The organism is Mycobacterium heckeshornense (assembly GCF_016592155.1).
Lineage (GTDB): Bacteria > Actinomycetota > Actinomycetes > Mycobacteriales > Mycobacteriaceae > Mycobacterium > Mycobacterium heckeshornense.
Genome location: NZ_AP024237.1, coordinates 628,249 through 1,081,996, shown reverse-complemented (window position 1 = coordinate 1,081,996; position 453,748 = coordinate 628,249). Strand labels below are relative to the sequence as shown.

Annotated in this window: 440 protein-coding genes, 5 tRNA genes, 22 pseudogenes and 1 riboswitch (2 of these 468 running past the window's edge); of the genes and pseudogenes, 234 read left to right on the top strand and 233 right to left on the bottom strand. The window is 64.8% G+C overall.

Annotated features, from left to right (window positions below; genetic code table 11):
- The 7 genes in view from MHEC_RS05240 to MHEC_RS05210 are tightly spaced (at most 46 nt apart) and all read left to right on the top strand, a layout consistent with a single transcriptional unit that may run on beyond the window.
- Nucleotides 1–483, top strand: the end of a protein-coding gene (locus tag MHEC_RS05240) for an acyclic terpene utilization AtuA family protein (protein WP_048889959.1). The gene continues 1,215 nt to the left of window position 1, outside the view; 483 of the gene's 1,698 nt are visible here — the last part of the coding sequence; its start codon lies off the left edge, out of view; it ends in the stop codon at nucleotides 481–483.
- A complete protein-coding gene (locus MHEC_RS05235; RefSeq protein WP_048889960.1) occupies nucleotides 480–1,628 on the top strand; it encodes an acyl-CoA dehydrogenase family protein in 1,149 nt (382 codons plus the stop codon). Before MHEC_RS05240 ends, MHEC_RS05235 begins: the two co-directional genes overlap by 4 nt.
- Nucleotides 1,629–1,653: 25 nt before the next feature.
- Nucleotides 1,654–3,249 (top strand): acyl-CoA carboxylase subunit beta, encoded by a 1,596-nt coding sequence (locus MHEC_RS05230; protein ID WP_048889961.1) that lies wholly within the window; start codon nucleotides 1,654–1,656, stop codon nucleotides 3,247–3,249.
- Between the two features lie 5 nt (nucleotides 3,250–3,254).
- Complete coding sequence (locus MHEC_RS05225) at nucleotides 3,255–5,261, top strand: acetyl/propionyl/methylcrotonyl-CoA carboxylase subunit alpha (protein ID WP_048889962.1); 2,007 nt, start codon at nucleotides 3,255–3,257, stop codon at nucleotides 5,259–5,261.
- Nucleotides 5,258–6,424, top strand: coding sequence for an acyl-CoA dehydrogenase family protein (locus tag MHEC_RS05220; protein WP_048889963.1), 1,167 nt, complete (start codon nucleotides 5,258–5,260; stop codon nucleotides 6,422–6,424). Before MHEC_RS05225 ends, MHEC_RS05220 begins: the two co-directional genes overlap by 4 nt.
- Complete coding sequence (locus tag MHEC_RS05215; protein WP_048889964.1) at nucleotides 6,424–7,212, top strand: enoyl-CoA hydratase family protein; 789 nt, start codon at nucleotides 6,424–6,426, stop codon at nucleotides 7,210–7,212. The genes MHEC_RS05220 and MHEC_RS05215 overlap by 1 nt, the downstream gene beginning before the upstream one ends.
- A gap of 46 nt (nucleotides 7,213–7,258) precedes the next feature.
- Nucleotides 7,259–7,849: a DUF1707 SHOCT-like domain-containing protein gene (locus MHEC_RS05210; protein ID WP_048889965.1), complete on the top strand. Its 591-nt coding sequence runs from the start codon at nucleotides 7,259–7,261 to the stop codon at nucleotides 7,847–7,849.
- A gap of 12 nt (nucleotides 7,850–7,861) precedes the next feature.
- Here the strand turns inward: MHEC_RS05210 and MHEC_RS05205 are convergent, their stop codons facing one another.
- The 6 genes from MHEC_RS05205 to MHEC_RS05180 form a co-directional block, all read right to left on the bottom strand.
- Nucleotides 7,862–9,847, bottom strand: a complete 1,986-nt coding sequence (locus tag MHEC_RS05205) for a vWA domain-containing protein (RefSeq protein ID WP_048889966.1) — start codon at nucleotides 9,845–9,847, stop codon at nucleotides 7,862–7,864.
- Entirely contained in the window at nucleotides 9,840–11,234 is a 1,395-nt protein-coding gene (locus tag MHEC_RS05200; RefSeq protein WP_048889967.1) for a sigma 54-interacting transcriptional regulator, read from the bottom strand. Before MHEC_RS05200 ends, MHEC_RS05205 begins: the two co-directional genes overlap by 8 nt.
- A gap of 389 nt (nucleotides 11,235–11,623) precedes the next feature.
- Nucleotides 11,624–13,210, bottom strand: coding sequence for a bifunctional phosphoribosylaminoimidazolecarboxamide formyltransferase/IMP cyclohydrolase (gene purH, locus MHEC_RS05195; RefSeq protein WP_048889968.1), 1,587 nt, complete (start codon nucleotides 13,208–13,210; stop codon nucleotides 11,624–11,626).
- Nucleotides 13,207–13,836, bottom strand: a complete 630-nt coding sequence (gene purN, locus MHEC_RS05190) for a phosphoribosylglycinamide formyltransferase (RefSeq protein WP_048889969.1) — start codon at nucleotides 13,834–13,836, stop codon at nucleotides 13,207–13,209. Before purN ends, purH begins: the two co-directional genes overlap by 4 nt.
- Before the next feature lie 124 nt (nucleotides 13,837–13,960).
- A complete protein-coding gene (locus MHEC_RS05185; protein ID WP_048889970.1) occupies nucleotides 13,961–15,274 on the bottom strand; it encodes a cell division protein PerM in 1,314 nt (437 codons plus the stop codon).
- A gap of 48 nt (nucleotides 15,275–15,322) precedes the next feature.
- Entirely contained in the window at nucleotides 15,323–16,258 is a 936-nt protein-coding gene (locus MHEC_RS05180; RefSeq protein ID WP_048889971.1) for a DUF5336 domain-containing protein, read from the bottom strand.
- 252 nt (nucleotides 16,259–16,510) lie between these two features.
- On the opposite strand from MHEC_RS05180, the gene MHEC_RS05175 reads away from it, so the two are divergent.
- The gene (locus tag MHEC_RS05175) at nucleotides 16,511–17,359 is read left to right on the top strand and encodes an LLM class F420-dependent oxidoreductase (protein ID WP_048890154.1); all 849 of its coding nucleotides are present in this window, start codon (nucleotides 16,511–16,513) and stop codon (nucleotides 17,357–17,359) included.
- Between the two features lie 59 nt (nucleotides 17,360–17,418).
- On the opposite strand, the gene MHEC_RS05170 is transcribed toward MHEC_RS05175, so the two are convergent.
- The 3 genes from MHEC_RS05170 to sucC form a co-directional block, all read right to left on the bottom strand.
- Nucleotides 17,419–18,945: an acetyl-CoA acetyltransferase gene (locus MHEC_RS05170; RefSeq protein WP_048889972.1), complete on the bottom strand. Its 1,527-nt coding sequence runs from the start codon at nucleotides 18,943–18,945 to the stop codon at nucleotides 17,419–17,421.
- Between the two features lie 53 nt (nucleotides 18,946–18,998).
- Entirely contained in the window at nucleotides 18,999–19,913 is a 915-nt protein-coding gene (gene sucD / locus MHEC_RS05165) for a succinate--CoA ligase subunit alpha (protein ID WP_048889973.1), read from the bottom strand.
- A gap of 67 nt (nucleotides 19,914–19,980) precedes the next feature.
- Complete coding sequence (gene sucC / locus MHEC_RS05160; RefSeq protein ID WP_048889974.1) at nucleotides 19,981–21,144, bottom strand: ADP-forming succinate--CoA ligase subunit beta; 1,164 nt, start codon at nucleotides 21,142–21,144, stop codon at nucleotides 19,981–19,983.
- Between the two features lie 252 nt (nucleotides 21,145–21,396).
- On the opposite strand from sucC, the gene MHEC_RS05155 reads away from it, so the two are divergent.
- Entirely contained in the window at nucleotides 21,397–22,464 is a 1,068-nt protein-coding gene (locus tag MHEC_RS05155) for a M23 family metallopeptidase (RefSeq protein WP_048889975.1), read from the top strand.
- 296 nt (nucleotides 22,465–22,760) lie between these two features.
- Nucleotides 22,761–23,180: a hypothetical protein gene (locus tag MHEC_RS23975; RefSeq protein WP_048889976.1), complete on the top strand. Its 420-nt coding sequence runs from the start codon at nucleotides 22,761–22,763 to the stop codon at nucleotides 23,178–23,180.
- A gap of 7 nt (nucleotides 23,181–23,187) precedes the next feature.
- Here MHEC_RS23975 and pcrA read toward each other — a convergent pair whose 3' ends face one another.
- Entirely contained in the window at nucleotides 23,188–25,512 is a 2,325-nt protein-coding gene (pcrA, locus tag MHEC_RS05145; RefSeq protein ID WP_048890155.1) for a DNA helicase PcrA, read from the bottom strand.
- A 329-nt stretch (nucleotides 25,513–25,841) separates the two neighbouring features.
- On the opposite strand from pcrA, the gene MHEC_RS05140 reads away from it, so the two are divergent.
- The 3 genes from MHEC_RS05140 (at nucleotide 25,842) to pgi (ending at nucleotide 28,763) form a co-directional block, all read left to right on the top strand.
- Complete coding sequence (locus MHEC_RS05140; protein ID WP_048889977.1) at nucleotides 25,842–26,144, top strand: chorismate mutase; 303 nt, start codon at nucleotides 25,842–25,844, stop codon at nucleotides 26,142–26,144.
- Nucleotides 26,145–26,276: 132 nt separating this feature from the next.
- Nucleotides 26,277–27,080, top strand: a complete 804-nt coding sequence (locus tag MHEC_RS05135; RefSeq protein ID WP_048890156.1) for an SDR family oxidoreductase — start codon at nucleotides 26,277–26,279, stop codon at nucleotides 27,078–27,080.
- A gap of 18 nt (nucleotides 27,081–27,098) precedes the next feature.
- Nucleotides 27,099–28,763: a glucose-6-phosphate isomerase gene (gene pgi / locus MHEC_RS05130; RefSeq protein WP_048889978.1), complete on the top strand. Its 1,665-nt coding sequence runs from the start codon at nucleotides 27,099–27,101 to the stop codon at nucleotides 28,761–28,763.
- Nucleotides 28,764–28,835: 72 nt separating this feature from the next.
- Here pgi and MHEC_RS05125 read toward each other — a convergent pair whose 3' ends face one another.
- The 4 genes and pseudogenes from MHEC_RS05125 to MHEC_RS05115 form a co-directional block, all read right to left on the bottom strand.
- Nucleotides 28,836–29,585: an SDR family oxidoreductase gene (locus tag MHEC_RS05125; RefSeq protein ID WP_048889979.1), complete on the bottom strand. Its 750-nt coding sequence runs from the start codon at nucleotides 29,583–29,585 to the stop codon at nucleotides 28,836–28,838.
- 13 nt (nucleotides 29,586–29,598) lie between these two features.
- Complete coding sequence (locus tag MHEC_RS23970; RefSeq protein WP_235434735.1) at nucleotides 29,599–30,066, bottom strand: zinc finger domain-containing protein; 468 nt, start codon at nucleotides 30,064–30,066, stop codon at nucleotides 29,599–29,601.
- Nucleotides 30,067–30,219: 153 nt separating this feature from the next.
- Nucleotides 30,220–30,462: pseudogene (locus tag MHEC_RS23965) on the bottom strand (DNA-formamidopyrimidine glycosylase family protein); the annotation flags it as partial.
- A 15-nt stretch (nucleotides 30,463–30,477) separates the two neighbouring features.
- Nucleotides 30,478–30,879 (bottom strand): phage holin family protein, encoded by a 402-nt coding sequence (locus MHEC_RS05115; RefSeq protein ID WP_048889981.1) that lies wholly within the window; start codon nucleotides 30,877–30,879, stop codon nucleotides 30,478–30,480.
- Nucleotides 30,880–30,951: 72 nt separating this feature from the next.
- Between MHEC_RS05115 and MHEC_RS24945 the strand changes: the two are divergent.
- A pseudogene (locus tag MHEC_RS24945) lies at nucleotides 30,952–31,068 on the top strand (hypothetical protein); the annotation flags it as partial.
- A 188-nt stretch (nucleotides 31,069–31,256) separates the two neighbouring features.
- Nucleotides 31,257–31,487: a hypothetical protein gene (locus MHEC_RS23955; protein WP_053093964.1), complete on the top strand. Its 231-nt coding sequence runs from the start codon at nucleotides 31,257–31,259 to the stop codon at nucleotides 31,485–31,487.
- On the opposite strand, the gene cobF is transcribed toward MHEC_RS23955, so the two are convergent.
- The gene (cobF, locus tag MHEC_RS05105) at nucleotides 31,464–32,213 is read right to left on the bottom strand and encodes a precorrin-6A synthase (deacetylating) (RefSeq protein ID WP_048889982.1); all 750 of its coding nucleotides are present in this window, start codon (nucleotides 32,211–32,213) and stop codon (nucleotides 31,464–31,466) included. The genes MHEC_RS23955 and cobF overlap by 24 nt on opposite strands.
- 184 nt (nucleotides 32,214–32,397) lie before the next feature.
- Here cobF and MHEC_RS05100 point away from each other — a divergent pair, with 184 nt between their 5' ends.
- The 3 genes from MHEC_RS05100 to MHEC_RS05090 all read left to right on the top strand — a co-directional run bounded on the left by MHEC_RS05100 (nucleotide 32,398) and on the right by MHEC_RS05090 (nucleotide 35,588).
- The gene (locus MHEC_RS05100; protein ID WP_048889983.1) at nucleotides 32,398–33,300 is read left to right on the top strand and encodes an AurF N-oxygenase family protein; all 903 of its coding nucleotides are present in this window, start codon (nucleotides 32,398–32,400) and stop codon (nucleotides 33,298–33,300) included.
- Nucleotides 33,297–34,589: a DUF4873 domain-containing protein gene (locus MHEC_RS05095; protein ID WP_082169586.1), complete on the top strand. Its 1,293-nt coding sequence runs from the start codon at nucleotides 33,297–33,299 to the stop codon at nucleotides 34,587–34,589. Before MHEC_RS05100 ends, MHEC_RS05095 begins: the two co-directional genes overlap by 4 nt.
- Nucleotides 34,590–34,721: 132 nt before the next feature.
- On the top strand, nucleotides 34,722–35,588 hold the full coding sequence (locus MHEC_RS05090) for an LLM class flavin-dependent oxidoreductase (RefSeq protein ID WP_048889984.1): 867 nt from the start codon (nucleotides 34,722–34,724) through the stop codon (nucleotides 35,586–35,588).
- Between the two features lie 44 nt (nucleotides 35,589–35,632).
- Here the strand turns inward: MHEC_RS05090 and MHEC_RS05085 are convergent, their stop codons facing one another.
- Together MHEC_RS05085 and MHEC_RS05080 are read right to left on the bottom strand one after the other, a co-directional pair.
- Nucleotides 35,633–37,561, bottom strand: a complete 1,929-nt coding sequence (locus MHEC_RS05085; protein WP_048889985.1) for a fumarylacetoacetate hydrolase family protein — start codon at nucleotides 37,559–37,561, stop codon at nucleotides 35,633–35,635.
- Nucleotides 37,562–37,567: 6 nt separating this feature from the next.
- Nucleotides 37,568–39,871, bottom strand: a complete 2,304-nt coding sequence (locus MHEC_RS05080) for an ATP-dependent DNA ligase (protein WP_048889986.1) — start codon at nucleotides 39,869–39,871, stop codon at nucleotides 37,568–37,570.
- A 142-nt stretch (nucleotides 39,872–40,013) separates the two neighbouring features.
- Here MHEC_RS05080 and MHEC_RS05075 point away from each other — a divergent pair, with 142 nt between their 5' ends.
- From MHEC_RS05075 to ku, 5 genes are all read left to right on the top strand, one after another.
- A complete protein-coding gene (locus MHEC_RS05075; RefSeq protein ID WP_048889987.1) occupies nucleotides 40,014–41,552 on the top strand; it encodes a mannitol dehydrogenase family protein in 1,539 nt (512 codons plus the stop codon).
- Complete coding sequence (locus tag MHEC_RS05070; RefSeq protein ID WP_048889988.1) at nucleotides 41,549–42,439, top strand: HAD family hydrolase; 891 nt, start codon at nucleotides 41,549–41,551, stop codon at nucleotides 42,437–42,439. Before MHEC_RS05075 ends, MHEC_RS05070 begins: the two co-directional genes overlap by 4 nt.
- A 75-nt stretch (nucleotides 42,440–42,514) precedes the next feature.
- The gene (locus MHEC_RS05065; protein ID WP_048890158.1) at nucleotides 42,515–43,909 is read left to right on the top strand and encodes a mannitol dehydrogenase family protein; all 1,395 of its coding nucleotides are present in this window, start codon (nucleotides 42,515–42,517) and stop codon (nucleotides 43,907–43,909) included.
- Entirely contained in the window at nucleotides 43,906–44,832 is a 927-nt protein-coding gene (locus MHEC_RS05060; protein ID WP_048889989.1) for a carbohydrate kinase family protein, read from the top strand. Before MHEC_RS05065 ends, MHEC_RS05060 begins: the two co-directional genes overlap by 4 nt.
- Before the next feature lie 37 nt (nucleotides 44,833–44,869).
- Entirely contained in the window at nucleotides 44,870–45,784 is a 915-nt protein-coding gene (gene ku, locus MHEC_RS05055) for a non-homologous end joining protein Ku (RefSeq protein ID WP_048889990.1), read from the top strand.
- A 12-nt stretch (nucleotides 45,785–45,796) separates the two neighbouring features.
- On the opposite strand, the gene MHEC_RS05050 is transcribed toward ku, so the two are convergent.
- Nucleotides 45,797–46,165 carry an STAS domain-containing protein gene (locus MHEC_RS05050; RefSeq protein ID WP_048889991.1) on the bottom strand — a complete coding sequence of 123 codons (369 nt, stop codon included), beginning with the start codon at nucleotides 46,163–46,165 and terminating at the stop codon, nucleotides 45,797–45,799.
- Nucleotides 46,166–46,330: 165 nt separating this feature from the next.
- Here MHEC_RS05050 and MHEC_RS05045 point away from each other — a divergent pair, with 165 nt between their 5' ends.
- The 11 genes and pseudogenes from MHEC_RS05045 to MHEC_RS24780 all read left to right on the top strand — a co-directional run.
- Entirely contained in the window at nucleotides 46,331–47,233 is a 903-nt protein-coding gene (locus MHEC_RS05045) for an STAS domain-containing protein (protein ID WP_048889992.1), read from the top strand.
- A 34-nt stretch (nucleotides 47,234–47,267) separates the two neighbouring features.
- Nucleotides 47,268–47,657, top strand: a complete 390-nt coding sequence (locus MHEC_RS05040) for an STAS domain-containing protein (protein ID WP_003922795.1) — start codon at nucleotides 47,268–47,270, stop codon at nucleotides 47,655–47,657.
- Complete coding sequence (locus MHEC_RS05035; protein ID WP_048889993.1) at nucleotides 47,647–48,057, top strand: ATP-binding protein; 411 nt, start codon at nucleotides 47,647–47,649, stop codon at nucleotides 48,055–48,057. The genes MHEC_RS05040 and MHEC_RS05035 overlap by 11 nt, the downstream gene beginning before the upstream one ends.
- Nucleotides 48,050–48,676: a SpoIIE family protein phosphatase gene (locus tag MHEC_RS05030; RefSeq protein ID WP_048889994.1), complete on the top strand. Its 627-nt coding sequence runs from the start codon at nucleotides 48,050–48,052 to the stop codon at nucleotides 48,674–48,676. Before MHEC_RS05035 ends, MHEC_RS05030 begins: the two co-directional genes overlap by 8 nt.
- Entirely contained in the window at nucleotides 48,673–50,889 is a 2,217-nt protein-coding gene (locus tag MHEC_RS05025; RefSeq protein WP_048889995.1) for a SpoIIE family protein phosphatase, read from the top strand. The genes MHEC_RS05030 and MHEC_RS05025 overlap by 4 nt, the downstream gene beginning before the upstream one ends.
- Nucleotides 50,890–50,932: 43 nt before the next feature.
- Nucleotides 50,933–51,724, top strand: coding sequence for an SDR family oxidoreductase (locus MHEC_RS05020; RefSeq protein ID WP_048889996.1), 792 nt, complete (start codon nucleotides 50,933–50,935; stop codon nucleotides 51,722–51,724).
- A 3-nt stretch (nucleotides 51,725–51,727) separates the two neighbouring features.
- Nucleotides 51,728–52,804, top strand: coding sequence for an NAD(P)H-dependent amine dehydrogenase family protein (locus MHEC_RS05015; RefSeq protein ID WP_048889997.1), 1,077 nt, complete (start codon nucleotides 51,728–51,730; stop codon nucleotides 52,802–52,804).
- A gap of 38 nt (nucleotides 52,805–52,842) precedes the next feature.
- Nucleotides 52,843–54,069 (top strand): Nramp family divalent metal transporter, encoded by a 1,227-nt coding sequence (locus tag MHEC_RS05010; protein WP_048889998.1) that lies wholly within the window; start codon nucleotides 52,843–52,845, stop codon nucleotides 54,067–54,069.
- Nucleotides 54,070–54,125: 56 nt separating this feature from the next.
- A pseudogene (locus MHEC_RS05005) lies at nucleotides 54,126–55,135 on the top strand (poly-gamma-glutamate hydrolase family protein).
- A complete protein-coding gene (locus MHEC_RS05000; RefSeq protein WP_048889999.1) occupies nucleotides 55,135–55,947 on the top strand; it encodes a TIGR03621 family F420-dependent LLM class oxidoreductase in 813 nt (270 codons plus the stop codon). Before MHEC_RS05005 ends, MHEC_RS05000 begins: the two are co-directional and overlap by 1 nt.
- 80 nt (nucleotides 55,948–56,027) lie before the next feature.
- Nucleotides 56,028–56,213, top strand: a pseudogene (locus tag MHEC_RS24780) (ATP-binding cassette domain-containing protein); the annotation flags it as partial.
- 66 nt (nucleotides 56,214–56,279) lie between these two features.
- Here the strand turns inward: MHEC_RS24780 and hemA are convergent.
- A pseudogene (hemA, locus tag MHEC_RS04990) lies at nucleotides 56,280–56,872 on the bottom strand (glutamyl-tRNA reductase); the annotation flags it as partial.
- A gap of 197 nt (nucleotides 56,873–57,069) precedes the next feature.
- Between hemA and MHEC_RS04985 the strand changes: the two are divergent.
- The 4 genes from MHEC_RS04985 to MHEC_RS04970 all read left to right on the top strand — a co-directional run bounded on the left by MHEC_RS04985 (nucleotide 57,070) and on the right by MHEC_RS04970 (nucleotide 58,801).
- A tRNA-Arg gene (locus MHEC_RS04985) sits at nucleotides 57,070–57,142 on the top strand.
- A gap of 159 nt (nucleotides 57,143–57,301) precedes the next feature.
- Nucleotides 57,302–57,676 carry a hypothetical protein gene (locus tag MHEC_RS04980; protein ID WP_048890000.1) on the top strand — a complete coding sequence of 125 codons (375 nt, stop codon included), beginning with the start codon at nucleotides 57,302–57,304 and terminating at the stop codon, nucleotides 57,674–57,676.
- Between the two features lie 104 nt (nucleotides 57,677–57,780).
- Nucleotides 57,781–58,071, top strand: a complete 291-nt coding sequence (locus tag MHEC_RS04975) for a hypothetical protein (protein ID WP_142358667.1) — start codon at nucleotides 57,781–57,783, stop codon at nucleotides 58,069–58,071.
- A gap of 169 nt (nucleotides 58,072–58,240) precedes the next feature.
- Nucleotides 58,241–58,801, top strand: coding sequence for a hypothetical protein (locus MHEC_RS04970; RefSeq protein WP_048890160.1), 561 nt, complete (start codon nucleotides 58,241–58,243; stop codon nucleotides 58,799–58,801).
- Nucleotides 58,802–58,873: 72 nt separating this feature from the next.
- On the opposite strand, the gene MHEC_RS04965 is transcribed toward MHEC_RS04970, so the two are convergent.
- Entirely contained in the window at nucleotides 58,874–59,560 is a 687-nt protein-coding gene (locus tag MHEC_RS04965) for a GAF and ANTAR domain-containing protein (protein ID WP_048890002.1), read from the bottom strand.
- A gap of 180 nt (nucleotides 59,561–59,740) precedes the next feature.
- Complete coding sequence (locus MHEC_RS04960) at nucleotides 59,741–60,169, bottom strand: hypothetical protein (RefSeq protein WP_048890003.1); 429 nt, start codon at nucleotides 60,167–60,169, stop codon at nucleotides 59,741–59,743.
- Nucleotides 60,170–60,288: 119 nt separating this feature from the next.
- Here MHEC_RS04960 and MHEC_RS04955 point away from each other — a divergent pair, with 119 nt between their 5' ends.
- Nucleotides 60,289–60,732, top strand: coding sequence for a cupin domain-containing protein (locus MHEC_RS04955; protein WP_048890004.1), 444 nt, complete (start codon nucleotides 60,289–60,291; stop codon nucleotides 60,730–60,732).
- Here MHEC_RS04955 and MHEC_RS04950 read toward each other — a convergent pair.
- From MHEC_RS04950 to MHEC_RS04930, 5 genes and pseudogenes are all read right to left on the bottom strand, one after another.
- Nucleotides 60,729–60,893: pseudogene (locus MHEC_RS04950) on the bottom strand (VOC family protein); the annotation flags it as partial. The gene MHEC_RS04955 and the pseudogene MHEC_RS04950 sit on opposite strands and share 4 nt — an antisense overlap.
- Nucleotides 60,894–60,957: 64 nt before the next feature.
- Nucleotides 60,958–61,395, bottom strand: a complete 438-nt coding sequence (locus tag MHEC_RS04945) for a type II toxin-antitoxin system Rv0910 family toxin (RefSeq protein ID WP_048890005.1) — start codon at nucleotides 61,393–61,395, stop codon at nucleotides 60,958–60,960.
- A gap of 226 nt (nucleotides 61,396–61,621) precedes the next feature.
- The gene (locus MHEC_RS04940) at nucleotides 61,622–63,124 is read right to left on the bottom strand and encodes an HNH endonuclease signature motif containing protein (protein WP_048890006.1); all 1,503 of its coding nucleotides are present in this window, start codon (nucleotides 63,122–63,124) and stop codon (nucleotides 61,622–61,624) included.
- 337 nt (nucleotides 63,125–63,461) lie between these two features.
- Nucleotides 63,462–64,580 (bottom strand): MBL fold metallo-hydrolase, encoded by a 1,119-nt coding sequence (locus tag MHEC_RS04935; protein ID WP_048890007.1) that lies wholly within the window; start codon nucleotides 64,578–64,580, stop codon nucleotides 63,462–63,464.
- Nucleotides 64,581–64,585: 5 nt separating this feature from the next.
- Complete coding sequence (locus tag MHEC_RS04930) at nucleotides 64,586–65,317, bottom strand: enoyl-CoA hydratase (RefSeq protein WP_048890161.1); 732 nt, start codon at nucleotides 65,315–65,317, stop codon at nucleotides 64,586–64,588.
- 89 nt (nucleotides 65,318–65,406) lie between these two features.
- Between MHEC_RS04930 and MHEC_RS04925 the strand changes: the two genes are divergently transcribed.
- Entirely contained in the window at nucleotides 65,407–66,663 is a 1,257-nt protein-coding gene (locus tag MHEC_RS04925) for an MFS transporter (protein WP_048890008.1), read from the top strand.
- A 7-nt stretch (nucleotides 66,664–66,670) separates the two neighbouring features.
- Here MHEC_RS04925 and MHEC_RS04920 read toward each other — a convergent pair whose 3' ends face one another.
- Nucleotides 66,671–68,794, bottom strand: a complete 2,124-nt coding sequence (locus MHEC_RS04920; protein ID WP_201399441.1) for an amylo-alpha-1,6-glucosidase — start codon at nucleotides 68,792–68,794, stop codon at nucleotides 66,671–66,673.
- Nucleotides 68,791–69,969 (bottom strand): glycosyltransferase family 4 protein, encoded by a 1,179-nt coding sequence (locus MHEC_RS04915; protein WP_201399439.1) that lies wholly within the window; start codon nucleotides 69,967–69,969, stop codon nucleotides 68,791–68,793. Before MHEC_RS04915 ends, MHEC_RS04920 begins: the two co-directional genes overlap by 4 nt.
- A 134-nt stretch (nucleotides 69,970–70,103) precedes the next feature.
- Between MHEC_RS04915 and MHEC_RS04910 the strand changes: the two genes are divergently transcribed.
- The 3 genes from MHEC_RS04910 to MHEC_RS04900 are packed head-to-tail and all read left to right on the top strand — an operon-like array spanning nucleotide 70,104 to nucleotide 73,715.
- The gene (locus MHEC_RS04910) at nucleotides 70,104–71,588 is read left to right on the top strand and encodes an acetyl-coenzyme A carboxylase carboxyl transferase subunits beta/alpha (protein ID WP_085194640.1); all 1,485 of its coding nucleotides are present in this window, start codon (nucleotides 70,104–70,106) and stop codon (nucleotides 71,586–71,588) included.
- Between the two features lie 54 nt (nucleotides 71,589–71,642).
- A complete protein-coding gene (gene prrA / locus MHEC_RS04905; RefSeq protein ID WP_086009237.1) occupies nucleotides 71,643–72,353 on the top strand; it encodes a two-component system response regulator PrrA in 711 nt (236 codons plus the stop codon).
- Between the two features lie 21 nt (nucleotides 72,354–72,374).
- Nucleotides 72,375–73,715, top strand: coding sequence for a sensor histidine kinase (locus MHEC_RS04900; protein ID WP_003922768.1), 1,341 nt, complete (start codon nucleotides 72,375–72,377; stop codon nucleotides 73,713–73,715).
- Nucleotides 73,716–73,816: 101 nt separating this feature from the next.
- Here MHEC_RS04900 and arfC read toward each other — a convergent pair whose 3' ends face one another.
- From arfC to MHEC_RS04885, 3 genes and pseudogenes are all read right to left on the bottom strand, one after another.
- Nucleotides 73,817–73,972: a channel accessory protein ArfC gene (gene arfC / locus MHEC_RS04895; protein WP_161552051.1), complete on the bottom strand. Its 156-nt coding sequence runs from the start codon at nucleotides 73,970–73,972 to the stop codon at nucleotides 73,817–73,819.
- On the bottom strand, nucleotides 73,972–74,124 hold the full coding sequence (gene arfB / locus MHEC_RS04890) for a channel accessory protein ArfB (protein WP_003922767.1): 153 nt from the start codon (nucleotides 74,122–74,124) through the stop codon (nucleotides 73,972–73,974). The genes arfC and arfB overlap by 1 nt, the downstream gene beginning before the upstream one ends.
- A gap of 12 nt (nucleotides 74,125–74,136) precedes the next feature.
- A pseudogene (locus MHEC_RS04885) lies at nucleotides 74,137–74,355 on the bottom strand (OmpA family protein); the annotation flags it as partial.
- Nucleotides 74,356–74,442: 87 nt separating this feature from the next.
- On the opposite strand from MHEC_RS04885, the pseudogene MHEC_RS04880 reads away from it, so the two are divergent.
- A pseudogene (locus MHEC_RS04880) lies at nucleotides 74,443–75,585 on the top strand (IS3 family transposase).
- Here MHEC_RS04880 and arfA read toward each other — a convergent pair.
- On the bottom strand, nucleotides 75,578–76,408 hold the full coding sequence (gene arfA / locus MHEC_RS04875; protein WP_201399435.1) for a channel-forming protein ArfA/OmpATb: 831 nt from the start codon (nucleotides 76,406–76,408) through the stop codon (nucleotides 75,578–75,580). The pseudogene MHEC_RS04880 and the gene arfA overlap by 8 nt on opposite strands.
- A gap of 109 nt (nucleotides 76,409–76,517) precedes the next feature.
- Between arfA and MHEC_RS04870 the strand changes: the two genes are divergently transcribed.
- Nucleotides 76,518–76,691: a DUF2630 family protein gene (locus tag MHEC_RS04870; RefSeq protein ID WP_003922765.1), complete on the top strand. Its 174-nt coding sequence runs from the start codon at nucleotides 76,518–76,520 to the stop codon at nucleotides 76,689–76,691.
- Between the two features lie 3 nt (nucleotides 76,692–76,694).
- Nucleotides 76,695–78,269, top strand: coding sequence for a phytoene desaturase family protein (locus MHEC_RS04865; RefSeq protein WP_085194644.1), 1,575 nt, complete (start codon nucleotides 76,695–76,697; stop codon nucleotides 78,267–78,269).
- On the opposite strand, the gene MHEC_RS04860 is transcribed toward MHEC_RS04865, so the two are convergent.
- Both MHEC_RS04860 and pdxH read right to left on the bottom strand, forming a co-directional pair.
- Complete coding sequence (locus MHEC_RS04860; protein WP_085194646.1) at nucleotides 78,270–79,565, bottom strand: citrate synthase; 1,296 nt, start codon at nucleotides 79,563–79,565, stop codon at nucleotides 78,270–78,272.
- 147 nt (nucleotides 79,566–79,712) lie between these two features.
- On the bottom strand, nucleotides 79,713–80,369 hold the full coding sequence (gene pdxH, locus MHEC_RS04855; protein ID WP_003922762.1) for a pyridoxamine 5'-phosphate oxidase: 657 nt from the start codon (nucleotides 80,367–80,369) through the stop codon (nucleotides 79,713–79,715).
- Nucleotides 80,370–80,444: 75 nt separating this feature from the next.
- Here pdxH and MHEC_RS04850 point away from each other — a divergent pair, with 75 nt between their 5' ends.
- Nucleotides 80,445–81,563: a citrate synthase 2 gene (locus tag MHEC_RS04850; protein WP_085194648.1), complete on the top strand. Its 1,119-nt coding sequence runs from the start codon at nucleotides 80,445–80,447 to the stop codon at nucleotides 81,561–81,563.
- Between the two features lie 91 nt (nucleotides 81,564–81,654).
- On the top strand, nucleotides 81,655–82,110 hold the full coding sequence (locus tag MHEC_RS04845) for a VOC family protein (protein ID WP_003922760.1): 456 nt from the start codon (nucleotides 81,655–81,657) through the stop codon (nucleotides 82,108–82,110).
- Here MHEC_RS04845 and MHEC_RS04840 read toward each other — a convergent pair.
- Both MHEC_RS04840 and MHEC_RS04835 read right to left on the bottom strand, forming a co-directional pair.
- On the bottom strand, nucleotides 82,107–83,792 hold the full coding sequence (locus MHEC_RS04840; protein WP_201399433.1) for an FAD-dependent oxidoreductase: 1,686 nt from the start codon (nucleotides 83,790–83,792) through the stop codon (nucleotides 82,107–82,109). The genes MHEC_RS04845 and MHEC_RS04840 overlap by 4 nt on opposite strands.
- Nucleotides 83,793–83,800: 8 nt before the next feature.
- Nucleotides 83,801–84,823 (bottom strand): AurF N-oxygenase family protein, encoded by a 1,023-nt coding sequence (locus tag MHEC_RS04835; RefSeq protein WP_201399430.1) that lies wholly within the window; start codon nucleotides 84,821–84,823, stop codon nucleotides 83,801–83,803.
- Between the two features lie 160 nt (nucleotides 84,824–84,983).
- Between MHEC_RS04835 and serC the strand changes: the two genes are divergently transcribed.
- Nucleotides 84,984–86,102, top strand: coding sequence for a phosphoserine transaminase (gene serC / locus MHEC_RS04830; protein WP_085194694.1), 1,119 nt, complete (start codon nucleotides 84,984–84,986; stop codon nucleotides 86,100–86,102).
- A 112-nt stretch (nucleotides 86,103–86,214) separates the two neighbouring features.
- Complete coding sequence (sepH, locus tag MHEC_RS04825; protein WP_201399428.1) at nucleotides 86,215–86,994, top strand: septation protein SepH; 780 nt, start codon at nucleotides 86,215–86,217, stop codon at nucleotides 86,992–86,994.
- Here sepH and MHEC_RS04820 read toward each other — a convergent pair.
- From MHEC_RS04820 to MHEC_RS04810, 3 genes are read right to left on the bottom strand one after another with little or no spacing between them, the layout of a single operon-like run.
- Nucleotides 86,991–87,269: a DUF2537 domain-containing protein gene (locus MHEC_RS04820; protein ID WP_003922755.1), complete on the bottom strand. Its 279-nt coding sequence runs from the start codon at nucleotides 87,267–87,269 to the stop codon at nucleotides 86,991–86,993. The genes sepH and MHEC_RS04820 overlap by 4 nt on opposite strands.
- Complete coding sequence (locus MHEC_RS04815; RefSeq protein ID WP_201399427.1) at nucleotides 87,266–88,102, bottom strand: TrmH family RNA methyltransferase; 837 nt, start codon at nucleotides 88,100–88,102, stop codon at nucleotides 87,266–87,268. Before MHEC_RS04815 ends, MHEC_RS04820 begins: the two co-directional genes overlap by 4 nt.
- Nucleotides 88,099–88,530, bottom strand: a complete 432-nt coding sequence (locus MHEC_RS04810) for an Rv0880 family HTH-type transcriptional regulator (protein ID WP_003922753.1) — start codon at nucleotides 88,528–88,530, stop codon at nucleotides 88,099–88,101. Before MHEC_RS04810 ends, MHEC_RS04815 begins: the two co-directional genes overlap by 4 nt.
- An 87-nt stretch (nucleotides 88,531–88,617) precedes the next feature.
- On the opposite strand from MHEC_RS04810, the gene MHEC_RS04805 reads away from it, so the two are divergent.
- Both MHEC_RS04805 and MHEC_RS04800 read left to right on the top strand, forming a co-directional pair.
- Nucleotides 88,618–88,881 (top strand): DUF2530 domain-containing protein, encoded by a 264-nt coding sequence (locus MHEC_RS04805; protein WP_174893195.1) that lies wholly within the window; start codon nucleotides 88,618–88,620, stop codon nucleotides 88,879–88,881.
- 22 nt (nucleotides 88,882–88,903) lie between these two features.
- Nucleotides 88,904–89,359 (top strand): SRPBCC family protein, encoded by a 456-nt coding sequence (locus MHEC_RS04800; protein ID WP_085194654.1) that lies wholly within the window; start codon nucleotides 88,904–88,906, stop codon nucleotides 89,357–89,359.
- Here MHEC_RS04800 and MHEC_RS04795 read toward each other — a convergent pair.
- Nucleotides 89,356–90,135, bottom strand: a complete 780-nt coding sequence (locus tag MHEC_RS04795) for a DUF3027 domain-containing protein (RefSeq protein WP_201399424.1) — start codon at nucleotides 90,133–90,135, stop codon at nucleotides 89,356–89,358. The two genes, MHEC_RS04800 and MHEC_RS04795, sit on opposite strands and share 4 nt — an antisense overlap.
- Before the next feature lie 78 nt (nucleotides 90,136–90,213).
- On the opposite strand from MHEC_RS04795, the gene MHEC_RS04790 reads away from it, so the two are divergent.
- On the top strand, nucleotides 90,214–91,923 hold the full coding sequence (locus MHEC_RS04790) for an MFS transporter (RefSeq protein WP_372507387.1): 1,710 nt from the start codon (nucleotides 90,214–90,216) through the stop codon (nucleotides 91,921–91,923).
- Nucleotides 91,924–92,095: 172 nt separating this feature from the next.
- Here the strand turns inward: MHEC_RS04790 and MHEC_RS04785 are convergent, their stop codons facing one another.
- From MHEC_RS04785 to MHEC_RS04775, 3 genes are all read right to left on the bottom strand, one after another.
- Entirely contained in the window at nucleotides 92,096–93,106 is a 1,011-nt protein-coding gene (locus MHEC_RS04785; RefSeq protein WP_048890025.1) for a glutathione S-transferase family protein, read from the bottom strand.
- Between the two features lie 3 nt (nucleotides 93,107–93,109).
- Nucleotides 93,110–95,047, bottom strand: a complete 1,938-nt coding sequence (locus tag MHEC_RS04780) for an acyl-CoA dehydrogenase family protein (protein ID WP_048890026.1) — start codon at nucleotides 95,045–95,047, stop codon at nucleotides 93,110–93,112.
- A 94-nt stretch (nucleotides 95,048–95,141) separates the two neighbouring features.
- Nucleotides 95,142–95,549, bottom strand: coding sequence for a cold-shock protein (locus tag MHEC_RS04775; protein WP_003922744.1), 408 nt, complete (start codon nucleotides 95,547–95,549; stop codon nucleotides 95,142–95,144).
- Nucleotides 95,550–95,706: 157 nt separating this feature from the next.
- Here MHEC_RS04775 and MHEC_RS04770 point away from each other — a divergent pair, with 157 nt between their 5' ends.
- The 4 genes from MHEC_RS04770 to MHEC_RS04755 all read left to right on the top strand — a co-directional run bounded on the left by MHEC_RS04770 (nucleotide 95,707) and on the right by MHEC_RS04755 (nucleotide 98,864).
- A complete protein-coding gene (locus tag MHEC_RS04770) occupies nucleotides 95,707–96,111 on the top strand; it encodes a YccF domain-containing protein (RefSeq protein ID WP_048890027.1) in 405 nt (134 codons plus the stop codon).
- Nucleotides 96,108–97,187, top strand: coding sequence for a GTP 3',8-cyclase MoaA (gene moaA / locus MHEC_RS04765; protein WP_048890168.1), 1,080 nt, complete (start codon nucleotides 96,108–96,110; stop codon nucleotides 97,185–97,187). Before MHEC_RS04770 ends, moaA begins: the two co-directional genes overlap by 4 nt.
- 4 nt (nucleotides 97,188–97,191) lie before the next feature.
- Complete coding sequence (locus tag MHEC_RS04760) at nucleotides 97,192–97,464, top strand: MoaD/ThiS family protein (RefSeq protein ID WP_048890028.1); 273 nt, start codon at nucleotides 97,192–97,194, stop codon at nucleotides 97,462–97,464.
- A 211-nt stretch (nucleotides 97,465–97,675) separates the two neighbouring features.
- Nucleotides 97,676–97,892, top strand: a riboswitch (cyclic di-AMP (ydaO/yuaA leader).
- Nucleotides 97,893–97,901: 9 nt separating this feature from the next.
- On the top strand, nucleotides 97,902–98,864 hold the full coding sequence (locus tag MHEC_RS04755; protein WP_048890029.1) for a transglycosylase family protein: 963 nt from the start codon (nucleotides 97,902–97,904) through the stop codon (nucleotides 98,862–98,864).
- 3 nt (nucleotides 98,865–98,867) lie between these two features.
- Here MHEC_RS04755 and MHEC_RS04750 read toward each other — a convergent pair whose 3' ends face one another.
- From MHEC_RS04750 to MHEC_RS04735, 4 genes are all read right to left on the bottom strand, one after another.
- Nucleotides 98,868–99,293 (bottom strand): molybdenum cofactor biosynthesis protein MoaE, encoded by a 426-nt coding sequence (locus MHEC_RS04750; RefSeq protein WP_048890030.1) that lies wholly within the window; start codon nucleotides 99,291–99,293, stop codon nucleotides 98,868–98,870.
- 66 nt (nucleotides 99,294–99,359) lie between these two features.
- A complete protein-coding gene (locus tag MHEC_RS04745) occupies nucleotides 99,360–99,842 on the bottom strand; it encodes a MogA/MoaB family molybdenum cofactor biosynthesis protein (RefSeq protein WP_048890031.1) in 483 nt (160 codons plus the stop codon).
- On the bottom strand, nucleotides 99,842–100,327 hold the full coding sequence (gene moaC, locus MHEC_RS04740; protein ID WP_048890032.1) for a cyclic pyranopterin monophosphate synthase MoaC: 486 nt from the start codon (nucleotides 100,325–100,327) through the stop codon (nucleotides 99,842–99,844). Before moaC ends, MHEC_RS04745 begins: the two co-directional genes overlap by 1 nt.
- Before the next feature lie 21 nt (nucleotides 100,328–100,348).
- Entirely contained in the window at nucleotides 100,349–100,549 is a 201-nt protein-coding gene (locus tag MHEC_RS04735) for a hypothetical protein (protein WP_048890033.1), read from the bottom strand.
- A 131-nt stretch (nucleotides 100,550–100,680) separates the two neighbouring features.
- Between MHEC_RS04735 and MHEC_RS04730 the strand changes: the two genes are divergently transcribed.
- Nucleotides 100,681–102,954 carry a helicase-associated domain-containing protein gene (locus MHEC_RS04730; RefSeq protein WP_048890034.1) on the top strand — a complete coding sequence of 758 codons (2,274 nt, stop codon included), beginning with the start codon at nucleotides 100,681–100,683 and terminating at the stop codon, nucleotides 102,952–102,954.
- Between the two features lie 89 nt (nucleotides 102,955–103,043).
- Nucleotides 103,044–104,696 carry a DNA repair helicase XPB gene (locus MHEC_RS04725; RefSeq protein ID WP_048890169.1) on the top strand — a complete coding sequence of 551 codons (1,653 nt, stop codon included), beginning with the start codon at nucleotides 103,044–103,046 and terminating at the stop codon, nucleotides 104,694–104,696.
- A 9-nt stretch (nucleotides 104,697–104,705) separates the two neighbouring features.
- On the opposite strand, the gene MHEC_RS04720 is transcribed toward MHEC_RS04725, so the two are convergent.
- The 4 genes from MHEC_RS04720 to MHEC_RS04705 form a co-directional block, all read right to left on the bottom strand.
- Complete coding sequence (locus tag MHEC_RS04720; RefSeq protein ID WP_048890035.1) at nucleotides 104,706–105,851, bottom strand: thiolase family protein; 1,146 nt, start codon at nucleotides 105,849–105,851, stop codon at nucleotides 104,706–104,708.
- 11 nt (nucleotides 105,852–105,862) lie between these two features.
- On the bottom strand, nucleotides 105,863–106,276 hold the full coding sequence (locus tag MHEC_RS04715; protein WP_048890036.1) for a Zn-ribbon domain-containing OB-fold protein: 414 nt from the start codon (nucleotides 106,274–106,276) through the stop codon (nucleotides 105,863–105,865).
- A gap of 87 nt (nucleotides 106,277–106,363) precedes the next feature.
- Nucleotides 106,364–107,353: an LLM class F420-dependent oxidoreductase gene (locus tag MHEC_RS04710; RefSeq protein ID WP_048890037.1), complete on the bottom strand. Its 990-nt coding sequence runs from the start codon at nucleotides 107,351–107,353 to the stop codon at nucleotides 106,364–106,366.
- A 16-nt stretch (nucleotides 107,354–107,369) separates the two neighbouring features.
- Nucleotides 107,370–107,906 carry a TetR/AcrR family transcriptional regulator gene (locus tag MHEC_RS04705; protein ID WP_048890038.1) on the bottom strand — a complete coding sequence of 179 codons (537 nt, stop codon included), beginning with the start codon at nucleotides 107,904–107,906 and terminating at the stop codon, nucleotides 107,370–107,372.
- Nucleotides 107,907–107,983: 77 nt separating this feature from the next.
- Between MHEC_RS04705 and MHEC_RS04700 the strand changes: the two genes are divergently transcribed.
- From MHEC_RS04700 to MHEC_RS04690, 3 genes are all read left to right on the top strand, one after another.
- Nucleotides 107,984–109,195: an FAD-dependent monooxygenase gene (locus MHEC_RS04700; RefSeq protein WP_048890039.1), complete on the top strand. Its 1,212-nt coding sequence runs from the start codon at nucleotides 107,984–107,986 to the stop codon at nucleotides 109,193–109,195.
- Between the two features lie 3 nt (nucleotides 109,196–109,198).
- Entirely contained in the window at nucleotides 109,199–110,062 is an 864-nt protein-coding gene (locus MHEC_RS04695) for an LLM class F420-dependent oxidoreductase (RefSeq protein ID WP_048890040.1), read from the top strand.
- A 110-nt stretch (nucleotides 110,063–110,172) separates the two neighbouring features.
- Nucleotides 110,173–110,778, top strand: a complete 606-nt coding sequence (locus MHEC_RS04690; RefSeq protein WP_048890041.1) for a class I SAM-dependent methyltransferase — start codon at nucleotides 110,173–110,175, stop codon at nucleotides 110,776–110,778.
- 67 nt (nucleotides 110,779–110,845) lie between these two features.
- Here MHEC_RS04690 and MHEC_RS04685 read toward each other — a convergent pair whose 3' ends face one another.
- Nucleotides 110,846–112,981, bottom strand: coding sequence for a 3-hydroxyacyl-CoA dehydrogenase NAD-binding domain-containing protein (locus tag MHEC_RS04685; protein ID WP_048890042.1), 2,136 nt, complete (start codon nucleotides 112,979–112,981; stop codon nucleotides 110,846–110,848).
- A gap of 4 nt (nucleotides 112,982–112,985) precedes the next feature.
- Nucleotides 112,986–114,197, bottom strand: coding sequence for an acetyl-CoA C-acetyltransferase (locus MHEC_RS04680; RefSeq protein ID WP_048890043.1), 1,212 nt, complete (start codon nucleotides 114,195–114,197; stop codon nucleotides 112,986–112,988).
- A gap of 147 nt (nucleotides 114,198–114,344) precedes the next feature.
- Here MHEC_RS04680 and MHEC_RS04675 point away from each other — a divergent pair, with 147 nt between their 5' ends.
- On the top strand, nucleotides 114,345–115,556 hold the full coding sequence (locus MHEC_RS04675) for a pyridoxal phosphate-dependent aminotransferase (RefSeq protein ID WP_048890044.1): 1,212 nt from the start codon (nucleotides 114,345–114,347) through the stop codon (nucleotides 115,554–115,556).
- On the opposite strand, the gene MHEC_RS04670 is transcribed toward MHEC_RS04675, so the two are convergent.
- Nucleotides 115,519–115,977, bottom strand: a complete 459-nt coding sequence (locus MHEC_RS04670; protein ID WP_071700235.1) for an SRPBCC family protein — start codon at nucleotides 115,975–115,977, stop codon at nucleotides 115,519–115,521. The genes MHEC_RS04675 and MHEC_RS04670 overlap by 38 nt on opposite strands.
- Nucleotides 115,978–116,118: 141 nt before the next feature.
- Nucleotides 116,119–116,565 carry an SRPBCC family protein gene (locus tag MHEC_RS04665; protein ID WP_048890170.1) on the bottom strand — a complete coding sequence of 149 codons (447 nt, stop codon included), beginning with the start codon at nucleotides 116,563–116,565 and terminating at the stop codon, nucleotides 116,119–116,121.
- Nucleotides 116,566–116,631: 66 nt separating this feature from the next.
- Here MHEC_RS04665 and MHEC_RS04660 point away from each other — a divergent pair, with 66 nt between their 5' ends.
- Entirely contained in the window at nucleotides 116,632–118,314 is a 1,683-nt protein-coding gene (locus tag MHEC_RS04660; RefSeq protein WP_048890046.1) for an alpha-keto acid decarboxylase family protein, read from the top strand.
- 10 nt (nucleotides 118,315–118,324) lie between these two features.
- On the opposite strand, the gene MHEC_RS04655 is transcribed toward MHEC_RS04660, so the two are convergent.
- The 7 genes from MHEC_RS04655 to MHEC_RS04625 form a co-directional block, all read right to left on the bottom strand.
- Nucleotides 118,325–118,510, bottom strand: coding sequence for a (2Fe-2S)-binding protein (locus MHEC_RS04655; RefSeq protein WP_071700236.1), 186 nt, complete (start codon nucleotides 118,508–118,510; stop codon nucleotides 118,325–118,327).
- Between the two features lie 12 nt (nucleotides 118,511–118,522).
- Nucleotides 118,523–119,149 (bottom strand): hypothetical protein, encoded by a 627-nt coding sequence (locus MHEC_RS04650; protein WP_048890047.1) that lies wholly within the window; start codon nucleotides 119,147–119,149, stop codon nucleotides 118,523–118,525.
- Nucleotides 119,150–119,174: 25 nt separating this feature from the next.
- On the bottom strand, nucleotides 119,175–119,780 hold the full coding sequence (locus MHEC_RS04645) for a hypothetical protein (protein ID WP_048890048.1): 606 nt from the start codon (nucleotides 119,778–119,780) through the stop codon (nucleotides 119,175–119,177).
- Nucleotides 119,777–120,538 (bottom strand): hypothetical protein, encoded by a 762-nt coding sequence (locus MHEC_RS04640; RefSeq protein WP_236591471.1) that lies wholly within the window; start codon nucleotides 120,536–120,538, stop codon nucleotides 119,777–119,779. The genes MHEC_RS04645 and MHEC_RS04640 overlap by 4 nt, the downstream gene beginning before the upstream one ends.
- Nucleotides 120,539–120,667: 129 nt before the next feature.
- A complete protein-coding gene (locus MHEC_RS04635; protein WP_071700237.1) occupies nucleotides 120,668–122,095 on the bottom strand; it encodes a FadD3 family acyl-CoA ligase in 1,428 nt (475 codons plus the stop codon).
- Nucleotides 122,096–122,105: 10 nt separating this feature from the next.
- Complete coding sequence (locus MHEC_RS04630) at nucleotides 122,106–123,284, bottom strand: amidohydrolase family protein (RefSeq protein ID WP_048890050.1); 1,179 nt, start codon at nucleotides 123,282–123,284, stop codon at nucleotides 122,106–122,108.
- Between the two features lie 13 nt (nucleotides 123,285–123,297).
- A complete protein-coding gene (locus MHEC_RS04625; RefSeq protein ID WP_048890051.1) occupies nucleotides 123,298–124,857 on the bottom strand; it encodes an AMP-binding protein in 1,560 nt (519 codons plus the stop codon).
- 91 nt (nucleotides 124,858–124,948) lie between these two features.
- Between MHEC_RS04625 and MHEC_RS04620 the strand changes: the two genes are divergently transcribed.
- From MHEC_RS04620 to MHEC_RS04585, 8 genes are all read left to right on the top strand, one after another.
- On the top strand, nucleotides 124,949–125,674 hold the full coding sequence (locus MHEC_RS04620) for an enoyl-CoA hydratase/isomerase family protein (protein WP_048890052.1): 726 nt from the start codon (nucleotides 124,949–124,951) through the stop codon (nucleotides 125,672–125,674).
- 59 nt (nucleotides 125,675–125,733) lie between these two features.
- The gene (locus tag MHEC_RS04615; protein ID WP_048890172.1) at nucleotides 125,734–126,123 is read left to right on the top strand and encodes a hypothetical protein; all 390 of its coding nucleotides are present in this window, start codon (nucleotides 125,734–125,736) and stop codon (nucleotides 126,121–126,123) included.
- 156 nt (nucleotides 126,124–126,279) lie between these two features.
- Entirely contained in the window at nucleotides 126,280–127,368 is a 1,089-nt protein-coding gene (locus MHEC_RS04610; RefSeq protein WP_048890053.1) for an NAD(P)H-dependent amine dehydrogenase family protein, read from the top strand.
- Entirely contained in the window at nucleotides 127,365–127,646 is a 282-nt protein-coding gene (locus MHEC_RS04605; protein ID WP_053093966.1) for an SDR family NAD(P)-dependent oxidoreductase, read from the top strand. The genes MHEC_RS04610 and MHEC_RS04605 overlap by 4 nt, the downstream gene beginning before the upstream one ends.
- The gene (locus MHEC_RS04600) at nucleotides 127,643–128,311 is read left to right on the top strand and encodes a TetR/AcrR family transcriptional regulator (protein WP_048890054.1); all 669 of its coding nucleotides are present in this window, start codon (nucleotides 127,643–127,645) and stop codon (nucleotides 128,309–128,311) included. Before MHEC_RS04605 ends, MHEC_RS04600 begins: the two co-directional genes overlap by 4 nt.
- A gap of 16 nt (nucleotides 128,312–128,327) precedes the next feature.
- Nucleotides 128,328–128,831 carry a nuclear transport factor 2 family protein gene (locus tag MHEC_RS04595; RefSeq protein WP_048890055.1) on the top strand — a complete coding sequence of 168 codons (504 nt, stop codon included), beginning with the start codon at nucleotides 128,328–128,330 and terminating at the stop codon, nucleotides 128,829–128,831.
- A gap of 4 nt (nucleotides 128,832–128,835) precedes the next feature.
- Entirely contained in the window at nucleotides 128,836–129,990 is a 1,155-nt protein-coding gene (locus tag MHEC_RS04590; RefSeq protein WP_048890174.1) for an FAD-dependent oxidoreductase, read from the top strand.
- Nucleotides 129,987–130,448 carry a VOC family protein gene (locus tag MHEC_RS04585; RefSeq protein ID WP_048890056.1) on the top strand — a complete coding sequence of 154 codons (462 nt, stop codon included), beginning with the start codon at nucleotides 129,987–129,989 and terminating at the stop codon, nucleotides 130,446–130,448. The genes MHEC_RS04590 and MHEC_RS04585 overlap by 4 nt, the downstream gene beginning before the upstream one ends.
- 100 nt (nucleotides 130,449–130,548) lie before the next feature.
- On the opposite strand, the gene MHEC_RS04580 is transcribed toward MHEC_RS04585, so the two are convergent.
- Nucleotides 130,549–131,166 carry a TetR/AcrR family transcriptional regulator gene (locus tag MHEC_RS04580; protein ID WP_048890057.1) on the bottom strand — a complete coding sequence of 206 codons (618 nt, stop codon included), beginning with the start codon at nucleotides 131,164–131,166 and terminating at the stop codon, nucleotides 130,549–130,551.
- 169 nt (nucleotides 131,167–131,335) lie between these two features.
- Here MHEC_RS04580 and MHEC_RS04575 point away from each other — a divergent pair, with 169 nt between their 5' ends.
- The 3 genes from MHEC_RS04575 to MHEC_RS04565 all read left to right on the top strand — a co-directional run bounded on the left by MHEC_RS04575 (nucleotide 131,336) and on the right by MHEC_RS04565 (nucleotide 134,454).
- On the top strand, nucleotides 131,336–132,622 hold the full coding sequence (locus MHEC_RS04575) for a cytochrome P450 (protein ID WP_048890058.1): 1,287 nt from the start codon (nucleotides 131,336–131,338) through the stop codon (nucleotides 132,620–132,622).
- A 408-nt stretch (nucleotides 132,623–133,030) separates the two neighbouring features.
- Nucleotides 133,031–133,837 (top strand): enoyl-CoA hydratase/isomerase family protein, encoded by an 807-nt coding sequence (locus tag MHEC_RS04570; protein WP_048890175.1) that lies wholly within the window; start codon nucleotides 133,031–133,033, stop codon nucleotides 133,835–133,837.
- Nucleotides 133,834–134,454, top strand: coding sequence for a TetR/AcrR family transcriptional regulator (locus tag MHEC_RS04565; RefSeq protein WP_048890059.1), 621 nt, complete (start codon nucleotides 133,834–133,836; stop codon nucleotides 134,452–134,454). Before MHEC_RS04570 ends, MHEC_RS04565 begins: the two co-directional genes overlap by 4 nt.
- 40 nt (nucleotides 134,455–134,494) lie before the next feature.
- On the opposite strand, the gene MHEC_RS04560 is transcribed toward MHEC_RS04565, so the two are convergent.
- The 3 genes from MHEC_RS04560 to MHEC_RS04550 all read right to left on the bottom strand — a co-directional run bounded on the left by MHEC_RS04560 (nucleotide 134,495) and on the right by MHEC_RS04550 (nucleotide 136,853).
- Nucleotides 134,495–135,427 carry an LLM class flavin-dependent oxidoreductase gene (locus MHEC_RS04560; protein WP_048890060.1) on the bottom strand — a complete coding sequence of 311 codons (933 nt, stop codon included), beginning with the start codon at nucleotides 135,425–135,427 and terminating at the stop codon, nucleotides 134,495–134,497.
- The gene (locus tag MHEC_RS04555) at nucleotides 135,424–136,125 is read right to left on the bottom strand and encodes a MaoC/PaaZ C-terminal domain-containing protein (protein WP_235434731.1); all 702 of its coding nucleotides are present in this window, start codon (nucleotides 136,123–136,125) and stop codon (nucleotides 135,424–135,426) included. The genes MHEC_RS04560 and MHEC_RS04555 overlap by 4 nt, the downstream gene beginning before the upstream one ends.
- A 134-nt stretch (nucleotides 136,126–136,259) precedes the next feature.
- Complete coding sequence (locus MHEC_RS04550) at nucleotides 136,260–136,853, bottom strand: TetR/AcrR family transcriptional regulator (protein ID WP_048890062.1); 594 nt, start codon at nucleotides 136,851–136,853, stop codon at nucleotides 136,260–136,262.
- Nucleotides 136,854–136,991: 138 nt separating this feature from the next.
- On the opposite strand from MHEC_RS04550, the gene MHEC_RS04545 reads away from it, so the two are divergent.
- The 3 genes from MHEC_RS04545 to MHEC_RS04535 are packed head-to-tail and all read left to right on the top strand — an operon-like array spanning nucleotide 136,992 to nucleotide 140,024.
- Nucleotides 136,992–137,999, top strand: coding sequence for an LLM class flavin-dependent oxidoreductase (locus tag MHEC_RS04545; RefSeq protein WP_048890063.1), 1,008 nt, complete (start codon nucleotides 136,992–136,994; stop codon nucleotides 137,997–137,999).
- Nucleotides 137,996–139,192, top strand: a complete 1,197-nt coding sequence (locus MHEC_RS04540) for a cytochrome P450 (RefSeq protein WP_048890064.1) — start codon at nucleotides 137,996–137,998, stop codon at nucleotides 139,190–139,192. The genes MHEC_RS04545 and MHEC_RS04540 overlap by 4 nt, the downstream gene beginning before the upstream one ends.
- A 10-nt stretch (nucleotides 139,193–139,202) precedes the next feature.
- Nucleotides 139,203–140,024 carry an SDR family NAD(P)-dependent oxidoreductase gene (locus MHEC_RS04535; RefSeq protein ID WP_048890065.1) on the top strand — a complete coding sequence of 274 codons (822 nt, stop codon included), beginning with the start codon at nucleotides 139,203–139,205 and terminating at the stop codon, nucleotides 140,022–140,024.
- On the opposite strand, the gene MHEC_RS04530 is transcribed toward MHEC_RS04535, so the two are convergent.
- Together MHEC_RS04530 and MHEC_RS04525 are read right to left on the bottom strand one after the other, a co-directional pair.
- Nucleotides 140,021–141,526 carry an adenylate/guanylate cyclase domain-containing protein gene (locus MHEC_RS04530; RefSeq protein ID WP_048890066.1) on the bottom strand — a complete coding sequence of 502 codons (1,506 nt, stop codon included), beginning with the start codon at nucleotides 141,524–141,526 and terminating at the stop codon, nucleotides 140,021–140,023. The genes MHEC_RS04535 and MHEC_RS04530 overlap by 4 nt on opposite strands.
- Before the next feature lie 25 nt (nucleotides 141,527–141,551).
- Nucleotides 141,552–141,932: a hypothetical protein gene (locus MHEC_RS04525; protein ID WP_048890067.1), complete on the bottom strand. Its 381-nt coding sequence runs from the start codon at nucleotides 141,930–141,932 to the stop codon at nucleotides 141,552–141,554.
- A 188-nt stretch (nucleotides 141,933–142,120) separates the two neighbouring features.
- Here MHEC_RS04525 and MHEC_RS04520 point away from each other — a divergent pair, with 188 nt between their 5' ends.
- The 3 genes from MHEC_RS04520 to MHEC_RS04510 all read left to right on the top strand — a co-directional run bounded on the left by MHEC_RS04520 (nucleotide 142,121) and on the right by MHEC_RS04510 (nucleotide 144,051).
- Complete coding sequence (locus tag MHEC_RS04520) at nucleotides 142,121–142,807, top strand: hypothetical protein (protein WP_235434732.1); 687 nt, start codon at nucleotides 142,121–142,123, stop codon at nucleotides 142,805–142,807.
- Nucleotides 142,807–143,400 (top strand): hypothetical protein, encoded by a 594-nt coding sequence (locus MHEC_RS04515; protein ID WP_048890069.1) that lies wholly within the window; start codon nucleotides 142,807–142,809, stop codon nucleotides 143,398–143,400. The genes MHEC_RS04520 and MHEC_RS04515 overlap by 1 nt, the downstream gene beginning before the upstream one ends.
- 126 nt (nucleotides 143,401–143,526) lie before the next feature.
- Nucleotides 143,527–144,051, top strand: coding sequence for an Rv2253/PknI dimerization domain-containing protein (locus tag MHEC_RS04510; RefSeq protein ID WP_048890070.1), 525 nt, complete (start codon nucleotides 143,527–143,529; stop codon nucleotides 144,049–144,051).
- A 73-nt stretch (nucleotides 144,052–144,124) separates the two neighbouring features.
- Here MHEC_RS04510 and MHEC_RS04505 read toward each other — a convergent pair whose 3' ends face one another.
- The 10 genes from MHEC_RS04505 to MHEC_RS04460 all read right to left on the bottom strand — a co-directional run bounded on the left by MHEC_RS04505 (nucleotide 144,125) and on the right by MHEC_RS04460 (nucleotide 156,613).
- Nucleotides 144,125–145,843 (bottom strand): MCE family protein, encoded by a 1,719-nt coding sequence (locus MHEC_RS04505; RefSeq protein WP_048890071.1) that lies wholly within the window; start codon nucleotides 145,841–145,843, stop codon nucleotides 144,125–144,127.
- Nucleotides 145,844–147,118 (bottom strand): MCE family protein, encoded by a 1,275-nt coding sequence (locus MHEC_RS04500; protein WP_372507393.1) that lies wholly within the window; start codon nucleotides 147,116–147,118, stop codon nucleotides 145,844–145,846.
- Nucleotides 147,118–148,539, bottom strand: coding sequence for an MCE family protein (locus MHEC_RS04495; protein ID WP_048890073.1), 1,422 nt, complete (start codon nucleotides 148,537–148,539; stop codon nucleotides 147,118–147,120). The genes MHEC_RS04500 and MHEC_RS04495 overlap by 1 nt, the downstream gene beginning before the upstream one ends.
- On the bottom strand, nucleotides 148,536–149,654 hold the full coding sequence (locus tag MHEC_RS04490; RefSeq protein ID WP_048890074.1) for an MCE family protein: 1,119 nt from the start codon (nucleotides 149,652–149,654) through the stop codon (nucleotides 148,536–148,538). Before MHEC_RS04490 ends, MHEC_RS04495 begins: the two co-directional genes overlap by 4 nt.
- Complete coding sequence (locus MHEC_RS04485; protein ID WP_048890075.1) at nucleotides 149,654–150,682, bottom strand: MCE family protein; 1,029 nt, start codon at nucleotides 150,680–150,682, stop codon at nucleotides 149,654–149,656. Before MHEC_RS04485 ends, MHEC_RS04490 begins: the two co-directional genes overlap by 1 nt.
- Nucleotides 150,679–151,866 carry an MCE family protein gene (locus tag MHEC_RS04480; protein ID WP_048890076.1) on the bottom strand — a complete coding sequence of 396 codons (1,188 nt, stop codon included), beginning with the start codon at nucleotides 151,864–151,866 and terminating at the stop codon, nucleotides 150,679–150,681. Before MHEC_RS04480 ends, MHEC_RS04485 begins: the two co-directional genes overlap by 4 nt.
- Nucleotides 151,867–151,879: 13 nt before the next feature.
- Nucleotides 151,880–152,743, bottom strand: coding sequence for an MlaE family ABC transporter permease (locus tag MHEC_RS04475; protein WP_048890077.1), 864 nt, complete (start codon nucleotides 152,741–152,743; stop codon nucleotides 151,880–151,882).
- Between the two features lie 13 nt (nucleotides 152,744–152,756).
- Entirely contained in the window at nucleotides 152,757–153,569 is an 813-nt protein-coding gene (locus MHEC_RS04470; protein ID WP_048890078.1) for an MlaE family ABC transporter permease, read from the bottom strand.
- A gap of 300 nt (nucleotides 153,570–153,869) precedes the next feature.
- Nucleotides 153,870–155,078 carry a CaiB/BaiF CoA transferase family protein gene (locus tag MHEC_RS04465; RefSeq protein WP_048890079.1) on the bottom strand — a complete coding sequence of 403 codons (1,209 nt, stop codon included), beginning with the start codon at nucleotides 155,076–155,078 and terminating at the stop codon, nucleotides 153,870–153,872.
- On the bottom strand, nucleotides 155,075–156,613 hold the full coding sequence (locus tag MHEC_RS04460) for an aldehyde dehydrogenase family protein (protein ID WP_071700140.1): 1,539 nt from the start codon (nucleotides 156,611–156,613) through the stop codon (nucleotides 155,075–155,077). Before MHEC_RS04460 ends, MHEC_RS04465 begins: the two co-directional genes overlap by 4 nt.
- Before the next feature lie 261 nt (nucleotides 156,614–156,874).
- On the opposite strand from MHEC_RS04460, the gene MHEC_RS04455 reads away from it, so the two are divergent.
- From MHEC_RS04455 to MHEC_RS04435, 5 genes are read left to right on the top strand one after another with little or no spacing between them, the layout of a single operon-like run.
- Nucleotides 156,875–157,576, top strand: coding sequence for an SDR family NAD(P)-dependent oxidoreductase (locus tag MHEC_RS04455; RefSeq protein WP_048890177.1), 702 nt, complete (start codon nucleotides 156,875–156,877; stop codon nucleotides 157,574–157,576).
- A 32-nt stretch (nucleotides 157,577–157,608) separates the two neighbouring features.
- Nucleotides 157,609–158,469, top strand: a complete 861-nt coding sequence (locus MHEC_RS04450; RefSeq protein ID WP_048890080.1) for a mycofactocin-coupled SDR family oxidoreductase — start codon at nucleotides 157,609–157,611, stop codon at nucleotides 158,467–158,469.
- A gap of 10 nt (nucleotides 158,470–158,479) precedes the next feature.
- Nucleotides 158,480–158,725: a ferredoxin gene (locus MHEC_RS04445; protein WP_048890081.1), complete on the top strand. Its 246-nt coding sequence runs from the start codon at nucleotides 158,480–158,482 to the stop codon at nucleotides 158,723–158,725.
- Nucleotides 158,722–160,095 (top strand): cytochrome P450, encoded by a 1,374-nt coding sequence (locus MHEC_RS04440; RefSeq protein ID WP_048890082.1) that lies wholly within the window; start codon nucleotides 158,722–158,724, stop codon nucleotides 160,093–160,095. Before MHEC_RS04445 ends, MHEC_RS04440 begins: the two co-directional genes overlap by 4 nt.
- A 12-nt stretch (nucleotides 160,096–160,107) precedes the next feature.
- Nucleotides 160,108–160,557, top strand: a complete 450-nt coding sequence (locus tag MHEC_RS04435) for a hypothetical protein (protein WP_048890083.1) — start codon at nucleotides 160,108–160,110, stop codon at nucleotides 160,555–160,557.
- Nucleotides 160,558–160,569: 12 nt separating this feature from the next.
- Here the strand turns inward: MHEC_RS04435 and MHEC_RS04430 are convergent, their stop codons facing one another.
- Nucleotides 160,570–161,745: an acyl-CoA dehydrogenase family protein gene (locus MHEC_RS04430; protein WP_048890084.1), complete on the bottom strand. Its 1,176-nt coding sequence runs from the start codon at nucleotides 161,743–161,745 to the stop codon at nucleotides 160,570–160,572.
- Nucleotides 161,729–162,727 (bottom strand): acyl-CoA dehydrogenase family protein, encoded by a 999-nt coding sequence (locus MHEC_RS04425; RefSeq protein WP_048890085.1) that lies wholly within the window; start codon nucleotides 162,725–162,727, stop codon nucleotides 161,729–161,731. Before MHEC_RS04425 ends, MHEC_RS04430 begins: the two co-directional genes overlap by 17 nt.
- Nucleotides 162,728–163,006: 279 nt before the next feature.
- Here MHEC_RS04425 and MHEC_RS24775 point away from each other — a divergent pair.
- The 5 genes and pseudogenes from MHEC_RS24775 to MHEC_RS04395 form a co-directional block, all read left to right on the top strand.
- Nucleotides 163,007–163,264: pseudogene (locus MHEC_RS24775) on the top strand (NAD-binding protein); the annotation flags it as partial.
- Nucleotides 163,265–163,484: 220 nt separating this feature from the next.
- Complete coding sequence (locus MHEC_RS04410; RefSeq protein WP_048890086.1) at nucleotides 163,485–164,576, top strand: amidohydrolase family protein; 1,092 nt, start codon at nucleotides 163,485–163,487, stop codon at nucleotides 164,574–164,576.
- Nucleotides 164,577–164,598: 22 nt separating this feature from the next.
- Nucleotides 164,599–165,744, top strand: coding sequence for an amidohydrolase family protein (locus tag MHEC_RS04405; RefSeq protein ID WP_048890087.1), 1,146 nt, complete (start codon nucleotides 164,599–164,601; stop codon nucleotides 165,742–165,744).
- A complete protein-coding gene (locus MHEC_RS04400; protein WP_048890088.1) occupies nucleotides 165,745–166,137 on the top strand; it encodes a Rieske (2Fe-2S) protein in 393 nt (130 codons plus the stop codon).
- Between the two features lie 18 nt (nucleotides 166,138–166,155).
- Nucleotides 166,156–167,022: an alpha/beta fold hydrolase gene (locus MHEC_RS04395; RefSeq protein WP_048890089.1), complete on the top strand. Its 867-nt coding sequence runs from the start codon at nucleotides 166,156–166,158 to the stop codon at nucleotides 167,020–167,022.
- A gap of 2 nt (nucleotides 167,023–167,024) precedes the next feature.
- On the opposite strand, the gene MHEC_RS04390 is transcribed toward MHEC_RS04395, so the two are convergent.
- Nucleotides 167,025–167,498, bottom strand: coding sequence for a hypothetical protein (locus MHEC_RS04390; protein WP_048890090.1), 474 nt, complete (start codon nucleotides 167,496–167,498; stop codon nucleotides 167,025–167,027).
- Between the two features lie 26 nt (nucleotides 167,499–167,524).
- On the opposite strand from MHEC_RS04390, the gene MHEC_RS04385 reads away from it, so the two are divergent.
- The 8 genes from MHEC_RS04385 to MHEC_RS04350 all read left to right on the top strand — a co-directional run bounded on the left by MHEC_RS04385 (nucleotide 167,525) and on the right by MHEC_RS04350 (nucleotide 174,791).
- Nucleotides 167,525–168,817: an NADH-ubiquinone oxidoreductase-F iron-sulfur binding region domain-containing protein gene (locus tag MHEC_RS04385; protein ID WP_048890091.1), complete on the top strand. Its 1,293-nt coding sequence runs from the start codon at nucleotides 167,525–167,527 to the stop codon at nucleotides 168,815–168,817.
- Nucleotides 168,818–168,825: 8 nt separating this feature from the next.
- On the top strand, nucleotides 168,826–169,122 hold the full coding sequence (locus MHEC_RS04380; RefSeq protein WP_172442152.1) for a ferredoxin: 297 nt from the start codon (nucleotides 168,826–168,828) through the stop codon (nucleotides 169,120–169,122).
- Nucleotides 169,104–170,771 carry a thiolase C-terminal domain-containing protein gene (locus MHEC_RS04375; RefSeq protein WP_048890093.1) on the top strand — a complete coding sequence of 556 codons (1,668 nt, stop codon included), beginning with the start codon at nucleotides 169,104–169,106 and terminating at the stop codon, nucleotides 170,769–170,771. The genes MHEC_RS04380 and MHEC_RS04375 overlap by 19 nt, the downstream gene beginning before the upstream one ends.
- The gene (locus tag MHEC_RS04370; protein ID WP_048890094.1) at nucleotides 170,768–171,673 is read left to right on the top strand and encodes an alpha/beta hydrolase; all 906 of its coding nucleotides are present in this window, start codon (nucleotides 170,768–170,770) and stop codon (nucleotides 171,671–171,673) included. The genes MHEC_RS04375 and MHEC_RS04370 overlap by 4 nt, the downstream gene beginning before the upstream one ends.
- Complete coding sequence (locus MHEC_RS04365; protein ID WP_048890095.1) at nucleotides 171,673–172,488, top strand: NAD(P)-dependent oxidoreductase; 816 nt, start codon at nucleotides 171,673–171,675, stop codon at nucleotides 172,486–172,488. The genes MHEC_RS04370 and MHEC_RS04365 overlap by 1 nt, the downstream gene beginning before the upstream one ends.
- On the top strand, nucleotides 172,485–173,282 hold the full coding sequence (locus tag MHEC_RS04360; RefSeq protein ID WP_071700143.1) for an NAD(P)-dependent oxidoreductase: 798 nt from the start codon (nucleotides 172,485–172,487) through the stop codon (nucleotides 173,280–173,282). Before MHEC_RS04365 ends, MHEC_RS04360 begins: the two co-directional genes overlap by 4 nt.
- A 112-nt stretch (nucleotides 173,283–173,394) precedes the next feature.
- The gene (locus tag MHEC_RS04355) at nucleotides 173,395–174,600 is read left to right on the top strand and encodes a cytochrome P450 (RefSeq protein WP_048890097.1); all 1,206 of its coding nucleotides are present in this window, start codon (nucleotides 173,395–173,397) and stop codon (nucleotides 174,598–174,600) included.
- A complete protein-coding gene (locus MHEC_RS04350; protein WP_048890098.1) occupies nucleotides 174,597–174,791 on the top strand; it encodes a ferredoxin in 195 nt (64 codons plus the stop codon). The genes MHEC_RS04355 and MHEC_RS04350 overlap by 4 nt, the downstream gene beginning before the upstream one ends.
- Nucleotides 174,792–175,258: 467 nt before the next feature.
- Here MHEC_RS04350 and MHEC_RS04345 read toward each other — a convergent pair whose 3' ends face one another.
- The 12 genes from MHEC_RS04345 to MHEC_RS04290 form a co-directional block, all read right to left on the bottom strand.
- On the bottom strand, nucleotides 175,259–175,564 hold the full coding sequence (locus MHEC_RS04345; protein WP_048890099.1) for a DUF1330 domain-containing protein: 306 nt from the start codon (nucleotides 175,562–175,564) through the stop codon (nucleotides 175,259–175,261).
- 13 nt (nucleotides 175,565–175,577) lie between these two features.
- Nucleotides 175,578–175,772 (bottom strand): ferredoxin, encoded by a 195-nt coding sequence (locus MHEC_RS04340; protein ID WP_071700144.1) that lies wholly within the window; start codon nucleotides 175,770–175,772, stop codon nucleotides 175,578–175,580.
- Complete coding sequence (locus MHEC_RS04335) at nucleotides 175,769–177,022, bottom strand: cytochrome P450 (RefSeq protein WP_048890178.1); 1,254 nt, start codon at nucleotides 177,020–177,022, stop codon at nucleotides 175,769–175,771. Before MHEC_RS04335 ends, MHEC_RS04340 begins: the two co-directional genes overlap by 4 nt.
- 125 nt (nucleotides 177,023–177,147) lie before the next feature.
- Nucleotides 177,148–177,654, bottom strand: coding sequence for a hypothetical protein (locus tag MHEC_RS04330; protein ID WP_048890179.1), 507 nt, complete (start codon nucleotides 177,652–177,654; stop codon nucleotides 177,148–177,150).
- A complete protein-coding gene (locus MHEC_RS04325) occupies nucleotides 177,651–178,250 on the bottom strand; it encodes a TetR/AcrR family transcriptional regulator (RefSeq protein WP_099869199.1) in 600 nt (199 codons plus the stop codon). The genes MHEC_RS04330 and MHEC_RS04325 overlap by 4 nt, the downstream gene beginning before the upstream one ends.
- A 95-nt stretch (nucleotides 178,251–178,345) precedes the next feature.
- The gene (locus MHEC_RS04320) at nucleotides 178,346–179,494 is read right to left on the bottom strand and encodes an acyl-CoA dehydrogenase family protein (RefSeq protein ID WP_048890101.1); all 1,149 of its coding nucleotides are present in this window, start codon (nucleotides 179,492–179,494) and stop codon (nucleotides 178,346–178,348) included.
- Between the two features lies 1 nt (nucleotide 179,495).
- A complete protein-coding gene (locus MHEC_RS04315; RefSeq protein WP_048890102.1) occupies nucleotides 179,496–180,641 on the bottom strand; it encodes a thiolase family protein in 1,146 nt (381 codons plus the stop codon).
- Nucleotides 180,634–181,443 carry an enoyl-CoA hydratase/isomerase family protein gene (locus tag MHEC_RS04310; protein WP_048890103.1) on the bottom strand — a complete coding sequence of 270 codons (810 nt, stop codon included), beginning with the start codon at nucleotides 181,441–181,443 and terminating at the stop codon, nucleotides 180,634–180,636. Before MHEC_RS04310 ends, MHEC_RS04315 begins: the two co-directional genes overlap by 8 nt.
- Nucleotides 181,433–182,653 (bottom strand): CaiB/BaiF CoA transferase family protein, encoded by a 1,221-nt coding sequence (locus MHEC_RS04305; RefSeq protein ID WP_048890104.1) that lies wholly within the window; start codon nucleotides 182,651–182,653, stop codon nucleotides 181,433–181,435. The genes MHEC_RS04310 and MHEC_RS04305 overlap by 11 nt, the downstream gene beginning before the upstream one ends.
- The gene (locus MHEC_RS04300) at nucleotides 182,653–183,414 is read right to left on the bottom strand and encodes an SDR family NAD(P)-dependent oxidoreductase (RefSeq protein ID WP_048890105.1); all 762 of its coding nucleotides are present in this window, start codon (nucleotides 183,412–183,414) and stop codon (nucleotides 182,653–182,655) included. Before MHEC_RS04300 ends, MHEC_RS04305 begins: the two co-directional genes overlap by 1 nt.
- Nucleotides 183,414–184,580, bottom strand: coding sequence for an acyl-CoA dehydrogenase family protein (locus MHEC_RS04295; RefSeq protein ID WP_048890106.1), 1,167 nt, complete (start codon nucleotides 184,578–184,580; stop codon nucleotides 183,414–183,416). Before MHEC_RS04295 ends, MHEC_RS04300 begins: the two co-directional genes overlap by 1 nt.
- Before the next feature lie 136 nt (nucleotides 184,581–184,716).
- The gene (locus MHEC_RS04290; protein WP_048890107.1) at nucleotides 184,717–186,012 is read right to left on the bottom strand and encodes an amidohydrolase family protein; all 1,296 of its coding nucleotides are present in this window, start codon (nucleotides 186,010–186,012) and stop codon (nucleotides 184,717–184,719) included.
- A gap of 257 nt (nucleotides 186,013–186,269) precedes the next feature.
- Here MHEC_RS04290 and MHEC_RS04285 point away from each other — a divergent pair, with 257 nt between their 5' ends.
- Genes MHEC_RS04285 through MHEC_RS04255 form a run of 7 tightly spaced genes read left to right on the top strand, consistent with a single transcriptional unit; the run spans nucleotide 186,270 to nucleotide 191,887 of the window.
- Nucleotides 186,270–186,800 carry a carboxymuconolactone decarboxylase family protein gene (locus MHEC_RS04285; protein ID WP_048890108.1) on the top strand — a complete coding sequence of 177 codons (531 nt, stop codon included), beginning with the start codon at nucleotides 186,270–186,272 and terminating at the stop codon, nucleotides 186,798–186,800.
- 5 nt (nucleotides 186,801–186,805) lie between these two features.
- Nucleotides 186,806–188,086 carry an aromatic ring-hydroxylating oxygenase subunit alpha gene (locus MHEC_RS04280; RefSeq protein ID WP_048890109.1) on the top strand — a complete coding sequence of 427 codons (1,281 nt, stop codon included), beginning with the start codon at nucleotides 186,806–186,808 and terminating at the stop codon, nucleotides 188,084–188,086.
- Nucleotides 188,070–188,393 (top strand): hypothetical protein, encoded by a 324-nt coding sequence (locus MHEC_RS04275; protein ID WP_048890110.1) that lies wholly within the window; start codon nucleotides 188,070–188,072, stop codon nucleotides 188,391–188,393. The genes MHEC_RS04280 and MHEC_RS04275 overlap by 17 nt, the downstream gene beginning before the upstream one ends.
- 3 nt (nucleotides 188,394–188,396) lie before the next feature.
- Nucleotides 188,397–189,611 (top strand): metal-dependent hydrolase family protein, encoded by a 1,215-nt coding sequence (locus MHEC_RS04270; RefSeq protein ID WP_048890111.1) that lies wholly within the window; start codon nucleotides 188,397–188,399, stop codon nucleotides 189,609–189,611.
- Complete coding sequence (locus tag MHEC_RS04265; protein WP_048890112.1) at nucleotides 189,595–190,017, top strand: nuclear transport factor 2 family protein; 423 nt, start codon at nucleotides 189,595–189,597, stop codon at nucleotides 190,015–190,017. Before MHEC_RS04270 ends, MHEC_RS04265 begins: the two co-directional genes overlap by 17 nt.
- Nucleotides 190,014–191,102 carry an acyl-CoA dehydrogenase family protein gene (locus MHEC_RS04260; RefSeq protein WP_048890113.1) on the top strand — a complete coding sequence of 363 codons (1,089 nt, stop codon included), beginning with the start codon at nucleotides 190,014–190,016 and terminating at the stop codon, nucleotides 191,100–191,102. The genes MHEC_RS04265 and MHEC_RS04260 overlap by 4 nt, the downstream gene beginning before the upstream one ends.
- A gap of 2 nt (nucleotides 191,103–191,104) precedes the next feature.
- Nucleotides 191,105–191,887 carry an acyl-CoA dehydrogenase family protein gene (locus MHEC_RS04255; protein ID WP_048890114.1) on the top strand — a complete coding sequence of 261 codons (783 nt, stop codon included), beginning with the start codon at nucleotides 191,105–191,107 and terminating at the stop codon, nucleotides 191,885–191,887.
- A gap of 7 nt (nucleotides 191,888–191,894) precedes the next feature.
- On the opposite strand, the gene MHEC_RS04250 is transcribed toward MHEC_RS04255, so the two are convergent.
- Nucleotides 191,895–193,070, bottom strand: coding sequence for an acyl-CoA dehydrogenase family protein (locus MHEC_RS04250; RefSeq protein ID WP_048890115.1), 1,176 nt, complete (start codon nucleotides 193,068–193,070; stop codon nucleotides 191,895–191,897).
- Between the two features lie 197 nt (nucleotides 193,071–193,267).
- Between MHEC_RS04250 and MHEC_RS04245 the strand changes: the two genes are divergently transcribed.
- From MHEC_RS04245 to MHEC_RS04230, 4 genes are all read left to right on the top strand, one after another.
- Nucleotides 193,268–193,933 (top strand): TetR/AcrR family transcriptional regulator, encoded by a 666-nt coding sequence (locus MHEC_RS04245; RefSeq protein ID WP_048890116.1) that lies wholly within the window; start codon nucleotides 193,268–193,270, stop codon nucleotides 193,931–193,933.
- 170 nt (nucleotides 193,934–194,103) lie between these two features.
- Nucleotides 194,104–195,306 (top strand): cytochrome P450, encoded by a 1,203-nt coding sequence (locus MHEC_RS04240; RefSeq protein WP_048890180.1) that lies wholly within the window; start codon nucleotides 194,104–194,106, stop codon nucleotides 195,304–195,306.
- 28 nt (nucleotides 195,307–195,334) lie between these two features.
- Nucleotides 195,335–196,174 (top strand): mycofactocin-coupled SDR family oxidoreductase, encoded by an 840-nt coding sequence (locus MHEC_RS04235; protein ID WP_048890117.1) that lies wholly within the window; start codon nucleotides 195,335–195,337, stop codon nucleotides 196,172–196,174.
- A gap of 27 nt (nucleotides 196,175–196,201) precedes the next feature.
- The gene (locus MHEC_RS04230; protein WP_048890118.1) at nucleotides 196,202–197,029 is read left to right on the top strand and encodes an SDR family NAD(P)-dependent oxidoreductase; all 828 of its coding nucleotides are present in this window, start codon (nucleotides 196,202–196,204) and stop codon (nucleotides 197,027–197,029) included.
- A gap of 7 nt (nucleotides 197,030–197,036) precedes the next feature.
- Here the strand turns inward: MHEC_RS04230 and MHEC_RS04225 are convergent, their stop codons facing one another.
- From MHEC_RS04225 to MHEC_RS04180, 10 genes are all read right to left on the bottom strand, one after another.
- On the bottom strand, nucleotides 197,037–197,840 hold the full coding sequence (locus tag MHEC_RS04225) for an SDR family NAD(P)-dependent oxidoreductase (RefSeq protein WP_048890119.1): 804 nt from the start codon (nucleotides 197,838–197,840) through the stop codon (nucleotides 197,037–197,039).
- 12 nt (nucleotides 197,841–197,852) lie between these two features.
- Complete coding sequence (locus MHEC_RS04220) at nucleotides 197,853–200,267, bottom strand: CaiB/BaiF CoA-transferase family protein (RefSeq protein WP_048890120.1); 2,415 nt, start codon at nucleotides 200,265–200,267, stop codon at nucleotides 197,853–197,855.
- Nucleotides 200,268–200,270: 3 nt separating this feature from the next.
- On the bottom strand, nucleotides 200,271–201,224 hold the full coding sequence (locus MHEC_RS04215) for an enoyl-CoA hydratase/isomerase family protein (RefSeq protein WP_048890121.1): 954 nt from the start codon (nucleotides 201,222–201,224) through the stop codon (nucleotides 200,271–200,273).
- Entirely contained in the window at nucleotides 201,217–202,365 is a 1,149-nt protein-coding gene (locus MHEC_RS04210; protein ID WP_048890122.1) for a M24 family metallopeptidase, read from the bottom strand. The genes MHEC_RS04215 and MHEC_RS04210 overlap by 8 nt, the downstream gene beginning before the upstream one ends.
- 145 nt (nucleotides 202,366–202,510) lie before the next feature.
- Entirely contained in the window at nucleotides 202,511–203,749 is a 1,239-nt protein-coding gene (locus tag MHEC_RS04205) for a M24 family metallopeptidase (RefSeq protein ID WP_048890181.1), read from the bottom strand.
- Nucleotides 203,750–203,759: 10 nt separating this feature from the next.
- On the bottom strand, nucleotides 203,760–204,821 hold the full coding sequence (locus MHEC_RS04200; protein WP_172442153.1) for an amidohydrolase family protein: 1,062 nt from the start codon (nucleotides 204,819–204,821) through the stop codon (nucleotides 203,760–203,762).
- A gap of 179 nt (nucleotides 204,822–205,000) precedes the next feature.
- Nucleotides 205,001–206,245 carry a cytochrome P450 gene (locus MHEC_RS04195; protein WP_048890124.1) on the bottom strand — a complete coding sequence of 415 codons (1,245 nt, stop codon included), beginning with the start codon at nucleotides 206,243–206,245 and terminating at the stop codon, nucleotides 205,001–205,003.
- A 4-nt stretch (nucleotides 206,246–206,249) separates the two neighbouring features.
- Nucleotides 206,250–206,444: a ferredoxin gene (locus MHEC_RS04190; protein ID WP_048890125.1), complete on the bottom strand. Its 195-nt coding sequence runs from the start codon at nucleotides 206,442–206,444 to the stop codon at nucleotides 206,250–206,252.
- Nucleotides 206,441–207,106: a TetR family transcriptional regulator gene (locus MHEC_RS04185; RefSeq protein ID WP_048890126.1), complete on the bottom strand. Its 666-nt coding sequence runs from the start codon at nucleotides 207,104–207,106 to the stop codon at nucleotides 206,441–206,443. The genes MHEC_RS04190 and MHEC_RS04185 overlap by 4 nt, the downstream gene beginning before the upstream one ends.
- 51 nt (nucleotides 207,107–207,157) lie before the next feature.
- Complete coding sequence (locus MHEC_RS04180; RefSeq protein ID WP_048890127.1) at nucleotides 207,158–207,973, bottom strand: SDR family oxidoreductase; 816 nt, start codon at nucleotides 207,971–207,973, stop codon at nucleotides 207,158–207,160.
- A 320-nt stretch (nucleotides 207,974–208,293) separates the two neighbouring features.
- Here MHEC_RS04180 and pstS (MHEC_RS04175) point away from each other — a divergent pair, with 320 nt between their 5' ends.
- The 3 genes from pstS (MHEC_RS04175) to pstA (MHEC_RS04165) are packed head-to-tail and all read left to right on the top strand — an operon-like array spanning nucleotide 208,294 to nucleotide 211,313.
- Nucleotides 208,294–209,406: a phosphate ABC transporter substrate-binding protein PstS gene (gene pstS, locus MHEC_RS04175; protein WP_048890128.1), complete on the top strand. Its 1,113-nt coding sequence runs from the start codon at nucleotides 208,294–208,296 to the stop codon at nucleotides 209,404–209,406.
- A 12-nt stretch (nucleotides 209,407–209,418) separates the two neighbouring features.
- The gene (pstC, locus tag MHEC_RS04170; protein WP_048890129.1) at nucleotides 209,419–210,414 is read left to right on the top strand and encodes a phosphate ABC transporter permease subunit PstC; all 996 of its coding nucleotides are present in this window, start codon (nucleotides 209,419–209,421) and stop codon (nucleotides 210,412–210,414) included.
- Complete coding sequence (gene pstA / locus MHEC_RS04165) at nucleotides 210,411–211,313, top strand: phosphate ABC transporter permease PstA (RefSeq protein WP_048890130.1); 903 nt, start codon at nucleotides 210,411–210,413, stop codon at nucleotides 211,311–211,313. Before pstC (MHEC_RS04170) ends, pstA (MHEC_RS04165) begins: the two co-directional genes overlap by 4 nt.
- A gap of 8 nt (nucleotides 211,314–211,321) precedes the next feature.
- On the opposite strand, the pseudogene MHEC_RS04160 reads toward pstA (MHEC_RS04165), so the two are convergent.
- From MHEC_RS04160 to MHEC_RS04110, 11 genes and pseudogenes are all read right to left on the bottom strand, one after another.
- Nucleotides 211,322–213,210 (bottom strand): annotated as a pseudogene (locus MHEC_RS04160) (serine/threonine-protein kinase PknD).
- A gap of 261 nt (nucleotides 213,211–213,471) precedes the next feature.
- On the bottom strand, nucleotides 213,472–214,557 hold the full coding sequence (pstS, locus tag MHEC_RS04155) for a phosphate ABC transporter substrate-binding protein PstS (protein WP_099869211.1): 1,086 nt from the start codon (nucleotides 214,555–214,557) through the stop codon (nucleotides 213,472–213,474).
- 153 nt (nucleotides 214,558–214,710) lie between these two features.
- Nucleotides 214,711–215,514, bottom strand: a complete 804-nt coding sequence (locus MHEC_RS04150) for an alpha/beta fold hydrolase (RefSeq protein WP_372507392.1) — start codon at nucleotides 215,512–215,514, stop codon at nucleotides 214,711–214,713.
- A gap of 31 nt (nucleotides 215,515–215,545) precedes the next feature.
- Nucleotides 215,546–216,130, bottom strand: coding sequence for an NADPH-dependent FMN reductase (locus MHEC_RS04145; protein WP_048890133.1), 585 nt, complete (start codon nucleotides 216,128–216,130; stop codon nucleotides 215,546–215,548).
- A gap of 7 nt (nucleotides 216,131–216,137) precedes the next feature.
- A pseudogene (locus tag MHEC_RS04140) lies at nucleotides 216,138–217,126 on the bottom strand (cyclase family protein).
- Nucleotides 217,114–217,944, bottom strand: a complete 831-nt coding sequence (locus MHEC_RS04135; RefSeq protein ID WP_048890135.1) for a coniferyl-alcohol dehydrogenase — start codon at nucleotides 217,942–217,944, stop codon at nucleotides 217,114–217,116. The pseudogene MHEC_RS04140 and the gene MHEC_RS04135 overlap by 13 nt, the downstream one beginning before the upstream one ends.
- Nucleotides 217,945–217,947: 3 nt before the next feature.
- The gene (locus MHEC_RS04130) at nucleotides 217,948–219,285 is read right to left on the bottom strand and encodes an LLM class flavin-dependent oxidoreductase (protein WP_048890136.1); all 1,338 of its coding nucleotides are present in this window, start codon (nucleotides 219,283–219,285) and stop codon (nucleotides 217,948–217,950) included.
- 3 nt (nucleotides 219,286–219,288) lie between these two features.
- Complete coding sequence (locus MHEC_RS04125) at nucleotides 219,289–221,028, bottom strand: FAD-binding protein (RefSeq protein ID WP_048890137.1); 1,740 nt, start codon at nucleotides 221,026–221,028, stop codon at nucleotides 219,289–219,291.
- A complete protein-coding gene (locus MHEC_RS04120; protein WP_048890138.1) occupies nucleotides 221,025–221,942 on the bottom strand; it encodes a 3-carboxyethylcatechol 2,3-dioxygenase in 918 nt (305 codons plus the stop codon). The genes MHEC_RS04125 and MHEC_RS04120 overlap by 4 nt, the downstream gene beginning before the upstream one ends.
- A complete protein-coding gene (locus MHEC_RS04115; protein WP_048890139.1) occupies nucleotides 221,890–223,572 on the bottom strand; it encodes a bifunctional 3-(3-hydroxy-phenyl)propionate/3-hydroxycinnamic acid hydroxylase in 1,683 nt (560 codons plus the stop codon). The genes MHEC_RS04120 and MHEC_RS04115 overlap by 53 nt, the downstream gene beginning before the upstream one ends.
- Before the next feature lie 3 nt (nucleotides 223,573–223,575).
- Nucleotides 223,576–224,439, bottom strand: a complete 864-nt coding sequence (locus MHEC_RS04110; protein ID WP_048890140.1) for an alpha/beta fold hydrolase — start codon at nucleotides 224,437–224,439, stop codon at nucleotides 223,576–223,578.
- 131 nt (nucleotides 224,440–224,570) lie between these two features.
- Between MHEC_RS04110 and MHEC_RS04105 the strand changes: the two genes are divergently transcribed.
- Both MHEC_RS04105 and MHEC_RS04100 read left to right on the top strand, forming a co-directional pair.
- A complete protein-coding gene (locus tag MHEC_RS04105) occupies nucleotides 224,571–225,266 on the top strand; it encodes an IclR family transcriptional regulator (RefSeq protein WP_048890141.1) in 696 nt (231 codons plus the stop codon).
- A 21-nt stretch (nucleotides 225,267–225,287) separates the two neighbouring features.
- Complete coding sequence (locus tag MHEC_RS04100) at nucleotides 225,288–226,901, top strand: FAD-dependent oxidoreductase (protein ID WP_048890183.1); 1,614 nt, start codon at nucleotides 225,288–225,290, stop codon at nucleotides 226,899–226,901.
- A 369-nt stretch (nucleotides 226,902–227,270) separates the two neighbouring features.
- On the opposite strand, the gene MHEC_RS04095 is transcribed toward MHEC_RS04100, so the two are convergent.
- The 12 genes from MHEC_RS04095 to MHEC_RS04040 form a co-directional block, all read right to left on the bottom strand.
- Nucleotides 227,271–227,561, bottom strand: coding sequence for a cytochrome C oxidase subunit IV family protein (locus tag MHEC_RS04095; protein ID WP_048890142.1), 291 nt, complete (start codon nucleotides 227,559–227,561; stop codon nucleotides 227,271–227,273).
- Between the two features lie 3 nt (nucleotides 227,562–227,564).
- Nucleotides 227,565–228,164 (bottom strand): cytochrome c oxidase subunit 3 family protein, encoded by a 600-nt coding sequence (locus MHEC_RS04090; RefSeq protein ID WP_048890143.1) that lies wholly within the window; start codon nucleotides 228,162–228,164, stop codon nucleotides 227,565–227,567.
- Entirely contained in the window at nucleotides 228,161–229,000 is an 840-nt protein-coding gene (locus MHEC_RS04085; protein ID WP_372507385.1) for a hypothetical protein, read from the bottom strand. Before MHEC_RS04085 ends, MHEC_RS04090 begins: the two co-directional genes overlap by 4 nt.
- Nucleotides 228,997–229,710: a hypothetical protein gene (locus MHEC_RS04080; protein WP_048890144.1), complete on the bottom strand. Its 714-nt coding sequence runs from the start codon at nucleotides 229,708–229,710 to the stop codon at nucleotides 228,997–228,999. Before MHEC_RS04080 ends, MHEC_RS04085 begins: the two co-directional genes overlap by 4 nt.
- Before the next feature lie 149 nt (nucleotides 229,711–229,859).
- Nucleotides 229,860–230,750, bottom strand: a complete 891-nt coding sequence (locus MHEC_RS04075) for an SDR family oxidoreductase (RefSeq protein ID WP_048890185.1) — start codon at nucleotides 230,748–230,750, stop codon at nucleotides 229,860–229,862.
- Between the two features lie 83 nt (nucleotides 230,751–230,833).
- On the bottom strand, nucleotides 230,834–231,427 hold the full coding sequence (locus MHEC_RS04070) for a TetR/AcrR family transcriptional regulator (RefSeq protein ID WP_048890186.1): 594 nt from the start codon (nucleotides 231,425–231,427) through the stop codon (nucleotides 230,834–230,836).
- A 101-nt stretch (nucleotides 231,428–231,528) separates the two neighbouring features.
- Nucleotides 231,529–232,431, bottom strand: coding sequence for a methylmalonyl Co-A mutase-associated GTPase MeaB (gene meaB, locus MHEC_RS04065; RefSeq protein WP_048890145.1), 903 nt, complete (start codon nucleotides 232,429–232,431; stop codon nucleotides 231,529–231,531).
- Nucleotides 232,432–232,438: 7 nt separating this feature from the next.
- The gene (locus MHEC_RS04060) at nucleotides 232,439–233,578 is read right to left on the bottom strand and encodes a thiolase family protein (RefSeq protein WP_201399420.1); all 1,140 of its coding nucleotides are present in this window, start codon (nucleotides 233,576–233,578) and stop codon (nucleotides 232,439–232,441) included.
- Between the two features lie 281 nt (nucleotides 233,579–233,859).
- A complete protein-coding gene (locus MHEC_RS04055; RefSeq protein WP_048889884.1) occupies nucleotides 233,860–234,627 on the bottom strand; it encodes an enoyl-CoA hydratase/isomerase family protein in 768 nt (255 codons plus the stop codon).
- 1 nt (nucleotide 234,628) lies between these two features.
- Nucleotides 234,629–235,717 carry an acyl-CoA dehydrogenase family protein gene (locus tag MHEC_RS04050; RefSeq protein ID WP_048889883.1) on the bottom strand — a complete coding sequence of 363 codons (1,089 nt, stop codon included), beginning with the start codon at nucleotides 235,715–235,717 and terminating at the stop codon, nucleotides 234,629–234,631.
- A complete protein-coding gene (locus MHEC_RS04045; protein WP_048889882.1) occupies nucleotides 235,704–236,606 on the bottom strand; it encodes an acyl-CoA dehydrogenase family protein in 903 nt (300 codons plus the stop codon). Before MHEC_RS04045 ends, MHEC_RS04050 begins: the two co-directional genes overlap by 14 nt.
- Entirely contained in the window at nucleotides 236,584–237,987 is a 1,404-nt protein-coding gene (locus tag MHEC_RS04040; RefSeq protein WP_048889937.1) for a class I adenylate-forming enzyme family protein, read from the bottom strand. The genes MHEC_RS04045 and MHEC_RS04040 overlap by 23 nt, the downstream gene beginning before the upstream one ends.
- A gap of 89 nt (nucleotides 237,988–238,076) precedes the next feature.
- Between MHEC_RS04040 and MHEC_RS04035 the strand changes: the two genes are divergently transcribed.
- Together MHEC_RS04035 and MHEC_RS04030 are read left to right on the top strand one after the other, a co-directional pair.
- Entirely contained in the window at nucleotides 238,077–239,078 is a 1,002-nt protein-coding gene (locus MHEC_RS04035; protein ID WP_048889936.1) for a ferredoxin--NADP reductase, read from the top strand.
- Nucleotides 239,079–239,098: 20 nt separating this feature from the next.
- Complete coding sequence (locus tag MHEC_RS04030; protein WP_048889935.1) at nucleotides 239,099–239,416, top strand: DUF4286 family protein; 318 nt, start codon at nucleotides 239,099–239,101, stop codon at nucleotides 239,414–239,416.
- On the opposite strand, the gene MHEC_RS04025 is transcribed toward MHEC_RS04030, so the two are convergent.
- The 4 genes from MHEC_RS04025 to MHEC_RS04010 are packed head-to-tail and all read right to left on the bottom strand — an operon-like array spanning nucleotide 239,413 to nucleotide 243,376.
- On the bottom strand, nucleotides 239,413–240,435 hold the full coding sequence (locus tag MHEC_RS04025) for a CaiB/BaiF CoA transferase family protein (RefSeq protein ID WP_048889881.1): 1,023 nt from the start codon (nucleotides 240,433–240,435) through the stop codon (nucleotides 239,413–239,415). The genes MHEC_RS04030 and MHEC_RS04025 overlap by 4 nt on opposite strands.
- Entirely contained in the window at nucleotides 240,432–241,388 is a 957-nt protein-coding gene (locus MHEC_RS04020) for an LLM class F420-dependent oxidoreductase (RefSeq protein ID WP_048889880.1), read from the bottom strand. The genes MHEC_RS04025 and MHEC_RS04020 overlap by 4 nt, the downstream gene beginning before the upstream one ends.
- On the bottom strand, nucleotides 241,373–241,798 hold the full coding sequence (locus MHEC_RS04015; protein WP_048889879.1) for a cobalamin B12-binding domain-containing protein: 426 nt from the start codon (nucleotides 241,796–241,798) through the stop codon (nucleotides 241,373–241,375). The genes MHEC_RS04020 and MHEC_RS04015 overlap by 16 nt, the downstream gene beginning before the upstream one ends.
- A complete protein-coding gene (locus tag MHEC_RS04010) occupies nucleotides 241,799–243,376 on the bottom strand; it encodes a methylmalonyl-CoA mutase family protein (RefSeq protein WP_048889878.1) in 1,578 nt (525 codons plus the stop codon).
- Between the two features lie 133 nt (nucleotides 243,377–243,509).
- Between MHEC_RS04010 and MHEC_RS04005 the strand changes: the two genes are divergently transcribed.
- Nucleotides 243,510–245,066 carry an amidase gene (locus MHEC_RS04005; RefSeq protein WP_048889877.1) on the top strand — a complete coding sequence of 519 codons (1,557 nt, stop codon included), beginning with the start codon at nucleotides 243,510–243,512 and terminating at the stop codon, nucleotides 245,064–245,066.
- On the opposite strand, the gene MHEC_RS04000 is transcribed toward MHEC_RS04005, so the two are convergent.
- Nucleotides 245,017–245,832 (bottom strand): methyltransferase domain-containing protein, encoded by an 816-nt coding sequence (locus MHEC_RS04000; protein ID WP_276000202.1) that lies wholly within the window; start codon nucleotides 245,830–245,832, stop codon nucleotides 245,017–245,019. The two genes, MHEC_RS04005 and MHEC_RS04000, sit on opposite strands and share 50 nt — an antisense overlap.
- A 15-nt stretch (nucleotides 245,833–245,847) precedes the next feature.
- A complete protein-coding gene (locus MHEC_RS03995) occupies nucleotides 245,848–246,474 on the bottom strand; it encodes a M15 family metallopeptidase (RefSeq protein ID WP_071700065.1) in 627 nt (208 codons plus the stop codon).
- Between the two features lie 186 nt (nucleotides 246,475–246,660).
- Between MHEC_RS03995 and MHEC_RS03990 the strand changes: the two genes are divergently transcribed.
- Complete coding sequence (locus MHEC_RS03990) at nucleotides 246,661–246,945, top strand: ribbon-helix-helix domain-containing protein (RefSeq protein ID WP_048889933.1); 285 nt, start codon at nucleotides 246,661–246,663, stop codon at nucleotides 246,943–246,945.
- Nucleotides 246,946–246,955: 10 nt separating this feature from the next.
- Here MHEC_RS03990 and MHEC_RS03985 read toward each other — a convergent pair.
- The 3 genes and pseudogenes from MHEC_RS03985 to MHEC_RS23940 form a co-directional block, all read right to left on the bottom strand.
- Nucleotides 246,956–247,866 (bottom strand): annotated as a pseudogene (locus tag MHEC_RS03985) (IS110 family RNA-guided transposase); the annotation flags it as partial.
- A 315-nt stretch (nucleotides 247,867–248,181) separates the two neighbouring features.
- On the bottom strand, nucleotides 248,182–248,535 hold the full coding sequence (locus MHEC_RS03980) for a DUF732 domain-containing protein (protein WP_048889875.1): 354 nt from the start codon (nucleotides 248,533–248,535) through the stop codon (nucleotides 248,182–248,184).
- Nucleotides 248,536–248,855: 320 nt separating this feature from the next.
- Nucleotides 248,856–249,241, bottom strand: a pseudogene (locus tag MHEC_RS23940) (ABC transporter ATP-binding protein); the annotation flags it as partial.
- A gap of 640 nt (nucleotides 249,242–249,881) precedes the next feature.
- Here MHEC_RS23940 and MHEC_RS03975 point away from each other — a divergent pair.
- Complete coding sequence (locus MHEC_RS03975) at nucleotides 249,882–250,847, top strand: spirocyclase AveC family protein (RefSeq protein ID WP_048889874.1); 966 nt, start codon at nucleotides 249,882–249,884, stop codon at nucleotides 250,845–250,847.
- A 414-nt stretch (nucleotides 250,848–251,261) separates the two neighbouring features.
- Entirely contained in the window at nucleotides 251,262–252,434 is a 1,173-nt protein-coding gene (locus MHEC_RS03970) for a cytochrome P450 (protein ID WP_048889873.1), read from the top strand.
- 12 nt (nucleotides 252,435–252,446) lie between these two features.
- Here the strand turns inward: MHEC_RS03970 and MHEC_RS03965 are convergent, their stop codons facing one another.
- Nucleotides 252,447–253,367, bottom strand: a complete 921-nt coding sequence (locus MHEC_RS03965) for a TIGR03619 family F420-dependent LLM class oxidoreductase (protein WP_048889872.1) — start codon at nucleotides 253,365–253,367, stop codon at nucleotides 252,447–252,449.
- A 157-nt stretch (nucleotides 253,368–253,524) separates the two neighbouring features.
- Here MHEC_RS03965 and MHEC_RS03960 point away from each other — a divergent pair, with 157 nt between their 5' ends.
- The 7 genes from MHEC_RS03960 to MHEC_RS03930 all read left to right on the top strand — a co-directional run bounded on the left by MHEC_RS03960 (nucleotide 253,525) and on the right by MHEC_RS03930 (nucleotide 260,932).
- On the top strand, nucleotides 253,525–255,141 hold the full coding sequence (locus tag MHEC_RS03960; protein WP_048889871.1) for a PEP-utilizing enzyme: 1,617 nt from the start codon (nucleotides 253,525–253,527) through the stop codon (nucleotides 255,139–255,141).
- Between the two features lie 9 nt (nucleotides 255,142–255,150).
- A complete protein-coding gene (locus MHEC_RS03955) occupies nucleotides 255,151–256,161 on the top strand; it encodes a DUF7065 domain-containing protein (protein ID WP_048889870.1) in 1,011 nt (336 codons plus the stop codon).
- Between the two features lie 74 nt (nucleotides 256,162–256,235).
- Complete coding sequence (locus MHEC_RS03950; RefSeq protein ID WP_048889932.1) at nucleotides 256,236–256,607, top strand: DUF4286 family protein; 372 nt, start codon at nucleotides 256,236–256,238, stop codon at nucleotides 256,605–256,607.
- The gene (locus MHEC_RS03945) at nucleotides 256,600–257,205 is read left to right on the top strand and encodes a nitroreductase family protein (RefSeq protein ID WP_048889869.1); all 606 of its coding nucleotides are present in this window, start codon (nucleotides 256,600–256,602) and stop codon (nucleotides 257,203–257,205) included. Before MHEC_RS03950 ends, MHEC_RS03945 begins: the two co-directional genes overlap by 8 nt.
- Before the next feature lie 19 nt (nucleotides 257,206–257,224).
- On the top strand, nucleotides 257,225–259,375 hold the full coding sequence (locus MHEC_RS03940; RefSeq protein WP_048889868.1) for an acyl-CoA dehydrogenase: 2,151 nt from the start codon (nucleotides 257,225–257,227) through the stop codon (nucleotides 259,373–259,375).
- 13 nt (nucleotides 259,376–259,388) lie between these two features.
- Nucleotides 259,389–260,525 carry a thiolase C-terminal domain-containing protein gene (locus MHEC_RS03935; RefSeq protein WP_048889867.1) on the top strand — a complete coding sequence of 379 codons (1,137 nt, stop codon included), beginning with the start codon at nucleotides 259,389–259,391 and terminating at the stop codon, nucleotides 260,523–260,525.
- Nucleotides 260,522–260,932, top strand: a complete 411-nt coding sequence (locus tag MHEC_RS03930) for a Zn-ribbon domain-containing OB-fold protein (protein ID WP_048889866.1) — start codon at nucleotides 260,522–260,524, stop codon at nucleotides 260,930–260,932. Before MHEC_RS03935 ends, MHEC_RS03930 begins: the two co-directional genes overlap by 4 nt.
- A 62-nt stretch (nucleotides 260,933–260,994) precedes the next feature.
- On the opposite strand, the gene MHEC_RS03925 is transcribed toward MHEC_RS03930, so the two are convergent.
- The 3 genes from MHEC_RS03925 to MHEC_RS03915 form a co-directional block, all read right to left on the bottom strand.
- Nucleotides 260,995–262,200 carry a cytochrome P450 gene (locus MHEC_RS03925; RefSeq protein WP_048889865.1) on the bottom strand — a complete coding sequence of 402 codons (1,206 nt, stop codon included), beginning with the start codon at nucleotides 262,198–262,200 and terminating at the stop codon, nucleotides 260,995–260,997.
- Nucleotides 262,197–263,024, bottom strand: a complete 828-nt coding sequence (locus tag MHEC_RS03920) for an SDR family NAD(P)-dependent oxidoreductase (protein WP_048889864.1) — start codon at nucleotides 263,022–263,024, stop codon at nucleotides 262,197–262,199. Before MHEC_RS03920 ends, MHEC_RS03925 begins: the two co-directional genes overlap by 4 nt.
- A gap of 100 nt (nucleotides 263,025–263,124) precedes the next feature.
- Entirely contained in the window at nucleotides 263,125–264,153 is a 1,029-nt protein-coding gene (locus MHEC_RS03915; RefSeq protein ID WP_372507383.1) for a phosphotransferase, read from the bottom strand.
- Between the two features lie 362 nt (nucleotides 264,154–264,515).
- On the opposite strand from MHEC_RS03915, the gene MHEC_RS03910 reads away from it, so the two are divergent.
- The 3 genes from MHEC_RS03910 (at nucleotide 264,516) to MHEC_RS03900 (ending at nucleotide 267,530) form a co-directional block, all read left to right on the top strand.
- Nucleotides 264,516–266,216 (top strand): pyruvate, phosphate dikinase, encoded by a 1,701-nt coding sequence (locus MHEC_RS03910; protein WP_264016578.1) that lies wholly within the window; start codon nucleotides 264,516–264,518, stop codon nucleotides 266,214–266,216.
- Nucleotides 266,158–266,763: a winged helix-turn-helix domain-containing protein gene (locus MHEC_RS03905; RefSeq protein WP_048889862.1), complete on the top strand. Its 606-nt coding sequence runs from the start codon at nucleotides 266,158–266,160 to the stop codon at nucleotides 266,761–266,763. Before MHEC_RS03910 ends, MHEC_RS03905 begins: the two co-directional genes overlap by 59 nt.
- A 176-nt stretch (nucleotides 266,764–266,939) precedes the next feature.
- Nucleotides 266,940–267,530: a TetR/AcrR family transcriptional regulator gene (locus MHEC_RS03900; RefSeq protein WP_048889861.1), complete on the top strand. Its 591-nt coding sequence runs from the start codon at nucleotides 266,940–266,942 to the stop codon at nucleotides 267,528–267,530.
- Between the two features lie 105 nt (nucleotides 267,531–267,635).
- Here MHEC_RS03900 and MHEC_RS03895 read toward each other — a convergent pair whose 3' ends face one another.
- On the bottom strand, nucleotides 267,636–268,832 hold the full coding sequence (locus MHEC_RS03895) for an amidohydrolase family protein (RefSeq protein ID WP_048889860.1): 1,197 nt from the start codon (nucleotides 268,830–268,832) through the stop codon (nucleotides 267,636–267,638).
- Nucleotides 268,833–268,938: 106 nt separating this feature from the next.
- Between MHEC_RS03895 and MHEC_RS03890 the strand changes: the two genes are divergently transcribed.
- Nucleotides 268,939–269,247, top strand: coding sequence for a hypothetical protein (locus MHEC_RS03890; RefSeq protein WP_048889859.1), 309 nt, complete (start codon nucleotides 268,939–268,941; stop codon nucleotides 269,245–269,247).
- The gene (locus tag MHEC_RS24770; RefSeq protein ID WP_048889858.1) at nucleotides 269,247–270,566 is read left to right on the top strand and encodes a TetR/AcrR family transcriptional regulator; all 1,320 of its coding nucleotides are present in this window, start codon (nucleotides 269,247–269,249) and stop codon (nucleotides 270,564–270,566) included. Before MHEC_RS03890 ends, MHEC_RS24770 begins: the two co-directional genes overlap by 1 nt.
- On the opposite strand, the gene MHEC_RS03880 is transcribed toward MHEC_RS24770, so the two are convergent.
- Genes MHEC_RS03880 through MHEC_RS03870 form a run of 3 tightly spaced genes read right to left on the bottom strand, consistent with a single transcriptional unit; the run spans nucleotide 270,563 to nucleotide 273,665 of the window.
- Nucleotides 270,563–271,243, bottom strand: coding sequence for a TetR/AcrR family transcriptional regulator (locus tag MHEC_RS03880; RefSeq protein ID WP_048889857.1), 681 nt, complete (start codon nucleotides 271,241–271,243; stop codon nucleotides 270,563–270,565). The two genes, MHEC_RS24770 and MHEC_RS03880, sit on opposite strands and share 4 nt — an antisense overlap.
- Nucleotides 271,240–272,469 (bottom strand): CaiB/BaiF CoA transferase family protein, encoded by a 1,230-nt coding sequence (locus MHEC_RS03875; RefSeq protein WP_048889856.1) that lies wholly within the window; start codon nucleotides 272,467–272,469, stop codon nucleotides 271,240–271,242. The genes MHEC_RS03880 and MHEC_RS03875 overlap by 4 nt, the downstream gene beginning before the upstream one ends.
- Complete coding sequence (locus MHEC_RS03870) at nucleotides 272,469–273,665, bottom strand: cytochrome P450 (protein ID WP_071700071.1); 1,197 nt, start codon at nucleotides 273,663–273,665, stop codon at nucleotides 272,469–272,471. The genes MHEC_RS03875 and MHEC_RS03870 overlap by 1 nt, the downstream gene beginning before the upstream one ends.
- A 322-nt stretch (nucleotides 273,666–273,987) precedes the next feature.
- Here MHEC_RS03870 and MHEC_RS03865 point away from each other — a divergent pair, with 322 nt between their 5' ends.
- Nucleotides 273,988–274,386, top strand: a complete 399-nt coding sequence (locus tag MHEC_RS03865) for a lipoprotein LpqH (protein ID WP_235434725.1) — start codon at nucleotides 273,988–273,990, stop codon at nucleotides 274,384–274,386.
- Nucleotides 274,387–274,463: 77 nt separating this feature from the next.
- On the opposite strand, the gene MHEC_RS03860 is transcribed toward MHEC_RS03865, so the two are convergent.
- The 4 genes from MHEC_RS03860 to MHEC_RS03845 form a co-directional block, all read right to left on the bottom strand.
- A complete protein-coding gene (locus MHEC_RS03860; RefSeq protein WP_048889855.1) occupies nucleotides 274,464–275,270 on the bottom strand; it encodes an SDR family NAD(P)-dependent oxidoreductase in 807 nt (268 codons plus the stop codon).
- Nucleotides 275,267–276,856: an AMP-binding protein gene (locus tag MHEC_RS03855; RefSeq protein WP_048889928.1), complete on the bottom strand. Its 1,590-nt coding sequence runs from the start codon at nucleotides 276,854–276,856 to the stop codon at nucleotides 275,267–275,269. Before MHEC_RS03855 ends, MHEC_RS03860 begins: the two co-directional genes overlap by 4 nt.
- 103 nt (nucleotides 276,857–276,959) lie before the next feature.
- Complete coding sequence (locus tag MHEC_RS03850; RefSeq protein WP_099869288.1) at nucleotides 276,960–277,166, bottom strand: DUF7156 family protein; 207 nt, start codon at nucleotides 277,164–277,166, stop codon at nucleotides 276,960–276,962.
- Nucleotides 277,163–278,041, bottom strand: a complete 879-nt coding sequence (locus tag MHEC_RS03845) for a hypothetical protein (RefSeq protein ID WP_160315027.1) — start codon at nucleotides 278,039–278,041, stop codon at nucleotides 277,163–277,165. The genes MHEC_RS03850 and MHEC_RS03845 overlap by 4 nt, the downstream gene beginning before the upstream one ends.
- A gap of 165 nt (nucleotides 278,042–278,206) precedes the next feature.
- Between MHEC_RS03845 and MHEC_RS03840 the strand changes: the two genes are divergently transcribed.
- Nucleotides 278,207–278,944, top strand: coding sequence for an alpha/beta fold hydrolase (locus MHEC_RS03840; protein WP_048889854.1), 738 nt, complete (start codon nucleotides 278,207–278,209; stop codon nucleotides 278,942–278,944).
- Nucleotides 278,945–278,968: 24 nt separating this feature from the next.
- Here MHEC_RS03840 and MHEC_RS03835 read toward each other — a convergent pair whose 3' ends face one another.
- Genes MHEC_RS03835 through MHEC_RS03810 form a run of 6 tightly spaced genes read right to left on the bottom strand, consistent with a single transcriptional unit; the run spans nucleotide 278,969 to nucleotide 285,812 of the window.
- Nucleotides 278,969–279,721, bottom strand: coding sequence for an enoyl-CoA hydratase-related protein (locus MHEC_RS03835; RefSeq protein ID WP_048889853.1), 753 nt, complete (start codon nucleotides 279,719–279,721; stop codon nucleotides 278,969–278,971).
- A 9-nt stretch (nucleotides 279,722–279,730) separates the two neighbouring features.
- Nucleotides 279,731–280,873: an acyl-CoA dehydrogenase family protein gene (locus MHEC_RS03830; protein WP_048889852.1), complete on the bottom strand. Its 1,143-nt coding sequence runs from the start codon at nucleotides 280,871–280,873 to the stop codon at nucleotides 279,731–279,733.
- Between the two features lie 7 nt (nucleotides 280,874–280,880).
- Nucleotides 280,881–282,185 (bottom strand): FAS1-like dehydratase domain-containing protein, encoded by a 1,305-nt coding sequence (locus MHEC_RS03825; RefSeq protein WP_048889851.1) that lies wholly within the window; start codon nucleotides 282,183–282,185, stop codon nucleotides 280,881–280,883.
- A 10-nt stretch (nucleotides 282,186–282,195) separates the two neighbouring features.
- Nucleotides 282,196–283,047, bottom strand: coding sequence for a mycofactocin-coupled SDR family oxidoreductase (locus MHEC_RS03820; protein WP_048889850.1), 852 nt, complete (start codon nucleotides 283,045–283,047; stop codon nucleotides 282,196–282,198).
- Nucleotides 283,048–283,103: 56 nt separating this feature from the next.
- The gene (locus MHEC_RS03815; protein ID WP_048889849.1) at nucleotides 283,104–284,249 is read right to left on the bottom strand and encodes a thiolase family protein; all 1,146 of its coding nucleotides are present in this window, start codon (nucleotides 284,247–284,249) and stop codon (nucleotides 283,104–283,106) included.
- A 36-nt stretch (nucleotides 284,250–284,285) separates the two neighbouring features.
- On the bottom strand, nucleotides 284,286–285,812 hold the full coding sequence (locus tag MHEC_RS03810; protein WP_048889848.1) for a class I adenylate-forming enzyme family protein: 1,527 nt from the start codon (nucleotides 285,810–285,812) through the stop codon (nucleotides 284,286–284,288).
- A 57-nt stretch (nucleotides 285,813–285,869) separates the two neighbouring features.
- Between MHEC_RS03810 and MHEC_RS03805 the strand changes: the two genes are divergently transcribed.
- Nucleotides 285,870–286,907: an acyl-CoA dehydrogenase family protein gene (locus tag MHEC_RS03805; protein WP_048889925.1), complete on the top strand. Its 1,038-nt coding sequence runs from the start codon at nucleotides 285,870–285,872 to the stop codon at nucleotides 286,905–286,907.
- Here the strand turns inward: MHEC_RS03805 and MHEC_RS03800 are convergent.
- The 3 genes from MHEC_RS03800 to MHEC_RS03790 are packed head-to-tail and all read right to left on the bottom strand — an operon-like array spanning nucleotide 286,888 to nucleotide 291,551.
- A complete protein-coding gene (locus MHEC_RS03800; RefSeq protein ID WP_048889847.1) occupies nucleotides 286,888–288,054 on the bottom strand; it encodes a protein kinase family protein in 1,167 nt (388 codons plus the stop codon). The two genes, MHEC_RS03805 and MHEC_RS03800, sit on opposite strands and share 20 nt — an antisense overlap.
- A gap of 9 nt (nucleotides 288,055–288,063) precedes the next feature.
- Complete coding sequence (locus tag MHEC_RS03795) at nucleotides 288,064–289,254, bottom strand: acyl-CoA dehydrogenase family protein (protein ID WP_048889846.1); 1,191 nt, start codon at nucleotides 289,252–289,254, stop codon at nucleotides 288,064–288,066.
- The gene (locus tag MHEC_RS03790) at nucleotides 289,251–291,551 is read right to left on the bottom strand and encodes an acyl-CoA dehydrogenase family protein (RefSeq protein ID WP_048889845.1); all 2,301 of its coding nucleotides are present in this window, start codon (nucleotides 291,549–291,551) and stop codon (nucleotides 289,251–289,253) included. Before MHEC_RS03790 ends, MHEC_RS03795 begins: the two co-directional genes overlap by 4 nt.
- A 443-nt stretch (nucleotides 291,552–291,994) precedes the next feature.
- Between MHEC_RS03790 and MHEC_RS03785 the strand changes: the two are divergent.
- Nucleotides 291,995–292,408: pseudogene (locus MHEC_RS03785) on the top strand (CAP domain-containing protein); the annotation flags it as partial.
- 2 nt (nucleotides 292,409–292,410) lie between these two features.
- On the opposite strand, the gene MHEC_RS03780 reads toward MHEC_RS03785, so the two are convergent.
- From MHEC_RS03780 to MHEC_RS03765, 4 genes are read right to left on the bottom strand one after another with little or no spacing between them, the layout of a single operon-like run.
- Nucleotides 292,411–293,949 (bottom strand): class I adenylate-forming enzyme family protein, encoded by a 1,539-nt coding sequence (locus tag MHEC_RS03780; RefSeq protein ID WP_048889923.1) that lies wholly within the window; start codon nucleotides 293,947–293,949, stop codon nucleotides 292,411–292,413.
- 28 nt (nucleotides 293,950–293,977) lie between these two features.
- Nucleotides 293,978–294,946, bottom strand: a complete 969-nt coding sequence (locus tag MHEC_RS03775) for an NAD(P)-dependent oxidoreductase (RefSeq protein ID WP_264016577.1) — start codon at nucleotides 294,944–294,946, stop codon at nucleotides 293,978–293,980.
- A 33-nt stretch (nucleotides 294,947–294,979) separates the two neighbouring features.
- Nucleotides 294,980–295,174 (bottom strand): ferredoxin, encoded by a 195-nt coding sequence (locus MHEC_RS03770; protein ID WP_071700068.1) that lies wholly within the window; start codon nucleotides 295,172–295,174, stop codon nucleotides 294,980–294,982.
- The gene (locus MHEC_RS03765) at nucleotides 295,171–296,247 is read right to left on the bottom strand and encodes a cytochrome P450 (RefSeq protein WP_236591468.1); all 1,077 of its coding nucleotides are present in this window, start codon (nucleotides 296,245–296,247) and stop codon (nucleotides 295,171–295,173) included. The genes MHEC_RS03770 and MHEC_RS03765 overlap by 4 nt, the downstream gene beginning before the upstream one ends.
- Nucleotides 296,248–296,646: 399 nt before the next feature.
- On the opposite strand from MHEC_RS03765, the gene MHEC_RS03760 reads away from it, so the two are divergent.
- On the top strand, nucleotides 296,647–297,501 hold the full coding sequence (locus MHEC_RS03760) for a 3-carboxyethylcatechol 2,3-dioxygenase (RefSeq protein ID WP_235434723.1): 855 nt from the start codon (nucleotides 296,647–296,649) through the stop codon (nucleotides 297,499–297,501).
- 13 nt (nucleotides 297,502–297,514) lie between these two features.
- Here the strand turns inward: MHEC_RS03760 and MHEC_RS03755 are convergent, their stop codons facing one another.
- Genes MHEC_RS03755 through MHEC_RS03745 form a run of 3 tightly spaced genes read right to left on the bottom strand, consistent with a single transcriptional unit; the run spans nucleotide 297,515 to nucleotide 299,748 of the window.
- The gene (locus MHEC_RS03755; protein WP_048889843.1) at nucleotides 297,515–298,855 is read right to left on the bottom strand and encodes a TetR/AcrR family transcriptional regulator; all 1,341 of its coding nucleotides are present in this window, start codon (nucleotides 298,853–298,855) and stop codon (nucleotides 297,515–297,517) included.
- A 12-nt stretch (nucleotides 298,856–298,867) separates the two neighbouring features.
- Nucleotides 298,868–299,317, bottom strand: a complete 450-nt coding sequence (locus tag MHEC_RS03750) for a MaoC/PaaZ C-terminal domain-containing protein (protein WP_048889842.1) — start codon at nucleotides 299,315–299,317, stop codon at nucleotides 298,868–298,870.
- On the bottom strand, nucleotides 299,314–299,748 hold the full coding sequence (locus MHEC_RS03745; RefSeq protein WP_048889841.1) for an FAS1-like dehydratase domain-containing protein: 435 nt from the start codon (nucleotides 299,746–299,748) through the stop codon (nucleotides 299,314–299,316). The genes MHEC_RS03750 and MHEC_RS03745 overlap by 4 nt, the downstream gene beginning before the upstream one ends.
- Nucleotides 299,749–299,825: 77 nt before the next feature.
- On the opposite strand from MHEC_RS03745, the gene MHEC_RS03740 reads away from it, so the two are divergent.
- Both MHEC_RS03740 and MHEC_RS03735 read left to right on the top strand, forming a co-directional pair.
- Nucleotides 299,826–301,286: an aldehyde dehydrogenase gene (locus MHEC_RS03740; protein ID WP_048889840.1), complete on the top strand. Its 1,461-nt coding sequence runs from the start codon at nucleotides 299,826–299,828 to the stop codon at nucleotides 301,284–301,286.
- 11 nt (nucleotides 301,287–301,297) lie between these two features.
- Nucleotides 301,298–302,419: an NDMA-dependent alcohol dehydrogenase gene (locus MHEC_RS03735; protein ID WP_048889839.1), complete on the top strand. Its 1,122-nt coding sequence runs from the start codon at nucleotides 301,298–301,300 to the stop codon at nucleotides 302,417–302,419.
- Between the two features lie 17 nt (nucleotides 302,420–302,436).
- Here the strand turns inward: MHEC_RS03735 and MHEC_RS03730 are convergent, their stop codons facing one another.
- Nucleotides 302,437–303,228 carry an SDR family NAD(P)-dependent oxidoreductase gene (locus MHEC_RS03730; RefSeq protein ID WP_048889838.1) on the bottom strand — a complete coding sequence of 264 codons (792 nt, stop codon included), beginning with the start codon at nucleotides 303,226–303,228 and terminating at the stop codon, nucleotides 302,437–302,439.
- Between the two features lie 157 nt (nucleotides 303,229–303,385).
- Between MHEC_RS03730 and MHEC_RS03725 the strand changes: the two genes are divergently transcribed.
- The 5 genes from MHEC_RS03725 to MHEC_RS03705 all read left to right on the top strand — a co-directional run bounded on the left by MHEC_RS03725 (nucleotide 303,386) and on the right by MHEC_RS03705 (nucleotide 307,340).
- Nucleotides 303,386–304,648: a cytochrome P450 gene (locus MHEC_RS03725; RefSeq protein WP_048889837.1), complete on the top strand. Its 1,263-nt coding sequence runs from the start codon at nucleotides 303,386–303,388 to the stop codon at nucleotides 304,646–304,648.
- Nucleotides 304,645–305,448 carry an enoyl-CoA hydratase/isomerase family protein gene (locus MHEC_RS03720; RefSeq protein WP_048889836.1) on the top strand — a complete coding sequence of 268 codons (804 nt, stop codon included), beginning with the start codon at nucleotides 304,645–304,647 and terminating at the stop codon, nucleotides 305,446–305,448. The genes MHEC_RS03725 and MHEC_RS03720 overlap by 4 nt, the downstream gene beginning before the upstream one ends.
- Before the next feature lie 5 nt (nucleotides 305,449–305,453).
- Nucleotides 305,454–305,876: a Zn-ribbon domain-containing OB-fold protein gene (locus tag MHEC_RS03715; RefSeq protein WP_048889920.1), complete on the top strand. Its 423-nt coding sequence runs from the start codon at nucleotides 305,454–305,456 to the stop codon at nucleotides 305,874–305,876.
- Nucleotides 305,873–306,796 carry an SDR family NAD(P)-dependent oxidoreductase gene (locus tag MHEC_RS03710; RefSeq protein ID WP_048889835.1) on the top strand — a complete coding sequence of 308 codons (924 nt, stop codon included), beginning with the start codon at nucleotides 305,873–305,875 and terminating at the stop codon, nucleotides 306,794–306,796. The genes MHEC_RS03715 and MHEC_RS03710 overlap by 4 nt, the downstream gene beginning before the upstream one ends.
- A gap of 94 nt (nucleotides 306,797–306,890) precedes the next feature.
- Nucleotides 306,891–307,340 carry a nuclear transport factor 2 family protein gene (locus tag MHEC_RS03705; RefSeq protein WP_048889834.1) on the top strand — a complete coding sequence of 150 codons (450 nt, stop codon included), beginning with the start codon at nucleotides 306,891–306,893 and terminating at the stop codon, nucleotides 307,338–307,340.
- Nucleotides 307,341–307,593: 253 nt separating this feature from the next.
- Here MHEC_RS03705 and MHEC_RS03700 read toward each other — a convergent pair whose 3' ends face one another.
- Nucleotides 307,594–308,646 (bottom strand): TIGR03857 family LLM class F420-dependent oxidoreductase, encoded by a 1,053-nt coding sequence (locus tag MHEC_RS03700; protein ID WP_048889833.1) that lies wholly within the window; start codon nucleotides 308,644–308,646, stop codon nucleotides 307,594–307,596.
- 43 nt (nucleotides 308,647–308,689) lie between these two features.
- On the opposite strand from MHEC_RS03700, the gene MHEC_RS03695 reads away from it, so the two are divergent.
- Nucleotides 308,690–309,772 carry a phosphotransferase family protein gene (locus MHEC_RS03695; RefSeq protein ID WP_048889832.1) on the top strand — a complete coding sequence of 361 codons (1,083 nt, stop codon included), beginning with the start codon at nucleotides 308,690–308,692 and terminating at the stop codon, nucleotides 309,770–309,772.
- Nucleotides 309,773–309,851: 79 nt separating this feature from the next.
- Here the strand turns inward: MHEC_RS03695 and MHEC_RS03690 are convergent, their stop codons facing one another.
- From MHEC_RS03690 to MHEC_RS03660, 7 genes are read right to left on the bottom strand one after another with little or no spacing between them, the layout of a single operon-like run.
- Complete coding sequence (locus MHEC_RS03690) at nucleotides 309,852–311,363, bottom strand: class I adenylate-forming enzyme family protein (protein ID WP_048889831.1); 1,512 nt, start codon at nucleotides 311,361–311,363, stop codon at nucleotides 309,852–309,854.
- On the bottom strand, nucleotides 311,363–312,514 hold the full coding sequence (locus MHEC_RS03685; RefSeq protein WP_048889830.1) for an acetyl-CoA acetyltransferase: 1,152 nt from the start codon (nucleotides 312,512–312,514) through the stop codon (nucleotides 311,363–311,365). The genes MHEC_RS03690 and MHEC_RS03685 overlap by 1 nt, the downstream gene beginning before the upstream one ends.
- Entirely contained in the window at nucleotides 312,511–313,533 is a 1,023-nt protein-coding gene (locus tag MHEC_RS03680) for an acyl-CoA dehydrogenase family protein (RefSeq protein WP_048889829.1), read from the bottom strand. Before MHEC_RS03680 ends, MHEC_RS03685 begins: the two co-directional genes overlap by 4 nt.
- A 14-nt stretch (nucleotides 313,534–313,547) precedes the next feature.
- On the bottom strand, nucleotides 313,548–314,720 hold the full coding sequence (locus tag MHEC_RS03675) for an acyl-CoA dehydrogenase family protein (RefSeq protein WP_048889828.1): 1,173 nt from the start codon (nucleotides 314,718–314,720) through the stop codon (nucleotides 313,548–313,550).
- A gap of 40 nt (nucleotides 314,721–314,760) precedes the next feature.
- Nucleotides 314,761–315,531, bottom strand: a complete 771-nt coding sequence (locus MHEC_RS03670) for an aldolase/citrate lyase family protein (RefSeq protein ID WP_275952252.1) — start codon at nucleotides 315,529–315,531, stop codon at nucleotides 314,761–314,763.
- Nucleotides 315,528–316,355 (bottom strand): 2-oxo-hept-4-ene-1,7-dioate hydratase, encoded by an 828-nt coding sequence (gene hpaH / locus MHEC_RS03665; protein WP_048889827.1) that lies wholly within the window; start codon nucleotides 316,353–316,355, stop codon nucleotides 315,528–315,530. The genes MHEC_RS03670 and hpaH overlap by 4 nt, the downstream gene beginning before the upstream one ends.
- A gap of 10 nt (nucleotides 316,356–316,365) precedes the next feature.
- Complete coding sequence (locus tag MHEC_RS03660; RefSeq protein WP_048889918.1) at nucleotides 316,366–317,289, bottom strand: alpha/beta fold hydrolase; 924 nt, start codon at nucleotides 317,287–317,289, stop codon at nucleotides 316,366–316,368.
- Nucleotides 317,290–317,483: 194 nt separating this feature from the next.
- Between MHEC_RS03660 and MHEC_RS03655 the strand changes: the two genes are divergently transcribed.
- The 8 genes from MHEC_RS03655 to MHEC_RS03620 are packed head-to-tail and all read left to right on the top strand — an operon-like array spanning nucleotide 317,484 to nucleotide 325,022.
- Nucleotides 317,484–317,735: a hypothetical protein gene (locus MHEC_RS03655; RefSeq protein ID WP_048889826.1), complete on the top strand. Its 252-nt coding sequence runs from the start codon at nucleotides 317,484–317,486 to the stop codon at nucleotides 317,733–317,735.
- 29 nt (nucleotides 317,736–317,764) lie between these two features.
- Nucleotides 317,765–318,883 (top strand): thiolase family protein, encoded by a 1,119-nt coding sequence (locus MHEC_RS03650; RefSeq protein WP_048889917.1) that lies wholly within the window; start codon nucleotides 317,765–317,767, stop codon nucleotides 318,881–318,883.
- Nucleotides 318,880–319,329, top strand: a complete 450-nt coding sequence (locus MHEC_RS03645; RefSeq protein ID WP_048889825.1) for a Zn-ribbon domain-containing OB-fold protein — start codon at nucleotides 318,880–318,882, stop codon at nucleotides 319,327–319,329. Before MHEC_RS03650 ends, MHEC_RS03645 begins: the two co-directional genes overlap by 4 nt.
- Entirely contained in the window at nucleotides 319,326–320,615 is a 1,290-nt protein-coding gene (locus MHEC_RS03640) for an aromatic ring-hydroxylating oxygenase subunit alpha (protein WP_172442170.1), read from the top strand. The genes MHEC_RS03645 and MHEC_RS03640 overlap by 4 nt, the downstream gene beginning before the upstream one ends.
- Before the next feature lie 3 nt (nucleotides 320,616–320,618).
- Nucleotides 320,619–321,128: an aromatic-ring-hydroxylating dioxygenase subunit beta gene (locus MHEC_RS03635; RefSeq protein ID WP_048889824.1), complete on the top strand. Its 510-nt coding sequence runs from the start codon at nucleotides 320,619–320,621 to the stop codon at nucleotides 321,126–321,128.
- A gap of 2 nt (nucleotides 321,129–321,130) precedes the next feature.
- Complete coding sequence (locus tag MHEC_RS03630; protein ID WP_048889823.1) at nucleotides 321,131–322,738, top strand: class I adenylate-forming enzyme family protein; 1,608 nt, start codon at nucleotides 321,131–321,133, stop codon at nucleotides 322,736–322,738.
- The gene (locus tag MHEC_RS03625) at nucleotides 322,735–323,520 is read left to right on the top strand and encodes an enoyl-CoA hydratase/isomerase family protein (protein ID WP_048889822.1); all 786 of its coding nucleotides are present in this window, start codon (nucleotides 322,735–322,737) and stop codon (nucleotides 323,518–323,520) included. The genes MHEC_RS03630 and MHEC_RS03625 overlap by 4 nt, the downstream gene beginning before the upstream one ends.
- Complete coding sequence (locus MHEC_RS03620; protein ID WP_082169506.1) at nucleotides 323,517–325,022, top strand: aldehyde dehydrogenase; 1,506 nt, start codon at nucleotides 323,517–323,519, stop codon at nucleotides 325,020–325,022. Before MHEC_RS03625 ends, MHEC_RS03620 begins: the two co-directional genes overlap by 4 nt.
- Before the next feature lie 214 nt (nucleotides 325,023–325,236).
- Here the strand turns inward: MHEC_RS03620 and MHEC_RS03615 are convergent, their stop codons facing one another.
- A complete protein-coding gene (locus MHEC_RS03615) occupies nucleotides 325,237–325,818 on the bottom strand; it encodes a nuclear transport factor 2 family protein (RefSeq protein ID WP_048889821.1) in 582 nt (193 codons plus the stop codon).
- Nucleotides 325,819–326,081: 263 nt separating this feature from the next.
- On the opposite strand from MHEC_RS03615, the gene MHEC_RS03610 reads away from it, so the two are divergent.
- From MHEC_RS03610 to MHEC_RS03575, 8 genes and pseudogenes are all read left to right on the top strand, one after another.
- Nucleotides 326,082–327,293, top strand: coding sequence for a CaiB/BaiF CoA transferase family protein (locus MHEC_RS03610; RefSeq protein ID WP_048889820.1), 1,212 nt, complete (start codon nucleotides 326,082–326,084; stop codon nucleotides 327,291–327,293).
- A gap of 202 nt (nucleotides 327,294–327,495) precedes the next feature.
- Nucleotides 327,496–328,086: a flavin reductase family protein gene (locus MHEC_RS03605; protein WP_048889819.1), complete on the top strand. Its 591-nt coding sequence runs from the start codon at nucleotides 327,496–327,498 to the stop codon at nucleotides 328,084–328,086.
- On the top strand, nucleotides 328,083–329,255 hold the full coding sequence (locus tag MHEC_RS03600; RefSeq protein ID WP_048889818.1) for an acyl-CoA dehydrogenase family protein: 1,173 nt from the start codon (nucleotides 328,083–328,085) through the stop codon (nucleotides 329,253–329,255). Before MHEC_RS03605 ends, MHEC_RS03600 begins: the two co-directional genes overlap by 4 nt.
- On the top strand, nucleotides 329,252–330,406 hold the full coding sequence (locus MHEC_RS03595) for an acyl-CoA dehydrogenase family protein (protein ID WP_048889817.1): 1,155 nt from the start codon (nucleotides 329,252–329,254) through the stop codon (nucleotides 330,404–330,406). Before MHEC_RS03600 ends, MHEC_RS03595 begins: the two co-directional genes overlap by 4 nt.
- A 192-nt stretch (nucleotides 330,407–330,598) precedes the next feature.
- Nucleotides 330,599–331,036, top strand: a complete 438-nt coding sequence (locus MHEC_RS03590) for a Zn-ribbon domain-containing OB-fold protein (protein ID WP_235434722.1) — start codon at nucleotides 330,599–330,601, stop codon at nucleotides 331,034–331,036.
- Nucleotides 331,033–332,225: pseudogene (locus MHEC_RS03585) on the top strand (thiolase family protein). Before MHEC_RS03590 ends, MHEC_RS03585 begins: the two are co-directional and overlap by 4 nt.
- Nucleotides 332,226–332,238: 13 nt before the next feature.
- Nucleotides 332,239–333,327 (top strand): Gfo/Idh/MocA family protein, encoded by a 1,089-nt coding sequence (locus MHEC_RS03580; protein WP_048889814.1) that lies wholly within the window; start codon nucleotides 332,239–332,241, stop codon nucleotides 333,325–333,327.
- The gene (locus MHEC_RS03575) at nucleotides 333,314–334,153 is read left to right on the top strand and encodes an enoyl-CoA hydratase-related protein (protein ID WP_048889914.1); all 840 of its coding nucleotides are present in this window, start codon (nucleotides 333,314–333,316) and stop codon (nucleotides 334,151–334,153) included. The genes MHEC_RS03580 and MHEC_RS03575 overlap by 14 nt, the downstream gene beginning before the upstream one ends.
- Before the next feature lie 18 nt (nucleotides 334,154–334,171).
- Here MHEC_RS03575 and MHEC_RS03570 read toward each other — a convergent pair whose 3' ends face one another.
- The gene (locus MHEC_RS03570) at nucleotides 334,172–334,774 is read right to left on the bottom strand and encodes a TetR/AcrR family transcriptional regulator (protein WP_048889813.1); all 603 of its coding nucleotides are present in this window, start codon (nucleotides 334,772–334,774) and stop codon (nucleotides 334,172–334,174) included.
- A gap of 117 nt (nucleotides 334,775–334,891) precedes the next feature.
- Here MHEC_RS03570 and MHEC_RS03565 point away from each other — a divergent pair, with 117 nt between their 5' ends.
- Both MHEC_RS03565 and fadD4 read left to right on the top strand, forming a co-directional pair.
- Nucleotides 334,892–336,127 carry an amidohydrolase family protein gene (locus MHEC_RS03565; RefSeq protein ID WP_048889812.1) on the top strand — a complete coding sequence of 412 codons (1,236 nt, stop codon included), beginning with the start codon at nucleotides 334,892–334,894 and terminating at the stop codon, nucleotides 336,125–336,127.
- 29 nt (nucleotides 336,128–336,156) lie between these two features.
- Entirely contained in the window at nucleotides 336,157–337,692 is a 1,536-nt protein-coding gene (gene fadD4, locus MHEC_RS03560; protein ID WP_048889811.1) for a fatty-acid--CoA ligase FadD4, read from the top strand.
- On the opposite strand, the gene MHEC_RS03555 is transcribed toward fadD4, so the two are convergent.
- Nucleotides 337,689–338,318, bottom strand: coding sequence for a TetR/AcrR family transcriptional regulator (locus MHEC_RS03555; protein ID WP_048889810.1), 630 nt, complete (start codon nucleotides 338,316–338,318; stop codon nucleotides 337,689–337,691). The two genes, fadD4 and MHEC_RS03555, sit on opposite strands and share 4 nt — an antisense overlap.
- A 114-nt stretch (nucleotides 338,319–338,432) precedes the next feature.
- Between MHEC_RS03555 and MHEC_RS03550 the strand changes: the two genes are divergently transcribed.
- The 3 genes from MHEC_RS03550 to MHEC_RS03540 all read left to right on the top strand — a co-directional run bounded on the left by MHEC_RS03550 (nucleotide 338,433) and on the right by MHEC_RS03540 (nucleotide 340,053).
- Nucleotides 338,433–339,167, top strand: coding sequence for a hypothetical protein (locus MHEC_RS03550; RefSeq protein WP_048889809.1), 735 nt, complete (start codon nucleotides 338,433–338,435; stop codon nucleotides 339,165–339,167).
- Between the two features lie 113 nt (nucleotides 339,168–339,280).
- Nucleotides 339,281–339,784: a cytochrome c oxidase subunit 3 gene (locus MHEC_RS03545; protein WP_082169553.1), complete on the top strand. Its 504-nt coding sequence runs from the start codon at nucleotides 339,281–339,283 to the stop codon at nucleotides 339,782–339,784.
- Between the two features lie 2 nt (nucleotides 339,785–339,786).
- Complete coding sequence (locus MHEC_RS03540; RefSeq protein ID WP_048889808.1) at nucleotides 339,787–340,053, top strand: cytochrome C oxidase subunit IV family protein; 267 nt, start codon at nucleotides 339,787–339,789, stop codon at nucleotides 340,051–340,053.
- An 83-nt stretch (nucleotides 340,054–340,136) separates the two neighbouring features.
- On the opposite strand, the gene MHEC_RS24670 is transcribed toward MHEC_RS03540, so the two are convergent.
- A complete protein-coding gene (locus MHEC_RS24670) occupies nucleotides 340,137–340,595 on the bottom strand; it encodes an AMP-binding enzyme (RefSeq protein ID WP_142358674.1) in 459 nt (152 codons plus the stop codon).
- A gap of 161 nt (nucleotides 340,596–340,756) precedes the next feature.
- Between MHEC_RS24670 and MHEC_RS03530 the strand changes: the two genes are divergently transcribed.
- The 10 genes and pseudogenes from MHEC_RS03530 (at nucleotide 340,757) to MHEC_RS03485 (ending at nucleotide 351,355) form a co-directional block, all read left to right on the top strand.
- Nucleotides 340,757–341,911 (top strand): thiolase family protein, encoded by a 1,155-nt coding sequence (locus MHEC_RS03530; protein WP_048889807.1) that lies wholly within the window; start codon nucleotides 340,757–340,759, stop codon nucleotides 341,909–341,911.
- 23 nt (nucleotides 341,912–341,934) lie between these two features.
- Nucleotides 341,935–343,149 (top strand): cytochrome P450, encoded by a 1,215-nt coding sequence (locus MHEC_RS03525; protein WP_048889806.1) that lies wholly within the window; start codon nucleotides 341,935–341,937, stop codon nucleotides 343,147–343,149.
- An 8-nt stretch (nucleotides 343,150–343,157) separates the two neighbouring features.
- Nucleotides 343,158–344,003, top strand: a complete 846-nt coding sequence (locus MHEC_RS03520) for an alpha/beta fold hydrolase (protein WP_048889805.1) — start codon at nucleotides 343,158–343,160, stop codon at nucleotides 344,001–344,003.
- Nucleotides 344,000–345,490 (top strand): class I adenylate-forming enzyme family protein, encoded by a 1,491-nt coding sequence (locus tag MHEC_RS03515; protein WP_048889804.1) that lies wholly within the window; start codon nucleotides 344,000–344,002, stop codon nucleotides 345,488–345,490. The genes MHEC_RS03520 and MHEC_RS03515 overlap by 4 nt, the downstream gene beginning before the upstream one ends.
- Nucleotides 345,487–346,605 carry an acyl-CoA dehydrogenase family protein gene (locus MHEC_RS03510; protein WP_048889803.1) on the top strand — a complete coding sequence of 373 codons (1,119 nt, stop codon included), beginning with the start codon at nucleotides 345,487–345,489 and terminating at the stop codon, nucleotides 346,603–346,605. The genes MHEC_RS03515 and MHEC_RS03510 overlap by 4 nt, the downstream gene beginning before the upstream one ends.
- 93 nt (nucleotides 346,606–346,698) lie before the next feature.
- Complete coding sequence (locus tag MHEC_RS03505) at nucleotides 346,699–347,850, top strand: amidohydrolase family protein (protein ID WP_099869294.1); 1,152 nt, start codon at nucleotides 346,699–346,701, stop codon at nucleotides 347,848–347,850.
- A 1-nt stretch (nucleotide 347,851) separates the two neighbouring features.
- On the top strand, nucleotides 347,852–348,091 hold the full coding sequence (locus tag MHEC_RS03500; RefSeq protein WP_235434721.1) for a hypothetical protein: 240 nt from the start codon (nucleotides 347,852–347,854) through the stop codon (nucleotides 348,089–348,091).
- Between the two features lies 1 nt (nucleotide 348,092).
- The gene (locus MHEC_RS03495) at nucleotides 348,093–349,247 is read left to right on the top strand and encodes an acyl-CoA dehydrogenase family protein (protein WP_048889800.1); all 1,155 of its coding nucleotides are present in this window, start codon (nucleotides 348,093–348,095) and stop codon (nucleotides 349,245–349,247) included.
- Nucleotides 349,244–350,451 (top strand): annotated as a pseudogene (locus tag MHEC_RS03490) (acetyl-CoA hydrolase/transferase C-terminal domain-containing protein). Before MHEC_RS03495 ends, MHEC_RS03490 begins: the two are co-directional and overlap by 4 nt.
- Nucleotides 350,444–351,355 (top strand): SDR family NAD(P)-dependent oxidoreductase, encoded by a 912-nt coding sequence (locus MHEC_RS03485; RefSeq protein WP_172442171.1) that lies wholly within the window; start codon nucleotides 350,444–350,446, stop codon nucleotides 351,353–351,355. Before MHEC_RS03490 ends, MHEC_RS03485 begins: the two are co-directional and overlap by 8 nt.
- A 58-nt stretch (nucleotides 351,356–351,413) precedes the next feature.
- Here the strand turns inward: MHEC_RS03485 and MHEC_RS03480 are convergent, their stop codons facing one another.
- The 6 genes from MHEC_RS03480 to MHEC_RS03455 form a co-directional block, all read right to left on the bottom strand.
- On the bottom strand, nucleotides 351,414–351,638 hold the full coding sequence (locus tag MHEC_RS03480; RefSeq protein WP_048889798.1) for a hypothetical protein: 225 nt from the start codon (nucleotides 351,636–351,638) through the stop codon (nucleotides 351,414–351,416).
- A 115-nt stretch (nucleotides 351,639–351,753) separates the two neighbouring features.
- Complete coding sequence (locus MHEC_RS03475; RefSeq protein ID WP_048889797.1) at nucleotides 351,754–352,566, bottom strand: SDR family NAD(P)-dependent oxidoreductase; 813 nt, start codon at nucleotides 352,564–352,566, stop codon at nucleotides 351,754–351,756.
- 85 nt (nucleotides 352,567–352,651) lie between these two features.
- The gene (locus MHEC_RS03470; protein ID WP_048889796.1) at nucleotides 352,652–353,449 is read right to left on the bottom strand and encodes an SDR family oxidoreductase; all 798 of its coding nucleotides are present in this window, start codon (nucleotides 353,447–353,449) and stop codon (nucleotides 352,652–352,654) included.
- A gap of 21 nt (nucleotides 353,450–353,470) precedes the next feature.
- Nucleotides 353,471–354,421, bottom strand: coding sequence for a VOC family protein (locus MHEC_RS03465; RefSeq protein WP_048889795.1), 951 nt, complete (start codon nucleotides 354,419–354,421; stop codon nucleotides 353,471–353,473).
- Nucleotides 354,422–354,423: 2 nt separating this feature from the next.
- On the bottom strand, nucleotides 354,424–355,635 hold the full coding sequence (locus tag MHEC_RS03460) for a CaiB/BaiF CoA transferase family protein (protein WP_048889794.1): 1,212 nt from the start codon (nucleotides 355,633–355,635) through the stop codon (nucleotides 354,424–354,426).
- Nucleotides 355,636–355,649: 14 nt separating this feature from the next.
- Nucleotides 355,650–357,146, bottom strand: coding sequence for an aldehyde dehydrogenase family protein (locus tag MHEC_RS03455; RefSeq protein WP_048889793.1), 1,497 nt, complete (start codon nucleotides 357,144–357,146; stop codon nucleotides 355,650–355,652).
- Between the two features lie 98 nt (nucleotides 357,147–357,244).
- Between MHEC_RS03455 and MHEC_RS03450 the strand changes: the two genes are divergently transcribed.
- The 5 genes from MHEC_RS03450 to MHEC_RS03430 all read left to right on the top strand — a co-directional run bounded on the left by MHEC_RS03450 (nucleotide 357,245) and on the right by MHEC_RS03430 (nucleotide 362,269).
- Nucleotides 357,245–358,438 (top strand): acyl-CoA dehydrogenase family protein, encoded by a 1,194-nt coding sequence (locus MHEC_RS03450; RefSeq protein ID WP_372507382.1) that lies wholly within the window; start codon nucleotides 357,245–357,247, stop codon nucleotides 358,436–358,438.
- Nucleotides 358,439–358,458: 20 nt separating this feature from the next.
- On the top strand, nucleotides 358,459–359,409 hold the full coding sequence (locus MHEC_RS03445) for an acyl-CoA dehydrogenase family protein (RefSeq protein ID WP_048889909.1): 951 nt from the start codon (nucleotides 358,459–358,461) through the stop codon (nucleotides 359,407–359,409).
- A gap of 18 nt (nucleotides 359,410–359,427) precedes the next feature.
- Nucleotides 359,428–360,570: an acyl-CoA dehydrogenase family protein gene (locus MHEC_RS03440; protein WP_048889792.1), complete on the top strand. Its 1,143-nt coding sequence runs from the start codon at nucleotides 359,428–359,430 to the stop codon at nucleotides 360,568–360,570.
- 95 nt (nucleotides 360,571–360,665) lie between these two features.
- Nucleotides 360,666–361,406, top strand: coding sequence for a FadR/GntR family transcriptional regulator (locus MHEC_RS03435; protein ID WP_048889908.1), 741 nt, complete (start codon nucleotides 360,666–360,668; stop codon nucleotides 361,404–361,406).
- A 17-nt stretch (nucleotides 361,407–361,423) separates the two neighbouring features.
- Nucleotides 361,424–362,269: a PaaI family thioesterase gene (locus MHEC_RS03430; protein ID WP_048889791.1), complete on the top strand. Its 846-nt coding sequence runs from the start codon at nucleotides 361,424–361,426 to the stop codon at nucleotides 362,267–362,269.
- A gap of 16 nt (nucleotides 362,270–362,285) precedes the next feature.
- Here the strand turns inward: MHEC_RS03430 and MHEC_RS03425 are convergent, their stop codons facing one another.
- The 3 genes from MHEC_RS03425 to MHEC_RS03415 are packed head-to-tail and all read right to left on the bottom strand — an operon-like array spanning nucleotide 362,286 to nucleotide 365,486.
- On the bottom strand, nucleotides 362,286–363,095 hold the full coding sequence (locus MHEC_RS03425; protein ID WP_048889790.1) for an enoyl-CoA hydratase/isomerase family protein: 810 nt from the start codon (nucleotides 363,093–363,095) through the stop codon (nucleotides 362,286–362,288).
- A 10-nt stretch (nucleotides 363,096–363,105) separates the two neighbouring features.
- Entirely contained in the window at nucleotides 363,106–364,266 is a 1,161-nt protein-coding gene (locus MHEC_RS03420; RefSeq protein WP_048889789.1) for a thiolase C-terminal domain-containing protein, read from the bottom strand.
- Complete coding sequence (locus MHEC_RS03415) at nucleotides 364,263–365,486, bottom strand: Zn-ribbon domain-containing OB-fold protein (protein WP_048889788.1); 1,224 nt, start codon at nucleotides 365,484–365,486, stop codon at nucleotides 364,263–364,265. The genes MHEC_RS03420 and MHEC_RS03415 overlap by 4 nt, the downstream gene beginning before the upstream one ends.
- 101 nt (nucleotides 365,487–365,587) lie before the next feature.
- Here MHEC_RS03415 and MHEC_RS03410 point away from each other — a divergent pair, with 101 nt between their 5' ends.
- From MHEC_RS03410 to MHEC_RS03395, 4 genes are read left to right on the top strand one after another with little or no spacing between them, the layout of a single operon-like run.
- Nucleotides 365,588–366,442: an SDR family oxidoreductase gene (locus MHEC_RS03410; protein ID WP_048889787.1), complete on the top strand. Its 855-nt coding sequence runs from the start codon at nucleotides 365,588–365,590 to the stop codon at nucleotides 366,440–366,442.
- Nucleotides 366,443–366,452: 10 nt separating this feature from the next.
- The gene (locus MHEC_RS03405; protein ID WP_048889786.1) at nucleotides 366,453–367,601 is read left to right on the top strand and encodes an acyl-CoA dehydrogenase family protein; all 1,149 of its coding nucleotides are present in this window, start codon (nucleotides 366,453–366,455) and stop codon (nucleotides 367,599–367,601) included.
- Nucleotides 367,598–368,689, top strand: coding sequence for an acyl-CoA dehydrogenase family protein (locus tag MHEC_RS03400; protein WP_083569484.1), 1,092 nt, complete (start codon nucleotides 367,598–367,600; stop codon nucleotides 368,687–368,689). The genes MHEC_RS03405 and MHEC_RS03400 overlap by 4 nt, the downstream gene beginning before the upstream one ends.
- A 16-nt stretch (nucleotides 368,690–368,705) precedes the next feature.
- Nucleotides 368,706–369,485 (top strand): SDR family oxidoreductase, encoded by a 780-nt coding sequence (locus MHEC_RS03395; protein WP_048889785.1) that lies wholly within the window; start codon nucleotides 368,706–368,708, stop codon nucleotides 369,483–369,485.
- A gap of 38 nt (nucleotides 369,486–369,523) precedes the next feature.
- Here the strand turns inward: MHEC_RS03395 and MHEC_RS03390 are convergent, their stop codons facing one another.
- Nucleotides 369,524–370,354: an enoyl-CoA hydratase/isomerase family protein gene (locus tag MHEC_RS03390; RefSeq protein WP_048889784.1), complete on the bottom strand. Its 831-nt coding sequence runs from the start codon at nucleotides 370,352–370,354 to the stop codon at nucleotides 369,524–369,526.
- A 137-nt stretch (nucleotides 370,355–370,491) separates the two neighbouring features.
- Here MHEC_RS03390 and MHEC_RS03385 point away from each other — a divergent pair, with 137 nt between their 5' ends.
- Entirely contained in the window at nucleotides 370,492–371,319 is an 828-nt protein-coding gene (locus MHEC_RS03385) for a mycofactocin-coupled SDR family oxidoreductase (RefSeq protein ID WP_048889783.1), read from the top strand.
- Entirely contained in the window at nucleotides 371,316–372,257 is a 942-nt protein-coding gene (locus MHEC_RS03380) for a TIGR03619 family F420-dependent LLM class oxidoreductase (RefSeq protein WP_048889782.1), read from the top strand. Before MHEC_RS03385 ends, MHEC_RS03380 begins: the two co-directional genes overlap by 4 nt.
- A 33-nt stretch (nucleotides 372,258–372,290) precedes the next feature.
- Here MHEC_RS03380 and MHEC_RS03375 read toward each other — a convergent pair whose 3' ends face one another.
- Nucleotides 372,291–373,172, bottom strand: coding sequence for an LLM class F420-dependent oxidoreductase (locus MHEC_RS03375; RefSeq protein WP_048889781.1), 882 nt, complete (start codon nucleotides 373,170–373,172; stop codon nucleotides 372,291–372,293).
- A gap of 16 nt (nucleotides 373,173–373,188) precedes the next feature.
- Nucleotides 373,189–373,950 (bottom strand): SDR family NAD(P)-dependent oxidoreductase, encoded by a 762-nt coding sequence (locus MHEC_RS03370; RefSeq protein WP_048889780.1) that lies wholly within the window; start codon nucleotides 373,948–373,950, stop codon nucleotides 373,189–373,191.
- A gap of 241 nt (nucleotides 373,951–374,191) precedes the next feature.
- Between MHEC_RS03370 and MHEC_RS03365 the strand changes: the two genes are divergently transcribed.
- Entirely contained in the window at nucleotides 374,192–376,651 is a 2,460-nt protein-coding gene (locus MHEC_RS03365) for a CaiB/BaiF CoA transferase family protein (RefSeq protein WP_048889779.1), read from the top strand.
- Between the two features lie 2 nt (nucleotides 376,652–376,653).
- On the opposite strand, the gene MHEC_RS03360 is transcribed toward MHEC_RS03365, so the two are convergent.
- Entirely contained in the window at nucleotides 376,654–377,334 is a 681-nt protein-coding gene (locus MHEC_RS03360) for a TetR/AcrR family transcriptional regulator (RefSeq protein ID WP_048889778.1), read from the bottom strand.
- A gap of 147 nt (nucleotides 377,335–377,481) precedes the next feature.
- Between MHEC_RS03360 and MHEC_RS03355 the strand changes: the two genes are divergently transcribed.
- The 10 genes and pseudogenes from MHEC_RS03355 to MHEC_RS23915 all read left to right on the top strand — a co-directional run.
- Nucleotides 377,482–378,618, top strand: a complete 1,137-nt coding sequence (locus MHEC_RS03355; protein WP_048889777.1) for an amidohydrolase family protein — start codon at nucleotides 377,482–377,484, stop codon at nucleotides 378,616–378,618.
- A gap of 3 nt (nucleotides 378,619–378,621) precedes the next feature.
- Nucleotides 378,622–379,821: a thiolase C-terminal domain-containing protein gene (locus MHEC_RS03350; RefSeq protein ID WP_048889776.1), complete on the top strand. Its 1,200-nt coding sequence runs from the start codon at nucleotides 378,622–378,624 to the stop codon at nucleotides 379,819–379,821.
- Complete coding sequence (locus MHEC_RS03345) at nucleotides 379,818–380,273, top strand: Zn-ribbon domain-containing OB-fold protein (RefSeq protein ID WP_048889775.1); 456 nt, start codon at nucleotides 379,818–379,820, stop codon at nucleotides 380,271–380,273. Before MHEC_RS03350 ends, MHEC_RS03345 begins: the two co-directional genes overlap by 4 nt.
- Nucleotides 380,266–380,478, top strand: coding sequence for a hypothetical protein (locus MHEC_RS03340; protein WP_048889774.1), 213 nt, complete (start codon nucleotides 380,266–380,268; stop codon nucleotides 380,476–380,478). The genes MHEC_RS03345 and MHEC_RS03340 overlap by 8 nt, the downstream gene beginning before the upstream one ends.
- Nucleotides 380,479–380,504: 26 nt before the next feature.
- Nucleotides 380,505–381,320 carry a mycofactocin-coupled SDR family oxidoreductase gene (locus MHEC_RS03335; RefSeq protein WP_048889773.1) on the top strand — a complete coding sequence of 272 codons (816 nt, stop codon included), beginning with the start codon at nucleotides 380,505–380,507 and terminating at the stop codon, nucleotides 381,318–381,320.
- A gap of 11 nt (nucleotides 381,321–381,331) precedes the next feature.
- Nucleotides 381,332–382,795 (top strand): aldehyde dehydrogenase family protein, encoded by a 1,464-nt coding sequence (locus MHEC_RS03330; protein ID WP_048889772.1) that lies wholly within the window; start codon nucleotides 381,332–381,334, stop codon nucleotides 382,793–382,795.
- A gap of 7 nt (nucleotides 382,796–382,802) precedes the next feature.
- A complete protein-coding gene (locus tag MHEC_RS03325; RefSeq protein WP_099868906.1) occupies nucleotides 382,803–383,825 on the top strand; it encodes a DUF2889 domain-containing protein in 1,023 nt (340 codons plus the stop codon).
- 15 nt (nucleotides 383,826–383,840) lie between these two features.
- Entirely contained in the window at nucleotides 383,841–384,803 is a 963-nt protein-coding gene (locus tag MHEC_RS03320; RefSeq protein ID WP_048889771.1) for an alpha/beta hydrolase, read from the top strand.
- Between the two features lie 22 nt (nucleotides 384,804–384,825).
- Nucleotides 384,826–385,665 carry a TIGR03621 family F420-dependent LLM class oxidoreductase gene (locus tag MHEC_RS03315; protein WP_330849077.1) on the top strand — a complete coding sequence of 280 codons (840 nt, stop codon included), beginning with the start codon at nucleotides 384,826–384,828 and terminating at the stop codon, nucleotides 385,663–385,665.
- A gap of 275 nt (nucleotides 385,666–385,940) precedes the next feature.
- Nucleotides 385,941–386,132 (top strand): annotated as a pseudogene (locus MHEC_RS23915) (DUF2889 domain-containing protein); the annotation flags it as partial.
- Nucleotides 386,133–386,179: 47 nt separating this feature from the next.
- Here the strand turns inward: MHEC_RS23915 and MHEC_RS03305 are convergent.
- The 3 genes from MHEC_RS03305 to MHEC_RS03295 are packed head-to-tail and all read right to left on the bottom strand — an operon-like array spanning nucleotide 386,180 to nucleotide 388,426.
- Entirely contained in the window at nucleotides 386,180–386,812 is a 633-nt protein-coding gene (locus MHEC_RS03305) for a cysteine hydrolase family protein (RefSeq protein WP_048889906.1), read from the bottom strand.
- Nucleotides 386,812–387,432: a TetR/AcrR family transcriptional regulator gene (locus tag MHEC_RS03300; RefSeq protein ID WP_048889769.1), complete on the bottom strand. Its 621-nt coding sequence runs from the start codon at nucleotides 387,430–387,432 to the stop codon at nucleotides 386,812–386,814. Before MHEC_RS03300 ends, MHEC_RS03305 begins: the two co-directional genes overlap by 1 nt.
- Nucleotides 387,422–388,426 (bottom strand): Rieske 2Fe-2S domain-containing protein, encoded by a 1,005-nt coding sequence (locus MHEC_RS03295; RefSeq protein ID WP_048889768.1) that lies wholly within the window; start codon nucleotides 388,424–388,426, stop codon nucleotides 387,422–387,424. Before MHEC_RS03295 ends, MHEC_RS03300 begins: the two co-directional genes overlap by 11 nt.
- A gap of 292 nt (nucleotides 388,427–388,718) precedes the next feature.
- Here MHEC_RS03295 and MHEC_RS03290 point away from each other — a divergent pair, with 292 nt between their 5' ends.
- Both MHEC_RS03290 and MHEC_RS03285 read left to right on the top strand, forming a co-directional pair.
- Nucleotides 388,719–389,714 carry an LLM class flavin-dependent oxidoreductase gene (locus MHEC_RS03290; protein WP_048889767.1) on the top strand — a complete coding sequence of 332 codons (996 nt, stop codon included), beginning with the start codon at nucleotides 388,719–388,721 and terminating at the stop codon, nucleotides 389,712–389,714.
- Between the two features lie 84 nt (nucleotides 389,715–389,798).
- Nucleotides 389,799–390,584 (top strand): FadR/GntR family transcriptional regulator, encoded by a 786-nt coding sequence (locus tag MHEC_RS03285; RefSeq protein WP_048889766.1) that lies wholly within the window; start codon nucleotides 389,799–389,801, stop codon nucleotides 390,582–390,584.
- A 513-nt stretch (nucleotides 390,585–391,097) separates the two neighbouring features.
- On the opposite strand, the gene MHEC_RS03280 is transcribed toward MHEC_RS03285, so the two are convergent.
- From MHEC_RS03280 to MHEC_RS03235, 10 genes are all read right to left on the bottom strand, one after another.
- Nucleotides 391,098–391,799 (bottom strand): hypothetical protein, encoded by a 702-nt coding sequence (locus MHEC_RS03280; protein ID WP_048889905.1) that lies wholly within the window; start codon nucleotides 391,797–391,799, stop codon nucleotides 391,098–391,100.
- Between the two features lie 65 nt (nucleotides 391,800–391,864).
- Nucleotides 391,865–392,599: a hypothetical protein gene (locus tag MHEC_RS03275; protein ID WP_048889764.1), complete on the bottom strand. Its 735-nt coding sequence runs from the start codon at nucleotides 392,597–392,599 to the stop codon at nucleotides 391,865–391,867.
- Nucleotides 392,563–394,041, bottom strand: coding sequence for an MCE family protein (locus MHEC_RS03270; protein WP_048889763.1), 1,479 nt, complete (start codon nucleotides 394,039–394,041; stop codon nucleotides 392,563–392,565). Before MHEC_RS03270 ends, MHEC_RS03275 begins: the two co-directional genes overlap by 37 nt.
- The gene (locus MHEC_RS03265) at nucleotides 394,041–395,201 is read right to left on the bottom strand and encodes a virulence factor Mce family protein (protein WP_048889762.1); all 1,161 of its coding nucleotides are present in this window, start codon (nucleotides 395,199–395,201) and stop codon (nucleotides 394,041–394,043) included. Before MHEC_RS03265 ends, MHEC_RS03270 begins: the two co-directional genes overlap by 1 nt.
- A complete protein-coding gene (locus tag MHEC_RS03260) occupies nucleotides 395,198–396,559 on the bottom strand; it encodes a virulence factor Mce family protein (protein ID WP_048889761.1) in 1,362 nt (453 codons plus the stop codon). Before MHEC_RS03260 ends, MHEC_RS03265 begins: the two co-directional genes overlap by 4 nt.
- A complete protein-coding gene (locus MHEC_RS03255; protein ID WP_048889904.1) occupies nucleotides 396,556–397,971 on the bottom strand; it encodes an MCE family protein in 1,416 nt (471 codons plus the stop codon). The genes MHEC_RS03260 and MHEC_RS03255 overlap by 4 nt, the downstream gene beginning before the upstream one ends.
- Entirely contained in the window at nucleotides 397,968–398,996 is a 1,029-nt protein-coding gene (locus MHEC_RS03250; protein WP_048889903.1) for an MCE family protein, read from the bottom strand. The genes MHEC_RS03255 and MHEC_RS03250 overlap by 4 nt, the downstream gene beginning before the upstream one ends.
- 38 nt (nucleotides 398,997–399,034) lie before the next feature.
- Entirely contained in the window at nucleotides 399,035–400,507 is a 1,473-nt protein-coding gene (locus MHEC_RS03245; RefSeq protein ID WP_048889760.1) for an MCE family protein, read from the bottom strand.
- A 6-nt stretch (nucleotides 400,508–400,513) separates the two neighbouring features.
- Nucleotides 400,514–401,368 carry an ABC transporter permease gene (locus MHEC_RS03240; protein WP_048889759.1) on the bottom strand — a complete coding sequence of 285 codons (855 nt, stop codon included), beginning with the start codon at nucleotides 401,366–401,368 and terminating at the stop codon, nucleotides 400,514–400,516.
- Between the two features lie 26 nt (nucleotides 401,369–401,394).
- The gene (locus tag MHEC_RS03235; protein WP_082169501.1) at nucleotides 401,395–402,186 is read right to left on the bottom strand and encodes an MlaE family ABC transporter permease; all 792 of its coding nucleotides are present in this window, start codon (nucleotides 402,184–402,186) and stop codon (nucleotides 401,395–401,397) included.
- 429 nt (nucleotides 402,187–402,615) lie between these two features.
- On the opposite strand from MHEC_RS03235, the gene MHEC_RS03230 reads away from it, so the two are divergent.
- Nucleotides 402,616–403,323, top strand: a complete 708-nt coding sequence (locus MHEC_RS03230; protein ID WP_082169500.1) for a TetR/AcrR family transcriptional regulator — start codon at nucleotides 402,616–402,618, stop codon at nucleotides 403,321–403,323.
- A 538-nt stretch (nucleotides 403,324–403,861) separates the two neighbouring features.
- On the opposite strand, the gene MHEC_RS03225 is transcribed toward MHEC_RS03230, so the two are convergent.
- Complete coding sequence (locus MHEC_RS03225) at nucleotides 403,862–404,803, bottom strand: LLM class flavin-dependent oxidoreductase (RefSeq protein ID WP_048889757.1); 942 nt, start codon at nucleotides 404,801–404,803, stop codon at nucleotides 403,862–403,864.
- A gap of 137 nt (nucleotides 404,804–404,940) precedes the next feature.
- Here MHEC_RS03225 and MHEC_RS03220 point away from each other — a divergent pair, with 137 nt between their 5' ends.
- From MHEC_RS03220 to MHEC_RS24650, 4 genes and pseudogenes are all read left to right on the top strand, one after another.
- The gene (locus MHEC_RS03220) at nucleotides 404,941–406,374 is read left to right on the top strand and encodes a class I adenylate-forming enzyme family protein (protein WP_053093961.1); all 1,434 of its coding nucleotides are present in this window, start codon (nucleotides 404,941–404,943) and stop codon (nucleotides 406,372–406,374) included.
- An 8-nt stretch (nucleotides 406,375–406,382) separates the two neighbouring features.
- Nucleotides 406,383–406,493 carry a CoA transferase gene (locus MHEC_RS24665; RefSeq protein ID WP_269097034.1) on the top strand — a complete coding sequence of 37 codons (111 nt, stop codon included), beginning with the start codon at nucleotides 406,383–406,385 and terminating at the stop codon, nucleotides 406,491–406,493.
- Nucleotides 406,477–407,066 (top strand): annotated as a pseudogene (locus tag MHEC_RS24940) (CaiB/BaiF CoA transferase family protein). The gene MHEC_RS24665 and the pseudogene MHEC_RS24940 overlap by 17 nt, the downstream one beginning before the upstream one ends.
- A pseudogene (locus tag MHEC_RS24650) lies at nucleotides 407,051–407,608 on the top strand (CoA transferase). Before MHEC_RS24940 ends, MHEC_RS24650 begins: the two co-directional pseudogenes overlap by 16 nt.
- A 12-nt stretch (nucleotides 407,609–407,620) precedes the next feature.
- Here MHEC_RS24650 and MHEC_RS03195 read toward each other — a convergent pair.
- Nucleotides 407,621–408,364 (bottom strand): FadR/GntR family transcriptional regulator, encoded by a 744-nt coding sequence (locus MHEC_RS03195; RefSeq protein ID WP_048889756.1) that lies wholly within the window; start codon nucleotides 408,362–408,364, stop codon nucleotides 407,621–407,623.
- Between the two features lie 376 nt (nucleotides 408,365–408,740).
- Between MHEC_RS03195 and MHEC_RS03190 the strand changes: the two genes are divergently transcribed.
- On the top strand, nucleotides 408,741–408,932 hold the full coding sequence (locus MHEC_RS03190) for a hypothetical protein (protein WP_142358641.1): 192 nt from the start codon (nucleotides 408,741–408,743) through the stop codon (nucleotides 408,930–408,932).
- A 90-nt stretch (nucleotides 408,933–409,022) separates the two neighbouring features.
- Nucleotides 409,023–409,139: pseudogene (locus MHEC_RS23905) on the top strand (CAP domain-containing protein); the annotation flags it as partial.
- Between the two features lie 257 nt (nucleotides 409,140–409,396).
- On the opposite strand, the gene MHEC_RS03185 reads toward MHEC_RS23905, so the two are convergent.
- The 3 genes and pseudogenes from MHEC_RS03185 to MHEC_RS03180 form a co-directional block, all read right to left on the bottom strand.
- Complete coding sequence (locus MHEC_RS03185) at nucleotides 409,397–410,290, bottom strand: alpha/beta hydrolase-fold protein (protein WP_048889755.1); 894 nt, start codon at nucleotides 410,288–410,290, stop codon at nucleotides 409,397–409,399.
- 137 nt (nucleotides 410,291–410,427) lie between these two features.
- Nucleotides 410,428–410,716: pseudogene (locus MHEC_RS24935) on the bottom strand (acyl-CoA dehydrogenase family protein); the annotation flags it as partial.
- Nucleotides 410,717–410,750: 34 nt separating this feature from the next.
- Nucleotides 410,751–411,209, bottom strand: a complete 459-nt coding sequence (locus MHEC_RS03180) for a MaoC family dehydratase (protein ID WP_048889754.1) — start codon at nucleotides 411,207–411,209, stop codon at nucleotides 410,751–410,753.
- 136 nt (nucleotides 411,210–411,345) lie between these two features.
- Here MHEC_RS03180 and MHEC_RS03175 point away from each other — a divergent pair, with 136 nt between their 5' ends.
- The 4 genes from MHEC_RS03175 to MHEC_RS03160 all read left to right on the top strand — a co-directional run bounded on the left by MHEC_RS03175 (nucleotide 411,346) and on the right by MHEC_RS03160 (nucleotide 413,452).
- Complete coding sequence (locus tag MHEC_RS03175) at nucleotides 411,346–412,536, top strand: thiolase family protein (RefSeq protein WP_048889753.1); 1,191 nt, start codon at nucleotides 411,346–411,348, stop codon at nucleotides 412,534–412,536.
- A 1-nt stretch (nucleotide 412,537) separates the two neighbouring features.
- The gene (locus MHEC_RS03170) at nucleotides 412,538–412,960 is read left to right on the top strand and encodes a Zn-ribbon domain-containing OB-fold protein (RefSeq protein WP_048889752.1); all 423 of its coding nucleotides are present in this window, start codon (nucleotides 412,538–412,540) and stop codon (nucleotides 412,958–412,960) included.
- A 31-nt stretch (nucleotides 412,961–412,991) separates the two neighbouring features.
- Nucleotides 412,992–413,189 (top strand): ferredoxin, encoded by a 198-nt coding sequence (locus MHEC_RS03165; protein ID WP_048889751.1) that lies wholly within the window; start codon nucleotides 412,992–412,994, stop codon nucleotides 413,187–413,189.
- A gap of 62 nt (nucleotides 413,190–413,251) precedes the next feature.
- A complete protein-coding gene (locus MHEC_RS03160; RefSeq protein ID WP_236591467.1) occupies nucleotides 413,252–413,452 on the top strand; it encodes a hypothetical protein in 201 nt (66 codons plus the stop codon).
- Nucleotides 413,453–413,519: 67 nt separating this feature from the next.
- On the opposite strand, the gene MHEC_RS03155 is transcribed toward MHEC_RS03160, so the two are convergent.
- The 4 genes from MHEC_RS03155 to MHEC_RS03140 all read right to left on the bottom strand — a co-directional run bounded on the left by MHEC_RS03155 (nucleotide 413,520) and on the right by MHEC_RS03140 (nucleotide 415,312).
- A complete protein-coding gene (locus MHEC_RS03155) occupies nucleotides 413,520–414,707 on the bottom strand; it encodes a cytochrome P450 (RefSeq protein WP_048889749.1) in 1,188 nt (395 codons plus the stop codon).
- Between the two features lie 318 nt (nucleotides 414,708–415,025).
- Nucleotides 415,026–415,099, bottom strand: a tRNA-Phe gene (locus MHEC_RS03150).
- Nucleotides 415,100–415,125: 26 nt separating this feature from the next.
- Nucleotides 415,126–415,202 (bottom strand) — tRNA-Asp (locus MHEC_RS03145).
- A gap of 36 nt (nucleotides 415,203–415,238) precedes the next feature.
- Nucleotides 415,239–415,312 (bottom strand) — tRNA-Glu (locus MHEC_RS03140).
- 122 nt (nucleotides 415,313–415,434) lie between these two features.
- Here MHEC_RS03140 and MHEC_RS03135 point away from each other — a divergent pair.
- Together MHEC_RS03135 and MHEC_RS03130 are read left to right on the top strand one after the other, a co-directional pair.
- Nucleotides 415,435–415,507, top strand: a tRNA-Lys gene (locus MHEC_RS03135).
- An 82-nt stretch (nucleotides 415,508–415,589) separates the two neighbouring features.
- Nucleotides 415,590–416,687, top strand: coding sequence for a F420-dependent hydroxymycolic acid dehydrogenase (locus MHEC_RS03130; RefSeq protein WP_048889900.1), 1,098 nt, complete (start codon nucleotides 415,590–415,592; stop codon nucleotides 416,685–416,687).
- Nucleotides 416,688–416,690: 3 nt separating this feature from the next.
- Here MHEC_RS03130 and MHEC_RS03125 read toward each other — a convergent pair whose 3' ends face one another.
- On the bottom strand, nucleotides 416,691–417,590 hold the full coding sequence (locus MHEC_RS03125) for a class I SAM-dependent methyltransferase (RefSeq protein ID WP_048889899.1): 900 nt from the start codon (nucleotides 417,588–417,590) through the stop codon (nucleotides 416,691–416,693).
- Between the two features lie 115 nt (nucleotides 417,591–417,705).
- On the opposite strand from MHEC_RS03125, the gene MHEC_RS03120 reads away from it, so the two are divergent.
- A complete protein-coding gene (locus tag MHEC_RS03120) occupies nucleotides 417,706–418,095 on the top strand; it encodes an ArsR/SmtB family transcription factor (RefSeq protein WP_048889748.1) in 390 nt (129 codons plus the stop codon).
- The gene (locus MHEC_RS03115) at nucleotides 418,092–418,307 is read left to right on the top strand and encodes a zinc transporter Slc39a7 (protein WP_172442109.1); all 216 of its coding nucleotides are present in this window, start codon (nucleotides 418,092–418,094) and stop codon (nucleotides 418,305–418,307) included. The genes MHEC_RS03120 and MHEC_RS03115 overlap by 4 nt, the downstream gene beginning before the upstream one ends.
- A gap of 3 nt (nucleotides 418,308–418,310) precedes the next feature.
- On the opposite strand, the gene MHEC_RS03110 is transcribed toward MHEC_RS03115, so the two are convergent.
- On the bottom strand, nucleotides 418,311–419,315 hold the full coding sequence (locus MHEC_RS03110; protein ID WP_048889747.1) for an oxygenase MpaB family protein: 1,005 nt from the start codon (nucleotides 419,313–419,315) through the stop codon (nucleotides 418,311–418,313).
- Between the two features lie 68 nt (nucleotides 419,316–419,383).
- Between MHEC_RS03110 and MHEC_RS03105 the strand changes: the two genes are divergently transcribed.
- The 5 genes from MHEC_RS03105 (at nucleotide 419,384) to phoU (ending at nucleotide 425,379) form a co-directional block, all read left to right on the top strand.
- Entirely contained in the window at nucleotides 419,384–420,004 is a 621-nt protein-coding gene (locus MHEC_RS03105; RefSeq protein WP_048889746.1) for a TetR/AcrR family transcriptional regulator, read from the top strand.
- A 61-nt stretch (nucleotides 420,005–420,065) separates the two neighbouring features.
- Nucleotides 420,066–421,082 (top strand): acyl-ACP desaturase, encoded by a 1,017-nt coding sequence (locus tag MHEC_RS03100; RefSeq protein WP_003923007.1) that lies wholly within the window; start codon nucleotides 420,066–420,068, stop codon nucleotides 421,080–421,082.
- Nucleotides 421,083–421,088: 6 nt separating this feature from the next.
- Nucleotides 421,089–422,222 carry a tRNA dihydrouridine synthase DusB gene (gene dusB, locus MHEC_RS03095; RefSeq protein WP_048889745.1) on the top strand — a complete coding sequence of 378 codons (1,134 nt, stop codon included), beginning with the start codon at nucleotides 421,089–421,091 and terminating at the stop codon, nucleotides 422,220–422,222.
- A gap of 230 nt (nucleotides 422,223–422,452) precedes the next feature.
- Complete coding sequence (locus MHEC_RS03090) at nucleotides 422,453–424,591, top strand: LCP family glycopolymer transferase (RefSeq protein ID WP_048889744.1); 2,139 nt, start codon at nucleotides 422,453–422,455, stop codon at nucleotides 424,589–424,591.
- 104 nt (nucleotides 424,592–424,695) lie between these two features.
- Nucleotides 424,696–425,379, top strand: a complete 684-nt coding sequence (gene phoU / locus MHEC_RS03085; RefSeq protein ID WP_048889743.1) for a phosphate signaling complex protein PhoU — start codon at nucleotides 424,696–424,698, stop codon at nucleotides 425,377–425,379.
- A gap of 8 nt (nucleotides 425,380–425,387) precedes the next feature.
- Here phoU and pstB read toward each other — a convergent pair whose 3' ends face one another.
- From pstB to MHEC_RS03055, 6 genes are all read right to left on the bottom strand, one after another.
- Nucleotides 425,388–426,164 carry a phosphate ABC transporter ATP-binding protein PstB gene (gene pstB / locus MHEC_RS03080; RefSeq protein ID WP_048889742.1) on the bottom strand — a complete coding sequence of 259 codons (777 nt, stop codon included), beginning with the start codon at nucleotides 426,162–426,164 and terminating at the stop codon, nucleotides 425,388–425,390.
- A gap of 8 nt (nucleotides 426,165–426,172) precedes the next feature.
- Nucleotides 426,173–427,087, bottom strand: a complete 915-nt coding sequence (gene pstA, locus MHEC_RS03075) for a phosphate ABC transporter permease PstA (RefSeq protein WP_048889897.1) — start codon at nucleotides 427,085–427,087, stop codon at nucleotides 426,173–426,175.
- The gene (gene pstC / locus MHEC_RS03070; RefSeq protein ID WP_048889896.1) at nucleotides 427,084–428,151 is read right to left on the bottom strand and encodes a phosphate ABC transporter permease subunit PstC; all 1,068 of its coding nucleotides are present in this window, start codon (nucleotides 428,149–428,151) and stop codon (nucleotides 427,084–427,086) included. Before pstC (MHEC_RS03070) ends, pstA (MHEC_RS03075) begins: the two co-directional genes overlap by 4 nt.
- Before the next feature lie 41 nt (nucleotides 428,152–428,192).
- The gene (gene pstS, locus MHEC_RS03065; RefSeq protein ID WP_048889741.1) at nucleotides 428,193–429,308 is read right to left on the bottom strand and encodes a phosphate ABC transporter substrate-binding protein PstS; all 1,116 of its coding nucleotides are present in this window, start codon (nucleotides 429,306–429,308) and stop codon (nucleotides 428,193–428,195) included.
- Nucleotides 429,309–429,444: 136 nt separating this feature from the next.
- Nucleotides 429,445–430,347: a mycothiol synthase gene (gene mshD / locus MHEC_RS03060; RefSeq protein ID WP_048889740.1), complete on the bottom strand. Its 903-nt coding sequence runs from the start codon at nucleotides 430,345–430,347 to the stop codon at nucleotides 429,445–429,447.
- On the bottom strand, nucleotides 430,344–431,141 hold the full coding sequence (locus MHEC_RS03055; RefSeq protein ID WP_099868912.1) for a winged helix-turn-helix transcriptional regulator: 798 nt from the start codon (nucleotides 431,139–431,141) through the stop codon (nucleotides 430,344–430,346). Before MHEC_RS03055 ends, mshD begins: the two co-directional genes overlap by 4 nt.
- A gap of 215 nt (nucleotides 431,142–431,356) precedes the next feature.
- Between MHEC_RS03055 and lmeA the strand changes: the two genes are divergently transcribed.
- The 8 genes from lmeA (at nucleotide 431,357) to MHEC_RS03020 (ending at nucleotide 436,042) form a co-directional block, all read left to right on the top strand.
- Nucleotides 431,357–432,163 (top strand): mannan chain length control protein LmeA, encoded by an 807-nt coding sequence (gene lmeA / locus MHEC_RS03050; protein ID WP_276000195.1) that lies wholly within the window; start codon nucleotides 431,357–431,359, stop codon nucleotides 432,161–432,163.
- A gap of 37 nt (nucleotides 432,164–432,200) precedes the next feature.
- Entirely contained in the window at nucleotides 432,201–432,623 is a 423-nt protein-coding gene (locus tag MHEC_RS03045) for a thioredoxin family protein (RefSeq protein WP_048889737.1), read from the top strand.
- A 5-nt stretch (nucleotides 432,624–432,628) separates the two neighbouring features.
- Nucleotides 432,629–432,742 (top strand): Ms5788A family Cys-rich leader peptide, encoded by a 114-nt coding sequence (locus tag MHEC_RS24930; protein WP_372507380.1) that lies wholly within the window; start codon nucleotides 432,629–432,631, stop codon nucleotides 432,740–432,742.
- Nucleotides 432,743–432,822: 80 nt separating this feature from the next.
- The gene (locus tag MHEC_RS03040; RefSeq protein ID WP_048889736.1) at nucleotides 432,823–433,317 is read left to right on the top strand and encodes a DUF4395 domain-containing protein; all 495 of its coding nucleotides are present in this window, start codon (nucleotides 432,823–432,825) and stop codon (nucleotides 433,315–433,317) included.
- A 20-nt stretch (nucleotides 433,318–433,337) separates the two neighbouring features.
- Nucleotides 433,338–434,171: a sulfurtransferase gene (locus MHEC_RS03035; RefSeq protein WP_048889735.1), complete on the top strand. Its 834-nt coding sequence runs from the start codon at nucleotides 433,338–433,340 to the stop codon at nucleotides 434,169–434,171.
- 2 nt (nucleotides 434,172–434,173) lie between these two features.
- Nucleotides 434,174–434,476, top strand: a complete 303-nt coding sequence (locus tag MHEC_RS03030) for a DUF1416 domain-containing protein (protein WP_003923261.1) — start codon at nucleotides 434,174–434,176, stop codon at nucleotides 434,474–434,476.
- A gap of 207 nt (nucleotides 434,477–434,683) precedes the next feature.
- A complete protein-coding gene (locus tag MHEC_RS03025; protein WP_048889894.1) occupies nucleotides 434,684–435,292 on the top strand; it encodes a heme-binding beta-barrel domain-containing protein in 609 nt (202 codons plus the stop codon).
- A 432-nt stretch (nucleotides 435,293–435,724) separates the two neighbouring features.
- Nucleotides 435,725–436,042, top strand: coding sequence for a DUF3761 domain-containing protein (locus MHEC_RS03020; RefSeq protein WP_071700136.1), 318 nt, complete (start codon nucleotides 435,725–435,727; stop codon nucleotides 436,040–436,042).
- Nucleotides 436,043–437,531: 1,489 nt separating this feature from the next.
- Here MHEC_RS03020 and MHEC_RS03015 read toward each other — a convergent pair.
- On the bottom strand, nucleotides 437,532–438,395 hold the full coding sequence (locus tag MHEC_RS03015) for an aminodeoxychorismate lyase (RefSeq protein WP_099868941.1): 864 nt from the start codon (nucleotides 438,393–438,395) through the stop codon (nucleotides 437,532–437,534).
- Between the two features lie 56 nt (nucleotides 438,396–438,451).
- Between MHEC_RS03015 and ygfZ the strand changes: the two genes are divergently transcribed.
- Together ygfZ and MHEC_RS03005 are read left to right on the top strand one after the other, a co-directional pair.
- The gene (gene ygfZ / locus MHEC_RS03010; protein ID WP_048889733.1) at nucleotides 438,452–439,546 is read left to right on the top strand and encodes a CAF17-like 4Fe-4S cluster assembly/insertion protein YgfZ; all 1,095 of its coding nucleotides are present in this window, start codon (nucleotides 438,452–438,454) and stop codon (nucleotides 439,544–439,546) included.
- A gap of 138 nt (nucleotides 439,547–439,684) precedes the next feature.
- Nucleotides 439,685–439,876, top strand: coding sequence for a DUF3073 domain-containing protein (locus MHEC_RS03005; protein ID WP_048889732.1), 192 nt, complete (start codon nucleotides 439,685–439,687; stop codon nucleotides 439,874–439,876).
- 16 nt (nucleotides 439,877–439,892) lie between these two features.
- Here the strand turns inward: MHEC_RS03005 and purM are convergent, their stop codons facing one another.
- The 8 genes and pseudogenes from purM to MHEC_RS02965 form a co-directional block, all read right to left on the bottom strand.
- A complete protein-coding gene (gene purM, locus MHEC_RS03000; RefSeq protein ID WP_048889731.1) occupies nucleotides 439,893–440,987 on the bottom strand; it encodes a phosphoribosylformylglycinamidine cyclo-ligase in 1,095 nt (364 codons plus the stop codon).
- Between the two features lie 29 nt (nucleotides 440,988–441,016).
- The gene (gene purF, locus MHEC_RS02995) at nucleotides 441,017–442,561 is read right to left on the bottom strand and encodes an amidophosphoribosyltransferase (RefSeq protein WP_048889730.1); all 1,545 of its coding nucleotides are present in this window, start codon (nucleotides 442,559–442,561) and stop codon (nucleotides 441,017–441,019) included.
- 95 nt (nucleotides 442,562–442,656) lie between these two features.
- Nucleotides 442,657–443,049: a sterol carrier family protein gene (locus MHEC_RS02990; RefSeq protein ID WP_048889729.1), complete on the bottom strand. Its 393-nt coding sequence runs from the start codon at nucleotides 443,047–443,049 to the stop codon at nucleotides 442,657–442,659.
- A gap of 3 nt (nucleotides 443,050–443,052) precedes the next feature.
- Nucleotides 443,053–443,685, bottom strand: a complete 633-nt coding sequence (locus tag MHEC_RS02985) for an Rv0804 family intramembrane glutamic endopeptidase (RefSeq protein WP_048889728.1) — start codon at nucleotides 443,683–443,685, stop codon at nucleotides 443,053–443,055.
- Complete coding sequence (locus MHEC_RS02980; RefSeq protein ID WP_099868914.1) at nucleotides 443,685–445,451, bottom strand: alpha/beta hydrolase; 1,767 nt, start codon at nucleotides 445,449–445,451, stop codon at nucleotides 443,685–443,687. The genes MHEC_RS02985 and MHEC_RS02980 overlap by 1 nt, the downstream gene beginning before the upstream one ends.
- Nucleotides 445,452–445,461: 10 nt before the next feature.
- A complete protein-coding gene (purL, locus tag MHEC_RS02975; RefSeq protein WP_048889727.1) occupies nucleotides 445,462–447,756 on the bottom strand; it encodes a phosphoribosylformylglycinamidine synthase subunit PurL in 2,295 nt (764 codons plus the stop codon).
- A gap of 125 nt (nucleotides 447,757–447,881) precedes the next feature.
- A pseudogene (locus tag MHEC_RS02970) lies at nucleotides 447,882–448,102 on the bottom strand (VOC family protein); the annotation flags it as partial.
- 48 nt (nucleotides 448,103–448,150) lie between these two features.
- Nucleotides 448,151–449,407: a M18 family aminopeptidase gene (locus tag MHEC_RS02965; RefSeq protein ID WP_048889726.1), complete on the bottom strand. Its 1,257-nt coding sequence runs from the start codon at nucleotides 449,405–449,407 to the stop codon at nucleotides 448,151–448,153.
- Between the two features lie 49 nt (nucleotides 449,408–449,456).
- On the opposite strand from MHEC_RS02965, the gene MHEC_RS02960 reads away from it, so the two are divergent.
- Together MHEC_RS02960 and MHEC_RS02955 are read left to right on the top strand one after the other, a co-directional pair.
- Nucleotides 449,457–450,446 carry a Dyp-type peroxidase gene (locus MHEC_RS02960; protein WP_071700328.1) on the top strand — a complete coding sequence of 330 codons (990 nt, stop codon included), beginning with the start codon at nucleotides 449,457–449,459 and terminating at the stop codon, nucleotides 450,444–450,446.
- The gene (locus MHEC_RS02955; protein WP_048889724.1) at nucleotides 450,443–451,240 is read left to right on the top strand and encodes a family 1 encapsulin nanocompartment shell protein; all 798 of its coding nucleotides are present in this window, start codon (nucleotides 450,443–450,445) and stop codon (nucleotides 451,238–451,240) included. Before MHEC_RS02960 ends, MHEC_RS02955 begins: the two co-directional genes overlap by 4 nt.
- Nucleotide 451,241: 1 nt before the next feature.
- On the opposite strand, the gene purQ is transcribed toward MHEC_RS02955, so the two are convergent.
- The 3 genes from purQ to MHEC_RS02940 all read right to left on the bottom strand — a co-directional run bounded on the left by purQ (nucleotide 451,242) and on the right by MHEC_RS02940 (nucleotide 452,900).
- Nucleotides 451,242–451,916 (bottom strand): phosphoribosylformylglycinamidine synthase subunit PurQ, encoded by a 675-nt coding sequence (gene purQ / locus MHEC_RS02950; RefSeq protein ID WP_048889723.1) that lies wholly within the window; start codon nucleotides 451,914–451,916, stop codon nucleotides 451,242–451,244.
- Nucleotides 451,913–452,152 carry a phosphoribosylformylglycinamidine synthase subunit PurS gene (purS, locus tag MHEC_RS02945; RefSeq protein ID WP_048889722.1) on the bottom strand — a complete coding sequence of 80 codons (240 nt, stop codon included), beginning with the start codon at nucleotides 452,150–452,152 and terminating at the stop codon, nucleotides 451,913–451,915. Before purS ends, purQ begins: the two co-directional genes overlap by 4 nt.
- Before the next feature lie 70 nt (nucleotides 452,153–452,222).
- Nucleotides 452,223–452,900: a hypothetical protein gene (locus MHEC_RS02940; protein ID WP_048889721.1), complete on the bottom strand. Its 678-nt coding sequence runs from the start codon at nucleotides 452,898–452,900 to the stop codon at nucleotides 452,223–452,225.
- Nucleotides 452,901–452,932: 32 nt separating this feature from the next.
- Between MHEC_RS02940 and MHEC_RS02935 the strand changes: the two genes are divergently transcribed.
- The gene (locus MHEC_RS02935) at nucleotides 452,933–453,571 is read left to right on the top strand and encodes an MBL fold metallo-hydrolase (protein WP_048889720.1); all 639 of its coding nucleotides are present in this window, start codon (nucleotides 452,933–452,935) and stop codon (nucleotides 453,569–453,571) included.
- 70 nt (nucleotides 453,572–453,641) lie between these two features.
- On the opposite strand, the gene MHEC_RS02930 is transcribed toward MHEC_RS02935, so the two are convergent.
- Nucleotides 453,642–453,748: the end of an FAD-binding dehydrogenase gene (locus MHEC_RS02930; RefSeq protein WP_048889719.1), read on the bottom strand. It continues 1,567 nt past the right edge of the window; only the last 107 of its 1,674 coding nucleotides appear in the window; the start codon falls outside the window, past its right edge; the stop codon is at nucleotides 453,642–453,644.

The window sequence follows — 453,748 nt, the reverse complement described above, 5'->3', positions numbered from 1 at the left end:
TTCACCCCCGGCTACGTCGACGCCGGCGAGGTGGCGCACGTCGCCGTGCATGCCGACGGCAGTCGCGTCGACATCCCTTGTGCCAGTGAAACTTTGGTGCTCGCCCCGGTCGACGAGCCGCCGCTGCCCGAGCCGCTGCCGGCCGGCCCGACCCGTCGGGCGCCGCTAGGCGTTGTGGCCGGCGCGCGCAGCGGTGACAAGGGAGGTTCGGCCAATGTCGGGGTCTGGGTGCGCACCGATGAGCAGTGGCGCTGGCTGGCTCACACCCTGACCGTCGACCTGCTGCGGCAGCTGCTGCCGGAGACCGCCGACCTACCGGTCTCCCGGCATCTGCTGCCCAACCTTCGGGCGGTGAACTTCGTCATCGACGGCATCCTCGGCCGGGGCGTGGCGTATCAGGCGCGCTTCGACCCGCAAGCCAAAGGGCTGGGAGAATGGCTGCGCAGCCGCTATGTCGACATCCCGGAAAGGCTGCTGCCGTGACCATTTGGACCACACCGGAGCGCGATCAGCTGCGGAAAACGGTCCGCTCCTTCGCCGAGCGCGAGATCCTGCCACATATCGACGAGTGGGAGCGCGACGGCGAGTTGCCGCGCGACTTGCACCGCCGCGCCGGGCGAGCCGGGCTGCTGGGGGCGGGTTTCCCGGAGACGGTCGGCGGTGGCGGCGGCGACGCCGCCGACTCGGTGATCATCTGTGAAGAACTGCACGAAGCCGGCGTGGCGGGTGGGGTGTATGCGTCCTTGTTCACCTGCGGCATCGCGGTGCCGCACATGGTTGCTTCGGGCGCCGAGCGGCTCATCGAGAGGTTTGTGCGGCCCACCCTGGCCGGGGACAAGATCGGCGCGCTGGCCATCACCGAGCCCGGTGGTGGCTCCGACGTCGGCCATCTGCGCACCACCGCCGTCCACGACGGCGACCACTACATTGTCCGTGGCGCCAAGACCTACATCACCTCCGGGGTCCGGGCCGACTATGTCGTCACCGCGGTGCGCACCGGCGGCCCGGGTGCTGCTGGGGTGTCGCTGCTGGTGGTGGAAAAGGGCACACCGGGATTCGAGGTCACCCGTAAGCTCGACAAAATGGGTTGGCGCTCCTCGGATACCGCCGAATTGTCATACACCGATGCCCGTGTCCCGGCTGCTAATCTTGTCGGCGCCGAGAACAGCGGCTTCGCCCAAATCGCACACGCGTTCCTGGCTGAGCGCATCGGTCTTGCCGTGCAAGCGTATTCGAGTGCGCAGCGTTGCCTGGACATTACCTTGCAGTGGTGCCGTGACCGGGAGACTTTCGGTCGGCCGCTGATCTCCCGGCAGGCCGTGCAGAACACTCTCGCCGAGATGGCCAGGCGCATCGACGTCGCCCGGGTCTACACGCGCCACGTGGTGGAGCGTCAACTTGCCGGCGAGACCGACCTGATCGCGCAGGTGTGCTTCGCCAAGAACACCGCGGTAAAAGCCGGTGAATGGGTGGCCCACCAGGCCGTGCAGCTGTTCGGCGGCATGGGCTACATGTCGGAATCCGAAGTCGAGCGTCAATACCGCGACATGCGAATCCTCGGCATCGGCGGGGGAACAACGGAAATCCTGACTGCATTAGCAGCCAAAACCCTTGGATATCAATCGTGATTAATGTGCATCGTCGGCGGTGGTTATGACGGTCCTGCAATCGACGCTCGACCCGGCCTCGCCCGCCTACACCGAGGCGGCTTCCGCGTTGACCGCCAAACTCGCCGAGATCGACGGCGAGCTGGCCAAGGCGCTCGCAGGCGGCGGCCCTAGATACGTCGAGCGCCATCATTCCCGCGGCAAGCTGACCGCACGGGAACGAATCGAGTTGCTGGTCGATCCCGATTCGCCGTTCTTGGAGTTGTGCCCGCTTGCGGCGTGGGGCAGCGAATTCCAGGTGGGCGCCAGCGTCGTCGCGGGCATCGGCGCGGTATCCGGCGTGGAATGCATCATCGTCGCCAACGATCCCACGGTCAAAGGTGGCACCAGTAATCCGTGGACGCTGCGAAAGATACTGCGGGCCAATCAGATCGCCTTCCAGAACCGCCTGCCGGTCATCTCACTGGTGGAGTCCGGCGGCGCCGACTTACCAACGCAGAAAGAGGTTTTCATCCCCGGCGGACAGATGTTCCGTGACCTGACCCGGCTGTCGGCAGCCGGGATTCCGACCATCGCCCTGGTGTTCGGGAACTCCACCGCGGGCGGCGCCTATGTGCCGGGGATGTCCGACCACGTGGTGATGATCAAAGAACGCTCTAAAGTGTTCTTGGCCGGGCCGCCGCTGGTGAAAATGGCGACCGGCGAAGAATCTGATGACGAATCTCTGGGCGGCGCCGAAATGCATGCCCGCATCTCGGGTTTGGCTGACTACTTCGCCCTCGACGAGCTCGACGCGCTGCGCATCGGCCGCCAGATCGTGGCCCGGTTGAACTGGAAGAAGCTAGGGCCGGCACCCGGACCGGTCATCGAGCCGCGCTACGACGCCGAGGAACTGTTGGGCATCGTGCCGTCCGATCTGCGTATCCCATTCGACCCGCGGGAGGTCATCGCCCGTATCGTCGACGGCTCGGAATTCGACGAGTTCAAACCGCTCTACGGCTCGTCCCTGGTCACCGGCTGGGCCCGGCTGCACGGCTATCCGCTGGGCATTTTGGCCAACGCCCGCGGCATCCTGTTCAGCGAGGAAGCCCAGAAGGCGACTCAGTTCATCCAGTTGGCCAACCGCTCCGACACCCCACTGTTGTTCTTGCACAACACCACTGGCTACATGGTCGGCAAGGACTACGAGGAACGCGGGATGATCAAGCACGGCTCGATGATGATCAACGCGGTTTCCAACTCGACCGTGCCGCACATTTCGCTGCTGATCGGAGCGTCATACGGAGCCGGGCACTACGGCATGTGTGGACGGGCCTACGATCCGCGCTTCTTGTTCGCCTGGCCGAGCGCGAAGGCCGCCGTCATGGGCGGCGCCCAATTGGCGGGCGTGATCTCCATCGTCAACCGCGCCGCCGCGCAAGCGCGGGGTCAGCAATTCGACGAAGAGGCCGACGCTGCGCTGCGGGCGGCGATCGAGGCGCAGATCGAAGCGGAGTCGTTACCGTTGTTTCTGTCCGGACGACTGTACGACGACGGCGTCATCGATCCGCGTGACACCCGGACCGTGCTGGGAATGTGCTTGTCTGCCATCGCTAATGCCCCGATCAAGGGCACGTCGAACTTTGGTGTCTTCCGGATGTGATGGGTATGGGTGTCACTCGAGTTCTGGTCGCCAACCGCGGCGAGATCGCCCGGCGGATCTTCGCGACCTGCCGCCGGCTGGGCGTGAGCACGGTCGCGGTCTACACCGACCCGGACGCGGCAGCGCCGCACGTGGCCGAGGCGGATCTGCGGGTGCGTCTGCCGCGGGTCAACGACTACCTCAATCCCGAGGCGCTGATCGCCGCGGCCCGGGCCACCGACGCCGACGCTGTCCATCCGGGTTACGGGTTCCTCTCCGAGAACGCTGATTTCGCGGCGGCAGTAGTCGATGCGGGGTTGACCTGGATCGGCCCGCCGGTGACGGCGGTGCGCGCGATGGGCTCCAAGATCGAGGCCAAGAAACTGATGGCCGCCGCCGGCGTTCCGGTGCTCGCCGAGCTCGACCCCGACACGGTCACCGCCGAGCAACTGCCGGTATTGGTCAAGGCCTCGGCGGGTGGCGGTGGCCGCGGGATGCGAGTAGTGCGCGAGTTGGCGGCGCTTCCGCACGAGGTTGCCGCTGCGCGGCGCGAGGCGCAGTCCGCGTTCGGCGATCCGACCGTGTTCTGCGAGCGCTACCTGCCCACCGGCCACCACGTCGAAGTCCAGGTGATCGCCGACACCCACGGCACGATATGGGCTGTTGGAGAACGGGAATGCTCGATCCAGCGTCGGCACCAGAAGATCATCGAAGAAGCCCCCTCCCCGCTGGTGGAACGCACGCCGGGGATGAGAGCCAAGCTGTTCGACGCTGCCCGCCTCGCCGCCAGCGCGATCGGCTACACCGGAGCCGGCACCGTGGAGTTCCTCGCCGACATCTCTCCTTCTGGGGACGCCGAGTTCTACTTCCTGGAGATGAACACCCGCCTGCAGGTCGAGCACCCCGTTACCGAGGAGACGACAGGAACCGACCTGGTCGAGCTGCAGCTGGCGGTGGCTGACGGTGGCCGATTGGATCCTGAACCTCCTGCGGCACAAGGGTATTCGATTGAGGCGCGAGTCTACGCTGAGGATCCGGCGCGGGACTGGCAGCCGCAGGCCGGTCAGGTGCACACCATCGACGTACCCGGGGTGCGCGCACAGTTCGAAACCCTCGGCCGGCGTACCGGGATCAGGCTGGACTCGGGCATTGTGGACGGATCGGTGGTGTCGATCCACTACGACCCGATGCTGGCCAAGGTAATCTCCTACGCCCCCAGCCGCCGTCAGGCAGCACGGGTGCTCGCCGACGCACTGGCCCGCACCCGCTTGCATGGCGTCCGCACCAACCGCGAGCTTTTGGTCAATGTGCTGCGGCACCCCGCTTTCCTCGACGGCGCCACCGATACCGCGTTTTTCGACACCCACGGGCTGCCGACGCTGGCGGCACCGCTGTGCGACGCGGCGGCGGTCCGGTTATCCGCGATCGCGGCCGCGCTCGCCGACGCCGCACACAACCGCGCGACGGCAGCCGTATTCGGGTCCATGCCGAGCGGGTGGCGCAACCTGGCCTCTGGGTATCAGGTCAAGAACTTCCGCGACGACAACGGTCACGATCATCGTGTCCAATATCGTTTCACCAGAACGGGTTTAGAGCTCCCCGACGACGAGTCGGTGCACCTGGTTTCCTGCACCGCCGACGAGGTGGTGCTGGCTGATGGCAACGGCGTAGCGTGCCGGATCGAGGCCGCCCGTTACGGAGACGACATCTACGTCGACTCACCGCACGGATCGGTACACCTGGTGGCCCTGCCCCGCTTCCCGGAGCCGGGTTCGGCTGTCGAACAGGGTTCGCTGGTGGCACCGATGCCTGGCAACGTCATCCGGGTCGGCGCTCAGGTCGGCGACACGGTGACCGCCGGCCAACCGCTGGTCTGGCTGGAAGCGATGAAGATGGAGCACACAATCACCGCGCCGACGGACGGGGTACTGTCGCAGCTCGCCGTCGGTCCTGGCGCACAAGTCGAAGTAGGCGCGGTGTTGGCTCGCGTCGATGCATCCCCCCAACAAACAGAAGGAGTCTCGCAATCGTGACCGACACCAGCTTTATCGAAAACGAGGAGCGCCGGGCGCTGCGTAAGGCGGTCGCCGCCCTGGTATCCAACTACGGCCCCGACTACTACCTGCAGAAAGCGCGAGCGCATCAGCATACCGACGAATTGTGGAATGAGGCAGGCAAACTGGGCTTTCTTGGGGTGAATCTGCCGGAAAAGTACGGCGGCGGCGGCGCTGGCATGTACGAGTTGTCACTCGTAATGGAGGAAATGTCGGCGCATGGGTGCGGCCTGCTGATGATGGTGGTCTCACCGGCGATCAACGGAACTATCATCTCCAAGTTCGGCACCGACGAGCAAAAACAACGCTGGCTGCCCGGCATCGCCGATGGCTCGATCACGATGGCGTTCGCCATCACCGAACCCGACGCCGGCTCCAACTCGCACCGGATCACCACCACCGCCCGTCGTGACGGCAGCGACTGGATCCTTTCCGGCCAAAAGGTTTTCATTTCCGGCGTCGACCAAGCCCAAGCGGTACTAGTGGTGGGCCGCACTGAAGAGAGCAAGACCGGCAAATTGCGACCGGCGCTGTTCGTGGTGCCCACCGACGCCCCCGGCTTTACCTACACCCCGATTGAAATGGAGCTGATAAGCCCCGAAAGGCAATTCACAGTCTTCATCGACGACGTGCGGCTGCCCGCCGATGCGCTGGTCGGATCGGAGGACGCCGCGATCGCCCAGCTGTTCGCCGGCCTAAACCCGGAGCGAATCATGGGTGCGGCCAGCGCCGTCGGTATGGGACGCTTCGCACTGAGTAAAGCCACCGACTACGTTAAGACGCGCAAGGTGTGGGACACCCCGATCGGTGCGCACCAGGGGCTGTCGCATCCGCTGGCGCAGAACTACGTTGAGATCGAACTCGCGAAATTGATGATGCAGAAAGCCGCGACGCTCTACGACCACGGTGACGACATGGGTGCCGCGGAAGCGGCCAACATGGCGAAATACGCTGCGGGCGAAGCCTCTGCGCGGGCCGTCGACCAAGCCGTGCAATCGCTGGGCGGTAACGGGCTGACCAAGGAATACGGGATCGCCGCGGCGTTGACTGCGTCACGGCTGTCGCGGATCGCGCCAGTGAGCCGCGAGATGGTGCTGAATTTCATTGCCCAGACGTCATTGGGTCTGCCGCGCTCCTACTGATGGAGACCCTGGTCGAATACGCGGTCGACGGGAACGTCGCTCGGCTGACACTGAATTCTCCGAAGAACCGCAACGCGTTGTCCAGCACGCTGGTCAGCCAGCTGCACCAGGGGCTGCGGGACGCGGCGGCCGACACAGCGGTCCGCGTGGTGGTGCTCGGCCATACCGGCGGCACGTTCTGCGCGGGGGCGGACCTGTCGGAGGCATCGGGCGGCGACCCCTTCGACGCCGCGGCCGCACGTGCCAGGGAGTTGGCCGCGCTGCTGCGCGCCATCGTCGAGTCACCGCTGCCGGTGATCGCTGCCATCGACGGTCACGTCCGCGCGGGCGGCCTGGGCCTAGTCGGAGCCTGCGATATCGCTGTGGCCGGTCCACGCAGCAGCTTCGCGCTGACCGAAGCGCGGATCGGGGTGGCACCGGCGATCATCTCGCTGACCCTGCTGCCGAAGATGTCAGCCCGGGCGGCGGCACGCTACTACCTGACCGGTGAAAAATTTGACGCTCGGGAAGCCGCGGCGATCGGGTTGGTAACCCTGGCGGCAGACGACGTCGACGCCGCGGTGGCAACGTTGGTCGCGGAGCTGGGACTGGGGTCGCCGCAGGGACTGGCCGCGTCGAAGGCATTGACCACCGCGGCGGTGCTAGCGGGCTTCGACCGCGACGCCGAGCGGCTCAGCGTCGACTCGGCGCGCCTGTTCGTCTCGGACGAGGCCCGCGAAGGAATGCTCGCCTTCCTGCAGAAACGGCCGCCCCGATGGGTGCCGCCGCGCGGTGACGACATAGTTTAGCGAACTGGCCTTGCAGCCGAATTTCTTCGTCGTAGGCTCAGCACTGATGAGCAAAGAAGCGCAGCGCGACATGCGGGACGAGTCGCGCGCCGCCGACACCGATCGCATACAGGTGGCGCAGTTGCTCACCGACGCCGCTGCGCAGGGTCGCCTGCAACTGAGCGAATACGAGGAACGGCTTGCCAAGGCCTACGCGGCGACCACGTATCAAGAACTGGATCGGCTCCGGGCAGATCTGCCGGGCTCCTCGGTCAGCCCGCGCCGCGGCGAAGCCTGTAAACCGGCGCCCTCGACCCTGTTGCTGGCCATCATGGGCGCGTTCGAACGGCGCGGCCGATGGCCGATCCCGAAGAAATTGACGACGTTCGCGCTGTGGGGCGGCGGCGTCATCGATTTGCGTTACGCCGACTTCACCTCTACCGAAGTCGATATCCACGCGTATTCGATCATGGGCGGGCAGACCATCTTGCTGCCGCCGGAGGTCAACGTCGAGATCCACGGCCACGGTGTGATGGGCGGCTTCGACCAGCACGTCAACAGCGAAGGCACCCCGGGTGCACCCAAGGTGCGGGTGCGTGGCTTCTCGCTGTGGGGCGGGGTCGGCATCAAGCGGAAAAACCGCAAACCGCAGCAATAGTGCCGAGCAGGGCTAGCGCCGCCGCCGCCGAGACCGCAGATAGTCACCGACCACCGCCGCGCCCAGCCCGTCGAGATCCGGCACCACGACACGGCCTTCAACCCGCCGCGCCACCTGGTCGATGAACCGCGCCAACCCGGGATCACTGCCCAGCCTGAAGATAGTCACCTGAGCGCCCAGTCGCGCCATGTCGTCAAATCCACGCACGGTGTGAGCAATGGTCCGTGGGTGCGGCGGATAGTCGAAAAACACTGCGGTGCCGTCACCGTCGAAATCTTCCAAATGTGCCGTCGGCTCACCATCGGTGACCACCAACACAACCGGCTGAGCATTGGGGTGCCGTCGCAGATGCCGGCCGGCCAACGCCAGCGCGTGATGCAAGTTGGTGCCCTGCTCATACACGCCTTCCAGGCCCATCAATTCGGCAGCCGTCACTGTCCGTGCATAGCGCCCAAATGCGATGATCTGCAATGCATCCGAGCGGAATCGAGTGCTGACCAGATGGCTGAGCGCCAGTGCGGTACGTTTCATCGGAATCCAGCGGTTCTCCATGACCATGGAGAACGAGGTGTCCACCAGCAACGCAACCGCCGCTTGGGTGCGTGTTTCGGTCTCCGAAACCTCCACGTCTTCAACGGTTATCCGGATCGGCCATTGGGCCGTCGCGGTTCCGGCTTGCCGCAGTACCGCATTGGTGAGCGTCCGGGTGACATTCCACGGCTCGGTGTCGCCGAACTGCCAAGGCCGGGTAGCACCCGTCAGCTCGCCGGCCGCGCCGGCACGTTGATGATCGCGCTCGCCACGTCGTCCGGAAAGCTGTTGGGCCACATCACGTAACGCAGTCTCACCGAGCCGGCGCATCGCCTTCGGAGATAGCCGCCACTGGCCGTCGGAACCGCGGTCGAAAAATCCCTGGTTGAGCAGCGCGCGCTCCAGCTCGGCGAGTGTTTGAGCGTCGACAGCGGCTTGGTCGCCGAGCTGACGGGCCAGCGCATCGAGGTCGACATCGTCCATGGTGGCGCCCGGATAGCTCTGCGACAGCTGCTCAGCCAGTTGCTCGAGCTCCGCGATATCCGCGAGGGCCTGGGTCCCCTCGCCCATACCCAGCGGATTGTCGCCGGAGAATTCCGCACTGCCGTACCAGTCCTCGCCCGGACGCGCCGCCTGCAGGTGAGCATCCAGCCGCTCCAACGCCTGCATCAGGGCTGGTGATCCAAAAGCCTGCTGCGCCAAGGCATCTAGCTCAGCACGTTGCTCCGGCGTCAAACTGTTGCGGAAACGCTGCGCGGCGGCTGCCCGCTTGGCCAGTGAATCCAACAGTTCTTCGACATTACGGGGGTTCTCCGGGAAGAACTCGCCGTGCTTTTTCATGAAGTCGTCGAAGTCTTGCTGGGTGTCTTGTCCCCTGGCATGCTTGTCCAGCAGCTCGTTGAGGGCGTCGAGCATCTCGGTGACACGCCGGCGATCCTCGTCAGTGGCGCCCTCAAGCGCCTGCTTTATGCCGGCGAAGCGCTGGTCGAGCAATTCGCGCCCAAGCAAATCCCTGATCTGCTCGTATTTCGCGCGGGCCTCGCCGCTGCGCCAGTTGTAGTCCGAGAGCTCCTGTATGGCCTTCGCCGGCGACGGCGACAACGCATCCAGCTGGAGTTCACCGAACCGGGCGTCGTCGTCGAGCGCGCGCGCCAACTCCTTGCGCTCCGCCAGCACTGCCTCGTCAAGCAGCTTTTTGATTTCTTGAAGGGTCCCATCTAAGTTATTGCGCCGCAACAACTCCCGTCGACGCCGGTTCGCCTCAGCCGCCAGCCGGTCGGCCCCGGGCATATTCCTTGTTCCTCGCCTGAGCAATTCGGACAGTGCCCGCCGCGGCGAGCTGCCCGCCATGACGTCCTGTCCGATCTGCTCAAGCGCCTCACGCAGGTCCACCGGCGGAGCCAGCGGGTCGGGCCCGCCGGTGTACGCCGAGTACCGAGTTGAGTGGCCCCCCGCGGGTTTAGCCATAAACGGTTTCGCCTTCTGTGGACACCTTGTCGATGCGCTTGGCCAAATACAGTGCTTCCAGCGCCAATTCCAGCGCGGCTGCCCGCTCGCCCTCGGATTCTGCGCCCAGCCGCTTGGCGATCGCGTCGACGACGGGCAAGTCGGGCAGCGCGGCCAGCACATTCTTGGCCGAAACCCGCTCGCCGGTCGTCACCGCCGAACCGGCCTCCACGGCGGCGACCAACGGTCCGACGTCGATCCCGCCCAGCACTTTGGCCGCGGTGTCGGCGGTGGCACGGCGCAGCAGGTGCTCGAGCACCGCCTGCTCACGGCCCTCTTCGCCGGATTCGAATTCCAGCTTGCCGCGCAGCACGTCGATGATCGTGCCCAGGTCGACCACTCGGGCCACCGGATCGGTCTCCCCGAGCACCGCGCCGCGATGCCGCGCGGCGGCCGCGACGGTCTCCGCGGCGGCGATCGCGAACCGCGCCGACACTCCCGACCGCTGGTCGATCGACTTAGACTCCCGCAGGTAGCGGGCGAACCGCGCGATGACCTGGATCAGATGATCGGGCACCCGCGCGCTCAGATGTGCTTCTTGGATGACGACACCCATCTCCGCTTCCAGCTCGAGCGGGTAGTGGGTCCGGATCTCGGCGCCGAAGCGGTCTTTGAGTGGAGTGATGATGCGCCCGCGGTTGGTGTAGTCCTCGGGGTTGGCGCTGGCCACGACCAGCACGTCCAACGGTAGCCGCAGCGTGTACCCGCGGACCTGGATGTCGCGCTCCTCCATGACGTTGAGCATGGACACCTGGATACGCTCGGCCAGGTCGGGCAGCTCATTGACCGCCACGATTCCGCGGTGCGCCCGCGGTATCAGGCCGTAGGCGATGGTCTCCGGATCACCCAGGGTGCGACCCTCAGCAACCTTGATCGGGTCGACGTCGCCGACCAGGTCAGCAACGCTGGTGTCGGGGGTGGCCAGCTTTTCTGTGTAGCGCTCGCTTCGGTGCTTCCACGCGACCGGCAACTCGTCACCGAGCTCGGCAGCCCGACGAATCGACTCGGGGGTGATCGGCGAGTAGGGATGTTCGCCGAGCTCGGCCCCGGCGATCACCGGTATCCATTCGTCGAGCAGGCCCACCAGGGCCCGCAGGAGCCGGGTCTTGCCTTGCCCGCGTTCTCCGAGCAGCACGATGTCATGGCCGGCGATCAGCGCCCGTTCGAGCTGGGGCAACACGGTGCCGTCAAAGCCGACGATGCCGGGCCAGATGGCTTCACCATCTGCGCCCTCGGCAAGGCGCGCCAACAGATTCTCCCGGATTTCCTGTTTGACACCACGTTCGCGATGCCCGGCGGCACGCAATTGGCCGACGGTGCGGGGCAGATCGGTGGGTAAAGTCACCACTCCACGCTACGACGGCCCGCGTTCGGCGTCACAGTGTCCCGGGTTACTGATGATCCCGCCTGATGGTGACGCGCGGGCCACTAGCCCGCGCGCGCCGGCTTCCTAGGCGGCTCTGCTCGGCCCGAACGCTACCCGATACCTTCGGTACTACCAACGTGCCGGTTAGCGTGGTCGGCCTGCGACCGTCTGCACCGCAGGTTGGTATCGAGACGCCGTGTCCGATGGCCGTGAGGCAAACCGCTATTTCGCGTCGCGGGGTTTGCGCCGGATCTTTATTGTCCGGGGAGGAGATTGAGCAGGCGATTTCGTGCACGCTGACCAGTTTGTCGACTGGCCGGTTACGGCTTTTCGCGGCTTCCGCGCGTCATCAGTGGCCACTCGACGGTGCACTAGTGCGAGAAATGCCGTGCGCCGGTGAGATAAAGCGTCAGCCCGGCCTTGGCCGCGGCAGCGGTCACCTCGTCGTCGCGTACCGAGCCACCGGGATGCACGATCGCGGTAACCCCCGCCGCCGCCAACGTCTCGAGCCCGTCGGGGAACGGGAAGAACGCGTCGGAGGCCGCGACCGCTCCGCGCACCCGCGCGCCCCCGCGTTCGACGGCCAACCGCGCTGCGTCGACGCGGTTTACTTGGCCCATGCCCACGCCAATCGTGGCACCGTCGGCGGCGATCACGATCGCGTTGGATTTCACCGCGCGGCAGGCCCGCCACGCGAAAAGCAAGTCCGCCATAGTATCTGGGCCGGCCGCTGAGCCGGCGGCTAGCGTCCAGTTCTCCGGGTTGTCGCCGGGCGCATCGAGGCGGTCGCGTTGCTGGATCAGCAGCCCGCCGCTGACCTGGCGCAGTTCGGTCCCGCCGCGCAGCGGCTCAGGGGCGACCAGTATGCGGATGTTCTTCTTCCGTGCCAGCACATCGACCGCGCCGGGCGCATAGCCGGGTGCCACGATGACTTCGGTGAAGATGGTGTTCACATACTCGGCCATCTCGACGCTGACCTCGGTGTTGGCAGCGATCACCCCGCCGAACGCGCTGAGTGGATCGCAGTCGTGCGCCTTGCGGTGAGCGTCTGCAACCGAGACCGACGAGATCGCGATTCCGCACGGGTTGGCGTGCTTGATAATCGCCACGCATATCTGGTCATGGTCGAACGCGGCCCGCCAGGCAGCATCAGCGTCAGTGAAGTTGTTGTAGGACATCTCTTTTCCGTGCAGCTGCTCGGCCTGCGCCAGCCCGGGCCACGCGCTGGTATCGCGGTAGAGCGCGGCCTCTTGGTGCGGGTTTTCGCCGTAGCGCAGCAGCGCAGAACGTCGCCACGTTCTGGCGAACCACTCCGGGAAGGTGACGCGCGGCTGCTCGGGTGCGAGCACTGTCTGCATCCAACTCGCGACGGCGATGTCATACTCCGCGGTATGCCGAAACGCCAGTGCCGCCAACTGCTTCCGTTCAGAAAGCGTGAACCCTCCGTTGCCGACCGCAGCCAGCACACCGTCATACCCGGACGGGTCGACGACCACCGCCACACTGGGATAATTCTTGGCGCCAGCACGGATCATCGACGGTCCGCCGATGTCGACCTGCTCGACGCAGTCGTCGATTCCGGCACCGGAGTCCACGGTCTCGGTGAACGGGTACAGATTGACTACCAGCAGTTCGAACGCCGCGATGCCCAGCTGCTGCAGCGCCGCCGCGTGCTGGGGTTTCCTCAGGTCGGCCAATAGTCCGGCATGCACGCGGGGGTGCAGGGTCTTGACCCGGCCGTCGAGCACTTCGGGGAAACCGGTCACCTCTTCTACCGGTGTAACTGGAATACCTTGATCAGCAATGGTTTTCGCTGTTGAACCGGTAGAGACAATTTCGATGTCGGCTTGATGCAGACCGCGGGCAAGCTCGACCAGCCCGGTCTTGTCGTAGACACTGATCAAGGCGCGGCGGATCGGCCGCCTCGCTGAGCCCTGCCCCTCGTCGTGGTTGCTCATCCTATGGTTGCCTTTCGTCCGGTCCAGGTGACGCCACTGGTTACCACCGCGGCCACCACGTCCACCAATAGCCGCCGTTCCGCTACCTTGATGCGCTCGTGCAAGGTCTCTTCGTCGTCGCCGTCGAGGACCGGGACGGCCTGTTGCGCCAGTATCGGTCCGGTGTCCGTGCCGGCGTCGATCAAATGGACCGTACAGCCGGTGACCTTCACTCCGTAGGCCAGCGCGTCGGCCACGGCGTGCGCACCCGGGAACGCGGGCAGCAACGCCGGATGGCTGTTGACGATCCGCCCCGAGTAACGCGAAAGGAACTGTGGGCCAAGGATTTTCATGAATCCAGCGGAAACGATCAGGTCTGGGGAATGTGCCGCGGCGGCAGCGGTGAGAGCGGCATCCCAGGCCTCACGGCCAGAGTAGTCGGCCAACCGGACGATAAAGGTGGGCAGCGATGCGGCCTTGGCGATTTCGACGGCCCGACAGTCACGGTCGGCGCCAACCGCGACCACCCGTGCCGGGTATTCCCCGGCGGCCGCCTCCAGCAGGGAAGCGAGCAGCGTACCGGTACCCGAGGCCAGCACCACCAGCCGTGCCGGTGCGCTCGGGGGCACGTGGAGCGGTTGCTGCACACGGCGAGCCTAGTCCGGTGACGATACGTGCCGCGGGCGGCACGAGGAGGAACCGGACACCCGAACATCAGCCGGTGACGATACGTGCCGCAGGCGGCACGAGGAGGAACCGGACACCCGAACATCAATCTGAATCGTTCGGCGGCTGCTCAGCTGTCGTAGTGCCGGTGTCGTCGTGCGCCTCATCGGCGGGCGTTGGCCCGGCTTCATCGGCGGTGTCGGCGACGGCGTCGTCGCGGTCCGGTTGGGCGCGCGCAAGTGTCTCGGCGGCGACTTCCTCTGCGGGCCGGGACTTCGGCCTTGCGGGATCGCGCTTGATCCCGTTGGCCATCCCCACGGTGATCGCGCCGACGACCGAGAACCACAGGAATACCGCGATCCCGAAGGTTCCCTGGTCCACGCCGACGCCGCCGAAGTTGCCCAGCTCTCCGCCCGCGGCGTAACCGAGCAGCGCCATCGTCAGCGCCGCGAAAACCGCCGCCGACAGCAGCTTGCCCATCGCGGGAACCAGCGACAACGGGTGTCGCGCACATTGCTGTCCCACCGCCACCCCCGACGAGGCGCCAACGATCAGCAATCCGACCCACACCGGGTCGAGCGGCGGTGACGGGGCAGCGGCCAAGACCGGCAGGGACGGGATGTCACCGCCGAAGACGGTGAACGCACTAAACGTCGCGAACCCCACATGGGCGCTGGACCCCACCGCGACCGCGGCGGTGCCGACGATGACGTTCGGCACATACAGCACCGACAGTAAGGTGAGACTGAATTGGCCGAATACCGAGTCGGTGATCGCGTAAAGCTCATGCATCCTCGCCCAGTGCACAACCAGCGATCCCGCCGTCACCAGCCCAGACAGTCCGAACAGCGCCAACACCCCCGCCGCTGCTGCGCGCAGCGAACCACCTAGCCACACGGGCAACGCCGAGGCCGCCAACAGCCGGGGCCCGACGTGCGATCCCACTCCGATGGCGGCACCGATCGCGTGCACCGCCAGCACGCTGGCAAATGCACGCAACGCATTGGGGGTTTGGAGCTCGGTGATCACCGAGGCGGCATCGTGAATGACAGCCAGCGAGATCGCCGCACACAGCAACGGCCCACCCAGTGCTGAGGCCACGATCCAACGGATGACAAACCAGGACGCCGCCGGAGGTGTGGCCAGTGCGGTGGTGCGCGCTGTCGCCCACACCATCAGCAGCACTGGGAGCAGTGGCATCACCCCCAGCTGGCGCCCGCCGATGGAAATCGGCACATCGTGGACGCCGAGCCACATGCTGGCAATGGCGCCCAGCGCGCCGGTCATGTCGCTGTTGGCGATCAGCAGCTGCAGCAGCGTAACCGCGGCGATGACAACCAGCGCCACCAGTGCCGGTCCGAACGCCACCCGCAGAAGCTCGCGCGCCTGGTGTGGGCTCGCCGCCCGACTGTTTTGCACCTGTGTCAGTGTTCGCGCAGCTGGCTGGCTAGGCGCAAAATCGCCTGCCTAGGACGGCGGTGGGCCTGATGGCGAAGAGGGCGACTGCGGCTGCTGGCCCTGGCCTTGAGCCTGACCCTGCTGCTGGCCCGGGCCGGGTCCCCCCTGATTTCCGGAGCTGCCCTGGCTGTGGTTTTGCGCACTCTGGCCGGACCCGGACGACGGCGGTTGGCCAAAGCTGGGGAATCCGGTCGGCGGGGTGGGGGGACCTTGCTGCGAAGACTGCGGTGGACCCGTCTGCGCGCCCTGCTGGTGACCGACCGCACCGAATCCGCCGGTGGACGGGCCCGAATAACCGCCGTACTGGGACCCGTAGCCGGAAGGCTGCGGGGACGGCTGCTGGCCATGATGCTGAAACGGCGGATGTTGCTGCCCACCGGGCTGGCTGTAATATCCGCCGGGCTGGGTGCCGTACTGGCCATACTGCGCGTACTGGTCGTACCTGGGCCGCGGCGCTGGCGGGGTGACGACGCCAGCGTCCAGCAGAAGCGCTCCAACTGCCACAATCGCCTGCGCCACGGTGCAAGCCAGCACAAACCACAGCGCCCAGCCGATCGAGAAGCCGCTAGGTTTGCTGAGCGTCTGAGAGATCGTCAGCAGGGCGCCCAGCACCGCCACCGCCCCGACGACGGCCGTGTAGTTCTTGGCCTTAGGCAGCAGACCCACCGCCGCCAACAGCGCCGCCAGCAAGGCCGCTACGATCGCCAAGCCGCCGCCACCACCTGACAGATCGCTTCCAGACGGTCCTAGGTCGGCGCTGATGGTGAACATGGGACCGAAACTCGCCAGGTACGCCGCCAGGCCGAGCGCCACCACCGCGATGGTCAGATACAGCTGGAGCTTACCGGCGCTGTCGTCGGATTTGGCGAACGACGGTGCGGAGCCGCCGTAGGAACCGGGGGACTGCGCGGGTGGATATCCGGGGCTACCGGGCGAGTACGTCATGGCTTCTCCTGTGCATCAGTGCCGTTAGGGCGCCACTGTGTTGCGACGCTGTATTCCCCAGGCGCCGCTTCCGCGCGACGCTACGTGGACCGCTCCATGAACGCCGTGACTTGTCAGGGCAGGCGTTGCGACGCGATTCGACCATCCACGCTAGCGCACCTGGCGGTGGGGGTGTCGCGGCGACCGGCGTGTCTTCGCACCGTGCATCGGTGCCGCTTGCTCGCGGTGGGTGAACACGTTCTAATTCTCGGCATGGATTACGGGCTTGTGCTTTTCACCAGCGACCGTGGCATCACCCCGGCGGCGGCCGCCCGCCTTGCCGAAGACCACGGCTTTGACACCTTCTACGTACCCGAGCACACGCATATTCCGGTCAAGCGGCAGGCCGCGCATCCAACCACCGGCGACGCGTCGCTTCCCGACGACCGGTACATGCGCACCCTGGATCCATGGGTGAGCCTGGGTACGGCGTGTGCAGTCACCTCCCGGGTGCGCCTGGCCACCGCGGTGGCACTGCCCGTCGAGCACGACCCGATCACGTTGGCGAAATCCATCGCCACCCTCGACCATCTGTCGGGTGGCCGGGTAAGCCTCGGCGTCGGATTCGGTTGGAACACTGACGAACTCGCCGACCACGGCGTCCCATCCGGGCGCAGGCGCACAATGCTGCGAGAGTACATCGAGGCGATGAGAGCGTTGTGGACCCAAGAAGAAGCCGCCTACGAGGGCGAATTCGTCCAGTTTGGACCCAGCTGGGCTTGGCCCAAACCGGTCCAGCAGCACATCCCGGTATTGGTGGGCGCCGCGGGCACCGAGAAGAACTTCAAATGGATTGCCCGCAGCGCCGACGGCTGGATCACCACTCCCCGCGACGTCGACATCGACGAGCCGGTCAAGCTATTGCACGACGTTTGGGCGAGCGCCGGACGCCAGGGCGCACCGCGGATTGTGGCCCTGGATTTCAAGCCGGTGCCTGAAAAGCTGGCGCACTGGGCTGAATTGGGCGTCACCGAAGTGCTTTTCGGGTTGCCCGACCGATCCGAGCAGGAAGTGGCCGCCTACATCGAACGCTTGGCCGGCAAGCTCGCCGCAGCCGTCTAGCGCGAGTAGGCGCGCAGCACCGGATGCGCCGACGGAAAAGGGCCTTTGCGGGTGTTCGCCTAGAGCCGACAGCGGTTGCCGTACTCCAACGAGCGCACTGAAATCGGTTGTCCCAGAGGGTCGCCATCGGTGAGCAACGCGATCAAACCCTCGTCTTCGGTGGTCGCCAGAAACCTGGTCTCATCGGCGTCGAGCCGTCCGACGATGATCCCCGTCAGCCGCCCGTTGTCCCGACGGACCGTGTAGGTCTCGACGACACCGCCACCGTCGGGATGTTCGGTCACCGCCACCTTAGGCCATGCGTCGATCTCCGCCTGCAGCTGCGCACTGCGGTCCGGCTTCCACTCCACCGGCGTGGTGGAGTACACCCCGACCGAGTACTTGCTCATGATCCCGCCGTTGGCACCGACAAGACCGAATTGCCCTGGCGCACTTCGCATCCGCACAACTGTCTCGGCCACACCGTGCATCGAATAGTTGTTGCCGGCACCCCCGAAAAACGGCAGCCCACCGGTGAGGGTCAGCCCTCTCGGATCGTCCGGCGCGATGCCCATGCCGTCGCAGATGTTGAACACCGCGACCGGGAAACAACTGTACAGGTCGAAGGTGGCCACGTCGTCGATGCCGATACCGGCCACTCTCAGCGCCTCGCGCACCGCCAGCACCGCCGACGGCGCGTGTCCCAGGTCGGGGCGGTCCAGCAGACTCTGCTCCGCCAGATCGGCGTACCCGTGCAGATATACCCAGTTCTCCTGTGGCACACCCAGCCGCTGCGCGGCTCCCACCGACATCAGCAGTGCGGCCGCCCCCTGGTTCACCTGGTCTCGCGCAACCAGCAGCCGTGGGTAGGGCTCGGCAATCATCCGGTTGCTTTCGGTGACGGTGATCAGCTCCTCGACACTACGTTCGACCGGCGCAGCCGCGAACGGATTGCCCGCGGCCACCTTGGTAAACGGCGCGAACAGCTCGCCCATCGAGCGCAAATACTCGGCCGGGCCCAGACCCGTCCCGGCCCGCCGGGCATTTTCCAGCAGCGCGTATTGCGTTGGGGCATCGACCAAGCCGTGGATGACCGTGTAGCGACTGATAAGCCCTTCCAGCCCATGGCCGCGGTCTTCGAGCGAGCCCTCGACCGTCTCGGAAAAGTCCGGCCGGTTGTCCGATCCGGCGAAATAGCGGGTGGTCGAGGTGGCATCGGAGCCGAAGATCAGCGTAACTTCGCTACGCCCCCTGGCGATTTCGCCGGCAAGCTCGTTGATCAGGTGCTGCGGACCCTGACCACCGACGATCTCCAAGATGGCGCGGCCGGGATCGGCGTCGATACGCCGCGCCACCGACCGCGGATAGTTGTTGGACTTGCCCAAAACCGCTTGCGCCGGCCCGGAAATCTCGAATTGCCGCACGCCGGCCACGGTGTCGATCGCCGCGGCCACCTTGGCGGCGTCGGCGCCGCAGTCCTCGAGCGCGGCACGCGCCGCGGCAGTTGCCAGCTCGACCGCCGACATCGCGCGGTAGTACGGATCGTCGATCCGCTCAGCGGCCTGCCCTACGCCGACGACGACGGGCGTGTGCGGATCCAGCCTCAACGGCGCCGTTCCTCCTCCTCATCGCTTCGCTCTGCATCGTCGCCGGCAGGGGGTCACAGGCTCTGCAGGATCTTGCGGGCCAGCGCCGCGGTCTCCGACGGGGTCTTGCCCACTTTGACGCCGGCTGCCTCGAGCGCGTCCTTCTTGGCGGCGGCAGTGCCCGACGAGCCGGACACGATCGCCCCGGCATGACCCATGGTTTTTCCTTCGGGCGCGGTGAACCCGGCGACGTAGCCGATGACCGGCTTGGAGACGTTGGCCTTGATGTAGTCGGCCGCGCGTTCCTCGGCGTCGCCGCCGATCTCGCCGATCATCACGATGATCTTGGTTTCCGGGTCCTTCTCGAACGCTTCGATGGCGTCGATGTGGGTGGTGCCGATCACCGGGTCGCCGCCGATGCCGATCGAGGTGGAAAAGCCCAGATCGCGCAGTTCGTACATCATCTGGTAGGTCAGCGTGCCGGACTTGGACACCAGACCGATCGGGCCGGGTCCGGTGATATTGGCCGGGGTGATGCCGACCAGCGACTGGCCGGGGCTGATGATGCCGGGACAGTTCGGGCCGATGATGCGGATAAGCGGACCCTGTGCTCCACCTTTTTCGACGTTGTAGGCCCACGCATAGGCGGTGTCCTGCACCGGGATTCCCTCGGTGATGACGACCAGCAGCGGGATTTCGGCGTCGATCGCCTCGATAATGGCGTCTTTGGCGAACCTCGGCGGCACGAAGATGATCGACACGTCGGCACCGGTCTCCTTCATCGCCTCCGCGACACTGCCGAAAACCGGTAAATCGACGCCCTTGCCGTCTTTGTTCGTATGGGTGACGGTGGTGCCGGCCTTGCGGGCGTTGACGCCGCCGACGATCTGGGTGCCCGCCTTCAGCATCCGAGCGGTGTGGATGGTGGCCTCGCTGCCGGTGATGCCCTGGACGATGACCTTGTTGTCCTTGGTCAAAAAGATTGCCATTTGTTACAAGTCCTTCCTCTAGTGGCGACCGGCTGCACCCGGCTTCGCCGCGCTTGCGATCGCCACGTCAGGCGCTCGCCAACTCGGCGGCCTTGTCGGCGGCCTCGTCCATGGTGGGTACCAACGTGACCAGCGGGTGGTTGGCTTCGGCCAGGATGCGCCGGCCCTCGTCGACGTTGTTGCCGTCCAGCCGGACAACCAGCGGCTTGGTGGCCGCGTCGCCGAGCATCCGCAGCGCCGTGACGATGCCGGTCGCGACCGCGTCACACGCGGTGATGCCGCCGAACACGTTGACGAACACGCTCTTGACCTGCTGGTCGCCCAGGACCACGTCAAGGCCGGCGGCCATCACCTCGGCGGACGCGCCGCCACCGATGTCGAGGAAGTTCGCCGGTTTGACCCCGCCGTGTTTTTCCCCGGCGTAGGCCACGACGTCAAGGGTCGACATCACCAAACCAGCGCCGTTGCCGATGATGCCGACCTGCCCGTCAAGCTTGACGTAGTTGAGGTTGTTCTCCTTGGCTTTCAGCTCGAGTGGATCGGTGGCATCACGGTCCTCGAACTCGACGTGACCCGGCTGGCGGAAGGCCGCATTGGCGTCGAGGGTGATCTTGGCGTCCAGCGCCAGGATCTGATTGTCGGGGGTGCGCACCAACGGGTTGACCTCGACGAGGGTGGCGTCTTCGGCGACGAACAGCTCCCAGAGCTTGTGAATCGTGACCGCCGCGGCGTCAAGCACCTCGCTCGGCAGATGACCCTGCTCGGCGATGGACCGGGCAAACTCCAGGTCGACACCGTTGACTGCGCTAACCGGAACCTTTGCCAGCCGCTCGGGTTTGGTGGCGGCGACCTCTTCGATCTCCATGCCGCCCTCCACCGAGCACATCGCCAGGTAGGTGCGGTTGGCGCGGTCAAGCAGGAAGGAGATGTAGTACTCCTCAGCGATGTCGCTGGCCTCGGAGACCAGCAATTTCTTCACGATGTGGCCCTTGATATCCAGGCCGAGGATGTTGTTGGCATGGCGGTAGGCGTCCTCGGGGGTGGCGGCGTACTTCACGCCGCCAGCCTTGCCGCGTCCGCCCGTCTTGACCTGCGCTTTGACCATCACCGGACGACCGATCTCCTCGGCGATCGCCTTGGCGTCATCGGCGCTGTCGGTCACCCGCCCCGGGGTGGTGGGCACGTTGTGTTTGGCGAATAACTCCTTCGCCTGATACTCGAAAAGATCCATTGGCTCACTGTCTGTGTCGGCCGATACCTCGTCGGGCTGTGGTAGCGCACCACGCCTGCGGGGAACTGTATCGACACGGCCGAAGCGCTCTGACGCCGCATCCGCCGATGTGGTGCAGGTCACCGCGCGCATCGAGTGATTCAGATCACAATCCCGGCCGGATTTTCGGCATCGGTTGCCACTTATGTCCGAAAGTGGTTAACGTCTCAGGGTCCAGATAACGCTTTGGTTACGACCCGAGGACTTTCCAGGTTGACCCAGCATCGTTTTGCCCGGTCTCCTGCAGCCGGAGCCCCTCGTGGATCCACTGACCGCTGGCCAGACCTCGACTCCAACGAGGTCACCGACATCATCCCTTTCAACGAGTTCGGCAGCCTCGACGATCTGGACTTCAGCGACAACTCCACCTTCGACAGCGAGGTGCAGGTCCTGCGGGCACCCGAACTGGACGACCTGCATGACACCGACAATCTGACCCCGCTGTGGCTGGCCGCTCCCGGCGAGCCTGATCCCGGCATGGAGCGCAGCGCAGACGACCCCTATCCGCACCTCGTGACCGACGGGCTTGACGAGCCCGACGACGAGGCGGACACCACCGCCATCCCGTGGCGACGTGGCCAGCATCGCAAGCCGACGAGCAGTGCGGTGCGCGGCCGCGTCCTGATCACGGCGATGGCGGCGGGCGCCGCGGCCGCGGCGGCGCATTCGGCAACCCACCCGTCCAACGCCGCCAAGACCGAGACGGTGCTGGCCGCCGACGCGTCACCCATCAACGGCGGGGCGACGACTGCGTCGGCGCGCGGGATGCAGATGATCACCGTAAAGCCGGCCGCCAACATCGCCGTGCACAACGAGGAGCTCGCCAAAGGAGTCGCCTTCGCCCAGGAGCGCGCCCAACGCGAGGCCCGGCTCCAGCAGCCACTGTTTGTCATGCCGACCAAAGGCATCTTCACGTCCAGCTTCGGATACCGCTGGGGGGTGCTGCACGCCGGCATCGACATCGCCAACTCGATCGGCACCCCGATCCTGGCGGTGTCCGACGGTGTGGTCATCGACGCCGGCCCGACCGCCGGCTACGGGATGTGGGTCAAGCTGCGCCACGCCGACGGAACCGTCACGCTCTACGGTCACGTCAACAGCACGCTGGTCAGCGTCGGCCAGCGCGTGCTGGCGGGCGATCAGATCGCCACCATGGGCAACCGCGGCAATTCCACCGGCCCGCATCTGCATTTCGAGGTGCTTCTCGGCGGCACCACACGCGTCGACCCGGTGCCATGGCTGGCCCAGCGGGGCCTCAGCGTCGGCAATTACGCGGGCTGACCGAGCGGCCAGGCCGAGCCCGGCAGCCGGCGGGACCTGGCCCGGGCCGCGGTGGTGGGTTGAGCATTGGCACTTCTGGATAACCTGGATAGCGACTCACCGACCGACGGCAGAAAGGCTTTGAGACGACAGCATCCGCCGACGACAACGCCTCAGCCGGGTCCGCAGCGTCATCGCAGCAAGACGAACCGCGAACCCGCATTATCCGGCGTGCACCGACCACGCCGCTGCCTCCGATCACCCAGCAGTTCCAGACCACCCAGATCCCGCGGCGGCCGGCCCCCTTGGAGGGTGCGGTGCACCCGGCTCGGCCCGGCGGCTACGGCGCGGTCGGTGCTGACAGCTCGCAAGCCAGCGCCGCCACAGCCGTCGCCGCCTCCGCCGTCAGCTTCGTCTCCGGCTGGGCCACGGCGGTGGTTGCCACCGACCTGATTGCCGGCTGGTGGCGAACCGACCGTCTGTTTTGCGTTGCGGTGGGATTTTTGGCGTTGGTATTCGCCCTGGCCACGGTCGCGGGCGTGATTCTGCTGTTGCAGCGCCGCAGCCTGGGCCGCTACCTCATTGTGGCCGGGGCGGTGGTGGCGTTGCTGACCTATGGGGGCATCTTCATCGCGGGTGCCCGGGTCGCCTGGATCGTGCACACGCTTCCGGTGTTGCCGGTGGCCAGCGCGGTGCTCGCACTGCACCCGCAAACCAGGCGCTGGCTCATCGATTAGAACACCGCTACAGCTTGGTCAGCGGGGCGTGGTTGTGCATCAGCTTGACCCGGCCGGAACTGCCGAAATCGATCAGTGACATCGCCGATTCGCCGGCCCCGGAGACTTCCTCCACCCGGCCCAGCCCGTACTTGTCGTGCGAAACCCTGTCGCCCGGTTGAAGCACCAACAGTGGGCGCCTGCCGGCCGCCGAGCGAGCCGGCGACGGGCGGGGGGCGCCGAATCGACCGGCGCCGGTCACCGGGGCGCTGACCGACGGCGCCGGCTCGCTGCGCCGCCAGTCGATGAGTTCTGGCGGGATTTCCCGCAAAAACCGCGATTCCGGATTCAGCACCGGCTGGCCCCACGACGAGCGGACCTTGGCGCGGCTCACATAGAGTCGTTGGCGGGCCCGGGTGATGCCGACGTAAGCCAGCCGGCGTTCCTCGGAGAGCTCGCGCGGATCGTCCAGCGCGCGCATGTGCGGGAACATCCCGTCCTCCCAACCCGTCACGAACACCACCGGGAACTCCAAGCCCTTCGCGGTGTGCAGGGTCATCAGGGTGACAACACCTGAATTCTGCTCGGGGATCTCGTCGGCCTCGGCTACCAGCGACACCCGCTCAAGGAACTCCGCCAGCACACCGGTGTGGGGCACGTCTTCGTCTTCGGGAGTGTGTAAAGACTCTTCGAACGTGGCGGCGTTGGCCCGGTCAATGCTGAATTCGTGTGCGACACTTACAAGTTCGTTGAGGTTGTCAAGTCTTGCCAAATCCTGTGGATCACTGGAGGACTCGAGTTCGGCGCGATACCCCGTCCTATCTAGCACGACCTCCACCAGCTCACCGAGGTCGTCATCGAGACGACCCCGCAGATCGTCGAGCAGCTCGACGAACCCCGAGATCGCTTTGGCCGAGCGGGAGTTCAACATCGGAACCTTGCCCTCGGCCGCGGCGACCAGCGCGTCGGCAAAGCTGACGCCGGTGTTCTCGGCGTACACCGCTACACAGGCCTCGGCCCGATCACCGATGCCGCGCCGCGGGGTGTTGAGGATGCGCCGAAGACTGACCGCGTCTCCCGGGTTATCCAGAACCCGCAGGTAAGCGACGATGTCGCGGATCTCTTTGCGCTCGTAAAACCGCACTCCCCCAACGACCTTGTAGGGGATGCCAGCGCGGATGAACACTTCTTCCAAAGACCGCGATGAGTTGTTCGTGCGGTAGAAGACGGCCACATCCTGATAGGTGATCTCGCCACGCTCGACGAGCGTGTCGATCTCCTCGGCGACAAACCTCGCCTCATCGTGCTCGTTGTCGGCGACGTAGCCGACGATCAGTTCGCCGGCTCCGGCATCGGTCCACAGGCGTTTGTCGCGCCGCCCGGAGTTGCGTGCGATGACCGAGTTGGCCGCAGACAGAATGTTTTGGGTGGAGCGGTAATTCTGTTCCAGCAGAATCGTTGTGGCGTCCGGGTAGTCGCGTTCGAAGTCTTCGATGTTGCGGATGGTGGCACCGCGGAACGCGTAGATCGACTGGTCGGCGTCACCGACCACACATAACTCACCGGGCGGGACTTCGTCTTCCACATCACGACCGACCAATTCCCGCACCAGGACATACTGGGCGTGGTTGGTGTCCTGGTACTCGTCGACCAGAATGTGCCGGAACCGGCGCCGGTAATGCTGGGCGATCTGCGGAAACGTCTGCAATACCCAAACGGTCTCTGAAATCAAATCATCGAAGTCCAGCGCATTGGCCGCGCGCAGCCGCCGCTGATATTCGGCGTATACAGCGGCGACCGTACGGGCGAGCTCGTCGGCGCCGTCGGACACGCTCGCCGCTGCTTTTTCGGTGTCGATCAGCTCGTTCTTCAGGTGGGAGATGCGGTTGGCCAGCAGACGCGGCGAGTACCGCTTGATGTCGAGGCCCATATCCCTGCCGACCATCTGCAGCAGGCGTCGGGAATCGTCGGCGTCATAGATCGAAAAGTTGGAATTCAAGCCCGCAATGAGCGAGGCATGATTGCGCAAGATCCGCACGCACATCGAGTGAAACGTCGACACCCACATTGATCGCGCGCGCGGTCCGACGAGCTGCACCACGCGGTCGCGCATCTCGGCGGCCGCCTTGTTGGTGAAAGTGATCGCCAGTATCTGCCCGGCGCCGACGTCGCGCGCGGCCATCAGGTAGGCGATGCGGCGGGTCAGTACCGCCGTCTTGCCCGAGCCTGCGCCGGCGACGATCAGCAGCGGCGACCCCTCGTGCAAAACGGCCTGGCGCTGCTGCGGGTTGAGCCCGTCGAGGAGTTGTTCTGCTTCAGACGCGGGCTTGGCATCGGTCACATGCACGCTCAATATGCGCGGCTCCTCCTCATCGCTATTCTCCACATCGTCGCCGGCGCGCGATATGCGTCGCTCCTCCTCATCGCTATTGTCCGCATCGTCGCCGGCACGCATGTCGACCCAAACTTACCGCCGTTCGCCGACAGTTTTTGCGCTGGCGCGACCGTTAGTGGCACACTCGATCCGTGCTCAGACCGCAGCTTCGTAGACGTTGGTTGACCCAAGAGTCGCGTCGCCGATTTCTCTACGGGTACCGGCCAGCGGTGCCTGTGGCTTAGCTGCCTTCCAGAGCCCCGCGGTTCGCGTCCGGGGCTCGTCTGTTGTGTGAGGCCCGATACCGGATGAAACCAAGACCCCCACACAACCCGAATGCGGAGACCAAACCCATGGAAACCGAACAACTTCCCGACATCGATGAGCTGCGGTGCGAAATCGACCGGCTCGACGCCGAGATCCTCGCCGCAGTCAAACGCCGCACCGAGATATCCCGCGAGATCGGCAAGCTGCGGATGGCCTCCGGCGGCACCCGGCTGGTGCACAGCCGTGAAATGAAGGTCATCGAGCGCTATAGCGAGCTTGGTCCCGACGGCAAAGATCTGGCCATGCTGCTGCTTCGGATGGGCCGCGGTCGCCTCGGGCACTAGCCGCGAGTAGCAGGCGGGCTGACGCATGAGAACAGCCGGTATTGCCCGGTTGTGTCGGTCGATGATCCCCAGGCTAGGGACCGTGCCGCCCGCCGGCGGACACAACGGCGGGTCCACCTGAGCAGCCGCATCGTGGCCGAGCTGATCCTGGTGACCGGTGGCACCGGAACGGTCGGGCGCGTCGTCAGCGAACGCCTTCTCGACGCCGGAGCGCAGGTACGCGTTCTTAGCCGGGGTTTGCGTTCGATCGGCCGCACACCCCATGTGGTGGGCGATGTCCGTACCGGCGAAGGACTCGCCGAGGCAATACGGGGCGTCGACACGATCGTGCACTGCGTCGATCCGGCCCACCATGTCGTCGATGCTGCGCTTGCGGCCGGAAAGCCGCATGTGGTTTTCATTTCGATCGTCGGGGTCGACCGAGTACCGCTCGGCTATTACCGGCGCAAGCTCGCCGACGAGCAGCTGATCATGGACTCTGGGTTGCCATGGACGGTACTGCGCGCCACTCAATTTCACGACTTGATCGCTGCTGCGCTGCGGATGCTGGCCACACCGCCGATTCTCATGGTCCCGGCGGGGTGGCGAGTGCAGCCGATCGACGTTCGAGAGGTAGGTGCACGCCTGGCCGAACTCGCGTTAGACGGTCCCGCCGGACGGGTCGCCGATATGGGCGGACCCGAGGTGCTACCGATTGCCGAGCTGGCACGGCGGTATCTGGCAGCAGTGGGCAAACGACGACCGGTGGTGTCGCTACCGCTGCCCGGTCGCATCTCTCGCGGCTACCGGAGCGGCGGCAACCTAACACCCGAGCATGCGGTGGGCACCATACCGTTCGAGCGCTATCTCGATGAGCAGCTGGCCGCGGGCCGATGGCCCTACAGCGAAGCCATTCGCTCCTATCTGCGGCTCCCGCGACGCTTCCGGTCGCCCTAAGCGCACTAGGGTCGAACCATGACCTCCGTCCAACAGATTCCTGACATCTCCGCCACCAGCGCGTGGCACGCTCTGCGCAGGCATCACGACGAGATCAAAGACACCCACCTGCGCCAGCTGTTCGCCGACGACCCTGACCGCGGCCGCGATTTCACGGTCACGGTCGGCGACCTCTACATCGACTACAGCAAACACCGCGTGACCCGCGAGACGCTCAGGCTGCTGGTCGAGCTGGCGCGCGCGGCGCGCCTTGAGCAGCGCCGCGACGACATGTTCGCCGGCAAGCACATCAACACCTCGGAAAACCGAGCGGTGCTGCACACCGCGCTGCGCCTGCCGCGCGATGCCGAGCTGATCGTCGACGGCCAAAACGTCGTCGAGGACGTGCACGCGGTGCTGGACGCGATGGGTGATTTCACCGACCGGCTGCGCAGCGGCGAGTGGACCGGCGCCACCGGCAAACGTATCGAATGCGTGGTCAACATCGGCATCGGCGGCTCGGACCTCGGTCCGGTGATGGTGTATCAGGCACTGCGCCACTACGCCGACGCCGGCATCTCGGCGCGTTTCGTGTCCAACGTAGACCCCGCGGACCTGACCGCGAAGCTAGCCGACTTAGACCCCGCCACAACGCTTTTCATTGTTTCGTCGAAAACGTTTTCCACGCTGGAAACGCTCACCAATGCCACCGCCGCGCGGCGGTGGCTGACCGAAGCACTCGGCGACGCCGCGGTGGCCAAGCATTTCGTGGCGGTCTCGACGAACAAGAAGCTGGTCGAGGAGTTCGGCATCGACACCGCCAACATGTTTGGATTCTGGGACTGGGTCGGCGGGCGGTATTCGGTCGACTCCGCGATCGGGATTTCGGTAATGGCCGCCGTGGGCCGAGAACGGTTCGCCGACTTTCTGTCCGGTTTCCACATCGTTGACCAGCATTTCAAGAGCGCACCGCTGCAGTCCAACGCGCCGGCTTTGCTGGGGCTCATCGGATTGTGGTACTCCAATTTCTTTGGCGCACAGTCGCGGGCCGTGCTGCCGTATTCAAACGACATGGCGCGGTTCCCCGCCTACCTGCAGCAGCTGACCATGGAATCCAACGGCAAGTCGGTCCGCGCGGACGGCTCGCCGGTCACCACCGATACCGGTGAAATCTATTGGGGTGAGCCGGGAACCAACGGCCAGCATGCATTCTACCAGCTGCTCCATCAGGGCACACGGCTGGTACCGGCCGATTTCATCGGTTTTTCCCAACCGCTCGACGACCTGCCGGACGCCGATGGCACGGGCAGCATGCATGATCTGTTGATGAGCAACTTCTTCGCCCAGACCCAGGTGCTGGCCTTCGGCAAGACCGCCGAGGAGATCGCCGCCGAAGGCACACCCCCAGATGTGGTGCCGCACAAGGTAATGCCTGGCAACCGGCCCACCACGTCGATCCTGGCGACCCGGTTGACCCCGTCGGTGTTGGGACAGCTGATCGCGCTCTACGAGCACCAGGTGTTCACCGAGGGCGTGGTGTGGGGCATCGACTCGTTCGACCAGTGGGGTGTCGAACTGGGCAAGACGCAGGCCAAGGCGCTGCTGCCGGTGATCAGCGGTGACGCGCCACCGGACCGGCAGTCGGATAGCTCGACCGACGCGCTGGTGCGCCGCTACCGCCTGGAGCGCGGCCGGGCCGGCTAGCGCTGCGCCCAGCGTGCACTCATGGCGAAATCCTGCCCGGAAATTCGCCGTGGTTACACGTTCGGCGAAACCTCAGGCGAAGTACTTGGTCAGCCGGGGCGGCAGCACCCGCATCAGCTGCACCATCGGCGCCCACGGCCACCACGGCACCGCGGCCCGGCCCGGTTCGCGCTCGATGGCATTGACCAGAGCCCGCACACCGGTTTCGTTGTCCACCATGAACAACGTCGACTCCGATTTGGCAGTCATCTCCGACTCGATGTAGCCGGGCTCGATCACCGACACCTTGATCGCGGCACCCGGGTATTCGGCGCGCAGCGATTCCCCCAGCGAGCGGATGCCGGCTTTGCTGGCGGCGTAGGCGGCCTTGACGCCGGGCACTCCTTTGGCCCCGAGCACCGACGAGATGAGCACCAGATGCCCGGAGCCGGCCTGCTTGAACATCTCCAGAGCGGTTTCGATCTGAACCAGGGCCGCCACCAGGTTGGTCTGGATAGTCGCCTTGTTGGCCCACAGCTTGCCCGTGCCCAGCGGCGCTCCCTTGCCGATACCGGCGTTGACGATGATCCGGTCGAGGCCGCCGAGCGTCTCGGAAAGCTCGGCGAACACTTTCGGCACCTGCTCGTGGTCATTGACGTCGAGCGCGGCGACGGCCACCGTGATATTCGGATGTTGTTGCATCAACTCGGTTTTCAGCTCGTCGAGCCGGTCGGTGCGACGGGCGCACAGCGCCAGGTCGCGGCCTTTGAGGGCGAACTGTCGCGCCATCCCGGCGCCCAGACCGGAGCTGGCACCGGTGATGAGGATCTTCTGGCGGGTCACCCGGGAAGCATAGCTACTTCAGCAGTCGCGACATCCGTCGGTCGGCCAACACCTTGCCGCCGGTCTGGCAGGTCGGACAGTACTGAAACGACTTGTCGGCGAACGAGACCTCGCGCACGGTGTCCCCGCATACCGGGCACGGCAAACCAGTACGGGCGTGCACTCGCAATCCGGAGCGCTTTTCGCCCTTGAGCGTGGCGGCCTGTTGACCGACCGAACGAGCGACGGCGTCGCCCAGCACCGACACCATCGCGTCGTGCAGCGTGGCTACCTGCTCACGTGAGAGTTTCGCGGCCGTGGCGAACGGCGAGATCTGTGCGGCGTGCAGGATTTCGTCGCTGTAGGCATTGCCGATACCGGCGATGACCTTCTGATCGGTCAGCACCGTCTTGATCCGGCCGCTCTGTCCGGCCAGCAGACCGGCCAGATCGTCAGGGCTGATCTCGAGCGCATCGGGGCCCAGCGCCGCGATGCCCGGCACCTGGCCGGGATCGTCGACCACCCACACCGCCAGCCGCTTTTGGGTACCGGCCTCGGTGAGGTCGAAGCCGGGTGCCTGACCGGGCACGCCCAGGTGGACACGCAGCGCTATCGGTCCCTTGCCCGGGCGCAACGGCGCGGCGGGCAGACCGTCTGACCAGCGCAGCCAGCCCGCCCGCGACAGGTGGGCGATCAAAAACAGATTCTCGACCCGCAAACCCAGATATTTGCCCCACCGCTCGGCTCCGGCGACGGCCCGGCCATGCAGCGCTGTGATGGGCGGATCAACGGTCTTGAGCACCGAAAACGCCGCGACGTCGACCCGGCCGATCGTCGAATCGACCGCGTGCCGGCGCAGATGGTCCGCCAGCGCTTCGATTTCGGGAAGTTCGGGCATCTGTCCAGTGTGCCGTCATCCGCGCGTGGCGCGGCTGACGTCGCGCACCGCCAGCGACAGCACCCAGCTCACGATCGACAACACGATCGCCGCCCAGATTGCGGTCCACCAGAAATGGTCGATGTGCAACCCCCAGTGCGTGGTGTGGCGGGTGATCCACGCCGTGATCCAGAGCATGAACGCGTTGACGACGATGTGAAACAGGCCCAGCGTGACGATGTAGAGCGGGATCGACAGGATCTGCACGATCGGTTTGATGAATGCGTTGACCAGCCCGAAGATCACCGCCACGACAAAGATGATGCCGACCCGTTGCAGTCGGGTGTCTCCGCCGACGAAGCTCATCCCGGGCACGATCAAGGTGACTACCCACAGCGCGAAACCGGTCAGTGCCGCGCGCAGAACAAACAGCCCCATGGGTTAGATCCTGCCACGCAGCAGCCCGGTGAGGTTAGCTGCCGAGCGACGGGCCCGGGGAAGAACCGACACATGAAGGCGGCAGCTATCGGCCCGTGCGCCCGCAGCCTCGGCTTTGCGCTCAAAACCCACGTCGAAATGGCTCGGTCCCAAGGTGTTTCCGTCGCCTCGATCCGCGAAGCCGTGCGCCACCTTGCGCCGTATGTCGGATACCCGACCGCGGCTGAGGCACTCATTGCGCTCGCTGAGATCGATGACACCGGCGCGCCCGATCCGCAGCACGGTGACCGTCTTGAGGTGGACGCGACGACACTGCACCAAATCGACGGCCTGGACGCCCAATTCGCCGGCTTCGTCCAGCGGCAGTACACCGACAGGTGGGGGCGACCGGATCTGACGGTCCGCGAGCGGCACTGTGCACCATCGCCACCGACGTTCTCAACGGGACACTGGACGAGTCGTTTGCCTTGCACGTCGATTCGGCACTGGGTCACGGCGCCGGCATGGCACAGGTCCGCGCGGTGCTTGTGCTGGTCGCCGAATTCGGTATCGCCAAGGCGTGGCAGGCCTACCGCGCGCTTGAATCACTCGGCGGCGGCGCGCACTAGATAGGTGTCCATGATCCAGCCGTGCCGGGCGCGGGCCTTGGCGCGCAGCGCCGCGATCCGCTCCCCCACCTCGGCAACGGTGCCGGAAAGCAGTAGCTCGTCGTCGGTGCCCAGATAGGCGCCCCACCAAATCCGGGTATCGGGCGGGCAGACCCGAAACGAGCAGTCGGCGTCGAGCATGACCACCGCCGAGCCGGACAACCCGTGGGCACGCAGCTGCCGGCCAGTGGTGATCAACACCGGTTCACCGACGTCGTTGAGCGGAATGCGGTGCCGCGCCGTCAGTGCCTGCACGGCGGTGATGCCCGGGATCACGTCATAGCTGATGTCGGTTTCGGCGGCCACCGCCGCGAGGATGCGCAGGGTGCTGTCATACAGCGACGGGTCGCCCCAGGCCAAAAATGCCCCCACCTCTCCCGGGGCGAGCTCGGTGGCGATCGCGCTGGCCCACACCCGTGCCCGTGCCGCATGCCAGTCGCACACCGCCTCCCGGTAGCGGGCGTCCTTGGCCCGCGGCGGGTCAGGCAACTCGACGAAGCGGTAACCCGGCTCGCGGATGAACCGCGCGCAGATCTCACGACGCAAGGCCACCAGATCGCGCTTTGCCTCACCCTTGTCCATCGCGAAGAAGACCTGGGTGTCGTTGAGCGCCTCGATGGCTTGGACCGTCAGGTATCCGGGGTCTCCGGCCCCGATGCCGATGACGTGGATATGCCGACTGGCCATTTGCGAGCACAGCTTAATGCGGGTGGGGCCTACCCGAGCCGGCCAACCCGGCGCCTGCAAGTAGGCGAGACCTGAAGTACCCGATACCAAAGGTATTGACATTTTGCGTCGGTGGTTTCTACCGTCGAGACATCCCGGCAACGACGATGCGATGCACAGTCGAGCGATGAGGAGAAGCGGCACCATGACCACTTCGGTGAAGCCAAGCGCACCTGGTCGCGAAGAGTTCTCCCAGCGCCTGCTGAAGGGGTCGGTGAAGAAGTCCTACGCGCCGGTCGTCGACATCGACTGGGACGCCCCGCTCGACCCGGACAAGTTCTACTTGCCGCCCAAGACCGTGTCGCTATACGGCACACCGTTGTGGGATCAGATGACACGCGCGCAGCGCATCGAACTGTCCCGCCAGGAATTCGTCAACACGCTCTCGGCGGGAATCTGGTTCGAGAACATCCTCAACCAGGCCCTGCTGCGCAGGCTCATGCATGAGGACCCGACGGCGTCCGAGTCGCACTATGCGTTGACCGAACTCGGTGACGAAACCCGGCATATGGTGATGTTCGGCAAGGCCATCGAGCGGGTCGGGGCCAGGCCGGTGCGTCCGCGGCTGTATCACCGGATCGTCATCAACGCCCTGCCGCTGGTGTTCCGCGGTGCGATGCTGTGGGTGGCCGCGCTGATCGGCGAGGAGATCTTCGACGCGCTGCAACGGCAGATGATGGACGACCCTGAGCTACAGCCAATGGTCCAGCGGCTGATGCGGATTCACGTGACCGAAGAGGCTCGTCACATCCAGTTCGCGCGCGACGGCCTGCGTAAGCGGGTGGCCGAAATGCCCAGGCTCAACAAATGGTTCATGGCCAACGTCAACGGGCTCGGTGGCCTGTTTTTCCGCTACCTATTCACCAATCCGATCCCCTACGCTCGTGCCGGTTTGAACGTGCGCCAGGCGCGTCGGACCGCGCTTCACAGCGCACACCGTCACGAGACCCAGCGAGCCGGCTTTGCCCCGCTGGCGGCGTTTTTGACCGAGGTGGGCCTGATGGGCGCGATCGCCCGCCGGCTGTGGACCCGCAGCGGATTTCTGTGACGACGACGGCCCCTACCGCCGAGCTGCGTCACGACGTGGTCATCGTCGGTGCCGGTGCAGCCGGCCTGTGCGCTGCCACCAACCTGTTGCAGGCGGGCTTCACCGACTTCACCATCCCGGAGAGGGCCCATGAAATCGCGTGCCCGCCCAAGTTGCGTGAGCACCTGAAATCGGGCCGGCAGGTGATCAGTTCGGTATTCGACGACGACACCAACACCTGGGCGCTGCAGACCCACGACGGCGAGGTCTACCGCGGCCGGATCGTCCTGGCCCCAGCCGGCTCGCTGCTAGTCCCATGGATTCCGAACTTGCCTGGGCGACACGACTTCCGGGGCGTGTCGTTTCACTCGGCGGCCTGCGACCGCGATTTCGACCCGACCGACAAGCGCATCGCGGTCGTCGGCACCGACACCACCGCGGCCCGCTGCATCGACCGTCTGGTCGCGCTGGCGGACTCAGTCGAGGTGTTCCCCTATCCGCCGCGCCGGCCGATCCCGGTCCTGCGCGGGCCCGCCGTGCGCGCCCAACGCTGGTTGCGCCGCCATGCGTGGCCAGGGCGGCAAGCTAAGCCGCAGCGGCGGGCCCAGCTGGTACGCCACCCCATCGGCGCCGTGACCGCCTCGGGCGTCCGAACCCGTGACGGAAACGACCACGACGTCGACGCGATCATCTACGGCACCGGTTTTCGCATCGCCGACCACGTTCGCGACGACTCGCTGGTCGGCACTCGCGGAATCACGATCCGGCAGGCCTGGCAAGCCGGCATGGAGCCTTACCGTGGTGTGGCCGTGCACGGCTTCCCCAACTATTTCCTGATCAGCGGGCCCGATTACCAAGCACAGGCGCGCTACATCATCGGGTGCCTGCGGTTGATGGCTCGCCGGGACAGCGCCCGCATCGAGGTGCGCCGCAGCAGCCAGCAGGTGTTCAACGAGCGGGTCCATCTGCGGCGTCCGGCGCGGCAGCGGGTGGCGTCGGCATTTGACCTGTTGTCGAGTCCAGGCCTGAACGAGCACGCTTACGACGGCCCGGCCACCCTCAGGATCGCCGACACCGACCGGCGGGTGCGGGTCCGGCTGACCGGACATGTCAACCCGATCGACGGCAAATTCCATTGGCAAGGGACCCTTTTCGACAACTTACCCGCGGATCTTCTACAGCGGACCAGGACGGTCACGCTGGCTGTCGGTGAGCGCAGCGCGCCCGCGCGCATCGTCGAAGAGACGCCGCAGCAAACCCACACCATTGTCGGCGTGGGCATGCCGCCGTTCGCTACCGCAGCCCGCTGATGCGAGGTCTGCGCTAGCCCATGAACCAGGGGGTTGGCACCTGCGCGGGGCATCTCGACGTCTCGCCACTTTCGCTGTTTGCGCGCTTAGTATGTGGGCGCCGAGTTGTTCCACCGGAGTCCAGGAGGCGGTGTGCGGTTCAGCTATGCGGAGGCGATGACCGACCCGGCGTTCTATATCCCGTTGGCCAAGGCCGCCGAAGCGGCCGGGTACACCGCCATGACCATCCCCGACAGCCTCGCCTACCCCTTCGAGTCCGGCGCGAAGTATCCATACACTCCCGACGGCAGCCGGGAATTTCTCCACGACAAACCGTTCATCGAGGCGTTCGTGTTGGCGGCCGCGCTGGGCGCGGTGACGACCACCCTGAGGTTCAACTTTTTCGTCCTCAAGCTGCCTGTCCGTCCGCCGGCGCTGGTGGCCAAGCAGGCCGGTTCATTGGCCGCCTTGATCGGCGACCGGGTTTGCCTGGGCGTCGGGACCAGCCCCTGGCCGGAGGACTACGAACTGATGGGTGTGCCATTCGCTAAGCGCGGCAAACGAATCGACGAATGCATCGAAATCGTTCGAGGACTTACCAGCGGCGAGTATTTCGAGTTCCACGGGGAGTTCTACGACATCCCGAAGGTGAAGATGACCCCGGCGCCCACCAGGGCGATCCCGATTCTCGTCGGTGGGCACGCCGATGCGGCGCTGCGCCGCGCGGCCCGCGCTGACGGGTGGATGCATGGCGGCGGTGATCCGGACGACCTCGACCGGTTGATCGCGCGGCTCATGCGGTGCCGCGAAGAGGTGGGCAACGGCGGGCCGTTCGAGATCCACGTCATCTCTCGCGACGGCTTTACCCTCGACGGGATCAAACGCCTGCAGGACAAGGGCGTTACCGACGTCATCGTCGGCTTCCGCCTGCCCTACACCAAAGGACCCGACACCGAGTCACTCGACATAAAGATTCGCAACCTGGAGTCGTTTGCCGAGAACGTGATTGCGAAAGTGTAAGAGTCGCAGTTGGATCCCAGTTCGCCGGATGACGAGGTTTTAAATCAGCCGCGCTTCGCCAACCACTCGGCCTGCAGGACCAGCAACGCCGTCAGCTCTAGTTGGGGCGTGTCGGGATCGAGTTCGCGGTACCGCCGATAGACGTTGGCGACGACGCGTTCGGCGTCCAACCACGTCGCGTACTCGCCGAGGTCAATGGTGTCAGCGGCCTCGACGAACGACAATCCCTTGCGATAGGCGGCCTCTGCCGCCTCGGCGATATGGACGAAATACCCACGGACCGCGCGGATCCCATCGGGATCGGTGACCGGTCCGTGCCCGGGCACCACGGTCGGTGCATCCAGCGCGAGCATCGAGTCACAGGCCGCGATCCAGTTGGCGATCGGCCCGGTCCATACGATCGGCGTGCAACCGATGAACAGCAGATCACCGGCGAACAGCACGCCGGCGTCGGGCACGTGCACGACGCTATCGGCAGCGGTGTGCGCAGGCCCCAGGTTCAGCAGCCGCACTGGTCGGCCTCCGACATCAATGGTGAGCTCGTCGTCGAAGGTCTGGTCGGCATTGCGCAACCTGATGCCGCTGAAATCGAAGGGCCCGAACCGATCTCGCGCATATCGGGTCGCGACGGGACCGAAATCCGCGGTCTGGATCATCGCCAGCATCTCCGGCGCCACGCCGTGGGCGATTTCCTCGGCGGTGCCTTTGGCCGCAATGATGCGCACCGATGCGTCCAGCAGCTGGTTGCCGTGGGTGTGGTCACCGTTGGAGTGAGTGATCAACGCGTCGGTGATGGGCGCGTGGTCGGTGACGGTGCGCATCGCGGTCAACATTTCGCGGGTCAGCGGCAGGTCGAACAGCGTGTCGACCAGTAGTGACGCGCCGTCACCGGCGACTAGGCCGGCGTTGCTCCAGCCGTATCCCCCGTCCGGCAGGGTCCACGCCCACACCCGGTCGGCAACCTGGTGCAGCCCTCGGGTGTACGGAACCTTTGCCGGCGCCCGGTTGACGCGCGGCGTGTCCGGCTTGATGTCGGGGTTGGGTCGCGCCGCCAATCGTTGCGGCGACCGGGTGGCGCGCACCGTTTGGCGAGTCTCCCCGAGACCCTGGACCCGCAGGGTGACCACGTCACCGTCGTGCAGCCAGCCCGGGAACGCCTCCCGGTCGGTGAGGTGCTCGACCAGCGTGCAGGTCGGCACGGTGCCCGAACCGAACACATCTCCCGGAACAAGGGTCACCCCGCGCGAGGCATAGGAGATGACCTCGCCGAAAGTCCAGTCCATCGTGCCGGTCGACCCGGAGCCGATCACCGTGTCGTTGACCGACGCGGTGACCTCCAGGCTCAGTTTGCCGTTGCGGCGGTACGGTTCGAGTTCGTCGGATGTGACCAGATACGGCCCCAGCGTAACCCCGCTGTCTTTGCCCTTGGCCTGGCCGATTCCCAGCTGGCCTTCCAATCGCTGCAGGTCGCGCGCGGACCAGTCGTTGAAAATCAGGTAGCCGATGATCGCGTCTTCGGCTTGCTCGACTGACAGATCCTTGCCGGTTGTCCCGATGACCGCACCGATTTCCAGTTCGAAGTCCTGCCAGGCGGTCCCGGGGGCCATCGGGGCGTCGTCGTATGGACCGAGAACAGTTGTGGGGCAAGCGAAGTAGAACGCAGGAATCCGGTACCAGACGTCTTTGAGCACCCGGCCGCCACCGGCTGCCTGCTGGCAATTGCGCATGTGATCCAAAAAGCACAAGCAGTCACGGATCGACGGCGGGCGCGGAATCGGCGCGGCAAGCGTCACCTCATCGAGACGCACTGTAGCCGGCCCACGCAGCGCCTGCTCGCCGGCCACCCGCAGCGCGTCGGCGCCGCGCTCGATGAGGTCAAGCAGTTTTACGCCCGGCGGCATCGCGTGGATCTCCTCGCCGGAGAGCACGCCCGTGCGCTCGCCACCGTCAGCTCGATAGGTCACCCACCGCATGCGGTTCTACTCCTCTCGCACTACCTGGTGCGGCTCTTTGTCCGGCCGCAGTCCCCGCCAGCTGGGTTGGCGCAGCCGGCCGTCCGATGTCCATTCGCTGTAGCGCACCTCGCCGACCAACGCCGGCTTCACGAACGTCACCCCCTTGGCGTCACGAGCGGGAAGGGGTGCGTTGAAGGGGGATTCGTCGGTTTGCAACGGCGCCAGCGTCTTCTTGAGGCGAGTGAGCTCGCGTTCGGTGAAGCCGGTACCGACCCGACCCGCGAAATGCAGGCCACCGTCGGCCGGGATGCCCATCAGCAGTGACCCGATGCCACTGGTGCGACCACCCTCACCGGCACGCCAGCCGCCGATCACCACTTCCTGTGTGTGCCAATGCTTGTCCTTGATCCATGACATCGAGCGGCGGCCCGGCTGATATGTCGAGTCGAGTTTCTTGGCCACGACTCCCTCCCAGCCCTGGGTGCCCGAGTAGTGCAGCGCGGCAGCACCGTCGCCCGTTATCAGCTCGGGGACAATGAGTGCCCGGCCGCTGGCCAGGGTTTCCAGCAGCTTGCGCCTGTCGTGGTATTTGACGCGCAGCAGCGGTCGCCCATCCAGGTAGAGCAGGTCGAAAGCCCAGTATTCGATGCGAGTGGCCCGCACCCGGTTTTGCATCTCGGAAAATCTCGGGACCCCGGATGCGTCCAGCGCCACGATCTCGCCGTCGAGCACCACGTGGTGGTCGGCGAGATCGCGGGCCAGCGCGCGCAATTGGGGATACTCGGCGGTGACGTCGCGTCCGCGGCGCGACCGCACCCGCAACCTGCCGTGGTCGGCCTCGACGAGCAGCCGGTAGCCGTCCCACTTGCCCTCGAACGCCCACTGGTCCGCCGTCAAGTTGGCCACCGAGCCCTCGGTGGCGAGCATCGGGGTGAGCTCGTCGAACTCGAAGGTTTTCTGGTCTTTCATGCGGTGCGCCAGCCATTGGTCGCCGGAGGTTCGAATCAGCGCGTAGCGGCCGGAAATCCGGCTGCCGTGCAGGTTGACGATGACCTCGTCGTCGCGGAATTTCTCGGTGTCGTAGGTGCCCGTATCCCAGATAGTCACCGTGCCGGCCCCATACTCGCCCTTCGGGATGGTGCCTTCGAACGTTGCGTACTCCAACGGATGGTCCTCGGTGTGCACCGCAAGATGGTTGACCGATGTCGTCTCGGGGAGGTTCTTGGGCACCGCCCACGACACCAGCACGCCATCGCGCTCCAGCCGGAAGTCGTAGTGCAGCCGACGGGCATGGTGTTCCTGAATGACGAACCTATTGTTATGTCCCCCAGCTGGTTTGGCATTAAGCACCGGTTCTGGCGTTTTCGATGGGTTCCGCATGCTGCGGTATCTGGCGAGCCGATCCACGTTGATGTCGGCATCGACGGGCGCCAGCAGGTCACCGTCGCGCGACACCCGCTCCAGCACCTCGTCGTAGCGCAGTTGCCGAAGCCTGGGATCGTCGAGTTCTTCCCAGGCCCGCGGCGCGGCCACGGTCGGCTGCGCTCGACCACGAAGCGAATACGGCGCGATCGTGGTCTTCGACCCGTTGTTCTGGCTCCAGTCGACGAACACCTTGCCCGCCCGCACGCTCTTGGTCATCGTCGCCGTGACCAACTTCGGTATCGTCTTCTCTAGTTGCTGAGCAACACGTTTGGCCAGCACCACCGCGCCTCGGCTGCTCACCGGATTGTCCAGCGGAGCATAGAGGTGTATGCCCTTGCTGCCGCTGGTGACCGGGAACGTGGTGAGCCCGATGTCGGCAATCAGATCCCGTATCATGCGTGCCACGTCGGTCAGCTGCCGCATCGTCACACCCTCGCCCGGGTCGAGGTCGAACACCAACCGCGTTGCCGGGCCCGGCTTGAGTTCTTCGCCGGCGCGGGTCCACTCGGCGACGAAGCGCCACTGCGGCACGTGTACCTCCAGCGCGGCCTGCTGGGCGATCCAGGCCAGCCCGGTGGTGCTGTCGATGATCGGGTAGGTGGTGGTCCCGGAGGAGTGCCGCACGGCGGCGCGGGGTAACCACTGTGGCGCCGACGAAGCCAGCTGTTTTTCGAAGAACGACGGCGACTGCACGCCGTTGGGCCAGCGCTTGCGGGTGGCTGGGCGTCCGGCGAGGTGTGGCACCATCACCTCGGCGATGCCGGTGTAGTAGTCGAACACCTCGGCCTTGGTGACGGGTTTTCGCCGCCGGCCCGCGGGCGGGTAGAGCACCTTGTCGGGGTTGGTCAGCTTCACCCGCGGCCGCGCGGTCGGCTCGGAAGGCCAAGCGCGCGGCGAATCCATGCTGATAAAGCTACGCTCCGTCGTCCGGTGTGGCGCATTTCACCATCGGGGTTAAACGCCTGCTGACGCCGGCAATACCGGGTGCGGTCCGGCCCTGCTGCCTTGACCGGACCGTCTTCACGCGAGGTATCTTCGGCGACCGATGCGCTACGTTGACAGCCTTTCAAGCCTTGTCACCGGGCACCGCCCCACCGGCCTTCCGCTCAGTAACGCCACGCTGCCCCTGCATTCGCAACGCATCGACGTGCCAACCTACGACCGATCGGCCCTTCAGCGGGGTGTGGTTCACATCGGAGCAGGCAACTTTCACCGTGCCCATCAGGCTGTCTACCTCGATGAGCTTGCCGCCCAGGGAATTTCGGACCAGTGGGGGGTCACTGCTGTCAGTCTTCATTCCCGCAATGTCAAAGACGTGCTCTCGGCCCAGGATGGGCTCTACACCGTGGTGCAACGCGGCCACGACCGCCAAACCGCCCGCGTGGTCGGTTCGATCGGCTCCTACCACTACGCACCGAGCGACAGCGCAGCGGTCCGCAGGGCGTTGGTCGATCCCCAGACCCGCGTCGTCAGCCTGACAATCACCAACCACGGGTACTTCCTCGACCCGGTCACCGGTGAGTTCGACGCCGCCCACCCCGACGTACGTGCCGACCTTGTCGCGTCGGATTGCTTCGTGACCGCGTGGGGATACCTCGCGGCGGCCCTCGACTGGCGACGCCGCGCCGGAATTGCCCCCTTCACGGTGCTGTGTTGTGACAACATTCCCGGCGATACCCAAGTAGCGCGGACCGCGCTGGTGTCGTTCACCGAATTGAAGAACCCGCGGCTTGCCCGCTGGATCGACAGGCATGTCGCATTCCCGTCGACCATGGTCGACCGCATCACCCCCCAGACCTCAGACTCCGAGCGCGAATTCGTCGAGCGCACGTTCGGCATCGCCGACAGGTGGCCGGTGCTGACCGAACCGTTCTCCCAGTGGATTATCGAAGACACGTTCAGCGGCGACCGCCCGCCGCTCGACGAGGTCGGTGCCCAGTTCGTCACCGACGTCAGCGACCACAAGCTTGTCAAGACCCGTCTGCTCAACGGAACCCACATCGCGATGGCTCCGCTGGCCACGCTGGCCGGCTACCGGCGCACCGACGAGGCGATGAGAAACCCGGTCATCTTCGGATATGTCGAGGGGCTCATGCGCGACGAAATTCAGCCGCTGCTGCCGACGGTACCCGGGATGAACACCGCGAACTACCGGAACACATTGCTGACCCGGCTCGGCAATCGCCGGATGAGCGACCAGTTGTCGCGATTGGCCCGCCGGGGGTCGACGAAGATGTCGTCGTTCCTGCTGCCTTCTCTGCAGGAGGCGATCTCGCAGGGCAGACCCCACACCCTGCTGACGTTGGCTGTCGCCGGGTGGGCCCGGTATCTGCGCGGCTACGACCTCACGGGTCGCGCGATCCGCATCGACGATCCACAGTCGGGGTTGTTGACCAAGTTGGCGAGCATGTCAGGCGACAACCCTGTGCCGCTGCTGCGGCACGACATCTTCGCCGAACTGCGGTTCATCCCAGGCTTTGCCGAGCGTCTCGCCGAGATGATCTCGGATATCGATGAGCGCGGTGTGATACCCGCAGTGCGCAGAGCGTTGCGGGGTCACGCGCAGGAGCTGGTGCCGCAATGAATCAACGCGGGCTACGGGTTGTGCGTGAATTCGACCTTGCACCAATCACAACGTTGCTCTGCGACGCCGATGACAACCTCTTTCCGTCCGAGACACCAGCGTTCGCGGCATCAGTCGAGGTGATCAATCGCTTCCTGGCCCGATTCGGGGTGACCGCCCCGGTCACCGCGGAGGATCTGCGAAAGCGGGCTGTCGGAAAAAACTTCCGCAGCACCGCGATGGAGCTTGCGTTGCAGTCCGGCGTGCCCATGGAAAAGACGCTGGCGGACCGCTGTTCCGGTGCCGTCGTCGCTTCCGACTCTGAGCTGGCAGGCGGGCGCGCGCTGGGCGCCGAGGAACTCGAGGAATGGGTCCGCCGGGAACGCCAGCACGTCACCGCTCATCTGACCGCCACCCTACAGCCGGATCCACAGGTGCTCACCGCCCTGCAAGCCCTTGCGTCGAGGTATGCACTGGCGGCGGTCAGCTCCAGCGCCTCCAAACGCCTGGATGCCTGTTTCACCACCACCGGTCTCGATCCACTCATCCCGGCCGCTGTGCGCTTCAGCGCGGAAGACTCCCTTGCCGTCCCGACAAGCAAGCCAGATCCGGCGGTGTATCTGCATGCCGGGCGGGCACTGGGCATCCAGGCTCGCCACGGTCTGGCCATCGAGGACTCCGTGTCCGGCGTTACTTCTGCCGTGGCGGCCGGCTACGCCACTATCGGTAACCTGATGTTCGTACCCGCCGACGAACGGCCTTGTCGCAGTGCAGAACTGATCGATGCCGGCGCAGTCGCGATAATCGACTCATGGCAGGTTCTTGCCGATACCCTCATCTCGACGCGACAGGTGGACGGTGCCCGCTCGCGCAACCAGGGCCAGCGGGCGGTAGCCCAGTCGCCGTAACCTCGGGGGTGCGGCCAAAGCGGTGACGATTCGGCCCGCGGCGCCGGGAGGAGTGAGGCCATCGTGCCTGGTGCGTTGGAACTGAACAATGCAGCGTTAAAGCGGCTACCGATCGCAACGCCGAGCTATGACCGCAGCAGCGTCAGCGTAGGTATTGCGCACATCGGGACCGGTCACTTTCATCGGGCCCATCAGGCCATGTACATCGACCAGTTGCTGGAACAAGGTTTGGCGCGTGAGTGGGGCATCTGCGGCGTGGGGGTGCTGCCGGAGAACTGGCCAATGCGCGACGTCATGCGTGACCAAGACGGGCTATACATGCTCGTTCGCGAGTACCCCGACTGCTCCCGAGATGCTCGGGTGATCGGCTCGATCGTCGACTACCGTTATGCGCCCGATGATCCGGAAGTCGCGATCGACGTGCTGGCGGCGCCGACTACCCGGATCATTTCGCTGACGATCACCGAAGGCGGCTACCGCGACCCCGACGGGCTCGCGTTCGGGCTGATCACCGAGGCTTTGGCCAGGCGCCGCGACCGCGGGATCGCCGCACTGACGATTCTGTCCTGCGACAACATCGAGGGCAACGGTAAAGTCGCACGGCAAGCGGTGCTGGCGAACGCCGAATGCCGGAATCCCGGGCTGGCCGAATGGGTGGCGGAACACGCCCGGTTTCCGAATTCGATGGTGGACCGCATTACCCCGGCGACCACGCCGGAGATGGCGGCGAGGGTGCAGCGCGAGTTCGGGGTAGCCGACCGCTGGCCGGTGCTCACCGAGCCGTTCACCGCCTGGGTCATCGAAGACGACTTCGCAGACGGCAGACCGCCGTTGGAACAAGCGGGTGTGCTGCTGGTCGACGACGTCGCCCCATACGAGTTGATGAAGCTGCGACTGCTGAACGCGGGTCATCAGTGCCTGTGCTACTTCGCCCATCTGTGCGGCTACGAGTTCGTTCACGACGCGGCCCGCGATCCGCTATTCGCAAAGTTCTTGCTCGCCTATTTCGAATCCGAGGCCATCCCTACGCTGCCGCCGGTGCCCGGCGTCGATCTGCATCATTACAGCCGCACACTGATCGAGCGGTTCGCCAACCCGGGCGTGGGCGACAGGGTTGCACGGCTGTGCGCCTACTCATCAGATCGGATCCCGAAATGGCTACTTCCCGTCATCCGTGACAACCTGGCCCGCGACGGACCGGTCCGCCTGGCGGCGGCCACGGTGGCCAGCTGGGCTCGCTATGCCGAGGGCGTCGATGAGCGAGGTAAGCCGATCGACGTGGTGGACCAGCTGGCCGACTCGCTGGTGCCGATCGCCCGGTCCCAGCACGAGGATCCGATCGCGTTCATCGACACCGCCTTGTTCGGGGATCTGGCCTGCCATCCGCGCTTCGTCCAGGCATACCGCTGGGCACTGGATTCGTTGCACCGCAAAGGAGCACGGGCCACGCTGGAAGCCCTCGTGCAATGACCCGGGGGCTGGTGATCGGGGAAGCGTTGATCGACGTCGTCGAGCGCGGCGGGCGGATCACCGGGGAATATGTCGGCGGCAGCCCGCTCAACGTCGCCGTCGGACTGGCGCGGTTGGGCCACGATGTCGACTTCATCACCCACATCGGCGACGACGCTCACGGCGGGCGTATCGCTGATTACGTGAAGTCCTCAGGCGCACAAATACTTTCGGGAAGCTTCAGTGCGGCCAGGACACCGACCGCACGGGTCCGCGTGGCCGACGGGGGGCTGGCGGACTATGAATTCGACCTCGACTGGCGGCTTGCCGCAACCCCGACCGCGGCACCACCTGCCGTAGTGCACACCGGCTCCATCGCAGCCGTGCAGGAGCCCGGCTGCCTGGCGGTGGCGGCGCTCGTCGACGCATACCGGGTTTCGGGCACCGTCACGTTGGATCCCAATGTGCGACCGGCGCTGATCGCCGACCGTGACGTGGCCCGCGAACGGCTCGAGCGCCTCGTCGCGCGCAGCGACGTCGTGAAGGCTAGTGAGGAGGACCTGCGCTGGGTCGATCCCGACCGCACGCCGGAGCAGATCGCGCGGGCCTGGCTGGCGCTGGGCCCGTCGATCGTGGCGGTGACGACGGGCGCTCGCGGTGCATTCGCGGTGTGCGCGGCGGGCCGGGCGGACGTAGCGGCCCGGCCGGTCGAGGTGGTGGACACCGTCGGGGCCGGTGACGCGTTCATGGTCGGCCTCATCGATTGGCTGTGGCGATCGGGGCTGTTGGGCGCTGACCGGCGCGAGAGCCTGCGCCGGATCGGCCTGGACGCGCTGATCGCAGCGCTGCAGGCGGCGGCAGGGCTAGCGGCGTTGACCGTTGCCCGTGCGGGTCCAGATATGCCCGATCGGCCGGCCCGGGACGCCGCGGCCAAGCCCCGCTAGACGCTTATCCCGCCGCTACTGCGGGCATACTGGCGGTATGCGTTCCATCTGGAAGGGTTCGATCGCCTTCGGGTTAGTGAACGTCCCTGTCAAGGTGTACAGCGCCACCGAGGACCACGACATCAAGTTCCATCAGGTGCACGCCAAAGACAACGGACGAATCCGCTACCAGCGGGTGTGCGAAGTGTGCGGCGAAATCGTCGAGTACCGCGATGTGGCGAGGGCATACGAATCCGACGAGGGCCAGATGGTGGTGATCACCGACGAGGATCTCGCGACGCTGCCGGAAGAGCGCAGCCGAGAAATCGAAGTGCTCGAATTCGTCCCGGCCGGCGATCTCGACCCGATGATGTACGACCGCAGCTACTTTTTGGAGCCGGACTCGAAAACCACGAAATCATATGTGCTGCTGGCGAAAACACTCGCTGATACCGACCGGGTGGCGATCGTGCACTTCACCTTGCGCAACAAAACACGGCTTGCGGCGTTGCGGGTCAAGGACTTCAGCAAGCGTGAGGTGATGGTGGTGCATACGCTGTTGTGGCCCGATGAGATCCGTGATCCCGACTTTCCGGTGCTCGACAAGAAGGTCGAAATCAAACCCGCGGAGCTCAAAATGGCTGGTCAGGTGGTCGAGTCTATGGCCGTGGATTTCAATCCCGACCGCTATCACGACGACTACCAGGAGCAGCTGCGCGAGCTGGTTGAAGCCAAACTGCAAGGTGGCCAAGCATTTACAGCCGAAGAGCAGCCGACCGAACTGGACGAGACCGAGGACGTATCCGACTTGCTGGCCAAGCTGGAAGCCAGTGTGAAGGCGCGTTCCGGCCCCGGAAAGCCGCCAGCGGAAAAGACGACCGCGAAGAAGGCCCCGGCGAAGAAGGCCGCCGGGACGACGGCCAAAAAAGCGCCGGCGAAAAAGTCGCGCGCCAAAGCTGGAACCCGGTCCTAGATACGTCGAACGTCAGCGTTTGAGCTTGCCGTCGCGCACGTCGCTTAGCGCCTCTTCCAGCGTCTGATACAGCGGAAAAGCCTCGTCGAGGCCGGTCAGCTGAATCGGCCGCCGGGTTGCCGGACCGCGGGCCACGACAGCGAACGGCGCTGATTTGCTGACTTCCTCGTGGGTGGCGGCCAGTAGCCGAAGCCCGGCCGACGCCAGGAATTCGACAGCCGTGAGGTCGATGACCAGTCCCGCTGGATTGTCGCCGATCACACCACCGATGGCGTCTTCCAGGGCGGGAATGGTGACCAGATCGACTTCACCGGCGACGGCGAGCACGACGACGTCGTCGCGATTGCCAATTGAGATGGAGATCGGATCCGTAGCAGACAACGGCCATCCTTATCCGGCGGTCGATCGCTCTTTGCTGAACGGTCCGAGCCTAATCCGTGGTTTCGCAGCGGAAAAATCATACTTCAGCAGATCAGTCGCCGTTCCTCAAGCTACTCTCTGCAGGGGTTCGAGGTTGGGCGCAGCCAGTGGAAGCCGGGAGGTTAGATGTCTGATTCGTCGACAGACTTGGCGACCGCCACCGCCGCCACCCAGGCAGCCGGCATCTCCAGTGAGGGTCTGCTGCCACAGCTGGTGCAACACCTGCGCCAAAACCGAACCGCGCTGCGTGAGGAGTGGGCACGCCGGATCACCGAGGCCGAACTGCTCACCGCGATGTCACCGGAGGAGCTGTTCTCGGAGGCCACCGCCGTCTACGACAACTACGTCGAGGTGCTCGAGACCGGCAGCGTCGAAGCACTGCAGGCCTACGCCCGCGACCTCTCCGAGCGGATCATTCCCCGAGGCGTAGAGACCGACGAAGTCGTCGGCATCGTGCTGCTGCTGCGTGACGTGCTCGCGCGCTCGCTGTTCGAGAAATACCAATCGGACTTCGACCTACTCAACCGCGTGCTCGACGCTTACGAGCCGGCCGCGAACCGCATCGCCAACACGGTGGCGGTCAGCTTCGTCCAGGAACGCGAGCGGATCATCCGCCAGCAGCAGGAGGCCATCCGCGAGCTGTCCACCCCGGTGCTGCAGGTTCGTGAGCAACTGCTGATCCTGCCGATCATCGGCGTTCTCGACAGCCAGCGCGCCCGCCAACTCACCGAGCAGTTGTTGCGAGCCATTCGCAACAACCGCGCCAAGGTCGTTGTCATCGACATCACCGGTGTACCGACCATCGACTCGACCGTGGCCAATCACCTGGTGCAGACGGTCGACGCGTCGGGGCTGATGGGTGCCAGCGTGATCATCACCGGGCTCTCGTCGGAGATCGCCCTGACGTTGGTGACAATCGGGCTCGATCTGTCGAAGATGAATGCGGTCGGCGACTTGCAGGGCGGCATCGAGGAGGCAGAACGCCTGCTGGGCTACGAAGTGACCCGCACCGGCGAGCAGAGCGGATAACAGTGGATTCCACGGGGGTTACTGGGAGTCTCGCATGCCAGTACCCATCTTGAAGCAGGGCGCGATCCTGATCGCCACGGTCCAAGCCGCGCTCACCGACTCCGACACCGAGCGGCTGCGGCAAGACCTCATGGAACGGGTCAACCGGTTCCGGGCGCAGGGCATCATCGTCGACGTCACCGCGATCGACGTGATGGACTCGTTCGCCGCCCGGTCGCTGCGCACGATCGCGCACATGACCCGGCTGCGCGGCGCCGACACCGTGATCGTCGGCCTGCAGCCCGAGGTCGCCTTTGCGATGGTGCAGCTTGGGCTCGCGTTCGACGGTATGCACACTGCGCTGGACCTCGAAGAGGGACTGGCCCTGCTGAACGGACGGCTCGCGCGGCGAAGAGCGACCATTGGACGCGACAGTGGCGGATGAGATCGTCGTGGACGTGGGCCATCCCGATGACATCGTCGCCGCACGTCAGGCAGGGCATAAACTCGCCCGTGATCTCGGGTTCTCGTTAACCGACGTCACCATGATCGCCACCGCGATCTCCGAAGTCGCACGCAACATCACCAGCTACGCCGGTAGCGGGACGATTCGGGTTGCCGTCGAGGATCGGGACGGCCGAACGGCGCTGGTGGTGCGCGCCGAAGACGAAGGCCCCGGCATCACCGACGTCGACCGGGCGCTCGAGGACGGCTATTCGACCGGGCGCGGGCTCGGGCTGGGCCTGCCCGGTGCGCGCCGCCTGATGGACCGGTTGATCGTGGAATCCACGCCGGGTCGGGGAACACTGGTCGAAATGTGGAAATGGGTTCCGGCCGGTGCGTGAACACGGTCGACTGGGGCCGATCGAGTGGGCGGCAGCGGGCCGCCCACGACCGGGAGAGCAAGTTTGCGGAGACCATCAGGTGGCTGTCGAACTCGGCGATGATGCGGCCCTGTTCGCCGTGCTGGACGGGCTCGGTCACGGCACCGAGGCCGCCGCCGCGGCGTTGCGTGCCGCGCAGGTGCTGCGCGGTTCGCCCGCCGAGCCGCTCGAAGCCTTGGTCCGGCTCTGCCACCACGCCTTGGCCAACACCAGGGGCGTCGCCATGACGTTGGCGAGAATCGATTTCGAGGCCGGCGTGCTGCACTGGACGGGCGTGGGTAACGTCGCCGCCAACCTGGTCGCCAAGGCGGCCAGCGGCGTCGACGTCCGCTCCAGCGCACGCCTGACCGGCGGCATCGTGGGCTACCGGCTACCGGAAATCCCGCCTCTTCAACCGGTTTCGATTCGCCCCGGCGATCTGCTGATCATCGCCAGTGACGGCATTGACGAGAACCACTTCGACAGCATTGATTTCGCCGCACCGGCAACGACGATCGCTGAGCAGATTTTGGATAGGCATGGCAAGAATACCGACGACGCACTGGTGCTTGCCGCGCGTCACCGAGGCTTCCCGTCATGACCGACCCGGCGGAGTTTCACGCCCGTTATGCCGACGCGCTGCGCGCCCACCTGCAGGAACGCGGCGAGGCCAGCCTGGCCGTCGGCCACGAGCTGGGCCGGCAGGCGTTACAGCACCGCATCAGCATGCTCGACATCATCGAGAACCACTTCCAGCTGGTCGGGGAACTGTCGAAGAACTCGCACTTCGACGCGCCCGCCGCACTGCACTTCCTGCTGCAGACACTTGCTGCCCTCGACGTCGCGACTCGCGGATTCCTCGACAGCGCAAGGCGTTACGAGGAACAGCGAGCCCGCGCCGACCGGCTCGCCGACCGCGACGAGTTCCGCAGCGCGTTGGTGAACTCTTTGCAGGAGGGGTTCTTCGTGGCCGATCACCGGGGCGCCGTCATCGAGATCAACGACGCGTTCGGCGAAATCACCGGCTACGCCGCCGACGGTTTGCCCTACCGGTGGCCGCACCCGTGGTTGGTCGACCGCAAAACGGCCAATCACCAGCAAGCCCTGCTGGTCCAGGGTGGCAGCGTGGCCTACGAGACGCCGATCCGGCATCGAGACGGCCACCTGACGTGGGTAGCGGTAAGCATCAACGCGGTGACTGAATATGCCGCCGAAAAAGACGTGTACGTCGGGACCATTCGCGACATCACCGCGCAGCGGGCCTTCGCGGCGCGCGAGAGTGCGGTGTTGCGGCTGGCGACGGCCGTGAGCGTGGCCAAGAACGTCGACGAGGTGCTGTCGATCACGCTCGACGAATGCCGGATGGCCCTCGATGTGCAGCGGGTGATCGCAGTCATGTGGCCGACCAACGGCGGCGAGCCCACCATTCGAGTAGCCGGCGAGCCGGCCGAGTCGAGTTGGCGCGAGCTCGATCCGTTACTGCGCCAGACGTTTGAAACGGCGCGGAATCAACTGCCGCTGACCGTCCAGACGGTTGAATGGGCCGATACACCCGGCAAATCGCGCGGTGTCATCGCGGTGCTCTCCGGCGCCGGGGATGTCGCGCTGTGGTTGGAGTTGCGGGTACCTCGCTGGATCAGCGCTGAGGACCGGCTGCTCGTCACGGTGCTCGTCGGTCACCTCGGCCTGGCGATACAGCATGTCCGGCAGTTCGAAACCGCCCGCAACACTTCGCTGACGTTGCAGCGCGCGATGCTCCCGAGCATGCAGCCTCCGGCCGGCTTCGCGGTTCGTTACGAGCCCGCGGTCCCGCCGCTGGAGATCGGCGGCGACTGGTATGACGTGCTGTCCCTCGACGAGAACCGAATTGGCATCGTGGTGGGCGACTGCGTGGGCCGCGGGCTGCCCGCCGCCGCGGTGATGGGTCAGCTGCGCAGCTCGGCGCGTGCTCTGTTGCTGACCGGAGCCGAACCCGCGTTGCTGCTCGAAGACCTCGACGCGGCGGCTGAGGTGATTCCGGGCGCGTACTGCACGACGGTCTTTTTAGCCATCCTCGACTTCAAAACCGGACTGCTGCGGTACAGCAACGCGGGTCACATGCCCGCGCTGTTCGCGACGCGGGACGCCGGGACAACGTTGCTGGCCGAGGCTCGGTCGGTGCCGCTGGCGGTGCACCGCGATCACCCCCGACCGCAAGCCTCCCAGGTGTTGCCGCCCGGCTCGACGCTGATCGTGTTCACCGACGGCCTCATCGAACGCAAACACGAGTCGATCGATGCCGGGATCGCGCGCGTGGCAAAGGTCTTGACAGACACCATGGATTTGCCCGTCGACCACCTCGCCGACGCGGTGCTGCGCGAGCTGGCCCCGGCAGCCGGATACGACGACGATGTCGCCATGGTGGTCTACCGGTGCCCGCAGGCCGCGCTGCGACTCGAAACCGGCGCCGCCGCAGCCGAGCTGGCCGACGTGCGGGATCGTCTCACCGCATGGCTTGAGTCCTGCGCCGTCCCCGGGCCGCTAATCGCCGATGTCGTGCTCGCCGTCTACGAGGCGTGCGCCAACAGCGCCGAACATGCCTATCGGGGACTGAGCACCGGACAGGTGCGCGTCGACGTCGACATCGCCGGCGGCGAAATCCGCGCGCGGGTCGCCGATTCCGGCTCCTGGAAAACACCACCACCCGAGTCCGGGCCACGCGGGCAGGGGCTGAAATTGATCAACGCGGTCAGCGACCGGGTTGAGCTGGACAGCGGTGAGTCCGGAACGACGATCACGATGAGCTTTCGGCTACCGTCGGCGCCGACCAACTAGAACACGTTCGGTCAATGCGCTCCGGCCTGTTACGGTGTCGCCCGTGATCCTTGACAGCTTTCGACTCGACGACAAAGTCGCCATCATCACCGGTGCCGGCCGCGGACTGGGTGCGGCCATCGCCGTAGCGTTCGCCGAAGTCGGCGCCGACGTTGTCATCGCGTCCCGAACCCAATCCCAGCTCGAGGCGGTCGCCGACCAGGTGCGTGGCACCGGGCGGCGTGCCCACGTGGTGGCCGCCGACCTCGCCCACCCGGAGGCGACCGCGCAGCTGGCCGGTCAGGCCGTCGACGCGTTCGGGAAACTAGACATCGTCGTCAACAACGTCGGCGGAACCATGCCCAACACGCTGCTGACCACGTCCACCAAAGACCTCAAAGACGCGTTCACCTTCAACGTCGCCACCGCGCACGCGTTGACCACCGCGGCGGTACCGCTGATGCTCGAACACTCCGGCGGCGGCAGCATCATCAACATCACCTCGACCATGGGCCGGCTGGCCGGACGGGGTTTCGCCGCCTACGGCACCGCCAAGGCCGCGCTGACCCATTACACCCGGCTGGCCGCGCTGGATCTGTGCCCGCGGATCCGGGTCAACGCCATCGCGCCCGGCTCGATTGTCACCTCGGCCCTGGACGTGGTGGCCTCCAACGACGAGCTGCGAAAGCCGATGGAACAGGCGACGCCTCTGCGCCGCCTCGGCGACCCCGTCGACATCGCTGCTGCCGCAGTATATTTGGCATCTCCGGCCGGCGGCTTTTTGACTGGCAAGATCCTCGAGGTCGACGGCGGCCTCACCTTTCCCAACCTCGACCTATCGATCCCGGACCTGTAGACCATGGCCATTCGCGTCGCTCAGATCGGCACCGGCAACGTCGGCGCCCATGCGCTCAAAGCGCTGATCACCAACCCGCAATTCCAGCTCACCGCCGTGTGGGTGTCCTCTGACACCAAGGCCGGCAAAGATGCGGCTGAGCTTGCCGGACTTGCGGATTCGACCGGTGTACTGGCGAGCACCGACCTCGACGCGGTGCTGGCAACCGGGCCGCAGTGCGCCGTCTACACCGCGATGGCCGACAACCGGCTACCCGAGGCGCTCGACGACTATCGCCGCATCCTGGCCGCCGGGGTCAACGTCGTCGGCAGCGGCCCCGTCTTTTTGCAATACCCCTGGCAGGTGATCCCTGAAGAACTCATTGCGCCGTTGGAAGATGCTGCGCGCGAAGGTAATTCGAGCCTCTTCGTCAACGGGATCGACCCCGGTTTCGCCAACGACTTGCTGCCGCTGGCTTTCGCCGGCACCTGCCAGAGCATCGAGCAGGTGCGCTGCATGGAGATCGTCGACTACGCCACCTACGACAGCGCGGTGGTGATGTTCGACGTGATGGGCTTCGGCAAGCCGCTCGACGAGACCCCGATGCTGCTGCAGCCGGGTGTGCTGAGCATGGCGTGGGGTTCGGTGGTGCGCCAGCTTGCGGCCGGCCTCGGCATTTCGCTCGACGAGGTCACCGAGCGCTACACCCGCGAACCGGCGCCCGAAGACTTCGACATTGCCTCCGGCCATATCCCCAAGGGCAGCGCCGCAGCGCTACGGTTCGAGGTGCTCGGTATGGCCGGGGGCCGGCCCGCAGTGGTGCTCGAACACGTCACCCGGTTGCGCGACGACCTGTGCCCGGAATGGCCGCAACCCGCCCAGCCCGGCGGCTCCTACCGCATCGAAATCACCGGTGAACCGTCGTACGCGGTGGACATCTGCCTGAGCAGCCGCCGTGGCGATCACAACCACGCCGGGCTGGTGGCGACCGCGATGCGCATCGTCAACGCGATTCCCGCCGTGGTGGCCGCACCGGCCGGTATCCGCACCACGCTGGACTTGCCGCTGGTCTCCGCGCGGGGCCTCTATGCGCCCGGCTAATCTGGCTTGATCAGTCGAGGTCGGCGAAAGTCGGTTAGTTGGCGCAGAACACCCTGACACGGGCCAAGACAGGCTGGTATCTGCTCGGGCCGGCATTCGTCGCCGCCATCGCCTACGTCGACCCCGGCAACGTCGCAGCCAACGCCAGCTCCGGCGCCCAGTTCGGCTATCTGCTGCTGTGGGTGATCGTCACCGCGAACCTGATGGCCGGGCTGGTGCAATACCTGTCGGCGAAGCTGGGGCTGGTCACCGGGCGCTCGCTGCCGGAGGCCGTTGGCGAGCGGATGAATCGCCCCGCCCGGCTGGCCTACTGGGTGCAGGCCGAACTGGTGGCGATGGCCACCGACCTGGCTGAAGTCGTCGGCGGGGCGATCGCACTGCGCATCTTGTTCGGCCTGCCGCTGCTGGTCGGCGGGCTGGTCACCGGGGTCGTGTCGTTGCTGCTGCTGGCCATCCGAGACCGGCGCGGGCAGCGCTTGTTCGAGCAACTGATCACCGGATTGCTGTTGCTTATCGCGATCGGCTTCACCGCCAGCTTCTTTGTCGCCACACCGCCGCCGGGGGCGGTGCTCGGCGGGCTGGTGCCCCGCTTCGACGGCACCGAAAGCGTGCTGCTGGCCGCCGCGATCCTGGGCGCCACCGTGATGCCGCACGCCGTCTACCTGCATTCGGGTCTGGCCCGCGACCGGCACGGGCATCCCGATGCGGGGCCGCCCCGGCGCTGGCTGCTGCGGGTCACCCGCTGGGATGTCGCGCTGGCGATGATGGTCGCGGGCGGCGTCAACGCCGCCATGCTGCTGGTGGCCGCGCTTAACATGCAGGGTCGCGGCGGCACGGGTTCCATCGAGGGCGCGTATGCGGCGGTGCGCGATACCGTCAGTCCGCTGATTGCGGTGTTTTTCGCCATCGGGTTGCTGGTGTCGGGTTTGGCTTCGGCGTCGGTGGGCGCGTACGCCGGCGCCATGATCATGCAGGGATTGCTGTACCGGTCGGTGCCGATGCTGGCGCGTCGGCTGGTCACATTGACACCGGCCATGCTGATTCTGGCGTGGGGCTTCGATCCGACCCGCGCGCTGGTGTTGTCCCAAGTGGTGCTGTCGTTCGGCATACCGTTCGCGCTGTTTCCGCTGGTGCTGCTGACCAGCAATCGTGCGGTCATGGGCGCCGACACCAACCACCGCCTCACCACGGCGGTCGGCTGGGCGGTCGCGCTGATGATTAGCCTGCTTAATGTGATTTTGGTGTACCTGACGGTGGGGGGCTGACGCGAGTGCGCCGGCACGCCTACTTCGCCTACGGGTCTAACCTGTGCGTCCGGCAGATGTCGCGGCGCTGTCCCGATGCGACCGAGCCGCGTCCGGCGATGCTGGGCGACCATGAGTGGCTGATCAACCAGCGCGGGGTGGCCACCGTCGACGCCTTCACCGGGGGTCAGGTGCACGGTGTCTTGTGGCAGGTCTCCGATGACGACTTGACCAGGTTGGACAGCGCCGAGGGCGTACCGGCGCGCTACCACCGCGATCAGCTGACCGTGCATACCGACGACGGGCCCTCGCGGGCGTGGATCTACATCGACCACCGGGTGACGCCGGGTGCGCCTCGGCCCGGCTATCTGGAGCGCATCATCGACGGCGCGGTGCATCATCGATTGCCCGCACGCTGGATCGAGTATCTGCACCGATGGGATCCAGCCCGGTGGCCGCGCCCGGCTGTCTGCAATTATATTGCACCGCAGTCGCTTTCAGCGTTGCTGTCCGATCCGGGTGTTATCGAGGTGAGCCGGTTACGGTCTCGCTTCGGCTTCTTGGCCATCACGGAGGTGGCCTGGAACAGATGACCGACGTGATCGCCGAACGCGCAGCCGACGCCGCCGACGCGTCGGTGTATCTGGTGCGCCACCCGCACCGGTATCCGCATCACCTTTCCTCGGTTCGGTTTCGGCCGGACGAGTCGCCGCGGCTTGCCGAGTTCCTCGACCATGTCGATGTCGCGGTTTCGCTGCACAGCTACGCGCGCTTCGGGCGCAGCACACAGCTGCTGGCTGGTGGTCGCAACCGCAAGCTGGCCAGCCACCTGGCCCGCCACCTCGACCTGCCGGGTTATCAGGTGATCACCGAATTGGACGCCATCCCGCGCGAGCTTCGCGGTCTGCATCCGGACAACCCTGTCAACCGGGTGCGCGACGGCGGGGCCCAGTTGGAGCTGTCGGCACGGGTGCGCGGCATCAGCCCCCGCAGTCCGCGCCCGGACGACGACGGGCTGTCATCGGTGACCTCGGCGCTGGTGGGGGGTCTGGCGGCGGCGGCGAGGTCGTGGAAAATCGAGCGTTGATGAGCATGACCTTTCGTTTCGGAGTGGGCATCCACTCGATCAAAAACCCAAGCGCGCTGCGTGAGAAGGCCCGTCGGCTGGAAGGATTCGGGTTCGACGTCATTTACGTGCCCGATCATCTGGGCGCACCGGCGCCATTTCCCGCACTGACCGCCATCGCCGCCGCCACCACGAAAGTCCGAGTCGGTACTTACGTACTCAATGCGTGTTTCTACAAACCGGCCTTGCTCGCCCGCGACGTCGCCGCGCTGGAGGTGCTCAGCGAAGGCCGTATTGACCTGGGCCTGGGTGCCGGCTACGTGCGAGAAGAATTCGAGGCCGCTGAACTTCCCTATCCGAGCGCCCGCGAGCGCGTCGACTACCTCGAGCACGTCACCGCATACCTGCGGGAGCACCTGCCCAGCGTGCCGATCCTCATCGCCGGCAACGGCGACCGGCTGCTGACCGTGGCCGCACGCCATGCCGACATCGTCGGCCTCACCGGCGCAAACCCGCGCGGCGTCAACGGGGCGCTGGCCGAACGCGTCGAGTTCGTCCGCACAGCGGCGAACGATCGAGATTTGCAGCTGGACTTAGCGATCACCGCCGTGCCCACCGACAACTCCGGGATACCGAATTTGTCGCTGACTCGACGCTATGCGCCCGGCTTATCGGACGAGCAATTGCTGGCGCTGCCCGCGGTGCTCAGCGGGTCACCGCGCGATATCGCCGACACTTTGCGGCGCTACCGCGAGACTTACGGATTGACATCGTTCAGCGTGCAGGAGGTTCACGCCGAGACGTTCGCGAAGGTGATCGCCGAACTGCGGTGAACCTAGCCGCTGTAGGTCCGCGGTGGCACCCGGTTCCGGGGGTTCATTGAACTGTCGAAACCCGGCCCCGTACCTACGGTATGCGCGCATCACCGCGCGGCGGAGTCCGGCTGGCCGGGGTCAGCAAGACCTACGGCGAGGGTGCTGCTGCGGTGCACGCATTGCAAAAAGTCGACCTCGACGTCGCCCCCGGCGCGATGACAGCGGTGCTCGGTCCAAGCGGATCGGCCAAGACCACCCTGCTCAACGTCATCGGCGGCATCGAATCGGCCGATAGCAGAACGGCTATGGTTGCCGGAGAAGACATTTCAAGTTGCCGACCGCGCGATCTGGGCGCTTTTCGCCGGGCACATGTCGGGTTCGACGATCGCGGCGACGCACCCGCCCAGCCCGCCCAACCGGACGCCGGCCATACTCAGTGCGACCGATACCACCAAGGCGCCAGCGGCATCGATCCCGGTCTCCGAGTGCACCCGCTTGCCCACCGACAGCGCGCGCTGGGCCAGTTCGTGCAAGACGCGCCCGACGGTGCGGTTGGCCTTGGCGGCCGCGTACGCGCGGCGCACCTGACCCAGCACCTGTTGCTCACCAACTACCGCGGAATCCAAACCACTGGCCACGGCGAACAGGTGCTCGACGGCTGCTTCGGAGTAGCGCACATGGGCGTACTGAGTCAGATCCCGCAGCGACATCCCAGAGTGTTCGAAGAGCACCTGGCCGATCACCGAAAGCTCACCGTGGAAGGCTTCAACCGCGGCGTATACCTCGACTCGGTTGCAGGTGCAGAGCACCAAAACCTCGGTCACCCGCGGTGACTGCAAGACTGTTTCGCGATTTTGGCCTGGCCCGAGCTGCCGGTGCTCAATTGCTCGAGGACCGACACCGGCGCGCTGCGGTGCGAAATCCCGAACAGCAACACGTTCACGGAGCGACGCAGCCTTTCCGCGGTGACTTCGCCAACACCTACCGAGGACACGATGTGGCGCTGAGCTCAGTTCGACGCAGCGCGACGAGCGCCGCGCGGGCCGCGTCGTGCCGACTACACTCACACCGGCTGCAGCGCGACCATGTGCGAAACCGCCGGGAACGGCTACGTTTGAACAGGAATTCAACGACGTTCGCGCCCTCGTAGCTCAGGGGATAGAGCACGGCTCTCCTAAAGCCGGTGTCGCAGGTTCGAATCCTGCCGGGGGCACAAGGTTGGTTTACGCAGTTCAGAGGCGGTTTTCAACGCACTACGGACTGCCGTCGTGCGATCATCATGCGATGCTCAGCCGCGATCACCAGCGCTCACCGGCATGTCCTTTCGGGTAGCTGGCGGCGATCCCGGCAAGAATCAGCTCATGGCGTGGGAATGGGTCGCTCCGGTCGCGACGGCCACGGCGTCGATTGCGGTCGGCGTCGGCGGCGTGTCTTCACCTGGCTTACCGGCAAGCAGGGCCGCGAGCATGCCGAGACCGTTCTCGGGTTGCAGTTGAGCCATGAGCGGCTGCTAGCCAGCGAGGCGCGAAACGAGCAGCGGTTGGAAAAAACCTACGTCGATCTTCTGCACCTGGCCGAGCGAGCGGGGCGGTGCGTGCAGCTCGTGCTCCCGGTGGTCGTCGTGGGTCAGCCGCAGCCGCCGTGGCCGACGCGCGAAGAGCGCTCAGCGCGTGCGGCGCTCGCAGAGCAGGTGACAGCCGAACTTGCGGATCATTCACAGGCACAGGTGGATCACGGCGCCGAGTAAAAACGCTTCTGCTCGCGACGTTTCCGTTCAGATGGTATCGCCCCGGTACTACGGCGAGCTGCTTCTACGTCTTGGGAACAGAAGGCGGCTCAGCAAGACTCGCATTGGTCGAGCGCCTGGGTGTCGAGGCCCGTGTGTCCAGCACCAACAGGGCCGACATGGATCTCACCGAAACGGGCGACTTCTGCGGCAACATCTTCGCGACCGGCCTGGCACCGATTGGGGACGGCGAGGCGCGCTTTGTAGTGACCGACGTACCCGGCGCGGGCACCAAGATGATGGCGCGCTTTCAATACGAGGCCGGGAGCCAGTCGACACCTCCCAAGAAGCGCTGCAGCTGCGAGAAGCGCCCCAAGAAGCGCAGATGGGACGCGCGCCGCCCAAATCTCCCCTAACCCATAGGCAGCAAAGTCCGCTGTCCCGGCTTGGTTCCGTCGCCTTACGTCAGTCGCTGCCTGTTGGCTGATTTGTTTAATGCCGGCCGTCGGCGCTCTTATCCACTGCACCCGATAGCCTATGGACGATGCGCGTTTTCGCGGCAGCGGTGGGGGTAATCTTCCCAGGGTGCGGGTGGAATCTGTAATTGCAGCAGCCGCGGTCGCCGTGGGCATCGCCGCATGCTCATGTCCCACCGCTTCGGCCGACCCGACGTCCGAGAGTCCACCGTTCCCGATCGGTCAGATGGGTGTGCCCGTGCATGCGCGGGCGGCCGACGGCGCGACCGCCGACATCACTGTCGACAGTGCAACGTGGTTACCGCCGGGGTGCACCACTCATTTTGCGGTTCCGACGCCCGACTCCGCATGCAACGTGGTGGAACTGACTATCACCGCGACGTCGCACCGGTTCTTCCTGTTCGACCAGTCCTATATCTTCGCCGGATACGGCGGTGGCAATCAGCCATGGACCCATCCCGACGACGCGCCCCAGCCGGCGACGCTCGCGGTCGACTACCGGAGGCTCGACAAGATGCCTCCGCTGCAATCGGGTGGCCTGCACGACGGGCAAACCGCGCACGGCTTCGTCGGCTTCGCTATGCCGACCGGAGGCGACCTCTACATCACGATCAACGATCCGGCGCAACCCGCTCCCTACACCGAAGCCGGCTGGATCGTCCACACCTGACACGGCCACCACGACCGACATCACTGGCCCGGCAACCTGGGCTGTGAGCTGACCTGCGCCCCAGACCGTTGGTCAGTCGCCGCGCGTATCGACGACGCGCTGCGCGATTTCGGCCAGCCGGATATTCATGGTTTGCGATAACTCGCGCAGCATGTCGAATGCGCGCACGGCATCGACATCGAAGCGCTCCATGAGGATGCCCTTCGCCTGACCGATGACATCCCTGCTGTTCAGCGCCGACCGGAGCTGCTGGTCATGGCGGCTGGCCAAAATTGCCGCGGCCGCATGCGCGCCCAGCACCGAGCCGATAGCTTCGGCTTCAGCGTCGAATGCGTGCGGTCGTAAACCGAAAACATTCAGTGCGCCGGCGCTACGCTCACCGGCGTAAAGCTTGTACGACAGACAACTGCGCACCCCGATCTCGCTAGCCGCATGCGAAAAGTTGGGCCAACGCAGCTCAGTGGCGAAATCATCTGTGCGCAACATCAATTCGTTGTGCGCGGCGTCGACACAAGGACCCTCATTGTATTTCGCCTGTAGTTCGTCCAGTTTGTAGACAAGGTCAGAGGTGCCGAACAGGGATTGAAACTTGCGACCGGAGGCGACCAACAGCACACCTGCAGTGTCGGCACCTGGTATCAACTCGACTGCTGCATCGGTCACACAGACCAGCACGTCGTCAACGCCACGCGGCGGTGCCATCGCGCGAGCCAGTTCTGCCATGCGTATCGCCAGCTCGTGGTTGGACACCTCGGCCATGAGGTCGAACTATCCCGCTCGGCGCGGCATTAAACCCTTTGGGAAAGATCGCGATCATGTTTGTCGATTGCGGTCGGGGGCTATGAGCCTCGGAGGCGAGTGCGTAGGTCGACCTGCGTGCCCGCTCAGGTCTCGTCGGTTCAGCCCGAGAGCCGGCGGGACCGCCTCCAGCCGCGCCCACTAGTCGTAACGCCGCCCGAGGGCCGATACCAGTGCCCACACCGAACAACACACCGCTGCGACCGCGCCGCCGGCACCCACGTATAACCCGTATGCCGCCGACACCGGTGGCTTGACATTGATGTCGTAGTACCACCATGTCAGCGCCGCGATAAGCAACGAAATGAGCAGTGCCGCAATCGAAGCGACCCTGGCTGATAGGCCGCGCCCCACCATCGCCCCGGACACAACCAGCGTCGATGACAACAGCACGATCAACTGGCCGGCACCGAACCCGGGTGGTAGCCGCAGGCTGCCGATGCTGCCGCCGATGGCGTTGGCCCAGCCGCCACCGTTGACGGATGTCGTCAGCCATGGTAGCCAGGCGCTGACCGCGACAATCGCGCCGAACAAGGCGATTAGCCAACCAGGACGCAGGCGGCGGCTCATGGCTGTGACCCTAACTTCCCAGGTGGCGTTCGCGGCTTGGCACACGCGGGAAGTACATGAGCCAGCCAGGCTTTAGGGTGGATCGCAAAACATCGACGGCAGCACATCAAGGGGCGGCGATGACGGAACTCCCCGATTGGGCTCGCCCACTGGACTTGGCGCCCAACCCTGAGGGTGGCTGGTTTAAACAGATGTGGCGCAGCGATGTGACCGTCAGTCAGTCCGCGTTGCCGCCGGACTACACCGGCCCGCGCAGCGCCGCAACGTCGATCCTGCTACTACTCATGCCCGGCCAGCCGTCGGCTTGGCACACCGTGCGCAGCGCCGAGCTGTGGCTGCACCACCGGGGTAGCCCGTTACTGCTCGATATTGGCGCCGAACGCCGCAGCGCCACAACGCATGTGCTTGGAAGTGACATTCTGGCCGGTGAGCGACCGCAGGTGCTGGTGCCGCCCCGCCACTGGCAGCGGGCACGCCCGCGCGACGACGAACCGAGCCTGGTCAGCTGCGTGGTGGTGCCCGGTTTCGACTACGCCGACTTCGCGCTCGGCGTCAGCGATTAGTGTCGCAACGACGATAGGTTGAACACCGCGCCAGTGGGATCTGCCGCTAACGCCAACCGACCCTACGGGGTGTCTTCGGCCGCTCGCAGCACCGCGCCGCCATTGTCGGTGATCGTTTGCAGCGTCTTGTCGACGTCCTCGGCGCCGAAGAAGATGCTCCAGGTGGGCCCGGCATCGGGGTCATCCGTACCGACTGCCACCAGGGCGAGAAATCATCGCGGGCCGTCAGGCGTCGGCGAACACCCTGACGAATCTTTGCAGCGACTCGCGGATATCGCTCTTGAGAGCGCCGGCAACCAGCATGCCGATTGGCCCGAACAGGGCCGGACCGCCAAGGTGAACGTCGAAGCTGACGACCGAACCGTTGCCCTTGGGCTTGACCTTGGCGAGCAGCTTGACCTTGACACCGCCCACACCGTCACCGTTGAGGGTCATCGCTTCGGGCGGCTTGAAGTGAACGATCGTCCACTTGATCCGGTTGGGCATACCTTTGACCTCGACGATCGATTCGACCACGGTGCCCTTTTCCAGCTTTTCGGGCAGCTTGCTCCGCCATACCCGGTGAATGGTCAGCCATTCCTTGTAACGCGACAGGTCAGCGGCGTGCGACCAGGCCTCCTCGGGCAGCAACGGCACGTCGATTGATCCGGAGAGTTTGGCCATGGTCAGTTCTGCTGGTCACGCCCGTCGCCGACCTTGTCGGCGTTCTTTGCCAGCAGGTCTTTTGCCTTGTCCGGGAAACCCATGCACTGTCCTTTCCGTTGCCGACCCTACCGGTCGGGCATTGTGGCCGATCGCAGCGGCCAGCGACAAATCGCCGGGGCGCGGCGCATCACTCGGCCGCGCTCACCGTGTCGTGTGATGAAGCTCGAACCTCGTTGAGTCGCAGCTAAAACGGTGGTGGGTCGTCGTTGTTGTCGGGTGGGGGCAGGTTGAAGTAGTTGGGGTATTTTTCTCGGCGGGCGAGGCGCGCTTGCCGGTTGTGGCGGCGTTCGGTGGCGATGCGCTGTGCGCGGTCGTGGGCGCGGGTGCGCCGGCGTTTGGGCATCATCGCGCTGCGGTCCCCGCAGTAGTGCTGGGGTGGGCTGGCTGGCGGGTCGGCTATTGCGCCGGTGGGTTGGCACAGGGCCGGGAACAGCAGCGCGCTGCCCGGGGTGGTGACATAGGTGTGCCCGGTCGGGGCGGTCAGGATCAGGGTGCCGTCGGGCAGTTGCTTGTCGCGCCAGCCCCAGAAGGTTTTCACCAAATGATGTGTGCGGCAATAAGCTTTGAGGTTCGACGCGTGGGTCGGCCCGCCCTGCGCGTAGGGGATCGTGTGGTCGAGGTCGCATTCGAATGCCGGACGGTCGCAGCCGGGCCAGCGGCAGGTCAGGTCCCGGCAGCGCACAAAATCGGCCAGCGCCTTCGACGGGGTGTATCCCGGCTCGGGCGGGGCATCGCCGGGATGCACCAGCGGCATCAGCTTGGCCGAGGTGGCCAGTTCTGTCACGAGTTCCGGTGGGAGCAGCCCATCGGCTGCCACCAGCGACCCGGCCGCGGCGCCGTTGGGCTGCTCGGCGATCAGGTGAAGTGTCACCGGGCTGGCGGCCGGGCGCGTGCCGGCCGCACAATCGGGGCGCCCGCAGCGGCAGCCCAGCCGATCGGCCCCGGCGGCGAGTGCGCCCAGCGCATCGGCGCGGCGCTGGGCACGGGTGCGCGGATCGTGGTCACACACCGTGGCCGCCAACGCGTCCAACCGCTTGTCCAGGGCCTGGGCGTCGGTGGTGAACACGGTGCCGTGGATTTCGGAGGTGCCGCCCTCGTCGCGAGGGCCGATCCAGACCTGCCGATCGGCTTGATATTCCTTGCGTCGGCGCACCGCCTCGGCGTCGGCTCGGGCGACGATCTTGTCGACCATCGCAGCCAGCCGGGCCCGGGTCAGCGACGGCCAGCGCGGCACCGCCATGGCCAGCTTGGCATCCACCGCCGCCCGCACCTCGTGGTCGGTAATCAACTCGGTGCGGTACACGATCGTCTGGAACGTCCGATAGTCGATATCCCCGGCCGTGAACACCGCGCCTGTCTTGGGTAGCCGCTCGCGCATGGCCCGGGCATAGCGCAGCCGGCTATCGGCCAACGCCTGGCTGATCCGCAACGCGGCCGCGACCTCGGCGGCCACCGCCTCTTCGGTGTCGATCGCCCACTGCTCGGTTTCCGCACACCGCGACAACCGGTGGGCGAATAGCTCACCGATCGCGGTCAGCTGCGCGGCCGCCGCCCGATTCTCCGCCCGCCACGCCGCACAGATCTGACCCACCAGCGCCGCCGATTCCGGTGTGGTCGAGGGATGACGCCGCTCCCACATCTCATCGAAGCGGGCGATCACCGCCAACCGCGCCTCTTCATCGAACATGTGTGCGAGTATGCCATAGCGGTATGACAAAACGGGTGGCACTGTGGCCACGCCCGCAACCTGCGTAAAGCAGCACCGCAACAGCCCAAGATCGGCGCTGCGCGCCGTCCGCGGCCGGTGACATACGGGCCCGATGTCGACGCCGCGCTAACGGTCTGCTGGACAGTGCTCGCAACGCCAGCCAGCAAACGGCTCGCCCGCATGCTGGCCGAGCCCGTGGCAGTCCTGCGCCATTTCGCAGAGCTGATCATCGATGACGAAACTGCCGAACTATTGGTGTCAATGTCGGCGGCCACCATCGATCGCCGCCTGGCTGACCAACGAGCCAAATACCGGCTCAGGGGCGCCACCACGGAAAGAGTTCGCCGGGTTCCTCGGCGTCCACGCGCTCACCCGGCCTGGGCGCCGCAACCCGCACCTGCGCGGCGTCGGCGGCCGCGAGCAGCCGTTCGATTGGCTCGGCCCACGGATGCGGCGCGAGCCGGAACGTACACCAGTGGATCGGCACGAGAAGCCCAGAGCCCGACCCGGTGACGTCGAGGTGCGCCCGGACCGCCTCCTCGGGATTCATGTGGATATCCGGCCACGCTTTGTGGTAGGCACCGACCGGCATCAGTGTCACGTCGAACGGCCCATAGTCAGCGCCGACCTGAGCGAAAGTTTTGGTGTAGCCGGTGTCGCCGGCAAAATATGCGCGCCGGTTCGGGCCGATCACCACCCATGACGCCCACAGGGTGTTGTTGCGGCTGAAGAAACGACCCGAAAAATGCCGCGCCGGCGCACAAATCAGGGTGAGTTCGCCGACCTGGGTGCGTTCGAACCAGTCCAGTTCGATGACTCGTTGATCGGGAATGCCCCACGCGCGCAGATGAGCGCCCACACCCAACGGCACCACGAACGGGGCCCACTGACTGTGGGCCAACGCGATGACGGTGTCGATGTCGAGATGGTCGTAATGGTCATGGCTGATAACGATGGCGTCGACGGCCGGCAGCGCGTCCACTTGGATCGGCGGCGGATGCATCCGCTCGGGGCCGATCACATCGGAGGGTGAGCAACGGTGACTCCACACGGGGTCGGTCAGCACCCGGTAACCGTCGACCTCAAGCAGCGTCGTGGCGTGGCCGAACCAGCTGACCGCCAGCCGATCCGGGCCGCAGTCGATGACGCCCGGGCGGGCCAGCGGAATCGGCACCGGCGGACGGGTGGCGGCCAGACCGCCAATGATCTCCCGCAGGATGAGCTGCTGCTGCTCGCGGTCCGGGCTGAACAGCGATGCCGGGTCAATGTTGACAAAAGCACCGTCGCGAAAGTTAGGCGAACGCTCGGCCACCTTGCGAATTGCGGAAGGGTCTGCGCCGAGCGCGGCCGGGGCGCCGTGCAGTGCCCGCAGCACCCACCCGCCGGCCGCCAGCGTGGCCGTCCCCACCACCAGCCGCAGCGGTCCGCGCAGCATGACGGTCAGGCTCCCCGGAACTTCGGTGGTCGCTTCTGCATGCGAGCAACCTGGGCCTCGATCGCGTCCTGGCTGGCCCACGCCTTGTCGAACAGCTCCTTATGGATCGGCGCCGGGTCTTCGATGGCGCCGTCGTCGTTCAGCACTCGCTTGGCGTGCTGCAGGGCCAACGGCGCCAGGCCGGCGATCTCCGCCGCCCAGGCCTGCGCGTCGACCACCGTGCCGATCCGATTGGCCATGCCGGTGGCCAGCGCCTCTTCGGCCCCCAGCTTTTCTGCCGCGAGCAGCATCGCCCGCGCACGGCCATGCCCGACCAGCGAACACAACCGCCGAATGCTCCAGTTGTCAAGTGCCAAGCCATATTTCGATGTAGGAAATTGGAAGAACGCGTCCGGGGCCACTACCCGCAGATCGCATTGCATCGCCAGTTGCAGGCCCGCGCCGATGGCGGGTCCGTTGATCGCGCCGATCACCGGCATCGGCGCAGCATCCATTGCTTTGTGCAAAGCGATAAGCCGGTCCGGATAATCCGCGGCGAACGCGTCCCCGCTCAGGTCGGCGCCCGCGCAGAACACACTGCCCTGACCGGTCAGCACGATGGCGCGCACGTTCTCAGCCGTGGCCTTCTCGACGGCTTCGCGCAACTCCTCGACGAGCTCGGAGTTCAGCGCGTTTCGGCGCTCGGCCCGCTGCAGCTCGATGGTGGTGACGGCTTCGACGCGAGTGACACCGATCAACATGCGCGCCAGCCTAATGGGCAGTAGGCGATCCGGACGGGGCGGTGTCATGTTGCGACGGCGGGGTGCAAAGCCGCAAGAATCTAGGGGTGCCAAGCCAAGACGTCGTCGAGCCGACGGTGCGGACGCGTGACCGCATCGCGCTGCAGGCAGTGAATTTCTTCATGGCTGACATGGAGGCCGGCATGGGCCCTTTCCTGGGGGTGCTGTTGGCCGGCCGGGGCTGGACCACCGGCACCATCGGCACGGTCATCACCCTGGGCGCCATCGTCGGCATGCTCACGGTCGCACCCGCCGGAGCGTTGGTGGATGCCACCACCCGCAAGCGAGCCTGTGTCATCGTGGTCGGCCTGGCCGCTGTCGCGGCCTCGGCGGTGATCTTGACCACCCGGCACTTCTGGGTCGTCGCCGCCGCGCAGTCGGTCATGTGCATCTCGGGAGCGACGATCGCACCGGCGGTGATCGGCATCACCCTCGGCGTCGTCGGCCAGGCCGGATTCACCAGCCAGAACGGTCGCAACCAGGCTTACAACCATGCCGGCAACATGGCCGGTGCCGCGATCTCCGGACTGCTCGGCTGGATATTCGGCTACGCCGGGGTGTTCTGGCTGGCCGCCGGCTTCGCGGTGGTCACGATCGCGGCAACCCTGGCGATTCCGGCTGGTCGCATCGACCATCACATCGCCCGCGGCGAAGCGCTGAGCGGCGATCAGGCCCCGGTCAAGAAGCTGCGGGTGCTCCTCGAATGCCGGCCGCTGCTGGCGCTGGCCGCCGCGGTGACGCTGTTCCATTTGGGAAATGCGGCGATGCTGCCGCTCTACGGGCTGGCCGTGGTCGCCACCCACGCCAACCCGTTTACCACGGTCGCCAGCACCGTCGTCGTCGCCCAGGCGGTCATGATCCCCGCCTCGCTGCTGGCGATGCGGATCGCGCAAACCCGCGGCTACTGGCTGGCGATCCTTATCGCGTTCAGTGCCCTGCCCATCCGCGGGCTGATCGCGGCGAATGTCATCACCACCTGGGGTGTCATTCCCGTCCAGGTGCTCGACGGCATGGGCGCCGGCATGCTCTCGGTGGCGGTGCCCGGGCTGGTGGCCCGCCTGCTCGACGGCACCGGGCACATCAACATCGGTCAGGGTGCGATCATGGCCGCCCAGGGGCTCGGGGGCGCACTCAGCCCGGTGCTCGGCGGCTACGTCGCCCAAATACTTGGATTTCCAACAGCTTTCGCTCTGCTCGGCGCACTATCGGTGGGCTCGCTGATCATCTGGCTCACGTTCGGTCCGATGCTGCGCCGCGCGGGCAACCACCTGCCCGCGGTATCGGCACCCGCCGAGGTGACCTGAACAGGTTTCACTCGTCGGACGTCACCAGCTCCCAGTCCGGCGGCAAGCCTTGCGTCGTGGCCTTCCGGCCCCGGGCTTCCACGTGCACGGTCGCGCTGCCGAGCACCAAATCCGTCAGCGCGATCCGGCCCCACGCCGCCGGCAACCGCGGCCGCACCGTCAGCCGGCGCCCGGGCACGTCGGGCTCCAGTCCCAGAAACGACCTCACCAGCAGCAGCGGAGCCGCGCTGGCCCACGCCTGAGGGGAGCACGACGTGGGGTAGGGAACCGGGACGCTGAACTGCTGGCGCGGGAACCCGCAGAAGAGCTCCGGCAGCCGCGCCCCGAACAACTCCGCCGCGTCGAGTAGCCCGGTGGCCAACCGTTCGCCCAGCTCTACCGCACCCGGGAGGTGCCGGTACCGCAGCAGCCCCGCGACCGCGATCGCGGTGTCATGCGGCCACACCGAACCGTTGTGATAGCTCATCGGGTTGTAGGCACCCATGGTCGTGGCGAGCGTCCGCAGCCCGAACCCGCTGTCCATCTCGGGCCCTGACAGCCGTTCGATGAGCAGGGCGACGTGCTCGTCGGCGGCGATTCCGGTCCACAAGCAGTGACCGACATTGCTCGTCAACGCGTCGACGGGGCGCTTGTCCTTATCCAGCGCGATGGCGTACCAGCCCTGCTCCGGCAGCCAAAAGCTTTCCAGGAACTTCGCCCGCAAGGTGTCGGCACGCTGACGTAGCCGGTGCGCCAACTCCGCGTCGCCAAAGGCGTCGGCGAGGTCGGCACGCGTCAGCAGCGCGGCGTACTGGTAGCCCTGGACTTCGCACAGCGCGATCGGCGGCTCAGCCGGGCGCCCGGACGCGTCGTTGATGCCGTCGAAGCTGTCCTTCCAACCCTGGTGGATCAGCCCCAGGTCGGTGGCGCGCCGATACTCGATGAAGCCGTCGCCGTCCCGGTCGCCGTACTGCTCGGCCCACGCCAGCGCCGCGTCGGCAGCCGGCAGCAGTGACCGCACGATCGCCGGCTCGGCGCCCCAGCGCCAGCATTCGCCCAGCAGCATCACAAACAACGGGGTGGCGTCGATCGAGCCGTAATACACGCTGCCGCCGAGCACATCCTCGCTGGCCGGACCGCGCCGGACCTCGTGCAGGATGCGACCGGGCTGTTCCTCGGTCACGGGGTCCTCGCGGCGGCCCTGGGCGCGCGCCAGCCGGCGCAAGGTGCCCAGCGACAGGTCGACGTCCAGCGGCAGCGCCATCCAGGCGGTGAGCAGACTGTCACGACCGAACAGCGTCATGAACCAGGGCGCCCCCGCCGCCACGTATGGCCGCTCGCTGGCGGCGTCGTGGATCAGCAGCGCACCGAGGTCACTTTCGGTGCGCCGCAACACTTGTGCGAGCACCGGATGGTCGGTTTCGACCTTCGTCGCAGTGTCACGCCAGGCCTCCAGCTTGCGCGCGGGTGCGCTGGCCTCCAGATTCTCGCCGCGGCGCAGCCGGGGGCTGAGCTTGCGGTCTGCCTCCGTCGGCTCGGCGATCAGCTCGATTTGACGCTGTTCGCCCGACGGTACGACGATCCGCCACGCCAGCGAACCCGGCAGCACGATCGGGTCGCCCGTGGCGGTGACGGTCAGTCCTCGTATCGGGTCGGCACGGTCGCTGAGCACCAATTCGTTGTCCGTCACGGTCATGTCCGCCGAACCGATGGATGAGCGGCCTTCTTTCACCGCGAACAGATCGGCGAAGTCGGCATCGACGACCAATTGCAGTGACACAACGGTGGTTTCGGAATCCAGGTTGTGCAAGGAGATGGTTTCCCGCATCCCGTCGGCGATCAACCGCTCCCGCACGATCAGCAGGGTGCTGTCGGTCCTTCCCGCTCTGGGCGCTCGGCGCAAAAGAAACTGCGCCGCAAATGCTTCCGGCGTGTGCACAGCCAGCGGTTCGGCAGTCTGACCGTGCAAGCGCAGCTCCCACCTGGACAGCACCCGGGCATCGCGGAAGAACAACCCGTGTGGTCGGCCGGGCAGTACGTCGCCGTGCTGATCGGACAAGCAGAAGGTGGAGCCCTCAACCAGCGTTATGGTGTCACCACCCGAGCCGATGCGCGTTGGCTCGCCGACGTTGAAGGCTCCTGGGACGCTCATGCACTGACTTTCTCGTCAGGTTCAAGATAGCGGACGGCCTCTATGACGTCCGTCTCATTGTGAATTGCATGACGCCGCAGCACCTTTCGATAGACCTGCTCGTAGCCGCAGCCGAGCGCGGACACGTCGAAGTGGGCCGCGACATGGCGCCGGCAGGCGGCTGGATCGAGTGTTCCGACGTGGCGAATGGCGGTCGCGAGTTCTTCAGGGCGGTCGCACACGAAACCCGTCACACCGTCGACGACCACCTCCGGCACCGCGCCTCCGCGCAATGCGACGACCGGCGTGCCGCACGCCATCGCCTCGATCATCACGATCCCGAACGGTTCCTCCCATTGGATGGGGAACAGCAGGCAACGCGCACCGCCGAGCAGCTTGCGCTTGCTGACCGCGTCGGCCTCACCGAACACGTGGTCGGTGTCGGTGAGCAGCGGCCGCACGCACTCTTCGAAGTAGACCTTTTCCGACGGCTCGCTGCACTTGCCCGCGAGCACCAGTGGAATGCCAGCCTCGTGCGCGGCCTGCACGGCCAGATGCGCGCCCTTGTACGGCGCATACCGCCCGAGGAACAGCGCATAGTCGCCTTTCCTGGCCTGGAACGGCCAGTCCTTGATGCGCAGCGCATTGTGCACGCGCCCAACCCAATTCAGGTCGGGAGCCAGTTGCCGTTGTCGGTCGCTGATGGCCACCAACCCCACATCATCGCCCAGCTCGCGGTAGTAGGGGTAGAGGTCTTCGTCGATCGGGCCGTGCACGGTTGCCACCGTCGGCAGCCCGAGCGCCCGATATGACGGCGCGTTGAGCGGCCCGGCGAAGGTGTGGTCGTGCACAATGTCGACCCCGTCGACCGCGGCTATCCGGGTTATGGCGCTCCGCACCTTCAGCGCGTGCATCACCTCGGGGTAGGGCTCCCCGAGCCGTTCGGGCACGGTGCGATCCCACAGTGGGATGAACTTCGCCGCAGTGTGCGAATCCCCGGCGCCCAGCACGGTGACATGGTGGCCGCGGGCCACGAGCGTGTCGGCGAGATCGGCGACGACCGCTTCCACCCCGCCGTAGCCCTTCGGCGGGATATCGAAATACGGCGGGGCGGCCAACACGATCCGCATCGGACGCCGCAGGTCCGTTGCCCCCGGTCCGACCGTAGCTTCGACGACGAAGTCGCTGCCGCGCATCGATTTCCCTCCCTTCGACCTCCGCCACACGCGTTAGCACTCTCATTCGTCGAGTGCTAATTATGGTCGCCGGGCCCGCTCTCGCCAAGTAGCCGTGGTGTCGCACACCAAATCCCACTGGCTACCCTCAAACGGTGCGCCGCACGGGAATCGACGAGCTGCGCGAGGCGGTGCTTGACGACGGCTCGTTCGTCAGCTGGGACACCACGCCACCCGCGGTGCCGGCCTCAGAGTCCTATGCCCGGGAGCTGGCCGCCGCCCGGGCTGCCACCGGTGTGGACGAAGCGGTGCTGACCGGGGAGGGACGGGTTTTCGGGCGCCGGGTCGCGGTGGTGGTGTGCGAATTCGGCTTCCTCGGCGGCTCGATCGGCGTGGCAGCGGCAGAGCGAATCACCGCGGCGATGCAGCGGGCAACCGCAGAACGGCTGCCGCTGCTGGCGTCGCCCAGTTCCGGCGGTACCCGCATGCAGGAGGGCACCGTCGCGTTCCTGCAAATGGTCAAGATCGCCGCCGCCGTCACCCTGCACAAGCGGGCCCACCTGCCCTACCTGGTGTATTTGCGCCACCCGACCACCGGCGGTGTGTTCGCGTCGTGGGGTTCGCTGGGGCACATCACCATCGCCGAGCCCGGCGCGCTGATCGGGTTTTTGGGCCCGCGGGTGTACGAGCAGCTCTACGGCGAACCGTTTCCCGCCGGCATTCAGGTCGCGGAGAACCTGCAGCGGCACGGGGTGATCGACGGTGTCGTGCCGCTCGAAGAGCTGCGCGACACGCTGGATCGCGCGTTGAAGGTGCTCGCCGACGCTCCCGAGCCACCACCGCCGTCGCCGCCCGCCGAGCCGATACCCGATGTCCCGGCCTGGGATTCGGTGGTGGCGTCGCGGCGACCGGACCGCCCGGGAGTGCGGCATCTGCTGCGGCACGGCTGCACCGAGCAGGTGCTGTTGTCCGGGCTGCAATTCGGCGCAGATCAGGGCGAGGCGGCGACTACCCTCCTCGCGCTTGCCCGGTTCGCCGGCCAACCCGCCGTCGTGCTCGGCCAGCAGCGCATCGTCGGGGGCATCGTCGGTCCGGCCGCATTGCGTGAAGCCCGCCGCGGCATGGCGTTGGCCGCCGAACTGCGTTTGCCGTTGGTGCTGGTCATCGACACCGCGGGCCCCGCGTTGTCGGCCGAAGCCGAGCAGGGTGGGTTGGCCGGCGAGATTGCCCGCTGCCTGGCCGACCTCGTCACGCTGGACACACCGACGGTGTCGGTGCTGCTGGGCCAGGGCAGCGGCGGGCCGGCACTGGCGATGGTGCCCGCCGACCGGGTGCTGGCCGCACTGCACGGCTGGCTGGCGCCGCTGCCGCCGGAGGGTGCCAGCGCGATCGTCTTCCGCGATACCGCACACGCCGCGGAACTGGCTGCGGCACAAGGGATCCGGTCGGCCGACCTGCTCGCGTCGGGCATCGTCGATCGGATCGTCGTCGAGCACCCCGATGCCGCCGACGAGCCGATCGAATTCTCCAAACGGCTTGCCGGCGCCATCGCCGCCGAAGTGCATGCGCTGCGCGCTGTGCCCGACGCCGAGCGCATGAGGACCCGGCTGCAACGCTACCGCCGGATCGGGTTGCGCTGACCGTCGGCGGCGCACAGCTCGGCGTCCCACCGGCGGGCGGCTCCTTCAGGCAAGATAGGCGGCATGGACACTGGTGTGACCTCACCCCGCGTGCTGGTTGTCGACGACGACTCTGACGTGCTGGCTTCGCTGGAACGCGGACTGCGGCTCTCCGGATTCGAGGTGTCGACCGCGGCCGACGGCGCCGAGGCGTTGCGCAGTGCCACCGAAACCCGACCCGATGCGATCGTGCTGGATATCAACATGCCCGTGCTGGACGGGGTCAGCGTGGTCACCGCGCTGCGCGCCATGGACAACGACGTGCCGGTGTGCGTGCTGAGCGCGCGCAGCTCGGTCGACGACCGGGTGGCCGGGCTGGAAGCCGGCGCCGACGACTACCTGGTCAAGCCGTTTGTGCTGGCCGAACTCGTCGCGCGGGTGCGTGCACTGTTGCGCCGGCGCGGCTCCACCGCGACGTCGTCGTCGGAAACCATCACGGTGGGCCCGCTGGAGGTCGACATCCCGGGCCGGCGCGCGCGGGTCAACGGGATCGACGTGGACCTCACCAAGCGGGAGTTCGACCTGCTCGCGGTGCTGGCCGAGCACAAGACCGCGGTGCTGTCGCGCGCCCAGCTGCTGGAACTGGTGTGGGGCTACGATTTCGCCGCCGACACCAACGTCGTCGACGTGTTCATCGGCTACCTGCGGCGCAAGCTGGAAGCGGGCGGTGCACCCCGGCTGCTGCATACTGTTCGTGGGGTCGGATTCGTGCTGCGCATGCAGTGACGGGAAAAGACCCATGCAGCCATGAACTTACTATCCCGAATCCTGACCCGTACGCCCTCGCTGCGCGCACGGGTCGTGGTCGCGACGGCCATCGGCGCGGCCATCCCCGTGCTGATCGTCGGCACCATCGTCTGGTTCGGGATTACCAAGGACCGTCAGTACTGGCTGGACCGCCGCCTCGACGAAGCGGCTGGTTTCGCGATTCCGTTCCTGCCACGTGGCCTCGATCAGATCCCGCGCTCACCCAGCGACGCCGACGCCATCATCACGGTCCGCCGCGGTGACACGGTCACGTCGAACTCGAGCATCACGCTGCCCAAGCTCGACCAGGACTACGCCGACACCTACATCAACGGAAAACGCTATCGGGTGCGGACGGTGGACATCCCCGCACCGCAACCGATGTCGGTGGAAGTCGGAGCCACCTACGACGAAACCATCGCCGACACCAATGCCCAGCACCGCCGGGTGGTGCTCGTCTGTGCGTTCGCCATCGCCGCGTCGGCGATATTCGCTTGGCTGCTGGCGACATTCGCGGTGCGACCGTTCAAACGGCTGGCCCAGCAGACCCGTTCCATCGATGCCGGCGACGAGGCGCCGCAGGTTCAGGTGCGCGGCGCCACTGAGGCCGTCGAAATCGCCGAGGCAATGCGGGGGATGCTGCAGCGCATCTGGGACGAGCAGAACCGCACGAAGGAGGCGCTCGCCTCGGCCCGCGACTTCGCGTCGGTGTCGGCGCACGAGCTGCGCACTCCGCTGACGGCAATGCGGACCAACCTCGAGGTGCTGGCCACCCTGGACCTGCCCGACGACCAACGCAAAGAAGTCCTCAACGACGTGATCCGCACCCAGTCACGCATCGAGGCCACGCTGAGCGCGCTCGAACGGCTGGCGCAGGGCGAGTTGTCCACCCGGGAAGACCATGTGCCGGTCGACATCACCGAGTTGCTCGACCGTGCCGCGCACGATGCCATGCGGGTCTACCCGAATCTCGACGTTTCGCTGGTACCCTCGCCGACCTGCATCATCGTGGGACTGCCAGCCGGGTTGCGGTTGGCCGTCGACAACGCGATCGCCAACGCGGTCAAACACGGCGGCGCCACCCGGGTTCAGCTGTCGGCGGTCAGCTCGCGAGAAGGCGTGGAAATCGCGATCGACGACAACGGCACGGGAGTGCCCGAGGAAGAGCGCCAAGTGGTGTTCGAGCGGTTTTCTCGCGGGTCGACGGCCTCGCATTCGGGGTCGGGACTGGGGCTGGCGCTGGTGGCCCAGCAGGCCCAATTACACGGCGGCACAGCATCGTTGGAAAACAGCCCGCTGGGCGGGGCGCGGCTGCTGCTACGCCTGCCCCCACCCAGCTAAGCCCGGGCTTCCGCGCCGAGTGTGCAGCTTTTCCACGCAATTCGCCGAAGTTTCCGACCACAACCTGCACAGTCGGCGACGTAACGGCCGGGCCCTACGGCCTACGTCTCCTTGTCCTGTGGCGGTTGTGTCTCCTCCCCGCCGGCAGCACCGCCCACCGGTATTTCGCGTCTGACGCGCCGAACCGTCATCGCGAACGTCAGCACCACACCCAAGACGAACGCCAGCGCCAGCAGCCACCAGTTCACGTCGTCCATCACCGTGCACCTGTCTCACGTGAGCCCGGCATGTCCGCGATGGCTTGTTCTTCGCTGGTGCGCCTGATCGCGATGACCGTGATCACCCACGCAACCGCCGATCCCGCCACGAAAGCCAGCAGATACCACATCCATTGGATCACGAAATCCATCTCGGATTCTCCTTAGCTGACCACGATTTCGACGCGGCGATTCCGGGCACGCCCCTCCGGAGTGTCGTTGCCGGCGACCGGGTTGGCCGCGCCCATTCCCTTGGCCGTAATGCGGTCGCCTGTCACACCTTTGGCGATCAGGAAGTCGGCGACCGAATTCGCCCTGTTGTCGCTGAGCGAAACATTGACAGCGTCGTCGCCGGTGTTGTCGCTGTAGCCGTTGACGGTGATGTGCGTGGGGTGTTCCCGGTGAATGAGTCCGCCTTGTTTTAGAGTCCTGTGGCCCCGTGGATGGGGCTGGAAGGGATGATGAAACACATGGGTGGTCGGAAGCGGCATTCCGCGGAGGACATCGTGCGCAAGCTGCGCCGCGCGGACGAGCTGGCCGCGGCGGGCAAGACCGGTGAGGAGATCGCCGCCGAGCTGGAGGTGTCGGCGGCGACGCTGTACAACTGGCGCCGCACCTATGGCGGGATGGATATCGATGCCGCCAGGCAGCTCAAGGAGTTGCGGGAGCAGAACGCGCGGTTGAAGCGGCTTTTGGCCGAGGCGGAGTTGGAGAAGGATGCGTTGCGGGAGGTTGCGAAGGGAAAATTCTGAGCCCGGCCGCCAAGCGTCGCGCCGTGGACATGCTCAAAGAGGTGTTGAGCATGTCGGAGCGGTTGGCGTGCAAGGCGGTTGGGCTGGCTCGTTCTACCTACCGGCGCACTCCGGTCGCGGCGACCCCGGCCGACCCGGATGCCGATCTGCGGGTCTGGCTGCGCGCGTATGCCACCAAACATCCCTGCCATGGGTTTCGGCGCGCCTGGGCGGCGTTGCGCCACGATGAGGGCCGTGAGGTCAACAAAAGAAGGTCCACCGGCTGTGGCGTGAGGAAGGACTGCAGCGGCGGGCGTATTCGCCGCGTAAGCGCGCGGGGTGTCGTCGGCGCCGCAGGTCGTCGCGGACGCACCCAAGGTGGTGTGGGCGATCGATTTTCAGTTCGACTCCACCATCGACGGCAAGGCTGTCAAGATCGCGTCGATGGTCGACGAGCACACTCGCGAATCGCTGCTGAACATCGTGGAGCGCTCGATTACCGGCGAGCGTCTCGTCGATGAACTCGAGCGGGTGTTCGCCTCCGCCGGTGGACCGCCGCTGGTGCTGCGCATGGACAACGGCCCGGAGATGATTTCGCAAGCGTTGCAACAGTTTTGTGACGGCACAGTCGGATTGTCCTACATTCCACCCGGAGCGCCGTGGGACAACGCCTACATCGAATCGTTCAACAGCAGGCTCAGGAAGGAGTGCCTCAACCGCAACCACTGGACCAACCTGCTGGAGGCCCGAGTAGTCATCGGTGACTTCAAGCACGAACATAATCACCGGCATCGTCACTCCGCGCTGGGCTACCTCACCCCGGCCGAGTACGCTGCCCGATGCAGCCACACCCACACCCCTGTGGCCTGCGAAATCAACTGAATCCAGAACAACAAAACCCGACTCTAGAACCGGGTGGACTCAGTATCGGGGACTCGCCATGCGCGCCAGGGCAGCTTTTCAGCTTGTCCGCGACTTGAGTCAGCTTTTGCTCGTCGTCAGGTGTGAGTGTAAAGCTGTTGGTAGGAAAGGTGATTGGCGTGGGCAGCACGCGGTTGACGGCTTGTTGCAAGTCGGCACACGCAGCGGTCGGCGCAACCGGGCCGCTGACTTCCATCTTGTCCACGATGTTCAGATTCGGCCAGGCATCCTCAGCTGCCTGCTCGACGGCGTCGCCCTGGTCGTTCGTGGCAGCGGTCCCCGCCAACGTGATGGTGTCGCCGTCGACGGTAAGTTGGAAATCCCTGATCGACGCGGCGGCGCTGAAAACCGGTCCGGCGTCGGAGCAATCGAGCGCGTTGACGTTGGGGTTGATCGTGATTTTGTCGACGACGTTGACGTCGGGACCGACCGAGCTCTTGACCGCTTCCAGTAGTGCGCTCTTGGCCATGTCATCGGGGAACTCCCCACGCAGCGTTATATCGTTGCCCTTACGGACAACTGAGAGCGGTGCCAGCGAAATAACCGGTACCCGTGGGGGTTTAGGCACAGGTCTGGCAACACTGGTATGGGTTTCGCCCGGAACCTTAGCGACCGGACCGGCGGCCTGCGAACGCGACCGCTCGGCCAGCCCGTAGCCGATCACTGTCAGCAACAGCGGAATAATCACCACGGCGATCAGCCACGCAATGCCGAGGGGGCATCGATAGAACTTCGCGGCTCGCCGCCATTGGGTGTTTGCGGGTGCTTCGCCGGAACCCGCCATCTGCCCTCCCATACCAATGGTGTTCGCAAGCGATAGGAAGCCTAGCTAGGCCACCGAACCACTGCCCGGTACTCCGCAGCACCGCGCTTGCCTCAGGCACACTGGAGAGGTGGCAGAGGAGAGAAAACCCACCGACCAAGACACCCTGGCGCGAATCCGCGACTTGGTTGCCGAGGAGAAGGCGCTGCGCGATCGGCAGCGTCGGGCGCTGCGCGAGACCGGTGCTGACCCCCGAGACGCCAGCGTGCGCCCGCCGGACCAGGTCGAGGGCTACCTCAGCTAGCCGATGGCCTCGGCCAGCTCGACGCGCGATTTCGATGCGATCGTGGTGGGTGGCGGGCACAACGGGTTGGTAGCGGCCGCGTATCTGGCCCGCGCCGGCTTGCGAGTGCGGCTGCTCGAGCGGCTCGACCATGTCGGTGGGGCCGCGGTCTCGGCCCAAGTCTTCGACGGCGTCGACACACAACTGTCGCAATATGCGTATCTGGTCAGCTTGTTACCGCCGCGCGTCGTCGACGACTTGGGCGCGCCGGTTCGGTTGGCACGGCGGCGGTATGCGTCGTATACCCCCGACCCCGCTACGGCCGGTCGCCGGGGTCTGCTTGTCGGAGCCCAGAACACCTTCGCCGCGATCGGAGCCGCCGATGACGAGCCAGGGTTCATAGCGTTTTACCGGCGCTGCCGACTGGTGACTGAGCGGCTGTGGCCGACGTTGCTCGAGCCGCTGCGCACCCGTACCCAGATGCACCGGCACGTCCTTGACGGCAACAGGCCCGAGGCCGACGCGGCATGGCGAGCGATCACAGAAGAACCCATCGGGCACGCCATCGCCGCCGCGGTGGGCAACGACCTCGTCCGCGGCGTGATCGCCACCGACGCGCTGATCGGCACCTTCGCCGGCGTCAACGACCCGTCGCTGCGCCAAAACATCTGCCTGCTGTATCACCTGCTCGGCGGAGGCACCGGGCACTGGGATGTCCCGGTCGGCGGCATGGGTTCGGTGACGGCGGCCCTGGCCGCCGCGGCCACCAGCCACGGCGCCGAAATAGTAACTGGTGCAGATGTTTACGCGGTCGACCCCGAAGGCGAGGTGTGGTACCGCTGTGGCGGCGAAGAATGCCGCATCCGGGGCCGAGTCATCCTGGCCGGCGTCACCCCGGTGGTGCTGGCCGACCTGCTGGGCCAGCCCCGGCCGCCACTGGCCGAGGGCTGCCAGGTCAAGGTGAACATGGTGGTGCGGCGGCTGCCTCGCTTGCGCGACGACGGGGTGACAGCTGAGCAGGCCTTCGGCGGAACCTTCCACGTCAACGAAACATGGACCCAGTTGGACGCGGCCTACTCGCGGGCGGCCAGCGGAGGATTGCCCGAGCCCTTGCCCTGCGAAGTGTATTGCCATTCACTGACCGATCCGAGCGTGCTGTCCGCCGCGTTACGCGACTCCGGCGCGGCGACCCTTACGGTGTTCGGCCTGCATACACCGCACACATTGCGTGCTGACCGCAGCCCCGGCGTGGCCCGCGATCAGCTCACCGAAGCGGTCCTCACCTCGCTGAATTCTGTTCTGGCCGAACCGATTCAAGATGTGCTGATGATCGACGCCCACGGCCGGCCCTGCATCGAGACGAAGACCACGCTAGACCTGGAGCGAACGCTGGCGATGAGCGGCGGCAACATCTTTCACGGTGCCCTGTCCTGGCCGTTCGCCGACGACGACGAATCGCTGGATACGCCGGCGCGCCAGTGGGGGGTGGCCACCGACTACGAGCGAATCATCGTGTGCGGCTCGGCGGCCCGGCGTGGGGGCGCGGTGTCGGGCATCGGCGGTCACAACGCCGCGATGGCGGTGCTGGCGTCCAACTGACTAGCGCGCGTCGATCGCGACATAGTCACGCTCGCCATGCCCGACATAGATCTGGCGCGGACGGCCGATCTTGCTCTCACCCTCGTCGTGCATCTCACGCCAGTGCGCGATCCAGCCGGGCAGCCGTCCCAGCGCGAACAACACCGTGAACATCCGGGTGGGGAACCCGATGGCCCGGTAGATCAGGCCGGTGTAGAAGTCGACGTTGGGATAGAGCTTGCGTTCGACGAAGTAGTCGTCGGTGAGCGCGGCTTCCTCGAGCGCCTTGGCGATCTCCAGCAGATCGTCGTCGGCACCGACCTTGCCGAGAATCTTGTCGGCCTGCTCTTTGACGATCCGGGCCCGCGGGTCGTAATTCTTGTAGACGCGGTGCCCGAAGCCCATCAGCTTGACCCCGGCTTCACGATTTTTCACCTTGCGGACGAAGTCGTGCACGTCGCCGCCCTCTTGGCGGATCTTCTCCAGCATCTCCAGCACCGCCTGGTTGGCCCCGCCGTGCAGCGGTCCCCACAGCGCGTTGATGCCGCCGGAGATGGACGTGAACAGGTTGGCCTGGGACGAGCCGACCAGCCGGACGGTCGACGTCGAGCAGTTCTGCTCGTGGTCGGCGTGCAAGATGAACAGCATGTCCAGCGCGCGGACCACTTCCGGGTCGACCTCGTAGGGCTCGGCGGGCAGCCCGAACGTCATCCGCAGGAAGTTCTCCACCAGGGTGTGTGAGTTATCCGGGTAAAGGAACGGCTGCCCGACCGACTTCTTGTAGGCGTAGGCCGCGATCGTGGGCAGCTTGGCCAGCAGGCGGATCGTGGATAGCTCGACCTGATCGCTGTCCATCGGGTCCAGCGAGTCCTGGTAGTACGCCGAGAGTGCGTTGACTGCGCTCGACAACACGGGCATGGGATGCGCATTGCGGGGAAAGCCGTCGAAGAACCGTTTCAGGTCCTCATGCAACATGGTGTGCCGCTGAATCTGGTGGGTGAACGCGGCCAGTTGTTCCTTGGTCGGCAGCTCACCGTAGATCAGCAGATAGCTGACCTCGATGAACGTCGACTTCTCGGCGAGCTGCTCGATCGGGTAGCCGCGGTAGCGCAGGATGCCGGCGTCTCCGTCGATGAAGGTGATGGCGCTCTTGGTGGACGCGGTGTTCGCGTAGCCGGTGTCGAACGTCGTGTATCCGGTCTTGGCCAGCAGCGAGCCGAGTGCGATGCCGTCGGCTCCTTCCGTGGCATGCACGATTTCCAAATCCAACTCGCCGCCCGGGTAGCGGAGAGTGGCGACGTCGTCGGTTGCGGCCACAAGAACCCCTTTGCGCTAATCAGCAGTGACAACGCTGGCCTTACCAGGCGTGTATAGCTCAAGGTAGTCGCTATCTTCTCGGCGCGCCTGCGGGGGGCCACCCAAGGCGACCAACCTGCCTCGCTCGCGGCGCGCACCGCCCCGGGGTCAGGGCTGCAGGCGCTCGACCCGGCCGCCGATGACGCGAATCCGGTTGTGGAGCCGGTTTTCCCGGCCTTGCCAGAACTCGACCACCTCGGGTGCGATGCGATACCCGCCCCAGTTCGGCGGGACCGGGATGCGCTCGACGTCGGCAAAACGCGCGCTCACCTCGGCGAGTCGAGCCAGCAATGCCGCCCGGGAGGCGATCGGGTGAGACTGCTGCGACGCCCACGCACCCAGCTGCGAGCCGCGTGGCCGCTTGGACCAGTAGTCCTCGGTGACCCGCGGATCGACCTTGGTCACCGGGCCGCGGATGTGGAATTGCCGACCCAGCTGGTACCAGGGAAAGGTCGCCGACGCGTACGGGGTGGCCGCGAGCTCGGCACCCTTGGCGGAGTCGTAGTTGGTGAAGAAGGTGATCCCGCCCTCATCGACGTCTTTGCACAGCACCGAGCGGGTGACCGGCCGCCCGGCGTCCACAGTGGCCAATACCATGGCGTTAGGCTCGGCGATCCCGGCGCGTTCGGCGTCACCGATCCACTTGCGGAACAACGCAACCCACCCGTCGTCGAGCCAATCCGCGTCGAGGTCGGGGCATCCGTCTTTTTCGGCGCTGTACTCAACCCGCATCGCCGCCAAGTGTTCGCTGTCAGGACCTGCCATCGCGCCCACGCTACTCCCGCTCCTCCTTACCGACCGGTAGCGGCGGTGGTTGGGCGGAATGAGAGAATCGGCGCCATGACTGTGGTCCCGGAGAATTTCGTCGCCGGCCTCGACGGTGTGGTCGCGTTCACCACCGAGATCGCCGAACCGGACAAGGACGGGGGCGCGCTGCGCTATCGCGGCGTCGACATCGAGGACCTGGTGAGCCGGCAGGTCACCTTCGGCGATGTCTGGGCACTACTGGTGGACGGCAAATTCGGCCATGGCCTGCCGCCGGCCGAACCGTTCCCCCTGCCGATCCACAGCGGCGATGTGCGGGTCGATGTGCAGGCGGGGTTGGCGATGTTGGCGCCCATTTGGGGATACCAGCCGCTGCTCGACATCGACGACATCACCGCGCGAGAGCAGCTGGCCCGCGCCTCGGTGATGGCGCTGTCCTATGTCGCCCAGTCGGCGCGCGGCATCTACCAGCCCGCAGTTCCGCAACGAATCATCGACGAATGTCCCACGATCACAGCACGTTTCATGACGCGTTGGCAAGGCGAGCCCGACCCGCGCCACATCGAGGCCGTCGACGCCTACTGGGTATCAGCCGCCGAGCATGGCATGAACGCGTCGACGTTCACCGCACGGGTGATCGCATCCACCGGCGCAGACGTGGCCGCCGCGCTGTCTGGGGCGATCGGGGCGATGAGCGGCCCGCTGCATGGCGGTGCACCGGCCCGGGTGCTGCCCATGCTCGAAGAAGTCGAGCGCACCGGCGATGCCCGCGGTCTGGTCAAAGGAATCCTGGATCGCGGCGAGAAACTGATGGGGTTCGGGCACCGGGTCTATCGCGCGGAGGATCCCCGAGCGCGGGTCTTGCGGGCGACCGCCAAGCGGCTGGGCGCTCCGCGCTACGAGGTGGCGTTGGCCGTCGAGCAGGCGGCATTGGCCGAGCTGCGTGAGCGCCGCCCGGACCGCGCGATCGAAACCAACGTCGAGTTCTGGGCAGCGGTGGTCCTCGATTTCGCCCGAGTGCCGGCCAAAATGATGCCGGCGATGTTCACCTGTGGCCGGACCGCCGGTTGGTGTGCCCACATTCTCGAGCAGAAGCAACTGGGCAAGCTGGTGCGGCCGTCGGCGATCTACGTGGGCCCCGGACCGCGTAGCCCGGAGTCGGTCGAAGGCTGGGACCAGATTCAGAAAGGTTGAGGCCACACGCTGCGATGAGTTTGCGTCGGTGGCCGGGTCGGTACTGGTGAGCCCGTCCGGGCCGCGAGAAACCTGACCGTAGGAGGCCATCATGGCGATCACCGTCGAACCCGCACTGTCACCGCATCTCGTCGTCGACGACGCCGCCGCGGCGATCGACTTTTACGTCAAGGCTTTCGACGCCGTAGAGCTGGGCCGGGTGCCTGGCCCCGACGGCAAGCTGATCCACGCCGCGCTGCGCATCAACGGCTTCACGGTGATGCTCAACGACGACTTCCCCGAGACCTGCGGTGGCAAGTCGATGACACCGAAGTCACTGGGCGGAACCCCGGTCACCATTCATTTGACCGTCACCGACGTCGACGCCAAGTTCCAGCGTGCGCTCGACGCCGGCGCCACCGTGGTGGCGCCGTTGGACGACCAGTTCTGGGGGGACCGCTACGGCGTGGTCGCCGACCCGTTCGGTCACCACTGGTCGCTGGGACAGCCGGTGCGTGAGGTCAGCATGGAGGAGATCGCCGCAGCGATGGGCCAAGCGGCGCGTTAAGCCAATTCGCGCAGCCGGTTGACCAGCCGCTGCCGCAGCGGCGGCGCGGGCGCAAGCGCCGCGGCTGCCAGCATGTCGGTGATCGAGGTGAACTTGATGCGGGGACGTCCGTCGGCGGTGCCGCGGGAGATCTCGGCGGCGTCGATGGCCTGCCATCCGGCGGCGTCCACGAGATCGGGCTGACGTTCCCGCACGAGTTTGTCCAATGCCGACGGTCTGCTGATCGGCTCGGCGAGCAAGCCGGCGTTGAAGTCGTCGACGAGCTGCTGTACGGTTTGCTGCGCGCAGGACTTGTTGGTGCCGATGAACCCGGTCGGCCCGCGCTTGATCCACCCCGCGACGTAGGCGCCGGGCACCGGTCGGCCTGATGTCGGGTCGACGACCCGGCCCCTGTCGTTGGGGACGACACCGGCGTCTTCGTCGAACGGCAGATCGCGAATCGGCTTGCCCCGATAGCCGATTGAGGTCAATACCAGGCCGGCCTCGAGTGCGCACACCCGGTCGGTGTCCGTGACGCAGAACTCGACGCCGCTGGCGCGCTGGCGGCCGAGCACCCGCCGGGGTGTGAGTCGGTAGGCCAACCGGATTCGTGGCCGCGACGACGGCGACGAGCTGTCGCCGAGTTTGCTCAGTATTTCCAACTTCTGCCGGGTCAAGGTCTTCGCGGCGGCGGCCAGATCGCGCTGCACCAGCTCGTGGTCTTGCGCGTCCAGCACGATGTCGGCCGTCGCGGTCAACCCGATCAGCTCGGGCAGCGTGAACGCGGACTGCGCCGGTCCGCGCCGGGCCGCGATGACCACCTCGTGGACCCGCGACCGCCGCAGCGCTTTGAGCGCGTGATCGGCAATGTCGGTCTGAGCCAACTTGTCCGGATCGGCGGTGAGCACGCGGGCGACATCTAATGCGACGTTGCCATTCCCGATGATCACGACACGCTCGTGGCTGAGATCCATGGGCAGATCGGCGAATTCGGGATGGCCGTTGTACCAGGCCACCACCTCGGTGGCGGTGCCCGTGCCGGGCAAGCCCATGCCTTCGAGGCCGAGCCGGCGGTCGTTGGGTGCGCCGCTGGCGTAGATGACGGCGTGGTGGTGGGCGAGCAGCTCGGCGTGGCTCAGATGCTTGCCGACTTCGACGTTGAGGTAGAAGCGAAAACCTCGGCGCCTAGCGATCCGGTCGAATAGCGCGGTGACCCGCTTGGTGCTCTGGTGATCGGGCGCCACCCCGGCGCGCACCAACCCGTAAGGGGTGGGCAGCTTCTCGAAGACGTTGACCCGCACCCCGTGCTGGGTGAGCAGTTCGTCGGCGGCGTACATCGCGGCCGGGCCTGATCCGACAATAGCCACGCTCAGCGCACCGCGGCGCGGTTGCGGGGCGGGGATCACCGGGGCCAGCTTCGATGTGGGGGGCAGCTTCTGCCCGGCGGGCCGCTCAGGGTAATAGGACGCGTTGATTTCGGCGAACGCCCGCTGGTCGGCCGTCAACCGGGTATCGGGCGCGATGGCCCCGACCGGGCACGCACTCACGCAGGCACCACAGTCGACGCAGGCGACCGGGTCGATGTAGAGCATCTCGGAAGTGGCAAACCCGGGCTCGTCCGGTGTGGGATGGATGCAGTTCACCGGACAGGCGTAAACGCAGGACCCGTCGCTACAGCACGACTGGGTGATGACGTGCGGCATAACGGCAGTCAGGCAGCCGGAACGGCCGCCAGATGCTGGCGCTGCGGCTCGCTGCGGTAGCGCGACGGCTTGCCGTTGATCTTGCAGATCCGCCACACCAGCTTGGCGATCGGGTTCATCAGGCCGGTGTCGCAGGCGAGCATCCGAACGTCGGCGAACATGTCCTGCAGGAACTTCCGGGACTCCGGGGAGCGGAAGAACAGCTCTTTCTTGACCTCGCGCGGGATGTCGAATTCACGCCAGAAGCTCTTGGGCGGCACCGTGATCGCTTGGCCCAGCATCCGCATCACCACCGGGACATACAGCGACAGCCAAAACCGCTTCCGCTTGGGCAGATGCGGAACCCGCTTGCGCAGGTATTCGTGGGCGAAGGAGATGTGTCGCGCCTCTTCGGCCACGTGGATGGCCATCACCCGCTCGATGATCGGGTGCAGCGACTTCCCTTCTCGCAACACGTTTTTCTGGGCGTGGTCGATCGGCTCCTCACCTGCGAGCACCCCGAAAAAGAACGGAATCGGAAGCGGGCCGGCGACCAGCGGAATCAACGGCGACACCCACCGCAGGAACCGGGGCGCGCCGGGCACGTCGGTGCCGATGCGGTTGATCATCTCCTGAAACATCATGGTGTGGTTGCACTCTTCGACCGACTCGTGCAGGCAGTACCGGTACTCCGGCGAGCCGTTGGGCACCCAGAACGCGTACTCCATCAACCCGCGGATCAGAACGGATTCAAACTGCAGGCCCACCTTGGCGACATTGGCCTGACGCCACATACCGATCTTGATCTGGCGCTCCAGCGGCTGCGCCAGATACCACGGGTGCCGCCCCAGCGGATCGGTCTGCGGCAGGATCCAGCGGGGGTCGTCGTCGCTCACCGCGAAGTCCGGTGAGTCCCAGTCGATGTCGGTGTACGGATTGAAATTGCGCCGCACCGACCCCTCGGACAGTGTGGTCAGCAAGTCGACGTAGTCGGCGTCGTCCCGCACCTCCATGTTGCGGCGCCACCGCTGCACCATTTTCGTCCGAGCCATGAATAGCCTCCTGACGAGGTTTACATTCGTACGGGTTGTGTACACAGTACCGGAGGTATCGCCAACTTGCTAGAGTCGGGTCCGCCAGTGTGGCCGAGCCGCCGCCACCCGCCTCGTTGTGACTCGGGTCACACATGTGGTGCTCACTAGGCTGGTGGGCATGGTTGACCAGCTCACGATCCCCGACGGCATCAAACCCCGCGACGGCCGGTTCGGATCCGGACCGTCGAAGGTCCGCCCCGAACAGCTGCAGGCGCTCACCACCAGCGCCGCCGGGCTGTTCGGCACGTCGCACCGGCAAGCCCCGGTGAAGGACCTGGTCGGCCGGGTCCGCAGCGGTCTGCGCGAGTATTTCTCGCTGCCCGACGATTACGAGGTGATCTTGGGCAACGGCGGTGCCACCGCGTTTTGGGACGCCGCTGCGTTCTGCCTGATCGACAAGCGGTCACTGCACTTGAGCTACGGCGAGTTCAGTTCGAAGTTCGCCTCGGCGGTCGCCAAGAATCCGTTCGTCGGCGATCCGGTCATCGTCAAGGCCGATCCCGGCAGCGCACCGGAGCCGCGCAGCGATCCGTCGGTGGATGTGATCGCGTGGGCACACAACGAAACCTCGACCGGGGTGGCCGTGCCGGTGCAGCGTCCGGTCGGCTCGGGCGATGCGCTGGTCGTCATCGATGCCACCTCCGGCGCGGGTGGCCTGCCGGTCGACATCACCGAGGCCGACGCCTACTACTTCGCGCCGCAGAAGAATTTCGCCGGCGATGGTGGGCTGTGGCTGGCCATCCTGAGCCCTGCGGCGCTGGGCCGCATCGAGGCCATCGCCGAATCCGGGCGGTGGGCGCCGGACTTTTTGTCGCTGCCGATCGCAGTCGACAACAGCCGCAAGAACCAGACCTACAACACGCCGGCGATCGGCACGCTGGTGCTGCTGGCCGAGCAAATCGACTGGCTGCTAAGCAATGGCGGCTTGGACTGGGCGGTCAAACGCACCGCCGACTCCTCGCAGCGGCTGTATTCATGGGCCCAGGAGCGGCCCTACACCACACCCTTCGTCGCCGAGCCGCGGCTGAGGTCCCAGGTGGTGGGCACCATCGACTTCAGCGACGACGTCGACGCCGCCGCAGTCGCCAAGGTGCTGCGGGCCAACGGCATCGTCGACACCGAGCCGTACCGCAAACTCGGCCGCAACCAACTGCGGGTCGCGATGTTTCCCGCGGTTGACCCCGATGACGTCAGCGCGCTCACCGCGTGCGTCGACTGGGTGGTCGAGCGGCTCTAAACGGTGCCGAGCCGGCCCGCGTGTCAGCGCGGTTACGGCGGTCAGCTGCATTAGAGTGCGCAGCTGACAGGCCCGTCGCGCTGGTATGCCAAGAGCCTGCGAGGAGGTCGACATGCGGGAACTCACGGTCCTTGGGCTCGATGTCGACGGCAAACACATTATCTGCGAGGCTCTTAACAGCAACGGGGACTCCGGCGACAGGTTCAAGCTGCTCGTCGACGATCGGCTGCGGGCGGCGGTACGCGGCGACGGGGCGCGGCTGGGGCCAACCAGGATGGACATCGAGGTCGGCAACATGCTCAGCCCCAAAGAGATTCAGTCCCGGATTCGCGCGGGCGCATCCGTCGAGCAGGTGGCCGCGGCGACCGGCGCCGAGATCGCCCGGATCCAGCGGTTCGCCCACCCGGTGCTGTTGGAACGGGCCCGGGCCGCCGAGCTGGCAACCACGGCGCATCCCGTGCTCGCCGACGGTCCCGCGGTGGCGACACTGCGGGAGACGGTCAGCGCCGCGTTGGCCGCGCGTGGGCTCGACCCCGACAGCACCAGTTGGGACGCGTGGCGCAGCGACGACGGCCGCTGGACGGTACAGCTGGCCTGGAAGGCCGGCCGCTCCGATAATGTCGCTCACTTCCGGTTCTCGCCCGGTGCCCACGGCGGAACGGTGACCGCCATCGACGACGCCGCCAGCGAGCTGATCGATCCGGATTTCGACCGTCCACTGCGCCCGGTGGCGGCGGTGGCCCAACTCGATTTCGACGATCCCGCGCCGCCGCCGGAGAAACCCGCTGCCCCGGAACGCCAACGCCAGCCGGCACGCGCTCGGCGCGGCAAGCCACCGGTTCCCGCGTGGGAGGACGTGTTGCTGGGCGTGCGCTCCGGCGGAAACCGCTAGGCCCGACCCAGCGCCGCCAGCGTGAGCAGCGCCACCCAGGCGCACGACACACCGACGGCCGCGCCCAGCACAAACCAGCGCAGCACCGGAGTATGGCGCCAGCCCCACAACGTCGGCGCCAGCCCGCCGGCCGCAACAATGTTCAGCCCGACGGCCAACACCGGGTGAACCCGGACCAGCCCGAGGGTCAGCACCACGACCGCGACACCGGTTACCGCCGCGACGAATCCGGCGACCGTCAAACCCGTTGCCCAGGGCGTGGATTCGTCGGTCACGGCGCGAGCCTAGCGCGTTCGTAGAAGGCGAGCGCGGCCGCGGTGGCGACGTTGAGTGAGTCGGTGCCGCGGGACATCGGGATGCGCACCCGCAGGTCGCAGCCGCGCATCGCTTTTTCGCTCAGGCCGGCGCCCTCGGCTCCCACCAGGATGGCGACTTGCTGGTCGCACAGCTGCGCCATCGCTGCGGGCAACGGCTGGGCGTGTTCGTTGGGAGTCATGGCCAGCAAGCGAAAGCCGTGTTCGCGCAGCATCTTTAGCTCGGCCGGCCAGTCGGTGGCGCGGGCGTATGGCACCAGGAGCGCGTGACCCATGGATACCCGTACCGCGCGACGGTAGAGCGGATCGGCGCAGCCGCTGCCGAAGACCACGGCGTCGACGCCAAGCCCGGCCGCGTTGCGGAAGATCGAGCCCAGGTTTTCGTGGTCGTTCACTCCTTCGAGCACCGCGACCGTGCGGGCCTCGTCGATAACTTGTGCGACGTCTGGCTCCGGTACCCGGCGCGCCGCGGCCAGCACGCCACGATTGAGATGGAAGCCGACCACCCGGGCCATCACCTCGGCGGACACCCGGTAGTACGGCGCTGCCACCCCGGCCAGGTCGGCCTGGAGTTCGGCGAGCCGGCGGTCGGTGCCGAGCAGGGCCAGCGGCGTGAACCGGGATGCCAGCATGCGCCGCACCACCAGGACGCCCTCGGCGATCACCAGCCCCTTGCCGCTCGGCAGATCGGGACGGCGGTCCACGCTGTTGAGGTCGCGGAAGTCGTCGACGCGCGGGTCGTCGGGATCAGTGACATCCACTACGTCGATGGCCGCGAAGCGGCTGGCGCTCACGGACTTTCGTCGACCAGCGCCAACATCAGGTCGGCCGCCGTGCGTAGCGTGTCACGCTCGGCGCTGCCCAGCGACGCGAGCCGCTGCGCGAGCCACTCCCTGCTGGCGCGACGTTCCGACTCCAACAGGTCCACGCCGGCAGCAGACACCGACACCAGCACCTGGCGGCCGTCGACCGGGTGTGCGGTGCGCTCCACGAAACCCAGCTCGGCGAGCGAGGCGATCACCCGGGTCATCGACGGCGGCCGGACGCGTTCTCGTTCGGCCAGCGCGCCCGGTGTCATCGGGCCTTCTTTGTCCAGCGTGGCCAGCGCCGACAGTTGTGACAGCGACACCGGCGACTGCGGACGCCGAAACCGCAATTGGCGCGCCAGCCGCATGACCGCCAACGACAAATCGCTAGCCAGCCGCGTATCGCTGTCTATCACAGCGCGAAGGTTACGACAGGTAGTGAACGCTTAGCATCGTCTACGCCGAATCCTGCCCCGGTCACCCGCACCGGTATGTTGAACGCGATGTCTCGCCAGGGTCTCGAACCGCCGCCGCTTCCCCCTGGGTTGCTTGAAGTGTGGCCGGTGATCGGCGTGGGCGCGCTGGGGTGGCTGACCGCGACGATCGCGGCCTTCGTGGTGCCCGCCCTCGAGACGTGGCGGCCGGTGACGGTAGCAGGGTTGGCCACCGGGCTCCTCGGCACGGGTATCTTCCTGTGGCAGCGCGACGCCGTGCGCCGTGGGGCACGGGGCGCGCAAACCGGCCTGGAACATCACCGGCCGCAGTGATCAGCCAACCGAGGAGAACCCGATGGCAGCGCCGTTGTTGCAAGCCCAAGTCGACATCAAGGCACCCGCCGCCAAGGTGTGGAAGCTGATATCCGATTTGCGCCGTATGCCGCAGTGGAGCCCGCAGTGCCGATGGATGAGACCACTCGGTCCAGTGCGTCCGGGTACCCGCACGCTCAACTTCAACCGACGCGACAAGCTGTTCTGGCCCACCACGTGCACGCTCACCGAAGTCATCCCGGAAAAGAAGCTGGCGTTCCGCGTCAACGCCAACGGCACCATCTGGAGCTACGAGCTCGAGCCGACGAACGAGGGAACAAGGGTGATCGAGAGCCGGCACGCCGAGAACGGCGTCAAGCCCATCTCGACCATGACGGTCAAGGCGTTGTTCGGCGGCGTGGACAGTTTCGAACGTGAGCTTCTCGACGGTATGAACACGTCGCTGGCCAACATCAAGGCCGCGGCCGAGAGCGGCTAGCCGTCTGCCGGTGTCTCGGTGATGTCGAGCACCCCGTCGTCGTACGGGTCATACATCGGCGTGCCGCCGCCCGCGGGAGCTGGGGTGTCGGAGTGCGCGCCGCAGCCGTACTCGGCGTCCACGACATGCCCGTCGGCAGACATCTCGTTGCCGCAGACCCCGAACATCCTGCCCAGCGAACCGGCCAACGGCAGGTAGAAGCCGCAGTCGCGGCACACCCGTTTGGTGGAGCGCGCCATCGGCGAGTTGGGACCGTACTCGCCGTCGTGCCAGCGTTGGGCCGCTTGCGCGCGACCCCAAGCACTCATCACGCGCCGGCGCCCCAGGCCGAGTTCGACGGCGACTTCGTCGACCTGCGGGTCACCGGTGGCGGCGTAGCCGGGCACCAGTCGCGGGTCGTCGGGTGGCGCTGCCAGCAGGTCACCGGGTCCCAGGTCTCCGGGCCTGATCCGCTGGTCCCAGGGCACCCATTCGGGTGCCAGCAGCGCGGTCGGGCCAGGAACCAGGACCACTTCACTGATCGTCGCGTGATCGGCGCCCGGATACGCGGCCACCACGACCGCCCACTGCCATCCCCGATAGCCGGGCAGATGCGCCAAGAACCGGTGGGTCGCGGCGGCGGGATCTTCGTAGCTGACGCCGAGATAGTCACCCACCGATTCCGGACCGCTGAACTCCTCGATCGCGGCGCGGGCCTGGTCGACCGCGCCGGTGAGAAGCGCGGCCACCTCTTGGGACCACTCGGTGATTGCGGCTTCTTCGGTGCGTGCGGTCACGCTGTCCATTGTCCCCGATGCCCGCGCGTCGGGAGGACGACCAGCCACACCGATCGGTTGCACGCCCGCACCCTGGGCATGAGCCAGAATTGGTGTGTGTCTGGGCGTCGGCGTGATCACACCGGCGTTGGCCGCGCGGCTGCTCCTGGCCGTCGGCCCGGTTCCCGACCGGTCGGCGAGCATCCCGGCATGGCCAACTATCCCGCCGACGACGCCGGCGATCGGCGGCTGCACCGTCCGCCGCCGATGCCCAGCGCCAACCGCTACCTGCCGCCACTGCTGCACCGCGATCCGGAAACGCGCGGCGGTCCCGCACCGCCCCGCGGCACGCCGCCCGGTGAACGGGTTACCGTTACGCGGGCCGCGGCACAGCGCAGCCGCGAAATGGGTTCGCGGATGTATTGGCTCGTGCAACGCGCCGCCACCGCGGACGGCGCCGACAAATCCGGGCTGACCGCGCTCACGTGGCCGGTAGTGGCGAACTTCGCGGTCGATTCCGCGATGGCCGTCGCACTTGCCAACACCTTGTTCTTCGCGGCGGCCACGGGCGAGAGCAAAGCCCGGGTTGCGCTGTACCTGCTGATCACTATCGCGCCGTTCGCCGTTGTCGCGCCGCTGATCGGCCCGGCGCTGGATCGGCTGCAGCACGGTCGCCGGGTCGCGCTCGCGCTGTCGTTCGTGCTGCGCACGGCGCTGGCGGTGCTGCTGATCATGAACTACGACAGCGCCACCGGCAGCTTCCCGCCGTGGGTGCTGTACCCTTCGGCGCTGGCCATGATGGTGCTGTCGAAGTCATTCAGTGTCTTGCGCAGCGCGGTGACGCCGCGGGTGATGCCGCCCACCATCGACCTGGTGCGCGTGAATTCCCGGTTGACGGTGTTCGGTCTGCTCGGCGGCACCATTGTGGGAGGGGGCATCGCAAGCGGGATCGAGTTTTTATTCACCCACCTATTCGGCTTGCCGGGCGCATTGTTCTTCATCGTCGCGGTCACCGTAACGGGTGCCTGGTTGTCGATGCGGATTCCGCGCTGGGTCGAGGTGACCACCGGTGAGGTTCCCACCACGTTGAGCTATCGCGTCCGCGCCGGCCAAGGGCGCCGAAGCTGGGCCCAGGAGGTCAAGAGAGCCAGCGGTGCACTGCGACAACCGTTGGGCCGCAACATAATTACTGCATTGTGGGGGAACTGCACGATCAAGGTGATGGTGGGTTTCCTGTTTTTGTACCCGGCGTTCGTCGCCAAGGCGCATGAAGCCAGCGCGTGGGTGCAGGTGGGCATGCTCGGCCTGATCGGCGCCGCGGCCGGGCTCGGAAACTTCGCCGGCAACTTCGCCAGCGCGCGTCTGCAGTTGGGCAGGCCCGCCGCACTCGTGGTGCGCTGCACCGTGGCGGTTGCTGCTGCGGCGCTGGCGGCAGCGGTGGCCGGCAACCTGTTAATGGCCGCGATTGCCACCCTGATCACCTCTGGCGCTAGCGCGATCGGGAAGGCGTCGCTGGACGCCTCGCTGCAGGACGATCTGCCCGAGGAGTCGCGGGCCTCGGCGTTCGGGCGATCGGAGTCCACCCTGCAGCTGGCGTGGGTGCTGGGCGGCGCGCTGGGTGTGATGGTATACACCGAACTGTGGGTCGGTTTCACCGCGGTGACCGCGCTGTTGATCCTCGGCCTGGCGCAAACTGTCGTCAGCTACCACGGTGATTCGCTCATCCCGGGCTTCGGAGGCAATCGGCCCGTCATGGTCGAGCAGGAAGGTGGGCGCCGCGGGCCCGACCCGGCGGTGGCGTGGGACTGACGCACCGTGCCGCACTGCTGACGGTTGTCGCGGTGCCGGCCGTCACGTCAACGACGGTCAGACACCGCACACGCAGGGCGTGCTGCAGGTCACCGCGCGAGATCCGGTGCAGTGTGGCCGGTTGCCAGCGCGATCGGGCGGGCGTCTTAGCGGCTGCTGCGGGCGTGCGAAGCTAGCCGCCCGCACCATGACCGGCGGGCACTCGCTCGGCCTCAACCGGCGGCCCGGGCGGCGTCCCATCACCAAATGGCCTGCCGCCCAGAGCTTCCCGGCCATGCGGCGTCAGCCAGCTGGCCAGCTGCGGGCCCTTCGGCACGATGCCGGTGGGGTTGATGTCGCGGTGCACGACGTAGTAGTGCCGTTTGATTTGGACAAAGTCGACGGTGTCGCCGAAGCCTGGCGTCTGAAACAGGTCACGCGCATAAGCCCACAGCACCGGCAGCTCGGTGAGTTTTTGGCGATTGCATTTGAAATGTCCGTGATAGACCGCGTCGAAGCGCACCAGCGTGGTGAACAGCCGTACGTCGGCTTCGGTGATGGTGTCGCCCACCAGATAACGCTGACCGGACAGCCGCTCAGTTAACCAATCCAGTGCGCTGAACAACCTGTCATAGGCCGCTTCGTAGGCCTGCTGCGAACCGGCGAACCCGCACCGGTACACCCCGTTGTTGATCTCGGTGTAGACCCGCTTGTTCACCTCGTCGATCTCGGTCCGCAAGGGCTCGGGATAGAGCCGCGGCGCGCCATCGCGGTGATATGCGGCCCACTCGGTGGAGAAGTCCAGTGTGATTTGTGCGAAATCGTTGGTGACGACGGCTCCGCTGGGTATATCGACGATCGCCGGGACGGTAATGCCCTTCGGATAGTCGGGGAAGCGTTTGAGGTAGGCATCACGCAGCCGCGGGATCTTGAGCACGGGGTCGACGCCGCCGGGATCAAGATCGAAAGTCCAGCTGCGCTCGTCGTGGATAGGGCTGCAAAACCCAATGGAGACAACAGGTTCGAGTCCGAGCAAACGTCGCACAATGATCGCGCGGTTGGCCCATGGGCATGCCCGGGCGACGATGAGTCGATACCGACCGGGTTCGACCGGGTACCCGTCGCGTCCGTCGGCGGTGATGCGGGTGCCGATGTAGTCGGTGTCGCGGGTGAACTCACCGGCTTCGGCGACGTAGGAGCTCACGCTTCAGCTCTGCGGTACCGCCAGAATCCGGCGCGCCACGTTGGCCTGGGTAGACGCGCCCGGCTCCCAGGAAGCGATCCACGGTCCGGTGCCCTCGGATTGGTCCAGGATCCCTTCCTCCAGCCAGATATAGCGGCCCTCGAGGACGTTGCTTGCCAGTGCGATATCGGTGCTGTCGGTGTTGGCCCATAACGCGTCGAGCAAGGCGTCCACCCGAAGCGTGGCCTGCCGGCAAAACGCGTCGGCCAGTTCGTAGGCCCGTTCGCCTTGGGCCGGATCGGCGACCCGTTGGGCCTCCGCCCGCACGCACGCTGCCGACATGGCGAACAGCTCGGCGCCGATGTCCACAATGCGCCCGAGGAAACCCTGCTTTTGCTCTAATTCGGCTTGCCAGCGCGCCATTCCATAGAACGTGTTGCGGGCCAGCTTGCGCGCGCAGCGTTCGACGAACCGCAGATGTGTCGCCAGCCTGCCGAATTCGCGATAGCTTGTGGGCAGCTGCCCTTCGCCGAAAACCAGCTGCGGCAGCCACTTTGCATAAAATCCGCTGGCGCCGGCCGCCGCCTTGGCTTTCTGCCGGAAATCGGCTTTGGGGTTGGCGAGATCACCTGCGGCGGTCAGGTGGGCGTCGACTGCTTCGCGAGCGATGAGCAACCGCATGATCTCGCTGGATCCTTCGAAGATGCGGTTGATCCGCAGATCGCGCACCGCCTGCTCCACCGGCACCGCACGTTCCCCCCGTGCGGCCAGCGACTCGGCTGTCTCGTAGCCGCGACCACCGCGTATCTGCACCAGCTCGTCGGCGATCACGCAGGCCATCTCGCTGGACCACAATTTAGCCAGCGCCGCCTCGATGCGGATGTCGTTGCGGCCTTCGTCGGCCATCTGACCCGAGAGCTCGAGCACCGCCTCGAGCGCGTAGCAGGTGGCGGCGATGAACGAGATCTTGCTGGCGACCGCGGCATGCTTGCCGATCGGCTTGCCCCACTGCACCCGTTCGCGGGACCATTCCCGGGCGATTTTCAGCGACCACTTCGCCGAGCCGGTCGCCATCGCGGGTATGGACAGCCGGCCGGCGTTGAGCGTGGTCAGCGCGATCTTGAGTCCGTCGCCCTCGCGGCCGATCAGGTTTTCCCGGGGGACTCGGACTTTGTGCAGCCTGGTCACACCGTTTTCGATGCCGCGCAATCCCATGAATTTGTTGCGCCGCTCCACGGTGATGCCGGGTGAATCGGCCTCAACGACGAAGGCGCTGATGCCGCCCCGGTGTCCGTCGCTCTTGGGCACCCGGGCCATGACCACCAGCAGGTCGGCAACCGTGCCGTTGGTGGTCCACAGCTTGACCCCGTCGAGTTCGTAGGCCTGCCCGTCGTCAATCGGTATCGCGGTCGACGCCAGCCGCGCCGGGTCCGAGCCGACGTCCGGTTCGGTGAGCAGAAACGCCGAGATTGCCCCGGCGGCGCATCGCGGCAAGAACCTGCGCTTCTGTTCCTCGGTCCCGGCAAGCTTGAGTGGTTCGGGGACCCCGATCGACTGATGCGCCGAAAGCAGTGCGCCGAGACTGGGGTGGACGGTCGCGACCATCATCAGCGCGCGGTTGTAGGCGACCTGCGACATGTTCAACCCGCCGTACTCCGACGGGATTTTCATGCCGAAACATCCCAGTTCAGCAAGGCCTTTCACGTACTCGTCGGGAATCTGGGAATCACGCTCGATGACACTGCCGTCAACATTTCGGAGAAATTCGCGCAGCTTGCCCAGGAACTCCTCGGTGCGTGCGGTCTCGCCGTCAGATGGCCGGGGAAACGGGTGAATCAACTCCAGCGGGAACCGGCCGAGGAACAGCTCCTTAGCGAATGATGGTTTCTCCCATCCGGCTTCGCGGGATTCTTCGGCTACCGCCCTGGCCTGCTCTTCGGTGACCTGCGCTTGCTGAACCATCGGACGCCCTCTCGTTTGTTACCCCAGAGTAGCTCGCAAGTTACTCCAGAGTAGCCCGAACCGGCGTCGCTAAACCCAACTCCGGCGCAGCAAACTACGCGTCGAGCTCGCGGGCGACCGCCTTGACCACCTCGGAGACCCGCCGGGCCGTCTTACGGTCGGGGTAGCGGCCCTTGCGCAACTCGGGCTGGATCGTACTTTCCAGCAAGGTGATCATGTCCTCGACCATGCCGTGCAGTTCGTCGGGACTGTGCTTGTGCTCGGCGGCCCCCTCGCGGCGCGCCCGGGCCAAGCTGGGCGGCGGATCAATTATCTTGAGGCTCAACGCCTGCGGGCCGCGGCGACCGGTGGCCACACCGAATTCGACGCGCTGTCCCGCCTTGAGGCCTTCAACCCCCTCGGGCAAGGCCGAGGAGCGGACATAGACGTCTTCGCCGTCTTCCTGCGACAAGAAGCCGAACCCTTTTGCGGCGTCGTACCACTTCACCTTGCCAGTCGGCACTGGTCTCACCTGCTTGTCTGACCGGTCAAACTACGATGGGCTGCAGAAGGAAGCGCCCCGCTTGTGCAGGACGCGATTGATTGCTGATCCTACTCGGATGCCGGCCCTACGAGCACCCCTGTTTCCTGGGTAGGCTGGCGGTACCGGTGGAGGAGATATGCGCCTGGTCCTAAACGTCATCTGGTTGATCTTTGGTGGCCTCTGGCTGGCTTTGGGGTACCTGCTGGCTGCGCTGGTGTGCTTCCTTCTGATCATCACCATCCCGTTCGGATTCGCGGCGCTGCGCATCGCGTCCTTTGCGCTGTGGCCATTCGGGCGCACCATTGTCGAGAAGCCGGGAGCGGGGACCGGCGCGCTGATCGGCAACGTCATCTGGGTGGTGCTGTTCGGGCTGTGGCTGGCGATCGGGCATGTGGTGAGCGCCGCGGCGATGGCCGTCACAATCATCGGAATCCCGTTGGCGCTGGCCAATCTCAAGCTGATCCCGGTGTCGCTGGTACCGCTGGGCAAAGAGATCGTGCCGGTCGGCGCGACAACCCACGCGGAGTGGGTGCGCGCGTGACGCTGACCGCGCTGGGACTGCCGACGCTACGCCGCCGGCCTGACAGCGCTGTCATGGCCGGCGATGCGCCGACTGCCGGCCCACTGGTGGACCGCTATGGCCGGATCGCCACCGATCTGCGGGTGTCGCTGACGGACCGGTGCAACTTGCGCTGCACTTACTGCATGCCGGCCGAGGGCTTGGACTGGCTGCCCACCGATCAGCTGCTTCGACCGGACGAGCTGATACGACTGCTGCGCATCGCTGTCACCCGGCTGGGCATCACCAGCGTGCGCTTCACGGGCGGGGAGCCGCTGTTAGCCCGGCACCTCGAAGAGGTGGTGGCCGCCGCGGCGCGTTTGCGGCCCCGGCCTGAGATTGCGCTGACCACCAACGGCCTGGGATTGGCGCGGCGGGCCACAGCGCTCGCCGAAGCCGGCCTGGACCGGGTCAACGTGTCACTGGACACCGTCGACCGCGCCCGCTTCGCCGCGATCGCCCGCCGCGATCGGCTCCCCGATGTGCTGGCCGGCCTGGCCGCCGCGAAGGCCGCCGGGCTGGAGCCGATCAAAGTCAACGCCGTGCTGGATCCGGCGACCGGTCGCGAGGATGTCGTCGAGCTGTTGCGGTTCTGCCTCGAGCACGGCTACCAGCTACGGGTCATCGAGCAGATGCCGCTGGATGCGGGGCACCAGTGGCGCCGGGGGGCCGCGCTCACCGCCGACGACGTGCTCGCGGCGCTGCGCCCGTATTTCCGCTTGCGGCCCGACCCGGCGCCCCGCGGCTCGGCCCCCGCCGAGCTTTGGCTGGTCGAGGACGCATCTGGACACGCCGGAAAGGTCGGGGTGATCGCCTCGGTGTCACACGCCTTTTGCTCGGCCTGTGATCGCACCCGGTTGACCGCTGATGGCCAGATCCGCAGCTGTCTGTTCGCCACCGAGGAGACCGACCTTCGCACCCTGCTGCGCGTTGGCGCCGACGACGACGCGATTGAAGCGGCCTGGCGTGCCGCAATGTGGGGCAAGCCGGCCGGACATGGCATCAACGACCCGGGCTTCATCCAGCCGGACCGTCCGATGAGCGCGATCGGTGGCTGAACCCATGGCCTGCGAGGAGCCCGGCGAAGTCCGGGTCACTGTCCGCTATTTCGCGGCGGCACGAGCGGCCGCCGGCGCCGACTCGGAAACGGTTTCCGTGCGGCCCGGTGCCACCGTGGCCGACCTGGTCGACTGCTTGGCCACCAAGAACGCGCGGCTGGCGAAGGTGCTGAGCCGCTGCTCCTATCTGTCCGACGGTATCGCCGTGCGCGACACGCACACCGCACTTCGCTCCGGGGAGACGATCGACGTGCTGCCCCCCTTTGCCGGCGGTTGACCCTGTGATTTCCCTCACATAACGGATGGATCACGGCGCGGTTACGGACTGATCTCAACATTGCTGGCCTGCGTTAACGCTGCGCTTTCCTGGCGTTTTGCGCGACGCCGTAGGGCGAAACGCCGGTGTGGACGCAGAAATGACTGAATCGCTTTGAGCCGCTACCGTTCTGCGCGGGCCTGCCAAGGCATACCAAGGGGGCGGGCCCGCTCCGCCTACAGCGCCGAACTCCATCCGGTGGGCGGGGATCTCGACAACGCGGCGGATGGAGGCGGGGGACCCACCGGTCCGCCCGGATCGGACGTGGAGCCGTTCGCGGCTCCTCGGGGTGAAGCCACGTCGTTTCCCCACGGATGACGACGGCGGCCGGGCAACCTCTCCAGCCCGAACCCGACAGCTGACCTCGCGGGCGCCTACAGGGAGGACTTCACCGGCGTATGAGTGGACGGCATCGTAAGCCCACGACATCGAGCGTCAGCGTCGCGAAAATCGCATTTACCGGAGCCGTTATCGGCGGCGGCAGCGTGGCTTTGGCGGGCCACGCGGCCGCGGCAACCGACAGCGAGTGGGATCGCGTCGCCCGCTGCGAGTCCGGCGGCAACTGGTCGATCAACACCGGCAACGGCTATCAGGGCGGCCTGCAGTTCACCCAGGGAACCTGGGCCGCCCACGGTGGGGGCCAGTACGCCCCCTCGGCGAACCTCGCCACCCGGGAGCAGCAGATCGCCGTGGCTGAGCGGGTGCTTGCCACTCAGGGCCGGGGGGCCTGGCCGGCATGCGGTGGTGGACTTTCGGGGCCAACGCCACGCAGCGTCGTCGCCGAGCCCGCACCGATGGAGCCGCCGGCCGACGAACCAGCCGAACCGCCGGCCGACGAACCCGCTGCACCGGTTGAGTTGGCCGCCGACGACCAGCCAGCTCCCCCGACGGAACCCGTCGCGTTCAATGCGCCCGAGCCGGTCGACGAACCCATGGCGGGTGCAGAGCCAGTCGAGGCCGAGGCACCAGCCGAACAACCGGTGCCGGCGCCCGCGCCGGCCGTCGAGCCGACGATCGATGCGGCTGCCCCCGGCGACGCGCCGGAAGTGCACGAGGCGCAGGCTGTCTCGTACTGGGCCGTCACCCCGGCCCCGGCCGACCCGGCGCCCGGGCCGGCGCTTCCGATTGATCCGGCCGCTGCAGGCTCGGCGGTGCACGACCTGCAGGTGCCGCCGCAGCTTGCGCCCATGCTCGACCCGGCGAATATGCCCAACACGAGCGGGCTGCCGGCGACGGCGCCGCAGAACATCGATCCCGGCTTTCTCAAAGACCTGTGGCAGGCCATCCAGGCGCAGGGCATCAACGGCAACAGTGCCCTGGCCGCGCTGGCACAGCAACCTCAGGCGCTCCCGGCCCAGTAGAGCTCAGGCTGAACCGACCCATTCGTCGGTGCCGTCGGCGAAAAACTGGTGCTTCCACACCGGCAGCCGCGCCTTGATGGCGTCGACGAGGTGAGCGCAGGTGTCGAATGCCGCGCGGCGATGGTCGGCGGCCACCGCGGCCACCAACGCCACTTCACCGATGTGCAGCACGCCGACCCGGTGACTGGCGGCGATCGCGCGCACCCCGCGGCACTGCTCGGCGACCTCACTTAGCACCTCGGATAACACCTGCTGGGCCGACGGATGCGCGGAATACTCCAGCCGCAGCACCTGCCGGTCGCCGTCGTGGTCACGGATCATGCCGACAAAACCCACCACCGCGCCCGCAGCTTGATGGCTGACCAATTCCTCGTGTTCGGCCAAAACGATCGGCTCTTCAGTGAGGGCCGCGCGCACTACTTTCGCCATCACTCCTCGATCCCGGCTCCACCGGCATCATCGTCGTCGGCGCACGCCATCAGCGCCACTCCTCGATCAGCCCGGATGATCTTTGCCAGCAAGTTGGTCCAGGGCGTGGTCGAGCACGTCGGCGAGCACCCCGAGACCATCGCGCACTCCCCCGGGCGAGCCGGGCAGGTTGACGATCAGGGTACGGCCGGCCACACCGCATAGCCCCCGCGACAGCACCGAGGTGGGCACTTGAGGTAGCCCCGAGCGCCGGATCGCATCGGCCAGTCCGGGCACCTCGTAGTCGAGCACCGCCGCCGTCTGCGCCGGAGTGTCGTCGCTCGGCGAGATCCCGGTGCCTCCGGAGGTGATGATCAGGTCGACGCCCTCGGCGACCGCGTCGCGCAGCGCCTGCCCAACCGGATCCCCGTCGGGAACCACTCGCGGCTGCACATCTGAAAAGCCTCGCCGTTCAAGCCATTCAGCGATGATCGGGCCACACCGGTCGTGATACACGCCGGCGGATGCCCGGGTGGACGCGATAATGACTCGCGCGGACCGCTCCCCCATCAACGCACCCAAGTACCGCTGCGGCCGCCGTCCTTGCGAAGCACACGGACATCATCGATGCGCGCGGCCGGATCCACCGCTTTGATCATGTCGTAGAGCGTGAGCGCAGCGACGCTGACGGCGGTCAGCGCCTCCATCTCCACTCCGGTGCGGTCGGTGCTGCGCACCGTCGCGGTGATTTCGATGTCGGATGTCCCCACGCTGAAATCGACATCGACACCGGTCAGCGCAAGCTGATGACACAACGGAATCAGTTCACTGGTGCGCTTGGCGGCCAGAATGCCCGCCACCCGCGCGGTCGCCAACGCGTCACCCTTGGGCAGCCCGCCCGAGGAGATGAGCGCCACCACGTCGGCCGAGGTCCGCAACGCTCCCGCGGCCACCGCGGTGCGCTTCGTGGCACCCTTTTCGGTGACGTCGACCATGCGCGCCGCGCCACGGTCGTCGACGTGCGAAAGCGGGCCTGTGCCCGACGCTGCTGCCATCTCGGACCCCGCCGTCACCAGCTATCGGTTAACGACGGTGACCGGGTGGACGTAGGGCAGGTCGTCCGGAGGCAGCGGGAATTGCACGTCCCCGAACGGGGACAACGCGCCCGTGCGGTCGGTGCGCAATTCGCTGACCGCATGGTCGTCCGGATTGGTCGTCGGCCAGCCGTTGTCGACGTAGCGAGCCTTGCGCCCCTTGTTCTCAGCGATGTCAGCCACGCATCCATTCTGACAGGTCTGATGGTGACAAGCGGCCCGGGCCGCCGTGGCCAATTGCTCGACCTCGGGCTCCTAAGCTGCAATTACTCGCCGTCGTCGCCGTGACGGTCACTGCTTTACCCTGGTCAGCAATGACCCGACACACCCCGGATATCCCGCTGGGGTCCTGGCTGGCCGGCTGGCCCGACGAGCGGCTGATCCGTCTGCTGGAGTGCCGCCCCGACCTTGCCCAGCCGCCGCCCGGCAGCATCGCCGCCCTGGCCGCTCGGGCCCAGGCGCGACAGTCCATCAGGGCCGCTACCGACGAGCTCGACTTCTTACGGCTGGCGCTGATCGACGCGCTGCTGGTGCTGCACGCCGACACCGCCCCGGTGCCGGTGGCCAAGCTGCTGGCACTGATCGGTGCGCGAGCGCCCGAGGCCGATGTGCTTGCCGCGCTCGATGACCTCAAAGAGCGCGCCCTGGTGTGGGGCGACACCCAGGTCCGGGTGGCCGCCGACGCCGGCGCCGGGCTGCCTTGGCACCCCGGCCAGGTGACCCTGGAGGACGAAACCCGCACCAGGGAGCAGATTGTTGAGCTGATCGACGAACTCGACGACGACGAGCTCGCGGTGCTGGACAAGCTGCTGGCAGGCTCCCCGATGGGCCGCACCCGCGACGCGGCTCCCGGAGCTGCCCCGGATCGCCCGGTGCCGCGGCTGCTGGCCAGGGGGCTGCTGCGGCGCATCGACGCCGAGACGGTGATCTTGCCGCGCCAGGTTGGTCACGTGCTGCGCGGCGAGGACCCGGGCCCGACGCAGCTGACCGCGCCCGACCCGGTCGTCACGACCACCACCCAGGCCGACGCCGATGCCGCGGCGGCCGGCGCCGTCATCGACCTGTTGCGTGAGCTCGACGTGCTGCTCGAAACGCTGTCCGCCGCACCGGTTGCCGAGCTGCGCAGCGGCGGGCTGGGGGTCCGCGACCTCAAGCGGCTAGCGAAGGTGACCGGCATCGACGAGGCGCGGCTGGGCCTGATCCTGGAGCTCGCGGCGGCCGCCGGGCTGATTGCCAGCGGCATGCCCAGCCCACCGCAGGAAGGCGGTGACGGCCCCTACTGGGCGCCCACCGTGGCCGCCGACCGGTTTGCTGAAGCCGCGGCCGCCGAGCGGTGGCATTTGCTGGCCAGCACCTGGCTGGACCTGCCCACCCGTCCCGCGCTGATCGGCACCCGCGGCCCCGACGCGAAACCCTATGGTGCGCTGTCAGATTCGGTGTACTCGACGGCGGCTCCGCTGGATCGCCGGCTGCTGTTGGGCCTGCTGGCCGAACTGCCGCCCGGCGCCGGTGTCGACCAGACCTCCGCGTCGGCAACACTGGTGTGGCGGCGCCCCCGATGGGCAAAGCGGCTGCAGCCCGGCCCGGTGGCAAACCTACTTGACGAAGCCCACTTTCTGGGCCTGGTCGGCCGCGGAGCGATCAGCACGCCCGGCCGCGCACTGCTGGACGCAAAGACCGGTGACGACGCCGTGGTCGCCGCGATGCGGCGGGCGCTTCCCGAACCGATCAACCACTTTTTGGTGCAGGCTGACCTGACCGTCGTGGTGCCCGGCCCGCTGGAGCGGTCTTTAGCCGAGGAACTGGCCGCCGTCGCCACCGTCGAGTCGGCCGGCACGGCGATGGTCTACCGCGTAAGCGAAGAGTCGATCCGGCATGCCCTGGACCTCGGTAAGTCCGCCGACTCGCTGCACGCGCTGTTTGACAAACATTCGAAAACACCTGTACCGCAAGGTCTTACCTACCTCATCGATGATGTCGCTCGTCGTCACGGACAGCTTCGGGTCGGCATGGCGGCGTCGTTTGTACGCTGCGAGGACCCCGCGCTGTTGGCCCAGGCGGTGGCCACGCCCGCCGCCGGACAGCTACAGCTGCGGCTGTTGGCACCGACCGTGGCCGTCTCGCAGGCGCCGATCTCCGAGGTGCTGGCGGTACTGCGTGCCGCCGGCTTCGCCCCGGCCGCCGAGGATTCCTCGGGCACCATCGTCGACATCCGTGCCCGCGGTGCGCGCGTGCCCACCCCTCAGCATCGTCGCACGCTACGCCCGATCCCCCGGCCCACGCGCGACAGCCTGAGCGCCGTCGTCTCGGTCTTGCGCAAAGTCACCGCCGCACCGTTTGCCGGCATGCGCGTTCATCCCGCGACGGTCATGGCGCTGTTGCAGCAGGCGGTCCGCGATGCCGCCACGGTAGTGATCGGCTACGTCGACCCCGCAGGCGTAGCCACCCAGCGCATAGTGTCACCGATCACCGTGCGCGGCGGCCAGCTGGTGGCCTTCGATTCCGCGTCTGGACGGCTGCGCGACTTCGCCGTCCATCGCATCATGTCCGTGGCGCGCGCTGACGACGAGCCAGAACGCGATGGCTAGCGGCGCGAGGATGTCGGCGGCGCCCGGATAATCGGCGATATGACCCGCGCCGACACCCGTGCAGAGCGCAGCGATGAGGAGCGGCAGTGATGACCGACGGGCCGCTGATCGTGCAGTCCGACAAGACGGTGCTGCTCGAGGTCGATCACGAGTTGGCCGGCGATGCGCGGGCGGCGATTGCGCCGTTCGCTGAATTGGAACGCGCTCCCGAGCACGTGCACACCTACCGCATCACCCCGCTGGCGCTGTGGAACGCCCGCGCCGCCGGGCACGACGCCGAACAGGTCGTCGACGCGCTGGTGACCTACTCCCGCTACGCGGTGCCCCAGGCGCTACTGGTCGACATCGTCGACACCATGGCCCGCTACGGTCGGCTGCAGTTGGTCAAGCATCCAGCACATGGCCTGACTCTGGTAAGTCTGGATCGCGCAGTGCTGGAAGAAGTGCTGCGCAACAAGAAGATCACCCCGATGCTCGGCGCCCGCATCGACGAGGACACCGTCGTCGTGCATCCCAGCGAGCGTGGCCGGGTCAAGCAGATGCTGCTCAAAATCGGCTGGCCCGCAGAAGATCTCGCTGGGTATGTCAACGGCGAGGCCCATCCGATCAGCCTGCGGCAAGACGGCTGGCATCTGCGTGACTACCAGCGGATGGCGGCCGAGTCGTTCTGGTCCGGGGGCTCCGGGGTGGTGGTGTTGCCCTGCGGGGCGGGCAAGACGTTGGTCGGCGCCGCGGCCATGGCCAAAGCCAGTGCGACGACGTTGATTTTGGTTACCAACACCGTCGCCGCGCGGCAGTGGAAACGTGAGCTGGTCGCGCGCACGTCGCTCACGGCTGACGAGATCGGCGAATACTCAGGCGAGCGCAAGGAGATTCGCCCCGTCACCATCTCCACTTATCAAATGATGACCCGTCGCAGCAAGAAGGGCGAGTATCGGCACCTGGAACTGTTCGACAGCCGCGATTGGGGACTGATTATCTATGACGAGGTGCATCTGCTTCCGGCCCCCGTGTTCCGGTTGACCGCCGATCTGCAGTCGCGGCGCCGGTTGGGATTGACCGCGACGCTGATCCGCGAAGACGGCCGCGAGGGCGACGTCTTCAGCCTGATCGGGCCCAAGCGCTATGACGCGCCGTGGAAGGACATCGAGGCGCAGGGCTGGATCGCGCCCGCCGAATGTGTCGAGGTGCGGGTGACGCTCACCGACAACGAGCGGATGATGTATGCCACCGCCGAACCCGAGGAGCGGTACCGGGTCTGCTCGACCGCGCACTCGAAAATCGCAGTGGTCAAATCGATCCTGAGCCGACACCCCGGAGAGCCGACCCTGGTGATCGGCGCCTATCTCGACCAGCTCGAAGAACTCGGTGCGCTGCTGGACGCTCCGGTGATCCAGGGGGCGACCAAAACCGCCGAGCGTGAGGCGCTCTTCGACGCGTTTCGCCGTGGCGAGGTAAGCACCCTGGTGGTGTCGAAGGTGGCCAATTTTGCCATCGACCTGCCGGAAGCCGCTGTGGCCGTGCAGGTTTCGGGGACTTTCGGGTCGCGGCAGGAGGAGGCCCAGCGCCTGGGCCGGTTGCTGCGGCCCAAGGCAGACGGCGGCGGTGCCGTGTTCTACTCGGTGGTGGCCCGCGACAGCCAGGACGCCGAGTACGCCGCCCACCGGCAGCGGTTTCTGGCCGAGCAGGGCTACGGCTATGTCATCCGCGACGCCGACGACCTGCTGGGCCCGGCAATCTAGCGCGAGCGCCTAGGTGGTCAGGATCGTCGCGGCGGCGGTACCCGGCGCGCCGTACACCTGCGCGAAGCCAACCCGCGGGGTGCCGCCCACTTGACGATCACCTGCCTCACCCCGCAGCTGACGCACCAACTCGTGAACCTGCCGCAGCCCCGACGCGCCGATCGGCTCGCCGTTGGCGATCAGCCCGCCGTCGGTGTTGATCGGCATCGAGCCACTGATTTCGGTGGCGGCGTCGGCCAGTAGCTTCTCCTGATCGCCGTCGGCGCAGAATCCCGCCTCGGCCATGTGGATCACCTCGGCACCGGCGTCGGTGTCCTGCAACTGGATGACGTCGACGTCCTCGGGGCCTACACCGGCCGCCTCGAACGCGGCCCGCGACGCATAGACGGTCGGCGACACATCTTCTTCGATCGGCGCGAAGGTGGCGTGCACCTCGTAGGCCCCGTAACGGCGGGTGCGGATCTCAGCGGCCCGCAAATACACCGGTTTCGACGTATAACGGTGGGCGATGTCAGCACGGCACATGATCACTGCCGCCGCTCCCTCGTCGGGGGCGCAGAACATGTATTGGGTCAACGGATAATTCAGCACGGCTGAGCCGAGAATCTGCTCCTCGGACAGCGGCTTGCGCCGAAAAGCATTGGGGTTCAACGCCCCGTTGCGATAGTTCTTAGCGGCCACCTTGGCCAAGGTCTCAGCCGAGATACCGTGCTCGTGGAGGTAGCGGTTGGCCTTCATCCCGAAGAACTTGGTGGTGACGAACTGGCCGTTCTCGGCGTACCAAGCCGGCAGGGCCAGCTTGGCGGGGTCGTCGGTAAACGCGCCGCGGGGATGCTTGTCCATGCCGACCGCGATGCCGATGTCGTATTTGCCCAACCGGATAGTGTCGGCGCACAACTGGGTGGCACTTGCCGCGGTGGCGCAGGCGTTGAATACGTCGGTGAACGGAATTCCCGTCAGCCCAACCAATCTGGTGACCGCGTCTGGGTTGGACACCTCGTGGCTGCCACCCACACCGAACTGGATGTCCTTCCAGTCCAGGCTCGCGTCAGCCAGCGCGGCCTGAATCGCGTCGGCGCCCATCTCCATCGCGGACTTACCCTCGAAACGCCCGAACGGGTGCAGGCCCACACCGATAATTGCCACATCGTTCATCTCAGAACTCCTCAGACCGGCCGGAACGCGAATGTCATGATCTCGTTGCCGTCGTCGTCGGTGGTCAACGGCACCATGGTCAGCTCGACCTCCATGCCGAACCGCAGCTTGGCCGGGTCGTTTTCGGTGAGCCGCCCCTCGACGCGGATCACGTCGCCAAGCTGGACCAGGCCGACCCCGAACGGGCTGAACGCGTCACCCGTCGGACCGGCGTAGGGAGGCCCCGGCGGAAACCCCTGCGTGGTCCAGGCCACCAGGGTTCCGCGACGCGGCAGCAACAGCTCGGACATCTGCCCACCGCTGCACCGTGGGCAGCGCTGCTGCACCGGGAAAGTGGTGGCGCCGCAGGTTGCACAGCGGCTGCCGATCAGCTGTGGGTTGTCGTCGGGCCAGGTAGAGATGTCCGGCGCCAGCGCCTTCTGCATCGGGCGATCCTCCGCGGTCGGAAAAGACAATAGTGCTCGTCAGCAAAAGGTACAACAGCATTCCGCGAAAACGGAAATCTCATTCTCCTAACCCAGCGCCGGAATCACTTCGCGCTCGAACAACTCGATGCCGGACCTGTCGTAAGCCGCTTCCGGGAAGTAGCAGATGACGTAGCGGCAGCCCAGCTCACGCAGGCGCTCGAGCCGTGTGATCACTTGTTCGGGCGTGCCCACGGCCGACTCGGGGCCGCTGGTGCCGGCGATCATCGCGTCGGCGGCCGATTCGGTCACATATCCGATCATTCGTTCGCGGATGCGTTGTAGCCGGTCGTTCACCTCGGACTCCGAGGTACCCACTACGGCATTCACGTTGACCGAGCGCACGATCGCGTCGAAGTCGGCGCCCACGTCGCGGCAGTGTCGGGCCAGCGCTTCAGATTTGCGGGAGAACGCCTCCGGCTCCGGCGTGAAATTGGTGTATTGCCCGTATTTCGCGGCGATCCGCAACGTCACCTTCTCCCCGCCACCGGCAATCCATAGTGGAATACCATTGTCCTGCAATGGTTTCGGTGCAACAATCGCGCCGTCGGCCTGGTAATGTTCGCCGCGGAAGGTTACTTTGCCGTCGCGCCAGGCGGCACGCATGATCTGCACACCCTCGTCTAGACGCGCGAGCCGTACCCGAGCAGGCGGAAATCCGTAACCGTAAGCGCGCCATTCGTGTTCGTACCAGCCGCCGCCGATGCCCATCTGGATCCGGCCGCCGGAGATGATGTCGGCGGTGGCCGCGACCTTGGCCAGATAAACCGGGTTGCGGTAGCTCATCGCGGTGCACATCTGGCCGAGCTTGATCCGCGACGTCGTCGCCGCATAGGCCGCCATCAGCGACCAGGCCTCGTGGGTGGCTTCGCCGGTCGGCACCGGCACCGTGTGAAAGTGGTCGTAGACCCACAGTGAATCCCACGCGCTGGCGTCGGCGTGGGCGGCCAGCTCGCGCATCACCGCCCAGTGCCGGGCGGGTTCGATCCCCACCAGGTCCAGTCGCCAGCCCTGCGGAATGAACAGTCCAAAGCGCATAGCTGCCGACTGTATGTCAAAGGCCCAGAGCCGCCAGCGCGCCCTCGACCGCCGCGGCACGCAGCTTCTCGAACGGCGCGTCGGGAAACTGCAGGCAGCAGTCCTGCAGGCCGCCGAACGCGATCACCGCGCGGGTGGCTTGCGCCAGCGTCGGTTTCGGCCCGAACACCAGCTTGCCGAGCCGTTCCCGCCACGCCAGTACCTTTTCGACCAGGCCGAGGTCCTCGAGTATGGCGAATTCCGCCAGCACCACCACGAGATCGCGCCGATGCCGGTGGTGGAAATCGAAATAGCCTTCGAGCAGCTCGCGCACCTCGACGCTGCCCTGGCTTTCCTTTTCGGCGATGAACTGTTCGCCGTCGTCGATCAGGGGTTGCACGATGCTGCGGATCAGCTCGTCGCGCGAGGCGAAGTGGTAGTACAGCGCGGGTTTGGTAATCCCCAATTTGTCGGCGATGTCCTGCAGGCTGGTCCGTTGCACACCCTGCTGCAGGAACAGCTCGCGGGCCACATCTTGGATGCGCTCGCGGGTATCGGAGCGGGGTCGGCTCACCTGGGAAGTTTAACTGACTTAACGGTTGGTAAGCAGGCATGGTAAGCTTACCAATCGTTAAGTAAGGGGGTTCTCCGGTGCGGGTCTTGATCTCGGGCGCCAGCATCGCCGGGCCGGTTGTGGCGTACTGGCTGGCCAGGCGCGGTTTCGACGTCACGGTCGTCGAGCGCGCGCCGACGTTACGCAAAACCGGAGGCCACGCGGTCGACTTGTTCCGCCCGGCGATGGACATCTCGGCGCACATGGGCGTGCTGCCCCGCATCGAGGAGCGCACGACCGGGACCACGCGGATGACCATCCACCGGCAGTCCGGCGGGCGGCCGATCAGCGTCGACCTCGCCAAGATCGTCGCCGCCGCCTCCGACCGGCACGTCGAGATCATGCGCGACGATCTCAGCGAGATCTACTACGACGCCGGTCGCGACGACGTCGAGTATCTGTTCGGGGACTCGATTACCGCCATTTCACCCGACGGGGACGTGACGTTTCAGCGGACGCCGCCACGCAGGTTCGACGTCGTCATCGGCGCCGACGGGCTGCATTCCAACGTCAGGCGGCTGACCTTCGGTGACGACGCCGGGATGACCCGATTTCTGGGCGCATACCTGGCGGTGGCGTCGGTGCCGAAAACGCTTGCACCCGAAGGGGAAATGCACTGCCATGTCGGGGTGGGGCGGATGGCGGCGATCTACAGCGCTCGGCATCTGGACGATGCGCGACTGGTTTTCCTGTTCCGCAGCCCGCAGCTGCACTACCACCATCGCGATACGCTGCGGCAAAAGCAGTTACTGCGCACGGCGTTCGCCGCGATGGCACCACGGGTCGACGATTGGCTGACCCGGCTCGAGGACACTCCGGCCTTCTACTTCGACTCCATTACCCAGTTGCAGTTGGACGGTTGGTCGCAGGGCCGGGTGACCCTCGTCGGCGATGCAGGCTACTGCCCTGGCCCGGCGGTGGGTGGCAGTACCAGCCTCGCGGTGGTCGGCGCCTATGTGCTGGCCGGGGAACTGGCCCGGACAGGTGGCGATCACGCACACGCATTTACCGCCTACCAACGACGGATGAGCGAGCCGGTGCGCCGCAGCCGCGCTTTCGCGCGGACCGCCGCCAAAACCATCGTCCCTGCTTCCCGCGCGGCGCTCTGGGCGGTGACCCGGGGTATCCAGGTGGTGTCGGCCCTGCCCAGCCCGCTCACCCGGACCGTGGCCAAGCTGAACACCACCGGCGTGCGCTTGCACGACTCGATCCCGGTGCCCGACTATGCTGCCGGCGTCTGGCAACATTGATCCGTGGAGCTTTCCGGGGTCGGAATATGGAGTAGCCAGCTGCGTTACGGCGATCCAGCCGAAGCCGCCGATGCCGCAGCGGAATTGGACGATTTGGGCTTTACAGCGCTGTGGATTCCCGATGTCGGCGGGCCGGTCTTCGATGCGGTGGAGCGGCTGCTTGCCGCCACCAAGCAGACGGTGATCGCCACGGGCATCCTCAACCTGTGGATGCATGCACCCGACGATGTCGCCAAATCCCATGCCGCACTGAGCGCCGAGCACGCAGACCGCTTTCTGCTGGGCATCGGCGTCAGCCACGCTCCCCTGATCGACGCGAAACAGCCGGGCAGATACCGCAAGCCGCTGGCCGCGACGGCGTCGTTCCTGGACGGATTGGATGCCGCAGCCCAGCCGGTGCCGGTCGAGCGGCGGGTGCTGGCAGCGCTGGGCCCGAAAATGCTGGCGCTGGCGGCCAGCCGCGCCCGCGGAGCCCACCCCTACCTGGTGACTCCTGAGCACACCGCCACGGCGCGTTCGGTTTTGGGCGATGGCCCGTTGCTGCTGCCGGAGCAGACCGTGATCCTGTGCGACGACGCCGACGAGGCGCGCCGCATCGGCACCGAGTGGCTTCGCGCGTATCTGGCGTTGCCGAACTACGCCAATAATCTGTTGCGCAGCGGGTTTTCGGCGGACGATCTGGCGCAGGTGAGCGATCGGCTCTTCGATGCGATCATCGCCTGGGGTGACGAGGCGGCCATCATGCGCAGGGTCGCCGAACACCAGGCAGCCGGCGCCGACCACGTCTGCGTCCAGGTGCTGGCGGCCGATCAGAGAGCCTTTCCCCGCGAGCAGTGGCGCCGAATCGCCGCAGCGTGCAACGCGTGACACAGAGTTTCCAGCCCAACCGCATGTCGCGGATCGTTGCGGGAACCATCCGCCGCGCCGGGCCGATGCCTGCGCTTTCATCAGCGCCGGCAACGTAATACCGTGAGGCAATGGCTTCCCGACACGCATTGTTTCGCGTCTTCTACCGGCTGGGTTTTACCCCGTGGGACGGCCATCCGCAGTCGCCGGTATTGCGTGGGCTCATCGAGGGATCCGACGCGCTGCCGCCAGGGTCGGCACTTGACGTCGGATGTGGCACCGGAGATGCGTCGATCTACCTGGCCCAGCACGGATGGCACGTCACCGGGGTGGACTTCGTGCCGAAGGCACTCGATAGAGCTCGAGCAAAGGCTCGGGCGGCAAACGTCACGGTCAACTTCGTCCGGGCCGACGTCACGCATCTAGGTCAGGCCGGAATCGGCTCGGGATTCCAGGTGATCGTGGACAACGGTTGCTTCCACGGCATGAGTGCTCATGACCGCGACCTCTATGTCGACGAGATCACGGCCGCCGCCGCGCCCGGCGCACGGCTGGTGATGGTGGCCTTCGCGCCCCGCGGCGGTTTTGGCCCGGCGGGCGTCGAGCAGTCGGAAATCGAACGTCGCTTCACGCCGGGCTGGTCGCTGTTGTCGGCGACTGACGAACCGCGCTGGGCGGATGGAAACAGGTTTGCCGCCCGATTCCACGCCCGCACCTACCTGCTGCAGCGCCGGTAGCTCCCCGCCGACCAGGCGCTAAAACTCCTCAAAACCCCTGGTTTCGGGGTTTCAGCGGCTGCTCGCGCTAACCGGGCAGCGACTCCGGTGGTAAGAACCGGTCGCCGTACTTGGCGGCCAACTCGCGGGCGCGGGCGACAAAACCTTCCTTACCACCCGGATAGCCGACGACGAACTGCGCGGTGCCACCGGTCCACGGCGGGAAACCGATACCCATGATCGATCCGATGTTGGCGTCGGCGGTGGACGTCAGCACCCCCTCGTCGAGGCACTTCTGGGTTTCCAGGGCCTCCGCGAACAGCATGCGGTCGATGATGTCGGCCAGCGGCGGCTTCGACGAACCCGACTTGAAGGTCTCCCGCAGACCCGGCCACAGCCCGACCCGCTTGCCGTCGGCGTACTCGTAGAAGCCGGCGCCCTTGAGCTTGCCCGGCCGGCCCAGCTCCAACATCTTGTTGACGACGGCCTCGGCCGGATGCGGGGTGTAGGTCAGGCCCGTGGCCTCGACGCCTTCGCGCGTCGCCTTGGCGATCTTGGCCATCAGCTCCAGGTTGAGCTCGTCGGAGAGCTGCAGCGGCGGCGCCGGGTAGCCGGCCTGACCACCGGCATGTTCGATGCTGGCCGGCTCCACGCCCTCGCCGAGCATCGCGATCGCCTCGTTGATGAATGTGCCGATCACCCGGCTGGTGTAGAAGCCGCGGCTGTCGTTGACCACGATCGGCGTTTTCCCGATCTGCATCGCCAGATCAATAGCCTTGGCCAGGGTGGCGTCAGAGGTCTTGCGGCCCTTGATGATTTCCAGCAACGGCATCTTGTCGACCGGTGAGAAGAAGTGCAGGCCGATGAAGTCCTCGGCGCGCTTGACACCGGTGGCCAGTTCGGTGATCGGCAACGTCGAAGTGTTGGACCCCAGTACCGCGTCGGGCGCCACTATCGGCTCGATCTCGCCAAACACCTTGTGCTTCAAGTCAACCGACTCGAATACCGCCTCGATGACCAGGTCCGCGCCCGCCGCGTCATTAACGTCAGCGGTCGGATGGATACGGGACAACAGCGCATCCGAACGCTGCTGAGTGGTCTTGCCCCGTTGCAACGCCTTGGCTTCCAGCTTTTCCGAGTACTCCTTGCCCCTCTGCGCCGCCTCCAAGCTGACGTCTTTGAGCACCACGTCCATGCCCGCCTTGGCGCACACATAGGCGATGGCCGCACCCATCATTCCGGCACCGAGCACGGCGACCTTCTTGAACGTGGTCTTCTCGTAGCCCTCGGGTCGGGAGCCGCCCGAGTTGATGTGCTGCAGGTCGAAGAAGAATGCCTGAATCATGTTCTTGGCCACCTGCGAAGTGACCAGCGACGTGAAATACCGGCTTTCGATGCGGCTGGCGGTGTCGAAGTCGACCTGCGCGCCCTCCACGGCGGCGGCCAGGATGGCCCGCGGCGCCGGCATCGGAGCGCCCTTGAGCTGTTTGCGCAAGTTCGACGGGAACGACGGCAGGATGGCTGCCAGCGACGGCGATGACGGCGTGCCGCCGGGCATCTTGTAGTCCGGCTTGTCCCACGGCTGCACGTGCGCGTCGGGGTTGGCCTTGATCCATGTCTTGGCGGCGGGCACCAGCTCTTCCACGGTGGGAACCACCTCGTCGACAAGACCAATCTGCTTGGCCTTGGCCGGCTTGAACCGGGTTCCCTGCGCCAGGATTTCCACGAACGCCTTTTGGATGCCGAACATCCGCACCGTCCGCGTTACGCCGCCCCCACCGGGCAGCAAGCCGAGGGTCACCTCCGGTACTCCGATCTGGCTGCCCTTGACGTCGGCGGCGATCCGGTGATGACATGCCAGGGCGATCTCCAGACCACCGCCCAGCGCCGCCCCGTTGATGGCCGCGACGACGGGCTTCCCGAACGTCTCGAGGGTGCGTAGCTGCTTTTTGATGCGCTCCACAGTGTCGAAGAACTGCCCGGCATCCTCCGGTCGCGCCTTGACCATTGCGGTCAGGTCACCGCCGGCAAAGAAGGTCTTCTTGGCGCTGGTGATCACCACGCCGGTGATCGAATCCTTCTCGGCGACAAGGCGATCGACGGTCTCACCCATCGACTCGATGTAGGCCTCGTTCATCACGTTGGCCGACCCGGAAGGGTCGTCCATGGTCAGCGTGACGATGCCATCGGCGTCCTTGTCCCAAGCAATGATGTTGGCTGCCATGCGCTTAAACCCTCTCGATGATGGTGGCGACACCCATGCCGCCGCCGATGCACAACGTGACCAATGCGCGTCGCGCCCCCCGTCGCTCCAGCTCGTCGACCATGGTGCCCAGGATCATCGCGCCGGTGGCGCCCAGCGGGTGGCCCATCGCGATCGCACCGCCGTTGACGTTGAGCTTCTCGTCGGGGATGTTGAGATCCTTTTGGTACTTCAGTACCACCGAGGCGAACGCCTCGTTGAGCTCGAACAGGTCGATGTCGTCGATCCTCAGGCCGGCCCGGTCGAGCACCTTGCGGGTGGCTGGCGTCGGCCCGGTGAGCATGATCGTCGGCTCGGCGCCGCTGGTGGCGGTGGCCACGATGCGGGCCCGCGGCGTGAGGCCCTGCGACTTGCCCGCGGCTTCGGATCCGATGAGCACCAGCGCGGCGCCGTCGACGATCCCGGAGCTGTTGCCGCCGGTGTGGACGTGGTTGATCTTTTCCACCCAGTGATACTTCTGCAGCGCCACATCGTCGAAACCGCCGAGCGCCGCAATGCCTTCGAAGGCCGGCTTCAGTTTGGCCAGCCCCTCCATCGTGGTATCGGGCCGCATGTGCTCGTCGTGGTCGAGGATCAGCAGCCCGTTCTGGTCGCGGACTGCCACCACCGACTTGGCGAAGTAGCCACCGGACCAGGCCGCGGCGGCGCGCTGCTGGCTGCGCAACGCGTAGGCGTCGACGTCCTCGCGGGAGAAACCCTCCAGGGTGGCGATTAGGTCGGCACCGATGCCCTGCGGCACGAACCCGACGTCGTAGTTGGTGGCCGGGTCGAGCGCCATGGCGCCACCGTCGGAACCCATCGGCACCCGGCTCATCGACTCCACACCGCCGGCGAGCACCAGGTCGTCCCAGCCGGAACGCACCTTTTGCGCAGCGGTGTTCACCGCCTCGAGCCCGGACGCGCAGAACCGGTTGAGCTGCACCCCGCCGGTGGTGTCGGGCAACCCTGCGGCCAGCACCGCGGTGCGGGCGATGTCGCCGCCCTGGTCACCGACCGGCGACACCACGCCCAGGATGACGTCACTGATCATGTTCTCGTCGAGGTCGGGGAAGCGGCGGCGCAGCTCGTTGATGAGGCCGACGATTAGGTCGAGTGGCTTGACCTCATGGAGCGAGCCGTTTTTCTGCTTGCCGCGCGGAGTACGGATCGCCTCGTAGATGAAGGCTTCTTCGGACATGGCTGGTTCCTCTTCACTAGCCGCAGCGGGTATTGCCCGCCACCCTAACAAATCCGCCGATCAACCTGTTGGTTGGGCGATGGCCTGCCGCTCCGGCGCTCGGCATACCCGACGCCCGGCGTCCTGGACGTCCTAGGCTGAAGGACCATGACGGTGTCGCGACTGCGGCCATATGCGACCACGGTGTTTGCCGAAATGTCTGCGCTGGCCGCCAGGATCGGCGCAGTGAACCTCGGGCAGGGTTTTCCCGATGAGGACGGCCCACCCGGGATGCTCAGGGCCGCGCAGGATGCCATCGCGCGGGGGGTCAACCAGTACCCGCCGGGGATCGGGATGGCGCCGCTACGCCACGCCATCGCCGCGCATCGCAAACGGCACTACGGCGTCGACTACGATCCGGACACCGAAGTGCTGGTGACGGTCGGCGCGACCGAAGCCATCGCCGCGGCGGTGCTCGGACTGGTCGAGCCGGGCGATGAGGTGATCTTGATCCAGCCCTTCTACGACTCCTACTCGCCGGTGGTGGCGATGGCCGGGGCGCGGCGGGTTGTCGTCCCACTGGTGTTGGATGGCCGCGGCTTCGCGCTGGACGTCGACGCGCTGCGCCGCGCGGTGACGCCGCGCACCAAAGCGCTGATACTCAACTCACCGCACAACCCCACCGGCATGGTGCTCACGCATGCCGAGCTGGCGGCCGTCGCGGAAATCGCCGTCGAGGCGAACCTGCTGGTCATCTCCGACGAGGTGTACGAGCACCTGGTGTATGACGGCCGCCGGCACCTGCCCCCGGGCACCTTCCCAGGAATGGCCGAACGTACCGTCACCATCTCCAGTGCCGCCAAGATGTTCAATTGCACCGGCTGGAAGATCGGATGGGCTTGCGGCCCATCCGATCTCATCGCCGGGGTACGGGCAGCCAAGCAGTATCTGAGCTACGTCGGCGGCGCCCCGTTCCAGCCGGCGGTGGCTGAGGCGCTCAATAACGAAGAGGCCTGGGTGGCCGCACTGCGCACCGCGTTGCAGGCCAGGCGTGACCGACTGGCGAGCGCACTGGCCGAAGTGGGCTTCGACGTCCACGACAGTTCGGGCACCTACTTCCTGTGCGCGGATCCCCGTCCATTGGGCTATGACGACAGCACCGCGTTCTGTGCCGCGCTGCCCGGGAAGGTCGGGGTGGCCGCGATCCCGATGTCGGCCTTCTGCGACCCCGACGGCGAGCCTGCCAGGCTCTGGAATCACCTGGTGCGGTTCACATTTGCCAAACGGGATGACACCCTCGACGAGGCGATCCGCCGGCTGACGGCGCTACGCGACCGAAGCGCTACTGCGGCTCACGGGCGTCCTTCGCCCGACCCGTAACCCGCTCGCGCAGCCCCTCGGTCGCGGTGGCCAACACGATGTTGCTGGCCCGTTTGACGAGGAACTCGGGAATCGGTCCCGACGGTTCGACCGTGATGTCGAAGCGCACCCGGGTCTTGTCGACGCCCTCGCGCGTGAGGGTGTACTCCACGTGCTGTCCATGCTGTTGAAACGTTGCCTCGGCATCCCAGACCACCCAGTCGGGGCCCCAGTGATATTCGAGAATCTCGTTGTCCACCAGCCCGAAGATCTTGATGGTGGCCCTCACATGGTGGGGGCGGCCGTCGTCGTAGCGGTCCAGCACTTCCACCCGTTTGTGCACCGGAGACCACGCCGTCAGGGTGTTGATATCGGCGAGCGCTTCCATAATCACGTTGGGCGGCGCGTCGATAACGATTTCCCGGGATGCTCGTACGGCCACTACCACCAAGCTAGCAACACGCCGACTCCACGGCGGCAAATCCGCGAGTACCAGCCGCTTTCGCCAAGCGCAGCGGCAGGCCGGCAGGTTGTCGATGCCCCTCGCCGCCGGCTGCCGGCTCCGTCCCCGCCGGCGGTCCGGTCAACCGCGGCCTTTCTTGACGCTCAGCACCCGCTTTCGCAGTCCTTCGGTCGAGGTGTCCATCACTGCTTTGATGGTTCGTTTGAGCAGGAATCCCGGCAGCGGCACCGTCGGGTCGACGGTGATCTCGAACTTCACCCGAGTCTTGTCGCCCTCCGGGGTCAGCGTGTACACCGCGTCCTGGGATCGCTGTTGACTGGCACTGACCAGCGTCCAGCTCACGATGCCCTCACCCCAGGTGTAGGCGACCACCTGCTCATCGGTGATGCCGGCCGCCCTGACTTTCATCCGGGCCACTTTGGGCCGACCGTCGTCTCGCCTTTCGACCACTTCGGAGCTTTGATGTGCCGACGACCACTCGGGCAGCGATTCCAGATCAGCGATGACGTCGAGGATCTCCCCGGGGGTTGCTTCGATGACGACTTCGCGAGTTTCCCTGATTGCCATGGCCCGCACCATAGCGAGGCGGCGCGATGCCCGGAGTGGTTTTCGGGTGAGGGTACGGTCGTCTTCGTGAATGGAACTGAGCACTGTGCCTACACCGTGGGTGACTATCTGCTCGACCGCCTGACCGAACTCGGCGTCTCCGAAATCTTCGGCGTGCCCGGTGACTACAACCTTGAATTTCTCGACCACATCGTCGCGCATCCCGGTCTTCGCTGGGTGGGCAACGCCAACGAGCTCAACGCCGGCTACGCCGCTGACGGTTACGGGCGGCTGCGTGGAATGTCAGCAGTGGTCACCACGTTCGGAGTCGGCGAACTGTCAGCGGCCAACGCGATCGCAGGCAGCTACGCCGAACACGTACCAGTGGTGCATATTGTCGGCGGTCCGTCCAAGGACGCGCAGGGGACACGGCGGGCGCTGCATCATTCACTCGGCGACGGCGACTTCGAGCACTTCCTGCGGATCAGCCGCGAAATCACCTGTGCACAAACGACGCTCATGCCTGCGACGGCTACCCGGGAAATCGATCGGGTGCTTTCGGAGGTACGGGAACAAAAACAGCCCGGGTATATCCTGATGGCCACCGACGTCGCGCGCTTTCCGGCTGAACCGCCGGAGGCGCCGCTGCCACGCTATACCGGCGGCACCAGCCCACGTGCTCTTTCGCTATTCATCGACGCCGCAACCAAACTCATCGGAGACCATCAAGTCACCGTGCTCGCGGATTATCTGGTCCATCGCCTCGACGCCATCCCGCAACTCGAGGCGCTGCTGTCGGCCGATGCGGTCCCCCACGCCACCCTGATGTGGGGAAAGAGCCTGGTCGACGAGAGCAACCCGAACTTCCTGGGCATCTATGTGGGCGCGGCCAGCGCCGAGCCTGTGCGCCGCGCGGTCGAGGAGGCGCCGGTCCTGGTGACCGCCGGTGTGGTGTTCACCGACATGGTCAGCAGCTTCTTCAGCCAGCGCATCGACCCGGCCCGAACCATCGACGTCGGAGTTGATCAGAGCACCGTGGCCGGCCAGGTGTTCGCGCCCCTGGAGATGGGGACCGCACTGGAAGCGCTGGCCACGATTATCGCTGAACGTGGAATCACGTCGCCACCGGTCACACCCGCATCCGGCGGCGCCCCTTTGCAGTCTCCGCCGCGAGACCAGCCCCTCACTCAAAAAATATTGTGGGACCGGCTTGCTGCGGCGCTGACTCCGGGGAACGTGGTGGTCGCCGACCAAGGCACCTCGTTTTACGGGATGGCGTGCCACCGACTGCCCCGGGGGGTGACATTCATCGGCCAGCCCCTGTGGGGATCAATTGGCTATACGCTGCCGGCGGCCCTCGGCGCCGGCCTGGCGCACCGGGATCGCCGCCCGGTGCTGCTGATCGGCGATGGCGCCGCGCAGCTGACCGCCCAGGATCTCGGAGTCTTCTCCCGCGAAGGGCTGGCACCGGTGATCGTGCTGGTCAACAACGATGGTTACACCATAGAACGGGCGATACACGGAAAGAACGCTTCCTACAACGACATTGTGAGCTGGCGTTGGGCTGAGGTGCCGCGTGCGCTGGGCGTGACGAACGCACTCACGTTCCGGGCGCAAACCTGTGGCGAGCTCGACGACGCCTTTACCGCCGCCGCCCGGCACCAGGACCGGATGGTGTTCATCGAAGCCGTCGTCCCCCGCTTGGACGTCCCTGACCTTCTCGCCGAACTCGCCCGGCCCACCTCCCCGGATGGCAGTGCGCGCCGCTGAGCTTTTTCATCTATCGTTGCTGCGCTTGGCATCCGGTACGTGAGGACGTGATGATCGCCCGCACGGTGTGCCGACAGCGGCCGCATTCGGAGCCTGCCCCGCATGCCTCGGCCACCTTCTTTGTCGTCACCGCCCCGTTCGCGACGGCGTCGGCCACGGTCTGGCTGGTAACGCCGTTGCACAGGCACACGTACATGGGTTGATCCGATCACCGCGTCTCGTCGATCCGCATCATGTGGAGGAAGCGGCCGACGAAGATCGGCGGATAGGCACCCATTCCCGCACCGTCCATCCACTCGGCTGCCGGATCCGGGTGATCGATCCACCGCTGCGCATTGGCATCGGTGTCGATCTGCTGCAGAATCAGCACCTCCCGCGGATCGTCGAAAGCTCGATATATCCATGTCTTCTCGATGCCGGCAGCCTTGAACCTTTCGCGTGCGAGGTGAACCCGTTCGACCAAGGTCGACACGTCTGCCACTGACGTCATGGTCGCCAGAATGACGCTCGGCGGCTCAGCGGGTGACGACTGCGTCAGTTCAATCCGTTCGACAGTCTCGCCCGCGAAGACCGCCGGAATGTCCTTGACGCCGACGGCGTCGAACCACTCAAAGAACACCCGCGATCTCAAAAGGTCGACAATCGGCTCACGATTGCGGACACCGATAGTCACCAGAACGCGGCCATATTCGGTGGTCGAAGCGTACACGACAACGTGGTGGGCGCCGATGTCGGCGAGCGCCGACTTGCGCCGCTGCAGCAACGGCCACACGCGTGTCGGATCGGGCACCCGATAGTCGGAAGCGAGTACCAGGGACTGCAGGTCGTTTGTCATCGTCGACATCCCTCGGGCTGCAGTCCTAGACGGGATTGAACGACGAAATAAGCCACTTCCCTTTGGCTTTGGTCAAGGTGACCAAGACGCTGCTGGAGGTCAAAGCCGGGTCGGGGCGGTCCTTGCTGACCGTGCTTTGGTTGACAAAGACTAACACCACAGCCGAGTCCGGATGTATCTCCGACACCGCGGCACGCACCACCACTGCGCTGGTCTTCAGCGACTTCTGCTTGGCGGCGGGAGCAACAATCTGATCGGTGAACTGGTTGTAGTACGAGAGGAAGTCGCCGGTCAGATGTGACTTAGCGGTGGCAAAGTCGCGGTCGAGGCTATCGGGGGAATACGACAGGATCGCGACGGTCCCGTCGGTGGCAGCCGAAATCGCGGACTTGGCTGCCGCGGCATCGGTGGCCCGGTCCGGCCGATATTGGAAATAGAACAACCACGCCGCCAGTGCCACCGAGGCTAGCACCAGCAAGGCGACCAGCAGTGAGACGACATTTGCGCGCAGCAGCTCCGTCACCCGGCGGGCGAGACGCTGCGCGCGCCCCGGTGCCGCCGCTTCCTCGCCCCGTTCCTTCTGGGCGGTCGCAGCGGCCCCGTCGACCGTCGATGTTTTTTCGGCGGTCACGGCACAAACTCGACTTTCGACATTTTGAGCTGATCACCGTCGCGCGCAACCGTCACGACCAGCCTGAAATTGCGTGGATCCTCCTTTGCGCCTGCAGCATTCGTAACTTCCGATCTGGACACCACCAGCGCCGTCGCCGAATCCTTGGTCATCGAGTCCAAGTCCACTGCCACCGCCTGGACAGTACCCTTCTCGACCACCTTCGACTGTTCCACCACCTTGATGAAATCGTCTGCCATCTTTTGGAATTCGTCCTTAAATGAGCCGGTGGAATTGTCGATGATGCGCTGCACATCGGGCTTGGCATGGTTGAAGTCCAGCGAGGTCAGCGTCACGACACCCTGCCGTGCGGCGGCGGCGAATTCGGCTGCGCGCTGACGCTGCTGGGTCAGATTGCGATGCTCCAGCATCATGTAGACGCTCCCGCCCAGCGCGGCGAGGACGACGATCGCGGCCAGGACTGTCGCCGCCACGGACAACCTGATGCGCTGCCGCCAACGCCGGATATATCCCGGCTTGTCCTGTCCCACATCACCGGCGGGAGCGTCGGCGTCGGCGGTGCTGTCCTCGATGGGGGGTGCCTGAGGCTCGCTCGCCGGCTCGACCGTCGCGGATGCCTCCGGTTGCACATCGGCGGCTCCACTGGCTTCGGCGGCGGCTTCGGCCTGCCGGCGCAGCTGAATGGCGCGGGCGCGGGCACGCGCGGCCGCCGCAAGGGCCTCGGCTTCCGCGGCTTCTGCCTCGGCCTGCTCGGCCATCGCCAGAATTTCGGCAGCTGTGCTCGGCGTCTTGTCCTCAGTCACCTGAGCATTCTCCGTTGCCGCGCGGGCAGACGCAAAGGCCCCACCACAACGCGGGTTCTCCGGGCCTTTGCGTCCACCCGCCCGCTAGCGCAGGTCATCTTTCATCACCTTGCCCGTGGCGTTCACGGGCAATGCCTCGACGAACTGCACCGAGCGCGGCACCTTGAATCCCGCCATCCGCTCCCGGCACCAGCTCAGCAACTCGTCAGCCTCCACGGCGGTTTTCCGGACGATGAATGCCTTGCCCACCTGCCCGAGCCGCTCGTCCGGTACACCGATCACGGCGGCCTGCGCGACGGCGGGGTGCTCAAGCAGGAAACCCTCGATCTCGGCCGGATAAGCGTTGAAGCCGCCCACGATGAACATGTCTTTCTTCCGCCCGACGATGCGGAGCCGACCACCCTCGTCCAAGTTGCCCAGGTCGCCGGTATGCAGCCAGCCCTCGTCGTCGATCGCCTCGGCGGTCGCCACCGGGTCGTCGAGGTAGCCCTGCATGACGCTGTAGCCGCGGACCAGGATCTCGCCGTCGTCGGCGATGCGCACCTCAAGCCCGTCGCACGGCCTGCCGGCGGTCGTCGCGATCTCCTCGAACGAATCGCCACGACGCGATGCCGTGACCGTTCCGGCTTCGGTCAATCCGTAGCCGGTCATGATCGACTGGAAAGGCAGTTCGCTGCGCATCCGGCGAACGAGCTCCACCGGGATGTCGGCCGCCCCGGTCACTGCCGCCCGCAATGACGACAAATCACGCCTGCCGCGGGCCGCCAGCAGCGAGTGATACAGGGTGGGCGGACCGGGCAGCATGGTAACCCGTTCGCGTTCAATGAGTTCGAGCACACGATCGACTTCGAAGATCGCGACCGGGATCATGGTGGCGCCCCGGATCAGCGACGCGATGCAGCCCGCTTTGTAGCCGAAGGTGTGGAAAAACGGGTTGACCATCAGATACCGATCGCCTTCGCGCAGGTCGGCTAGCTCGCACCAGTCCGCATAATTCCGCAGCGTCTGCGCGTGGTTCATCATGACGCCCTTGGGCCGACCGGTGGTGCCCGAGGTGTAGATGACGTCGGCGATGTCGTGCGCACTGACCTCGCGTTCCGACGGCGAGCCGCTGGCAAGGAAGTCCGACTTCAGGTCAATCGCGGGCACCCCGGGAGGAACCTCGAATTCCCGACCGAGGAAGCCCTTTTCGACCAGGACGGCTTTGGCCCCGCTGCGACTGATGATGTCGGCGGCCTCGGCTTCCTTGAAGCGGGTATTGACCGGAACCAAAACTCCGCCCGCGGTCAGCAGGCCGAATGCGGCGATGATCCACTCGGCGCAGTTGGGTGCCCAGATGGCCACCCGGTCGCCCTTGTCGATGCCGATTGCCGCAAATGCACCTGCAGCGCAGCGGATCCGGTCGACCAACTGCGCGAAGCTCAGCCGCACCGAACCGTCGACGACCGCTTCGGCATCGCCGAAGCGGTCTGCGGCACTCAAGACCATCTCCGGGATGGTCGCCCAGCTCATGCCGCGGTCGTCACACCGACACGAGTCGAGACAAGTTGCCGCCCATGATCTTGGCCTGATCGGCCACGTCCAGGTGCTGGAGCGCGTCGGCGAAGTGACGTGGCTGGGCCAGCCCTTCCGGATGCGGGTAGTCAGACCCGAACAGCACCCGGTCCACTCCAATCAGATCGATCAGGTCGCTCACCCCGTCCTCGTAGAACGGGCTGACGTGGATGCGGTTCTTGATCTCCTCAACCGGATTGCCCAGGAAGCTCTCCGGCGTCTTTTTGTACACGTCGGCCAGCTGATCCAGCAACGGCGCCAGCCACTTCGACCCGTTCTCGATCACCGCGACCTTCAACTGCGGGAACCGGAATAAAGCCCCGTGAATCACCCAGGAGGCCACGGCATCCTGAACCGGGCGCCACTCGTTGAGCATGGCGAACGCATTCGTCTGGAATGGCAGCATCTCCTTGTCGGTGCCATCCCATTCGGCCGTGTATCGGGCATAGCCGGAATCCGACGAATGCATGGCCACCAGCACGTCGTGCTCGACGACGCGCTGCCAGAACGGGTCGAACTCCGGTAAGGCAAACGAGCGCGGACCACGGTACCCGGGCACCGGGGCTGGCCGGACCAGGATCGCGCGGGCACCGCGGCCAACCACCCACTCAAGCTCCTCGATGGCCTTCTCGACAATCGGCAGGGTCACCACCGGGACCGTGAAAATACGGCCCTTGTAGTTGAAACCCCATACCTCGTCGAGCCACTGGTTCAGCGCGTGCACCACCACGTGGATGAGTTCGGGGTCGTCGCGCATGCGCTCCTCAACAAGGCTGGCCAACGTCGGGAACATCAGCGAGCGGTCGACACCCAGCTCGTCCATCAACTCCAACCGCGGGCCGGGCTCACGAAATGCGGGAATCGAGCGCATCGGCTCGCCGAAAATCTCGCGCCGGCTCTTACCCTCCGGGTTGCCGTGCTTGAAGTACTCCTCCATCGCTCCGGGGCGCGCCACCACCTCGAAGGTCGGGTTGGGGATGTAGTCGCTGATCACCCCGCGGACCGCGATCTTGGTGCGACCGTTCACCTGCACGTACTGGATCGCGTCCTTGTACTGCTTGGGCAGGTACTTGGTCAGCGAATCCTGCGTCTCGTACAGGTGGTTGTCCGCGTCGAACAGCGGATACGACAGGTCGGACGTCGACATGGATCCTCCATTGCTATTTTGGAGAATGATATTCTCGCTTAGAGCATACCGCAATGCCCTCACGGACCAGTTGCTTCTGGACCTTGCCGCTAGCGGTACGCGGGTAGTCGTCGACCTGGTGCAGCTCCTCGGGCCATTTCTGCCGGGCCACACCCATCCGGTCGAAGTGCTCGCGGATCTCCGCCAGCGTCGGCATCGCATACCCGGACCTGATGCGCAGCACCGCGGCGGCATGCTCGCCCAGACGGGCATCGGGGGCAGCCACCACCACCGCTTCGGCGACCGCTGGCATGGCCAGCAGGACTTCTTCGACCTCCAGTGCGCTGATGTTCTCGCCGCCGCGGATGATGATGTCGGCCTTGCGGTCGGTGACAGTCAGGTAGCCGTCTTCGTCGAGGACACCGACATCGCCGGTGCGGTACCAGCCGTCGGCGTCGAAGGCCCGCGCAGTCAACGCTTCGTCGGTATAGCCCAGACACAGATCGGGGCCCCGACTGATGATCTCGCCGTCCTCGGCCAGCCGGATTTCCACACCCGGCCGCGGCAGCCCATCAGTGAACAGCCGCTTTTCCGCCGGTGCGTCGTGAGGCGTCAGAGTCACCGACGGGTGTTCGGTGCTGCCGTAGGAGCGGAAAACGTGGATGCCGTTGTCGGCCAGCCGCCGGGTCACCGCGGCGGGGATCGCAGCTCCGCCCAGACCGGCGGTCCGCATGCTGCGCAGGTGTTCCTCGGTGAAGTCGGGGTGATCGAGCACGCTGGTAAAGAAGTAGGGCGGACCGCCCCCGATGGCCAGACCGTCGCTTTTCATCAGGGCAAGCACACGATTCGGATCCCAGGCGTCGCAGAGGTTGATGGCCGCGCCCTCCAGCACTGGAACCAGAAACGCGCTGAGCATCCCGATGAAATGGCCTACCGGTGCCGCCGTCAACTGCGGTGCGCGGTTCGGCGGATATCCCTCGAAGAGCTGCCGCGTCTCACACCCCAGCGTCTGGTGAGTGTGGACGACCCCCTTGGGATCACTGGTCGTCCCGGAGGTGAACGCAATCACCGCCGGGGCGGCCGGATCGGCCGCGACGGTGCCCACCATCGGTTCAGCAGCCAGCAGCTCGTCGAAATCGCGGCCCACCACGCCGACGATCGGGACCGCTTCGGCCAGGTCGGGCTGATAGCACATTGGACCGAACCGCTCGGCAGTCACGAACACGCACGGTCGCGCCGTAGACAGTATGTGCGACAACTCTTTTCGACCGTAGAAGTGAACAATCGGGACCACCACGGCACCGAGGAACGCGGCAGCCCAAAACACCGCGGCGGCCTCCATCCAGTTCGGCAATTGGAAGGCGACCACATCGCCCGGGCCGACACCGCGGGCACGCAAACCGCCGGCAAGCCTGCGCGCCACCGCCTCGACGTCGCGGAATGTACCGGTCCATGGCCGCACAGCGGAATGCACCCGAAACGCGGTGTGCGGAGCGCGTCGCAGACCGCGCGCCAGCAGGTCGCCGAGAGTGTGCGGCGTCCACCATCCCTCGCGCTGGTAGCGCTCGACCAGTTCGGCAGGGATGCTGCGCATGGCGGGGACTCCCAAGACGATCGGTTCCGCAGATGGTGATGCTATTCTCCATTAAAGAGAATGCCAATATCACCAGACGGAGCGCGGGCACATGGTGGACCTGGAGTTCGACCGGGGATGTGCTGTGCTCACGATCAATCGCCCGCACGCCCGTAACGCCATCGCGTTGGACACCATGGCGCAGCTGGAGAAGGCGCTTGACGGGGCCGAGGGAGCAAGCGCGCTAGTCGTCACCGGGGCCGGCGACCGGGCCTTTGTTTCAGGCGGTGACCTCAAAGAACTTAGCGCCATCACGACCGAGGACGACGCGGCTGCCATGGCGAGGCGGATGCGCACGATCTGCGACCGGCTGGCAAGCTTTCCCGCCCCGGTGATCGCCGCATTGAACGGTCATGCTCTCGGCGGCGGAGCCGAGGTCGCGGTCGCCGCCGACATCCGGGTGGCCGCCGACGACATCAAGATCGGCTTCAACCAGGTCGCACTGCAAATCATGCCGGCTTGGGGCGGCGCCGAGCGGCTGGCGGCATTGGTGGGAAAGAGCCGGGCGCTGCTGCTGGCGGGCACCGGGCGGGTGCTCGAGGCCGCGGAGGCCGAGCGCATCGGGTTGGTGGATCTGGTGTTGCCCCGGCCGTCCTTCGACGAGGGATGGCGATCGCTGGCCAGGTCGCTGGCCAACCGGCCGGCGGCCGAGGTAAAGCGGGTAATCAGCGGAGTTCCGGCTGATGAAGCGATAACATCCTTTGCGCGCCTGTGGGTCGCGGATGCGCACTGGCAGGCCGCAGCGCGGGTGATGAACCGCAACGCCAATCAGCGGTGAACAGCCGGAGGAGCGATATGACAGCCATCCGAAAGGGCTTGTTTGGCTTGGGGTTGGCCATGTGGTTGGTTGCGGCCAACGTCGGGCTCACCACGGCAACCTCCCGCGCCGATGAGAATCCCGTGCTGCACCACGTCAAATACACGCTGACGGTCGACCACCCGATCTACGCGGATATCTACTACCTCGATCAAGAGCCACCGATCTTTTCCGACTACAGCCACAACCCCTACCAGTTCGTCCCGAATGTCAAAGTCGACCTTGCTCCCAATGCCCCCTGGACCCACGAGCTCGACCTGGCCAAGCCCGATCAATGGGCGTTTTTCACCGCCAGTACCGGGACCGAACCCGGCACGCCGATGTTTCACTGCAAACTCGCCGTCGACGGGGTCGTTGTCGTCTCCAAAGACGGAGCCAAGGGTGTCCTCTGCTCGATACGTCACTGGTAAGCGCGTATTTCGTTGATCAGCAGCGCTTTTCCGACCCAGCATGGCATGTGAGCGGGCAATTGGCCCGACTCGTTGACAGTCACTGTCAACTCGCCATAGGCTCCTGACCAAGGAGTCGCTAGCCGAAGCGTCTGGGTTCGAGTAGGACGGTGGTCGATGGACCCACGAAACACCAAGGCCTTCAAAGTGATCCAATGGGCGACCGGTGGTGTCGGCAAGGCGGCGATCGAGGCCGTGCTCAATCATCCCGACCTCGAATTGGCCGGCTGTTGGGTCTACAGCGCCGACAAGCATGGCCGCGACGTCGGTGAGATCCTCGGTCGCGAGCCCTTGGGTGTTAAGGCCACCTCGAACAAGGATGACATCCTGGCGGTTGATGCGGACTGCATAGTGTACGCGCCGCTGATTCCCAACGACGACGAGGTCAAAGCCATTCTGCGGTCGGAGAAAAACGTCGTCACACCTGTGGGCTGGGTGTACCCGGATCGAACCGATCCGCGCGTTAAAGCCATCGAGCGAGCCTGTTTCGACGGTGGCGTGACGTTGCATGGCTCCGGCATTCATCCCGGCGGGATCACCGAGAAGTTCCCGCTGATGATTTCGGCGTTATCCACGGCGATCACACACGTGCGGGCCGAGGAGTTCTCCGACATCCGCACCTATAACGCACCCGATGTGGTGCGTCACATCATGGGCTTTGGCGCCACGCCGGAGGAGGCCGCCGGCAGCCCGATGGCCAGCTTGCTGGAAAGGGGTTTCAAGGCTTCGGTGTGGATGGTGGCCGACTATCTGGGATTCAGGGATCCGACGTTCTCGTCGACCCAGGAAGTCGCGGTGGCCACCGCACCCATCGACGCGGGCTTCCTCACGATCGAGCCCGGCAGGGTGGCCGCGCGTCGCTTCCGCTGGCAGGCTCTCGTCGACGGGCAGCCGGTGATCACCGCCGCGGTCAACTGGCTGATGGGTGAAGAGCACCTGGACCCGAACTGGAGCTTCGGCGACCGCGGTGAGCGCTTCGAGATTCAGATCACCGGCGACCCCGATGTCGAACTGATTGTCAAAGGCTTGCAACCGGAGTCGATCGCCGAGGGCCTGCGGCGAAACCCTGGCGTCGTGGCCACCGCCAATCACTGCGTGCACGCGATCCCGCATGTGTGTGCCGCTGACCCGGGCATCAAGACCTACCTCGATCTACCGATGATCGCCGGGCGGCCCGCGCCCAGACTCGCCGGGGCGGTGCGGTGATTCTCGACGATCTGCGGATCACCGATCAGGTCGCCATCGTCACCGGCGGCGGTGCCGGCATCGGTCGCGGCAGCGCGGTCGCGCCGGCCGAGGCGGGAGACAACGTCGTGGTCGCCGCCCGTGCGAAATCCCATCTGGATGACACCGTGCGCCCAATCGAACAGACCGTTCGCACCGGGCTGGCGGTGGTTACCGACGTGATGATCGACGAGGACGTAACCAATCTCGTCGACACGACCGTCGCGCAGTTCGGGCGGCTCGACATCTCGGTACGATGACCGACGACATCGCCGCGGAAAGCCCACCCGTCAAGCCCTCGTCATTGCGAGACCGCCAGCGTGCACAGATTCGCGCCGATATCCGATTGGCGGCCTACCGGCTGTTCGCCGTTCACGGCTTCGACAATGTCACCACCGAGCAGATCGCAGCCGCCGCGGGTGTTTCGCCCAGCACCTTCTTTCGCCACATCACCAGCAAAGAAGAACTGCTCCTAGACCAGGTACGGCGGGGTTGGGAGGCCATTGCGTTGCTGCTCGAACAGCGGCCCAGCGAGGAATCGCCCGACGTCGCGCTAGCGCGCGCAATCGAAGCCCGCACTGGCGCCTTCCACGACAGCGAGACAGAACAATGGCGTGCGGCCATCCTGGCCGCCCCCAACCTGCTCGAGAAAGTCAGCATGGCCCCGGAGGACAAGAGCCGGTTGGTCAAACTCACTGCCGCCCGCATGCGAACCGACCCCGAGCACGACATCCGGCCCGCCTTGCTGGTCCACTTGGCTTTTGCCGCAGCAGATTTCGCGTTTCAGCGATGGGTGCGTACCGGCACCGAGGATCGGCAGCCGCTTCAGGTGCTGGTGTCTGAGGCGTTGGAAGCTGTGCTGCATCCCCGCTGGCAACCGCGGCGCAGCCGAACCGCCCGACCTCAGACAAGAGCACGGCGCTAGCTGATCGGAGGAGCAGATGGGGCAGTGGTCACGCGGTGAGATCGAGCGTGCGTTCCGCGACTACAGCCAGGCGGTCGTCGAAATAGGACGAAGCTCGGACTGGTCGCACTACGCCGACCTGTTTACCGAGGACGCCGTCTACCTGGAACATGTATACGGCGAAATGCATGGCAGAGAACGGATCCGCGAGTGGATCGCCTCGACGATGAGCGTGTTTCCTGGCTCCGAGATGCCGTTCTACCCAGCACAGTGGTACACGATCGACGAAGATCGAGGCTGGGTCATCGGGAAGATTCTCAACCGTATGAAGGATCCCGGCGACGGCAGCATCCATCAGGCCGCCACCCTGACGGTGCTGCACTACGCCGGCAACGGGCTGTGGAGCTACGAAGAGGACGCATACAACCCGCTTAACTTCCTGGCCATGGTCCACGAGTACACCAAGCGTTGCCAGGCCTTGGGCACCATCTCCCCGGATGCGCTTGCCTTCGCCAAAAACATGAACTGGCAACTGGACTGACGTGGTGAGCCGGAAGCGGGTTGTTGTCGCCGGGCTCGGTGACAGCGGTGTCCTGGCGGCCATCCGACTGGCTCGCCACGCTGATGTCGTCGCAATATCGGCCAAACCTGGGTTGCTCAGCGGGCAAGAGCTGGGCTGGCGGCTCAGCCGCCCTGAACAGTGGGCACGGGTGAATTGGATCCCATTCGACCGGTTTCGTGGCCTGGACCGGGTACGAATCGTCCATGCGTCGCTGACGAGGGTCGACCTGACAACCCGAACGGTGTTCGCGCACAGCGCCGACGGATCGGAAGTCGCCGAGCACTACGACGCCTTGGTGATCTCGACCGGTGTGACCAATGGGTTTTGGCGCCAACCCACGCTGCAGACGGCGACCGAGGTCGACACCGAACTGCGCATGACGCATGAGCGCCTGGCCACCGCCGAATCGCTCATTGTGATCGGCGGTGGCGCCGCGGCGGCAAACAGCGCCGCTCAGCTCGCTACCACCTGGCCGGACAAACGGGTCGATCTGTATTTCCCCGGGGAGCGGGCGCTCATCCACCATCACCCGCGGACCTGGGACCGCGTCGCAGGGCGCCTCACCGACCTCGGCGTGCGGCTCCATCCGCGCCACCGAGCCGTGATACCCGCCGGCTTTGCCTGCGATCAGATCACCAGCGAACCGGTGCGATGGAGCACCGGGCAACCGCCGGCATCAGCCAACGCGGTGCTGTGGGCGGTCGGCCGGGTCCGGCCCAATACAGGATGGCTGCCGGAGGAGCTGCTTGACGAGCACGGCTTCGTCCGCGTGACAACGGATTTGCGCGTTCCCGGTCATCCAGATCTGTTCGCGGTCGGCGACGTTGCAGCCACCGACCCGCTTCGCACCTCGGCCCGGAACCGGGCCGACGCGTTGCTGGCCCACAATGTGCGCGCCGCGTTCGCCGGGAAACCGCTGCGTCACTACCAGCCTCCGGCCCGGCGATGGGGCTCGGTGCTGGGTCCCCTGCCCGACGGACTTGAGGTCTACACCTCCCACGGACGTGCTTTCCGCTTCTCCGCGTGGACGTTTCACAAGGTACTACTGCCATTGGTCGTGGGTTGGGGCTATTACCACGGGGTTCGGCGCAACGACCCACAGCTCGCCGGCGCACCCGAAGGGACATCTGCCCAATGACGCGGAAACCAATTGAACTGCTTGGCCTCTCCCACATCTGCATCGCGGTGTCGGACATGGAAGTGTCTCTGGCTTTCTATCGCGACCTGCTCGGCCTCGAGGTATTCTTCGATCTCCAGCTCGAGGTGCCGGCGATGGAAACGGTTACCGGAGAAACCGGGCCCGTGATGCACGGCGGCGCGGTGGTGGAGCTTCTTGATTTCGCTCACCGCGATTTGCAACCACAGCGGCGCGACGCCAAGCTCGGTTGCCCGAACGTCTCCTTAAGCGTCCGCGACATCGACGCCACCGCGGCCGCGATCACTGCCGCGGGCATCCAGCCCGAACAGCAACCGGTCGACATCGGCGGTGTGCGCATGTTCTTCGTGCGCGACCCCGACGGTACCCCCGTCGAGTTCGTGTCCTTTCCCAACGGGGAGCGAAACTCGGCTCAGATGTGGGGCTACACCGGCCAGTGACGTGCGCCGCGAGGTTCGGCGGAACCCGCATATCTGCGGGCTTGCTCACGCAACCGACAGTCACGTCGGGTTTCGCGCACTTGTTCAGCCGGCCTTGAATTCATCGACATGACCGCGGGGAATCAGCAACCACTGACGGTTCGCCCTCCAGTCGACGCAGATAGCGCTCGACGAACGCCACGGTCTCGGGATGCCCGAGCGACACATCGAGGGCCTGTTCCATCACCAGCACCCGAGAAATACTGGTCATAAGGACTGACCACACCAGCGGCGGCACTTCCGCGGGATCAATGCCGTAGCGCTCCAGAACCATCGACAGCGCCTTAGTTTGCTCTTCACGGAAACGCTCAGCGTAATAACCAATTTCGGCTTTGAGCACTTTGCGATGATTGGCCAGCGCCACATACTCCATCGTCAGCGCGGTGGCCGCGGGATCGGTGCTGAAGCGCCACAGCGCCCACAACGGTTGCGGCGAGTCCAGCGCCTGCGCCTGGAGGCGCAGCCCGTCTTCGGCGCGACGGCGAAACGCGGCCAGGAACAGATCGTCCATCGTCCGGAAGTAGTAGTGAACCAGTTGCGGCTTGAGCGCAGCCTTCTGTGCAACCCGGCGCGAAGTGACTGCGGCATAACCCTCTTCGAGCATCAACTGTTCGGCAGCGTCGAGCAACACGGAGCGGTTCTTGGCGTCCGGCGCCCCGATCCTGCGCGCCGATGTCATCAGATGACTCCGTTCGCTTGTCGCACCCGCCGATCGTATCGAGGCCCGACAACGTCACCTTGACCACGGCAATCCGACCATGCTAAGCAGGTGCTTAGCACCTTATCGCACTCGGCGGCGTCGTGTCTGGCCGCCACTAAGCAAGCCGGCATCGGGAGGCACGCAGAGCATGACCACCTTCGAATCGGTCGACTTCTTCACCGACCCGTCCCTGGTGCCCGATCCGCACCCCTACTTCGACTATCTGCGCAGCAAAAACCCGGTGCTCAAGCTGCCGAATTACAACGTCTTCGCCGTCACCGGCTATGACGAAGCCACCGCGGTGTATAAGGACACCGACTCATTCTCGAACTGCGTGGCACTGGGCGGGCCGTTTCCGCCGCTGCCCTTCGAACCCGAGGGCTCAGGTTTGGAGGATCTCACGCCCCTGATCGACGCCCACCGCGACCAGTTTCCGATGTTCGAGCACATGGTGACCATGGACCCGCCGGAGCACACCCGGGCACGCTCGCTGCTGAGCCGGCTGCTGACGCCGAGCCGGCTGAAGGAAAACGAAGACTTCATGTGGCGCCTGGCCGACCGCCAGCTCGAGGAATTTCTCGCCGAGGGTGAGTGTGAGTTCATCGCCGAATACTCCAAGCCCTTCGCCACCCTGGTGATCGCCGACCTGCTCGGGGTCCCCGAAGAAGACCACAAGCAGTTCCGCACCGTGCTGGGTGCCGATCGTCCCGGGGCGCGGGTTGGGTCGCTCGACCATGAGTCGGTCGGCATCAACCCGCTGGAGTGGCTTGACGAGAAGTTCTGCTCCTACATCGAAGACCGGCGCCGGGAGCCGCGCGACGATGTGCTGACCGCGCTGGCGACGGCAAAGTACCCGGACGGATCCACCCCCGACGTCATCGAGGTGGTGCGCTCGGCCACCTTCCTGTTCGCGGCCGGGCAGGAGACCACCGCCAAGCTGCTGTCCGCGGCGCTACAGGTGCTCGGTGACCGCCCGGATATCCAGCAGCGGCTGCGCCAGGACCGCAGTTTGATTCCGGCGTTCATCGAGGAGTCGCTGCGCTTCGAGAGTCCGGTCAAAAGTGACTCCCGGCTGGCCCGCAGGTCCACCACGGTGGCCGGCGTCGACATTCCCGCCGGCGCCATCGTGATGGTTTTGCCGGGCGCGGCCAACCGCGATCCGCGCCGCTTCGAGAATCCGCACGAGTTCCGGCTCGATCGCAAGAACGTCCGCGAGCACATGGCGTTTGCCCGCGGCGTGCATTCCTGCCCCGGCGGACCGCTGGCCCGGGTGGAAGGCCGCGTCTCGATCGAGCGGATTTTGGACCGGATGTCCGATATCAAGATCAACGAAGCCAAACACGGCCCACCCGGCGATCGCCGCTATACCTATGAGCCGACCTACATCTTGCGCGGCCTTTCCGAACTGCACCTGACGTTCACGCCCGCTGGGTGAGCCCATCCCGACATGCCAGCGCTTGATCAGCCAGAGCGAACACGTCGGGGCTTCATGGGCCCAACATCTGCCCCGCACGATTAACGCCAGTTGTTGTAGGCCGATGTATTCCGCCGAGTAACTGCTCGATCGGGGTCGCCGGCAGAAGACGACGTCCGTGCCAGGCTTGTAGGCGAACTCGTTGTCAGCCGAGACGAACGGCTCAAAACCGACAAGCGGCAATCAGCGCGTTCGTAGTAACGCTGGTCCGCAGCCAGACCGGCCATATTCATGACCAGATAACCCAGCAGCTGCTCACTTTGATCGGCAGGCGCGGTTCGAGGCTGGCCGTGGCAAGCGGCGCGGCGAGAACGCATTCGAGATTCACGCCCATTGTGTTAGTAGAGCGATTTATATAATATGGCGACCATGACCGTCGGCGGCGTCATTTATGCCAAGAAGGACCGGGTCGCAACGATCACGTTGAACCGCCCGGAAGTGCGTAATGCGATCGATCCGACAATGGACCAGCGACTGCGCCAGATCTGGCGGGACTTCAGCGATGACGACGATGTTGACGTGGCAATCCTGACGGGCGCTGGGACGGCGTTTTGCGCTGGGGCGGACCGCAATGCCTGGTTCGAGCAGTGGGCCGACGCTGACGCGGCCATGGTACGACGCAACGCCAAAAGTGTCGGAATCGGTGGGCTGACCCGCGGCCTGCACCGCATACGCAAGCCGGTGATCGGGGCGGTCAACGGCTGGGCGCTCGGCGCTGGTCTGGAACTGGCGCTAGCCTGTGACATTCGTATCGCCTCCGATAGGGCCATGTTCGGTGCGCCTCTGGTGGCGTTGGGGTTTCATCACGGCGATGGCGGCATCACCAGGCTTGTCGATGCGTGCGGCATCGCCGTGGCACTTGATTTGGAACTCAGCGGCGAACCAATCGACGCCCAGCGCGCCCTGCAAACCAATCTGGTCACCCGCGTCGTCGCGCACCACGAGCTGATGAACTCCGCCCGGAATCTGGCCAATCGTATCGCCGCGCACCAGCAGGAAGCGGTGCGCTCGGCCAAGGAAACGGTGCTCGACGTCATCGGGCAACGGCTCGATGACCAACTCGAGCTTGAAGCCCTTTCCGCCTACGCCATCGACCGGCAGACGGCCCGGCGCATCATCGACGCCATCGCGCTGCGCCGCCGCACCGGCAACGGTCGGACAGAGACGACATCATGAGCACGTCCACGCGAGACCGGTTTTTGACCACCGCGGCCGCACTATTCCGCCGCCAAGGTTACAGCGGCACGGGGCTGAAACAGATCGTCGCCGAAAGCGGGGCACCGCTAGGGTCGCTGTACTACTTCTTTCCCGGCGGGAAGCAAGACTTGGCACTCAACGCCATCGGGCACACCGCGGCGCGCTACGAGGAGCTGCTCGACCGGGTGTTCGCGCACACCGGTGACATAGGGCAAGCCGCGATCAAATGGTTCGGGTGGGCGGCGCGGGCGCTGGAGGAATCCGACTTCGCCGACGGCTGCCCGATTGGCACGCTGGCGAGTGAAATCGCCAGCACCAACGACACTTTGCGCGCAGCTAGCCAGGCCGTATTCGACGCATGGCGCTCCCGCGTCGCCACTCAATTGATAAGCGGGGGCGTCAAGCCTGCGCGCGCAGGTGAGCTCGCGACTTTTGCCGTGGCTAGCCTGGAAGGCGCCATCATGCTCGCCCGCACCCAACGAAGCAGCCAGCCTCTGCGCGACACTGGCCGCGTCGTCGCCGAAACTCTACGCTCGGCGGCCAGAATCACCGTCACCGCCAGAGGCCGGATTGTAGACAAAAAAGGCGGACGGTAAGCACGCTGCGGCCATTAATCGCGTAAAGGTTTGGCGTATTTCACAGCTCGGCGATCACCCTCGAGGCCAGCAATTCCAGCGTCTCATCGGACGCCCGGTCATGGGTGAAGAGCACCACTTGCTGAAAGCCGAGCTCTCGCAGTTGGTTTAGTCGCTCCACAATCGCCTGCGGCGTGCCGATCAACCCGCCTTCGTGCAGACCGAAGCCGGGTGTACCGAAACGCTTTTCGGCGATCTGGCGGACCTTCGGCAGTGCCTCGTCGTCCGGGGCGAGCGCCATCACGGCCTCAACGGACAACATGATGGTGGCGGGATCGCGGCCGATGTCGTCACAGATCGACTGCAGCACCGACAGTTTGTGCTCTAGCTGGCCGAGCGCGTAGGTCGGCACATTCCACACGTCGGCGTAGCGCGCCACCAAGGGCAGCGTGTGCTTCTCGCCGACTCCCCCGACGATTACCGGTGGCCGGGGCTGCTGAACGGGTCCCGGCACGATTGGCATGTCGCGCACCGTGTAATGCTTTCCGGCGAAATCGACGACGCCATCACTGAACGCCTGGCTCAGGATCTCCAGCGCCTCGGCCAGGCGTTCGGACCGTTCGGCGAAGCTTCCCCAGGGCAGGCCCGTCCTGCTGTGTTCGTCTTCGATGGAGCCGCTGCCAATGCCGAGCTGTAAACGGCCTTCCGATATGTGGTCGAGTGTGGTGGCCATCTTGGCCAGCACCACTGGATGGCGAAACTGGTTGCACAACACCAAGTGTCCTACGCGGATGCGGTCGGTACGGCTCAGAAGTGCGGTGGCCAGGGTCCAGGCTTCCAACGAGGAGATCTGGGGAACGCCCGGCCCGTACAAGTGGTCGTAGAGCCACACCGATCCGATGCCGAGTTCTTCGCAACGCAGAGTGCGATGCAGGACGTCCTCATAAGAAAACCCCATCTGCGGCACATAGACCCCGATATCGAGATTCGTCATCCCCGCAGCTCCATTCGTCCGTGACTGATCGTAGTTACCCCCGCGCAGCTCGCCTCGAAAGCAAACGACTTTCTGGTGACGCCATAGACATTCACGGTCAGCTCGGCTCCGAGGGGCGTCGGCGACGCGAAGCGCACTGCCACCCGTCGAACCTGGCCGGGATCATCGACGCCCACCACACGCAAGACGCGATGCGCGCAGATCGCCATGGTGCACAGGCCGTGAGCGAAAAGGAAGTCGAATCCGCTTGCGCGCGCGGCGCCGATGTCGAAGTGGTGGGCCGACCAATCGTCGGACACTGTGGCGTAATCGTGTGCCACGTGCTCACTGATGTTGTGGGTTGCCGACCCGATCGGATTGCTTCGAGCCGAGTCGGGAAAGCGGTGATCTGCTGGCATCGATCCTGCATCGGCTATCGCTTGCAAGCCGAGAAGCATGGTGGTCCACCATTGTTCGACAGCCAATCCACCCTGGCCGTCGAATTGTTCGATGTGCAGCACCACCTGGGTGCCTGCGCGGGTCGACCGCACCGCGGATACGGACGACCAGGTATCCAGCGGCTCGTCGGGAACCAGGGGACGATGCAGCACGATGTCGTGCTCGCCGTGCAGACCGCCACGCGCCTGCCGCCACGCAGCTGCCGGCACATCCGCATTGGCCGCCTGCTGGGCCCCGAAGGCCAGAACGACGGGGTACATCGGCGGGACCGCCTTACCAGCCAATACCGCCGCAGTCTCGTCGCCGGTCGCAGCGGCGTATGCCGCGATCCGATCCGGCTCGAGGCGTCCCGGAAACGGCCCATGTCGCGTAACGGGACCTAGCCGAATCTGGCTCACGCGATCACCGGGTCGCCCTCGACGTCGCGCAGATAGCGCTCGACCAGGGCGATGACTTCGGCATGACCGGCCGAGATCCCTAGGGCTTCTTCCATAAACAGCACCGCCTGCACGCCGGTCAGCAGGAACGCCACCGCCACCGGCGGAATTTGCTGCGTGTCCACCCCGTAGCCCGCGAGGACCGTCGCGAACGTCTTTGCCTGCTCATCCCGAAACCGCTGGGCGTAGCAGGCCAGCTCAGACCTCAAATCCGCGCGGTGGTTAGCCAGCGCGAACAGCTCCATGGCGAACGCGCTGAACGGCGGATTGCTGAACATCCGCCACAGCGCCCACAGGGGTTGCGGTGAGCCCAACGCTTTCGTGTTCGCCTTGAAGCTCTGCTCGGCGCGGCGGCGGAATACCGCAAGCAGCAACTCATCCATGCTGCGGAAGTAATAGTGCACGAGCTGAGACCGCAGACCCGCCTTCTCGGCCACCCGCCGACCGGTGACCGCCGCCCAGCCCTCGGCGAGCATCAGTTGTTCGGCCGCATCCAGCAACAACGTGCGGGTCTTCGCGTCCGCGGAACCAAATCTGCGCGGCGATGCCATCTTTACCCTGTAATCCTCCTGTCGACCCTGATGAGTATTGACCACCCACGCGCGGCATGTTAGGCATATGCTCAGCGGATTTAAGCAGACGCTTAAATCCTACTTCGGTGCCGGCAATACCGTCGGCGGAGGTCACGAATGTTCTCGATGCGCTTCGATATGCGCGCCGCTGCCATCGGCGCGCCAACGACCGAGCTCTATGCGACGGCGATCGAGATGTGCGCGTGGGCCGAGACGCGCGGCTGCCTGGGAACAGTGCTGTGCGAGCATCACGGCTCCGACGATGGCTACCTGCCAACGCCGCTCATTCTCGCCTCGGCCGTGGCGGCGCGCACCGAACGGCTGGCCATCACCTCGGTGGTACTTCTTCCGCTCTACGACCCGGTTCGGCTCGCCGAGGAGATGACGGTGCTCGATATCATCAGCCGCGGCCGTGTCTCTTACATCCTGGGTTTGGGGTATCGCCGCGAGGAGTATGACCATTTCGGCGTGGACATGGGCGCGCGTGGACGCATCGCCGATGAGTACGTGGAATTGCTGCGCCGGCTACTACGCGGTGAGACGGTGGTCCGCCCGGGGCGCCGCATCAAAGTCACACCACCGCCATACAGTGCCGGTGGCCCGCTGCTGATGTGGGGTGGCGGCAGTCTGGCCGCCGCCCGCCGCGCCGGAAAATACGGCCTTTCTTTCCTCGCCCAGGCCAATGTCCCCGGCTCGCAGGAAACCTACGAAGCCGCGTGTCGCGCACACGGGCACGAGCCCGGGATGACCTTGCTGCCTGACCGCGACACGCCGTCGGTGTGTTTTGTCGCCGACGACGTCGACCGGGCATGGGACGAACTCGGATCCTACCTGCTCCACGATGCACGGACCTACGCCGATTGGAACCCGGGCAACCAGACGTCGGCCGGCATCGCCGACGTACACAGCGTTGAGGAGTTACGCCTCATGTCACGCACGTACCGGATCTTCACTGTGCCGCAAGCGATCGACCACCTGCAAAGTGGCGGCATGCTCACCCTGGCGCCGCTGTGCGGTGGGCTGCCGCCCGATCTCGCTTGGCCATACCTGGAGCGCGTTGCCAACATTGTGGTACCGAAGCTGACGGAAACCAAAGTCCCGCAGAAACAAGGGGTGCAGGGATGACGAGCGCCGAAAAGACCGACGTCTACTACGACCCGTTCGATTTCGAGATCGACAACGACCCGTATCCGGTGTGGAAGCGGCTGCGCGACGAGGCGCCACTCTACTACAACGAGAAATTCAATTTCTTCGCGCTGAGCCGTTACGCCGATGTCGCTCCCGCACTTAACGATTGGGAGAAATTCTTGTCTGGCCGGGGAACGACCGCTGACCTCCTGCTCAGCGGTGCCGAAATTCCCCCGGGGATCATTCTGTGGGAGGATCCGCCAATTCACGACGCTCACCGGCGGCTGCTGTCACGGGTTTTCACGCCCCGCCGAATGGAGGCGGTCGAAGGGTTAGCGCGCCAGTACTGTGTCCGTGCCCTCGATCCCCACGTGGGATCGGGCCGGTTCGACTTCATCGAAGATCTCGGCGCGCAAATGCCGATGCGGGTGATCGGCTACCTGGTGGGCATCCCGGAGTCTGACCAGGAAATGATCCGCAAGCGCACCGACACCATCTTGACCCTGAAGGAGGCTAAGCCGGCCTTCGACGCCACCAGCTTCGAGCAGACATATCAGATCTTCGCCGACTATATCGACTGGCGGGCTAAGCATCCGTCGAACGATCTGATGACCGAATTGCTCAACGCAGAGCTGGAGGAACCCGACGGCACGCGCCGACGGCTGAGCCGCACCGAAGTGCTCACCTACACCAGCACGATCGCCGGGGCAGGCAACGAGACGACGACACGGCTGATCGGATTCATCGGCCAACTGCTCTCCGACCACCCCGACCAGCGCCGCGAGATCGCCGCCGACCGGGCGCTGATTCCGCAGGCCATCGAAGAAGTGCTGCGCTACGAGGCACCGTCACCGGTCCAGGCTCGCTATGTCGCCCATGACGTCGAGTACTATGGCCAGACCGTTCCCGCGGGCTCAATCATGTTGCTGCTGAACGGGTCTGCCAACCGTGACGAACGGCACTTCCCCGACGGGGAACGATTCGATATCCACCGCACCGGCTCGCACCTGAGCTTCGGGCACGGGTTGCATTTCTGCCTGGGTTCGGCGCTGGCGCGCATGGAAGCGCGCGTCGCGCTTGAGGAAGTGCTCAATCGCTGGCCCGATTGGCAGGTCGATTATGACAACGCGGTCCGGGCGCACACCGCCAGCGTGCGCGGATGGGCGCGATTGCCCGTTATCACCGGTTGACGGCAGGCCGGTGACTAGAACGATCGTTATCACGGGCGCCAGCGACGGCATTGGTGCCGCGGCCGCTCGTCGCTTGTCTCACGCAGGTGAACACGTTGTCGTGATCGGACGCTCGGAAACCAAGACCACAGCCGTGGCCGCCGAACTGGGCGCCGACTGCTTCGTCGCCGACTTTGCCGACCTGACTCAAGTGCGGGCATTGGCGCAGCAATTGCGCTCTCGCTATTCGCGCATCGATGTATTGGCCAACAATGCCGGCGGCATGACAACCAGAATCGAGTTTACCGGCGACGGCTACGAGAAGACCTTCCAAGTGAACTATCTGGCGCCGTTTCTGCTCACCACGCAACTCGTCGATCTCTTGGTCGAGTCCCGGGCCTCGGTCATAAACACCTCCAGCGCGTCGCAGAAGTTGCTCGGCAGAGTGACAATCGAGGATCTGCACAACACGCATCGCTACCGTCCCAGCAAGGTGTACGCGCTTACGAAGCTGGCAATCATATTGTTTACCAAGGAATTACACCGTCGGTATCACGATGCCGGGCTGTCGGCTGCGGCTTTCCACCCCGGATATGTCGACACGAACTTCGGGCCTGCATCTGGATCGCGGATCCTGGCTCTCATGCGCCACACACCGACAAGGGTGTTCACTGCGACGCCGGATCAAGGTGCCACTCAGCTCGTCGAGTTGGCCACCGCCACACCCGGTGTCCACTGGAAATCGGGAGAGTATTACTCCAGGAACAAAATCGCGAAACCGCATCGTGCGGCCAACGATGCAGTGCTGGCCCGCGAACTGTGGGATCGCAGCCTGGCCGTCGTTGCCACTTAGCCAGGTCCTTCGTCCGCCGGTGCCGAGACCTGCGTGGTATCCGAGCGGCCGCGTAACACCGTGGAGCCCTTGGCAACCCAATGCTCGCATTCCTCCGGGTCAGCGCGAGCTATCGCCGCATCGGAGCACAGAATCCGTCGCTCCGAAGTCTTGGCGAGATCAGCGAGACGCGCTGATTCGTTGACCGGGTCACCGATCACGGTGTATTCGTAGCGGTTCTCAGCACCGATATTGCCGGCAAAGACGGGCCCTGCCGAAACGCCGATGCCGAAGTCCACCAAGGGTAATTCGCGCAGCCGAGCGCCCAGCGCGCGTGCGGTCGCCAACGCCGCTGATGCCGCTCCATCCAGTCGCAGCGGCGCCCCGAAGATGGCCAGCGCGGCGTCTCCCTCGAACTTGTTGATCGATCCTTGCCTTTGATCTACCTCCTCGACAACGATCTGGAAGAACTTGTTGAGCAGTCCGGCAACCTCCTCAGGCGGATGGCTAGCGGCCAACGGTGTTGAGCCCACCAAATCGATAAAGAGAATTGCCGCGTCGACAACATCGCCGGTCAGCGATGCTTCCTCTTCGACCGCACGACGGGCGACGTCCACTCCTACGTGTCGGCCGAACAGGTCACGAAGCCGGTCACGTTCGACAAGGCCGGACACCATCCGATTGAACCCGCTTTGTAGACGGCCGATCTCGGAGCGTTCGTAGACGTCGACCATTGTGCCGATCCGGCCATGTTCGACTTCTGCCATTGCCGCCACGACTTCGCGAACCGGATCCGAGATCGATTTGGCGACCAAGATAGTTCCCCGCAGTCCCAGCAACACCGCGACAATGGAGAGCACCAGTACCGGAATCTCGACCGAGGCGCTTTTGTGGATGATCCAGCCAAGTGACCGCAGAAAGATCAGGGATGCTATCGCCACGCTGGGAAGCGCACTGCTCAGCAGCCACATGCCGACCAACCGTGCTAACACACCTGGAGCGGTGACGAAGCCTTCGAAACCGTGTGTGGCAGCTGCAATGATCGGACGCACCGTGCGCTGCGTGAGCAGCACGCCGGTGCCCGTCGCGGCAGCCCCACCGAATAGCACCGCCAAGGCGGTCGACACGACAACCGTGAGCCCGCCGTGAACGTTCAGTAGCGCAAAGATTGTGCCGCTGGCCGCCCACGTCGCCGCGAGAACCGCCGACTGGTTGCGGATGAGCTTCATCGCTGCACGGCGTTGGTCGGGCGTCGGCTCTTGCCCAGCAACAAACCAGCGCAGCGACGGAGCGATCGATATGACTCCGCCTGTCCCGACCGCGACGGCACCAAGCACAACCAGCAGAATGGCCGCTACCGTGTTCCTCGCGTTCACGTGAACGTGTGCCCCACCGCCGGCGTGGCCGCCGAGAGCCACCGCGATCACCGCGACCTCGCCGGTGGCAACAAGATGAGCCAATACGAGCCCGCCCGCGTATCGAATCGATAGCCTGGCCGCGCCACTAGGAGCTAGCTGCCTCACGTGACGAAGGTACGGCCACGGTCAGCTACGTGTCGGCGCGGGTCCAGAAGGTATGACCGTTCTGCGCTAGGCAGGTCAAAAACAGCCCGTCCGGCGCCTGCGCAACATAGTTCTGCCACTGGGTGCAGTCGGCGTTCTCTTCCTTGATCCCGGCCATCGGCGGCGACCGAAACCACCTCGGCTGGTATCTCCTCGGCGAACCGCAGAACACCAGCCGTCCCCAGTCCGTGACCCCGAAAACGTAGTAGGTCGTGTTGTCACAAGGCGCCCCGAGCACCACGCCGGGCGCGATGCCGGGTGTACAAGCCGGGTAGTCGCAGACTGTCGGCCCGGCGGCGGCGCGAGGTGCAGTCAAGAATGCACCAGCGCCGAGCAACGCCGTGACGGCTGCCACGAAGTAGCGCACGGCAATACTTTGACACAGCTGAAAAGAAAATTCTCCTATTCGGAGAAGGTCGAGACTGTTCAACGGCACCGGAATGCCGATCAGCCGCGGAGTGCGCCATTGGTCGCCGACATGCGGACCATTTGCGCAGCTTGAAGCGCTGGAATTGGCCGGTGACTGTCGGGACAAAAGTGATAACGTGGTTCTCCGTGCATGATCCGGAGGGAGTCTCACTCGCTGAAGCAGAGGAAGAAGCCGCCCGGGCCGAAGCGACAGCCGAGGAGGCCCGGGCACGCGCGATGCGGCTGCGCCGACAAGCCGAAGCGGCATCGGGCAACCAGGCGCAAAACTCCGACCCCGTCGACGAAGCGCACCCCCGACGACTGGCGTTCTCGTGGCGTCCGAAGCCGCGTATCGCGGGACGAAAAGCGCTGGGCACCGCGGCGGCGATCGCGCTGATCTGCATCTCGCTCGGGGCGAGCGGTTACATGCAGTGGCAGCACCACACCATCACACATAAGCGGCAACTGGCGGCGGAGTTCGCCGCGGCGGCCCGCCAGGCGGTCGTCACGTTCATGTCGATCGATGCCAACCACGCCAGGGACGACTTCCAACGCATTATCGACGCGTCCACGGGCCAGCTGAAAGCCCAGCTGCAGGCGGCCTCCGGCGTTTTGGTCAAGCGGGCTGAGGATTCGAAAGTAAGCACCAAGGCCACCGTGGACGCCGTCGCCGTCGAGTCGATGACTGACAGTTCAGCGGTGGTGCTGGTCGTGGCAAAATCGGACACCACCAATCCGGACAAAACCAAACGGCCCCCGGCGTCTTGGCGGCTCAGCGTCAATATCAGCCGGGACGGCGGTCAGCTCAAGATGTCGAAAGTCGACTTCATCTGATGACGGTCGAACACCGGTCGTCGATTGACGGCAGCAATACTCCCACCGGGGAGCCAGAGCCGGCCCGTCTGAGCAAAATCGCCAAAACCACCGCCTGGATGCGCTGGTGCCTGGCTAGGCGAGGTCTGATTCTCCTGACGGCCTTGGTCATCGCCGCAGCGGGGCTTGCTGCCGGTTTGTTCTTCATTCAGTATCGTGCGGACCGCCAGATCGATGACGCGGCGAAACAGCAGGCGATCCACGCGGCTTCCGACGGCGCGGTCGCAGTGCTGTCGTATTCCGCCAACAATCTGAATCGCGATTTCGACAAGGCGCGGTCCCACCTCACCGGCGACTTTCTCACGTATTACACCAAGTTCACTGAACAGATCGTCGCGCCGGCGGCGCAGCGGATGCAACTTACCCAGACCGCCAAGGTGGTGCGGGCCGCAGTGTCAGACTTACAGCCGAATTCGGCGAGCGTGTTGGTATTTCTCGATCAAACCACCCTGAGCAAGGAAAAACCGAAGCCGTTGGTGAGCCCCAGCGGGGTGCGCGTAACGCTGAGCAAGGTCAACGGTTCCTGGTTGATCGCCAAGTTCGACCCACTGTGATGATCGTTGCGATCTCCGGCAAGATTCCAGCACTTCAGCGGTGAAGCTAATGCTATTGTCGTCGAGAGCGCCCCTGCCGGCGCCAAACAAGCGCATAGGCAGCTTATGCCGTCGAGGAGCATGCTCATGCGTTCAATGGGAACGATAGCCACCGCAATAGGGCTGACTGCCAGTGTGTTTGGCGCTTTCTGCCCGGTGCCGTGGGCACGGGCAACGACCAAGGAGGAGGTCGCCCTCAACGGGACGTACCGTGCCACGTCCATCGGCGACTGGGCCAAGACCAACGACCAGTTCAACAACGAGGCGACAGTCGTCAGCACCTGGACGATGAACTCGTCGTGTGCGACGTTTTATGAATGCACCGGCACGGTAAGAAGCGATCAGGGCTGGAGCGCGCCGTTATACACGGTTGACGGGACCAGCTGGTACGTCAAACGCGAAGTGCCGAACTGGGAGCGATGCCCCGACGGGACCGCATATCCCGGGCAGCAGACCTTCTATTTCTATCCGGTCAACGCCTCGAGCGCTGAACTGGAACTCGGCTCCCCGGTGCTGGCCGGCAAGGATCGCACCCTGGGCCCGAGCGGGGCCTGCGGGCGAAACCAGTGGCTGATGGTCGAGATGCCGTTTCGCCTGGACAAGATAGGCTAACCGGGCGTTCGGGCCCGATTGCTCTGCTGCGCCGCGGGCTGCGGTCTGGCTTGCAGCGTCGCACAGCACGGCTTCAGGTCGGAAGCAGGTCCTGCCATTTCTTCGGCGCGGTGGTCGCGGCGAGATCCGACTGCTGGTACAGCCGTCCGTCCGGGCCCACATAACCCCCGGTACGCGGATCGTACTTTGCGATTGCCACGGACGGTCCAGATCCCTTGTCCCCGAACGAGCTTGGCGCTGCGTGGGGCTGCCCGCCGCTGACCTCGGGCGGTGGCGGGGCCGGGGCTGGGGCCGGTGGCGCGGGCAACTCACCCGGCAATGGAACGTCCAGTGGCGCAATGGGCGGAACCTCAGCCGACTGCGGCGCGATGACCGCCGGTGGAGGTCCCGACGACGGCTGCGGTGGAGCGGCCGCGCCGAGCGTCCCCGGTGGTGGAGTCGCACCCCGCGGCCCGGCGGGCGTTCCCCGAGGGATCGCTCCTGGCGGCAGCGGCGTTCCCTCGGTCGGGGCGTACAGCCGGTCGCTGGCGGTGACCCGATCGTCGGGCGGGATGCCCTGCGAAAGCAAATTGGGATCCAGCGGGTAGGGACCGAGCGTGTGCTGACGCATCGCCAGCGGCATGTACGGCTTGTCGCTCTTGCAGATTTCGACCGTGGGTGCCCGCTTGCCGGGCTTGTCCATGCAGGGATAGTTACGTGCGCCGCGAACTGAAAGCGGTGAATCCTGCGGGAGCTTGCAATACATGTTGTCGGGTGTGTCGATGTCGCTGGTGTCGGCCGGGGAGCGCCATTGGCTGGGCGGCAGGAAGCCGACCGTGCAGATAGGGGGGTCGTCGATGGTGAGCGCAAAGTCGCCCTCGGCGAAACCATCCGGATGGTTGGCAGGGCCGGCCGCTTGCTCAATCGCCACCGCTGTCGGCAGCAGCACCAGCAGCTGCTCCAGCGAGGGGTGGTAGGTGACGGCGATCTGACCGATGGTGGTGAGGTTGGCCAACAGCACCGGCAATGTGGGTTTGACCTGCTCGAGAAGCCGGGACGCTTCGTTGGCGGCATCGGGACCGTTTTGCAGCAGGGTGCGAATCCGGGAGTCGTCGGTTACCAAAACATCGGAAATCCCGGCCAGACTGCGTGCCCACGTTCTGATCGAATCGGTGGTGCGTGCTTGCGAATCCAACAGCGGCTGGCTGTCTTCAGTTAGGGTTCGGGTGCGGTCGGCGACACTGTTGGCATCGGCGGAGATTCGTGACGCCGAGTCCGACAGCGACCCAAGATCGTAGGCTTCCCCGTTGAAGCTTTGGAACGACTCGTCGAGCAGTTGGCTGATCTTGTTCTTGGGGACGCTTTTGATCAACGCGTTGACCTGTTCGAGCAGAGGGCCGACAGCTTGCGGAATCGTGGTCTCACTCATTGGGATAACCGAGCCGTCGCGCAAGTATGGTGGGGAGTCTGTTCTCGGCCGCAAATCGACGTACTGTTCGCCGACTGCTGAGATGCTGCGCACGTCGGCTTGCAGATTGGCCGGGATTTTGGGTGAGGTATTAAGCGACAATGTGGCTTTCGCGCCACTGGCCGTCAACCCCACCGAGGTCACCTTGCCGACCTGAACCCCACGGTAGGTCACGTTGGAGAATCGGTACAGGCCACCGGTGGCCGGCAGCTCCAAGGTGACCGTCATCTTTCCGATGCCGAGCAGCGTTGGCACCTGAATGTAGAACAGCACCATCGCGATCACACCAATGATTCCGACGACGGTGAAGATCGCCAGCTGGATTCGGACGAACCGAGACAGCATCTATCCGCCCCCCTCCAGCAGCGGGCCCGTCGGCGGCGAACCGCCCGGCGCGCTTTGGTTTAGGGGTGGTGTCGCCGGCCCGGCTGGCACCGCATTGGTGGCCGGCTGGGGACCCGGCGGCGGTGGGCCGGGTAACGGTGCCGCCGGACCGTACGGCGCAGGGCCGGGCGCCGGTGGTCTGACGCCGGCATGCAGCGGATCGAGTGTGTAGCCCAAGTAAAACGGTTCCCCCGGGGCGGGCGGCTCCGGCGCGTCCAGTTGCCCCCAGTGGGTGCCCAACAGTAACCCCCGTTTGAGCCGCGGAATAGTCAGGTCCAAGTCGACATGCAGGTTGAAGTAGTCGCCTCGAACGGCTCGGTCGACGAAGTTCTGCGTGAACGGGAAGACCGTCGCCGCCGCGATCGCGGTGTCGAGCTCGGGACCCACGTCGGCAAGCGCGCGGATGGTCGGCTCCAAGTTCTTGAGGTTCTTGACCAAATCGGCCTGGGTGTCGTTGATCAGCCCGGTAGCGGTGTCGCTGAAGACGCGGAGTTTGTCCAACGCGGTTGTCAAGCGTGGTCGTTCTCTGATCAGCACCTCCAACGCAGGCGGAACCTTGCGCAGCGCGCGGGTCAGGACGTCACGTTGTGCGGCAAAGGTGGCGGAAAGCCCATTCAACGCCTGGATGGACGCGACGATATTGTCGCGCTGCTGGTCCAGCGTGCCGACAAACTTGTCAAGCCGATTGATCAGATCGCGGACAGCACCCTCACGCCCGGATAGGGCGGCGGTGAAATTGCGGACGATCTCACCGATCTGCCCGAGTCCGCCACCGTTGACCACAACCGAAAGCGACGAAAGAGTTTGCTCTGTCGACGGATACGCCGACGCCCGATTAAGCGGGATGGTGGCCCCCGGCTGCAGCCGCCCGATCCCCGGCTGCCCAAGTGGCGGGTTGAGCTCGAGATGCATCGACCCCAGCAGACTGGTTTGACCGACGCTGGCCACCGCATTCGCCGGGACGACGACATCGCGCTTTACCGAAATCTCGACGTCGGCGTGCCAGCCCTTCACCGTCATCCGGCCGACACTGCCGACGACGACGTCGTCGATCATGACCGGCGAATTCGACTCCAGCGTACTGACGTTCGCGAGTTCGACGTGGTAGATGTTGGCGCCTGCTCCGCGCCCCACCGTGCCCGGTAACGGCAGTGAGTTCAGCCCGTGGAACGCGCACCCGGTTGCGCTCACCACGACGCAACACGTCGCGGCAACCACCCGTCGCGTCCGGCGCATCATGATTGCGGCCCTTCGGCGGGAAGCAGCATGCTCGGCAAGGCCGGTGGGGGTGGCGGTGGCGGCGATTCCATTGGTGTCGAAGGTGCCGGCGGCAGCGGCATCGCCGCTCCGGGTATCCGCGCCGGCGGGACGGCTCCCGGTGGCCCCACCGGATCGCCCGGCAGCCCGGTGTACGCCGATACCGCGGGCGGTTGCTCGGGCGGACCGGGTTTCGGCCCCTCGCCGCCGGGCGCCAGACGCTGTTCGCTGTAGATGATGTTGTTCGGGTCTGGCGACTTTTGCAGGAAGATGTTGATGGGGAAGGGCAGATTGTTGAAGTTGAGCAGCCGCAACCCAGGACCGATGAACAACGAGCACAGCTTGGCCGACTCGACCGCGGTGATGTTCCCGATGGAACCTACCTGCGAGCAGCCGGGAATGGGCAACGGAAGAAGCAACCCCGATGCCACCGGATTGGCGAAATCCATGATGCCGAATCCGCCGACGATGGTTCCGGTGTCGGCGTTGTAGTCGTTGAAAAAGTTGCCCAGCGCATTAGGTGCTGCGTGCAGGATGTTTTCCAGATCCATGTGCTGATCAACCAGGACCTGGGTGACGTTGGCCAACCGCTGAATCTGCTCGCTGGTTTGGTCGCGGGTTTCGGCGATGAACCGCTGCACTTCGCCCACCGCCGTCGACAAATCGGTCAGCGCGGCATCCAGCTCGGATTTGCTGTCGTTGACCACGCTGGTCAGCGTGGCCAGACGGTTGTTGAACTGGACGATCTGGACGTTGCTGTCCCGCAGCGCGGTGACGAAGGTCTGCAGATTTTTGATGATGTCAACGATGTTGCCGCTGCCGTTTGCCAGAATCCTGCCGACACCGGATAATTGAGCCAACGTTTGGCGCAGCTTGTCGCCGTTGTCCTGAAGAGCGTTGGCGGCGCTATCGATGAATCGGGCTACCGATGGTGTCGACACCTTGCTGTTAGGACCCAATTCCGTTGCCAGCCGCATTAATTGGGTTTTAACCTCATCCCATTCCACGGGCACCGCCGTCCGCTCGACAGGTATTACCGCACCATCGGGCATCGTCGGGCCGCTATCGCGGTAGGCAGGAGTGAGTTGGACGTAGCGGGCGGCTACCAGATTCTGCGCGACGATGACGGCTTTCGCGTTTGCCGGGATGGGCACGTCGCGGTCGACGTGCATGGTCATCTTGGCCGTGGTGCCTTGCGGTTGAATCGATTTGATCGTGCCGACCCTTACTCCCGAGACTCGCACTTCGTCACCCGGGTAGATCGCCGTGGCCGTCGTGAAATAGGCGGTAATGGTCTTCGGGCGCAAGAATGTGTGAAGGACGACCACAGCGACGCCGGCGACCAGTAGGCCCGCAAGACCGGCCGCGAGCACAGCAGCGAGCCGGTTGGGCGGGATCATTGTGAGCCTCCGATCCGCCCACCCAACGTGCAGCCTTCACACGGCGGAATGCCGTTGTAGGGCCACGGCACCAGCGACCGCGGTACCGGTGAGGGGAAGCCCGGGCCGCGCGTGGTGTCGAAGGTGCGGAACCCCCACAGGTAATCGAGGAATGGCTGGAAAAGTTGCGGGACAAGGAAGTTCGGGACGAACGCCGAATAGGCGTACATGCTGGAGACGGACTCGCCCACCGTCAGCTGGAATTTCTTGAGCCCCGGCAGGGCCTTAGAGATGTTGTCGCGGTTCCTTTCCAGCATCGCGGTGACCGAATTCAGTTTCTGCAGCGTTGGTGCCAGTTTGCTTTCGTTGTCGTGCACCAATCCCGAGAGCTGCTTGGCCACCGCCGAGGTGTTGGCCAGCAATTGGACGATTTCTTGTCGACGCGCCACCAGAACGTGGAGCAGATCGTCGGCGTTGAGGATGAGCTGGTTGACCTGCTGGCTGCGTTCGGAAAGGATTCCGGTGACGTCGGCGGCACTCTTGAGCAGATCGCCCAGGGTTTTGTTGCGACCGTTCAGGCTTCGCGACAACCGGGTCACCGCTTCAAAGGTGGGGCCGAGTTGCGGCGCGATCTGGTCGAGGGTCGCCGACAGGGTATCCAGCGACTGATTGAGCGTTTGCGTGTCGGTTTCCGCGGCGTAGGTGGTCAGATCGCTGACCGCCTGCGTCAACGAGTACGGCGAGGACGTGCGCGAGACCGGGATGACCTCCATCGGGTGCATCGTTTTCTGGCCGGCCGATTCCAGGGTCAGCACCCGTTCGCCCAGCAGCGTGCCGGTTCTGATGTGGGCGGTGGTGTCCGAGCCGAGCGGCACATTGCCCTTCATGGTGAAGGTCACCAAAGCATCGCCGTTACGCAAGGACACACCCGTCACGGTGCCAACCTTGATGCCCGACACCGTAACGGTGTTGCCTACCGCCAGCCCTCCGGCCTCGGTGAACAGCGCCTGATATCGGACCGCCGTGGCCCACGACACCAGCCGCTCGGGCGAGAGGCCGACCAAGATGACCAGCACGATCAACACTGCGCCGATGAATCCCGCCTTGATGAGGCTCGCTCCGCGATATTTCAGCATCAGGGTTCCTCGCACCTCGGCGCATTGGACCTGAACCAGGGCGCTATCACCGTTTGGCCATTCAGGTCGGTGCCCCGGATCCGCAGAGCGCAGATGTAGTACGGGATGGTGGCGCCGAAAACGCCGAGCCGCGACAATTTACGGTAGTTTTTCGGCGCCTTTTGTAGTGCGGCTTCCAGGCGGTCCCGGTCCTGATCCAGCAGCGGAGCCAACCGACTCAGCTGCTCAACGGTGCCGGCCAACGGCGGCCTGGCGCTCACCAGCAGATCGGCCAATGACGCGGTCCCCTTGCTCAGCGAGTCGATGGCGGCTCCGATGGTGTCGCGGTCGTCCGACAGACCCGTGACCAGCCGCTCCAGGCGATCGATCGCGCCCGAGAACTTTTTGCCGTCTTTGGCGAGGGTGGCCACCACGGTGTTCAGGTTGTCGATCAGCTGCTGGATGGTTTGGTCGTTGTCCGCCAGGGTGTTCGAGAACGACGCGGTCTTGGAGAACAGCGACTCCAGGGTAGCGCCCTCGCCCTGGAACACCTGCAGCAGCGCTGTCGAGAGCGCGTTGACATCACGCGCGTTCAAGCCCTGGATAACGGGTTTCAGTCCGCCCAGCAGCAAATCAAGATCAAGCGCGGGCGCGGTGCGGTCCGCGGGAATTACTCCCCCGGCCGGCAACCGCTTGGTCGAGCCCGGGCCGTCGACGAGCTCAAGGTAGCGATCACCGACCAGATTCAGATAACGAACGGCCGCTTTGGTGCCCTCGGTGAGCACGATGCCCCGGTCGGCGTCGAATTTCACCACGACCTTCTTGTCGGGGCGCAGCGAGACGCTGTTGACCGTGCCCACGCGGATTCCGGCGACCCGCACCGAATCCCCGGATTTCAGGCGCGATGCATCGCTGAATATCGCCGAATACCCTGTCGTCGCGCCGGTGCGGTACTGGCCGAAGATGAAGAACAAAAACGCGGTCAGCACCGCCATCACGACCGCAAACACACCGAACTTGACCAGCGTCAGGCGCATTGAGCCTCTCATCCGGGTTGCCCGATCTGTTGTGGGTTGCGCGGCGGGCCGGCGATCGGCCCGTAGAGCAGCTGCTTGAGAAGATCGGAGTTGATCAGCAGCTGCTGGTTGCCGTACTGCGCCGGGTTGGCCCCGATGTCGGTAACCAGGAGTTTCGGGTGGGTGTTGAAGGGCAGCCGCGGCAGGCCGTTGCATTGCGGACCGCCGGTCGCGGCCACCTTGGGCAGGTTTGTCGGATACCGATACCGTTCGCCGCCCCAGGTGAGACTCGCCGTGATGTTGATGCTCGGCTCCGCCAACGGCTGGTTATGCGCCAGCGGTATGAGTCCGGCGAAGCCGCACCACAGCGCCTTGTTGTACTCGTTGGTCAGGTCGGTGGTCGGGACCAGCAGATGCAGCACGGTTGTCAGCGGCTTGCGGTTGGTGCTCAGCACGTCGTTGCCGATCTCGGCCAGCCCGATCGAGCTGATCAGTAACGCGTCGAGGTTCTTCTGCTCATCGACAATTGACTGGCTGATTGTTGACGCATTGTCGACGGTCTTCACCAGGTTCGGCGCCGCATCGGCATAGGCGTTGAACACCTTTGGCGACATCGCGATATCGCGGCTCAGCGCGGGCAGGCTTGAATCATATTTGACGAGAAAGGAATCCAGGTCGCTGAGCGCCTGACCGATCTTTTCACCCCGGCCGCTGAGTGCCTTCGCCAGAGCTCCCAGGGTCTCGTTGAGTTTGGCCGGCTCGATCTTGGACAGCACCGCGGTCAGGTGCTCGAACACCGTGTTGACTTCCACCATGACGTGCTTGCTGTCGAGAACCTGACCGGGACGCAGCCGCTGCGCTGAGGGCTCGGCCGGCGGCACCAAATCGACGAACTTGGCGCCGAACACCGTCGACGAGGTGATGTCGACGAGCACATTGGCCGGTATGAAATGCAGCTGCGACGGATCTATCGCAAGGTGAAGGACGGCTTGACCGTTCGCCCGGGGTTCAATGGAGTCCACCTTGCCCACCTGCACACCGCGCATCTTGACCTTGGCATCGGGATTCATCACCAGCCCGGCGCGCGGAGCCAACACGGTTACCGGGACGGTTTCGGTGAAGCCGCCCTGGAATAAGTTCACGGCCACCCCGATTATGCCGAGAATCACCACAACTGTCGCTAGGCCCGCTAGTGCACGTATCCCGGTGTGGTTCATCGGCTTTTCTCCGCTACCCTGCCAGGTTGAAGTTGCCGTTGGCGCCGTAGATGGATAGTGAAACCAGCAGCGTTACCGATACCACGATGATCAGCGACGTGCGCACCGCGTTGCCTGTCGAGACGCCCACGCCTTCGGGCCCGCCTGACGCGAAGTAACCGAAGTACGTATGGACCAACAGGACGGTAATTGCCATCAGGATGGCCTGCAAGAACGACCACAGCAGGTCGATCGGGTTCAAAAACGTGTTGAAGTAGTGGTCGTAGAGGCCACTTGATTGGCCGAACAGCACGACGGTGACGAAACGGCTCGCAAGAAAGGAAAGAATCACCGCAATGCTGTAAAGCGGTGTGATAGCCATCATTCCGGCGACGAGTCGAGTGCTGACCAGGTACTCGACCGGCCGGATCGCCATCGACTCCAACGCGTCGATTTCTTCGCTGATCCGCATGGCGCCCAATTGAGCGGTCACGCCGGCGCCGAAGGTCGCGGCCAGGCCGATTCCCGCGACTACTGGCGCCGAAATGCGGACATTGATGAATGCCGCCAGAAATCCGGTTAACGCCTCGATACCGATATTGCCCAACGAGGCATAGCCCTGGACGGCCAGTGTGCCGCCCGCGGCAAGGGTCAGGAACCCGACGATAACCACGGTGCCGCCGATCAGGGCCAGAGTGCCTGCCCCCATGCTGATTTCAGCGATCAGGCGAATGATCTCACGGCGATAGTGGACAGCGGCATGCGGAATTCCGGCGAGTGCCCTGCCGTAAAACAAGGCATGGTCACCGATTCCACTTAAAACGGCTACCGGTCTGCGCCACTGATCAAGGACCCGGAAGGTCCGGGGATATGTGGCTCTAAGCGTCCTTACCGTCACGGCATCTCTCCGGTCACTTGTGCGTCGAGAAGCGTATGCCGATGGCAGTGACGACCACGTTGACGACGAACAGCGACATGAACGCATAGACCACGGTTTCGTTGACGGCATTGCCCACGGCCTTGGCGCCCCCGCCGGAGACCGTCAATCCCCGGTAACAAGCCACCAGGCCCGCGATCACGCCGAAAAGCGCTGCCTTGACACACGAAATGATGACTTCGGGCACGCCGGTGAGCAGCGTGATACCCGCAGCGAACGCCCCCGGGTTGACGTCCTGCACAAACACCGAGAACACGTAGCCACCCACGATCCCGATGATCACCACCAGGCTGTTGAGCAGCAGTGCAACGAGACCGGCAGCGAGCATCCGGGGAGTCACCAGCCGTTGAACCGGATTGATGCCCAACACCTCCATCGCGTCAATTTCCTCGCGAATGGTGCGCGAACCCAGATCCGCGCACATCGCTGTCGACCCGGCGCCCGCGACGATCAGCACTGTCACCAAAGGACCGACCTGAGTGACCGCACCGAATGCGGCACCCGCGCCGGAGAGATCCGCCGCACCCAATTCGCGCAGCAAGATGTTGAGTATGAAGCTGACCAGAACCGTGAATGGGATGGCCACCAGCAGGGTTGGAGCCAGCGACACCCGCGCGACAAACCAGGACTGGTCCAAGAACTCCCGCCATTGAAAGGGCCTGCGGAAGACGAAGCGAATCGCGTCTCCCGACATCGCGAACAGGCCTCCCACCGCCTGCATTGCCCCGCTGAAACCCCCGCTCAAACTGATGCCGGGGGTCCAACGTTCCGCCCCTTTAGTCGCCACCGGTTCGCGCTCCCTCCCCGACAGTCCGGAGCGACCCTGCCGTCGGACGAATATTTTTGCGCGGCAAGGGGATCGCGGCCACAGCCGGAAACATCGTTGTCCCGACGCCGGGAATGGCCACGCTGCCCACGCCGCTTCCTCCCTGCCTGGGGTTGGTATCACCGCTCAACGGTGATCGGACAGATCCCCCACCTTGGTCGTGCGTTTCGCGATTATGACTCATGCCCCGCCCTTTTGGAGGCGAATGCAGAACCAAGATCAAGAGTCTCGAAACTTCGCGGCATGGAACGGCTCCCGGCTCTAGGTGACGGCCCCGGCGGTCTTGAGCTCAATAACGCGATCCCAGTCGAATCCGAGTTCGAGTAAGATCTCGTCGGTCTGCGCGGCGAAACCAGGGGCCGGACCTGATTCGGGAGCGGTGACATCGAACTGGACTGGATTCGCCACCAATTCGAGTTGACCGGCCCGCACTATGTATTCGTTGGCTCGTATCTGAGCATCGTTGGCGGCCTGCAACGTGTCCTGCACCGGCGCCCAAGGGCCCGACAGTGTCACGAAGCGTTCGCTCCACTCGGCCAGACTGCGAGTCGCGATCGCTTCGGACAGGATTTTCACAGCCTCCGCGGTGTTGGCGGCGATCTGCTCGTCGGTGGCGAAGCGGGGATCGTCGGCAAGTTCCGGGCGGTCGATGTGGCGGCATACGTCTGCCCAGAATTTGGTCGGCTGCATCATCACGAACGAGATGTAGCGGTTGTCCGCCGTCGTGTACAGGCCGACCAAGGGATTGTTGGGTGCCCCGTGCACGCCGGGGGGCGGGGCTTCCAGCCGTTGTCCCAGATGCACGGTCAAGGCCACGGTGTGTCCCAGCGACCACAAGCCGCTGCCGAGCAGTGAGACGTCCACAACGGACGCTTCGCCGGTGCGTTCCCGCTTCAGCAGCGCTGCGGCGATGCCGCCGGCGAGGTTGGTGCCGGAGATGGTGTCGCCGTAGGCCGGACCGGGCGGGCCGATCATGCCCTCCATGCCGACCGGGGTGATGGTGGCGGCGGTCCCGGCCCGGCACCAGAACGCGGTCATGTCGTAGCCGCCCTTGTCGGACTCCGCACCACGCGGCCCGAACGCGCTTCCGCGCGCGTAGATGATCTTGGGGTTGACCGCGCGGATGTCGTCGACGTCGATTCCGAACTTCTTGCGGTGACCCGGCAGGAAACTGGTCAAGAACACATCTGACGTCCGAGCCAGTGCATAGAGCACCTCCTGGCCCTCGGGCACCGACATGTCCAGGCCGATGCTGCGCTTGCGGCGGTTGGCATGTTCGATGTTCGGGTTGGGGTCGCCCTCAACCCGCAACATGCCCGTCTGGCGCAGCCCACGTTGGGGATCCCCGGTTATCGCGTGCTCGACCTTGATCACATCGGCGCCCCATTCGGCCAGCACCGCACCCGCGGACGGGACGAACCCGTACATGGCGACTTCGAGAACGCGAATGCCGTCAAGTGGCGCGGTCATCCGACCACCCCGCTAGCCGGCATAGCGAGTGTCTTGCGCTCCAGGAACTCCTCGAGTCCGGCCACCCCCATTTCTCGACCCACACCGGACTGTTTGTAACCCCCGAAGGGCGCGTCCGGCGCGAAGTAGTTACCCCCATTGATGGAAAGCGTGCCGGTCCGGATCCGGCGCGCGACCGCCAGCGCCCGGTCCTGGCTGCCGAACACCGAGCCCGACAGGCCATAGATCGAGTTGTTGGCGATCCGCACGGCGTCGTCGTCATCGTCGAAGGGGATGACCACGAGAACCGGCCCGAAAATCTCCTCTTGGGCGACCTCGCTGTCCGGATCGACGTTGGTCAGCAGGGTGGGCGCATAGAAGAACCCCGGGTCGATCCTCTTGCCACCGGTCACCAGACTGGCCCCGTCGGCGATTGCCCGCCGGACCATGCCGTCGACCTTGTCGCGTTGACGCTCGCTGATCAACGGACCCATGTAGGTATTCGGATCAGCCGGGTCGCCGTGTCGCACCTTGGCGAAGTTCTGCGCAATCAACTCGACGATCTGGTCGTGGTGCGTCCTGGGCACCAGCAGCCGCGATGTCAGCGCGCATCCCTGGCCGGCATGGCTGCACATGCTGAAGGCCGCGAACATGCTCGCGGTCGCGAAATCGGCGTCGTCGAGCATGATCACCGCCGACTTGCCGCCGAGCTCCAGGAAGACCCGTTTAACGGTTTCGCTGGCCGCAGCCATGATCCTGCGGCCGGTGGCGGTCGACCCGGTGAAGGTGATGACGTCGACGTCGGGGCTGGTGGTCAGCGCGGCGCCGACCGCCTGATCCGACGAACTGAGCACGTTGACCACGCCAGCCGGGATATCGGTGTGGTTGGCGATCAGCTCGCCGAGCGCCAACGTGACCAGCGGCGTGTCCGGTGCGCCCTTGAGGACGACCGTGCATCCGGCGGCCAACGCCGGAGACAGCTTGGCCAGCGCAAGTTGATTGGGATAGTTGTAGGCGATGATGGCCCCGACCACCCCGGCGGCTTCCTTTTCGACCCAACGGTGATGGCGCAGGCCGCGCGACTCGATTTCCCCGAGGTCCTCGCTCATGGGGTAGGTGCGCAAAAGGTCGGCGTAGTAGCGGACGATCCCGATCGGTTCGTCGAGCTGAGGCCCGTGGGTCAATGCGCGAGTCGCGCCGACTTCGGCGATGGTCAGCTCGCGCAATTCCTCGGCATGATCGACCAGTGCGCGGTGGAGCTGGTCGAGACAATGGATCCGGAATTCGAAGTCGGTGGGCCAGCCGGTGGTGTCGAATGCGCGTCGCGCGGCCGCAATCGCGGCGTGCGCGTCATCGACCCCGGCGTCGGGGGCGTAGCCGAGGACTTCACCCGTCGCCGGATTGACCGACGGGAACGTCCGGCCGGCCGTGACAAGCCGACCGTCGATCAGCAGCCGCCGGCCGGTCGGCCGCTCACCCGCGGTGTGAGACTCCGGCAAGACGCCCGCGGACCCGCCATCTGCCGCGACGGTCACTGACGAGTCCTGCGATGGCATTCCGGCCTCCTAGACATGTGGATAATTTGATTCTCATCCTCGGCGAATCTTACATTCGGACTGCGAGAACTCAAGCGTCAAACTAACTCGTTAAGCAGTGCTTGCCCGCCTCGAGTCGTTACCTGTATGCAAGCATTCGCGCATTTCAAGACCGGTAGTTCAGAATCTTGCACGAACGTCCAATGCGAGAGTACCGTTCTCATATTCGGAAGGGATGTTCTTGATGACTGAAAAGTTAGCGCCCGCGTTTTGGACCGCGACGTGAGGACCGCCGTCGTCACGGGTGGCGGATCGGGCATCGGCTTGGCCGTCGCCGAGCGGCTGCGGAAAGACGGGCACCGGGTGGCCACCATCGACCTCAAACCGGCAGGGACTGACTTTGCCTTTGCCGCCGACGTCACCGACCGTTCCCAGGTCGATGCCGCGCTGTCGGCGATCCGCGACCAGTTGGGGCCGGTCACGATTCTCGTCAACGCCGCGGGCCTCGACGGGTTCAGGCGGTTCGCCCACATCACGTTCGAGGAGTGGCAGCGCATCATCGATGTCAACCTCAACGGCGTCTTTCACACTATTCAGGCGGTCTTGCCCGACATGCTGGGGGCCGGCTGGGGACGAATCGTCAACATCTCGTCGTCCAGCACCCATTCCGGGGTTCCCTATATGTCGCACTATGTGGCGGCCAAATCGGCGGTCAACGGACTCACCAAGGCGTTGGCGCTGGAATACGGGCCCAGCGGCATAACGGTCAACGCGGTGCCGCCCGGTTTCATCGACACCCCGATGCTGCGCAAAGCCGCGGAACAAGGCCATCTCGGCGACATCGAGAAAAACATTGCCGCGACCCCGGTTCGCCGGATCGGCAAGCCGGAAGACATCGCGGCGGCGTGCGCCTTTCTGGTGTCGGAGGAAGCAGGCTATATCACCGGACAAATTCTGGGCGTCAACGGCGGCCGAAACACGTAGCTCATCGGGGTCATGAATTGGAAGGAAATCCTGTGGGACGGGTTCAGGGAAAAGTCGCATTCGTGACCGGTGCCGCGCGCGGCCAAGGCCGCAGCCACGCGGTTCGGCTGGCGGAAGAGGGCGCCGACATCATCGCCGTGGACATCTGCCATGACATCGAGTCCATTGGCTACCCGTTGGCAGCACCGGAAGACCTCGACGAGACCGCCCGACTCGTCGAAAAGACCGGCCAAGGCGTGTTCACCGCCCAGGCCGATGTGCGCGAGGCCGCACAACTGGGCGCCGCCCTGGACAACGGCCTGGCTGAATTCGGCAGGCTCGACATCGTGGTGGCCCAGGCCGGTGTGGCCGGCATGCAGGGCCAGCCGCAGCTGCAGGCCTGGTGCGACGTGTGGAACACCAACCTGATCGGCACTATTAACGCCATCCAGGTGTCGCTGCCGCATCTGAGCGTGGGTGCCTCGATCATCGCCACTGCTTCCACCGCTGCGCTTATGGACGTCGCCAAGAAAGACAATCCCGGCGCCGATCCGGGTGGCATGGCGTACCTGTATTCCAAGCGGCTGATCGCGGAGTACGTCCACGTGCTGGCCGCCGAACTCGCACCACGAGGCATCCGCGCCAATGTCATTCACCCGACGAATACCAATACCCCGATGCTGCAGAGCGAGCCGATGTACCGCGCCTTCCGGCCCGACCTGCAGCAGCCGACCCGCGCGGACGCCGAGCCGGTGTTCGGTGTTCAGCAGGCGATGAAGATTCCGTACGTCGAACCCGAGGACATCAGCAATGCGGTTTTGTGGCTGGCCTCCGACGAATCCCGGTACGTGACCGGGATGCAGTTGCGTGTCGACGCCGGCGGCTATCTCAAGTGGTACGACTACCACATCTAAGGAGAAGGTTATGAAGGTTTGGGTCGATCCCGAGCGGTGCCAGGGACATACGTTGTGTTCGATGATCGCTCCGGAGGCATTCGAGCTCGACGACATCGACGGCCATTCGTCGGCGGTCTTCGACGAAGTCCCGCGCGACCTGGAAGACAAAGTTCGGGAAGCCGCCCAATCTTGCCCAGAGTGCGCGATCTTCATCGATGCGGATTCTTGCGACCGCAAAGCGGAATTCGAAAAGCCAAGGGAGACGACGTCGTGACTGTAGAAGACAGGGCCGTCGCAGATGCTGACCACCAGCGCAGGCAACCCCGCTACCACTTCGACCGTCATACGCCCGAGTACCGCGACCAGTTCGAGGCGATCACCGAGGAAATGCTCGCCAAGTGTCCGATCGCTTGGACCGACACATACGGCGGCCACTGGGTGGCGGCCGGTAACCGGGAGGTGTTCGAGCTCGCCCGCTGCCCATTCGTCTCAAACGATCACGACCTTACCGGTGAACGACCGGCCTACCAGGGCATCAGCATTCCCCCCGCGCGACGCGCCAGCGGCATCAGGGGCGGGATGCTGGAAATGGATGACCCTGAGCACCGTATTTACCGAAACGTGCTGAATCCGTACCTGTCTCCTGCCGCCGTAAAGCGATGGGTGCCTTTCATCGATGACGTGGTGCGAGCGTGTCTGGACGACAAGATCGAAGAAGGCCGCATCGACTTCGTCGACGACCTCGCCAACGTGGTGCCGGCCGTGCTCACCCTCGCGATGCTGGGCATTCCGCTCCATAAATGGAAGATGTACAGCGAGCCAGTGCACGCCGCCGTATACACCCCGGAACACTCACCCGAAGCCGAGCGGGTGGCTGAGCAGCATCGGCAGATGGGCGTCGACCTGTTCAGCAATCTCGTTGAGATCCGTGAGAACCCGCGCCCCGGCATGATCAACGCTCTCATCCAGCTGCGAATCGACGGCGAACCCGCACCCGATCTGGAGCTGTTCGGAATGCTCGGCCTGATCATCGGCGGCGGGTTCGACACCACGACGGCTCTGACCGCACACTCGCTGGAATGGCTTTCACAACACCCCGATCAACGCCAGCTGCTCAGCCGTGAGCGCGACACCTTGCTGGACCCGGCGACCGAGGAGTTCCTGCGCTACTTCACCCCCGCTCCCGGTGATGGCCGGACGTTCTCCCAGGATTGTGAATTCTTCGGCACCCGGTTCAAAGAGGGCGAACGCCTGTGGATCTCGTGGGCGATGGCCAACCGCGACCCCTCGGTGTTCGCCGACCCGAATCAGGTCATCCTGGACCGCAAGGGTAATCGGCACTTCAGCTTCGGACTAGGCGTCCACCGCTGCGCCGGATCCAACGTCGCACGTGTGGTGTTCAAGTCGATGCTCACCGCGGTGCTCGATCGCATGCCTGACTACCGGTGCGATCCGGCGGGCACGGTGCACTACGACACTATCGGCGTCATCCAGGGCATGCGGCACCTGCCGGCCACCTTCACGCGGGGTCCCCGGATCGGTGCCGGCCTGGACGAGACGCTGGAAAAACTGCAGCGGATCTGCGACGAGCAGGGGCTGGCCAGGCCGATTACCGAATACAAGGAACCCGCTGTCATCGACTGACATACTGAGCAGATGAATCGACGGCACCCGCTGAAAGCGCTTGCAGTGGCCGCCGTGCCGGTGGCGGCTGCGGTGGTATGCGCTCCGGTAAGCCACGCCGGCATGCAGATCGGCAACTACCAGTTGCAGATCGCGCGCGATTTCCCGGGACACACCTGGCTTTGGGCAGTCCGGCCGTGCAATCCACCTGCCGATGACTGTGTCACCATCCAGGCCATTCCCAGGCCCAACGGGCAGGCGGCGCCCTACGACGGAAACGCGCATCTGGCGAACGGCCAGTACACGTTCACCGTCGACATTCCCGACGGCGTGCGCTGCGTCGTCTACTTCCTTCCCTCGCATGACACCTACACATGGGATCCGGCCACACTGTCGGGCACGTTGGTGACGACCTACTCGTCGAGTTGCGGCGGTGGGCCGGGCGGAACGGAGACGTATCCGTTTACGCTGGTGCGCTATTAGCCCCGCTCGCCCTCATCGGTGCGGCAAACCGAGCACTCGCTGGGCGATGATGTTGCGGTGAATCTCCGACGTGCCGCCGGCGATGGTGCCTGAGAAACTGCGCGCGTAGCGCTCGAACCAGCTGGCGAAATAGTGATCCAGGTTCATCGGGGCGTAGGGGCCCGTCAGCGCCGGGTGGATGAGCCCGTCGGAGCCGGCGGCTGCCAGGGCGTGTTCGCAGGCGCTTCGTTCAGCTTCGGAGCCAAGCAGCTTGAGCACCGACAGCGCGGGAACGTCCTCGTCGCCGCGGGCTGCACGAGCCAGCGCCACCGAACCGAGCAGCCGTAACGCATGGTGGTCCATGACCAACGTGGCGTAGTGGTCGCGGTCGAGGGCCGTGGCGGGGTGGAAATCGCTGATGAGGTTGTGCAACCGGTCGGCGAAACCCAGCCACATCATCGTGCGTTCATGGCCCAAGGATCCATTGGCGACCCGCCAGCCCTGGTTTTCCTCCCCGACAAGGTTCTCTGCCGGGACCCGGACATCGGTGAAGAACACCTCGTTGAAGTCCAGGTCGTCGCGACTACAGATCGACGGGAAGGGCCGACGCACCACGCCCGGTGTTTCGGTCGGAATCAGTAACGCGCTAATCCCTTTGTGCTTAGGTACATTCGGATCGGTCCGCACAAAAGTCAGCAATACGTCGGCGTCATGGGCTCCGGACGTCCACACTTTCTGCCCATTGACCACGAAATGATCCCCGTCGCGCACCGCCCGGGTGCGCAGCGAAGCCAAATCCGAGCCGGCACTCGGCTCGCTCATCCCCAGCGACGCGGTGATCTCGGCCCGCAGAATCGGGACCGCCCAGCGGCGCTTCTGTTCCTCGGTTCCGAACGACAACAGCGACGCCGCAACGATATTCACGCCTTGCGGGTTGAAGCTGTGATAGATCCGGCGTCGGCACAACTCCTCGAGGTGCACAAACTGCTGCAACACGGTGGCGTTGCGCCCCCCGAACTCCGGTGGTTGCCCGGGCAGCAGCCAGCCGTTGTCGAACAGCAACCGCTGCCAACGCCGCGCCCACGCCGGCATGTGCGACACCGAGCGCGGCCGTTCCAGGGTCTCAGCCGCGTCGGGCAAATGCTCGTCGAGGAATGCTACAAACTCGGCGCGAAAGGCCTCGACGTCGGCGTCAAAAGTCAGCTGCACGGTATTCCTCCGCGATCATCGCCCGATGCTCGGCAGCACCCCCCAGCATGAGTTCGCCGGCTTTGGCTCGCTTGAGTGCGAACTGAAGGTCGTTCTCCCATGTGAATCCCATCGCGCCGAAAAGCTGCAGCCCGTGGCGAAACACCAGCGCCTGGCACTCCCCGGCCGAGGCCTTCGCCATCGCGGCCGCTAACCGCCGTCGCGGGTCGTCAGCCGAAATAGTCAGTGCCGCAAAGTATCCCAACGCCCGTGCTCGCTCGATCGCGACATGCATGTCGGCGGCCTTGTGCTGCACGGCTTGGAAGGACCCGATCGGCACCCCGAACTGGTGGCGGCTGCGGACATGGTCGAGGACGAGGTCGAGGATGCGCTGGCAGGCGCCGACCATCGTCATTGCCATCCCGGTCAGCGCGACGTGGCGGGCGCGCTCGACGTCGACACTGACCCGAGTGCTGTCGGACACCTGCACTCGGGCGAACGACACCTCGGCGACATGCAATACAGGGTCGAACACCGAGCTGCGGCGGGCAGAGACCTCACCGGCATTGACGATGAAGACCCCGGCGTCGGTCACCACCGCCAACCGGTCAACCCGGTCACCATCGAGGACGTAGCGGGCCGTGCCCTCCAGCACCCATCCCTCGCCGTCCCGACGCGCGGACACCCCGTCATACACCGCGGTGCCCGACTCGTGCGGGTCGTAGCGCCCGCCGGCCAACGGAGCGAACTGGGTCATCGTGGCCAAAAACGGCGTGGGATCGGTGGCGCGACCCAACTCTTCGAGCACGATAGCCAACTCCACCGCACTGGTCGGCTCGTTCAGCTCGGTCCAGCCGAGGTCCACATAGGATTTCCACAGCGGCGTCGGGTCGACGTCGTCCTCGGCGACGCTGCGCACCAGCGACGGTGGGCATTGTTTGGTCACGACATCGCGCACCGTGTCCTGCCACAGTCGCTGGTCGGCATCGAATTCTAAAAGCATCCGGGTCGCCCTCCTCGCCGATCACCAACACATTGGAGAATATCATTCTCCAATTAGCACAGTCGCAATCTCCCGCCTCGGCCGTTGAGGAGGCAACACGTGGACCAGCAGACGTTCGGCGAACTCGATCAGGACTAGGACACTGGGGTGGAGATCGGATTTATCGGCCTGGGCCACATGGGTTTTCCCATCGCACGGCGCCTCATCCAGGCCGGACACCACGTCGTCGCCTTCGACTCGCGACGGGAAACGCGTCGAGCACCTCGTCGCCCACGGCGCGCAAGCCGCGACAAGTTCCCGCGCGATATTGCCGCGTAAGTTCGACCATGGCTTCGCCACCGGGCTGATGGTCAAAGATGCACGGCTGTATCTGGAGGAAGCCGAGGCGTGAAGGTGCCCACCACCGTCGCCAAAGCGGTCACACGGCTCTGGGAAGCCGCGATGCACGACCAAGACCCCGAGTCAGACTTCACCGTGGTGATCAAGCCGCTGGAACATGCAGCCGGCGTCGTGGTGGGCCGGCCGCCGCAGCAGTAGCTCAACGAGCGGCGACACCGACAAGGCCGAGAATGATATTGTCCATTATGAAGAACTTGCTTACGGCCAGTGGTGGCAATAGTGCCGACCACCTGGGACAATGGGTAATCGAAATGCTTACCGGAAACGCGTTGATTGGCGAGCAGCGGAAATGTTAGATTACCTATCGTATGACCAGCTGGTCCGCCTCGGTGGTCGGAACCGCGAAGGGTTGGTTTAGGTGATACAGCACCCGGACGGAACGCGTACGCCGCTTGTCGACGCGAGCGTGCACATCTTTTTCACGTCCACGCCCGACCTCCGCAATTTCCTGCGTGAGCCGTTCAAGAGCCGCGGCTTTCCGGACTATGAGATGGACTGGTACGGGGCGCCCGGCGGCGAATATGCGCCCAACACCCGCGGTCCGGATCGCGGCTATCCGGGCTCCGACCCGGAATTCGTCGGCAATCATCTGTTCAACGAGCGGGGCGTCGATGTGGCGGTCCTGCATCCAATGGGCCGGGGCATCATGCCTGACCGGCATTTGGGCAGCGCGCTGTGCGCGGCGCACAACGAGATGATGGTGTCGCGCTGGCTGGAATCCCCGACCTTCGGTGAGCGGTTTCGCGGGACCATCCGGCTGAACCCCGACGACATTGCCGGCGCCCTGCGCGAGCTCGCGAAATACCGGGACCACCCCCGTGTGGTACAGATCGGTGTTCCGCTGCAGTCACGCGAGCTCTACGGCAAACCGCAGTTCTGGCCGCTGTGGGAGGCCGCGGCCGACGCCAAACTTCCGGTGGCCGTGCATATCGAGACCGGCGAAGGCATTGGTTTTCCGCCGACGCCGTCGGGCCACACCCGGACCTACGAGCAGTACGTCAGCTTCATGGCGCTGAACTACCTGTACCACTTGATGAACATGATCGCCGAGGGGGTGTTCGAACGGTTCCCCGGCGTGAAGTTCGTGTGGGCCGATGGTGCCGCGGACTTCCTGACGCCGTTCATCTGGCGGATGGATGTCTTCGGTCGGCCACACCTCGAGCAAACACCGTGGGCGCCGCGGATACCCAGCGACTATCTGCCGGGGCACGTGTATTTCGTTGCGGGCAGCTTCGACGGTCCCGGCGACGCCGAGTTCGCCGACCAGTGGTTTAGCTTCACAGGCAAAGAAAACATGGTGATGTTCGGGTCGAGCTATCCGCACTGGCACTGCTGGGATGCCGGCAAGCTGCCCAGAGCGCTCACCGCCGAGCAGCGCGAGAAGGTGTGCTGGCGTAATGCCGCCGAGCTGTACGGCATAGACATCCCGGCCCAGTTGGCCGCACAGTAGACGTAGACAAAGGGAGACGACGATGACGGTGACAGAAGTTCAACAGCGGGTTCCGGCGGCCGAACGCATCGCCGTGCGGTGCGTGGACTCCGATGTTCACCCGGTGCCCAAGCGCGGCGAACTGGTTCAGTACATCCCCGAGCCGTGGCGGAGCAAGTTTTTCCTCGAACATAAGGTCGGCGAGCTGATCTACTATGACGCTCCCGACTACGCGCACTCCTACGCGATGCGGGTGGACACCTTCCCGCCGGACGGCGAGTTCCCGGGCAGCGACCCGGATATGGCGTTTCGGCAGCTGATCATGGAGGCAGGTTCAGACATCGCCATTCTGGAGCCGGGCGGTCGCACACCTCGCCTGCCCGAAGCCCACCAGGCGATGTCGTCGGCCCTCAACGACTGGCAGGACAAGCACTGGCTCGATAGCCACAACAACTGGCACCAGCGGTGGCGCGGGTCGATCTGCGTGGCGATCGAGGACCCCCAAGGCGCGGCCCGCGAAATCGAGCGATGGGCCGGGCACCCGTACATGGCCCAAGTTCTGCTCAAGGCCGAGCCCCGCCCGTCCTGGGGTCATCCGATGTATGACCCGGTGTGGGCCGCTGCGACCAAGCACGACATCGTGGTGAGCTGCCACCTGTCTCGCAGCAACTACGAGATGCTGCCGATGCCGCCGGTGGGGTTCCCCAGCTACAACCACGATTTCATGGTGACCTATTCGCTGCTGGCCGCGAACCAGGTGATGAGTCTGATCTTCGACGGTGTGTTCGACCGCTTCCCGACGCTGCGGATCGTATTCGTCGAGCACGCCTTCACCTGGGTGCTGCCGCTGATGTGGCGGATGGACGCGATCTACGAAGCCCGCAAGTCCCGGATGGATATCAAACGCAAGCCATCGGAATACCTCAAGGAGCACATCAAGTTCACGACGCAGCCACTGGATTACCCGGAGGACAAGACCGAGCTGACTCGGGTGCTGGAGTGGATGGAGTGCGACAAGATTCTGCTGTACTCCTCGGACTACCCGCACTGGACCTTCGATGACCCGCGCTGGCTGGTCAAGCATCTGCCGAAAGCGGCACGCGAAGCCGTCATGTTCAAAAACGGCATTGCGACCTATCACCTTCCCGAGACGGTTCCTGTTCTCGAAGGTCAGGTGCGGGTGTTCTAAATGCCCGTTGAGACCGCACGGCCCCGGCTGGCCCAGGGCCGCGAACACGTCGTTGCCACGGTGGACGAAATCCCGCCGGGCACACATAAGTTGGTGCCCATCGGACGGCACGGTGTAGGTGTGTACAACGTCAATGGCACTTTCTACGCGATCGCGAATTATTGCCCCCACCAAGGTGGCCCGCTGTGCTCGGGACGGCTGCGGGGCCGAACCGTCGTCGACGAGAACGCGGCCGGCGACGCGGTGATGGTCCGCGACCAGGAATACATCTACTGCCCTTGGCACCAATGGGGTTTCGAGCTCGCGACTGGCACCACCGCAGTCAAACCCGAGTGGAGCATCCGCACCTACCCGGTCCGAGTGGTGGGTAATGACGTGCTGGTGATGGCCTGAGCCCGAGGAGAAACGCTGGTGCCCGCTCTTGAGATCAATGGCGGTAACGTCGTATACGAGATCCTTGGTGAATCGGGCGATCTGATCGTTTTGACGCCTGGCGGCCGGTTTAGCAAGAACGTGCCCGGCCTGCGGCCATTGGCCGATGCTCTGGTCGACGGCGGCTATCGGGTATTGCTGTGGGACAGGCCGAACTGCGGTGCTTCCGATGTCCAGTTCTACGGGCAAAGCGAGTCGCACATGCGTGCCGAAACGCTGCACGGCCTGCTCACCAAGCTCGGCCTCGGGCCGTGCATCATCGCCGGCGGTTCGGGTGGCGCGCGCGATTCCATGCTGACCGCGATGCTCCACCCCGAGCTCGTCACAAAGCTCGTGGTATGGAACATCGTTGGCGGCGTGTACGGGACTTTTGTGCTGGGCTCCTACTACGTGATCCCGAGCATCCTCGCGGTCCGCGGCGGCGGAATCGAAGCACTTCTAAAAGTGCCCGAATGGCGGGAACGGATCGAGGAGAACCCGAACAACAAGCAGCGGATCCTCAACCTGGACCGCGACGAGTTCCTCAAGGTAATGTTGCGTTGGCTCAATGCCTTTGTGCCCAAGCCGGGGCAAACGATCCCCGGAGTCGACGACGAAATGTTTGACCGCATCACGGTTCCCACGCTGATCATCCGCGGCGGTGAGAACGACTGGGACCATCCCAAACGGACGTCGCTGGAGGTCAGCTGCTTGATCAAGGGCTCGACGCTCATCGACCCGCCGTGGCCGGAGGACGCCTGGGAGCGCGCAGCCGAGGAGCGTGCCACAGGAAAGGTCAAGCATTTCAACATGTTCGACACTTGGGTGCAGGCAGCGCCCGCCATCTTAGAATTCTTGGCAAAGTGATGTTACTTCGTGAGGATGTGTACCTCGCAGTTGAGCGAGGCCTCCAAGGCAGTGTGGATCCGGCTTTCGGGGACGCGCTCCAGATCGGCCTGGCGCAATGTCACGTAGACGATGTCGTAGCCGTCGTCGCCCGCAACACGCCTGATTTCGCCAGTAAGCCCGAAGCCAGAGAGTACCCCGCGGGCGTCATCGTCGGTTCCCCTGCTGACGTAGGTAATCACTCCGGCGACCGGGTTGGTTCCGAAGGCATTGGAGCACAGGCCGATTGCGGTCTGTCTGACGCTGTCAGCATCGTTACCCGAGATCAGCAGCTGCACCTCTCGGCGGTTGACCGGTTTTGCGGCCAGGTCGCTTTGCACCACTTCGGCGTCGGCCGCCCGGGCGAACTGCAGAAGCGTGGTCATGCCCCGGTCCAGCTGCGTCGGTGTAAGCGCACCCGAAGGGTCGACATTGACCCGCACCACAGCGGTTCGCATGTTGAAAGCCTAGCGAGAGCCCACTGATGGAAGCCACCACGAGATCGCCTGTCACCACTGCCCCCTGGCCCGGCTCCCCGCCCCGGCTGCTGCGCGATCAGCCGGGTCGAGAAGACTACGGGGCCTACCGCGACTTCGGCGGCTATCGGCCCCTGATCTGCGCCGACGACCTGCTTGCCGACATCGAGCGCAGCGGCTTGCTGGGCCGCGGGGGTGCGGCCTTCCCTCTTGCAGTCAAGCTGCGCGCGGTGCGCGACAACGGACTACGCAGCGGGCAGGGCACGGTCGTGGTCGCGAACGGCGAAGAGGGCGAGCCCGCCTCGATCAAGGACCGCTGGCTGCTGCGCCACCGGCCACACCTGATCCTGGACGGACTGCGGTTGGCCGCGGCTATCGTGGCCGCCGACCGCGCATACGTCTATGTTTCTGACCCGGAAGCGTCGCGCAGCATCGAGGTGGCGCTAACCGAACTAGACAACGGCGCATTGGGTGTCCCGGTGCAGGTATCGATGGTTGAGCCGGGGTACGTCGCCGGCGAGGAGACCGCTGCGGTGCGCGCACTCAACGGGGGTCCGGTCAAGCCGACCGACAAGCCGCCGCGCCCGTTCGAAGAGGGCGTCGGCGGGCGACCGACCCTGGTGAGCAACGTCGAAACCCTGGCCAACCTGCCGTATCTGCAACGGCACGGCTCGGCAGAGTTTCGCGCTCAGGGCACCGAAATGTCGCCGGGCACCTTTTTGCTGACGCTCAGCGGCGCGGGACGACCCCCGGGTCTCTATGAGTTGCCTTTCGGCCTGCCTTTTACAGAAGTACTCGCGCTGCACGGTGTTTCGACTGAGCAGGTGCGGGGTGTGTTGATGGGCGGCTATTTCGCCGGCTTGCTTAACCGCGTTGTGCTCGACGCCACGTTGGACTACGAGACGCTGCGGGGGCTCGGCAGCGGGCTGGGAGCCGGCGCGATCTCGCTGCTGACTGACGACTGCCCGGTGGCGGTGGCCGCGTCGGTGTTGGCGTATTTCGACCGTGAGAACGCCGGCCAGTGCGGGTCGTGTTTCAACGGCACTGCGGCGATGGCAGCCGTCGCCGGGGCGTTGCGTGACGGTGCGGCGACTACCGAGGATCTTGCCCGACTGCGGCGCTGGTCGGTGACGCTGCGTGGTCGCGGTGCGTGTGCGACTCTCGATGCCGCTACCAACATGGCGGCCAGCCTGCTGGATCAATTTCCGCACGCGGTGGAGCGCCATCTCGATAACGCTTGCCAGTCTTGCCGTCTCGGTGTATTTCGCGCCGATCGGCCTTACGAGGTAGAACCGGCATGACCGAACGCATGACGATCCGCCTGGACCGCACCATCTGCGACGGCTTCGGCATTTGCGCCAAGCATGCGCCGAAGTACTTTTCGCTCGACGACTGGGGATACGCATCGCTTACCGGGGACGGCACCGTACTCGAGGAGGATCGCGACGCGGTCATGCGGGCGCTGCTGGACTGCCCGGTGCACGCGATCATGGAGATTGGTGAACATAGACCCCACGACACCCGGCCACCGACGAGTACTCCGGAGGATCCTGCCGCAAGGCTGAAAACCGAGGCTAATGAGGCTGAGTGGGGGTTCACGCGTTGACCGGCCGCCCATTGCCGCTGCTCACGCACGACAACGAGTTTTTCTGGACTTCGGGTGCCGACGGTACGTTGCGGTTGCAGGAGTGCGTGCAGTGCCGCGCGCTGATCCATCCCCCTGCCCCCGTCTGCCGTTACTGTCGCTCACACAATCTGCGGGTGCGCGCCGTTTCCGGTCGTGCAACGTTGGCCGGCTTCACCGTCAATCACCGGTTCAGCCTGCCCGGATTGCCGGCGCCGTATGTGGTGGCACAGGTCGCGATCATCGAGGATCCGCGAGTCCGGTTGACCACCAACATTATTGACTGTGATCCCGATGAGCTGGAGCTGGGCCAGCCGGTAGAAGTGGTCTTTGAGCGGGCCGAGGATGTGTGGCTGCCGCTGTTTCGTCCGGCAGACGCTGCCATCGCCCCACTGCCGGTCGACGAGATTCCGCCGGAGCGTTTCGGCGAACATGTCAGGCCTATGCTCACCCGCGACAAGTTCGAGGACAAGGTCGCGCTCACGGGGATCGGCATGTCCGAGATCGGTCGCCGGTTGATGGTGCCCCCGCTCACCCTTACCGTGCAGGCCTGCGAAGCTGCGATCGCCGACGCCGGCTTGACCTTCGACGACATCGACGGCCTATCAACGTACCCAGGCGGAGGCAATCTCGGTGGATTCGGGGAGGGCGGGGTGACCGCGCTCGAAGCCGCACTGGGGATCCGGCCCACGTGGCACAACGGCGGCATGGAAACCTTCGGCCCGGGTGGATCGGTGATCGCCGCGATGCTCGCGGTCGCCGGCGGACTGGTGCGACATGTGCTGTGCTTCCGGACGCTGTGGGAAGCCACCTATAACGAGCTTGTGAAACAAAACAAGCAGCAAGGCCACATTCCACCCGGTGGTCGTACGACGAGCTGGCTGATGCCCTTCGGCGCCACGTCCGCCGCGCACACCTTGGCGCTCAACGCGCAGCGGCACATGCATCGGTACGGAACGACTAAGGAGACGCTGGGCTGGATCGCATTGAACCAGCGAGCAAATGCCGCACTCAATCCGACCGCGATCTATCGCGAACCGCTCACGATGGACGACTACCTGAACGCGCGGCCTATCACGACGCCCTTTGGTCTCTACGATTGCGACGTCCCCTGCGACGGGGCGATCGCCGTCATCGTCTCCGCGGTCGACGCCGCTCGCGACCTAGCCAAACCGCCGGTGTTGGTGGAGGCGGTAGGAACGCAGATAATCGAGCGGATCGACTGGGACCAAAGCACTTTGACCCACGAACCCCAGGTGCTGGGCCAGGCAGCGCACCTGTGGACGCGCACTTCGCTGACACCACAGGACGTCGACGTCGCCGAACTATACGACGGGTTCACCATGAATTGCCTGTCCTGGATCGAGGCCCTCGGCTTCTGCGGAATCGGTGAGGCTAAGGAGTTTTTGGACGGCGGTAAGAACATCGCCCGAGACGGCCTGTTGCCGCTCAATACCCACGGCGGCCAGCTCTCGCATGGCCGCACGCATGGTATGGGTCTGCTGCACGAAGCGGTGAGCCAGCTGCGCGGCGAATCCGGTGACCGTCAGGTCGCGGGCGCACGTGTCGGTGTGGTCAGCAGTGGCGGTCTCACGCCCAGCGGCGTGCTCTTATTGCGGGCCGACGCATGACGCCGCGTCCCCGGGTGGTGGTCGCCGCCGGTGTGCCGATGTCAGCACTGGTCGCCGAATCCGAGCAACCGAGGGCTGTTGTGCTGGCCCTGCACGGAGGTGGCACCACCGCAACATATTTCGACTGCCCGGGCCACCCGTCGTTGTCGTTACTGCGGCTGGGAGCGGTGTTGGGCTTTACGGTGATCGCACTCGATCGCCCGGGCTACGGCAGCTCGGGGCCATACCTGGAGGCGATGACGCATGCCGAGCAACGGGTAAACCTCGCCTATGCGGCCGTAGACCGCATTCTCGGTGAGCGGCCACGCGGAGCCGGGTTGTTCCTGATGGCGCATTCAGGCGGATGTGAGCTGGCCCTACGGATGGCCGCCGACGATCGCGGCCACCAGCTTCTCGGTATCGAATTGGCAGGAACAGGCACGCATTATCACCCCGCCAGCCGGGAAGTTCTCAAGGCGGCAACGCGGGACCACCGCCCTGCCGGCCTACGCGAGCTGTTGTGGCATCCGGAGTGGCTGTATCCATCCGAGGTGCGTAGCGGCATCACGAATTCGTCGACGGCTCCCGAATATGAGCACACCGTGGTGACGAACTGGGCCCGCCAAGACTTTCCGGCACTCGCGGCGCAGGTTCGTGTCCCGGTCCAGTTCAGTGTCGCTCAATATGAGCGGGTCTGGCGGTCTGACGAAACGGCACTGACCGCAATCGCAGCAATGTTCTCGGCATCACCGCGCTTCACTATCAATGAGCAAGCGGGTGCGGGGCACAATCTCAGCCTGGGCTACACAGCCGCCGCTTACCACTTGAAGGTTTTTTCCTTCGTCGAGGAATGCGTGGTCGCTCGGGAGATTCCTGCGGTCACGGATCCGTCGAGCGCCGATGTCGATTTGGAGGCCGGCTAATGCAGATCGGGTTCATCGGTTTAGGCAGCCAGGGCAGACCCATGGCCCGACGGATCATCGAAGCAGGCTACCCGACCACGCTGTGGGCGCGCAGGCCGGCGTCGCTCGAGCCATTCGCCGACACTGCGGCCAAGGTTGCCGGCTCACCCGCCGAACTCGCCGCGACCAGCGATCTGATCTGCATGTGCGTCGTCGGTGACGCCGACGTCGAGGAACTTGCCGATGGCGCAAACGGGCTGCTGGCCGGGGCCAAACCGGACAGCGTGATCGCGGTGCACAGCACCGTGCATCCCAACACCTGCCGCGAATTGGCGAAAAAGGCCGCGGCGCGGAGTGTCTCGATTGTCGATGCGCCGGTCAGCGGTGGCGGCGACGCCGCGGCGGAAGGTCGCCTGCTGGTGATGGTCGGTGGTGACCCCGACGTGGTCGAGCGGTGCCGGCCAGTTTTTGAAACGTACGCCGATCCGGTGGTCCACCTCGGCGACCTCGGCTCCGGACAAACCACCAAGCTGCTCAACAACCTGCTGTTCACCGCCAACCTGGCCACGGCCGCTACCACGTTGGCCCTCGGACAGGCGTTGGGCGTCTCCCCCGAAGGCCTCACAGAAGTCGTTTCTCGTGGTAGCGGAAACAGTTTCGCGCTCAGCGCCCTTGGGGGTGTCGGGGGTCTCGACCGGCTGGCCGGTTATGCGGGGTCGCTGCTGCAGAAGGACGTGCGGCTGGTTGCCGACCTGGCCGAGCGAGCGTCTGCCCCACCCGGCGCTGTGCTCGACGCCGCTGACGCGGCCCTGTCCTTGATGAAACACCCGCGGTGAGAATCGGCTTCGTCGGTGCGGGACGGATGGGACGCCCCATGGTGGCGCGCCTGATCGAAGCGGGCCACGACGTGCGCGCTCTGGGCCGCTCGGCCGAAAAGCGAGCCGGAGTAGCAGGATTGGGCGCCACTGCGGTAGCCGACGTCTGCGCGGTAGCCGCCGCAGCCGACGTCGTCGCGGTATGCGTGTTTACCGACGACCAAGTCCGACAAGTCTGCCTGGACAGCGGCCTGCTCACGGCCATGACCTCCGGTTCGGCCCTGGTCGTGCACACCACCGCAAGTCCTGCCACCGTCGAGGCGATCGCCGCCCGCGCCGCAGCCCACGGCGTCGCCGTCGCCGATGCGCCGGTCAGTGGGAGCCCGCTCGACGCGGCGGCCGGCAAACTCACGCTGTTCGTGGGCGGCGACGACGAGACCGTGGCCCGCCTGCAGCCGACATTGGGCTGTTACGGCGATCCTGTCGTGCATGTCGGGCCGACGGGCGCAGGTCAGAAGGTGAAGCTGGTCAACAACGCGCTGTTCGCCGCTCAACTCGGGCTGCTCGCCGCAGGCGCGCAGTTGGGTAAGCGGCTCGGCGTCCCGGAGCCTACGCTGCTGGCGGCCCTCTCCCATGGCAGCGCGGCAAGCCGGGTGCTGAACATGGTCGCGGCACACGGCTCCGTCGCGTCGTTCATCGCAACCGTGCGGGAATTCGTCGGCAAGGACGTCGCCGTAGCCCGAACGATCGCCAGCGAACTCGGCAGCGGCCTCGGCTTGCTCGATGCCGTGATCGAAGCCGCGATGAAGGGCTGACATCCGGCCAGGCTTCCATTCCGGTCCGGGCGCCAACGCGCTACTGTTAACGTTACAGTCCGCCATTGCGCTGTAACGGCCCAGGCTGCATGTCGCCGCTGAGGAGGAGTCAGTGACCAAGCCCAAAGTCGTCTTCGATCCGTTCTCCGAGGAATTCTTCAACAGCCCGTACGAGACGTATCGGCGGATGCAGGAGGAAGCGCCTGTCTACTACAGCGAGGAGTACGACTTCTACGCATTGACTCGCCACGAGGATGTGGCCGCGGGGCTGAAGGATTTCGAGACGTATTCGTCGGCTTACGGCATCGACCTGTCGATGGTGCGGTCCGGACAACGGACACCGCAGAAGTCGATCATCTTTATGGATCCTCCTGAACATCGGCACATGCGTAGCCTGCTCAACAAGGTATTCACACCGCGCGCCATCCAGTCTCAGCGGCAGATGGTCACCGAGAAGATCGACAAGTACCTCGCCGCAGTTGATCCGGATCGGTTCGATGTGGTGCAGGATTTTTCCGGCCCCTTTCCGGTAGAGGTCATTACGACGATGCTGGGAGTACCGGAGGAGCACGCGCAGCAGATCCGCCACTGGATTGACGAGTCACTGACCCGGGAACCCGGGCAGGTCGAAGTCGGCGAGGCGGGTATGCAGGCCAACATCAACACCGCGATGCTGTACTACGAACTCGTGACGCAACGGCGCGCCAATCCGCGTGATGACTTGCTCACCAAGCTCATCGAATCCGAACTCGAATGCGAGAACGGGGAGAAGCGGAAGCTCGACGACCTTGAGATCGCTGGATTTGCAACACTATTGGGCGGCGCTGGGGCCGAGACCGTCACCAAGTTGGTCGGTAATGCGCCGGTGGTTTTCGCGCGCAACCCCGATCAGTGGCAGAAGCTGCTCGACGACCGCAGCAAGATCCCGGCGGCGGTCGAAGAACTATTGCGCTACGAAGCGCCTTCCCAATATCAAGTCCGCTGCTCGGTGAAAGAGGTCCAGCTGCACGGTGTCACGATTCCGGCCGGAAAGCCGGTATTCCTCATCAACGGCGCAGCCAACCGCGACCCTGAGGTGTGGACCGACCCCGACAAGTTCGACATCGACCGCGACCGATCGGAAGCGCAGAACTTGGGTTTTGGTTACGGGATTCACAGCTGCCTCGGCGCGGCACTTGCGCGGATGGAGAGCGCGATCGCGCTGGAGAAGCTGCTCGACTTCATGCCCCGCTACGAGGTGGACTGGGAGGGTTGCCAGCGCGTTCACATGCAAAATGTTGCGGGTTGGCAGAACGTACCGGTGAAGGTGTTGCGATGAAGAAAGTGGAAGTCGATTTCGGTCTTTGCGAAAGCAACGGCGTGTGCATGGGCATCATTCCCGAGGTGTTCCACCTGGGCGACGACGACATGCTGACCGTGCTTCAGCCGGAAGTGACTCCCGAAAACGAGGAGTTAGTGCGCGAGGCCGTGCGCCAGTGTCCGCGCCAGGCTATCTCGATCAAGGAGTAGACGGCTGGCGCAGCGATTTGCCCGATTCTTGCCTTGTGCCGAATAGCAACTGCGTTATGTCCGTTCCCGCCCGTACGGTAAGCGGTCGTGCGATCATTCGTGAGTGGGGCGTCGACAACAGCAAACATCGGTGCGGCTCGTTTTGGGCCGTGCGCGCCGCGAGTAAGAAGCGATAGGTGGGTTGACGGCTTCGAAATCGCTCGCCGCAATGACGAGAACTGTTGTGGCCATGGCACTTATTGGAATGGCGGCGACGGGTGCGATTTTCCCGGCGAACGCGGCGCGCGGCGTCGCGGGCATGCAGGGTATTGTCGCTCCTCTCGATGATCCCGACCCTGGGGTTCCCACCGGTCTGGCGGATCCCCTATGCGTCACCATGCCTGGCGACGCGGTGTGCGCGGGAGGCCCGTTCGCCCCGCCAGCACCGCCGGTGATGGCCGACACTCAACGCATGATCAGCTACGCTGCTAGCCAGCCGTTGTCGGGTTGTCAAAACCGGAGATGATGACCGCGTTGCAGTCGGCGGCCGCCTGCCGCAACTTGGCCGCGTTTTGATAGGCCTCGGATTCATACCACTTGCGAGCTGCCTCGACCGAGTCGAACTCGAGGACAACAGTCTGGTCACCGTGCCAATGACCTTCGAGTACTTGGGGCGAGGTGTCCACTGCCAGAATGTTGACACCGCCCATCGCTGCACCTGCCGCTTGACCATAGGCCTTCATGCCCTCGGGGTCTTTGATGGCTTCGGTCAAAATAATGTAGCCCTTGGCCAACGGATCTCCTTGTCTACACGCTGCTTTCGCTGATAGCTTGCTCGGGGCAGTCGGTGATTGCCTGCCGAGCCGCCGACTCTAGTCCGGCAGGGACTTCGGGCACCTGGACTTCCGAGTAACCATCGTCGTTGAGTTGGAACACCTCAGGGCACAACGTGATACACACGCCATGACCACGACAACGCTGATCGTCGACCGTCACTTTCATGCCAAGTCGAACTCCAGGTGCAGCTCTGTCAAGCCGCGCAAAATATATGTCGGAACGTAGTGGTAGTGGCGGTTGTCCGCCGGTCCGTGTAGCCGCTCGCAGATCCTGATATCGGCGGTACGGTCCAGGAGTCGTTCAATGCCGACCCTGGTCTCCGCTCGTGCTAGTGGCGCGCCAGGGCAGGTGTGGATTCCCCGCCCGAACGCTAAGTGCTGCCTGGCGTTCTTGCGAGCCGGATCGAACCTGTCGGGCTCCTCGAAACGACGAGGGTCACGATTCGCAGCCCCTTGCAAGACCATTACCGTTGTGCCGGCGGGCATGTCGACACCGCCCACCGCAGTGGGAACGCGAGAGAGGCGGAAGTCGCCCTTGACCGGGCTCTCGAGGCGCAGCGTCTCTTCGATGAAATTCGGGATGCGGCTACGGTCTTTGCGGAGCAAATGCTGGACGTCGGGGTTTTCGGCCATGATCTTCAACGCGCTGCCCAGCAGACGCACCGTGGTCTCCTGACCAGCGGAGAACACATTGGTCGCCACGCGCACGACGTCGGCAACATCAGGAATGGAGCCGTCCGGGAACGTCGCGGTTGCCAGCCCGGTCAGCACATCATCACGGGGTTCGCGGCGGCGATCCTCGATATAGGTCGCGAACCGGCCGTAGATGAATTCCAGCGGGCTGTGCGCCAGGGATTCTCCTTCCGTGCTGCCCAAGCCCCCGCCCACATTGCGGTGCAGATTCTGGACGAAGTCGTCGCGATCGGCGTCGGGCACGCCAAGCAGATCGGCGATCACGAACAGCGTGAACGGAGCGGCAAAGCCCCTGATGAACTCGCCCTGACCGCCAACCAAGAAGTCATCCAGCACGCGGTCGGCGAGCATCCACATCGCGTCCTCGTTTTCTTTGAGACGCTTGGGAGTGATCAGCCTCATCAACAGCGCGCGATGGTTGGTATGGGTCGGCGGATCCAGCGTGGGCAGCTGGTCGCTGAACGGCAACTCGTCGCGATGCTGCTCGATCAACTCGGTGACGTCGTCGCCCTCAAGCGGCACCGGGAAGCCGGGAAATGGCCCGGTCACCGAGATGCACGACGAGAACGTCTCGGCGTCGTTGAACACCGCGACCGCCTCGTCCCAACCGGTCACCATCATCACGTCGTGATGCGGTTCGCGCACCACCGGACACTGCCGGCGCAAGGCCTCGAAGTAGGGGTACGGATTCTCGACGAGCCGCTCGTCGCGGAAGAAATCCATCGCGGTCAAGTCAGTCACTATCCGCTACTCCGTCCGACAATCTCGATAAACGAGAATCCGCCTCTCACTGGTGAGTATTAGATTTCCATAGCAGCTGTTCGGCGTCAATGTGATGGTCTGTCGCGTCAGCCCGCGGGCACGAGGTCGGCCGCCACCGAAGGGCGCGCCATGACCCCGGTTCGGAAGATCTCGGTCGCGCCGACGATCGCCACCGGAACGGCTGCGGCTGCGAGGGCGTGAGCTTTGAACGCCCGCGCAGCGGCGCTGAGCTCATGCTGCACCAGGCCGACAGTGCCGTCGAGCTCGGCCGGCCAGGGGTCCCCCCACAACGTGACTTCGGTTACGCCCTGGTCGAGCGCCTGCAGCACACCCTGCCGGACCCGAGGGTCACACCCGCAGAGATCTGCGGCAGCAGCCAACGTCTGGGGACGCGGCCAGTGGTCCGCGGACGCCAACGCGTACTCCAGGTCAACTGTCCGCGCGCCGAGGATCCGCAACGGCCGGTCATCGGGATGGTCGGTGAGCAGGACGGTGACGTCCCAGCCTGCCATCGCCCGGTCGAACAACCAGCCGCCCGCGCACATCACCACGTCGACGACGCTGGCGCCGACCACATCGAGCCGGTACCTTATCTCCGGTTCCGCGGTGCGAACTCGCGGGCCAGCGACTCCGCGTACCCCTTGAACACCGCGGTCAGTGGTATCGATGGATCGAGCAACCATGTGGTTTCCATTCCGTTGATGAAGGCGAGGATTTCGACTGCCTTTACGGTGGGATCAATATCCGCGCGATACTGGCCCGAGTCCTGTCCACGGCGGATGAGCTCGGCGACAATGTCAAGCGCGTCGCGATACCGGGTCAGCAAACGATCGTGCAGCGGAGCCTCTGGAAGAAGGTTTTCTACCAGCAGCACCGTGAACGCACCCATCAGTTCGGGTGTCCGGTCGAACCGCTCGGGCACCCGCGCGATTTCCGCGATGAGATCGCCGGCTCGATCCGCATGAGCGTCGTCGTCGGCGTCACGGATGTCGAGCACCGCGTGCAGTAGCTGCTCTTTGGATTGAAAGTGGTGCAGCAGACCGGCCGGGCTGACCCCGGCCTCCCGGGCAATCTGCGCCAACGTCGTGTTCCGCCACCCATTGCGGGTCAGCAGCCGCTGGGCGACCTCAAGAATCCGCTGTCTACGGTCCTCGCCCTTCGCCAGCAGCGTCGCGTACGGCCGTGTCACCGGACTCCTTTGGCCCAACCAACCTAGTAAACACACAGTAAGTTGGTTGACCGCGCTGTGACAAGGGTCTCAAACGGGCATTTTTCCGACGACGCTCACAATCCGAGCGACTTGGCGATGATCACCTTCATCACTTCGCTCGTTCCGGCATAGATACGGGCCACTCGGGCATCGGTGTACAGCCGGGCGATCGGGTACTCCATCATGTAGCCGTAGCCGCCGAACAGCTGCAGACATCGGTCGACGACCCGTCCTTGCATCTCGGTGCAAAACAACTTCACCTTTGCCGCATCCGAGCCCGACAGAGTGCCGGCCACCAATTCCATTACCGCACGATCGACCATGGTCTGGGCGGCCTCGATCTCGGCTGCCATGGCGGCCAGCTCAAACTTCGTGTTTTGAAACGAGGCCACAGGTGTGCCGAATGCCTTGCGCTGCTTGACGTAATCGATGGTAAGGTCCACGGCCGCGCGAGCCTGCGCCACCGAGCCGACGGCCACCGTCATTCGCTCCTGGGGCAGGTTGTGGCCGAGGTACTCGAACGCCTTTCCCTCATCGCCGAGCCGGTTGGCGACCGGTACCCGCACGTCGGTAAAGGACAGCTCGGCGGTGTCTTGCACCTTGCAGCCCATTTTGTCCAGTGCGCGGCCCTTGACGAAGCCCGGCATGCCGTCCTCCACCACCAGCAGCGTCAGCCCGCGTCGACGGTCATCCGGATCCGTCGACGTGCGCGCCACCACAATGACGAGGTCGGCCAGCAATCCTCCGGTGATGAACGTCTTAGCACCGTTGACGACGTACTCGTCGCCGTCCCGCACCGCAGTGGTGCGGATGCCCGCAAGATCCGAGCCGGTGCCGGGCTCGGTCATGGCGATCGCCGTCAGCAGGGTGCCGGCGGCCAACCCGGGAAACCAGCGCTGTCGTTGTTCGTCGTTTGCGTAGTGCAGGAAGTAGGGCAGGATCACCTCGAGCTGGGTGCGCACGGTTCCCGTCGTCACCAGAGCGCGAGCCGCCTCCTCCTGCAGGACGACGTTGTAGCGGTAGTCGGGAAGGCCTGCCCCGCCGTATTCCTCGGGGATCGCCATGCCCAACATCCCCAGCGATCCAAGCTTTTCGAAGACCTCGCGCGGCATCCGACCGGCTTTCTCCCACTCGGCATAGTGCGGTTCGATCTCTTTTTCGATGAAATCGCGGGCCAGCTGCCGAAACGCCTCATGGTCCTCGGTAAACAGTTCTCGCCGCATGTCAGGCCACAAGTTCCACCAGGGTGGCGTTGGCGGTGCCACCGCCTTCACACATGGTTTGCAAGCCGTAGCGAATCCCATTGTCGCGCATGTGATAAACCATGCGTGTCATCAACAGCGCGCCGGATGCGCCGAGCGGGTGGCCCAGCGCGATCGCGCCACCCAGCGGATTAAGCCGGTCCGGGTCGGCGCCGGTTTCGGCCAACCACGCCAGCGGCACCGGCGCAAAAGCCTCGTTCACCTCGAACACCCCCACGTCGGCCAGCGAGACCCCGGCCTTCCGCAGCACCTTCTCGGTGGCCGGGATCGGACCGGTGAGCATGAGCACCGGATCGGCACCGGTGACCGCGCCGGCGCGGTAGCGCACGATCGGCGTCAGACCGATGTCGAGCGCGATAGAAGGCGTCGTCACCAGCAGCGCCGCCGCCCCGTCGGAAATCTGCGAAGAGTTACCCGCGTGGATCACGCCGTCTTCGACGAAAGCCGGTTTCAGCGTGGCGAGTTTTTCGACCGAGGTGCCGCGCCGCACTCCCTCGTCGGCGGTGACAGGCTCCCGGTCGACCCACACCGGGACGATCTGGGCGTCGAACGCGCCGCTGTCCTGGGCGGCGGCGGCCCGCTCGTGTGACAGCACCGAGTACTCGTCGAGCTGAGTGCGGGAAAATCCCCATTTCTTGGCGATCATCTCGGCGGACAGGCCCTGGTTGAACGAAAAACCGTGATAGCGCTCAAGGACTTTGGGGCCGTAGGGCATCCCGGTGGCCCGGGCGGCACCGAGCGGAACCCGGCTCATCACCTCCACGCCGCCCGCCACCACGACATCCTGTTGTCCCGACATCACCGCATGCACCGCGAAGTCGAGGGCCTGCTGGCTGGAGCCGCACGCCCGGTTGATCGTCGTGCCCGGTATCGTCTCGGGCCATCCGGCTGCCAGCACCGCGTAGCGGCCGATGTTGCTGGACTGATCGCCGACCTGGGACACACACCCCCAGATCACATCGTCGATGAGCTGCGGATCGATCCCGGCACGGTCGACCAATTCCCTGAGCACAACCGCCGACAGGTCGGCGGCGTGCATGGTCGACAGCGCCCCGTTTCGTTTGCCAACCGGCGTGCGCACCGCCTCGACGATCACCGCTTCACGCATCGTTTCGCTCCGATCTGGGCACCGCCCATCGACCTGTGAACGACGGCTCGCGTTTCTCGGCGAACGCCGAGTAAGCCTCCGCCGCGTCCGCCGTCGCGAAGTTCACCACCTGGGCGCGGGCTTCGTTGGCCAGCGCCTCGCGCAGTGTCCGATCCGCGCCTTCATTCAGCAACGCCTTGCTCTGGGCAAGCGCGATCGCCGGGCCACCGGCCAACCGCCCGGCGAGCTCGGTGACGAACTCGTCGATCTCCGCGCCGGACACCACCCAGGTCACCAGGTTCAGGGCTTGAGCCTCCTTCGCATCGATAGTTTCGGCCAGTAGAGTAAGCCGCTTCGCCTGTTGCAAGCCGACCAGCTTCGGCAACAGCCAGGAGCCGCCGAGATCCAGAGATAAGCCTCGCTTGGAAAAGATTTGGGAGAACGTGGACTCCGGCGTCGCCACCACCAGATCACAGCCGAGCGCGAGGTTCCAGCCGGCGCCGACAGCGACTCCGGTCACCTTGGCTATGGTCGGCACCGGGAGTTCGTGCAGCGCCAACGCCACGTCGGTGAGGCGGCGCAGCTTGTGCATCGGGTGCGCGTCGTCGGCGGCTGCGATGTCCGCGCCGGAGCAGAACGCCCCGCCGGCTCCCGTGATGACCAGCACCCGCACATCGCGGTCGTCGGCGGCGGCCAGCAGCGCATCACGTAACGCGATCCACAAGTCACGGTTGATCGCGTTTTTGCGGTGCGGACGGTTCAGCGTCAGCGTCCGCACGCCGTCGCGGTCCTCGCAGAGAAGCACGCGCTGGTCAGTCGGCATAGGCAGGCCCGATGACGCCTTGTTGCCGCAGCGTGCTGATCTCCTCGGTGGTCAGACCGAAATCCGCGAGCACCGAGTCGGTGTGCTGGCCGAGCCCGGGCACCGCGCCCATGGGTGGCTGGTAACCGGAAATCACCGGGGGCGGCAGCAGCGCGCGGATCGGTCCGGCGGGTGTGTCCACCTGACGCCAGCGGTCGCGCGCGCTCAGCTGCGGATGCGCCAGCACCTCGCTGGGCAGGTTGTAGCGGGCGTTGCCGATGCCGGCGGCATCGGCCGTTTTCTGCACGTGTTCGAGGTCATGCTGGGCACACCAATCCCCGATCACCTCGTCCAGGAGCTCACGGTTGGCGACCCGGCCAGCGTTGCTGGAAAACCGCTCGTCGTCGGCGAGATCCGGCCGCTGCAGTATTTCACGCGAGAGCCGTTGCCATTCTTGGTCATTCGTCGTACCTAACACTACCGTGTGGCCGTCGGCGGTACGGTAAGCCCCGTAAGGTGCCACTGCCGGTGAGCTCATGCCCAGCGGCTCCTGGTCGACGCCGGAATGCTGGGTGTAGGTAAGGGGATACCCCATCAAGTCGGTCATGGTGTCGAACAGGCTGACGCTGACCGCTCTGCCCGCGCCGTCGCCATTGCCGCCGCGGTCTCGCGAATACAGCAGGGCCAGGATCGACAACGCCGAATACAGCCCAGTGCTGATGTCGGCTATCGGCGGTCCCGGCTTGGCCGGTGCGCCGGGATAGCCGGTGACCGCACACGCGCCGGATTCCGCCTGTGCCAGCAGATCGTAGGCACGCTTGTGGGAAAGCGGACCACCCGCACCGTAACCGTCGATTTCGACGGCGATTACCTTCGGGTGCCGCCCAGCGAGATCCGCCGGCGAGATCCCCAGCCGGGCCGTGGAGCCCGGGGCGAGGTTGGAGACCAGTACGTCGGCGCGGTCAAGCAGGCGGTGCAAGATGTCCAGTCCTGCTGATGTTTTCAGATCCAGAGTGACCGACTCTTTGCCGCGGTTAGCCCAAACAAAATGTGCCCCAAGCCCGTTGACGACATCGTCGTAGTACCGGGCGAAATCTCCACCCTTGGGATTTTCAACTTTGATGACCCGGGCGCCGAAATCGGCCAAGACGCGGGTGCAGATCGGGGCGGATACCGCCTGTTCCAAGGCGACCACGGTGACGCCGGCCAGCGGTGCCCGCGACTGGGCCATCACATCACCATGCCGCCGTCGACCGGCAGCACCTGACCCGTGATATACGACGCAGCATCAGAGGCGAGAAAGACGAAGGCTCCGGCAATCTCATCCGGTTCGGCCCAGCGCCGCAGTGGTATCCGCGCCATCATGGTGGCGGCAAATTTCTCGTTGGTGCGGATTGTCTCGGTCATCGGCGTCGCCGCCAGCGGGGCCAGCGCATTGACCAAAATGTTCTTACGCGCCAACTCGCGGGCCAGCGACTTGGTGAATCCGATAATCCCGGCCTTGGCCGCCGAATAGTTCACCTGACCGAGTGTCCCGGTGATGCCGGCCGATGAGGTCACGTTGATAATCCGGCCGGTGCCGTCGGTGGGCAGAAATTCCAATGCAGCCTGGGTGCAGTGGAAAGCACCCAGCACGTGCACGTCGAGTAGCTCGCGGAAGGTGTGGTCGGTCAGGTCGGGAAACATTGCCGGTGCGGTCACCCCGGCGTTGTTGACCAGGATGTGCAGCACTCCTTCGGTGAGCCCGGCGGCGCGTGCTGCAGCCGCGTCCGCCTGCGCCCGGTCACGGACGTCGAGCACCACGCTGTCGGCTTTGCCGCCGTGAGCGCAAATGCGTTCGGCCACAGCAGAAGCTGCGTCGGCGTTCACATCGGTTACCAGCACCGCAGCGCCGGCGGCCGCCAAGGCCTCCGCCACCGCGGCACCGATACCGCTGCCTGCACCGGTGACCATCGCCGATCTCCCGGTGAGATCGAACAACGGGTTGGCCATCAATAACTCCTCGGCAGTTTCAAGGTGTGCGACCCCAGATAGTTCAGAATCATCTCTTGACTGATCGGCGCGATCTTCATGAGTCGGGCCTCACGGAAGTAGCGGGCCACGTTGTATTCCTCCGCATAACCCATACCGCCGTGGGTTTGCAAAGCCCGGTCGGCAGCGGTGAATCCCGCATCAGCGCATAGGTATTTCGCGGTGTTGGCCTCGCGGCCGCAGGGCTTGCCGTTGTCGTAGAGCCAGGTGGCCTTGCGCAACATCAATTCGGCCGCATCCAGGCGGGCAAGCGAGTCTGCTAGCGGAAACTGGATACCCTGGTTCATGCCGATCGGACGCCCGAAGACCTCACGCTCATTGGCGTATTTGACCGCCTTATCCAGCGCGACGCGACCGATGCCGAGCGCTTCGGCGGCGATGAGCATCCGTTCGGGGTTCAAGCCGTCGAGGATGTACTGAAATCCCTTGCCTTCCTCGCCGACTCGATCTTCGACCGGAATCTCGAGGTTGTCGATGAACAACTCGTTGGACGAGACGGCGTTGCGGCCCATCTTGGGAATCGGCCGGATGTCGATGCGGCTGTGGTCGAGGTCGGTGAGGAACAGGGTCATCCCGTCGGTCTTCTTGGCCACGTCGTCGTAGCTCTGCGTCCGGGTCAGCAGCAGAATCTTCTCGGATTCCATCGCCTTGGAAATCCACACCTTCCGGCCGTTGACCACATAGTGATCCCCGGCGCGCTTGGCAAATGTAGTGATGCGCGACGTGTCCAGTCCCGCACCCGGTTCGGTCACTCCAAAGCAGACGTGCAGATCGCCGGTGGCGACCCGGGGCAATGTGCGGCGCTTGAGTTCCTCGGAGCCGTGCACCACCACCGGTTGCATACCGAAGATCGACAGGTGAATTGCGCTGGCGGCGTTCATCCCGCCCCCGGATTTTGCGACCTCTTCGGCCAGCAGGGTGGCTTCGGTGATCCCGAGGCCATGACCGCCGTATTCGACCGGAATCGTCATCCCCAGCCACCCGCCGTCGGCGATGGCGCGATAAAACTCGGACGGAAACTCGTGCGCTTGGTCTTTTTCCATCCAGTAGTGGTCATCGAACTTCTGCGCGAGCTGCGCCACCGACCGCCGGATCAGTTCCTGGTCTTCGGTCAGCTCGAAGTTCATTCCACCGCCGGGCACTGTTAAGTCTCCTCTGGTCAGTTCATGTGCCGAGATTGCAGTGGTGGTCGTGAATCGGCGAAAATCACAACCCTGAACGCAATCTCGCCGGAGCTCACCCGAACAAAGCCCGGTGGGCGCCTCAGTCTTTGTTGCCGGTCAATGCTTTCGCGGTGGCTGCGAAGTCCGCGAACGACGAGCCCGACCTGTCTTTGTGGTGACTGAGAGCACGAATCGAAACGTCATGCCCCTCAGCGGCTTTGCGCAGCGCCCCAACCGTAGCCTGCTCACGGGAGATGTGGCTGAAGGGGTCGAACGAGTACCAGCGCATGGCGTTCTGGTGGGTCATCTTGTTGATGTCGTCGTCGGGCACGTTGTTCTCGGCGAGGACGTCCCATAGCTCCTCCGGCGCCCCCGGCCACATCGAGTCGCTGTGCGGGTAGTCAGCCTCCCAAGCGATGTTGTCGATGCCGATCATGTCACGCAGCTTGACGCCCACCGGATCGCTGATGAAGCAGGTCAGGAAGTGTTCGCGGAAGACCTCGGACGGCAGCTTGCCGCCGAAGTTCTGGTGGGTCCACGTCGAATGCATCTCGAACGTACGGTCCACCCGTTCGAGGAAGTACGGGATCCAGCCGGTCCCGCCCTCCGACAGCGCGATCTTCAGGTCCGGGTATTCCTTGATCGGCCGCGACCACAGCAGATCCGCGGCGGCCTGCACGATGTTCATCGGCTGCAGTGTGATCATCACGTCCATCGGCGCGTCGGGTGCGGTGATCGCCAACCGGCCCGATGACCCGATGTGCACGTTCATTACGGTGTTGGTGTCGCACAGCGCCTTCCACAGCGGGTTCCAGTACGGATCGTGGAAGCTCGGGTAACCCATCGCCGCCGGGTTCTCGGTGAAGGTCAGCGCGTGCACCCCTTTCTTGGCGACGCGCCGCACCTCCTGGGCGCACGCCTCGGCATCCCAGATCACCGGCAACGCCATGGGAATGAACCGGGCGGGGTAGGCCCCGCACCATTCTTCGATGTGCCAGTCGTTGTAGGCCTGCACCAACGCCACCGAAAATTCGGGGTCCTCGGTGGCGAACAGCCGCCCGGCGAAGCCCGGGAATGAGGGGAAGCAAATCGAGGCGAGGATGCCGCCGGCGTTCATGTCCTTGACCCGCTCGTCGACGTTGTAACAGCCGGGCCGGATCTCATCGAGCCCCTGCGGCTCCAACCCGTACTCCTCCTTGGGGCGGCCGGCCACGGCATTGAGCGCCACGTTCGGGATCACCGTGTCGCGGAACTGCCAGGTGTCCGAGCCGTCCGGGTTGTGCACCAGCCGGGGCGCGTCGTCGAGGTATTTCTTCGGCAGATGGTTCTTGAACATGTCCGGCGGCTCGACCGTGTGATCATCGACGCTGATCAGGATCATGTCGTCTTTGTTCATCGCCGTTCCTTAAGTTCGTAGTTGCGTCCGCTGCCTCAAGCTTCCGCCTGTGGTTCACTACCTTTGAAAACTATCTTCTCGTAAGACGAGAATCAACATCTGCCAGCTCCTATTGCCCGGCGTGCGCCGTGCTGCGCGGGTGGCCGGAGTCGCCGAAGTTCCACGTCGCAGCCGGGATTGACCTAGTGATCGAATCGTGCAAGTCTATTAGTTAGAAATGAGAATATGATTCTCTGTATCTGAGAGGGGACCGCTTGATGCGCCTGGAACCGCTGCCGGCCGACCAGTGGGACGAGACTGTGCAGCGATCGCTCGCCGACATGCTGCCGGCGGACCGGCGCAATCCGCGCGACGCCGGCAACCTTCTGGCCACCCTGGCCCGCCATCCGGAGCTGGCGCGCGCGTTCCTTCGCTTCGGCGGGTACCTGCTGACCAGGTCGACGCTGCCGCCACGGGTCAGAGAGCAGGTCATCCTTCGGGTCGCGCACCGGCGCGGCTGCGCCTACGAGTGGTCTCACCACGTGGCACTCGGCAAACGGGTGGGGTTGTCCGATGACGACATCGCCGCGACACGCTCCGGTGCGGCGCCCGATGAATTCGACCGGGCAGTGCTGCTCGCGGTCGATCAACTCGACGAGAAAACCAACCTGTCCGATTCAACCTGGGCCACGCTGTGCGAGCGGCTCGATGAGCGGCAGCGGATGGACTTGATTTTCACGATCGGCGGCTACACCGCACTGGCGATGGCCCTGAACACTTTCGGCGTCGAAGTGGAGCAAGAAAGGTAACTACCGTGGCACACTTCCCCAAACCGGCTGCGGGAAGCTGGACTGAGAACTATCCGGAACTGGGCACCGCGCCCGTCGACTACACCGACTCCATCGACCCGGCGTTCTTCGAAGCCGAACGCGAGGCGATCTTCAAGCGGACCTGGCTCAACGTCGGGCGAGTTGAGCGGCTGCCGCGTACCGGCAGCTACTTCACCAAGGAGCTGCCCTCGGCCGGCCCGGGCGTGTCGGTGATCGTGGTCAAGACCAAGGACGGGTCGATCAAGGCGTTCCACAACATGTGCCGGCACCGGGGAAACAAGCTGGTGTGGAACGACTATCCGCACGAGGAAACCTCAGGTACGTGCCGCCAATTCACCTGCAAGTACCACGCCTGGCGCTACAGCCTCGACGGCGAGCTGACCTTCATCCAGCAGGAGGATGAGTTCTTCGACGTCGATAAGAGCCGGTACGGACTTGTCCCGGTGCGCTGTGAGGTGTGGGAAGGGTTCATCTTTGTCAACCTCGACGCCAATGCCCAGCCGCTGCAGGAGTACCTGGGCCGACTGGCCAAGGGCATCGAGGGCTACCCGTTCCATGAGATGACCGAGGTGTATACGTACAAGGCCGAGGTCGGCGCCAACTGGAAGCTGTTCATCGACGCGTTCGCCGAGTTCTACCATGCCCCGGTGCTGCACCAGGGGCAGTACACCAAGGAAGAGGCCGCCAAGATCTTAAAGCACGGGTTCGAGGCGCTCTACTACGAGTTGGCGAGCCCGCACGCGATGATCTCCACCTGGGGCGGTCAGGCACCGCCGGCGGACCTGAAGATGGTCAAACCCATGGACCGCAAGTTGCGCAGTGGGCTGTTCGGCCCGTGGGACCGGCCAGAGGTGATCCAAAAGCTCGATCAGCTGCCCCCGGGTGTCAATCCGACCGGAGCCCCGCAGTGGGGTATCGATTCGTGGCACTTCTTCCCCAACTTCATGCTGCTGATCTGGGCACCGGGCTGGTATCTGACGTATCACTACTGGCCGACCGCCGTGGACAGGCACATCTTCGAGACCAGCCTGTATTTCGTGCCGCCCAGAAACGCGCGGGAACGGCTGGCCCAAGAGTTGGCTGCGGTGACGTTCAAGGAGTACGCGCTGCAGGATGCCAATACGCTGGAGGCCACCCAAACGATGATCGGCACCCGGGTGGTTCGCGAATTCCCGCTGTGTGACCAGGAAATCTTGCTCCGCCATCTGCACAAGGTGACCGGGGACTACGTCAAGGAGTACCGCAACAATGGCTCTGCCCGCTGAATTCGCTGACCTGGAGCCATTTTTGGCTTGGGATCTGGCCACCGAACCGGAACGCTACGCCAAGCGGCTGTCCTCTTCGATGGCCGAGATGCAGGCGTTCTACGACGCGGCGTTCCCCCGCATGGATGACGTGATCGCTTACTGCGACCAGTTCCCGCTCGACGATCTGCCCGACGACGCACGCACACTGATGCATCTGATGCAGTCGCTGATCACCGTGTCGTTCCCAATCGAGGCGTGGAAGCAACCAAAGGTGCCCGACAGCGGCGCCACCTATCTCGACTGCATTCGGGAGCCGGTGATCTGAGAAGTGTTGACACTCAAGGCAGCCGGACTGCTCGACGTCGACGCCGGCGAGATCGTCCGGCCCGGGATCCTGCAGATCGACGGGGAGCGGATCGTCGCAGTGGGCGGTTCGGCGTCCGGGGACGTCATCGACCTCGGCGAGCAGGTTCTGCTGCCGGGGTTGATGGATATGGAGGTCAACCTCCTGATGGGCGGGCGCGGGGAACAGCCCGGATTGTCCCAAGTCCAGGACGATCCTCCGACGCGGCTGTTGCGGGCCGTCGGGAATGCCCGCCGCACACTGCGTGCCGGGTTTACCACGGTGCGCAATCTTGGGCTGTTCGTCAAGACCGGCGGCTACCTGCTCGACGTCGCGCTGAGCAAGGCGATCGATGCGGGCTGGATCGACGGTCCCCGGGTAGTGCCGGCCGGTCACGCGATCACCCCGACCGGCGGGCATTTGGATCCGACGATGTTTCAGGCCCTCGCACCTGGCGTTTTACCGCTCACGGTCGAGGAAGGGATCGCCAACGGCGTCGACGAGGTGCGCAAGGCAGTGCGCTACCAGATCAAGCACGGCGCCCAGCTGATCAAGGTGTGTGCTTCCGGCGGAGTGATGTCATTGACTGGCCCGCCTGGGGCTCAACACTATTCGGATGAGGAGCTGCGTGCCATCGTGGACGAGGCACACCGCCGCGGACTACGGGTCGCCGCGCACACCCACGGCGCCGACGCGGTCAAGCACGCGGTGGCGGCCGGGATCGATTGCATCGAGCACGGTTTTCTGGTCGACGACGAGGCCATCGCCGAGATGGTGCGTCACGGCACCTTCCTGGTGACGACACGGCGACTGGCCGACGCGATGGACGTATCGCACGCCCCACCGGAGCTGCAGGCCAAAGCCGCGGAAATGTTTCCCCGGGCGCGCAAGTCGGTGGTAGCGGCCTACGAAGCAGGCGTCAAGATCGCTGTGGGCACCGATGCGCCCGCGATACCGCATGGCCGCAACGCCGACGAGCTGGTCACACTGGTGAACCTGGGCTTACCGCCAGTGGCTGTGCTGCGGGCGGCGACCATCACCGCCGCGGAACTCATCGATGTCACCGATCGTGGCCGGCTGGCTGAAGGATTGCTCGCCGACATCATCGCGGTGCCAGGAAATCCCCTGCAGGACATCACTGTTACGCAGGATGTGCGGTTCGTCATGAAAGGTGGCAAGGTGTATGCCAACAAGAACTGACGACCTAGTCGAGATCCAACAGCTGCTTGCCCGGTACGCGGTCACGATCACCCAAGAGGACATCGATGGCCTGCTAGGGGTTTTCACACCGGACGGCACCTATAGTGCATTCGGGGAGACCTATCATCTCGACAAGTTCCCGGAGCTGGTTGCAGCCGCGCCAAAGGGTCTGTTCCTCACCGGGACAGCATTGATCGACATCGACGGTGACACCGCGACCGGCACCCAGCCCTTGTGTTTCATCGACCATGCCACGCATGACATGCGCATCGGCTACTACCGCGACACCTACGCCCGCACCGCCGATGGCTGGCGGCTGAAAACCCGGTCCATGACCTTCATTCGGCGCAGCGGCGCCCACGATTCCGGACGACCCCACGCAGTCGGGCGACCACCGTCGACATGAACGTCGAGCAGTTCCGGGCGGATCTGCGTACGTGGCTGGACGACCATGACCTGACTCCGGGTCCGGATCGTTCGCTCGAAGGTCATATGCGGCAACTGGTCCGGGTCCACCGGGCGCTTTACGACGCCGGGTGGATGCGCTACGGCTGGCCGGTCGAAGTCGGCGGATTGGGTGGGCCCCCGATACTTCGGGCAATCGTCGGGGAGGAAGTCGTCGGCCGCGGTCTGGCCGAGCCGGGCCCCTACTCGATGGTCGAGGTTCTTGCGCCCACGATGATCGAGTATGCGCCGACACAGCTGGCAGCGGAAATGGTGCCGAGGCTGTTGAGCGGTCGCGAGCTTTGGTGTCAGGGTTTTTCCGAACCAGGGTCTGGCAGCGACCTGGCGTCGCTGTCCACCCGGGCCGCCCCGCGAGGTGATGACTGGATCGTCAACGGTCAGAAGGTCTGGACCAGTTTCGCGCAATTCTCGACGCGGTGCATCTTGCTGACCCGCACCGCACCGGGTCACGAGGGCATTACCGCGTTCTTCGTCGACTTGGACACACCGGGCATCACCATTCGACCGCTTCGCACGATGCATGATGTGGACGAATTCTGCGAGGTGTATTTCGACGATGTGGTGATCCCCGCGGGCCGTATGCTGGGCAAGCCGGGTGACGGCTGGCGGTTGGCGATGGACCTGCTGCCCTACGAACGTTCGACGTGCTTTTGGCAGCGGATCGCTTACCTGTATTCACGATTCGACCGGCTCATCGCCGAAGCGGTCGATCCCGACGATTTCGGCCTTGGCGCGGCGTATTTGGCGTTGCATACCTTGCGCTGTCGATCACGCGCCACGCTGCATCGGCTGGCGGATGGTCAGCGGCTGGGCCCGGAGACTTCGATCGACAAGGTATTGCTGGCCACCGCCGAGCAACGGCTGTACGACTCCGTGCGCGACATGCTCCCCGGTGTCGTCGAGCTCGACGAGTCGCCATGGCGTCCGGAATACCTTTACTCGCGTGCGGCAACAATTTACGGCGGCACCGCCGAGATACAGCGCAACATTATCGCGCGCCGACTGCTGGAGCTGGGCAAGGAGTGAGCATGGACACCGAGTCCTGGCAGCTGCTGGAGGAGGCGGTGCGCAAGACGATGACCACGGCGTCAGGCCGACAGCTCGACGAGGCGTTGGCTGAACTCGGCTGGCTCGACATGCTCACCCAAATGCCTGACTCCGCTGTCCCGCTGGTGTTTCGACTGCTCGGCGAGACCGGCTCCCATGCGCCGGTAATCAACGACGTCGTGCTGCATGCTGCCGGCCGTGACGCCGGCGGCACGGTGCCGCTGCCGTTTGCGGGCGGATCATGGGTGGTCTGGGAGCGCACCGACGGCGCGACGACGACATTGGGTGGTGAGCTTCCGATCCGCCGTGTGCCCAACGGTGAGCCGCTGCCGCTGGCCGCTGGCCGGCGCGCACTGGGCTGGTGGCTGGTCGGCAGCAGCCGAGCCATGCTGACACGGGCGCGCCAGCATGCCCTCGACCGAGTCCAATTCGGTCGGCCTGTCGCCTCGTTCCAGGCCATCCGGCACCGGCTGGCTGAAACCTTGGTCGCCATCGAAGGCGCGGAAGCCGCGCTGCAGGCCGCCTGCGATGAGTTGGGCTGCCTGTTGGCCAAAGCCGCGGCCGGCCAGGCCGCGTTGACCGCTGCGCGGCATTGCCAGCAAGTGCTAGGCGGAATTGGCTTTACCGCCGAGCATGAGCTGCACCGCCATGTGAAGCGCTCGCTGGTCCTCGACGGAATGCTCGGCAACACACGTGAATTGACTCGAGAAGCCGGATCCATATTGCGGGCGAAGGGTTTCGCGCCGCGGTTGGCGCAGTTGTGAGCTGACCTCAGTTTCGGGGCAACCCGAGTATGCGTTCGGCGATGATGTTGCGCTGGATCTCGGATGTGCCGCCGGCGATGGTTCCGGCGAAACTGCGGAAGTAACGGTCGAACCAGCTGCCATAGTGAGCGTCGAGGTTCAGTGGCGCAACCGGTCCCGTGACCGCGGGGTGCACCAACCCGTCGGCGCCCACAGCGTTGAGCGCGTGCTCGGAAGCACTCTGCACGGCCTCCGATCCGAGCAGCTTCAATACCGAGAGGGCGGGTATATCCTGCTCTCCACGATCGGCGCGCGCGAGCGCCGCGGATCCGATCAGCCGCAACGCATAAGCATCCATGACCAGGGTGGCGTAGCGGTCACGATCGAGAGGCCGCGACGGGCGGAAGTCGACGATAAGTTCGCGTAGCCGATCGGCATACCCCATCCACAGCATGGTGCGTTCATGCCCCAGCGAACCGGTTGCCACCTGCCACCCGTGATTCAGCGGGCCCACCAGATTCTCTGCCGGCACCCGCACCTCGGTGAAGAACACTTCGTTGAAATCCACATCACTTGGGTCGCATGCCGTGGCGAAGGGCCGACGCACCACTCCCGGGGTATCGGTCGGGATCAGTAAGGCGCTGATCCCCCTGTGTTTCGGGGCGTCCGGATCGGTACGCACGAACGTCAATAACACGTCAGCATCATGTGCGCCCGAAGTCCATACCTTTTGCCCGCTGACTACGAAATGGTCGCCGTCGAGCACCGCGCGCGTCCGCAACGACGCCAGATCCGAACCCGCGCCGGGTTCACTCATGCCCAGCGAGGCGGTCATCTCGGCCCGCAGAATCGGCACGGCCCAACGCCGTTTCTGCTCCGGGGTGCCGAACGACAGAACCGATGCCGCGACGATGCCGACACCCTGCGGATTGAAACTCAGATGGATTCGCCGCCGTGACAATTCGTCGGCGTGCACATACTGCTGCAAAACCGTCGCGTTGCGGCCACCGAACTCCGGCGGGTTGCCCGGCAACAACCACCCGTGATCGAACAACAGGCGCTGCCAGCTTCGCGCCCACTCCGGGATGTGTGAGCAGGAGCGCGGCCGCTCGACGGCCCGGGCGGCGTCGGGCACGTGCTCGTCGAGAAATGCCGCGAACTCGGCGCGGAATGCCTCGACCTCGGCGTCAAAAGTCAGTTGCACAGGTGCTCCCTCGCAGACGGCGCCCAACTATCGGCATTCTGCTTCCCCGGACACCGGCAAGAGAATAGTATTCTCATCATCCGAAAGTTACAATCTCAGACACGGCGTCTGTGAGGGGGTCTACGGGACCGATGACACGGCGTTCTCCTGTACAGTTCAATCATGTTCTCCCCTCGCGGCAATCATCTGAGACGCCCGTGACCAGCCCAAGTGAGGAGCCGGCCTGGAAGCAGCGCGCAGTTGAACGCTCGATCAAGACGGCCAAACTGCGGGCTGCGCAGCGCGTGCAGCGGTTCCTGGATGCCGCGCAGGCCATCATCATCGAGAAGGGCAGCACAGACTTCACCGTCCAGGAGGTTGTCGACCGGTCCCGGCAGTCGCTACGGAGTTTCTACCTGCAATTCGACGGCAAGCATGAGCTGCTGCTCGCCCTTTTCGAAGACGCACTGAGCCGCGCGGCCGACCAGATTCGCGCCGCCATCGCGGGGTATTCCGATCCGCTTGAGCGGTTGAAAGTGGCGGTGCAGCTGCTCTTCGAGGCGTCTCGCCCCGACCCCACCGCGAAGCGGCCGCTATTTACCGACTTCGCGCCGCGTTTGCTGGTATCCCATCCCGCCGAGGTAAAGGTCGCTCACGCACCGCTGCTTGCGTTGCTCACCGAGCTCATGGAACAGGTGGGTGCGGCCGGCCAGCTACGCGCCGGGATCAACCCGCGGCGCATGGCGGCCATGACCATGCAGACGGTCATGTTCATCGCGCAGTCCAGCGGTGGCACCGATGAGGCGACCATCCATCCCATCACTGCCGACGAAGTTTGGGACTTCTGCTCGCGGGGATTCGTCAAGGACACGGGCGGAAGCTAGGTTCTCGCGGGCACAGCGTCGCTGTGCGACTATCGCACACTGAGAATTAGATTCTTAAAAATCAAGAGCCTGAAGTAGCATAAATGTATCCGGTGACACCATGGCCGGATCACACCGTTTCCCCCCGGGAGCGTCCGACCATCCAGAACCTGGAGCGAGAGGCGATATCCGTGACAGTCAGCGCTACCAGCGACGTGTACTTCGATCCATATAACGTCGAACTCAACGCTGACCCGTACGGGATGTTCCGAAGGCTGCGCGAAGAAGCGCCCCTGTACTACAACGAGCAACACGACTTCTACGCGCTGAGCCGGTTCGCCGATGTTGACCGGGCATTGGTCGATTACGAGACTTTCAGCTCGGCGCGAGGTGCGATCCTCGAGCTCATCAAGGCCAACATCGAGATCCCGCCGGGTGTGATCATTTTCGAGGATCCGCCCCTGCACGACGTGCACCGTAAGCTGCTGGCGCGCATGTTCACACCACGCAAGATCAACGCGCTCGAACCTAAGATCCGCGAATTCTGTGCTACTTGCCTGGATCCGTTGATTGGCAGCGACCGGTTCGACTTCGTCGCTGACCTCGGGGCGCAGATGCCGATGCGCGTGATCGGCATGCTGCTCGGAGTTCCCGAGGAAGATCAAGAAGCTGCCCGTGATTTCGCGAATGCGCAGATGCGCACCGAAGAGGGTAAGCCGATGAAGGCCGCCATGGACGGGATGGTCAGCGGCGAGTTCTTCGCCCAGTACATCGACTGGCGGGCCGAGCATCCCTCCGATGACATCATGACCGAGCTGCTGAACGTGGAATTCGAGGATGAAAAGGGTGTATGGCGCCGACTGACCCGTGAAGAACTCCTCACCTACGTCAGCGTCGTCTCGGGCGCCGGCAACGAGACCACCACCCGTCTGATCGGCTGGACCGGCAAGGTGCTGGCCGAACACCCCGACCAGCGGCGGGAATTGGTCGAAAACCCGACACTTATCCCCCGGGCCATCGAGGAGCTGCTGCGTTTCGAGCCGCCCGCGCCGCATGTGGCTCGATATGTGACCCGCGACGTCGAGTGGTATGGCCAGACCGTGCCGGAGGGCAGCGTCATGATGATGCTGATCGGCGCGGCCAACCGCGATCACCGTCAATTCCCGCCTGACGGCGATGTTTTCGATATTCACCGGGAACCGCGCCAGCACCTAACGTTCAGTGTCGGTACCCACTACTGTCTGGGTTCGGCGCTGGCGCGCCTCGAGGGACGGATCGCGCTCGAGGAGATCTTGAAGCGGTTCCCGGAGTGGGACGTCGATCTGACGAACGCCAGGCTCTCCCCCACTTCGACAGTGCGCGGCTGGGAATCGATGGTGGCCGTTATCCCTTAAACCCGAACCGACAAGAAACGAGGTAGCGATGACTGGGCGAGTCGAAGGCAAGGTCGCATTTATCACCGGGGCGGCGCGTGGCCAAGGTCGATCGCATGCAGTGCGATTGGCGCAGGAGGGCGCCGACATCATCGCGATCGACGTCTGCAAGCCAATTGTGGAGAACACCACGATTCCCGCTTCGACACCGGAGGATCTCGCCCAAACTGCAGACCTGGTCAAGGGTCTCGACCGCCGCATCGTTACCGCTGAAGTCGATGTCCGCGACTACACCGCGCTGAAAGCCGCGGTGGACAGCGGCGTGGAGCAGCTTGGCCGGCTGGACATCATCGTTGCCAACGCCGGCATTGGCAACGGCGGTGACACCCTCGACAAAACCACTGAGCACGATTGGCAGGAAATGATCGACGTGAACCTGTCCGGGGTGTGGAAGACCGTGAAAGCCGGTGTGCCACATATTCTCGCGGGCGGCCGCGGCGGATCGATCATCTTGACCAGCTCGGTCGGCGGCCTCAAGGCATATCCGCACACCGGCCACTATGTGGCAGCCAAACACGGTGTTGTGGGACTGATGCGCACGTTTGCAGTCGAGTTGGGCCAGCACATGATTCGCGTCAACTCGGTGCATCCGACCAACGTGAACACCCCGTTGTTCATGAACGAGGGCACGATGAAACTATTCCGGCCCGACCTCGAGAACCCTGGGCCCGACGACCTGAAGGTCGTCGCACAGATGATGCACACGTTGCCGATCGGCTGGGTGGAGCCTGAGGACATTAGCAACGCGGTGCTGTTTTTGGCGTCCGACGAGGCCCGCTACATCACCGGTGTGACGCTTCCGGTCGACGCTGGCAGCTGCCTGAAGTAATCACGTTCAGCGCCTAAGCTTCGCGCCATGGACAGCTTCGACGGGCGTGGCGCGGTCATCACCGGCGGCGCGAGTGGAATCGGGTTGGCCATGGCCCGCGAACTCGCTCGTCGCGGAGCCCGGATCGTGCTTGGAGACATGGAAGAACCGGCTCTGGAACAAGCCGTCGCGCGGCTACGCGGTGAGGGACTGGATGCACACGGCGTGGTCTGCGATGTCCGGCGCCTGGACGAGGTTGATCACCTTGCCGACGAGGCGTTCCGCCCCCTGCGCGGTGTGCATGCGGTGTGCAACAATGCCGGGATCGCGGTGGCCGGGCCGATCGTGCAGATGGCGCACGACGACTGGCGATGGGTGATCGACGTCGACCTCTGGGGCCCCATTCACGGTGTCGAGGTTTTCCTGCCCAGGCTCCTCGAGCAGGGCGAAGGCGGCCATCTGCTATTCACGTCATCTTTTGCGGGTCTGGTGGCCAATGTCGGCCTGGGGCCGTATTCTGTTGCAAAGTACGGCGTCGTCGCCCTCGCCGAGACGCTTGCCCGCGAAGTTAAGACCGCCGTCATCGGCGTGTCGGTGTTGTGCCCGATGCTTGTGGCAACCAACATCGCCGATTCCGCGCGTAACCGCACCACCGACTACGAAGCGCTTTCGACGCCGCGAGATCCCCGACAAGTTGCCGTGGGCGAGAATGTGATCCTCGACGCCGACGAGGTCGCTCGTCTGACCGTCGAAGCGATGCACGCTGGGCGGCTCTACATCCTGCCGCATCAGGCCGCGCGAGCCCCCATCCGTCGGAGGTTCGAGCGCATCGACCGAACATTCGACGACCAAGAGGCCGACGGATGGCAACACTAGTGCCCGGCTAGCCTGGGCCGAATCGGAACTGCCCGGTCTGCGGGTGGCGGTACCAGCCACCGGCCGCATGCGTTCCGCCGTCGACATGCAGAGTCTCTCCGGTGAGGTAGCTCGCCATGTCGGATGCGAGAAACACAGCAACGCTGGCGATTTCGTCGACGGTACCCGGGCGGCCCATCGGAATGGCGTGGCCGATCGCGTCAAGGTCGCCGAAGCTGAGATTGGTCAGTCCCTCTGTCACCGTGACATCTGGTGCGATCGCGTTGACGCGAATGCCGTGTGGCGCCAGCTCGAACGCCGCAGTCTTGGTGTAGTTGATGACCCCGGCTTTGGCCGCGGCATATGCAGCGAATCCCGGTGCGGCCCGGACACCTTCGATGGACGTCAGGTTGACGACGCTACCCGGTAGCCCGGCGGCAACCAACTGGCGCGCTACCCGTTGGGTGCAGAGCAGCACATGGCGCAAGTTCGCTCGATACAGCGCGTCCCAGCCGTTTTCGCTGGTGTCGAGCAACGACGAGAAGAATGTGCCGCCGGCGTTGTTGACCAGGATTGTCACCGGACCGAGTTCGGCGGTCGTGCGCTGCAGCGCGGCGTCGACCTGCTCGCCGTCGCGGACGTCCGTCGTAATGCCCAGCGCGCCGATGGACTCGGCGGCTGATGCGCAGCTGTCAGCGTCGTGCTCCCAGATCGCCACCGTGGCGCCGAAAGCGGCCATGCCGGCCGCGACACCGCGGCCGATGCCGGCACCCCCGCCGGTCACCACGGCGACACGACCGGTCAGCTGGATATCAGACGGGCTGATTGGCACAGAGCTACCATCTCATGCTGTGGCGGTTTTCTTGCCGTAGCCGGCAGGTGCCCGCCCGATCACGCCGTCGGCTTCCAGGTCGGCGATCTCCTCGCGTGTCACGCCGAGTTCGGCGAGCAGCTCATGGTTGTGCTCGCCGAGCAGCGGCGCGGGACGGACATGGAAGCGTTCCGGACCGCGCGACAGCCGCATCGGAAGCGTGCTGTGTGCCACCCGAGCATTGATCGGGTGGCCGACGTCTTCGAAGAAGTGGCGAAACGCTAACTGTGACAGCTCGGTTTGCCGATGCGGCTGCATCACCTTCGCCACCGAGATACCGGCGTCCCAAAGACAGCGGACAATCTCGTCGCCGGCGCGCTGCTGACACCAGGCCCCCAGATGCGCGTCGATAAGGTCGTGGCGCTCGCGTCGCCCCGCCATGGTCGACAGCGCGGGATCCATTGCCCATTGCGGTCGTCCGAGCACCTCGCACAAGCCCTCCCACTGCCGGTCTGTCGCGACGGCGATCGCGACCCAGCTGTCGAGCCGACCGAACTCGTCGACATCGGCGGTGCGGTAAAGGTTCTGCGGAGCTGCCCACGGTCCCCGATTTCCGGCGCGTTGCAGTAGAGCGCCGTAGGCACTGTACTCGATAACCTGCTCGGCGGCGATGTTGACCGCAGCGTCGACCATGGCTGCTTCGACGAATACTCCCTGCCCGGTGCGACGGCGGTGCTCCAACGCGAGCAGAAGCGCATTAACGGCGTGCACGCCGGCATTCGGATCGCCGATCGAGTACGGCTCATAGGGAGGCCGATCGGGATAGCCGGTAAGCCAGCTCAATCCGGAGGCGGCTTCAATGACGTAGGCAAATGCAGGCTGGTCGCGCCAGGGACCGTCGAGCCCGAACCCGGGCATCCGGAGCATTATCACATCCGGCCTGATCGCCTGGGCAGCAGCGAAATCCACGCCTATCTGGTCCAGCACCCTGGGAGTAAAGTTTTCCACGATAACGTCGGATGTCGCGATCAAACGGCTCAGCAGTTCGCGTCCGCGTTCGCTTTGCAAATCGAGCGTCAAGCCCTTCTTGTTGGTGTTAAGCGCCGAGAAGATCGGTGACTTTTCCCACCACTGATCTTCGGTGATCGGTATACCGGCGATCAGCCTGGTGCCATCTGGTTTGCGGGTGGACTCCACATGAATCACCTCCGCGCCCAGCAGAGCCAGAAAATGCGTGCAGCAGGGACCAGCCCAATAGGTCGTCAGGTCGAGCACCCGTAATCCGCTGAACGGCAAGCGGTCAGCCGAGTCGGGTGTAGGCGCCGACCGTCGGACGGACGGGGGCGACTGGCGGTACTGCGCAGTGTGCTCACCCAGCCGTGGCGCCGGTTGCGGCGGGCGAAGAAGTGCGGGCCGCGTCCGGTATGGATGGCCGGGCTGGCGAAACCCGTCGCGCGGGTTGCTCACGAAGGAACCCCGGGCGCGGAAGTGGTCCAGGTCGGCGATGGTGGCGCCATTGGCAACAGGAGCGTTGGGAATCCGGAATGCGGTAGCCAGGTCGCGGATTTCATCGACAGTGTGGCTTTGGACCCACGCGTAGATGTCGTCGGCTTTCTCGTTGGCCTGTTCGGTGATCGACAGCGGTGAATCTTCGTCGATCCACTCCTGGTGGCCCGTCATTGCGCATAGATCGAACCACTGCTGAGCGGTTCCGCAGCCGAGGTCAACCAGCCCGTCTTTGGCCTGCGCGATACCTGGCACGGTGACCTTTCGGGCGTCTCGCCACGGTCGGCCGAGCATCTGGAAGTAGGTGACCGGGTGATAGGTGAGGCCGAGGATTTGGGCTTCCAGCATGGAGAGGTCGACAAGTCGGCCACCGAGCCCGCGGAATGCCAGCGTCGCTGCGCAGGCGTAGGCTCCGGCGAGATATTCACCGACCTGGCCGCCGACGAATACCGGCGCCCGGTCCGGAGATCCGCGTCCGAGCGCGACGATCCCGCCCGACCACGCCTGCAGCGTGAATTCGGTTGCGGCGCGGTCATGCCAGGGACCGTCCAGCCCGAACGGTGTGATCGCGGTGACCACCAAGTGGGGGTGGGCGCGATGGATTTCGGTCGGCGCCAGCGACGGGTGTTCGGCGATCGCAGAGCCTCGCGACCATATCACGGCGTCGGCCGATGACAGCAACCGTTGAACGAACTCGACATCGCCGTCTGCGGCGGCATCGGCAACGACGCTGTGTTTGGAGCAGGCCAGGAAGCTGAACAGTGCTCCATCACTGCCGGCTTGGATGCGGCTGCCGGAAGCCGACCACTGCCGTAGTGGATCTCCTTGTGGAGGTTCAACTTTGATCACCTGTGCCCCGCCGTCGGCGAGCAGCTTTGTGCAGTAGGCGCCGGCGATACCGGTGGACAGGTCGATGACGACGTACCCGTTCAACGGCTCCACGCGCTAGCCGTTCTTCTTGCGGCTGGATTTGCTAAGCCGGAACTCAGGGGGGAACTTGCTGTCGTTGTCCTTAACGGCGTCGTTGAGACCCCGGTCAATCGCCTCCCCCATTTCCAGGTCGTCGACGTCATGGTGAATGTGGCCGCCCATCGACTCGAAGAACGCAGACAGCAGGCTGCCCATGTACTCACCCTGATATTGCTTGACCACTTCGAAGAACACCTTTTGCATGAAAACCGTGTCGGTTGGTCGATTACGCGCACATGCCAGCGCGTACTTCTGCACTTCGGCTTCCAGCTGATCCCGTGGCACCACCTTGTTAACGAAGTTGCACTGGTACATCTCATCGGCGGTGAACGGTCGGCCAGTGAACACCATTTCCTGGAACTTGCGCAGCCCCATAGTCTGGATCCACGTCCACATCCGGGGCCCCCAACCGTAGTACCGGAAAGACGGATGCCCGAACAGCGCGTCGTCGGACGAGATCACCAGGTCGGCGTCGGCTGCCTGGTAGAAATGCCAGCCGTAGCAATAGCCTTTGGCTTCGACGATGCTAATTTTCTTCAGCTCCTGCAACGGCCGGTTGCCGGCCTGCGAATTGGCATACCAGGCACTGATGGTGGCGCCGTGGCGAAATGACCCTTTGGGCGGGTAGCGGATACCCTGGTTCTCCAGCCGCAGCTCGGCAAGGCGGAACTCGGGCGAATCTTGACCTTCCATGAACTCGGGAAGATCAGCGCCGCTGCCGAAGTCATCACCCACACCGCGTATCACCACGACTTTGACGTCGTCATCGACGGTGACGCCGCGCAGCAGATCGGCGTAGCGCAGCCGCGCAGCTGCGGTGGGGGCGTTGAGGAATTCGGGCCGGTTGAAGGTGATCGTCGCGATCTTGGTTTCGGCATCCTTGGCGTAAAGGATGATCTCTTCCGGAGCGGGCCGTTGAGCGTCAACCATTGGCTGCACCAACCGTTCTGTGTGCTGACGGGCTGGTCGTCAAGACCTCGTGGCCATCGGCGGTGATCAGCACCGCGTCGCGGCCGAACACCGCGCCGACGCCGGCCTCCCAGACATAGCCGGTGAGCGCGAGCACCATGCCGGGCTCTAGCCGTTCCTCGCCGGCGGTCGCCGGCAAGTGCTGTGACACCACCGGCGGGTCGAAGCCCATACCCAAGCCCCGCGCCACCGGCATGGGTGGTAACGGCTCGCCCGATGCCTGGTAGGCGGCCAGCAGGTCACTGGCCGGCGCATCCGGGCAGCATGCGTCAATAAGCCTGCACCACAACGTCTCCCAGCGCCGATACAGCGCGGCGACAGCCTCGATGCACTTGGGCTCGCCGACCGGCCAGGTCCGGCCGACCTCGCCGGTGTAACCGCCGCCGAGCACGCCCGCGGAGAAGGCGACCAGGTCGCCGGGCCGCACCCGCCCATCGTCGCTTCCCCGCCGCCACGGGTGCTCAGGCGAGGTCACCCATGCGACGTCCTGGGTGGAGGGAGTGCTCACCCCGCCAGCGGCCATGGCCTCCAGCAAGACTCCGGCCAACATGTTCTCGCTGACGCCTGGTCGCAACTCCGCCACCGCCGCAGCCAGTCCTGCCTCGGCGACGCTGATGGCCGCGCGCAGGGCAGCCACCTCTTCTGGTGTCTTTATCCGGCGAGCAGCCCGCATGGCCAGCTCTCCGTCGACCAGCTCGGCCTTGGGAAAGGCCATCGGCAGCAGTTGGGCGAAGGCCGGCGAAAGCGCATCAGTGCCAACACGTTTCGCAGTCGACGCACCCTCGATGCGTTGCAGCACCGAAATGGTGTTCATCGGGTTCCACGCGATCCCGTACAGGTTCTCGTGCGGAATGTCATCAGGCACACCTTCGTCCCAGGTGCTGAGCAGGTGGATCGCCCCGGTTTCGCGGACCACCACACAGGTCGGACCGAACGGCCGGGTGCCGGCCACCCACAGTTGCGGCGCGCCGGCCACATAACGAACGTTTGCCTGCCGGCCCAACACCAGGACGTCGAGGTCGTAGTCGGCCATTTGGGCGAACGCACGCTCGCGACGCCCTAAGCGCAGCGCCCGCTCGTCGGGCAGGACCTCAGTTGCCATCGGCGCTACTCCTCCTCATCGCTGCGCTCTGCATCGTCGTCAGCGCAGGCCATCGGCGCTACTCCTCCTCATCGCTGCGCTCTGCATCGTCGTCAGCGCAGGCCATCGGCGCTACTCCTCCTCATCGCTGCGCTCTGCATCGTCGTCAGCGCAGGCCATACGGGTAATACGGATAGTCGGTCAACTGAAGCCAGCCCTTCTCGGTGACGACAACGATCTCTTCGCTGCGGTAACCGCCGGTGCCGTCCTCCCACACCACCGGCTCCAAAACCAGCACCATGCCCGGCTCGAATACGAAATTCTCGTCGAACTCGTCGCCGAGATCGGTTCCGATCATGGGTGTTTCGGCGGCGTTCACCCCAATGCCGTGTCCCAGGTAAAAGTGCGGAAGCCAGGGCCGAGTCCCACCGTTGGCTTTCGTCGCGGCCCGGCCCAGCTCCGCCGCGGTGGTGCCGGCGCGCAACACGTCGAGCACCGCCGCCATGATGTCGCGCCACTTGTCGAACTGCGCCTGTTGACGGGGCGTGGGCTCACAGCCCACGATCCAGGTGCGGCCGAAATCGGAGCAATAACCGGCGTAGGTAATGCTGACATCGGTCCACAAGACGTCGCCTTCGGCGAGCTTGCGCTCTGTAGTCAGCAGCGGCAGCGCCAAGTCACCGTGGGTGGTCCACACTGCATCCGCTTTGCGTTGCGGCATTATCTGCCAGATCGGTTCAAGCATGCTCGCCATCGCCCCCAGCTCGAATGCCTTGCGCAGGAAACGGGCCGACAAGTCAATCTGCCGGATTCCCGGTGCAAGTGCAGCTTGGACGTCGACCATCGCTTGGTCGGTGATCCGACACGCGCGGCGGATGCAGGCCAGTTCGTCGCGAGTCTTGACAACCTTGGCCGCTCCGATTACCGGAGCGGCATCGGCCGGCCGGCCGGCCCGAAACAGCTGTGGATGCGCGCGGCGCATTGCACCGGTCAACTCGTCAACCGCGACGACCGACCCAGCTGGGATCAAGTCCTCGACAGCACGAACGAAATGCTCGACGCCCTCGTCGAATTCCAGATAGACGGGGCCGTGCACGTGATCGGCGGGCAGCCCCGATTCCGACGCGGCACCCTCGCGGAACGGCAGGAACAGGTGCGGCCACGGGTCGTCGGCAATCACTATCGCAACCGGGCGTTCGACATAGGACAGCCCGGCGTCACCCAACGGCCAGCTCACGCCAGTGGCATAGACGACGTTGTTGTTGCCGAGCAGGATCAGCGCGTCGACTCCGCGCTCGGACATCGCTGCGCGCAGCCTCGCACCGGTCTCGCGACGCATCCGAGCCAGATCCGGGGATTCCGGAATCTCGATCGAGGACGGTTGTGCAGCAACGGACGTCGTCATCATAGTGGCCTTACAGACCTAAGAACTCAGTGATGTTGCCGCTGACGATCCGCGCGGCCGCCGCAGGCCCGACGGCGTCGACGACCGCGGTTAGCGACTTCTCCGAATAACCATAGGTGCTTTCGTTGTGCGGGTAGTCCGAAGACCACATCACCTTGTCCACACCGATGCGGTCGATAAGCTCCAGCCCCAGCGGATCTACCATGAACGACGCGCTCATGTGGTTGTCCCAGTAGTAGCGCACGTCGTGCTCCAGAGGCCGGTTGAACATGTGTTGGTACGATGCCACCAGGTGCTCGGCGTCTTGCAGAGCCCAAGGGACCCAGGCGATTCCGCCTTCGAACCAGCCGATACGCAGCCTGGGATGGCGATCGAGGATCCCAGAAAAGATGTATTTCGAGAACGCCTCCCGGAAGCCGTCGATATTAATCATCATGCCGACGACCACGCTGTTGTACTGGCACGGGGTTTTCGGGGGGGTTTCGCCGATGTGGTGGGTGACCGGAAGGCCGGCGTCCTCGATCTCGTCCCACACCGGGCTCATGGTGTCGCTTGCATAGTCGATAATGTTGCCTTCGTCGTCCTTACCGGGATTCAGTGGCAACAGGAATGTCTTGAGGCCCAGTGACTTCAGCTCAGCGAGTGTGCGCCGGGTACCTTGAGGGTCCCACCAGTTAATCAGGCCGGCGCCGTAGAAGTGGCCACCCGAGCGCTCTTGTAACTCGGCAATGTATTCGTTATAGATCCGGAAGGCAAGCTCGCGAATTTGCTTGTCCGGGTAGTGGAAAAGCGCCAAAACGGCATTGGGGAACGCCAATTCTTTGTCGACACCGTCTTCGTGCAACTCCTGGATGCGCGCCTCGATGTTGGTGCTTCCGGCGCCGGGGAGGTCGTCGTATTGCATCAGCACCGCGCTGAAATCGCCCGGCAGGAACGACTGGCCTTTGCGGCCGAGTTGGTACGCGCCGTCCTCATACCAGATGCGCGGCGCCTTGTCTTTGAGCTCGTCAGGGAAGCGCTGGTAAAAAATGTCCTCGGCTAGCGAAATGTGGTTGTCCGCGGAGAAAACCACCGTTCCCTCCGGCAGGCCCACATTGCTGAGGTCGGCATGGCCGCGTCGATTCTTCGGCGCGCCATATCCTTCCGGGGGGTAGAGCGAGACGCTGGTGGCTTGCGTGGACATTGTTGACCCTCCAATCGGATCACCATCGTGTCGAGACTACTCATCGGCGGCGGACGGATGAAGGTCTTCTACCAGGACACCGGCAGTTCGTAGACGCCGTAGGCGAGCCTGTCATGCTTGAATGCAATGTCTTGAACGGGCGCAGCCAGTTTCAGAGTGGGCACCCGTCGGAACAGGGTGTGATACACGATCTGAAGTTCGGCTCGAGCCAGCTGTTGGCCCACACATTGGTGCCTGCCGTACCCGAAGGCGACATGCTGACCGGCTCTGGACCGATGCAGGTACAACCGCTCGGGCTCGTCAAAAGCCTTGGGGTCCCAGTTGGCTGGAGCCAAGTCGATGATGATGCCCTCGCCGGCGCGGATGACTTCTCCCGCGATCTCGATGTCCTCGATCGCGACCCGGCGCTGCCCGTTTTGGATGATGGACAGGTAGCGCAGCAGTTCCTCGACCGCGTTCGCGATGATCTTCGGGTCGTCGGCGTCCCGAAGAACCGCCAACTGGTCGGGGTTTTCCAACAGCGCCAGCACGCCGAGCCCGATCATGTTGGCGGTGGTCTCGTGTCCGGCGATCAGCAGCCCGGTTCCGAGTTGAGCGGCCTCGCGCACGCTGATCTCGCCCGCCTTGACGCGTTCGGCAAGATCCGATACTGCGTCCTCGGCCGGGTTGTCCATTTTGGTTTCAACCAGTTTCGCCAGGTACTTCGACAGTCCGGCTGCGCCTTTGGCCGCGTCTTCGCCGGTCGCATAGCGTGCCAGCCCGATGTTGGCGTGGTGCTGGAAGAATTCGGCATCCTCATATGGCACACCCAACAGCTGGCTGATCACCAGCGAGGGAACCGGCAGGGCCAGCGCGGCCACCAGGTCGGCTGGTTGGGGGCCGGCGAGCATGGCGTCGATGTGCTCGTCGGTGATTTGCTGGATTACCGGTCGCAGGCCTTCGACCCGTTTGAACGTGAATGGCCGCGACAACATCCGCCGGAACCGGGTGTGCTCCTCGGCGTCGGAGGTAAAGACCGACCGCGGACGCTTGTGCACGGTCGACAACATGCCCTCGTTCCAGTGCGGAAACCCGGGACGCCGATCGTCAACACTGACCCGGGGGTCGGAGAACAACGTCCTCACTTCCTCGTAGCCGGTGATGAGCCATGGCGTGCTGCCATCCCAAATCCGCACCCTGCTCAGCGGTTTGGACTGGCCGAGCGCCAGCACGTCGGGCGGCGGGGCGAACGGGCAGCGGCTGTCCCTGGCCATCGGGTAGTCGGGGAACTCGGCGGCGGCCTCGGTTGCGGGTCCGGTGAGGGTGTCGGACACTTCGTCACTCCTCGATGTGAATGGCCAGTGCGGGGCAGTTTGCCGCCGCGTCGCGGGCATCGTCGGCCCGCTCGGCCGGCGGGTTCGGGTCGAGCAGTACGACGACGCCGTCTTCGTCCCGCTGGTCGAAGATTTCGGGCGCTCGCATCACGCAGTTACCCGACGAAGCGCATTTGTCTTGATCCACCGTTACTTTCATCGCAGACTGCCCTCCCATGGGGTAACCGGCGCCAGCCACAGCCCCACGATGGCGTCGATCAGACCAGACGCGGCGGCGTCCCAGCTGGGCCGTGGCACTGGTGCGCCGGTGGCCAGCGCCCGTTCGAAGTCGGCGCAGGTGTGAACCAGCAGGTTTCGGGCCATCACGTTGCGTTCCACGCGAACTGCGGCCGACAACTCGGGCAGACAGTGGTTGATACCGTCGATCACCTGGACCAGCGACGGCGAGCTCAGCGCATCCTTGACCACGATGTGGTAATAGGCCGGATCGGTCATCACCTGCGCGGCGAATCGCGCATACCATGTGGGGTTGCCTAGGGCCGCCAGATGCTCGGTCAGCGGACGCACCAGGCAGCCCACCCACGCCCGCATGTCGCTGGAGGTGTCGATGTCCGCCACCATCTGCTCGCGCAGCCGTTCAATCGGTGCCCGGTGCTTTTCCTCGATGGCGCGCACCAGATCGGTCTTGGTGCCGAAGTGATAGCCGACCGCGGCGTTGTTGCCCTGACCGGCGGCCTCGCTCACCTGCCGGTTCGATACGGCGAAGACGCCATGCTCGGCGAACAGCCGCTCGGCCGCGGCAAGGATCGCTTCCTGCGTGGTGCTGGCCCGCTCGCTGCGCGCAGTCCGCGCTGTGGTCACGAGGCCTAGTCAACCGCTTAGCCGCGGTTAAGTCAAGCGATTGATTTAAAATCATGGTCGCGCCGTATCACCGCGCCGCCGCATTGGCTTGCCTGCGACGGTCCCGCCGTCGACCGGCAACACGGTGCCGGTCACATAGCGGGATCGATCGCCGGCAAAATACAGCGCGGCCTCGGCGACGTCGCCGGGTGTGCCTTCTCGCTCCAGCGGCCGATCTGCCCGCATCTGTTCGCGGATCGCCCTTTCGAACCGCGCGAGTTCTTCGCCCGTCTTGCCGGCCACCGACGAGGCCAGCAACAGCGTGGGAACGTTGCCGGGCGCTATGCAATTGACCCGGATGCCGTACTGCGCCAACTCGATGGCGGCCGATTTGGTGAACTGAATAACCGCGGCCTTGGACGCGCGATAGGTCATCACACCGCCACCTGCCAGGATGCCTCCGATGGATGACATGTTGATGATCGACCCGCCGTGGGCTCTCATCTGCCGCGCGGCATCGCGGGTACCGGCCATCACCCCGAGCACGTTGACCGCCATCACCCGGTGGAAGTCGGCGAGGTCGTCGTCGAGGAAGCTGCGGTGCATCGCGCTGGGGATGCCGGCGTTGTTGACCATGATGTCCAGCCCGCCGAAATGCTGCACCGCCACCGACACCAGCGCGCCGACGTCGCCGACGTCGGCGACGTCGGTTTGCCGAAAAAGCGCTTGAGGGCCATGAGTTTCCGCCAGGGCACTGCCCCGCTCGGCGTCGATGTCGGCTATCACCACCCGCGCACCCTCGGCGAGAAACTTCTCCACGATGCCGGCCCCGATACCCGATGCGCCGCCGGTGACGATCGCGACCTTGCCGGCCAGTTCGTTGACCACACGACGAGTTAATCGGTGTCGCCGTGGTTAAGTCAAGCGATTGATTTAGGCGGGCGCGACAGCAGCGGAGTCGCCAACCGGAAGATTCGGCTGCAGTTCGGCCGACCACAACAAGGCCAACCTCTGATTCGCGCGATCAGTTGTCACCTGATGATGGCCTGGGAAACCCTGGTTCTTCGACTGCGCGGCCCCTATGCGTGATACGTTCACCGCGGTGGTGGGGTCATCTGTTATCCGGAATCCCGTGCGCCGTGGGTCGAGCGGCCGCGGGATCTGTTCGAGGCTTCGGACTTACTCGCCGACGATTCGAAGGAGCCGATTTGAAACTCAACCGATTTGGCGCTGCGCTCGGTGTCGTGGCCACCGGCGCGCTGGTGTTGTCCGCGTGTGGCACCGAGAACAACGTGAAGCAAGGACAGCCGACGTCCGGCGGCTCGGCGGCAAAGGTGAATTGTGGCGGGTCGAAGACGCTCAAGGCCAGCGGCTCGACCGCCCAGGCCAACGCGATGGCGCGCTTTGTCAACGCGTTCGAACAGGCGTGCCCAGGTCAAACGCTGAACTACACCGCCAACGGGTCGGGTGCGGGGATTACCGAATTTATCGGCAAGCAAACCGATTTCGGCGGTTCAGACGTACCGCTGAGCGCGGAGGAACACAGCAAGGCCCAGCAGCGGTGTGGTTCGCCAGCATGGGACCTGCCGGTGGTGTTCGGCCCGATCGCGGTCACCTACAACATCAAAGGCCTAAGCACACTGGCTCTCGACGGGCCGACGACCGCCAAGATTTTCAACGGCACCATCAAAAACTGGGATGACCCCGCGATCAAGGCGCTCAACGCCGGCGCGACCTTGCCGGCTGAGCAGATCCATGTCGTGTTCCGCAGCGACCAGTCCGGCACCACCGCCAACTTCCAGGAATACCTTGACGCCGCATCCAACGGTGCATGGGGCAAGGGCTCCGGGAAGACGTTCAACGGCGGTGTCGGCGAAGGTGCGAAGGGCAATGACGGCACATCCGCGGCGGTGAAGAGAACCGAGGGCGCGATCACCTACAACGAGTGGTCGTTCGCCCAAGCGCAAAAGTTGAACATGGCGAAGATCGTCACCTCGGCGAGCCCCGAGCCGGTGTCGATCAGCCCGGATTCGGTCGGCAAGACGATCTCCGGCGCAACGATCAAGGGGCAGGGTAACGACTTGGTGCTCGACACGATGTCGTTCTACAAGCCCACCCAGGCCGGCGCCTATCCGATCGTGCTGGCGACGTATGAGATCGTCTGCTCGAAATACCCGGAGTCCGATGTCGGCACTGCGGTCAAGGCGTTTTTGCAGGCCACCATCGGTCCCGGTCAGGCGGGCCTGGCGGACAACGGGTATATCCCGATTCCGGATGGGTTCAAGCCACGGTTGTCGACCGCGATCAACGCCATCTCGTAATCTGAGGCCGTCATGGCCAAAGAATCGCTCACCCGGCGGGCCGGCCCCGGGGGGTCAACGCCGCTGACGGCGATCAACGTGCGCGCAGCACGGCGGGAAGACCGGCTATTCAAGGCGGTAGCGGTTGCTGCCGGTTTGACGGTCGTCGCTGCGATCGGGTTGATCGCGACCTTCCTACTGCTGCGCGCGGTACCGTCGCTGCGCGCGAACCACGCCAACTTCTTGACCAGTGCCAAGTTCGACACCACCGATCCCGACAACCTGGCGTTCGGCATCCGTGACCTGTTCATGGTCACGGTACTGAGCTCGGTGTTCGCGTTGGTACTGGCCATGCCGGTGGCGATCGGGATCGCGGTGTTCCTCGCCCAGTACGTGCCGGCAAGAGTCTCGCGCCCACTTGGCGCGATGGTCGATCTGCTGGCCGCGGTGCCGTCGATCATCTTCGGGTTGTGGGGGATCTTTGTGCTGGCGCCGCAACTCCAGCCGGTTGCGTTGTTTCTCAATCGCGAACTTGGATGGCTGTTTCTGTTCAAAAAGGGCAACGTGTCGCTGGCCGGTGGCGGGAGCATCTTCACGGCCGGCATCGTCCTTGCGGTGATGATCTTGCCGATCATCACCTCGGTATCGCGGGAAGTGTTCCAGCAGACGCCAATTACGCACATCGAGGCAGCGCAGGCGCTTGGCGCCACGAAGTGGGAAGTGGTGCGCATGACCGTCCTGCCGTACGGGCGCAGCGGTGTCGTGGCGGCGTCAATGCTGGGTCTGGGCCGCGCCTTGGGCGAAACCGTGGCGGTGCTGATCATCCTGCGTTCGACCGTGCACGGCGGAAATTGGTCGCTGTTCGATGGCGGGTATACATTCGCCTCCAAGATCGCTTCTGCCGCCACTGAATTCAGCCAACCGTTGCCGACTGGCGCCTACATCTCAGCCGGATTTGCCCTGTTCGTGCTTACCTTTATCGTCAACGCCGGTGCCCGCGCGATCGCGGGCGGAAAGGTCAACGCATGAGGTCAGTCGCGCTTGACCAGCCGGTCAAAGCGCCGGTGTTTCGCGGCATCAGCATCGGTCGACGACTCAAAAATGCCTTTGCGACAACGCTTTTCTTTACCTCGTTCCTCATCGCAATGGTGCCGCTGGTGTGGTTGCTCTGGGTCGTCGTCAAGCGAGGCTGGTATGCCGTCACCCGGGCCGGCTGGTGGACCCACTCGTTGCGAGGTGTATTGCCCGAGCAGTTCGCCGGCGGGGTGTACCACGCGATCTACGGGACAGTAGTGCAGGCCACGGTGGCCGCGATTCTCGCCGTTCCCCTGGGCTTGATGGTCGGGGTTTACCTGGCCGAATATGGCCCCGATCGGCTGACGCGGCTGACCACCTTCATGGTCGACGTGCTCGCCGGGGTGCCTTCGATCGTCGCGGCGTTGTTCATCTTCAGTCTGTGGATCGCCACCCTGGGATTCGAGCAGAGCGCCTTCGCGGTCTCGCTGGCATTGGTATTGCTGATGTTGCCGATCGTGGTGCGCGCCACCGAGGAGATGCTCAAGCTGGTGCCCGACGAACTGCGCGAGGCCAGCTACGCCTTAGGGATTCCGAAATGGAAGACGATCGTGCGGATCGTCATCCCCACCGCGCTGCCGGGCATCATCTCCGGTGTCTTTTTGTCGATCGCGCGCGTCATCGGCGAAACCGCCCCGGTGCTGGTACTCGTCGGGTACAGCCGCTCGATCAACTATGACATCTTCAACGGCAACATGGCCTCGCTGCCGCTGCTGATCTACACCGAACTCGACAATCCCGAACACGCCGGCTACCTGCGGGTCTGGGGCGCCGCCCTGACCCTGATCGTCGTCGTGGCCGCCGTCAACCTGGTCGCCGGGGGGATCCGAGTATTCGCAAGCCGACCGCGGTGAGCTCGACGTCAGGTCGGTGGTAACTTCACCACCCTGTTATTGCCTCGGTCGGCGACGTACACGTTGCCGCCGTCGTCCACCACCACGCCCAGTGGGGTGTTGAGGCCAGTGAACGGCAGCACGGTCGTGGTGTTGGTCCCGGCCGCCAACTTCACCACCTTGCTGTCGTCGTGCTCGGTTGCGTACACATTCCCGGCCTTGTCCACCCCCACGCCCCAGGGCACGTTGACGCCGGTGAAGGGCAGCACCACCTGGTTGGACCCGCCTTCGAGTCTCAGCACCCGGTTGTTGTCGGTATCAGTGACGTAGACGTTGCCGGCGGTATCCACCGCCACGCCGTCGGGATGGTTGAGATCGGTGAACGGCAGATCGCTTTGGGTGTTGGACCCAGCGTCCAGCTTCACCACCCGGTTGTTGCCCCGGTCGGCGACATACACGTTGCCGGCCGTATCCACCGCCACGCCCTCGGGGTAGTTGAGGCCCATGATCGGCAGGTCGGTCTGATTGTTCGATCCGGCCGGCAGCTTGACAACCCTGTTGTTGAAGTCGGATACATACACCGTGCCGGCGCTGTCGATCGCAACGCCCTGCGGTTCATACAAGCCGGAGAACGGCAACACCGCTGGCGTGCTCGAGCCCGCCGGCAACTTCACGACGCGGCCGTACATGCCCTGATTCGTGACGTAAACGCTGCCGGCGCTGTCCAGCGCCACCCCGCCGGGGGGAGAGGCGGAAGTTCAGGCCGTTGAACGGAAGCACAGTCTGTCCCGCCGCCGACTGATTGCCGTGCGGCGGCGCCAGTACCAGGTAGGCAACCGCGGCGATGACGGCGACGATCACCAGCGCCGTCGCGCCGATCAGCATGCCGCGCTTGCCTTGGCGGCGATCCTGGGGCTGCAGCCACCCGGGCAGGTTGGTAGGCGCAGGCGTGGGTGACCATCCCGCCGCCGGCATCCCGGCGGCGGTGCCCGACGGCGCGGGACGAGCCATGGTCGCCCCGGTGCGGGGGGCGGCAGGAGCAGGGGTGGTCTGAGGGGCCGCGCTCACAGCGCGGGCCGGACGGGTTTCTTCCTCGCTTTGCTGGAGAATCGTCGCGGCCTGGTGCTGCTCGGATGTGGTCAGCGCATCGTGGGCTGCGCGGACCAGCTCACCGGCGCTCCGATAACGCTCGCTCGGGTTTTTCGCCATGCCTTTGGCGATCACCTGGTCTAGCGCCGGCGGAATTTTTCCAGGCCGCAACTCGCTGGGCCGCGGCGGCGGCTGCATCAGGTGCGAGGCGATCAATCGCTCCATGCTGTCCGTCGGATAGGGGGGGCGAGCCCGTCAAACACTCGGCCAGCACGCACGCCAGCGAATAGATGTCGGCGCTATGGGTAACTTCGTCACTGCTGAACCGTTCGGGAGCCATGTAGTTGTAGGTCCCGACCGCGGTCCCGGTCTGGGTCAGACCGGGGTCGGTCGCGGCGCGGGCGATACCGAAGTCCACCAGGTAGGCGAAGTCGTTGCCGGTGATCAAGATATTTTCCGGTTTCACGTCCCGATGCGTGACGCCCGCGGCGTGCGCGGCGTCCAGGGCGCTGGCGACTTGGCTCAAGATCGCAACCGCGCGTGCCGGGGGCATCGGACCTTGGCGTAACAACATGTTGCGCAACGAGATGCCGTCAATCAGGCGCATTTCCACATAGAACTGCCCGTCGATCTCGCCGTAGTCATGGATCGGTACCACATGCGGCTCGGTGAGCCGCCCCGCCGCGTCGGCCTCGCGTTGCAGGCGCGCACGAAACACCGGGTTCCCGGAAAACTGGCCAGAGATCAGCTTCAACGCCACCACCCGGTGTTTGCGAGTGTCTTCAGCCTCATAGACTTCGCCCATCCCGCCGCGGCCGAGAAGACGCATCAGCTGGTACGGCCCAAACCGCGATCCAACCCGCGAAAGCTGGGGGTTGCTCACTGTCAATGCTCCCTTCCCCCGGTCAGCCTCGCCGCGGTGCCACGGCAGCCCGCGGCTCCTCGTGCCCACCCCGGCGCCGGCGATCCGGTGCTATGCGTCAGCACGACAATTGCGTGGCCAGAAAGCTGCACGGTGGTGCTACTCATAGCCAATTCCGAGTCATTTCATAAAATTCGATCTCCGGTTGCTGAGACGCGCCGACTTTAATCACGAGATAGCGTTCACCGCCGTCTCCAATTTCGACTCAAACGACTTCGGCAGCGGAATGTATCCATATTGGTCTAAGCCCTCTTGGCCCGGACCGATTGTGGCTTCCATAAACGCTTTTACGGCGGCGCCGGTTGCCGAATCCGGGTACTTCGAGCACACGATCTCATAGGTCGCCAGCACCAGCGGGTAGGCGCCCGGCTGCGTCGGCTTGTAGAACGACACCGTATCGAGCACCAGGTCGTTGCCCTGACCCTTGAACCGGGCCCCGGCAATCGTCTTGCCGACCGAGTCGGTCGTGATCGCTACCGGATCAGGGCCGGCCGACGTAATGATCTGAGCCATGCTCAACTGTCGCCCCACCGCGTAGGACCATTCGTTGTAGGTGATCGCCCCATCCGTGCTCTTGACGGCCGCGGAGGTGCCGTCATTTCCGTTGTAGCCGTCACCGACACCGCCGTTGAACACCTCGCCGGTGCCTTTGCCCCACGCGCCATCGGATGCGGCATCGAGATAATCCTGGAAGTTGGCCGTAGTGCCAGACTTGTCGCTGCGGAAGATGACGTGGATCGGTGTTGCGGGCAGATTGGTGTCGCCGTTGAGCGCCTTGATCGCCGGGTCGTTCCACATCGTGATGCCGCCGTTGAAGATCTTCGCGATGGTGGGGGCGTCCAGGTTCAGCGTGCTGACGTCTTTGATGTTGTAGGTGATCGCGATCGGGCCGAAAACCGCAGGCAAATCCCACGCCGGCGAACCACATCGCGCCGCGGCCCGGTCGGGCTGACCCTTCGACGGATCCAGCGGCTTGTCGGAGCCGGCCAGGTCCGTTTCGTTGCTGACGAACTCCTCCACCCCTTTGCCGGAGCCGTTCGCCGCGTAGTCGAGCGTGTAACCAGGGCATGCCCGGATGTAGGCGTAGACAAATTGCTCGATGGCGTGCACCTGCGCGGTGGACCCGCTGGCATGCAGTTTCTTCTTGCCGCCGCAGTTCACAGTTACCGACCCGCTATTGGCGTCCGACGATGAGCTGGTCGTTTTGCCGCTGCATCCCGCCAGCACCAGGGCACTGATCGCCAGCAGGCTCAACGCGGCGGTGAATCCGTTGACCCTCGACTCCCTGAGGCGCCGGTGCCTGGCGGCGAAACAGTTGAACACACCGCGAATATACGGGGCTTTAAAGATGAACGGAGCGTGAACGGGCGAGGTCTTACGGTGATCTGAAATCCCCAGGCGCAGAGATCACCGTAACTGATCGAAGAACTCGAGCAGGAGTTCATTGACGACGTCGGCCTTTTCGATTTGCGGGCAGTGCCCGGCTCGCTCGACCACCTGCCAACCTGCGCGGTCGATCTGCTTGGCGATTTCGGCGGCCCAACCGGCGGGAAGGAGTTTGTCGCCGCCGCCCTCCACGACCAGTGTCGGCACGCCGACGCGCTCATAGGGGCGTGCGCTCGACGGCGTCGGCGGGGGCGGCGCGCCCGGACGGCGGAACCGGGCCGCGGCCACCGCTTCCCATGCTCCCGGCACGGTGCTCGACTCGTAACGGCGCCGCACGTACTCGTCGTCGGCGGGATAGCGGGCGTCGTAAAACAGCGCCTCAACGATGCGGCGCATCGCCGGCAGCGTCGCGTCGTACTCGTAGAGCGCCCGCATGTAGCGATTGCGCTGGATTTCGCCACCCCCGCAGATCACCACCATGCTGCGCATCGGCAACCGCGGCGAATTCGACGTGGCGTCGGTGAGCAGCATGATGGCACCCATCGAATTGCCCACGAAGTGCGCGGCGTCGATGCCCAGCTCGGTGCAGAATCGGGCCACATGCCGGATCCGCATACCGCGCCCGTCGTTGAAGTCGATGACTTTCGCCGATTCGCCAAAGCCCAGCAGGTCCGGGGCCAGTACACGATGCTGCTCGGCGAGCGCGGCAATGTTGCGTTCCCAACCGATTTCGGCACTAGCGCCAAATTCGCCGCCATGCAGCAACACCACCGGGTCGCCGCGCCCGGCTTCCAGATAACTGGTGACAAGCCCGTCGACCAGCATGGTCCTGCGCTCAAACTGCAACCACTGCTCCTCAGTTGGGGCCCGAGATCCCGGTGGAGCGCGCGAAGGTCAGCACCTGCGACGCCAGCAATTCGAGCTGGCTGCGCACCCCGGCGTCGACGAGTTCACCCGTTTCGTCCCAGATCTGGTCGGCAGAGTTGATCGCGACGCCCAGCGGAGTGGGCCAGGCGCGCAGCGCGTGCCCGATGGCTCGCAGCTGATCGAGCGTGCCCACGGCCGCCTGCCATCCGTAGGCGCAGCTGATGCACCCCCATGGCTTGTTGTCGAGGTAGACCCGGGAATCGTCGCGCATGTCCTCGATGTAGTCCAGCGCGTTCTTCACCAGCCCGGAGACGCCACCGTGGTAGCCCGGCGAGCCGACGACGACGGCGTCGGCCTCCCGCAGCGCGCTGATGAGTTCGACCGCTTTCGGGGTGCGGGCCGGGTCGTGCGGGTTGTACATCGGCAGTTCGATGTCGGCGCCGCAATACAATCTGACACGCCCCCCTTGTCTTTCCACCGATGCCAGGCAGTGCCGCAGCGCTCGTTCCGTCGATGAGTTCGAGCGCAGGGTGCCTCCGACCCCGACGACCAATGGCCCAATGCTTTGCGTCATGACATACCTACTTTATTGCGATTGGATTGACCGGCGAACCCACAGCACCAATTACTCTCAGGGGCGGGGCGACGAGCTGGAATTCGTAGACACCGTCGGCCGCACAGTCTTCGGCCAGCGCGGTGAGGTCCCAGTATCGCCGAGCATCAACCCCATATCCCGCAGGCAGAGCATGTGCATCGGCAAAAACGTTCCCTCGACCCCCGACAGCGGGTCTTCGACCATAAGGTTATCGGCGGCGACAGCAGCGATGTCGTGATCGTAAAGCCAAGCAGCGCAACGCCAGTCCAATCCTGACCCCAGTTCACTCCCGTCTCCGGTGCTCAGAAACCTTGCCCACCAACCGGTTCGAATCAAGACAATGTCGCCGCGCTCAACTTTTACTCCCTGAGCCCTAACGACCTGGTCCAATTCTTCGGGAGTGATCGGATTGCCCAGCTCCAGGAACGTTTCCGCACCGCGGTGCCGGACGAGATCCAGCAGCACTCCTCGCGAGGTGATGCCCTTGCCATCAACTTTGTCGATACCGCAGTGATACGCACCGAAGCTGGTGACTGAGCTCGCCGGGAATCCGTTGTAGAGCTGGTCGTCGTAGTAGACATGAGACAGCGCATCCCATTGGGTGGCCGCCTGCAGCGGCATGATGATCATGTCGTCGTTGAATCGGAACGGATTGTCCTCGAAATATCCGCTCAGCTGCTGTGCGACACTGTTGCGGGCCCACCGGGGACCATAGCGGGCCAGGGTGCTCGCATCCCCGCCGTCGACGGTCATGACGTGCATCGGGTTATGACGAAACTGAAACGCGCCCTGTGGGCCGCCCGACCCGAAGTCGACCCCAAGCGGAAAGACCTTACCGTGCTTGACCAGGGATGCTGCCTCGGCAACCTTCTCGGCGGTGATGAAGTTCAGTGTCCCCAGCTCGTCGGCGTCGCCCCAGCGTCCCCAATTGCACACTTGGCGGGCGACTTTGCGGAATTCGGTCAAGCTGGCCACCGGACCCGTCCCTTCTCCAGGTCGCGGCCGATGGCGGCACCGATATTGCCGCCGTCGACCCATACGACTTGGCCGGTGATGTAGCTGGCGGCCCGACTGTTGAGGAACACCAGCACCGCGGCCTGTTCGGCGGGTTCAGCATTGCGGCCCAGTGGTTTGGTGATGTTGTCGAGGTATTGCTGACCGTAGGCGTTGCGCAGCTGACCGAGTATCGGGGTTTCGGTGACTCCCGGGCCGGTGCAGTTGATGCGAATACCTCGAACGCCCAAAGGCACGGTGTTCTTCATCGTGTAGAGGATGACCGCCTCTTTCGATAACCGGTAGCCCCCGTCGGCCAATGCATCCCGTTGAGCGCGACACCAATCTATCCCCTCGGCCATCGTCCGGGTATGCAAGAGGCCGGCCACCTGTTCGTGATGCTCCCGGTACGCGGCGGCCGCTAACGAAGACACGCTCACGACGCTCGACCCCGCCGGCATCGTAGGGGTGAGCGCCTCGGTGAGCTGGCGCAGACCGAGGAAGTTGATGGTGACCACCCGCAGCGGGTCACCGATTCCCGAGGAGACACCGGCGACGTTGAACAGCGCATCGACCCGATCACCGATCGAGGCGGCGGCGCAGTCGATTGACGCGGGGTCGGCCAGGTCAAGTTCGACAAATTCGCTGATGTCGAATGTCGGGGGCTGCAGATCCAGTCCGACCACGTCGGCACCGAGCTCGGTGAGCTGATGCACGACCTGCGCACCGATGCCCGACGAGCACCCGGTCACCACCGCCCTGCGGCCGTCGTAGCGCCAAAGTTCGTCGATCTGTCCCATGGTTCACGTCGTTCGCTGCTGGTCGGCAGATGGGTTTCGGCTGGCCCAGCCTTCCTGCTTGAGTCTCTTGGCGGCCTGCTCGATGCCGGCGTTCATCTCGTCCATCGCCAAGGACACCTCGTTCGCGGTGTAGTGGTCTCGACCGGTGGGCAGGCCGCCGAACGCGTAGCTCTCGTCGAATTCGGGAGTCTGAGATGCACGCCGACGCGCTTCGACCTTGTCGATGATGGGCTTGAGCCGCTTCGCCTTATCGGCCCTGGCCTTCTCGTCGCGCTCGATGAATTCCGGCAGCACATGCTTGCCCATCAGCTCGATCGATTCCATGGTCGCCTCGTGGGTGCGCGGGGTGAGCAGCAGGATGAGCTCGTCGACGCCGCTTTCCTCGTAGCCGCGCAGGAACTCCCGCACCGTGGCGGGGCTGCCGATCGGGCCGCGGCCGGGTCCGTAGGCAAGCGTCGGATCTTTCTCGACTTCTTCGAGATATCTCTTCCAGACGCCGGTCCGACCCGGTGTGTGCATACCGGTCATGTAGTAATGCATGATCCCGAATGCGAAGAATCCGCCGCCTTTTCCAATGCGTTCGACGGCCTGCTCATCGGTGGGGGCGACCATCATTGACAGGTCACCGCCGATCGCGAGGATGTTCGGATTTATCTGCGGCGTCACGGGAGCGCCGTGCTCCTCCAACTCCTTGTAGTAGCCGTTGACGCGTTCGGTCAGCGGGCCTGGGCCGGTATAGGCGAAACTCAGCGCGCCGATGCATTTCTGCGCGGCCATCTGCACCGAGGCGGGTCGCGTGCAGGCAACCCACACCGGCGGGTGCGGCTTTTGCAGCGGCTTGGGTACGACGTTGCGGGGCGGCATCTCGACGTGGCGGCCCTTGAACCCGGTGAACGGCTCCTCGGTCATACAGCGTACTGCGACCTCCAGCGCCTCCTCCCACATGGCCCGCTTGTCGGCGGGGTCGATCCCGAACCCTCCCAATTCACCGACCGACGACGATTCACCGGTGCCGAATTCCACCCGCCCGTTGGAGAGCAGGTCGAGGGTGGCGATGCGTTCGGCGACTCGGGCAGGGTGGTTGACGGGCGGCGGAAGGTGCATGATCCCGAAGCCGAGCCGAATGTTCTTGGTCCGTTGGCTTGCTGCGGCGAGAAAGATCTCCGGCGCGGTGGAATGACAGTACTCCTCGAGGAAGTGGTGCTCGGTGAGCCACACAGTGGAAAACCCGGCCTTGTCCGCCAGTTCGACCTCCTCCAGGCCGTCCTGAAATAGCGTGTGCTCGTCGTCAGGTGCCCACGGACGCGGCAGCGGAAATTCGTAGAAAAGCGAGACTTTCATAACCTAACTCCTCCGTTGTGACGTCGATTCGATAGCGGCGGTCGTGGTTTCGCTGGCGATGTGCTTTGCCGCGACATAACCGAATGTCATTGCCGGACCGATGGTGGCACCAGCGCCGGCATAGCTACGGCCCATCACTGGCGCAGCCGTATTTCCCACTGCGTAAAGGCCTTTCACCACACTGTCGTCGCCGCGCAATACCCGGGCGTACTCGTCGGTGCGCAGACCGCCCGAGGTGCCGAGGTCGCCGAGAATGATCTGAAACGCGTAGTAGGGCGGCTTGGTCAGTGGGTACAGGTTGGGGTTGGGAAGGGTGGGGTCGCCGTAGTAGTTGTCGTAGGCCGAATCCCCGCGGTTGAAGTCGTCGTCATGGCCCCGGCGCGCCAGCTCGTTGAACCGCTCGGCGGTGCGCCGCAACGCCTCGGCGGGCACATCGATCTTGCCGGCGAGTTCCTCCCAGCTGTAGCCCTCATGGACAACCCCGGATTGCAGCCATGCTCTGGGCACCTTCCGGCCGGTGGGAACCGGTGCGAAAGGCACCTTCGGGATCGGGAGATGCCCGGCAATGACGTAACGGTGAAACGATCGGATGTCGGTGATCAGCCAGCACGGGATGTGGCTGACACCGGAGCGCTGGCCCTCGATCATGGCGTGCGCAAAGTCCATGTACGGCGCTGCTTCGTTCACGAATCGCTTGCCCATGCCGTTGACCACGAATTGCGAGGGCATCATGCGCTCGTTGAGCATGAATTGCAGGCGCCCGTCCGGCCACTGAATGGCCGGGAACCACCACGCCTCATCGAGTAGTTCGGTGGAGCCACCGACCTTCTCCCCTGCCCGGATCCCGTCACCAGTGGCGAGCGGGTTACCGAAACTCCAGTCCTTCTCCAACACAGGCAGATACCGCCTGCGCCACTGCAAGTCATGGTCGAAGCCTCCGGTGGCCAGGATGACCCCGCGGCGCGCACCGATCCGTTGCGCCGACCCGTTGCGCTCGACCACGGCGCCGATGACCGTGCCGACGCCGTCGGTGATCAGCTCCGTCATCGGAGCGTTCAGCCACAGTGGGATTCCGCGCTCCTTCAGCGCCAGCCGGAGCCGCGCTGCCAGCGACTGCCCAATTGCGGCCATCCGCTCGCCGAACAGTTTTGCTCTCGCCATCCGCCAAATCAGCTTCGCCAGAACCGCTTTGCCGCGCCAATTCTGGCGGATCTGATAGAAAAGACGAAGATCCTTGGGACCCAGCCAAATTCCTTTCGGCGCGAGGGCAAGCGGGGCCAGCAGGTGCTGCTCGTCGTCGCCCAGTGTGCGAAGGTCGATGGCCGGCACGTTGATCGTGCTGCCCAGCGCCGAACCTCCGGGTAGCTCTGGATAATAGTCGGCGTAGCCGGGCTTCCACACGAACTCCAACCACGGACTCGTTTGCTCCAGAAACTCCATCATCACCGGAGCAGCCTCGACATACTGCCGTAGGCGGGCGTCACTGACCAGGCCGCCGGTGATCTGGCGCAGGTATTCGAAAACATCATTCGGAGAAGGGCAATAGCCTTCTCGCCTCTGCGCCGGCGCGCCGGGCACCCAAATACCGCCGCCTGAGAGCGCGGTCGACCCTCCGAAATAAGAAGATTTTTCCACGATCAGGGTGTCAAGCCCCGATGCGTCGGCGGCCAGCGCGGCGGTCATCCCACCGCCGCCCGAACCGACCACGAGCACGTCGACGACATGATCGAACGGGTCAGTCATGCCCGCACCGCCGTTCGGACGGCGAAAGCGGCGATCAGCTCGGGCGCCGGACGGTAGTAGCGCAGCAGCGTCTTGTACGCACCCTGGGTGGCCAGCGCGGCGAAAGCGGCAACCCAGGTGCGGATTTCGTGCGCGGAGTTGCCGGCCTCGTGCGCGATCCACGAGTTCGACCAGGAATCGAGGTCAGCGAGGTGACCGTGATCGAGGATTTCCAACAATCGGTGATCCCATGCGGGGTTGAGGGGTTGCAGTTGGCTCTCACCGTGCGCGAAGTCGTGTGCCGCCGCCATGACAGCGACCTGCCGTGCCTGCCGCTGTTCGGAAGTCATGGGCCGGCCGTGCACAATGCGCTCCAGGGCGGATGGCGAGGCGGAGACCAACGTGGGCACCGGCGGATCATGCGACAGCCCACCGGATCCGACTACCAACACCCGGTTGGCCAATGTCGCCAGGTAGCCGCCCACGGCCTCCCCCAGCGCCCGGACACGCCTGATCGGGCCAAGCGGCGTCGCCACCGAGTTGATGAAGATCGGGATGACCGAAGGTTGGGCGGCGTCGCCGAATAATGCCTGCAACGGCTGGACCGCGCCGTGGTCGACCTGCATGCTGGCCGAGATCGCGACGTCGACTCCGGCGTCGAGAACAGCCTCCGCGCAAGCGGTTGCGATGTCGGCGGGCACGTTGAGCGGTCCGGCCTGAGTGCCGTAATCGCCGACGCCTTCTGCCGCTGTGCCGATGCAGAATGGCGGCATCAGCTTGTAGAAGAAACCGTTATAGTGATCCGGCGCGAAGATGACGACGAGCTCCGGGTCATACTCGCGCACAAACTTGCGGGCATCGGCCAGAGCCGAGTTGATGTCGTCAAGGAGATCCTGCGACGGTCCGGGAAGGTTCAGTAGCGGGCTGTGGGACATACAGCACAGAGCCAACGGCACCGTTGCCTCCTCCCTGAGTCAGATGGAGAACGTTGAACAGCGACGCGCTCACTTCAGGTGCACGTTGAGCGATGCAAGCGCCCGCGATGCACCGGTCGGGACGCAGGAACAACACCGATTCGACGTGGGCGTCAAACCATGACTTGAGCGCCCCGGTGCGGTCGCCGACGGTGACAACGTCGGGATCGTCGTGGCCGGTCCAATGCAGCTGGGTCATCGGCCGGACGACGACGAACCTGGCGCCCAACCCTTTCCAGCGTTCGAACACGTCGTTGCCAAGCAGCGCGCGGGGGTTGTTGCTCCAACACAGCACTGCGAACCACGGCCCGAGTACGTCGTCAAGCAAGACGTTCTCCGCGTCGCGGGTGTCGACGCGGGGCTGGACGAACAGCGTGCCCACCGGCGAGGTATCCGAGCGCGGCCGACTGTGAAAGACGGCGCCCTGCTCGTAGCGGGGCATCGGCTTGAACCTCATCTCGAGCACGTAGCGCTTCAAGCTGGGTACCACGGAGGCAGCCCGAATAATGTTGTCCCGCAGCGCCGCTACGCGGCGGTTCGTCGGTGAGATTACCCGCCCGACGAGGGTGGAGAGGTCGATCATCGCGCGGGCGTGCTTGCGGCGCTCCACGTCGTAGGTGTCCAGCAGCGCGTCGTCGGCCTGGCCGTTGACCACTGCGGCCAGCTTCCAGCCCAGGTTGGCAGAATCGCGGATACCGCTGTTGTAGCCCTGCCCCTGCCACACCGGCATGAGGTGCGCAGCATCGCCGGCCAGCAGCAACCGGCCGCTTCGGAAGGATCCCGCGATCCGGGAGTGGTGGGTGTACACCCGATGCCTGATCACCTCGGCGCGATCCGGATAGGGTATCCGCTGCGCCAGCATGCGTTTGACGAAAGCCGGGTCCTCGGCCTGCTCGTCGGACTCATCGCCGTGAATCATGAACTCGAAGCGCCGAATTCCGTGCGCAATTGAGATCGACACGTAGGGGCGTGCGGGGTCGGCGCTGACCTCGCTGTTGGGGTGGCCTAAGGGATCGTTGGCGACGTCGACGACCAGCCAGCGCGTTGGCGAGGTAGTGCCCTCGAATGACACGCCCATCAACTGCCGGGTGGTGCTGCGGCCGCCGTCGCAGCCAACCACATAACGGGTCCGCACCGTCGACGAGTCTCCGTTGCTGGAAAGCTCGACGGTCACGCCGTCGGCCGTTTGCAAGCAATCCTGCATCCGGTGGCGCCACATGACCTCGACGTGGTCGAAACGCTCGAGGCCGGTTAGCAATTCGGCGTCGACCATCGGCTGCACGAAGCCATTGCGCTTGGGCCAGCCGAATCGGGCGTCCGGTGGCGCCATCTCGGCGAGCAGCCTTCGTTTCGCGTCGAAGAATCGCAGAATCTGATTGGGCACCGTATGCGGCAGGATGCGGTCGACGAGGCCGATCGACTGGAAGGTACGCAGCGACTCGTCGTCGAGGCCGACACCGCGGGGGTAGTCGATGAGAGTATCGCGCTCCTCGACCACCAGCGTGTGTACCCCCTGCAGCCCAAGGATATTCGCGAGCGTCAGCCCGACCGGTCCGGCCCCGACGATAACGACGTCAGCATCCGTGGCCACGCTTCAGCGCCCCAACAAAAAGTCGATGTGCAATCGGTTGAATGTCTTGGCGTCTTCGTATTGCGGCCAATGTCCGCAACCGACCATCAGCTCGAAGCGGGCACCGGGAATCATCGACGCGATGCGGCGGCCCTCGCCGACGTCTGCCGTGGGGTCATCGCTGGTCCACAACACGAGAGTCGGCGCGGTAATCGCGCCGTACTCGGCAGGGCCCAACAGGTTGCGCGCCCTGATCTTCGGGTCCTGCAGGGCCATGATGTCGCGCATTGCGGCGACGAATCCCGGTTGGCGGTAGATCCGTTGCCGGCTGGCGACGAGATCGTCGTAACTCTTCGACTTGTCGGCCATCAGCCATGTGATGCGTGACTGGACCGTCTCCCACGTCGGGTTCTCCACCGCCGCCATCGACAAGGTGATGATCCGGTTCATCACCTCCGGATCGGCTTGAGAGCCGCCGGCGGTGTTGAGGACCAGTCGGTCGATCCTGTCGGGATGGTCGACGGCGGCGCGGGCGGCCACCCAGCCGCCGAGCGACTCACCGGACAAGTTGACCCGCTCGGCTCCGATGGCATCGAAGACCGCGACCAAGTGGTCGACGTAATGCCGGATCTCCAGCGGGTGGCCGGGCTTGTCGGTGTAGCCGTGGCCCAGCATGTCGATCGCCCACGTCGAGAAGTGCTCGGCGTGAGCCTCCAAGTTGCGGACATACGCCTCGGCGTGTCCACCCGAACCGTGCAGCAGCACGAGCACGGGCAAGTCCTGGTCACCGGCGTGCAGGTATCGGGTGCGCACCCCACCGGCGTCAAGGTAGCCCTGCGAGAACGTGACGCCCTGTAGGTCGCTCCAGATGCTCTCGTGTTCGGGCACTCGCCACCCTCTCTTGACGCGAAGAATTTGGTTCTCGTATGTTGTAAGCGTTCTGCTCATTTATCGCACACTAGTGTGCACTATAGTCAGAGCATTGCTCTCGTGGGTGCGTCTGTCAAGGAAGGGGTGCCATGGCAGAGGCCGCGGGCCGACCGAACGGTGCACCCGGGTCGCAAACACTGGCCAGGGGTCTGGCTGCGTTGCAGTTGGTGGCGTCTTCCCGCACGGGGCTGACCGTGCAACAGGTGGCCGACCACATCGGGGTGCACCGGACCATTGCGTATCGCCTGCTGACCACGCTTGCACAGTTCCGCTTGCTGGCTAAGGGCGAGGATGGCCGTTACCGGTCCGCTTCCGGCCTGGCGGTCCTCGGCGCGTCCTTCGACAACAACGTCCGGCAACTGAGCATGCCGATCCTGCGCGCGCTCGCCGACGATCTGGGAACTACCGTCTCGCTGCTGGTCGCCGAGGGCGATCAGCAGGTCGCGATAGCGGTAGTCGTGCCAAGCCACCTCTCCTATCAGCTGTCGTTTCACGAGGGCAGCCGCTATCCGCTGGATCGAGGCGCGGCCGGCATCGCCCTGCTCGCGAGCATGCCGGTCCGCCCCGGCGAGCGGGACCTGGTGCCGCAGACGCGACAACAGGGCTGGGTGCTCACTTACGGCGAGATCGAGCCGAACACCTACGGCCTGGCCGTGCCGGTTCGCCGGCGCCCGCCGTCGCCGCCGACCTGTATCAACCTCATCTCGCACCGAGAAGACGTGGTGATGCGGGGTAAGGACGCAGTCATCAAGGCTGCCAACGATTTATCGGCAATTCTTAGCTGAGTGTTCCGAAAGGATGCACACGTGACCGATTGGGATCGTGAGGTCGATGTCGCCGTACTCGGCTCCGGTGCTGCGGGCCTGACCGCGGCGTTGACGTCGTCCGTCAAGGGCGCCACCGTCGAGGTCTTCGAGAAGGCCGCGACTGTCGGTGGTACATCCGCGGTTTCGGGTGGGATCGTGTGGATTCCGGCACACGACCGGCTTCCGAGCCGCGAGCTCTCCGTTGCTGACGCGATGAAATACCTGCGGGCGCAGGCCCTCGGTGCGATGGATGACGGGCTCGTGGAAACCTTCGTCCGCACCGGCCCGGCAATGCTCGACTTCGTCGAGGCCCACACCGGACTGCGTTTCCACGTTGCCGAAGGATTTCCGGATTACAAGCCGGAATTGCCCGGCGGCCAGGCGACGGGCGGACGCTCGTTCAACGTTGCGCCCTTCGACCTTGCGCAGCTCGGTGAATGGCGTGACCGGATCACGTCGTTCCCTGCGGACTTCAGCAACGTTGGGATCGACGCCGAGACCCGCGCCCGCATCCACGCGTCGCGAGACGACCAACGCGGGGATTTGTGTGTCGCCGGAACGGCGCTCATTGCCGGATTACTCAAGGGGCTGCTCGACAGGGGGGTAGCGATCCACACACGTGCGCGCGCAGTAGAGCTGACGGCCGGAGCCAACGGAATCACCGGTGTTCAAATCGCGTTTCCCGATGCGACGAGACAGGTCCGCGCTCGCTGCGGAGTAATCTTGGCCTGCGGCGGTTTCGAGTGGGATCGTTCGTTGGTCAACGCGTTTCTGCGCGGGCCCATGCATGGCCCCGTCTCACCGCCATACAACACGGGCGATGGGCTGCGGATGGCCATGGCCCACGGCGCCGACCTGGCCAACATGGGAGAGGCGTGGTGGGTGCCGATCGTGCAAATCCCGGGCGACACCTTCGGTGGGCGTCCCCGTAGCCGCAGTGTTCGCCTCGAACGGACCCGCCCGCGCAGCATCATCGTTAACCGCGCTGGCCGCCGATTCGTCAACGAGGCAGGCGAATACAATTCGATGGCCGGAGCATTCCATTACCTTGACCCGCGCGGTGGCTATGTCAACGATCCGGCGTGGATCGTATTCGACGCAATGCATTTGAAGCGTTACGGGTTCCTGGGTGTTGCGCCCGGTGAGCCAGTGCCCGACTGGTTCTGCGCGTCGGCCGACCTTGCCGAGCTGGCCGCCAAGACGGGTATCGACGCCGACGGGCTCGCCCGCACGGTCGACAACTGGAACCGCAACGTCGCGTCCGGCTCCGATCCTGAGTTCGGACGTGGCTCAAGCGCATACGATGGCTACTGGGGCGACGAACACGCGACCACACTGACTGGCAAGACCTTGGGCCCGATCGACACGCCGCCTTTTTACGCGGTCCCAGTAAGCGTGGGCGCGATGGGAACCAAGGGCGGCCCGCGTACCGACCGTGACGGCCGGGTCCTGCATGTTCGCGGCACGGTCATACCAGGGCTCTATGCCGCAGGCAACGCGATGGCGGGTGTCACCGGCAAGGCCTACGGCGGTGCTGGCGGAACTCTCGGACCGGCCATGGTTTTCGGGTATCGTGCTGGCCATGCCGCGGCCACCGGCGAGTCGCTGGGCTAAGCGCTATCCGCTCCACAGGACACGGACCGGATCAGTTCCGTCCCAACCGTTTGCGGCATCGCGCACCAGCTTGGCCATGGCCACGGGGTTGCGTCAGTCGACTCCATGAGTTCGAACACCGTCGCCTGGCCGCCTGCGGGTTCGAAATAGGCGAACCGGGTGCCCTCGTCCTGGCCGCCGGACCACACCACCGGCCAGCCGGCCACCTCGGCTTTTCGCAGTGTGTTGTCGAAAACATCGGTCCACCAAGCAAATTTGCGGAAACCTTCGTGGCCGCCAGACAAAACTGGGCATGTCGTCCGCCCGGTGAATGACCTCGAATTGCAGGTCAGCCGAGTTGGCGAACGCGCATGGATCGTGGGCCGTGGGTCATCGGACGGCCATACCCACAAAGTAGCTGCCGAGTAAGCACACAGCCATCAGCACGACCCAGCCATCGGTGAGGCGACACAATAAGACAGGAGCGTGCCGGACTTCCATGAACTCGCGGAAGACGATGCGGACCTTGATGAGCGCCATCACGATCGCGCTGGTGGTAACCACGGCGTTTGTCCGCAGTGCCTGAGCGGGATCGACGGAGCCCAGCCATAGATAGGCCAGCGTGATCGCCGAAAGGAGCAGCCACGCTAGTAGCAATCTTTTCTTAAATCCGGTGTTCACTGATCACCTCACGACGTACAGCAATGCGAAGATGACGATCCACAGGAAGTCGACGGTGTGCCAGTAGGTGGCACCGGTTTCGACGAGCTCCTGCGATCGCCGGGCCGGACTGCGGAGCTGATAGACGACGACACCTAGCGCAATGAAGCCGATCAATAGGTGCAGGAAGTGGATCCCGGTCAGAAAGAAATAGTGCTGGAAGAACTCGTCGGTGGAGAACCCGAAACCTCGATGGATATATCTGACCCACTCGGAGACCTTTGAAACGAGGAACGCGAATCCAAAGACCATGGTGGCCATGGTATTAGCCAACGCGGCACGCAGCGCCCCACTGCGGGATGCCTGGACGCATCGAGCCATGGACCACGAACTCATCAGCAGGACGAGGGTTTCGAAAACGCCGATGCGCAGATCCAGCTGCGCTTGGGATCTGAGGTAAAGTTCGGGGTTCTGGGTACGAAAGATCATGTAGACGACGAAGTAACTCGTGAAGACCAGCGCCTCGAATAAAACGAAGGCCCACATGTCGGGTTGTCCAGGCACAAACTTGGCAGATTTCTCTGCCTCGTGTGGTCGAGAGCTGCTTCCCGTAAACTGCGTCATGACGCCCCCTTCGCCAAAACCGATGCGCCACCTTCCCTAGTCGGCGCCAGGTCTGGCAGGGGGCCGGTACTGAAGTCTTCGCGCTGGATCAGTCGCCTGAGCAGGAAGATGAAAACGCCTGTGTAAAAACCGAACACGACCATGTCGATCCACCAGGCGATCAGGCCATTCCAGGCGAAGACTCCTCTCTTGAAGAGCCAAGCAGGTGACACGACTACTTCGGTGAGTGCATTGCAGAGGTTGAGGTAGCCGAACCACTTTGGAAATACCCGATTCTTGTCAATCAGGATCGCAAGCATCCACACCAAGGAGCCGATGAGGAACACTCCCATAGTCCCCACGAATGACAAGAACGCGAAATCGTAGAGCCAACTGATGAGCTGGGGATCGCGATCGGGCCGCATGGCTCCGACGGTCAGCGCGATACACATCAATAACATCCCGGGTATCGCGCTCAGCGAATACAGGACGAGGTACGAGTATCCGAAGGCACGACTCACCGACATCCGCCGCATTGAATAGGCGATGAGCGCGTTGGTTGGCGCCGTCATGCCCGTAATGAGGAACATGATGCCGAACCCGATGAGGATTCCGTAACGGTTGTGGTTGAACCACTGCACAACCCGTGGGGTATCCCAGGCCGGACTCGGCGGTGGCTGGGTGCGGCTGAGCACGAAAAATGCCACCGCGAACAAGTTGTAAAAGACGATAGTTGTCCACCACGCGAACCACAGTTCGCGCTTGGGATTGTGGCGACAGTGCCAGGCGAGCCGGCGAAGCGGCGAGCCCGCAGTCGGCTCAAGGCCAGCCACCGTCGCTGTCTTCGCGGCACTCACACGACGACCTCATCGTCGATCCTTTGTCGCTGGATCGCTTGGCCGATAACAACTCCCATCACGGCAATCCAGACGGCGATGGCGATGTTCTTAACCCAGAACGGCAAGAGGCCGTTCCAACTCATTGGCCCGCCCAGTGCCAGTCCGGTGAAAGCCGCGGGTGCCAGTGCAACCGAGACAAGGAGATTGAAATGTGCCACCCATGGCTTAAATACCTTGTGGTCCTGGCGATCCCAATAGATCGCCAGGGCAAGCAGCACGCATTGCATGATCAAGTAGGGCACCTGAATGGTGAAGGTGAGCCAGGCGAGATCGTTGAACAGCTGGGTTAGCTCGGGAGGTCGTTCGGGGCGGAAGGCGGCGAGGAGCCAGAAAAGATTGGCGATGAGAAAGATCGCCGGCCCACCGGCGGCGCAGGCCAGCATGCTGTAGGACAATATCGGCGTGCGATGGGCCATCCGGCGGATCTGGATTACGAGCAGCATCACGATCGGGATCAGACCCACGCAGAACCAATTGAACAAGATCATGCTGTAGCGAATCCGCGACAGGTTCGCCGGGTCACGGTAGAAGGCGGCGACCTGCTCTGCCGACATCGTCGGCGACATCGGATGGACGAATCCTGGGAACAAGAAAAACGCAGAGATCCAGATGAGTGCCACTGCGGGCAAGGTCCAAAACAGGATCAGCTCACCATCGGTTCGTCGCATGGTCTCGAATCCTCACCACGACACACGCAATCAATAGCGCGCTGCTTGCCGATCGGCTACCCCTCAAGCTAGCCGATCGGCTAGCAGCGGTCAAGGGTGCACGGCTTCCGGGGCGGACGCGACATCACGGGCGGCGCCGATGTATGTACCTATTGCTTCGACGCCTCGATCAAATCCGGGGACACGCTACTTCCGCCGCCAATACCGAGATCGACTGTCCCGCTGTGAAGTGCGGCGACGACTCCGCCGTCGACGAGAAGATCGGTGCCGGTGATGAAGCCGGCCGATGGCCCGAGGAGAAATTCGGTGGCGGCAGCGATGTCGTCGGGTGTGCCGATGCGCCGCAGGCCTGCCTTGTCGACCATGGCCTGCATCAAGGTGCCAGATTCGCCGCTCAATTCCAGTCTTCCCATCGCGGTCGAGATGATGCCCGGGCTGATGCAGTTGATCCGGGCACCACGCTCGGCCCACGCAGCTGCCGCAGCTGCGACCCGGATTTGGTTGGCCCGCTTGGCAAACGGATATGCCAGGCGACTGTCTGTGATCGACGTGCAAACGTCGAGGTCCAGCAGCTCGTCGGTGGGCGTGTTGGCCAGTTGACGCTCCAGCTCAGAATCCAATGCGGGGTACATGTGGGCCGCCATGCTGGCGATCACGACACCGGCACCTCCCGGTGCAATGACCGCGCCGAATTCGTCGAGAACCAGTGCCACTCCGAGCAGATCGACCGCCAGAATCGCCTGAGCGGATGCCTGCTGCGGCGACAGCCCGGCGGTATGAACCACAGCCGCGACCCGTCCGCTCCGCTCGGCCAGCTCGGCCAGCGCGCCGACGGAGCTGCGGCAGGTGACATCAACGTCGCGGGTCACCACCCGGTGACCCTCACCGCTCAGGGCCTCGGCAGCGGTGTCCAAGCATGCTCTGTCGATGTCAGCCAACACGATGACCCGGCCAGCGCCGACGCGGCGGGCAATGCACAGCCCCATTCCACCTGATCCGATAACGACCAGAACCTCGTCGTCGCGTCGTCGCGATGTCATCTGTTCTCCCTCGTACAGCGGGGTGGCCGTGCGGCGACAGCACACTAGCCGATCGTCTACTACTCGACAACCGCGCAGTGCGGTCAGGAGCGGCTTGCACGGTTCAGGTTCATGAATCGCCTGGTAAGACGAAGCAATTGAGCGCGCAGCTTTTCGTCGTCGATGCCCGCCACCAAGGGGTGCATGACGCCGACAGCGATGGCACCCGAGAGCATCGCCGCCGACACTCGCGCGTCGTCGCCGGCGTCGCCCACCAGCACGCCGTAGAGACGTTGGATAAACCGCTGGAAGGGTTCGTGCTCGGCAAGCAGTCGGACGATGACGGGATCGAACTGCAGGGTGCTCATCGCGCCGCGGCGTTGCACGGCCAGATCGATTACCCGGTCCAGCAGCAGCTCGCGGGCGCGCGGCTGGCTTTCCTCGGCTTCCGCGGCCTCCAGTGTCTCCTCCAATCCCGCGAGTTCGCGCTCGGTGAGCGCGATGACAATCTCCTCCTTGGTCTTGAACTGGTGGTAGACCGCCGCTTTCGTGACACCGATCTCGTCGGCGATCATTTGCAGCGACGTCCCGCCCACTCCGTTTTCGGCGATCAGTTTCAGCGCGGCGTCGAGGATGCGTGTCTGTGCGGCACTGCGCGTGATGTCGCGGAATCGGCTTGCGGCCGCGCTGGACGCCATGCCCCTGAGGCTAGCCGATTGGCTACCGGCCTGACCGTAGCCAGGATTGCATCGAACGCTGGCTGCATCGCCTCGCGCCGGCAGCGCGACCAGATGCAAAATCACCCGTCTAGCGGCGTGGCGAGGGGATTTTGGGTCCGCTCGCCCACTCTGATCAGCCGCTCGGCTGCGGTGTACGGATCGTCGCGCCCGTCGGCGACCGACTCGGCCAACCGGTCAAGATCGCGGTGGCTGCGCAGCCAGGTTTGGGCCAGCGAGAGAATCTGTGCACGCGCCCGGGCCACCCGGCGTTCCCGGCTATCGGCGCGGTGGTGAGCGTCGATGGCCTCCGCCAACTCGGACACGCCCTCACCACGGGCGGCAACGAGCGTCAGGATGGGTACCTTGGTTTCCGCGCGCAGGTCGCGAATGGTCTGGTTGGCGCCGTCGCGGTCGGCCTTGTTGACGACCACAATGTCGGCGACTTCGAGCAACCCGGCTTTGGCGGCCTGCACCGCGTCGCCCGCGCCCGGGTTGAGGATGACGACGGTCGGATCGGCCACGGCGGCGATCTCGACCTCCGACTGGCCCACGCCTACGGTCTCCAGCAGGATCACGTCATAACCCAGGGCGCCCAGCAGCCGGATGGCCGCAGGTACGGCCGCGGCCAGACCGCCCAGGTGGCCGCGGGTTGCCAGCGAACGGATCAACACCTGAGAGTCGTTGATATGCCTGGTCATCCGGATCCGGTCGCCCAGCAGCGCGCCGCCACTGAACGGCGAGGAGGGGTCGACGGCCAGCACGGCCACTCGCAGCTCCCGCTGCCGGTAGGCCCCGACGAGCGCGGCGATCGTCGTGGACTTGCCTGCGCCCGGCGGTCCGGTGACCCCGATGACGCGCACCGACGACGGCCCGATGCTGGCCAGCACCTCGTCGCGCCGCTCGCCTTCGATCAGGCTGAGCAACCGGCCAGCGGCGCGCGGAGATCCGTTGCGCGCGGCGGCGATCAGCTCGGCGACGTTCATCTAGACATCATGGCGACGGGACCTCGATGACGGTTGCGGAACCCATTCCGCCGCCCGCACACATTGCCGCCACCCCGATGCCGCCGCCGCGACGGCGCAGTTCGTGCACCAGGGTGACCAGCATCCGTGCTCCGGTCGCGGCTACCGGATGCCCCAGCGAGCAGCCGCTGCCGTTGACGTTGACGCGGTCCGGGTCGATTTCGAGCAGCTTGACGGTGGCCACACACATCGACGCGAACGCCTCGTTGATTTCGAACAGGTCCACATCGGAGAGCGAAAGCTTAGCGCGGGCAAGGGCTTTCGGGATCGCCTCGACCGGCGCCAGGCCAGTGTCCGCAGGGTCGACCCCTACCGAGGCCCAGGCCCGCACGGTAGCCAGCGCGGGCAGACCCAGCCGGTCGCTGGCGATCGTCAGCACGGCAGCACCGTCGTTGGCGCCGCAGGCATTGCCCGCCGTGATCGAGAAGCCCTCAATTTCCGGATGCAGCGGCTTGAGCGCGGCCAGCTTTTCCATGCTGGTGTCCCGGCGCGGATGCTCGTCGACCGAGAAAAGCCCATGCGGGGTCTCGATGGGAACGATCTCTTCCTTGAAGCGGCCCTCGTCGATCGCGGCGATCGCGTTGCGATGCGACCGTAGCGCCCAGGCGTCCATCTCCTCGCGGCTGATTCCGGCTTTGACTGCGGCGTTCCAGCCGACGGTGATCGACATGTCGAGGTTCGGCGCGTCGGGCCGGTCGGGGTGGGTGGGCGGGAACCAGTCGACCCACTCGCCGTCCACCTGGATCCGCGACCGCGGTGAGGTGGACGCGGAGTTCACGCCGCCGGCGATAATCAGTTGGTCCATGCCGGCGCGAATGCTGGCCGCGGCGCTCTGTACCGCCGCCTGACCGGCCGCGCAATGCCGGTTGTTGGCCAGCCCCGGCACAGAGGTCAGGCCCGTCGTGATGGCGGCGTGACGGGCCAGCACACCGCCGCCGTAGAGACCCTCGCCCAGGATCACGTCGTCGACTTGTGCCGGGTCCAGGCCGGCGGCGGCTTCCGAGACCACGTGATGCGCCAACTCATAGGCGGTGGTGTCGCGCAGCGTTCCTTTTCCGGCCGTACCGATGGGGGTGCGCAGGGCGGACACGATGACGGCTTCAGGCACGGCAGTCTCCATTCGCAGCGATATGAGAACATTATTCTCTCAATAGGAGAGTACGGATTGCAACAACGGCGGCCGGTCGGCGGTGCCGCCGGACATGGCCAGGCCATGGTTTGCCGCCTGCACGCCGCGGGGCGACGGTGTTCCGTCGCTCGTCCGGCCGATGCCAACGGCACGAAGTCGGCGGAGTGGGCCCGATGCCGCCCCCAGGCCAGCGTGACGCTAGCGTCACGCTGGCCGCCCGGCGTGACTGCACCGTCACGCTCGTGGGGGTGCCTGCTAAGTTAGTTTTTGCCCGCGGTCAGCTTGGTAACGATTGAGCGGAAATCATCAGTCTGGAAAGACTGGTTCTCCGCGGTCAGGGCGAAGTCGAGCGTAGCCAGCACCGCACGCTCGAGGTGCACATTGAGCACTCGCTTAGTGCTCTCCACGGCCTGTTGCGGTAGTTCCATGATTCGCTTGGCGCACGACACCGCCTCGGCCAGCGGATCGGCGACCACGTGGTTGGCCAGCCCGAGCTCCGCGGCCTTCGCCGCGGGGATGCGCGCGCCGGTCAACGCGTATTCCTTGGTCAGCAGCAAACTGATGTGCAGCGGCCAGGTGATCGGGCCGCCATCGGCCGCGACCAGCCCGACCTGCACGTGCGGGTCGGCGAGATAGGCCTCCTCGGCGATGTAGACGATGTCGGACAGCGCCACCAGGCTGCAACCCAACCCGACAGCGGGGCCGTTGACCGCTGCTATTACCGGAACGCGGCACCGCGCCATGCCGAGCACGATCTCGCGGCCGTGCGCGATGGTCTTGGCACGTAGATCTGCGTCTTGGGACAGCTCGGCCAGGTAGTGAAAGTCGCCGCCGGCCGAGAACGCCCGGCCGCTGCCGGTGAGCACCGCGGCTCGGGCCGAGCGGTCGTCGCTGAGGCGCGGCCACAGTTGCGCCAGTCCGGTGTGCAGGCTGTCGTTGACCGCGTTGAGGGCGTCTGGGCGGTTCAGCGTGATGATGCGCAGTGGCCCATCGGCTTGGACGTCGATTTCGGCCGGCATGTCGTACACGTCAGACTCCTAATCCCAAGAGGCGCGAGGCGATGATGTTTTTCTGGATCTGTGAGGTGCCGCCCATGACGCTTTGGGCGCGGCTGTACAAGTAAGCGCTCAACAGTTCGGGGTCACGGGTTCCGCCGAGCGCCAGCGCAGCATGCCCGACCGATTGTTCGACCCAGGTCATCAGCAGCTTGTCCAGCGAACCCTCCGAACCGTGCGATACGCCGTCGAGCTGTTCAGACAGTCGCCGCCGCACGTGATGAGTCAGCATCTCGGTTTGCACTGCGGCCCATATAAGTTCACGAGCCGGGCGCCCGTCGGAGCGGGCGGCCAGGTCGCGAACCAACTTGCCATACCGGGCGGCGTATCCGAGGGTGGAGGGCTCGCGCTCGTGTGCGACAACCGTCATGGCGACCGCCCAGCCTTCTCCTGGCGCGCCAACCATCTGATCCGCTGGCACTGTTGCGCCGTCGAACAACACCTGGCCGAACTCGGTGGTGACGCCGTTCATCATCCGCAGCGGACGTTGTTGCACGCCAGGCTGTTTCATCGAGATCACGAATGCCGAAATGCCTTTGTGCCTCGGCGCCCCGGGATCGGTGCGGGCCAGCAGTAGGCACCAGTCGGCGACGTCGGAATAGCTGGTCCAGATCTTGTGGCCGTGGACGACGTACATGTCGCCGTCGCGGGTGGCTGTAGTGGTCAGCGACGCCAGATCGGAGCCGGCGCCGGGTTCGCTGAAGCCTTGACACCAACGCTCGGTGCCGTTGATAAGGCCGGGCAGGAAGCGTCGTTGCAGCTCCTCGTTGGCGTGTCGGCTCAGACCCACGACCAGGTAGCCCAGGCTGGGCCGCGGCGGAGCACCGGCGCGGGCCAGCTCTTCGTCGAGGATGACGTCGTACACCGGCGGCAGTTCCTGGCCGCCATACTCACGCGGCCAGGACAACCCGAAGAAGCCGGCTTGATACAGCGCCCGGTGCCATTCGCCCTGACGGGCCCAGTATTCGTCACCGGAACTGGGAAACTCTTTGGCGTGCACCGCAAGCCACGAGCGCAGGCGCTCCCGGAACGCAGCTTCCTCCGGTGAATCACGAAAGTCCAATGTCGACCTCCTCCAGCTGCACGGGCCACAGCTCGGTAGACGTGAGCGCCCGCCGCAAATAGACGTGGGCCAGGCAGTCCCAGGTATTGCCGATCCCGCCGTGCACCTGCACGGTGGTCTCACACACAGTGCGTGCGGCGCGGGCGCAGTAGATTTTCGCCACGCGGGCGGCCCGAAGAGCTTGCGGCGGGCCGAGTTCGTCGACCGCCCAGGCCGCGTGTCGCAACACGCTCACCGAACCCTCGATCAGCGCCAGGCTTTCGGCAAGCATGTGCGCGACGGCCTGATACGACCCAATCGGCTTGCCGTACTGCTCACGGATTTTCGCGTAGTCACACGCCAGGGTATGCGCGCCGCGCGCCGTCCCGACCAGGTCTGCGGTCGTGGTGACCAGCGCCAGCGCCAACCATCGCGCGGCAACCTCGTCGGATATTTCACCGACGTGCACGGGCGACCCCACCACGGCCGCGTCGACTCTGGTCAGGTCGGCGCCGTTGCACGTGGTGCCGAGATTTGCGGCCAGCACCGTCGTGCCTTCGAGCACCAGCGCGCGCTGGTACCCCCGCGTGTCGATCCCACGACCGTCGACCGCGACCGTCGCATGCTCGGCAACGCCGAGGTGGCGGGCCAAGTCGTCAGCCAGCACTGGGCCCAGCAACGGCGCGTCGACCAGCCCGCGACCGAACTCCTCGGCGACGATGGCCACCTCGACGCCTGAAGCGCCGTCGGAACGCAGCGACCGCCATCCGGTAGCCTCAATCTGCTTGTCCAGCCGCGCAATTCGAGCGTTGTCGTCGAGAGCCTGCACCGACCCCGGTCCGAGGTCGTCGGCGAACTTGGCGGCGGCGTCACGCAGTTGCTGCTGTTCAGCCGTCAGACGTACATCCATAGCGCTCCTTCAGCACTCGGCGCAGCACCTTGCCGGACGGCAGCCGGGGAATGTCGGGCACGAATACCACACGGCTTGGCCGTTTATATGAGGCGAGCCGCGCGGCGACCCGACCGGTGAGTTCGCTGGCCTCCACCGGGGCGTGGGTAGCGACAGCAGCAACGACCGCTTCGCCGTTGACGCCGTCGGGGACACCGAACACCGCGCAGTCTTTGACAGCGGGATGACTGTGCAACACCGCTTCGATTTCAGCCGGCGCGACCTGGAAACCGCGCACCTTGATCATGTCTTTGCACCGGTCGGTGATACGCAACCAGCCGCCGGAGTCCAGGTAGCCGACGTCCCCGGTCCGATACCAACCGTCGCAGAACGCTTGCGGCGTCGCCGCGCACGGCAGGTAGCCGGCCATCAGCGACTCTGAGCACGCCTGAATCTCCCCGACTGCACCGGGCTCGACCGGTTCCCCGTTTTGCAACGACACCACACGAACCGCAACCCCCGGCACGGGCCGCCCGACAGAGTCGAGTCGCGGCCCCCCGAGCGGGTTGCAGGCGATGACCGGCAGCTCGGTGGTCCCGTAGGCGGGCACCCAGCCGACACCCGTGCGCCGGGTCACGGTTTCGGCGACGCTTCGGCTGACCGGTGTCGCGCCCCACATGATGAACCGCAACGACGACAGATCGTAGCGATCCAGTTGCGGGTGCGAAGCCATCGCCAATGCCATTGGGGCCACGGCCATTTCGACGGTGATGCGGTCGGCTTGGATGTGATGCAGCATCGCATCAATATCGAATCGCCGGTGCAGCCGCACCCAGAGGCCGGTCTGCAGCGCCGTGAGGATGTTGAGCAGGCCGAGTATGTGTGACGGCGGCGTGAAGATCTGAATCCGGTCGCGTGCGGTCAGCTGCAACGCGTCGCGCCAGTGCAGCATTGCGGCGCCCAGCGAGGCGTGCGTGTGCCGGACGGCCTTGGGCAGTCCCGTGGTTCCTGAGCTGAAAACCAACACCGCGTCGGCGTGCGGGCGAGGCGGGGCGGTCGGCCTCTCGTCCGGTGTGATGGGTTCGTCGAGATGCAGCATCGGCATCAATTCCGCCAGCACCGGATGGTCCCCGACTGCGTGGGCCGGGTTGGTCAACGCCAGCGCGTGCTCGGCTTCGTCGCGTCGCCAGGCCGGGCTAAGCAGCACCGCGGTGGCGCCTAACCACCAGATTGCGCGCAGTGCGGCGACGAATTCAGGGCGATTGGACGACATCAACGCCACCCGGGCACCGGCCGTCACACCGCGGTTGGCCAGGGCCGTCGCCAGGCCGCCGGCCAATGCGCCGAGCTGCGGCACGCTGTACTGCCGCTCCTCGAATGCAAGCGCCGGCGGCTCGGTCACGGTTTCCGCCATCACGTTGAGATCATCCTATCGTTTTGAGAGAATAGTATTCTCTATATCGAAGAATGCAAGATGCGGAAGGTGCGGCCATGACGGAGCTCCATGCGTTCCAGCGGGCGGCGGTGACGCGGGTGATCAAGGAGACCGCCGACACCCGCACCTTCGTGCTGGCCCCCGAGCACGCACCATTTCCCTACCGCGCCGGACAGTACTGCACGTTTCGCGTCCGGGTGGATGGCCAGGAGCTGTACCGGTCCTATTCGATGTCCAGCGCACCGGAAACCGACCCGGAACTGATGACCACGGTCAAGCGGGTGCCGGGGGGCAAGGTTTCCAACTGGCTGGTCGACAACGTGGCCGAAGGTGACGAGCTCTCTATGACCAGAGCCGCCGGAACCTTCTGCCTGCAGCCGACCTCGGCCCCGTTGCTGGCCTTTGCGGGCGGCAGCGGCGTGACACCGATCCTGTCGCTGACCAAGAGCGCGCTGGCGACTACCGATCGGGTGGTACGGCTGTTATGCGCCGACCGGGATCGGGAATCGGTGATCTTCGGCGAGGTGATGGACGAGCTGGTCGAGCGCTATCCGGGCCGGCTGTCGGTGATCCGCCACATTGACGCTGAGCAGGGATTGATCCGGGCCGACACCGTCCGCGATTTCGTGGGACCCGACGTCGCGGCCGATAACTATGTGTGCGGTCCGGAAGGCTTTATGGCTGTCGTGCGCTCGGCGCTGCCTGGACCGGGCCGGGTCTTCGTCGAGGATTTCGACCTTGCGCCGACAATCAAGACGCCGCCCACCGGCGAACAGGCCGAGGTGGACGGCACGGTGACCATCTATCTGGAGCGCAAGAAAGTGTCGGTGCCCCGGATGGCTGGTGAAACGCTGCTGGAAGCCGCGCGACGGGCTGGCCTGACGCCGCCGTTCAGTTGCGAACAGGGTAATTGCGGGACCTGCATGGCCCGGCTCACCGAAGGCCATGCCACCATGCGCAACAACGAAGCGCTCACCGACGACGAGGTCGACGAAGGCTACATCCTGACCTGCCAGGGTGTGCCGGATACACCTTCGGTCACGGTGCACTACGAGTAGTGCTGAAAAGAGGCGATGACGTGCCCAAAGGCATTCTGTATGTCGAAAGTCGGCCCAGCTCGCCTGATCGCGATGCCGAGTACAACAGCTGGTACGACGAAATCCACCTGCCTCAGCTGATGGCACTCGACGGGTTCGTCTCGGCCCGGCGGCTGCGACCGGTCGCCGACGACGGGCCCTACGTCGCGCTCTATGAGATCGAAGGCGAGGACCTGCAAGCGATTCTGGACAACATGCTGGCCCACGCCGGCGAACTGCACCTGTCCGACGCTTTGCAGTTGGACCCGCCGCCGGCGATGCGACTGCTCGAGGTCACCACCGAGCATGGGGGTGGTTAACCCAGCTTCGGCGGAGGGCGGTAGTCCGGCTGGTAGCCCGCGATGCGGATTGGATTGCCGACGAGTCGGAAATCCCCTGCGGTGACGACGATCTCGGGGGTCGAGTTCAGTGCTTCCGGCAGCGTCCGAACAGCCGCTGCCGGAACCCCCAGCGGCCGCAGCCGCGACTCCCAATTGACGGCGGTGTCGGTGGCCAATGCTGCGGTGACGACCTCCAGTACCTCGTCGCGGCGCGCCACCCGCTCGGCCATCGATTCAAATCCATCGATATTCGCTTCTGCAGCAAAGGATTTCCAGAAGGCGTCATGGGTAACGAACAGCGCCAGATAGCCATCGGCGGTCGGAAATATCTGTGCTGGAACATAATACGAGTGGGCACCGAACTGGCGGCGCTGGGGCTCGACACCGTCATTAAGGTAGGCCGAAGCGTGATAGTTGAGCTGGGACAGCATCACGTCACGCAGCGATACGTCCACCTGACCGCCCTGACCCGAGGTGATTTGTGCCAACAGCCCAAGCGCGGCCGCCAACCCGGTGGAGTTATCCGCCGAGGAGTAGCCGGGCAGCGTGGGCGGTCCGTCCGGCTCGCCGGTCAATGCGGCCACGCCGGTGGCCGCCTGGATCACGTAGTCGAAGGCTGGCTCGTCACCTCCGTCCAGCCCGAATCCGGTGATCGCGACACAAACGATCCGTTCGTTGTGCCGACGCAGCGCATCGTAGGTCAGCCCCAGCCGGCGGATAGCTGAGGGCTTGAGATTCACCAGCAGTGCATGGGATTTCGCAACGAGCTCACCAAGCCGGGTTTGACCCTCTGGTGAGTTCAGATCCAGGCAGATGCTGGCCTTGTTCCGGTTGAGACTGGCGAAGTAGCTGTCGGAGACCTGCCGGGAGATCTCCCCGCCGGGTGGCTCGATCTTGATCACCTCGGCGCCAAGGTCGGCCAGCAGCATGGTGGCGTACGGCCCGGCCAACATGGTGCCGACCTCGAGGATCCGGATCCCGGCCAGCGGCGCCGTCATCGCAGTTCGGCGCCGAGCGCCGCGACAAGTTCCCGGGTGCGCCATTTGGAGGCGACGAGCTCGTCGCGGTTGTCGCCGATCGGCAGCAGCCGCACCGACAGGTCGGTCACCCCCGCATCGGCGAAGCGGCGCATGCGGGCCAGGATGGCGTCCTCGTCACCGGCCGCGCAAATGTCGCCGACGTCGCGGGCGTCGCCATACTCCAGCAGCCGCTGATAGTTGGGTGAAACCTCGGCCTCGCCCAAAATCCGGTTGGCTCGCTCCCGGGCTGCATCAACTTGGCTTGCGGCGCAAAGGCATACGGGTATGCCTGCTACGACACGCGGCGCTGGCCGGCCTGCATTGTCGGCGGCCTTGGTGATGCGCGGGACCACATGTTCGGCACACGCCCGTTCGTCGGCCATCCACAGCACGGTCCCGTCGGCGCGCTCCCCGGCCAGGGCCAGCATCACCGGTCCGAGCGCGGCGACGAGTACCGGCAACGGCGCCACCGGGGCCAGGTCCAAGGGGTTATGCACGGTGAAGGTGTCGTTTTCGACGTCGACCGGTCCGGGGCCGCCGAACGCGGCGACAAGCACCTCCAGGTAGTCGCGGGTGAACGCGGCAGGCCGCTCGTAGGGCAAGCCGAGCATGTCGCGGATGATCCAGTGATGCGAAGGTCCGACACCAAGCGCCAGCCTGCCCCCGGCCGCGGCGTGCACCGACAACGCTTGGCGAGCCAACGCGATCGGATGCTGCGCCTGCAGCGGCACCACCGCGGTGCCCAGCTCGATTCGGCTTGTTCGGGTTGCCATCAGCGCGACGGCGGTCAGCGCGTCAAAGTCGTTGGGCACCTGCGGAATCCATGCGGTGTCCAGGCCCGCCGCCTCGGCCCATTCGATGTCGTCAAGCAGCTTGTTGACCTTGCGTGCGGAATCACCGCGCTCCGCACCGATCATTACTCCGAGGCGCACGATTCCTCCACGGCGGGTTCAGGGACGCCGGTGAGCTTCCGGATCTCTCGCACCAGGACGTCCAGGGGGGTGCCGGTGGGAAACACTGCCGCCGCACCGGCTTCCAACAGCTTGGGCACGTCGGCTTCGGGGATCGTGCCGCCGACGACGACCGCGATATCGCCCGCGTCCGCGGCGCGCAGCGCCTCAATGGTACGGGCGGTCAGCGCTACATGCGCACCGGAGAGGATGCTCAAGCCCACCAGCGCCACGTCCTCCTGCACCGCGATCGCCGCGATGTCCTCGATGCGCTGTCGGATGCCGGTGTAGATCACCTCGAAGCCGGCGTCGCGCAACGTGCGGGCCACGATCTTGGCACCGCGGTCGTGACCGTCAAGACCCGGTTTGGCGATCAGAATCCGTACTGCCATCTAAAACACCACCGGTTGCTGAAACTCACCCCAGACCGCTTTGAGCGCCGAAACCATCTCCCCCACCGTGCAGTAGGCATTCGCACAGTCGATCAGCTTGGGCATGAGGTTGTCGTTGCCCTCGGCGGCGCGTGACAGCGCCGCGAGGCTGGATTTCGCTGTGGCAGAGTCTCTTTCGGCCCTTACCTTGGCCAGCCGCTTGAGCTGCAGGTCGCGTCCTTCGGCGTCGAGTTCGTAGGTGGCTATCTCTGGTGGGGTTTCCTCGCTGACGAACCGGTTGACCCCGACGATCGGCCGGGCGCCGGATTCGATCTCCTGGTGTACGCGGTAGGCCTCGTCGGCGATCAGACCCTGCAGGTATCCGTCTTCGATGGCGTGCACCATGCCGCCATGCCGTTCGAGGTCGTCCATGATCTCGATGATGCGGGCCTCGGTTTCGTCGGTCAGCGCCTCGATGAAGTAAGACCCACCCAACGGGTCGGCGACCCGCGCAACTCCGCTCTCGTAGGCCAGGATCTGCTGGGTGCGCAGCGCCAGCGTCGTGGACTCCTCGGTGGGCAGCGCGAACGGTTCGTCCCAGGCGGCGGTGAACATCGACTGCACGCCACCGAGCACTGCCGCCATCGCCTCGTAGGCCACCCGCACGATGTTGTTGTGTGCCTGCGGTGCGTACAGCGACGCGCCGCCGCATACACAGCCGAACCGGAACATCGACGCCTTGTCGGTTTTGGCGCCGTAACGCTCCCGCACGATCGTCGCCCAACGACGACGTCCCGCACGGTATTTGGCAATCTCTTCGAAAAAGTCGCCGTGGGTGTAGAAGAAGAACGAGATCTGCGGCGCGAACTCGTCGATGTTCATCCGGCCCCGCTGTACCACGGTGTCGCAGTAGGTGACGCCGTCGGCCAGGGTGAATGCCATCTCCTGCACGGCGTTGGCGCCGGCGTCGCGGAAATGTGCGCCGGCCACCGAGATCGCGTTGAACTTGGGAACCTCGGCTGCGCAGAACTCGATGGTGTCGGCGATCAGCCGCAGCGACGGCTCGGGGGGCCAGATCCAGGTTCCGCGCGAGGCGTACTCCTTGAGGATGTCGTTCTGGATCGTGCCGGTGAGCTTGGCCCGCGGTATGCCCTTCTTCTCCGCGGCGGCGACATAGAACGCCAGCAGGATCGCCGCGGTGCCGTTGATCGTCATGCTGGTGCTGATCTTGTCCAGCGGGATGCCGTCGAACAGGATCTCGACGTCGGCCAGGCTGTCGATCGCGACGCCGACCCGGCCCACCTCCTCGATGACCTCCGGATCGTCAGAGTCGAAGCCGCACTGGGTGGGCAAATCCAGCGCGACCGAGAGTCCGGTGCCGCCCTGCTCGAGCAGGTAGCGGTAGCGGCGGTTGGACTCCTCGGCGGTGCCGAACCCCGAATATTGCCTAAACGTCCATAGCTTGCCCCGGTACCCCGACGCGAAGTTGCCCCGGGTGAACGGGTAGGTGCCAGGCGGCGGGGGTTCGACGCGGCGGTGCTCCGGCCCGTAGACCGGCGCGAGTGGAATGCCGGACGAGGTCTGAGCTGCGTTATCCATCAACTGATAACGTACTTGCAAAAAAAGAGAATGCCAATACCGGGTGCTGAGCAGGCGAAAGAGCGCTGGCGCGTCGCGTATAAACCAACACAACCCGCACAATCGGAGGCTCACCGGGCACACGGAGGTCGGCATGGTGATTCCCAGGCCCTCGGAAGCAGATGTCGCCGCGGCGGCGCGGCATTTCGGATTCCATTTCGAAGCCGATGAGCTGGCGACGTTCACCGCAGCCGCCGGACACATGCTGACGTCCTACGACGCGGTCGAGGAGCTGTATCACAGGTTCGCCCGGCCAGACACGCCCGAGCGGGCCTATCATTTCCCGGCCGACAATCCCCTGGGCGCCTGGTATGTCACTGCCGACATCACATCCGGTGCCGACGGACCACTGTCAGGCCGGCGGGTGGCGATCAAGGACAACATCGCCGTCGCCGGGATCCCGATGATGAACGGGTCGCGGGCCGTGGAAGAATTCATCCCCGGCCGGGATGCCACGGTCGTGCAACGGTTGCTGGATGCCGGGGCGATCATCGCCGGCAAGAGTGTCTGCGAGGACTTGTGTTGCTCGGGGTCCAGCTTCACTTCGGCCTGCGGGCCGGTGCGCAACCCGTGGGATCCGGCGCGCGAGGCGGGCGGATCGTCTAGCGGCAGCGCGGCGCTCGTAGCGAGCGGGGAGGTCGATGTGGCCGTCGGCGGCGACCAGGGCGGGTCGGTGCGGATCCCGGCGTCGCTGTGCGGCATCGTCGGGCACAAACCCACGTACGGCCTGGTGCCCTACACCGGTGCGTTCCCCATCGAGCGCACGATCGATCACCTCGGTCCCATGACGGCTACCGTGTCCGACGCAGCGCTGCTGCTCACGGTGCTCGCCGGGTCGGACGGCCGGGATCCCCGTCAGCGACATGACGTTCCGTTTGTCGACTACCGCGCCGCGCTCACCGGTGACGTCGCCGGACTGCGAGTAGGGCTGCTTAGCGAGGGATTCGGCCAGCCCGGCTCACGCCCGAAGGTCGACGAGCTGGTCCGGTCGGCGGCGCAACGGTTCACCGAAATCGGCTGCACAGTCGGCGAGATCAGCGTGCCCTGGCACCGCAACGCGTTTCATGTATTCACTGTGATCATCACCGACGGCGCCAGCTACCAGATGCTGGACGGCAACGGCTACGGCCTGGGTGTGGACGGTCTGTACGACCCCGAGCTGATGGCGCACTTCGCACGTCAGCGGTTGATCGAGGCCGATCAGTTCTCCAGCACCGTCAAGGCGACGGCACTTGGCGGCCACTACGGCCTGAGAAAACTTGGTGGTGCGTGCTATGCGAAGGCGCGCAATCTGGTGCCGCATGTGCGCGCGGCGTACGACGACGCGCTGGCACACTACGACGTACTGGTGATGCCGACGGTACCGGACACTGCCGACCTCCTTCCGGCCGGCGGCCCGCAGGATGTCACGCTGCTGGCAAACGCGCACGGCAAAGCAATCAACACCGCACCGATGGACATCACCGGCCACCCGGCAATCTCGGTGCCCGCGGGCCTGCTCGACGACCTGCCGGTCGGGATGATGATCATGGGCAAGCGCTTCGACGACGCGACGGTGCTGCGCGTCGCACACGCCTTCGAGCAGCTGTACGGCGGATTTCCTATGCCCGGCAGAAGATCTCGCCGTGCGGAATCGCCAGCCAGCCGTTAGGCGCAGCAGCCCACTCCCGCCAGGCTGACGACATTTCGGTCAGCTCCGTCGCCGTGGCCATCCCCGACTCGACGAGCTGGTCGGCAAGGGCCGACTGCCGAATGCGATCCGCCCACATGCCACCCCACCACTCGCGGTCGTCAGGCGTTGCGAAGCACCAGATTCCGCCAGTCGGCGTGATGTCCTCGAATCCCGCTTCTTGAGCCCAGGAGAGCAGGCGCCGGCCCGCGTCGGGCTCGCCACCGTTGGCACGGGCCGCCTGCTCGTAGAGATCCAGCCACCGATCCAAAGCTGGGAACTTGGGATACCAGATGAAGCCCGCATAGTCGGCATCTCGGGCGGCGACTATGCCGTCGGGCACGCACACTCGACGCATTTCTCGCAGTGCCTGCACCGGGTCGGCGAGGTGCTGTAACACCTGGTGCGCGTGCACGACATCGAAAGTGTTGTCGGCAAATTCGAGCGCCTGGGCGTCGGCTATCGCGAAGGAAATGTTCGATACGTTGCGCGATTGCGCCTCGATGCGAGCCACGTCAAGCGCCTCAGTAGTCAGGTCGACGGCGATGACCGGACCGGGTGCGACTCGTGCGGCGAGGTCGACGGTGATCGTCCCGGGTCCGCAGCCGACGTCGAGCAGCGACATGCCGGAGCGAAGATGCGGCAATAGGTAGCCGGCGGAATTTTCCGCGGTGCGTTGACGATGCGAACGCAGCACCGACTCGTGGTGGCCGTGGGTGTAAATGGCCAGCTGTTCGGAGTCCACCATGCCGCTCCTGGCTTTCTAGTCGACCGGCACGTCGAGGATGGGACGATCGACCGAGGCGCCTGGACCGTCAAAATGCCACCATTCGCCGGAATACACGGTCAATCCGCCGGCGCTCATTACATCCCGCAGTCGTGCCCTGTTCGCCAGGGCGTCCGCACTAACACCTTGGCTGGCAAATGCATAGGCGCGAGGCGTGAAGTCGTCGAAGTCGGTTCCCATATCGACCAGGCAGCGTCCGCCCCTTTGTTGGCAGTGTCCGCTCGCAAGTGTCACATCGACGGAACGTCCCGACTCGTGACTGTGCGCATACTGGCCCGGTCGCGCGACCCACGCCGGGTTGGGCACGACGTGGAACATCCGCACCTGAACATCGTGCGGGCGGTAGCAGTCCCAAAAGACCAGCGACTGCCCCTGTCGGCGCAATATGTCGGCGGCCGTCGCGAGGCCCGATGCCATGGATTCGTGAACCAGGCAGCGCGCATCGGCGGGATACAGCGGTGCGCCGGTGAAATTGTTTGGTGTGGCGTAGCGCAACTCGATGACCGAATCCGGGACGACGCTCCTCACGTCAACCAATCCCGCAGCTTGAGCCTTCGCACCGACGGGCGGCACGTCAGCGTTAGCCCGTGCACCACAACTCATACCCCATATCACAGCGAGGACGGCCACGGGGAATCGGACGAAGCGCACTTCCGTATTGTCCCTGACCCAGCGAAGTCGCCGCCTCGAAGGGCTCGGCGTCAGTGCGGCGTGAGCTCGACGCTCGAGCACTGGCACGAGCATGCAAGTCCAGCAATGGACTGACATCGCTAGATGTATGACGATGTAATGCGCACGCAGATAACGCTGAACGACGAGGAAGTCGAACTTCTCGACCGCGCCGCCGAAGCAAGCGGCGCGTCCCGGTCAGAGCTGATCCGCCGGGCCATCCGCAGTACGTACGGCAGCCGGCGGAAGGAAGCGAGGATGGCCGCCCTGAAGCGAAGCGCCGGCTCCTGGCGGGGACGTGACTTCACCGGTGCCGACTACGTCGACGCCGTTCGCGGCGACCTCCTAACCCCACCGGAGAGACGCCATGAGTTGGGTAACTTCTCACGCTATCCCTGCGGTTAAGTCAGAAACGCCTCAGGCGCGGGTCCGCACTGGGGCGGTACCGAGGCCGGTGATGCCGGCCGCCTCGACCAGCAGGCGGCGGGCGTGACCATTGCCGGTCTTAGTCACCGCGCCTTGGGTCCGGGTAGCTCCGGAGGAGTATTCGGCGGGTACCAGACCCAGATGAGCGCCCACGCTACGACCGGTCAGCCGAGACCAGTCGCCAATCTCACCGGCAAGCCCGAACGCAGTCTAGGTAGCGATCCCGCGCATACAGCTCAGACGGCGGACAACCGGCGTGAACTCGCTGTGGGCGGCCATCGCGGTGATCGCCTCATCGAGGCGGTTGCGCCGGTCCAGACACGCCAGCAGCGCATCAAAGGCGCTGTCATAGACCAGCTGCAGCGCCCGTGTTGTCGAAACGCTGCGCGCGCAACCAAAGCTCATGCCGTTGCGACCAGGCATTCCCGCCGAAGTAGACGATCCCTTGGCGCAAAAGCAGTGTCGATAATCGATGCCGGGCACTCATCAAGTCTCCACGGCAATCTTCGCGCGCCCGGACCAGATCGCGGCCTGCCTCCTGGGCCACCGTGGGCACCGTTACTTCCACGATCTGGCCCAGGTGCAGTAACCTGGCAAAATGCTGGACATCACGGGCATCAGTTTTCACCCGATCCCCAGCCGGGCGAACCAGCTTCGAAGGCGCGGCCACCACGCAGCAGATGCCTGCAGCCCCAACGCTCAGGCCAACCCGAACCCGGCCGGGCCGGCCTCATACGTCGCCGCAACTGGCTGCGGCAAAGTCCTAACCCATTCCAGGATGTCCTGGTGATCCGGCGTCAACCGGCGCTCAAACACCTCCCCGGTTTCCCGGTCCAGCCCGCACGCCACCACCGACCGTGCGTGCACATCCAAACCAACACTCGTGCGCTGACGATTCACTGGGCCCCCCACATCTATGGCTCTACCGGCCAGGACCCGTCTCCCTGACGGCAACCCACGTTCACATGCGAGCGGGGCCCCAGCCCCCCATGCCGTCTAAACTGCCCACCGAAGGGTCACGCGATCGAGCGAACTCATACACCACACCTCCGGGCTTGGCCATCGGAACAAAACCTGGGGTACTTCAACCCACCATCCGCCCATCGCAGGTGCAGACCTGACACCCCGATCAACCACCCCGACAAGCCCACACCACATTCCACATCCAGGCAGGCTCGCTACAACGCCACGCTCAGGCTCGACGAAAAATCCGGGCTAGTAATAGGTAGCAGGAGCGGTTTCTCCGGCCGGCGGCTGATAGCCAGCTGCAGAATTTCTCAGCTGCCAGATCTCCGCAGGGCACAATAAATCGACCGCATAAGAGACCAGGTAATTGGCGGCAAACTCGTCATTCGGAGTGACGTCCGTCTTCACGTCACCCATTATTTGCGCATAGCTTTCGCCCTGCGCGACCTTGTCACAGATGCCGTAGCCATACCCGACAGCGTCATTATCCGGAAAGTTGTAATGGCGTCGCACTGCCACGTCATAGAGATACTCGACTTCGGGGGCCGGTTTGGCATGTGCTAACGGCGCCAGGGTCAACACGACCCCGTAGAGGGCAAACATGGCGACGATATTCGCTATCAGCGGCCACCGATGGCCTGCGGCCAGCGCCTTGACGAGACAGCCAACCTCATCGCCACCAAGTCCGTGCCGACCAACACCGTGTCGACCTGCCGACCTGACTGGACAGTGCACCGCCATCGCCATAAACCAAGACCGTAAACTATATAACTGGTATCTTCTAGCGTTCGCAGCCTGGGTTCTGCGTCAACTTGTGGACCTTCATTTAGTCGCACGGTGCAACAGCCGTAATGCAACAACAGATGGGTCGGCATCGCGGCGGTCGGCGCCTCGTCGCCCCGCTGACGACCGGCACCCAGCTCGTCGTTCAACTCGTGTGCCGGGTAATTATGCGTGCCGTCCAGCGAGTCGAGGATCGCTTTCTGGGCGCTCTCGGGCAGCAGGTGCAGGTCTGCGCAAACCTACGCCGCTCTCGGCCATGGTCGCCTCGTCTTTTACTCCGCATCTCGATCGGGTCGGTGCGACGGCCGTTGACCAATTGCCGGACAGCCGGCTCGCCGCTGGTCAGCAGCACTTCACGAGGCCCGAACATCACCAGCTTGTGCCCAAACAGCACGCCGATGTTCTCCGGCGCCGTGCTGCCCAAACTGGAGTTGGGCTCGTCAGAAAAGATGATCTCGGGATCCACCGAGCGGGCTGACCCGGCACGCGTGTGCATACCATCGGAGAGCCAGCCAGGGAACTTCTTCGGGCAGAGGTGCCAAATTCATCGTTAAGTAGGCCGCGTACCGAGGCTTCCAGTGACCAGCGGATCATCCGGCGCGCCGGCCCACAACAGGATCAAGTCCCCGTCAACGCCCCAGCGACCAACCCGTTCGAAACTGTTAAATCTGCCGGATTCCGAAAACGTGTTCGCGCAGGCTTCCAATTGATCAGAACGTAGCGGCTTGCATGCGAGGGAAAGCACATACGGTGGCGGAGGGGCTCGAAACGGACGAGCAACAAAGCGCTGTCGCCAAATACCTGCCATGGGCCCAATTTCGCGAGTCACCGATCTGGGACTGCATCGCAGCGTGGGTGCCCATAGTCACCTGAACTCGATGTTAACGGCGGCATCGACGCGTGGGATGCGTATCCGGACAACAGAAGTGTCCGTGGAGCTTGTCCGCCCAGGCTTCGTCAAGTGCTTGCGCACGCAACAGCACCCGGACGGCAACATTCTGCGCGGCGACCACCCGAACATTGACATTATGACAGTTAACTGCCATCTTTAGACAATTACTGTGCTCAAAGGGGGTTGGCCGGTGACAAATCTCGAGGGCCCTGGCCAAGTAGTTCCTCTCGCGCCGGCCGAGTCCAAACCGCCAAAGCCGAAGACGATTCGCCCGGTGCTGTTCTGGTCGAGTATTGGCGTGGTGTGTGTCATGGCCGCCGCCTACGTGTACACCGCCTGGATCGTCTCGGGCGATGCCACGCCCGTCAGTGCCGGCCCCGACCGGATCCCAGCGGGTACGCGTGCGGCGATGGCCGCCTTCCAAGTCTTGTGCCCGGTTTTCGCTGTCGCCGCAGTCTTCTACGTCGTCCGCAAAAGCCTGCGTGAACGCCAACTGTGCGTCGAGGCCGCCATCGTCATCGGGTCGACAGTCGCCTGGTGGCACGACCCCCTGATCAACTGGTTCCAGCCCACATTGTTCTACAACGCCGGCCTGGTCAACTTCGGCAACTGGACCGAGAACATTCCGGGCTGGCTCAGCCCGGACGGACGGTTGATGGCCGAGCCGGTGCTGATGATCGGGATGATCTACATCTGGATGCCGTTGGCTATGGGAATGATTGCGCGCTGGGCGATGGGGCGAGCCCGGGCCAAATGGCCAGCGCTGGGACCGGTGCGCACCTTCTGCTGCGGCTGGCTCGCGGTCTATGTCATCGAGTTCCCGCTAGAGATCTTTGCGGTGCACAACGGCCTGGTAGGTTATCCCGCGGCCATCCCGGGTGTCACACTCTGGGCGGGTCAGACTGTTCAGATTCCCCTGTACGGCCCCATACTTTGGTCGCTGGTGCTGACCTCTAGTGGCGCTCTGATGTTCTTTCGAAACAAGCAGGGTCAGATTCGCGTCGAGGCAGGCGTCGAGACGCTGCGGTGGGCCGGGTCACGTATAAAGGCGATATTGCGGGTTTTGGCGGTTACCGGCTTCCTGCACGTGGTGGCGATCGGCGTCTATGATGTGCCGTTCAACCTCGCGGGGCTCTATGCGGGGCCCACACAGCCTTATCCGACGTACCTGCGCACGCAGTTGTGTGGGCCGGGTACTCCACGTTCCTGCCCGGACGGCACCAGGTTCGACGACCGGTAGCAGGCGGATTCCCGGTGCAGCACAACGACTGGATGGCCGGGCGACGATAGCCCCTCCCGGCTGTCGCATCCTCCGGTGAAAGCGTTGATGAACTTGTACCAGCCGAAACAGCGCCGATTGCGTTGTGGGAATTGCTGAAAGAAGGTCCGCGGCCGGGCACCAGCATCTCAGGGATCTCGTCGGGTGGTCGTTTGGTACCGCTTGGCGCTGAACCGATTCAGGACCGCTTCCAACAGAGCGGTCCACCACCGGAGCCGCGTCGGGCATTGCCACACCGTAAACACAGCTGGCACGCAGGTGGACCGTTGACACCAGACGACAGCCGGACGATAATTCTCAGAATTGACAGCCTACTGTCAAGTTTGGTTCTTACGGCGGTGTGGGCCGGTTGCATAGAGAGGATCGTGTTCCACCATGACGGATGGCGCCACCGAATCTGATTTCAGCGTTGACGATCTTCCGTTCCACGAGGACCGGGCACGTGCCTGGCGGGAACTGCGTCAGCGTGGCGAAGTCGTGCGGGGCCGCCAGCAGGTTGTGATGGCTAGCGCCGCAGCGGTCGACTTCGCGGCCAAGCATCCTGGCATCTTCTCGTCGGCTCGTGCCTTCGACAGGCTCGGCAGCCCGGTGCCGCTGGTACCGATAGCGATCGACCCGCCGGACCATACCCGGTTCCGCCGCCTGCTGGATCCGTTCTTCAGCCCGAAGAAGATGGCCGAGAGAGAGCCGGAGCTTCGCAAGCAGGCCGGCGAGCTGATCGACGCTATCAAGGTGAAGGGGTCCTGCAACATTGTCGCTGAGTTGGCCACCCCGTTCCCGTCGCAGGTGTTCCTGACGCTATTCGGCCTGCCGCTCGAGGACCGCGACCGGCTAGTGCAGTGGAAGGATTCCATTCTCGAGTTCACCGATCCGGCCAGCGCCGAGCCGACCCCCGAGGTGCTTGACCACGCCTTGCAGCTCTACACCTATCTCAGCGAGCACATCGCACAGCGGCGCGCCAATTCCGGCGGCGGCGATCTGCTATCGCAGCTAGTCGACCTGAAGGAGGAAGGCGGCATGACCGACGCGGAAATCCTGGGTCTGTGCTTTCTTTTTGTGCTTGCCGGACTGGACACGGTCACCGCTGCCCTTGGCTTCTCCTTCGCGAGACTCGCCGTCGACAACGAGTTACGGAACAAGATCACCAACGACTACTCGCTGATTCCGTACTTCATCGAAGAGCAGCTGCGGGTCGATCCGCCGGTTCCTTTTGCACCGCGGGTCATCACCGAGGACGTTGAGGTTGCCGGCTGTCCGCTGGCCAAGGACACCGACGTGCTGGTCAGCTACGGCTGCGCCAACCGCGACCCGCAGGTCTATGAAGAACCAGAACGGGTACATCTGGACAAACGTCCGCCGCACTTCGCGTTCGGCCGCGGTCCGCACCGGTGCTTGGGCTCGCACCTCGCGCGGCTGGAGCTGCGGCTGATTCTCGAGGAGTGGCACAACCGGATACCGGAGTACTCACTGGCCCCGGATGCCGATCCCAGGGTTCCGTGGCCCAACGGCACCCTTGGCCTGGACGCGGTGCCCCTGGTCATCGGCTGACACCGCAGGCGGTCAGCCTACTTTGGGAATCACTTCCTCGGCCACCCACTGCATGTGGTCGAGGTAGGCGTTGAAGTCGTCGAGCGGCGGCGGATTGACCCACGTGTCGGTGACCCCCAGTTCGGCAAGCCGGCCGCAGGTGTCAATCACCTGCTGAGCACTCTGACCGTAGTGCGCCCTCGAGTCCTCGACGATCGCGTGCTGTTCCCCGATGGACAACACAGCCAGGCTATAGAAAACGGAGAACGGCCGGTCGTCAAAACCTGGCTGAGAGCGCAGATAGTCGATCTTGGCGGGCAGTTCGTCCGGCTTTGTCAGCCACGGCGCCCAGCCGTCGCCGAACCGCGCGGCCCGGCGCAGCACCGCATCCGCATCCCCGCCCATCCATACCACCGGGCGAGGTTGCTGAATTGGTTTGGGCCCAAAGGCCACATCGTTGAACTTCACGAACTCCCCGTCAAAACTCGGGCTGTCGCTGCCCCAAAGCTCGAACATCGCGGCAAGGTACTCGTCAGTTATCCGGCCCCGCTTGGTGAAAGGTACTCCGATAACGTCGTACTCCTCCTTGAGCCAGCCGACTCCGATCGTGACCTGTGCCCGGCCCCCGCTGAACCAGTCGAGCGTAGCGATGGACTTGGCGGCGATCACGGGATTGTGCAGCGGCAAGATCGTCACCATCGAGCCGATCCTGATCGTCGACGTGGCGCCCGCGATGAACGCCTGGGCGGTGGTGGCGTCGAAGTAGTGGTTGCCTGACAGTTCGAGGTGTCCGCGCGGGGTCAGGAAATGCTCGGGCAGGAAAACCATCGAGTAGCCCAACTGCTCGGCACGTTTCGCGACGCCGGCGATCTCAAGACCGGTCAGCTCGTGTTCCCACGGTTGGGTGATCGCCGCGACGTGCATGCAGTTCGGCAGATAGACGGCGAATCTCATTGCGGGCCCTCTCCGTTTCGTCCCGGAAGCGCACGGCACTACCGCGGGAGACGGCGCGGGGCCGTGTGACCCCGAACCATATGGCAGTCGGCTGCCATAGTCAATAGCGTGCGGTGGTACGGTAAGAATGGCAGTTATCTGTCATATTAGGAGGCCCATGAAGAACGTCGGCGGTGTCGCGCCTCTCACCGACCCGATCCGCGGGACCAGCGAGCCAAACCGGCTGTGGACTCTGACCAATGTCGGCGAAGCCACCCCAGACATCTTGTCGCCGCTGTGCTGGGCCCTATGGGGTGCCGGGGTAGAGTTCGCGTCGCGCGGCGGCCTCTACGACTTCGGCGTTTTGCCCCGCTCCGCCCTACGGGTGCCGAACGATCCGAACCAGTGGAGCACGGCATGCTTCTTCGGCAGGCAGGCGATGAACGTCGATCGTGCCCGGGAGTTGGCGGGTCTGCTGCCCGGGATGACCGGCGACGACTTCGAACGCGACCTGCTGGGTTCGGTCCGCCCGGACGCCACGCCGACCAAGAGCGATCCAGCACGGCTTCCGATCGTTGCCGTCAAGGCGCCCATCGCGCTGGCCCGCGAACGCACGGCGCCTCGCCGGATGCACGCCGCGCAGATGCGTTGGTGGCGATCCACGGTGCTGGCCGGCAACTGGACGGACTCCGCTGTGTTGCTTGCTGATTCGGCAGCCCGCTTCTGCACGGCGATGCGCGTGCACGTGCGTACCCGGCTGATCTTGAACGCGTTGCGGTCGCGGGTGACCTCGATCGCCGAGCGGCTGGGCCGCAACGATCTGGTGCCGGCATTGCTGGCCGGCTATGGCGGAGTTATCGAGACAGCGCTGGCCGACGACGTGTGGTCGTTGGGCCGCGGCAAGCTAGAGATCGGCGAATTTCTCATGCGGCACGGCTTCCATGGGCCCAACGAGGGAAACGTGATCGGGCATTCCTGGCGGGAGGATCCCAGTGCCGTGCTGCGCGCGGCAGGGTCGCACGCGGCTCGTTCCGACGACGAGCGGCCGCTATTGCGCGCCAAGCGCGCAGTTGCCGCCCGGGAGCGAGCCGAGAAGGAGCTGCTGACCGGGCTTTCAGCGGTTCGGAGGTCGCTGTTGCGCCGGCTGCTAAGGTTTGCCGGCGTTCAGGTGCGCTCGGTCGAGCTCACCAAGGCCGCGTTCCTGACCGCCATCGACGGGTGCCGCGCAGCCGCGAGCACGATGGGACAAGATCTGGCCGCCGCCGGAATCCTCGCCCGGCCGGATGACACGTTCTATCTGACCGTCGACGAGCTGACTGCCCCGCTGCCGACCAACGTGCGCGAGCTGGTCGACTTCCGCCGCGCTCGGCGCGAGGAGTACCGGCATATCGAGATCCCCCACGTGTTCACCGGTATGCCGACCCCGATCCGGATGGCCGACGGAGCCAGTGGCGACAACAGTGCAGTACGCGGAACACCCGCTGGCCCCGGGGTTTTCGAGGGAACCGTGCGAGTCATCCTCGACGCGGATTCCCAGGATTGCCTCGAAGACGGCGAGGTATTGGTGTGCAAGTTCGTCGACCCCGGCTGGACCGCATTGGTTTCGCTGGCCGGGGCACTCGTCACCGACATCGGCAGCCCCGCGAGCCACGGTGCGATCGTCGCGCGTGAGTTGGGCATCGCCTGTGTCGTGGGCACCGGTAACGGCACTCGGGCGCTGCGCACCGGAGACGTCGTACGTGTTGACGGAATGACGGGCGAGATAGCCGTGCTGAGGCAGTCGGCCAGGCATTAGGGGGTCATCATGACAGCTGCGACCAACGACCTGTCCTCGGGCCTGCCCGAGGCGCGCGAGGCCACCGTCCGAACCCCGCCGGACATCCCCGGCTGGACCGAGAACCTGCTGTTCACCTCATACGATCCGCAACGTGACATCGGACTGTGGCTACATCTGGGCACGGTGGCAAATATCTGGGAGATGTGGGAAGACCGAGTGCTGATCGCACTTCCGGAAGAGCACGGTGTACTAGCAATGTGGGCATACCACCGCACGCCGCAGGAACGGCAACCCGGCGGCGCAAACCTCGAGTTCCGTTGCGAGCAGCCGTTCCAGAAATGGCATATCAGTTTCGACGGTTTCTGTGTGCGCTCCTCGTATGAGGCGATGCGCACCGGCTTGATCACCGACGGTCCGAAGAGCCACGTGCAGCTGGACCTGGATGTCGAGTGCCTCACACCGGTCTGGGACGCCGAGGGTGCTCCCCCCACTAAGACGGGCACTGGCATGGCCGAACAATCTTGGGCGCGTGAGCATTACGAGCAACTGACGAAGGTCACCGGCCAGCTCGCCATTGACGGCGTGATAACCGAGTTCGACGGAGGCGGTTGGCGCGATCATTCCCGCGGCCCCCGCGACGCCAGCACGCTCACCACGTGGGGCGGTCATGTGATCACCGGTGCCGTAATGGCGAGCGGCCGTGCGTTCGGAATGTGCCGGTATTGGGCCCCGGACGGTCGAGTCACATTGGAGGGCGCATACGTCGTTGAGGACGGCTCACTGCGTCATGTCGACATCAATCGGGCTCCGCCACCGGCGGTGCTGATGCGCACTGGCGAAACCTACAGGCTGGAATTGGTAGGACACCTCCCGATTCACGGCACCGTGCGATCGTCATTGTGGATCTCAATGGCCGACGGGTTGCCGTACGGGGTCATGGATGCGTCACGGGCCTACACCGTCAGCTGGGCACGAGTCGAGTGGGACGGAGAAGTCGGGCACGCGTATCTCGAGCGCTCGAACTTGGCGGGAGCCTGATTGACCATGACAGTCGACTGCCATATTGTGGTTCGTAATAGCCCTCGAGAGGGCCCTGGCGGAAAGGGGTGCCGGTGGCGAAAAACCTGTTCCTCGTGTTGACAAATCCGATTGAGGACCAAGACGATGCTTTCAACGAGTGGTACGACACAAAGCACGTGCCGGAAGTTCTCGACGTTCCCGGCGTAATTGCCGCGCAGCGTTACGATCTCGCGGAGGTCACGGTACCCGAGGACGACGACCTTCCCGCGCAACTGCCTCCGCCGACCCACCGCTACCTGGTGGTCTACGAACTTGACCGAGACCCCGACGCGGTGATGAAGGAATTCCTGGCACGGGTCATGAATGGCAAGTTGACCCTGGGCGAGACCCTGGACTTGAGCACGATCTCGCTGACTGGTTGGACGCCGCGTGGCGAACGCCGCCTAGCAGACCATAATGGCTGAGCTACTCCAAGTCATACTTGCGCAGCGAGCGTGCCGACGATTCGACCCAGTCGGCAAGGTTCCTGACTCCCACATCGAGCAGATACTGGACGCGGCGGTACATGCGCCGAGCGCCGAGAACACCCAACCGTGGGCGTTCGTCGTAGTTACCGACGAGCGGATCAGGGCGCGCCTGGCGGACTGGTGGACGGAAACATGGAACGCAGGCGGGAAGGACTTCATCCGCGGGAAGTTAAGTGACGAAACTCTATTCGCCGACCTCGACCAAGGGTTTAGCGGCGGTCTCGCCGCGGCGCCGGTAGTTGTAGTGGTCTGTGCCGATCTGTCGCGAGTCGAAGAGATCTATGCGCCGGCTTCGATCTACCCTGCCGTGCAGAACCTGTTACTGGCGGCCGCCGACCTCGGTTACGGCTCGTGCCTCACCACGGGTCTTACGACATTCGGTATCGACCGCGTGCGAGAACAGCTGGCGCTGCCGAACACAATGCTTCCAATGGCGGCCGTTTACCTCGGTCGTCCGGCAAAGAAACTGTCCCCGCCACGGCGTCGGCCTGCGACGTCAATGACTTTCCGCGACCGCTTCGGCAACCCGTGGTGACCAGAACGGAGTCCAGCCAATGCCATTGGGGATAACCGAAGACCATCTCGCACTGGCCGAGGTCGCGCGGTTGCTAGTGGCGCGTCACGGCGGTACGGCCGCGGCGCGTCGTATTCTGCTCGACGGAGACCTTGCGGGGCGCTGGTGGCTCGACGACCCGCTTTGGAAGGATATCGTCGCAGCCGGCTGGCTTGGCCTGCACGTCGACGAGCAGTTCGGTGGTCAGGGTTATGGATTGCCGGAGCTGACCATCGTGTTGGAGCAATTGGGTCGAGCGGCGATCGGTGGGCCGCTCCTGCCGACGGTCGCGGTCTCTGCGCTGATTGCCCTGTCCGGCACCGACGAGCAACGAGAGCGCTGGCTCCCGCAGCTCGTCTCCGGTGACGTCGTCGCAGGAATCGCCACGAACGGCGGTGCGGTCCTGACAGGTTCGACAATTGCTGCGGAAGCGATTGCCGCACTGGCAGAGCCGGCGGCTGACCTCTTCCTCGTCCCGGCAGGCAACGACATGGTACTCGTCGAGAACGGAGACGCTGTAGCTGCGCGCCGCACGGACTCCGTTGATCAGCTGGTGCGAGCCGTTGCGGTCCTCAAGCTGTCGTCAGCGCCGGTCGCCGACGTGTTTGCGAACACAGCTGGCGATGCCACGCGGATCCTGCGGCTGCTCGCCACGGCCGAGGCAGTGGGCGGACTGGGCGCCTGTACCGAGATGGCAAAGGTGTATAGCGGCGCCCGCGAGCAGTTCGGTAGGCCCATCGGGTCATTTCAGGCCATCAAGCATCACTGCGCGAACATGCTGATGGATACCGAACTCGCGGTGGCCGCCGCCTGGGATGCCGCGCGGTCTCGCGACCCAGAGGCTGAGCTAGCCGTGACGATGGCAGCTGGGCACGTGCTACCGGCGTACCAGCGGGTCGCGCTGAACAACGTCCAGGTGCACGGCGGTATCGGCTATACCTGGGAACATGACGCGCACCTGTACATTCGGCGCGCGACAGTGCTGCTGGCCTTCGCCGGTGGGCCAGATGTATTGCGCAACAAAGTCGTCGAGTTGCAACGCAGTGGCGCGCGCCGTTCCCATGCAGTGGAATTGCCCGCAGTCGCCGACCAATACCGGCAGGCTGCAAGGGATTTCCGTGCCGAACTCGAGAGGGCCGACCCGCAGCAGCAACGAAGGATTTGGGCGCGCAGCGGTTACCTTCAACCGCACTGGCCCAAGCCCTACGGTCGAGACGCCGATCCCGTCGAGCAACTCGTCATCGAACAAGAGTTAGTTGGCCTCGACAAGCCGAGCCTCGGGCTTGGCGAATGGGTAGTGCCGACGCTACTCCAGCACGGCAGCGCCGAGCAGATCGAGCGACTGATCTGGCCCAGCCTTGAAGGTGAGATCCGCTGGTGTCAGCTGTTCAGTGAGCCCGGCGCGGGTTCGGATGCGGCGGCGGTCGCCACCAAGGCGCAGCCGGTCGACGGCGGCTGGCTGGTCACCGGGCAGAAGGTTTGGACCAGCGACGCTGCAAACTGTCAGCGGGGCCTGGCCACTGTGCGGACGGACCCCGATGCATCCAAACATAAAGGGATCACGGCGATGATCATCGATCTCGACAATCCCGCCGTAGAGATCCGCCCGCTCAGGGAGATCACCGGTGAAGCGTTGTTCAACGAGGTGTTTCTCAACGAGGTGTTCGTTCCCGACTCAGACGTGGTGGGCGAGGTCAACGCTGGCTGGGCTGTTGCAATGGCGACGTTCGGCAATGAACGAGTGTCGATCGGTGGCGGCTCGGTGACGCTCCAAGCCGATCGCTTGCTCGACATACTATTGCGCCACAACGCCGATGACATCGGACTAGCCCGCGAGGTCGGCGCGCTGCTCATTGAGGCATATGCCCTCGCGGCGCTGAACCTTCGGCAGGCGGCCCGGGCGGTCTTCGCGGCCGGGCCGGGTTTCGAAGGTAACATCGCCAAGCTCTTTGGAGCCGAACACGCTCAGCGTGTCGCCGAATTGGCACTGCGCATCGCTGGACCTGCCGTACTGCTTGGCGGTGAATGTCAAGTGGTGCACGACTACCTGTTCAGCCGCTGCTTGACCATCGCCGGTGGCACCAGCGAGATCTTGCGAAACCTCATCGCCGAGCGCATCCTGGGCCTGCCGCGCGAACCGGCACCAAAGTAAACGGAGAATCGACATGACCTGTGCTGTAATCGGAATCGGCCGTACAGCGTACTCCCGCAACTCGGGCCGCACGACGCGGGGCATGGCCGTCGCCGCATGCCGAGATGCGATTGCCGACGCCGGACTGACCCCGGCTGACGTGGACGGGATCTGCACGTATATGGTCAATGACTCGGAGCAACCCATCTACGTGGGCTGGGCGTTGGGTATCGACGAATTAGCCTGGGCCAACGCGATGTACGGTGGCGGCAACATGGTGGCCGACCAGATCGCCACCGCTGCCGCGGTGATCGAGGCCGGGTTGTGCCGAGCGGTGCTGGTGTATCGGTCGCTCAACGGTCGCTCCGGCTACCGGTTCGGAACCATCCAGGGTGCAATGCAACTCGATCACGACAATCAGTTTGACGCTGTGTCCGGCTTCCTGGTTCCGCCGCAGTGGTTCGCGATGTGGGCCCGCCGCCACCAGCACGAATACGGCTCGACGTGTGAAGATCTCGGACAGATTGCAATCACCCAACGTAAACACGCCGGACCCAACGAACACGCCCTCCGCCGGGAACCTCTCACCATGGACGACTATCTGGCGTCCCGCTGGATCAATGAACCGTTCCGAGTTCTCGATTGCACGTCGGAGGTCGACGGCGCGGTGGCGATCCTGGTCGCCGGTGAGGACGTCGCCGCTGATGCCGCACAGCCGCCAGTGTGGCTAGTCGGGTCGTCGAACTCACAGAGCGGCGCGAATTGGACGATCTGGGATGACCCCACCGAGATGTACTCCCGCAGCGCAGGTCCAAAGATCTGGCAAAAGACCGGTTTGTCGCCGACAGACATGGACGTCGCGTGCATGTATGACTGCTTTACTTACACCGTGATGGCCACCATGGAGGGATTCGGATTTTGCGAAAAGGGCGAGGTCGGCAAGTTCTTCTCCACCGGCCGGGCCACGTACGGCGGTGACGTCGTGGTGAACCCACACGGCGGGCTGCTGTCTGAGGGTTACATTCATGGCCTCAACCACCACTACGAGGCGGCGCTACAGCTACGTCACGCCGCTGGCGGCCGCCAGGTCGAAAATGCACAACTGGCACTCGTGACCGCCGGCGGGGGACCATTCGGTGGCGCCAACATCTACAGCCGGGAGAAGCCGTGACCAACTCCCCACTCGTACCGCCAGTCCCGGTCCCTGATCCGGACACTGCACCCTTCTGGGAGGGGCTGAAAGAGGGCAAGTTGATGCTGTGTCGGTGCGACGACACCGGCAAGTGGATTCATCCCCCACTGGAACGCAGCCGATTCACTGGTGGGCCCGTACATTTCGAGCAGGTTAGTGGTGAGGGCACGATCTTTAGCTACATCGTCGTGCGTCAGCCTCTGGTGCCGGGGCGCATACCCCCGTACGTGATCGGGATCGTCGAGCTCGCCGAACAGCCGGGCTTGCGGATCAACGCGATCATTGCCGCCGATCCCGCCGAGGTCCGGATCGGACAACCGGTGCGAATGCGTGTCGTCGATCTGGGGGACACCGGCTTTCGCGTGCCCGAGTTCATCGTGGTTTGACGGCGGCTTGGATCTTGGACGGCTTGTCGATGCTCATTGATCGGCCAGCCGGTGCTTGAGAGTCAGCTGTCCCAACGCAGGTTGAGGGAGTCCAGGCCGAAAACTTGCCCGCCATGCTCAACGGGCTGTTCGACAACCTCGTACTCGGGGATGCGGCGATGCCACTCCTCAAGGATGACCGCGAGTTCCTGCCGGGCCAGGTGTGACCCGAGGCATCGGTGCGGTCCGGCGCCGAAGGACAGGTGGTGCGTGACCCCACGGTTGAAGTCGACGCGACGCGCATCAGGGTAGGCAGTCTCGTCGCGGCCGGCGGCGGCCATAGGAAAGGCGGCCATGTCGCCTGCTTTCACAGGACAGCCGTGAAAATTCATGTCGCGGGTGGCTTTACGAGCGGTCTGCACGATTGGGTAGACTCGCAGCAGTTCCTCGACCGCCCGAGGAATCACCTGGGGTTCGGCGACAATCCGTGCCCGGTCGGCAGGGTGGGTTGCCAAATGCAGCATGGCGTAGGACAGCTGACTGGCTACCGTATCGAGTCCGGCCATGAACAACAACAACAGGCAATTCAGCAGATCCCCGTCAGAAACCGGGGCGCCGTCGATCGACCAGCCGATTGCCCTACTGACGATATCGTCGGCGTCCGGATTCGGCGCCATCCGACGCTGCCCGATCAGCCCAGCGAAGTAACCCATCACTTGCTGCATGCCCTCGAACCGCGCGGCGTTGACTTGCTCACCGACGCCCTGCTGGTGGAGGATCTTATCCTCCCAGTCTAAAAACTGGTCGAGATGATCGACCGGCATACCCATGATCTTCAGGAACACGATCGAGGGGAAAACGCGGGCAACCCGAGGAACGAAATCGCATCCCCCCTGCGGGGCGATCTTCTCGATCAGCTCCCCCGCAAGCCGATGCTGTTCACCACGAAGTCCTTTGACCCGACCGGGAGAAAAGTACTCGGCGAGCAGGTGGCGCCACTTCGAATGTTCGGGAGGGTCGATCATGATCGGGATCCACTTGTATGGCGGATCGGGTTCGGTAGGGACGATGACGCTGCTCGACCAGAGTTCCGGGTGCTGCAGGCCGTCCAGAATCACCGCGCGGTCGGTGAACATCCAGTAGCCGTCGCCCTCGGTGTTGCGAAACACCGGCCGCAGCCGGTCCTGGACAGCGTCGACCTGATGAAAGTGTGTCAACGCGGGAGCCGATGGAGAGTTTAGTTCCAGGGTCTCCACGGGACATTGCCACAGCGGCTGCTGATCGGTCATACCGCCTCTTTTATGGTGTTCCAGTCGCAGCCCGTCAGCTCGGCGGACAGATTCCACAACCGGCGCGCGCTCTGCGGATCGCGAGCCTTGGCAAGGAGCTTGGTCGGCTTGGGCTTACCCCACTGGTGAAATAGCCCCCGCGGCGCGATGTATGTTCCGCTAGGCAGGTCGGTGGTGATGGCCTGGATCGTCGAGCGCGCCCCGTTAGCCGGGCTCTGCGCGATGTGCGGGGCCAGGGTTTTGCCGGCCCACCGCAGCACTCCCGTGCCGTCGCGAGTGATGTCGGTGGCGGTCATGCCGGGATCGGACGCATACGCGCGCCGACCCCGGCGAGCCAATTCCGCGACGAACAACAGGTTGGCCAGTTTCGATTCGCCGTACGCCGACCACATGTTGTAGCGGCGGTGCTGCCAGTTCAGGTCGTCGAACTGGATGCGTGCCAGCGCGTAATTACTGCTGGCGACGACAACGATGCGGTCGCGGATGCGGTCGCCGAGCAGGCAGGTCAGCGCGAAGTGGCCGAGGTGATTGGTGCCCATGTGAGCTTCGAAGCCATCCGTGGTCCGGGTCAGGGGAAGTCCGAGCACGCCTGCGTTGTTCACCAGAACGTCGACGAAGTCGACCTGATCGGCGAATTTGCGCACGCTGGCAAGGTCGGCCAGGTCGAGGTAGCGCACCGCGACGTCGCCTGTCATTGCCGCTGCAGCTTCTTCGCCTTTTTCCACGGTGCGACAAGCGATCAGCACCTGGTGACCGGCTGCTGCCATTGCCGACGCCGTAGCCCGGCCGACGCCGCTGTTGCCGCCGGTAACGATGATTCGCACAGCGCCCTGATCCTCGTCTTAACGTACTTGTAATTGGCAGCTGTGTGCCAAATTAATCGACTGTGTGGTCCAACACAAGGCAGGCTCCGCTACCCATTTGTCAGCGCAGCAGCTCTGCGGTGCCCAGCTCGGCGTAGGCCACCGCGAACCGGCGGAGGACGGCTGTGACCAGCTCGGTCGAGTACATCTCATCCGGGGTGATGGCCCACATGCAGAATCCCCATGCCGGAGTGCGGCAGTAGGCGATCCACATGTATTCACGGTCCGGCAGCGCCTCGACGCCAGCAGCTTGCAATCGCGCCAGATAGCCGTCGAGCAACTCGCGCTCATACGCCCGGCGTAGCTCCGGTTCCAGGGCAGCTACCAGGGCGTAGCCGAAGTCATGTGCCCATGAGCCGCGCCTTACCAGTTGCCAGTCAAGGACCCCGACTCGACCGTCGGGCAGGACGTAGGTGTTTGCAGGATGCGGGTCACCGTGCAGCAGTGTGAGGGGTTCTTCGGCAAAGTGTTCGGCCAGCCGCCAGAAAGTATTCTCCATCGTGTCGGCGTCCACGCCGGCAACCTCGAGCAGCAGCCTCTTTTTATAAGGCACTTCCAGCAACGCGCGGATGATGGCGAACCCGTTGGCGTGCAGGAAGTTTGCGAACGGGCCACGCACCGGGTGCTCCAGCCAGCCCAAGTCACCGCGATCGCGCAGTCGCGGACTACCCCAAAATGCCGAGTGGACTTGGGCGAGCGTCCTAAGTAACTCATCAACTTCATCGACCGTCAGCCCGGCAATGGCGTCGGGAAACCGGGCACCGCGATCGGTCACATCCTCTGTGACGATCAAAAACTGCGACGGCCCCTCGAGGTGGTCGGCAAAGTAAACAGCCGGCGTTTCGGCATCGATGCTCCGCCGCAGGTCGCGGTAGAAGCGGGTTTCATCGTTGAGTAGGACGGTGCCGCCCCCGCCGGCCGACAGTGACTCGTCAAACGCCTCCGGCAGATCGTGCACGGTGCCGAGCTGCGTCTTGACGAACAAGTGCCGGGGCAGAGCGGTTTCCGGCTCAGCATAGCTCACATCGAGGTGAACGTGCGAACTCGTACCCTGCGATGCCCGCCGTAGCCCCACGTCAGTGACAGTCACGCCGGGGTCGTAGCCACGCAATACCGCGGTCAGCACTTCGGGAGTCAGATCGTCTGGGGAACACAGAACGAGAGGTTGTGCTCGACTGCTCAAGGCTAATCCTCAGTCCTTATCAGAACATGACAGTGTACTGCCATGGTACTACCCGATTCGACTTGTTGTGTGCTTTCGGCTAACAAGTCAATGCTCTCCTGGTTGATACTCGGTGACTGTAGTGATTGTGGTCCTTGGCTCTACCACCAATTGACACTATGACAGTCAACTGTCATAGTGGGAAGCGGGCCGTTTGGATGGGATTGCGGTTATCCCACCAGGGCCATTCTTGATTGCCGAGGTTGCCACGGCGGCTGACAGGGAGAACCGTGACGAGAGGCACACGAAGGGCCAGCCCTCAGCGAGTCGGCCACCCCCAAGTGGTGGCCCTCGATGGGACAGCGTGTCTGCCACGAGAAACCATAGGAAACAAGGGCTTTGGTATCGACACGATGCGTAGCCTCAGGTTACCGGTACCGCCGGCCTTTTGCATCACCCGCGAGGTTTGCGAGCAGTTCTTCGCTGATCCCGCAGCTGGTATTGGCTGCATCTGGGATGACGTCGTGCAAAACATCCGCTGGCTGGAACGGGAGACATCGCGGACGTTTGGCCGTGGTTCCGAACCACTGCTCGTCAGTGTGCGGTCTGGGGCGGCGCAATCGATGCCCGGCATGCTCGACACTGTCCTGAATCTAGGGATCAACGATGCGGTTGAACAGGCACTCGCGCGGTCCCGCGGGCCCGAGTTCGCGCGCGATGTACGCGCCCGATTTGAAAATAGCTATCGGCGCATCGTGCTAGGTGGCAACGAACGCGAGGCGGCCCCTGGCGACCCATTCGCACAGCTGCGTCGAGCGGTCGAAGCGGTGTTCGCGTCGTGGAACTCTACACGTGCCATTGCCTACCGCAGCCATCACCGCCTGGACGCTCTACCCGGTACCGCGGTTGTGATCCAGGCAATGGTGTTCGGCAATTGCGGGCATAACTCCGGCACTGGCGTGCTGTTCAGCCGAAACCCGATCACCGGCGCCAAGGAGCCGTTCGGCGAGTGGCTTCCGGGTGGTCAAGGGGAGGACGTCGTGTCGGGCGGCGTCGATACCAGGCCGCTCAGCGCACTGCATGATGAGCAGCCAGAAGTATGGGCAGCGTTGCTGGATGCCGCCCGCAAACTCGAACAACTCGATCGTGACGTCCAAGACATCGAGTTCACTGTCGAAGCGGGCAGGCTCTGGCTGCTGCAGACCAGAGTTGCCAAACGCTCAGCCCAGGCTGCGGTTCGCTTGGCGCTACAGCTGCGACAAGAGGGATTGATCGACGACGCCGAGGTACTGCGCAGAGTGACACCGTCGCACATCGAGACCCTACTGCTACCATCTGTCCAACCCGAAACCCGATTGGCTGCTGCACTTTTGGCCAAAGGACAGCCGGCCTGCCCCGGCGTGGCATCGGGTCGGGCCTACACCGACGTGGATGACGCACTGGATGCCGCTGGCCAGGGCCAGGACGTGATACTAGTCCGTCCCTCGACCAGCCCAGACGATGTGCAGGCCATGCTGGCCAGCCGTGGGATCGTGACCGAGGTCGGCGGCGCTACCAGCCATGCCGCGATAGTCAGCCGCGAAATCGGTCGGCCGACGGTCGTGGGTTGCGGAGCCGGGGTAGCTGAGACTCTCAATGGCCGACTGATCACGATTGACGGCTCCGAAGGCGAAGTGCGCGAAGGAGTTCTGGAGTTGACGGCATGGTCGGAGAGCGAGTCCCCCGACCTGGCCGAGCTGACCGAGCTCGCACGCCTGCATAGCCCACTACGAGCGCACGTCGCCGGTGAGTACCCTACGCTAGCCAACAATTCTGAGGCCGCCGTACGCGATGCGCTGGCCACCGGCCACACCGACGTCGTCTGCCCGACACCGCTAATCACGATGCTGACCGCCATCAGATTGGCCGATACCGAGGAAATGACGTTGCGCCATGACCGAATTGAAGATCCTTCAAGCCATACGACTCAAGGGCAGAATTCACGCGGCTGACCTGGCCCGGACTGTCGGCGAAGATCCCCTGCTCGTCGCCTCCACCGTTGCCCGGCTGGCTGAGACCGGGTTGATTGTCGCAGGCAACACACTGAAGCTCAGCCCCGCCGGTCGGCAGCGCTTGACTGCGCTGTTGGCCAGCGAGCATGCAGTCGCCAACCGAGCCGAACTTTCTCAGATCTACCACGATTTTCGTCAGGTAAACGCCGACTTCAAGGCACTGGTCACTGAATGGCAAATTCGCGACGGCCAACCCAACAGCCACGACGATCCAAACTACGACGCCGCAGTGCTCACCCGACTTGACCGCACGCATGAGCGAGTACTGCCGATCATCGGCGCGGCCGCAGCGCAGGTGCCACGGCTGAGCGCCTATGGCGACAAGCTGTCGATGGCGCTGGAGATGGTGCACGCAGGCAAGACCGAATGGTTCACCCGGCCGACCATCGACTCGTACCACACGGTCTGGTTCGAACTACACGAAGAACTGATCCTAGCCACCGGACTGACGCGCGAGGGTGAAGCCGAAGTGGACCACTCACATTGAGCCGCCCACGAGGCGCAGACCCAGCCGTAATTGGCTGAATCTGGTTAGATGTGACAGTAGATTGTCATGGGTGAGTCCCGTGTGTCAGACGACTTGCGCCATGGCCACGCCCAAACGACCACTGTCACCCATGGTTGTAGTGTCGGCGCAGACACCGAAGCCGAGGAGGCTGGCAGATGGCGCGCGGTGATCGGTCGCCCCGTAACGAACACGCGGATCGCACCCGATCTGCGTTGGTAGACGCGGCGCTGAACCTGTTCAGCGCCAAGGGCTACGATGACACCACGACCGAAGAGATCGCCGCGAAGGCAGGGGTTTCGCCGCGCACGTTCTTCCGCTACTTCCCCACGAAGGAATCGGTGCTGTTCTTCGGTGAATACGACTTTATCCACGCCTTTAGCGGCGTTTACCTGGCACAGCCGGATACGATCTCAGATTTTGAAGCGATGGCTAATTCTTTCGCGCTGCTGGCGCCGTCGCTGAAGCGAATCCGCAAGAGGATCGGGCAATATCGCGAGGCGGTCGAGTCATCGCCAGTGTTGCTGGGACGCGAGCGGCAAATTCACGAGGCTAATGCCGATACCGTGGCAAAAGTGATCGCTCGGCGCAGACACCTGACCAAGCCCGACGACGAATGCCGGTTGCTTGCGGCAGTCGGAGTCTTGCTTCTAGAGCGAGCCATCAGCCGTTGGCTGGCCACACCGAATCGGGCAGTCGACGACGTTATTCGTGAGGAATTTGCTGCGCTGCCAGCCGCGCTCAAATGAGACCGCCACGGTTTGCCGCGGGACTCGGACGACTCTGCCGCGTCATTGGTCCGGTGGCTGGGCTCAGAAAGACGGCATCACCGCAGCGGCGCTGCGACGACACCCTCATCCGGTCGGAGCCAGCTGGTCGGCCGTAATTCGAGGGAAGTTCAGCATTCTGCGGGCGTTTTCCTCAACAATCAGCGAGCACTCGTCGTCGGGTACATCGGCCAGAACTTCGGCGGCGCGTTTGCGGGAGTTCGGCCAGTTGGAGTCCGAATGTGGGAAGTCGATTTCCAATGTGATGCGGTCGATGCCGATCGCATGCCGGTTGGATAGGCCGTGCTCGTCGTCGATGAAGCAACCCCAGAAGTGCTGGCGGAATAAATCCGAAGGACGGGTGTCGAAGTCGATGTCCTGGTAGTAGCGATGCCGCTCCCACACGTAGTCAGATCGCTCCAAGATGTATGGCACCCAGCCGATTCCGCCCTCAGCTAGCGAGATCTGCAGATTTGGGAACCGCTGCAGCTTGCCGGAGAACAGCAAATCGACGGTGGTCCACATCAGGTTGGTCGCGAACAGGGTGGTGGCTACCGCGAAGGGTGCGTCGGGCACCGTCAGCTGCCCGGGAACGGGCTTCACCGTGGAGAAGGAAAAGCCGGGCACGAAAGAACCCGAGCCGAAGTGCAGCGACACCGGCATCTGGGCATCGGAACAGACCTGCCATAACCGGTCCCAGTGGTCGCTGTGGAAGGAGGGCAGACCCAGCGGCACCGGGCTGTCCGGGAAGGACACCGTGCGTGCCCCTTTTGCCGCGACCCGTTCAGCCTCGGCGATAGTCGCGTCGATGTCCCACACAGGCAGAATGGCCAATGGCACATAACGCTCCGGTGCGGTGGCGCACCACTCATCGATATAGAAGTCGTTCCACGCCTTGACGCACAGCAGGGCCAGCTCCTTGTCCTGCGCACGGATAAAAGTGCCGCCGGCGAAGCCCGGAAACGAAGGAAAGCACAGTGCGGCTTGTACACCGTCGAGATCCATGTCGGCGATTCGCGCAACCGGGTCGTAGCAGCCAGGGATCATATCCTCATAGCGGACGGGGTCCAAACCCCACTCCTCCGGCGGCTTGCCAGCTACGGCGTTGAGCCCGATCGTCGGAAAAATCTGGCCGTCATAGCTCCAGAGGTGCATGCCGTCCTTCTCGATGATGCGCGGACCCTGCTCGCGGAACTTGTCTGGCAGCCGGTCCTGCCACACACGCGGGTGTTCGACCAGGTGGTCGTCGACCGAAACGATCTGGTGGTGGTCCTGCAATGGCATCGCATTCTCCCGATCAGCGGTTTCTGACGATCCGTCTTGATTTCTGACGTGATGTCTCGTAAGTATATGGTATGGATCACAAATGTCTAGAGTCAAGAGGAAGGTCATGTCCGCGACCCACCATCGGCCACCCTCCCCGCGCGAAAAGGTCAACGAGGACGACCATGACCTGTTGACCTTTGGCGAAGCCGGCGAGCGTCTACGTATAGAGATCGCGGCGGCCGAAGCGGCCGAAGCCGAACTGTTGCGCTCCGGTTCCCGTGCCGAGCTGGATAAAATGAAGGCTCGGTTAGCGGCCCTCCGCGCGGCAGCAGAACGTAACTCCGCCCAACCGATCAACGACGCGAACTTCGAGAGATTCTTCGGGTACCCGGGCAAGGCGAAGCGCAACCACGGCGGGCCACCGAGCGACTGATGGGTCCATCCGAGAAACTGCGGCGACCTGGCTATGCACCCGCCAACACCAGCTTGGGTCGGCGAGGCCGCTACACCCGCGGTCGGATTATCGACTCCGCAGCAAAACTTTTTGTTGCCAAAGGGTTTCACGGCACGTCGATAGATGCGATTGCCAAGGCCGTTGGCGGATCGCGGGCAACCGTCTACCAATACTTCGAAAGCAAAGAGGCGATATTTGCCGAGCTGGCAAGCAAATGCGAGCCAGCAGTGCTCGAACACGGCAAGCAGCTGGGCCGCCTCGGCCCCGACATCGAGGGCATGCGAAACCTGCATCGATGGCTGCGGGATTGGGCGAGGCTTTACGACCGCTATGCAATGGTCTTTCTCGAGTTTCCCGGCATCGGCACCATCGCGGGTCTGCCGCAAACCGATGCCGGTGCTGTCTCCGACCAGTACGCACGGCTGGTCACCGAACGACTTCGTACAGCGGGGGTAAGCGGAATTGACCCGGAGGATGCCACCGCTGCGCTGTTGCGGATCTCACATATGGTCAACCTTTACCGGTTTCGTGGCATGTTCGGGTTGCGATCCGAGAAAACAACTTCCGAGTCGTTGTCGATCGCCATGCAATTACTGCTCTTCCCGCAGACGCCCGTGTCCGTGATCGAAGCCGTGCTGACACCTGGAACGGTCACCCCATCCGAAGGCACTTTGCCGGGCGGGCTCATAAATACACCACCTGAAGACGCCCAAATAATCGGCGTTTCGCCGATTCGGGAGGACATCCTGGCAGCCGCTTCGTCGCTGTTTCTGGAGCGGGGGTATTACTCGGTCGCCATGGAAGAGATCGCTTCGGCTGCCAATGTCAGTCGTGCCACGCTGTATCGCCACTTCAGCAACAAGACGACGATCCTCGACGAACTCACCGGTCGGGCGGTGGTCGAGGGCAAGCACTTGGCCGCCGAGCTGTATCGGCTGGCAGATGCCTCCCCTGTTTGCGACGATCTGCACGCGTGGTTGGCTCGGTATGTGCGGTTTCACCGCAGCTACGGCGGCGTGATCCGGGCTTGGTATGACGGCACACTGGGCGAACGGTTGGCGCAGGCGGTCGGCCGGGGAATCGCGCCGTTCCAACTGGCTGCGACTGCGCTGCTGCGCCGGGCGCAACTTCCGCCGGGGATGGATCCACAAGTAGGCGCGGCAGTCTTCATCGCCGTTCTGGGAAGGATGGCAGAACGCTCTGTGTCTCAACATCGGACCGAAACCGATTATGACACTGCTGGATTGATGTTGCTGATTTTGCGTCGCTCACTGTTGGGCGAACGGCAGCACCGCTAGCAGCGCCGAGATAAAAGGTTGGCCAAGTTCTGCAGCGCCTCAGCGGCACAGGAGATCGCCTCTTCGACTTCGTGTGTGCGTGAGAGGAGCTCACCTCTACTCACGTCGCGCGCCTCCAGGGCCGGCGCAACAAAGTACCGGAAGCGCTTGCGCACAGCTTCTTCCGAGCGGTCGATCTCTTCGGCGGCCAGGTAGGTTTGCTCCACGAGGAAGTCGACAAGTTCGTCCAGGCTGACATCGGAGCGTATTTCGCCGTTGCGCTGACCTTCCCGGAGCACAGGACCCATCACTCCGACTGCAGCTGCGTGCACGCGGGGGTCGTGGACGGACGCCGAATGCTGGGCGATCAAAGTGGTGATGGAGGGATCTTTGGGGAGCTCACGTGCGGTGTAGATCAGCGCCGCCTCCACTTTTGCGAATGCCCCGGTCTTGCACTTCATCAGTTCGTCGACAGCCGCTATGTGCCGCTGTGATCGCAGTAGCGCAACCTGGACAAGGACTTCGGATAGGTTGCCGAGTTGCCTGAACGCGGTAGCCCGCGAGACCCCGGCCCGCCGCGCAATTGCCTCCATCCGCACTTCATTGACGCCATGATCGGTGATTTCGGCGTCTGCTGCGCGAATCAAACGGGATCGGACGGTGCCCTCGTCACCGTTGATCGCGCTCGCGCCGGTCATGTGATCGCCCCGGCGACCTTCAACTCGACAAGCTGCTGGTCGTCGAACCCGAGTTCCCGCAGTACTTCATCGGTGTGCTCGGCGAACTGCGGCGCCCGTACCAGGGACGGTGCAGCCTCGTCGAACTTTACCGGGTTGACCACCAACTTTTGCGGGTGCCCGTCGGCGTCAACGATCTCGGCGATGCGGCCATTGGCAATCAGCGATTCGTCGTTGCCGACCTCCCAACCGTCTTGCACCGGTGCCCACGGCCCACTGCACTCTTTGAGCAGGCGCACACACTCGGCGAACGTGCGGCTGGCAATCGCGTCCTCGACTATTTCGAAAGCTGCGTCGGCGTTCTCGGCCAATGACGCCAGGGTGGCGAATCGCGGGTCGTCGGCGTAGCCATCGCATCCCATCAGCCGGCAGAACTCAGGCCAGTACCGTGTCGGTTGCAGCATCGACAGCTGGATGAACCGGCCGTCGCGGGTGCGGTAATTGCCGGTCAGCGGGTTGTACGGCGCTTGCGTTTTGGTGTCCATCTTCGGCAGCGGGCCTCCCGTCAGAAGCGCCATGTTCACGCTGAATTGGGTGGCCCAGGCCCCCACGGCCAGCAGCGACACGTCAAGCACCGCCGGCTGACCGGTGACGCTTCTGCCATACAGTGCTGCAGCCACCCCGCCCGCGATGGCCAGTCCGCCGATGTTGTCCCCATAAGCGCCGGCTGGCATAAACGCGGCGCGTTTGGCGTCGCATGGGGTGACACCGTCAGCGCTGCCGCCACGGGCCCAGAAAGCAGTGGCATCATAGGCGCCAGTGTCCCGGTCCGGTCCTTGGGTGCCGAACCCGCTGCCCACCACATAGATGATGTCGGGGTTGATATGACGCACGTCGTCGACATCGATGTGCAGCTTAGCCCGTGCGGTCGGCAGATAATTTGTGAGGAAAACGTCGCTGCGCCGGATCAGCTCTTCAAGGACGGGGCGTGCTTCGGCGACGGCAAGCCCTAGTCCTACGCTGCGCTTCCCACGGTTGGGCGCCTCCATGATCGGCGCGAACGACGATCCCGGCACACTGGCCGCGCGACCTAGCACGGTGATCAGCCCGCGTTGGGCGTCGCCGGTGACCGGGTTCTCGATCTTGATCACGTCGGCGCCCCAGTCGGCCAGCACTGCCCCGGCCGCCGGGACAAACGTGAACTGGGCGACTTCGAGGACGCGGACTCCGGCAAGCGGCCGGTCCATCAGGAATCCCACACCAAGGGCAACGCGTCGAGTCCAAGTTGGCCACCGCTTTCGAAAAGCTGCGCATTTGGGGCGACTCGATAGTGCGGTATCCGTTTGTGCCACTCTTCGAGCGCGATCCTGAGCTCGCGGCGGGCCAGGTGGGAACCCAGACAGCGGTGTGGCCCAGCACCAAAAGCGATGTGGTTGTTAGGTTTCCGAGTGATATCGACGGTGGTGGCGTTCGGGAACGCCGCGTCGTCCCGAGTAGCGGCATTCAACGGGATGTTGACCATGTCACCGGCTTTCATTGGGCAACCCTGCAACTCGATGTCTTTCATCACCTTTCGCGCGGGTATGACTATTGCGTACGCGCGCAAGAACTCCTCAACTGCACTCGGGATGATACGGGGATCTTCGACAATCCGTATGCGATCGCTGTCGTTGCGGGCCAGGTGCAAAAAGATCCAGCCCAACGTGACCGACACCGTGTCGAGACCGGCCATGAACATCAGCAGACAGAACGAGAGCAGGTCGGCATCCGAGACCGGCTTACCGTCGATCTGGTAGGCAATAGCCTTGCTGACGATGTCGTCGCGGGGCTGCTCCCGGCGTTCAGCGATGATCGTCGAGAACCGACCCATCACCGCCATCATTGCGGCAATTTGCTGCTGCTGCCCGGACTCCTGCCCCAGGTCGGTGTGCAGGATGGCGTGTTCCCATTCCAAGAACTGGTCCAGCTCATCGACAGGCAGCCCCATCAACTCCAAGAAGATCGTGGTTGGGAAACGCTGCGCGAAATCGGCCATGAAATCACACGATCCCCTGTCGGCAAGGCCGTCGATCAGCTCGATCGCGCGCCGACGTACCGTGCCCTCCAGGCGATCGACCGCCCCCGGAGCGAACAGTGGCCCCAGCTGGCGGCGCCACTGTTTGTGCTCCTCGCCGTCGAGCATTTCGGGGATCCACTTGTACGGCGGATTCGGATCCAGCGCGGTAACGACGCTGTTGGAGAAGGTCTCCGGATCCTGCATGATCCGCAAGATCCCCGCATAGTTGACGACGGTCCAAAAACCTGGCCCAAAGTCGTTGCGATACCAGGGAAACCGAGCCCGAAGCTCGTCATACGTCTTCAGCCACGTTCCTGCGGGCTTGATTGCGGTGTAGTCGAAATTCAGCACCGGGTACTGCCCGGCGCGGTTCACCACCGTCGTCACGACACCCTCCAGCTGAGATATTTTTGGCTGTAATCTCATAAATGAGATCGATGACCATCACCGTATCAGTGCGGCGGGCGCCTGTCGAGACCTGGATCACATTTTGCTTATCGTGTGATCGCCGACGAGATTTCCAGACGGGCGCGTTGGTCTCCTGCCGCGACGCTCCCGGTGTGAATAACCGGGTATGACGCGAAATTACCGACTCGCCACCAAGGCCGGCCGGCCCGGGTTACATTGTTGCAGTCCAGGACAGACCAGATGCCCCAATGAACGAGGTGGGCTTGTGTGGAACCGATTTGTTGCCGCGTCGGCACTCGGCGTGACCGTCCTTGCCATCGGCGCATGCTCGTCGTCGCCGCCGGCGCAGCCGGGATCCTTGCCGCCGGGAACAGCGCAGGTAACGATTGACAACAAAGACATGCCCGAGACGCACACGGTGCGTTGCACACCGATCGAATCGTTAACCACGATCGCCACGGGCGACGCGGCTGCAGGTGTTGATGCGCTCATGTCGAATAAAGATGCCCTTAACGCCAAGTCGGTCAGCATCCACGGACTCGGCGGGTTTACCGGCAGCTATGTGGAAGGTCTCCAGGGCCAGGCACACGTGACCACGAGGGGGTCGACCTACATCATCCGCGGCACCGCCGAGGGTTTCCGGCAGAATGACCCCAGCGTCAGGACGACGGGCGCGTTTGTGGTCAAGGTGGCCTGCTAACAACCGCCGATTGCCGCACTGTGGTGCGTCGCCTAACGAGCTCTGCTGCCCAGCCGCGTCGCAGCGTCACTTCAAAGTCAGCTATTCGACAGCAGGTCCCGCATCCGCGAGTGGACGAGCCGCGCAGTTTGCGCCGGCGCAAGCCGAGACAGCTTGTCCAACATGATCGAATCCCACCCGACGCGGATATGCCGCGACCCTTTCTCGATGCCCCGAACGATCTTGGTGGCGGCGACGGCAGACGGCGTCATCCGCATCGACTGTGCTCGTGCAGCACTTGCCTCCGGCGTCAACGCACCGGAGTTCACTGCGATATTGGTCGCGATCGCACCCGGGAACACCACGCTGACCCGAACATCGGTGTCACGTAGTTCAGAGTCAAGCCCCTCCATCAGTGCTTTTACCGCAGCCTTCGAAGCGCCGTATACCGTCTGCCCCGGCACGGAAACGAACGAACCCATGCTTGACACCGCGGTGATATTAGCTTCCGGCCGCTTCAGCAACACCGGGAGGAACGCCTTTGTCACGTTCAGCACACCGTAGAAATTCACGTTGATGACCCGTTCGATGTCGCTGAACGCCAAGTCATCGAATCGCGCGAACTTGTGGATGATGCCGGCGACGCTGACGACGCCGTCCACCGCGCCATGCGTCTGGGCGACCACATCCGGCAGCGCCGAGACCGCCGAACGGTCGACGACATCGATGGTGTGAGTCGATAACCGCTCGCAGCCGCCGACACGCGCGGCCGTTTCCCGCAAACCGCTTTCGCTGATATCGACAGCGGCTACGCGTGCCCCTTTATGGACCAGTGTCAGCGCCACGTCGCGCCCGATGCCGTCACCGGCGCCGGTGACGACGAAGACCTTGTCCTTGACGATCACCGGAAGTGTTCCTTTCGCAGTTCCTCCTTGCATACCTTGCCCAGCGATGTCCGCGGCAGCTCGTTGACAACGACTAGCCGCTCCGGCGTTTTCTGCTTTGCCAGGCCCGACGCCGCAAAATGGGCACGTAGCGCGTCAAGGTCAAGCGCGGCACCGGGTTTGAGCACTACCACCGCTGCCACAACTTCGCCGAAGCGCCCATCAGGGGCGGCCACTGCCGCGCTTTCGGAGACCGCCGGATGGGCGTTCAATACATCCTCAACCTGAGCAGATGAAATCGTCTCACCACCTCTGATGATCACGTCCTTGATGCGATCGGTGATCGTCAGCCTCCCAGCGTCGTCGAGGTGGCCGAGGTCGCCTGTGCGGAACCAACCGTCGGCGGTGAACGCGGCGGTATTCGCCGCCGGGTCGCGATAGCCGATGAACTGATCCGGACCCTGTACGATCACCTCGCCATCCACGCCGGCCGGCACGTCAAAGCCATCGGGGCCCAGGATGCGTACCGCCGAACCGGGCATCGGCTTGCCATCGGTGCCCAATCGTGCCCATTCCGCTTCGCGGGCGTGTTCGCCAGTGACCGTGGGATGCTCTGTGGCGCCATACGATCGGAAGGTTGCAATCCCGGCTGCTGAGGCGAGCTTGCCAAGTTCCTCGCTGACCGGCGCAGCCCCGACAAGAAATTCGCGCAGCGAGGCCAACTTGCCAACGGCGTCTTCCAGGTCAAGGATCCCTTGCAGATGAACCGGCGCACCGGCCGTTGATGTCACTCCGAATGCGTGCATGATCTCAACAGCGCGGCGCGGATCCCAGCGATCCATGAAAACTGTTCTGCCGCCTGCGATCATCGGGCGCAGCATGCTGACCAGGCCGGCGATGTGCCCGGGAGGAAATGTCACCAGCGACACGTCCTCGGGCGCGCCGGCGATCAGAGCAGGCATGGTCCGCAGCTCAGCCAGCACCGTGTTATGGGTGTGTTGCGCACCCTTCGGCACCGAGGTGGTTCCAGAGGTGTATGCGAGCAGGCAGACATCGTCTGCCAACACACGTAGACGCTGGTAGGACTCGGCGTCAGCATCCAATTGCGACCATGCCAGGTATCCGTCGCCTGGCTCCTCCCCGGTGACGATTATGTCCCGCAGCGTGTCAATGTGCGAAAGCTTCGGTATTCGCTCGGTATAAGTAAGCGATCCAGCGCGTGACGGCATGATGAGCACCTTGGCGCCCGATTCGGCGAGTATGCAGCCGACCTCCGATGCACCATAAATGTGGACGATCGGCACCAGCACTGCGCCGCACAACAGCACCGCCTGAAATGCCACTGCGCACTCGACGCAATTCGGTAGCTGTACCGCCACCACGTCGCAAGCGCACACGCCGAGCCGTTGAAGCGCCGCTGCCAATGCGCGGGCACGGTTGTGGATTTCCTCCACCGCAAGCGTCTGGACTGCTGAGCCAGCAACGAAAACAACCGGAGTGGAACCAAATTCAGCGGATCCCGCAATAAAGGCGTCGATACACGTCCGATCAGAAAACCAGCCTTCGCGATACCATTTGTCGCGCAGCGGTCTGTAGTCGAATGACATCAACTCCATACTCTCGACCTGGTTGTCATCTGCGAAGGCGTCGGATGCATCACGAAGCCAACAAGAATCACCGTGAATCCACTTCGCGGTTGCGCCCTTGCCATCACACCTTGATGACAATGCCCTGGGTAAATGTGACAATGCTGGCGAGCATCAGAATGAAGGCCATACATCCCACCACCAGCTTGGCGGTTTCTGCCCACAGGGCCGCGTTCGTTGCTGGCGGAAGGAAAAATTCCACCGGCATGTCTTTCATGCTTGCCCGCTTGTAGTCCTGGCTACCTTGCATGGTGACGTCCTTTCGGCTCACGGAATGTAGGGGCTCTCGGCGCCGGTCAATGCGCGCAACGCAACCAGCGGGACAAGGAGGAATACAAAAAAACTAACCTGAAAGCCGATGAACCAAGCACCCAGCCTCAGCAATTCAAATCGCCAGCGGGGTATCACCACATCGTAGTTGAGGTAATTGTCGAATTCCTGCTGCTTGGTCATCCGGGCGGGCCTGGTGGCAACAGCCACACCACCGGTCTCGGATATGGACATCCCGACTCGGCTAGCGGTTCCCTTCGGCACCGTGAATCGGTCCAGGCGGCAGAAGCGCTCCAAATGGTTTAGCCCGCGTATCGGCGGTTTGCCCGCCCAATATGCGATCAGGTTGGGCCAAGTGCACATCAAGCCGATGGTCCACAGCAGGGTGATGCGCCCACCGTTGTGCCATTCGATTAATGGCCCCAACCCGGGATCGTAAGTCCACCAACCCATGGCCGTGGCAGTGCCCTCGGTGAGGAAGTCCCACGCGTAGTTAACCGGTACGGCGAGCACAAGCATCGATGTGAGCATGCTCCACCCCAGCCGCGACGACACCCATTGACTGAGCCAGAGCACCAGGATGGCGTGCACCCCCCAGTACACCGCGTACGCGAACGGCATGAACAGCGGATCGTTCGGCGTCTTGAGCGGCAGCCAGTCCAGCAAATGGTGCCGGGCGAACGCCGGGCTGTAGAACAGCATCTGGCCCCAGTCACCGACGGTTTCCATCCAGTAGACCGCCATGCTGTTAAACAAGAACAGGAACCCCCACGTCAGCCGGCGCCGACGAATCGCATCGGCGATCGCCAGCACGATAAAGACACTTCCGACGATGGGGATCACCCAGTTGAAGAACCAGACCCCGCTAGGTTGCATGGTGGCCGGAGGCGCGAGCTGTCCTGCTGCCAAGCTGCTCAACCAGGGTCCCTTGCCATTCGAAAAACGATAAATCTACAGATATTTAACTTAGTTATCCTTTAACCTGATGTCCAGGAATCACCACGATCTGCGATCGGAAAGTTTGGGGAGCTTACTACTACCATGTCGCTACCGGATCTGGTCTTGGTCCATGGCGGCGAACACGCCGCCGACTGCTGGGACCTGACAGTCGCCGAGCTACGACGGCTTTCGCCGGAATTGCGCATCCTGGCGGTGGATCTGCCGGGTCATGGGGCCAAGCCGGGGAACCTGGCCACTGCCACCATCGCCGAGTGGGTGGATTCGGTCATCGCCGATATCGAGGAGGCCCGGCTTGGGGACATCGTCATTGTCGGTCATTCGATGGCCGGGGTGACGGTGCCGGGTGTGGTAGCCAAGCTTGGTTCACCACGAGTGCGCGAAATGATCCTGGTCACCGCGTTCGTTCCGCCGCAGGGCTCGGCCATCGTGGATACACTCGCCGGCCCGTTGGCCTGGTTCGCTCGCCGCGGTGCCGCCAAGGGCAAACCGACGAAGGTCCCGACGGTCGCGGCAAGGTTTGCTTTTTGCAACGGAATGACACGCGAGCAGCGACGGTTCACGCTGTCGCGGCTCTACACCGAATCGGTCAGCATTCCAGCCGAACCCGTCGATCGCAGCGGCCTGCCCGACGAGGTGCCCAGAACGTGGATAATGACGACCCGCGACCGGGCGCTGTCAGTCCGGTCACAGCGCAGCAGCATCGCCGCGCTCGGCGGGGTCCACAAGGTGATTACCATCCCGGCATGCCACGACGTGATGATCAGTGATCCTCACGCGTTGGCACGCATCCTCGTCGAGCGGTGCCAGGCGAGGCAGTAGATACCGCCGATGCCGGACCTCATGCTAGCGTCCCTGGAACTCGGGGCTGCGCCGCTTGACGAACGCCCGCACGCCCTCGAGGAAGTCGGCAGTGCGGGTCAACGCCGTCTGGCCCTCGACTTCAAGCTGGCCCACTCCTGGAAGCGCCGAAAGCGTCGCTTCGCTTAACGCCTGCTTGAGCCAGCGGTATGCCATCGTCGGCCCACTCGCCAGCTTCTGCACGACCGCCGCCAACTCGGTCTCGTAGTTCACGTCGTCGACCACATGCGAGATCATGCCCCACTCGAAGGCTGTTGGCGCTGCGATCTTTTCGGCCAGCATGGCCATCCGTGCCGCGCGTGCCCGGCCGATGGCCGCCGGGACGAGGGCGCACGCTCCGCCGTCGGGCATCAGCCCGACCTTGGTGAAGGCCAGCTGGAAGAATGCCGACCGGGCAGCGACGACCAGGTCACACGCCAACGCCAGCGGGCAGCCGAGGCCGACCGCGGCTCCGTGGACGCCCGCTACGACCGGTTTGGGAAGCGCAGCGATGGCCTGCACCACCTCGTTGGCAACAACAACAGCGCCGTCGGTGTCGGCCCCGGTCAAATCCCCGCCCGAACAGAACCCGCGCCCGGCTCCGGTGAGCACCACGACACGCACCGAATCGTCGCGGGCGTCACCGACACGTGCCTTCAGCTCCTCCAGCATCGGTGTATTGAGTGCGTTGAGCTTGTCCGGCCGGTCTAACACAATGCGCAGAACGCTCTGGTCTCGGTAACACGAAATACCGTGCACGGCCTCGTCCTACAGGCCCAAATCGCGGCCGATGATGTCCTTCATGATTTCAGTGGTGCCGCCGAAGATCGTGTAAATGCGAGAGTCGACATAGTCGCGGGCAACGCGGTATTCGTTCATGTAGCCATAGCCGCCGTGCAGCTGGACGCAGCCATCGATGACCTTCTTGGCCAGCTCCGTGCACCACCATTTCGCCTTGGCCGCCTCCACCGCGGTCAACTCGCCGTCGACCACCGCTTGAAGACACCGGTCGATGTAGTGCTCGCCGATCTCAAGTTCGGTGTCCATTTCCGCGAGCAGGAACCGGTTGTGCTGAAAGGTTCCGATCGGTTGGCCGAAGGCTTTGCGGTCCTTGGCGTACTGCAAGGTCCGGCGCCAGCTTTCACGGGCCCCGGCGATCGCAGAAATGGCGATGGATAGCCGTTCGGAGGGCAGGTTGTGCATCAAGTGGTAGAACCCGCGTCCCTCCTGACCTAGCACGTTGGATGCCGGGACGCGAACATTCTCGAAGTGCAGTTCGGCGGTGTCCTGGGAGTGCAGACCCATCTTGTCGAGTTTGCGTCCGCGGGTGAAGCCCTCCATGCCCCGCTCAACGACCAGCAGGGTGAAACCCTTATGTCCGGCCTCCGGGTCGGTGCGTGTCACCACGACGACAAGATCGCAGTTGATGCCCGAGGAGATAAAGGTCTTGGAGCCATTGATGATCCAATCCTCGCCATCGCGCACAGCCGAGGTTCTGATACCGGCCAGGTCGCTGCCCGCGCCGGGCTCGGTCATGGCGATTGCAACGATGGTCTCCCCGGTGATGATGCCGGGCAGCCAGCGCTCCTTTTGTTCGTCAGTGGCCAGCGTTTTGAAGTACGGGCCGACAACGTCGTTCTGCAGGCTCAGCGCCGGGGCCACCGATCCCCATTTAGCGAGTTCCTCATTGATGACGGCATTGAACCGGAAGTCGTCGGATCCCCCACCGCCGTACTGTTCGGGCATGTTGAATCCGATCAGGCCGTACTTACCGGCTGCCAGGTACGCCGAGCGGTCGACGATCCGCTCGCGCTCCCATTTCTCGGCGTTCGGCGCCACCTCGCGCTCAATGTACTGCCGGGCAGTCTGCCGCAGTTGCTCGTGCTCGGGCTCGAAAATCAACCGTTTCATGGCATGCTTATTCTCCGTGTAACCGGCGTAGTTCCTCGCCGACACGTCCGGCAATCCGCGAGACAACCTGCGCCCCTCGGCATCTCAACTCCTCATCGGGCATCGGCAGCGCGACGGCTCCGGCCTGCTTTGACGGCAGTAACACTTTGGCGGTGCCCTTGGTAGTGGTCTCACCGCGCTGATTAGTCGCGGCCACCTCGATTGTCACCGGCTTGCTTGGATCAGACCCCTTGTCGGTCACCACACCGGTGCACTTGTGGATGTCGCCGTGATAGTTGAAACCTCGAAGCTGCAGCTCCATCTCGGCGAGCCATCCGTCATCGCCGATCCAGTTGGTCAGCAGATGACTGACCCAGGCTGCCCGCATCTGTCCATAGTCGTAGGGCGCTGGGATGCCCAGCTCCTTGGCCCGCGCGGCATCCCAGTGCAACCGTTGCACCACGTCGGGTACGCCGTATTCGTCGGGCGTGTAGAACGCCGGCATGCGCTGACGCAGATTGCGGGCGTACTTGAGCGGGCCGACGCCGTAACCGCCCCAGCCCCAACCCATGTGCATGCTGATGATGTCGACGACCGTAAGCGGACCCTTCATCACCGGGGTCAGCTCGTCGCCGATCTTTACATCCTCCCACCAGTTCGGTTCGGCGCCGCGACGAACCTCGGCATCGTAGACCGCGTCAACCTCGGCGAGTTCCTCCGGTGTCCAATGTTTTCGTTCGATGTGCGAGTACTTGCCCGACCTCTTCGAGCCGTGGCGTTCGGCGCTAATGTAGGACTCGTCACGCGTTGCGATCGGAGTCCCGTTGGCGTCGACATAGAGGTAGCGGTATGTCTCCTTGACCGAACGCCCGCCAGCGAATTGACTCTCCTTGACTTGCACGTCGAGCGTGTAAGTCTCGCACAGCACGGGCCGTCCCGCATACACCGGCTGATACCACGTCCATTTCACTCCGGCGTAGTACTTGCCCGTGCCACGGAAGAGGCCGCGGAACAGTTGTTTACGTTGCGGGTCAGTGAATTTCGGCGTCTGGTCCAGACCGGTGCTGATCAGGAACGTCGGCGGCGCGATCTGGCCGTGCCAACGGGTTTTCGCGCCGTATTCAGGATCATGAAACAGCGGATTGTCGTCGCCGCAGCCAAACGCGAAATGGCTTATCCCATCAGCGCTCGGCAATTTGTTCCACGCCTCGTCACGCTGGTTGACCGGGATGCCGATCTGCGCCTTCGCCCGCGCAATGTCTTCGTCGGTGATCCGGCCCTCGATCGCCGCGGTGTCGGCGTCCGATTTCGCGGAGGTTTCTGCGGTGGTCATGGTGTCCTCTCTAGAACTTCAGTATCGCCCCGGCGTCCACCCGCAACGACAGCCCGGTGACGTATCGGGACTCATCGGAGGCCAGAAAGCACACCGCGTTGGAGGTGTCTTCGGGCTCCACGTAGGGAATCGGCATTGCCTGCATCACCGGAAACGCCAGCAGGGCATCCTCTTTCGTCGGGTGCTCCAGATCGGGGCGAAACGTCTTGTACATCGGATCGCTGTGCAACATCGGAGAGTTCACATTGGTCGGATGCACTACGTTGGCCCGAATTGATAGCGGCGCGAGTTGTTTCGCCAGTACCCGGGTGTAACGGTCGATCAGCTGCTTGGCCAGGTTGTACCCCTCACCGCCCGGGCCGACGGGACCGACGCTGCCGGCCGCTGTTTCGGCGATCAGCCCAGCAACGGAGCCGATCGTGATCACCGAAGCGCCGGCCTGCAGATACGGCAGCGCCGCATGCACCGTGTTCACCACACCGATGAAGTCCACGTCGAAGGCGTCCGCGAAGGCGCCTATCGGCATGTCGCTGCCCAGCGGACAGATGCCGGCGTTCGCCACCACGACGTCGAGCCTGCCGAGTTGGGCGACCGCGTCGGACAGGGCTCTGCTCACCGCGGCTCGGTCACGGACATCCACCTCCGCGGTGATCGCCCGCCGGCCGGCCTTTTCTACCTCCAGGCCGGCCTCCTCCAAGTCACGCGGGGTGGCCAGTGGATAGCGGTTGGTCTCGATGTCCTGGCAGATGTCGAAGAGGATGACGTCGGCTCCCTCTTCGGCGAGTTTGACCGCATGGCTGCGACCCTGGCCGCGAGCTCCGCCCGTCACCAGAACGACTTTGTCCTGTACCCGTCCAGCCATGTTTCTCCCGTGTGTTCCGTTTCCGTTCTCAGTTCCCAGGCAGGAAAGCCGGCTGATCACAGCAGCTCGAGGATAGTCGCGTTGGCCTGGCCGCCGCCTTCGCACATTGTTTGCAGTCCGTAGCGAATTCCATTGTCGCGCATGTGGTAAAGCATCGTGGTCATGATTCGAGCGCCCGATCCGCCTAACGGATGGCCCAAGGCGATTGCCCCACCGCAGGGGTTGAGCTTCTTTTCATCGGCGCCGATATCCTTCAGCCAGGCCAGTGGAACAGGAGCAAAAGCCTCGTTGACCTCGAACACGCCGATATCGTCGACCGCCAACCCGGACTTCAACAAAGCCTTCTGGGTGGCCGGGATCGGCGCAGTCAGCATGATCACCGGGTCGGCGCCGGCTAACACCGCGGTGTGTACTTTTGCAATCGGTGTGCAGCCCAGCTTCCTGGCTTTCTCCGCCGTCATCAGCAGCAGCGCCGCCGATCCGTCGGAAATCTGGCTGGAGTTGCCGGCGTGGATAACCCCGTCCTCCTTGAAAGCAGGTTTTAGCTGGGCCATCTTCTCGATCGGCGTGCCGCGGCGAATGCCCTCGTCTTTGAGCACCGGGTTGCCATCTTGATCGGTGATTGGCACGATCTGGTCATCGAACGCGCCAGAATCCTGTGCCGCTGCGGCTTTTTCATGCGACATCAACGAAAACTCATCTAGGATAGCGCGATCGAAGCCCCACCGCTCGGCGATCATCTCAGCGCCTATTCCCTGGTTCGGGAAAGCCCCGTAACGGTCCATAAACCGCTGCGGAAACGGGTCACCGCCTGCAGTGGTTGAGGATCCCATCGGTACTCGCGACATTGACTCGACGCCACCAGCTACCACAACGTCATAGTGCCCGGCCACCACGCCAGCAGCAGCGAAGTGTACCGACTGCTGACTAGATCCACACTGGCGATCCACACTCACACCTGTCACACTGTCCGGCCAACCGGCGGTCAGCACCGCTGTGCGCGCGATGTCCAAGGCTTGGTCGCCGACCTGCTGCACACAGCCCCAAATCACGTCATCGACCACTTCCGGATCAATCCCCGCACGCTCCACCAGCGCGTTGAGCACCTGAGCTGACAGCTCCGCAGGGTGCACGCCGGACAGAACGCCGTTGCGCTTGCCGATCGGTGACCGAACTGCCTCGACAATTACAGCTTCAGCCACAAAATTCTCCTTAACAGTTGAATGTATTACTAATGGTTACCCGACATGTTCCGACGTGCGCACCCGGGGTTCTTTCCGACGCGATTCGAGCATCGCGATCAGTTGCCGCCGATCGATTTTCAGTGCCGCGCCGCGAGGCAACTTGTCGACGATGTAGATCTCTGCGGGCACCTCGTACGGAGTCAACGTCGACCTGCAGTGCTCCCGCAGTTTGTCGGGCGTCGTCGAGGCACCGGCCCGCAGCTCCACACCGGCGACCGGGATCTGGCCAAGCCGTTGGTCCGGGATGCCGGCGACCGCCGCGTCGGCGACGGCTTCGTGGCCGCGTAACACCCTCACCACGGTTTCCGGCGCGATCTTGAACCCGCCGCGCACAATCACATCATCGGCTCGCCCGTCGATATAAAGGAAACCGTCCTCATCGAGATGAGCCAGATCGCTGGTGGTGACCCAATCGTCGGCGTCCCCAGCGACTTGCCAGGAAGCGACCTGCAGCCGGCCCGACCGGCCAGGTGGCAGGATCGTCCCGTCGTCATCGACCACCCGTAGCCGCACGCCCGGGAATGCTCGTCCGACGCTGCCCTTCTTCTCGGCCCACCGCGCCCGGAAGTCTCGCACCGTCCACCCGGCGACGGCACCGGAGAACTCAGTGGCGCCGTAGACGATGAGGATCGGGATTCGGTATCGCTCGTAGAAGGCGTCGACCAGGGCCGGGTCCACCGGCGCGGTGCCCGCATTGACCGCGCGGAGACTGGAGAGATCCTCCCGCGGAATATCAGAGTCGAGCACCGAGCGGATTGCCGCGGGCGGCAATCCGGCCAGTATCGGCTTGTGCTCCTTGACCGCCGCGTACCAGCCTGCCACCGTGAACCGTTCGAGCAGCACGAACCGGCGTGCGGACACCAGCGACTGCAATAGCGCCCACAACCCGCCGATGTGCACGATCGGGATGGTCACCAGTGCGACCGCGCCCGTGAATGGTGGCTTATCGCGCACTTCTGGTCGGTCGTGGTGCCGCAGCGCCGCGGCCAGAGACGCCTCAAGCTGTCGGCGGGTCAACGGGATTCGTTTCGGCGGCCCAGTCGTGCCCGAAGTCAGCATCTCGATTGCGACCGCTGGGTCACCATCGCGTGGCTCGCGGCTCGCCGTAGTCCGCAACTCAACCGCGTCGCCGTCAACACTCCAGCCGACCGCGCCCAGTTCGGCGACGGCTTCGCGGAATGCGTTCTCCGACCAAAGCTTGTCGGGGGCCAGCACGTACGACGCGCCTGTGGTGGCCAGGTCGGCGCTTAGGCGGTGCGGCGGTTGCAGCGGGCTGACGGTGACAAGAATCCGTTCGGCGCGAAACAGCGCGATCAGGGTAGCGACGGATTCCATTCGGTTACTCAACACGACGGCCACCCGGCCGCCTCTGCCGCAACCCGCGGCACCCAGTTCGCGGTCGATGCGCTCGGCGAGCCTACGCACCTGACCCCAGCACACCCACCTGCCATCCTGCTGGAGCATGTCGGCGTCGTCGTCGGCCGTCCACAGCCGGGCAAGCGCGTTATCGAGGCTTGTCATTGGCTCTAACGTAGATTACGTGGTTTACTAGGTCAACTTCCTATCTGGGAGATGGCAGTGGATCTTGGACTGACCGACGAACAAAAACAGCTTGCCGAGTCGGAACGGTCGTGGCTAACCCGTCACGATCCCATTGCGCGGATCCGCGCCGCCGCGGACGACGTCCCGATCACCGTCGATCCCGCCGCGGTAGCGCACGCAGCCGAGTCCGGGCTGCTGGCGTTGTTAACGCCCGAGGCCGGTGGGACACATATGGATCTCGCGGTGCTCAGCGAAGCGCACGGACATGCGGCGAGTTCGCTACCGTTGGCCGACCTCGCGGTCGCGACGTGGCTGCTCGGTGAGTTCGGGCATGCACAGAGCGTCGACGGGGGGCAGGGCAAGTTGCTGTTCGGACTGGCACGTGGACCGGTGGGTCTCATCGAGCGCGACGCTCTGACTTTGCGTGGCACGACGAGTCCGGTACCGATGGCGGCCGACATGACCGGCTTCGCGGTCGTGGGTGAAACCATGACAGGCGAGTATCTGGCAGTGTTTCGCGATGCCGAACTGACCGGCATGAAGACCCTCGACCTGACGCGGTCGTGGGCGCGACTAAACCTCGACGCGACCGTCGAAGAGTGGACGACATTGCCGGCCGGGACGCTCGGTTTTGTGCGCGACGCGCTGGCGGTACACCGCGGGCTTGACGCACTGGGGGCCGCGGCCCGGCTACTGGCGATGACGGTCACCTACGCCGGGCAACGTCAGCAGTTCGGGGCGCCCATCGGTTCGTACCAGGCGGTCAAGCACCACTGCTCCAACATGGCACTGGCCGTGGAGGCCGGGCGATCCACCCTGTGGGCGGCTGCGGTGGCACTCGATAGCGCTGCGCAGCCGGCACGCTCGCGCGCCGCATCGGCAGCCGCTGCCTACGCCAAGGCTGCGGCTAGCGAGGTGGCCAGTACCGCTTTGCAGGTGCACGGTGGCATCGGCTTCACCTGGGAGCACGATCTGCACTTGTTTTTGCGCCGGATCAAGGTCGACGAGGCGTTCGACGGCACGGTGGCCGAACACCGTGCCGCACTCGTGCCGATTAACGGCCCAGCCGGTTGAGGACTGCGGCAGTGTCCAGATCCTCGACAGCCACGCATGCTCTCCGCCACCCCGCCTGCGCGTTCTCCGGCGCCTGTAGCCCAGGCCATGCGATGGTCATTGCGGCGGCGTCCCAGGCTTCCGCCGCGAAGAGCCGGTAACGTTCGAACGCCAGCTGGAGGGTCGGCACCTCGTCCACCCCGGCGGCGCGCAGCGCATCAAGGTAACGGTCCAAGAGTTCGCGCTCATGGGATCTGCGTACGTTCGGCTCCAGTCCGGTCGTCATCCAGTACGTCATCTCTCGCAGCCCTGGGCCTTGCCAAACCACTTGCCAGTCAAGCAAACCCGAGCGGCCATCGGGCATCGAGAAGGTGTTGCCCAGGTGCGAATCGCCGTGCAGCAGCGTCAGCGGGCCGGACTCGAACTCCCGGTAGTACGCGTCGGCATGCGCGTCTAGTTTCGCCGCGACGGCGCGGACAGCAGCCGTGGCTTCGGGCCGATCCAGCGCCAGAGCGCCCCGCCTTCCGCGGCGGTAGAACAGCCGCAGTATCGCGTTGCCCGGCCGCGCGCTCCAGGTTCGCGCCCAACGTAGGTCGGTCGTGAACCGTGGGCTCGACCAAAATCGAGAATGCAGCCTGGCGAAGGTGTCGACCAGACCGCGGGCATGCTCGATCTCACAGCGGTCAGCCAGCGCATACGGCCGCCCACCTTGGGCGACAATGTCTTCGAGGATGAGGAGGAATCGGGCACCGACACCTGCGCGGGCAAACCAGGCCCTCGGTGCAACACCGTTTAACTCGCCGGCGACCCGCCGGTAGAAGCGAACCTCGTTGACCGCCATGTCGAGTGCGGCGACCATCGCGCGGTTCTTCGCCGTCACAGGCGTGCTCTTCACGAACAGCTGCGACGGCATACCGGCCGCTTTGCCAGCCTCGTTCCATTCGACGGCGAGCCTGCGCCGGTCCGTCGTTCCGGTAGTGCCATCTCGCGGCGTCACCGACAATGCGACTGCGCCCGGTACATTTCTGGCGAGGTGAGCCGTCAGCCATTCTTCGGTTACGTCGCCGGCCTTCGACGGGGTGCGGACCGGGGTCCACGGCACCACTGCAGCCACCAGCTGACCGATGGCCTTCGCGTTTACCGCGACGCTGTCCGCTCGCCCGACCACGGCTGTGTCTCACCGCTTCTCGCGGGGCAAGCCCAAACCGCGCTCGGCGATCAGCGTCCGCATGATCTCCGAGCTGCCACCGGCGATCGTGTAGGCGCGCGCATACAGCCATTCGTCCTGCCAGCGGCCGTTGTCGAGCACATCCGGATCGCCCTGGACCAGCACCCCCGACTCACCGCCCAACTCGACGGCAAAGCGGGCCAGCTCGAGGTTCAGCTCGCTGAACATCAGCTTGGCCATCGCGGCGTCGTGCTGGCGCTCTCCACCGCGCAACCAGCGGGTGAAGTTGGCGTATGTCAGCGCCGACAACGCCTCGACCTCCGCGGTGAGCTGTCCTATCCGGTCGCGCACCCGGTCGCTGTCGAGGGCCGGACGACCGTCGACGCTGACACGGCGGGCGAGCGCAATCAGCGCGTCGATGGCCAGTCTCAGCTTGACCACGATGGCGCCGACACCGGTGCGCTCGTGTGCCAGCGTTGCGTTGGCGATCGCCCAGCCCTGGCCGGGTGCGCCGATCATCGCGTCGGCCGGCACCACGACGTCGTCGAGAAACACCTCGTTGAAATCCGCGGTCCCGGTCAGCTCGCGCAGCGGGCGCACGCTCACCCCCGGAGTGGCCATGTCCAGGATGAACGCGCTGATTCCCTTGTGCTTGGGCGCATCCGGATCGGTGCGGGCCAACAGGTAGCCGTAGTGCGCCCAGTGGCCGTCAGTAGTCCATACCTTCTGGCCGGTGACCCGGTAGGTGTCGCCCTCGGGCACGGCCCGGGTACGCAACGACGCGAGGTCGCTGCCGGCGCCGGGCTCGCTGAATAACTGGCACCACAGCTCGCGGCCCGCGCGGATGGCAGGCAGATGGCGACGCCGTTGGTGGTCGGTGCCGTAGTGGATCAGTGCATGCGCTGCCAGCACACCGGCACTTTGCACGCCGGGAACCTGGGCGCGCGCCAACTCCTCGCCGACGACTATCGCGTGCTCGGCCGAGCGGTCATCTCGCCCGCCAAACTCGGCGGGCCAATCGGTTCCAGCGTAGCCGGCCTCGTACAGGCGAGCCGTCCACTCCTGCAGCGCTTTTAGCTCGGCTTCATTCTCGGCGCTGCGCACTCCCGCACGCGGCGGGATGCGCGGCGCATGCTCGGCGATAAATGCTCGGACTTCCTCCCGGAATACTGCCAGCTGTGAGCCCATGCCGTATTTCATAGCGCTGTCGTCTCTTTGCGCACTGCGGCGGCCACATCACAAGCCGCACGATCACGTAGCGCCTCGGCTCGGCCTACGAGGACGGCATTAGCGCGCGCCCGGCGCAGCAACACGTGGGCCGGATGCTCCCAGGTGAACCCGAGACCCCCGTGAATCTGAATCACGCCCTCGCCAGCCGCCACCGCGGCATCAAACGCCGCCGCTGCGGCCAGATCGACCAGGCAATCAGAGCCCGGGGAATCGAGCTCGTCGGCGGCGGCCAACACCTGGCTGCGTGCGCCTTCAAGTTCTACCAGCATGTCGGCACACCGATGTGAGATGGCCTGGAAGCTGCCAATAGGGCGCCCGAATTGCTCTCGCTCACCGGCCCACGCCACCGCCATCGCCAGCGCGCGCGAACCTACTCCAATCGAGTCGGCCGCGACCGCGAGTACCGCCCGGCGGCGCGCGGCCTCCAGCGCCTCGCGAACCGCGCTGCCGGCACCGAGCAATTCCCCTGAGGCCTGGTGCAATGTCACCGAGCCGATCGTGGCGGTGAGATCGAACGGTTGATGCGGGACCACGTCAACCGCATCATCGCTGGGGTCGACCGCGACCAGCACGGGATTGCCGGAATCGGTTTCCTTCGCCAACACCAGTAACAGCTCGGCGGCCGGCGCTCCGGCAACCAGTGGCAGGGTTCCGGTCAGCCGCGACCCCCGCCACTCCGGCAATTCGGCGCCCGCAGTTACCCAGCCGGAATCATCCAGTGGAACGGCGAACGCGGCTGGCGCCCCCGCTGTGATCCGCGTGGCCACCGCCGTGGCACCGGCCTGGACCGCGACATCGAGGGCGGTGACGGTGGGGACCACCGGTGCCGGGACCAACGCTTTGGCGGTTTCCTCGATGGCGGCGTACAACAGCCGCGGCCGCGCGCCCGCGCCGCCCATCGATTCGTCGACGGCCAGACCCGGCAACCCGAACTCGACGAGAGCCGACCAGACTTCCGGGTCAATGGCGTCGATCGGCCGGTTGACGTCCAGCAGTGACGGGATGTCAAGCCGGGCTTCCAGCGCCTTGGCCAACACCTCGCGCAACCGGCGTTCGTCCTCGTCGGCGACAACCAGCGGGTCACCGGGTACCACTGCGGGGTTTCGACGGCCCTCGCCGCGATGCGAGGGCAGTCCCAGTACCGTCTCGGCGATGGTGTTGCGCTGAATCTCCGCAGTGCCCGCTCCGATGGTTGTCGCTCGACTCATCAGATAGCCGAATGTCCAGCGGCCCTTGTCGAGGGCGATGCTCGCCCGGCTGCCCAACGCCGCATATGGACCGGCTGCTCGCAATGCCAACGTGTGCATGTGCTGTTCGACTTCGGATTTCACCAAGCGATTCACCGAGGCTACGCCGCCGGGGTCGTCACCGCGCAATACAGTGGCGAGAGCCCGCGCGCTATTCGCCGCAATGGTGCGCACACCGGACTCCAGCCGGGCGATGTCCTGGCGAACCAGTGGTTCACAGTCCAGACCCCGCGAGGCGATCAGCTCGATGACCTTGTCGGCGGTGCGGCGGTACTTGAACTCGTCGGCGAGAAACGCGGTAGCGCGTTCGTGGCCGAGCGAGGTGCGCATGATCGACCAGCCTTCCCCCTCGTTACCTACCCGGTTTTCGACCGGCACCTCGACGTCGTCGAGGAACACCTCAGCGAAATGAGCGACACCGCTGATGTCACGCAGCGGTCGAACAGTGATTCCGCGACTTTTCATCGGAATGAGCAGATAGGTGATGCCGTTCGTGCTGCGTCCGGGTGGTCCGGTGCGCACCAGGGCGAACATCCAGTCGGCGCGGTCGGCCATCGACGTCCAGACCTTTTGGCCGGTGACACGGTAGGTCTCGCCCTCGCGGAGGGCCCGGGTCGACAGCGACGCCAGATCGCTGCCGGCGCCGGGCTCCGAAAAACCCTGGCACCAGAACTCGTCGGCGCGCAGCAGCGGCCTCAAAAAACGGTCCTTCTGTTGCTGAGTTCCGTGACGGATAAGCGTCGGTGCAACGATGAACGAAAGCGGACACGGGTGCGGCGGCACCCCTGCCTCGGTGATGATCCGGTAGTACTCCAGCTGCTCCTCTAATGAGAGCTCCAGACCACCAACCGATTTCGGCCAGCCGGGAGCGGCTAAGTCGTTGTCGACGAGCGCGGCGTGCCAAGCGCGGGCGATCTCGATGCGGTCGCGTCGGACCCCCTCGGCTCTGGTCTCGGCCTGTAGCGACGCATGCTCAGCGAGCAGGTGCCGGAGTCTGGCTCGCCAGTCGTCAGGCCCCATCGCGTACCCCTAGAAGGCTAACTTGGTTATCTATGTCAGCCAGTGTCTCGCGCCGAGTGGCTGTTTGGCAAACCGCCGCGCTCTAATCTTGGGCCGGATAGATTTCCTCGGCGATCTGGGTGATGAGGTAGGTCGTCTGATCGTCACCGGAGGTTTGAAGCCCGCCCTGATGTCGGTCGCGAGAGACCGGCGACGCTTGCCCTGCCTATACACGCTGAGACGTGATTCGGTTGCCAGGCGACCCCGGCCTGCGGTTTCCTTTGCTTCAGCATCGGGCAAAGCTTAATATATCTATCTCATTTGATCGGCTGAAAGAGTGGTGTTCTATGCCGGTGACGACATGGCTAGATGACCTGCGTCCGCATTGGACATGCCGCGGCGCAGCCGTCCGGGTCTCGCTGACACTTTCCGTTCTCCTGGTTGCAGCCGGTGGGGCAGTTTGCATGCCAGCCGCACGGGCCGATAATAAGCGCCTTAACGACGGCGTGTTTGCCAATATCTATACGGCACAACGCCAGAACGGCTGCACCACCGAACCCCGACTCGACGGCCGGCTTGTTGACGCGGCCCGTCGGCACACCCTTGACGTCCTCAACAACCACGACATCAACGGCGACATCGGTTCGGACGGGTCGACACCGCAGGACCGCGCCAACGCGGCTGGATTCAGGGGCAAGGTGGGCGAAACGGTCGCGATCAACCCCGCCCTGGCCATTAGCGGTATCGAGATACTCAACCAATGGTGGTATGACCCACCCTCCCGCGCGCTAATGCAGGACTGTGCCAACACTGCCATCGGGGTGTGGTCGGAAAATAGCCTGGATCGCAGCGTCGTGGTGGCCGTGTACGGCCAACCGGCCTAGTCCATGCCTTTCGCAAGGTCGGCACGCAGCCGCTTCTTGTCGACCTTGCCGCTGGCCAGCATCGGCAGCTCATCGATGATCACTAGTCGTCGCGGCACCTTGTAACCCGCCAGTTTTTTACGGGCGCATTCTTGGACCGCGGCCAGTGTGGGCGTTTGGCCGGGGCGCGGCACGACAACCGCGCAGACGGCTTCACCCCACCGTTCGTCGGGTGCCCCCACCACCGCGCAGGCTAAGACCTCGGGGAGGCCGCTGACGACATCTTCGACCTCGGGCGAATAGACGTTCTCGCCGCCGGTGATGATCACGTCCTTTTTCCGGTCGACCAGATACAGCAGCCCGCGGTCGTCGAGGCGGCCGATGTCGCCGGTGTGGCACCAGCCGTTGCGCAGCGTCGCTAAGGTCGCGGCATGGTCGTCCCAGTAGCCACGGAACAGCGAGTTTGATCGAACGACGATTTCGCCGGCCTCACCCGTCGGCATGTCGCGACCATCGTCGTCGACGACTCTGACCGCAACTCCCGGGAAGGGGAAACCGACCGACCGCAGTTGGTCTGCCGCGTCGCGTCGGTCGACCCGGTGCAGTTCGCGCGGCAGCCCGGAGACAATTGCCTCGGTTTGCCCGTACAGATTCAAAAAGCCGGCTCCGGGCAGTTTGGAAAGCGCCCGGCGCAGAATGGTCATCGACATCGGCGCGGCCGCATACACCACGGTGTGCACGCTGTCTAGCGGATGGTCCTCATCGATTTCGTTCAGCAGCGCCTTCAACATCACCGGCGCCAGGTGCAGAATCGTTACCCGTTCTGCAGCAGCCAGCCGGACCGCTTCGGCGGGATCGAATTGCTTCTGCAGCACGACCGTGCCTCCCCGCGCATGCACGCCGCCCATAATGGCGATTGCCCCGACGTGGAACATCGGCATGTTGATCAAGGCGCGATCGTCGCTGCCTGACCGCAGTTCGGTGTTCATGGTCAGTGCCACTTCTCGCAGCTCACGCTGACCGAGAATGCAGCATTTGGACGCTCCGGTGGTGCCGCTTGTGAACAGCAGGCATGCGATGTCTTCAGGGCGCGCGATCATTGGCGGCTCATCCGGAAACCCGCGGGCGGCGAACTCTTCCAAGCTTTCCGTCCCGGGCTGATCCGCGTCGCCGAGCGATACCAGCTGCTTTAACCCTGGCACTTGCGAGGCGAGGTCGCATGCCAGCGGCGCGAATTCCGCATCACAGAACATGATTGACGGCGTTACCCGGCGCAGAGCATCCAGCATCTCTGTTGGTGAGAGCCGGAAATTGATGGCCGCCAGAATAATTCCGCTGAGCTGTGTGGCAGCAAGCACTTCGCCGAACTCGATACTGTTGCGCCCCAGGATCGCAACGCGATCCTGGCGTCGCACCCCGATAGCCATCATCGCCGACACCATGCGTAAGGCACGTTCGCGCAGGTCTCGATGGGTAAGCATCCGCCCGCCCTGCCGGTAGGCGGGCACATCGGGAAACCGGCGGGCATTGTCGGTCACGATGTCGCCCAGCGTCATTCCGGAAAAAGGCTCACCGATCACCGCTTCAGTTCTCGGTGGTTAGGGGCAGCGGCCCATTCTCGACGACTAGCCGAAGAAACCCTAAATCGGCGCCGGCCTGCTCGGCAGAGGAGATCGCCGCGGCGACGTCCTTACGCAGGAAGGGAGCCGCCCGGGAGACGAAGGCTTGCACTCCACCAACGCGCTGTGCGTGTGCCGCGGCGTTACTCCAGCCACTGCACACCGAGAGGGCCCGCAGCAACATGTCCGGCGCCACGTTGAGCTTCTCGCCGGCGGCTGCTGCGGCGGCCACTAATTGTGCGTTCGCGGCAAACAGCATGTTGTTGACGAGTTTGATGTCCAGTGCGGTGCCCAGTGCACCGGTCGCGATGATCGGATCGGCATAGGCGGCCAGGATCGGCCTTACCCGCTCCAACGCGTCGGCATCGCCGCCCGCCAGCACGGTCAGCTTGCCCTCAGCGATGTCGTCGGCTGTGCCGCTCACCGGCGCGTCGATGATCGCAGGCGGCGCCGGGGAGCTGGCCGACAACTCCCGCAAAGTGGCGAGGGTTCCGGTGGTATGCGAGACGAAAACCGCATCGTGCTGCAAATGTGCGATAAAACCGTCTGGCCCCAAGCCGGTTTCACGAAGCTGAGCATCGGAGAACAAGCAGCTGATCAGGATATCGCTACGAGCTGCAAGGTCGGGCACCGATGCGGCAAGCTTCGCGCCCTCGTGCTTAAGCCGCGAGCGGACCTCGTCGCGACGGGCGAACACCAACACGTCTTTCCCTGCGCCGAGCAGGCGCCGCACCATCGGTTCTCCGAGCTGCCCTGCGCCAAGGAACCCGATTGTGGTCACCGGCCTTGTCCTTTCGTATAGAGCCTTCTCACCTTGACACTGGACCGCGGGCCGCTGCAGCCGTGGCTTGACCAGTCGGCACCGTCGGCTTCGGCCAACCTGACCAGCCCGGCCTCGGCGATTACCGTGGGGGCGACCGATAATCCGTGCCAACGCGTCGCGTCGGGTTTGCGCAAGTTTTCAGGCTCACTCGCGTAGTAAAATTGCCCGCTCAGGACAATTCGCTACTGCGGTGCGCGCCGCATCGGCTTCTTCGGGCGCGACGGTGCCATCGCCAATGACATGCCCATATCCGTGCTCGTCGTCGGTAAATACGTTTGGCGCGTACACATAGCACAGGCCATGGCCAGCGCAAGAATTGGCATCGATCGCTACTTTCATTGCGCGACTGAGCCTTCCAGCGTGAGGTGCAAGGACTCTAGGCCCACGGTCCCACGGGGCCAATGCACCCGAGGCGTAGTTCCAGGGGTGATGTGGTAGCGCGGGATTCGTTTATGCCACTCCTCGTACACGATGTTCATCTCCAGTCGCGCCAAGTGTGAACCGAGGCAGCGATGCGCACCCATTCCGAAGCTGATGTGGCGGTTGTCGGCGCGGTGAAAATCGATGGCATACGGGTTGGGGAACTCCGACTCGTCGCGGTTAGCGACGGCAAGATAGTTGGTGACCCTGGTGCCAGCCGGACATGTCACGTCACCGATCGTGGTCTCCTTGGTGGTGACGCGGGGTACGAAAGGCGCGGGCGGGTCAAGACGCAGTAACTCCTCGGTGGCCGCGGGGATCAGAGTCGGATCGTCGATGATTTCCCGGCGCTTGTCGGGATTCTCGGCCAGTCGTTGCATACCGAACCCGAGGGCGTCCATAACGGTGTCTAGGCCGGCGAGTACAAAAAGGAAGCAAAGCCCGATCGCTTCCTCGTCGGTCAGTGCATGAGGTGGCTGCAGGTTCAACACGCGGCTCAGCACGTCGTCGCCCGGCTGTCCGCGGCGGGTTTGGATCAATTCAGACAAGTACATGAACAGCTCGCCGGCCTTTTGCAGGCCTTTGCTAGCGGCCTCCTCATCAGTTGTCACCGAACCTGACGCGGAGGCAAGGCTGAGCACCGCATTCTTCCACTCGATGAATTGGTCCCGCATATCCAGTGGGAGCCCGAAAAGTGTGAGAAATACCTGGATCGGGAACACGCCGGCGACTTCCGCGACGAATTCGCACCTGCCGCGTGCAGCAATCGGTTCGATAATTTCGATGATTTGTTTTCTCAGTTCGGGTTCGAGCGGCTTGATTGCCCGGGGACTGAAAAAAGGCTGCAGTATCTGACGGTAGCGGGTCTGCTGAGGCGGGTCGAATGCAATCGGCACCAGCGGCACCGGACTCGCGAGCACATCAAACGCCTTCTTGGACGAGAAGGTTGAGGGATCCCTGAGAACGGCCTCGATGAGGTCCCGCGTTGTCACCGCGTAGCCATCCTCAAGTTCTACGACCGGGCACCTTCCCATTATCAGCCAGGCCTCATCACGAGCTTCGGGCATTGGCAAGTCGTCAGTGTGGATCTTCGGAATGGCCTCGGCCGACATCGGTCCTCCGTTGGCTTAGTGACCTCGTGCACTACACAGCATGGCGCAAAGACCCGTATACATACAACTGTATGCCTGTTTTTGCGTGTCCGGGCTCGCATAACCTTGCAGGGCGGCCGCCATACATCTGCTCGTTGGGCTGCAGCCGATCCGACGACGTGCCCGCGGCGACACCGTCCACCGCCGGTTGCCCGAAGGTGACAGCGATGCCCGTGCGCAAATTGCCCCCGTCGAAGGCGCTCATCTAACATTAGCGTCACTTATAGAAGGGATGCTGTCGTGTCTGGTCGACTGGTCGTGTGCGCAAGCCACAGCCCTGGCAAGGAACGGGACAGCGAGCAACGGTTTGGGCGGAAGTTCCGCACGGCGCTGGTCGCGGCGGCCGAAGAGGTCCAGCGTTTCGATCCCGAACTCGTTGTCTTGTTCGGCGGGGATCATCGCCGCGCCTTCCGGCATGTGGTCCCGGCCTTCGCCGTGGCGTTCTCAGCGTCGATAATCGCCGAGGCCCCCCATCCCGCCGGGCAGCTCACCGTCCCGTCGGCGCGTGCGCGACGCCTGGCCGAGCACTTGTTGGGCGAAGGCTTCGACATTGCGGTCTGCCGCGACATTGGACTGGACCATGCGTTCGCTCAGCCGATTCGGGATCTGCTGGGAAGGCTTGACGCCAAACCGGTGATTCCAGTCCCGGTGAACTGCGCCACGGCTCCCCTGCCCAACGGCCGACGGGTCGCCGAGTTCGGCGCGGCAGTCGGGCGTTTTCTCGACGACGTGGACCAGCGGGTTCTGCTGATCGGTACCGGTGGGCTTTCACATTCGCCGCCAAGCCTCGAGGTCGACACCTACGATCTCAGTGACGCAGAACGCGCGCGGCTCATTGCCGAGGGGATGGCTGACGCTCGCACCAAGATCCGGCCCGAGTGGGATGGCGAAGTCCTGCAGGCGATGTCGAGGTGGGACGTCGATGCCCTCATCGATCTGGTGGACTCGGCTCAGACGCGAGCCGGTTCCGGTGCCAACGAGATCCGTACCTGGGTTGCTGCCGGCGCCGCCGGCGGCGGAAAGCCGGTCATTCCGCTCGTGTACGAGCCCGTGGCGGAATGGATCACCGGGATGGCGGTCGCGACCTCGGCGTGACTGCTCGGCTCAATCAGCCTGCCAGACCGAAAAATCCGCGCCTGATGCAGGTCAACAGCAGCTCGACGACCCCACTGCGGCTGATCGGGTCAGGCAGGTCGGCTGCCGCTTGCGGCACGCGGGTCACCAGCGCCCGCACGATGAGTGCCGAGACGATCGGGTCGAATGCGAAGGGCCCCGGTCGGCTTGTCAGCATCCTGGCCACCCCTAGATCCATCAGCACCTGCCCGTTCTCTCCGATGGCAATCACCGTCGGTTGGTCCGTGGTGCCCTCTGCCCACGCGTCGATACAGCCCGAATACCGATCGTAGAATTCGACATATGTGGCCAGCCATCGCCGCAGAGTCGATTCGTCGTCGATGGGGTCGACGTGGGCAATCCGTTCAGCGAAGGTCTTTGCTGGAGAATAGATTTCCGCCGCAACGGCAGTCAGCAGATCCTGCTTGTCGCTGAAGTACTTGTAGAACGTGCCGCGGGCAACCTTGGCCGCCTCAACGATGTCGTCGACGCTCGTGCTGCGATAACCGCGTGCGCGGAATTGTTCGGCACCGGCGGCCGCCAGCGCATTGACGGTGTTCACGGCGCGCTTGCTAAGGGTGGCGGTGCGATCGCTGATCGATAGGCCATCGGTATCCGGCTCAGGCGGCACCTCGATCGCGGCCAGGTCTGCCGCCGGGTCGGCGCTGGCGTGAAGGTGCAGACTGCGGAAGACCACCGGAGGGGTGCCCGGAAACAACATGAGTTGCAGGAACACCGAGAGGGTGTCAACGACTGCCTGAAGACTGCGGCCGTATGCGCGGCCGGTGTGGATGAACAGATTCAGGCGGTGCACCAGGGCGGTCATCGTCATCGCCGCGAGCTCGGGGTCGATGCCGCGCACACCGGATGCGGCGAGCCGCTCGGCAATGCGGTGGTTATAGCTGCGGACGAATCGGGTGATCTCGGGACGAACCTTGGTATCTGATGAGGCGACCGCCGTCCACTGGATGAACATGGTCGAGTACTTGTCGAAGACCCAGCTCCACTCGCCCAGCCACCAGTTCAGGTTGTCGAACCCTACGTCGTCGGGCCCAAGCGGGCCGATGCGCCGCGCGACTCGGAACAATGCGCTGCCGCACTCATTGAGCAGTTCCAGGAAAATCTCGTCTTTGCCCTGAAAGTACTGGTAAAGCGTGGCCCTGGAGACCCCGGCGGCCTTGGCGATGGCGTCGACCGAGGTGTCGAAGAATCCCAGGCGGCCGAAGAGGTCCAGTGATACCTCGGTGATCCGGGTACGCGTGGTGGCACCCCGCACTCCGACCGCGGGGCTAGACGGACCGTAGCTGCTACGGCGCACGATCGATGCTTCCGACATGGTCAGTCCAGCCTATGGTCGATCCGCCGCCATCGCGCCACCCGGCGAGGCGTTTCGTGGTATCAGAAACTCCGCGGTCCCGGTGATCGCGGCCGCGCCGGTCTGCCGATGGGCGCTCAACTCCACCGTTACCCGGTCACCATCGTCGTCGCCGGTCACCGCGACAACCTGACCCGAGCAGGTGACCACGTCGCCGGGCCAGACCTGCTCACGGAAACGGACACCGAATCGGCGGATCGTGTCAGCGCCCAGCCAGTCAGTGGCGAAGGTGGCGAGCAGTCCGGCGATCAACATGCCTTGAGCGAAGGCCGAAGGATAGCCGACGGATCGGGCCAGGTCGTCGTCGTAGTGCATCGGATTGAGATCCCCCGAGGCACCGGCATACCGCACGAACATCTGCCGGGTCATCGGACCGAACTTGCGCGGGGCCGCTGCGGTGCCTACCTGCAGACCGGTGGTCATCGTGGCGCCGTCTCGATGAAGGTGCCTTTCGCCTCAGCCACCAAGATGCCCTCGGTGTTGCGGTACTCGGTCACCACGGTGGCGAACTGCATGGTTCCCCCGCGCTTGCCCGGTTTGGAGAACCGGTCGACGATCCGCTCGCGGGCGGTCAGCACATCACCGGCCTTCGGCAGGGGGCCGTAAAAGGTGTACTCCTGCTCGCCATGCAACAACCGCTTTCGGTCGAATCCGACGCTGACCCGCACCCCCGGTGATGCCCAGCGGGCGGCCGTGGTCAAAAACGTCGGCGGAATGATCGCATCGGGCCCCCGGTAAGCAGGATTATCCGATTCGGTGGCCGCCGCGAACTCGGCGATCTTTCCGCGCTCGATGATTACTTCCCACACCTGGCCGGTGGTGGGCTCGGCATCGCGTTCCGGAGCTGACCTCATAGTGACCAATACTGTCAGAAAAATTGTGGAAGTGGTAGTTTACATCGGTATTTAGTCGTTAAATGCCTTGTAAAAAAATGACAAGACTGCCAGAATCAGCGCCTATGATGATGTTGCCAGCTGCCTATGTCGGGGGTAGGTGGGTGTCGGGCGCCGACGCGCCGGTCGCGGTCAAGTCACCGACGTCGGGCGAACAGCTTGGCACAGTGGGTGTCGCGGGAGCCGCCGAGGTCGACGTCGCCGTGACGGCAGCCCAGGCTGCGCTGACGTCACCGCCATGGTGCCAGGCCTCCCCGGCGGACCGCGCTGCTGCACTCGGTCGAGTGGCCGATGCACTTAGCGCCCGCAAGAACGTGCTCGCCGACCTGACGACTTCCGAGATCGGCTCGCCACGCTGCTGGAGCACATTCGGCCAAGTCCTGACCGCCATAGGCGTGCTGCGAGCATACGCTGGGATCACACTTGATTACCCCTTCGAGTCGACTCGGCCGTCGGTGACTGGCGGCACCGTCGATATCCGCCAGGTGCCGCTCGGGGTGGTAGGGGCGATCATCCCTTGGAACACACCGCTGTTCATCGCCGCCCTCAAGCTGGGGCCAGCGCTGGCCGCCGGTTGTACCGTCGTGCTAAAGCCAGCGCTGGACGCGCCGCTGAGCATCGGGGTGCTTACCGAGGCGATCGAGGAGGCCGGCCTGCCACCCGGCGTTGTCAACGTTGTCAACGGCGGAGCTGCCACCGGCCGGTACCTGACGTCGCATCCGGGTATCGACAAGATCACCTTCACCGGCTCCACCGCCGTCGGTGCACAGGTCGCGGCTTCATGCGGCGCGCAAATTCGCCGCTGCAGCACCGAACTGGGCGGCAAGTCGGCGGCCATCGTGCTTCCGGACGCGCCGCTGGAATCCACGGTGACCGGATTGGTTGGCGGCGCGATGGCCAACAACGGCCAACTCTGCGCTGCGCTGACTCGGATCTTGTTGCCCCGCAGCCGTTATCACGAATTCGTCAATGCATTGACGTCCGCGGTCGCCAAGCTGACGGTCGGCGATCCGGCGGATCGGTCCACCGACATCGGGCCGCTGATCAACGAAGCCGCCCGCGAAAAGGTGGAGGGTTTCCTGGAGCGGGCCCGCCGCCAGGGCGCGACGGTCTTGACCGGTGGCGAGCGTTTACCCGGTCCCGGATGGTTCCTCACTCCCGCGGTGGTCGCCGCCCGCAACGACATGGAGATCGCGCGCGAGGAGGTGTTCGGCCCTGTGGCAGTGGTAATCGAATACGACGACGCAGCCGGAGATGCGGCTGCGGTGAACATCGCCAACGACTCACGATACGGCTTGGTCGGCGCCGTGTGGTCGGCCGACAGCCAGCGTGCGACGGCTGTGGCATCGCAGCTGCGTGTCGGATCTGTGGCGATCAATTCCACGGCGGTGCTCGACTTCGGCAGCCCTTTCGGCGGCTTCAAGCAGTCGGGAATCGGCCGTGAGGGCGGCCCAGAAGGCATCGCCGGCTTTGTCGAATATCAGGCGATCATCAAATAGGAAGGATCCCCATGCATACGCAGGCCGCGGTGCTGTGGGGGCGTAACGCCCCCTGGTCGATCGAGACCATCGACCTCGATCCGCCGAAACCGCCGGAAGTGCTAGTCGAGTTGCGCGCCTCGGGGATGTGCCATTCCGACGAGCACATTGTCACCGGCGACATGCCCTTCCGGCTGCCCTGCATTGGCGGCCACGAGGGCGCCGGCGTCGTGAGGGCCGTCGGCGAGCACGTATCGTGGCTGCAGCCCGGCGACCACGTGGTGTTCAGTTTCATGCCATCGTGTGGGCGATGCTCGTCGTGCTCGACGGGCCACCAGAGCCTGTGCGACCTCGGAGCCAAGATCTACTCGGGCATGCAAATCTACGACGAGACCGCCCGCCACCATGCCAAGGGTATAGACCTGGCGCTGGCGTGCGGCATCGGATCCTTCGCGCATCACACTGTCGTGCATGAGGCGAGCTGTGTGAAGATTGCCAAGCATTACCGGCTGGACCTGGCCTGCCTTTTGGGCTGCGGATTTGTCACCGGGTGGGGCTCCGCGGTGTACGCGGCCGGGGTGCGCCCCGGCGACACCGTGGTCGTCGCAGGCGCCGGCGGCATCGGCGCGGCCGCGGTACAAGGCGCTCGACTGGCTGGCGCCCGCACGATCACGGTCATCGACCCGTCGGAACACAAGCGCGACGAGGCGCTCAAGATGGGCGCCACCCATACCGCTGCCGACTGGATCGAAGCCAAAGATGTTGTCGCCGAGGCTACCTGGAATCGCGGCGCCGACAAATTCATCTGCGCCATGGGGGTTGGCGACGGCCAGTTGGTTGCACAGGCATTGGCGATGACCGCCAAACGCGGACGGCTGGTGATCACCAACATCCATCCCATGCTGGAGCGGGAGATCCGGGCCAATTTGATGGATCTCACGCTGACCGAGAAACAAATCGTCGGAACGCTCTACGGCTCAGGCAATCCGCGCGCCGACATCCCAAAAATCCTCGAGTTGTACAGTGCCGGCCAAGTGGACCTGGAGTCGATGGTCACCAGAACCTATCCGCTGGAAAAGGTCAACGAGGGCTACGCCGACATGCGCGCCGGGGCTAACATCCGCGGCGTATTGGTCTATCCGGGAGCTCGATAGCTCCGCTGCCACCGCTGCTACGGCGCTCCACCGTCGGCGAAAATAGTTTGCCCGGTGAGGAACCCGCATCGGCCAGACAGCAAGAATGCGATCAAAGACCCGATCTCATCGGGCTGCCCAGGGCGACCCAGGGCCGCGTCGAAGCCGAAGTCCTCGACCAGCGCACGCTCCAGCGCTTCGTCATACGGGAAGCCCTTGCTCTCCGCGATCTGTCCCCGGATCGCATGCAGGGCGTCGGTTTCCACTGCCCCCGGTGCAACACAGTTGGCCCGGATGCCGTCCTTGCCGTGGGTGCGGGCGATACCGCGGGTGAACGTAGCGACGGCGGCCTTGAGGCTGGCGTAGGGCAACCGTGGTTCGTGCGGAGCGCGCGCCGAATAGGCCGCAGTCGTCACGACCGCGCCCTTGGTCTTCACCAGGTGCGGTAACGCGGCCTGGACGCTGCGAGTGGTCGCAAGCAGCACATCGTGGAAGGCGTCGTCCCAGGCGGCATCGTCAGCGTCGATGGGCATCATCCCGGCGGTGCCCATCGTGACCGCAATACCGTGCAGCCTTCCCCCCAACCTCTCGACCGCGTCGCCGACGGCCTCGACCGCGGCCCCGGGCTTGCTCACGTCGTATGCCAGCCCATGCGTTGCGGCGGCACCTGCCGCCGAGAGCATACCTACCGCTTTGTGAGCCTTCGCCTCATCCCGGCCAACCACGGCGACTGCTGCGCCATCGGCTGCAAGCGCCTTTGCAGCGGCCAGGCCAATGCCAGCGGTGCCGCCGATCACGGCGAACGTTTTGTCCTGCAGATTCAGGTCCATCGGGGTAGCGCCTCCCTTAATATGAACAGAATTGTCAGAAGATTAGCCCACCCAGCATCTTTGCGGGAAGCGCATACACACCATCGCTTGGATTGCCAGCGGATTCGATCCGAATGCCGATGTTGCCATCGAGTGACACTAATGCCAGAATCGGATCGTGCCTGCTACCGAAACCGGCGAACTGGGATTCCGCTCGCTCATCGACCTGCAATGGTGGCAGGACCGACCGGACGAGCGCCCCGCGCTCTACGCACGACTCCGGGAAAAGGGTGGGCCCATTTTTGTCCGCACCAACCGCCGCGACTCCTCTACGGCGCGCGGATTCTGGGCGGTGGGAAACCACGCCGACATCCTCGACATCAGCCGCCGGCCCGGCGAGTTCAGTTCCGCCGCCGGCACCCAGATCTTCGACCAGACCAAACAGATGCGGGAATACCGCGGCTCGATCATCGACATGGACGATCCGGAGCACATGCGGCTGCGCAAGATCGTGTCGCGCGGATTTACCCCCCGCATGCTCTCGGAGTTACGCGGCCTGGTCGAGCAGACGACTGCCGAAATCCTCGACGCGATGCCGTCTTCCGGTGAGTGCGATTTTGTCAGCGCATTCGCGACCCTGTTGCCGCTGCGGATCATCGACAGCATGCTCGGGGTCCCGCGCGAGCACGAGCAGTTCATCCTGCGGGTCAGCGACGTGGTCCTCGGCGCCTCTGACCCGGAGTACGTGCCGGATCAGAGCGTCGCCGGTATCGAGGCCGCGGTGACCGAGCACAGCGAACGGCTGATCAGCCTCCTCAAAGACATCGCCGAGGACCGGATCGCGAATCCGACCGGTGATGTGATCAGCAAGCTGGTCACCTCCGATGAGGAGAACCTCACCCCCCAGGAATTGGCGAAGTTCTTCATCCTGCTGCTCGGTGCCGGCAACGAGACCACGCGCAACGCGCTGACCCATGGCCTGCATCTTCTCAGCCGCCACCCCGATCAGCGCGACCGACTGCTCGCCGACTACGACGGCCTCGCACCGAGCGCGGTCGAAGAGATCCTGCGATACGCCAGTCCCGTGATTCACATGCGCCGCACAGTGACCGCCGATGGGGTAGCGCTGGCGTCGGGTACCCACACCTTCCACAAGGGCGACAAGGTCGTCATGTGGTATCCGGCGGCCAATCGGGACCCGGCAGTGTTCCGCGACCCGGAGGTGTTCGACATTGCCCGCAAACCCAACAACCACGTTGCTTTCGGTGGGCCGGGTCCGCATTTCTGTCTCGGCGCTCATTTGGCCAGACTCGAACTCAACGTCGCGTTTAAGATGCTCTACGACCGCTATCCGGACATCACCTCGGTCGGAGAGCCGGTGATGTTGCGCTCGAACTTCGTGAACGGCATCAAGCACCTGCGGGTCACGTATACGCCATGACCCATGAGACGACTGTGCTATCCGAAATCGGCGGCAGCGTCATGACCATCACGCTGAACCGGCCCGAGGCAGCCAACGCGCTACGACCGGTCGACCGTGACGCGGTCATCGCGCTGATCGGCGCCGCTGACGGTGATGCCGACGTACGTGTGGTGGTGCTGCGGGCCAATGGCAAACATTTCTGCGCCGGTGCCGACGTGGCCTCGCTCGCCGACCGCCGAGTCACTGTGGAGAAAAAGGTGCTGGACCCGATGCGGCGCATCATGAACGGCGCCCAGAAACTCGTGGCCGCCGTCCTGGACTGCAACAAACCGGTGATCACCGCAGTGCAAGGCGCGGCGGCCGGCGTGGGCGCTCATCTCGTCTACGCCTCCGATCTCGTCATCGCCACCGACAATGCCTACTTCGCTGAGTCTTTCGTGAAGCGTGGACTGGTGGTAGACGGGGGTGGCTGTTATCTGTTGCCGAGGCGGATCGGCATGCAGAAAGCCAAGGAGATGGCATTTTTTGGTGAAAAGCTCACTGCCGCTGAGGCGCTAGCGCTGGGCCTGGTCAACCGCGTGGTGGCGGCCGACGAACTCGACGACGTGGTGGCGGATTTCGCGGCGCGGCTAGCTGTGGCACCCACCAGTGCGATCGCGCTCACCAAGCGCCTGCTCAATGACTCGCCCGACAGCGACCGGGCCGCTGCGTTCGTGGCCGAGGCGATGGCTCAGGAGATCCAGTCGTATTCGCACGATTCGAAGGAAGGTGTCCAGGCGTTCACCGAGAAGCGGCCGACCGAGTTCACTGGCTGGTGACCACAGTGGCGCGAGCAGACATCCCGATCATCGACGCGGCCAGCGCGCCCTACTGGGCGGCGGCACGAGAGGGCCGCCTGCTAATCACCGAGTGCGGGTCATGCGCGAAGGTGCACCACTATCCCCGGCCGTTCTGTCCGTACTGCTGGAGCGATAACGTCCATCCGGTCCGGGCCAGCGGCCGCGGCACGCTGTACACGTACTCAACGGTTTACGTCAACGACTTGCCACCGTTTCGCGACCGGTTGCCCTATGTAGCGGCCATTGTCGAACTGGCCGAAGGCCCCAAGCTCATGACGATGATCGAGGGTCCGTCGCCCGAGCAACTCCAGATCGGGATGAAGGTGACCGCTTGTTTCAGACCGGTCGACGATGACCCTGACTCGGCATATTTGATTGTCTTCACCCCGACCGAGGAGACACCATGACAGGCCTGCTCGACGGCAAAGTCGCCCTGGTCACCGGTGCCGGGCACGGCATCGGCCGTGGACATGCGCTCGAGCTGGCAAGGCACGGTGCCGTCGTGATCGTCAACGACCTCGGCACTTCACTTTCCGGTGAAGGCAGCGGCAGAGTCGCCGACAAGGTCGTGCAAATCATCGAAAGCCGCGCCGGCAAAGCCATCTCCGACTTCAGCGATGTCGGCGACGAACAACAGGTCGAGCTGATGGTCGAGCGTGCCTATTCGCAGCTGGGCCGCCTGGATATTGTCGTCAACAACGCCGGTATCGTCCGCGACAAGGCGATATGGAATATGACGGCCGACGATTTCGACCTTGTGATGCGGGTGCATGTCCGGGGAAGCTGGCTGACCAGCCGGGCGGTGGCGCGCAGGTGGCGGTCGGAGGCGAAAGCCAACGGCGGCAAGGTGTATGGACGCATCATCAACACCACCTCCGGCGCGGGATTGCACGGGAATTTCGGACAGACGAATTACAGTGCGGCCAAAGCGGCGATTGTCGGCCTGACCCAGACGCTAAGCCTCGAGCTGGCGTCTATCGGAGCGACCGCGAACGTGATCAGCCCCGGCGGCCGCACCCGCATGTCGGCGTCGATGCCCGGGGCGGCGGCACCGATTGAACCCGACGAACTCAGCGAAGACGAGTTCGACCCCAAGGACCCTGCACTGAGTTCGCCGGTGGTGGCCTGGCTGGCCAGCCCCGAGGCAGGTCATATCAGCGGGCAAATCATCCGCGCGGTCGGCGAGAACCTCCAGCTACTCAAGGGCTGGCATCCCGTTGCCAGCGTATCTAATGGCGGAAAGCGTTGGAATGCAGGAAAACTCGGTGCCATTATGGGTACCGATGTGTTCGGCACCCGCAACCCGGGCCTGCGATTGGGTGGCTGAACTCAGCTTCGCCACGAGACGACTTCGCAGCGGTTGCCGAGGCTCCGGCGTCGCGAATTTCGCGAAGACCAGGACAGCGTGAGGAAGGACAGCGGTGGACGATTGCGAAGAGATCAGACGTCTCATAGCGTTGCATGCTCAGCTGCTCGATGACCGCCGATGGACCGCACTTGCGGAGCTATACTGCAGCGACGGCGTATTGCCGTGGGCGGGACAGACGTTTCGCGGGCGAAAGGCGATTATCGACGGGTTGCCCGCAACGCAGCCCCCGATCCCGAACAGGATCAAACATTTTGTCTTTGCACCGGTAATCGAGATGCATGGAAACGAGGCTCGGGCCTGGAGCGACGTGATCGTGGCTTTAATACCAGAGGACGGGCCAGCCGAGATGTCGTTTGTGGGGCGCTATCACGATCACCTTCGCCGAGAGAATGGGCGCTGGCTGTTGTTCAAACATGTCACGGTGAAAACCGGAGACCCTCTGCCTGACGATGAACGATTACCGTCGGCGCTCCATGGCGAAACGACCGATGCTAATCGATGACCATGAGCGTGAGGCCGTTTCTCGGGCATCTACGGGTCGGCTCCACTCGGTAGGGGTTGTAAAACTGCGCGGGATCCCGGTTACCGACGCCAAATAGCAGCAAGACGGTGGACTCCGATGGACGCCGCTAGCGCGGCTTGATCCGCTTATTTTACCAGTGCCGTCAACGCATGTAAGGCGGCCGAGATCAACTGAAAGGCGATCTGGAACGCCATCGCGCGCAACGGAGTCCGGCACCGATAGCCAAAGCAATCTAACGACGACAACCAGGCGCACGAAACAACGGTTCGAGCTGCTCGGGAGTGCTGCCGTGCAACACCAGCTCATCGGCGCCAGCGTCGCGATAGCGCTCGAGAACCTCGACGCACGCCGACGCCGAGCCAATCGCGGCGGCGCTAGCGGTCCATTCCGCCGGCAACATCGACGCGACGTCTACGAGTTCTTTCAGGGTAAATACGGAATCCGCCGAGCCCTTCACCCCCACCAAGCGGGGGTGAGATCGCAGCAGCGCCAATTGTTCTCGGTCCCATCCGTTGACTGCGGCCAATTGCTCTCCGAACCCGGGCACCTGGTAGTAGGTCACCGCTCGGGCTCCCACCACCGCGACCTCCTTCTCGGGAGGCAGTTCGCAGGCGACCACCACGGTGGCGTAGACGCGGACACTGCCCGCCGGACGGCCTGCTGCGCGTTCGGCGACTCGAACCAGCTCCACCGAGCGGCGTACCGCTTCTGGTGTGAGAAAGGGGTGCAACAGCACGCCGTCGAAGTGGCTGCCAGCCAACGCCAAGCCTTTCGGGCCGATCGCCGCCCAGACCAATCGTGGCGCCGGCTGATCGGGAAGGTCGTTGAGCCGCAGCGCCGGATACGTGCCAGCCGGACCGTCGTAACACACCCTCTCGCCCCGACATAGTCGCCGAAAAATGTCGGCATAGTCGACGATCGACGCATTGGTCATCCGCGGCAGACCCACCGCGGCCCACATGGCGTCGACCGATCGACCGACTCCGATGATCACGCGGCCGCCCGAAAGCGCTTGAGCAGTCATGGCCAGAGAGGCAAGCATCGCCGGATGACGAGATTGGAAGTGCGTTATACCCGAAGCAATCTGGATGGTTGACGTCACCTGACTGATGGCGCCGACAAGCACGCCGAAGTCCTTGGTCCCCCACCGTTCGCTGAGCCACAGCGTCGACATACCCAGTCGTTGGGCCGCTTGCGCCTGCCCAATTGCCAGCCTCGGATCGCTGATGCGTCCCGGCAGCGCGTAGACACCAATCGGTATCCGGTCAGTTAAGCAATCTGTCATGCAGGTATTCTGACAGTGGTATTCAATTTACGGCAGGTGTCCCATGGCATACGTGTCACATCGCGGCATTGACCATGTGCGCATTCGAGACAGGCTGCGCTGCTGGCTTCCGCCGCGGATCGCGCCGGGCGGTGTGGCGTCGTTCGATATCTCTGAGTTCACCTCCCCGGACGCCGGGTACTCGGGTAAGACACTCTTTTTCACCGTCTCGTGGGCCGATTCCGCGGGGCGGCACAGCGACGATCTGGTCTTGCGGATCCAGGCCAATGATCACCAATTGTTCACCACTCCCAACGCACCACGACAGGCCGAAGTGATGCGACGATTGGGCCGGCACGGAATTCCGGTGCCGTACATCGTCGGCGTGGAATACGACGAGACGGTATTCGGGGCCCCTTGTTATGTGATGAAGCGCGTGAAGGGCCGGGTACCGCCAGACGTGCCAAGCTGGCACAAGCGTGGGTGGACCGCCGACCTTTCGGCGGGTCAACGAGAACTGCTCTGCGACAACGCGCTTCGGTCGCTAGTCGACGTCCACCGAATCGACGACCCCGGAGACCTGCAGTTCCTGCGGGCAGGGCCTGATACGGGTACCACAGCGCTGCAGCGGTACCTGCGCAACTTGTTCGGCTGGTTCGAGTGGTGCCACGACGATCTGCGTGTCGGCACCGCTACGCTGAATCGCGCGCTAGCGGTCATTCTCGACTTCGCCCCGGACGACGAGGCCGAGACCATCGTCTGGGGCGACGCACGCGTCGGAAACATGTGCTTCGCAGAAGATCTTTCGGTGCTTGCGTTGTTCGACTGGGAGACTGCAACCACCGGACCGCCCGACATCGATGTGGGCTGGTGGCTTATGTTTGAACGGTTTCTCTGTGAGTCGCTCGGCTTCACCCGGCCGCCCGGCGTCCCCGATGACGCGGAGTTCGTGCGCCGCTACCGGGACTTCGGCGGCGTGCTTGGCGGCGACATCGTCTACTACCAGCTGCTGGCGGCGTTCGTGCTGTCGCTGATCACCAACCGGCTCGCGGTGCTGCTTGTGCGGGACGGGCTCGACACCGAGACCGCCCAAACCTACCCGCAGCGCGCGGTCGATTTGGTCGAGCACTACCTGCGGCAGTTGTAGTCCCCAGCGTGCCTGCTGTGGCCCGCATTAACACCGCAACAGCCATCCATGGGGTGATCTGACCGTTCAACTGCGGGGCTTAAACATCTCCGGTGGGTGCGCGCGGATCAAGACCCTCGCGTGCTGTCACTTGCTGGGAAGCCAACGCCCGCAAAGCAGCTCGATCCACCTTCAGCATCGGCGTTAACGGGAGTTCATCGAGGACCACGAGCTCATCCGGTGCTTTGTAGTCAGCGAGTTGCTCTTTGACGTAGGCGCGCAGCTCCGGCAGGGACGGCGGATCACCCGTCGGCACCAGGAAAGCCACCCCGATCTCGCCGATGACCGGCGCTGGACGTCCGATAACCGCCGCCGCCTTCACGCCGGGGTGCTGCGCAAGCACCCGCTCCACCTCCACCGGATGGATGTTGTAACCGCCGCGGATGTACATGTCATCGCTGCGCCCTACGATTGACAGATTGCCGTCGTCGCGGATAAATCCCACATCGCCCGTTCTCAGCCAACCCTCTCGCAGCAGCGCTGCGGTTAGCTGGGGATTGCGCCAGTAGCCGCGCATCACGCACGGCCCGCTCACCTCGATGACACCGTCGTCGGCGACCCGCACTGCCATTCCCGCTGCCGGGCGGCCGACGGTGTGGGATTGAACGTCGGGCGGATCATCGGGCTCGGTGCCACAGATGGTCGGGCATTCCGTCATCGCATAACGCACGACCAGCGCAACGCCGAGCCGCTCTGCCACGGCACGCACCAGATCCGGCGGTGCAGGCGAGGTCGCCGCGACCCCAATCCGCAAGTCCGGCAGCACATCCGCGCACACGTCTGGGACCTCCAGCAGCTTGGCCCATTGGGTCGGCACCGCACCCGCGACGGTGATGTGCTCGTCACACAGGGTCGAGAGCATGGCCGACGCCGACCACGGAACCGGCGGAATCACCAGGGTGGTGCCCCACACCAGCTGGTCCCACAGCTTGAACATATAGCCAGCATGCGCAAACGGCGTCGACGTCAGCCGCCGGTCGTACGGCGCGCTCATCACACCCGCCGATTCTGCGCCGGCCGCCAAATTTGCTGCGTCGAACACCGCCCCCTTGGGTGCGCCCGTGGTTCCGCTGGTGAAGATGACCGTCACCGGGTCGGCGCGGTCCAGCGTCACCGCCGGCAGCGAGTCGCTGCGTTCGCAGTCTTGGGCCAAGCTGTCGCGTGACAGCACGGGCCGACCCCCGGTGTCAATGACTTCCAATCGATGGTCCACGACAATCAGCGATGGATCTGCTTGATTCACAATGGCTTCGATCTCACGCGGGCCCAGCCGGGGATTCAGCCCAGTGGTGATGGCGCCGATCATCGCCGCGGCCGCGTAACACGTCGCGTAGTCGATGCCCGACGGCAACCACAGTGCGACTACATCACCCTTACCGACTCCGGCGGCGGCGAACTGCAGTGCGACTGCGCGGGCCCGACCCACCCAATCGGCGAACGTGATTCGACCGCCGGGCTCCACATAGGATTCCCGGTCACCGTGAACGGCGGCGGCAGCCTCGAGCAACGCCCGAGTGTCACCGCAGGTTGGGTCAAGCGGCGGTCGCGGCACTACGGCTCCTCGGCACCGAGAATTATCGTGCCGCTTGAGCAAAACCAGCCACCGGTAGCGCTGACACAGGCGATCTTCGCGTCCGGCACCTGCCGCGGCCCGCACTCACCGCGCAGCTGGCGAACGGCCTCCACCAAGAGGAATAAGCCGCGCTGACCCGGATGACATGCTGACAGGCCGCCCCCGTCGGTGTTGGTGGGCAGCGCCCCGCCGAGGCGCAGCGATCCCGACTCGACGAACGGACCGCCCTCACCCTTCGGGCAAAAACCAAGATCCTCGATCGTGCAGAGCAGCATGTAGGTGAATGCGTCGTAGAGTTCGGCGACGTCGACGTCGACGGGACGCACCCTGGCACGCTCGAACGCCAACGGTCCGCTCACCGCGGCCGGTCCGACCGTCATATCATCCCACTGCGAGGTCAGCATGTGCGAGGTGGTCTCGGCTGCGCCAAGTATCCACACAGGTTGAGAGCGCAGATCTTTGGCCCGTTCGCCGTTCACCATGACAACCGCGGCACCGCCGTCGCTGCGGATACAGCAGTGCAGCTTGGTGAACGGGTCTGCGATCATCGGCCCCGACATCACGTCGTCAACGGTGATCGGGTCGCGGTAGTAGGCCTCGGGATTGTCAGCGGCGTTGAACCGGGCCGATACCGCCACCTCGGCCAGCTGCTCGATGGTGGTGCCGTACTGGTACATGTGGCGGCGTGCGGCCATCGCATACTTCGATATCAAGGTGTGACCGTAGGGCGCTTCCCACTGCAGCGGGCCGCGAGCACCCCAGTTGATGCTTGCTGCGCGCAAGCCCTTTCGCAGATCTGCGCGCGCCGTCGAACCGTACGCCAGCAGCACCACGTCCGCGTGGCCGGCGGTGATCGCGTCGGCGGCGTGCGAGGCCATCACTTCCCACGCCGCGCCGCCCACTGCGGTGGAGTCAACCCACCGCGGCCGAAGCCCCAGGTATTCGCCGACGTCTACCGGGGGCAGCGCCCCCTGCCCGGTCGAGGCAAGCCCGTCCACGTCGGCCGGCGACAGGCCCGCGTCGGCCAGCGCTCGTCGGCTTGCTTGCGCGATCAGCTCGTAGGGGCTCTTATCGTCGACGCGTCCCACATCGGAGAGCGCCACCCCGGCGATCGCGACGGCGCCACTCACTGTGCGCGCTCCTGGGCGAGCAGCTCGGCCAGCGCGTCGGCTGGCTCAACGAACAAATGGCGAAATACGTGTGCGCGCTTCAGGTACAGATGCATATCGTTCTCAAACGTATAACCCATGCCGCCGAACACCTGGATGCCTGCGGCAGCATTGTCCACAGCCGCCTCGCCGGCCACGATCACAGCGGACAGCACCTGCAACAGTGCGTCGTCTCGTCCGCTGTCCAAGGCGATTGCGGCGAAGCAGGTTTGTGCTTGAGCGGCTTCGGCGGCGACTGCCATGTCCACACAGCGGTGCTTGATCGCCTGATTAACCCCGATCGGTTTGCCGAACTGGACCCGGATCTTGGCGTGCTCCGTTGCTGCCCGGGCAGCGGCAGCGGCCAGCCCAGTCAGGTAGGCAGCCGAGAGCACCATCGCACGGCACCAGATCCAGTCGGTGTCGGCGGCCAGCCAGTACAACGGCTCGGCGGCCTGGACGGTCGCCGACGCCATCCGTGTGGCAGGGTCGGCCGACTCGGCCAAGATGGGTTCGCCGAATACTGCGGCGTCGACCAGCGCGGCACCGCTGCGCGCCACCAGCAGGGCGTAGCGTGCGCCCACCGCGTCGAACAAGTCGAACGTGCCTTTGACTCGATGCGGCTCACCATGGCCACGCATCACCGCCAGGGCGACTAGTGCGCGCCCCGAACCGATCTCGTCGGCTCGCCCGGTGTCACCGCAGACCGCGGCCAGCCGCGCAGCCAATGTCCCGGCCAAGAATGGGCCGGGAGCCAGATGCTTGCCGAGCTCGATGTGCAGCAACACCTCGTCGTCGAACGCTCGACCCAAGCCGCCGAGATCCTCCGGCAGCCCGAGGGTCAGCAAGCCCATCTCGGCGGCTTCGCGCCACTCATCGGCACCCACCGCCATTTTCGCGTGGCGGTCGGTTCGGATGTGTTCGACGGGCATTCGCTGCTCAAGGAACTGCGCTGCAGCCGAGACGATTTCGAGTTGTTCAGCGGTGGGTAGGAGATTCATTGCCGTTCGTCCGTCTATCGCGGCAGCCCGAGGACGCGTTCGCCGAGGATGTTGCGCTGGATTTCCGACGTCCCGCCGCCGATCGACTGCGAAAACGACCAGTAGTAGTAGCCCACCCAACCATCGTCATCCCACCGCGACGAGGCCCGTAGGGCACCCGGTCCGAGAATGTCGAGTGCGAGTTTCCCGATTTCCTTGGTCAAATCAGCATAAAGCAGCTTGACCATCGAGCCTTTGGGGCCGGGGGTCTCGGTCTGCATCGCCAGGCAGATGTTGGAGTAGGTCAGCGCACGCAGCGAAGCCACCGACGCCCGGGCCCGCGCCAGCCGCCGGGCGATCTCGTCGTCGGCGATGGCGGGCCGACGCCCGTCAGGTCCGACATGGTCGCGGGCATAGTCGATCAGATCCTCGACGGTCTTTGCCAGGCGCACCTGGTTTGCGGTAAAGGCTGTTCCCCGTTCGAATGACAGCGTGGCCATCGCAACCGACCACCCGTTGTCCACCTCGCCCACCACGTTGGACAGCGGGATCCGCACATTGTCGTAAAACACCTCACAGAATTCAGCTCCGCCCTCAATCGTCTCGATCGGACGCACCTCGATACCCGGGCTGGACATGTCGCAGATCACCCAGGTGATGCCGCGGTGCTTGCCTTGGGTGTTATCGGTACGCACCAAAAGCTCCTGGTAGTCAGCGACCGTGGCGAAGCTGGTCCACACCTTCTGGCCGTTGACGACGAGTTCGTCGCCATCGATGACTGCCTTGGTGCGCAGCGCAGCGAGGTCGGACCCGGCGTCGGGCTCAGAGAAGCCTTGGCACCACACCACTTCTCCGCGCAGGATTTTCGGCAGATGAAACGACTTCTGCTTTTCGGTGCCCCTGATGATTAGGGTCGGCCCGGCGTGGGATAACCCGACAAAGCACGCGTCGATCCCGGGGAAGCCCCTGGCGGCGTATTCCTCGTACCAGATCAGCTGTTGCAGCAAGGTGAGCCCCTTGCCGCCGTACTCGGTGGGCCACGTGATGCCGGCCCAGCCGCCTTCCCATTGGGTGCGCTGCCAGGCGAGGTCGTACTCGCGGATGCCGGCGTGGTCGCGCGGTCGCGGTTCGACCGGCTTGTTCTCATCAAGCCAAGTGCGGACCTGGTCGCGGAACTCCAGCTGATCATCCGTGAAATCCAGGTCCATAGTCGCGGAGTATAGGTGACGCGATAGTCAGAAATAAAGCTCAGGCCGAGGGCTTCCGGTACCTGGCCACCAACTGCTCGGTAGCGCGGGCCAGCAGCGCGACGTCTGCTCCGACCAGAACGAATGTCGCACCCGCGGCCAGATAGCGGCGCGCGATCGATTCGGTAAACGCATTCACCCCGGCTGCCTTCCGCTGTTCGACGACCGTCGCTAAAGCCTTTTCGATGGCGCTGACGACCTCAGGGTGCTCAGGTTCGCCTAGTTTGCCCATCGAAGCCGCCAAATCGGCCGGACCGATGAACACCGCGTCGACCCCGTCGACCTCAGCGATGTCGCCAACGCAGCGCAGTCCTTCTGCCGATTCCACCTGTACGGTCAGTGAGACCCTGCCGCTAGCAGTGACAAGATAGTCAGAAATGCGGTTCCACCGCGACGCGCGTGCCAGCGCGCTGCCCACACCGCGAACGCCTGCTGGCGGATACCGGGTCGCCGCGACCGCGTCGGCTGCCTGCGCCGGGCTGCCGATCATCGGCACCACGAGATTGGTCGCCCCGATGTCGAGTAGCTGCTTGATCAACACCGGATCCGCGGCGGGCGGGCGCACCACCACATCGACGTCGGGGTAGCCGGCGAGCACCTGCAGCTGCTCAAGCGTGGTGCGCAAGTCGTTGGGCGCGTGCTCCTGGTCCAGCAGCACCCAGTCAATGCCCGACCCGGCGCAAATATCCGTGACATACCCGCTGCCAGACGCGAGCCACATGCCGAATCGCGGGGTACCGGCGTTGATGCGTTGGACCCAGCGGTTGCTCACCGAACCGTCTCCCCACGATCGAACACCACCGACACCGTCCCGAGCGTGCCGAAATCCGCGACGAACGTGTCCCCCGCCTCCGCGAACACCGGCTTGGTGAACGACCCGGACAAGATCACCTCGCCACGCTGAAGCGAAACACCGTACCCCGCAAGACGATTGGCAAGCCAGGCGACACCGTTGCCTGGATGGTTGAGCACCGCCGCCGCCACCCCGGACTCCTCGACCGTGCCGTTGCGCAGCAACAGCGCTGCTACCCACCGCAAGTCGACGTCGAGCGGGCGGAACACCCGCCCACCCAGCACTAGGCCGGCGTCGGCCGCGTTGTCGGCGATCGTGTCGACGATCGTACGCAGATGACCGGTGTCAGGGTCGGCCATCTGCACCCGGGCATCGAGGATCTCCAGCGCCGGGGTGACGAACTCGGTAGCCCGCAACACATCGAAGAGCGTCACCTCGGGTCCCCGCAGCGTCTCCCCGAGTACAAACGCCAATTCGACTTCAATCCGCGGCCGGATGAAGCGACCCGGCGGCACTCGGCCACCGTTGTCGACGAACATGTCGTCGAAGAGCGTGCCGTAGTCCGGCTCATCGATCGATGCCGCACGCTGCATCACCTTGGAAGTAAGGCCAATTTTGCGGCCCCTCACCGCCCGGCCGTCAGCGACCTTAAGCTCGACGAGCGCCCGCTGCACCGCATACGCGTCCTCGATAGTCATATCCGGGTACTCAAGCGACAACTGCCGGATCGGCTCACGTCGCTGCTCGGCGAGGTAGAGCCGCTGCGCGATTTCGCTGATCTCGTGGGGACCGGGCCGTCTCATTGGCACAGTGTCACTTGGCGAGGAAAGCGACCGCGGCCGGATTGAACGATTCGGGATCTTCGAAATGCGGCCAATGGCGCACCCCGGGCATGTCGAAAATCTCGGCGCCGGGGATCAGCTCTGCGATCGCGGTCGCGGTGTCTTGGTAGACACCGAGGTCGCGGCCCGACGCCACGACCATCACCGGCGCCGTGATCGACCTCCACTGCTCCTCCGGAATCAAGTTGCGCTCGCGGGCGGCGGCATCTTGCAGGATCAGCAGATGGTCGATGGTCTCGCGGGTATCGGCGCGTTCATAAATCGCCCGACGCAGCCCGATAAGGTCGGGCAGCCGGTTGGCTTCGTCGGCGATCAGGTGCTCGAAGACCGCGTACAGCGACTCCCAGGTGGGCTCGTTGACGGCCTTGGTGCGCTCAGCGCGAATCCGTGCCATGTTCGATGCAACCGCCTCCTTGCCCGCGGGTGACATCAGGATCATCCTGCTCACCCGGTCGGGATGCGACACCGCAATCGCCGCGGAGACCCAGGCGCCCAGTGACATCCCGATGAAGTGGGCCTTGTCCATGCCGAAGTAGTCCATCACCTTCAGTACGTGCTCGCGGTAGACGGCGATCTCGTAGTCGTAGTCGGGCTTGCCTGAAAACCCGTTGCCCACCATGTCGATGGCCACGCAGTGGAAGTGCTCGGATAGCGTGCCCAGGTTGGGCGCAAACGTCTCCCAGTGCCCGCCCGTGCCGTGCAGCAACACCAGGTGCGGTTTATCACGCAAGCCGGCCTCGGCGTAGCGGGTCGGCACCACAGCGCCATGGACCTCGATGTCGGTGAACCCCTGGGTGAACGCCACCTCCTTCAGGTACATCCAGATGCTTCGGTAGTTCTCGGTGTCGACCGCCGCGCCGCCCGCTGACCGCGGTGGTGCTGACCGTTGCCCCATCTCGCCCTCTTCCAATATTTCTGACATTGATGTCAACTATTATGTCCCGGTGTCGGCACCGCTCGCGGTGTTTGATTAGCGTGCATGTTCCCACGTAGATCATGCAATAGTAAATCTGCCCGACCACAGTTCAGTAGATGTCACATTTTTCAGCCTGATTGATTCTGACAGTTGTATGCGGTAATACTAGGGAGGTGGACATCGCGGCTGCGAGGCGGCGTGTACTGGCCGACTTGGCCAACGAGTTCGCCGCCGTCCGGCTATCGTTGGACCTCAACGGCAACGGCCCACGGTTGCTGGTCGAAGACCTCGAAAGCGGCACGCACGTTTTCTTATGCCCGTTGGAATTAGCCAGCTTTACCCTGGCCACAGCCCAAGATCGCGAGGAATGGCTGCGCGTAGGCAACTACAGAGCGGGCCGCGAACGCGGCGGGCCGGGCCCGTGACGGTGACCGCCGACCTGGTCGGCTTCGGGATGACAGCCATGTCACTGCGGGCGGGCCCCACCCCGGTGCAGCTGGCCTGTCAGGCTGCTGCCGCAGCCCTCGCCGACGCCGGCATCGGCCCCGGCGACGTCGACGGCTTGCTGGTCGGGTCGTCCCAGGGAGTGCGCCCGGACCGGCTCGGCGTCGCCTTCGCCGCCCAGGGCGGCTTCGCCGACCTGCGGCTGCTCGAGCACGTCGAAATCAAGGGCGCTACCACGATCGCGATGATCCAGCGTGCAACGCACGCGATTGCCGCCGCTGAGGCGTCGACGGTGGTGTGCGTGTTCGCTGACGCCCCAGTGGTGGCGGGTAAGGGCGCGGGCTCGACATACGCGCACAGCGGCGGCAACACCGGAGTACGCGGGCTAGAACGCGCCTCTGGCCTGCTCGGCTCGGTACCCACCTACGCGCTACTGGCGCAGCGCTGGTTGCACATCACCGGTTCTAGCACCGACGACCTGTGCGCGGTGGCCACCCAAGCGCGGACCTGGGCGATGGGCAATCCCGACGCGGTCAACCGTGAACCCCTCGACGCCGACGGTTACGCCGCCAGCCCAATGGTCGCCGAGCCGCTGCGTCGGGTGGACTGCGCGCGCCCGGTCAACGGCGCCGTCGCGGTGGTGCTGACCGGGCGGCCGTCGACCGCTACCGTGCGGCTCCGGATCCGCGGCACCGGTCGCCACCATCCGGTGCGGCGCCGCCGGTCAGGTGCCGAATCGTGGTTCGGTGGCGGAGTCCGCGCTGTCGACGATGCGCTCACCCATGCCGGCCTCACGCGCACTGACCTCGACATCGCCGAACTGTATGACCCGTTCTCGATCGTCACGCTGGTTCTGCTCGACGAATACCGGCTGACCGGCGATACACCGGCGGGTGCGTTCGTCCGCGCCGGCCAGATCGGTCCGGGCGGACTGCTGCCCACCAATACCGGCGGGGGACAGCTATCAGGCTTCTACCTCCAGGGCATGACACCGCTGGCCGAGGCCATCACGCAACTCCGCGGCGCCGGCGGCGAGCGCCAGGTGCCCGGCGCGACCACCGCGCTGGTGGCCGGCATCGGCGGGCGACTGGACCACCATGCGGCGCTCATCTTGGAACGGGCGGCATGACCACGGTGGCAGACGCGACGATGGACTGGCTGCTCGAGACGGCGCTAGCCCCCGATGCCGACGACGAGGTGATCCGTCCGTTGTACGAGGCCGCAGCGCGTTGCGAACTCATGCTGCCGTGCTGCGCCGAATGCGACCTGCCACTGGAGCTTGATCAGCAGGTCTGTGACCGCTGCGGCTGCCAGCAGCGACACTGGGTACCGGTGGAACCGATCGGGGTCGTCCATTCGTCGACGCTCATGCACCGCCGGGAAGCCGGCCTCGTCCGCGCCGAGCACCCCTATCCGATCGTCGACGTCGAACTCACCAGCGGACACCGCATCGTGATGACCACTGCGGCACCCTGCCACAGCGCGCCACCCATCGGCGCCGCGGTGCGCATCGGCTACCGCCGCCTCGGCCATGTGGCGATTCCCGCCATCGACACCTGGGAGGACAACACATGACGACCCTGGACACTGCCGACGCGGTCGACGACTTCGACGTCACCGCGGTCGTGCAGACCGATCGTGTGCACGGATCGGTGTACACCTCGCCGGAGATTTTCGCCCGCGAGATGGACACGATCTTCAAGGCGGGCTGGGTCTACGTGGCCCACGAGAGCGAGATCAGCGAGCCTGGCGACTACCTGACCCGCATGATCGGCCGCGACCCGGTCGTGGTGGTCCGAGGTAAGGACGGCGTGGTACGGGTGCTACTCAACCGGTGCACCCATCGCGCCAACAAGCTGTGCAACGCCGAGAAAGGCAGCGCCAACTCGTTCCGCTGCCCGTACCATGGCTGGACTTTCAGCAACACCGGAGAGCTGCAGGGTGTTCCAATGCGGGAAGCCTATGGCGACATGTTCAAACAGATGCGCTCAGAACTCGGGCTGGCCCAGGCACCCCGCGTCGACAGTTACGGTGGCTTCATTTTCGCGTCCCTTGCACCACAGGGTATTTCGCTGTCTGAACATCTTGGTAGGGCAACCACGGCCATCGACCGCCTGCTGAACCTGTCCCCCTCCCACTCGATCGACCTGCGGGGAAACTGGATGAAGCACCTCCACCACGCGAACTGGAAGATGGTGGTGGAAAACAACGTCGACGGCTATCACGCGCTCTTCACGCACGCCTCGGTCTATGATGCGATCCGGCCGGCGAAGGTCTCCCATGTGCCCAGCAAGGTCGACGTCGTAGTCCGCGACATGGGCAACGGGCATTCCGAGATCGACTACAGCAACGAATACCGCAAACTCGACGAGGAATTCGTATGGTACGGGCGGATTCCGCGCGACAAGCTGGCCGAGTACGTGGAGGCGCTGGAACGCGCCTACGGTCCCGCGCAGGCGCACGACGCGCTAGTCGTCGGCCCGCCGCATACGCTGATCTGGCCCAACCTGTTCCTGGCGGAGATGAACGTCATGTTCGTCGAACCTCAGGCAGTGGACCGCACTATCGCCTATACCACCGCAGTGCAAATGCCCGGGCAGGACAAACTCAACGAGCGCACGCTTCGGCGTTCCGAAGGCGCGATGGGGCCCGCGGGGTTCCTCATCGCCGACGACGGCGAGATCGGCATGCGCAACCAAGCCGGACTGGCCGCCGAACTACCGGAGTGGCTGGTGCTCTCGCGGGGCATGGACAGCGACATCCGAGACGAGACCGGGATCGTCAACTCAGACAAGAGCGCCGAGACGCCGCAACGCGGTTTCTATGCCCAATGGGCCGCGGTCGTCGGCGGGAAAGTGTGACCGATGACTGTTGACGCGCAGCCCCAAAGCCCGGCCATGCGGCCGCTGCCGGATCCAGACATCCTATCGTTTTTATATCTGGAGGCCCGGTTAGCCGACGAGGGTCGGTACTCGGAGTGGGAGTCGCTGTGGGCCGACGACGACACAGTCGAGTACCGGGTGCCGATGCACACCGACGACGATCCACGTACCACACTGGCCTACATCAACGACAACAGACGGCGCATCAAAAGCCGTGTGGCACAGCTCAACACCGGAAATCGGCATTCCCAGAACCCGCCGTCAGTGATGCGCCGGTTGTTGTCCAACAGTGAGGTCGTCGACCAGACCGGAGACACGGTGACCGTCGAATCGAACTTTGCCCTCTTCGAATACCGGATACGGCAACGGTATTGGGCCGGCCGTGTGGTCCACACCATCCGTAGATCAAACGACGGGCCGAAGCTGGTCCGCAAAATCGTCCACCTCATCGACGCAAGCGGTCCCATCGATACGCTCGCGTTTCTGATCTGACCATGCTCGTCGGAGACATCGCCAGCAACAACGCCCGCCGGTACCCGCATAAGCGAGCACTTGTCGAAGGCAACCGGGTGCATACCTGGTCGCAAGTCGACGACCGGGCCCGGCGATTGGCGAACTTTATGGCCAGCCGAGGACTGATGACCGGCGACCGGGTGCTGGTTATCGCTCGCAATTGCATTGAGTGGCCTGAGATCTCGTTCGGCCTTGCCAAAGCGGGACTCATCGCGGTTCCGGTCAACATACGCCTTGCGGCCGACGAGGTCGCTCATGTTCGTGACGACTCCGGTGCTCGAGCTGCGATAGTCCACGCCGACCAGTTGAGGAAATTCATCGGCGAGCTCTGCGAGATGGCAGTGGTGCTCGGCATCGATGGCCGCCGGGAGCTGGGCGACAACGACTTGGTAACCGACTATGAGACGGCGTTAGGGCATGCATGGCCCGCCCCGCCGCATATCGACATCTCGCCTGATGATCTCGCGGTCATCCTCTATACCAGCGGCACCACCGGCCGGCCCAAGGGAGTGATGCACACCCACCGCGGGTTGCTGTACCAGGCGGCCGACACCAACCTCGTCACCGAGGCCAACCGCTCCGACGTGATGCTGGCAACTACCCCGTTCTTCACCGCCGGCGGCATGGTCCGCACAGTGTCGTGGCTATATCTGGGCCAAACCATGGTTATCCACCAGAAGTTCGACCCACAGGCGGTTATCGACGAGATCGAGCGCAGCAGCATCACTTTCACAACGTTTATTCCCACTATGCTGCAGCGTACGCTGGCCATCCTCGAAGACGGTCCGCAGCGTGACATGTCGAGCCTGCGCCGCATATCTTACGGCTCGGCCCCCGTGCCACCCGGTCTGGCACGCCGGGCAATGGATCTGCTCGGCTGCGACCTGCAGCAACGTTACGGGCTCACCGAGTGCGGCGGCCAGGCCACCATCTTGACCCCCCAGGACCACCGCGACATCGTCAATGGCAAGACGTCGATCGCGACCTCGTGCGGGCAGGAAACGCCGATGTGTGCGATCCGTATCATCGACCCCGAGGGCAATACCCTGTCCGCAGGCCAAGTCGGCGAGATCGTGATCGTCAGCCCCGCCAACGCCATCGGCTACTGGAACCGGCCCGAGCAGACCGCCGAGACGTTTCGGCCGGATGGGCTGCGCACCGGCGACCTCGGCTACCTCGACGACGAAAACTACCTGCACATCACCGGCCGCAAGACCGACATGATCATCTCGGGCGGCTTCAACGTCTATCCCGCCGAGATCGAGCGGGTCATCGGCCACCATGACGGGGTCGATATGGTCGCTGTGGTCGGAGTTCCCGACCCGGAGTGGGGTGAGACTCCGGTCGCCGTAGTCGTCCCCAAACGCCACGTAACCGATCGGGATCGTCTGACTGCCGAATTGTCGGCGCTGTGTCGGGCCGAATTGGCTGGTTACAAGCAGCCGCGGCGCTTCGAATACCGCGATGAATTCCCCCTGGGTCCCGCGGGCAAGATTCTCAAGCGTGAGATAGCTAACCAGGTGATACAGGTAGTCGGCTCGGTTGAGAGGATGTCGGTGACATCCCGACATAGCGAGGAGGCCCGATGACCGACCTGACCGACCTGCAGACCATCGAGTTCGAGCTCGCTGATCACGTGGCGACCGTGACGCTCAATCGGCCCGACCGGTTGAATAGCTTCAACGAATTGATGAGTCGTGAACTTACGGCGGTGTGGCAGCGGGTTCGCGATGACGAAGATATTCGTGTTGCTGTGCTCCGCGGTAACGGTGAGCGCGCGTTCTGCACGGGGCTCGACGTATCCGAGGGCACCTGGTGGACCCACCAACCGATCTTCAACCAGGAAGACCCCGGTGCCGTACTCGGGCCGAAGGCACATCGGGTGTGGAAGCCGGTCATCGCCGCGTTGCACGGCATGGTGGCGGGTGGAGCGATGTATTTTGTCAACGAATGCGACTTCGCGATCTGCTCGGAGTCCGCGACGTTCTTCGACCCGCATGTCAACTCCGGTGCCGTCTCGGCGCTGGAGCCGATGGGCATGCTCGCCCTCGGCGTGCCCTACGGAGAGGTGATGCGATGGGCGCTGATGGGCAGCGAAGAACGCATGTCCGCCCATACTGCGCTGCGCATCGGCCTGGTTACCGAGATCGTTCCGGACAACGAACTACGTTCGCGTGCAGCCGAATTGGCTGCTGAAATCGCCGCCCGGCGCCCCAAAGGCGTCCAAGGGACCGTACGCGCAATGTGGGAGGCGCGCGACCTGCCGCCAATTATCGCGGCACGGCATGGCCTGTCTTACACCCACATCGGTAACCCCGGCGAGGGCCGCAGCGACTCGCGTGCCAACAAAAAACCACCCCGGATCCGATGACCAAGAACGCTCTGACAAAGATGGCAACCGAGCAGCTGGTCGAATTTAAGTTACTGATCGGCGGCCGCCGGGTCAGCGCGGCCAGCGGCGCCACCTACGACAGCATCGACCCCTACACCGGACAACCGTGGGCCCGCGTGCCCAACGGCGACGCAACCGATGTCGACCGCGCGGTGGCAGCAGCGCGAGCGGCCCTCGACGGGCAATGGGGCCGGCTTACCGCCACCGCCCGCGGCAAGCTGCTATGGCGGCTCGGCGAGATCCTCGCCCGAGAGGCCGAAAGCCTCGCCGAACTCGAGGTACGCGACGGCGGCAAGCTGATGCGCGAGATGGTCGGCCAGATGCGTTCTTTGTCCGACTATTACTTCTATTACGCCGGACTCGCCGACAAACTGCAGGGCGCGGTCGTGCCCACCGACAAGCCGAACTACTTCGTGTACACCCGCCACGAACCGCTCGGGGTGGTGGGCGCGATCACCCCCTGGAATTCGCCGCTGCTGCTGTTGACGTGGAAGCTGGCCGCGGGCCTCGCCGCCGGCTGCACGTTCGTCGTCAAGCCCAGCGATCACACCCCCACCTCGACCCTGGCGTTCGCGACGCTGTTCGCCGAAGCGGGTTTTCCGCCCGGCGTGATCAATGTGGTCACCGGGTGGGGCCCGGAGACCGGTGCCGCGCTGGCTTCCCATCCGGGTGTGGACAAGATCGCATTCACCGGATCCACCGCCACCGGCATCGAGGTCGGCAAGGCCGCCATCGCGAACATGACCCGGTTCACCCTCGAACTAGGCGGCAAATCGGCACAGGTTGTCTTCGACGACGCGGACCTGGATGCCGCCGCCAACGGTGTGATTGCCGGCGTGTTCGCCGCCACCGGGCAGACCTGCCTGGCGGGTTCACGGCTGCTGGTACACGAAAGGGTCGCCGACGCGCTGACAGACAAGATCGTTGCCCGCGCCGCGACGATCAAGCTGGGCGACCCTAAGGATCCGACCACCGAGATGGGCCCGGTTTCAAACGCTTCGCAATACGAAAAGGTATTGTCGCACTTCGCATCCGCCCGCGAGCAGGGCGCTACCATTGCCTGCGGCGGCGAACCCGACGACAAGCTCGGCGGATACTTCGTCAAGCCAACGGTGCTGACCGGGGTAAGCCCGTCGATGCGCGCCGTGGTCGAGGAGATTTTCGGCCCGGTGCTCGTAGTGATGACGTTCACCGACGAAGACGAAGCCGTCGCCGCGGCCAACGCCACCGAGTTCGGGCTAGCCGGCGCGGTCTGGACTAAAGACGTTCACCGCGCCCACCGGGTGGCCGCCAAGCTGCGTGCCGGCACGGTGTGGGTCAACGCCTATCGTGTCGTGGCACCACATGTTCCGTTCGGCGGCATAGGTTTCAGCGGGATAGGTCGGGAAAACGGCATCGAGGCCGTCAAGGATTTCACCGAGACCAAGGCGGTGTGGGTGGAGCTGTCCGGGGCAACCCGTGACCCATTCACGTTGGGATGAGCTTCGAGTTTCCGACCCGGGCGCCGCCAGTTAGCGCTCGAGAGAGCAACCTGTGCATTACAACCACCTGTGCGGCCACGCGGTGAAATTATGCTGATGGCGGCGTCCGGCAAGATGGCGATGCTCACTCACTCCCGTCCGCTGGAGCTCATCGACCGCCGACGAACGAAGGCGACGCCGGCTCCATCACGATGCATCGGGCGGTTGGGGCGCATCAGTGTGAACGCACACCGAAATCGATGTCGCCGAGACCGCGAAACGGCGTGAAACCCGGTTTCGCATACCACGACGGCCGGACCTGGTGCCCTGGCCGAGGCCGAGCCCATTCGACCCAGGCTCCCCAGTCATTGCGGCTGAGCTTGTCTTCGAGCGTCTGCGGAAATGCCTGCTCGGCAGCGCGGTAGCGTTGCGCGAATGCCTTCATCTCCCCCATCACCCAGATGTCTTCTTCCCGGCTCCACTTTCCGCCGCCGGCGTAGTCGACAATCTGAAATGACGGGAAATCAATTGGCGGCGCGCCTGGTTCGGGATTGTCGGCACGGTTGAGGCACTCGTACACCACACGGTTGCCGTCGATGACGTACCACTTCAACACGGTGTACACCATCGGCGACGCCCCCATCGTGCCCTCAAGGTAGCGGGCAATCTCCTCGGGCCCGGTGAAAGTGCCGTAGTAGTGGTCGAAGTATTCGGCGTCGTCAGTGAAAAGATTCGCCCAACCGACCCAGTCCTCCATGACCGGTCCGGTCATGTAGTAGTGCCGAAATTCTCGCTCCACTTCGGCGCGATCGGCCATCGATGCTCCTTTGGGTCCTATCAGGTAGTTTCGATCGTTCAGCGCCGCGACGGTTAGGGCGGGCCAGCGGCCGCCACTCGGGAATTTCCCAGGGATCGACACCCGAATACCGTGACGGTGGTTACCTCGCCCACCGTCTCAATCTAACCTATTTCTGACGCTATGTATATGCAGTTTCTGTCTATTTGGCAGGGCAATTCGTGCAATTCGGACACTGGTGAACTACGGTTTTCTGACGACCGAGTCATGAAAAGAGGTCCTCGTTGAACCGCCAACACGACCATCCCCAAGCTCCACTGTCCGGTATCACCGTCGTCAGCCTGGAACAGGCCGTCGCCGCACCCTATGCGACGAGGCAGCTGGCCGACCTTGGTGCCCGCGTCATCAAGGTGGAACGCCCCGACGGGGGTGACTTCGCCCGCGGCTACGACCGCAGTGTGCACGGTGAGTCCAGTTACTTCGTCTGGCTGAATCGCGGTAAAGAGTCACTGACGCTCGATTTGAAACACCCGGAGGGCCAACGGATCCTGCACCGATTACTCACGTCGGCAGATGTGCTGGTGCAAAACCTAGGGCCGGGAGCCGCCGCGCGGATGGGCCTGGACGCCGCCACGGCCGCGGGCCGCCACCCGCGGCTGATCGTCTGCGACATCACCGGCTACGGCGGGACAGGACCGTGGCGCGACCGCAAGGCCTACGACCTGCTGGTACAGGCTGAAACCGGCCTCTTGTCGGTGACGGGAAACGGTGATGAGGTCGCCCGCACCGGCGTCTCGATCGCGGATATCGCCGCCGGCATGTTCGCCTACTCCGGCATTCTCACCGCATTGCTCGTGCGTAGCACCACCGGTCACGTCGCACCGGTCTCGGTCTCACTTTTTGAGGCGCTCGCCGAATGGATGGGCCAGCCCGCGTATTACGCCCATTACGGCGGCACGCCGCCGCCGCGCACCGGCGCCCGCCATGCGACGATCGCGCCTTACGGCCCGTTCACCGTGCGCGACGGGGGCACAGTATTACTGGCTGTTCAGAATGAGCGGGAATGGCAGCGGCTGTGTGAGCAGGCACTTGGCCTGCCCAATCTGGTGACGGATGCGCGCTTTGCGACGAACTCCGACCGCGTAGCCAATCGCGACTTGCTCGAGGAAACGATCCAGGCTGCGACCGCAACGATGACCGCCGATGAACTGGCCGCGCGACTCGACGCAGCCGGCATCGCATACGGACGAGTGACCGACGTCGAAAGTCTCTGGTCGCATCCGGTGCTGACCGCACGGAACCGCTGGCGACAGATCAGCACACCGGGCGGCATGATCGGGGCGCTGCTGCCGCCGACAATGCTCAGCGAAACCGAGCCTGTACTCGGCAACGTCCCCGCCCTGGGCGCGCACAGCAAGGCAATCCTGCAAGAACTGGGCTACAGCGATGATGTCATCCATGCGCTCGCCACAGAAGGGGTGATCACGCTCGGATAGCACCGAACGCCGCCGAGTCCGCCACCAACATCTCTTATCTGACAATCGCGTCAGCGCTGGGGCATGGGGCAGAATACGCCAATTACGTACTAACGTGTCAGCTCACCCCCGTTCGATCGCCACGCTCTATTCACTGTCTTCTGACATATATGTACACTCTCTAGGGACGGATCGCGCCGACGCCCGCAAAAAGGAGATCCCGATGCACATCGACATTCAGGCGGCTAATGCTGTGCTGGCCGGGTTGCGGCCGTACCCGGTGGCGGTTACGAGCATTGACGACGGATTTGCAAACGGTCTGATCTCCTTGTCGGCCGGTTCGGCGAGCATCGTGCCGGAGTTGCCGCGCGCCACCGTGAGTCTGACCAAGTACAACCGAACCCACGACATGCTGGTCAATTCAGGCGTCTTTGCCATGCACATGCTCTCTGCCGGCGAAGGTGAGATCGACAACTCGCTCGAGATCCTGATGACCCTCGGCGGAAGCTCGGGTCGCGACGGTGACAAGATCTCGAAGTTGCGCACCAAGCCGGGGGTGACCGGCGCCCCGATCCTGCTTGACGCCCACAGTTACGTGGAGTGCCGGATTACCGGGTCGCTGGACAACGACGAGAACACCATCTTCGTCGGGGACGTGGTGGCCGCAGAAGTGTTCAGCAGCGCTCACCGGTTGCGGATCGGGGAGGCCTGGACCAAGCTGCCGCATGAATGGATCGAGCAGTACGAAGCCAACCACGAGCCGCAGTTACAGAGCGCGCGTGAGTTGCGGGCGGCGGCTGCGCGATCGGCGTGAGCACCGACCAGACCGGCGCGTGGGAGCTGCCGGAAGAGCTGATACTGCTGCGCGAGACGGTGCGGCGGTTCATGGCGGCCTACGTGCACCCGATCGAGGACACCTTGCCGCATGACAGCATCGGGTTGCCGCGCGACCAGCTCGTCGACTTGCAGGCGAAGGCACGCAAACTGGGGTTGTGGGCCCTGCAGACCCCGGAGGAGTTCGGCGGTGCCGGATTGAGCGTGCTCGGTCAGGTCGTGGTCGCAGAAGAGGCGGCCAAATGCCGTATGGGCGCATTCTTTCCAGCGCTGGGCGCATTCGGCGGAAACCCCCCCAATGTCATGTTCAAGGCTTCCCCCGAGCAGTTCGCCACTTACGCCAAGCCGATCATCGACGGCACGATGACCAAGGCCTACACCGCGATCACCGAGGCATCCGGAGGGTCCGATCCGGCACGGGCCATCAAACTGAAAGCCGTTCGTGACGGCAACGCCTATGTCCTCAACGGTTCGAAAATGTGGATTTCGCATGCTCTCGAGGCTGACTGGGGTGTGGTGTACGCACGCACCGGTGAAGGCCGCAACGGCATCTCATGTTTCATCGTCGAAAAAGACACCCCGGGGATTACTTTCAGCCGTATCGAGGTGATGGCGTCATTTGATCCCTGCGAACTGCACTTCGACAACGTCCGGATTCCGGCGGATCGGCTCATCGGCGAAGAGGGCCAGGGCCTCGCACTGGCCAGCGATTTTCTGGTGCACAGCCGCATCATCTATGCTGCCGGCCCCATTGGCATCGCGCAGGTGGCACTAGACCGCACTTGTCAGTGGGCCAGGGATAGGGATGTTTTCGGTGGCAAGCTCGCCGACAAGCAGGGCATCCAATGGATGCTCGTCGACAGCGAAGTGGAGCTGCGGGCCGCGCGCCTGCTGGTGTATCAGGCCGCCTGGAACGCCGACCTCGGCCACGATGTCCGAGTCGACGCATCCGTCGCCAAGCTCTACGGTACCGAAATCGCCTATCGGGTACTGGACCGTTGCATCCAAATACACGGCGCGCTGGGGCTGTCGAAGGAGCTACCACTGGAACGTTGGTTCCGCGATTTGCGTGTCAAGCGGCTCGGTGAAGGTGCCACCGAGGTCCAGCGCGAAGTCATAGCCCGCCACCTTCTCAGTGGAATGCGATGAACGCCGGATTGAATGACGAAGAAAGCCTATTAGTCGAGACGGTCCGGGCGTTCATCGACCGCGACGTCAAGCCGACGGTGCGCGAAGTCGAGCATGCCGACGTCTATCCCGAAGCCTGGATCGAGCAGATGAAACGCATCGGGATATTTGGCTTGGCGATACCTGACGAATACGGCGGCTGTCCCGTTTCGATGCCCTGCTATGTCTGGGTGACCCAGGAGTTGGCCCGCGGCTGGATGAGTTTGGCCGGCGCGATGGGCGGCCACACCGTGGTGGCCAAGCTGCTGTCGCTGTTCGGTACCGAAGAGCAGAAGCGAAAGTACCTGCCCACCATGGCCACCGGCGAGTTGCGGGCCACCATGGCCCTGACAGAGCCCGGTGGTGGCTCCGACTTACAAGCGATGAGCACCGTCGCACATGTCGACGGAACCGACCTCGTCATCAACGGCGCGAAGACCTGGATTAGCAACGCTCGCCGATCGGGTCTAATCGCGCTGCTGTGCAAGACCGACCCATACGCCACGCCGCGCCACAAGGGCATGTCGGTGGTTCTCGTCGAGCACGGTCCTGGGCTGTCGGTCTCGCGGGATCTGCCTAAGCTTGGCTACAAGGGCGTGGAATCGTGCGAACTACGCTTCGACGACTACCGGGTGCCTGCATCGGCGATCCTCGGTGGCATAGCCGGCCGTGGCTTTGGGCAGATGATGAAAGGTCTTGAGACCGGACGTATTCAGGTCGCGGCGCGGGCACTGGGTGTCGCGACGGCCGCGCTTGAGGACGCCCTCGGCTATGCCCAGCAGCGGGAGAGCTTCGGGCGGCCGATCTGGAAACATCAGTCGGTCGGCAACTATCTGGCCGACATGGCTACCAAGCTGACGGCTGCGAGGCAGCTCACGAGGTATGCCGCGGAAAAGTTCGACAGCGGGGACCGCTGTGACATGGAGGCCGGGATGGCCAAGTTGTTCGCCTCCGAAGTGGCGATGGAGATAGCGCTCAATGCAATCCGAATCCACGGCGGCTACGGCTATTCCACCGAGTACGACGTCGAACGCTACTTCCGCGACGCCCCGTTGATGATCGTCGGCGAGGGCACCAACGAGATACAGCGCAATGTGATCGCCGCGCAGTTGATCTCGCGAGGAGGTGTATAGCGTCTCTCGTCGCATTTGCAGATCGCCAGGAAGAGCCCTGGACAGTGATGACCAGCTGTGTCAGGTTGGACAGCGGTGGCGCCAGGAATCAGCTGCATCATCGCGAAAAGTAGCAGACAAGGAGGTCAGAAATTGGGTGATGGGTCGCAAGCACACCAGCCCGCGGGCCTGCCGTCATACACGCGGCCAGCATTGCGGCTGGCGCCCACCCCCACCGCCGACTCAAAAGCGTTCTGGAGCGGTGGCGCGCGCGGCGAGTTGCTGATTGCGCATTGCCGCGGGTGCGATCGTTTCTTCCATCCGCCCGGGCCCGTCTGCTGGCGGTGCCGCAGCACCGACGTCGCACCGAAGCCGGTCTCCGGACGGGCAACGGTGGCTGCGTACACCGTCAACCGTCAACCGTGGATCCCCGGTTTTGAACCGCCATACATCGTCGCGATGGTCGAGCTTAACGACGAGCCCGACGTTCGGCTCATCACCAACATCGTCAACATCGCGATCGAGGACATTCGTGTCGGCCTGCAGGTCGAAGTGTTCTTCGAAGAGTGGGCGCCGACATCCGGTGACGAAGACGCGCGCGTCTGGGTTCCTCTGTTCCGACCTGCCACCGAGGCGAACGCAAGCGTATGAGCGGCCCGTTCGACGGCAAGGCCGTTATCACCGGCGCCGGGAAGTCGCAAGTGGGACGGCGGTTGGGGCGCACCGGGCTTGACCTGACCATCGAAGCGGTCACCAGGGCCATCGCAGACGCCGGGCTGCGCATCGACGACGTGGACGGGGTGGCGAGCTACCCGGGCCCCGGGGGTGCCCGACCCCGGCTTCTCCGGGGCGACAGTCACCGAGGTCCGCAACGCGCTGGGACTGCGCAGCCGATGGTATATATCGGCGATGGAGACCGCCGGCCAGATCGGCCCGGCGATTGAGGCCTGCATGGCGGTGACCCTAGGACTGGTCAACCACGTTGTGGTGTACCGGTCGGTGTGGGAGTCGACCGCCGCCGAGCAGGCCGGCGGTGGAAGGGCTTCGGTTTTATTCGGCGGCGGCAAGTTACCGCCCCACTTGGAATGGGTCGCACCGTTCGGCGCGCTGTCGGCGGCCAACTGGCTGGCGATGCCCGCCCAACGCTACATGCACGATTTCGGTTTGAGGCGCGAACACCTGGGCGTGATCGCACTCAACGCGCGCCGCAACGCCGCGCTGAATCCGGATGCCATCTACCGGGATCCGCTGTCGATGGAGGACTATCTCAACGCTCGGATGATCTCCGAACCGTTGTGTCTCTACGACTGCGACGTGCCCTGCGACGGCGCGACGGCGGTGGTCATCTCGCGACGAGAGGCCGCTGACGGGCTGCCGCGGCATCCCCCTGACCGTCGAGTCCGTCGGCCCCAGCATGTACGAACGTGCGACCTGGGACCAGCGCAAGGACATTACGACGATGGCCGCGCACGACGCCGCAGCGGCGCTGTGGGAACACACCACGCTGACCGCCAAAGATGTCGACATGGCCCAGCTGTACGACGGATTCAGCTTTTTAACGGTGATGTGGCTGGAGGCCCTCGGCTTCTGCGAGCACGGCCAGGTCGGCAAATTCCTCGGCGATGGAGAGCGAATCGCGCTGGACGGGCCGCTGCCGCTTAACACCAGCGGCGGTCAGCTTTCCGGAGGGCGCCTGCACGGCATGGGTTTCCTGCACGAAGCGTGCGTGCAGTTGTGGGGCGAGGGCGGGGATCGGCAGGCCCCTAATACGCCCGAGGTGGTCGTTGTCGGTGTGGGCGGCGGGCCGGTTGCCGGCACGATGTTGATCAGTTCCCGCTAGGCAGGAGTGCATTATGACCCTTCGCGTCGGCGTAATCGGGGTGGGCTGGGGCTCCCACGTGCAGGTACCGGGCTTTCGGGCGGCACAGGGATTCGATCCGGTTGCGCTTTGCGCGCGTACCCCCGAACGGCTGCAACGCGTTGCCGACAAGCTCGGCATCACCGACATCTCGACCGACTGGGAATCATTCGTCGCCAGAGACGATCTCGACGTCATCTCGGTGGCCACACCCACGGTGCTGCACCACGACATGACGCGTGCCGCCCTCGATGCCGGCAAGGCGGTGCTGTGTGAGAAGCCGCTCGCCGGTGACCTCGACGCGGCCCGCGACATGGTCCGCGCCGCCAGAAAGTCTGGCCGGCCGACCGCGTGCTGCTTTGAAAACCGTTGGAATCCAGACTGGCTCGCAATCGCTGAGCTTGTGCGCTCCGGATTCCTCGGCAAGCAGTACGTCGCGCGAGTTAGCCGCAGTGCGTCTTATTGGCATCCCAGCCGAACGCCGCAAGCCCGGTGGATGTACGACCGGAACCAGGGCGGTGGGTATCTGGCCGGGATGCTCGTGCACGACCTGGATTTCCTGTGCAGCGTTTTGGGCCGCCCGGACGCGGTATGCGCCGAGGTGCGCAGCAGTGAACCGGTACGCCGGCTGCCGGACGGCGAGATACTCAACGTCACTGCCGATGACACCGCCGCCCTACTGATGCGGATGGAGTCGGGTGCAATCGCCATCATGAGCGTGTCGGTGATGGGTGCACACGCCGATCACTACCGCCTCGAGCTGTTCGGTGCCGACGGCACCATCATCGGCGACGGTGACTTGCGCTCGACCGCCTATACGATAGGCGCCGCCACCGATGACGGGCTGCGGCCCCTGCCGGTAGGCGATCGCGCACCGGCTCACCCGGAGAATCTTCCGAAAGGCCTCGCTGGACACGCCAGCCGGGCGATGGCCTTGATGCTCGAAGACTGGCTGCCTGCATTCGAGGGTAAGCCTTGCCGTGCCGCCACATTTGACGACGGCCTGCTTAGCCTGGCGATCATCGACGCCGCACACCGCTCATCAGAAGGTGGCGGCTGGGAACGCGTACATGCAACCGCCTGATCAGGCCACCACAGACCTCGGTGTCGTCCGCTATGAACGCGACGGCGCCATCGCCCGCGTCGTGCTCAACTGGCCCGAGCGGGCGAACGCGCAGTCCTCGGAGATGGTGTCTCAGGTGGACGCCTGTCTCGACCAGGCGCGCCGGGACTACGGTGTGAAGGTCGTCATCATTAAGGGCAGCGGCAACGGCTTTTGCGCCGGTCACGTCATCGCTCCCGATGCGTACCCGGAATTCGCCGAGTCCCAACGACATCTCGGCAGCAACTACCTGGGCAGCAAAGAACTGTTTTTGTGGCCGACGCTGCGGTTCTGGGAATTCCCGAAACCGATGATCGCTCAAGTGCACGGCTACGCGCTGGGCGGCGGCACCTACTGGGCGCTGCTGCCCGAGATCACGATCGCCTCCGAGGACGCCTACTTTCAGATGCCGCTGGTTCCAGGGCTCGGTTTCCCCGGTGGTGAAACGATGATCGAACCGTGGGTTTTTATGAACTACAAGCGAGCGGCCGAATACCTGTATACGGCGCAAACGTTGTCCGCCGAGGAGGCTTTCCGCATGGGGCTGGTCAACCGCGTTGTCGCCCGTGAGGAGCTGGAGTCGGTGACCGAAACCATGGCCGCACGGATCTCGCGGGCACCGCTGTCGACGTTGATGGCCACCAAAACCATGCTCGTGCGAGCCTGGGAACAGATGGGCATGCGCCAGCACCTTCAGTTGTCAGCTGATTTGATGTCGGTGATGGAGCACACCTCGGATGCTCAGGCCCTGAGGGCGGATCTGGAAAAAAACCGCCGGTTGCCGCGCGAGCAGGCAGGCACAGAGTAGGGCTCGCCGCAGGCGCCCTTATTGGCGCGTCATTGCGAAGATCATCTCGGCCGCGACAGCGATCACCTCGTCTTGGTCGACGCGCACCGATTGTGTCTGTACTGCGTACCAGGCGCGTTCGAGCAACCCCATCACCGCGACACCGACAGTTTCCGGGGAATGTCGGCCATGGCTGGCGATGGCCTGTCCAAGTTTCCACGCCGCGCGGGTCAACATGTGGTCACGCGAGCGCCTGAAAGCCTCGTCGTCCGGCGCAGAATGCGAGGCCGCCATCACGAATGCGCCATGGCGGTCCAGATAGCCGAAATAGTCGCCAACCCACTTGCGCACATCCCCCAGACCGTAGGACACGGGAAGCCTCCCCCACTGGGCAATTACCGCGAGCACGTCATGGTACGCCGTTTCGCCGAGAACGTTGAAAACCTCACGCTTGTCTTTGAAGTACGTATAGAACCCGGCCCGGGAAATACCACAGGCCTCGGTGATGGCGTTGATCGGCGTGCCGGCGTAGCCGCGCTCGAGGAACAGTCGCCGACTCGCTTCGAGGATCGCCATGCGGGTCCGCGCGCCGCGGCCGGCTTCGAGCGTATCGACGGGTTCGGTCCCAGCGGTAACGGCCATAGCAGGGACTCTAGATGACAGCTCTGTCAACTATCAACAACCACGTAAAACGCCATGGCCTAAGCCCTTGTGATGCTCATACTTGACACATCTGTCAACCCAGGTCAAGCTAGTCCTATGACTCAGTTCACTGACGCGCCGATTTTCGACGCCGATCAGCACATGTACGAGACCCCGGAGGCGTTGACCAAGTACCTGCCGGAGCGATTCCGCAAGGCCGTACAGTTCGTGCAGGTGGGCAGGCACACCCGGATCGCGATCCTGAACAAGATCACCGAGTACATCCCGAATCCGACATTTGAGAAGGTGGCCGCGCCCGGTGCGCACGAGCGCTTCTACTCCGGGCAAAACCCCGAAGGCCTGACGATGCGTCAGATGACGGGCACACCGATCGAGGCGCCGCCGGCTTCCCGCAACCCGGTCGACCGGATCAAGGAGCTCGACCGGCAGGGCGTCGATGAGACCCTGGTGTATCCGACGCTGGCCAACTTGGTCGAACATTCCGCCGCCGAGGACCCCGAACTGACCGCGGCGATGATCCACGCCCTCAACCAGTGGATGCTCGAGCACTGGGGCTACACCTACCAAGACCGGCTGTACATGACCCCGGTGCTGACGCTGGGCCTGGTGGATGAGGCGCGCCGCGAGCTGGAATACGTTCTTGACAACGGGGCCAAGGTCGCGTTGATCAAACCGGCTCCAGTCAAGGGCTACCGCGGGTGGCGCTCCCCGGCGCTGCCGGAGTTCGATCCGTTCTGGCGTGACGTCGAGGATGCCGGCCTGCCGATCGTGGTCCACGCCAGCCAGCCTCCGCTGGAGGAATACGTCAGCAAGTGGGAGCCGCCCGAGACCAACAGCGCCTTTGAGATGTCGGCGTTCAAGTGGGTGGTGCTCGGGCATCGTGAGATCGCCGACATGCTGACCAGCCTGATCTGTCACGGCACCTTGACCCGGTTCCCGAAGCTGCGCATTGCCAGCGTCGAGAACGGCAGCTCCTGGATCCATCCGCTGTTTCACGACCTGCAAGACATCTACAAGAAGATGCCGCAAAACTTCGAGGAGCACCCCATCGACGTGTTCCGGCGCAATATCTGGGTGTCGCCGTTCTGGGAAGGCTCGGTGGCCGATGTCGTCGAAACGGTGGGCTGGGACAAGGTGATGTTCGGCTCGGACTACCCACACCCCGAAGGTCTGGCGACACCGAAGGGATTCTTCAAGTACGCCGAGGGCATGGACCGTCGCCGCACCTACGATTTCATGGGCGACAACGCGCGGCGCTTCATGGGCCTGCCCATCCGCAATCCCGACCCTGACGCCACCAAGCCGCCAGCATTGCAAACCGCTGGCGCATAACGACGTACCCGGGCGTCTACGTTCAGCGCATGCAGATCCGGGAGCATGTCGACTCCACCAAAGCCGCCATCATCCTGCACCCGTCGGGTATCGTGATCGGCTTCGCCGAACTGGAGACGCGAGCCAACAGGCTTGCGCATTTCTTCCGGCAGGCCGGGCTGTCCGAAGGCGACACCGTCGCGGTGATCATGGAGAACAACGAGCACATTCATGCGGTGATGTGGGCGGCGCGCCGGAGCGGCTTGTACTACGCGCTGATCAATACTCACCTGACCCCAGCAGAAGCCGCTTATATCGTCGACAACAGCGGCGCCAGGGCGATTGTCGGCTCGCGGGCGATGCGCACGATGTGTGAAGGGCTCGCCGAGCACCTGCCGGCCGGGCTGCCCGAGCTACGACTCATCGCCGACGATACCCTCGCCGGCTGGCGACGCTATCCCGACTGCGTGGCCGATCAACCATCGACACCGATCCCCGATGAACTCGAGGGCGACTTGCTGCAATATTCATCGGGCACCACCGGCCGCCCTAAGGGCATCCGGCGAGAACTGCCGCACATCTCGCCGGCCCAGGCATCCAACATGTTGATGCCGCTGCTGACGGCCGTCGGATTGTCCGGTGACGCGGTGTATCTGAGTCCTGCGCCGCTGTATCACACCGCGCCGTCGTTCTGGTCGATGTCGGTGCAGTCGCTGGGTGGCACCACCGTGGTGATGGAGACGTTTGACGCCGAGCGGGCCTTGGAGTGCATTCAGCGCTACCGAGTAACCCACGCGCAGTTCGTCCCCGCGATGTTCGTGCGGATGCTTAAACTCCCGGAGGATGTGCGCAATTCGTATGACCTGTCCAGCCTGCGCCGTGTCGTGCACGCAGCCGCGCCGTGCCCAGTCGACATCAAAAAGCAGATGATCGACTGGTGGGGCCCGATCATCGACGAGTACTACGCGGCATCGGAGGCAGTAGGGGCCTCTTTTATCGCAGCCGAGGACTGGCTCGCGCATCCGGGTTCGGTGGGTAAGCCATTGGTCGGGATCCCGCACATTCTCGACGAAAACGGCGTCGAGCTGCCGCGCGGCGAGGTCGGCGAAATTTATTACGAGGGCGGCTATCCCTTCGACTACCTCAACGACGAGGCCAAGACGGCGGCGTCGCGGGATGCGCACGGCTGGGCAACCGTCGGCGACATCGGTTACCTCGACGAGGACGACTACCTGTACCTGACCGACCGCCGCCATCACATGATCATTTCCGGTGGGGTGAACATCTACCCGCAGGAAGCCGAGAACTTGTTGGTCACCCACCCCAAGGTGCTGGACGCCGCCGTGTTCGGCATCCCCGACGAACGGATGGGCCAGTCGGTCAAAGGCGTCGTGCAGACCGTCGACCCTGCCGATGCCACCGAAGAGTTTGCAGCGGAGCTGTTGGCGTGGGTGCGGGAGCGCTTGGCGCACTACAAGTGTCCGCGGTCTATTTCGTTCGAGTCGCAACTACCCCGTACCGACACCGGCAAGCTCTACAAGCAGGAGCTGGTGAAAAAGTACTCCACCCCGCTGAAGGCCGGCTAACTTTCGCGCAGCCCGTTGTAGATGAACTGAGATAGCTCGTCAATCACCGCATTTCGCGACGGGGCGTCGTCATCTCTGGGATATGTCTTGGGCAGGAATGTCGCGATTGCGCCCACGAAGAGTAGCACGATCCGTAGCTGCAGAGCCGGCGAAGAGCGCCTGATCCCGTCGACGGAAAGCACGGCGTCGACCGCCGGCAACATCGCACTGAGGGTGTCATCGATGCGGGACCGCAGGACGTCGAGCTCGCCACCGGTCGGTCCCTCAGTGAACAGGTGCACCATTGCGCGAGCGATTGCCTGGTTGTCGGAGAGGAAGCAGTAGAAGTCACTGGTGAAGCGGCGGGCGAGCTCTTTCGGATCAAGTGACCGCAAGCCCGGGTCATCGAGCCATCGGCGGTGCAGACCGTCGACGGCGTCGAGCAGTGGCCTGCCGACTGATTCGAAGAACAAGCGTTCCTTGGAGTCGAAGTACCGAAAGATCAGATCGTGAGAAACCCCTGCCCGCTCAGCGATTTCGCGGGTGGTGACCCGGTAGCCGTGTTCTGCGAAGAGCTCTCGGGCGGCTTCGCGCAACAATCCCGGCGCGCTGCCGCGCCGCACCCGGGGAGCCCGACGCAACGCCATAACCCCACCCTAACAGCCGGCCGGGGTTATAGTGGATCGATGGTTGACTAGCGGCTTGCGACTCGATTAACGTGGCCGGCATCCGTTTTTGCCTGCTGGGCGGGAGGCGATTACATGCACGTCAAGATCGAGAAGGCCGCGGGCTGGCTAGGCCTGGCCGGGATTGGGGTGTTTCTCGTCCTGTTTGTATTCGTCGCAGGATTCATCCCGCCCTACGACCCGTCCGCCACCGCCGCCGAGACCGCCGCCCGCTACGCCGAGAACGAACTGCGCATCCGTATCGGCATGGCGTTCATGATCTTTCTCGCATTCCCCCTCTTTGCGCCATTCTTCGCTCTGCTGTCTCGCCAGGTGCGACGAATCGAGGGCTACTGGGGTGTCATGTCGGTGACGCAGATCCTGCTCAGCGTGACCTTCCCGTTCGGGTTCGCGTTGTGCGCGATCTTCGCTACTGCTGCTGCCTACCGGCCGCACGCCAATCCCGATGTCACCCAGGCACTTAGCGACATGTTCTGGCTCATCTTCGTCGGCCTCGTTGGCCCACTCATCACCCAAGTCATCATTCTTGCCTTCGCCGTGTTCATCGATAAGCGCGAGGTGCCGAGTTTCCCGCGCTGGTTCGGCTACTTCCAGATCTGGTACGCCGTCTTCGGGGTGCCGGGTGCCGCGATATACGTGTTCCACAAGGGACCCTTGGCGTGGAACGGATTGTTCGCCTTCTGGATTCCGCTCACCGTGTTCTGCGTCTGGATGATCGTTACCACGGTGATGCTGGTCAAAGCGGTAGACGTCGAAGCCGCCGAACGCGCCGCTAATGCCGCTGAACGTAAGTGGGAACAGGCGGCGTGAACCGGCAGGCAACGCGACTGGCCACCGAGACAGCCACATCTACATCACCGGTTTCGCGCAGCGAGCGCCGCGTCCCGGGTGAAGGTGGTATCTGGATCGTCTTGTTCGGCGACATGCTGGTGTTCGGCGTGTTCTTCGCGACATTCATGTACGAGCGCGGGCGCGCTCCCGAAGTGTTCGACCAATCGCGCCGGATGCTGAGCATCGGCATTGGGCTGACCAACACTCTGATTCTGCTCACTGGTTCATTGTTCGTCATCACCGCGATTCACGCGATCCGTTCTTCGGAGCGACTGGCAGCGCGGTGGCTGTTGGCCGCAGCATTAGCATGCGGCCTGGCGTTCGTCGGGCTCAAAGCGGTCGAGTACACCGCCAAGGTCAGCCAGGGACATACCCCGAACCAAAACACGTTTTTTCTTTACTTCTTCATCCTTACTGGCCTGCACCTGTTCCACGTACTGATCGGCATCGCGGTCTTGGTCTTGCTGTTGACGCAGGCCGGTCGCGTCGAGCTCGGTACGACGAAAATGGCGCTCGTCGAAGGGGGCGGGTGTTTCTGGCACCTCGTTGATTTGCTGTGGATCGTCTTGTTCCCGCTCCTGTACCTGGTGAGCTGACGATGACGCCTTCGCTTTTCCGCGCACGCTCCACCGCGGTGTGGGTCGTCCTGGTTGTAGCCACGATCGTGTCCTGGGCGGTAGGCCATGAGCACGGGACCGGATCAGCGATCGCCGTCGTGGTTCTCGCCGTCGCTGCCATGAAGGTCCGCTTCGTCGGTTTGGACTTCATGGAATTACGGGATGCCCCGCTCTTCCTTCGCGGCATCTTCGAGGGCTACTGCGTCGCGTTATGGTCCGTCTTGACCGCCATGTACTTCTGGTCATGAGGCGCCGAAATTCCGGCGCAGTCCCACGCTGACAGGTGGCGCCCACGTTCTCGCCGTGCCAACTAATGGCCCTCCAGCTACTGCTAGTCGCTGGCCGGCAGCGGCTTAGCGTCCTTGACGGTGAGCGGAGTCTGGCCGATGCTGAGCGTTCCGGCACCGGCCTTGGTCACCAGGACCTCCGCGCCGTTTTGGTCGACGTAACGCTTACCCATCAGATTCCCTTCGGAGAACGCGGGATCGAGGGCTGCGTCCGCTGACGGCTGGCTGCCGATCGGCAGCATCGGTACCCCACCTGCGCGCAGATCATCCAGATACTGGCGCAGTTCTCCGGGATCTGGTTCGCAGCCCTGGGACGGTGCCACCACCGCGACGATGGCCCGCCCCCGGTGCAGGTCCTCGACGCCCACCATCGCGACCTGCTGTACGTGTGCGTGTTCTGGGCAGGCGGCTCCGGTGTCGGGGTAATGGCTAAGTTCCCCGACGGTCAATCGGTGCTCACCGGACACCACTGCCACCGCGTCCGGATCACTCGACTCAGCCATTTCGAGTAGCAGCGAAATGCTCAATGACGATTCTTTCGGGGCGGACTGACGTCGGCGGCATCTATTGTAGGGGATTAATCCGCTATATAGTTATCTGGTTAGAGACGGTGGGGCGGCAGGCCGTCCTCCAGGTCTGCCGGGAACCTGCCGGGAGGAGCGCAATGGGCAATTCGCCGGAAGTAGCCATCATCGGCGTGGGACTTCATCCGTTCGGGCGCTACGACGACCGGTCCGCGCTGGAGATGGGGGCCGTGGCGATCCATCGCGCCCTGCGCGACGCGGGCGTCGATTGGAAGCAGGTCCGAAGTCTGTACGCCGGAAGCCTCGAGGTCGCCAATCCAGAAGCCGTCACCGGGCTGGTCGGCATGACCGGGCTGCCGGCCCGCGCCGTGCTGAGCGGCTGCGCGACCGGCAATTCGCTGCTGACGCTGGCCGCGCGCGACGTGCAGAACGGCGAGGCCGACATCGCCGTGGGTGTCGGCTTGGACAAACACCCGCGCGGCGCGTTCGGCGCCGACCCGTCGGTGTCGGGTCTGCCGCAGTGGTACGGCGACCAGGGCATGTTTTTGACCACCCACTATTTCGGCACCAAGATCATGCGCTACATGCATGACCACGGCATCAGCGAACAGACGCTGGCCAAGGTTGCCGAGAAGAACTTCGCCAACGGCTCGCGCACCCCGCACGCCTGGCGCCGCAAAGCGATGAGCGCAGAGGCCATCCTGGCGTCGCCGGTCGTCAACGCGCCCCTTCGGCAGTACATGTACTGCAATCCCAACGAGGGTGCCGCCGCCGTTGTTGTTTGTCGGGCCGATAAAGCCAAGCAGTACACCGACACCCCGATCTATCTTCGTTCCACCGCGCTGCGCAGCCGCCGCGAGGGCGCCTACGAACTGCTTCGCACCTCCATCGAGCTGCCACTGGTCCCGGGCACCACCACCGAAGCCGCGGCGGCCGCCTACGAACTGGCCGGCGTCGGGCCCGCCGACATCGATGTCGCGCAATTGCAGGACACCGACTCGGGTTCAGAGCTCATCCACATGGCCGAGACGATGCTGTGCAAGGACGGCGAGCAAGAGGCGCTGCTGCACGATGGCGCCACCGAAATCGGTGGACGCATCCCGATCAACACCGACGGAGGCCTGCTGGCAAACGGCGAACCGGTGGGCGCATCCGGGCTCCGCCAGGTTTTCGAACTCGTGCATCAGCTTCGCGGCACGGCCGGAGACCGGCAGGTGCCCAACAACCCGAAGGTGGCCCTCGCGCAGCTCTACGGGGCACCCGGGACCGCCGCGGTCGCAATCCTCAGTCGGTAACCGCCCAACGGAAGGACACCCAGATGACCCAGGCCGACTCGCGTCAGCGCGCCGAGGTCGACCTCGACCATCACTCCCCGGAATTCCGCGAAGACCCCCACGGCACCTTCCGGCGGATGCGCGAATCAGGTTGCCCGGTGGCGCATTCGCCTCACTACGGCGGATTCTGGGCCCTGGTCGATTACGCTTCGGTCTTCGAGGCCTCCCGCGATGACGAGCTGTTCAACTCCGCGCCGTCCATTGGGGTGCCGGCCAGCCCAATTCCGTTTCCCATCCTGCCGATCGAGTCCGACCCGCCGGCGACACTGGAACTGCGCGAAGCAACGCTGCGGCGGTTCTCCCCGGCATCGGCCGAGCGGTTCCGCGAGTCGGCGCTTGAGATGACCGATGAAGCGATCGACGCGTTCATCGAGCGCGGCGAATGCGATCTGGTGGGGGAGCTGACCACTCCGCTGCCGGCCCGGCTGATCCTTCGGCTGCTCAACTTCGACGAGTCGCGCGCCATGGAATGGGTGCGCTGGGTGCACTCGACCGTCCACGACCGCGCCCACAACCCGGAGAAGGCGGCGGAGGCCGGCATGGCGATGTTCGCTGAGATCGGCAAGCACATGGAACAGCGGCGTTCCCAAGGCCTCGGCGACGACTTGTTCAGCGATATCCTGCGGGGCACGCTGAACGGGAAGCCCCTCGATGACACGCAAATCACCATGTACGCCTTCCTGATGATGCTCGGCGGCATGGATACCACCAGCGGCTTCACCGGCAATGTGTTGCTGCGCTTGTGCCAAGACCCCCAGTTACGCCAGCAGTTGATCGCCGATCCTGAGCTGATCAAAAAGGGCACCGACGAGCTGCTGCGGTTGTACTCACCGACGTTGGGATTGGCCCGCACCGTGTCGCGCGACGCGGAGTTCCATGGCCAGCCGCTGTGTGCCGGGGACCGCGCGATCCTGATGTGGGGAGCGGCCAACAGAGATCCAGCCATGTTCGACGACCCCGACACGCTAGATTTGGCCCGACCGAATGCCAAGAAGCACATGGCATTTGGTGTCGGCATCCACCGCTGCCTGGGCTCGCACTATGCCAAGATGATGTTTCAGGTGATGGTGGGCCAGGTGCTGAAACGCCTGCCCGACTTCGAGCTGGCCGGCGAGCCCGAACGGTTCGCCGATGCTGGCGAGGTCTACGCGGTGCGCAAACTGCCGGTTAGGTTCACGCCGGGACCGCGCAAGGGCTAGCACAGGCCATGGCTGAGACAGTCGTCGTCGAGGGCGCCGAGATCGAATACAACGACACCGGATCTGGACCGCCGCTGGTATTCGTGCACGGTGTGTATGTGACCGGAGCCTTGTGGGACGACGTCACTCGGCGGCTGTCCGACAGGTACCGCTGTATCGCACCGACGTGGCCGTTCGGCGCGCAGCGCACACCGGTGGGCCCACACGCCGACCTAGGTGTGCGCGCAGCCGGCTGGCGGATCTCCGGATTGCTTGAGGCGCTTGATCTCTCCGACGTGACGCTGGTAGCCAACGATACCGGCGGCGGCATCGTGCAAGCCGCGCTGGGCGACGGGGGGCTGGATTTCGGGCGAGTGGCGCGGCTGGTTTTCACCAACTGCGACAGCTTCGAACACTTCCCGCCGTCCGGGTTCGCGCCGCTGGTACGGCTATGCCGGCTCAGCGCAACCCTGGGGATGGTCGTGTTGCGGCTGTTGGCGACCGGTCCGGGCCTCGCCCGGTTCGCCTCGACGGTCACTCGCCGCGGCATCGATCGTGCGCGCTGGCCAGCGCTTTTTGGCGGCTTCGCGAACTCGGCCGCTGTTCGCCGGGAGGCGGTTCGCCTCACCGCCGACCTCGACCCGAGCTACACGTTGGCCGCGACAGCGGCGATGAAGGCCTGGGACAAACCGGTGCTGATCCTGTGGGGGGACTCCGACCGGCTGTTCCCGATGACCCACGCCCGCCGGCTAGCCGAAACCTTCCCGCACGCGCAGTTGCGCACAATCAACAACAGCTCGACCTACGTGATGCTGGATGAGCCGAACGAAACAGCCAGCGCGATAAGTGAATTCGTGGCAGGTGTAGTCCGGTGACAGCAAGTACCGTCGCCTCGCTGCTCGATGAAGCCGCGGCGAGCAGGCCGGGTCGGCCGCTGCTGCGCGATATCGCCGCCGCCACGCTGACCGTGGGCGAGGTCGCCGGTCTGACCCTGACCGCAACCCGGTGGCTGTGGCAGGCCGGCGTGCGGCCCGGTATGACGGTCGCCTGGCAGCTGCCCTCGCATGTTTCCGCGGCGCTGCTGATGCTGTCGCTGGCCCGCGCGCCCGTCACCCAGGCGCCGATCATCCACCTCTACCGGCGGCGTGAGGTCGCAGCGGCCGTCGACGGTTGTGGCGCTGACGTGTTGATCGTCGACGCTTCGACCGGCGACAACGCGCCTGCCGGCACCCGCGTCGTCGAACTGCCGCCCGACTTCGCGGCCGCGGTGCAGGTGCTGGGTCCGCACCCGGCGTCGGAGCTGGTCGCCCAGACCAGGCCCGCCGATACCCGCTGGATCTACTTCACCTCCGGGGCCACCGGCCGCCCGAAAGCGGTGCGGCACTCCGACGCGACGCTGCTGACCGCCGCCCGCGGCTACACCGCACACCTCGGGCTGGGGTCTGAACGCGACGAACTGGGAACGATCGCCTTTCCAATCGCGCACGTCGGCGGCATTGTCTACCTGGCCGGCGCGCTGCTCGCCGACTATCCCGTGCTGATGGTGCCCAAGTTCGCGCCTGAGCAACTGGCCGGGCTGCTCGCCGAACACCGGGTCACGGTCACCGGCGCCAGCACTGCCTTCTACCAGATGATGCTCTCGGCGCAGCTGGGCAGCGGACGCAGCGAACCTGTGGTGCCTTCGCTGCGGATGCTCATCGGCGGTGGCGCCGCTTGCCCACCCGAGTTGCACAAGCAGGTTCGCCAGCATCTGGGCATCCCAATCGTGCACGCTTACGGAATGACCGAGGCGCCGATGGTGTGCGCCAGCAAGGCCACCGATACCGAAGAACAACAAAGCTTCTCCAGTGGCTCGCCCATACCGACGGCCCAGGTTCGGATCGCCGAGCGTGACGAGATCCAAATCCGCGGCGGCAACGTCACGCCGGGCTATGTCGATACCGGGCAATGGCGCCAGGCGCTGACTCCCGACGGGTGGTTCCGCACCGGCGACCAAGGTTATCTGCGGCCCGACGGCCGTATCGTGGTGACCGGGCGGATCAAGGATCTGATCATCCGCAAAGGCGAAAACATCGCACCCGATGAGATCGAAAACGAGCTGCTGGCCCACCCGCTGGTGGATGACGTAGTGGTGCTCGGCCTGCCCGATGAGCTTCGCGGCGAACTGGTGTGCGCGGTGGTGCGGCGCTCGCCGCGACACCGCGACGTGACCCTCGACGAACTGTGCAGCTTTCTCGACGAGCGCGGTCTGATGAAGCAGAAGTGGCCGGAACGGCTGGTCGTCGTGGACGAATACCCGCTGACCGGTCTTGGCAAGGTCGCCAAGACCGAGCTGGCCCGGCAGATAGGAGTGGCCCGATGACACGGCTCAGCGCCGACGAAGCACGCGAGCTCGGGCACACCGTCCGCGCCGCCTGCGAAAGGCTGGCCACCGAAGAGCGGGTCCGTGAAATCGCCTACGGCGATTCGGGAGGTGACAGCTACGACACCGAACTGTGGCGAGTGCTGTGCCGGCAGGTCGGCGTCGGAGCCATCGCTTTGCCCGAAGAGGCGGGCGGCGCGGGCTACGGTGCCCGCGCCCTGGGGGTCGTCGCCCATGAACTCGGCCGGGCACTGGCCCCGGTGCCGTTCCTGGCGTCGACGGTGCTTGCTACTGGCCTGCTGGTGGACACCGGCGTCGACGAGCAATTGCTGGCCGGGCTCATCGACGGCGAACGGACCGCGACCGCCGTCCTCACCGAACGCGCCGGCTCGTGGAACCGTAATGCCGTCGCCGCCGTGGCCAGCCACAACAGCAACGGGTGGAGCTTGAGGGGCACGGCACACCACGTGCTGTACGGCGGGGCCGCCGACGACCTGGTCGTTGTCGCCACGATCGACACCGAACCCGCGATCTTCCTTGTCGATTCCGCCGCCCACGGTGTCACCATCAAGCCCGAGCGTGTACTGGACAAGACCCGGCCCATGGCCACCATCGAGTTCACCGCTGCCGCAGCCACGCGGCTCAGCGGAGACGGCCCGGTCGACGACGTGATTGAGCGCAGCCTCGACCGGGCCATCGCGGTGCTATCGGCCGAGCAGGTCGGAGCATGCGAGCGGGTGCTGGAGATAGCGACCGACTACGCCCGAACCCGCGAGCAGTTCGGCCGGGCGATTGGCAGCTTCCAGGCCATCAAGCACCGGTGCGCCGATATGCTTGTCGACCTCGAATGGGCCCGCTCGGCATCGCTGGCCGCCCTGCGATCCGTGGACGACGACGACGGAGATTCGCGCTGGCGCGTCAGCATGGCCAAGGCGGTGTGCTCCGAGGCATTGCGGGCCGCGTCGCACGCCAACCTGCAAATTCACGGCGGCATCGGCTTCACCTGGGAAGACTCGGCGCACTTGTACGTCAAACGGGCGCGCACCGACGAGGTCATCTTTGGTGCACCCGGGGCGCACTGGGATCGCTTAGCGGCTGAAGCCAAGCTGCTGTAGGCGCAGCCGCTTGCTGCAGGGCTACGGGCAAGACTAGACTTAGCAGAAATAACTAAATGTTTTTCTGTATAGCGGTCGTGCGAGGAGGCACCGATGCCGTTGCAGCCCTGGATGCAGTTGATCTCTGTCGACGACCATCTGATCGAGCACCCGAAGGTGTGGAGCGACCGGCTGCCCAGGAAGTACTTGGAGGCCGGGCCGAAGATCATCGAATGGGAACGGCCCGACACCGGCCAAATGTGCCAAGTGTGGGAATACGAGGGCCGCATCTATCCCTACATCGGGCTAAACGCAGTGGCCGGCAAGAAGCCCGAGGAGTACGGCATCGAGCCCGTGCGCTACGACGACATGATCCCGGGTTGCTACGACCCCAAGGCGCGGGTTGCCGACATGGACATCGACGGGGTGCAGGCGATGACCTGCTTTCCGTCGTTTCCCCGGTTCGCCGGCGCGGTCTTCGCCGAGGGCCAGGACAAGGAACTGGCCAAATTATGTTCGCAGGCCTGGAACGACTTTCATCTCGACGAATGGGCAGCCACCGCTCCTGACCGGTTCATTCCGGTTGCGATGATTCCGTTCTGGGACATCGACGCCAGCGTCAAGGAGATCTACCGGGTCGCCGAAAAGGGCGCCAAGTGCGTGACCTTTCCGGACCTTCCCGACAAGCTGGGCCTGCCGTCGGTGCACTCCGATCACTGGGATCCTGTGCTTTCGGCGATGGAGGAGACCGGCTTGGTGCTGGCCCAGCACTTCGGCTCTGGCGGCTTCCCGCCGCCGATCGCGCCGGACGCCCCATTTGCGGTCTTTATCGTGCTGATGGGCACGATGTCGATGACGGCGCTCACCGACTGGCTTTTCAGCCACACCCTCTACCGGCACCCGAAGCTGAAAATCGGCTTGTCCGAGGGCGGAATTGGTTGGCTGCCCTACATTCTGGAGCGGGCCGACAGCGTGTGGCGAAAGCATCGCTTCTACAACAACATCAACCAGGACCATCCACCGACCTACTTGTGGAAAAAACATTTCCACGGCTGCTTCATCGAGGACGACTTCGGCGTCGATGTGCGCTACACGATCGGTGTCGACCAGATCACGTGGGAATGTGACTACCCACACTCCGACTCGTTTTGGCCGCAGAGCCGTGAACGTGCGGCCGAGACGTTTAAAAACGTTCCCGACGACGAAGTGCACCGCATGGTGGAGCTCAATGCCCGCGAGTTCTATAACTTTCCGAGAGCAGCCTGAATTGACCGACCCGACAAGCACCGAACAGCTGCCGGTCGACGATTGGGCCGACCAGGACCTGTTGACCAAAGCCGAAGCGAGGAAACGACTGATCGAGGAGATCGGCCGCACCCGGGCAAGACTCGATCGGCTCCGGACCGAGACCCCAGATGCCAAGGCGGAAATCACGCTGCTCTCCCGACGCGTCCACGCGATGGAATCGATTCGCGGCGAGTACGACGGGTATCTCACCGGGAATTGATGTGTCGGTAACAATCGACGGCGCGGAGGACGCGCAGGATCTCCAGACCCTCCGATCCCGCATCCGTGCGTTCTTGGAAGGCGCCCCCAAGCCCACCGGGCTGCGTAACTACGGGCCGACCCCGGCGCAAACCGACGTCGAGGCAGGCCGGGCCTGGCACAAATACCTCGCTCAGCACGGCTACGTCTGCCTGCATTGGCCAGTGGAATACGGGGGCGCCGATGCATCAGTGGCCTACCAGGCGATCTTCGCCGAGGAATGCGCGCGGGCCGGGGTGCCCCGTCAGCTCGCCATTACTGGCGTCGATCTCGTCGGCCCTGTGCTCATCAAATTCGGAACCGCCGAGCAAAAGACGAAATACCTCGAACCGATCCGGCTTGGTGACCATATCTGGACCCAGCTGTTTTCCGAACCCGGCGCTGGCTCGGATCTGGCCGCAGTGCGCACCCGTGCGGAAAAGACCGCCACCGGCTGGCGGATCGGCGGGCAAAAAGTGTGGAGTTCGGCTGCCAATTCGGCGGACTTCGGGCTGTTGCTGGCCCGCACCGGCCCCGATCGGTACCGGGGCCTAAGCATGTTCATCGTACCGATGGACGCTCCCGGCATCACCGTACGCCCGCTGAGACAGATCGACGGCGAAAGCAAGTTCAACGAGGTCTTCTTCGATGGCCTCGAGCTGGCCGATGACGCGCTCATCGGCGAGGTCGGCCAGGGTTGGAGCATCGCGCTGGTGACGTTGGGACGCGAGCGGCTCACCATCGGCGCCAATGCGGTGGGCATGTTCAAACTGCACGAGCGGATGGTGCAGGCGGCGCGCGACCACGACAACCTCGATCCGGTGGTCGCCCGGTCGCTCACCAAACTGTGGGCTCGGATCTGGCTGCTGCGCTTCACCTGGCAGCGGGCCCTCGAGGACGGAGACCTCACCTCTCCGGCCTTTTCCGTGCTCAAGCTGATGGCCTCCGAAACGGACCGCGACCTCGCCGACATGGCCACCGACGTGCTGGGCGCCGACGCCTGTGTGGACCCCGCAGACGACGAGCTGGTAAGAGCGATGCTCGTCGGTCGAGCCCAAACGATCCTCGGTGGCACCAGTGAGATCCAGCGCAACATCCTCGGTGAACGCGTGCTGGGGCTGCCGAAGGAGCCGCATTGACGACGACATCGGAACTTTCCAGGACGCTCCGGACGCTGCTGCCGGCCGGCGGAACCGTTGCTCTCGGCGATGGCGTCGGCGCAATACGCACCCTCGAGGACGGCCGGCCCGTCGGCGCGGTCTTGTCGGACGCGGCCCGGCAGATCGGCGGGGTGCGGCTGGTGCTGGGCTGGATGCCGGCCCCGCTTTACGGCATCGACCCCGACGCCTTCGCCGACGTGATCGCGCTGATGCCCGGGTGGGGTCTTCGCGATCTATTACTTTGTCCCCCAGCTCGTTTCGTCCCGACACCGCTGTCGGCTATTCCCGCGCTGTTGGCCGGCAGCCTTCGACCCGACGTGCTGATCACCCGTCTGGTCGACCGCAGCGGACGGCTGCATTTCGGCACCGAAGTGTCCTGGCAGCGTGGCCTCGTGGAATCCGGTGTGCCGGTGCTGGCGATCATCGATACCACCGCCCCCACCGCCAGCGCCGAAGCCCCGGTTGATCCGGAACAGGTCACCCTCGTCGGCCGCACGGGCGATGGACCGATCCTGATCCCGGACAAGGAACCCGAACCCGTCCACGAGGCGCTGGCCGACGCGGTGCTTCGTTTCGTCCCCGAGGGGGGCGCGGCTGCAGTACGGGCCCGGCCAACTAGGTACCGCGCTGCTGTCGCGGACGACAGTACCGCTGCGCATCGACACGGGCCTTCTCACCGACGCCGTGGTCGACCTGGACAAGCGTGGTCTGCTGGCCGCAACACCGTCGGCGAGCTATCTGCTGGGCAGCGAAACCCTCTACAACTGGGCCGACGGCAAGCCGATCCTGCGAGGTATCGAACATACTCACGACATCACCCGCCTGTCGCGCAGCGACCCCGTTCATCGCGGTTAACACCGCGATCGAAATCGACCCCGTCGGACAGATCAACGTCGAAGGCGTCGGTGACAACGTGTTCGGGGGTATCGGCGGACACCCCGATTACTGCGCCGCGGCGTCCTGCAGCCGCGGCGGGCTGTCCATCATCGCGGTCCCATCCAGCTACAAGGGGCGTTCCCCGCTGGTGCAAGCCCTGAGCCGGCCCGCATCGACACCCGCCTACCACGTCGACCTGATCGTCACCGAATCTGGTTGTGCCGATCTGCGGGGTGCGGATTGGCCGCGCCGTCGCAACCTGATCACCGATTTGTTCAGCAATTGGGAGCAAGCCACCGATGCCTGAAGGTCCGCTGAGCGGTCGTGTCGTTCTGGTCACTGGCGGTGGTCGCGGCATCGGCCGCGCACACTGCCTTGCACTTGCCGAGCAAGGTGCTGCGGTCGTCGTCAACGACCCAGGTGTGGGCCGCGACGGCAGCGGTGGTGAAGCCGCACCGGCGGCTGCAGTCGTCGCCGAAATCGAAGCAGCCGGCGGCAAAGCGGTCGCCCACACCGGATCGGTGTCGGTGTGGGCTGACGCCGCCGATATGGTGAACACGGCTGTCGAGACGTTCGGCACCCTCACTGGCGTGGTCAACAACGCAGGCATCGTGCGGGACGCCACGGTGGTCAATGCCACCGAAGCCGACTGGGATGCTGTGATCGCCGTTCACCTCAAAGGCACCTTTGCGGTAACCAAGCATGCGTGTGAGTACTGGCGAGCACAATCCAAGGCAGGCAACCAGATCGACGCACACATCGTCAACACGGTGTCCGGGGCGGGACTGTGGGGCAACGTCGGGCAAAGCGCCTACGGCGCGGCGAAGGCCGCGATCGCCAACCTCACCGTCGTCACCGCCATGGAGACTCGCCGCTACGGTGTTGCCGTCAACGCGATTTCACCGCTGGCGGTCACCCGGATCAGCCAAGACTTCTTCGCCGGTGAACGGGCCACCGATCCCGCATTGGACCCCGCCCGCAGCTCTGCCGTCGTCGCGTGGCTGCAGTCACCGGAATCCTCGTGGCTCACCGGACAGATCTTGAGGATCGACGGCCACAAGCTGATCCGGATCGAAGGCTTTACCGAAGCCCCGCAGCGTTACCATGCCAAAGACGGTGCAAGCCTGCGGTTCTCCGAGATCGGCCAGGCGGTGAGCTGGCTATACGGCACATCGCCACGGGGTTTGGCCGGCCCGCTACCAGCTAGCTGAGCGAGGCCCCGCAGCGCACGATGGAGCTTCGCCGGTGGTGCCATCCGATGGCCCGTGGCTATGGCCCGAGTCTATGGAATGCTGCCAAGGAGGTGGCGACAACGCGGCCGCCGCTGCCTTCGTCGACCAGTGTCGACTCGATGCCAATCCTCGGCCCCTGCGCACCGACCAGCGTGGCGGTGCCCACGAACGGGCCTACGTCACCGGGCTTTACAAACATCACCGTGTAGTGATCCACTTGCAGATCGGCAGTCTGCAAAACCCGTTCGAACTCATCGGTCATCGCCGCTTCCAACGCGATATTTATCGCTCCTTGCTGCAGCGCCAGGTGTGGCGAGGCAGGTGCCTCCCCAATTGACTTCGTCGATAAACATTCGCTGCCTTGGAGCATCACGCAGCTACGCGTAGAAGGCCGAGCCGCCGTCAACGTTGATGTTCGCCCCAGTCGTGTAGGTATTGCGCTGGGATGCGAGAAAACAGATCACCGGACCTATTTCATCGGGCACGCCAGCGCGGCCCAGATCGGCGCGGACACCGAAGGTAGTAGAGATATAACGCATCACCGAGTCGGGATCATCGGCTCGCACCCCACGCTCGGGCGGCAGAGAAGCAATGTGGCCACGCATCTGGTCGCTAATAAATGTGCCGGGTGACACCGTGTTACACAGAATGCCTTCAGGCGCAAGTTCAAGCGACATATTCTTGGTGATGCTGTTCAATGCGGCCTTGGCGGCCGTGTATTCGATTAGGCCATGCCCCTGGCTACGTGCCGACATCGCCGACACGTTAACTATGCGCGCCCACCCGGCTGCGCGTAGCAGGGGCAGCGCAGCACGTGCACAACGTACCGCCGCTAATGCGCCAAGCACGTAGGCATCGATGAACTGCTCGTCGGAAACATGTTCCCAGCCAAGTTGCGAAACCGCCGGTCCCGCAGCGCACACCAAGGCGTTCAGTTGGTCCCAGCGTTGAGCCACTTTCGCGAAACCGGCCTCGACGGCGTTGGCGTCAGCCACATCGACCGAAACAGCGAACGACTCGGGGCTGCCCAACTCCGTTAGTCGTTGAACGGTCTCATCAAGGGCATGTTGCTCACGCGCCATCACGACGACCCGGGCACCCTCCGCGGCGAAGCACTCGGCCGCAGCACGGCCCATGCCCTTGCTGCCGCCTTGGACACAAACGGTCGCCCCGGCAAGACCCAGATCCACTCCAACCCCCTGGCAACTTGTTCCTGTTTGGTGCTCGTCCCGCGAATACACGACCGGTTGCCGTGCGCGGCGGCCGCCGAATTCCTTAGAAAGCGGACCGGTGCAGGCCGCCGTCCACCTCGATCCAGTTGCCGGTCATGTATCCGGCGTGCTCAGAGCACAGGTAAACGATCAGCGACGCGATCTCAGCCGGCTTGCCCATCCGCCCGGCGGGTACCCGGGCCTGGGTGAGCATGAACTCGCGCCGCTGCTCGTCGGTATGCAGTCCTACATGGTTCTTGACGTAATCGATCGCGTTGTCGGTCTCGATCCACCCGGGGGCGACCGTGTTGACGGTGATCCCATAGCGCGAGTACTCGTCGGCGACCGTCTTGAGCAGGCCGATGGTCGACGGGCGGGTGGCGTTGGCGACCACGTGATGAATGCTTCCGGTGGGTTCTTTGGCCGTCGCCGATCCGACGTGCACGAATCGGCCCCATCCGGCATCCCGCATGCCGGGCAGCACGGCATGCAACAGATTGAACTGGCTGATGGTGTAGGCCTCGAAGGACTCGCGGTAGGGCTGCGGGTCGGTGATATCGGCAAAGTCACCGGTTCGCAGGTACTTGGTCTGCCCGACGACTATCAGCGGCGGGCCCAACTGGTCGCGGACCTGCTGAACAGCATTGTCGACATCGACGCGTTGGGTGATATCGGCCGACACACCCATCGCGTCACCTCCGCGCTGCCGAAGGTCTTCGACCGCGGCATCGATATCGGCGCGGGTCCGTGCGACGACCGCCACCGGACACCCCTCGTCGACCAGCATTTTGGCAACCTCGTACCCGATGCCCTTGCTGCCGCCGACAACCAGAGCCACCCTGCCCTTGATGCCCAGATCCACAAGAACTCCTTCCCTTGCGAGCTAGTGGCCGAAGTGCTTCAACGGCCGTTCGACGAACTCGAACACCACGCCGTCGGGTGAGCGAAGGAAAGCGATATAGAGCCCGTCGATCTTGGTGCCCGGCAGCGGACACCACACCGGTTCACCCTGTCGCTCAACGGAATTAGGCAGCAGTGACAACGCTTTCTCGAGGTTCTCGACTCGCAGCGCACAGCGGTAGAGGCCTTGGCGGTTACCGCCCCAGGGCACCGGATCGTGGCGGGCGGTGTCGGGATGCTGCACCACGGTGAGGCTGAACTGCTCGCCATCCTCGGGTAAGCCGAAGCGGGCGACTACGCAGTCAACAGGCTCAGTGGAACCACCGGGAGCGAGCTGCTCGGCTGCAACCTTCGTGCGTGTCGGCGGCTTCAGCTCGGCGAAACCGATGGCGGTCAGAAAGCCCGCGGTCGCAGAGGCGTCGATGGCCGCGATGCGTATCCCATCGAATGTTGCTCGGCCCGGCCCGATACCGGCAGGCCTGCCGGCCAGTTCGATCACGGCACCGTCGGGGTCGCATACCAGCACTGACGTGGCGCCCGATATCAACCCGTCAACCGGGTCCCCGACAATGCCGCCGGCGTTCCGCAAAATTGCTGCCGTACCCGCCAAGTCGGCGATGGTCATCAGAGCCGACCGGATACCTGGGCGCGTCGGGTCGCTGCTCGGATCGGGTTCCAGTGGCGGGCTGCGATACTCGATGGCCTCCAACGCGCAACCAGCGCGCCCACCCCTGGCATCATAGAGAAACGCTGTGGCACAGTATGTTTGGCCAGCGAGTCCCAGGATGCTACCATCCGTGGCCACCGTGGGATCGGTCCGCATCCGCGCGGACAGGCCAAGCTGCTGCCCATACAGCCTCTCGGTGACACTCAGCGACGCACAGTTGAGGTTGACGTGCAAAAACCGCCGCGCCAGATGCTCGGAGACCGGCACTGCTACAACACCACCGACTTCACCTTGAAGTCGATGATCTCGTCTTCGCTGTAACCGAGTTCGGCCAGCACAGCATCGGTGTGCTCGCCGTGACCCGGCGCGCGGCGCAACTGCAGCGCGGTTTCGTCGAACTGCACCGGGCTTGCGGCCAAGGCGAACTCGTTGTTGTTCGCGTCGGTGGTCCGGGGCAGGTAACCATTGGCCAGGACCTGCGGGTCGGCGTGCACTTCGTGGGCGGTGCGCATTACGTCCCACACACCGCCGAACCCGGCGAACGCCTTCTCCCAGTGGGCGAGATCTTCTGACTCGAAGGTCTTGCGAAGCTCGGCGATACAGTCGGCGCGATTCGCGAAGCGAACCGCCGCGTTAGCGTAGCGCTCGTCGTCGATCAAGTCCGGCCGGTTGATTCGCTTGCAAAAGTCCGCCCAGAACCGGTCGGCCTGTAGCAGCACGAACGCGATGAAGCGACCGTCTCGAGTCTTGTAGATGCTCGCTACCGGGTTGGGCATGTCCTCCAGCTGGAATTTCGGGATGTCGGCTCCGGTGACGCCCGCACCGACGATATCGGGCCCAAGTTGCCAGATCGCCGCACCCAACAGCGATACGTCAACGACCGACGGTTCGCCGGTGCGTTCGCGCTTGACCAACGCTCCAGCGATGCCGGCGGCGATCGCCAGCCCACCGTACACGTCACCGAATGCGGGCCGCTGGATAGGTGGATAGGACCCGTCACCGAGCGCATACGCGTGACCGATTCCGCCGCGCGCCCAGTAGGCAGCGAGATCGAAGCCGCCGTGATCGGCCAATTCCCCTTTGGTGCCGTATCCGTGGCCGCGGGCGTAGATGATCTTGGGGTTGCGTGCCCGCAGCTGCTCGACGTCGACCCCCATCCGCCGCCGGGAATCCGGTAGCAGGTTGGTGAGGAAAACGTCGGCGGTCTCGACCAGCTTCATGAGTAGCTCGTGACCCTGCGGGTTGGACGTGTCCAGACCAACGCTGCGTTTGCCTCGGTTCGGCTGCTCGATGAAATGGTTGACAGCGCCGGCGCCGGCGACGATGCCCGAGCTGATCAGGCCCCGCTGCGGGTCTCCCGTCTCTGGGTGCTCGATCTTGATGACGTCGGCACCCCAGTCGGCCAGCACCGCGCCGGCCGACGGAACAAAAGACCAGGAGGCGAGTTCGATTACCCGGATACCGCTGAGAATGTCGGTCATGGTTCCTTCACTTGTCAGGCCAACGGATAGGCGATGACCTTGGTTTGCAGATGCTGTTCGAAGCCCTCCAGGCCGTTCTGCCGGCCGATACCGCTCATCTTGTAGCCGCCGAACGGCGCATCGGCGCCGTAGAACAAGCCGCTATTGACGTTTACCGAGCCGGTTCGGATACGGCGGGCAACGGCCATCGCGCGCTCGTTGGAGCCCATCACCGTCCCGGCCAGCCCATACATCGAATTGTTGGCCAGCTCTACCGCGCCGTCGTCGCCGCCGTCATAGGGAGTGATCGTGAGTACCGGGCCAAAGATTTCCTCTTGGAAGATCTTCATGTCCGGCGTAACGTCAGCGAAAATCGTTGGTGCGACGAAATACCCGCGTTCGCAGCCCTGCGGCGCGCCGCCACCGACCGTGACCCGCCCGCCCTGCTGCTTGCCGATCGCGATGTAGTCCATCACCCGGTCGCGCTGCTTGGCCGATATCAGCGGACCACAGAAGTTAGCCGGATCGGCCGGATCCCCGCAGCCGACTGCGGCGAATGTCGCGGTCGCTACCTCGACGGCCTGGTCGTAGAGATGGCGGGGCACCAACATGCGGGTGGCCAGCGCACAACCCTGCCCAGAGTGGATCAAGGCGCCCATGCAGCCGGGCAGCGCGACCGACATGTCGGCATCATCGAGCACGATGTAGGCTGACTTTCCGCCCAGCTCGAGCAGATTACGTTTCATGGTGTCGCCCGACAGCCGCTGGATCAGCCGGCCTACGGCCGTAGATCCGGTGAAGGAGATCATGTCGATGCGGGGGTCGGTGAGCAGCCGCTGGGCGATGTCGTTGTCGGAGGCGGGCACGATGTTCACCACGCCCGCGGGAATGTCGGTCTTCTCGGCGATGATTCGCCCCCAGCGCAGCGCGCTCCACGGCGCTTCGATCGCTGGCTTGAGGACCATCGTGTTCCCGGTCGCCAGGATCTGACCCATTTTGTTGCTGATGATTTCGAACGGGAAGTTCCACGGGGTGATGGCCCCGACCACACCCATCGGTTCCTTGACCACCATACGGTTGTAGGGCACGCCCATCTTGGCGTCCTGATCAAGCATCCGCTCCCATCGGAATTCGGTGATGAACTCCGCGGGCCAGCGCACCGCGTCGGCCAGCGGCCAGTCGAGTTGCGCGATATAGGTGGAGCTGATCGGCGCGCCGGCCTCCGCGACCAGCTCGGCGCGCATGTCCTCCTTCTCCTCCTGCAGTGCGTTATGCAGTTGCCGAAGACAGTGTTGACGGAACTCGCGATCGGTCGACCAGTCGGTGACGTCGAATGCCCGGCGCGCTGCGGCAATCGCCTCCTCCATGTCGTCGACACCGGCGTCGGTGCACACACCGAGCACTTCTTCGGTGGCCGGGTTGATGTTGTCGGCGGTTTTGCCGGTCGACGACTCGCGCAGTCGACCGTCGATGTACAGACGCGTTTCCGGGTTGAATTGGACGGTGGCGGCGGCGACCGGTGAAACCGACATTGGCCCAACCTCTCGCTTGCGAACACGGGATGTGGTCTAGTCTACTGCTTATAGCTAATTGTTTATCGGATTATCCGGAGGTTACCTTGTCGTCCGCGGTGACCGAACGCCGGCGTGACTACGTCGGGGATGTCGCGCTGTATCGGCAAGACTTCCGACGCTATCTAGCCGGTCTGGATTGGGCGGACGATTGGCGAAAGGCTTTTTTCAGCAGCACCGAAGACGGCCTGGCCCACGACGCCCGGGTGATGGCTCGACTCTATGACGCCGGCTGGAACCGGTTCGGCTGGCCCGAGCAGGCCGGCGGCCTGGGCGGCAACGAGATTCACCGGGCCGTCTACTACGAGGAACTCGGCCACGCGATGCTGCCCATCCCCGCACAGCACTGGACGCTGGAAGTGCTGGGCCCGGTGCTGCTGGAGTTCGCGCCGGAGCTGGCCGAACGGCACCTGCCGGCGTATCTGAGGGGTTCGGAGTGGTGGGCCCAGGGGTTCTCCGAACCGGAGTCGGGCAGCGACCTGGCGTCGTTGCGCACCCGGGCGGTCGCCGACGGTGGTGCCGGTTTTGTCATCAACGGCACCAAGATTTGGACCAGCCAGGGACCGACGGCCACCAGGCTGCTAGTGCTCGCCCGCACCGGCGCACTGGAGAGCCGCCACCGCGGCCTGACGATGTTCATGGTCGATGTGGACAGCCCCGGGGTCACCGTCCGCCCAATCGCGTTGGCGAGCGGCCGACGTGAGCTCGCAGAAGTCTTCTTCGACGATGTGCGGGTGCCCCGGGACCGAGTAATCGGCGACATCGACGGCGGCTGGGCCGTGACGATGCACTTGATGCAATTCGAACGCGGCATGTACGGCTACGCGGTGCTTAACAAGGTGCTGACCGAGCTGGGCAGGCTGCGCGCTGACATGGCCACCCGCGGCGCCTCGGCCGGCGCCCGCGAGCGCTTTGCCCGCGTGTACATCGACGTCGTGGCCGCACAGGCGCGCACCGCGACCACTGTCCGCGCGCTCGCGCGCGGCGACACCGTGGGGCCGGCCAGCAGCGTCGACAAGCTGCTGTTCGGCAAGGCAGAGAAGGCGGTCAACGACCTCATCCTCGATGTGCAGCGGCAATGGATGATCGCCGGTAGCTGCGACGGGCAGGTTTCGTCGAGCCGCGACGAACTCGACACCGCGCGGGCCGAATGGTGGTATTCGCGCGCGGCGACGATCATGGGCGGCACCGCCGAGATCCAGCGCGGCATCATCGCCGACCACATCCTGGGCCTGCCGAAGGAGAAGCGGTGAGTGTCGACGAATCCTGGCCGATGATCGAGGAAGCGGTGTTTCGGCTCTTCGAGGAGCTGGCCGACAAATCAGACCACGTCGCCATCGGGCCGCGCCTGGCTGAGCTGGGCTGGTCGGACATCGAGGCCGAATACCCCGTTGAGTCGTGTGAACTGTTGTTTCGCGCCCAGGGCCGCACATTAGCCCACACCGACTGTCTGGATCGAGTCATGCTGGCCGAATTGACCGCGCTGCTCGACGAACCGGCTGACGGAATCGTGCTGCCCAACCTCGCCGATGGCTGTACTCCCGGCTCAGCCGAGGACCAGGTGACCGGCATCGTCGTGGGATGTCCACGGGGCCGCATGGTGGTGCCGGTATCGGGTGCTATGGGAACGGTATCGGTGGGCGTCGTCGACGCGGACCGGCTGACCTCTCAGCGACTGAACACTTTCGACGCCTCGGTGTGCTGGTCGCACGTGTCAGGTGCGCTCGACGGCGAGCTGATCGAGGCATCCACCGAATGGAACCGGGCAATCTCGGCGGCGCACCGTGCACTGGCCACCGAGTTGGTCGCGGTGGCCGACCGGGCGTTGCGGATCGCGGTGGACCACATCAGCGGCCGCGTCCAGTTCGGGATGCCGATCGGCTCGTTCCAGTCGCCGCGACACGCGCTGGCCGACGCTGCGGCCACCCTGGAGGGCGCCCGGGCGCTGCTGGGTGAGACCTGGCGCTACGGGGGGCGGATGTCGGCTCAGACCGCCAAGGCGGCCGCCGGACGGGCGCATCGGGAGGTGGCCGACGCCGCGCTTCAGGTGTGCGGCGCCATCGGGCTGACCGCCGAGCATGAACTGCACCGGTGCGTGGCCCGCGGGTTTCAGATCGATGCACTGTGTGGGTCCTACCAACAGCTCGAGGCGCTGCTGGCTGACCGGCTCTTCGAGACCTACTCCCCCGGTCGTGCGCTACCCGCCATCATCGACTTGGGCTAACCAGACTGGAGGATTGTTTTGCGCCGCAACATCTTTGAACAGGTCCACGAGGACTTCCGGGCAACTGCGCGGGAATACTTCGAGCGCGAATGTGCCCCGTATGTCGAAAAATGGGAGCGCGATGGCAAGGTCAGCCGCGAAGCCTGGCGCGCTGCGGGCGAGCACGGGTTGATTGGGTGGGCGCTGCCGGAGAAATACGGCGGCCTCGGCGTCACCGACTACCGGTTTAACCAGATCATGGCCGAGGAATTCTTCGCCACCGGCTCAGTCGGCCTTGGGTTCGGCGTGGCGAACGACATCCTGGTGCCCTACCTCAACGACTTGACCACCGAGGAACAGAAGCAACGCTGGCTGCCCAAATTCATTGCCGGAGAGCACATCGGCTCGATCGCGATGTCTGAGCCGGCCGCCGGCTCAGACCTGGCAGGCATTAAAACCACCGCCCGCGACGAAGGCGACCATTGGGTGGTCAACGGTCAGAAGACGTTCATCAGCAACGGTCTGCTGTCCACGCTGGTGCTGACCGCGGTCAAGACCGATCCCGCTGCGGGGCACAGAGGAATCAGCCTGCTGATGATCGAAGAAGGCATGCCCGGCTTCACCCGTGGCCGCAAGCTCGACAAGATCGGTCAGCACTCCGCCGACACCGCCGAATTGTTCTTCGACAACGTCCGAGTACCGAAAGAAAACCTTGTCGGCGAGCTCAATCGCGGCTTCTACCATCTGGTCTCACACCTGGCGACCGAACGGTTGGGGGTGGCCTGTTACGCCGTCCCGGCGGCGCGCAGGGCGCTCGAATTGACCAAGGCCTACGCACGTGAACGCACCGCGTTCGGTCAGCCGATCGGCAAGTTCCAGGTCAACCGGCACTTCATCGCCGAGATGCAGACCAAGCTCGATGTTGCCCAGACCTACCTGGACCAGTGCGTGCTATCCGCCAATGACGGCACGCTCACCGACGAGGATGCCGCGGGGCTGAAATGGTGGACCTCGGAGATCCAGTGGGAGATCGTCGACCGATGCCTGCAGATGCACGGCGGTTACGGCTACATCAACGAGTACGAGGTGGCCCGGCTGTGGCGCGACTCGCGGGTGCAGCGGTTATACGCCGGCACCACCGAAATCATGAAGGACCTGATGGGCCGGGCAATGGGGTACTGACCATGATGCGAGGTGTTACCCACGCGTCAGTTAACCTGGAAGACAGTTAAATGAATCGCACTTTCGGCGCAATCGCCAGCGGAAGGAGCGGCAACGTGGAGGTCAACAGCCTTCGGGAACCGAAGATGGCCGAACGGGTGGCCACCGTGCTGCGCCGCATGATGGTCCGCGGCGAACTCGCCGAAGGCACCATGCTGCCACCGGAATCCGAGCTGATGGAGCGGTTCGGCGTCTCCCGGCCCACGCTACGGGAAGCGTTTCGGGTACTGGAGTCCGAATCACTGATCAACGTCGAGCGCGGGGTGCGCGGTGGTGCGCGAGTCACCCGCCCGCGGCGCCAGACGCTGGCCCGCTACGCCGGCCTGATCCTCGAGTACGAGGGCGTCACATTAAAGGACGTCTACGACGCCCGGGTGACCATCGAAGTGCCCGTGGTCGTGCAGCTTGCCACGAAGCGGAACCCTGCCGTGATCGCCGAGCTCGAGGAGATCGTCGAGGCCGAAAGCCAGCTTGAGCCGGGCACCGAAGCCGTCGACCAACTAACCGACTTCCACGCCGCTATCTCCCGGCTCTCGGAGAACAAGACACTGCAGATGATCAACGAGATGCTGCACCACATCATCGAGAAGGCCAACCGATCACTGCAGCCGACCACCGGCGCCCGCGCCGAGCAGGCGGCGCGGAAGTCGGCCAAAACCCACCGGATGATCGTGGACATGATCAAGGCCGGCGAGGCCGAGCGCGCCGGCGAGCTGTGGAGCCGACATCTGCGAAAAGCCGAGGAGTTTTTGTTCACTGGCGCCGAGTTGTCGACGGTCGTCGACCTGCTGGAATGACGGCATCCGGTCGCGCGATGAGCGCTCGGCCCGAACACCACTGGGCCCCCCAGCCCGACATCGAAACACCCGACACGCTGCTGCGGCGGTTCGCTATCGACGTTGTGGACGCCGACGTCGCCGGTGCCACGGCCACCATGTCGATGCCGATCGCCGGGATGCGCAACCCGTTCACCGGCCTGCCGACGATCGGGCCGCTAGCCATCCTGGTTGATGCTGTCAGCGGCCTGGTCAACCACTTCCGACGAGAGATCGACGAATGGACTGTGTCTAGCGAGTTGGCGCTGGAACTCAGCCCCGAAGGCAGCGAGCTTGCAACGGCCGATCCGGACGTGCCGGTGACGGCAACCGGGCGCCCGCTGGGCCCCAGAGGCTCCAGTTCATTGTCGTTCTGCACGCTCACCTGCGGCGACGTGGTGATAGGGGGGGCCACGGTGCGGTCATATTTCATCCCGACCGACGACGTGACCTTAGAGGGCCCGGCCGACAGTTTGGTCAAAACCGCCCACACCCCGCTGGCCGAGCTGATGGCCGTGACCATCAAGCCGACGACAGACGGTACGCGGGTGCTGTCGCAAGGCGTCGATCCGATCCTGAACAACGCGATCGGCGTCATCAACGGCGGAGTCGCCTCGGCCGGCCTGGAGCTGGCGGCGTCGGCAGCCACCAACAGCCGCGGCGGCCCACCGATGCGCACCGCCTCGGTGCGGGTGAATTTCCTGCGCCCCTTCTACGCCGGGGAGCGCTCCCGCTACGAAGCCACACCGCTGCGGATCGGCCGGGGCACCGCGGTCGCCGACGCCGTGGCCCTCGGGGACGATGGCAGGGTCGCGGTCGCGGCACGCGTCACCGCCTACCGCTGAGCGCCAGTTGTTGGACTTATTTGTTGGCACGCGCCCGAAAGGCTGCCACCCGGTCCTTGAATTCCTGGGTCGAGAACGACGTGTACTCCGCGGCCAAGGCGTACTCCAGGACTCCCAGCGCCGCGCGGCTCAGGTGCATGTTCAGCGCGATCTTGGAGGACCGCACCGCCTGCGCGGGCAGGGCAGCGAGCCGCTCACCCAGGCCCAGCGCCTCCTCCAGCACCTTGTCATCGGCGACCACCCGGGTGACGAGGTTCAATTCCTTGGCGATCGGCGCGGTGATCTTGTCGCCGAGCAGCACATACTCCTTGGCCTTCATCATGCCGATCAGCAGCGGCAGCATCGCTGCGCCACCGTCGCCCGCCGTCAGCCCGACAGCGACGTGCGGATCGGCGAGATAGCTGCTCTCCCCCATCACCAACAGATCCGACAGCAGCGCGATCGAGCAACCCAGTCCGACCGCGGGCCCGTTGACCGCAGACACCAGCGGCTTGCCGAAGTTGATCAACTCGGTGAAAACCGTGCGCGCATCGGCGATCTGTTCGGCCCGCGCCTCGGCGTTTTCAATCAGCCGGCCGAACATCACCATGTCCCCGCCTGCCGAGAATGCCTTGCCGACACCGGTTGTCACCACAGCCCGGACATCGTCATCGTTGAGCAGCACCCGCCAAATGCCGGTCATCGCCTTGTGCACCGCTTCGTCGACGGCGTTGAACGCTTCCGGCCGGTTGATGCTGACCACGTGCACCGCGCCGATCTTTTCGACCAATAGCGAAGGGGCAAAGGCCTCGTAACCGGGCAGGGTCGCAACTTGTGACGTGGTCATCAGGCTCCCGTCAGTCTTTGTCAATCGAGAGAATGGTCACGGCCGACACCGCGGTGGGACCGCCGACATTGTGCGCCAAAGCTATTCGCGCGCCGTCAACCTGGTTCTCGGCCTCGCCGCGAAGCTGGTTGAACAGTTCATAGCACTGCGCCACCCCGGTGGCTCCGGGCGGATGTCCCTTGGCCTTCAGCCCTCCGCTCGGGTTGACCGGGATGGAGCCGCCGACGTAGGTCTCGCCGGCCTCGACCAGTTTGTACGCCTCGAACCGGCTGGCGAAGCCGAGGTCTTCGTAGCTGATCAGCTCGACGCCGGTGAAACAGTCGTGGACCTCGGCGACGTCGACGTCATGCGGGGTCACCCCGGCCATGGTCATCGCGGCCTTGGCGGCGCGTACCGTCGGCGGAAAGGTGGTCATGTCCGCCTTGTGCTGGTGCATCACCCGATCCATGCCAATCCCCACGCCGCGCACCCACACTGGCCGATCGGTGTAGCGATCGACCACGTCTTCGGCGGCCAGGATCACCGCCGCGGCGCCGTCGCTTTGCGGCGTGCAGTCATACAACCCGAACGGGTCGACCACGATCGGCGCGGCCAGCACCTGCTCGACGGTGATCTCGTAACGTAGTTGGGCTTTGGGGTTCTTCAGCGCGTGGTAATGGTTCTTGACGGCCACCATCGCCATGTGCTCTTTGGTGGCCGGCGATTCGTGCAGGTAGCGGTTAACATGTAGCGCAAAGTTGGCCGGGGCCACCAGACCCAGCGGATAATCCCACGCGCTATCGCGGGTAAACGCCGCCCATTCCCAGAACGTGGTATCGGTCGCGGTCTCGCGCACCTTGTCCGCGCCGACCACGAGCACCACGTCATACAGCCCCGACGCGACGGCTATTGTTCCGTTGCGGATCGCGTCATTGCCGGTGGCGCAGGCATTCTCGATGCGGGTGACGGGGATGTCGACGAGATCAAGGGTGTCGGCCAGGATGCCCGACGGGAAGCCGTCGGTGGTGGACAGTTCCCCGAACCAGGCGGCCTGGATCTCCGACTTGTCGATGCCCTTGTCGACATGTGCCACGCACTCGGCGTATGCCATCGGCACCAAATCCTTGATCCCAAGTTCGAAATGCTCGGCGAACGGCGTCATTCCGGCGCCAACGATGGCAACTCTTCTCATGCGGACGCTCCTTGTGGGAGTTGCTTACCCGGCCAGAACGCGTAACCGTAGTCCGGGATGCCGGCGCGGGTGGCGATCCTGCGCAACACCACCGAACCCGACTCCCCGATGCTGACCTCGCCGGCCGGCACACCGGTGACTTTGAGCAGCACGCGCACCGGACTGTCGTCGAGCTGCACCACCGCCAGCGAATACGGGCTGGGTAGATCGGGCACCGGGAACTGGACCGTCGCCTGCGTGTAGACCGTGCCGGTGCGCGGCAGCGCTTCCAGCCGGTAGTCGGTGGCCAGGCCGCCAGCGGAGTCCACGCGGACCCGCGGCGGGAACACCGGCGAACCGTCGATACCCGGCTGTTGGTCGAAAACCGCTGCCTGCCAACGAAGTTTGGATTCGAAAGCGCGAGCGTACGCCGGCAATGAGATCGGGATCCCGGTGCCTTCGGCGATCCGAAATACAGGTAATTCTCGGGCAGGGGCTTCGTCGCGGGTAATGCGCGGCGGTCGTGCGCCGAGGCATAGCTCGGCAGCAGTAACGCTCGACTGCTCGACCGCAAGCACCATGCCGGCCTTGTCGTTGTCGATGGCCTCGGCGATCACGCGGATCACCGCAGCCGCCGAGGTCGCGGGCTCCTCGACCGCCGCGGAAACATCGAAACGATGACCGAGCTGCGCCGCCTTCACACCGGCCACCGCCGCAACGGCCGGGGTGCCGGTCACTCCCAGTCGCGCCAGCGTGGACTTGACGCCGACCTCGCGCTGCAGCCGAGGGTCGGTGTAGGTGTGCCGGCGGCCATCACCGGTGCGGAGCTGCATAGGCAGGCTTCTGGTTTGGCGCGCGACTGCCGTAAGTGTCGCACCAGATCCGCCGATCAGCACCGCTGCGGCGCCCACGGCAGTGTCCGAGTCATCGGCGGCGACCACGAGCATGCCGTCGACGCCCGCGATGATCTGGTCAAGAACGGCCGGTGCACCGCCAAGCACCTCGGTCACCGGCACATCAGCCGGCAACGACAGTCCGGCCAGCAACACCGCACCGTTGTCGCCTTCGAGCAGCGGGAAGTCGCGCGACACCATAACCACACGCTTGGCCGATCCCGTGGGATCAGCGGCCCGCCCGGCTGCCACCGCCATCGTCACCGCGTCTTCGTCGGGCCCCTTGACCCGGCGGCCGCCTTTGCTCCAGGGAGGCAGATATGTGCCAATCCCGACGATCTCCGTCATACCGTTCGCTCCCTTAACGGGGCCCGCCCGATGCCCGCCTAAATAAGCTATATAGTTATAGCATTTGGCGCCAAGGATAACATCCGCGGGAGGGAGACACCGTGCGGGACCGCAGCCTCAAGGACCGCGTCGTCGTGGTCACCGGCGCCAGCCGGGGCATAGGACGCGAGATTGCGGTCCGGGTGGCGGCCGACGGCGCCAGGGTCGCGCTGATCGCCAAGACCGATGCACCCCATCCCAAGATCACCGGCACTCTGGCCGAGACGGCCGAGGCGGTCCGCGCGGCCGGTGGCCAGCCACTGCCGGTGAAGTGTGACGTTCGTGATGCCGACGCCGTCGGCGCCGCCATCGGTGCAGTGGCCGAGAAGTTCGGAGCCATCGACGTCGTGGTCAACAACGCGGGGGCCCTGGATTTGCGCAGCACCCCGCAGCTGCCGCCGGCGAGCTTCGAGCGGCTGCTGGCGATCAATGTCAAGGGGCCATTCGCGGTGGTCCGGGCCGCGTTCGAGCATTTGCGGCGTTCGCAGAATGCGCACATCGTTAACATCTCCCCACCGGTGAACCTGCATCCTTCTTGGGTCGGGGCACATGTGGGGCACACCGTCGGCAAGTACGCTGAGAGCCTGTTGACGCTCGGGTGGGCCGCAGAGTTCGCTTCGGTGCCGATCGCGGTCAACTCGCTGTGGCCGGCGACCACCGTGGCGAGCACCGGGATGATAGCCGCGCTGGGAGAGGCGGCGGTACGTTGCCAGGCCCGCGGTCCGCAGATCATGGCCGATGCCGTGCATGCTCTGGTGACCCGGCCGTCCGCCGATTGCACGGGCAACTTCTTCACCGACGAACAAGTGCTCCGCGACGAGGGTATCGAAGACTTCTCGCATTATCGGCTGGCTGCGCGCGAAGAAGACCTCACGCCGAACTTCTACCTGTCGACGACACCGCTGCCTACCGCGTAAGCCGCCGACGATGAACTCCTTCGACGCGTTGTGCGCCAATGACACTGAATTGGCCGAACTACGGGTGTCGATCCGTGAATTCCTGCATGCCGACCGCGCCAAGTTCGATTGGCATCCGGCCGTCGACTCCTGGCTGTCCTGTTGGGATGAAGACTTTTCCAAACGCCTCGGCGACGCGGGGTTCCTCGGGCTGACCATTCCCACGCGCTACGGCGGCCGCGGGCTGGGTCATCTGCACCGCTACGTCGTCACCGAAGAGCTGCTCGCCCAGGGCGCCCCTGTGGCCGCCCACTGGGTCGCCGACCGCCAGCTCGCACCCGCTTTGCTGGCCTACGGCAATGAAAAGCAACGGCAGCGTTTGCTACCGAAAATTGCTGCCGGCCGGTGCTATTCGGCTATTGGAATGAGCGAACCGGGCGCCGGATCCGATTTGGCTGCTGTGCAGACTAAGGCCACCCGAACCGGCGGCGGCTGGCTGCTCAAGGGCACCAAGGTATGGACCAGCGGCGCACATCGTGCACACCAGATCGTGGTGCTGGCGCGCACCAGCCCCGTCGACCCGGCGCATCGCCACGCGGGGTTGAGCCAGTTCCTCGTGCCCTGTGATTCACCCGGAGTGACGATCAGCCCGGTGGTCCTGATGTCGGGCGAGCACCATTTCAACGAGGTGATCTTCGACGACGTGTTCGTGCCGGACGCCGATGTGCTTGGTGAGATCGGCGACGGCTGGCGTCAGGTCACATCGGAGCTGTCGTTCGAGCGCAGCGGGCCCGAGCGATTCCTTTCCACGGCTCCGCTGATCATCGCGGCGGTGCGAGAGCTGGCGAATCGTCCCGAGGTCGATGACCATATCGCCGCCGCTGTGGGAGAACTGATGGCCCAATTGATCTCGCTGCGGCAACTATCGGTGTCGGTGGCTCGTGCCCTGGCCGACGGCCAACAGGTCGCCAACCAGGCGGCGCTGGTCAAAGACCTGGGCACCCAATTCGAGCAGGAGTCCGTCGACCTAGTCGCCAACCTGCTTGGCGATGCCTCACCCGATCCGGCGTTGCAGGCGCTGCTTAGAGCGGGCCGGCTGCACCGCCCGTTGTTCACGCTGCGCGGCGGCACCAACGAGGTTTTGCGCTCCGTCGTGGCGCGCGGGATGGGCTTGCGGTGAGTGCCCAAAAAGCCCTGGCGGGCGGCGTTTTTGACGTATCGATCGGCGACGACGATATTGCTGAACTGCGCCAGTTGGTCGACGACATCGGCCGTCGGTCGTTCGACGCCCGTCTCGGCCACCGCGGGCTACCCGAGCAGTTTGACCAGGCGTTGTGGGCGAACCTGGAGGACAGCGGACTGACCCGTTTGACCAGTACGCCCGACCTCGGCGCGGGACCCGCCGAGCTGGCGACCGTGCTGCGCGGGCTGGCCCGCCGCGCCGGTGCCGTGCCGCTCGCCGAAACGGATTTGCTTGCGGCCTGGCTGGCGCAGCAGGCCGGCCTCACGCCGCCCCCCGGTCCATTGACCGTCGCGATCGCGGACGCCAAGCCGGCCGGAAGCCGGATCACCGGAGCCGCGAACGATGTGCCGTGGACCCGGGCATCGGCCGCGGTGGTGCTCGCCGCCCGTAGCCCCGCCGGCGTTCACGTCGCGGTGACCGATGCTGGCCAGGTGAAGATCACCGACGGCCACAATCTGGCTGGCGAGCCACGCGATCGCGTGGACTTCGACACGCCGGTGCATCGATTCCGCCTGCTCGATGCCTCGGTGGGCGCCGAGCTGCTGCAGCGCGGCGCTTGGGCGCGATGCGTCCAGGTTATCGGCGCGTTGGACGCGGCGGCGGAGTCCTCGGTGTCCCACACCCGCGAGCGTGTCCAGTTCGGCCGTGCGCTGAGCACGTTTCAGTCGGTCCAGCACGCCTTGGCCGCGATGGCCGGTGAGATCGAACGGGCCCGTGCTGCCGCGACGCTCGCCGTCGCGGCAGCAACCGATTACGGATTCGGCACCGCACCGACGGAGTACGCGATCACGGTCGCCAAGGTGGTGCTCGGCCGCGCGGTAGCCCGGGTCACCGCCATTGCGCATCAGTTGCACGGCGCGATCGGCGTGACCGCCGAACACCATCTGTGGCTGTTCACGATGCGGGCGCAGAGCTGGGCCGGCGAGTTCGGCGGCACCAGCCGACAGGCCCGCACGCTGGGCCACATCGCGCTCGGCGCCAAAGACCCTTGGGACATCATCATCGGCGCCAACCTGGCCGGTTAGCTGGTAAGGAGAAGAAGTGACAGTAGCAGCATTCAACGGCGCGTCGGCAATCGTCAGCGGCGGTGCCGGTGGATTGGGTGAGGCAACGGTACGACGCTTGCACGCCGAGGGCCTTGCCGTCGTTATCGCCGACGTTGCCCAAGACAAGGGCAAAGCGCTTGCCGACGAGCTTGGCCCGCGGGCCGCATATGTCGACACGGACGTCACCGACGAGCACAGCATCCGCGCCGCTATCGAGGTGGCTGACAATCTCGGAACGCTGCGGTATGCCGTTGTCGCGCATGGCGGGTTCGGTGTTGCGCAACGCATCGTCCAGCGCGACGGCAGCCCAGCCGATTTCGGCGGATTCACCAAGACGATCGACCTCTATCTCAACGGCACCTATAACCTGGCACGGCTGGTGGCAGCCGCGGTGGCGGCAGCCGAGCCGCGCGACGGCGGTGAGCGCGGTGCGCTAGTGCTGACCGCATCGATCGCCGGCTACGAAGGCCAGATCGGCCAGAGCGCTTACGCCGCGGCGAAGGCCGGCGTCATCGGGCTGACGCTTGCCGCGGCGCGTGATCTGGGCGCAGCCGGCATTCGGGTCAACACCATCGCCCCAGGAACCATGAAAACGCCGATCATGGAGTCGGTGGGCGAAGAAGCCATCGCGCAATTCGCTGCTAATGTCCCGTTTCCCCGCAGATTGGGCGAACCGAGCGAATTCGCGGATGCGGCGGTGTTCCTGCTCACCAACGGTTATGTCAACGGTGAAGTGCTGCGATTGGACGGTGCCCAGCGGTTCGCGCCCAAATAGGTTGGCTTGGAACAGAATCTGCCGCAAGCACGCGGGGCCTACAGCCGGCCATCAATCCTCAAGTCGGCATGGACCCATTCGGGTGAACGCTTCTCCTTGAAGGCGCGAAATCCCTCCCGGGCCTCGGGACCGGTGAGGCTGCTCTGCATTCCGATGCGGTCGAACAGGCCCACATAGTTGTCCAGGCTCGCCTTGATCGAAGCCCTGGCGGCAGGCGCCGTCCGACAGCATTGCGCGAGGACCTCGCGTGCGGATTCGAGTAGCTCGTGGTGAGGAACCACGCGCGCCACCATCCCCCAGTCGAGTGCCTCCCGGGCGGTCAGGACCCGGCCGGTGAACATCAAGTCACGGGTGCGGACCGGGCCGATGGTGCGGGCCAGCATCTGGCTGTAGTACGTGTCGGCGATCCCGCGGAAAAGTTCCGGCACCCGGAAGGTCGCGCGCTCGCTGACGACAGCCATGTCGCTGCACAGCGCGATCTGCAGTCCCCCACCCTGGCATAGCCCGTTAACCGCGGCGACCACGGGCTTGGCTGAGGTACGCAAGGTGTCAAACGGCGTCACATCCATGGACAGGGTGGATGCGAAGTCCATCCAGTCGTCGGCACCACCCTGGCCCAAGTCGCCGCCGGGGGCGAATACATCGCCAGTCCCGGTGATCAGCAAACCGGCAAGTCCGTCGTCGGCGTTGACCCTGCTGATCGCGTAGCGAATGCCGAAATACATTGCGGGGGTCAGGGCGTTTCGCGCCTCCGGTCGATCGATCGTGCAGATCGCGAAGGGGCCTTGCCGGGTGAATGTCAGAAACGGCGTGCCCAACCAGTCGTCATCAGGTGGTCGGGGACTGCTGCCGTCGCGGGATGGCGACATGTGTGCTCCTTGTGGGGTGCTGGTTTGTGACTCTCGGCCGCATCGTGTGTGCGGCTGATTCACCTTTGCTAATTATTAAACTAGTTGTAGGATTCGATCCGACGACCCGGCTGCACCGTCAACGGAGAGGAAGTGCAATGGGCTTGTTGGATGGTCGCGTTGTGTTCATTACCGGTGCCGCGCGCGGGCAGGGCAGATCACACGCGGTGACCTTCGCCGAGGAAGGCGCCGACATTGTCGGCGTCGACATCTGCGAAGACCTTGACATGGTGCCTTACCAGCTCGGGACGATGGAGGATCTTGAGGAGACCGCACGTCTGGTCGAGAAGACCGGCCGCGGCATGGTGATTCGCAAGGCCGACGTGCGCGATGGCGCCGCGCTGCGGGCCGCGTTCGACGCAGGTGTGCGGCAGTTCGGTCATATCGACACGGTAATCGCCAATGCCGGAGTCATCCTGACCAATCCCGACGAGCGCGACGCATCCGAAGCCCTACGGCTCGGTATCGACGTCATGCTGATCGGTGTATGGAACACCTTCCAGGTCGCGATCCCACATCTCAGGGAACGCGGGCAGGGCGGAAACCTCGTCGCGACAAGCTCCATGGCGGCATTGCTTGACCTGACCGACGGCCGGGGTGGCACCGACGCCTACAACATGTCAAAGCTTGCGATCACCGGCCTGGTGCGGTCGTATGCCAATTTCTTGGCGCCAGAACGGATCCGGGTCAACGGGGTCGCGCCAACCAACTGTGCGACACCGATGATCACCGAAAACCCGGCACTGTTCAAGGTGATCGAGCAAACCCCGCACCTGGTGAACGCGATGCAGACCGCGCTACCCGATTTTCCGATGATCGAACCCAAGGATGTAACAAATGCAATCTTGTTCTTGATCTCTGAGTATGGGCGCAGCTTCACCGGCAGCGTGCTCAAGGTCGACGCCGGCATGGACATTCGCCGGTGAAGTTCACGCTCGAGTACCCTAGCGAGATCCCAGATGCTGCTCCGGGATTCCTGGCACCGGATCTGATCACGCGACTGGCGGTTCAAGCCGAGGAATCTGGTTTCGACGCCATCGCGTTCAGCGATCATCCAGCCCCGTCGGCCAAGTGGCGACACTCCGGCGGCCACGACACCTTCGAGCCGGCACTCGCCCTGAGCTACATCGCCGCCGTCACCACGCGCATCCGTGTCATGACGAACCTGTACGTGCTTCCGTTCCGCAACCCGTATCTGGCGGCCAAAACCTTTACCAGCCTGGATATCTTGTCGGGAGGTCGGTTGATCGCAGGGGTGGGTGCGGGCTACCTACGCTCGGAGTTTTCGGCACTTGGGGTGGCTTTTGATCAGCGCGCCTTTTTGCTGGATAGCGGCCTGGACGCCCTCGTACGGATCTGGACACGGCCTGACGAGCCGGTTATCGGAGACGATTTCGCCGCGACTGGGCCGATGTGGCTTAGCCGCCCGGTGCAACACCCCCATCCGCCGATCTGGATCGGCGGTAACGGCAAGGCCGCCCGTCGGCGAGTGGTGCGTTATGGCCAGGGCTGGTGCCCGGTCATCGCACCACCGTCGATGGCGTCGTCGATTCGCACCGCCGTCATCGATAGCCCGACGAAGTTCGGTCGGGCCGTCGAGCAACTGCGCGCCGAGCTGTCCAGCGCGGGCCACGATCCGGCCAGCGTCGATATCCAGATCGACGTCCCGGTCGTCAACTTCGATGCACATGACTCGGTCACGCGCTCATTGGAGCGCCTCGACGAATTCGCCGGCCTCGGTGCGACGTGGGCGATCGTGCATGTCGACGCCTCATCGGTGGGTGCCGCCACCGAGTACCTCACCGCCTTCAGCGACACCGTCATCCGGACGCGTCGCGATCAACAGCGCGCCTACGTCGGCTGACGAACCGACGTAGGCGTGCCGAGTGACCACTAATCACAAATCGACTGTCCTGGAAACTAACTCGTCACCGAGCCGAGCCACTTCGGCGCGCATGTCGGCGATCGTGCGGGAGCGAATCGCGACAGTGAGCCGGTGGATGCCGAAGTCTGCGTAGACCTTTGCCTCTTCGACCGTGCGAGCTCCGCCGGCGGTGAATTCCATCGCGGACGGATCGCGACCAACAGCCTGGGTCTCGCTACGCACGCGATCCAGCAATCGGGGCAGCTCGACTACCGGATCGTGGCCCGGGAAAATGAACGGGAAGTAGCCGTCACCGCGGGTGGCTGCGCGCCGGATCGCCGCATCCGATGCGCCGCCGATCACCAGCGGGATCGATCGTCGCACCGGCCACGGTCGGCATTCGACCTGCTCGAAGTGGACGTAGCGACCGTGAAACGAGGCGGTGTCCTCCCGCCACAGGCGGCGCATCGCGTCGATGTACTCATCCATCCGGCGTCCCCGGTCGGCGAAGTTCATGCCGACCGCCTGATATTCTTCCGGCAGCTCACCGACACCGACACCAAGCAGCACCCGCCCACCGGAAAGGTGATCTAGCGTCGCGGCCGACTTGGCCAACACGACTGGTTGATGCTCCGGCAGAATCAGCACCCCGGTGCCGAACCGGATCCGGCTGGTCGTCGCGGCCACGTAGGCGAACCAGATGAGCGGGTCGGGAATGCCGCCACGGCGGCTCAGCCTGGCCATGCTACCGTCCGGCGAGCCTCGGTAGGGCGTGGCATCCGGGTGCTTGGACATGATCACGTGTTCGGGTGCCCACAACGACTCGAAGCCGGCCTGCTCGGCGGCCTGCGCCAGTGCAACAGCACTGTCAGGATCGGGAAAGCCGGTGCTGGAGAAGACGATTCCCCATTTCATTCGTCGATACCGCCTCTCAACGCAGGTAGGTATAGCCGCCGTCAACCATCAGGGTTGTGCCGGTGATGTAGCTGGCGTCGTCGGATGCGAGAAACGCGACGACGCGGCCCACGTCCTTTTCAGGATCACCGAGCCGGCGCAGCGGTATGGACGGGATCAGATCGCTGTCACGAGACAGCCCGAGCTCATTCTCGAAATTGTCGAGACCCGGCGTCGCAGCGAAGGGACACAACACAACCGCCCGGATGCCGTACGGTCCCCACTCGACGGCCGCCACCCGGGTAAGAGCGCGCATAGCTTCTTTGGCCATCGCGTAGGCGGCCATCGCCGGCGGCGCCGTGATGCCCACCCCGGAGGCAACGTTGACGATCAGGCCCTTCGACGACCGCAGCGCCGGCAATGCCGCTTGCATGAGCAGGAATGCTGCCATCGGGCCGGTGCGCCAGGACTCGTCGAGATCTGCGGCGCAAAGCTTGCGTATCGCGCCATAGTTGAAACTCTGGGCGGCGTGAACCACGATGTCGAGGCGCCCCCAGGCGTCGGTGACCGCGGCAATTCCGCGCTGGATGTCGTGGGGCTCACGCACGTCGCAACGAACGGCGATCGCTGCACCACCGCGCTTTTCGATTTCGTCCGCGGTACGCTCGCATTGCGTCAACGATCGCCCGAGCACCGCAACTGCCGCGCCGCGATCGGCCAGCGCCAGGCCGGTTCCCCTGCCGATGCCGCTGCCACCGCCCGTGATCAAAGCCGTACGGCCTTGCAACGTTGTGTCCATGCCACCTCGATCTCGCACCTACGGGATCCCGATATTATTTAACTGTTTTGATGATTGATCTTCGGCAGAAGCGTCAAAACGGATTCCCTTCGGTAACCGCAAGCCGCCAGCGGGCGGGACACCATGATCGACGCCGCCCTCACTAAATAATGGATTGACATTAATCTTGTGCCCTGCCAAGCTGACGTGGCAGGCGTCACACCGGCCGGTCCACATCACGCGGTTTCTCCGAGGAGCGATCATGGCGGCGAGCACCCTGACTTCCGAAGGCCCACTCGCCGACCTTGTCGTCGTGGACCTGTCGACCACGCTGCCAGGGGCGCAGGCCACGCAGTTTCTTGCCGACTGCGGAGCCCACGTGATCATGGTGGAACCCCCCGATGGCAGCCCGCTTCGCCAACTGGCGGGATGGCCGGCGCTACTGCGCGGCAAGCGCAGCGTCACCCTCGACCTGCACGACCAGACGGATCTGGACCAACTCCGGGCCCTGATGGACCGAGCCGACGTCGTGGTCAACACCCTGCGCCCAGCGACCGCCGAACGGATCGGCCTGACTTCAGCGTCGCTGGGCAAACGGTACCCGCGGCTGGTCGTCGCCAGCATCACCGGCTGGGGCTCGACCGGTCCGTGGCGTGACTACAAGGGCTGGGAGGCCCTGATCATGGCCAAAACCGGGGTGATGCACGAAAAGCGGACAGTCACTCCCCGGCCGGGACCCGTGTACGTTTCGGTGCCCTACGCGTCGTGGGGTGCCGCTCAGGCTGCGGTGCACGGCATTCTGGCCGCGCTGATCGAGCGCGACTCCAGCGGCCGTGGTCAGTTTGTGGAGTCCAACCTGGTGACCGGGATGGGCGCGATGGACCCCTACAACTGGTTTTACGAGATGGTGCTGCAGCGCTACCCGGACGCCTTCGAGCCGATGGACACACCATTCGACGACCAGGGCCGTCCCCAGGCATTCCTGATCTACCCCCTTTTGACGGCGCCGACGAAAGACGGGCACTGGCTTCAGTTCGCCCAGGTCTCGCCCCGGTTGATGCAGGCCTGGTTGACCGAACTGGACTTGGTGACAGAACTGGCCGATCCGAAGTGGCAGGGTTTCCCGATGCTGCCCAGCGCCGAGCTGCGCACCGAGTGGTGGGACATGATGCTGCAACGGGTCCGCGCGCGCACCCTGGCAGAATGGGAGCAGGCATTCGCGGCAAACCACGATCTCAGCGGTGAGCTGTTCCGCAGCCCGCAGGCGTCACTGGATCATCCGCAAGTACGTCACGAAGGCCGAGCGGTGACGGTGATCGACCCCGAGCTGGGAGCGGTGCGCCAGCCGTCGACCCTGATCCATGCCGAGGGCAAACCACTGACGAGGTTACGGCCGGCGCCACGGCTCGGCGAGCACAACGCCGAGCTGACATTGGACGCGCCGGCTGCGCCGCCGGTGACGCCGTCACCCGGCGGCGGACCGAGGGATCTGCCGCTGCACGGCCTGACCATCCTGGAATTCGGCAGCATGTTCGCCGGACCCTACGGCGCCACACTGCTGACCGATCTCGGCGCCCGGGTGATCAAGGTCGAACCGCTCGACGGCGACAACATCCGGACCTTGGTCGCATTCCCGGAAGCCGGCGGGGCAAAAGTGCTGCAGGGCAAAGAAAGTGTGGCCATCGATTTCACCAAACCCGAGGGTCTTGAGCTGGTGTATGAGCTGGTCAAACACGTCGACGCGGTCTTGCAGTGCTTCCGCGGCCAGGCGGCCAAACGGGCCAAAATCGACGAGGCCACGCTCAAAGCCGTCAACCCTGATCTGGTATTCGTCAGTGCCCCGGGGTACGGCATCGATGGCCCCTACGCGCATCGGGCGGCCTACGCGCCGTCCATCGGAGCGGCCTCGGGCCTGGCGGTGATGGACAGCCGCGATGCCGCGCGGCCACCGACAGACCTCGACGACGTGCACCGCAAGGCGGCGGCGTTGTTCGCCGGCAGTGCGGCCCCTGCCGTACAGGCCGACGGTATCGCGGCGCTGGGCGTTGCCTCGGCGTTGCTGGTCGGGCTGTATGCGAAGCGGCGCGGGCTGCAATTGCCGAATATGGTCACCACGATGCTGGGCACGGCGCTGCAGGCGCTGATCGCCTACAACACCAGCTACGCCGGTCGTCGGCAGGACGAGACGGTCGATGAAGAGTTCTACGGCCTCAATGCGCTCTACCGGATGTACCGCGCCGCCGACGGGTGGATCTTCCTGGCCGCTCCGCTCCCCCAGGAATGGCCGGCGTTCGCCAAGGCCATGTCGGTGTATGTCGACCTGGAGGCTGACGAAAGGTTCACCACGGCGGCGGCGCGGGCAGTCAACGACGCCGCCCTGGCTGATGCGTTGACCCCGGTGTTTGCCAGCAAGTCAAAGCTGGACTGGGAGCGCGAGTTGACGTCGCAAGACATCGGCTGCGTCGAGGTGGTGGAACGCAATCCGGAGCTGGAGCTGCAGACCGACCCCTACTTTGAAGCGGGCTACTCGGTGGAAGCGGTCAGCCCGATTTTCGATCGCCATCGACGGCTGGCGCCGCTATGCCGGTTCTCGCGGTCGCGCACGAAGGCCGACGCCGGGTGCACGATCGGCCAGCACACCGATGCGGTGCTGCGCGAGATCGGTCTTGACGACGATCGCATCGCCGACCTGCGGTCGCGCCGCATCATCGGCGCTGGTTAGCGTTAGCTGCCGCGTGATTGGGTGAGCAAGGCACGGGTCTCGTAGGACACCGGGGCGGTGAGCAAGCCGACCCACCCGTCGACGAAGTTGTGCAACTGCGCTTCGCTGATACCTTGGCTCGACCGAGCGGATTGGCCGAGCACGTTGATAATGCCGATGTAGAGCTGGAAGGTGCGTCCCCGCCGGATCCGCTCGGGCAAGTCTTGCAGCGCGGCCTCCACCAGCGCCTCCAGTTTCTCCTGCGTCCAGTCATCGTCGAGGTGATCCGGCCAGTAGTCACTGCGGGCCCGTGGATCCTCGGCGAGCCGAGCCAAAAACGGCACGAACATCTCCCCGGCCTTGATGCTGTCAGCCAGTGGCCGCACCAGCAGCCACACCACCGCTCGAGGGTCGGCTTCCTTGCCCTCTTCGCGCATCCGCTCAAGCATCTGCTGCCTGACCCTGCCGAGCGTATGCTGACGGAACGCAATCAGGGCCCGGATCAGGCCGTCTCGTGACCCGAAATGGTAGCGGATCACCGATGTGTTGGCTTGCCCGGCGGCTTCCTGGATTTCGCGCAGCGTTACCGCTTGGATACCCCGGGTGGCGAATAACCGCTCAGCCACCTCCATGAGCATCACCCGTGTCGCCTCACCCGACGCGTTACGGCGACGCATAGCCGCGGGCAGCTCGCTACCAACCATCGGCCTCCTCCTTCGGCGTCGCCGTCAGTCTCACCTGCACAGCGCGATCGCCGAAATAATAATACTAATCCATTAAAAGTACTGGACTTTCTCCCGGCGACCTGCCATCCTCGGTGTAACCCGAGCAGCGGCCTGGCTGGAGGAGCGATGACCAAGATCTGGACGAACTCCGGTGATTCGCACTTTCTGGAACCCGACGACCTGTGGCAGTCGCGGTTGCCCAAGCGTCTCGCCGAACTGACCCCGCGCGCCGAAAAGGACCCCGATGGGGAATGGGAAACCGTGCACGTCGACGGTCAGATCTTTAGGCGCAAGCTGCCGTCCTCAGCGATGGTGAAATTCGCCGAGGAGAGCATGAAGCCACAGGGCAGCCGCGACGCACGGGCCCGGCTTGCCGACCTGGACAAGGAAGGCGTTTGGGGCGAGGTGATCTTCCCCTCGCTGGGCATGTGGGCCTCAAGTTTTCGCACACCCGAATTGCTCAGGGCGTGCATGCGGGCCAGCAATGAGTGGGCGATCGACGAGATCATGTCCGTATCGGATCGCTACGTGGTGACCGCGCAGGTCTCGACATTGAACGTCGACGACGCGGTCGAGGAGCTGCAATGGGCCGCCGACCACGGATTCAAGGCGGTCTTCTTACCGACCACACCGCATCCGAGCGCCGATGACTGGCACCGTGAGAGCTGGGAACCGTTCTGGGCGGCCGCCGAAGAGGCCGGCATGGTGCTGGCCTTTCATATCGGCACCGACCCGGTGGACATGACGGTGGGTGGGGCCAGCGGCGGGTTGGGCTTGGTGTACCGGGGTCCGGGAGGCGCGGTGATGAACTACGCCGAGACCACCTTTTCCGGCCAGCGGGCGGCGATGAAGATGGTGGCCTCCGGGGCGCTGGACCGCCACCCGAACTTGAAGGTGCTGATTTCCGAAGGTGGGGCCACGTGGGTTCCGTTCCTTGGCGACCGGATGGTCGAAGGCTACCGCCAGCACCACATGGCGGTGCGCCCCAAACTAAGCCGCAGCCCCAAGGAAATCCTCTACAACCAGGTTTATGCGTCGTTCCAGCACGACGAAACCGCGGTCGCCGCCTATGAGCACATGGGATATCGCAACGTGATGTTCGGCAGTGACTACCCGCACATGGAGGGCACGTTCGGCCATACCCAGGACACCTTGAAGACGCTGTTTGACGGGGTCAGCGAGCAGACCCGGCTGCGGATCACCCAGGGAACGTTCTACGAACTGTTTCCCCACGTTCCCCCTGTCCCTGCGGAAGCCGCCTGAGCAGTGCCCGGCACCACTGGCTTGTGCGACGTCGCGATCGTCGGCATCGGTGCGACGCCGTATTACAAGCGCGGCCAGTCGCTACCCAAGACCACGCTGGAACTGGCCTGCGAAGCGATTCTGGCCGCCTGTGCAGACGCCGGGCTGTCGGTCACCGACATCGACGGCTTTGCTTACTATTCCGGCGCCGCCGCCGGTTACGCCGAGAAGATGGATACCGCCGATTTCGTTGAAACGCTCGGTATCCCCGAGATCCGGTTCACCGCGGCGCTGACGGCGGGCGGCGGCGGCTCGGCGGGCGCGATCGGTCTGGCCCGCGCGGCCATCGTCGCAGGCGACGCGTCCGTCGTCGTCACTGTGATGGCACTGCAGCAGGCCAAACAGCGTCTAGGAACGGTTTTCTCGGCGATGGAGCCCGATCCGATCAACTCGTTCCTTCAGCCGTCGGGGCTATTCGGTCCGGGCCAGCTGATGTCAGTGTTGGCGCGTCGACATATGCATCTGTACGGCACCCGCCGTGAGGCCTTCGCCGAAATCGCGATCTCGACCCGCGTCAATGCGTTGAACCGGCCAAAGGCCATTCATCGTGAGCCACTCACGCTCGAGGACTACTTCAACGCTCGGATGATCGCAGAACCGTTGTGTCTCTATGATTTCTGTCAGGAGACCGATGGTGCGGTCGCGGTGATCACCACGAGCATGGATCGCGCCCGCGACCTTCGACAGCCCCCCGTCCCCGTGGTCGCCGCTGCGCACGGCGGAGTGCGGGAATGGGGACGTGCGTTCGCATGGATGGGCATGCCCGACGAGTACTTCGCCTCGTCGGGCAACAAACCGATCGCCGACCGGCTCTACCGGCAGGCGGGAATCACCGCCGCCAACATCGACGTGGCGCTGCTTTACGACCACTTCACCCCGATGGTCCTGATGCAACTCGAAGATTACGGATTCTGCGAAAAGGGCGAGGGCGGACCGTTCGTGGAGAGCGGGGCGATCCGCTACGACGGCGGCTCCATTCCGGTCAACACGCACGGTGGCCAATTGTCGGAGGCCTACATCATCGGGATGACTCACATCATGGAAGGAGTCGAGCAGATGCGCGGCACTGCCATCAATCAGGTGAGCGGCGCAGAGCTGGCCCTGGTCACCGGCGGGCCGGCCAGTCTGCCGGTGAGCGGGTTGATTTTGGGGCGTGCCGCATGAGTGCATCTGTGGCGACGCAAGCGACCACGTTGCCCGGCGACCAAGTCCGGATCGCGATCAACAAGGACACCGAACCGTTCTGGCAGGCAGCCAAGCAACGGCGGCTGGTCGCGCCCCAGTGCGCAGACTGCGGCGCCTTCCGGCTGCCGCCCACACCGTTCTGTCCGAACTGTCAGTCCAAGGCCGTCAACTGGGTTCAGCTCAGTGGTGAGGCGACGGTGTACAGCTTCGCGGTCGTGCACGGCATTCCCGGAATGCCCGAACTCACCGTTGTGCCTGTGGTTGTCGACCTGCCCGACGCACCCGGCGCCCGCCTCGTCAGCAACGTCATCGACGTCGCGCCTTCGCAGGTCGCGATCGGAATGGCGCTGCGCGTGGACTTTTCACCCATCGCCGACGGGTGGCTGCTGCCGGTGTTCCGACCCGCCGACACCGAGGTGAGCAGTGGCTGACGACGGCAGCACCCTTCATGAGAAACCGCTCGAGTTCCTCACCAGTATCGCCGACTCCGGAGGTGACTGCGGCGGCCAAGTCGTGCGACCCGAAGACGGGCACTTTCGTGCCTGGTGCACATGCGGCAACTGGAGCGTCGAGGTCGACGACGCCGAAGAAGGCCTGCGGCTGGCACGCATCCACACCAGCCAGGCACCACACTGACAGACACTGACAAAGGGGACAGTTTCGTGGGAAACCTTGACGGCAAGGTCGCCTTCATCACCGGTGCCGCCCGAGGTCAGGGGCGCGCCCATGCCGTTCGCCTCGCCAGCGAAGGTGCGGACATCATCGCACTCGACATCTGCGCCGACATCGAGTCGATGGATTATCCCAATGCCAAGCCCGCTGAGCTCGAGGAGACGGCCGAGCTCGTCGCAGACCAAGGCCGACGCATTGTTGCCCGGCAGGCCGATGTCCGTGACGCCGACGCCGTCGACGCGGTCGTCGCCGAGGGCGTAGAGCGGTTCGGCCGCCTGGACATCGTCGTGGCCAACGCGGGGATCGTGCGACTTAGTGATGGGCCGCAGCGGCGCCAGATCTTCCGCGACATCATCGATGTCAATCTGATCGGCGTCTGGAACACCGTCGAGTCGTCCATCCCGCACCTCCTCGCGGGCGGCCGGGGCGGATCGATCGTGATTACCAGTTCCAGCGCCGGACTCAAGGCCACCGGTACCGACCGCGCGGGTGGTCAGGCCTACGCCGCTGCCAAGCGCGGCCTGGTCGGGCTCATGCAAGTGCTGGCTAATCGGTTAGGCCCGCATTCGATTCGGGTCAACACCATCCACCCCACGGGAGTGGCGACCGGCATGGTGATGAACGAGACGATGGCGAAACTGTTGGAAGCTGGCGACGAGGCGCTGTCGGCCATGCAGAACGTGCTACCGATTCAGATCCTGCAACCCGAAGAGATCGCCGAAGCCGTCGCGTGGCTGGTATCCGACGCAGGCAAGTTCATCACGGGCACCGCCTGGCCGCTTGACGCCGGTTTCTCGGTGAGGTGACGGGCAAACCCATGACCCTTTCGACGATCGACACCACCCGTCCCGAAGTCACGTTGCGGATCGGCGGTGAAAGGCGGCGCACCGCCTCCGGCGGCACTTTCGACCACATCAACCCGTGCACCGGAACACCCGACGCCACGATCCCGCTGGCGGGACCCGCGGACATCGACGAAGCCGTCACGGTGGCCCACGACGCCTACCGGACCTGGCGTCAGATCAACCCTGCCGAGCGCCGGCGTCTGTTGTTGCGGTTGGCCGATCTGATCGAGCAGCACACCGACGACTTCACCCGCCTCGGCACGTTCGACAACGGCACACCGATCGGCCTGGTGGCCGGACTGGTCGCGATGTCGGTGGAGTGGACGCGGTACTACGCGGGCTGGGCTGACAAGGTTACCGGCGAGGTGTCGGGTTCTTACCGTGCCCATAGCGAGTTCAGCTACACCTTGCGCCAGCCCTATGGCGTGATCGGCGTCATCATCACCTGGAACGGCCCGCTGATCTCGCTGGCGATGAAAGTGCCTGCCGCCCTCGCCGCCGGCAACACCGTGGTGATCAAGCCGTCCGAATTGACCCCGTTTAGCGCCACCTTGTTCGCCGACCTGGGCGCCGAGGCCGGAATACCCGACGGCGTCATCAACGTGATACCGGGCTCCGCCGAGGCGGGTGCAGCGCTCGTCGAGCATCCGTTGGTCAAGAAGGTGAGCTTCACCGGCGGCCCCGATAACGCGCGAAAGATCCTGCAGTCGTGCGCCGAACACATCAAGCCCTCCGTCATGGAGCTCGGTGGCAAGTCCGGAAACATTCTCTGCGACGACGCAAATCTCGACCTCGCTTGCAGTGTGGGCACATTGATGTCGGTCGGCATGATGAGCGGTCAGGGCTGCGCATTCCCGACCCGAATGATCGTGGCCCGCCCGCTCTATGAAGATGTGCTCGCGCGAGTTTCGGCCATCGCGTCAATGATCAAGGTCGGCGACCCCCTCGAACCCGACACCGTGGCCGGGCCGGTGGTGAATGAGGCTGCACTGCAACGGATCACCGCAATGATCGAGCGGGCCAAACAGCAGGGCGCGCGGTTGATCACCGGTGGCGAGCGCCTCGGGGGCGATCTCGCCGACGGTTACTTCCTTCAGCCCACCGTGTTCGCTGACGTCGATCCCCATTCCGAACTGGCACAAAAGGAGGTCTTCGGCCCGGTTCTGTCGGTCATTCCGTTCGACACCGAAGCGCAGGCCATCGAGATCGCCAACAGCACGCCTTACGGGCTTTCGGGGTATGTGTTCACCAATGATCTCAAGCGTGCCCACCGTATTGCCGAGGAAATGGAGACGGGCGAAGTGCTGATCAATGGTGCGGCACCGCTGAGCGTCCACCGGCCGTTCGGTGGTTTTGGGATCAGTGGAATCGGCAAGGAGGGCGGCCGGGAAGGTCTCGACGAGTTCTTGCGAACCAAGAGTGTCAGCATCGCCTGAGGCTGGCATGAACGCAACCGAATTGGGCACACCGCGCTTCGGGTTGCATCCGCTGCACGGTATCCATGAGCCCACGCAGAGCACGCCACCACGGCGCCCGGGTTCGCTGCGGCGAACTAGTTCCATCGACATAACGCGCGATCCAGGCTCGCTGGATCCGGTGTATCTAGCGGGCCGGGCGCGCGATCTGAGGACGGCGTCTGACCGGACTGTGACGGTGCTGGGCACTGCCACGCTGCACGCCGCCGCCGAGATGATCGCACGCGTCGTACAACACGTCGAAGTCGACCCGCCGGTTCCCGGTCTGCATCTGGTCGGTGCCCCGGCGATGAGTGGTTTCCGCGCCGCCGTCGACAAGGCGGCACCCGACCTTCGCCGGCACCGAGATCTACGCTACACGCTGCTCGACGACGTCCCGGTCGCCACACTGATCTCCGGGCATGCGCTGTCGGCCGCCGGCATGCTGGGCAGCGGCACGAAGTCGGGGTACCTACCCGTCGCCGACCAGTGTGCCGGCTTCGTGACCGGCGGTCTGCTGATGACGTCGTTCGAAAAGGGCGACCCCGCTGTGGTGACGGGTCCCGAAGCACCTGACATCGATGACCCCGACGACCGGTGGGCCTGGCACGACATGGCTCCGCTACCCCTGCACGGCATGCGGCGCCGACGCCGACTCGACGTGTACCCGGAGAGGAATTCTCCTGAAGTGTTGATCGACACGATGTTTCGCGATAGCTACGTGCGCGCCGACGGCGCCGAAACCATCATCCACGAATACACGATCGCAGCAGCGGTAGACACCAGCAGCGCCATCATCACCCATGCGCAGGCGGTGCCCCGGGTACTGCCCTGGCAGGAATGCCCGGGTGCCGTCGCCAGCGCGGCCCGCATCGCGGGAATGCGATTGGATGAGTTACATTTCCGGGTCCGTCAAGAACTGCAAGGCACATCGACCTGTACGCACCTCAACGACGCGTTGCGCAGCATCGCCGATGCTGCGGCGCTCATTCCTCTACTCGATACCGACTGACAGGAGGCATTACCGATGCCCGCATCGCTGACGTTCGATGTCTCCGACGCCGTCGCAAGCGGAGAGCGGCTGACCCAAGCAGCGTGGGCATTTCTGCCCGAGCGTCCCTCGGAGGCGCCGGCCATCTTGGTGTGCCTGGCGGGCGGTCTGTACGACAAACACTACTGGCACATGGAGATTCCTGGGCATCCCGGATACAGCTTCGGCGAGCACATGTCCCGTGCCGGCTACATCGTAATCGCGGTGGACCATCTGGGCGTGGGCGAAAGCACCGACCCCGTGAAATCCGGTCCGGTGGGACTGGAATTGCTCGCGACTGGTGATGCCGAGGTGGTGCGTCAGATTCGCGCAAAGAGCGCCGACGGCAGCCTGATCGGCGGCCTACCGGCGATGCAGGTGCCCATCGTCGGTGTCGGTCACTCGATGGGATCTTGCCTTATCACGATGGTCCAGGCCCGCGAAGGCGACGGTGGCTATGACGCGGTGGCACTGCTCGGTTACGGAGTGCAAATCACCAACGTCCACGAACACGATGCCGACGCTGCGGACCTCGAAGCCCGCATCCAACAGAGCCTGGAAATCGCGTACCAGGTGACCGGCGCCAAACCAGGGGACAGCCACGTCGTCGCGCCGCGCTCGTACCTGGCCGACATGTTCTACGCCGGGGAGGTCCCGCAAGAGGTCATGGACGCCGACACCGCGGTGCAAAGTAGGGTACCTCTGCGGAGCGCAGCGGAGGTCACCACCCCCGGTTTCGTCGAGCAGTACACACCGAAACTGTCGGTGCCTGTATTCCTGGCGTTCGGCGCCGCGATCGATGTGTCGCCCAACCCCTACAGCGAGCCGGCCAATTACACCGGATCGCCGGACGTCACGCTGTACCTGGTGCCGAAAGCCGGTCACTGTCACAACTTCAGCAGCCACCGCGCTATGCTGTGGGACCGCATCGCGGCGTGGGTGCCGACGGTAGTTCGATGAGCCTTTGCCGGGAAAACGGGCTGTGAGACGCCGAAGGAATAATGTGACAAGAGGATTCCGATTCGGCGTGGCCCTGGCAACACTGAGATCACGCGTTCAGTGGCGCGATGCCGTGCGCCGCGCCGAAGACCTCGGCTACGACGTACTGCACCTGCCTGATCACCTCGCGACACCCGCTCCCTTGCCTGCGCTGCTTCTCGCCGCCGAGATGACGAACATGCGGGTCAGTCCGTTCGTTCTCAATGCGGGCTTCTACAAGCCGGCATTGCTGGCCCGCGATGCCGCGGCACTCGACTTACTCACCGACCACCGCTTTGAACTCGGTTTGGGAACGGGCTACGTAAAGCACGAGTTCGAAGCCGCAGAGCTCGAATTCCCGAGCGCGCGAGATCGTGTCGACCATCTCGCGCACACCATCCGCTGTCTGCGCCAACACCTCCCGCATGTGCCCATCATGGTCGCCGGGTCGGGTGATCGAGTGTTAAGCCTTGCTGCCAAAGCGGCCGACATTGTCGCGTTGAGTGGTAGCCGCCCGAACAGCGCCGACGCTGACCCGCTTGCGGAGCTGGTCGACTTCGTTCGACAGAAGGCGTGCGAGCGCTTCGATGATTTGGAGCTGAACCTCACCATCACTGCCCTCCCCCACGACAGCAGCGGCATCCCGAAAGTCCTTCGGACGCCGGGCTTCGGGCAAAGCCTCACCGACGAGCAGATTCTCAAATCGCCGACGACGTTGACGGGAACGTCGAAAGACATGGCCAACACGCTGCGTCACTACGCCGAGAACCACAGCATCACCTACATCAGTGTCCCGCAGTTGCACATGGAGGCTTTCAGTAAGGTGATCGCCGAACTCCGCTGACGGCCGATACGACCGTGGTCTGCTGCCTGCGGAATGGCTGAACGAGGGGTGATAGATACGCGTCATCTGCACCCACTGCGCTTCGATGGGTTCGGCTGGGTCCGACATCTGCGGTCTGGAAGCACCGAAGTATCTCGGATCTCAGCGAGTCGATGGCCTTCATCCTGGCGCATCGAGCTGCACTCTCCGAGGAGTGTCCCGCGGCCCCCATGGTCGACCCCGGCGCGGCTGGTTTCGGTCTCGCCGGGAAATGCGCAAGCTGACCAACGAGTTCGATGTCATCACCCGCATTTATTGTGCGAGCAGAAGCAGTGTCATGCGTGCTTCCATCGCGGGAATACCCCGGCGCGGTTGCACGCGCAAGCAGGATCACTGGAATGACGTTGAACAACTTGCATTTCCGAGTGCGCAGGGAGCTAAACGGCATCGCTACGTGCACGCATCTGAACGAATTGCTGCGCAGTACTGCCGACGCGCAGGTGCTCGTCGATGCGCTCCGCAGTGATAGCAGCAATCAGGCTGACTGCGCGCCGCGCCGGCCGGACCATTCGGTGACCAGTGCGTCGACAGTCGTGATGCGGCCCAGCAGCGCGATTGTGTTGGCAAGCACTTGCTCGCCGTATTCGGCCGGAGTGCCGCCGACTGCGTCTCGTGGCACCACCAGATTGAATCCGGCCTGGGTGATGTCTCCCGCGGTATGTGGTAGCGCCAAATTCAGCGACACACCGGTCAGCACGACGGTGCGCACACCGAAGTTGTCCAGCAACGGCAGGAGTTCGGATCCCGCGGTGGGAAACAATCCATGGTGGCGTGGCAGCACTAGATCTGTAGGCGCCAGCAGTTCGGGAAGAACCTGCGTGGCTTGGCTTCCGGGTGCCCAGTCGGCGGTGGCCGGCCCGAGGGCACGCCAGAGACGGGCGGTGCCGACCTGCTGACCACCGAGCGCACCTTCATACGTTGCGTGCACAACGCGGATGCCCGCGCCACGGGCAGCGTCGAGCAGACGGCGCAACTTTGTGACCAGATCACCGGCGTCGGTGGCCAGCTGAGGAAGCACCGAAGCAGGCCCAAGGACGCCGTTTTGGCATTCGACGCACACCACGGCGACGGCGGAGAAATCGTCTGAAATCACGTTCGATGGTGACATCATCGCTCCTTGCCTGAATCCACCAGTCTGCTAATCAGCTCGGCCAATGCCGCCACAACCATGTCTTCTGACATCGCCGAGATCTCGTCGTGCTGTGCCATCAACCAGGAGCGCTCCAGCATCGCCATAGTTGCCAGACCGACCGCAGCTGGATCCACTTCAGGCGGAATCGCCGATAGCTTGACGATGCGATCACCCAACGCTTGAGCGGTGCGACGGTATGAGCGGGCCAGCGCCGACCGGAACCTGCGATCGTCGGGCGAGTCCTCAGCCGAGCGAATCACAAAGGCGCCATTGCGATCGAGATAGGCAAAGTAGCGGCCGACCCAATCACGGATCGCGTCTTTACGTGGCGTGTCACCCAACTCACCGAACGACTCCGCCACGTCGAGGGCTTCGCGATAGGTTGCCGTGCCCAGTTCAATGAACAACGCCCTCTTGTCGCGGAAGTAGTAATAGAAGTTGGCGCGGGTCACCTGCGCCAAATCGGTGATGTCTTGAATGGTTACCCCGGAGAACCCCTTGCGCGCGAAAGCGATTCGCGCACCGTCGAGGATAGCCTGGCGAGTCCGGTCTGATTTGCGAAGCTTCGCGCCCGGCGCGGAGGCATTAGGCGCCATGGGCGACCGTCAGCTGAGGCGGGTCATCGGACTCCGGGTAGAACCCTCGGGCCCATGCACGAAGGCGCTTGAAGCCCGCCGCCTCAGAAGTCGCAAGTCCCGGCGGATCCATGTAGCATTGGTGATCCCAGATCTGGATATCTTGTGGCAGTGCCTGCTTGGCCACAGCGAGGCGCTGAGGGAAATCGCCAGACTCGTCATCGATCCAATATCCGGCGAAGATATCCGACGTGGTGTCGTCAACCGGGGTGGCACAGATCGAGATCACCCGAACTCCTTCGCGGGTATGTTCGCCGTTGAAGCTCACTCCGAGACCGCACCAGTAGATTTCGATGGTGTTCAAGGTGTCCCCGGGACGATCGACACCGTCGAGCCAGCGCCTCCCGAAACCGACTTTCGCCGACCACGTCGTGTCGTCGGTATACTCCCGCAGCACTGCCGGGCTGATCGGTGTGCGGTGAACAAACCGGAAATGGTGTGGGTCAACGGCATTCTCGGCAATAGTTTGGGGATGCACGGACACTCGCTCGAACCGTGTCCGGCAGTCAGGGCCGAACGGGTAGTAGCTGCGGGACGCGATATGCTGCCCGAGCACCTCGAAGCGATCGGGCACCTGCCACAGCGGTTCCCTACCCGCGGTGTCGTGCCAGATATAAATAGCTTCGTTGCGTTCGGTGACCGGATAGGAACGGATCCGCCGACCTTTGTTCGGCCGATCCTGGTAGGGGATACGGACGTTGCGTCCTTCCCCGTTCCACACCCACCCGTGGAACGGGCACTGAATACCGTCGTCGACGACGCATCCCCCGTAGGCGAGGTTCGCGCCGAGATGCCGGCAGTGTGCATCGAGGACACGAACCTTGCCTTCGTGACCCCGGAACGCGACCAAGTCGCGGCCGAAATAATGCAACGGCGCGACCTGCCCAACCCCGACATCAGCGCTCCAAGCGACCTGAAACCATCCCGTCGGCTGCATGCTCGGCAGCGGCGTCATCCGATCACCCTCCTGGCGCCGATTGCTCGTCGACTACCTCCGACGATAGCACTGTTTTGACAATGTTGTCAAAAAATAGCTTGCGCTCAGCGGGTACCGGAATTTGGTGGTGCCCAATTACCAAGGGGCTGGGGCAAAATTCGCCGTGGCGCGGGCACTTCGTCCCCTTCCAATCGCTTGGACGCGTGGCCGCGCACCGGCTGGCTCGGCGCTGACGGCGGCCGTCACGGTGGTGCGCTAGTGTTAACATCGCTTACTAGGTTATCCACCTATGCGCCGTTGGGATAAGAGCATGAAATGGGGACTCCCCTGGCCGGGCAAGGAATGCGCGGCACAAGCTGAAGACGCTGGTGCCAGCGCATTCTGTGCGGGCGAATTCAGCGATCACAACGCCTATGTGACCAGCGCCGAGATGGCGCTCGCCACATCGAAGGCGATGATCGGCCCCGGTATCGCGTACGCATTTGCGCGGTCTCCGTTCGTGCATGCCGCATCGGCCCGCCATCTGAGCAAGCATGCTCCCGGTCGGGTGTTTCTCGGGCTGGGTGCCGGCACACTACGAATGAACCGGGACTGGTTTGGCGTCGACGCGTCGCATCCTGCTCCGCGGATGGCGGAGCTGATCACGGTGATCAGGGCATACTTGCATGCCGAAAACGGCGAACGCATCCGCCACAGCGGGAAGTTCTACGACATTGACGCCGACATCCGAGCCCCGGTCCATGGGCGGCTCGAGGTGCCGATCCTGGTGGGGGCGTTCAATAAAGCCATGCTGCGCACTGTAGGCAGCTGCGCCGATGGTGTGTTGGGCCACGGCTTGTTCACCGATCGCTGGTGGGACGAGGTGGTCGATCCGCAACTCGCGGGCGGCGCCCAATCGGCTGGCCGAGACCCTTCCTCGCTGCGCCGTTGGGGTTGGCTGATCACAGCGATAGACGATGGCGACCCGCAACGCGCGATCCGCGAGGCGCGCCTGCAGGTTGCGTTTTACCTCACGGTGCGCACGTACGACACGCTCGTCGAGCTACATGGCTGGCATGACCAGGTTGACGCCATTCGCGCAGCGTTTCGATCTCGTCGTCCCGACACCATCGCTGAGTACGTCACTGACGACATGCTCTGGGCCATCGCGATCTGTGGCGATACCGAACAGGCCCGCACAATGCTCAAGACCCGCGCGCGGCTTCCGGACACTGCCTTCCTGTCACCACCGAGCTTCCTGGTGGGGCAGCGGCGACGATCACACTACGATGCCGCCGCAACACGGTTCGCTGCGGAGCTGAACTGATTACCCGCGGGCTTTAACGACAACGATACCGGCACGTGGTTTACTCAGTTATATAACTGCCACGAGCAGAGCGGGAGGTATCACGTGGCTCGACCTGAAACACTTGCGCTAGCGGTGTCGCCGGAGAGGGCGTTTGGCGCTGTGCGGTCGCCGAAAACGGCTGAGGTCGTTGCTCGCAGGCTACGCAAGATGGTCGTTGACGGCCAGCTGGCCGATGGTGACTTCCTGCCACACGAGGCAGAGCTCATGGCGCATTTCCGGGTGAGCCGGCCGACCCTGCGGGAGGCTGTACGAATTCTCGAATCCGAGCGGCTGATTGAGGTTCGGCGCGGGTCGCGAACGGGTGCCCGGGTGCGCATACCAGGTCCGGAGATCGTCGCCCGCCCGGCCGGTCTGCTGCTTGAACTGTCCGGCGCCACGCTGGCCGATGTAATGACCGCGCGTATCGCGATCGAACCCGCCGCGGCCAAGCTTCTCGCGGAGACCGGCACCCAAGATGCGCACGACGAGCTTGCGAGCATTGTCAACAACATCCCAGCCGCTTGGGAAGCGGGCGAATTGGCACGCGCATCGGCGAACCTGCACCGCAGAATGGTCGAGCTGTCCGGGAACACAACCCTCGCCATCATTGCCGGCATGCTCCACGAAATCTCTGAGCGCCACACGGCAGCAGCGGTCGTCGGCGTCGACAACATGGTCCCCAAAGCCGAGTACACCAAGCTCTTGCGGTCTTACCGGCGTCTTGTCGATCTGGTCGCAGCCCGTGACGGTGAACGAGCAGAGGCGCATTGGCGCCGACACATGCAGAACGCGGCTGCTGCCCTTCTGCGGGGCTATGAGAAAACCAAGGTACGCGACATCATGGACTGAGCGGCGCGCACCCGCGACACCATCCGGAACCCGAAACCGCTGTCGCGCGGTAGGATTCAGGGATGATCCCGCGGTTATCGGTAGCGCTTTCGGCAGCGGCGGTAATGGGTCTCATTGGCGTCGGACCTGGGGGACTCGCGCGTGGGGCGCCGTCTGGCGACGAGGGGACCGGCCAGTGCTCCTTTTCGCTCACCCCGCCCAAAGTCGTGCAGGTCTCCGGCGCGAGCATGGTATTGGCCACCATGCGGCCAGGGCCGTGCACGATCCATGCACAAGCCACCATGTCGGAGGTCTGTTTGTCGATACAGGGCGAAGATTCGGCCGGGCAGTGCACCTCGAGGAACGGTAAGGAGCCGGTACTCGCGTACTACCCTTACCGGCCCGGTTCGACCTACGTGGTGAAGGGTCTCGGATGCGCCAGTAGCATCGATCCGCCGTACACGATGTGCCAGGACTTCGGCCCATCGCGAGCCAATCTATGAGCCCGGTGCCGCGTCATCTGGTTCACCGCTTCTAAATCGGGTCGAACCCGGAAATCAACCAGCGATCGCCAACCTTATCCAAAGTGACGCGCACGGTGGATGCGGTGTCGGTGGGCGCATCCTTGCCGACGGTGACGGTCTGGTTGACGAACACCAAGGTCACCGCGTGGTTCGGTGTCGCCGACACCGAGGCGGCAGCGGGAACGGTGGCGATCGCCGAGATGTGGTCCTTCTTAGCGCCGGGGATCACCACGTCGTGGACCAACTGTGTATAAGAGTCCTTGAACTTGCCGGTCAGCCGGTCGCGGGCGGCCCCGAGATCTTTCTCCACAGAGTCAGGCTGGTAGGACAGCAGCGCAACGGTGGATTCTTTTGCGGCCGCAACCGAGTTGATTTCGGCGACTCCGGAGCTTCGAGTCCACGCGTCTTGCCACTTCAGAAAGCCGACGGCCGCCCCAATAAGCAATGCCACGACCGGCAGTACCCCAAACGCCACCACCCGCGACCACTTGATCCGGCGCCAAAGCGGGAGAGACTTGGCGTTTTTCGCCTGCTCGGCCTTAGCGTCGTCGCCGGAAACATCCTTTGGTTCAGCGGTCGCCTCAGTTTCGCTCGTATCGTGGGCGGCGACAGTGTCGCCGAGTTGACCATCCTCGGGAGCGGCCCGCTGGGTCGTGTCCTCGGCGATCTCGGTTGACGCCCGATCGTCCGCAGAATCAATCTCTACCCCCACTGCGATGCTTCCTCTTCTGATTCGTTGGGTCAGTTTGCCGACGTGTTGCGCGCTGGACTGCTTGATCACGGCACGAATGCGACGTTGGAGACCTTCGCCTCGCCGCCGACCTTTTGCACCGATATTCGCATCCGCCAATGCCGCGGATCCTGTTCAGCCGCACCGAGATTGGTGGTGTTAACTGATACAGCTACCAGCACTTGGGCTTCGTCGCCGGATTGTGACTCCAGCCCTGCCTCGGTGACCGTTCCCACCGACTTCGACTGAACTTTCTTGACCAACTCGACAAAGGGTTTGGACCGCCGGGAGAAGTCATCGTAGAAGGTACCTGTCGCTGAATCCAGAATCCGCTGGATGTCAGCATCGGCGTGCTGCCAATCGATTGTCGTCAGGTTCACCGCGCCCTGCCGACCGACTTGCAGCAGCAGCTCGCGCTCTTGTTGGGCCTTATGCGACTGGTACCCCCGATAGCCGAGGTATCCGGCCAGCACCCCCAAGGCCACTATCATGACCAAACCCAACGTGATCGCCAGCCGCTCAGGCGACCTCCGCTTCCTTTCTGGCCCAGTATCTTTCGAGCCACGCTCAACTTCGGCGTCGTAATCCTCGGCATCGTCGGCCGGGTCCGCCAGCGCTTCGGCATCCGGGTCAACGATTGGCTTAGCGCTCGTCTCGTCCGAAGCGACGCTGTTGAGGGCGTCCGCTGAGCCCTCATCCCCGCAGCTGCTCAGCGTCGGGGATGCCTCTGGTCGCTCACGACTGCTCAGTTCCTTTTGGGCGGAGTCAGCATGCTCTGCCATGTTCGCTCCTTTGTGGCACCATGTGCCAGGTCAGCCTGCGTATACATGCGCCCGTCCGGACCGATGTACATGCCGGTCGCCGGATCGTAATGGACGGCCGCTATCGGTGGTGGTGGCGGACCCGGCGGAGCCGGTGGTCGGACGTACCCCGGCGGCTCCTCCCCCGGCCTGAACTGCGGGACACCCTGCCCCGTGTAGGTGGCGTTCGGATCACCTTTCCAGTTGAAGCCGTCGTTGAGTGGAACGTAGGCTTCGTCGCTTTCGCACAATTTGACGGTGGGAGCGCGCTTGCCCGGGCGGGTCTCGCACGGCGCGTTGCGCGCGCCGCGCACGTTGAGTATTGAGTCTTGCGGTATCCGGCAGTAGAAGTCGCCGTTGGGCGGATCAGGATAGTCCTCGTAGCTGGCGGCCCGCTGCTGCTGAGCCGGCAGGAATCCGGTGGTGCATGGCGGAGGCCAGTTGAGGTTCAGGTTGAAGCTCAAGAATGCGCCGTTGTAGTCCTGTTTGGTGTTGCGGTTGGCCACACCGACAGCCTGGATGTCGGCCGTGCCCTGCGGCAGCTCCACCAAAAGCGATTCGAGGTTGTCGCGGTAGACGACCCCCACCTGCCCCACACTGACCAGGTTGGCCAGCACGATCGGCAATGTGGGGCTCAGCCGGTCGAGTAGCTGCCGCGCCTCGCCGACCGCTGGGCCGCCCTTCTGCAGCAGGCCCGCGACGGCGGCGTCGTTGTCGCGCAGCTGCGACGTGATCGTCGCCAGGTGGGCCGCCCAGGCCTGGATGGCATCCGATGACTGGATCTGGCTGTCCAGCAGCGGCTTCGGCTCATCGATCAAAGTAACGAGCGCGTCCAGGTTCTTGCGGGCGTCGATCGCCAGGTTGGCTGTCCCTTTCACCAGCCGCGATAGTTCCGGCCCGAGGCCGCCGACGGCGACATATCCCTCGTCGACCACCGTTTTGAGGTTGTCGCGCGGAATCGCGGTCAGCCCTCGATTGGTCGCCTCCAGCAGCGAGTTGATGTCCGGCGGCACGTAGGTGCGATCCTGGGCGATGACGTCGCCGTCTTTCAGTGACGGCCCCTTGGCGCTGCGTGGCAGTAACTCGACGTATTGCTCGCCGACCGCCGATACGCTGTGCACTTGGGCGTTGAGATCGGCAGGGATGTGCACGTCGGAGTCGAGCTGAAGCAACGCCTCGACGCCGGTCGGGGTCAGGCGTACGGCCTGCACTCGGCCCACCTCGACGCCTCGGTAGGTGACGTTGCCGCCGGGGTACAGGCCGCCCGCCTGGGGCAGCTTTACGGTGACCGTGTACCGGTCAACCCCGAAGAACACCGTCGGCACCTGCATGAAGTTGAAAAACATGATGACAGAGGCGGTCAAGCTCAGCGCCGCGAAAACCGCCAGCTGGATTCTGACTTGCCTAGTTAGCCTGGTCAGCATCAGGGCCCCTGATCGAAGTGGTAGGGAACAACCAGCGGGTTGCCGGGGTTGTGGGGGCCACCCGCGGTGCACGGGCTGGGCATCTGGCCGATGGTGCGGCCCCATTGCAGTTCCAGCTCGGTCAGATCGCACTCCCACCGGGTGCCGGTGAAAAACGACGCGTCGATCCGGCTCAGCGTCAAGTCGATGATGGCGGTCAAGTTCGCGTAGTCCCCCCGCAGCCATTTGCTCAGCGTGGGTTTGGGGAACGGGAAGGTTCCGTAGAAATCCAATGCGCGGGTCAATGCCGGCCCGGCGTCGGCTAATGACTGCAGCACCGGGCCAAGGTCCTTGAGCTCCTTGACCAGGTTCTCCTTGGTCTTGTTGACCGAATCAGCGGCCAGCGCGCCGAATTTGCCCAGCTCAGCGAGCGCGTCGGCGAGATTGTCCCGCTCATCTTTCAGCACGGTCAACGCCTCCGGGATCGTCTTGATCGCCTTGTCGATCACCGGCTTTTGGTCGGCGAATTGACCAACCAAGTTATTGAGGCTGTCCGTTGCCGCGATGATGTCGTCTTTTTGGTCGTTGAGGTAGCCGACGAACTTATCGAGCTGACCCAGCAGGTTTCTGAGGTCCTGCTCGCGTCCGCTGAAGGCGGTGCTCAACGCCTTGGTGATGTCCTGGACTTGGCCCAGACCGCCGCCGTTGAGCAGCAGGGAGAGCGCGGCCAGGGTCCGTTCGGTGGAGGGGTAGGCGGCGGCCGACGCCAGCGGGATCAGCGATCCGTCCCTGAGCTTGCCCTCGGGCGGGCGCCCGGCGGGCGGCGCCAGTTCGACGTGCACCGAACCGAGCAGGCTGGTCTGACCGAGCGTGGCCGTCGCATTAGCCGGCAAGTCGACACTGCCGTCGATCTTCATCGTGACCAGCGCGTGCCAGCCCTGCAGCTCGATCTTGGTCACATTGCCAACGGTGACGTCGTTGACCCGCACTCGCGAATTCTGTTGCAGGTTCTGTACGTCGGGCATTTGCGCCTGGATGGTGTAGGAGCCAGGACCGCCACCTTTGGTTCCCGGCAGGGTAAACGAGTTCACCCCCCGAAAGCCGCAGCCGGACACCCCTGCCAGCGCCAACGCTGCCGCCAGCACGGCGCCCTTTCGCCACCAGCACGGTGATCGGCTCATTGTCCACCCCCGGTTGGCATCATCATGCCGCGTAGGCCCTCAGCCGGATTGGTCGGCACCGGCTGGGCCACCGCTGTTTCCGCCGGCGCTTCCGCGGCCAGCGGCGAGGTACCGGGCGGCGGTGCCGGCTCAGGGGCCGGCGGTGCTGGGTTGGCCAGCGCGGGCGACGACCCCGGTGGTGGTGGGGGTACATAGTCGGGCCGCAGCCAATCCTCGCTGTAGGTGATTTCGTTGGGGCGCGCCGACGCTCCGACGAAGGGGTTGAGACCCAGCGGCAGGAAGTTGACCTGCCGGTTTTTGATGATCGGTGCAAGGTACTGCACGCACAGTTTCGCTGACTCCTTGGCGCCCCGCCGGGACGCGGCCTGTACCGCCCCGCAGATGAACTGGATCGCGTTGGCAAAGTTGTTGAGCCCGAGCACGCCGGTCAGCGTGCCTTGCGCGGGCTGGTAGATGTTGAGGAAGTTTTGGAAGGCTGTCGGGCCTACATGTAGAAGTTGTTTGACGTCGTCGAGGCTTTCGTTCACCGCCTTGGTCACAGAGGCCAACTTGTCCGAGGTGGTGCCTAGTGTTTCTCGGTTTTCGGCCACGAAGTTTGTGACATCGTCGACAACATCGTTGAGGTTTTTCACCGCGTTTCCGACTTCGTTGGGGTCGTTGGCAAGCACGTTCGTCACCGCGGCCAGGTTTTGGTTCAGGTGCCGCAGCACGTCGCTGCTGTCATGCAGCGCGGATACCAGAATCGAGAGGTTTTTCAACGTGGCGAACAGGTCGCCGCTGTGGTCGCCGAGCGCGGAAATCGCCTGCGACAGCTTGATGATGGTGTCTCGAATGTCTGGGCCCTGACCGCGCACGTTCTCGGCCGCGGTATTGATGAACGCGCCCAACGTGCTGGTTCCGCCCGGTTTGGTGGGCTGCAGTATTTGGGTCAGCCTCTCGAGCTGCTGGCGGAAGTCGTCGTACTCTACCGGAACCGCGGTGCGTTCCTGGGGGATCACCGCACCATCGGCCAGCACCGGGCCGCCCCGGTAGGCGGGTGTCAACTGAATGGATCGTGGCGTCACCAGTGACGGCGACAAGATCACCGCTTTGGCGTCGGCGGGCACCTTGTATTTGTCGTCGTACCAGAAGCTGATCTTGACGCGGTTGGGCTGGGGTTCGATCTTTTCCACCTTGCCCACCGCCACACCGAGGATGACGACTTTGTCGCCTTTGTAGAGGCCGGTGCTATCCGCAAAGTACCCGACGACGTTGATGCGGCCGATTCCGGTGGCAGACCGCACCACCATGATGGTGGCACCGATTAGCACCAGCACCAGGGCGACGGCCACACCGATCTTGGCGTTGCGACGACTCATCGTCCACGACCTTCAGTGGGTTGTGCCGGCCCCGGTGGCGCACCGATTGGTCCCGCACCACCGAGAACAGGCGGTTGGCTAGGCGGTATCTGCCCGGGCGCGGGCTGTTGCACCGGCCCGGACGGTGGCGCAATGGATTGGCCCTGCCCGGCACCCGGCGGTGCGGGCGGTCCGGGCGGCGGCCCGCCCGGTGGCGGCGCCGGGGGCGGCTCCCGGTAGGGGTAGCACCCAGGGCCGGGCAACGGAATGCCGGGAAACCCGCACGGCTGGTCGGCGGGGTTGCCGGTAATCGCGTCCGGGATGGTCATCCGCGGGTTCCCGCCCTGCCCGGTACGGGGGTAGGGGATCGGCAGCGGCGGCGTACCCGGTTGCCCGACCTGCGGGTCGGCGCGCTGCGTGGGCAACAGCACATTGGGATCCAGGCCGAGATCGGAGAAGGCCGCATCGATGAACGGTTGCACGAACTGGCCGGGCAGCAGGTTGGCGACATAAGCCTTGAAAAACGGTCCCGATGACACCGCCTCACCGAGACCTAAGGCGTATCTGTTGAGTCCGACGAGCGCCTTCTGCACGCGATCCTTGCGGTTGTCGACGATGGCCAGCACCCCGTTCAGCTTGTCCAGCGCCGGCTTGAGTGTGGTGCGGTTCTCGGCGATAAAGCCCTTGATCTGCTGGGCCACCGCGGTGAGGTTGGTGGAGATCTGATCCAGCGCACGGCTTTGGCTTCTCAGCTGCACCAGTAACGCGTTGGTGTTGGCGACCAGGTTGACCACTTCGTCACTGCGTTCGGCTAGCACCTTTGTCGCTTTGTTGGCGTTGGCCAACAGGTTTCGCAGTTGAGCGTCGCGCTCATCCAGTGTCTGGGAGAATCGCGCCACCCCCTGAACCGCCGCCTTCAGGTCGGGCGGTGTGTTGGAGAATGTGCTGGCCAGCACGGCCAGCGAGTTGGACAGCTGGTTAGTGTTGAGCCCGCTGATGGTTGTCGTGAGGTCCCCGAGCGCGTCGGGCAGCTGATAGGCCGGTGTGGTTCTGTCCAGGGGTATCGGTCCGGTCAGCCGTCCTGTTCCGCGCGGGGTGACCTCGAGGAGCTTGTTGCCGAGCACAGTCCTCAACTTGATGGCCGCTTCGGTACGGTCACCGAGGCGAACATTGCTGGCAACCTTGAATTTCACCAACACCTGCGGACCGTCCAGGTCGATGCTGGAGACTTCCCCAACTCTGTAACCGGAGACTTGAACGTGATCACCGGGCACCAGGCCGCCCGCCTCGGCGAAGTATGCCGAGTAGGTCGTGCCCCTGTTGAAGAACGGCAGCTTGTCGTAATTCAGCGACAACACCATGAGGGCGAGGGTCACGCCCAGGCCGATGGCGCCGATGACGAACGGGTTGCGCTCGGAGAAGCCTCTTTTCATCGTGGCGTGCACCTCCCGCCATGCTGGCCGGCCAGCTTGATGTACACCGGCTGGCCGCCCTTGCCGTTCACCTTCAGCACGATGTCGCACAGATAGAAGCTGAAGAAGTCGCCGTACATGCCTTGCCTGTTGAGGATTCGGAGTGAGTCAGGCCAGGTGTTCAGAAAGTTGTCGAGGAAGTCGTGGTCGGCGAGCGCGTTCCCCGCGGTCCGATCCGCCTCGTGCACCACCTTTTGCAGCGGTGGTCGGGCCTTGGCTAGCAGTTCGGCGATAGAGCCGGCGGCTGCGTTCGCGTAGGCCACTCCGTTGGTGATGTCCTGCTTGCGGGCTTTCAGCCCTGCTATGAGTTGAGATAGTGAGTCCACAGCCTTGGCGAACTGGTCACTTTGGCCGCTGAGCGAACCGAGTACGGTGTTCAGGTTGATGATGACTTGACCGATCAGCTGGTCCCGGTCGGCCAAAGTGTTGGTCAAGGCGGCGGCCTGGGTGAGAAAGGAACCGATCGTGCCGCCCTGGCCCTGGAAGGCCGCGATCAGCTGACTGGTGAGCTTATTCACCTGGTCGGGGTCGAGTGCACGAAACAGTGGTCGGAAACCCCCGATCAATGCGTCGAGGTCCAACGCCGGTTCGGTGCGGCTCAGCGGAATGGTTGCACCTGGTCGGAGTCTCTTGACGCCCCCCGCTCCTTCTTCCAATGCCAGGTACCTACCACCAATGAGGTCGGCGAAGCGGATGGCGGCCCTCGTACCCTCGGTGAGCACGACCGAGTCGGCTGTGGTGAACTCGACGAGCACCGTGGAATCCGGTTGAATGGCAATTTTTTTGACTTTGCCGACCTCGACACCAGCGATGCGGACGAAGTTGCCACCTTCGAGCCCGGATACGTTGGCGAACTGGGCCTTATAGGTCTTTTCAGCCTGGAAACGTAACTGAGCGAAGACCGCGATCAGCGCAAATGTGCCAATGAGGCTCACTGCTGCGTAGATGGCGAGGCGCCACAGCGCGCCTACCAAGTTCTCTCGCATGTCTTGTCTTCCTATGACGTGGGTGTCGCTGGTGCTCGTCAGGGTGCCGGGGCGTACGGTGGCGGGGGCCGCGGGTCGCACAACTGGGTGACAACTCCGCACGTTGCCTGCGGCCCGGCTGGCACCGCCGGCACGAACGGCTCCGAGCCGGCTGGCGGCGGGCCGGGTTCGCGCGGCCTGCCCGGCGGAGGTGCCGGCGGCAAGCCGGGATACAGTGGCGTTCCGTCCGGCCCGTACAGCTGCGCGCCGTAGGGCGGTGCACCCGGATACGGGATTGGGCCGGGCGCTGGGGGCCCGAGATGGCGAATGCTGGGGGGTTGTGGTATGCCGCGGGTGACAGGGGCGTAGTCGACGTAGCCCGGGAACCCGATACCAGGGTTGGGCCGCACGTCCATCCCGGTGCCCCACCCGGTGTTGGTGACCAGGTAGCGCTGTGGGAAGTTCTTGGAGACATCGGGCAACGATCCGCAGCCCGGCTGTCCGCCTGGGCCACCCTTGGCCCCGTTGATCGGCAGATTGTCGGGAAACCGGTACGTATCGTCACCGAAGAGCAATGCGACGTCGAGGATCACCGAATACCCGTTGGCACCGCCGGTGACGTCCAAGAAGCCGAAATCCAGCACGTTCTTGCCGCCGACGAGCGTGCAGGTGAGTTCGGGGTTGTATTTCATCAGCAGCCGAGTGGTGGACTCGAGCAGGTTGATGCCGTGCACCAGATTGTCCTTATTCGGACCGAGCAGGTTGGTCCCGCTGCGGGAGAGTCCGGTGACGTTGAGCAGTACTGAATCAAGTTGTTTGGCGTTGTCGGTAATCGTGGCGCTCGTTGTGCTGGCCGCGTCGAGCACCGTCACGATGTCATGGGCGGCCGCACTATAGGTGTCGCTGAATGCCTTCAGCGCGCGGTAGTCGGCGCGGATGGTCTCGCTGCGGGGGTTGATCGCCATTAACACCTGGTTGAGATCGGTGGTGGCCTCGCCGAGGGCCTCCCCCTTGCCGCGAAAACCTTCCCCTAGAGCAGTGAGCACCGCATTCAGTTTGGGAGTGTCGACCTGGTTGAGCACACCAACGAGGTTCTGGAACACCGTGTTGACCTCGGTGGTCACGTTGCGTGCTCGCACCACCGCGCCCGCCGCCAGCTGTTTCGGGCTGGGGTTGTCTGGAACCAGCAGGTCGACGTATTTCCCGCCGAATGCGGTGGTGGCGGTGATTTTGGCGGTGACGTTGGCTGGGATGTATTTGAGCTGCTCCGGGTAGAGTTCCAGCTTAAGCTTGACCGGGTCGCCCGGCTGAATCGAGGCAACCCTGCCGACTTGAACGCCACGCAACTTCACCTTCGCGCCGGGCTCCATAATGAGACCCGAACGATCAGAAGTGAGCATAACCCCTGCATAGGGCCTGAGGTCTCGGTTGAACATCGCTGTCGTCAGCACGACCAGCCCAATGATGAAGCCGAAAAGGATCAGAGTCCACAGCGCCGGGGGAAGTCCAGCCTCGCGTCGTTTCCAATCCATCAGTCGCTACCCAGACAGGTTGAAATTGCCGGACACTCCGTAGGCAGCCATGGCGACCGCCAACTGGACCGCAACCGCCACAACCAATGAGGCGCGCACCGAACGACCAACTGCTTCACCAACACCGGCCGGTCCGCCAGTGGCGTTGAAACCGTAGAACGTGTGAATCAGCATGACCGTTACTGCCGTCGCCATAACCTGCAGCAACGACCAAATCAGATCGGTTGGCTGCAAGTAAGTATGGAAGTAGTGGTCGTAGACCCCGGGCGCCTGCCCGAAAACAAAGACGACAAGTGTGCGAGTCGCCAGATACCCCGCTAGCGAAGCCATGGCCCACAGCGGAACCGTGACCAGCACACCGGCCACTATCCGCGTGGATACCAAGTAGCCAATCGTTCGGATTCCCATCACTTCAAGCGCATCTATCTCCTCGTTGATCCGCATGGCACCGAGCTGTGCGGTGGCTCCGGCACCGATGGTGGCAGCCAGGCCGATGGCAGCGGTCAGCGGTGCGGCGAAACGCGTGTTGATGTAGGCCGAAGCGAAACCGCTTAGCGCCTCCACGCCGATATCCGACAGGGATCGGTATAACTGGATGCCGACAAAGGATCCGGTTGACATGACCAATGTGGTTACGACCACTACGGTGCCGCCGATGATCGCCAACGCACCGATGCCCAGACTCATATTCGCGATCAGGCGCAGCGTCTCAACTTTGTAGCGCACGACAGCATCCCACGTCTGTGTCAGCGCCTTGGCATAGAACGCAGTCTGGCTTCCAAGCCGGTTCCACTCGTCGATAAAGCTTCGCAAGGTGTTCGTCAGCCGGGGTAACCGCTGCGGAGCAGGGGCAGCACTCATCGCATGGAGTCGAACGGAGACCGTGCTCACCTCGTCACCTTCGTGCCAACCGCGACCAGTACTATGTTGATCACGAATAGCGCCACGAACGTGTACACAACCGTTTCATTGACTGCGTTGCCGACGCCTTGCGGTCCGCCGCCTACGGTCACACCCTTGTAACAAGCGATGGTGCCGGCGATCAGACCGAACAAAGCCGCCTTAGCAAGCGCGATGACGACATCGGGCAGCCCAACCAGTAGCGTCAAGCCCGCCGCCCACGCACCTGGAGTGACGTGTTGGAAGTAGACGGAGAAAGCGAAACTGCCAACCAGGCCGACGATGGTGTTGATCGAGTTCAGCAACAAACCGTTCAAGCTTAGCGCCAACACCCTGGGCACCAGCAGTCTTTGGGTGGGGCTGATTCCCATTACCCGCATCGCGTCGAGTTCTTCGCGGATGGTACGTGCGCCGAGGTCGGCGCAGATCGCGGTGGCCCCGGTTCCAGCTACGACCAGCACCGTCGTGATGGGACCGATGTAGACAACGCCCGCCAGTGCAGCGCCGGCACCCGATGCGTCGGCGGCACCAATGTCGACCAGCAGCACGTTGATGATGAAGACGGACAGCGCGTTGAACGGAATCGATAAAAAAATGGTCGGGACGACCGACACCCGAGCCACAAACCAGCTCTGGTGGATGAACTCCCGCCAGGCGAACGGCGGACGCGCCATCTGCACCAGGATGTCGAGCAGCAGCGCAAAGTAACTGCCGACTTCGCGCAGCGGTTTGGCGTATGCCCCGGCGCCGACCACCGTGGACGTAGCGTCAGGTTGCATGAGCCCCGCATGTCCTCACAGACTGGTGTTTCATCGTCGAACCGCCAGTCATAGGGCGGCGCTCGCATCGCAGACCTGGCGCAGCTCCGCCAGCCCGCGCAAAAAGCCCGCCCAGGGCGCGGCTAGGCAGGCCGTTACCGGGAACGGCGCTGCCCAGCTTGATCAACGGAAGCCTCCCCCGCTGTGCTTCATTGAGAATCCTCCACCAGATCGACAATCCCCTCGATTAACCCACTTTCCTGCGCCCGGTGAGACTTGTGACCGGAGCGTCCGCGGCTGTCGGTGAACCGTACACCACAGAATTCGCGCAGAGCAACAGTTTCGATGAGAAATTTGACTTAGTGGCGTGTCGACCTAGCGGCACATGTGCGGTTTGCTGGGAGCAGTCCGAGAACGCGATTCTGATCAGAGGATGCATCGCCGTCTGCCATGGCAGCCTGCGCCTATGGCACACTACGACACGTGTCTCGTCGCCGTTCTGCAGTCTCTCTTCCCAGGTACCATGCGGTACCGACCCAGCAGCGGACAGAGCTGACACGCCGTGCGATAACGGCGGCAGCGGTTCACGCCTTCCGAGTACGCGGCTATGCGGCAACAACCATGTCGACGGTTGCTGCCATTGCCAAGGTCTCGCCCCGGACGCTTTATCGGTATTTCGGCAGCAAAAGTGAACTATTCGCAGCAACAATTGCGGAGGCAACCGCCGAATTTCTCGAGCAGTTATCCGTGCAAATTCATTTCGCGCCATTACGGGAAGCGATTCTTGTCGCCTTCGAACACGCCGAGATCGAATTACATGAGGAAAGTCGTGAAATGATGCGAGTTGCCTCCACCGACGAAAAGGTGTGGCAGTATTTTCTTGGGGCGACGAGTCGGATGCAGCCAACGCTGGCCGCAACTCTGCATGCTGCGGCAACGATCAGGGGACCGTCAGCGCTCCCGGCTGATGAACCGTTGCGCTGGGATGTCCGAGCCAGCGCTCTGCTGGGCGCGATCAGCACCGCATATCGGAGCTGGGCCGCGACCCCGGGGTCCGAGCTGTCTGAGCTGGTGGCGACGGCCATCGACGTCGTGCTACCCATCCTGACGCCACCATCACAGCACCCTAGCCCCGGCTGGCGGACCCTCTCCGGGTAAGCACGATTCCGACATAAAATTTAACTGATTCTGCCAAGCTCATTTCGCTAAACTTGCGGCCATGGCATGCCAGCGGTAACGAGGTAGCTACCTACCAGCGATTAACCAATCACAAACTCGCCTGCGTACAGACACGGACGACTTGGGCACCTTGGGTCGGCTTACATCAAAATATCTATCCATTTATCGGATTAGTCACTTGTGTTGCGGCGCGTTTGGTTCGAGCTAACGAGGCTCGATCGGCCGAAACAACAGAAGATCTAATCCGGAAAGGGCCTTCGAGCGGCAACATCTTTAGCTCTTCTGTGCAGAACGCAGTGTGAGAAGCAACCAGCAGCCCCGACTTCGCCCAGACACTCACGTGCGGGTCCGGCTCCCGTCCGGTGCCGCCATCGCACCGTGCAGCGCAGCGCGGGCGGCGTTGCTCTCCGCCGCCCGCGGATACATCCTGGAAGGTCAATTTCGACGACCCAGATGCCGTGTGCGATGACAGAAGGCCGCCCAAGGGCACTCGCTTGGTCCGGCGCCGCGCCAAGCGTCAGTTGCGGTCAACCGGATCGGTGCCACGGGTTTCATGCAGGTCCGGCAGCACTTCGGCGGCGAACAACTCGATGCTGCGCCGCCACGCGTCGGCATCGCGCGGGGCAGCGAAGATCACCGTCTCGGCGCCGGCGTCGCGATATTCGGCGAGCCGCCTACAGACCTGCTGCGGGGTGCCGGTGAGCAGGTAGCGGTCGGCCAGGGGTTCGAAGTCCTGGTTGTAGGTCCGATTGACCGCGGCGACGGCGTCGCGGCGCGCCGCTGCCGGATCGCGATCAAGGGCCCCCCAACAAAAGATGGCGCCGCGGACCTCAGCGGCGCCTCGGCCAGCTTGCACCGCGTGGCCGCGCACCGACTGCAAGCTGTCCGCCAGTCGCTCCGGTGTGTACATGTAGGGCATCCAGACGTCGGCGAACCGCCCGGCGCGCCGAAAAGCGGCAGGGCGGCGGCCCCCGACCCAAACCGGCGGCGCCGGCGTTTGCAGCGCAGGAGGATTCAGCGACAACCCCTCGACGCGCGTCCAGCGGCCTGCAAAGTCCACCGGCCCACCACGTAGCAGCCGCAGAATGAGCGCCAGTGCCTCGTCGGTGCGAGCGCCGCGCTCGCCGACCGGTACACCCGCAGCGGCGAACTCCGGCGGGTATTCGCCGCCCACGCCGACACCGAAATCGAACCGTCCGTTGGATACCTGATCCAAGGTGGCGACGAGCTTCGCGGCTAGCACGGCCGGGTAGACCGGCAGGATCGTCAACGCGCTCAGCAACCGGACCCGCTCAGTGGCGCCGGCCGCAGCTGCCAGCACGACAAAAGCGTTGGGGGTGCGCCCGTGAAAGAAGAGATGCTCACCGGAGGCCACAAGGTCGAACCCGAGATTCTCGGCCCAGCGCGCCGCCTCCGCAACTTGCCGCTGGTCACGGGGCAATACAATACCGGCGCGCACCGGGCCTCCTTCTCACGAAAATACCGCTGAATTATAGTACTGATTATGGTGATTATTGCGGTGTGGCGCCCGACGCTGGGTGACCGTTGAGCGCTCCCGGACGGCCCGCTGGCTGCCACCGCACCTGGTCTGGCCGGGTGCTCGACGGGCTGTTGTGTGATCCAGACGCGGCGGCGATTGTCACTGTCGCTGGCGACTTCACGGCAACATGGACGCGCTCTGAGCTGTTGCGCATGGCAGCAGGAGCCATCGAGGTACTTGATGCCAACGACGTGGCCCCGGGTGAGTGTGTCCCGGCGCTGCTGACAACTCAGCCGGCGTCCGTGGCCTTGCTACTCGCCGGGGCGTGGTCTCATCGTCCACTGGCACCGCTGGGGCCGCGCCTGACCGAACATGAACTACGGGACTGCATTGACCGCCTGGACAGCACAGTTCTAGTAGCGGAACCGGAGTCGGCCGAGCTGGCGGCTCAGCTGGCCGACGAAACCGGCCGTCGTTTGGTGATTACCGATGCGCTGGCACCCGGCGGGCCCATCGGGCCCGCCGACTTCGCAGCCGAACACGGCGACGTTGCTTTCGTGATGCACACATCAGGCACCACCGGTGCGCCCAAACAGGTTCCCGCACGTGAAGGGCCGCTGGCCCGGCGCGCCGAGGTGAACGGCACGCTTCTTGGGCTGCGCCCAGGTGCGCGGCTGGTGATAGGCGCTCTGTTCCATCATGTCGCCGGGCTAGGCAACATTGCGGTGGCGCTGGCCAACCACTGCGCGATTGTGATGTTCCCGTCGTTCAGCGTGCCCGCGTGGCAAAGCCTAAAACCCTTCGAGCCGACCCACGTGATCACCGTACCGTCAGTGATCGAAATCCTTATGGCCGCCAACGCTTTAATGCTGCCGAGCATCCGGCTGATCGCCTATGGCGGGGCGCCGATACATCCGGACACCGCCCGGCGGGTTCACAACAGCATGCCTCACGTCGACTTGGTCCAGTTGTTCGGGCAAACCGAAGGCAGCCCGTTGACGGTGCTGAGCCCTGAAGATCACCGGGCTGCGGCGCGCGGCAACGGCGAACTGCTGAGATCGGTCGGCCGAGCCGCACCGGGGGTGGAATTGCGCATCGTCGATCCCGGCCCTGACGGGGTTGGCGAGGTGTGGGCGCGCTGCGATCACTCTTTGCTTACCGATGCCGATGGCTGGCAGCACACCGGGGATCTTGGCCGACTGGCCGACGGCTATCTGTATCTCGTTGGGCGCAGCGACGACAAAATTATTCGCGGGGGGGAGAACGTGTTCCCGGTCGAAGTCGAGCGGGTACTGGAAAACCATCCGCAGGTCGCCGAAGCCGCGGTGGTCGGTGTAGCCGACCAGCGACTGGGCGAGACTATCCGCGCTTACATCGTCGCGGCCAACCCGGCATCGCGGCCCGATGTCGATGAACTACGCACCTACTGCCGCCAGCAGCTGGCGGGGTTCAAGGTTCCGGCGCAGTGGCGCTTCGCCGAGGCGTTGCCGCGTAATGCGGCGGGCAAGCTCATGCGCCGGCAACTCGTTTCCCCGCAAGAGCAGAGGTGAATCCGGCGATGCCGTCTACGTTAAGTGGTGTGCGTGTCGTTGATCTGAGCCGGATCCTGGCCGGCCCCCTGGCCTCCCAGTTGCTGGGCGATCTCGGAGCCGATGTCGTTCAAGATTGAACGGCCCGGAACCGGTGACCACGCCCGCAGTTATGGTCCGCCTTTTCTGCGCACAGCCGACGGCGAAGAAAGCGCAGAGGCCGGCTTCTACCTCAGCTGCAACCGCAATAAGAGGTCGGTCACCGTCGATCACTCCAAGCCCGAAGGCGCCGATATCATTCGACGACTTGCTTGCACCGCTGACGTTTTCTCGAGAACTACCGGCCTGGGGTTTTGCGCAAGTATGGTCTCGATGAACAATCACTGCGACAACTCAACCCCCGGTTGGTATATTGCTCGGTCACCGGATTCGGCCAGGACGGCCCGTTGGCGTCACGGCCCGGCTACGACGGCATCTTCCAGGCGATGTCGGGGATGATGAGCGTATCCGGTATTCCCGACGGCGAACCCGGGGCAGGCCCGATGACAGTCGGCGTCTCGATGGTGGACATCCTCACCAGCCTCTATACGACCAGCGCGATCCCGGCGGCATTGCACCACCGCGACACCCAAAGCGGCCAAGGCCAATACATTGACATCGCCCTGCTTGACTGCGGCTCGCGGCCCTGTCTCACTACGTGCAGAACTTCCTGATCTCCGGTGTCTGCCAGCCACGCCGCGGCAACGGCGGGTTTGGCCGTGTACCGTCACAGGCGTTCGCGTGTTCGGACGGCGACATTTTCGTCGTGGCAGCCACCCAAAAGCAGTGGACCTCGCTGGTCAAAATACTGAGCAGGCCTGAACTGGCGGACGATCCAGACTTCGCGACGGTGTCGGCGCGCATCGCGAACCGCGACCGCTTGCTGGAGATTTTACGGGCGATCTTTCTGAGTAAGCCGGCCGCCCATTGGGTGGCCGAGCTCGAATCGGCTGATGTCCCAGCCAGTTAGGTCAACGACATGCATGGCGTGTTCGCCAATCCCCAAGTCGTGCACCGCGGTATACGCACAACCGTCGAGCACCCGCTGTCGGGAAGCCCGGATTTGGTGCGCAATCCGATCGCGCTGTCAGCGACACCGATCGAGCGGTATTGCGCTCCCCCGCTGCTTGGAGAACACACTGCCGAGGTGCTGCGGGAGTGGCTCGGGCTTACCGGGGACGAGGTTACCGAGCTCGCGGCACGCGGAGTGATCTAGGACGGCAACGCTTCAACCGGGGCCGCCGGATGCCAGCACATCAACGATGGTCTCCTTGGAGTCGCCGACCATGTATTGCTCCACTCCATCGAGGTGGCGACGCCAGTGGCTTTGTGCGGCCTCCAAATCTCCTGCTTCGAGCAGTCTGATCAGCTTCGCGTGCGCGCGGTGCGCGGTGCGGTTCGCCGGCAGCTCATATCCCTCCGGATGTGCCGCGATGAATGCTCGATTGTGGGCACCGATGATGTGAAACAGCATGTCTGCCAACACCTTCAGCGTTGTGCTACCAGCCAGATCGACGACCGCCCGGTGAAACGCGACGTCGTGCTCGGCGTAGGCCGGTGAGTTCTCGATCAGTTCCGCGCCTTCGGCCAGTAAGAGGTTTAGCTCCTTGAGATTGGCATTGAGCCGGCGCCCCGCCGACATCCGCACCGCCGACTCTTCAATGCTGGCGCGGGCCCGGTAGACGTCCACCAATGGCGTGCCGAGAGATTGCAGCAGCACCCCGGTGTACTGGCCCGCCACGGCGGGATCGGGCTTGAGCACCCGTGCACCACCACGGGCGCCCCGCAGCACGCGAATCAGCTGCTCGGACTCAAGAATCCGGAACGCCTCGCGTAGCGTGGGTCGTGACACGCCGAACTGCGCCATCAACGCGGCTTCGCTGGGCAGCGGCTCACCGACCTCAAGCTCGCCGGTGATAATTTTGCGTCGGAGTTCAGCGGCCACCAATTCGCCTGCCTTGGGAACTCTCACCGCAGAAGCGTCTAGTGGCACCGGCACCGCATCCCTTCAGCCACCCGGCTGCCGCGACGGACAGCCACCTCAACCCACAGCGTAAGCAACCGCTGGTTCGTCCGCAGCCGCGACGCACCGACGCACCCGGTGTACGCTGACCGAGCCACCCCTCGGGCCGTTGCAACCACGCCGCTCGAGGCGCGCCTCGGCCGACCAAGTCAGCGAGTCGCGGTCAGCGCTGCGACGTCGAAGCTGGTTGACCCGACGGCGAACCGAGCCGGCACAGCCAGTCGGACCTGACACAGCCGGCGGAAGCACCGGATCACCGTCTCCCGGGCAAAATGCTCAACACTCCAGTTTGGCTTAAATATCTATCTGATTATACTATAACTCCGTGAAGGTCGACACTCGGCTTGCCTGGCCCTATGACGGCAGACAATCGGTCACCGACTTCGCCGAGGCGGCCCGAGAGGGCGAAGCGCGCGGCTACCCCACGCCAAAATCGGCATCACTAACCGGCCAGAACCCAGTCCACACGCCCTCCATCAAGCCCCATGCAAAAACCTGGTTAGTGAAAGGCGAATGAGACAAATATATTGTGATTTTGCATGGCCGTGTGGCAAAGTGGGCCGTGCGTTGCTGCCCGGTCATCGATCTGCTGCGAAAGGATGATCGCATGGACCCTATTCCTGATTACGATGCCAGCGACGAGCTGGAATACGGCTTTCAGGCGTTCGCATGGCTACTAAGGGGCGTCTATCCTCCCCCCGCATATCCGCCGGAGCTTGGATAGCCCGCGTCACCAACTGACCCGCTGCAGCCGCGGCTGAATCATGGCCGCAATCCGCAAACCTCGCAGACTGGACTCGGCAGCCTGTAAGCGGCTCTGGCCCAAGGTGTTACGCATCGGTGTGGTTCGCTTTTGCTGCTTTCGGCCTTCGTATGTGGTCGGCAGACATGTCAGCCGGTCTCCCGAGGACATGGATTGAAGTCGGCATGCGCCGCGGCCCAGGGCACCGCCAGAGCCCCACCTTCAAAGCCCGGTTGCGGTTAGCGGATGGTGGCGACCAGATCGCCAGACATCGCGCCCAGTTGTGACCCCCAACTCGACCAGCCGTTATCACCGCCGCCGCCGACCTCGAAGTGGCCGTTACGGCCGCCAACCTCCCGATAGTGCGAGTAGAAAACCACGTTGGTGCCCTGCGCGATGTCCGGATAGCCGATCATCGCTGCCGGGTCACTCGCGGTCCCGCTTTGCGGGCTGAAGACCCATAGCCGAGTGTTGTTGTCCACGAGCAAAGCGATGTGGTCGTTCGGCGAGTGCCACCTCCAGCGGCCCAGCTGGGGAAGGCCCCACATGTTGCGGATGTCCACACCGCCGTATCGCTGCAAACCATCGGTGATCGCGCCGTCCACCCCGGTCCGCTCAGGGGTGAGAAATCCTGACAGCGACCCGGCGTAGCGGAAGCGGTCAGGGTGGAACGCCGCGAGCGCCGCTGCAGCATACCCCCCTTGCGCAGCGCCGACGACCCCGTGACCGCCGGGGGCTAGGCCCTTGTTGGCGGCCAACCAGTCCGGCAGCTCGCGGGAAAGAAATGTGTCCCACTGCCTGCTGCCGTCCTGCTCCCAGTCGGTGTACATGCTGTAGGCACCGCCGGCCGGTGCCACGACCGAAATGCCCTTCCCTGCCAGGGTGTTCATCGCATTACCCGCTGTCACCCAGTTGCTGACGTCCGGAGCGGCATCAAACGCGTCCAACAGATAGACCGCGTGCGGCCCGCCCCCCAGGAAAGCCACCGGGATGTCGCGGCCCATCGCGGCCGACGGCACCATCAGGCTCTCGTAATTGGCTGCACCGGCCACGCCAAGGGCGCCGACCGGCGCAGTGACGCTTGACACCGCGACCGCCAACAGCACGCCCAGCAGCCTCGACAGACTCCTCACATCGCACTCCTCTACGGATCGACCATGCCAGCGACCAGTCCCGCCCGCGGCCCATCCCCGCAGGCAGTGAACCACATTCCATCGGCTTGGACGAGGCATTCCAGCCATCTTGTCGATAAATGTTTAGCGCATTGGGGGTGCACGCTGACCGCAACCGCAAGCCCCAAGCCGGCCGCGATCTCCTCGAACACTTGTTAGATACACCGACGGGTTAGATACACCGACGGGCTGCCAGCCACCACCCCACCCCTCCGGCTGCGACGGCCCGGAAGCCCGGCTGCCCCAAGTCGAGAACCCCCTCCGGGTTACATCTCAGCCTTCTCAATGCTGGTCAACGACCGGCCTCAACACCTTGTCCGCGATGTCGCGCGTCAGAACGATGAGCTCCTCCGCCGGCTCGGTAGGCAACATCCGATCGACCGCAATCCCAGGACCCCTTGATGGCCCTTCTCGGCCCGCCCTAGAACAGATACCTGGCGATGACGTCGGCCACCGCCGCCGGTTTCGGTGACCCGTCGATCTCGACCGTGTGCCGCACGGTCAAATTGACCGTGTCCTGGCCGACCCTGGTGGCATCGGCCAACTCCGAGCGCACGCGGATGCGGCTGCCTGCAGTTACCGGCGCTAAGAACCGCACGCGATTCAATCCGTAGTTGATGCCCATCTTGGCGTTCTGCACAACGTAGTTGTCCTTGCTCATCCCCGGGATGAGTGACAGTGTCAGAAAACCATGCGCAATTGTTGTTCCGTACGGACTCTCCGCGGCAGCGCGGTCCACATCGACGTGGATCCACTGGTGGTCTTCGGTGACATCGGCAAATTTGTCGATGCGCGCTTGATCGATAGGTCTCCAATGACTGACGCCAAGCTCCTGACCGATCGCCGCAATCGCGTCGTCGATGGATCTGATCACCTTCATCGAGTTCTCCTCAGTATCGTTGTGGTCCCGTGGCCGACGGTCCCGTTGCGGCCTATTCCGTTATCTGTATAACGGTATAGACTGGCGGGTGATCGGCCGGGCTACCTTTCCGGCGCCAGCACCCCATCGGAGGATCATGCCTGCAACGACCTCACGCGCCGTGATTGTGGCCGCAGCCCGCACCGCTATCGGCACAGCCCGCAAGGGCACACTGGCCAACATAGAGGCCGCCGAACTGGCCAAGCCCGTGGTCTCCGCGACAATCGAGCGCTCAGGTCTTGCCCCTGAGGACTTCGACGATTTGATTCTGGCCGAGGTCATGCAGGGCGGCGGGGATATCGCCCGATACGTCGCGGTGGATCTCGGACTCACTCAGCTGCCCGGAATGGCGCTCAACCGCCAATGTGCATCCAGCCTGACCGCGATCGCGGTGGGCGCGGGACAGATTGCGGCGGGGATGAGCCGCGCCCTGCTCGCCGGTGGCACGGAATCACTCTCGACGGCCCCGATCGCCCGCAAGCGCAAGCCGTTCACCACCGGCAAGGAGCCCGGCGACTATGCCGACCCCTGGTTCTCCTACTCGCACCCGCCAACAACCGATGCACCGGCTCTCGACATGTCGATTACGGTCGCGCACAACTGCGCCGTACGGTTCGGCATCTCGCGAAGGGCCCAGGACGAGTGGGCATTACGTAGCCACCAGCGCGCGATCAAGGCAATTGACGCCGGGTCCTTCGCCGATGAGATCGTACCGATCACGGTGCCACAGCCCGATGGCGGAATGAAAACTTTCGCCGAAGACGAGCATCCCCGCCGCGACACGACGATGGAAGTCCTGGCCGGGCTCAAAGTGCTACACCCCGAGATCGACGGGTTCACAGTGACAGCCGGAAACTCCTCAGGTATCAACGACGCCGCGGCCGCGGTGGCACTCGCCGCGCCCGATACCCATGCAGAGCCGATGGCACGGGTGCTGTCGTGGGCGTCGGTCGGCGTCCCACCCAACCAGACTGGGACTGGCCCGATCAAGGCGATCCCCAAGGCGCTGCAGTTGGCGGGCCGCAAGATTGAGGACGTGGCCCTGTTTGAGATCAACGAGGCATTTGCCGCCCAGGCGGTGGCTTGCTCCCGCGAACTGGGCCTCGATGAGGAGATCGTCAACGTTTATGGCTCGGGCATCAGCCTGGGTCATCCGATCGCTGCAACCGGCGCGCGAATGGTCACGTCCGCGATCTACGAATTGCGCCGCCGCGGTGGTGGACTGGGCGTGCTGTCGATGTGCGCAGGCGGTGGGATGGGCGCGGCGCTTGTGATCGAGGTGGACTGACATGACGCAAATGCTTGCTGAGGCACTGTTTCGGGTCGACGGAGATCGCGCGGTGTTGCTGGGCTCGCGCCGGCGGGCCAGCGGAGTCGTGAAGTTCCCCGCCGAGCGCCCGGAACTGTTCGACAGTACCGAGGACATCGAACCGGTCGAATTGTCCACGGAAGGAACGTTATTCACGTTTACGACTCAGGAGTTTCCTCCCCCGCTGCCCTACAAGGGAAAACGCGCACCTGACCAGTTTCGCCCCTACGTTGTCGGCTACATCGAACTCCCTGAGGGTTTGCTTGTCGAGGCGCTCGTTGTCGGCGCCGACGCGGGCGACTTGCAACTCGGTCAACCGATGGTCTCTACCACCACCGTTTTCGAAACAGCCGATGGAAACTCGTTTCTAACCTACGCGTTCACTCCAGCCAAGAGCGCGTGAGGACCCCGCAAGTATCGCTTGGAGGTAACGCATGAAGGTTCGGGTTGACAACAGCAAGTGCATGGGACACGCGCAATGCTATGCAGTAGATCCCAAACTGTTCCCGATCGATGAGGCTGGCTACTCGATTCTGCAGCCCCATGAGGTAAAGCCCGAAGATGAGCAAGTCGTCCGCGAAGGTGTGGCGGCATGCCCCGAGCAAGCGCTGATCCTCGAAGAGGGCAGCTGACAAACTCTGCACCAATGTGGAACCTGACAAAAGCGACCTTCATTGCTGCCACAGCTGTTTTGGTGGCCGTGGGTCCGGCCGTGCCCCCAGCTGAAGCCGATCCCGGCGACAATCCGTGCGGGAAAACAATAATTCCGATCTGCTCGCTGCTCCCGATCATGCCCGACCTGGACCATGACGTCGACCTGACAGTGGATCCGCACGGCCTTGACGATGACGCGGGTAATGACACGGGGCCGTCGGTCGGTAAAGGTAACGGGTAGCGACACATTACGGAGTTTGCCGCTATACGTCGATCCCCTTTTGCGCAGACGTCGCTACGACCGCAATTCAGCACGCTTCCCAGCACAGTGGCAGGCTAGTCAGCGAGAACGTGTTCGCGGGGTATTTGATTTTGGGGGTGAACCCCGGTTCCACTTCGAATTCGGGAATGCGGCGCAACCATTCGTTGACGACGAGATTGAGTTCCATGCACGCCAGGTGCGAGCCGAGGCAGCGGTGCGGACCGCCACCGAAGCCCCAGTGCCGGTGCACCTTCCCATCCATCACGAGGTTGTTGGTCGATACCGGGTCACTGCCATCACGGTTGATCGCGCCAAGGCAGAGCCGCACCGGCGTGCCTTCCGGCAGCATGGCGCCGCCGACGGTTATCGGTTGCGTGGTGACCCGCGGCACTACCGGCGCCGGGGGTTCGAGCCGGACGATTTCCTCGACGAACACCGGCACCTGTTCGGGATGCCGGAGCAGCGTGATCCGCAGTTTCGGATCACGCGCCAAGGCCGATAACGCGAAGCCGATTGCCGCGGTCACGGTGTCCAGCCCCGCCAACACAAACAAATAGCTCAACCCGATAGCCTCGGCGTCATCCAGCGGTTCGTGACCGCTGAGCACCTGCGACAAGATGTCGGGCCCGGGATTCGCCCGTCGCTCATTGATGGCGTTGCTGAGGTAGGTGAACAGCTCGACCGCTGGGGTGAGATCATGACCCTCAAGGGTCACACCGTCGGCGAGGTCGATGACGGCGTCCTTCCACTTCACTAGCTGATCCCGGTCAGCCAGCGGCAGCCCGTAGAACGTCAGGAAAACCTGCGAGGGGTACGGAATGGCGAGCTCAGACACGACCTCGCACTGACCTCGGGCAGCGATGTCGTCGATCATGGCAACGGCCTGCCGTTGCAGCGACGGCAGCATCGCACTCAAATTGTGCGGGCTAAAGAACGGCTGCAGGATCTTGCGAAAGCCGGTGTGCTCCGGTGGGTCGAACGCGATGGGCACCAGCGGTAGTGGGCTGCCGAGGGCATCGAACGCCTTCTTCGAGGAGTAGACCTCGGGAGTTCGCAGCGCATGCAGGACATCCTCGCGGCGCGTCAGGTGGTACCAACCGTTCATCAACACAACGGGGCCAATCGCTCGCAGCGCGTCCCAGCCCTCCTTGCGATCCATAGCCATCGGCAATGAGTCGTAGTCCACTTGCGGCACGCCATACGTGTCGGTTCCGGAATGGTGCACGGACGTCATATGAACTCGTCTCATGGTCGAGCCAGCGTACGGCTCTTGGCTCGCGCTATGCAGGAACAAGGTTTTGAATTGACTGCGCTGCCCGAGCCGTCGCCCTCCTTGCGATTGAATGCTGCCCGATTTCTCTAATTATTTATCTAGTTACTATCATCCGGGTCTTGTCCGCGCAAGCCTTTCTGGCTGCGTTAGCCACACCGGTCGCTGACGAACTTGACGGCAACGCGAACTCACAACGGCGACTGCTGGTCGCTTAGACCCCGCTGGGGCCACAGGGCGCCTGCACCAGCGTTCAACGCTATGGCCTCGTGAAAGCCCCGGTGGCCAGGGGCGGGATCGAACCGCCGACCTTCCGCTTTTCAGGCGGACGCTCATGCCGACTGAGCTACCTGGCCGGAAGACAGCGTGTGTCTCGCCGCGCTGGCGACCCTGACGGGACTCGAACCCGCGACCTCCGCCGTGACAGGGCGGCGCGCTAACCAACTGCGCCACAGGGCCGTGTTTTGTTGTCTGCTCCGCGTTGCCGCGTCGCGGTACCCCCTACGGGATTCGAACCCGCGTTACCGCCTTGAAAGGGCGGCGTCCTAGGCCGTCTAGACGAAGGGGGCCAGAACCGAATCTCTCCGGGGTACTCGCAACGTGGTTTCGTTGGGAGCCACGCCAGCTTAGGTTACCGCCGACCTAATCCTCAAACGAGCTGCACCCGCGAACGCAGTATCCTGTGGCTGCCGCCCCTATAGCTCAGTTGGTAGAGCTACGGACTTTTAATCCGCAGGTCCCAGGTTCGAGTCCTGGTGGGGGCACAGTGACGCGATGACCTCGGTCGATGGTGACCGGCGCTCCGCCGGGATTGACGCCAACCCACGCTTTGGGTATCCCCGGCCCATGAATGGAATGTCACGGCGTGCCGTGGGCCGGCTGTTCGCCGGCCTCAGCGTGATGACTGCCGCCGGACTCGCGGCCGGCTGCACCTCAAAACCCGCGACATCGCCGACCACCCCCGCGGCCCCACCACCATCCGGGCCGGGCGTGGGCTTCGTGCTGTCTCACGAGCAATTCACCACCGCTCAGCTGCTGGACCAGGCGCAGGCCGCCGAGCACGCCGGGTTCCGCTATTTGTGGGCCAGCGATCACATCCAGCCATGGCAGGACAACGAGGGGCATGCGATGTTCCCCTGGATCACGCTGGCACTGGTGGGCCAACGGACCGACCATGTCTCCTTCGGCACGGACGTCACCTGCCCGATCTTGCGCTATCACCCCACGACTGTCGCGCACGCTTTCGCCTCGCTTGCGCTGCTTTACCCTGGGCGGGTCTTCCTCGGGGTCGGCACCGGCGAGCGGCTCAACGAGCAGGCCGCCACCACCCAGTTCGGCAGCTACCGCGAACGCCACGACCGACTGATCGAAGCCATCCAACTTATCCGGCAACTGTGGAGCGGGGAGCGAATTTCGTTTCAGGGACGCTATTTTCAGACTAACCAGCTGAAAATCTACGACGTGCCGAAGTCGCCGCCACCGATCCTTGTCGCAGCCGGCGGGCCGAAGAGCGCACAGCTGGCGGGCCGGTACGGCGACGGGTGGATCACCCAAGCCGAGAGCGTCAAAGACCCGAAACTCGTCGCCGCCTTCAACCAGGGAGCGCGCGCGTCCGGCCGTGACCCCGCCAAACTGGGCAAACGCGCCGAGATGTTCGCCGTCGTCGGGGACCAGAACGACATCAACCACGCCGCCGAGCTGTGGCGGTTCACCGGCGGCGCCGTCGACCAGCCGAACCCTGTCGACATTCAGCAAGCGGCAGGGCGCAATTCGCTTGACAAGGTGATCAAGGGCTGGACGACCGGCACCGATCCGGCTACCCACATCAAAGCGGTGCAGGCTGTACTCGACGCCGGCGCGACGCCGTTCATGCACTTCCCCCAGCGTGATCCGGCCACAGCGATCGAGTTCTACCGGACCAAAGTGCTGCCAGAGCTGCGCTGAACGCTAATGCAACACCGCGCTGAGGTAGGTCACGTCGGCAAAGGCCGCCGCCACGTCATCGTCGGGATAGACGAAGCCGTTGTCGGCGTGCAATTGCGCGACGGGACGGTGGGAAACTTGCCAGCCGCGCCGACCCAGGTACTCGATGATGTGGCCGCGTTCGCCGTGGTAGACCAGCTCGTTGAAGTCGACGACGTCGAATCCCAACTCAGCCATCCGCTCGTGATGCGCGCGCCACCGCTCGTCGGCGAAAATCGCGGTGTCCGGAACGAATTCCAGCGCCAGTCGGCTGCCAGGCGCGCTCAACGCGGTGACGCGGTCGAACAAGGCATCCTGGGCCTCCGACGGCAGGTAGACCACTAATCCCTCGGCGCTCCACGCCGCGGGCGCCCCAGGATCGAATCCGGCCTGGCGAAGCGCCGCCGGCCAGTCGTCGCGCAAGTCGACCGCAACGGTTCGGCGCTCGGCTTTCGGCTCCGCGCCGAGCTGTTGCAGGGTGGAGGTCTTGAACTCGACAACGTCGGGCAGGTCGACCTCGTAGACGACGGTGCCGGCCGGCCACGGCAACCTGAAGGCCCGCGCGTCCAGGCCCGCGGCGAGAATGACCGCCTGGCGAATACCGGGTTGCACGGCATCGAGAAAGTACCGGTCGTAGAACCGGGTTCGCACCGCCATACCCCGGGCCATCCGGTCCGGGTCGAAATCGGAACCCTCCCCGACCGGTATCTTGCCGTCCACCAGCCGGGTGTAAACATCGATGCCGACCGCGCGCACCAACGGAGCGGCAAACGGGTCGTCGATCAACCTTCTCTCGGAGGCCAGCGCCCGTTGCGCGGCAACCATCGTCGCCGTCGCTCCCACGCTCGTCGCGAGATCCCAGCTGTCGCTTTCGGTGCGCACCATCTCGACCTCATCCCGACCGTCCAGCAATATAGTTAGGCTATTTACTACCACATCCACCGGTTCGCCGCGCAGGCGGGGTTGACATGATCCGGCGGCCTTTAACTATTATTTGCGTATGCATGCAGGTAACCAGGATTCGCGGTTACCGGAGGACCAGGTGGGTCTGGTCGTCGAAGTGTTTCGGATGTTGGCCGACGCTACCCGGGTACGGGTGCTGTGGTCGCTTGCTGATCGCGAGATGTCGGTCAACGAGCTCGCCGAGCACGTCGGCAAACCCGCACCGTCGGTGTCCCAGCACTTGGCAAAGCTCCGGATGGCGCGCCTGGTGCGTACCCGCCGGGCCGGGACGACGATCTTCTACAGCCTGGAAAACGAGCACGTGCGTCAGCTCGTCGTCGACGCCGTCTTCAACGCCGAGCATGCCGGCCCGGGGGTGCCGCGGCATCATCGCAGCGATGCCGGGCTGCAGGTGATTTCCGAAACGACAGCACAGCAAGGGAGATGAGCACGATGCCCCACCATGACCACAGTCACGAGGCGCCGCATTCGCACGAGCACCAGCACGGCGACGTCGCTCACACCCACATGCACACCACGCACGAACACGACCACGTCGAGCACGAACACCCCCACACCCACGACGACGGCATCGAGCACACCCACCACCACGTGCACCAGTCAGGGCTCGAGGAAGCGCACAACCACGCCCACAGCTGAACGTCAGACGTTGGGGCAGTAGTGCTTTGGGTTGCCACGTTCGTCAAGTGGCGGCAGATTGCGCGCGGGAGTGTGTACTAGCGGGGCATCGGCCGGGATGCGGCCTCTGGCCCGGTCCCAGCCCGCCCGGGCCCGAGGATGCTTCCGGTAGCGCCGGGGCACGCATGCGAACACGAGACGCACCAGATCGCCGAAGCGCCGGTGTAGCCACTCGTCGCGGCGCGACCACGTATAGCCCATCAGCTCGCGCACCGGCTGATCGTAGAGTCCGACCGTCAACCAAACGAAAAATGGAGCCAATAGCTTTCGCTGCGCAGCCCACAGCCAATCGGGAATCCATTGCGCGAACGGCGGTTTCGGTAGCCTTGTCAGGTTGAGAACCTGGCGGGCGGCCCAGTTGTTCTCCAGCACTTCCCGGCACATGCGGTCCCAATAAGCCTGGAATTCCTCCCAGGTCTTTGGCACCGGGCGCATGCTCATGCCATACATTCGGTACCACTGGACGTGCTCGTCAAACAGCTGGCGTTTCTGAGCCTCAGTGAGGCCGCCGCAAAACCGCTCGGCCACAATCAAAGTGCCGACGAAGAACGTGGCATGCGCCCAATAGAAGACGTCGGGGTTCAGCGCGTGATAGCGGCGGCCCTGGCTGTCGACGCCTTTGATGTCGACGTGGTAATCGCGCACCTCTGCCCCGGTCAACGGGGCGCGGTCACCGTCGAAAACCACGCCCCCGATGGGATACAGCGAACGCAACAGCCGCGGCCAGCGTTCCCGGAAGAACGTCGAGTGTTGTTCGACCGCAGCCCCTAGCTGCGGGTGCATGTTTTGCATGGACCCGGCCCACGGCCCTTGCAGCAGGCCGCGCCAGTCACCGAAGTACCGCCAGGTCAGCGACTCCGGGCCGAGCGGGCTCGGCGGAGCGTCGTATCCCGGCCCCGACACCGGACACCCGCCGGCCATCCCGCTTACGCTGGTCAGCGTCGACGGTGCCGACGTATCTTGATTCACTGTGACGTTTCCTGTCGCGATCAGCGATTCTGACTACATGCGTTGTCGGTTGGCACCCTAGGAGAGATGTGCCTGCGGGTCAACGACGGGGCCGCTGGTCCGGGATGCCCCTGGAAGATCGTCAGGCGCTGCGCCGCGACCGGCTCATTGCCGCTGGAGTGCAATTGCTGGGTGACGAACGGGGCCCGGCGGTGACCGTTCGCGCAGTGTGCCGCAAAGCCGGCCTGACCGAACGCTATTTCTACGAAAGCTTCGCCGACCGCGACGAATTCGTGCGGGCGGTGTACGACGACGTCTGCACGCGGGCGATGTCGACCTTGATGTCGGCGACGACGCCGCGGGAGGCCGTCGAGCGGTTCGTCGCGTTGATGGTCGACGATCCGGTGCGTGGCCGGGTGCTGTTGCTGGCGCCGGGCGTGGAACCGGTGCTGACCCGCTCCGGGGCGGAATGGATGCCCAGCTTCATCGAGTTGCTGCAGCGCAAGCTCACCCGCATCAACGATCCGGTGCTGCAGAACATGGTCGCCACCAGCCTGATCGGCGGGCTGACCGCACTGTTTACCGCCTACCTGGACGGACGATTGGCAGCCACCCGCAGCCAGTTCATCGACTACTGCGTCGACATGCTGCTCAGCAGGGCCGCCGCCCCCCTGGCGGTACCCGTGCGCCACCAGACCCGCCAAACTTGATGCTACTGGCGTACACAGATATATTGACTGCAACCATCAGGCACAGATAACTGGAGGGTCCATGCCGTCAGAGCTGACCGACCTACAGCTGTTGCACGAACTCGAGCCGGTCGTCGAGAAGAACTTGAACCGGCACCTCTCCATGCACAAGGACTGGAACCCGCACGACTACATCCCGTGGTCGGACGGCAAGAACTTCTACGCGCTCGGCGGCCAAGACTGGTCCCCGGAGCAGTCGAAGCTCTCCGATGTCGCTCAGGTGGCGATGGTGCAAAACCTGGTCACCGAGGACAACCTGCCGTCCTATCACCGCGAGATCGCAATGAACTTCGGCATGGACGGCCCCTGGGGGCAATGGGTCAACCGCTGGACCGCCGAGGAAAACCGCCATGGAATCTCGCTGCGTGACTATCTTGTGGTGACCCGGGCGGTCGACCCGGTCGAATTGGAGAAACTACGCATCGAGGTGGTGAACAGGGGCTTCAGCCCGGGCCAGAACCATCAGGGTGAGTATTTCGCCGAGCGTCTCACCGACTCGATCATCTACGTGACTTTCCAGGAGCTGGCCACCCGGGTTTCGCACCGCAACACCGGCAAGGCGTGCAACGAGACCATCGCCGACCAGCTGATGGCCAGGATCTCGGCCGACGAGAACCTGCACATGATCTTCTACCGCGACGTCAGCGAGGCCGCCTTCGACATCGCCCCCAATGTGGCGATGTGGTCGCTGCACCGGGTGCTGCGTCATTTCAAGATGCCGGGCTTCCTGGTGCCCGAGTTCCGCCGCAAGGCCGTGATTATTGCCGTCGGCGGTGTGTACGACGTGCGCATCCACCTCGAGGATGTGGTGAAACCGGTGCTAAAGAAATGGCGCATCTTCGAACGCGACGACTTCACCGGCGAAGCCGCCTGGATGCAAGAAGACCTCGCGCTGCTGATGGACGAGCTGGAAAAGGAGTGCGAGAAGTTCGAGGCGTCCAAGCAGCGCTACCTCGAGCGCCAGGCCCGCAGGCAGGAGAAGATCACCGCCGAGCGGGTGCTCAACACCGCGGGGACGCTTCGGATGAGTCGGCGGTAGCCGACGTTGCGGATCGGTCCGATCACGCTCGCCAGCCCGGTGGTGCTGGCCCCGATGGCGGGCGTGACGAATGTGGCGTTTCGCACGCTGTGTCGCGAGCTGGAGCAAGCCAAGGTCGGGACAGTCAGCGGGCTTTACGTCTGTGAGATGGTGACCGCACGCGCGCTGGTCGAGCGCCATCCGGCCACCATGCACATGACGACGTTCTCTCCCGAAGAGTCACCCCGGTCGCTGCAGCTCTACACCGTCGACCCGGCCACCACCTACCAGGCCGTGAAGATGGTCGCCGACGAGGACCTGGCCGACCACATCGATATGAACTTCGGCTGCCCGGTGCCCAAGGTCACCCGGCGCGGGGGCGGGGCGGCGCTGCCGTACAAGCGGCGGCTGTTCGGCCAGATCGTGGCCGCGGCTGTGCGCGGCGCCGAGGGCACCGGCATACCGGTGACGGTCAAGTTCCGCATCGGCATCGACGACGACCATCACACCCACCTCGATGCCGGGCGCATCGCCGAGAGCGAAGGCGCCGCCGCAGTCGCCCTGCACGCCCGTACCGCCGCCCAGCGCTACTCCGGCGCCGCGGACTGGGAGCAGATCGCCCGGCTCAAGGAGCAGGTGCGCACGATCCCGGTGCTCGGCAACGGCGACATCTTCGACGCCAGCGACGCGCTGACCATGATGGCCGCCACCGGGTGTGACGGCGTGGTCATCGGGCGCGGCTGCCTGGGCCGGCCATGGCTATTCGCAGAGCTGTCGGCGGCTTTCACCGGCCGCCCCGCCCCCACCCCGCCCATGCTGGGTGAGGTCGCCGACATCATCCGCCGGCATGGCGCGCTGCTGGCCGCGCATTTCGGCGAAGACAAGGGGATGCGTGATCTGCGCAAGCACATCGCCTGGTACCTGCATGGATTTCCGGCGGGCTCGGAGTTACGGCGGGCGTTGGCGCTGGTCAAAACCCTCGACGAGCTCGACGTTTTGCTGGGACGACTCGACGCCGATGTGCCGTTCCCGCCCGCGGCTGCCGGGCCGCGGGGCCGGCAGGGATCGCCCGCCCGAGTGGCGCTGCCCGACGGGTGGTTGAGCGATCGTGACGACTGCACCGTGCCCGCGGGTGCCGACATCATGCACTCGGGCGGCTGACCCGGGGCTACCGCCTCGACGTCGCGTTCGAGCGCCTGGCTTACTACGATGTGGAACTTGTTGCAGCACGCGCAGGCGGCGAACCCGCTCGGCGCGCACCGGCGCGGCTGCCACAACCACAGCGCGACCTTACGAAACGGCGCGGTTCGGCAGTGCTGTCAGCATCGGCGCTGCCTGGACGCATGTGCCCACGACTGGGTAGCTCACCAGAGTTCGGAGGCCGGTAGGACATGAGTGACGGCGACTACGGCGCCACTCCCGACCCTCCGCGGAGCCCAGCTGCCGACGACGCCAGCCTCACCCGGACCCGGTCCCCGGCGCCACGCCCGCCGTGGGAGCGCTTCTCTCCCCTTTCGTCACCGCCGGACCATGCGGTCGGTGAGCGCCCGGTGCCCGGGACACGGCAATGGTCCGCGCCGCTGCCGGTACACGAGAGCGCAGACCACGCCGGGGACGCCGAGCCGACGGGCTGCCACACCGACGGCGGCTTAACGGTCGCCGAGCTGATCGCCAGGCTCGGTGGGGTGCCCGCGCAGCGGCCCCGCCATCATCACGCGGCACCGGAGACCGAGCCACCCGTCGACGCCCCCGCGTGGCCCCTGCAAACGGACGACGACCACGACCTTGCCCCGACCTATGCCGATGAACTTCCCGACCTCGGGCCCGTGCGCAGCGCGGCGCCGCGCGGGCGCGCCGCAGAATCCGAACCCGAGCAGACCGCGGTGCTACCCGAAGCGACGAGCAGGGTGCCGCCCCGGCGGATCGGCGCCCCAGCGACCGCCGAAGATGCGGACACCCGACCACAGCGCGGTCGCCGCCCGATGCTGCTCGCCGCACGCTGCATCGCAGCGTTGATGGCCGTTTCGGCGCTGGCCCTGACCGGCGGAGCGTGGCAGTGGAGCGCCTCGAAGAACAACCGGCTCAACAATGTCAGTGCCCTGGACCCGCATTCGCGCGACGTCGTCGACCCCAATGCGCAGCACGGTGACGAGAACTTCTTGATCGTCGGTGTCGACTCGCGCGCCGGGGCGAACAGTCAGATGGGGGCCGGCAACACCGAGGATGCCGGCGGCGCCCGCTCGGACACGGTCATGTTGGTCAACATTCCGGCGAGCCGCAAACGGGTGGTCGCGGTGTCGTTTCCGCGCGACCTGGCCATTACCCCGACCCGCTGCGAGGCCTGGAATCCCGACACCGGTGCCTACGGTCCGCTCTACGACGACAAGACCCGTACCTGGGGACCCGACATGGTGTACACCGAGACGAAACTGAACTCGGCGTACGCGTTCGGCGGCCCGAAGTGCCTGGTCAAGGTCATCCAGAAGCTGTCCGGGTTGTCGATCAACCGTTTCATCGCCATCGACTTCGCCGGGTTCGCCAAGATGGTCGACGCGCTCGGTGGTGTCGAGGTGTGCAGCAAGACCCCGCTGAAAGACTACGAATTGGGCACGGTACTCGCGCATGCCGGACGGCAAGTCGTCGACGGGCAAACCGCACTGAACTACGTACGCGCCCGCCAGGTCACCACCGAGGACAACGGCGACTATGGGCGCATCAAGCGCCAGCAGCTGTTCTTGTCGTCGCTGCTGCGTTCGCTGATTTCCAACGAGACCTTCTTTTCGCTGAGCAGGCTCAACAATGTGGTCAACATGTTCATCAGCGAAAGTTACGTCGATAACGTCAAGACCAAGGACCTGGTCGATCTCGGCCAGTCGGTGCAGGGCCTCACCGCCGGCCACATCACGTTCGTGACCGTGCCGACGACCGGCGAAACCGACGAGAACGGCAACGAGCCGCCGCGCACCGCCGACATGCGCGCGCTCTTCGACGCCATCATCAATGACGACCCGCTGCCGAAAGAAAACGACCAGAACGCCACGTCGACCCCGACCACCCGATCCACCACCAGCACCGCGCCGCAGCCAAGCCCCGCCACCGAGGTCCGGGCCGAGCGGGTCCAGGCTGTCACCGCCACCCCACAAGAAGTCACTGTGCAGGTATCCAACTCCACCGGCAAGACCGGGCTCGCCGCCACCGCCACCAACGAGCTCCGGCACTACGGTTTCCAGGTGATGGCGCCCGACGACTACCCGGCTTCGCTGAAAGGCACCACGGTGTTCTTCTCGCCGGGTAACGAGCAAGCGGCCGCCACGGTGGCAGCGACACTGCCCAATTCAAAGGTCGAGCGCATCACCGGAATCGGGCAGGTCGTGCAGGTGGTGCTCGGCCCCGATTTCCGCGCCGTGTCAGCTCCGCCGCCCGGGGGCTCGTCGGTCAGTGTCGAAATCGATCGTGGTGCTGGCAACCCACCGACCAAACTCCCGGACGACTTGACGGTGACCAACGCCGCCGACACCAGCTGCAAATAACCACAGGCAAATTCGCGCAGAGCGGAACCCGGGAAGTGGGCATTCACCGCCAATTCATGTCTTCCTTAACCCCGGTTGCGGCGTCAAGAACGTACGCTTGACACATGCGGACCGCTTACCATGAACAGCTCGCGGCATTGTCGGAGCAGCTCGGCGAAATGTGCGGGCTGGCCGGAGTTGCCATGGAACGCGCAACGCAGGCGCTGCTGCAGGCCGACCTGGTCATGGCCGAGCAGGTGATTTCCGACCACGAGAAGATTGCCGCGCTCAGCGCGCGCGCCGAGGAAAGCGCGTTCGTGTTACTGGCGTTGCAGGCACCGGTCGCCGGCGACCTGCGGGCGATTGTCAGCGCCATCCAGATCGTCGCCGATATCGACCGAATGGGGGCGCTGGCGCTGCACGTCGCCAAGATCGCACGGCGGCGTCATCCCCAGCACGCGCTTCCGGAGGAAGTCAACGGCTACTTCGCTGAAATGGGAAGGGTCGCAGTCGAATTGGGTAACAGTGCCCAGGAGGTGTTGTTGTCCCGAGACCCGGAGAAGGCCGCGCGTATCCGCGAAGAAGACGACGCGATGGACGATCTGCATCGGCACCTGTTTACGGTGCTGATGGACCGCGAATGGAAGCACGGGGTGGCCGCCGCCGTGGACGTCACCCTGCTGGGCCGGTTCTATGAACGGTTTGCCGACCATGCCGTGGAGGTCGCCCGACGGGTCATCTTCCAGGCAACCGGGAAGTTTCCCGAAGGAAAGTTCTCCGACAACGACACCCTGTCGGCTTCGGGCTAACGGTTCGGCTAGCCGAAGCGGCCGGAGATGTAGTCCTCGGTCGCTTTTTGGGTGGGGTTGGAGAAGATCTTCTCGGTGTCGTCGATCTCCACCAGTCGGCCCGGCTTTCCGACGGACTCGAGGTTGAAAAACGCCGTTTGATCGCTTACCCGTGCGGCCTGCTGCATGTTGTGGGTGACGATCACGATCGTGTAGTCCTGCTTCAATTCGGCGATCAGGTCTTCGATCGCCATCGTCGAGATCGGGTCCAGCGACGAGCACGGCTCGTCCATGAGCAGCACATCGGGCTGCACCGCGATGGCCCGCGCGATGCACAACCGTTGCTGCTGACCGCCGGACAACCCTCCGCCGGGCTTGTCCAACCGGTCCTTGACCTCGTCCCAGAGGTTCGCACCCCGCAGCGAATATTCGGCGGTTTCGTCGAGCACCTTGCGGTTGCGTACGCCCTGCAGCCTAAGCCCGGCGACGACGTTGTCGCGAATCGACATGGTAGGGAAGGGATTCGGACGCTGGAACACCATCCCGATGGCGCGGCGCACACCGACGGGATCGACACCGGGAGCATAGATGTCGTCGTCGTCGAGCAAGACAGTGCCCTCAACCCGCGCGCCGGGAATGACCTCGTGCATCCGATTCAATGTCCGCAATACGGTCGTCTTGCCGCAGCCTGAGGGACCGATGAACGCCGTGACGCTGCGCGGCAGAATCGACAACGACACGTCGGCGACCGCTTGGAACGACCCGTAGTAGATATTGACCTCTTTGAGATCCAACCGTTTGGCCACCGGAACTCCTACAACTTCTCAGGCGCAAACATTTTCGCGACCATCCTCGCCCCCACGTTAATCACGGCGATCAGCACGATCAGCGTCAACGCGGCGCCCCACAGCCGGTCGGTGGGAACTGGGTTAGCGCCCGCGCCCGCTGATGTCTGGTCGTACATCATGCCGGGCAGCGATCCCATGAACCCGCTGAACAAGTTGAAGTTCATGGCCTGCGAATAGCCGACCAGGATCAGCAGCGGAGCCGTCTCACCCATCACCCTAGCCAACGCCAGCATAATCCCGGTGACGATGCCCGACAGACCCGTCGGAATCACAATTCTGGCAACGGTTTTCCACTTCGGCACACCCAACGCGTAGCTGGCCTCGCGCAAATCCACCGGGACGATGCGCAACATCTCCTCGGTCGCCCGCACAATCACCGGGATCATCAACAGCACCAATGCCAACGACACCGCAAACCCGGAGCGGGGAAACCCAAAAGTGACCACGAAGAGCGTGTAGATAAACAGCGCCGCCACGATCGAAGGAACTCCGGTGAGGATGTCCACCGTGAACGTAGTCAGCTTGCCCAATCGGCTGCCGCCACCGTATTCCACCAGGTAGACGGCAACGAAGACGCCAACCGGGATGGAAATGACCGCGCAGGCCAACCCCTGCAAGATGGTGCCGATGATCGCGTGATATGCGCCACCGCCGGTGACGAACGCGGTCAGGCCGGCCTGCGAATGCGTCCACCACACGCTGGAGGTGATGGCGTGGAAGCCCTTGACCGCCACCGAGCACAACACCCACAGCAGCGGTACCAGGGCGATCGTCATCGACAGCGTCACCAACGCGGTCGCAATGTTGTCTGCGACGCGTCGACGCAGACTGACCGCGGCGAATGTCCGCGCCTTGACGGGGCGGTCCAGCATCGATGTCATCGGCACCTGCCTGCGGCAACCACGGACCGCGCCACGGCGTTGACCACGAACGTGACCAGGAACAGCACCAGCCCCGCCGCGATGTAGGCGCCGGCCTTCAACTCGTCATTGAATTCCGATGCGGTAGCCGCAATTTTGGTGGCGAAGGTGTATCCCCCATCGAACAGCGACCAGCCGAACGCCGATTGCGTGCCGCGCAGGATGATGAGCAACGCCACGGTCTCACCCAGCGCACGGCCCAGCCCCAGCATCGCGCCGCTGATGTAGCCGGAACGGCCGAATGGCAGCACAGTGGTTTTGACGACCTCCCATCGGGTGGCGCCCAACGCCAGCGCGGCTTCGATCTGCCCTTGCGGGGTTTGCACGAAGACCTCTCGGGTGACCGCGGTGATGATCGGCAGGATCATCACCGCGAGCACGATCCCGCCGGTGAAGATCGTGCCCCCGCCTGCCACCGACGCGTTGCCCGTAGCGAACAGGAAGCACCGGCCCGCGTGCTCGTTGAGCCAGGTGGCGATCGGCCGCAATTGCGGTGCCAGCACGTACAGGCCCCAGACGCCGTAGATGATCGACGGCACCGCGGCCAGCAGGTCGACCAGATAGGCCAGCGGCCCTGCGGCCCGTCGCGGCGCGTACTGGCTGAGAAAGATGGCGATGCCCAAGGCGACGGGCATCGCCAGGATCAGCGCGAACAGCGACACGAACACCGTCACCTGCAGCAGATCGCGAATGCCGAAGTGCATCGCGGACGTGTCGGTGGTGAGCCAGTTGCCGCCGTAGGTGAAGAAGTTCTCTTGGTCGCGCGCCAGCGCCGGGATGGCGCGCCACAGCAGGAATACCCCGATGGCGCCGACGACGATGACGATCAGGACACCGGAGCCCTCGGAGAGCCCGCGAAATAACCGGTCGCCCAGGTGCGGCTTGCCGCCGACCCACGGGCTGGTGGGGGCGGGCGGCGGTGCTGGCATACCCGCAGCGACGATTTCGCCCGAACCCGCACCGGCTGGATTGGGCGTGGTCACGGTGGTCCCATCGCTCCCGTCACTTTCGCCTCTGGCATCCATCTTCACCGCAGACACTGCGACTGACCGGGCAATCACGACGATTACTGGATCGCGTTGATCGCGGCGACCAGGCGCTGCTTGAACTTATCGGGCAGCGGCACGTAGCCGGCCGCCGACAACCCATTCTGTCCGTCGTTGGCGGCCATCGTCAGAAACGACTTGACCGCGGCCGAGGTGGCGCGGTCATAGCCCTTGGAGCACACGATCTCATAGGTGGCCAGCACCAACGGGTAGGCACCGGGCTCCTTGGTGGCGTACAGCGCGTTCAGGTTCAGCAGCAGGTCGTTGCCCCGGCCCTCGAACCTCACATCGTCGAGCGCGTTACGGGCCGCCTCGTCGGTGAGCTTGACGGCTCCGCTGCCGGTGTCGATTTGGGCGACCGGCGCACCGGCCTGGTCGGCGAAGCCTTTCTCGACATAGCCGATGGCACCGGGCGTGGTCTGCACGGCCTGGACGACACCGGCCGACTTTTGCGCGCCCTCGCCGACACCGCCCTGAAATTCGGTGCCGACTCCCTTCGTCCAGCTCTCCGGTGCGGCAGCGGTCAGGTACTTCTGGAAGTTGTCGGTTGTGCCCGAGGAGTCCGAGCGGTAGACGGGCGTGATCTTGGTTTCCGGCAGCGCCGCACCGCGGTTGAGCGCCACAATCGCCGGATCGTTCCAGCTGGTGATCAACCCGCTGAAAACCTTGCCCAACATGTCGGCGTTGACCACCAGGGAGTTGACGCCGGGCACGTTGTAGATCAACGCGACCGGCCCGAACACCAACGGCATGTCCCACGCCGGATTTCCGTTGCAGCGCTTGGCCGCTGGCGCGATCTGGCCGGCGGCCAGCGGCGAGTCCGATCCGGCGAAGTCGACATGACCGGCGATGAACTGTTCCCGGCCGGCGCCCGAGCCGGTCGGGTTGTAGGCCAGGCTTTTGCCTGGGCATGACTGGCCCCAGGCTCGGTTGAACAACGCGATCGCGTTCTGCTGGGCGGTCGAGCCCTCGGCGGTAAGTTCATTTTTGCCGCCACAATCGACGGCTGGCTTGCCGGACGAACCTTTGCCCGAGGGCGCGTTGTTGTCGGTGCCGCAGCCGGTCAGTGTCAGGGCCGCGATCGCCGTCGCGGACACCACGATGTCCAGTGCCCTGCGGACCATGTCGAGCTTCACCTGGCCTTGCTCTCCTGGCGTCGCTTGGTGATCCCGGTATCAGCTCGCCAGCCACCCGGAAGGTATGCGCCGGCGATGGCCACGATCCCCATGGGAGGTAAACACAAGGTGAACGACCGCCGGGGTCGTTGGGCGGTCAGCCGGGAGCGGCTGCATAGGCGGTGTCGATGCTGTGCAGCGTGAAACCCAGACTTTGATAGGTGCGCACGGCAGCGACGTTGTCCGACTCGACGTAGAGCATCACCGTGGGTTCGGCGGCATCCTCGAGCCGGCGGGCCAATGACGCGACGCCGATCGCGGTCAGCAGGCGCCCGACTCCACGTCGGTGCGCAGCAGGATCGACGCCGACAACGTAAACCTCGCCCAGGCCGGGACGCTCGGGGTGCACCTTGGTCCAGTGGAAGCCGAGCAGTCTGTCGGTCGCGGTGTCGAACGCCAAGAACAACCCGTGCGGGTCGAACCACGGTTCGGCGCGGCGCTCAGCGAGGTGGACTGCCGTCCAGCCGCCTTGTTCGGGGTGGTCGGCGAATGCGGCGTTGTTGACCCGCAGCAGCTCGGCGTCGTCGGTCGGGCCTGCGTAGGTGCGGATTTGCAGCCCCTCGGGGATCGCCGGCTCCGGCACGTCGCGCAGCGGGCGGCGCATTTGCCACAGTTCACGCACCGCCACCAGCCCCAGCGCCGAGGCCGTCGCGCGCGCAGGTTGCAGCGTGCCGTGAGCCCAAAAGCGGCTTCGCCCATCGGTTTTGGCCAGTGCAGCGCGTGCCATCGCGGTCCCGATACCGCGGCGGCGGGCTCGTGGGTGGACCACTAACTCCGCCATCGGGGCTCCCCGGTCGTGGGCCGACGCGAGGTTGAGATAGCCGACGATCGATCTGCCGCCGGCAACCAAGAGGTGCTCGGTGCGCTGGTGCGCCAGCTCGCGCAGAACCTGCTCGCCGACCGGTGCTACTCCATCGAAATCGGTTGCAGCAACTATGATTTCCCGCACCTGACGCTGCTCGTCGTCGGACAGCGCCGAGCGCCAGCCACCTGACGTCACTGACTGCGCAGCGGGTCGGCCAGTGGACCTTGCACACCGCCCTGGTCTGGCTCGATGTCGTCGGTGCTGTGCGGTTCGGGGTTTGACGCGCGCCCTCGCGCCGGCCGCACCGCCTTATATCCCACGTTGCGGACGGTGCCGATCAGTGCCTCATGTTCAGGGCCGAGTTTGGCGCGCAGTCGCCGCACGTGCACATCGACGGTGCGGGTGCCACCGAAAAAGTCATATCCCCACACCTCATGCAGCAGCTGGGCCCTGGTAAAAACCCGGCCGGCGTGCTGCGCCAGGTACTTCAGCAGCTCGAATTCCTTATACGTGAGGTCGAGTGGGCGGCCGCGCAGCCGCGCGGTGTACGTTCCCTCGTCGATCACCAGCTCGCCGAGCGTGACCTTGCCGGCGGTCTCTTGGTCGGCCAAGCCGCCGCGCCGACCGACAACCAGCCGCAGCCGCGCATCGATCTCGGCCGGCCCGGTGCTGGGCAACAAGATCTCGTCGAGCCCCCATTCGGGGCTGACCGCCACCAGACCGCCTTCGCTCACCACCGCCACCAGCGGGACCGATCTACCGGTCGAGGCGAGCAGACGACACAGGCTGCGCGCCGCGGGCAGGTCGTTGCGCGCGTCAACGATCACGACGTCGGCGGTTCCTGCCTCGAGCAGCGACGACACGTCAGCCGGCGCCGTCCGCACCGTGTGGGCGAGCAGCGACAACGATGGCAGGACCCCGTCGGCGTGCGGGTCCGCGGTCAGAAGCAGCAGGTCCAAAACCCCTCCAGCGCCGTGGCGAGGCCTCATGTGGGAAAGGCCTCTCCCAGACTGATGGCGACATATGTAATTAGCGGCCAGGTTATGTAACGATAACGTGCTACCTGGTGGTTAGCGCGGCGACGATGCAGAGCGCGCAGCGCGATGACAAGGAGCCGCGCCACCAGGCCCAGCGGCGACGATGCAGAGCGCGCAGCGCGATGAGAAGAAGCCGCGCCGTCGCGCCGGTACGCCACAATGTGCAGATGCGCAGGATGCTCGCCGGTGTGGCGATCGCGGCGGTCGCGGTGCTTGTCGTCGGCACCGGTGCCGTCGCCGTCGACTTTGCAACGAGCATCTACGCCGAGTACCGCTTGTCTCGCGCTGTGCGCGCCGCAGCGGACCTGGGCTCGGATCCGTTCGTGGCCATTCTCGGATTCCCGTTCATCCCCCAGGCGCTGCGCGAACACTACGACGAGCTGGAGATCAAGGCCAACGCGGTCGACCACGCGATGGTCGGGAAGGCCACGCTGGAGGCCACGATGCACTCCATCGGCCTGGCCGACTCGTCGTGGCTGATCGGGCCGAACGCCAAGCTGCCGGTGGGAAAACTGGAAAGCCGCATCATCATCGACTCGGTGCACCTCGGCCGCTACATGGGCATCGCTGACCTGATGGTCGAGGCACCGTCGGAGGAGACCAACGACGCCACCGGCGGCACCACTGAATCGGGCATTTCGGGCAGTCGCGGCCTGGTGTTCACCGGCACGCCGAAATCCGCCAACTTCGACAAACGGGTCAGTGTCTCGGTGGACCTATCGATCGCCGGTGCGGACAACGCCACGCTGGTGTTCACTCCCACCGGGATCTTGACCGGCCCTGACACCGCCAACCAGAAGGTCCCCGAGGACAAGCGAGCCGCTGTGCTCAGCGCCTTCAGCAAGCGGCTGCCCGACCAAAAACTTCCGTTCGGCGTGGCCCCGACCAGCCAGGGGGTGCGCGGCTCGGATGTCATCGTCGAGGGCATCACCGAAGGAGTAACGATCACGCTCGACGCGTTCAGACAGTCATGACCACAGCGCGACCCATCACAGCGCGGGCGGTGGATCAGTGACCGCCGCGGTCACCGCGATCGCCTGCGCCTGCGGGCTGGCGGGCCTGGTCGGCTGGCTTCTGAGTCGGCGGTCCGGAGCCGTCCGGGCAACCTCCGCACGGTCAGGGGACCCGTCACACGCCCAAGCGGCCGGGCTCGACCTCTCCGGCACCGGACCGACCGTCGTTCACTTCAGCGCCCCGTGGTGCGGACCGTGTGCGCGGGTGCGCCAGGTGGTCAGCGAAGTGTGCGACGGCCTCGGTAACGTGGCCCACGTCGAGGTCGACCTCGATTCCAACCCCGTTCTGGCGCAGCGCTTTTCGGTGTTGTCGCTGCCGACGACGCTGATCTTCGACGACGAGGGCCGCCAGCGCTACCGCGCAGCCGGCGTGCCTTCTGCTGCCGACCTGCGCTCGGTGCTGACCCCACTGTTGGCTTGACCCGCGTGTCATTAGGTAAGCTGTCCGACGTGTTCGCCCGCCTCGAGCCCATGCTCACCAAGCGCCGCGCAGTCGACCTGTGCCGCGTCGCGGGCTGCTGCTGTTGTTTTAGCTGCTGAGTAGCGCGCCTTCCGTGCCGCTCTCGGAGCAGCCGTTCCGGCGTGCCCCAAGCCTTCCCGTTGTCAACAGGAGCAGCTCTGTGTCGAGAACCAACACCACCGCCCAGGCCGACGGCGTCGACGTCCGCGGGCCGCGGTTCGTTGCGTGGGTCACCACCGCGGTCCTCGTGGTGACGCTAATCGTGTCCGGGTACAGCACACTGGCGGCAGCCGCCGTCCTGGCGGTGCAGGCCGTCGTCTTCGCCGTCGGTGCTCGCCGCGGGCCGCGGCGGCATCCGTACGCGATCGTGTACGGCATTCTGGTGGCGCCGCGGCTGGGGCCGGTGACCGAACGGGAGCCGGTGCCACCGCTGAAGTTCGCGCAACTGGTCGGATTGGTCTTCGCCGTCGTCGGTGTGGCCGGGTTCGCCGGCGGCGCACCCTTGCTGGGCCTGGCCGCGACGGCTGCCGCGCTGGCGGCGTCCTTCCTCAACGCGGCCTTCGGTATCTGCCTGGGCTGTCAGCTCTACCCGCTGGCCGCGCGGCTAAGGCACACACCCAGCGAGGTCCGCACAACCACCAACCTCTTCACCTGAGCAACCGAAAGGAACCCGCCATGGCACGTTCCGACGTCCTGGTCTCGGCAGACTGGGCCGAGGACAATCTCGACACACCCGGCGTCGTCTTCGTCGAAGTCGACGAGGACACCACCGCCTACGACAAGGGGCACATCCGCGGGGGGGTCAAACTGGACTGGCGCAAGGATTTGCAGGATCCTGTCCGGCGCGATTTCGTTGACGCGGAACAGTTTTCGAAGTTGCTGTCCGACCGCGGCATCTCCAACGACGACACCGTGATCCTCTACGGCGGCAACAACAACTGGTTCGCCGCCTACGCCTACTGGTATTTCAAGCTCTACGGCCACGAGAAGGTGAAACTGCTCGACGGGGGTCGCAAGAAGTGGGAACTGGACGGCCGTCCGCTGTCGACCGACCCGGTTACCCGCCCGACCACCTCCTACACGGCCAAGCAGCCGGATAACTCCATCCGGGCGTTCCGCGACGAGGTCATCGAGGCCATCGGTGTCAAGAACTTGGTCGACGTGCGCTCCCCGGAGGAGTTTTCCGGCAAGATCCTGGCACCGGCGCATCTGCCACAGGAACAAAGCCAACGGCCGGGGCACATTCCCGGCGCCATCAACGTGCCGTGGAGCAAGGCCGCCAACGAAGACGGCACCTTCAAGTCCGACGAGGAGTTGACCAAGATCTACGCCGACGCCGGCTTGGACGGTTCGAAGGAGACCATCGCTTATTGCCGGATCGGCGAGCGCTCGTCACACACCTGGTTCGTGCTGCGCGAACTGCTCGGACACCGAAACGTCAAGAACTACGACGGAAGTTGGACCGAATACGGCTCCCTGGTGGGAGTCCCGATCGAGTTGGGAAGCTGAACATGTGCACACCACCCAAGCAAGGACAGACGTTGCCCGCCAGCGTCGACCTGGAGAAAGAGACGGTGATCACCGGCCGGGTCGTGGACAGCTCCGGCCAAGCGGTGGGCGGGGCATTCGTCCGGCTGCTGGATTCCTCTGACGAGTTCACCGCCGAAGTTGTCGCCTCGGCCACCGGTGATTTCCGGTTCTTCGCGGCGCCGGGGTCCTGGACGGTGCGCGCGTTGTCGCCAGCCGGTAACGGCGACGCCGTGGTGAACCCGTCGGGTGCGGGTATCCACGAGGTCGACATCAAGGTCGCCTGACCGGCCGCGCCGCGCCAGCCGGGGTGGCGGTACGCGAACTAGACTCGTGGCCGTGATCCTGTTCTTCGAGATCATGCTGGTCGCGGCCGTCGTGGCGATCGCGTGGTTCGCGCTGTATACGCTCTACCGCCTGATCACCGACGACTCGTGAGCTCTTCGGGGCAGCCCGCCCGGCGGGCCGATCGGATCGCTTCCGGTCAACGTGCCATGGCCCAGGCGGCCGAGCGCGCCAAGGTGACTGCGAGCCGCAACATCCCGGTATTCGACGACCTTCCTATCCCTGCCGACACCGCGAACCTGCGCCAAGGCGCGAACCTGCACGACGCGCTGCTGGCGTTGCTGCCGCTGGTCGGGGTGTGGCGCGGCGAGGGAGAGGGCCGCGGTGCTTCCGGAGATTACCGGTTCGGCCAGCAGATCGTTGTGTCCCACGACGGCGGCGACTATCTGAACTGGGAGGCCAGGTCCTGGCGGCTGAGCGAGTCGGGCGAGTACGACGGGCCCGCACTGCGCGAGACAGGTTATTGGCGTTTCGTCCACGACCCCACCGATCCGACCGAGTCGCAGGCCATCGAACTGCTGTTGGCGCACTCGGCCGGTTACGTCGAGTTGTTCTACGGCCGGCCGCGCACCCAGTCGTCATGGGAATTGGTCACCGACGTCCTTGCCCGCAGCAAGTCGGGCATGCTTGTCGGCGGCGCAAAACGGCTCTACGGGATCGTCGAGGGCGGCGACCTGGCGTACGTCGAGGAACGGGTGGACGCCGACGGCGGGTTGGTACCGCATCTGTCGGCGCGGCTGTCGCGGTACGCGGGATAACGGCGCCCGACATGGACAGCCCCCGAGCCGATGCTCCAGGTTGGACGGACCGGGAGGCTCGGGGGCCGGGTGACTGCGGGGAATTCGCCAGCGCGCGCTGCTGAATCCTCGCTTCGCGCTGCTTAGCGCGCAGCCACCTCACATGTCCACGAAGCACTCAATTTGTCGGACCACCTCCTTTCCTGTGTAGGGCGACCATAGCATTTAGGGCGCGTTTCTGCATGTCAGCCCCAGTTTTGGGCTGGCTACGGTACGGGTCCGGTACGAGCGCAGTACGAGCCCGATTCGCCCCTAGTCACCGGGGTAACGCCGGGGTGAACGCCGGACCGAACTTCATTAGCCAAATCCGTGTGATCAAGGTCGGTAAACCGTTACGCTGCCTTTGGGTTGACAGGGCCGTCAATTTCAAGATCACTTTCGCGGGGTGCAATTATGGGCGCTCGGATTCGGGTTCTCGTCGTCGCGTTGGCGATTGGCGCGGCGGCATTGGGCGCTGCCCCGGCGGTCGTTGCGAACGGGCCGACTACGGTTCTGGCAGGTTGTGGCACGGGCCACTACGAGAACTCGGATGGGCAATGCATTCCCGACCCATCCTCGGGTCTGCCCCCTAACGGTGCCCCCGGCCCCTTCGGCGGCGGGCCGCCTGTGGGAGCTACTGCGATCTGCCGAGATGGCGACTACTCATTCAGTACTCACCACTCAGGCACGTGCTCGGGACACGGCGGCGTGCGATGGTGGCTCGCAAACTAACGGCTACTTAGGCCAACCGCGCCTGCGCGGCGTGCTACTTGCCCCGGCGCTTCTTCTTAACTAAGGTACTTTGCTGCTCTTGGCGCGGCGACCGACCTTGCCCCGTACCCGCGCGGGCCTGCCGCGCGAACCGGGCGCGGTGGGCGGACTGTTTGTTGGTGGCCATGGGCGAAACACCAACCTTTCATCTCTGGGTGGGGTAGCAACCGGGGCGAGGGCTGAGCCGTGGACACCCCGCCCCGGCTGGGTCCGCGCTACCGGGCACGCTTACGCCGCGGTTTACGGCGCAGCGGCACCCGCTTGTATGTGCTGCCTTTGCGGGCGGGCAACCGCGCGTACGCGGCTTGCTTGCATTTGCCCAGTTCATGGTGCTCGCCGGTGGCGTGTGCCTTACCGAGCGCCCACCGCCGCAATCTCGGGTTGGCAAAGAACAAGCGCTGCTGGGCTTTTGACTTAAAGGGCTTGTGGCCGACCGCAGGCCGTCCCGGTATGACCCCAGGGGATAGCACCTGGCTTTCTGGCCCTTGCCTGCGCCTTTGTGTAAGCCCTTGCGCCGCACCACGATTACATGCCAACCTGGTCGCCAGGGTAACCACGGGCCTGGTCGCGCCGTCGCCGCGTTTGCCGTGGCACGCCGACGCCACCGCTACCGGGCACCGGCTCGACAGGCGGGCTTTTGGGCATATATAGCCCGCCCAGCGACGGCGGTAGCCCGTTGGCGTGCGGCGCGACTAACCCCTCGCCCCAAGATAATTCGGTGTCGCCTAGCTCGCGCTGGCCCGTGATTGGGTCATGCGAGCGCCAGTGGCGGGGCTAGCGCTGACGCTGCTCGTAGCGCTCGTAAGCGGACGGCGGTTCCCTGTATGGCTCCGGTGCACAAACGGGAGCCATTACGTTTCAATCGTTGTCGGTGCGGTGTATGACGCGTCGGTCGTGATCTGCATGACCGCAGCCGCGCCCCGATACGCCGTGTGCCGACACCGAACCCACCCGCAAAGAAGCTGTCCTGCAGCGGGTAACCTTGCCAATGTCTCGGAATATGCTGCAGCCCCTGATAAGCCGGGTTGACGTGCTCCCTGAAACCAATAGGGTTGTCCTGGCGGTTTAGCCCGCCCGTAGCAACGAGTGCCACGTATTTCCTGGGAAAGTAATAGCTTTGGATCAACAGCGCACTGCCGTAACTACCCCCACCTGTAGCCCGTTGTACTCGATGTTCGGCACTGGGCCATGAATGGTTGCCTGGGAAATCCACGTCGGCATAAGCGCGCTGGGGATGAAATCCCATTTTGGGCCATCGTCGCATCGGACACCGACACCCTTCGGGCGCGTCGCCCCGGCAAAACCGCCTAAGCGCCGGGGTGGATGGCAGGAAAGTGCCTGTGAGCTGGGGTTATAGGTGGTCCGCTGAGAAGCACTCAATTTGTCGGACCACCTCCTTTCCTGTGTAGGGCTGACCGTACGCGCTCTACGCCGGCCGGACAACGCCAACTCAGCGGTCGCTGACGATAGCGGCGTCGACAAGTTCGGCGAATTCCGCGGCCATCGGGGCCCGCGGCAGCGGTCGGCCGTCTAGTGTGTGTACCCGCGCCGCCAACGTCATGCTCGACACCAGCCAAATACCTTGGGCCGCAAAGAGATCGGATACACGTAAGGCCCGGTAATCGCAGTCGTAGCCTTTGCCGCGCGCCACTTCGAAGAGCGCCTGCTGGGTGGTGCCGCGCAGGATCGGATACCACGGCGGTGGGGTGAACAGGGCGGTGCCGCCGCCTTCGCCGGGGGCGGCGATCACCACCGTCGAACGCGGGCTTTCCAGGACGTACCCGTCGGAGCTGACGAAGATGGCGTCACCGGCGCCCATGCGGGCAGCGTGGCGCAGGGCCGCCATGTTGACCGCGTAGGACAGCGTCTTGGCACCGGCCAGCAGCCATGGCATGGCGTCGGTGCCGCCGGCGGGCAGCCCGCGCGGCAGCGTGACCGCGGCGACCCCGTCGCGGCGGGCTGCGGCGATGCGCGGGGCCAGCGGATTGACCGTGACATAGGCGGTCGGCGCCGAACCGCTCTCCCGGCCGCGGCTGTAGACCAGTCGCATCGCGCCCTCGTCGGCCGTGGCGGCTGCCCACCGACGCGCGGCCGTGTCGATCGCAAGCCGCCATGCCGCCGGATCGGGCTCGGGCAGGTCCATCAATTTGGCCGAGTGACTCAGCCGCGCCAGATGCGCCTCCACTAGGCAGGCGCCGCCGTCACGGACCAACAGTGTTTCGAAAACGCCGTCGCCTCGCACGACGGCGAGGTCGTCGGCGCATATCAGCGGCGTGTCCGGTGTCAATATCTCGCCGTCGAGCGTGACGACCACGCCCGTCTGGCTAGCCATGGACGTTCAGCCTAACGAGCGCTCCGTAGAGTTGGCATGTGACCGCAGTTCCCGCGCCCGACCCCGGGCCCGACGCAGGTGCCGTCTGGCACTACGGCGACCCGTTCGGTGAGCAGCGCGCGGCCGCAACCGAGGCCGTGGTGGTGGACCGCTCCCACCGGGCCGTGATCACGCTGACCGGCGGCGACCGGAAGAGCTGGTTACACAGCATCTCGACACAACACGTCAGCGAGCTGCCCGAGGGCGCCAGCACCGAAAACCTCAGCCTGGACGGGCAGGGCCGGGTCGAGGACCACTGGATTCAGACCGAACTGGGTGGCGTCACTTATCTCGACACCGAAGCGTGGCGCGGCGAGCCGCTGCTGGCCTACCTGCGCGCGATGGTGTTCTGGTCGGACGTCACACCGGATGCCGCCGACATGGTGGTGCTTTCACTGCTCGGGCCGCGGCTAAGTGAACCGGCGACGCTCGATGTGCTGGGTGTGGACGAATTACCCGCCGAGATGACGGCCGTGCCGCTGCCCCGGGGCGGATTCATGCGCAGGATGACCAGTGCGCACACCGGCCAAATCGAGCTGGATGTGCTGGTGCCGCGGCAGCAATCGAGCGACTGGTTACACCGGCTGACTCAAGCCGGGGTGCGCGCCGCCGGGGTATGGGCCTACGAAGCCCATCGGGTGGCCTCGCGTCGTCCACGACTTGGTGTCGACACCGACGAGCGCACCATTCCCCACGAGGTCGGCTGGATCGGCGATCCCGGCGTGGGCGCCGTTCATCTGAACAAAGGCTGTTATCGCGGGCAGGAGACGGTCGCGCGGGTGCACAACCTGGGCAGGCCGCCGCGGATGCTGGTGTTGCTGCACCTGGACGGCTCGGCCGATCGGCCGGCGACCGGTGACCCGGTTCTTGCCGACAAACGCACGGTCGGCCGGCTGGGAACCGTCGTCGACCACGTCGATCTGGGCCCGATCGCACTGGCGCTGGTCAAGCGCGGACTGCCCGCCGATACGGCCCTGGTCACCGGCACGGGCGGGGACGTCGCCGCGGTGATCGATCCCGATTCGCTGCCGCCCGCCGACGTGGCCGGCGCGGGGCGGATCGCCGTTGAGCGGCTCCGCGGCACTAACCGATGACGGCTGTTGGAGCGGGCAGGGCCGCCAGCGCGTGGTCTCGGGGCACGGTAAACTATGCGGCAGGACAATAAACGAGACCGACAGATCGGAGCCGCCTACTCGTTGGGCCGCTCCGTTATTGCGCGAGGGGGTCTCCCCATGGGCCGCGGCCGGGCAAAGGCGAAGCAGACCAAGGTTGCTCGAGAACTGAAATACAGCTCCCCGCAGACCGATTTCGAGCGGCTTCAGCGCGAGCTCTCCGGTTCGGGTGCTGGCGACTCCAACCGGCTGGACGGTGACGACCGGTTTCCCGACGACCCATGGAACGACGAAGACGACTGGCGCCGTTAGGGTCGTCTACCAGCCGTTAGAACCGCGGGTGCTGCCCGACGAGCCTGGCTCGCGGGCCTTCCTTGCCGCCCTTGTTGACGGTGCCCAACACCCAGCAATCCACGTGCCGGGCGGTCAAGATGGCCAGCGCCCGATCGGTGTCCTCGGGTGCGACGACGGCGACCATGCCGACGCCCATGTTGAACGTTTTTTCCATCTCCGCGCGGCTGACCCGGCCCCGCTGCGCGATCATCGCGAAAACCGGTGCCGGCGTCCACGTGCCGCGGTCGACTTCGGCGACCAGTCCATGTGGCATGACGCGCTCCAGGTTGCCGGCCAGCCCGCCGCCGGTGATGTGGCAGAAGGTGCGGACTTGGGTTTCGGCGGCCAACGCCAGGCAGTCCTTGGCGTAGATGCGGGTGGGCTCCAGGAGTTCTTCGCCCAGCGTGCGGCCGAACTCCTCGACGTAGCCGGCCAGGTTCATCCGGTCGATCTCCAGCAGGACGGCACGCACCAGCGAGTAGCCGTTGGAGTGCAGGCCGGACGAACCCATCGCGATGATGACGTCACCAGGTTTGACACGTTCCGCGCCCAAGACGTCGTCAGCCTCGATCACGCCGACAGCCGTGGCCGACAAGTCGTAGTGGTCGGGCTCGATGAGGCCGGGATGCTCGGCGGTCTCGCCGCCCAGCAGCGCGCAGCCGGCACGAATGCACCCTTCGGCGATGCCGGCGACGATCGCATTGAGACGTTCGGGCACGATCCGCCCCAACGCGATGTAATCCAACAGAAAGAGCGGCTCGGCGCCGCACACAACCAGGTCGTCGACCACCATCGCCACCAGGTCCAGGCCGACAGTGTCGTGTTTGTCCATTGCCTGGGCGATCGCCAGCTTGGTGCCCACGCCGTCGCTGGAGGCGGCCAGCAGCGGTTCACGGTAACCGCCGCGCAGCGCGAACAGTCCGGCGAATCCCCCCAGCTTGCTGCGGACTTCGGGCCTGGTGGCCCTCGACGCGAGTGGTTTGAACAATTCCACGGCGCGGTCACCGGCTGCAATGTCCACCCCGGCCGCTGCATAGGTGATGCCCTGGTTGCCGGAGTGTTTTCCGGAATCCTTCCGACGGTCCGTCATCGCCGATAAAGGCTACCGTTCGCGCCGTGCTAGGGGCGCCGTAACGCGTCTTCAGCCAGAGCAGCCTCGTCGATCGCAGGGTCGGTCTGCACGGCCCCGCGGGCCGCGGTGGCCAGCATGTGCTCGATGACGTTCTTACCCAAGACGGACTCGCTGGACAGCTCGATCGGGTACGCGCCGTCGAAGCAGGCGGTGCAGAGCCGGGACGCGGACTGTTCGGTGGCCGCGATCATCCCCCCTTGGGAGATGTAGCCGAGCGTGTCGGCACCGATGGCGTGCCGCACCGCCTCGAGCATCTCGTCCTCGTCGTCGACGGCGTTGGCGATCAACTCCGCCGGCGACGGGAAGTCGATCCCGTAGAAGCAGGGCCACTTCACCGGCGGTGAGGCGATCCGCACATGCACTTCGGCGGCGCCGGCCTCACGCAGCATCCGCACCAGGGCGCGCTGGGTGTTTCCCCGCACGATCGAGTCGTCGACGACGATCAGCCGCTTGCCCCGGATGACCTCTTTGAGGGGGTTGAGCTTGAGCCGGATACCCAGCTGGCGGATGGTCTGCGACGGTTGGATGAAGGTGCGCCCGACGTAGGCGTTTTTCATCAGCCCCTGCCCGTAGGGAATGCCGGACTCCTGCGCGTAGCCGACCGCGGCGGGCGTGCCGGATTCCGGCACCCCGATCACCAGGTCGGCGTCGATCCCGCACTCGCGGGCCAGCCGGCGACCGATCTCAACCCGGGCGGCATGCACCGATCGGCCGGCAATCGTGCTGTCCGGGCGTGCCAGGTAGACGTATTCGAAGACGCAGCCCTTGGGCGTGGGCTCGGCGAAACGGCTGGACCGCACCCCGTCGGCGTCGATCGCCAGCAGTTCACCCGGCTCGATGTCACGGACGAACGACGCCCCGACGATGTCGAGGGCTGCGGTTTCGGAAGCCACCACCCAGCCGCGGTCGAGTCGTCCCAGGCACAGCGGCCGTACCCCGAACGGGTCGCGACCGGCATACAGGGTGTTCTCGTCCATGAAGATCAGGCAGAACGCGCCGCGCACGGTCGGCAGCAGTTCCAGGGCCGCTTGTTCTAGCGTCGAGTCGGCCGCCGCGTGGGCCAGCAGCGCGCCCAAGACATCCGAGTCCGTGGTGGCCGAGCCGGGCAACCGGGGGTTGATCAACCCGGCTTCACGGGCCCTGGTGACCAGGACGGTGCTGTTGACGATGTTGCCGTTGTGTCCCAACGCCACCCCGGTGCCGGCCATCGTGGTCCGAAACACCGGCTGAGCGTTCTCCCATGTGGTCTGCCCGGTGGTGGAGTAGCGACAGTGCCCGATGGCGACGTGCCCCGGCATGGCCGCCAACGTCTGCTCGTCAAACACCTGGCTGACCAGCCCGAGATCCTTGAATACCAGCACCTGCGACCCGTCGGCCACGGCGATGCCGGCGGCTTCCTGCCCGCGGTGCTGCAGCGCATACAAGCCGTAGTAGGTGAGCTTGGCGACTTCCTCGCCGGGGGCCCAGACCCCGAAGACACCGCATTCTTCGCGGGGCGGATTGTCCTCGGGCTGGGGCTGCAGGACGGTCACGGTCTGGCGGCTCCCGAAGGTTGGTGACGTAACGGAGTCTACGGGGACGACGCCTCGGTCGCAGAATCCGGCGTGCGTGTTGCGCCGGCGTCTCGTCAAGCAGGCAGGTTCACCACGGGCAGCCATCGTTGGATCTCAGCGGCGCGCGGACCTGACAGATGCAGCGCCCCGGCCGCCTTGGCCGCCGGCACCTGCAGCAGCCCGGTGGCCAGCTGCAGCCAGGTCCGCGGATCGGTCTCGACAATATTCGGTGGGGTACCGCGCGTATGCCGCGGACCGGCAATGCATTGCACAGCGACGAACGGCGGGATCCGGACCTCCACGCTGGCGCCGGGTGCCTGCGCGGCCAGGGTGCGCGCGGTGAGCCGGACAGCGGCCGCCAGCTCGGCTCGCTTTGGCGCCGAGCGGTTTTCGTCACGCAGCCAGGCGGCGACGGCCAAGACGGCTTGGCGGGTCTTGGCCGGGTCGGCGCTTTGACGGGCGGCCATGTCTTACGAACCTGACCGCCGCTGAATGGTGAGAGCCGCCACCGCCGCGGTCTCGTTGATCGCCAGATGTGTCAGCATCGGAGCGGCCAGGCTGCCGGACCGGTCAGCCAGCCAGCCGAACAGCCAGCCCGCCACGCCGGTGACCAGGATGGTCAGGCTCACCGGCTGGCCCGCGGCGCGCGCGTCGGCGATGTGGGAGAGCCCGAACGCGACGGCCTGCACCAGCCGGCCCCCGGATTTGCCGAAGCCCCTGGCAGCGGCGGTCGCCAGCGCAGCCCGGAATGCGGCTTCCTCGGCCCACACCGTGCCCACGGGTATCTGTAACCCCAACCAGGCCGGTGCCGAACGCGGCAACGGCCGCGCGGACATCGACAGCCGCACCACGGGCACCGGCGCCGTCGCCGCGATCGCGGTCGCCGCGGCGGCCCCGGCCGAAAGCCCCCACCGCAGCCCGGCCCATAACCGCGGTGGACACAACCCGATGCGCGAACCGGTCAGCAGTGCCACCAGCGCGCCCCCGCCAGCTTGCGCGGGCACTCGCCACCGCACCGGTATCCGCGGCATGATGAAACTCGAGCCGACCAGCACGGTGGCCAGCAGGAGCGCCCGTGACCGCTCAAATGTGCTGCCGTGCATCAGCTTTCAGGTCCGTCGGCGCCTTCTGATTGTTTGAGCGCGGCACGTGTCCGCTCGGTGTCGGCGGCCGTCCAGCCATCCGGGGGTATCACCGCCGCCCAGCCGTCGAGGATGGTGTTGCCATAGTTGTGGCCATGACCGCGGGGCATGCCCTCGGCGTTGGTGAGGTCCGCGCTGACCTGCCAGAACGTCACCACCGGATACCAGCGCATCGACGCGGTGCGGTCTTGCCCCGGCGGTTCGACCAGCCAATCGGGTCGGCTGAACAGCAAATCGGGCGACCACCACACGACCGGGTCGGACGGGTGTTGCAAAAACAGCACCCGGGTGCCCTCCCATGGCCCCGCTGCGACGCGGGCGACGTCCGCGGGGTCGACGGCCTCCGAAAAGCGCACGGTTCGCCCGTTGTCATAGCGTGGCTGCACCTCGGTGGTCCCGGGATCGCGCCGCACAATCAGCGCATGCCATAACGCACTTTCGTGCGGCGGCCCCACCCACAGCACCGCGTCGAAGCCCATCTTGGCGATGTCGGGCAAGAACCCGAACGCCGCCTGCCCGGCCATCGAACCAAGGCTTTCGCCGTACAGCACCAATTTCGGCCGGTGATCCGCCGGCAGTTGCTGCCAGCGGTCGTGCACGGTGTCGATCAGCATCTTTCCTGAATCCATCGACTTTTGCCGGTCGGCCAAGAATGAAATCCAGCTGGGCAGGTACGAGTACTGCAGCCCGGCCATCGCGGTGTCGCCGTTGTACATCATCTCCAGCGAACGCGCCGCCACCGGATCGATCCAGCCGGTGCCGGTGGTCGGGATGATCACCAGCAGCTTGCGGTCGAATGCGTGGGTGCGTTCAAGTTCGTCGACGATCACCCGCGCACGTGCGCGGTCGTCGGCGGCGGTCTGCAGCCCGGCATACACCCGGATGGGCTCCTTGGCCGGCCGACCGTTGAGCCGGGTCAGCTCGGCGGCGTGCGGGCCAGTGGCGACGAAGTTGCGACCCTGGAAGCCGAGTGTGTCCCAGGGCGCCAATGACGCTGGGCTACCTGACTTTTCGGGCAATAACGGCTGATGTATGCGCGCGCCGGTGGCGTTGTTCCGCGGCTCGGAAAGGGCATTGGCCCCGACGAAGAAACCCCGCACCAAGACCCCGTTGATGAGGGTGATCAGCAGCGCCACGACGATCGTGGTGCCGATGAACAGCGCCACCTCGTCGTGCAGATGCCAGCGCCTGATCAGCATCCGGGCCAGCAGCTTGACCGCGTCGATGAGGGTCCGGCACGTCGCCACCAGCACAGCACTCACCACGCTCGCGACGACCAGCGTGCGCAGATAGCCCAGCGTGGTCGGACCGGGGATGCCCATCAGCGCCGACACTTGCCGCTGCCACCCGGCGGCCGGGACGAGCATCAGCACCGCCGCACTCGGCGCGATCACGACGACACCCGCCTTGATCCCGAACAACACCCGGGCCGGCGGCGGCCACCAGCGGGCGTTGCGCAGCAGGAAACGTTGCGCGGCTTTTTCCACCAGCACGCCCAAGCCATAGCCGAAAGCCGCGTTGATGCCGCCGATCAGTCCTTGGAACAGCCAATCCCTGGGCAGCAGCGACGGCGTCAACGACAAGCAGAAAAACAGCGCGCCGAACCCGACCCCGCCGAAGCGCAGTCGCAGCAAGCCCCACGCCCACACCAGCAGCGGGTGCCGGCCGCGGGGCTGGGCTGCGTCGCTGACCGGTTCGGTGGTGGCGTCGTGCACTGGGATGCTCATGCCCGCACACTCATCCGAACAGCGCGGGCAGCACCGCTTCGGAGGTGCCGCGCAGTTCTGCCAGCGATACGGTGAACAAGCCCCGAAATTCGACGGCATCCGACTCCGGGTCGACGACTCCGATGCGCATGGCGGGCAGCCCACGCACCTCACACAGCGACCGGAACCGGTTCTCCGCTGTGCGCGGCACCGCCACCAACACTCGGCCGGCCGACTCGGAGAACAACATCACGAAGGGGTCGATGCCGTCGGGAAGCACGACGCGGCAACCGGTTTCGCCGGCCAGTGCCGCCTCCACCACCGCGATGGCCAGGCCACCTTCGGACAGATCGTGCGCCGCGGAGACCAGTCCGTCACGCGACGCCGCGCTGAGCACCTCGGCCAGCAGCTTCTCGCGGGGCAGGTCGACTTTCGGCGGCAGCCCGCCAAGGTGGTCGGCGGTCACCTGGGCCCACACCGAGCCGTCGAACTCGTCCCGGGTCTCGCCGAGCAACATCAGCGTCTCCCCCGGCTCGGTACCCAGATCGGTCGGGATGCGCCGGTGCACGTCGTCGATGACGCCGAGCACACCGACGACCGGGGTGGGCAGGATCGGGGTCGATCCGGTTTGGTTGTAGAAGCTGACGTTGCCGCCGGTCACCGGAATGCCAAGGGCCGCACAGCCGTCGGCCAATCCGCGCACCGCCTGGGCGAACTGCCACATCACCGCCGGGTCTTCCGGTGAGCCGAAGTTCAGGCAGTTGGTGACCGCGACCGGGGTGGCTCCGGTGACCGCGACGTTGCGGTACGCCTCGGCCAGCGCAAGCTGGGCGCCGGCGTAGGGATCGAGCAGCGTGTAGCGGCCCGACGCGTCGGTGGACACCGCGATGCCGCGGCCGGTGGACTCGTCGACGCGCAGCATGCCGGCGTCGGCGTGCGCGGCCAGCACGGTGTTGCCGCGCACATAGCGGTCGTACTGTTCGGTGATGAACTTGCGGCTGCATAAGTGCGGGCTGCCCAGCAGCGCAAGCAAAGTGGCGCGCAGCTCGTCGCCGCTGGCCGGCCGCGGCAGGCTGCTCGACCGGTCGGCATTCAACGCGTGCTGCGAGGCCGGCCGGGCCAGTGGACGCTGGTATACCGGCCCGTCATGGGCCACGGTGCGCGGCGGCACGTCGGCGACGGTCTCGCCGTGCCAGGTGATGCGCAACCGGTCGCCGTCGGTGACTTCGCCGATCACGGTGGCCGGCACCTCCCATTTGCGGCACACCGCGAGAAACGCGTCCACGTTGTCCGGCGCGACCACCGCGCACATCCGCTCCTGCGACTCGCTGCACAGCACCTCGGCGGGCGTCATGTTGTGGGTGCGCAATGGCACAGTGCCCAGTTCGATGTCCATGCCGCCGTCCCCGGCAGACGCTAATTCCGAAGTGGCACAGGCTAATCCGGCCCCACCTAAATCCTGGATACCGATCACCAGACCTGCGGCGTACAGCTCCAGGCAGCATTCGATGAGCACCTTTTCCATGAACGGGTCACCGACCTGAACCGACGGCAGCTTCTTGCGGCCCGGTCCGGCCTCGTCACCGCCGAAGGTGTCCGACGCCAGCACCGACACCCCGCCGATACCGTCGAGCCCGGTGCGGGCACCGAACAGGATGATCTTGTTACCGGCGCCCGAGGCGAAGGCCAAGTGCAGGTCTTCTTTGCGCAACACGCCGACGCACAGCGCGTTGACCAACGGATTGCCGGCGTAGCAGGCGTCGAAGACGGTTTCGCCGCCGATGTTGGGCAGGCCCAGCGAATTGCCGTATCCCCCGATCCCGCGCACCACGCCGTCGACCACCCGGCGGGTGTCCGGGGCGTCGACCGGGCCGAAACGCAGCTGGTCCATCACCGCCACCGGTCGCGCCCCCATCGCCATGATGTCGCGCACGATGCCGCCGACCCCGGTGGCCGCGCCCTGGTAGGGCTCGACGTAGGAGGGGTGGTTGTGCGACTCGACCTTGAAGGTGACGGCCCAGCCGTCGCCGATGTCGACGACGCCAGCGTTTTGCCCGATCCCGGCCAGCAGCCCGGCCCGCATCTCGTCGGTGGTGGTCTGCCCGAAATAGCGCAGATGAACCTTCGACGACTTATATGAGCAGTGCTCGCTCCACATCACCGAATACATCGCCAGCTCGACGTCGGTGGGTCGTCGGCCCAAAATGTCGCGGATGCGCTGGTACTCGTCGTCTTTGAGGCCGAGCTCGCGGAAGGGTTGCGGCTGTTCCGGGGTGGCGGCGGCCCGCTCGACGGTATCGACCGCGTGAGTGAGCCCGAACGTCACGGAGCCAGTCTAGGTTCCGCGTGGTCGCAGAGCCGTTCACACCGGCATGAACGGGCCGACTGCCGCAACAGTGCGCGTCGGCGGGCAGCGCACGGCGCAGGCGCCTCGAGGAGGCGCCCAGGGCCCTAGCGCCCGGCCACGCGGAACGTGTTGCCGTGGGTCGGCCGGCACCACCCGGCGAACACTGTCATTCGATGCTGTGCTGGCCGATGCGGCTGGCTCCGGCGGCTTGCAGCCGGCTCACAGCAGCGTCGACGTTGGCGGTGCTGAAATCCAAGCGCACCCGGTTCTTGCCCGGCGTGGGGTCGGGCACCTTCTGAAATCCCAGCCGTGGACCCTGCGGGCGGCTCACCGCTATAAGCTGTCCATGCTTGCCGGACGCTGAGCGGCGATGTCACTGCGGCGTCAAAAACGTCTGCAGCGCAGCCGAATACGCGGCGACGTCGGCGGCGCCCATCAGTTCGCGGGCGGAGTGCATCGCCAGCTGGGGAGCGCCGACGTCGACGGTCGGGATGCCGGTCCGCGCCGAGGTGATCGGGCCGATCGTCGAGCCGCACGGCAGGTCGGCCCGGTGTTCGTAGCGCTGCAACGCCACGCCCGCCTGCTGGCAGGCCAGTGCGAAGGTCGCCGCGGTGCGGCCGTCGGTGGCATACCGCAGGTTGGGGTGGACCTTCAGCACCGGGCCGGCGTTGATCGCGATCGGGTGCCCGGGCTCGTGGCGGTCGGGGTAGTTGGGGTGGGTGGCGTGCGCCATGTCCGCTGAGGCCAGTGTGGATCCGGCCATGCGGCGCAGGAAATCCTCGCGGCCGCCGCCGGTCGCCAGCACGATCCGCTCCAGTGTGGTCAGCAGCAGCTCGGACTGGGCGCCGTGATCGGAGGTCGAACCGACCTCTTCGTGGTCGAACAGCGCCAGCACCGGCAGGTAGCCGCCGGGCTCGGCGGCCAGCAGCGCCTCCAGGCCGGCATAGCAGCTGGCCTGGTTGTCCAGCCGGGGTGCGCTGACGAACTGGCTGTCAAGTCCGGCCAGCGTGGAGGGCGCCAGATCGTGGGTCATCAGATCGAAGCCGAGCACGTCGTCGGCGCCCACGCCAGCTCGCTCGGCGACCTGGCCGACAAACGAGCGGGTGGTGTCGCCGGCGGCCCACACCGCGTTGACGTGGTGCTGCGGGTCCAGCGTGAGTGACTTGCGGTCTTCGGCCAGGTGGATGGCCAGCTGCGGCACCCGCAGGATCGGTTCGTCGATGCGAATCAGCCGGTGGCTGATGCCGGCACCGTCACGCACGGACAGTCGTCCGCTCACCCCGAGGTCGCGGTCCAGCCACGAGTTCAGCCAGGCGCCCCCGTAGGGCTGCAGCGCGACTACCTGCCAGCCCGCAACCACCCGGTCGGGCCGCTGTTTGACGCGCAGATTGGGGCTGTCGGTGTGGGCGCCGATCACCCGAAACGGCGCGGCCGAAGCGCCCGCGCTGTGCCACGCCACCATCGAGCCAGCACGCACCGTGAAGAATTTGCCGGCACCGGGCCAGGTGTCGGTTTCAGCCAACTCGACAAACCCGGCGGCGCGCAGCGCACGCGCCGCCGTGGCACACACGTGGAACGGCGACGGCGATGCGTCGATGAATTCGCACAGACCCCGCGCCGTGGCTGTCATGTCCTCATCCTGTCATCGCAGCACGGGCCGGGACGTTAGGGTCGAATCCATGCCTGCCGCGCAGCCGCAACCGATCCTGCAACCGTTGACGCCGGCAGCTATTTTCCTGGTGGCCACCATCGACGAGGGCGGTGAGGCAACCGCGCATGACACGCTGCCCGACATCTCGGGGCTGGTGCGGGCGATCGGTTTTCGTGACCCGGCCAAGCGCCTGTCGGTGGTGGCCTCGATCGGGTCGGATGCATGGGATCGGCTGTTCTGCGGTCCGCGGCCCGCCGAGCTGCACCCGTTCGTACCGTTGAAGGGCCCGCGGCACATTGCGCCCGCCACGCCCGGGGATCTGTTGTTTCACATCCGGGCCGAAACGATGGACGTGTGCTTCGAGCTGGCCAGCCGACTGGTGGACGCGATGGCCGGTGCCGTGACGGTGGTCGACGAGGTGCACGGCTTCCGGTTCTTCGACAACCGCGACCTGCTCGGGTTCGTCGACGGCACCGAAAATCCCGATGGACCGCAGGCCGCCGGCGCGACTCAGATCGGCGACGAGGATCCCGACTTCGCCGGCGGGTGCTATGTGCATGTGCAGAAGTACGTGCACGACATGGCCGGCTGGAATGCGTTGTCGGTCACCGAGCAGGAGCGGGCGTTCGGCCGAACCAAGTTGGAAGACATCGAATTCGACGACGCCGCCTTGCCGGCGAACTCCCACATCGCGCTGAACAAAGTCGAAGACGACGACGGCAACGAGCTCAAGATCGTGCGGCACAACATGCCGTTCGGCGAGGTGGGCAAGGGCGAGTACGGCACGTACTACATCGGCTACTCCCGCAGTCCCGCCGTCACCGAACAGATGCTGCGCAACATGTTTCTCGGCAATCCGCCCGGCAACACCGACCGCATCCTGGACTTCTCCACCGCTCTCACCGGTGGATTGTTTTTCTGTCCCACCGTCGACTTTCTCGACGACCCACCGCCACTGCCGCAATTACCGTCAGACGGCTCGCTGGCGATCGGCAGTTTGAAAGGAAACCCTCGATGAACAACCTCTACCGCGAACTGGCACCGATCACCGAAGCGGCGTGGGCCGACATCGAACTGGAGGCGACTCGGACATTCAAACGGCACATCGCGGGGCGTCGAGTGGTCGATGTGAGCGGACCCGGCGGTCCCACGATGGCGGCGGTCGGCATCGGTCGACTGACGGACGTAACGTCCCCTTCCGAAGGAGTGATCGCGCATCTGCGGGCGAGCAAACCGCTGGTGCGCCTGCGGGTTCCGTTCACACTGTCCCGATCGGAGATCGACGACGTGGAGCGCGGCGCGAAGGACTCCGACTGGGACCCGGTTAAGGATGCCGCCAAGAAGCTGGCCTTCGTCGAAGACCGGGCCATCTTCGAAGGCTACGGCGCCGCGTCGATCGAAGGTATCCGCAATGCCAGCTCGAACACACCGCTCAAGCTGCCCAAGGACGCCCGCGCGTTCCCCGACGTGATCTCACAGGCGCTGTCCGGGCTGCGGCTGGCGGGTGTCGACGGGCCCTACTCGGTGTTGCTGTCGGCCGACGCCTACACCAAAGTCAGCGAGACCACCGAACACGGCTACCCGATCCGCGAGCACATCAACCGGCTTATCGACGGCGAGATCATCTGGGCGCCGGCCATCGACGGGGCCTTCGTGCTGACCACCCGCGGCGGCGACTTCGACCTGCAACTTGGCACCGACGTCGCGATCGGTTACCTGTCGCACGACGCCGACACCGTGCAGCTGTACCTGCAGGAGACGATGACGTTCCTGTGCTACACCGCCGAGGCGTCGGTCGCGCTCAGCGTGTAAGTCAGGCCGCCAACACACAATCCAACACCGAATAGAACAGGTCGAGGCCGTCATCGGACGGGCCGGTCAACGCCTCGATGGCATGCTCGGGGTGCGGCATCAAACCGACCACCCGACCGTTGGCCGAGCTGATGCCCGCAATATCGCGCAGCGAGCCGTTGGGGTTGCCGAGATAGCGGAACACGATCCGCCCCTCGGCTTCCAGTTCGTCGAGCACCCGCTGCGGGGCCACGTAGCGGCCCTCGCCGGACTTCAGCGGCACCAGCAGTCTCGCGCCCGGCTCGAATCGCGAGGTCCACGCCGTCGCCGTCGACTCCACCCGTAGCCACACGTCGCGGCAGATGAAGTGCAAACCCGCGTTGCGGGTGAGCGCTCCGGGCAGCAGACCCGCTTCACATAAGACCTGAAAACCGTTGCAAATACCGAGGATTGGCAGCCCTCGGCCCGCGGCAGCGATCACTTCGCTCATCACCGGCGCGAACCTCGCGATCGCGCCGGCGCGCAAATAGTCGCCGTAGGAGAAGCCGCCGGGCACCACGACCGCGTCGACGCCCCGCAGATCAGGGTCGGCGTGCCAGAGACCCACCGCCTCGGCGCCGACGACACGTACCGCCCGGGCCGCGTCGACGTCGTCGAGTGTGCCGGGAAACGTGATGACGCCGATGCGGGCCGTCACCGCGGTTCCCGGCTGATGGTCCAGTCTTCGATCACCGTGTTCGCCAGCAGCGATTCCGCGATCTCGGCGAGCTCCGAATCGTCGACGGTGTCGTCGACCTCCAACTCAAACCTCTTGCCCTGCCGCACATCTGAGATTCCGGCGTGGCCGAGCCGTCCCAGTGCGCCGACGATCGCCTGGCCCTGCGGGTCGAGAATCTCGGCCTTGGGCATCACATGCACAACCACCCGGGCCACGGACGCTCCTCGCTGTCGATAGCTGCACTTTTCGGCGCCAACTCTACCGGCGAGCCGGCGCCGGGCCGGGTCATGGACACGAGCCGAGGTAGGCCGCGCACAATGGGCCGGTCATCGCGTCGAGAACCTGGGCGTCCGACACCGTGGGCCAGGGGGTCTGCGGCGGCGACGACGACCACAGACTCAGTTCGCTGAGGCTGCTGTTTTGCGGCTCGGCCACCAGATAGGTATGCAGGATCACCGGCCCGCTGATCACCGCTGCCAGCCGGTTGGTTTCGTCGACCGTGATCGCCGCCGACTGGTTCGGTGCGCCCAGCTGGCAGCCGCGCAATGCCGCGGCAGCGGAGGTGAGCACCGAAAACGCGTTCTGGCCGCCGCGCGCGGTGTCACCGCGCCAGTGCAGCACCTGCGCCTGCAATTGCCACTGGCCCGGGGGATTGGCCACGGCCGCACGGCTCGCGACGGCATATTCACGTGGGTCTCGTGGTAAAGGCGTTGTGGCACAAAGCTCTTCGAACCGAAACCGCGGTCCGGCGGCGGTACCGGTCACGGGTGCCGCCACCCGGGCCAGCGTGGGCCAGCGGTACGTCCCGTTCAGCGGCACCGCGCCCGGATCGATCCACGCGGTATCAGGGATCTGGTCGCACACCGGTGGGCAGGTCTCCGGGTCGGCCTGTGCGGGGGTTGCGGGCACCTGTGCGGCCGCCAGGCCGCCGGCGAGCAACACCGTCGCCAGGATTACCCGCATCGCACCACCCTCACGAGCGCACAATCGTAGACATGCAATTGACGCATTTCGGTCATTCCTGCCTGCTTGCCGCATTCGACCACACCGCCGTGCTGTTCGACCCGGGAAATTTCTCGCACGGCTTCGAGGGGATCAGCGGCCTGGCGGCGATCCTGATCACCCACCAGCACCCCGACCACGTCGACACCAGGCGACTGCCGGCGCTGATCGACGCCAACCCCGGCGCCGCGGTGTATGCCGATCCGCAGACCGCCGCCCAGCTCGGCCGGCCATGCCGGGCCGTGCGGCCCGGCGACGAACTACCCGTCGGCTCGTTGACCATCAGGGCGGTCGGCGGACGCCACGCGGTCATCCATCCCGAAATTCCGGTGATAGACAACATCTCCTACCTCGTCGGGGATGGCGAGCATCCGGCCCGGTTGATGCATCCCGGTGATGCCCTGTACGTCCCGGACGAGCCGGTGGATGTGCTGGCCACTCCGGCGGCGGCGCCGTGGATGAAGATCTCGGAGGCCGTCGACTACCTGCGGGCGGTGGCGCCGCGGCGGGCGGTGCCCATCCACCACGGCATCATTGCGCCGGAAGCGCGCGGCATCTACTTCAGCCGGCTGAGCGAAATGACCACCACCGACTTTCAGGTGTTGCCCGAAGAGAGCGCGGTCACCTTCTAGCGGCGAGCAGACGCAGAATCGCACATTTCGTGCCGAAATAATGCGATTTCGCGTCTGCTCGGCAACCGGACTAAGCGATGTCGGCGGCGGCGGCGCGGCCGGCGGTACGACCGGAAAAGATGCAGCCGCCGAGGAACGTACCTTCCAGCGCCCGGTAGCCGTGCACGCCCCCGCCGC

Bases quoted from the DNA above. Each gene is read 5' to 3' on its own strand.
- MHEC_RS03100 (WP_003923007.1), top strand. From the start codon at position 420,066: ATGCCGTCAGAGCTGACCGACCTACAGCTGTTGCACGAACTCGAGCCG.
- MHEC_RS04560 (WP_048890060.1), bottom strand. From the start codon at position 135,427: ATGACGAATCTCGATATCGGGGTCTATGTGCCGCAGATGGGGTTTTCT.
- MHEC_RS04675 (WP_048890044.1), top strand. From the start codon at position 114,345: ATGACGGTGTCGCGACTGCGGCCATATGCGACCACGGTGTTTGCCGAA.
- MHEC_RS03300 (WP_048889769.1), bottom strand. From the start codon at position 387,432: ATGGCGCCTAATGCCTCCGCGCCGGGCGCGAAGCTTCGCAAATCAGAC.
- MHEC_RS03245 (WP_048889760.1), bottom strand. From the start codon at position 400,507: ATGGATTGGAAACGACGCGAGGCTGGACTTCCCCCGGCGCTGTGGACT.
- MHEC_RS04600 (WP_048890054.1), top strand. From the start codon at position 127,643: ATGACCGACGACATCGCCGCGGAAAGCCCACCCGTCAAGCCCTCGTCA.
- MHEC_RS04290 (WP_048890107.1), bottom strand. From the start codon at position 186,012: ATGAACAAAGACGACATGATCCTGATCAGCGTCGATGATCACACGGTC.
- MHEC_RS03935 (WP_048889867.1), top strand. From the start codon at position 259,389: ATGACCTGTGCTGTAATCGGAATCGGCCGTACAGCGTACTCCCGCAAC.
- MHEC_RS03605 (WP_048889819.1), top strand. From the start codon at position 327,496: ATGCACATCGACATTCAGGCGGCTAATGCTGTGCTGGCCGGGTTGCGG.
- MHEC_RS03895 (WP_048889860.1), bottom strand. From the start codon at position 268,832: ATGCCATTGCAGGACCACCACCAGATCGTTTCGGTCGACGACCACCTG.
- MHEC_RS03170 (WP_048889752.1), top strand. From the start codon at position 412,538: ATGACGCAAATGCTTGCTGAGGCACTGTTTCGGGTCGACGGAGATCGC.
- MHEC_RS03155 (WP_048889749.1), bottom strand. From the start codon at position 414,707: ATGACGTCCGTGCACCATTCCGGAACCGACACGTATGGCGTGCCGCAA.
- MHEC_RS03370 (WP_048889780.1), bottom strand. From the start codon at position 373,950: ATGGACACAACGTTGCAAGGCCGTACGGCTTTGATCACGGGCGGTGGC.
- MHEC_RS03360 (WP_048889778.1), bottom strand. From the start codon at position 377,334: ATGGTTGGTAGCGAGCTGCCCGCGGCTATGCGTCGCCGTAACGCGTCG.
- MHEC_RS03875 (WP_048889856.1), bottom strand. From the start codon at position 272,469: ATGGACCGGCCGCTTGCCGGAGTCCGCGTCCTCGAAGTCGCCCAGTTC.
- MHEC_RS04275 (WP_048890110.1), top strand. From the start codon at position 188,070: ATGGCTCTGCCCGCTGAATTCGCTGACCTGGAGCCATTTTTGGCTTGG.
- MHEC_RS03230 (WP_082169500.1), top strand. From the start codon at position 402,616: ATGGCAGCCTGCGCCTATGGCACACTACGACACGTGTCTCGTCGCCGT.
- MHEC_RS05015 (WP_048889997.1), top strand. From the start codon at position 51,728: ATGGCCATTCGCGTCGCTCAGATCGGCACCGGCAACGTCGGCGCCCAT.
- MHEC_RS03615 (WP_048889821.1), bottom strand. From the start codon at position 325,818: ATGGCCGATCGCGCCGAAGTGGAGCGAGAATTTCGGCACTACTACATG.
- MHEC_RS04685 (WP_048890042.1), bottom strand. From the start codon at position 112,981: ATGGCAGCCAACATCATTGCTTGGGACAAGGACGCCGATGGCATCGTC.
- MHEC_RS05140 (WP_048889977.1), top strand. From the start codon at position 25,842: ATGAAACCAAGACCCCCACACAACCCGAATGCGGAGACCAAACCCATG.
- MHEC_RS03825 (WP_048889851.1), bottom strand. From the start codon at position 282,185: ATGACCACCGCAGAAACCTCCGCGAAATCGGACGCCGACACCGCGGCG.
- pstA (WP_048889897.1), bottom strand. From the start codon at position 427,087: ATGACATCGATGCTGGACCGCCCCGTCAAGGCGCGGACATTCGCCGCG.
- MHEC_RS04710 (WP_048890037.1), bottom strand. From the start codon at position 107,353: ATGCGCTTTGGACTGTTCATTCCGCAGGGCTGGCGACTGGACCTGGTG.
- MHEC_RS02965 (WP_048889726.1), bottom strand. From the start codon at position 449,407: ATGACAGCCACGGCGCGGGGTCTGTGCGAATTCATCGACGCATCGCCG.
- MHEC_RS03455 (WP_048889793.1), bottom strand. From the start codon at position 357,146: ATGTCGGTTTCACCGGTCGCCGCCGCCACCGTCCAATTCAACCCGGAA.
- MHEC_RS05000 (WP_048889999.1), top strand. From the start codon at position 55,135: ATGAGCATGACCTTTCGTTTCGGAGTGGGCATCCACTCGATCAAAAAC.
- MHEC_RS04625 (WP_048890051.1), bottom strand. From the start codon at position 124,857: ATGCGCAGCATCCCTGCCGAACTGGTCGAGCGCTACCAGCGCGAGGGA.
- MHEC_RS02940 (WP_048889721.1), bottom strand. From the start codon at position 452,900: ATGCGGGTAATCCTGGCGACGGTGTTGCTCGCCGGCGGCCTGGCGGCC.
- MHEC_RS04770 (WP_048890027.1), top strand. From the start codon at position 95,707: ATGCGCCTGGTCCTAAACGTCATCTGGTTGATCTTTGGTGGCCTCTGG.
- MHEC_RS04725 (WP_048890169.1), top strand. From the start codon at position 103,044: ATGACCGACGGGCCGCTGATCGTGCAGTCCGACAAGACGGTGCTGCTC.
- MHEC_RS04550 (WP_048890062.1), bottom strand. From the start codon at position 136,853: ATGGCATCGCCGCGCAGATTTGGTTCCGCGGACGCGAAGACCCGCACG.
- MHEC_RS04335 (WP_048890178.1), bottom strand. From the start codon at position 177,022: ATGGATTTCTTCCGCGACGAGCGGCTCGTCGAGAATCCGTACCCCTAC.
- MHEC_RS04515 (WP_048890069.1), top strand. From the start codon at position 142,807: ATGACGGTCGAACACCGGTCGTCGATTGACGGCAGCAATACTCCCACC.
- MHEC_RS24670 (WP_142358674.1), bottom strand. From the start codon at position 340,595: ATGGCTGAGTCGAGTGATCCGGACGCGGTGGCAGTGGTGTCCGGTGAG.
- MHEC_RS03855 (WP_048889928.1), bottom strand. From the start codon at position 276,856: ATGTCATTCGACTACAGACCGCTGCGCGACAAATGGTATCGCGAAGGC.
- MHEC_RS04980 (WP_048890000.1), top strand. From the start codon at position 57,302: ATGGGTCGCTCCGGTCGCGACGGCCACGGCGTCGATTGCGGTCGGCGT.
- MHEC_RS03180 (WP_048889754.1), bottom strand. From the start codon at position 411,209: ATGAAGGTGATCAGATCCATCGACGACGCGATTGCGGCGATCGGTCAG.
- arfB (WP_003922767.1), bottom strand. From the start codon at position 74,124: ATGGATTTCGTGATCCAATGGATGTGGTATCTGCTGGCTTTCGTGGCG.
- MHEC_RS04125 (WP_048890137.1), bottom strand. From the start codon at position 221,028: ATGACTGACCCGTTCGATCATGTCGTCGACGTGCTCGTGGTCGGTTCG.
- MHEC_RS03965 (WP_048889872.1), bottom strand. From the start codon at position 253,367: ATGAGATTCGCCGTCTATCTGCCGAACTGCATGCACGTCGCGGCGATC.
- MHEC_RS05175 (WP_048890154.1), top strand. From the start codon at position 16,511: ATGGATTACGGGCTTGTGCTTTTCACCAGCGACCGTGGCATCACCCCG.
- MHEC_RS05070 (WP_048889988.1), top strand. From the start codon at position 41,549: ATGAATCAACGCGGGCTACGGGTTGTGCGTGAATTCGACCTTGCACCA.
- MHEC_RS03530 (WP_048889807.1), top strand. From the start codon at position 340,757: ATGGGCAATTCGCCGGAAGTAGCCATCATCGGCGTGGGACTTCATCCG.
- MHEC_RS05045 (WP_048889992.1), top strand. From the start codon at position 46,331: ATGTCTGATTCGTCGACAGACTTGGCGACCGCCACCGCCGCCACCCAG.
- MHEC_RS05115 (WP_048889981.1), bottom strand. From the start codon at position 30,879: ATGGGGCTGTTTGTTCTGCGCGCGGCACTGACCGGTTTCGCGCTGTGG.
- MHEC_RS03695 (WP_048889832.1), top strand. From the start codon at position 308,690: ATGGCATACGTGTCACATCGCGGCATTGACCATGTGCGCATTCGAGAC.
- MHEC_RS04000 (WP_276000202.1), bottom strand. From the start codon at position 245,832: ATGGTGGACTCCGAACAGCTGGCCATTTACACCCACGGCCACCACGAG.
- MHEC_RS04495 (WP_048890073.1), bottom strand. From the start codon at position 148,539: ATGATCCCGCCCAACCGGCTCGCTGCTGTGCTCGCGGCCGGTCTTGCG.
- MHEC_RS04300 (WP_048890105.1), bottom strand. From the start codon at position 183,414: ATGGCCAACCCGTTGTTCGATCTCACCGGGAGATCGGCGATGGTCACC.
- MHEC_RS03330 (WP_048889772.1), top strand. From the start codon at position 381,332: ATGACCCTTTCGACGATCGACACCACCCGTCCCGAAGTCACGTTGCGG.
- MHEC_RS03755 (WP_048889843.1), bottom strand. From the start codon at position 298,855: ATGTCGGAAGCATCGATCGTGCGCCGTAGCAGCTACGGTCCGTCTAGC.
- MHEC_RS03770 (WP_071700068.1), bottom strand. From the start codon at position 295,174: ATGAAAGTAGCGATCGATGCCAATTCTTGCGCTGGCCATGGCCTGTGC.
- MHEC_RS04730 (WP_048890034.1), top strand. From the start codon at position 100,681: ATGACCCGACACACCCCGGATATCCCGCTGGGGTCCTGGCTGGCCGGC.
- MHEC_RS04210 (WP_048890122.1), bottom strand. From the start codon at position 202,365: ATGGCAACTGAGGTCCTGCCCGACGAGCGGGCGCTGCGCTTAGGGCGT.
- MHEC_RS04315 (WP_048890102.1), bottom strand. From the start codon at position 180,641: ATGCGTGAAGCGGTGATCGTCGAGGCGGTGCGCACGCCGGTTGGCAAA.
- MHEC_RS04505 (WP_048890071.1), bottom strand. From the start codon at position 145,843: ATGCTGTCTCGGTTCGTCCGAATCCAGCTGGCGATCTTCACCGTCGTC.
- MHEC_RS03555 (WP_048889810.1), bottom strand. From the start codon at position 338,318: ATGGCGTTGCGTCGGGCTCCCCGGGTGCGGCGCGGCAGCGCGCCGGGA.
- MHEC_RS04715 (WP_048890036.1), bottom strand. From the start codon at position 106,276: ATGCAGAAGGCGCTGGCGCCGGACATCTCTACCTGGCCCGACGACAAC.
- MHEC_RS03820 (WP_048889850.1), bottom strand. From the start codon at position 283,047: ATGGCTGGACGGGTACAGGACAAAGTCGTTCTGGTGACGGGCGGAGCT.
- MHEC_RS03630 (WP_048889823.1), top strand. From the start codon at position 321,131: ATGCTCGTCGGAGACATCGCCAGCAACAACGCCCGCCGGTACCCGCAT.
- MHEC_RS03740 (WP_048889840.1), top strand. From the start codon at position 299,826: ATGACAAGACTGCCAGAATCAGCGCCTATGATGATGTTGCCAGCTGCC.
- purH (WP_048889968.1), bottom strand. From the start codon at position 13,210: ATGAGCAACCACGACGAGGGGCAGGGCTCAGCGAGGCGGCCGATCCGC.
- MHEC_RS03115 (WP_172442109.1), top strand. From the start codon at position 418,092: ATGAGCACGATGCCCCACCATGACCACAGTCACGAGGCGCCGCATTCG.
- MHEC_RS04665 (WP_048890170.1), bottom strand. From the start codon at position 116,565: ATGGCAATCAGGGAAACTCGCGAAGTCGTCATCGAAGCAACCCCCGGG.
- MHEC_RS04445 (WP_048890081.1), top strand. From the start codon at position 158,480: ATGAAGGTTTGGGTCGATCCCGAGCGGTGCCAGGGACATACGTTGTGT.
- MHEC_RS05100 (WP_048889983.1), top strand. From the start codon at position 32,398: ATGACCACTTCGGTGAAGCCAAGCGCACCTGGTCGCGAAGAGTTCTCC.
- MHEC_RS04790 (WP_372507387.1), top strand. From the start codon at position 90,214: ATGAGCCAGAATTGGTGTGTGTCTGGGCGTCGGCGTGATCACACCGGC.
- MHEC_RS04750 (WP_048890030.1), bottom strand. From the start codon at position 99,293: ATGGCGAAAGTAGTGCGCGCGGCCCTCACTGAAGAGCCGATCGTTTTG.
- arfA (WP_201399435.1), bottom strand. From the start codon at position 76,408: ATGGCGGGTTCCGGCGAAGCACCCGCAAACACCCAATGGCGGCGAGCC.
- MHEC_RS04760 (WP_048890028.1), top strand. From the start codon at position 97,192: ATGGCCTGCGAGGAGCCCGGCGAAGTCCGGGTCACTGTCCGCTATTTC.
- MHEC_RS04370 (WP_048890094.1), top strand. From the start codon at position 170,768: ATGACGCCGCGTCCCCGGGTGGTGGTCGCCGCCGGTGTGCCGATGTCA.
- MHEC_RS04235 (WP_048890117.1), top strand. From the start codon at position 195,335: ATGACTGGGCGAGTCGAAGGCAAGGTCGCATTTATCACCGGGGCGGCG.
- MHEC_RS03545 (WP_082169553.1), top strand. From the start codon at position 339,281: ATGCTGGTGTTCGGCGTGTTCTTCGCGACATTCATGTACGAGCGCGGG.
- MHEC_RS04385 (WP_048890091.1), top strand. From the start codon at position 167,525: ATGGAAGCCACCACGAGATCGCCTGTCACCACTGCCCCCTGGCCCGGC.
- MHEC_RS02935 (WP_048889720.1), top strand. From the start codon at position 452,933: ATGCAATTGACGCATTTCGGTCATTCCTGCCTGCTTGCCGCATTCGAC.
- MHEC_RS03055 (WP_099868912.1), bottom strand. From the start codon at position 431,141: ATGAGGCCTCGCCACGGCGCTGGAGGGGTTTTGGACCTGCTGCTTCTG.
- MHEC_RS04545 (WP_048890063.1), top strand. From the start codon at position 136,992: ATGTTCTCGATGCGCTTCGATATGCGCGCCGCTGCCATCGGCGCGCCA.
- MHEC_RS04120 (WP_048890138.1), bottom strand. From the start codon at position 221,942: ATGTCCCACAGCCCGCTACTGAACCTTCCCGGACCGTCGCAGGATCTC.
- MHEC_RS03940 (WP_048889868.1), top strand. From the start codon at position 257,225: ATGCCATTGGGGATAACCGAAGACCATCTCGCACTGGCCGAGGTCGCG.
- MHEC_RS04045 (WP_048889882.1), bottom strand. From the start codon at position 236,606: ATGGATGTACGTCTGACGGCTGAACAGCAGCAACTGCGTGACGCCGCC.
- MHEC_RS03550 (WP_048889809.1), top strand. From the start codon at position 338,433: ATGCACGTCAAGATCGAGAAGGCCGCGGGCTGGCTAGGCCTGGCCGGG.
- MHEC_RS02985 (WP_048889728.1), bottom strand. From the start codon at position 443,685: ATGCACGGCAGCACATTTGAGCGGTCACGGGCGCTCCTGCTGGCCACC.
- MHEC_RS04745 (WP_048890031.1), bottom strand. From the start codon at position 99,842: ATGGGGGAGCGGTCCGCGCGAGTCATTATCGCGTCCACCCGGGCATCC.
- MHEC_RS03430 (WP_048889791.1), top strand. From the start codon at position 361,424: ATGAGCGCTCGGCCCGAACACCACTGGGCCCCCCAGCCCGACATCGAA.
- MHEC_RS03510 (WP_048889803.1), top strand. From the start codon at position 345,487: ATGACACGGCTCAGCGCCGACGAAGCACGCGAGCTCGGGCACACCGTC.
- MHEC_RS04510 (WP_048890070.1), top strand. From the start codon at position 143,527: ATGCGTTCAATGGGAACGATAGCCACCGCAATAGGGCTGACTGCCAGT.
- MHEC_RS04780 (WP_048890026.1), bottom strand. From the start codon at position 95,047: ATGGTTCAGCAAGCGCAGGTCACCGAAGAGCAGGCCAGGGCGGTAGCC.
- MHEC_RS04015 (WP_048889879.1), bottom strand. From the start codon at position 241,798: ATGGCAGTACGGATTCTGATCGCCAAACCGGGTCTTGACGGTCACGAC.
- pstA (WP_048890130.1), top strand. From the start codon at position 210,411: ATGAGGTCAGTCGCGCTTGACCAGCCGGTCAAAGCGCCGGTGTTTCGC.
- MHEC_RS04945 (WP_048890005.1), bottom strand. From the start codon at position 61,395: ATGGCCAAACTCTCCGGATCAATCGACGTGCCGTTGCTGCCCGAGGAG.
- MHEC_RS04260 (WP_048890113.1), top strand. From the start codon at position 190,014: ATGAACGTCGAGCAGTTCCGGGCGGATCTGCGTACGTGGCTGGACGAC.
- moaC (WP_048890032.1), bottom strand. From the start codon at position 100,327: ATGGCAGCAGCGTCGGGCACAGGCCCGCTTTCGCACGTCGACGACCGT.
- sucC (WP_048889974.1), bottom strand. From the start codon at position 21,144: ATGGATCTTTTCGAGTATCAGGCGAAGGAGTTATTCGCCAAACACAAC.
- MHEC_RS03405 (WP_048889786.1), top strand. From the start codon at position 366,453: ATGAACTCCTTCGACGCGTTGTGCGCCAATGACACTGAATTGGCCGAA.
- ku (WP_048889990.1), top strand. From the start codon at position 44,870: ATGCGTTCCATCTGGAAGGGTTCGATCGCCTTCGGGTTAGTGAACGTC.
- MHEC_RS03640 (WP_172442170.1), top strand. From the start codon at position 319,326: ATGACGACCCTGGACACTGCCGACGCGGTCGACGACTTCGACGTCACC.
- hpaH (WP_048889827.1), bottom strand. From the start codon at position 316,355: ATGAGACGGCCCGGTCCCCACGAGATCAGCGAAATCGCGCAGCGGCTC.
- MHEC_RS04150 (WP_372507392.1), bottom strand. From the start codon at position 215,514: ATGCTGGTCGACGGGCTTGTCACCAGTTATCTGGAAGCCGGGCGCGGC.
- MHEC_RS03720 (WP_048889836.1), top strand. From the start codon at position 304,645: ATGACCCATGAGACGACTGTGCTATCCGAAATCGGCGGCAGCGTCATG.
- MHEC_RS03415 (WP_048889788.1), bottom strand. From the start codon at position 365,486: ATGACGGAGATCGTCGGGATTGGCACATATCTGCCTCCCTGGAGCAAA.
- MHEC_RS04480 (WP_048890076.1), bottom strand. From the start codon at position 151,866: ATGAACCACACCGGGATACGTGCACTAGCGGGCCTAGCGACAGTTGTG.
- MHEC_RS04640 (WP_236591471.1), bottom strand. From the start codon at position 120,538: ATGGCCGAGCAGGCCGAGGCAGAAGCCGCGGAAGCCGAGGCCCTTGCG.
- serC (WP_085194694.1), top strand. From the start codon at position 84,984: ATGGTTGACCAGCTCACGATCCCCGACGGCATCAAACCCCGCGACGGC.
- pgi (WP_048889978.1), top strand. From the start codon at position 27,099: ATGACCTCCGTCCAACAGATTCCTGACATCTCCGCCACCAGCGCGTGG.
- MHEC_RS04005 (WP_048889877.1), top strand. From the start codon at position 243,510: ATGGTGATTCCCAGGCCCTCGGAAGCAGATGTCGCCGCGGCGGCGCGG.
- fadD4 (WP_048889811.1), top strand. From the start codon at position 336,157: ATGCAGATCCGGGAGCATGTCGACTCCACCAAAGCCGCCATCATCCTG.
- MHEC_RS04130 (WP_048890136.1), bottom strand. From the start codon at position 219,285: ATGAAAGTCTCGCTTTTCTACGAATTTCCGCTGCCGCGTCCGTGGGCA.
- MHEC_RS04635 (WP_071700237.1), bottom strand. From the start codon at position 122,095: ATGAGCTGGGCGACCATCCCGGAGATGGTCTTGAGTGCCGCAGACCGC.
- MHEC_RS04650 (WP_048890047.1), bottom strand. From the start codon at position 119,149: ATGACAAACGACCTGCAGTCCCTGGTACTCGCTTCCGACTATCGGGTG.
- MHEC_RS03900 (WP_048889861.1), top strand. From the start codon at position 266,940: ATGGCGCGCGGTGATCGGTCGCCCCGTAACGAACACGCGGATCGCACC.
- MHEC_RS04690 (WP_048890041.1), top strand. From the start codon at position 110,173: ATGGCTTCCCGACACGCATTGTTTCGCGTCTTCTACCGGCTGGGTTTT.
- MHEC_RS03645 (WP_048889825.1), top strand. From the start codon at position 318,880: ATGACCACGGTGGCAGACGCGACGATGGACTGGCTGCTCGAGACGGCG.
- MHEC_RS04405 (WP_048890087.1), top strand. From the start codon at position 164,599: ATGACGGTGACAGAAGTTCAACAGCGGGTTCCGGCGGCCGAACGCATC.
- MHEC_RS04075 (WP_048890185.1), bottom strand. From the start codon at position 230,750: ATGACATCGCGACGACGCGACGACGAGGTTCTGGTCGTTATCGGATCA.
- MHEC_RS04010 (WP_048889878.1), bottom strand. From the start codon at position 243,376: ATGGATAACGCAGCTCAGACCTCGTCCGGCATTCCACTCGCGCCGGTC.
- MHEC_RS04295 (WP_048890106.1), bottom strand. From the start codon at position 184,580: ATGAACTTCGAGCTGACCGAAGACCAGGAACTGATCCGGCGGTCGGTG.
- MHEC_RS05230 (WP_048889961.1), top strand. From the start codon at position 1,654: ATGACGGTCCTGCAATCGACGCTCGACCCGGCCTCGCCCGCCTACACC.
- MHEC_RS04090 (WP_048890143.1), bottom strand. From the start codon at position 228,164: ATGACGCAGTTTACGGGAAGCAGCTCTCGACCACACGAGGCAGAGAAA.
- MHEC_RS03345 (WP_048889775.1), top strand. From the start codon at position 379,818: ATGAGTGCATCTGTGGCGACGCAAGCGACCACGTTGCCCGGCGACCAA.
- MHEC_RS05040 (WP_003922795.1), top strand. From the start codon at position 47,268: ATGCCAGTACCCATCTTGAAGCAGGGCGCGATCCTGATCGCCACGGTC.
- MHEC_RS04585 (WP_048890056.1), top strand. From the start codon at position 129,987: ATGACGCGGAAACCAATTGAACTGCTTGGCCTCTCCCACATCTGCATC.
- MHEC_RS03305 (WP_048889906.1), bottom strand. From the start codon at position 386,812: ATGTCACCATCGAACGTGATTTCAGACGATTTCTCCGCCGTCGCCGTG.
- MHEC_RS04105 (WP_048890141.1), top strand. From the start codon at position 224,571: ATGGCAGAGGCCGCGGGCCGACCGAACGGTGCACCCGGGTCGCAAACA.
- MHEC_RS04500 (WP_372507393.1), bottom strand. From the start codon at position 147,118: ATGCGCCGGACGCGACGGGTGGTTGCCGCGACGTGTTGCGTCGTGGTG.
- MHEC_RS04595 (WP_048890055.1), top strand. From the start codon at position 128,328: ATGGGGCAGTGGTCACGCGGTGAGATCGAGCGTGCGTTCCGCGACTAC.
- MHEC_RS04025 (WP_048889881.1), bottom strand. From the start codon at position 240,435: ATGACGGCGCCGCTGGCCGGGATCCGGATCCTCGAGGTCGGCACCATG.
- MHEC_RS03540 (WP_048889808.1), top strand. From the start codon at position 339,787: ATGACGCCTTCGCTTTTCCGCGCACGCTCCACCGCGGTGTGGGTCGTC.
- MHEC_RS03355 (WP_048889777.1), top strand. From the start codon at position 377,482: ATGACCAAGATCTGGACGAACTCCGGTGATTCGCACTTTCTGGAACCC.
- MHEC_RS04205 (WP_048890181.1), bottom strand. From the start codon at position 203,749: ATGACGACGTCCGTTGCTGCACAACCGTCCTCGATCGAGATTCCGGAA.
- MHEC_RS03780 (WP_048889923.1), bottom strand. From the start codon at position 293,949: ATGACGCTGGGCGACATCGTGACCGACAATGCCCGCCGGTTTCCCGAT.
- MHEC_RS03255 (WP_048889904.1), bottom strand. From the start codon at position 397,971: ATGAAAAGAGGCTTCTCCGAGCGCAACCCGTTCGTCATCGGCGCCATC.
- MHEC_RS04920 (WP_201399441.1), bottom strand. From the start codon at position 68,794: ATGAGCGTCCCAGGAGCCTTCAACGTCGGCGAGCCAACGCGCATCGGC.
- MHEC_RS05025 (WP_048889995.1), top strand. From the start codon at position 48,673: ATGACCGACCCGGCGGAGTTTCACGCCCGTTATGCCGACGCGCTGCGC.
- MHEC_RS03660 (WP_048889918.1), bottom strand. From the start codon at position 317,289: ATGGGGCAACGGTCAGCACCACCGCGGTCAGCGGGCGGCGCGGCGGTC.
- MHEC_RS04305 (WP_048890104.1), bottom strand. From the start codon at position 182,653: ATGGCCCAGTCGCGGGCACCGCTGGCCGGCGTCACCGTGGTCGCCTTG.
- pstC (WP_048889896.1), bottom strand. From the start codon at position 428,151: ATGGATGCCAGAGGCGAAAGTGACGGGAGCGATGGGACCACCGTGACC.
- MHEC_RS03880 (WP_048889857.1), bottom strand. From the start codon at position 271,243: ATGACCGGCGCGAGCGCGATCAACGGTGACGAGGGCACCGTCCGATCC.
- MHEC_RS03750 (WP_048889842.1), bottom strand. From the start codon at position 299,317: ATGACCACCGGTCTGCAGGTAGGCACCGCAGCGGCCCCGCGCAAGTTC.
- MHEC_RS03990 (WP_048889933.1), top strand. From the start codon at position 246,661: ATGCGCACGCAGATAACGCTGAACGACGAGGAAGTCGAACTTCTCGAC.
- MHEC_RS03165 (WP_048889751.1), top strand. From the start codon at position 412,992: ATGAAGGTTCGGGTTGACAACAGCAAGTGCATGGGACACGCGCAATGC.
- MHEC_RS03035 (WP_048889735.1), top strand. From the start codon at position 433,338: ATGGCACGTTCCGACGTCCTGGTCTCGGCAGACTGGGCCGAGGACAAT.
- MHEC_RS03890 (WP_048889859.1), top strand. From the start codon at position 268,939: ATGTCCGCGACCCACCATCGGCCACCCTCCCCGCGCGAAAAGGTCAAC.
- MHEC_RS03275 (WP_048889764.1), bottom strand. From the start codon at position 392,599: ATGGCAGAGCATGCTGACTCCGCCCAAAAGGAACTGAGCAGTCGTGAG.
- MHEC_RS04460 (WP_071700140.1), bottom strand. From the start codon at position 156,613: ATGCCATCGCAGGACTCGTCAGTGACCGTCGCGGCAGATGGCGGGTCC.
- MHEC_RS04805 (WP_174893195.1), top strand. From the start codon at position 88,618: ATGTCTCGCCAGGGTCTCGAACCGCCGCCGCTTCCCCCTGGGTTGCTT.
- MHEC_RS04835 (WP_201399430.1), bottom strand. From the start codon at position 84,823: ATGGCTCGGACGAAAATGGTGCAGCGGTGGCGCCGCAACATGGAGGTG.
- MHEC_RS03235 (WP_082169501.1), bottom strand. From the start codon at position 402,186: ATGCAACCTGACGCTACGTCCACGGTGGTCGGCGCCGGGGCATACGCC.
- MHEC_RS03375 (WP_048889781.1), bottom strand. From the start codon at position 373,172: ATGAAATGGGGAATCGTCTTCTCCAGCACCGGCTTTCCCGATCCTGAC.
- MHEC_RS05205 (WP_048889966.1), bottom strand. From the start codon at position 9,847: ATGGCTAAACCCGCGGGGGGCCACTCAACTCGGTACTCGGCGTACACC.
- MHEC_RS03595 (WP_048889817.1), top strand. From the start codon at position 329,252: ATGAACGCCGGATTGAATGACGAAGAAAGCCTATTAGTCGAGACGGTC.
- MHEC_RS03325 (WP_099868906.1), top strand. From the start codon at position 382,803: ATGAACGCAACCGAATTGGGCACACCGCGCTTCGGGTTGCATCCGCTG.
- lmeA (WP_276000195.1), top strand. From the start codon at position 431,357: ATGCGCAGGATGCTCGCCGGTGTGGCGATCGCGGCGGTCGCGGTGCTT.
- MHEC_RS03795 (WP_048889846.1), bottom strand. From the start codon at position 289,254: ATGAAATACGGCATGGGCTCACAGCTGGCAGTATTCCGGGAGGAAGTC.
- MHEC_RS03580 (WP_048889814.1), top strand. From the start codon at position 332,239: ATGACCCTTCGCGTCGGCGTAATCGGGGTGGGCTGGGGCTCCCACGTG.
- MHEC_RS05180 (WP_048889971.1), bottom strand. From the start codon at position 16,258: ATGACGTACTCGCCCGGTAGCCCCGGATATCCACCCGCGCAGTCCCCC.
- MHEC_RS03840 (WP_048889854.1), top strand. From the start codon at position 278,207: ATGTCGCTACCGGATCTGGTCTTGGTCCATGGCGGCGAACACGCCGCC.
- MHEC_RS04540 (WP_048890064.1), top strand. From the start codon at position 137,996: ATGACGAGCGCCGAAAAGACCGACGTCTACTACGACCCGTTCGATTTC.
- MHEC_RS04485 (WP_048890075.1), bottom strand. From the start codon at position 150,682: ATGAGAGGCTCAATGCGCCTGACGCTGGTCAAGTTCGGTGTGTTTGCG.
- MHEC_RS03425 (WP_048889790.1), bottom strand. From the start codon at position 363,095: ATGACCACGTCACAAGTTGCGACCCTGCCCGGTTACGAGGCCTTTGCC.
- MHEC_RS04190 (WP_048890125.1), bottom strand. From the start codon at position 206,444: ATGAAAGTAACGGTGGATCAAGACAAATGCGCTTCGTCGGGTAACTGC.
- MHEC_RS03125 (WP_048889899.1), bottom strand. From the start codon at position 417,590: ATGGTGCGCACCGAAAGCGACAGCTGGGATCTCGCGACGAGCGTGGGA.
- MHEC_RS03925 (WP_048889865.1), bottom strand. From the start codon at position 262,200: ATGACCGATCAGCAGCCGCTGTGGCAATGTCCCGTGGAGACCCTGGAA.
- MHEC_RS05225 (WP_048889962.1), top strand. From the start codon at position 3,255: ATGGGTGTCACTCGAGTTCTGGTCGCCAACCGCGGCGAGATCGCCCGG.
- MHEC_RS04080 (WP_048890144.1), bottom strand. From the start codon at position 229,710: ATGCGACGAACCGATGGTGAGCTGATCCTGTTTTGGACCTTGCCCGCA.
- MHEC_RS03390 (WP_048889784.1), bottom strand. From the start codon at position 370,354: ATGTCGCCATCCCGCGACGGCAGCAGTCCCCGACCACCTGATGACGAC.
- MHEC_RS03240 (WP_048889759.1), bottom strand. From the start codon at position 401,368: ATGAGTGCTGCCCCTGCTCCGCAGCGGTTACCCCGGCTGACGAACACC.
- MHEC_RS03945 (WP_048889869.1), top strand. From the start codon at position 256,600: ATGGCTGAGCTACTCCAAGTCATACTTGCGCAGCGAGCGTGCCGACGA.
- MHEC_RS04845 (WP_003922760.1), top strand. From the start codon at position 81,655: ATGGCGATCACCGTCGAACCCGCACTGTCACCGCATCTCGTCGTCGAC.
- MHEC_RS04340 (WP_071700144.1), bottom strand. From the start codon at position 175,772: ATGAAAGTGACGGTCGACGATCAGCGTTGTCGTGGTCATGGCGTGTGT.
- MHEC_RS03320 (WP_048889771.1), top strand. From the start codon at position 383,841: ATGCCCGCATCGCTGACGTTCGATGTCTCCGACGCCGTCGCAAGCGGA.
- MHEC_RS24770 (WP_048889858.1), top strand. From the start codon at position 269,247: ATGGGTCCATCCGAGAAACTGCGGCGACCTGGCTATGCACCCGCCAAC.
- MHEC_RS04400 (WP_048890088.1), top strand. From the start codon at position 165,745: ATGCCCGTTGAGACCGCACGGCCCCGGCTGGCCCAGGGCCGCGAACAC.
- MHEC_RS03960 (WP_048889871.1), top strand. From the start codon at position 253,525: ATGAAGAACGTCGGCGGTGTCGCGCCTCTCACCGACCCGATCCGCGGG.
- MHEC_RS04565 (WP_048890059.1), top strand. From the start codon at position 133,834: ATGAGCACGTCCACGCGAGACCGGTTTTTGACCACCGCGGCCGCACTA.
- MHEC_RS03745 (WP_048889841.1), bottom strand. From the start codon at position 299,748: ATGAGGTCAGCTCCGGAACGCGATGCCGAGCCCACCACCGGCCAGGTG.
- MHEC_RS04575 (WP_048890058.1), top strand. From the start codon at position 131,336: ATGACCACCTTCGAATCGGTCGACTTCTTCACCGACCCGTCCCTGGTG.
- MHEC_RS03030 (WP_003923261.1), top strand. From the start codon at position 434,174: ATGTGCACACCACCCAAGCAAGGACAGACGTTGCCCGCCAGCGTCGAC.
- MHEC_RS04435 (WP_048890083.1), top strand. From the start codon at position 160,108: ATGAATCGACGGCACCCGCTGAAAGCGCTTGCAGTGGCCGCCGTGCCG.
- MHEC_RS04915 (WP_201399439.1), bottom strand. From the start codon at position 69,969: ATGCGCGGCAGCGACTTCGTCGTCGAAGCTACGGTCGGACCGGGGGCA.
- MHEC_RS03025 (WP_048889894.1), top strand. From the start codon at position 434,684: ATGGCCCAGGCGGCCGAGCGCGCCAAGGTGACTGCGAGCCGCAACATC.
- MHEC_RS03680 (WP_048889829.1), bottom strand. From the start codon at position 313,533: ATGAATCTCCTACCCACCGCTGAACAACTCGAAATCGTCTCGGCTGCA.
- MHEC_RS03710 (WP_048889835.1), top strand. From the start codon at position 305,873: ATGACAGGCCTGCTCGACGGCAAAGTCGCCCTGGTCACCGGTGCCGGG.
- MHEC_RS03955 (WP_048889870.1), top strand. From the start codon at position 255,151: ATGACAGCTGCGACCAACGACCTGTCCTCGGGCCTGCCCGAGGCGCGC.
- cobF (WP_048889982.1), bottom strand. From the start codon at position 32,213: ATGGCCAGTCGGCATATCCACGTCATCGGCATCGGGGCCGGAGACCCC.
- MHEC_RS04580 (WP_048890057.1), bottom strand. From the start codon at position 131,166: ATGACATCGGCGCGCAGGATCGGGGCGCCGGACGCCAAGAACCGCTCC.
- MHEC_RS04285 (WP_048890108.1), top strand. From the start codon at position 186,270: ATGCGCCTGGAACCGCTGCCGGCCGACCAGTGGGACGAGACTGTGCAG.
- MHEC_RS04380 (WP_172442152.1), top strand. From the start codon at position 168,826: ATGACGATCCGCCTGGACCGCACCATCTGCGACGGCTTCGGCATTTGC.
- MHEC_RS04265 (WP_048890112.1), top strand. From the start codon at position 189,595: ATGCCAACAAGAACTGACGACCTAGTCGAGATCCAACAGCTGCTTGCC.
- MHEC_RS03810 (WP_048889848.1), bottom strand. From the start codon at position 285,812: ATGACAAGCCTCGATAACGCGCTTGCCCGGCTGTGGACGGCCGACGAC.
- sepH (WP_201399428.1), top strand. From the start codon at position 86,215: ATGCGGGAACTCACGGTCCTTGGGCTCGATGTCGACGGCAAACACATT.
- MHEC_RS03650 (WP_048889917.1), top strand. From the start codon at position 317,765: ATGACAGCCATGTCACTGCGGGCGGGCCCCACCCCGGTGCAGCTGGCC.
- MHEC_RS04610 (WP_048890053.1), top strand. From the start codon at position 126,280: ATGGACCCACGAAACACCAAGGCCTTCAAAGTGATCCAATGGGCGACC.
- MHEC_RS03365 (WP_048889779.1), top strand. From the start codon at position 374,192: ATGGCGGCGAGCACCCTGACTTCCGAAGGCCCACTCGCCGACCTTGTC.
- MHEC_RS02955 (WP_048889724.1), top strand. From the start codon at position 450,443: ATGAACAACCTCTACCGCGAACTGGCACCGATCACCGAAGCGGCGTGG.
- MHEC_RS04135 (WP_048890135.1), bottom strand. From the start codon at position 217,944: ATGGGACAGATCGACGAACTTTGGCGCTACGACGGCCGCAGGGCGGTG.
- MHEC_RS05215 (WP_048889964.1), top strand. From the start codon at position 6,424: ATGGAGACCCTGGTCGAATACGCGGTCGACGGGAACGTCGCTCGGCTG.
- MHEC_RS03620 (WP_082169506.1), top strand. From the start codon at position 323,517: ATGACCAAGAACGCTCTGACAAAGATGGCAACCGAGCAGCTGGTCGAA.
- MHEC_RS04555 (WP_235434731.1), bottom strand. From the start codon at position 136,125: ATGTACCCCGTCGTTCTGGCCTTCGGGGCCCAGCAGGCGGCCAATGCG.
- MHEC_RS05080 (WP_048889986.1), bottom strand. From the start codon at position 39,871: ATGGATTCGCCGCGCGCTTGGCCTTCCGAGCCGACCGCGCGGCCGCGG.
- MHEC_RS04755 (WP_048890029.1), top strand. From the start codon at position 97,902: ATGAGTGGACGGCATCGTAAGCCCACGACATCGAGCGTCAGCGTCGCG.
- MHEC_RS04230 (WP_048890118.1), top strand. From the start codon at position 196,202: ATGGACAGCTTCGACGGGCGTGGCGCGGTCATCACCGGCGGCGCGAGT.
- MHEC_RS03675 (WP_048889828.1), bottom strand. From the start codon at position 314,720: ATGGACCTGGATTTCACGGATGATCAGCTGGAGTTCCGCGACCAGGTC.
- MHEC_RS03845 (WP_160315027.1), bottom strand. From the start codon at position 278,041: ATGCAACCTAGCGGGGTCTGGTTCTTCAACTGGGTGATCCCCATCGTC.
- MHEC_RS04070 (WP_048890186.1), bottom strand. From the start codon at position 231,427: ATGGCGTCCAGCGCGGCCGCAAGCCGATTCCGCGACATCACGCGCAGT.
- MHEC_RS04465 (WP_048890079.1), bottom strand. From the start codon at position 155,078: ATGACCGCGCCACTTGACGGCATTCGCGTTCTCGAAGTCGCCATGTAC.
- MHEC_RS02980 (WP_099868914.1), bottom strand. From the start codon at position 445,451: ATGAGCATCCCAGTGCACGACGCCACCACCGAACCGGTCAGCGACGCA.
- MHEC_RS03385 (WP_048889783.1), top strand. From the start codon at position 370,492: ATGGGCTTGTTGGATGGTCGCGTTGTGTTCATTACCGGTGCCGCGCGC.
- MHEC_RS03505 (WP_099869294.1), top strand. From the start codon at position 346,699: ATGCCGTTGCAGCCCTGGATGCAGTTGATCTCTGTCGACGACCATCTG.
- MHEC_RS04960 (WP_048890003.1), bottom strand. From the start codon at position 60,169: ATGAGCCGCCGCCTGCGTCCTGGTTGGCTAATCGCCTTGTTCGGCGCG.
- MHEC_RS03700 (WP_048889833.1), bottom strand. From the start codon at position 308,646: ATGACAGATTGCTTAACTGACCGGATACCGATTGGTGTCTACGCGCTG.
- MHEC_RS03460 (WP_048889794.1), bottom strand. From the start codon at position 355,635: ATGACCGACATTCTCAGCGGTATCCGGGTAATCGAACTCGCCTCCTGG.
- meaB (WP_048890145.1), bottom strand. From the start codon at position 232,431: ATGAACGTCGCCGAGCTGATCGCCGCCGCGCGCAACGGATCTCCGCGC.
- MHEC_RS03905 (WP_048889862.1), top strand. From the start codon at position 266,158: ATGACCGAATTGAAGATCCTTCAAGCCATACGACTCAAGGGCAGAATT.
- MHEC_RS03090 (WP_048889744.1), top strand. From the start codon at position 422,453: ATGAGTGACGGCGACTACGGCGCCACTCCCGACCCTCCGCGGAGCCCA.
- MHEC_RS02990 (WP_048889729.1), bottom strand. From the start codon at position 443,049: ATGGCCGCCCGTCAAAGCGCCGACCCGGCCAAGACCCGCCAAGCCGTC.
- MHEC_RS03420 (WP_048889789.1), bottom strand. From the start codon at position 364,266: ATGAGAAGAGTTGCCATCGTTGGCGCCGGAATGACGCCGTTCGCCGAG.
- MHEC_RS04630 (WP_048890050.1), bottom strand. From the start codon at position 123,284: ATGTCGACGTCCGACCTGTCGTATCCGCTGTTCGACGCGGACAACCAC.
- MHEC_RS05075 (WP_048889987.1), top strand. From the start codon at position 40,014: ATGCGCTACGTTGACAGCCTTTCAAGCCTTGTCACCGGGCACCGCCCC.
- MHEC_RS04720 (WP_048890035.1), bottom strand. From the start codon at position 105,851: ATGAACGATGTGGCAATTATCGGTGTGGGCCTGCACCCGTTCGGGCGT.
- MHEC_RS03565 (WP_048889812.1), top strand. From the start codon at position 334,892: ATGACTCAGTTCACTGACGCGCCGATTTTCGACGCCGATCAGCACATG.
- MHEC_RS04035 (WP_048889936.1), top strand. From the start codon at position 238,077: ATGACGGAGCTCCATGCGTTCCAGCGGGCGGCGGTGACGCGGGTGATC.
- MHEC_RS03250 (WP_048889903.1), bottom strand. From the start codon at position 398,996: ATGCGAGAGAACTTGGTAGGCGCGCTGTGGCGCCTCGCCATCTACGCA.
- MHEC_RS04940 (WP_048890006.1), bottom strand. From the start codon at position 63,124: ATGTTCGATGAAGAGGCGCGGTTGGCGGTGATCGCCCGCTTCGATGAG.
- MHEC_RS24665 (WP_269097034.1), top strand. From the start codon at position 406,383: ATGCCGTCTACGTTAAGTGGTGTGCGTGTCGTTGATCTGAGCCGGATC.
- MHEC_RS04310 (WP_048890103.1), bottom strand. From the start codon at position 181,443: ATGCCGACTGACCAGCGCGTGCTTCTCTGCGAGGACCGCGACGGCGTG.
- MHEC_RS03520 (WP_048889805.1), top strand. From the start codon at position 343,158: ATGGCTGAGACAGTCGTCGTCGAGGGCGCCGAGATCGAATACAACGAC.
- arfC (WP_161552051.1), bottom strand. From the start codon at position 73,972: ATGGACGACGTGAACTGGTGGCTGCTGGCGCTGGCGTTCGTCTTGGGT.
- MHEC_RS03005 (WP_048889732.1), top strand. From the start codon at position 439,685: ATGGGCCGCGGCCGGGCAAAGGCGAAGCAGACCAAGGTTGCTCGAGAA.
- MHEC_RS05085 (WP_048889985.1), bottom strand. From the start codon at position 37,561: ATGCGGTGGGTGACCTATCGAGCTGACGGTGGCGAGCGCACGGGCGTG.
- MHEC_RS03175 (WP_048889753.1), top strand. From the start codon at position 411,346: ATGCCTGCAACGACCTCACGCGCCGTGATTGTGGCCGCAGCCCGCACC.
- MHEC_RS04255 (WP_048890114.1), top strand. From the start codon at position 191,105: ATGGACACCGAGTCCTGGCAGCTGCTGGAGGAGGCGGTGCGCAAGACG.
- MHEC_RS03480 (WP_048889798.1), bottom strand. From the start codon at position 351,638: ATGACCGATGAGTTCGAACGGGTTTTGCAGACTGCCGATCTGCAAGTG.
- MHEC_RS03265 (WP_048889762.1), bottom strand. From the start codon at position 395,201: ATGAGCCGATCACCGTGCTGGTGGCGAAAGGGCGCCGTGCTGGCGGCA.
- MHEC_RS03295 (WP_048889768.1), bottom strand. From the start codon at position 388,426: ATGACGCCGCTGCCGAGCATGCAGCCGACGGGATGGTTTCAGGTCGCT.
- MHEC_RS04850 (WP_085194648.1), top strand. From the start codon at position 80,445: ATGACTGTGGTCCCGGAGAATTTCGTCGCCGGCCTCGACGGTGTGGTC.
- MHEC_RS03625 (WP_048889822.1), top strand. From the start codon at position 322,735: ATGACCGACCTGACCGACCTGCAGACCATCGAGTTCGAGCTCGCTGAT.
- MHEC_RS03445 (WP_048889909.1), top strand. From the start codon at position 358,459: ATGATCGAGGAAGCGGTGTTTCGGCTCTTCGAGGAGCTGGCCGACAAA.
- MHEC_RS04620 (WP_048890052.1), top strand. From the start codon at position 124,949: ATGGTGGACCTGGAGTTCGACCGGGGATGTGCTGTGCTCACGATCAAT.
- MHEC_RS03290 (WP_048889767.1), top strand. From the start codon at position 388,719: ATGAAATGGGGACTCCCCTGGCCGGGCAAGGAATGCGCGGCACAAGCT.
- MHEC_RS04965 (WP_048890002.1), bottom strand. From the start codon at position 59,560: ATGGCCGAGGTGTCCAACCACGAGCTGGCGATACGCATGGCAGAACTG.
- MHEC_RS03730 (WP_048889838.1), bottom strand. From the start codon at position 303,228: ATGGACCTGAATCTGCAGGACAAAACGTTCGCCGTGATCGGCGGCACC.
- purM (WP_048889731.1), bottom strand. From the start codon at position 440,987: ATGACGGACCGTCGGAAGGATTCCGGAAAACACTCCGGCAACCAGGGC.
- MHEC_RS04425 (WP_048890085.1), bottom strand. From the start codon at position 162,727: ATGCTTTTAGAATTCGATGCCGACCAGCGACTGTGGCAGGACACGGTG.
- MHEC_RS03830 (WP_048889852.1), bottom strand. From the start codon at position 280,873: ATGAAACGGTTGATTTTCGAGCCCGAGCACGAGCAACTGCGGCAGACT.
- MHEC_RS05060 (WP_048889989.1), top strand. From the start codon at position 43,906: ATGACCCGGGGGCTGGTGATCGGGGAAGCGTTGATCGACGTCGTCGAG.
- MHEC_RS03970 (WP_048889873.1), top strand. From the start codon at position 251,262: ATGACGGATGGCGCCACCGAATCTGATTTCAGCGTTGACGATCTTCCG.
- MHEC_RS04365 (WP_048890095.1), top strand. From the start codon at position 171,673: ATGCAGATCGGGTTCATCGGTTTAGGCAGCCAGGGCAGACCCATGGCC.
- MHEC_RS02960 (WP_071700328.1), top strand. From the start codon at position 449,457: ATGCCTGCCGCGCAGCCGCAACCGATCCTGCAACCGTTGACGCCGGCA.
- MHEC_RS04800 (WP_085194654.1), top strand. From the start codon at position 88,904: ATGGCAGCGCCGTTGTTGCAAGCCCAAGTCGACATCAAGGCACCCGCC.
- MHEC_RS03790 (WP_048889845.1), bottom strand. From the start codon at position 291,551: ATGGGGCCTGACGACTGGCGAGCCAGACTCCGGCACCTGCTCGCTGAG.
- MHEC_RS03525 (WP_048889806.1), top strand. From the start codon at position 341,935: ATGACCCAGGCCGACTCGCGTCAGCGCGCCGAGGTCGACCTCGACCAT.
- MHEC_RS03635 (WP_048889824.1), top strand. From the start codon at position 320,619: ATGACTGTTGACGCGCAGCCCCAAAGCCCGGCCATGCGGCCGCTGCCG.
- sucD (WP_048889973.1), bottom strand. From the start codon at position 19,913: ATGGCAATCTTTTTGACCAAGGACAACAAGGTCATCGTCCAGGGCATC.
- MHEC_RS04145 (WP_048890133.1), bottom strand. From the start codon at position 216,130: ATGACGCAAAGCATTGGGCCATTGGTCGTCGGGGTCGGAGGCACCCTG.
- MHEC_RS04935 (WP_048890007.1), bottom strand. From the start codon at position 64,580: ATGCTGCGCGGACCGCTGCGGCTGGTGGTGGGGACGGCCACGCTGGCG.
- MHEC_RS03485 (WP_172442171.1), top strand. From the start codon at position 350,444: ATGCCTGAAGGTCCGCTGAGCGGTCGTGTCGTTCTGGTCACTGGCGGT.
- MHEC_RS04615 (WP_048890172.1), top strand. From the start codon at position 125,734: ATGTGGTTGGTTGCGGCCAACGTCGGGCTCACCACGGCAACCTCCCGC.
- MHEC_RS03735 (WP_048889839.1), top strand. From the start codon at position 301,298: ATGCATACGCAGGCCGCGGTGCTGTGGGGGCGTAACGCCCCCTGGTCG.
- MHEC_RS03570 (WP_048889813.1), bottom strand. From the start codon at position 334,774: ATGGCCGTTACCGCTGGGACCGAACCCGTCGATACGCTCGAAGCCGGC.
- MHEC_RS04865 (WP_085194644.1), top strand. From the start codon at position 76,695: ATGGCCTCGGCCAGCTCGACGCGCGATTTCGATGCGATCGTGGTGGGT.
- MHEC_RS04215 (WP_048890121.1), bottom strand. From the start codon at position 201,224: ATGGTTGACGCTCAACGGCCCGCTCCGGAAGAGATCATCCTTTACGCC.
- MHEC_RS03270 (WP_048889763.1), bottom strand. From the start codon at position 394,041: ATGCTGACCAGGCTAACTAGGCAAGTCAGAATCCAGCTGGCGGTTTTC.
- MHEC_RS03260 (WP_048889761.1), bottom strand. From the start codon at position 396,559: ATGAGTCGTCGCAACGCCAAGATCGGTGTGGCCGTCGCCCTGGTGCTG.
- MHEC_RS04350 (WP_048890098.1), top strand. From the start codon at position 174,597: ATGAAGAAAGTGGAAGTCGATTTCGGTCTTTGCGAAAGCAACGGCGTG.
- MHEC_RS04490 (WP_048890074.1), bottom strand. From the start codon at position 149,654: ATGCTGAAATATCGCGGAGCGAGCCTCATCAAGGCGGGATTCATCGGC.
- MHEC_RS03575 (WP_048889914.1), top strand. From the start codon at position 333,314: ATGCAACCGCCTGATCAGGCCACCACAGACCTCGGTGTCGTCCGCTAT.
- MHEC_RS04955 (WP_048890004.1), top strand. From the start codon at position 60,289: ATGACGGAACTCCCCGATTGGGCTCGCCCACTGGACTTGGCGCCCAAC.
- MHEC_RS03980 (WP_048889875.1), bottom strand. From the start codon at position 248,535: ATGTTTGCCCTCTACGGGGTCGTGTTGACCCTGGCGCCGTTAGCACAT.
- MHEC_RS03130 (WP_048889900.1), top strand. From the start codon at position 415,590: ATGAATGGAATGTCACGGCGTGCCGTGGGCCGGCTGTTCGCCGGCCTC.
- MHEC_RS03995 (WP_071700065.1), bottom strand. From the start codon at position 246,474: ATGAGTTGTGGTGCACGGGCTAACGCTGACGTGCCGCCCGTCGGTGCG.
- MHEC_RS05210 (WP_048889965.1), top strand. From the start codon at position 7,259: ATGAGCAAAGAAGCGCAGCGCGACATGCGGGACGAGTCGCGCGCCGCC.
- MHEC_RS03120 (WP_048889748.1), top strand. From the start codon at position 417,706: ATGCATGCAGGTAACCAGGATTCGCGGTTACCGGAGGACCAGGTGGGT.
- pdxH (WP_003922762.1), bottom strand. From the start codon at position 80,369: ATGGCAGGTCCTGACAGCGAACACTTGGCGGCGATGCGGGTTGAGTAC.
- phoU (WP_048889743.1), top strand. From the start codon at position 424,696: ATGCGGACCGCTTACCATGAACAGCTCGCGGCATTGTCGGAGCAGCTC.
- MHEC_RS04320 (WP_048890101.1), bottom strand. From the start codon at position 179,494: ATGCGGCGAGAACTGTTTACCGAGGACCATGAGGCGTTTCGGCAGCTG.
- MHEC_RS04840 (WP_201399433.1), bottom strand. From the start codon at position 83,792: ATGCCGCACGTCATCACCCAGTCGTGCTGTAGCGACGGGTCCTGCGTT.
- MHEC_RS04900 (WP_003922768.1), top strand. From the start codon at position 72,375: ATGAACTTACTATCCCGAATCCTGACCCGTACGCCCTCGCTGCGCGCA.
- MHEC_RS04390 (WP_048890090.1), bottom strand. From the start codon at position 167,498: ATGCGAACCGCTGTGGTGCGGGTCAATGTCGACCCTTCGGGTGCGCTT.
- MHEC_RS04655 (WP_071700236.1), bottom strand. From the start codon at position 118,510: ATGTACGTGTGCCTGTGCAACGGCGTTACCAGCCAGACCGTGGCCGAC.
- pstC (WP_048890129.1), top strand. From the start codon at position 209,419: ATGGCCAAAGAATCGCTCACCCGGCGGGCCGGCCCCGGGGGGTCAACG.
- MHEC_RS04570 (WP_048890175.1), top strand. From the start codon at position 133,031: ATGACCGTCGGCGGCGTCATTTATGCCAAGAAGGACCGGGTCGCAACG.
- MHEC_RS04680 (WP_048890043.1), bottom strand. From the start codon at position 114,197: ATGTCCGAAGAAGCCTTCATCTACGAGGCGATCCGTACTCCGCGCGGC.
- MHEC_RS03020 (WP_071700136.1), top strand. From the start codon at position 435,725: ATGGGCGCTCGGATTCGGGTTCTCGTCGTCGCGTTGGCGATTGGCGCG.